Raw genomic sequence first — 461373 nt, 5'->3', positions numbered from 1 at the left:
CCGACGGAGCAACACACGCGGGTGCCTACGATATTGCATTTTTGGCAAATTTGCCCGGCATGATTGTGATGGCAGCGGCAGACGAAGCTGAGCTTGTGCATATGGTCGCGACGGCTGTGAACTACGACGACGGACCCATTGCATTTCGCTACCCACGTGGCGAAGGCGTTGGTGTCGATTTGCCAGAGAAAGGCATTCCCGTAGAGATCGGTAAAGGACGTATCGTTCGAGAGGGCGCGCAGGTCGCACTACTGTCGTTCGGCACCCGGCTTGGTGAGGTCGAGAAAGCCGCGGAGGCGTTGGCAGCGCGAGGTATCTCGCCAACAATTGCAGATGCACGCTTTGCCAAGCCCCTGGACCGCGATTTGATATTGAAGCTGGCGAACAGCCATGAGGCGCTCATCACTATCGAGGAGGGTGCGATCGGCGGGTTTGGAAGTCATGTTGCTGAACTGCTTGCCAACGCCGCGGTGTTTGACACTGGTTTGAAGTTCCGCTCGATGACATTGCCGGACATCTTTATAGATCAGGCCAGCCCGAAAGCGATGTACGACGTCGCTGCGATGAACGCCGAGCATATTGAGACCAAAGTTCTTGAAACTCTCAGTGTCATCGACATTTCCAAGCGCGCTTAAGATCCCTTCAGTCAATGCAGTATTTTATTTGCGCCGCGCGTCGCGGTGCCTCCGGCGGGAGTATTTTGACCAAAAAGAAGACGTTGATGCCTTAATATCTGGACAATTTTCTCGGGGGCCTAGGACATAGCCTTGGGGTCTTCAAGCTAGAGTCAAAGTTGAACTACGGATCTTGCTCGACTTCGGATTGCAACATTTGAGTCAAAGTGGACTTGTAGTCCGGATATTGCAGCGTGACCCCAAGTTCAACTTTGATACGTGTGTTCCGCACCCTTTTGGAATCCGCGTAAAAACTGCGCGCCATTGGACTGAGGTTGGCGGTTTCAAATGGTACGGCCTCCGGGATTTCGGCACCCAGAAGTTTAGCCGCATAGGCAATAACGTCCTGCGGTGGAGCCGGATCATCGTCACAAACATTATAAACCGCTCCGGGATTCGGTCGGGCAATGGAGGCGGCCAGTACGGCGCCGATGTCATCAACATGGATGCGGCTAAAGACCTGATTTTCCTTGATGATACGCCGCGCGGCACCGGATCTGATTTTGGCAAATGGGCCACGCCCAGGCCCGTATATTCCAGCAAGCCGAAAAATATGTACTGGCAGGCCAAGGTCTTGCCAGGCCGCCTCCGCTGCCACTCTGGCCTTTCCGCGCTTGGTATTGGGGAAAAGCGGCGTGTCCTCGTCCACCCAATCTCCGCCGTGATCGCCATAGACACCCGTAGTTGACAGATATCCCACCCATTCAAGATGTTTGGCCCGAGCTAGTGCCTTTCCTTCCGAGTTTAGAAACGGATCACCACCATCGCCCGGAGCAACAGAACTCAAAACATGGCTTGCGTCGCGAAATGGCAAATCTTGTCCCGGCCAAATTATCGCTTCTATGCCTTCTTTTTGTAGCTGCGCCGCCTTTTCCTCTGAACGTGTCGTCCCGATTACGCGCCATCCATCGGCGAGCAATCGATGGCCCAGCGCGCGCGCCGAAAATCCGTGACCGATTGAAAGCAGTGTTTTATTCATTGTTCCAAGCAAACCGATTGAAGTGCGCCCTGCAAGTGCATCCTTCCAGACTGTCAGGGCTTGCAGAAATGATCATTTCAGTGTCATTTCCCCCCGATGGAAAAAGAATTCAATAATATAAACCATCATCCAGGCGAAAGGATCGCAATATGAGCAGTCTGAAGAGCCTTCCCGTCAGCACGCCAGAGCTTACCGAACACCAAGTTTTCAGGGATCCCGACGCAGCAGTTGCGCGTCTGATCGAGCTTTACGACGGCGCTACAAAATTTCTGTGTAAACACTTTGCCGATATGATCGGCAAAGGTCAGCCAGCCGTCCGGTATCGCGCTTTTTATCCCGAAATTCGCCTGACTACGACAAGTTTTGCACCAATTGACAATCGTCTGAGCTTTGGACACGTCTCCGAACCTGGTCGCTATTCCACGACAGTCACGCGACCCGATCTTTTTGCGCATTATCTGCGCCAGCAAATTGCGCTGTTGATAGAGAACCACGGCGTCGCTGTCGAAGTTGGCGTATCAATGACTCCCATGCCGGTGCATTTTGCGGTCGCCAACGACGCAACGATCTCGGTCCCGCAAGAAGGCGCGATGGAATTCACTCTGCGCGACGCTTTTGACGTTCCGGACCTTTCCACAACCCACGACGACATCGTCAATGGTTATGAATTCACGCATCCAGATGGCTCTAGCCCACTGGCACCATTTACGGCACAGCGTATTGATTATTCGTTGGCCCGATTGTCGCATTACACGGCGACGACGCCGGATCATTTCCAGAACCACGTCTTGTTCACCAACTATCAGTTCTACGTTGACGAATTCGAAGATATGGCGCGTACCGCCATCGCAGTTCCCAACAGCCCCTACACATCATTTGTGGGACCGGGGAATATCGAAATCACCGATGCCCAGTCGAAAATGCCGAAGCCGGAAAAACTGCCGCAGATGCCAACCTATCATCTGAAGCGGCCAGGTGGGGCTGGCATCACTCTGGTCAATATCGGTGTTGGACCGTCCAACGCCAAAACTGCAACGGACCATATCGCGGTTCTCAGGCCCCACGCCTGGTTAATGCTTGGCCATTGCGCCGGACTTAGAAACAGCCAGCGTTTGGGCGATTTCGTCTTAGCCCATGCCTATTTGCGTGAAGATCACGTTTTGGATGATGACTTGCCGGTCTGGGTTCCGATCCCGGCCCTGGCCGAAATCCAGATCGCTTTGGAAACCGCTGTGGCAGACGTCACTGAATTGGAGGGTTACGAGCTAAAACGCATCATGCGCACTGGAACCGTTGCAACTATCGACAACCGTAACTGGGAGCTTCGTGACCAGTCCGGCCCGGTTCAGCGCCTCAGTCAAAGTCGCGCGGTTGCCTTGGATATGGAAAGTGCAACAATCGCGGCCAACGGCTTTCGTTTTCGGGTGCCTTACGGGACACTTTTGTGCGTCTCCGATAAACCGCTCCACGGCGAGCTTAAATTGCCCGGTATGGCCAGCGAGTTTTATAGAACACAGGTGTCTCGTCATTTGAAGATCGGTATCCGATCTCTTGAAATGCTCAGCGAAATGCCATTGGAACGCATCCATTCCCGGAAACTTCGCAGCTTCGAAGAGACCGCATTCCTCTAAATCGGCTGAAAACCGCGTTTTTCTTCCACAAAATGCGCGATATCGCTTGTGCTGCCTCCACAATTCATTGTGTTATACCGCCATATCCAGTTAAATAAGGGGAATGAGCCCCTAGAACGGGCCAGATCGAGGAGATTCAACATGGCAAAACCAATGACAAAGACCCAACTTGTTGCGGCGCTCGCCGACAAAATGGGAACCGATAAGAAATCTGCTGCAAGTGCGCTTGATGCTGTTACTGGCATCATTACTGATGAAGTGTCCGCAGGTGGCGCTGTAACGCTTCCGGGCGTTGGCAAAATTTATTGCCGCGAGCGTCCCGAGCGCATGGTTCGCAACCCAGCCACTGGTGAGCAAATTCACAAAGATGCTGACAAAGTGGTCAAGATGACCATCGCAAAGGCGCTTAAAGACAGCGTAAACGGCTGAATATAGTTACATACTTTTGATCTGGGCCGCCATTATGGCGGCCTTTTTCTTTCGAGGAAGCCGAAAAGAAATGGAGCAGGTTTGCGTAAAGACAATGCGCCGAATGTAAAAAGATTGTTTCCAAATAAAGTTCAATCTAATTTGCGATCCTAACCGAACAAACAGCATCGAAACGATAATCCAATCGGAGGCTGTTATGCTCAAAATCACATCTATCGCCATCATCGGTGCGCTCGCATTCGCACCAGCCGCATTCGCCGGGGCACATACGTCAAAAGACCGGGCCCAATCTATGGCTGGCGCGTTAAAAGCAAACAAAGGGTTTGCAAGCGTTGCTAGCACGCTGGGAAAATCTGGAACCTATAAAGATCTTCCAAAAGGCGGATGGGGCAATATTGGCAGTATCTTAACGACAGCCAATGGCGCGCCTGTTGCCAAGCCGGATCCAAAAGGTGTCGGACCAGCCGAGTAATCACAGTATCGGTTCGGCACTCCGAAATCGGGTGCCGGACTCGCCAATAATTCACACCTATGGAACAAATCATAAAGACCTGTTACGCGCCAACTAACCAATACAAACTGGCCAATTTCATGGACTTCCGCGCCATCATAGCAGGTCTTGCGTTCGCATTGATGTGGTCATCGGCATTCACGTCGGCCCGGATAATAGTGACCAATGCACCTCCATTGATGGTGTCGTCAGTCCGGTTCTTGATTGCAGGATTGGTCACGCTCGCCATTGCCAGGGCCCTGGGTCAAAGTTTTCGCCTAACACCGCAGCAATGGCGCTTAACAATCGTTTTCGGGGTCTGTCAGAATGCTCTCTACCTCGGACTAAATTTTGTAGCGATGCAAACCGTTGAAGCTTCGGTTGCCGTCATCATTGCATCGTCTCTTCCACTTTGGGTTGCTCTGGCGGGCTGGGTGATTTGGCGAGAGACTATGCGACCACTTGCCATCATTGGTCTGATTGGCGGATTCGTCGGCATGGGCGTGATCATGGGGACACGCCTCGGCGCTGGTCTCGATCCATTTGGCGTTTTCCTTTGTGTTCTTGGAGTGTTGGCGCTGACTTTCGCAACCTTATCAGTCCGCGGCGCATCGGCTGGCGGCAACGTGTTGACGGTCGTCGGGTTTCAAATGTTAGTCGGTGCAATTGCGCTGGCCTTGCCCGCCAGCTTTGAAACCTGGACCGTAAACTGGTCGCCAACTCTTGTCATAGCCATACTCTACACCATCTTCGTGCCAGGTGTGATCGCCACCATCACCTGGTTCTGGCTGGTCAATCGCATTGGTACCGTGCGTGCCGCGACATTTCATTTCCTCAATCCATTTCTCGGCGTAGCCGTCGCCGCAGCCCTTCTGGGCGAGGCGTTGGCACCGCTCGACATTGCGGGTGTTGTCATTATCGCACTGTCAATTCTTGCGGTTCAGGTGTCCAGGACCCGCAGCACCTGACGCGGAATTGATCTGTTGTCACAGAGTTTTGGATGACTTTTGAGGGTTTTCAGCCCAATTAATGGCCAAATGGAACTGATCCTTGCATATGCGGCTGGCCTTCTGACGCTGATAAACCCCTGCGTGTTGCCGGTACTGCCAATTGTATTGGCGACCGCGCTTCAAGCAGGTAGGGCAGGGCCCGCAGTCCTCGCTTTGGGCATGAGTCTGTCATTTGTTTCGCTTGGCATGCTGGTTGCAGTTGCAGGTCGCAATCTTGGCATAACCGAAGAAACCATATCCAACGCGGGTGCGGTGCTGATGATCGGGTTCGGATCGGTGTTACTGGTGCCGCGCTTTTCAGAAAGTTTCGCGACTGCAACCGCTGGCGTATCAGCTCGCGCCGATAGCGGTATTGAGCAGGTCAGTAATGACAAACTTACTGGTCAGTTTGTCGGGGGCGTGCTCCTTGGAGCGGTTTGGAGCCCTTGCATCGGCCCAACCCTCGGCGGCGCGATCTCTTTGGCCAGCCAGGGCGAAAGCCTGCTTCGCGCGACCACTATCATGGCTTCCTTCGCCTTGGGCGTTTCAACAATCATCATCGTACTTGCTTACGGCGCACAGTCAGTCATCCGCAAACGCCAGGACATGATGCGTCGCGTCGCTATCGCTTCCCGACCCCTAATGGGCGCGATCTTCATCGCAGTCGGCGTTGGCATTCTTTTCAAGGTCCATCACATGCTGGATTTCTGGGCGCTGGAATACCTGCCCACCTGGTTCACCGAACTATCTGTATCGATTTGACGAATAGGAGTCATACAATGCACCGTAGAACTTTCCTTGCCAGCGCCGCTGCGCTTGCTGCCGCTGGTCCTGCCCTTGCCGGGGCAGGGGCAGGGGCCGAATACACACCCGGTCTGGTCGAAAAAGAGCTGGCCGCAGGAAAAACTGTCTTCATCGATTTCTATACTGGTTGGTGTTCGACTTGCCGCTCGCAAGAACGCACAATTACTTCATTTTTGTCTAAAAACCCCGCCTACGAGCAAAATATCAGTTTCATTGCTGTGGATTGGGATGTGCATTCAAAGTCCAAACTGGCCCGCAAACACAATATCCCGCGCCGATCGACATTGCTGGCCCTGAAAGGTGATCAAGAAATAGGCCGTATCGTCGCCAGTACACGTAAGAACGATATCAAAGCGCTGATGGACAAAGCCCTGGGTGTTGCCACCGCCTAATCAGGCTTTGCGGTCACCATTTTGACCAAGACCAGAGTGATCAGGAACGGAGGGATGCTCAGCGCAAATGCCAGACGCATTCCTTCCGTTTCAGCGACCCAACCCATCAGGGCAGGGGCGACCATCATCACCAGCGCAGTTGCAAATATTACCGCCGCCACACTTTCCGCTGCCTGGCGTGCAGATGATCTGGCTGCCGCCGTGATCATCAAAGGAAACTGAACAGCTGTCCCGATCCCGATAAATGCAAATCCGGCAAGAGCCACCCACAACGTTGGCGCGGCGACGACGGCCACCGATCCGGCAAGACCCAAAAATGTTAGCACAAAAGACACACGTGATGCTCCAAACCGCGTGATCCATCCATCCGCAAACATCCGACCAAGTGTCATCGCAATCAAAAATGCCGGCAACGTCAACGTGTCCACCCAGTCCGGCGCGCCAAACGAGTCTCGCATATAGATAACTGACCAGTTCTGTGTACTGCTCTGAGCAAAGCTGGCGGAAAGCCCGAATAGCATCAGCAACAGCGTCCGCCGCGATGGTAAAGCCACGCCTCGTGAATCGCTCTTGTCATCCGCAGCGCGCGGGGCCGCAACCATTGGCCAAAGCAGGATCAGAACGAGCACAGTGATCACCGGAAATACCAACCCCAGATGCAGACCCGGCGACACCGGTAGCGCCCGCGCTCCGACGCCAACAAGCGCTGCCAGCAACATGCCCGCGCTCCACATCCCATGGCAGCGATTCATGATCCGCTTGCCGTCCGTGGATTCCACCCGGTCCGCTTCCACATTCATGGCCACGTTCGTCACCGAAAAAGAGATCCCAGCCAGTAGCAACAGCGGAAACAACAAGAAAATACTCGTATTAAAGCCCAACGCAGCCTGCGTGGCGGCCAGAATGGGCACCCCAATCAGCAAAATTTGCCGTGTTCCCAAAGAAGCAACCAACCGTCCGGCGAAAACGATGCTGATCAAACCGCCCAAGGCACCAAAAGTCAGCGCAACGCCAAGCATGTATTCGCTCAAATTAAGTCGCAATTGAATGTCCGGTATGCGTGCAAAAACACCACCGCCTGCAAATGCCTGAAGGAAAAAGATGATCATGATGGCGCCGCCGCGTGTCATCTTGCTCAATACCGTTGTTCGATCAATTTCAACGCCAAGCCCGCCTCATTCTCCAGGGCCTGCAAGTCCTTCGATGTGAAGATGACACCCTCATCGACCCGCGCACTGACGAACCAATGTGCAAACCCTTGTGCGCCGCGATACTCAAGCTCGGTCAAACGATGCGACGCACCACAACAGGGCATTTCATGGCGATGCAGATGAAATCCGTGCTCTTCATCCCAATCCCCATCCATTCGCTGGCCCCACCATACTAAAGGCACCTCAGCCTCACAAGACGGACACAGCGTCCGCTCGTAATTCTCACCGCAATCGATGAATTGCAGACGCTCGCCAAAATCCTTCACCCGGCTTTCACTGCTTTCAAACCGTGCCGCCAAGGCAATACGCAGCGCCTCCATAGTATCGGATGCAGGCCGCGCCTTCGGATCAGACGGGATCAGAGCAATAAAGCGATCAGGCATTAAGCCGGGCCAATCGGCCCACGAACGCCCCCGGTCTGTGCGCGATCCAATAACAGATGATCCAGCACAACCGCCGCCGCCATCGCTTCGGCCACCGGCACCGCACGAATGCCGACGCAAGGATCATGCCGCCCCTTGGTGACAATTTCGGTTTCCTCACCGGCCTTGGTAATTGTCTTTCGTGGTGTCAAAATCGACGATGTTGGCTTCACCGCAAACCGCACAATAACATCCTGCCCGGTTGAGATGCCGCCCAAAATGCCGCCTGCATGGTTCGAGCTAAACTCTGGCCCATTCGGCCCCATCGAAATCTCATCGGCATTGGCCTCACCGCGCAATCGCGCCGCCCCCATGCCCTCACCAATCTCAACACCTTTAACGGCGTTGATGCTCATCATTGCCGCAGCCAAATCCGTGTCCAACTTGCCATAAACCGGCGCCCCCAACCCCGCTGGGCAGCCGCGCACGCAAACTTCGATCATCGCCCCAACCGAGGAACCATCCTTGCGCAGCCCATCCAGATACCCGGCCCATTCCTCAGCCGCATTAGCATCCGGCACCCAAAACGGATTGCGCGCAATCTCGTCCCAGTCAAACCGCGCCCGGTCGATATCCTTCTCGCCCATGCCAACCATATAACCGACGATCTGAACCTCAGGTGCCAGTTTGGCCAAAGCCGCCCGCGCAACGCCAGCCGCCGCAACACGAGAAGCCGTTTCGCGCGCCGAAGACCGCCCGCCGCCGCGATAGTCCCGGATCCCGTATTTCTGCCAATAGGTGATGTCCGCGTGACCGGGCCGGAATTTCTCAACGATATCGCCATAGTCCTTTGATCGCTGATCGGTATTGCGGATCATCAACTGGATTGGCGTGCCGGTGGTAACACCCTCAAACACCCCCGACAGGATCTCGACCTCATCGGCCTCGCGCCGCTGCGTCGTATACTTGTTCTGTCCGGGCTTGCGCTTATCTAGCCAAACCTGCAAATCCTCAGCACTCACAGGCACTCCCGGCGGACACCCGTCCACAGTCGCGCCCAGGGCAGGCCCGTGGCTTTCTCCCCAGGTCGTCACCCGAAAAACATGTCCGTAACTGTTCAGGCTCATTGGCGTATCTCCTTACCCAACCCTCTAATCCGATCTTGAACCGGATGGAAGAAGCCTCCGCACTCAAGATGGACGGACGACACGCATCTGCATCATCCATACAATTTGACTAAAATTGTCCTTCTTCTGATCAAAAATACTCCGGGGGGTGAGGGCCGTCTCGGAGTTCGTCCAATGGACGAACTCAGGCCCGAAAGGGGCAGAGCCCCTTTTAGCAAGAAATCGCGTCCCAGCCATCAAACCACAATCACCTTGCCACCAACTCCATCTCCCCCTATTCACATCCCCACCTCGGGGGGCCTTCCCAAAGGCTGAGATGCTGACATCAGCGGACCCGTAGAACCTGAACCGGTTAACACCGGCGGAGGGAAGGTAAGGTCATCCTCACCCGATCCTTCGTCCGGCCACAAAGGAGTGAGAGATGCGTTTTACAATCCTTGCGGCAGGGCTTTTGGCAGCATTTCCGGCGTTCGCGCAGGATAAGCCAGTTCTGACCGTCTATACCTACGACAGTTTTGTCGCTGACTGGGGCCCAGGCCCCGCAATCGAGACCGCTTTCGAAGAAACCTGTGCCTGCGACCTGCAATTCGTCGCCGCAGGTGACGGCGCAGCCCTTCTCGCCCGCGTCCGCCTGGAAGGCACACGCAGCGACGCCGATATCGTCCTAGGCCTCGACACAAACTTGACAGCAGCGGCCAGGAAAACCGGTCTCTTCAGCGCTCACAGCGTCGCAGAAACCAACCTGTCGCTCCCCATCACATGGGATGACGAAACGTTCCTCCCCTACGACTGGGGCTACTTCGCCTTCGTCCATAACGCCGACATGGGCAGTGTCCCAACCGACTTCCGCACCCTTTCAACCAGCGACAAATCCATCGTCATCCAGGACCCGCGTTCTTCGACCCCCGGCCTCGGCTTGATGATGTGGGTTAAAGCGGCTTACGGCAACGAAGCCCCCGCAATCTGGGAAGCCCTCGCCGATAACATCGTCACCGTCACCCCCGGTTGGTCCGAGGCTTACGGCCTGTTCCTCGAAGGCGAAGCCGACATGGTGCTCAGCTACACGACTTCCCCCGCATATCACTTAATCGCGGAAGAGGATGCCTCAAAAACTGCCGCCAGCTTCACCGAAGGCCACTACATGCAGATCGAAGTCGCCGGTAAACTCGCCGCCACAGATCAACCAGAACTGGCCGATGCCTTCCTCAGCTTTATGCTGACGGATGCCTTCCAGACTGTCATTCCGACCACCAACTGGATGTATCCCGCTGCCACACCGGCAGATGGCTTGCCAGATGGCTTTGAAACTCTGGTGCAACCCGCAAAGGCACTGATTTTCAGCGCCGAGGATGCCGCCGCAACTCGCGACGCGGCTTTGGACGAATGGCTGACCGCGCTCAGCAAATAACTTTTCGCCATTGGATCGGGATCGGTGCAGCCGCATCGATCCCGCTTCTGATCGGCGTCACGGCCCTTGCTGTTGTGATGTCTGCCGAAGGCGGTCGGGGCTTATCCCCCGCCGATTGGGCCGCCATCCGCTTCACACTCTGGCAAGCCGTCGCCTCCGCAGCCATCAGCGTTGTCCTCGCCATCCCCGTCGCCCGCGCCCTCGCACGCCGCCGCTTCCCCGGTCGCAATGCACTGATCACCCTCCTCGGAGCACCCTTCCTCCTGCCAGTCATCGTCGCCATCTTCGGGCTTCTCGCAATTTTCGGACGTGGTGGCCTTTTGAACGCGGCCCTAACCAGCTTCGGCGCCGATCCCATCAGCATCTACGGCTACCACGGCGTTATCCTCGCCCACGTCTTCTTCAACCTGCCACTGGCCACCCGCCTGATCCTGCAAGGCTGGCAACCCATCCCATCCGAGCGGTTCCGCCTCGCGTCCTCCCTCAACCTCACTCCCGCCGCCGTCACCCGCCATCTCGAACTACCAATGCTGGCCCGTGTCATTCCCGGCGCGGCCCTGATCATCTTCGTCATCTGCACCACAAGTTTCGCCGTGGCCCTGACCCTTGGCGGCGGCCCCCGCGCAACAACCGTCGAACTGGCGATTTATCAGGCGCTCCGATTTGAATTCGACCTCTCCCGCGCCGCGCTTTTGTCAGTTATTCAACTGGCGATAACCGGCACCGCTGCCTTTGTTGCTCTGAAATACGTCGGCAATCCCGGCTTTGGCGCTGGGCTGGACCGCGAAATGCCACGCCAGACCGCCCCTTCAACCCTACGCTTGCTGGCCGATGCCACAGCGATCACCCTTGCCACGCTTTTCCTGATCACCCCACTTGGCGCAGTGATCTTCAGCGGCCTGCCATTCGTCACCGACCTGCCAACACCAGTCTGGACATCAGCCCTCCACTCGCTAACCGTTGCCCTGATATCCACCGCCATCGTTATCGGCCTGTCACTTGCCATGGCCACAACTGCCACCCGTCTCGGCACCAAAGGCCGCTGGATCGAAGTCGCTGGCCTCACCGCAATCGCCGCCTCACCGCTGGTCCTCGGCACTGGCCTCTTTGTGCTGATCTTCCCCTTCGCCGACCCGTCAGTGATGGCCCTGCCGATCACAGCACTGGTCAATGCCATCGTCACGCTGCCGTTCGCCCTGCGCGTACTGATCCCCGCATTGCAAGCGATAGAAGACGACTTCGGTCGCCTCGCCGACAGCCTGCGCCTTACCGGATGGACCCGATTACGCTTGCTGATCTTGCCACGCCTTCGACGCCCTTTGGGCTTCGCCGCAGGCATCGCCGCCGCCCTTTCAATGGGAGACCTCGGTGTGATCGCCTTGTTCGCCGACCCGGAAACCGCAACTCTGCCATTGCAAATATTCCGCCTTATGGGGGCCTACCGTATGGACACCGCTGCCGGGGCGACCGTCTTGCTTCTCGTCCTCAGTTTCGGCCTGTTCTGGGCATTCGATGCAGGAGGGCGTGGCCGTGCTGATAGTTGAAAATCTGAATCTGACGCGGGAAGCCTTCGCTCTGACCGCCGCCTTCACGCTGCCCCAGGCCACCCGCGCCGCCATCATCGGACCCTCAGGCGGTGGAAAATCGACATTGCTCTCCCTGATCGCAGGCTTCGACACCCCCAACACTGGTCGCATCCTGTGGAACGACACCGACCTGACAACGCAAATTCCCGGCCAACGCCCCGTCGCGATGATTTTCCAGGACAATAACCTGTTCCCACATCTCGACCTCTTGACCAACGTCGCTCTAGGGGCCAGCCCCCAAGCCCGCCCCAGCGCCGAAGCCCGCGCCGCCGCCGCAACCGCGCTGTCCCGTGTTGGCCTCTCCGGCATGGAGACCCGAAAACCCAACGCACTCTCGGGCGGCCAACAAAGCCGCGCCGCACTGGCCCGCCTAATTCTAACCGCGCGACCCGTGGTTCTGATGGACGAACCGTTCTCCGCCCTTGGTCCCGCCATGCGCGCAGAAATGCTCGATCTGGTGGCTGAACTATTGCCCGAAGCAACGATCCTGATGGTCACCCACGATCCCGAAGACGCCCGCAGATTTGCCGACAAGACAATATTCGTAGACGCGGGAGTTGTCGCAGCGCCGCAAGACACAGACGTGCTCTTCGCCAGCCCCGGCACGGCGCTTGCCGCTTACCTCAGATAAGAACCTGAGAGTTCCGGATCACTCGTCGATCTGACCCCTAAGAGCCTTGACCTCGCCGCGTCGCTTCTTCGCATCAACACGTTTGCGTTTCTGATTGAGCGACACCCGCGTCTTGATCCGCTTCTTCGGCTTCTCTGTTGCCCGACGTATCAAATCGGTTAACCGTGTCCGGGCAATCTCGCGGTTACGCGCCTGACTGCGCTCTTCGCTGACTTGAATGATCAGCGCACCATCTTTCGTCCACCGACGCCCCGCCAGCCGTTGCAACCGCCGTTTCACCGGTTCGGGTAAATTGGGCGACCGCGCGGCTTCAAACCGAAGCTCGACTGCCGATGACACTTTGTTAACGTTCTGCCCACCAGGGCCACTGGCGCGCACGAACGTCTCGGTGATCTCCCAGTCGGCGATCTCTATGTCGGGCGTTATCTGCATGGGCCAATCTGAAATGCTGCGGTGCAATACCGACGTCATACCGACGTCATACCGACACGATACCGATGGGTCAAAAATGAAAGAAGGGTCGCCGATGTGGCGACCCTTCCGAGGTTCATGGAGATGGGCCAGTTAGGGTGTCGGCGTGCCGACAGGCCCAATCGGAATAGTTTTTGCCTTCTGGAATGCCGTCAGGCAACGGTCCTCCCGACTGTTGTGACACCTCTCTCCAATATCGCTCTAGACACTGGACCACCTCCTTTCGTTTGTTACCGATGACAGAAGGTTGGCACAGATATTGTGTCTGTCAATATATTTTACGCAACTGGTGCGGTCATTCGCCGAACAATTATGCGAAATGGCACCAATGCGACCAAGGCCAGGGCAAGTTTCACACCCCAATCCGCCACTGCCAGCGACACCCAAAGCGGCACGTCCGGTCCCATGCCCAACATCGGCAACACGTCACTTGCCCAACCAACGTCGTTTGCAGGCTCGACGAACGTCAACATCGCCGAAAACGCGATGGTAAAGAACAGCGCAGTATCGACCGCTGACCCCACCAACGTCGATACCAAAGGTGCCCGCCACCAGTCACCGCCTCGCAGTCGATCAAAGATCGCCACATCCAGTAACTGCGCGGAAAGAAAGGCGATTCCAGACCCGATGGCAATCCGCCAGGTCACTAATGGCCCAAATTCACCCACGATCTGAGTGCCAATCAAGGAGCAAACAACGCCCGTCACAAAACCCGCAAACACAACCTTTCGTGCTGTCGAGGCCCCGTAAACGCGGTTCATCACATCCGTGACTAGAAACGCCAGCGGATAGGTGAATGCACCCCAGGTCAGCCACTGGCCGAACAGGAATTGCACCAGAATATTCGAGGCCACAACGACGGCGGCCATGGCAAGGATGCCAGGAAGTAAACGAGTCATATGGGTTTCCGTTTTGACAAGGTGGTCGGAGACTTGGCCCCTTCCGGGGACGGGGGCAAATAGCCCTGCGATCTCACTCAGTCAAGCGAAACTCGACTATCTGGGTTTCCTGCACAGATTGATGATTGTCGTCCGAAATCATTGTAATTCGGGTTGAGCCGACTTTGTCCTGCCAAACCGAGATGCCTTCAAGGTTGTCAAACGCGCGCATTGGCGGCTGCCAGATGGCGTCGCCCAATGCATCTGGCGTCTTAAGGTCAAAAACCCGAATTCGGCTTTGAAACCCAATCAAACGGAATGCTCGCTCCAGTAAAAACAACTGTCCGTCCGGGCCGATATCCGCTCCGACAGGTCGAAACCCCTGTGTCCGTCGGATATGAAACAACGTGCTCCATTTCTCACCCTCCAGCCTCCAAACCGGGATGCCCGATGCACCTTTCGGGGCAGTCTCGGGGATGGCAATCAAACGCCCTTCCAGATCAACAGCTAAAGCCTCAACGCCTTGGTTCTTGGGAAGTCTTTGCGCGTCGATGATATCCGGCATACGAACAAATGCGGTGTCCCCGTCATAAACAAAGATACGGTCGTTTCTCTCAAACGATACCGCGTAATTGCCGTCAGAAAGCAAGGCCATACCCTCGCTGTCGGCAATTTTCTTTTCGTTAGTCGCGGGTTTTCGAAAAAATGCGATGCCATCAAGATCCTGTAACGCTCCCACAGGCCTGCGCGGTACTCCGACGATCACATCGCCGTCTCTCTCTAGCGTCCCCCGATACGACTGAGCGTTATCCCCAATGGCCAGAAACACGTCGCCACCATCCAGAACTTCAATGGCGGACCATCCCCCAAAGTAATCTTCGGGTCGATCCCAAACAAATGTTCCGATGTGCTCAAGTTTGGGTTCGGCAACTGCGGGCATCGCCCACAGGATCAGCGCGACAAGACTTGCGCGCATTGCTGGGGTAAATCGGCCAGAACCAACTCTTTCCTAGGTTTCGGTGGCGGAGCATTCGGATCAGGTGGCGGCGGGTTCAAAATGCGATCAACCCATTGTTCGGCCCCCTCACAACCATCACCAGCAGGTGGCGGCGCCTGATCAACACATCCCGACGCACCGCGCGGGCAATGCAATCGAACATGAAAATGATAGTGATGTCCCCACCATGGTCGGATCTTGCGCAGCCACGACCTATCCCCTTTCGCGTCTTTGCACATCTGAACTTTCGCGCCCGGAAACACAAAAATTCGCGCAACTGACTTATCCTGCGCGGCCCGTTTCAATATCAGATGATGTTCGCGCGACCAGTTATCATTGACATATGCACCCTTGGCCCGCCGGGTTGAAATCGACGAAAGTTCTTCCCGCGCTTTCCGGCTCAACTTCAGGTCTTTCGGCGGCAACATCCATATATCGATGTCCAATCCCAGCTGATGACTGCGATGCCCGGTCAGCATAGGTCCACCGCGCGGCTGCGAAATATCTCCGATATATAGACCTTTCCACCCAGGCCGTTTCGCGGCGTACGCGCTCAGGCGTTCCACAAATTTGATCGCCGTAGGGTGTCCCCAATTCCGATTGCGCGAAAGGCGCATCGCCTGCCAAGTTGATCCGGTTTCTGCCAATTGGGTTCCACCGGCCAAACAACCCTTAGCATACCCACCATGCGGGGCGGATTGCTGGCCCGACGCGCGTCGCTCCGCACCAAACAATTCTTTAGCCAGCGTCTCTGCTGAGATTGGCCCTGCCGCCAGAATAAATGCCGTCAGTACGGCTGCGATCCGTCTTCCCATATGTCTGCTCGATCTCCGTCGGGTTTGACCCATGCTAGCAAAATCAACCCAATAAGGAACAAAAAGATCAACGGAGCCACCCCTAGACGTGCACTTTCAGTAGCAGCCGTTACAATCCCGATCAGAGCAGGGGCCAGAAACGCGGTCGCGCGCCCCGAAAGCCCATAAAGTCCAAAGCTTTCCGTCGCAGTCGCCGGGTCCGTGTGTCGCACCATCAATGAGCGACTGGCCGCCTGCAAAACGCCGCCCAGCCCACCGATCAACACACCGCAGCCAAAAAACACTGCATCAGGCAGACCAGAGCCTTTCGCCAAACCAATCCCAAAGAAACTCTCGCGGCTCATGTTCACAATCGTGAAACACACAACCATCAACCCCAGAATCGTCGCGACAATCACGGGCTTCGGACCCAGCCGCTTGTCCAATCCGCCGCCTAACCACGAGAACACACCGGCAGAAACGACACTGACAATCCCAAAGATGCCGACCTGCGTGATCTCCCAGTTCAACACCAGCAACGCATAGGTGCCACCAAAGCCATAGAGCCCGTTCAGCGCATCCCGATACATCATTGAAGATCCCAGATATGCGCCAAGCGACGGTCGTTTAACCAATCCTTTGATAGAAGTGCCCAAATTCGCCAGAGCAGCAGATAAGGACAGTCGGTTATTCACAACACGCACTTCGCGAACCCATAGAAAATAGGGGATCATAAAGACCAGAAACCAAAGGGCGGCGAAGGGGCCAGCGAACCGTGTCCCTTCTTTGGTTTCAGGATCAAGTCCGAACGCCGGTTCCAACCCTACAATCGTTTTCCCGCTTCCCTGTTCTACAAAGAACACCAGCAAAATCACCAGTGCCAGCAATCCGCCCACATAGCCAAACGCAAACCCCGAACCCGAGATTTTCCCGATCTCTTCCCTCGTCCCCAACCCCGGCAACTGGGCATTCGTGAAGATCAGTGCATATTCCGTGCCAATAAATCCGATCCCGAAAAAAACTAGCGCCAATATCAGGTTTGATCCGTCAGGATTTGTCCACCAAAGTGCGCTGGCGCCCAGCACATACAATGCCGAAAACCCGACAATCCACGGCATCCGCCGCCCCGAAGTGTCCGCCAAGGCACCCATCACCGGACCGCCAAAGGCGATGATCAGGCCGGTGATCGTCAAACAAGCAGACCACATCGCCTGCGCGCGTGCATCAGCCGCGTCTTCCCCCAATCCAAGCCCCATGAAATGGGCTGCAGCGATCGAGGCAAAAAACGGCCCGAAAACGAAAGTCAAAAGCGCGGTGTGATACGGCTGACTGGCCCAATCGAAAAAGAACCAACCCCAGATGCGTTTCTTCAGGCCCGGCTCACTCATCGACATACCCCTTTAGTTTCCGCCATTTAGATAGACAGGCAAGGCGATGGCAAGTTCAGTTCTCGAAAATTGGCCCGCTTTCCGGCGGCCAGGGTCGCGTTGCGTCGGCATCAACCCAATTCTTCACCCACTCGGGCATTTCCGGCGGTAAGCTATCCATCCCAAGACTTTCCATAAAGTCAGCAGGGCGTAGTGAGCCATTCTTATCTTTCAGGCCGGCTCGCAGCAGAAGCTGGTTCATGCAAGTTTCTCCCTGCCACATCGACTGCTCGGCATAAAAGAACCGCTCGTCAAACGTCACAAACCGCGTCTGCATCCGATAATTCTGAAACACCGGCACCCGTCGGCGATACCGCAACGAAACCCCAGCCACCGGAAACATCACGCCCTTCTTAAGAACCGTACTCAATACACCCATCCGGACCAAGGTATGCCATCGCCCCAACTCGAACAGGGTCAGGATGCGCCCATTGTTCAACTCGCCGAAGATGTCCGTGTCCAGCGGCCAGGCCCGATGATACGTTACATGCGTGTCAAACGGCCCCATCGGCGGCAGCGACCGCGCCCGCCACAATCCCCAAACAGCCCGAACATATGGATACATCGCATCATCCTCCAGGTGATCGCATGACGTCAACGTTTAAGCCGGTCAAGCGCTACGCAACGGCATGCTGCACTTGCCAGACGCCCCACGGGCGCTTACGTGGGACACCACCGAAGAAACCGACCAAAAGAACGGAACAACCAAATGCAATCGCTCCTGCAAATCCTGCTCCTGATCCTCGACGTGGCGTGGTTCATTATGATCGCGCATATCATCATGAGCTGGCTGATTAGTTTTCAGGTGCTGAACCTCTATCAACCGTTCGTCCGTCAGCTTTGGGATGGCCTCAATCGCCTGCTCGAGCCCATTTACGGTCCGATCCGTCGCTTTATGCCAAACACCGGCGGCCTCGATCTCGCTCCGCTGGTTGCATTGATCGGCGTGTATGCAATCCGCATCATATTGATAAATAATGCGAGTATTTTCCTTTAGCGCGAAGCAAGGCGATCACTGAGTGCCCGGCAGACCAACAAATGCCTTCGCCTTGAATGGGCCTGCGTTTTGGAAAAGAGGACTTTTCGGCGAGCCCTAAAGTCACCCTTCTCGATCAAACCGAGCAATCATCAAGGTAAATCCGACCCCGCACTTCTTCTGTCCCAAAATACTTCGGGGGAGGGTCCGCGAATGCGGAGCCGGGGGCAGAGCCCCATAATCACGCTGGGGTCACGCCTTCGCTCTTGTTCACTGAACGTTCACATGCGACTGTGTAAGTAATAAGAGCAGTTAAAACAAATCCAAGGCAAATAGATGGACGGGTCCAATCCCACCGCCCATTCCCTTCTGGCAGAAGTGTTCGGCTTCGACGGGTTTCGCCCGATGCAGGCCGATATCGTCGATGCGGTTACCCGTGGCGACGATGTGCTGGCAATCCTGCCAACGGGTGGCGGCAAGTCCCTTTGCTTCCAACTGCCTGCGCTCTTGCGGCCCGGTCTCACCGTAGTCATTTCACCACTTATCGCTCTCATGCGCGATCAGGTCCGCGCACTGAAAGAAGCAGGCGTTGCGGCTGCGGCCTTGACCTCGGCCAGCACCGAGGACGAAAACACCGCTACTTTCCAGGCCCTTCATTACGGTACGCTCAAACTCCTCTACATGGCGCCAGAGCGTCTGGCTTCGGGTGGTACCGACCGCATGCTGGCGCAAGCCGGGGTTACGCTCCTGGCCGTCGACGAAGCCCATTGCGTCAGCCAATGGGGCCATGACTTCCGCCCGGACTATCTGCGCATTGGGGCGCTGCGTCGCGCCCTCGACGTACCTCTCGCTGCTTTCACTGCCACTGCTGACGCCGAAACCCGCGCCGAGATTGTCACCCGCCTCTTTGGCGACACGGATCCAACTCAGTTCCTTGGCGGCTTCGACCGTCCCAACATACACTTGGCGTTCGCCGCAAAAGACAAACCACGCCAGCAAATCCTGAACTTTGCGGCCGCCCGCAAAGACCAATCCGGTATTGTTTACTGTGGCACCCGCGCAAAAACCGAAACTCTGGCCCAGGCCCTGCGCGAGGCCGGGCAGAAAGCCTGCGCCTATCATGCTGGGCTGGATCCGGACACGCGCCGCGACGTCGAACGCCGTTTTCAAACCGAAGACGGTCTGATCGTCGTGGCAACGGTCGCCTTTGGGATGGGCATCGACAAACCCGATATTCGGTGGGTCGCCCATGCCGACCTGCCAAAATCGATCGAGTCCTACTACCAGGAAATCGGTCGCGCTGGTCGCGACGGTGCACCGGCAGAAACCCTGACGCTTTTTGGCAGCGACGACATCCGCTTTCGGCGCATGCAGATCGATGAAGGCCTTGCCCCACCTGAACGCCGCATGGCTGATCATGGTCGCCTGAACGCCCTTCTTGGCTTGGCCGAGGCACAGGCCTGTCGCCGCCAATCGCTGTTGACCTATTTCGGCGAACCTCGCGAACCGTGCAAAAATTGCGACCTCTGCGATACGCCGCCCCAAGTTTTCGACGGCACCCAAGAGGTGCGAAAGGCGCTGTCTGCCATCCTGCGCACGGGCGAAAGTTTCGGAGCCGGACATCTGACGGATATCCTGACCGGCACACTTACCGACAAAGTGCGCCAGCGCGCCCATGACCAATTGCCAACCTTCGGCGTTGGCCAAGATATCGACCGCCGCACTTGGACAGCCATCTTTCGCCAGATGATGGGTCACGACCTTGTGCGCCCGGACCCCGAACGCCACGGTGCCTTGCGCATGACCGATGCCGCCCGTCCCATACTTCGCGACAAGGCGACGATTACTCTCAGAAAAGACACGTTGAAATCCACCCGGCGACCGGTCGCCAAATCCATGGTGTCCGAAGAAGACGCCCCGCTGCTTTCGGCATTGAAAGCCAAGCGTCGCGCGCGCGCCGAAACGTCGCGTGTTCCGGCATATGTGATTTTCCCCGACCGAACATTGATCGAGATGGCCGAAACGCGCCCGCAGTCACTGGACGACATGGCGAATGTCTCAGGTGTCGGTGCCAAAAAACTCGAACGTTACGGGCGAGCATTTCTTGACATCATCACTGGCGAAGCATCGGCCCCAACCCACCCGGCGCGCCGCAAACTGGCCGGACGGGCCAGCGGCGATGTCTATGATCGCCTCCTGGCCGCGCAGGCCGATCTGGTCCGCGGCGAAGACGGCACCGGCAAGCCCATGAGCTGCTCGGCATCTCTGCTGGCAAAGATCGCGGCCCTGAGCGCAGATCGGATCGATCAGATCGATCAGCTTCTCGGCGAAAAACTCGCCCAGCGGTTTGGCCCAACTTTTGCTGGTATTCTTCAGAACGTCTGACAATGATTTTTGCGTCAAAAATCAACTTCCGCTCCACCCTCGGTCTTTGCATTTCAAGCACGATGAACTAGCTCTGAACAAAGCCACTCGGAGACCGCCATGCTGACCGTGATTTCCCCCGCCAAACGCCTCGACTGGTCACCATGCCAGGCAAAAATGACCACTCCGATATTTGACAGCGAAGCAAGCCGCCTCGCCGGACACGCACGCCAACTTTCGCTCGGCAAGCTAAAGTCGCTGATGGATATTTCCGACGATCTTGCCAGACTGAACCGCGAGCGTTTCAAGTCTTACGAGTCTGAGCCCGCCGAAGAAGCCACCCGCCCTGCCATTTTCGCCTTTGCCGGCGACACCTACATCGGGCTCGATGCTAACTCACTGGACGAACAAGCCCTTGAGCGCGCACAGTCGCACCTGCGCATCTTGTCCGGCCTCTACGGTGTGCTGCGACCCCTTGATGCCATTCAACCCTATCGTCTGGAAATGGGCAGCCGATTGAAAACTCGTCGGGGCAAGTCGCTCTACGAATTCTGGGGCAAGGACATTTCCAAGGCCCTGAATGCCCAAGCCGAAGCGATAGGCACGACATTTCTGGTTAATTGTGCCAGCCAGGAGTACTTCGGTGCTGTCGATCCAAAAGCACTGAAGCCTCAGATCATCACGCCGCATTTTTTCGAAGTCAAAAACAACTCACCGAAGAATGTCAGCTTTTTCGCCAAAAAGGCCCGCGGTGCCATGGCAAGGTTCATCGTCGAAAACCGGGTCACAACGGTGGATGGACTGGCCGACTTTGATGCTGGAGGCTACAAATTCCAACCTGATCTGAGTGGCGATGGTCAATTGATTTTTCATCGTGATGCACAGCCCGCAATTGCCGGTCAGGCCGCCTGACCATTCATTCCGCCGCCGTGGCACTCGCCTTTTCTTCCATCCGCGAGCCGTCGTCTTCCTGCGGCATTGGCAACGCAGGTTCGGCTTCCAGGGGTTGCGCTGTCAGAATGTGGTCTATTAACTGCTTTTTTTCAAGGGTTTGGTCAAATAATGATCGACGCCGGACGCAAGAATGTCCTCGGCGTCTCCGTCCATTGCATGGGCGGTGATCGCAATGATCGGGCAGGGTTCTGACCCGCGTTCGGCTTCAATAAAGCGGATGCGGCGGGTCGCTTCCTTCCCGTCCATTTTCGGCATCGAAATATCAGTAAATACGATGTCTGGTGCCCAATTTTCGAACAATTCAACCGCCTCGACACCGTTCACCGCGAAAACCAGATCGATGTTCAGATCCTTCAACATTTTCTCAATAACAAAGCGATTGGTGCGATTGTCCTCTGCCGCCAAGACCCGCATCGGCCTAGGGATCTGCGGCGCGGGCGGTTCTGCCTCGGCCTTGCCGACTCCCGGCATCCACACCTTGTCAACGGCTGGGTCAGAAACAGGTACAGGTGCATCGGGTTTGGAATGTGCTGGCGCATGGAACTCAAAGTGATCTGACCCTGTCCGAGATTGGTTGACAGGTTTGTTGCTTTGGACTGTCGGGGGGTGATCTACTCTGTCGCCCAACAATGTCAGTTTTTCCGATGTAGGCGCATCAAGGTCTCGCTCGGATGTCGTATCCGCTGAAGCGGAGGAATTCCTCGCGACTTCCGGAACCTCAGTGGGATCTGGCGCTTCCGCCGCACCTGCTTGCGGTCCTATCTCTTCAATCGACCAGGTTGCCTCCGCTTCAACCGGTGTTGTTCTCGTCACAGCACTGAATTCGTCTTCGCGCACGACATCCGATTGATCTACATCAGCACGGATAGGCGCGTTCGAAGGCTCCTCAACCTTTTCCTGCAAAGCAGGTTCCTCCAGCGACAGTAAACAATCCATCATCGCAGCCCGCAAAACCGGTCGCTGTAACAGCCGGTCAAAAGCCATTCCGCCCTCAGGAACCCGTGTCGGGCCACTGACCAACAAAAACATCCCGGCAACAGGAAACTGGCCGCGCAGTTTTTCTGCCATTCGAAACTCATTTTCTTCACCGACGCCGTGCCCCAGAAAAACAATGTCTTTTTCGTGGGGCTGCGCCTCGACAATTGCATTCACCGAGTCCGCCATGACCGTCTTCAGGCCGATCAACCCCAGCTGCTTTTGTAAAACGGTCCGGTTCATGCCCGGCGCATCCAACACTATTGCGCGCTCCATCCATTTAGGGGCGGATATGTCATCCGGTTCAACATCTTCGATCGCAACCATCGGCAAGAAAAATCCAAAGCCGGATCCAACATTCTCACGAGAATCCACCCAAACCTCGCCGCCCATGGCCGTGACCAGCCGCTGTGTTATGGCCAGACCCAGCCCAGTTCCATCGTGGGTTCGGTCACGTTCGTTTTCGACCTGTTGAAATTCTCTGAAGACCGTTTCCAGCTTATCTGCCGGGATGCCAATACCGGTATCTTCCACTGTTATGTGAACGCGATAGTCCCGGTCGCCTTCCCCTGGCAATCCAACAACGCGAATAACAATGTGCCCTTCCTCGGTGAACTTGATCGCATTCCCAACGAGGTTGGTCAGAATTTGGCGAATGCGTCCGGCGTCGCCCGTATAAGACGTCGGCATGAAAAGATCGTAATCCACCGCAATCTGCAAACCTTTGTCCAAAGCGCCCGGCTGCAAAAGGGTCACAACCTCGTGGATGCACTTCTCCAGATCAAACGGCTGTGACTTAAAACTGATCTGGTCGGCCTCGATTTTCGAGTAATCAAGAACGTCATTGATGATCACCAATAATGCTTCGCCAGACGATCGTATGGTTTCGACGTAGGCGCGCTGCTCCTCATCCATTGCCGTTTCGGTCATCAAGTCCGCCATCGCGACGACCCCGTTCATTGGTGTACGAATCTCATGGCTCATATTGGCAAGAAACGCTGACTTGGCTCTGTTTGCCGCTTCAGCTTTCTCGCGAGCTTCCCTTAGCTGCTCTTCGCGTTTGGTTTGCTCAGTGATGTTCAGCGCCAATGTAACAAGGTCACCGTGACCCGTTCTTCTATCGATCAATCGGATATACTGGCCGTTCCACAGCTTTAAAATAGACTGCTCGATCCTGGGTTGGTCAAGGCGGCGCAGCATTCCCGCTTGCCAGGCTCTTGACGAAAGCCCGCCAGTATCAACGATGCCCTCATCCGCCAAAAGCTCAACCAGCTCCGACATTGGGATGCCCGGCTGGACCATCTCTAACCCTTCAAAAATCGCCAGATACGCCCGGTTTGCAACAATCATATTGTTATCGGGACCAAACACTGCAAACCCATCTCGAATGGTCTCAAGCGAATCCCAAAGTCTGCGTTCTGCAATCACCATTGCACTTTCAGCGCGCACCAAATCTTCACGCACGTGCGTGACCTCTGATTTAAGTGTTTCAGCTTCGGTCTTGACCCGTCCGATCTCTTCTCGACTACTGACAATTTCGGTGCTCAGCGATTGCGCGTGACGCGATAGGGCGCGGTTGGCATCGCTTAACTCTGTTTTCATTTGCGCCATCAAACGTTCCGCCGCCAGCCGCGTCCGGCGTTCAGACGCGAATTGATCTGCCAACTCCATGAACACTCTCCGTCCCGTCCAGATTTCGGGTTGTCGGAAACTTTATGCCGGTATTCCGGTAAACAACTTCTTAACTTGCCGCGACGCCCGCAGAACGCATTCACCCGTCGTCATGCGCCTTTCTCGGTTTGAAAACGGAAATAATTCAATGGATTACAGCAGGCCCACCATCTAACTCAGTGAAAACACAGCCGCCCTCGCTACACCCGGCATTGACACCGCAGACATCCCCGGGTGAATGTCGCGCCCCATGACCAAGCCGGAAATCCAGTCTCGAATTGCCACCCGTCTGAAAGTGATGCGCACCGAAAAGGGCCTGTCTCTGGACGCACTCGCGCAGCTTTCGGGCGTCTCGCGTTCGATGGTCAGCCAGATCGAACGCGGTGAAAGCTCGCCAACCGTCGCCACACTCTGGAACATCACTCAGGCGCTGGGCATCGATATTGGCGGCCTCTTGGATGATCGCGAAGCGCCCGCAATTGCCGTCATTCGCGCCGACGCCGCCCCTCTTATCGAAGGCTTGGGCAAAGACTGCACCATCCGCATTCTCAGCCCCCCAGAAGAAGTGGGTCGCCACGAAGTATACGAACTCACATTTGCAGCCGGAGGTGTTCTGGACAGCGATCCACATAGCCCAGGCACCCGCGAGCATCTGACAGTGATCAAGGGGCAAATAGCCCTTGGTGCCGCTGACAGCACCGATCTTCTTGGGCAAGGCGACAGCGCGCGCTATCCCGCCGACGGACCCCATACTTTGGCGGCCCATAACGGAGATGCAAAAGCTCTTCTCATCGTGCAGTTCACATAAGATTAATATCCTATATATTGCCGAAGTATCCGTTATAGTGTATTCACGCCGGAAACGGAGACCACTCATGTCTGATTTCGCGGCGCACCTCGAGACAACCCTGGCAACTATCGACGCCGATGGGCTGACGAAACGCGAACGCGCCATCACAACGCCTCAGTCGACGAACATCCGCGTCGCAGGCAAACCTCTCCTGAACCTTTGCGCCAATAATTACCTTGGGCTTGCAGATAATCCGCGCCTGATCGATGCCGCACACAAGACGCTCGACACACATGGCTACGGCATGGCGTCTGTCCGCTTCATTTGTGGAACCCAGGACCTGCACCAATCGCTGGAAGCAGAACTGGCCGCTTTCTTGAACATGGATGACGCGATCCTGTTCGCCGCCTGTTTTGATGCCAATGCCGCCGTGTTCGAACCTCTCTTGGGTCCAGAAGATGCGATCATTTCGGATTCTCTGAACCATGCCTCCATCATCGACGGCATTCGTCTGTGCAAGGCACGCCGCTATCGCTACGCCAACTCCGATATGAATGACCTCGAGGCGAACCTGAAAGAGGCTCGCACCGCTGGTGCCCGCTTTGTCATGATCATTACTGATGGTGTCTTTTCCATGGACGGCACTCTCGCAAACCTCCCCGAAATTCGTGTGCTGGCCGACAAATACGATGCCCTCATCATGGTGGACGATTGTCACGCCACAGCGAAGCCTCGATAACCTGGCTGAACGACGCGCTGCCACATCTGACCAAAACCTGCGAAACCGCTGGCAGCTTCGACTTCGCCAATATCAACGCCGTCTGGCACCACCTCTCGGATCATGACCGTGACATTGGGTTCGCAAGTCTTGCAAAGGTCCTACGCCGCGATGCGACCCTTATCATGTCATTGCGCCACGGGCCTGCACCCGCCGACCGACCCGCCCATCCCGTCTCGGCCGAAAGGACAATTGCACAAGCGCAAACCCACGGTTTCCAGAACACCCTGAACAAACCGGCCGCGTCCAGCCAGGCCTGCAATCAGCGCTCTGGCGTCACTTGGACATGGCTGGCTTTCACATACGCACCAGAAGTTTCAAAATGATCTGGATGCATTATCGGCCCAAAAATATCCCGGGGGAGGTGCCGCAGGCACCGGGGGCAGAGCCCCGAAAGGCGCGAATATGACCAATCAGATGAAAGCTCTCGCCAAAACCAAACCGGCTCCGGGTCTGGACATGATAGAGGCACCGGTTCCCGAGGTTGGCCCCGATGACATCCTCATCCGCATCAACATGACCGGCATCTGTGGTACCGATATTCACATCTGGGATTGGGACGACTGGGCCCAGCGCACGGTTCCCGTCCCCCTGATCACCGGGCACGAGTTTGCCGGTGAAATTGTCGAACTTGGTCGAAACGTCACCGATCTGGCATTGGGACAGCGGGTATCCGGTGAAGGCCATCTGATCGGCAAACACTCCCGACAATCGCGCGCAGGTAAATTCCACCTTGACCCAGAAACGCGCGGTATCGGCGTAAATGAACAGGGCGCCTTTGCCGAATACCTGAAACTCCCGGCCTTCAACGCAGTACCTCTTCCCGACATGATTGACGACGAGATCGGCGCGATCCTGGACCCTTTGGGAAATGCGGTGCACACCGCGCTCAGTTTTGATTTGATCGGTGAAGATGTGCTGGTGACCGGGGCCGGACCCATTGGCATCATGGCCGCTGCGGTGGCGCGTCACGTCGGAGCGCGTCATGTGGTTATTACCGATATCAACGCAGACCGGCTGGCCTTGGCGGAAAAAGTTGCAGACGTTGTGCCTGTAAATGTCGCCAAGGAAGATCTTCAGGATGTCATCGCCGGCCTGAAAATGAAGGAAGGTTTCGACATCGGCCTCGAGATATCTGGCAACCAAAAGGCTATGGATCAGATGATCGAAGCCTTGGTCATGGGCGGGCGCATAGCGTTGCTGGGTATCCCGCCCGGCAAGTCGCCAGTCGACTGGTCCCGGATTGTATTCAAAGCCATCACCATAAAAGGCGTCTATGGACGCGAAATCTTTGAGACGTGGTACAAGATGATTGCCATGTTGGAAAACGGACTGGATGTACGAAATGTCATCACCCATCGTATGCCGGTCGACGACTTCCGGTCCGGGTTCGAGATCATGAAATCCGGCCAATCCGGCAAGATCGTTCTGGATTGGACATAATTCAGGCGCGGCCCGCATCTCTTCGTAGTATTTTGCAGCTCTAAAACTGTTGACAGCAGCGCTTCAAATGGCACGGTGCACCCCATGGGCGACGTCATATTTTGGATTATCATTACCGTCGGAATGATCGTTGGTTTCCGTTGGTGGCAAAAACGCAAATAGGTTTTGCGCCGTGCCTGACGGCACGTCGCGACGCGCCAATTGACATGAATGTCAATTGGCGCTGTTTTCTACATTAAGTATTTTTAGACAGAAGAAGATCACTTGCTTTGCCGCATTGCTAAGCCATGGGCTGGCGCGATCACGGAGGTGTTTTGGTGACTCCATACATAACAATGGCCCTCAATAACGCCTGGGCAAATGCCACGCTGTATAAGGCTATGCAGGAGATATCTGACATGGCCTTCCAGGCAGATCGACCTGGGTTTTTCCCGTCGATTGCGGATACACTGAACCATATCCTGTCGGTAGATCTCTACTATATCGACGCGCTGGAAAGCGCTGGTCAAGGCAGGTCCGTCTTTAACCGCGCCGATATCGAAACCGCTTCGGATCTCGCCAGACAACAAGCCGAGGCCGATATGCGCCTTGCGACCTTTTGCGACGCTTTGTCACCGGAAGTTCTGACCGAAACATGTATCACCGATCGTTCAAGCGGCCCGGTTGAAGAAAGCGTATCAGCCGTTCTGCTGCATCTGTTCCAACACCAGACACACCACCGCGGCCAAGCTCATGTGCAAATGTCCCACGCAGGTATCGCGCCGCCTCAACTGGACGAATTCCACCTGATCTACGACCGCGCACCATCTGCCGAAATGTATTGGAGCTAATCAGCCCTGACCGCCCGGCGACACCACAGGTGTCCGCCCGCCGTCCTCCAGGGCGAAACACGCGCCATCTTGAAAGACCACCGGCACCAGAGGATGCCCATAGGCGGCCCCGACATCCAGATTAACCCGGTTGCCGTAATGCGTCGGCGCATCGACAGGTGTATGACCATGCACGATCAGCGCCTCGTGATCTTCCAGCCGCCACAGAAATTCGTCGCGTATCCACAAAAGGTCATCTTCGTCCTGCGCTTCAATCGGAAAGCCAGGACGAATACCGGCATGCACAAAAATCATGCCACCAACCCGATGCCACAGCGGCAAACCCTCGATGAACTCAACATGCGCTATGGGCACTTTCTTCGCGGCGCGCGCGTGAAACTTGTCCGCGCCTTCCAACCGCCGTTTCTCGGCCCCATAGGATCTTAATGTCTCTGCGCCACCCATTCCCGGGCTGAGCCACGTCAAACCCGCCCTTAGTCGCCCGTCGGTCGTTTCGCCAGTGCGAACATAGTTGGCCAGAAACCGGTCGTGATTGCCTTTGACGATTACCCAGTTCTCGCCACGTGCCATGCCATCCATCAGATACTCGATAACACCGCGGCTATTTGGGCCCCGATCCACCAGATCGCCAACATGAACAACCTGCGCCGGGCCTCCGCTGGCCTGGGCATCCCGTGCAATCCTGCGGTGTGCCGACTTCAGCTCGTCAAGCTGGCCGTGCACATCACCAATCGCGTATATTCTTTGGTCATCCATAAAATAGCCCTAGGCGTCTGGCGGCCCCATCACAAGATAGTTCAACTGCGCACCGGGTTCAAAATCCATTTGGCAAGATAAACAGCAATGATAGCGCCAATAATTTCAGCACCAATGAATCCGGGCACATCCATAGGTCGTATGCCGGAAAATGTATCTGTAAACGCGCGCCCTATGGCAACGGCTGGATTGGCAAAACTCGTCGATGCCGTGGACCAATAGGCAGCCGTGATATATAAACCAACCAACCAGGCAACGGCCTCAGGTTTGTGACGGATGCCGCCCAGTATCACGAAGACCAGCCCAAATGTTGCAACAACTTCGGCCAACCATTGCGATCCGCCGGTTCGCATCGTGTCTGATGCCTGAAACAACGGCAGCTCGAACATCCCATGCGCGATCAACGTTCCGACAACTGCGCCCCCGATCTGCGCGCAGCCGTAGAAAACGGCGCGTGACATCTCAATGTCTCCACGTAGCCAAAACGCCAACGTCACGGCCGGGTTGAAGTGCGCGCCGGAAATCGGACCCAGAATGGTGATCAGCACGACAAGTATCGCACCGGTCGGCAGGGTATTCCCCAAAAGCGCCAGCGCCACATCTTCAGTTAACCGATCCGCCATTATGCCGGAACCAACAACGGTTGCGACTAGCATGCCTGTTCCCAGGGCTTCGGCACTTAACCTTTGAAACGAAGTCGCACTCATGCTGCTGCAATTCCGGACATTTCAATTGGCCGCTAGAAACCATCTGCTGTGTGTCTTGTCAAAAAGCATTCGCGCGGTGGTCTTCAGGCCGCCGCGCGGATCGACCCACGCAAGTGGGACGAAAGAAATTTAGGCGGCGTCGAACCGCAAAGGTGCCACCTGGCTGAATAAGCCGGTCGCTTCCAGCTTGTCGACAACGACGGCAGGGGCGGGATCATCCAGATATAAAAGCGCAATTGCATCCTGACCTTTTTCTGCCCGGCCAAGTGTAAAGTTCGCAATATTGACGCCATTTTCGCCCATGGTCTGACCCAGTGCACCGATGATCCCTGGAACATCGTTGTTTGTGGTGTAAATCATGTGTTCACCAACTTCGGCGTCAATATTGATGCCTTTGATCTGAATGAACCGCGGTTTGCCGTCGTTAAAGACAGTGCCCGCAATCGAACGCTCGCGTTTGTCAGTCACCACGGTCAGCTTGATGTAGCTGTCGAAGGCACCTGACTTTTCTTGTGTGGTTGTCGAGATCTCAATGCCGCGATCTTTCGCAATAACTGGGGCCGACACCATGTTCACGTCGGGGTTCGTCGCTTTCATGATCCCGGCAACGGCGCTGGCGTTTAGCGCTGCGGTGTTCATTTCGGCAACCTGACCGTTATAAAGGATATTGATCGCGCGGATCGGCTCGTCCGTCAGCTGGCCCGTAAACGCACCCAAATGTCCGGCCAGTTTCACCCATGGCCCCATGACTTTGGCTTCCTCGGCGGTCACCGACGGCATGTTCAACGCGTTGGTCACAGCACCCGTCAGCAAATAATCCGACATCTGCTCGGCCACCTGCAACGCAACATTTTCCTGCGCTTCCGTCGTCGAGGCACCCAGGTGCGGGGTCACCACCACGTTCGGCAGATTGAACAGCGGGCTTTCTGTCGCTGGCTCCACGGCAAAGACGTCAAACGCAGCACCTGCAACCCGCCCGTCTTTCAAAGCCGCTGCCAATGCTTCCTCATCAACCAAACCACCCCGGGCACAGTTGATGATCCGAACACCCGGCTTCAGGCGTTCAATGGCATCCGCCGACAGGATATTCTTGGTCTTGTCCGTCAACGGCACGTGCATGGTTATAAAGTCAGAACGCCCCAGCAACTCGTGCAGCTCAACTTTGGTCACACCCATTTTGTCTGCACGTTCTTCAGTCAGGAATGGATCGTAGGCGATGACCTTCATCCGCAATCCTAACGCGCGCTCGCAAACGATCCCACCGATGTTGCCCGCGCCAATCACGCCCAACGTCTTGTTGGTCAGTTCAACACCCATGAACCGTGACTTTTCCCACTTGCCCTGATGGGTCGATGCACTTGCCTCGGGAATTTGCCGCGCAACGGCAAACATCATTGCCACCGCGTGTTCCGCAGTTGTGATCGAGTTTCCAAAAGGCGTGTTCATGACGATCACGCCCTTTTTCGACGCGGCCGGGATTTCAACGTTGTCCACGCCAATCCCTGCGCGGGCGACGACTTTCAAATTGGTCGCGGCTTCCAACAGTTTGGCCGTTACCTTGGTGGCCGAGCGGATTGCCAAACCGTCATATTGCCCGATCACTTCCAGCAAGCGCTCTTTGTCTTTGCCAAGACCGGGCTCAAAGGTCACATCAATCCCGCGATCGCGAAAGATTTGCACAGCAGTTTCGCTCAGCTTGTCGCTGACCAGCACTTTTGGTTTCGTTTCCATATTCATAATCCATCGTTCGGAGGCACCGACGTAATACCGACGTCATACCGACAGGCCATTTCAGGGGTCAGGCAGCTGCTTCCAGCGCCGCAATTTCAGTGGCAAATGCCCAATCCAGCCAGGGCATCAGCGCCTCAAGATCCGAGGTTTCCACCGTCGCACCGCACCAGATCCGCAGACCAGCGGGCGCGTCGCGATATGCCCCAACATCAAAGGCAACACCTTGATTTTCAAGCTGTTTTGCAATGGTCTTGGCAAATGCTGCACCGTCGACAATGCGCGTATCAGTGAACTTCAGGCAAACACTGGTGTTCGACCATGTCGCCGGATCATCCGCCAGATTTGCAATCCAGTCCCGCGCCGCACAGAAATTGTGCAGCACTTTGGCATTGGCATCCGCCCGGGCGACTAACCCATTGAGTCCACCCACTTTTTCGGCCCAATCAAGCGCATTCAGATAGTCCTCAACGCACAGCATCGATGGTGTGTTGATCGTCGCACCTTCAAAGATGCCACCAATAACCTTACTGCCTTTCGTAAGGCGAAAAATCTTCGGCAAAGGCCAGGAAGGTGTATAATTTTCAAGACGTTGCACGGCGCGCGGACTCAGGATCAACATCCCATGCGCAGCTTCGCCGCCCAGCACTTTCTGCCAGGAATACGTCACAACATCCAACCGGTCCCAAGGCAGGTCCTGCGCAAACGCCGCCGAGGTCGCATCACAAATCGCCAACCCATCCCGGTCGGCAGGAATATCAAAATGCGCCGGAACCCGCACGCCGCTTGTCGTGCCGTTCCAGGTAAACACAACGTCTTTGTCCCAATCGACTCCGGCCAGATCGACGATCTGTCCATATTCCGCTGTCTTTACAACGGCATCCAGTTTCAGTTGCTTGACCACGTCCGTGACCCACCCGGCCCCGAAACTCTCCCAGGCCAGCATCTCAACTGGACGCTCACCCAGCAAATTCCACATCGCCATTTCCATAGCGCCGGTATCCGAGGCAGGCACAATCCCGATCAAATAGTCGTCTGGAACGCCCAAAATCTCGCGGGTTTTGTCGATGGCCAACTTAAGCTTCGCCTTGCCAACGGCAGCACGGTGCGACCGCCCTAGTGGGGCATCGTTAAGACTTTCCAATGTAAAAGTAGGGGGCTTGGCACAAGGGCCAGACGAAAAACGCGGATTTGCCGGCCGCGTCGCCGGGGTATTCATATCCATCACTGAATATCCTTCCAGATATATGCCCCTCGTTGGGGAGGGGTGTCCCACTGACCGCAATACGGATGCAAAAAGGGTTTCGCAAGCACGGAATTGACGCTAGAGGCGGGGAAAGGGTCGCTTTTTGACCCGTGAATTCACTATCGGAAACACACGTGTCAGAGCCTCAGATTATCTCGCTTATCGCTCAGCCCGGAAAGTTGGATCCGGCTTTGGTGTCATCCTTGCAGTCGGCCTGGGGTGGCGGAGACGCGCATTGGCTGGCTCCCGACGAGGCTGCAGAATTTCCGGCCATAACAACGCCTTCCAACATTTCGGAAGTAAGAAGCGACATTGCTGGCATGGGTGTCGATGTCAACGTTCTGCCGTCTGGGAATCGTCGCAAAAAGCTACTGATTGCCGACATGGACAGCACCATGATCAATCAGGAATGCATCGACGAGTTGGCCGCCGAAGCCGGTGTCGGTGACCGCGTTTCTCAAATCACGGCACGAGCGATGAACGGTGAATTGGATTTCGACGCGGCAATCGATGAACGCGTGGGATTATTGAAAGGTTTGGGAACAGACGTCATCGAGAAAGTTCTGCAAGATCGCATTACCCTTGCCGCAGGGGGCCAAACTCTCGTGGCAACTATGAAGGGCAATGGCGTCTATGCCGCACTGGTATCAGGCGGATTTGTTCAGTTCACATCCGCAATTTCCCGGCTCCTGGGATTTGACGAAAATCGTGCAAACACTCTGATCGAAGACGGCGACATACTATCAGGAACGGTTCAACGTCCCATTTTGGGGCAAGAAGCAAAGGTCGAAGCTCTCGAAGAAATCACTGCTCGGCTTGGTGTTTCGCCGGATGATGCCATCGCAGTTGGTGATGGAGCCAACGATCTTGCGATGATCCACCGCGCCGGACTTGGGGTTGCTCTCCACGCGAAACCGGCGGTTGCAGCAGCAGCTCCAATCAAAGTAAATCACGGCGATCTTACGGCTCTGCTATTCCTGCAAGGCTATGAAATCAATGAATTTATCACTAACTAGCCACTTAAGAACTTCAAGCCAATAAACCCTCAGCAGGCCGAACCGACCCAACCGCAAGCCCAGCCCAGTTGGTGAGCGTCTGCGCAAGAATGCCCGAGACAACGGGATGATTGATATCCAAAACCCCAAGCCGCACCAACAATGCGGCGATTGCCACTTCCGAACCGCGTGAAGCGCCATCGGAAACTTTCAGAGCAATTCCCAACTTCTGCCCCGGAATGATCGCAACATAGAATCCTTCGGCGCCCGACTTGATCGCAACTGGTTCGCGCGCCACTCGCATCAACTCTGTATCAACACGCCCTTCACCGCCCACCATTTCAGGATGAGCGATCATTGCTCGGCATAGCTCACTGGCAGCTTTGCCTCGCACATCCGCTCGATCTTCTGCGGCAGCAATCACTGCCATCGCCCGCGCCATGGCAGACAAGTTGGTTGCAAAGTTTGGGGCCGAGCAGCCGTCAAATCCAAAACCCGGACTATCCATTCCAGTCATATCTTCAAAGGCTTCACGCACCGCCAGCTGAACCGGATGATCAATATTCACATAGTCGAGCTCGGCTCCCAAGTGTTTAGACAGCGTCAAAAATCCCGAGTGCTTGCCAGAACACCAATTAAATGCCCGCGTCACTGGCTCGCCGGTCTTGATCATTTCTTCGGCCAGTGCCTCATCCCGTGACGCCTGGGGACCGCAACAAAGGGCGTGTTCGTCAAGGCCAAGATCGCCTAGCCAGTCCGAAATCATCTCCACATGGCGACGTTCGGCCGAATGACTTGCGCAAGCCAGTGCCAACCGCTCTGTTGAAAGGCTGGTACCTGCGCCACTTTCGACCAATGGCAGAGCCTGCAAAATCTTCGCCGCTGACCGAGCAAATACCAGTTCCGTGGGGTTCCCCCAACTTTCGACGATCGATCCATCCGCGCGCGAGATTACTGCGTGGCCGAAGTGTCGCGATTCCACGAAAGGCCCCCGCGTCGTTTCGGCCAAAAGCACAGGATCAGACATTGAATGACCTCGCGAATTTGTCACGGCAATTTTCCGCCGCAGGGGGTTCCATATTGCGCATGAGATACGCTATCCATGCCCTGTTGGTAAGAGCATTTTCGGCCCGGAGCACCCTATGAAATCAGGGGCCCGGCCGCGCAGGCAAAGGCGAAAATCATGGCAAGACGGGCATTTGCAACTCTGATCGCGGCGGCCAGCGTGCTGTGCGCAGCACCGATTTCAGCGCAAGAAGTAACAAATCGCGTTGCTGCTGATACAGACTGGGCGGTTTTCGAAGGCTCGGATCCAAAAGAATGCTGGGCAGTAACGGCCCCAAAAGAAACCACAAATACTCGTGACGGCCGTCAGGTTTCAGTGCGCCGTGGCGACATTTTGCTGTTCGTTACTTACAGACCCCAGCAGGATGTTGTTGCGGAAGTCAGCTTTACAGGCGGCTACCCGTTCGCCGAAGGATCAACGGTCACGATGGATGTCGGTGGCACGACTTTTGAGTTGTTCACCGAAGGCGAATACGCTTGGCCTGCAACGCCAGCGGACGATCAAAAAATTGTCACGGCCATGAAGCGGGGCGCAAATGCCGTTTTGACGGCCCGGTCCTCCCGCGGAACGCAGACCAAGGACACGTTCTCTCTTCTTGGGGCAACCGCAATGATCCAGGACGCCGATAACCGCTGTTCCAGTTGACAGATGAGGCTTCGCGGTCGCTATTCATACGTCGCATTTACGTGAGTTGCGGTCGTAGGGTGCACTGCCAACATTGGCCTTTGCCCAAGTTCCTCGAAGTTTAAGTCAACAAAAGAAGTTCCGAATCTCTTTGGCAAACGACGGTGCATCGCATATATGCCGCCTCTGAGCCAAGGATGAGCGCTATGCCTGCCGAAACACCGATCACCCAGGACGTCTTGACGATCCCAAGGAAATTGCCCGATGGGCCCACCAACTTAGTTGGTTTGACCCGTGATGCATTGCGCGCGGCCTTGATCGAAGCTGGCACGCCAGAAAAGCAATCCAAGATGCGCGCCAACCAGATTTGGCAATGGATCTACCACTGGGGCGTCCGCGATTTTTCGGAGATGACCAATCTGGCCAAGGATTATCGTGCCCTTCTTGCCAGCAAATTCGTGATCGAACTGCCCGAAGTGGTGACACGTGATGTAAGCGCTGACGGCACACGCAAATATCTGGTGCGCATTGCAGGCGGACATGAAGTAGAGACGGTTTACATTCCCGAAACCGATCGCGGAACATTATGCATCTCCAGCCAGGTCGGCTGCACGCTAACCTGTTCGTTCTGCCATACAGGCACCCAGAAACTGGTTCGCAATCTCACCCCGGGCGAGATCGTCGGTCAGATCATGCTGGCCTGTGATGACCTTGGCGAATGGCCTGAACCAGGTCTGGGCACCGGTGACAACGGCCCGCGCCTTTTATCGAACGTCGTTCTGATGGGTATGGGCGAGCCGCTGTACAACTTCGAAGCGGTGCGCGACGCAATGATCATAGCGATGGATCGAGAGGGCATCAGCCTATCGCGACGGCGCATCACGCTGTCTACCAGTGGCGTTGTCCCAGAAATTGCCCGAACCGCCGACGAAATCGGTTGCATGTTGGCGGTATCGTTTCATGCGACGACCGATGAAACGCGCAACAAACTGGTTCCGATCAACCGTCGTTGGCCAATCGCCGAGTTACTGGATGCCTTGCGCGAGTATCCAAAAGTGTCGAATTCCGAGCGGATTACATTTGAATACGTGATGTTGAAAGACGTGAACGACAGCGATGACGATGCCCGCCGGTTGGTTGATCTCATCAAAGGCATTCCCGCCAAAATCAATCTGATACCGTTTAACGAATGGCCTGGCGCGCCCTATGAGCGGTCGGATTGGGAGCGGATCGAGGCATTTGCTGAAATTGTTTATAAAGCTGGTTATGCCTCGCCCATTCGGACACCGCGCGGTGAAGACATTATGGCGGCTTGCGGCCAGTTAAAATCGGCTACTGAACGCGCCCGCAAATCACGCAAGGAAATCGCTGCCGAGGCGGGGCTTTAAGACGTTAGGGTTACGCCTTTAACTTTCCGACACCCCAAAGCAGAATGACAGCGCCAACAGTGGCGACGATCAATTCGCCAATGATCCCTGTGGCCGAAAGCCCGACGGCTCCGGCAAGAAATCCACCGAGATAAGCTCCGATGATCCCGATCAAAAGGTTCATCCAAAGGCCTTGGCTTTTGTTCATAAATCGCGCGGCCAGCCAGCCTGCGCAGCCGCCGATGATCAAAAACACAATGAATTTCATGGCCGATCCCTTTGCGCACTTTTCTCAAGTAACCTTGCCGGAGCGCGACGCCGGTTCAAGTCTGACAAGCTAACGCCCGGGAATTCCGTCTCGTTTCGTTGCTGGAAGGTGCCATTCGTCGATACAAGACATTGCTTCGTCTGCGGTCTCGACAATGCGAAATAGGTCCAGATCATCGTCTGAAATCGTGCCGGCATCCGCCAGAGCTTCCCAGTTGATAATTTTCTCCCAAAATTCGCGCCCAAACAGCAGGAATGGCACGCGCTGCATGCGCCCGGTCTGAATAAGTGTCAGCGTCTCGAACAGCTCGTCCATGGTTCCGAAGCCACCCGGGAAAACTGCGATAGCGTTAGCCCGCATCAAAAAGTGCATTTTCCGGATGGCGAAGTAGTGGAAGTTGAACGCCAGTTCTGGCGTGACAAAAAGGTTCGGAGCTTGTTCGTGAGGCAACACAATATTAAGCCCAATTGACACTCCACCAGCATCTTGTGCCCCTCTGTTACCGGCCTCCATCACGCCGGGTCCTCCACCGGTTACGATAACGTTCTCGCCGCCGCCGTCTTTCAAGGATCTTTCTGTCACCAGATGAGCGAATTTACGGGCCTCGTCGTAGAACCGTGAAAGGTCAGCCAACGTTTTCGTTCGCGCACTATCTTTCTTGGCAGGCTCCGGAATGCGTGCACCGCCAAACAGCACCACCGTTGATTTGATGCCGTATTCCGTCATCAACATCTCAGGCTTCAGCAATTCCAGTTGCAAACGGACAGGCCGCAATTCGTCACGACACAAAAAGTCCGCATCCGCGAATGCCAGATTGTAAGAAGGCGACCGTGTTTGCGGCGTGTCAGGTATGCCTTTTACGCTTTCGCGATCCTGGTGCGCATCGCGAAACAGATGGCGACGGTCCTCGTTCATAATCGGCTCCTTGTAACTCGAACCACCTGCATGGCAGGAAGGGCAGACCTTGTCCAATAGCAGAGTTGCGATCAGATGCTTCCACCGACTTCCGATGAAATTGCCGCTGCCGGAGATCGCATTCAGGGACACGTCCATCGAACACCTGTGCTGGAATCGCACGGGTTGATCGAGGGCCGCATGATCGAGCTGAAACTGAAAAATGCTCAACCGACCGGCAGTTTCAAGGTCAGGGGCGCGTTTAATACGCTTCTGAACAGCAAAGTGCCCGAAGCAGGCGTTGTCGCGGCTTCGGGCGGTAATCACGGTGCGGCAGTAGCCTACGCAGCTCGAAAATTGGGTCATCGGGCAACGGTATTTGTGCCCGAACTCGCCGGACCGTCGAAAATCGCTTTGATCCGGAATACGGGGGCAGACTTGCATGTGGTGTCGGGCCATTACGCAGAGGCTTTAGCCCAAGCACGGGCATTCGAGGCTGAAAACGGGGCAATGCAAATACATGCCTATGATGCGCCGAAAACACTGGCCGGACAGGGCACTGTCGTGCGCGAATGGGAGGCTCAGCATCTAGCCTCTTCCACTGTATTGATAGCCGTCGGCGGCGGCGGGCTTATTGGCGGAGCACTTTCGTGGCTGGAGGGACGTCGGAATGTTGTAGCGGTTGAGCCGGAACGCGCACCGACGCTCCATGCCGCCATTGAAGCCGGAAAGCCTGTCGACGTTGAGGTTGGCGGGATTGCCGCCAACGCACTTGGCGCTAAGCGTATCGGAGAACTTTGCTTTGGTCTGGCGCAGGAACACGACATCCAGTCTGTGTTGGTAACAGATGAAGCAATCGCTGACGCCCAGAAACTTTTATGGAATGTCTGTCGTCAGTGGGTCGAACCTGCGGGGGCAACGGCGCTAGCTGCTTTGACTTCAGGAGTCTATCGGCCAGTCACTTCTGGGTCGGTTGCGGTTTTGGTGTGTGGTGCAAATCCAGCGCCTGGTCCTTTCGACTGATTGCTCTTGATCCAATCTGCCGGTATCAGCCGCACAAACGCATGCCAAGGGAATCACCTATGTCAAACGCTCAACTTGAAGCTGCTATTGAGACCGCCTGGGAAACACGGGAGACTGTCTCTCCCGCCACAACCGGCGAGACCCGAGAAGCCATTGAAGACACTCTGAATGCTCTAGACAGCGGGTCCCTTCGTGTCGCCGAAAAGAAAGACGATGGCAGTTGGCATGTGAACCAATGGGCCAAAAAGGCCGTCTTGCTGTCGTTTCGCCTGAATGACATGGAGCAGATTCCCGGTGGGAATGGCAATTCGAGCTGGTGGGACAAAGTGCCTTCGAAGTTTGCGGGTTGGGGTGATAATCAATGGCGCGACGCAGGTTTCCGCGCGGTGCCTGGTTCGATCGTTCGCCGATCTGCCTACGTTGCTCCTGGTGTCGTGCTTATGCCGTCCTTCGTGAACATTGGCGCATATGTTGATGAAGGGTCCATGGTCGACGGTTGGGCGACTGTTGGGTCTTGCGCTCAGATCGGTAAACACGTTCACCTATCCGGCGGCGTTGGCATTGGCGGTGTGTTGGAACCCATGCAAGCGGGGCCCACCATCATTGAAGACAACTGCTTTATCGGAGCCCGCTCTGAAGTTGTTGAAGGCTGCATCGTGCGCGAAGGTTCGGTTTTGGGAATGGGCGTTTTCATCGGCCAGTCCACGAAGATCGTCGATCGCGAAACTGGCGAAGTGATGTACGGTGAAGTTCCGCCCTATTCAGTGGTTGTCGCAGGTTCGATGCCAACCAAGAACAACATCAATCTATATTGCGCCGTGATCGTAAAGCGCGTGGACGAGCGCACCCGCTCGAAGACCGGCATTAATGAACTGCTGCGCGACTGAATATTGTCTAGTTAAGTTGACCGAACCGCCGCGCTATGAGGTGCGGCGGCCTTAAGCTACTATTAATAATGTAGTCGATAATGCGCCGGGTTCAGGGCAGTCGCGCCCTGTATTCTCCCCGCAATGGTCGCCAGAACGTCGCGATGCCGCCACCCCCCAGATTTATGAATGCTGCATGAAAATCAGTGCGGCGGAAGTGTTCCGAACCCGACAGGTCATTGCTGATCTAAAGGCTTTTGTTAGGAATACGCCTGAAAAGACGATGGAACGGTTGGCAATTGGCCTTCCCGGGTTCAGCCCGGGCGTCCCGGATCGGGGCGACCTGTATCGCCTTGTCTACAAGCAGGACTGCCAGTTCCGGCATTCAGCCGAAGCCGACACATACGCGGCGGTGTTGCTGGCAGCAGCTTTTCCGGAAGAAGATTTTCCAGTGTTCATTTTGGCGACGGCGATTTTGTTGGCCGATTTGTTGCAGGCAACTTCCACACCCGACAATCTTTTTTGGAATTGGGAAACCTATCGCGACCATTATGCTATTGCAGATCCCGATGCGCGCGCCGTGATCCACAACGGTTTCCGGACAGGCCACAGGATTGGGGTCGTGAAACTTGATCCCGAACCAAAAGAGAGCCTGTGTCTTCGAAGCAAAAGGACTGAAGTGCTAAGCGGCTTGGAAGGAACCGGCCAGACCGGACTTGCCAGGGCATTGGACGCTGACGCGGATTCTGCAGGCGGCCTTTGGGCTCTTGCCAGCCAACAGTCTTTGTCCGCACCAACCGCAATGGCTTTCCGTTATCTTATCGAGCGTAATGCCGGGATGGCACCGCCCGAACCTGAAACAGCCGCGCTCATCCCATGGCTAAGTTGAGTTGCTTGCACGTATCGGACCGCTCTGTCAGATGACATCAGATGAGCGACGCCAAAAAACCTAGCAAACAAAAAGTTTACACTCTTCTCGTCCAGATTGGTCGGAAAGAAGGGGACGGACTTCCTCCAGACGCAACTGGCGGCGCACTCTTGATCTATGCAACCGGCGTCGACGAAGGGGAAGCAGTGCGTGAGACCGTTGCAATCTTGAAACAGGCTGACGTGGCTCCGCTGGATGTCACCGGATACGGCACCTTGGAAGAACGTCTGACTGAAGGCCACGATATTGACCAAGATGAACGCGCGCTAATGGACCGGACACTCGCCGAGAACGCCGTCATAGTTGCGCAGGTGACCCCATTTTTTGGAGATGAAAATTGACCGCGGTTTTTCTGGATCTAGACGGCACATTGATGGACAGCAAGCGCGGCATTGAGTCGTCGCTAAGATATGCATTTAGCGAGACCGGTCAAAGCCATCATGCCGAAGGCGATCTGACTTGGATGATTGGGCCGCCATTTGTCGATAGTTTTTCCAAACTAGGCATAGAAAACGCTGATCCGATTCTGGATGCCTATAGGGTGCACTACCAAAAGGTCGGTATGTTTGATGCCACGGTATACGAAGGCGTAATGAAATCACTGGCGACGATGCGGGACAACGGCCACCGGCTGTATCTGATGCCGGCTAAACCTCATCACTATGCCCGAAAGATAACTGCGCATTTCGGCATTGCACCATTCTTGAAAGAAGAGTTCGGCCCTGAATTGGACGGCACGCGGAATTGGAAGGGCGAGCTTTTGGCCTATGCGCTGGACCTGACCGGCGAGACTGCAGACGCGTCCGTTATGGTCGGCGACCGACATCATGATATGGCGGCTGCGGCCGAGGTTGGAATGGCCGCGATTGCTGCCAAATGGGGGTATGGCTCATCCGAAGATTGGCAGGGCGCTCAACATTTTCTGGAACGTGCCCATGATTTACCACAAGCCGTCAATGTCATTCGGCCCATAAAAAGCTGAGGTTACGTAGATAATGCAGTTCGGCGTATCGGTTTACGCAACCAGCAGTTTCGCTTCGAACTGACGCAAAGTTGGACGAGCCGCTTTCCCGTAACCTTCACCTGTTTTCGGATCGAGTTCAGGAAATATTTCGCAAATCTCGTTGATTGCATCTTCTTCGAAGCACTCTGTAGTTTGTGATCCGGGCAGAAAGCTCTCGGTTTCCAGACCCTCTGACCAAATCACTTGATGATGGTCGAATAGAAGGTGCACGTAGCTAACGAGGCCGCCATCGATCTGACTTACCATCCGCCCATCAATTAGATCGCGTGCCGCAATCAAAACTTCGCTGGACCCGAATAACAGATCGGCATGAACATTTCTGATGAGAATGCGATGAAGCGGCGACACCATCAGGGATTTGTGATCGCCAAAGGTGTTCTTTTCGATCCTGACGGGGGCCATTCGACCCTGGGCAGGCAACGTCCGTTGCCCGATCCAGCGTATAGGTTGCAAACCGGCATCGCGTGTTTCGATCAATTGCCCGATTTCCAGCCTTTCGACAGGAACGTCGCCGCTATCTGTCCGGATCATAGTTCCAGCAACGAAGCAGGGCACCGTATTTATCGTAACGGTAGTAGAGTCGGAACTTTGGGCGTTTCCGCTTCCAAATGCAGCCGTATATGTGAACGACGTGGAGAACTCGATGTCCGCGCCGACAATCGTGACCGTTCCGTCTTCGTTCAACGTAACAGAGACACCGTCTGTAAGAGTGATCGTGTCACCCGGTTCAACCGCGGTACCATTGATCTCTGTAATGAAAATCGTGCTTTGTCCCGGGCCAAGTGTCTGACGTCAGCGCCTATGGGTCCAATTAGGTTAATTTGATAAGAGAGAGTTGTTGGCTCATCGTAACCACTGAGGAGTGGGACATGAGACAGACAACTGGAACTCGCAGGAGCCCCGGCGAGAAGATCGTCAAAGAGATCAAACGGGCGACGCGCAAACAGTATTCGTCAGAAGAGAAGATCCGGATCGTGCTGGATGGCTTGCGTGGCGAAGACAGCATTGCTGAGTTGTGCCGTCGTGAGGGAATATCTCAAGGTATCTACTACAAATGGTCCAAGGACTTCATGGAAGCTGGCAAACGGCGGCTTGCTGGAGATACGGCGCGTGCGGCTACGACCGACGAAGTCAAGGACCTGCGCCGCGAAGCCCGAGACCTGAAGGAGGTCGTTGCCGAGCAAACACTGGAACTGCGTCTTCTCAAAAAAAGCATGACCGGCGGTGGGGGCGACCAAGAATGAGGTATGCTGCATCTGAGAAGTTGGAGATCATCCGGCTTGTTGAGGGGTCGCATTTGTCTGCTCGTCGAACATTGGCAAAGCTGGGCATCCCCCGCACCACATTTTACCGTTGGTATGATCGGTATCGGCAGCGCGGCGACGCTGGCCTTGTGGATCAAGCGCCTAAGCCCAGACATGTCTGGAACCGCATCCCCGACGAAGTCCGGCGCAAGGTCGTCAAGCTGGCGCTGCAGGAGACGGAGCTGTCGCCGCGCGAACTGGCAGTGACGTTCACGGATCGGGAGCGCTACTTCGTCTCGGAATCTTCAGTCTATCGGGCCCTGAAGGCCCACGATCTGATCACCAGCCCGGCCTTTATCGTGCTCAAGGCGGCAAACGAGTTCAAAGACAAGACCACTGCGATCAACCAGCTTTGGCAAACCGACTTCACCTATCTCAAAGTGCTTGGCTGGGGCTGGTTCTATCTCAGCACAATCCTGGACGACTACAGCCGCTACATCATCTCGTGGAAACTCTGCACGAACATGCGGGCAGAGGACGTGACGGACACCCTGGATTTGGCGCTACAAGCATCAGGGTGCGATCAGGTTCACGTCATCCACAAACCCCGCCTCCTCAGCGACAACGGGTCCAGTTACGTCTCTGGCGATCTGGCTGAATGGCTGCAGGACAAAGGCATGAAGCATTCTCGGGGCGCACCATATCATCCCCAGACACAGGGCAAGATCGAGAGGTGGCATCAAACCCTGAAGAACCGCATCCTATTGGAGAACTACTTCCTTCCGGGAGACCTCGAAACCCAGATCGAAGCCTTCGTCGATCACTACAATCACAAGCGCTACCACGAGAGCCTGAACAACGTCACACCCGCCGACGTCTACTTCGGGCGTGACAAAGCCATTCTAAGACAACGGGAAAGGATCAAACGAAAGACGCTCGAAGCGCGGCGCTTGCATCACAGACAGCGCGCCGCATAATAACATCAACCAGACGAGCCAAACTCTTTACTTGTTTAAGCAACTCTTGGTTCCCAAAACCCTGACGACGGACAATGGCGCGCGCCATCTGTAGGGCATCAATGCCCTTGTCGTCGGGTGATTGCGGCACTGCCTCAGCCTCACACCTTGCATGAGGCCGGACACGCCACCGGGATATCCTGGTGACGTTGCCTGTCATTTGTGGTCAGCCGAAGTTTTCTTCGTGCTGTCCGCTGCCCTGCCTCGGGTTAATTTTGAGGAATCATGCCTGAATTCAACCTATCCGTGAAGTCCTAATCACGCCCGCCGCAAAAAAGGGTGATGACCTTGCCACAGGCTTACCGTTGAAGACATTCGCGCAGCACGGTAGCAGGGGGCATGAGTATCGACGCCGCTGATTTGACCGCCCGCCTGATCCGTTGTCCTTCGGTAACCCCGGAAGACGGAGGCGCAATTCCGTTATTGCAGGAAATACTGTCTGACGCCGGGTTTGAATGCTTTCGGGCAGACCGCAAGGGTATCGCAAATTTGGTCGCGCGCTGGGGCGGTAAATCACACCCAAAGACCTTTGGGTTCAATGGCCATACAGACGTGGTTCCCATAGGAGATGTTAACGACTGGACCTACGACCCCTTTGCGGCCGAAGTGGTTGACGGCAAGATGTTCGGTCGTGGCAGCACAGACATGAAGTCTGGCGTTGCAGCGTTTGTTGCCGCTGCGGTCGACCGGGTCCGCGATAATCCACCCGAAGGCGCTATCCTGATCGCGATCACAGGTGATGAAGAGGCTGACGCTGTTGATGGCACTGCTGCGATACTTGATTGGATGGTCGAAAGCGGCGAGGCCATGGATGTCTGTTTGGTTGGCGAGCCCACTTGTCCTGAACGTCTGGGAGATATGATAAAAATCGGCCGCCGAGGCTCAATGAGCGCATTTTTTACAGCGACCGGAATTCAAGGGCACGCCGCATATCCGCACCGCGCTCGAAATCCTGTTCCGGCACTGGCGCAGCTGGTCAGTTCTTTGGCACAGCATAAATTCAACGATCAAACAGAGCATTTCGACGCGACGACATTGGCTGTCACGACATTCGACACCGGAAATCCCGCAACAAATGTTATCCCTGCTACCTGCAAAGCCACGGTGAATATCCGTTTCAACGACAGTAAATCATCAAAAATGTTAACGGAATGGTTGCGGTCGACTATGTTAAGAATTGCCGCGGAGAGCGGAATCGAAATCGGAATGGATTTGGCGGTTTCAGGGGAAAGTTTTATGACTCCGCCTGGACAGTTGTCAGATCTGGTCGCGAATGCGGCGCGAGCCGAAACCGGGATTGACCCTGAGCTTTCAACAACAGGGGGCACGTCGGATGCCCGGTTTGTGCGCGCACATTGCCCAGTCGTCGAGTTCGGGCTGGTCGGTCAAACAATGCATCAGGTAGATGAACGCGTTGACGTCGATGATATTCACCGCCTCAAGAAAATCTATCGACGGATTCTTGACGATTACTTCGCTGGCTGACCGATGCTCAAGATAAAACTCTCAGATGATATGACTGCCTGCCTTGGCATACGACACGAAGTATTTGTCGTTGAGCAATGCATTGCGAAAGAAGATGAAGTAGATGGAATGGATCCAGCCGCCACACATTTGTTGGCAGAACAGGATGGGTTGGCCGTTGGGACCGCGCGGATGCTGATTGATGGTCCGACTGGCAAAATCGGGCGCGTGGCAGTTCTTAAATCCCACCGTGGTCAGGGAATTGGGAAGGCACTGATTGAGGCCGCTGTGGCGTATCTTGAGACAATTCCAACACTGAAGCACGCAAAACTGGGTGCGCAGACATCTGCTTTGAATTTCTACTGCGATTTGGGGTTCAAGCCGGTTGGCGACATTTTCGATGACGTCGGGATTCCGCATCAGGAAATGGCGCGTCGCCTGTGAGGCAAAAAACGCTTATTGTGATGGTCAAAGAGCCGCGCCCAGGGCGTGTTAAAACACGACTTGGACGAGAAACTGGCATGACCACTGCGGCCTGGTGGTTTCGGCATCAATCCAAGCAATTGATCAGAAGATTGCAGGACCCTCGTTGGTCGCTGATCTTGTCGGTTTCGCCAGACTATGAGGGTCTTCAAAGTCGCGTTTGGCCGACTCACATCCATCGAATTCCGCAGGGGCGCGGGGATCTGGGTGACCGAATGGCGCGTAGTCTGCGGTTCACTTCCGGGCCGTCGGTTTTGATCGGTGCGGATATTCCCGGGGTCACTCGCAAGCATATTGCCGAAGCATTCAAATACCTTGGCAGCGCACCATCGGTGTTGGGACCGGCACATGATGGCGGGTTTTGGCTGGTGGGACTTCGCCATCCTTCCATCGCGCCAAAGGATATATTTCAGAACGTTCGGTGGTCTTCGCAATATGCAATGATTGATACCGAAAGAACCCTGCCTAGACCGGTTGCCAAGACAGCGATGCTACATGACGTCGATACGGTCGAGGATCTGCAGTTTCACCTCAAGTCAGGGGCATGCAGGTAAAATTGAGGGCAATGACCAACTTGCCGCGCTCAGATCCCGCGTGACGTTGTAATTGGCGCGTGTTAGCGGAAGAACCATGGCACGCATTCCCTCAAAAGACGAAATTCTGGGTTGGATATCTGAGAATCCCACCAAGTCATCCAAGCGTGATATCGCCAGAGCTTTTAGTATCAAAGGCGCTGACAGGATTGACTTGAAACGCGTGCTGAAAGAGTTGGCGGCAGACGGACATCTTGAAAAACGCCGAAAAACATATCGCGATCCTGAACGGTTGCCTCCGGTTTCTGTTCTTGAGGTTCTCGAGCCAAATGGCGATGGCGATCTTTTTGCGCGACCACTTGAATGGCAGGGCGAAGGACTAGAACCCATTGTTCTTTTTGTGCCACGCGCCTCCGATCCTGCGTTGGGTGCCGGGGATCGTATATTGGCTCGCCTTACGTTGGTACAAGACGAAGATCACGCGTACGAAGCCCGTCTTATCCGCCGAATTGGAGCGAACCCCAAGAAAATCCTCGGCGTATTCCGCAAATCTGCCGAGGGCGGCCGCGTATTGCCAATAGACAAAGGCAGTGACCGGGAATGGCGGGTGCCAAGTGACGCTTTGCAAGGGGCGAAGGACGGAGAGTTGGTTGAGGCCGAACAATCCGGACCTAAGGATCGTCTTGGGTTGCCAAAGGCGCGAATTGTGGCGCGGTTGGGCGATCCTACAGCACCCAAGGCCGTCTCCCTGATTGCAATTCATCAGCACGGGATACCTGACGAATTCCCAGACGCCGTTATTGCTGAAGCGGATGAGATGAAACTTGCGGGCCTTTCCGACGGTCGCAACGATCTGCGCGACGTGCCGTTGATTACAATTGATCCGGCTGACGCGCGCGATCACGACGATGCCTGTTGGGCCCAGGCAGATGATGACCCAAAGAACCAAGGGGGCCATATTCTGTGGGTGGCAATTGCGGATGTCGCGCACCACGTCCGCCCCGGCACTGCGTTGGATCGCGAAGCGCGCAAGCGTGGCAATTCCAGCTATTTTCCGGATCGTGTTGTGCCCATGTTGCCGGATCGGCTTTCGGGTGATTTGTGCTCTCTTCACGAGGGTGTGCCGCGCGCTTGCCTTGCGGTGCGCATGCAAATCTCTGCCAGCGGAGAAAAGATCAGTCATTCGTTTGTGCGTGGACTGATGCAGTCGGCGGCCTCTTTGACCTATGAACAGGCGCAGTCGGCGGTCGATGGTCAACCAGACGAACAGTGCGAACCGTTATTGGACCATGTTTTACGGCCATTGTTTGCGGCCTATGATGCGTTGAAAAAAGCGCGGGCGGCACGACAACCTTTGGAATTGGATCTGCCGGAGCGGCAGATTGAATTGGGGGAAGATGGTCAGGTGCAGTCTGTTGCGTTCAAAGAGCGGTTGGACGCCCATAAACTGATCGAAGAATTTATGGTGCTGGCGAACGTTGCTGCCGCCGAGACGTTGATCGCAAAAAAACAACCACTGCTATTTCGAGTCCACGAAGAGCCTGCACCCGAAAAACTCGATGCATTGCGCGAAACTGCCCAATCAGCTGGGTTGACCTTGGCAAAGGGACAGGTGTTGAAAACGGCTCATTTGAACCGATTGTTAGTGGCGGCGCAGGACACCGATGCTAATGAGTTGATCAACATTGCGACGCTGCGCTCGATGACCCAAGCCTACTACTCACAGCAGAATTTTGGGCATTTCGGTCTAGCTTTAAAGTCCTATGCACATTTCACCTCGCCCATTCGAAGATATGCGGATCTGGTGGTGCATCGCGCTTTGGTTGCGGCGCATGGGTGGGGTGATGATGGGTTGGCGTCTTCCGAGATCGAAGGATTGGATGAAACCGCCAAGCACATCTCCGATACTGAACGGCGCTCGATGGTCGCCGAGCGGGATACGACAGACCGGTACCTTGCCGCCTATCTGAGCGAGCGATTGGGCACCGAACTGACCGGGCGTATTTCAGGCATTCAACGGTTCGGGGCATTCGTGAAACTGGACGAAACCGGTGCTGACGGGCTTATTCCGGTACGTTCGATCGGCAACGAGTTTTTTCATTTTGATGCCGACAGTCAGACTTTGCAGGGCAGCGATACAGGTCTGACACTTGAACTGGGTCAACGGGTTACGACACGCCTAACCGAGGCGGTTCCGGTGACCGGGGGGTTAATGCTGGAGTTGCTGGATATTGATGGCAAGAAAGTCGCACGTGCCCCGGGTGGAAATCGAGGTCGGGGCGGTCCAAGGCGCAAACTTGGGCGATCCTCAAAAGGATCAAGCAAGGCAAAACGAAAAGTCGCCCGGCGCAGAAAGTAATCCGGCCTAGTTGTTCCCCAAAAGGTTGTTCAGGGCATCCCGCGCAGAATTCGCCAAATCCACATAGGTGATCAATGCGCTTTCCGTCCCGGGCACGGTTGAGGCGATTGCAGGCGCCCAAGCGTAGAGGACAACCATTATTGTTGCCAATCCGGCAGTTACAAGAAACCCGCGTCGAAATCCGGTGCGATGTTTCGCCAGTTCTTCTGGTGATTTGACCGCAGTAACGGTTGTCGCAGCGGGTCGAAGCGTAGAATTGATTTCTTCGATATCGGGCAGCAGATCACGACGTGGCGCGGCATAATCTTCTTCGGGGGTTTCCTGTTCGGTTTCGTCTTCACCGCGCAATCGCACCATCCGAGCGCGCAGCGCGCGCGATGGAGTCTCAACCTCGGCAGGTTCCTGCAATCCGAATTCGGGCTGCGATTCCATCGTGGACGGCGTTTCAGACCGGCGCTGCGAAATCTCCAGCTCAGCCTCTTCGCGCAGCATATCCAGTGCCGCAACGTCGGCAGGACGTCGACCTTCGCGGGTGGGGCTTTCGCTGGGTGGGTCTTCGCTTTCAGCTACTGGAGACTCAAGTCGCGTTTCCGGCCAATCCCAGCTTTCATCATCATCGTCCGTTTCATCGAGCGCTATTTCAGGCTGCTCTTCGGCCTCTGCTTCGGGTTCAATTTCTGGTCCCAGGATTGGATCCTCGTCCAGCTCGTCGAAAGCTTCAGCGGCCAGATCCGGCTCGGAATCGGGTTCTGGGTCTGGAAGGGGTACATCCTCTGCGGCAACCTCAGCTGCCTCGCTGGCGTCTGCAAGAACATCAGGTGAAGCGGATATGGGCGGCGGCAACTCGAACCACGTGTTACCGCAATTCGAACATTGAACGTCGCGGCCCTCATCGGGAATCAGACCGTCGTCAACTTCGTACTGTGCACTGCAATTTGGACAAACCAGTCGCATTAAATTGCCCTCACCATTCGAAACCTCATTGCCTGCGCTTGCCCAATCTAGCGGCGGCGCAGATCACTTTGAACGGTGTCTATCACTTTCCATAGCTTTCTAAAAGCGCTGGCGTTGCGCATGGGCATTTCATGAGGCAAAAGCATTGCGAAATGAGCTTAGCACCCGCCATAAAATTATCGCGCGTTGCCATAAACTATGGCGGGCGGACGCTATTTCGGGATGTTTCGCTTAATTTGCCTCCTGGGAGTTTCCATTTCCTTACCGGTCCGTCCGGCGCTGGCAAAACTACACTGATCAAACTTTGTTACGGGGAATTGATTCCAACCGACGGCAGGGTTGCCGTATTTGGCGATGACACGGCTCACATGGATCGAAATCAGATTGCCCGGATGCGGCGGCGGGTCGGTGTGGTTCACCAAGACTGCCGGTTTATCGACCATTTGAGTGTGTCTGAGAATATTGTGCTTCCTGTGACGGTAACTGGTGCTACCGCGACAGAAGTTGCCGATAACTTAGCCGAACTAACTGGTTGGGTCGGATTGAGCGAATTGATCGACCATTTGCCGGCTGAACTTTCCGGAGGTGAGCGGCAAAGAGCGGCCTTGGCACGCGCGGTTATCCTTTCACCGGATGTTGTCTTGGCGGATGAACCGACGGGAAACGTTGATTGGGAAATGTCGCTAAAGATCCTGAACCTGCTGATTGAATTGAATCGGCTGGGCAAGACTGTGCTTTGCGCGACGCACGACATGTCATTGATCCGGCAAGCCAAGGCGCGCGTTTCGGCGCGGGTTTTGCGGCTAAAGGACGGATCGGTCGAGTTGGCCGGAGCGGACCTATGACAATGCTCGATCTTATACGCGGGGACAAAGTCGCCGAACGAGTCGTGCCGCCAACAGGGTTTACCGCGCTATTGTCGATCATCAGTGCCGCTGCGATGGCCTTTATTGCCGTCTTTGTTCTTGCGCTTGCAACTTCGGCGGGACGGCAAGCGGTGGCTTGGGAAAGCACTCTGGACGACACCGCTACAGTTCGAATTTCGGCACCTGCCGAAACGCTCGAAGCGCAGGCTGAAGCTGTTGAGGTCGTGCTGAGCCAGACGCCTGGTGTTGGTGCCACGCGACGCATTGATGCGGATGAACAGGCGCGTTTGCTGGCCCCATGGTTCGGCTCGGAATTGCCATTGGATAAATTGCGGTTGCCGATCCTGATTGAAGTCAGCATTGATGGCACTGGACCGGACGTGGCCGGTTTGAAACAGCGTTTTTCTGCCGAAGCACCGGGAGCGATCTATGATGATCATGCGCGGTGGCGCGCGCCATTGGTCGACGCGGCGCGAAGTTTGCGGAATGTCTCTGTTCTGGCTTTGGTTTTGGTGGCGGGAGTAACCGCCGTCACGATCGCTCTTGCCGCGTCGGCTGCATTGGCTGCGAACGGTCAAGTTATTGATGTTTTGCGACTTGTTGGTGTCGAAGACAGCTATATCACCCGCGCTTTTGTGCGCCGTTTTACCATTCGCGCGTTCATTGGTGCATTGGTCGGAGCTTTGGCCGGATTGATTGCGGTCGCTATCCTTCCCGGGGTCGCTGGAGGCGGAACGATGTCTGACGTCGGGTTTCGCGGGGCAGGATGGGTATTGCCTTTGACAGTTCCGGTGATTGCTGCGGTCTTGGCGTTTGTTGCAACCCATCTTGCGGCGCGTCGTCGATTGGGTGAGGTTTCGTAATGCAAATGATCCGCTCGCTTGTCTTCAATGTGTCAATCTATGTGGCCATGATTGTGCTTGCGATCATCTACACTCCGGCTGCGGTCTACAGCCGAGCTGGGGCGGTTCGGGCGTGCCATACCTGGTGCCGATTTGTGATCTGGGCTGCGCGCGTGATGATTGGTCTGGAGGTAGAAGTTCGCGGAACGCCGCCGACCGATGAGGTTATGGTTGCCGCTAAACACCAGTCATTCTTTGATATTATTGTCATCTATTCTTCGATGCCGCGCCCTAAGTTCGTGATGAAACGCGAACTTCTATACGCGCCTTTGTTGGGGCAGTTTGCGCTTCGTATCGGTTGTATTCCTGTGGATCGCGGCAAGGGTGGCAAAGCAATTTCGCAGATGAAACAAGATGTCGAAAAGGGAAGGGCAGACTCCGGGCAAATTGTGATTTATCCGCAGGGCACTCGTGTCGCGCCGGAGGACAAGAAGCCATACAAAGTAGGTACGGGTGTGCTGTACACCCAGCTTGGGCAGGTCTGCGTGCCGGTTGCAATGAACATTGGATACTTCTGGCCGAAACGCGGCTTCTTAAGAAAGCCGGGTACTTGCGTGGTTGAGTTTTTGGAGCCAATTTCCCCTGGGACTGGGGTTAAGCCCTTCATGAGACAGCTTGAAAAACAGATCGAGGACGCATCGGATCGATTGCTGGACGAGGCGCGGAGTGCGGAATGATTGAGACGGTTGCTGAACTGGAAAACCTGTACGGAACGCCGAAAGCGCCGGCTGTTCGCAAGGTCGCGGACCGAATGGTTCCGGTTTATCGTCAATGGGTTATGGCTTCGCGGTTTTGTGTGTTGACCACGGTTGGCCCAGAAGGCTCGGATGGCAGTCCGCGCGGCGATGATGGGCCGGTTGTTATTGAAATCGATGAGAAAACTCTGGCGATGCCGGATTGGTTCGGGAACAACCGGATCGACAGTTTGCGCAATATTGTTCGCGATCCAAGGGTATCTTTGATGTTTATGGTGCCGGGGTCAACGAACGTTGTTCGGATCAATGGGCGCGGCAAGGTGTCAGCGGACGAAGGGATGCTGGAGCGGTTTGAGCGTGATGGAAAGCGACCGCGCAGCGTTATTCTGATTTCGATTGAAGAGATATATTTCCAATGTTCCCGAGCGCTTATGCGATCCCGGCTTTGGACATCGGGGGATGAGAGTTCGGGCTTGCCAAGTCCCGGGGATATGCTGAAGGCGGTAACTTCGGGTGAAGTCGGTGGTGCAGATTACGATGCTGCCTGGCCGGAGCGTGCAAAGTCCACAATGTGGTAGGTCGCGCGGACTTGCGCGCCAAATACCGTTGCAAAAAATGCGGATCTCCGACCGGTTAACGCAGTGTATTTGGTGCGTGCGGTGCCACCGGCGGTTTGCAACAGCATTTTTGCGAAACGCTTTAATTTCATGGGAATCCCGGCGAAATCGCGCGTCGGTATCACGTCGGTATTACGTCGGTATCGCGTCGGTGGAATTGCTATGGGCGGCAGCGTTCGGTGGTTTCCGTCGGGTTAATGCGGCGTGCGTTGGGTTGCATTAATTCGCGAATATGTTAATTAATGAAAAAGTGAAATACGAATCGGTGACACATGCTTTCGACAACCTTTGCAGCTCTTGGAGATCCAACGCGACTGGCCATTGTGGAAACGCTATTGGCGGATGGTGAGAAATCGGCAGGCGAGTTGGTCGAACAGTCCAGCGTCTCTGCGCCAGCGGTGTCGCGGCATCTGAAGGTTCTGACCGAGGCGGGGTTGATCAACCGGCGCACCGAACAGCAGCGGCGGATCTATTCGGTCAATCGCGACGGCATGGGTCAGATCAGCGATTGGCTGCAACTTCACATCACGTTCTGGGAAGGCAGCATCGACCGGCTTCAGGCTGCAGTGGAAAAGGAAGACTTCACATGAATGACCTTGTTATCACCCGCGTGTTCCGCGCCGGGATCGACCACGTTTATTCCTACATCTCGGAGCCTGCCCACATTCTGGAATGGTGGGGCCCTGAGGGCATGACAGTGCCGGCCCATGACATCAATCTGGGCAAGCCGGGCCCGTGGATGTCGACCATGCAAGCATCCGATGGCCGCAAGTTCACGGTGTCCGGGGATGTCACGGAAGTCGATCCGCCAAGGTCAGTCGGCTTTACCTGGGCCTGGCATGACGAGAACGGTGATCGTGGGCCCGAGAGCCGGGTAAGTATCGAATTGGAAACGGTCGGCGAGGCGACGCGGTTCACCCTGACCCACTCGGGTCTGGCGGATCAGGCGGCGGCGGAGTCGCACATGCAGGGATGGACGTCATCGCTTGCGAAATTGGAACGTAAGATTCTCGCTGAACGGGTTAACTGAGGAGGATTTCAAATGCCCAAGTTTATTTTTGCATATCACGGTGGAAAAGCACCGGAGAGCCCTGAAGAAGGTCAGAAAGTAATGGCCGAGTGGAACGCCTGGTATGAGAGTATGGGGTCTGCTGTTGTTGATGGCGGTGGTCCGGCTGGTCCATCGACGACGGTTTCTGCAAGTGGGGTGGCCAATGACGGCGGCGCGAACCCTGTATCGGGTCTGAGCCAGGTTGAGGCAACGGATATGGACGCAGCTGTGGCCATGGCCAAAAGCTGTCCGATCTTATCCAGCGATGGATCGGTGGAGATCTGCGAGATAATGCAGATGTGAGGATCCGCAACCAAGCGTGCGGTTTGCGAACAAAAAGCCCCGCTCCATGGGACCATGGGGCGGGGCTTTTGTGTTTTGGGGTCAGGCGGTGGCTGACTGCGCAGGAGTTTGGGCGCGATGCTTGTCGCCCGCTTTTGAACGAGGTCCGATAAAGACCAACCACAATGCGAAGCTGAGTTCAGCAAGTGTCACGACGGCCAGGAAGCCGATGCGGATTGTTCCCAGAAGCGCGGCGTCTGGGAATGCAAAGGCATAGATGCTGTCCATGAAGTAGCCCATTCCACCAACGGCCAGCGCGACGCCCAGGAGTGTTGGGTAATGGTCTGAGCGAACGATCAGGATGCCCAAAAGCAGGAGGTGGATGGTGAAGAAGACCTGCCAGATCCAGACGCCGGAATCGTGCATGTGGATGAGCAGGTTTGCCACATCGTTTTGTTGTGCCGGTGTGAAGGAACTCAGGGCAATTGCCCCATCCGATACAGCCATTGCCGCCCCGTAAAAAAACAGCATTGCTGCCATGACAGTCACCATCGAAAAGCGCGCAAGGGCGGCGGCGGCAGAGAGTGTCGGCTGGACTGATTTGAACATGTTGAAGAGCATGACGGTGACGAGGAGTTCGGCGGCCATCATGATCAGATCGCCGAGGATGCCCGACAGGAACAATCCTCGGTTCGCTTGCAAGAGGTGGAGTGTGTCGTCGGGGTTGGCCGCGCCGAAGATTTGGCTGGGCACATAGGCGATGGAGTAACCGCCAGCGACTGCGATGGCTAGGTACCCGAGTCCGGCGGTCCGGGCATAGGAGCGGCTTTCAGAGAGTGTGGTTGTGGTCATGGGGTTGTCTTTCTGGTCGGGCCTCGGGCGGGGTTGGTGCCCCGTGCGAGGATTAAATTTTTAATTCTGTGGATGATTTAGATCGGGTTGATGTATAAATAAATTGTCGAAATATCGTGTTCTGGCATGCGTTTATGCATGGGTATTGAGCCGATCATGCGCGCCAGTATTCTGAGTTATATATTTCTTTACATATGTTTAGGTGTCAGGCGACGTATCCAGCGGCGGATGCCCCGGTGTCAGCTTGTGACGCAGAAAAGCCATGGGATGCGCTCGCAGGGTCAGTCGCATCGAGACGTAATCCTCGACGACCTCTTCGCCCAAAGACATCTTTGGCAGATTGGCCAGTGGCTCAACAATGCCTTCACCATCCATATCGCCGCCGAACAGGGGCAGGGGCTTTTCCGACATGATCGCGGCGGCGGCCCAAAGCGCCTCGCGACGGGACATATCCAGCGAGGCAAAGGCGTCGGCTTCGGCCAAGGCGCGTAACTGGCGCGGTGAGACACCGGCGCGTCGCCAGACATCTTCGACCGAGAGATAGCCATTGCCGCGCGCGGCGGCGATCCAAATCGCCTCGTCCTCGCGAACGGATTTGATCTGCCGGAACCCCAGGCGCACGGCCAGCCCGCCGCGCCCATCGGATTCCATGGCGTTGTCCCAGGTCGAGGCGTTGATATCTACGGGGCGCACCTCGACCCCGTGTTCGCGGGCGTCGCGCACGATCTGTGCAGGCGCGTAGAACCCCATGGGTTGGGCATTCAGAAGAGCGCAGCAGAAGATGCCGGGGTGATGGCATTTCAGCCAGCTTGAGGCATAGACCAGCAGTGCGAAACTGGCGGCATGGCTTTCGGGGAAGCCATAGCTGCCGAAGCCTTCGATCTGGGAAAAGCACCGCTCGGCAAAATCATCATCATAGCCGTTTTCGCGCATGCCTTTGATGAAGCGGGTGCGGAAATCGCTGACCGATCCGTGCTTTTTGAACGTCGCCAGCGAGCGCCTGAGGCGGTCGGCCTCTTCGGGGGTGAACCCGGCACCGACAATGGCGATCTGCATGGCCTGTTCCTGAAACAGGGGCACGCCGAGGGTCTTGCCCAAGACTTCGCCCAGGGCGTCCGAGGGGAAGGTGACCGTTTCCTCGCCATTGCGGCGGCGCAAATAGGGATGGACCATGTCACCCTGTATCGGCCCCGGTCGGATAATCGCGGTTTCGATCACCAGATCGTAGAAACAGCGTGGTTTCATCCGCGGCAGAAAGTTCATCTGCGCGCGGCTTTCCACCTGAAATACCCCCAGGCTGTCGGCCTTGCAGAGCATGTCGTAAACCGCCGGGTCTTCGGGCGGCAGGGTGGCCAGCGAATAGTCGATATGGTGGTGCGTCTCGATCAGTTCGAACGCCTTGCGGATGCAGCTGAGCATCCCTAACGCCAGAACGTCGACCTTGAGGATGCCCAAGGAATCAATGTCATCCTTGTCCCAGCAAATGACGGTGCGGTCTTCCATGGTGGCGTTTTCAATCGGCACCAACTCGTCCAGACGGCCCTCGGTCATGATAAAGCCGCCAACATGCTGGGACAGGTGACGTGGAAAGCCCTGTATTTCAAAGATCAGATCCAGGGTCTGTTTCAGCCGCCGGTCGGTGGGATCAAGCCCGATTTCCTTCAACTGCTGCGCGGCCATGCCCGAGGTGTCGAAGAACCCCCAAAGCTGGGACGAGATCGCACCGATGGTATCTTCGCTGAGCCCCATGACCTTACCCACTTCGCGGATGGCGCGCTTGCCGCGATAATGCACAACGGTGGCACAGAGACCGGCCCGATGACGGCCATAACGCTCGTAGATGTGCTGGATCACTTCTTCGCGGCGCTCGTGTTCGAAATCGACGTCGATATCCGGGGGCTCGTCGCGGGCCTCGCTGACAAAACGTTCGAAAACCATGGTGCCGATCTCGGGCGACACGGATGTGACACCCAGACAATAACAGACCACCGAATTGGCGGCCGAGCCGCGCCCCTGGCAAAGGATGCCGCGACTGCGCGCAAAGGCGACCACGTCACGCACGGTCAGGAAATAAGGTTCGTAATTCAGCTTGGCGATCAGGGTCAGCTCGTGCTGCAACAGAGTGCGCACATGACCGGGTGCACCCGCAGGGTAACGCCATCTCAACCCCTCATAGGCCAATCGGCTTAACCGCTCGGCAGCCGTTTCGCCCTGGGCCACCTCGGAAGGATATTCATACCGAAGCACATCCAGTGAGAATGTCAGGCTGTCCGCCAAAGCCGCAGCACGGTCGACCGCCGCGCTGTGGGGACCAAAGAGGTGACGCATGTCACCCTCGGAGCGCAGGCGCTGTTCGGCATTCGCCTGGGCCGAGCGCCCCAGATCGTCAACCTTGCAGCCGGTGCGGATGGCGGTCAGCACATCGGCCAGCTTTCTGCGCGATCCACGGTGCATCAAAGGGCTGGCGCTGGCCACAGCGGGCAGGTTCAGATCATCGGCAAGGCGCGCCAGACGGTTAAACCGCTCCGGATCCTGGCCATCATAGCGAGGTGACATCAGCAGATGACAATCTTTGCCAAAGCGGCGCGTCAGCCGTTCCGCCTCCTGATACCATCCGCCCGCGCCGCGGTTCGCCGTCTCAACCCCTGGCGGATGGATGACCAGTGCCAGATCGGCGCCGAAGGCAACCAGATCGTCGATGTGAAGCACACAGGACCCCTTTTCGGCGCGCAGCCGCCCGCGTGACAACAACCGGCAAAGCCGCCCCCAGCCATCGCGGTTCTTTGGCAATGTGGTGACCGTGAACCCCGTCTGAAGCACGATCCGGGCGGCGGGGATCAGACGCGGCACATTCAAAATGGCAGCCGAAGCGTCCAGGGGCGGCGGAGAAACGCGTGTTTCAAATGCCGCGACGGGACCATTCAGAGGGTCCTCCAGCTCGGCGGGGGACAAGGTCCCTTCGCGTTTGCGCTGGGCCGTGCCGGGGTAGCTCTCGAAAACCTGACGATTGCCCGCCCACCCCGCAACCGGGGCCGGTGGCCCGATAAGCTCACCTTCCTGCAGCTCTTTCACCTGCCGCGCAATCTCGCGGACACGGGTATGAGCACGCACGACCCCCGCAACCGAATTCTCATCGGCAACAGCTATCGCCGACAACCCCAGCAATGCCGCGCGATCTACATACTCCTCGCCATGAGACGCCCCGGTCAGGAACGTGAAATTCGAGGTGATATTCAACTCGGCAAAGCTCATCCTGCTCCTTCTTCTGTCTGAAAATACTTCGGGGGTGTGGGGGCAGAGCCCCCACGACCTCGACGCGCGAAGGCGCGGCGAAACCTTATCGACTCACTGGGATCGCTATGATATTCACCTTTTGTTCTCATTTCCAGTCCTTCTCAGACTGCTAATGTCGATCGCAAAGGGAACCAAAATGCGCAGTTTTGACGAAATATATCAGATTGCCGCCGACCGCCATGGCGGGTCGCACGCCTTGGCTGAAAAGCTGTCACCTCCGCCCCCACCCGCAGAGATTGCCACGCGACCAGAAGATCGCTGGCTTTCGATGATGACGCGGGGCGTGTTTCAGGCGGGCTTCAGCTGGAAAGTCATTGAAGCGAAATGGGAGGGTTTCGAAGAAGCATTTCATCAATTCAACCCCGACAAATGCGCGATGATGGACGATGTCTGGTTTGATCAATTGCTGCAGGACACACGGATCGTGCGCAATGGCACCAAAATTCAAACCGTGCGGGACAACGCGGTTTTCGTGACCGAACTGCGCAGCGAGGGTGGAGTAGGCGCGGTTCTGAGCGGTTGGCCGCCCGAGGATTACATCGGCCTGCTGGACATGCTGAAAAAGCGGGGCAGCCGATTGGGCGGATCAACTGCGCAGTATTTCCTGCGATTTTCCGGGGTTGATAGCTTTATCTTGTCGGCGGATGTGACCGCGCGGCTGATTGCCGAAAGTATCATCGACAAGCCTGCGACGTCGAAGGCCGCACGGAAGGCGGTGCAGACGGCATTCAATGAATGGCGCGAACAATCCGGGCGTTCTCTGACCGAGATCAGCCGGGTTCTGGCGATGTCTGTCTAAAACTCAGGAGCCACACAGGTGCCGGTGCGATGGCATTCCAGCAATCGTTCCTCACTCTCTTTAGACCAAGGCACATTGTAGCTGCCGCAGGGGTCTGCATCCAAAATATGTAAATCGCCTTCTATCCGGATCGCAAAGATGCGTTCGCCCCCTATGCCTTCTGCACTGCCGCACCAGGGTCCCAGACAGGTCGCCAGAACCAATACTCTTTCGTCGAAAACGACGCCAAAAGTCTCAGAGGTTAAGGCACCTCCATCTAGGTTTGCGGGATTGAAGGTTGGGAGTGGATTGTCAGGATCCGGTGTTTTTGCGGGCCGACTTAAGTCGAGGCGTCCGCGCACAATCAAATACGAATGCTCGCTGTCTCGCGCTTGCTCGTAGAGCCGCACAGCATCGGGGCGCAGGCATGACAGGGCAATCGCCGGTGAGAGGCTGGTCATAAGGACCAGAAATGCGGCGAAATACAAACGTATCATTCGACGCCCTCCATAGCGTGGCGGAAAGTGGCGATCACTTGATCGTAGACGTCTTGCTTGAAGGGAACGATATCACGCAGAACTTCATCGGGCGTAGACCACCGCCAACGGGCGAATTCCTTGTCGTGTTTGGCGATATCGATATCGCCATCCTGCCCGGTGAACCGCAGCAGGAACCACTTTTGCTTCTGTCCACGATAGCGACCTTTCCAGAGCTTGCCGACGAGATGGTCTGGCAAGTCGTAGATTACCCATTCTGGATGCTCGCTTTCGACCTTCACTAAGTTGGCGGGCAGCCCGGTTTCTTCCTCGAGTTCGCGTAGAGCGGCCTCGGTCGGATCTTCACCCTTGTCGATCCCGCCCTGGGGCATTTGCCAGGCACCGGGGGTGTCGATGCGCTCGCCCGTGAAGATCAGGCCATCGGCGTTGGCCAGCACGACGCCGACGCAAGGGCGGTATGGAAGATCTTTGTTCATGTGTTGGTCGTGTCTGATTGCGGTCTGATATGCAATATCTGAAGCGATGGGGGCGATTGATTGGCCACATCACATATTATCATCACGCCAAAGCCCATTGCCCCTTTCGCAAGCGTTGTGTGCGCGTTATATGCCGCCCGTCCCAAGACATAGGAGGTCAAAGTGGGCTATCGCGTCGTCGTCGTTGGAGCCACAGGTAATGTGGGCCGCGAAATGCTGAACATTCTGGCAGAGCGCCAGTTCCCTGCAGATGAAGTTGCTGTGCTTGCGTCGCGCAAGTCACTGGGCACGCAAGTTACGTTTGGCGACACGACACTGACCACCAAAGACCTGGATACCTTTGATTTTACCGGCTGGGATATGGCGCTGTTCGCCATCGGCTCGGACGCGACGAAGAAATATGCGCCACGGGCGGCCAAGTCGGGTTGTGTGGTCATCGATAATTCGTCGCTGTATCGCTATGAGCCGGATATTCCGCTGATCGTGCCTGAGGTGAACCCTGAAGCAATCGAGGGTTACAAGAACCGCAACATTATCGCGAACCCGAATTGCTCGACCGCGCAGATGGTCGTGGCGCTGAAGCCATTGCATGATCGCGCGAAGATCAAGCGGGTTGTGGTGTCGACGTATCAGTCGGTTTCGGGTGCAGGGAAAAAAGGCATCGACGAGTTGTGGCTTCAGACCAAGGGTATCTACGTGCCCGGTCAAGAGGTTGAGCCGGACACTTTCCAGCGCCAGATGGCTTTTAACGTCATTCCGCAGATCGATGACTTCATGGAAGACGGATCGACCAAGGAAGAATGGAAGATGGTCGCCGAGACCAAGAAGATCGTCGACAAGTCGATCAAGGTCACCGCGACCTGCGTGCGGGTGCCAGTCTTTGTTGGCCATTCGCAAGCGGTGAATATCGAGACTGAGGACTTTCTGGACGAAGACGAAGCGCGGGATATTCTGCGCGAGTCGCCTGGGATCATGGTCGTCGATAAGCGCGAGAGCGGCGGTTACACGACCCCGATTGAATGCGTTGGCGACTACGCTACCTTTATTAGCCGTATCCGTCAGGACGGCACGGTTGAGAATGGTCTGAACTTCTGGTGTGTGTCGGACAACCTGCGCAAGGGCGCGGCGTTGAATGCGGTGCAGATTGCGGAATTGCTGGGGAATCGGGTCCTGAAAAAGGGCTGATTCCCGAAAACTATTGAATACAGAGCGTAGGGCGGGGTCACGCCCTACGGCCTCGCGCTGAATTTTTGATAAATCCGAAGCGCATGCCCGCTAACTGCATTATTAAAATGACGTGGACGTAAAGCTGAGGTTTTGTAACAGCCTTCCGCAGTAATTCTGTAAGCTGTTGGGAAGTAACACGAAACATTCTTCGGCAATGCCTTCTGTTTTTCTGCCAAAAAATGACAGCGCGCCGTCTGCCACATTTGTGCCTTTTTTTGAAAACAATCCCGTCATATTTCAAAAGGACCTTAGAGTTACGACACGCACCATGGGGACTGACCACATGAAACCTATAACCGAAGACCAGATCGTATCGCTGATGAAGGGTCTGGAAACCCGCGAACAGATGGAATTGCGCCGGCGCGCTCGTCGTTCGGGACGCGCCGCCTTTCTGATCGACTTGTGACAGCGGTTTATGGATTGGGACTTGCTGTTCCGTACAGGGCGTCAGCGCAAAGGTAACAGTATCCGATTTTGTCACTAAACCTCGAGCAGTGACAAATGCGCGCCGGGCGACATCAGAAGCGTTCGGCGCGCAGAACAGCAGCATCGGTAACGGAAACCACGCCGATGTGACGTTCGACGACCGAAAACGCAGCTTCCAAGAGAGTGTCCAGACGGTCGGGATGGATCAGGCAAATGACCGCCCGCATACCCGATGCTCGGCTGACCTGACCTTCGCGCGTCCAGCGCCCTGAGCTGCCGGACCCACCAAAGACGGGCAAGACAGTATATCCGGTCACACCAGCCTCGATCAAAGCATCGGTGAGTCGCCGCTCAAGCGGAGCTTCGATGATGATTTCAACTCGTTTGGCTTGATGGGTTTCCATGGATCAGCCTCCTGCGAATTGGGTTGCCACTGCGGTGTAAAGCGGAATGCCCACCGTCAGGTTAAAGGGGAAAGTCACACCAAGCGAGAGCGTTAGGTAAATCGAGGGTCGTGCCTCGGGCAAGGCCACACGCATTGCGGCAGGAACGGCAATATAGGATGCCGAAGCTGCGAGCGTCATCATCAGTGCCGCGCCGCCGGGTGACAGGCCAATCAAAAGTGCCGCCGCAAGACCGATCATGCTTCCAAGAGGTGGCATGATAAGACCAAAAAGAACCGCTCCACCGCCAAGGTCGCCCCGCGCTTGCCGCAACCCACGCCCGGCCACCAGCCCCATGTCGAGAAGGAATAGACACAGAACGCCCTGAAATGGTGCGACGATAAAGGGAGCGATTTTTGCCATCCCCTCTTCGCCGGTCGCCATGCCGATGAAGAATGTACCGACGAGAAGCACGATTGAACCATTCAGCAGAATTTCGCGATAAAGGCCCTTTGTGGGTTCTGCCGAAGCGTCAGATCGGCTGACCAGCCATAGCGCTGACAGAATGGCCGGGGCTTCCATAACAGCGGCAGCTGCCACCATGTAACCTTCGGAGGCGATACCCTGACCTTCCAAGACCGAGGTCGCGGCGACGAAGGTGACGATAGAGATCGATCCATAGTGTGCTGCGACAGCCGCGCGGTCGATAACGCCAAGCGGTGTCAGAACCTTGAGTAAGTAGAAGGCCAGAAATGGCAACATGAACGAAAGCACAAGCCCGGCGAGCAGGGTCAACACAAGCGTGCTGTCGATGCCATGATCTGCCACACCAGCCCCGCCTTTGAAGCCGATCGCGAACAATAAATAGATCGACATGCCCTTTGCGACCGCCTCCGGAATTGTCAGATCGGATCGAGCCAATGCGGCAACGACACCGAGAACGAAAGACAGGATTATGGGCGAGATTAGGTTATTGGCGGCAAGCGTCAGAATCTCGGACATTCAGTTTTTCTCTTTCGGAAAGTTCGATCAGACTTGGACAAACCGGCTGGTTGTCGCGTCCAACTGCATAAACCCGCCTTCACCGATGTCGGTCCAAAGACCGTGCAGTGTCAGCGATTCCGCCTCGATCGCGTCGCTTACAAAGGGAAATGTCATCAGGTTTTCCAGGCTGATCACGATGGATTCAAGTTCGAGGGCGCGAACTTCGTCGTCGCTTTTGCCTTTAATTCGCTCATATCCCGGACGCAGGATGTCCATCCATCGGCCAACAAAACTGGATTTTTCTTCCAGCTCTGGTGCCTGCCCAGAACACATGGCATGGCATCCGGCTACGCCACCACAGTTCGAATGGCCGATGACCACGATATGTGCGACGTTTAGGGCCGTAACGGCATACTCAATGGCAGCGGATGTGCCGTGCCGGTCACCATCGGGTTTATAGGGCGGCACCAGATTGGCGATGTTGCGGTGAATAAAGAACTCGCCGGAATCTGCCCCGAAGATTGATGTCACATGCACTCGGCTGTCGCAGCAGGAAATGATCATCGCGCGAGGATGCTGACCTTGGGTAGCAAGGTGACGGAACCAGGCATGGTTCTCGGCAAAACTTGTGGCTTTCCAACCGCGATAGCGTTTGACGAGATAACCAGGCAAAGGGCGCGCATGTTTCATAATCGTGGTCCCCGATCAGACGTCGGCATTCAAATCAAATGCACCATATTTACATGCCCTGTATCAATCAATTCTTTGCCGAGCGCAATTACGCATGGCGACGGGTGAGGGCGTGATTTAGGTGGAAGATGCAAGACGTTATTCACATGAATCCGGTTGAGTTGATCTTTCTGGATGCGGCGCATCTGGCAGAACTTGCACGGGATCGCGGAATCGTACGCGCCGAGCACATAGCCAACACAGCGATTGAAGAAATCGCGGACAGGATGACGGCTGTTGAAGCCGCTTGGGCAGCGGGCGAGTTTGCGCGTTTGCTACGTGTTGGGCAGGCTTCGCTGAATGCAGCCTGGGATATAGGCCATTTGCGGTTGTGACCTTGCCGCGTGCGGCAAAGCAAGTAGGGTAACGGCGATCTAACCAAGGAGTTAAGTGCCGTTGTCCGCAATGAAATTCGCAAAGGATGCGGCAGGGTCGCGCCCGCTGCATTTGATCACCAAAGAGACTTTTGAAGACTGGCTATCATCGCTTGAGGAGCGCGAGCGTACCTGGTTGAACGGGGTCGGTTTCAATGCCTCGCCGGGTCAAGTTGCATTAGTTCCGAACGCGGATGGCGGAGTTGCCTGGGCAGCTGCCGGGCTGGGCAATCAGGCCGCACGCGACCGCAAACGATTTTTGTCGGCCCGAGTGCGGAACGCTTTGCCGGAGGGCACCTGGCATCTGGCCACGAAGCTGGATGATCCGACCTTGAATGAGGCCGCGCTTGGCTGGCTTTTCGAGGGCTACCGGTTTGATAGGTATGCAAAAAACGACCCTCCTAAAGCGAAACTTTTGCCGCCTGATGGTGTTGATGTTTCACGTTTGGAGCGCATTGCCGAAAGCGAGGCTTTGACGCGCGATCTGGTCAATATCCCTGCCGCAGACATGGGTCCCAGCGCGCTAGAGCAAGCCTTTCTTTCATTGGCGGATACTTTTGGAGCCAAGGCTGAGGTCACACGCGACAACGAACTGTTGGATGCCAATTTTCCGATGATCCACGCTGTTGGGCGTGCGGCAGCGGACGCGCCAAGGTTACTGGACTTTAAGTGGGGAACATCCGGTCCCAAGCTGACTTTGGTTGGCAAGGGCGTGTGTTTTGATACCGGTGGATTGAATTTGAAACCGGGTGCGTCGATGGGTCAGATGAAGAAGGACATGGGTGGCGCAGCCAATGTTCTGGGGCTGGCCCGGATGCTGATGTCCGGAGATACGCCGCTGCAACTGCGGGTTCTTATCCCGGCTGTTGAGAATTCAGTGGCGGGCAATGCGTTTCGTCCGGGCGATATTCTGACATCGCGCAAGGGCCTAACTGTTGAGATCAACAACACTGATGCCGAAGGGCGGCTTGTTCTGGCCGATGCACTGGCGCTGGCCGACGAGGAAGAGCCGGAGTTGATTTTGTCCATGGCGACGCTGACCGGCGCCGCACGGGTTGCAGTTGGCCCTGATCTGGCGCCGTTTTATGCGACCAGTGACGAGGATGCGCGCGCTGGAGATTGGCGCTGCGGAGGTTCGGGACCCTGTTTGGCGGATGCCATTTTGGACGCCCTATGAGGGTATGATCGAACCCGGCATCGCTGACCTGGACAATGCGCCAAAGGGTGGATTTGCAGGCTCCATCACGGCGGCGTTGTTCCTGAGAAGATTCGTAACAGAAACGCCGAGATACATGCATTTCGATATTTTCGGCTGGAGCCCTGCCAATGAGCCAGGTCGACCGAAGGGTGGGGTCGGGCAAGGTATTCGTGCGCTTTACCAATCCCTGCCGGGAATGCTGGACATATGAGTGATCGGCGTTTTCTTTCGGCAGATGATATGTCCGGTGGACAGGCGCATCGGCTGTTGGCGAACGCCTGGTTGCGCCCAAAGCCAAACGCGACCCCTGATCGTCAGTGTCTTTGGGGCGATGCCTTCCAGGTTCTGAAATCGCACGGAGAGGACGCGTTCGGATATCGCAAGAAGGATGGCTATGCCGGGTGGGTGCGGCAGAGCGACCTAGGCCCCAATTTTGAACCGACCCACTTTGTCAGTGTTCGAACAACCTGGGCTTGGTCCGCGCCAGATTTCAAAACCGAACCGCTTTTCGATTTGCATCTTAACGCCAGTGTCAAAGTCACATCAAAAAACGAAATCTGGTTTGAAATCCAAAACGGGACCTCGACAGCCTATTTATCAGCCGCACATTGTGCAGATGTTAACGAACCGTTCGCCGATCCGATCGCTGCGGCGCGTCTGTATCTTGGCACGCCCTATGTTTGGGCTGGGAATAGCGGATTTGGTATCGACTGTTCGGGACTGGTGCAGGAGGCCTTTCAGGCAGCAGGTCGCCATTGCGCTGCTGATAGTGACCTACAGGAAGCAATGCCGGGTCAGCCGATTGATACGGCGGGCCCATTCCAGCCAGGCGACCTGATCTTTTGGCGGCGGCATGTGGGGCTGGTTACCGACGCAAACCAGATGATTCATGCAAACGCACACCACATGGCAGTCGTCGAAGAGCCAATCGAAAAAGCGATGGAACGCATTGCTGCGACGGAAACTGGCCGCGCGAGTTCCGCGCTCAGGCCGATCTGACTTCTATAGTTCAGAGAATACTCCAAGGGAGCACGGCTTTGCGCCCGGCGGCGAAGCCCCAACCTTTCCTAAATTTATTCGACTGCGCGGATCAGCTTTCGCTCCAATACTCGCAGAACCGTCTTTAGATCGTGACCGCGTTTCAGAATTTGGCCGTCCATCCCGATCACCGAATACATGCCTTGGCGATTCCTGAGTTTTGGGCTTTTTTCGATTCGATAAATCGGATGCTCTGCGGTGCGACGAAATACCGAAAATACTGCGACATCTTTCAGAAAAGACATCCCATAATCGCGCCACTCACCAGCAGCCACCATTCGGCCGTAAACACCTAATATTACGGCTAATTCCTTGCGGTTAAATGCGATTTGCTCGGTGCTGCTGCCACTATTGCCGCCAAAAGACGTCGTTGTTTGCATGTTCATACATTGAATCCTGCCCGCATCCGCGCCGCAAATCAACCCTCGCCCAAACTTCGCCACAATATTACCCCGGCCCGGTCCCGAACCCCCCCTGTTCTTGCCCAAGTTGAGCTTCATTGAGGAATCGTAGCGAAAAGACGCTATCCCCGGTGTCGCGGATTAACAGCCCCCACCCAGCCTGCGGCGCCGGGGACTCTAAAAAGTAAGCCCCTGCTTGTGCAAGCGGGGGTTTTCTTTTGTGTAGAAATGACTTTCTGTGCAGTGTGCAAAGCTGCGGGGACGCGCGTGGAAACAATCACACTTGAAATTTTTCTCGTTCTTTCAGCGGCAGGAGTGCTGGCGGGGGCAGTGAACGCCATTGCGGGTGGCGGCACGTTTTTTTCGTTTCCTGTGCTGGTCTGGGCTGGATTGCCGCCACTCGTGGCCAACACAACAAATATGGTGGCATTGATGCCGGCCTATGGTGCCGCGCTGCCGCCATTGCGCAACGAGCTGAAAAGCCTGGGGCGAGTGATGATCGTGCCAGTTATCGCCGGGACAATCGGCGGTTTAGTCGGAGCGCTTTTGCTTTTGTACTTTGGCGATGCGGTTTTTGAATCTGCTGTTCCATATCTCATCGGTTTCGCAACGCTTTTGTTTGCCCTTGCGCCGACGATGCGGAGTTGGGTCACCAGATGGGGTTCGAATTCGGGTGGCGAAAGTCAGGTTTGGACCGCGACCTTGATATTCGGATTCTCCATCTACGGCGGCTATTTCGGAGCCGGTATCGGGCAGATTTTGTTGGCGGCGTTGATACTTGTTGGCTTTGATAATCTTAGGGCAGCAAACGCTTTGAAGAACGTTATTTCATTTGCGATCAGCGTCATTTCGGTTCTGGTCTTTGCTTTGTCCGGCACGGTGGCCTGGAAATTCGCCTTCATCCTGATGATCAGCGCGACAATTGGTGGATACCTTGGCGGGATGTTGTCAGCGCGTGCACCATTGGCGGCTATGCGGACGGGGATCATCATTTTTGGCTGTTGTCTGACTGCTTATTACTTTTACGCGAGCTTTTGATCTGTCGGCTTGATCATCGCTGATTGGTCGCTAAGTTTTCGGTTCATTCAGGGAGAACGGCATGAGCGGAACCACAACCATGATCGGTGTCATTGGTGGCAGCGGGATTTATGACATTGATGGGTTGGAAGGTGCCGCGTGGGTGAGTGTAGAGAGCCCGTGGGGAGCGCCATCGGATCAGGTTTTGACCGGCTCTTTAGGCGGTGTTCAGATGGCATTTTTGCCGCGACATGGGCGCGGCCATGCGCATTCACCAACGACGGTTCCGTATCGTGCGAATATTGATGCGCTGAAGCGGTTGGGGGTCACGGATGTGATCAGTGTTTCAGCCTGCGGATCGTTCCGCGAGGAAATGGCACCGGGCGATTTTGTGATTGTAGATCAGTTCATTGATCGCACGTTCGCGCGCGAGAAATCGTTCTTTGGCACGGGCTGTGTGGCACATGTGAGTGTGGCGCATCCGACCTGTCCGCGTCTTGGCGACGCTTGCGAGGTAGCGGCTAATGCGTCGGGTATCAATGTGCATCGGGGCGGCACATATCTGGCGATGGAGGGGCCGCAGTTTTCAACGCTGGCAGAGTCTAGGATGTATCGCGAGGTTTGGGGCTGTGATGTGATCGGGATGACCAATATGCCCGAGGCGAAACTGGCGCGTGAGGCCGAGCTTTGCTACGCGAGTGTCGCGATGATTACGGATTATGACTCGTGGCATCCTGACCATGGCGAGGTTGATGTTACGCAGATAATTCAGACCCTGATGGGCAACGCAGAAAAGGCACGCGGGCTGGTCGCCAGCCTGCCGGAATTGCTGACAAGTAAGCGTGCTCCGTGCCCCCATAGGTGCGACCGGGCATTGGAATTTGCCATCATGACCGCACCCGAAAAACGTGACGCAGAACTGGTTGCAAAACTGGATGCTGTGGCGGGGCGAATGCTTTAGCAGCGAGCGGGTGTCTCGCGTTCCATTTCAATCAGAGTATCCAGATCGCGGTCGCTAATTTCGCCCATGACCAACGTGCGGCCAACGACAATTGCTGGCGTGCCAAATATGCCAAGCGTGCGTGCGGCGGCGCGGCTGCGTGACAGGCGGCCGGTTACGATCTGGCCATCCATATCGAGGATGAGTTTGCCTGCTTGTAGACCGGCTGAGGATGCAGAATCTGTAAGATAACGGGCGGTTGGTCGGAAAGTGCCGCCCATGAGCCGAGCCTGAAATTCGGCGTATCCGCCCTGTAAATCAGCGGCAATGGCAGCCTTGGCCGCAACGATCGAGGACGGGCCAAGAAGCGGTAACTCGTGCCAGGATATAGAGATGTCCGAGGCGGGATCACTGGCACGCTCGGCCAGACGACCGGTCAGAACGCGGCAATAGGGACAGAAGAAATCGGAGAATGCGGCGACCGGAACTTTGCCAGGTATGTCGTGTTCAAATAGTGTTCGGCACAGGCGGTTTGCTGGCAGAGGATCGGTCTGGTCCGCAGAGCTATCAAGTCCGGCGAAGGCGACGCCGGACAGGCCGCTGCGAGAGACGGACATCCCGTCGAGGACAGTTTGCCGCCATCCGGGAAGGCCGTCGATATCGGTAAACTCCAGTGCCCGCGGGCGGCGGATCCAAGCCTGCCAGCCGCCGCCGACCAGAGCAAATGTTCCAAGCCCCAGTAGGAGGTTGCGTCGGGATGGGCGTTGTTTTTCACTCATATTTACTTGCCATTTCGATGCTCACCGGTTTCGATGATTGGGTTGGGATCAGACAGGGCCGATCATGAATAACCGCAAGAAAACCGTCAAAGACTACATCCGCACAATTGTGGATTTCCCCCATGAAGGCATCATGTTCCGCGATGTCACTACACTTTTTGCTGATCCGCGCGGGTTTCGGATTTGTGTGGACCAACTGCTGCATCCTTATGCGGGCGAACAGATTGATAAAGTTGTAGGATTAGAGGCGCGGGGGTTCATTATTGGCGGCGCGATTGCGCATCAATTGTCGGTGGGATTTGTGCCGATCCGTAAGAAGGGCAAGTTGCCCGGCAAGACTTTGAGCCAGGATTACAAGCTGGAATACGGCGAGGCGATTATGGAAGTGCACCATGACGCCATTCAGGCGGGTGAGAAGGTTTTGGTGGTGGATGATCTGCTGGCGACCGGCGGCACGGCAGAAGCCGGGATCAAGCTGATCGAGCAGATGGGCGGTGACATTATCGGCTGTGCCTTCATTGTGGATTTGCCGGAACTGGGCGGGCGCAAGAAGATCGAGGCGCTGGGCATGGATGTGCATGTGCTGTGCGAATTTGAGGGCGCTTGAGAGTATTATCGAGGTCTTAATGCTGCGTGCTTTTGAGTCTGGGTGTTGCGGCGCAACACCTGAAGCGTTAATCGCGTGAAATAAGCGGAAATCGTGAGAAATGGCCTTTCGGTATCGCGTCGGTAATACGTCGGTATCACGTCGGTGCCTGTATCACCGAACGGTGACGAACCCACAAAATCTGGTGCGCGCGCAACGAAGGTTACTGCGGCGTTAACTGTTTTCTCAGGGGCGGATTTCGACGCGAATTTAGGGGACGTGAGGTGGTGAGGTGGTGGAAGGTTTGGCGCGGTGGTGTTTTGGGGCGAGGCATTTGAGTGGGTTCGATGAATGACCGCTTGGAGCCCAATGCAGACCTTTGGCGCGTTGGAAATGCCAGCATGACCGGCTGAAAACATCAGGTCATGCCTTTGATCCTAAAGCGGTGCGAGATGACCGGAACCGGATGTTCAGTCCCATTCCAAGACGAACGCAATCTCTCCAGCACCCAAATGCCGTCAGAACCAATTCCTTATCGATTCAATCACTATGGTATAAGTATTTGCCGGTTGAGCTCCCGGAGGTTCTTCCTCAACCGCAACCTGAACCTTGGTCCCGGTAAGGTCGGCGTTGAAAAAATCTACAGGTTTCGGCTCCTCCTGATTCAAATCGCTTACATTAACGTCTACATTGGTGCGCGTTGTACTTGTTCCGGTCGTGAAGCCGCTTGGGTTTGACCCGTCACCTATCGTGAGTATGGGCTTTTCTTCAACGGGCTCTCTTGAAGGCGCTTTTAAAGGCGCGTCGAAATTCGGACTGTAATTCTCGTCGCAGCCAGCTAAAGCGACGGCAATACCAATCAATCCAACTGAGCGGAAAATAACCAACCTTGATCGTTTGAACGTCTTCATAGCATTCCCTCAAAATGAGCGTTTCAGCGCAAATCCAAGCGCATTAGCTTCGTGGTTTCCAGTAACATCAGTACTCGCTTCGATCATGACGCGATAAGGAGAATCCTTCGCGCCCAAAGGCGTTTCGAACCCTACTGATACCGAAACTACGTGGTCCTCTTCCGACAGCGTAAGCGCATCGTTCGCGACAAGTCCTAGCAGACCCAAACGGGCCACACTTGCTTCTCCAACCCGCCGAACATAGTTGATCCCCAAGTGCCCCATCGTCAAATCTCCAGGGTCCACAGCAGAATCATCACTGCGCCAGACTTGCCGGACACCGCCGGAAATATGCACTCCACTCACATCATCGAGCGGTATCGCCTGGCCCAATGCCGCGAAGACACCGAAGCTTTCTCCGTCCAGTTCAAATGTGTCGGCTGTCGCGCCCAAGGTGCCGTATGAAGCACCGATCCAGTAACTCAAACCGCGAGAATTGATTGGCCCGGAACGCGCGTACTGAAAGCCGGCAGCGTTGTTTTCAAAATCAGGCAAAGGCGGGTTCCCGCCGTTCATTTCCGAATAGGACAGCGTGTAATGATTTGCGACGCCATCTGATCCTTTTGCGGAGTACGTGACGGACATGCGAACATTATCGAACGATGACGTGCCCAAACTCGACTCCGAGAATCTCAGATCAGTCTTCAAAGTCCTTTTTGCAGCGTCTTGCGCAACCAACGGCGAAACGCCGAATAAAAATGCAGTCGCAGAAAGCGCGGCCCAAATAGGTATTATTTTCAAGTTTCTAACCCCCACTGTCCACCGTACGATAGCGAGCCCTCGGCAAACGGCAAGTTTTTTTGAGAGATTCGAAGGTATTTAGTTTCGGCTGCGAGATTCAATTCAGTCTGGTCAGTCTGTAGCTTGGACTTTGCGCACTCCTGCTGAGTAGCGGTTGCTTCTCCTGGAACCCAAATTACCTTCGGCGCCTGCTTGAAATCTAGCGCAGCTGAACCGCTCAGCGCCTCGCTCGGTGAAAGTCAGAAGAGTCCGCATAGCGAAAGTTGATGCGCGTTGCGGTAAATGTCCGCTTTGCGGACGAAGCTGCCGTTCGCGAAAGATTTCCAAGGTCCGGTTTAGTCGCGATTCCCGCCTTTGAGGTTATTTCCGAAATGTGTCAAGAATAGACATGCAGGGTGCACCAAACAGCCCGCCGAGGTCGATCGAAACGGAACCTTAAAACCTTATCGGGAGCGAGGCCCCCAGAATAACGTCGGGGCTGTCGTCGGTGATGCCGACCCCCGCAGAAAGGTTGAGGAAGATGTCCCGCGTCAGGACAAAGTCAGCGCCCAGTTCGAATAGCCCGAACGTGGTGGCCGTGCCGTCGATCTTGGAGCCGTTCAGTTCGATTTCATCCTCGAAGGCAAAGTCGAAACCCGCGCTCAGAGAGATGTCAGGCGTCACTGCCAGGTTTGCGCCGAAGCCGAACCCGATCACGCCGCTGCGATCCACATCGACACCGGAGATCGTTTCGCCGAGGAAATGGGTGTAGGAGACATCTCCGAAGAACGCGATCGGGTCGATCGTCTTGACCGCCGAGAGCCGCCCGGTGACCCGGTGAAAGCCGGACCCTAGTGGCACGTCATCCTCAGAGAAGTCCTCACCGGTCGGGGCGCCGTAGCGGATGCTGCCGACCAGCGACGGCCAGGTGCCGTCCTGCGGCCAGAAGGATTTCCAGGCCGTCACCGAGATGTCGCCGAGCCCGGTGTTGTCGCCGGTCCCGTCAATGTCGCGGTGGAGCAGGGGCACGCTGGCACCAAGCATCCACCCCCCGGGCAATCCAACCCGGGCATCAAGGCCAGCCGCATAGGTGTCGCGGGTCGAGCTCAGCGCATCACGGCCCGAATGGCTCCACGACAGGCTCGGCGTCACCTCGACCGTGTAAGGCGACAGAACGGCATTGCCACGCCGCACCAGGGCCCGCTCCAGCGCCCGGTCGCCCTCCGGGTCTTCGGCGCCGATCTCGGGCGCGGGCGCCTCGGCCCTTGGCGGCGGTGCGATCTCGCGGCCCACCAGTTCGGCCTCCAGCGTCTCGACGCGCTGTTTCAAGAGTTCATTGATCAGCTTCTGGGCCGCGAGTTGGGCCTTCAACTCCTCGACCGTCTGCGACGAGGCAGGCCAAGCGGGCAGCAACAGTAGCGCGAGTACGAACACATATCTCATTTCTTTCCCCTCAACATCACGAAGGCGATGCCTTCGATCCAGGCGTTTTCAAACCGCTCGCGGCTGAGATTGCGGTTGCCATAGGCCGGGTCGGCCACATGGACTTTCCCGTCGGGTGTCAGCCCCTTGTAGACCACGTAGTGGTTGTAGCCGTGGATCTGCACCGGCACGATTGGGGCATCCAGGTAGCGGATATCCTCGAAGCGCATCCCCTTGAAGCCAATGGCGCGGTAGCCGCGCTCTGCTGCGTAGCGCTTCATGTCGAGGAGCGAGAATCCGCCCCGGTGGCGCACCTTCAGGGGTTCGGTCTGACGCAACAGCCCGTTGACCACCTCACGCTCGGAAACCGGATCGTTGAAGGTATAGGTAAAGACGGTCGCCATGGCAGCGGCCCCGCAGCTCGTGTCCCACTTCTGGATGATGACGCCCGCCTCGCGGATTTCCTTCAGCGAGAGCGTGCCAGCGCTGACTTGAAGCGAGTGCAGGCCCGTTGCTGCCGCGAGGATAAGACCTGCTGATAGAACTTTCACCGAACGCAAATCAGGTCCCTAACCCTTTCGCCGCTGACTCTCAGTTCCACGTTGCAACGGCAAGCACCGGGGCAACGATAGGTCGGCATTGTGGTAATTCGGACTCTCACGAGGGCGCGTGCGGCCCGGCTTTATGAGCAGGACCGGAAGGAGCCGTCAGACCCCTCCCGGTTGGGTATGTATGTTCGGCGTTGGGTCGGATGGGTCAACGGCGTGGACGGTCATCCGACATTCTTCGCACGATGCTCGCCAACCCCCCGTAGTGGTTAGCCAGCCATGCCCAATTAAGATTGAGGGCACGGCAAGTATCAGCGAAAAACAAAAAACATCACTAGAATACCGCCGCGTTAATGATATGCGGGCAGGTCGACATAGTTGGGACATACGAAAAAATGAATGACTAATTGTCGACGGCGGTCGGGATTCCAATGTGAAACGGTGCAGGGGAACTTGCAGTCCCTTGGTTATAAAAATTCCCGATTTCGTTATCAGCTAAGCTCGACCAAGTGTCATGTATAACATCGGGGATATCTGACACGGTCGTCGACGGCACCCCGAGCGAGTCGCCGGCAACTACAAGATCCATCTCAGAATCCGAAAGAACGACCGGTCCGCCCAGTGTGGGCTGGGCTGCCTGTTCGCCGGCGAAACCAGAACCTGAACCGACGATCAAAGCCATGGCGGAGGCAGTTAAGAAAGTTGAGATACGCATTTTATTCTCCCAGAGATACAGCCTGCGAGCCGAGTCCAAAGCAAAGCACCGCAAGGCACCACAACACATTGCACACACTAAATCGTATGCACGACGAGTGAGGTGCCTGAGCAGTAAACGATAAAAAGCCAGTAAAATCAATCTGGTTGCAATCTTCTACTGATCAGTCAGTTCTCGGCGCCGACATGCCCAGGCCGCGAACGGGCACAACGCGACCAATTCTGTGATGCGCAATGGGTTGGTAGAGGTCATTCTGCACGTGCTTCGAATGGTGTTTTTCGGACGAGCCGTGAATAGGGCGTGTTTCTTAATTGGGTCACGAAAGCTGCCGTTCGAATGCAGCGCAGCATCGGTCGAAATGGGCTGATTTTGTTGAAAAACTCATGCTTGATCGTGGAATGAACTGCTGATTCAATTCATCGTACGGATAGGGAGGGTTTTGCGATGATGGGACCTAAGCAGGAAGCACAGGCGGCGTTGTTCTATGAGTTCTCGTTGGAGGATCATGTCCCTCAAGACCACCTTCTTCGGTTGATTGACCGGTTCGTTGACCTGAGCAGTATCCGGGCGCATCTGTCGGATTTCTATAGTCACACAGGCCGTCCATCCATTGATCCGGAACTGCTCATTCGGATGCTGTTGGTGGGGTATTGCTTTGGTATTCGGTCAGAACGCCGGCTCTGCGAAGAGGTTCATCTGAACCTCGCCTACCGCTGGTTTTGCCGGCTGAATTTGACCGACCAAGTTCCAGACCACTCGACCTTCTCGAAGAACCGCCATGGTCGGTTCCGTGAGAGCGATCTGCTGCGCCATGTGTTCGAGACCACGGTTGCACGCAGCATGGAAGAAGGACTGGTGGGCGGTCAGGGTTTTGCTGTTGATGCCAGTTTGATCAGTGCGGATGTTCAGAAGCAAAACTCCAGCAATCCCGAAGACTGGGCCGCCCGTGACATTGATCCCAATAACGCGCCGCGCGCAGTGCGCGAGTATCTCGACACCTTGGACGACGAGGCCTTTGGTGCAGCCTCCACGGTCAAGCCCAAGTTCATGGCCCATGCCGACCCCGCCAGCCAATGGACGGCTGCACGTAAAGGCCCGGCTTTCTTTGCGTATTCTACTAATTATCTGATCGATACCGATCACAGTATCATCATGGACGTAGATGCCAGTCGGTCCAACAAGACCGCTGAAATAAGTGCCATGCGCAAAATGCTCGATCGCACCGAAGAACGTTTTGGTGTGAAGTCCGATTGGATCGCTGCGGACACCGCATATGGATCAGAAGACAATCTTGTCTGGCTCGCATTGAAGCGCCAAATCCTTCCCTTCATTCCTGTCTTCGACAAAGGTGAGCGCACGGACGGAACGTTCTCACGATCCGACTTCACGTGGGACGATGAGAACGACCGCTATATCTGTCCGGGCGGCAAAGAGATGCGGCACACTTGGCGGACCTATTCTGACCCGGCTCGAAACGCGCCAAGCTGGAAAGCTCGCAAGTATCGAGCGCTGAAGTCCGATTGCACAGGATGCGAGCTGAAGGAAAAATGCTGCCCCAACGCCGAGGCCCGCGCCGTCCATCGCGAGAAATACGAAATCGTCCGGGACTTCGCCCGCCGATGCATGGCGTCAGAGTTCAATGTCACCGCACAGAAACGACGAAAGAAGGTCGAGATGCTCTTTGCACACCTCAAACGCATCCTTGGCCTCGGGCGGCTCCGATTACGTGGACCCTGCGGCGTCCAAGACGAGTTTACTCTCGCAGCAGCAGCCCAAAACCTCCGGAAACTAGCCAAACTCACGCCGATGGTGCCAGCCGCAGGATGACGCGGCGGTACCGCCTCAGACTGCCCAATAAAATATACGCCGTAACCATCCCCAAAGCACAAAACCAAACGACTTTTTCAACAAAATCGGCTCGAAGCGGTCATTGCCAGCATTGGTCGCAGAGAAATCGAACGTCTGCTTTGAAAAGTTGAGATGTGTCTTGCATTTAGGTTCATAGGAAATTTTCAAGCCTTCACCGCGGGAAATGTTTTTTCCTGAATCTCGATAAGTGCACGCAAGTGCACGAATGTTCGGATGAGATATTGGGGCCGGTGCACCTGACACGACCAACAAAGGCATCCGCCGGTAACCAGAACATCTTTTGGCATGTTGATACTCATGGGTCGCAGGCTGGAGGGTGCCCTGTTTCATAGCAGTGGTGGACTGCGGGACCAAATTTCAGGGCACTAAACCCACAGGTTGCGGTCGGTAACCAGCCGCGGGGAATAGCTGTCCAAATCGCACTGTCAGCAATCTGCCGCCCTAGAACTCGCGCCACTCCCCTGGCGAAAGCCCGTCCAACCCCCAGATCCCAACGTGCATTCGCACCAACCGCAGTGTCGGCAACCCAACTGCCGCCGTCATTCGGCGCACTTGTCGATTGCGTCCCTCAGAGATAGTGACCTCGATCCACCTATCAGGCACCGATTTTCGGAACCGCACGGGTGGATCGCGGGGCCAGAGGTCAGGTGGCTCGATAAGCGAGACTTTCGCCGGGCGGGTTGGGCCGTCTTTAAGAGTGACTCCGCTGCGCAGGGGCGCAAGGTCGGCGTCGGCGGGGTCGCCCTCGATCTGCACCAGATAGGTCTTTTCCGTCTGCGTGCGTGGGCTGGCGATGCGGGCTTGCAGGCGGCCATCGTCTGTTAGCACCAGCAAGCCCTCGCTGTCGCGATCCAGACGACCTGCGGCATAGACCTCTTTTGGCAGGCCAAACCCCGACAAGGTGGGGCGCTCGGTTGGGGATTTCGCGTCGGTGAACTGCGACAGCACACCGAAGGGTTTGTTGAACAGGATGACGCGGGGCATCTGCGGATCAGACCTTGCGGAAGGTCACGATGAGCCCGCGATCATCGCCGTGACCGTCGGGTGCCATGGTCGGGTCACGGTATACGTTCACCTCGGCAATCTCAGGCCCGGTGATCAGCCCTTTGCCAACCAAGACATCGAACGCCGGGCCAAAGGCGTGGCTTTCCCAAACCTCGGGCTTTATGCTGATCACCGCCAAGGCGTCGGAACGCAGGATGCGGGTGAGTTCGTCGAAGGCTTCAGGGCCGACGTGGCCGTGGGTGAAGGTGCCGGAAGAGATCAGGCCCGCATATTCACCATCATCGAATGGCAATTGCTCTTTCAGGTTGGCTTCCACGAGGTTTCGATAACGGCCTTTTGTCGCCGCGACCGCCAGCATGTCGGACGACAGGTCGACCCCATCCACCACTGCGCCAAACGCCAGATGTTCGCCCAAGGCCCCTGTGCCGCAACCCGCATCAAGACAGGGCCATTCACCGGCAAGTTGCAGGTATGTTGCCGCAACCATGTCCGGCAATTGGTATGATGTTTCGGCGACGAATACCTCGTCATAGGACGCGGCCCAGTCTCGATAGAATTGCCGATTGTCGTCTGCAGCATTCAACGCATAGGCGCTATCGAGGTCAGGTTTGTCAGCCATGGCCAAGTCTAGGGCGCATCAGCCGCGTTTCACAACCACCTCGTGGCCCTTCTCTTCGGGTTCATCGTCCAGCATTTCGGACGGGAAACCGGGGGCTGTGATGTCCAGACCCGTCGCCTCTTCCAACCTTTTGATGATGTCGTCGGATTGGGCGCGATCCCCGTAACGAGACTGCCCGTCCCGCATGATGTCGATCATCAGCGGTGAAATTTCCAGGGGAACACCGGCGTTCTCGGCGATCTTCTGGAACAGGCCAATGTCTTTCAGCACCAGGTCCATTGTGAAGTTGATGTCGCGGGAGCCGTTCAGGATGACCTGGCTTTCGGTTTCATGCACGAAGGATGTGCCAGAGGAGATGCGGATCGCCTCGTAAGTAGTTGCCAGATCAAGCCCTGCGGCCTTCATGGTCACCATCGCCTCGCAACAGGTCAGAAGGTTCGCGGTGGCCAGATAGTTGGTCATGACTTTCAGAACTGAAGCAGACCCAATGTCACCTGTGTGCAAAACCCGCCGACCGAGCGTCGTCAAAACCGGCAACGCGCGCTCAAAGGTCTCGCGATCACAGCCTGCAAAGATCGAGATATTGCCCGTCGCGGCACGGTGGCATCCCCCCGAAACAGGGCAATCGATGGCACTTGCGCCCTTGGCTGTCACCAGTTCGGCCATGCGACGCACCTCGTCGGCATCGGTGGTCGACATCTCTGCCCAGATGGTGCCGGGGGTGATCCCAGCCAGAATTCCGTCTGCACCTTCCATGACCGCAGCGCAGGCGGCGGGCGAGGGCAGGCAGGTTATCAAATAGTCGACATTCGCGGCCATTTCGGCCGGGCTTTCGGCCCAATGGGCACCCTGATCCAGAAAGGGTTGCGCCAAGCCGCGGTCCAGATCACGCACGGTCAGATCAAATCCATTGCGCAGGATCGATCCTGCCAGTTTGCCGCCAACATTGCCCAGCCCGATAAACCCAATCTTCATGAATACCCTCCGCCTATTTCGCCCAGATTTGCGAGGCATCTGCCGAAGCGCACGTCTGTTTGCGGCACGGATGTCGGTGGTGCGACGCCGTTATTGAGGGATTGTCACATTGACGTGAGGGTCTATATCTACGCTATGCTCAAAGAAATTTCGATCTAGGTTCATTATTGTTGGACTGTGAATGAGAGCGGTGACCGCAGTTTCAAAAAAGCGTCGCCGGAATACTCGGACTGAATAATGCACACGGCGTTTAACAACGAGGTCAAAACCTATGGTGACCCGGCTTTACTGAACCGGATCGCGTGGGACGCCCGGTGGGCATGTCGGGAAAAAAGCATATCTTATGCATCTGCAGCCCTGAAACTGGCGTCCGAGGGGGACAGCACGCGCGCCCGGTGCCATCGCGGGTTGGCGCTTTTGACATTGTCCTGGCAATCCAAGTGGCGCGGTCATTTTGATGACGCAATGGAGCAGGCCCTGAAGGTCGAAGAGTTGCTGTCGGAAAAGGACCATCCCCGGGAGCGGGCGCAGACGTATTCTATCCTGGCGGTTGTCCATTACAGTCGCAACCGGTTGGACCTTGCTCGCTGTTCTGCCGAGCGCGGGATCGAATTGGTCGATCAAAAATCCGGCGGAAATGCCTATGTCGATTTGCTGACAACCCTGGCTTCGATCGAGCGCTACAAAGGTGACCGGTCCAGTGCCGGGTTGTTGCTGGGGCGTGCAGGAGAGACCGCGAAGGGCGCTGAACTGGCACGGGTCGAACAAAATGTGGCGCGTTGGATGCTGGCCGACAATTCGCCAATCGGAGGTCTGGAGCACGCCGAAACCGCCCTAAAACTGGCGATCCGACACAAGAACCGCGTAGTCAATCCATACGTCCACGAAATCGCCGGTGCCTGTCTGGTTGCGCTGAAAGATTTCGGTGCGGCCGAGAAGCATTTCGCCAAAGGGATGAAGCTGGCGGATACGGATTGCGATGATCGCGCCCGCTGTCAAATCACACAGCATCAGGCGCGCATGGAAAGAACACGAGGCAATCTGGAAAAAGCCCGTGATTTGTTCCTGAAAGGCGCGAAGCTGTCCAAAGAACTGGACTATTCTTTATGGGATCAATTCTATGCCCGTGCATTGGCGGATGTGTTTGAAACCCTGGGCGATCTGGACCAGGCGCTGAAGTATCACAAACGCGCCTGGACGCTGAGCGAGGCGCGCCGCACCTGAGCTCGGCCAATTTCAGGGAGATATCTTTGTTGCTTTCGATGGTTTCGCCCCTGGCGGGGCGATCCGCCGGGGGTTTCACCCCCGGTCCCCCGAGAGTATTTTTGCCAAAAAGAAGGGCATTGACGCGTGCGCCTTTGATCTGAGGTCTTGGGCGCAGGTGATTATTTCCTTTGCACATCCGCTGAAACTCAATATTGCAGCGCTGATCGGCGATCAGACGGTCGATTAATTCATGCCCCGGAGTTTGCGCCAGTTGTTCTGCGCCTGTATTAATCTTGTTGGCACAGCTTCCGACCCAATTTTTGGGGCCGGTATGGCATGAGCGATATCTGGGACGGATTGGCGGCGGCCATTTTGTTGATCGTGACACTGGATCGCGATCTGGTCGAGATCACATTGCGGTCCCTGCAGGTGACATTGACCGCCGTTGCCATTGGTGCAGGCATCGGCATACCGCTTGGTGCGGTTTTGACCGTCAGCCGATTTCGGTTCCGCCGTGGCACGATTGCCATCTTGAATGCGTTGATGGGTCTGCCGCCGGTCGTGGTGGGGCTGATCGTTTACCTGCTGTTGTCACGGTCGGGCCCGTTTGGGGTGTTTGGGTTGTTGTTCACGCCCACGGCCATGATCATTGCACAGGTGATCATCGTCACCCCGCTAATCGCGTCGATCTCGCATCAGGCGTTGCGGGATCTCTGGGCAGACTACCACGATTTGCTGATCTCGCTGAACACCACCAAAGCACAGCGCATGCGCACGCTGATCTGGGATGCGCGCCGGTCGTTACTGACCGCGACCCTGGCCGGGTTCGGGCGTGCGATTGGCGAAATTGGCGCGATCATGATCGTTGGCGGCAACATTGATCATGTTACGCGAGTATTGACGACGGCCATTGCTTTAGAGACGTCGAAGGGCAACTTTGCGCTGGCGCTGGGCCTTGGTTTCATCCTGATTGCGCTGGCGATAGCGGTAAATCTGATGATGCATTGGATATCGCGGACGGAACGGGAGGGGCGGTGGTGAGCATTCTTCCTCTGACCCTGACCAGTGCCACAGTGCACCGCCATGGCCGTGATATTCTTGGGCCGGTGGACTTGTCGATTGACGCGGGGGGCGCGTTGGTTGTTCTGGGGCCAAATGGCGCGGGCAAGACCACGCTATTGAAAAGCTGTCACGGGATCATGCGGCTGTCGGATGGTCATGCCGAATGGGCGGTGCCGCGCGCGCAGGCCGATTTGGCGCAGGCCTATGTTTTTCAGACGCCAATTCTGTTGCGGCGCAGTGCCTTTGAAAATGTCATCTATCCGCTGGCCTTGCGCAAAGTTTCAAAAGCCGAGGCCCGGACGCGGGCCGAAGCGGTGCTGGGCGACGTTGGTTTGCTCGACCTAGCGGACCAGCCCGCGGGCGCGATGTCCGGTGGCGAGCGACAGAAACTGGCCATAGCGCGGGCGCTGGTGACCAAGCCCGAGGTCTTGTTCTTGGACGAACCCACCGCCAGCCTGGATGGCCGTGCAACGCGCGAGATCGAGGCGATCCTGAGCCGCGCCATGGCCGCTGGCACCAAGCTGATCATGTCGACTCATAATCTGGGACAGGCACGCCGCATCGCGTCGGACGTTGTATTTGTGCTGAACGGGCGCATTCATGAGGCTGGTCCCGCTCTTGCGTTTTTCGCGGGGCCGCAAACATCAGAGGCCGCCGCCTTTTTGGAAGGGGATATTGTCGAATGATAATCCGGGCCGCTGTCCTGACTTTTGGGCTAATGCTGGCAGCCGTTCCCGCTTTGGCCGAAGAGTTGAAAGTGGCCGTCACCACGTCGTTTTACAATTCCGGTTTGAGCGATGTTCTGCTACCTGAAATCAAGGCCGATACCGGGTTGGATGTGCAACTGATCATTGTAGGAACAGGGCAGGCGATCCGTCTGGGCAAGGCGGGGGATGTGGATGCAATTCTGGTGCATTCGCGCGCGGCTGAAGAGGCTTTTGTGGCCGAAGGTCATGGCACCCATCGTCGCGAGATCATGTATAACGATTTCGTCCTGATTGGCCCGGCGGACGATCCAGCGGGGGTGGCTGCAGTTTCCAACGTTGTCGAAGCGCTTGCCGCTATCGCCGACGCTAAGGCCCCATTTGCAAGTCGTGGCGACGACAGCGGAACCCACAAGCGCGAGGTTTCTCTTTGGGCGCAGGCTGACGTAGTGCCGATTGGCGGTTGGTTTCGCGAGCTAGGAGCTGGGATGGGAGCGGCGCTGAACACGGCCGCTAGTATGAACGCCTATATCCTTGCCGACCGGGCGAGCTGGCTGAATTTTGGCAACCGGGGCGATCTGGCGCTGCTGTTTGAAGGTGATCCGGCGCTGTTCAATCAATATGCGTTTCTGCCTGCGGATCCGGACATGCACAGCCACGTGAACATCGAAGCCGCCATCAAACTGGAAGAATGGCTGGTTTCGGCAAAGGGGCAGGCCCTGATCGGCAGCTATGAGATTGACGGGGAAACATTGTTCACACCAAATGCAAAAGGCGATGGAGGGTAACCCATATGGTCGACTATCTTGGCTTGATCATTCTTGTGCTTTTGGCGGTGAATGTCTGGGTGTTCATGGCTGTCGTGGCATCGAGTGCGACCCTCTGGAAAAAGGCGCTTTGGGCCTTAATTTTGCTGATGCCAGTGCTGGGATTCTTTGTCTGGTATCTTCTCGGGCCACGTCGTTCCGGCGGCTGAACAGGGCAAATTCCCTGAAAACACTGCGTTTAGGCCAGATTGACGTCGTATTTACTTGACTTTCTGCGAATGGTTCTCATTTATAACTGAGATTGCGAATAACTCGCATATGCGAAAGTCGAAGGATTACGCTGGAATGGTTTTGAACCGCCGCAATATGATAGCCGGACTGGGGGGTAGCTTGTTGGTTGCCACTGCTGCTCCGCGCGCGATTGCCCAGGGTGCGGCCATGAAAGTGGTCGCCACGACCGGCATGATTGCCGATGCCGCACGGCGTGTTGGCGGTGATCTGGTTGAGGTTCAAGCGTTGATGGGGCCGGGCGTGGATCCCCATGCATACCGCCAAACCCGCACCGATATTCTGGCTATGGCGCGTGCTGATCTGGTGCTGTGGAACGGCATCTATCTTGAGGCTCAGATGCAGGATTTCCTGACCGATCTGGGGCGCAAAACCTCGGTCGTGCCTGTGGGCGAAGCTGTGCCAGCAGATGAACGCGTCTTGCACGATACATATGCCGATCAATTCGACCCACACGTCTGGATGGACCCGACATTGTGGAAGCACGTGACCTTGGCAATCCGCGACGCAATGAGCATCTCGGCCCCGGACAACGTTGACGTCTTTGCCGCCAATGCCTCGGCATATCTGAAAGAAATCGATGCACTGGCGGTCTATGCTGAAGGCATTCTTTCCAGCGTGCCTGAAAGCGCACGGGTGCTGATCACGGCCCACGACGCCTTCAACTATTTCGGCCGTGCTTATGGGTTCGAAGTTGTCGGTATTCAGGGCATCTCTACCGAAAGCGAGGCGGGTGTGAACCGCATTTCAACGTTGGTAGACACGATTGTCGACCGCCAGATCAGCGCGGTTTTCGTGGAAAGCTCGGTATCGGATCGCTCGATCCGCGCATTGGCCGAAGGGGCGGCTGCCAAAGGTCACGACCTGAAAATCGGCGGCGAGTTGTTCTCGGACGCCATGGGCCAACCGGGCACATACGAAGGCACCTATGTCGGCATGATCGACCACAACGCAACAATCATCGCTTCGGCGCTGGGCGGTGACGCCCCGGTGCGGGGCATGAACGGACGCCTCAGCGCCGGGAGTTGATGAGATGAACGCAGAAATCCGCATAGCAGGGGCCGAAGCGGTCGAAGCCGAAGCAGGCCAGGTCGCGGCCAGCCCATTGGCCATTCGCGGCCTGACGGTGTCGTACGATCAAAAACCCGCAGTATTCTCAGTAGACGCCACCTTCCGTGCAGGTCGGATGACGGCGATTATCGGCCCCAACGGTGCCGGCAAATCCACGCTGTTAAAGGCCGCCTTGGGTCTGATTGCGCCACTGTCGGGACAAGTGACCGTCTTTGGTCAGCCGATGGCAGATGCCATGCACCGCATCGCCTATGTGCCGCAGCGCGCCAGCGTTGACTGGGATTTCCCGGTGCGAGTGATGGATGTCGTTCTGATGGGACTGTTCCGTCAAGTTGGACTGCTTGGCCGGATGTCCGGCGCGCATCGCAAGGCGGCTATGGCCTGTCTCGATCGCGTCGGCATGGCTGATTTTGCGGATCGCCAGATTGGTCAATTGTCCGGTGGTCAGCAGCAACGGGTTTTCCTGGCACGCGCTTTGGCGCAGGATGCGGACCTTTATCTTCTGGACGAACCCTTCGCCGGGGTCGATGCCGCGACCGAGCGTGCAATCATTGGTGTTCTGAAATCCCTGCGTGACGAGGGCAAAACCGTCGTCGCCGTCCACCATGATCTGTCCACCGTGCCAGACTACTTCGACGATGTGCTGATGCTGAACGTGCGCAAGATCAGCGAAGGCACTGTCGCTGAAGCCTTCACCGACTCAGCCCTCGAGATCGCCTATGGCGGTCGCCTTGCTGCGGCCCGGATGGATGGCATGGCGGCAACCGGCTGATAACTCATGTTAACCGAGGCTCTGTTTTTTCAGCTTGGCTATAACGCCACGCTGGTGACGCTTGGCGCGACCCTGCTAGGGATCGCCGCCGGGGTCACGGGCACTTTCCTGTTGTTTCGCAAACGCGCGCTGGTCAGTGATGCCATCAGCCATGCAACTCTGCCGGGCGTCGCGCTGGCATTCATCGTCATGGTTAGTTTCGGCATGGACGGGCGCAACCTGCCAGGGTTGCTGGTCGGCTCGGCAGTGACCGCCGCGCTTGGCTTGTTCGCCGTCCAGTGGCTTTCGACCCGTACCCGTCTGACCGAAGATGCCGCCATCGGCGCAGTCCTGTCGGTGTTCTTCGGTTTCGGCATCGTTTTGCTGACCGTCATCCAGACCATGAACTCAGGCCGCCAGGCCGGACTAGAGAGTTTCCTTTTAGGCTCAACCGCCGGAATGCTATACGCCGATGCCCTGCTGATCGCCGTGGGCGGCGCGGTGTCGCTAATACTGGTCGCCATCTTCCGCCGCCCCATGACAATCGCGGCCTTCGACCCCGAGTTTGCCCGCGCCACTGGTATCAATCTGGATCGCACCGATCTTATCATGATGGGCCTGGTGATGGGCGTGACAGTGATCGGGTTGAAGATGGTCGGGTTGATCCTGATTGTTGCCCTTCTGATCATCCCCCCGGTCGCTGCCCGATTCTGGAGCGACCGCGCCGACCGTGTCGTTCTGATCGCAGGCGCTTTGGGCGGCATCTCGGGTTGGTTCGGGGCCGGGGCATCGGCCGTTGCACCCAATTTGCCGACCGGGCCGATTATCGTGCTTACCGCGTTCGGCCTGTTTGCAGCGTCCATGTTGCTGGCACCGGGCAGGGGCCTGATCGTAGCGCTGATCAATCACCGGCGGTTCCAGAAGGGCGTGCACATCCGTCAGGGTCTTGTAGCATTGGCACAGGGCCACCCGATCTACGAGCCCCTGACGATCCGCCTGTTGCAGCGTGCCGGTTTGGCACGCGCCGACGGTGTGCCGACGGAAGATGGCAAAGCCCGCGCCGCCAAAGTTCTGCGCGACGAAAAGCGGTGGGAGATTGCCCGCGCCGATCCCGCACTTGAGATGGCAGCGGCCCGCTATGATGGTCTGACACGTATCGAAGAAGTGCTGACCGGCGACCAGATCACCGAGATCGACCGCCGCATCGGCCCACCCGCCGGGGTCACATCATGAACGCCGAAGAATTCGTCGCCCTCAGCCTGACACCGCTTCTGATTGGCTGCCTTGCCGCCGTCGCCTGCGCACTTCCCGGCAACTTTCTGGTCCTGCGCCGCCAAGCCCTGATCGGCGACGCCATCAGCCATGTTGTGCTGCCGGGGATCGTCGCCGCTTTCTTGATCGCCGGGTCCATCTCGACCGTGCCGATGCTTCTAGGCGCGGCAGGGGCGGCCGTTCTGGCGGTGGCGATGATCGAAGGCATCCAACGTTTTGGGCGCATCGAGCCGGGGGCCGCCATGGGCGTAACTTTCACCACACTGTTTGCTGCCGGGGTCTTGCTGCTGGAAATGACGGACACATCGGGCGTTCATCTGGACGTCGAACACGCGCTCTACGGCAGTCTGGAAAGCCTGATCTGGCTGGATGCCACTGGTTGGGGATCATTGCTGGACAGCGCGGCTCTGGCCGGATTGCCGCCCGAGTTGTTCCGCATTTCGATTGTTCTGGTCGGCATCCTGGCGCTGCTTGCCATCTTCTGGCGACCCCTCGCAATTTCCACGTTCGACGAAAGCTTCGCGGCAACGCTGGGCCTGCCGGTCACGGCAATCTCTCTGGGTCTGGTCATCGTCTCCGCCTTGGCAGCGGTCGCGGCGTTCGATGCCGTTGGATCAATCATCGTGATCGCTATGTTCATCTGCCCACCGGCAGCTGCGCGGCTGATGACCAATCGGCTTGGTGCGCAGGTCTGGTGGTCTGTGGCCTTCGCCTTGATCTCGGCCATTGCGGGCTATGTGCTGGCGGGCTTCGGGCCGCTTTGGATTGGCGGCGAAAACGCTGTCAGCGCGGCAGGAATGATCGCGACCGTTTCGGGCGTCATCCTGGCTATTGCGGCGCTGACTGGTCCCGAACGTCGGGCCGCTAACTAACCTAACCCGATTTCGTATCTGGTTCTTCAGGTGCATCGCCGTCGGCATCGGATTCTGTTGCCGCAGCCTCACTTGCGTCCGTTGCTTCGGTGACTCCGGCATCATCTTCTGGAACCCGAATTGTCACCGGAGCAATATCTATTTCGTCCAAATGCGAAACCAGTGCGGTTTCCAGTTCAGCGTTCAGTTCTTTCGCCCGTTCGACATAGGCCGGGTTTTCGCTGACCGGGATGGCGGGGTCCCACATCTCGGCCAGTTCGCGCAGCCCTTCGCGGTCTTTGCGATAGAAGAAATGTTCGATCCGCGAGGATTCGATGTCTGTTAGGCCCATGTTTTCAAGCGCATAGCGGCCCGCACGCAATGACGAGTCAAACATCTCGCGCACAATGTCATTCGCGCCTGCGGCATACAGTTGATAAGTGTGCACCCGGTCATGCGCCCGCGCCACAATGTGCAGGTCTGGGCGCTGTGCCCGCGCGTAGGTGACCAGGTTGATGGCTGCCTGCTTGTCGTCAACAGCCACAACCAGAACTCGCGCGTCTTTCAGTCCAGCAGCATGAAGAAGCTCTGGGCGGGTCGGATCACCAAAGAAACCCTTGATCCCAAATCGCCGCATGGTCTGGATCGCTTCCAGATTGTGGTCCAGCACCACAGCGCGGAAACCTGCCAGCATCAACAGCCGGTTCACGACCTGACCAAACCGGCCAATGCCTGCGATAATGATCGGCTGGGTTTCATCAATTTCATCGGCTTCCGGCTTTTCTTTCACGTCGCCGGACATGCGGTGTTGCAATCGTTCATATGCGATGAAAGCCAGGGGCGTCAAAAGCATGGACAGGGCAACAATCAGCAGCAATCTCTCGGCCAACGCCGGGCCCAGCACCGATTGCTGTAACGAGAACGAAATCAATACAAAACCGAATTCACCGGCCTGCGCCAATCCGAGAGTGAATAACCATTTATCTCTGCCCTTTAGGCGAAACGAAACCGCCAGAAGATACAGGATCGCACCTTTGCCGAACATAATCAGCAGGGTGAAGCCAATGATGATGAACGGATCGGCAAACAGGATCTCGAAATTGATGCCCGCGCCAACGGTGATGAAAAACAGCCCAAGCAAAAGCCCCTTGAAGGGCGCAATGTCGCTTTCAAGTTCGTGCCGGAACTCTGAGTTGGCCAGAACCACGCCCGCCAAAAAGGTGCCAAGCGCGGGAGACAGGCCGACAAGTGTCATCAAAAAGGCAATGCCGATGACGATCAGCAGGGCAAAGGCTGTGTAAAGCTCGCGCAGTTTTGCGAAATGAACGAAGCGGAACAGGGGTCCGGTGGCAAAGACACCAAACAGGATAATGGCCACGATCGCGCCGACAGTTACCAGCGTCACACCCCAGGCGGGCAACGACTCGATAAAGGCCTGGGCGGCTTCAGTGCCAGCGGCACCATGTCCGTCGCTGGCACCATGGCTGCCAGCGGTTTCGGTGCCGTTGCTGGACGGGTCGTGTTCGGTGAAAAAACGGCGGACGTTCGAGACGGCCAAGAGCGGTAGAAAAGCCAGCATCGGGATGACGGCGATGTCCTGTGTCAGCAATATCGAGAAACTGGCGCGCCCGCCGCCAGTTTGCATCAAACGTTTTTTTGTCAGTGTTTGCAGAACGATAGCGGTCGAAGATAATGCGAAAATCATCGAAACGGCCAGCGCCGTCTGCCAGGCCAGCCCGAAGGCATAGATGCACACGGTGGCCACCGCCAGCATCGTAACAGTCACCTGCAATCCGCCAAGCCCAAGCAGGCGATGACGCATGTCCCAAAGCGCGCGCGGCGACAGCTCCAACCCGATCAGGAACAACATCAACACCACGCCAAACTCGGCGAAATGTTGCAGATAGGTGGTGTCGGCCACCAACCCCAGGATCGGCCCGATCATGATGCCGGCAAGCAAATACCCAAGCACAGACCCCACGCCCAATCGCACCGCAAGTGGCACTGCTATGACGGCGGCCAGAAGGTAAATTACAGCTTGGAACAGAAAGCCTTCCATACGTCTCCTTTCAGATCGGCAGAGGCGCGTCGGCCTTCAGCTGATCCATGACAATCTGGCTCTGCACGCGCGCAACCGCGGGGTGGGGGAGCAGAACTTCGTGAATTAATGTGTTCAATCTAGAGAGGTCTTCGCAATAAACTCGTAACAGATAATCGGCCTCGCCGGTCAAAGTCCACGCCGAAGTGACCTCGGGGCGCAGTTTCAGAATGCGGGTGAAGGTTTTGACCTTTTCCGGCGTATGAGTGGCCATCTGAACCGAGATAAACGCCTGCACCGACAGCCCCAGTTTCGGCGCATTCAGCCGGGCGCGATAGCCTTCGATCAACCCTTCGACCTCTAACCGCTGACGGCGGCGGCCAACCTGGCTGGAAGACAGACCCAGATGCGAACTGAGCGCCTCGGCGCTCATATGGGCGTCTTGTTGCAGTGCAGTGAGAAGTTTGAGATCCGTATCGTCCAGAGTGGCCATGCGGGGATTATGCGCGATTTTGACATACTTCGCAATAATTCCGCACATATTATTCGAGGCTTGCCAAGAATGCGCGAAAAATGCGCGCATCAGGGGATATATAGAGCGTATCACCAGACTCCAGGAGTACCATGATGGGTCCGTTCCCGCACAACGCGCCGAAATCCGAAATCACACCTGAGAACCCGGCTGGCACCGATGGGTTTGAATTCGTCGAATTCGCGCACCCCGACCCGGACCATCTGCGCCAGCTTTTTGATCGCATGGGCTATACCCACACGGCCACCCATAAGACCAAAGCCATCGAGCTTTGGCAGCAGGGCGACATAACTTACGTGATTAACGCTGAACCCGGAAGCCATGCGGCCGATTTCATCGAACTGCACGGGCCTTGTGCGCCTTCAATGGCCTGGCGTGTGGTGGACGCAGGCAATGCCCTGCGCCACGCGGTTGAAATGGGCGCGGAAGAATTTACCGGGCCTGGAAAGACCCTGGATGTGCCTGCCATTGTGGGGATCGGTGGCAGTCTGATCTATTTCATCGATCAGTATTACGAAACCTCACCCTATAACGATGAATTCAACTGGGTTGCCAAAGCGCATCCCCAGGGCGTTGGTTTCCACTATCTGGATCACCTCACCCACAACGTGTTCAAGGGCAACATGGATGTCTGGTTCCGGTTTTATGGCGACCTGTTCGGGTTCGAAGAAATCCGCTTCTTTGACATTGAGGGCAAGTTTACCGGCCTTCTCAGCCGGGCGCTAACCTCGCCCTGCGGCAAGATCCGTATCCCGATCAACGAAGATCGTGGCGAGACCGGGCAGATTGTGAACTATCTGAAGAAGTATAACGGCGAGGGCATCCAACACATCGCCGTCGGCGCGCGTGATATTTACGAGGCAACGGATAAGATTTCTGAACGCGGTGTGACCTTCATGCCGGGACCGCCGTCGTCTTATTATGACCTGAGTTTCGAACGGGTCGAAGGGCATGACGAACCGGTTGACCGGATGAAAAAGCAAGGCATCCTGATCGACGGTGAAGGTGTCGTAGACGGTGGCGAAACCAAAATCCTGCTTCAGATATTCTCGAAAACCTGCATCGGTCCGATTTTCTTTGAGTTCATTCAAAGGAAAGGCGACGACGGGTTTGGCGAAGGGAATTTCAAGGCGCTGTTTGAAAGCATTGAAGCCGAAGAGAACGCGAAAGGCGATTATGGGGATGTCGCCGCCCGGTAAGGTTTCGCCGCAGGGCTTCGCCGCTGCGCCGACCGACTGGGGGCTCTGCCCCCAGACCCCCGGGATATTTGTGGGCCAATAATGAGCTGAAGCGGTGCTTGCCTCATGGGGGGAAGCGCTGTATCTGCGGGACCCATGACACGTTTTTTCGATATGGATGATCGCGCGCGCCTGCCCTGGCGGTTTTTTGGTGCGTCCATGGCTGTGCTGACCCGTCTGACCTGACGGTCTTTTTCACGTCGCGCAGCCGCGCATTTTTCATATCAGCCAGGGATATCTTACATGACCAATCCGACTACGCTTTACGACAAGATCTGGGCCGATCACGTTGCCCATGAAGCCGAAGATGGCACCTGCCGTCTTTATATCGACCGTCACCTTGTGCATGAAGTCACCAGCCCTCAGGCCTTTGAAGGTCTGCGGATGGCGGGACGTTCGGTTCGTGCGCCAGACAAGACTGTCGCGGTGCCTGACCACAATGTGCCGACAACAGCGGGGCGCAACAACCCCGATCAAATGCCCGAAGACAGCCGCATTCAGGTGGCCGCGCTGGACAAAAATGCCAAGGATTTTGGAATTCACTATTACCCGGTGTCGGATATCCGCCAGGGGATTGTGCATATTGTTGGCCCCGAGCAGGGCTGGACCCTGCCCGGCATGACCGTCGTTTGTGGTGATAGCCACACAGCGACCCACGGTGCTTTTGGAGCGCTGGCTCACGGGATCGGCACATCCGAAGTCGAGCATGTTCTGGCGACACAAACGCTGATCCAGAAGAAATCGAAGAACATGAAGGTCGAGATCACCGGCAAACTGCGCCCGGGCGTTACGGCCAAGGACATCACCTTGTCGGTGATTGGTGAAACCGGGACTGCCGGAGGCACCGGCTATGTCATCGAGTATTGCGGTGAAGCGATCCGCGATCTGTCCATGGAAGGACGGATGACAGTTTGCAATATGGCGATTGAAGGTGGCGCACGCGCTGGTCTGATCGCGCCGGATGAGAAAACCTATGAATACGTTAAGGGCCGTCCCCATGCGCCGAAAGGTGCGGCGTGGGAAGCGGCATTGGCCTATTGGAAAACGCTTTCGACGGATGAGGGCGCCCATTGGGACAAAGTGGTGACAATCAAAGGCGAAGACATCGCGCCTGTTGTGACCTGGGGAACGTCGCCCGAGGATGTGCTGCCTATTACGGCAACCGTGCCCGCTGCCAGCGATTTTGAAGGAGGCAAAGTGGGCGCTGCGGAACGTGCGCTGGAGTATATGGCGCTGAAGCCCGGAACCCCGTTGAACCAGATCGAGATCGATACGGTCTTTATCGGGTCTTGCACCAATGGCCGGATTGAAGACCTGCGGGCTGCGGCTGACATTCTGCGTGGCAAGAAGATCAAAGATGGTTTGCGCGCGATGGTGGTGCCGGGATCGGGTCTGGTGCGTCTTCAGGCCGAAGAAGAGGGTCTTGCGGATGTGTTCAAAGAGGCAGGATTTGAATGGCGGCTTGCGGGCTGTTCCATGTGCCTGGCGATGAACCCGGATCAATTGGCCCCGGGTGAACGCTGCGCGGCAACCTCGAACCGGAATTTCGAGGGCCGGCAGGGTCGTGGTGGCAGAACGCACTTGATGTCGCCAGCCATGGCTGCGGCGGCAGCTTTGACCGGGCACCTGACGGATGTGCGCGAATTGATGTGAGTTGGTGCCCGAAAGGCGGCGCACAGATCTTACCAAGGTCTGAAAGCACCGTTCGGGTCCACCGACGTGATACCGACGCGATACAGACAATGGTTTTCGCTCGGGTCTGGAGACTGAAATGGAAAAATTTACGACGCTGACGGGAACGGCTGCACCGATGCCTTTGGTCAATATCGACACCGATATGATCATCCCCAAACAGTTCCTGAAAACGATCAAACGCACCGGTCTTGGTGCAAACCTGTTTGACGAGATGCGCTTTGACACTGATGGCAACGAAATCGAGGATTTCGTGCTGAACCAGCCAGCCTATCGAGGTGCCAAGATCCTGGTTGCAGGGGATAACTTTGGCTGTGGGTCCAGCCGTGAACACGCCCCCTGGGCGTTGTTGGATTTCGGAATTCGCTGCGTGATTTCAACGGCTTTCGCGGATATTTTTTACAACAACTGCTTCAAGAACGGCATTCTTCCGGTTGTGGTTTCGCCGGAAGATCATGCCAAGCTGATGGATGATGCCAACCGCGGCGCGAATGCGACGATCTCGGTTGATCTGGAAAGCCAGACCATCACCGGACCCGACGGTGGCGAAGTCGCCTTCGAAGTTGATGCCTTCAAAAAGCATTGCCTTTTGAACGGCTTGGACGACATCGGCCTGACGATGGAAAGCGCAGCATCTTCGATTGACGCTTTTGAAGCCAAGGCAAAAGTGGCGCGCCCTTGGGTCTAAGCGCCAGCTACCTACCAAATATTGGGTCGCTCTAACCGAGCGGCCCTTTTTTATGGGCAAATTGATGCAAAGTCGCACCATTCCCACCACGAAAATGCCCAGATGTCTCAGCAGAGTTAACGAGAGGTTGCTGTAGATTCCGAAAGAAGGCAAAAATTGGGCCAAATTGAGGCAAACCGCCATAATTGGCGGAAAAACAACGAAAAACGGTTGATGCGCAACGACGTAATCGGCTGGGTAAAGGGGCAGTACCGGTGATTTCCCGCATGACTGGGGCACTCGTCCGTGCATTTTTGGTGGTGTTGCTGATAGCAACGCCGTCTTTGTTGTTGCCAGGTATGACGTCGGATACCGCTCAGATCGTGACGCTTGTTGCGATATTCGGTGCAGCGCTGATCTTTTTTGAATACGCCTCCTCCTATCCTGGTCTGGTCGAATTTCGCGATGCGCCGCCCTTTAATCGCATCCGATTTTTCTCGTTGTTTCTGACAGTTGTCATGCTTGCGCTGCTGACCCGCGGCCAAATGGTGCCGTCCGAGCTGTCGGAAACAGTTTGGGCCATTGGAGCGACTGTTGGCAGTGCCATCGACTTCCCGTATTCGCCTGTGCGCCTGGTGGTTCTGATGTTGCCCGAAGACACATCTGTCGCTCACATTGAATTGGTGCGGAATTCAGCCGGCATCAGCTATCTGATTTCATTGGTTACTTTGGCCATATTCATCATCCTGCAACGGGTTCAAAGATGGCCGTTACGCAATGGCGCGTTCAACGTCTGGATCAACCTGCCGACTTATGACCCCACCGCCGGTGGCGATGTTGTTGAACGTTTAGAACGGGATGCACGATTTAACATTGCATTAGGGTTTTTGCTGCCATTATTGACGCCAGCGGTGATCAAGTCAGCGACATCGCTGTTTGGTGCGGTTTCACTTGAGAACCCGCATACACTGATCTGGACGGTGGCAGCATGGGCATTTCTTCCCGCTTCGCTCTTTATGCGCGGTATTGCCATGGGGCGGATCGCGGGCATGATTGCGCAAAAGCGGAACGACGGAACCGGCGACGACGAGCACAGCGAAGGCTTGCTGCCAGTCTGATATCAAGTCTGTTTCTGGTTTCGGTTGCCACGGCTGAACCCATTCGCGTTGCCCTTTACCACACAGAACTTGAGCGCAAGGGCCCCGGACTTTTGCTGCGCGATATCCTGAAAGGCGGTGACCCGCAGGTATTGGCATCGATCCAGGTTTTAAAAGCGGCGGATGCGGATGTTGTTGTTTTAGGTGGCTTCGACTTCGATCTGAACCTCATGGCGCTTAGAGCATTTGCAAAGCGCGTCGGTGGTTATCCTCATCAATTTGCATTGCCATCTAATCGTGGTCTGCTGACCGGCCAGGATTTGAACGCGGATGGCAAAGTTTCTTTGCCCGACGATGCAGTTGGATATGCTGCATTTGCCGGGCAGGGCGGACTTGCGATCTTGTCCCGCTGGCCAATTGACCTGGGTGCCGTGCAGGATCTGAGCAATACACGATGGTTGGATCTTGCTGGCAATATTGCGCCCGAAGGCACTGATCCAGAACAGCTTTTGTCGACAACCGCGCATTGGATCGTGCCGATGTCGACGCCCAGTTGGCCGACGGTCCAAATCATGGTTTGGCACGCGACCCCACCCGTCTTTGATGGACCCGAAGACAGAAACGGACGGCGCAATCATGACGAGGCGTTCGTCTGGCAGGGGATTTTGGACGGTCGGATTTCAGGTCCCTTTATCCTTACAGGCTTGGCCAACCTTGACCCCGCTGATGGTGATGGACGCCCCGAAGCGTTGAACGCCCTGCTGACTGATCCACGCATCACCGATCCGAAGCCAAAGAGTGAAATGGGCGTTGTGACGTCTAGCCGCGATGGGGGGAAAAACCTGTTCCAAAACGGAGATCCCGCGCTCGATACCGCAGATTGGTCCGATGACGGACGCGGCCCCGGAAACTTGCGTGTCAGCTATCTGTTACCAAGCGTTGATCTGACAGTGGTGGGATCGGGCGTGCTATGGCCCGATCCCGAAACGTCACTCGGCCGCGATGTCGCCAAGGCCTCGCGGCATCGTTTGATCTGGGTGGACCTTGGGTGCGATGGCTGTGGCGATGGCCGTTAAAGGGTCAGTGTCGCGGAACTTGGGCAACAGTTCCTTAAACCGGGTGTCATCCAGACGGTGGGGCATATTCCACAGATAGCGCATCTCAATCAGGTGCTTGGCCATACCCCAGAATGGTATCGCCAGTTTTAGCGCCCACCACGGCATCCCACGCACTTTCTGTGGTGTTCCGGAAGCCTGCTCAACCAAATCTTTCATCTGCGTCAGCCTCAGTGTGTAGCCGGGAAAAGGCACGTCTTCGAATGCAGCCAAGGTGGCGCGTCGCTCGGCCAGTAAAACAGCGGCCCGCGCAACATCGGGCAAATACCCCCAGGCGTGTTCGACGTCGCGTGCGCCGGGTGCCAAAAAGATACCTTTGGCAGTCTTCTTGGTGATGACGTCATCGAACCAATTGCCCGAAGCCTCGGTGTCGATATAGTCACCCGCCCTGAGCACAATCGTCTGAACGCCTGCCGCGCGATAGGCCGCTTCCATTTCGATGCGGATGCGTCCCAAAGGGTTGGTCGCTCGTTGTGTTGTCGTTTCGGTAAGGATTTGCGGTGCATCCTGCCCAAAGACATAAACGTTGCCCGGTAGGATGACGGTTGCATTGTTGACCTTCGCCGCCTCGATCACTTCGGCAGTCAGGCGGGGGACATCTTTGGCCCAATCGGTATAGGGCGGGTTCCAGCCGTTGACGATCACGTCCGCATCGCTCGCAGCCTCTGCCAGGGTGTCGGTTTTGCGATTGAAGGGCCGGACGTGCCAACCTCTGTTCCAAAAAGCATCTGTCGCATGGCGGCCAAATCGACCATTTGCGCCAAGGATCAAAACTGTACCAGACATATCAATTCTCCTGTTGTTGGGAGCAACTTGAGCAATTCCGTTGTGAATTGAAATTGCCAAAATTCGTTGATCTGCTATTCACATTTGAATGGATATCGCACTCGAATCCCCGGACTGGTCTTTGTTGCAATCGTTTCTTGCAGTTGCGGAAACCGGGTCACTATCTGCCGCCGCACGTCGGCTTGGCACATCGCAACCGACGATTGGCCGACATATTCAGGCGCTGGAATCCCAACTTGGCGCATCGCTGTTCAATCGCCAACCGAAGGGAATGGCGCTAAGCGATGCCGGGGTTCGTTTGCTTGGCCCGGCGCGTGAAATGCACGATGCCGCCAACCGACTCAGCCTGTCTGCGGTCGGTGAAGGCGAGGGGATGCAGGGCACTGTGCGTGTCACCGCGAGCGTCTTTGTAGCCCACCATCACCTGCCTGGGATTCTTGCCAAAGTAAGCAAGCAACATCCTGAAATCGCTTTGGAAATTGTCGCATCCGACACTTCTGAAAACCTGCTTTTCCGTGAAGCTGACATCGCCGTGCGCATGTATCGGCCGCAGCAGTTGGATATGGTGTCAAAACATATTGGCGATATCGCGTTGGGGATATTCGCAAGCCCTGATTACCTCAGTCGTCGCGGAACGCCCACGAATTTCGAGGATTATATGGGTCACGAATTGATCGGCTATGACCGAAACGATGATATGATCCGCGGTATGCGGGCACTGGGCCTCGATGTGTCTCGTGACGCGTTTCCGGTGCGCTGCGATCATCATGCCGTGCTTTGGGAACTGGTGGCCGCAGGCATGGGGCTGGGGATCGCGCAACGCAGCGTTGGGGACAATGATCTACGGGTTGTGTCGGTTATGGATGACGCCCCTTTGCCCGGATTGCCGGTCTGGCTGACAACCCATCCGGCGATCCGTCGGGTTCCACGCGTTGACCTTGTTTGGAACGCTTTGGCTGAAGGACTGACCCCGATTTTGGCGCCGCCGGGCAGCCTTCTGTCTCCGGATGAATTCATCGCGTCCAAATAGCTCGCTTGACGGCCCGGAAGGGGCGCGGTAGGCCGCCTTCGATACCGCAAACGGAGGCCTAAATGTCCAATCCATCGCTGCTTATTCTTGCCGGAGACGGCATCGGCCCTGAAGTCATGACCGAGGTCAAAAAGGTCATCAACTGGTATGGAGAAAATCGTGACATCGCCTTTGATGTCAGCGAAGATCTGGTTGGCGGTGCCGCCTACGATGTGCACGGCGCGCCTCTGGCAGACGAAACAATGGCCAAAGCGCAGGAAGTGGACGCAGTTCTGCTGGGTGCCGTCGGTGGTCCACAGTATGACGATCTGGATTTCAGCCTGAAACCGGAACGTGGTCTTTTGCGCCTGCGCAAGGAAATGGACCTGTTCTCGAACCTGCGCCCGGCGCAATGCTTTGATGCGCTTGCAGATTTCTCGTCCCTGAAGCCTGAAGTGGTTAGTGGTCTGGACGTCATGATCGTGCGCGAGCTGACGTCGGGTGTTTACTTCGGCGAGCCTCGCGGCATTCACACCGAAGGCAACGAACGTGTCGGCGTTAACACGCAGCGCTACACCGAAAGCGAGATTGCACGGGTTGCGCGCTCGGCTTTCGAACTTGCGCGTCGCCGGTCGAACAGAGTTTGCTCGATGGAAAAAGCCAACGTCATGGAAAGCGGTGTTCTGTGGCGTCAGGTGGTCAGCGAAATTCACGCGGCTGAATATTCCGACGTTGAACTCAGCCATATGTATGCAGACGCGGGCGCAATGCAGCTTTGTCGCTGGCCCAAGCAGTTTGACGTGATTGTCACCGACAACCTGTTTGGTGATATCCTGTCGGACACTGCCGCAATGCTGACCGGCTCGCTGGGCATGCTTCCTTCGGCGTCACTGGGTGCGCCAATGGAAAATGGTCGCCCCAAGGCACTCTATGAACCGGTTCACGGCTCGGCTCCTGACATTGCCGGGCAGGGCAAAGCAAACCCCATCGCCTGTATCCTCAGCTTTGCCATGGCACTGCGCTATAGCTTTGATAAGGGCGACGAGGCGACCCGTCTGGAACAGGCCGTTGAAGCGGTTCTGGCCGATGGATTGCGCACAGCTGATCTGATGGCACCGGACGACGGAACACCAGTTTCAACAAGCGAAATGGGCGCCGCAGTAATTGCCAAGCTCAGCGAAAGCCTTTGATCTGATCGCATCATGACATTTGAATGGGGTTGACTGTCTGGTCGCCCCTTTCTTACTTCACACAATGACCGAGCCCCGACGCAACATTCTTCCAGGCATTGCATATGCCTTGCTGGCCTATGGCCTGTTCTCGTCTCACGACGTGATCGTAAAGTCACTTGGCGCAACTTATCAGACCTTTCAGATAATCTTTTTCAGCGTGCTTTTGTCGATGCCGCTGTTGCTGTTCATGCTTATGCGGGATGAAACCAAAGGCACGCTGATCCCCAATCACCCCTGGTGGAGCGCTGCGCGAACTATGGCAGCCGTCGTATCAGGCTCGTCAGCTTTTTATGCGTTTTCGGTTCTTCCGCTTGCCCAAGCTTATGCCATTATATTCGCCGCTCCGCTGATAATTACGGTTCTATCAATCCCGATTTTGGGTGAGAAAGTCGGCCTTCACCGCTGGGCGGCCGTTGTCGTTGGATTGATCGGCGTCATCATAGTTTTAAGACCGGGCTCGACTGTCCTGACCCTTGGGCATGTTGCGGCTATCACTTGTGCCGTCGGTGGCGCCACAGCCTCGATCATTGTGCGCAAGATCGGCCGGGACGAGAGAAGTGCGGTGTTGCTGCTGTATCCGATGATGGCGAATTTCGTGGTGATGGCGATTGCTTTGCCATTTGTTTATGAACCCATGCCTATCCAACATTTGGGACTGATTGCTGCAATGGCGATTTTGGCGTTTGTCGCCGGCCTGTGCCTGATTGCCGCTTATACACGGACCGACGCCGCGATCGTCGCGCCGATGCAATATAGCCAGATCATTTGGGCACCGCTATTCGGCGCGTTCTTTTTTGCAGAAATGGCGGACCGGCAGACCTGGATAGGTGCTTCGATTGTCATAGCCAGCGGCCTGTACATCGTCTTGCGAGAGGCACTGGGTGGCCGATCTTTGTTCAGCCCGGTTCTGGCGTCCCGCAACCGACCAGAAACTGGCACTTCACCGCGCACTGGAGCTTTGTGGTGGAGACGGCAGACACCCGACGCACCGTCATTACCCAACACCGACCCAGAAAATTCGACAGACAAGGACTAATTCGCGACGTTCAGTCAGACTGTAGCGGAACCCGGTAGAACACTGATGTCCGCGGTAGAACGGCATCAAGTACCCAAGGGTATTAGTTCGATTGTTGCTATTTCGATCCAGGACCGAACTGTTGAGGTTCAAATGTCTTTGGAATCGGGCAATTCTTAAGAGTTTTCAATCGGCTTGCTGCGAAGCACTCCTACCGTTTCCCGTTCAGCTCTTCGGCAGGAAACGGGGGGCAGGCCACGGGCGATCAGTGACAGGTCTTCCAGCACCAATGCACCAATCTGTTCCAACGTGTCAGATAATGCGCCTGCGCGATGGGCCGAAAACAGCATGCCCGGTACTCTACGGATTGGGTCATCTAAAGTTGGCGGTTCTTGCGGGAAGACGTCTGTGGCGACGCGTAATCGGCCTCTGGCAGCCTCTTCCGCGAGTGCATCGAAATCCGCAAGTGCGGCGCGACTCAGCAAGATGAGCATCGCGCCGTCCTGCATAGTCGCCAACGTTTGACGATTGAACAAATGCGTGTTCTCGGTCGTCACAGAGGCGACGACAAAAACCACTCTGCTTTCTGTAAGGACCTCGGCCAAAGGAGCCGGGGAAACCCCTTGTCTGGAAAGATAATCGTCGGGCAGCCAGGGATCGTAGACTCGAATTTTGGCTGAAAACGGTAACAAGAGTTTATTCAGTGCGCGCCCTAGATCTCCGAACCCAACAAAACCAATGTGGCTGTGGCTGAGCAGCTCGGCTTGGCTGTTGCCGTCGAGTCCGTATTTTTCTTGCCCGGCAATGAAATCTGCGCACCCGCCATGGATGTTTCGTGCCAATGACAGCGCCATGCCCAGTCCCATTTCGGCGACTGGAACCGCAAATACCGATGCCGGTGTTAAGACGTGGATGCCGCGCTGAAAGCAGATGTCGTAGTCTATGTTCGGAAGGAAATTTGTCTCGACATTGAAAATCGCGCGAAGATTTGGAGCCGCGGCAAGTCGATCACCATCCATTGGCTGTTGGCTGATAAGGACATCGCATTGGGGCAGGAGCCGGGCATATTCGCTGTCTCGTTTCGCCGGGTCGATTTCAACGACCGTGTGTTCTGCAAATAGTTGGTCGCGATGCTTTTTTGAAAAGATTTCGCCGGTCGTGCGGGGGGAGGGGTCGTAGAGAATATGCATTACGGCTCCGAAAAACGATTTACAACATAAAACGTTTTTTCTACTGTGATGGCAAGAGGAAGCCATGCCTGCCGAACTTCAGACTGCCACCACACCTTCGAGACCTTCTATCAGAGACGTTGCGCGTCGCGCTGGCGTGTCGCCGGGGTGCGTGTCGAACGTCATAAATGGACGGAGGCGGCAGGATGACCCGATTGGGCGGGCTGTATTGCAGGCTGTCAAAGAGCTTGGGTACCGGCGCAATACGATGGCCTCGAATCTACGGCGCACCGAAAGCCGGATTGTGGGCTTGGTAATCCCCGATTTCGAGAACCCATTCTTTGCCGAGCTGGTGGCCGAGCTGGATCACTGTGCCAAAAGCACAAGTTACCGAATAGTCACGACATCCAGCCGGGAAGATCCGGAAACCGAGGCTCATGAGATCGACGAACTGCAAGGTTGGAGAGTTGCCGGTGTTCTGTTGATCCCTTCGCTTGGATCGCGCGCCGAAAGCCTGGTTGGTGAAAGTGAAACACCATTTGTGCTGATTGATCGGGTGCGATCTGACACCAAACTCGATGCTGTCAGTGTGGACAATGCCGAAGCCAGTGCGGGGGTAGTTCGAGAGTTGGTAGGCCTTGGACACCGTCGGATACTGATCGCCTATCTTGGTGATGGGATCGACAATGTCGCAGAGCGGCTTGCAGGAGTTCGACTTGCCGTCGCCGAAGCCGGTGACAGTATTGCAGCCGACTATGTACCAACTGGTGGAAGCGTCGAAAGTGCCCGAAGCGCGCTGAATGACTATCTGGACAACAACCCGGACCCGGATGCAATTTTTTGCCTGTTTAACACCGCCACACTGGCGGCATATGGGTTGATGCAGGAACGCGGTCTTGGCCTTGGAACACAGACCTCATTGGTTGGATTTGATGACAGCGCCTGGATGGCACATGTTCATCCACCGGTCGCAGCGATTGTTCAGCCTGTAAAAGAGCTGGCTCAACAGGCATGGGGTCGGCTTTTGTCCCGTATCGAAGACAAAGACAAACCGCGCGGTGTTGTTCGAGTGCCCTGTATGCTGGAAGCGCGCGGTTCGCTTTTAAGTGAAAATGATTTTGTGGGATCGAGAAGTGGTGTTGCGGCGCAAAGCGCTGCTTCCTGAAGATTGAGGCGCCGCAAGAAGCGCTTGAGAATACGTCGAAAATTAACCTGGAGGAGAAACTATGTTAAGAAAATTGACAGCAACTGCGATTGTCGCCGTTATGGCGATGCCAGCGCAGGCAGAAACCTATGGTGTGCTCATGAAAACGCTGTCGAACCCTTTCTGGGGGGCGATGGAGCTGGGAGTCCGCGAGGGTGCCGAGGCGGCAGGTGTGGATTACTATTTGCAAGCCGTTGAAAGCGATCAAGCGGCAGAGCCGCAACTTAACGTCTGCAATACCATGCTGGAGCGCCAGCCAGATGCGATGATCACGGCTGCCATCAATTCGACGATTTTGCTGCCGTGCTTAAAGCGTGCAAATGACATGGGTATTCCCGTTGTTGATTTGGACGGTAACCTTGATCACCAGATTGCAGCTGACGCTGGTGTCGACATTGCCTTTTCTATCGGTTCGGACAACGTTGCCGCGGGGGCGCAGGGCGCAGAATGGCTGGTTGGCCAGCTTGGTGCCGATGCCACCGGTCCGGTGCTGATAATCGAGGGATTGTCAGGGAATATCACGGGCCAGAAACGCGCGAGCGGCTTTGGCGATAAACTCGGCGAATTGGCACCGGGTTTGGAAGTTGTTGCTTCGCTGCCAGGCGATTGGGATCGCGGCAAAGCCGCTAACATTACGAATGACATCCTGACGGCTCATCCGGGTCTGGTTGCTATTTTCGCCGCCAACGACGGCATGGCGCTTGGTTCTGTCGAGACGGTTTTTGCCGCTGGCAAGCAGGATCAGGTGATTGTTATTGGAGTGGACGGCAACTCTGACGCGGTCAAATCGATCAAGTCCGGTCGTCTAAACGCGTCAGTTGCGCAATTGCCTTATCTCGTTGGCAAGCAGGCGGTTGAAATGGTCAAGGCCGGTGGCGACCACCCGGATTGGATCTTTGTTCCAACGATGGTGCTGACCAAAAACATACTGGATGCCGGTAGCGATCCGATGCTGGAATTCGTGAAGTAAAAAATCTCGGGTCGGCCTGTGAAGGGCCGGCCCGTGCTAACTATTGGGCGGGTCGAATGCTGAAATTCTTGGAAAGAACACACGTTCGTGTGGAGTCCTTGTTGGTCCTTATCGGCCTGGCAGTCGTTATGACGATCCTGTCACCTGTGACGGGCAGTGGAGTTCGGGTTTTTCTGACCGCAAACAATTTCTTCAACATCATTCTGGCCAGCGCGACATTTGGAGTGTTGGCGATTGGCGCGACTTTTGTGATCAGTGCTGCGGGCATTGATCTATCTTTGGGATCTGTCCTGGGACTAGCTTCGGTAAGCGGTGCGGCTCTGGTGGTGACACTGGGCTGGCCCTGGTATTTTGCGATATTCGGATGCCTTGCTGCGGGCGCTGCGGCTGGGGCGGTTAATGGATTTATTATTACACGGGGACATGTTCCGGCGTTTATCGTGACACTTGGGATGCTCGGGATCGCGCGGGGACTGGCCCTTATCATTTCAAGTGGACGAGGAATTTACGGGCTTCCCGAAGAGATTTTGTTTCTGGGCCAGGCGCGGCCGTGGGGCATTCCCACACCGGTCTTTATCCTTTTGATGGTCGCAATGGTCTCTCACTATATATTAGCCCACACGCCCTTTGGGCATCACACTCTGGCGTTGGGCGATAACGAGAATTCTGCAAGAGCCACCGGGATCAATGTGCGGCGTCAGCGCATGATGCTTTACACAATCGCCGGATTGATGGCCGGTATAGGCGGCTTGATTTTTACCGCGCGGGTCAACACTGGGGATCCTACCGCAGGTCTGAATTACGAACTATTGGCAATTACCGCGGCCATTATTGGTGGAACGAACCTTTTTGGCGGGCGTGGTTCAATATTGGGAACCATGATCGGTGCGTTGATAATGGGGGTATTGCAGAACGGGCTGAACCTTATGGCGGTGCAAGCCTATTATCAGCAGATGGCGATTGGAGCAGTGCTGATCGCGGCCGTCTGGCTTGACCAAATCCGCACTCGTGGAAGGTCGTTGCAATGAATATTCTCGAACTTTCCGGCATCGAGAAAAGTTTTGGTGCCGTCAAAGTGCTGCAAGGCGTTGATCTTACTGTGGCGCCCGGCGAAGTGGTTGGCCTTGTTGGGGACAACGGAGCGGGTAAATCCACGCTCATGAAGTCGATAACCGGAGTCTACAGCACAGACAGTGGCACTGTGACTTTCAATGGAAATGATGTGACACATCTTGACCCCGGCCAACGCCGCGAGATGGGTATCGAGATGATCTATCAAGATCTGGCATTGGCACCTCAACAGGATGTCGCGAACAATATCTTTCTCGGGCGGGAGCCGACCAAACGCTTCGCCGGGATTATTCCCGGATTTGTCGATAAATCCCGGATCGATGCCGAGGCACAGAAAATGATTGATCGCCTTGGGGTTCACGTGCCCTCAATCCACATCCCGGTCGGGATGCTTTCCGGTGGACAGCAGCAGACAATTGCCATTGCGCGAGCACTGACGTTCAAACCCAAGCTGGTCATAATGGACGAACCGACGGCGGCTCTGGCTGTAAGAGAAGTTGAGAGTGTTCTGAAACTCATTGAGCAGATGCGTAGCGAGGGTATCTCGACCATTCTGATTAGCCACCGATTGAATGACGTTTTTGAAGCCTGTGGGCGAATATTGGTTTTGAGGCGCGGCAATGTGATTGCGGAACTCAAACGCGACGAAACGGATATGGCCGAAGTGGTGTCATACATCGTTGGCGCGCACGGATAAGAAGGAGACGCAGATGCCTCGACTTGGACTGCACGCGCTGGCGTTCACACCTTTGTGGAACCCCGATGAAGCCGACGCGTATCTGCCGCGGATAAAAGAGCATGGTGTGCGGGTTATTGAAACACCGCTGTTGGACCCCCAAAATTTCGATAGTGCTGGGACACGCAAAGTTGCAGAAAAATACGATGTCGAAATTGTTTGTTCATTGGGACTTCCCGAAGAACTTAACGTCATGACCCGCATAGACGATGTGGCGGATTATCTTGCCCATGCTCTGCAGGTTGCACGAGAAGCAGGAGCGCAGGCGCTGTCGGGTGTCACATATGGAACGATCGGGAAGCGCTCGGGAGCTCCACCGACGGCGTCCGAAATTGATTCCATCTGTCGTCTTATCGAGAAAGCTTCAAAGTCTGCAAAAGAGTTGAACATGCGGATCGGCATCGAGCCATGTAACCGTTATGAGACACACCTGTTGAACACTGCGAAACAGAGTGCAGATTTCGTTGATCGGGTGGGTGCGGACAATGTTTTCATCCATCTTGATACCTATCACATGAACATCGAAGAAGTGAGCATGGCTCAGGGGTTTGCAGATGCTCGCGAGCACCTTGGCTACGTGCATTTGTCCGAGTCCAATCGCGGCGTGCCTGGGCGTGGAACTTTGGATTGGCAAGGTTGCTTTGAAGGACTGAGTGCCATTGGCTATGACGGCATCCTGACGCTGGAGAGCTTTGTGTATCTGGCTCCCGAAATCGCATCCGGTCTGGCTGTATGGCGACCCGTGGCCGAGAACCCGCAGGATGTCATAGATGTTGGTTTGCCGTTTCTCACCGATAAGGCGAAGGCGGCGGGGATGGTGTGGCAGTAGGTATGTCCAGTCGAAGCATTGAAGAGAAAGAACTTTTGCGAGAAATCCAAATTCGTGGCCAGCACCGCCGTTCGTTGACTGCAATTGCAGGCGCGCCAGGATCGGGGAAATCAACAATCGCCGAAAAATTGGCAGCCGAACTCAATGATGAAGAAGCTGGCAGTGCATCGGTCTTTCCGATGGATGGGTATCACTACGACGATCTGATCCTGAACGCGCGCGGTTGGCGGCCGCGAAAAGGCGCTCCGCATACCTTCGATGTTGCAGGATTTGGGCAGATGCTATTGCGTTTGCGGACGAACAATGAGGAACAAGTTGCGGTTCCGGTGTTTGACCGTGATATTGAGATTTCACGCAACAGCGCCAGGTTAATTGATCGTAACGTGAGACACGTGATTGTCGAAGGAAATTACTTGCTTCTGGACGAGGCACCTTGGCGGGATCTGGCGGAACACTTCGATACGACGGTATTTTTAGACGTTCCGATAAAAGTTCTTGAAACGCGGTTAGCACAACGTTGGCAGCATCTTGAAACCACGGAGCGGACCGCGAAACTGGAAAAGAATGATCTGCCAAATGCCAGACAAGTTAACTCCCGAAGCCGTCCATCTGAATTCGTTCTGAATTAACCCGCAGAGGATGAAGTCAGGCTGATTTGGGTGGGCGGCGTAGGGACTTGGGCAATCCTAGGCATCATTCATTCGCCGCATCAGGTAGATATCCATGATCCAGCCATGCTGTTCGCGAGCGCGTGTTCGGGTCTCGTTGATTTCTGCTGATACGTTTTTCAGAACACCAGACTTCAAGATTTCATTCGGCATGCCAAGATAAGCGCCCCACCAAATTTCGACATCTTGATCAGCGAAATTTCGGAATGCGCGATCACCGTCCAACATTACTGCCACGCAATCGGTGTCTTCTGGCCATCCGTTTTCGGTCAGCTGTCGCCCGGTCGTGATCATCACTGGCTTGCCAAGGTCGTTCAGTGGAATTGCGTGTACTGCCGTCAGCAATTGCAGGGACGTCAGCCCTGGAACAACTTCAATTTCCGGGGCAGGCGATATGCGTGATGCAATTCTAAGTGTGCTATCATAAAGCGAGGGATCGCCCCAAACCAACAACGCGACGTGATTAACGCCCTCGTGGTCAGCAATTTTTCCAGCCCAGATATTGGCAATTTCATCATGCCAAAGATCAACTGCTTCCAGGTAAGGTATGCCGTCCCGACGTTTGGGCATGTTGAAAAGCGCGACAACATCTTCGCCAGGTCTGAGAGCATCCACTATTTGCAGGCGCAGATCGGCCAAGTCTGATTTTTGGGGCCCTTTGCTTGGGACCAAAATCAGTTCAGCGTCTTGAATTGCGCGCCGCGCTTGTCCGGTCAGGTGATCCGGATTTCCAGAAGCGATACCTATGAGAGAGAGTTTTGCCATGGGCAGAGAGTGCGGCGGTTACCGCCGCACTCAATATATTTGATCAGGCTGCGCTGAACAGACGCTGAGTAAACAGACCGGCGCCCTTTGCGCCGCGAATGCTCTTGGCTGTCGCCAGGACAGCCAGGTCCGCTACAGGCTCGATCATGATGACCAGCATGTATGCTGCGCCAAAGGCCGCGATGGAAGCCATGTTTTCGGCTCCGAAGCCCTGACCCCAGACTGCCCAGAAAGCTACCCAGGCTACGATGCCGCCCTGATAGATGCCGGACATCTTCAGAACTTGTGCATAACTCAGATCAACATAGGCCGTTGATTGAGAGACAACCCGTTTCGCAAGCGCATGAACTCCAAACAGCGGGAACAGAAGCGTTGACAGATTTACAAAATACATCGGCAGATCGCTTGGTGCGAAGAACGTACCTTGAATGGCCAGTCCAGCCGCCAAACCCATTGCAGCGGCAGGGGCCCCAAGCAACAGAAACAGCGTTGTGCCAAGAATGAAGTGAACTTCAGAGATGCCAACCGGGAAATGTGGAAGGATTTCGAAGAATACAAAAACTCCAACGGTTGCGATCATTGCGCGGGCCACAAACGACGCGTGCGAATGTGTTTTCAGGTCCTCAGCTGCCAGTTTCAGGGTATATCCTGCGGCAGTTGCGGCCGTGCCATATGCTAGCGCCATTTTAGCGCCATCTACGACGCCGGGTTCGATGTGCATTTCTCGTTCTCCTTACCGCCCGCCCGGCGGCTCTTTGTAGTCGGCTTCCCGACGGTTGCATCCTGATGGCAGGTCTCCTGACTTATGGTATTTGGTGGTTCTGAGCCTTCCCAGCATTTCGCCAGTGGCTAACTTCAGACCACATACCATTCACAGTTGCGGGGGCAGTCCGGGTTTTGAACCCGATTCCCTTTTCAGGCTGAACAAACAGCCACCATCTCGGTCACCATTACAGTATTTGCAAAGCGCAACAAGTACGTTCGCGACTTCTATTCGTTCACCAGCGGCCCATAGAGAATTAGGGCAGGTTGATTGCCGACATGGGAGGACAAACTGGTCGCCAAATTGGCTACCGAATCGCGACTGATCTTTTGTTCTGGCGTGCTGACGCCTTCTGCCATTAGTGCAGGCGTGTCCGGCGGTAACCCATGGTCAATCAACAGCTTTGCCAGCTTCGGAAATGTCCGCTTGCCCATGAACACCACCGTCGTTGCTTGGTTGTCCGCCAGTGCGGCAAAGTTCAGATCTTCGGGCAGGGCACCGGCTACATCGTGCCCAGTAACAAATTGAACTCGACGCGAGGTTAGTCGACGGGTCAGTGGAATGCCTGCTGCTGCCGCCGCTGCGCAGGCCGAAGGGATGCCGGGAATTATCTCATAGTCGATTGCGGCCTCACGAAGCGCAATAATTTCTTCTTCAAGACGACCAAACATGCCTCCGTCGCCAGACTTCAACCGTACAACGCGAGCATTTTCTTGAGCATATTCAACCAGTAACTGGCTGACATGGTTTTGTTTGGGCGAGGGGCGCCCAGCGCGTTTCCCGACTCCGACCAGATCGACACCTTGTCGGACATGTGACAGTATCGGACCAGCAGAAAGATCATCGAACAAAACCGCGTCGGCCTGTTTTAACCTGTTGATCGCCTTGACGGTCAACAATTCCGGGTCGCCGGGACCCGATCCGACAAAGCTAACGAAACCGCTCATGAGCGATCCTTGGTGATGAGATGGAAGAACGTGCCGGTGGCATTTCCCCGTTTTGAACCGGTTTCCGGAACCGGATTTCCATCGGCGTCAAAGACGTTGGCCAACGGAGTGTCTGGCTGTTCCAAAATGGTGGAATAGTGAAATTCGTGTCCGCGTAGGGCTGCGCCTTGCACAAATCCCGGCATGTCGTTTTGTAGCACTGCGCGTCGGTATCCCAGGTGAAACTTTCGTTTCTCAAAGCTGGTCACCAAACCAAGCAATCCCGCCATCTTGTGGCGTTCACCTGACTTGTCGATTAGTGCTTCGCCCAACGCCATATAGCCTCCGCATTCGCCGTGAACGGGCTTGGCTTCAGCGTGCTTTCTCAATCCCGTCAAAAACACTTTCGAGGCGGCCAGCTTACCCGCATGCAGCTCGGGGTATCCACCTGGTAACCAAGCAAGATCGGCTTGCGGATCCGGTGCCTCGTTGGCCAAGGGAGAGAAAGGCAGGATAGATGCACCTGCGTCTCGCCAACCCTTCAGGATGTGGGGGTAGGTGAATGAAAAGGCCGCATCCTTGGCCAGTGCAATGGTCTGCGCTGGCGGCGGTGGCAAAGCACCTGTGGCACCGCCGGTTATTGTTGCGCTTCGGGCTGCTGCCTTGATGGCTTCGAGATCCACGTTTTCCCGCAAGAAATCGGCATATCCTGAAATGGCGGCTTCAAGATCGGGATGCTCTACCGCCTGAATTAGCCCCAGATGTCGCTCCGGAAGCTTCAGATCGCCTCGTCTAGGAAGCGATCCCAGAACATTCACACCCGCCCGTTCCATGCCAAGTCTTGTAAGCCGTTCGTGTCGCGGGCTGGCAACGCGGTTAAGGATTACGCCAGCAAAGGGCAAGTCTGGGTTATATTTTGCAAAGCCAAGCGCTGTTGCCGCAGCTGACTGCGCCTGTCCACTGACATCGACGACCAGAATTACCGGCCATCCCATTCTGGCAGCGGTTTCGGCACTGGTGCCAAAGCCTGACTGACCCTTGGTTGCCACCCCATCATAAAGTCCCATGGAACCTTCGGCGACTGTGATGTCAGCGCCGATGCGTTCCTGCGATATAGCCGAGAGCAATTCTTCGTCCATCGCCCAGGTGTCGATATTGAACGAAGATCGCCCGGCTGCGGCCAAATGAAAGGCCGGGTCAATGTAGTCGGGGCCGCTTTTGAACGGCTGAACATTCAAGCCATCGTCGCGAAAGGCACGAAGTAACCCCAACATGACCGTTGTCTTACCAGTGCCCGATGATGGGGCGGATATCATCAATCCGGGGGGATTAGTCATCACCATGGCTCCAACTTGCCCAAGGGCTCTCCGCTGATTGAGGGCGGTATCGTCTGTCGTAATCCGCTGAATACAAGCAGCTTTCAGCGAAGCCATCCGCAGCTAGGGCGTGCCCAACCAGAATTAGTGCCGTGCGTGTTATGTCGTCGGGGATGGAGTGTGACAGCTCAGCCAGCGTTGTTCTAACGATGCGCTCATCTGGCCAACTTGCGCGGAACACAACCGCGACAGGGCAGTCATTTCCATAGACCGGGGACAGATCTTCGGCGACCTTTTCTACATTACCGATGGACAGATGAATGGCCAGCGTCGCGCCTGTTTGCGCAAAGTTTGCCAGTGTTTCGCCATCGGGCATAGTCGAAGCGCGGCCGGGAGTGCGAGTGAGGACAATTGATTGAGCAACGCCGGGCAATGTCAGTTCTGCGCCCAACGATGCAGCTGCGGCGGCAAAGGATGGCACGCCCGGCGTGACCGTGAATTCAAGTCCTTCTGCCTTTAGTCTGCGAATTTGCTCGCCCATGGCACTCCAGACTGACAAATCGCCCGAATGCAGTCGGGCGACGTCCAAGTCTTGTTCGCTTGCGGTCCGGCACTCGGCAATAATTGCTTCGAGGTCCATGGAAGCGGTATTCAGGATCCGCGCTTTATCCGGGCAATGCGACAGAATGGCTTCGGGCACCAACGATCCGGCATAAAGGCAGACCGGGCAGGCCGCGATCAGGTCACGACCACGAAGTGTGAGCAAATCAGGTGCGCCAGGCCCCGCGCCTATGAAGTGGACAGTCATTGAACTTCCCCTTTGGCAAGTGCACATGTGGCCATGCGATCTTGCGATATTACCCGTGGCGCCAGCAACTTGGCCGTCGCGCCGACCCCGGCCAGAGCCGAAGCTTCGGCCATGCTGCCGACTGAACGCGAAGCCATCGAAGCATCAGACGCGGTTTTGGTCTCTTGCCGCTCGATCTTTGCTGCCGCAATTCGCAATAGCGGAACATCAAGTTTCGCGGCCAATGGCGCCAATTGGTCCGCTTTATCTTCGATCGTTGCTATCGCATCTGGGAGAAGATTACTCGATGTACGTGACAGGGCATCTTGAAGGCTCTCGATGGATGCCCCGGCGCGAAACCCAAACCCAGCGACGATCATAGCTGAACGCTCCACTGAACTATGGGGTAGTTTGCCTGCCAACCACGTTTGCTGCCCAAAGGTTTGGCGTTGGATATCTCAATACGCACCAACGAGCCGCCCAATTTGGCGTGCCAAAGACTTAGCAGCGCTTCCGCCTCAAGTGTGACGCCATTGGCAACAAGGCGTGCACCCGAGGCTTGGTTCACGATCCAGCTTAACATCGGTTCTGAAATTCCTCCGCCAATGAAAATCGCATCGGGTTTTGGAAGGTTGGCAAGGGCATCAGGTGCCGATCCCTTTATGATATGCAGTCGGTCAACGCCCAAATTCGCAGCATTGCTTTTTATCCGTTCGGCGCGTTCTGCGTTTTGTTCAATGCAAACCGCTTGAGTGGTTGGTTCCGACAAAAGCCATTCAATGCCTATCGAGCCCGAACCGCCGCCGATATCCCAAAGCGTCTCTCGCGGTTTCGGCGCAAGCGCGGATAGGGTCATTGCACGCACGGGCTGTTTGGTGATCTGCCCGTCAGACTGGAACCAATCGTCTGCAATGCCGGATGTCTTGGGCATCACTCTTCCGTTTCCAAGAACACTTACCGCTGCGCACACCGGATGTTGGAAGTCCCGGTTCGGAAGGGATTCGGCAGTGGCAACGGTTTGGCGTTCATTCGGGCCCGCCACAGCTTCGAACACGTGCACCATGCTTTCGCCAAATCCAATCTCGCAAAGGTAATCTGTAAATTCAGGCACCGATTGACCGTCACGCAACAGGACAATGAGCTTTGTCTGTGGGCTAAGATGTGGCCTCAACCGGGCCAGCGGTGCGGCGTGTAAACCGTGGCAATTGGTTTTTTCGATTGCCCACCCCAAGCGGGCGGCGACAAGTGAGAAAATTGATGGACCGGGGATGGCGATCCATTCGTCGGCCTCAAAGTTTCGGGCGATGACACTGCCTGCGCCGAACCAAAACGGGTTTCCAGATGCAAGAACTACAACTTTTTGACCCCTGAACGACTGAAGCACCTCTAGTCCATCCAGGAAAGGAACTGGCCATTCTACTTTTCTGGCCGCGATTTCTGGTAAAAGTTCCAGGTGTCGTGGCGGCCCCATGACAATACCGGCTACATCAAGGGCGGCTTGACTTGCAGGTGTCAAGCCGTCAGGTCCATCCTCGCTCAGACCAATTATTGTTAACCAGGCCGCATCAGACATGAAGCCAAACCTTTTGATATTGGGTGGCACCACCGAAGCTTCGGCGCTTTGCAAGGCCGTGCATCTGGAAGGGCTTCAAGCTACCTTGTCGCTGGCTGGCCGCGTAGAGCGACCAATTCAGACGCCGATACCAATGCGCATTGGCGGATTTGGCGGTGCCGAAGGTCTGGTTGATTACGTCAATAGCCAGAGCATTACGCACATTGTTGATGCAACGCACCCATTTGCGGCCCAAATGAGCGCAAACGCCTGCCGGGCTAGTGCAGAAACCGGCGTGCCGCTTGTTGCTATGTCCCGCCCGCCTTGGGACGAACAAAGCGGAGACAACTGGCATCGTGTGCCTGACATTGCGGCCGCGAATGATTGGCTGAATGGAGCGACCCGGCGAGTCATGCTGGCCGTCGGTCGCATGCATCTGGATGCCTTTTTGCCAAATGCGCAGAACTTCTATCTTTTGCGGCTGGTTGATCCACCAAAGGAGCCGCTTAAGTTCCCGCAGCACCACATCATCGTCTCGCGCGGACCGTTTCTTGCCAAAGATGACTGCAAACTGATGCAAGAATTTGAGATCGAGTTGGTCGTTTCGAAAAACTCTGGCGGCACAGGAGCTTATTCCAAGATCGAAGCTGCCCGTAAGTTGGGATTGCCCGTGTTGATAATTGATCGTCCTAGCTTGCACTACAGGGAAGAAGTTAGAACTGTCGCCGAGGTTTTGTCTTGGATTCATGACGTCACCGAACGTGGCGTGTAAACCAAAGGGTCACCAGAGCGCGGGATGATCCGAGTTTGAGAAGACCCGACAATGACCATCGTCCGCATGTCCGCCATCTCTGGACGGGCTTGATCCAGCGGGACAATCTGGATTGTTTCTTCAGGCGTTGAAACAGCTCTTCCGAATATGACAGGACGGGAATCGTTGCAGGCCTCTTGCAGGATTCCGAGCGCCTTTTCAAAGCCTTCCGGACGCGACTTTGAGCGTGGGTTATAAAATGCCATGGCGAAGTCTGCCTCGGCGGCCAAACGCAACCGCATTTCGATCAGCGACCAAGGTTTCAAATTGTCGGACAAGTTTATGGTGCAAAAATCGTGGCCCAAAGGAGCGCCAACTCGTGCAGCTGTGGCCAGCATCGCAGTTATGCCGGGCAATACGCGGATATCAGTATCACGCCAATTCGGCTCGCCATGCTCAACCGCCTCCAAAACAGCGGCTGCCATAGCAAAGACACCTGGGTCGCCCGAAGAAACAACGACAACCCGCGCGCCATCGCTGGCCATCTCTAACGCGTGGCGTGATCGGTCGATTTCGACGCGGTTATCGCTTGCGTGCAAAGTCAATCCTGGGCGCGGCTCAATTCGAGCGACGTAGGGAATGTATCCTACAATGTCAGTCGCCTCGGCAATTGCCTTGCTGACCTCGGGAGTGACCAAGTCATCGGAACCCGGGCCCAACCCGACGATGGAAACCCAACCGTTCATGGTCGTCGCCCTTGCCCATGCACAACGATTATCGAAAAATACGGAGTGACCTTTTCAGTCAGCTCACGCAGCGGAACGACATTCTGATTTGGCATCGAAGCATATTGAACCAACCACGCGTCGTTATACCTTTTCGCGGCTTTCAACGCGCTGCGGACCTTGGGCAAGTTACGGCCGATTTTCATAATCACCAGTGCATCCGCTTGCGCCATATGCGTCGCCAATTCCGCTTCTGGCAGGGTCCCCATCAAAACACTCAGAACATCGTCGCCCCAGGTTACCGGATGGCCGGTTGCCGTCCATGCACCAGACATACCTGTAATTGCTGGAACGACTTCGACGGGCAGGTTATCTTTAAGGCGCGTGTATAAATGCATGAAAGAACCGTAAAAAAACGGATCGCCTTCGCACAAGACAACCACATCCTCGCCAGCTTCGGCGATGGATTTAAGGTGGTTAGTGCAACTTGTGTAAAACTTAGACAGACATGAGTTGTAAGCCGGATCGTGAAAAGGGATCTCTGTCGTGACGGGACATTCCATCGGAAACTCGACGGCATCTGCGCTCAGCATGCCATTCACAATCTGCCTTGCCTGACCTGCGCGGCCAGATTTGCGGAAAAAGGCGATGTGTTTTCCGTTGCGGATCAACCGGTCAGCTTTGACGCTTATCAGGTCGGGATCGCCGGGTCCAAGCCCGACGCCGTATATGGTGCCCGGTTTCATTCGGCGCGACTTGCGATTGCGTTAACGGCGGCGACCGTGATTGCGCTGCCGCCGAGCCTGCCTTGAACTATACATGATGGAACTGGCTGCGCGGCCCAAAGTGCATCTTTGCTCTCCACTGCGCCAACAAATCCAACTGGGCAACCGATGATGGCCGCGGGACGTGGGCAATCGGGGTCTTCTAGCATGTTTAGCAGGTGGAACAATGCCGTGGGGGCGTTGCCAATCGCGACAATGGCCCCCGCCAGATGCGGCCGCCATAACTCTAGCGCTGCCGCTGAACGCGTGTTTGACATCTTGGCCGCCAGTTCGCGAACGCCGTCGGCATGCAAAGTGCAGATAACTTCGTTTTCAGCGGGCAGCCGAGTGCGGGTCACCCCTTCGCTGACCATGCGGGCGTCGCAAAGAATTGGCGCTCCATTTTCCAATGCTTCGCGCGCCACATCGACGAAGCCGGGGGAAAAGCGAATGTGGTCTTCAAGTCCCACCAACCCTGCTGCGTGGATCATGCGGACGGCAACCTGCTCTTCAGATTGGGCAAACGACTCAAGATTTGCTTCCGACCGGATCATCGCAAAGGACTGTTTGTAAATGGCCGCGCCGTCGGTTTCATAAGTGTGTGGCATCAGGAATTAAATCTCGTTCAGTAACTGTTGAGGGCTTAGGCCCTTGATTTTTGGGGTGGATTGCACCGTGCCATTTTCAATCAGATCAATCAGCCCATCGCGACCGACTATTGTAGTATTTGCCGCTGACTTTCGCGCGCAGCCTTTTTCGCACCCCGAAACATGAAGAGTGCCTGACACCTTCGTTGCTATCTGGCGCGCAACTGTGCGGGTTTGGATAGAGGCGCTGATGCAGTGCGGCATACCGGGGCAGGCGTCGACCCGCAGCAATGGGTCATCTTTTTGAGTTATTGCGTCGTCATGGCCAAACCCACTAATGCCTTCCAGCAGGAGCATGCGGTTGTGCGTAAGGCGAACGCCAAGGCATTTGAGAGTAATCTCCGAGATGAGTTTCGTCGCCAGACGGCCAAAAGGTAGCCCGACAATTTGACCATGCTCGGTCAATTCTGGCTGCGGTTCTGATTGTTCGTGCGTTGGCGTCAATTCCTGCCAAGTGCCTTCTGGCTGCTGAGATTGAAGAACCAACGCCATCCTTCTGAATTGTTTGTCCCTTCGAGCAGAAAACCAACGGGCGAGATCCATGACGCGATCAATGGCTTCATCTTCTGCAACCAGACGACCGGCATCCAAACCATCAGCCCGAACTATCAGGCGACCATCGGCGGCCCGTTCAAGCCTGATATCCGCCGACGCTGCGGAAAGGTGCCGGACAGGCCCAACATCTATTGAGAACCCGAATTTGGCAGGCAAGTCAGGGAGTTCTTCCAACCGACGGACCAGTTCATCCGCTAGGCGGCAGGTCAGGTCACCTTCTTGCCAAATCGGAGAAATCAAAACATTGCGCCGACTTTCCAAGACTGAATTGGCGTCAAGCAGATTGGCTTGGGCCAATGCGTCAAGAACCGCCCCGTGATCCTTGGTGTGTATGCCACGAACTTGGACATTGGCACGGTTGGTGACGTCAATCTGCCCATTGCCGTATTGGTCTGAGATCGCTGCGATCGCATCAAGCTGTGCCGATGACAAACGCCCCATCCACGGGCGCACGCGCACTATCAACCCGTCGCCGGACATCATCGGGCGGTAAGCTCCGGGACACCATCCTTTTGGTTGAGCGTTCATTCCGCCGCTTCCATTGCCGCACGGATGGAATTGCTTCGACTTTGCCAAAGATCGGCGGCCTCAAGGGCTTCGAACCGCTCTTTCATGGCTGCATATGCGCCAGCATTCTCCTGCTTTAGGAATGCGGAAACACCCGAGTCTCCTAAGGTGGTTTCGAAATACAAATCGAATAAGTGGGATGGCACTACATTGGCTAGATGGGCGAAAGCTGCCATGTGATCCAGGGTCGCAGCAATTTCTGCCGCGCCGCGAAAACCGTGGCGCATCATGCCCGAAATCCAATCCGGATTTGTTGCTCTTGCGCGCACAACCCGCGCGATTTCCTCAGGAAGGGCGCGTGCGCGCGGTGCGTCAGGGTCGGTATTGTCCAGATGATACAGCGCTGCTTGCCCGCCGATTTGTTCCTTTGCAGCCGCAAAACCGGCTTCATGCGCGGCATAGTCACTTGCCAATAGAATATCAGTTTCCGGCAAATCCTGAAGATGAACAAAACTGTCAGCAGATGCGATCCGCTGCCGAATGCCGTCGGTGTCTCTAATCGACGTTTCACCGTCGATTGCCCAGGAACTTGCCGACAGCCATGCCTCGCCGGCATTTGCGCGGCCTGCATCCGAGTAGTCCTCGATGCTAATGTTCATGCCAAGTCCGTATTTGCCCGGTTCTGGGCCGTAGACGCGTCGCAGTTTTTGACCAACATATGGGTTCCAGTCGGCGGTCTCGTCCCGGTTTTCAAGCAGTCCCACTGCTTGCCCGAACAATGTTGAAAGCGTCGGAAATACATCGCGGAACAGACCCGACACGCGCAGGGTTACGTCAATGCGTGGGCGTTCAAGTTCCGCAATGGGAAGAACTTCAATTCCGGACACCCGTTCAGAGCCCTCATCCCAAACTGGCCGGGTGCCAAGCAAGTGCAGAGCCATGGCGAATTCTTCGCCAGCGGTCCGCATTGTGGCCGACCCCCAAAGATCGACGATCAATCCTTTTGGCCAGTCGCCGTGATCCTGAAGATGACGGCGCACCAACTCGTCAGCCAATTTTACTCCTTGCGCATAAGCGCTTCGGGTTGGAACCGAACGGGGATCAGTGGTGTACAGATTGCGACCTGTTGGAAGCACATCTTGGCGGCCCCTGTAGGGCGAACCCGACGGCCCGGCATCGATACGCTTGCCACGAAGTGCGTTTAACAAAGATGTTTGCTCAGCCTTGGCTGATGTCTCGGTATCAAAGCACGCATTCCCGGTCGGTGTGCGTCCCCAGACATGCAGGCCATCCCCAAATTTGCTTTCCTTAATATCGCAAACAAACCGATCAATTCGCGTTATGGCCTCCTCCGAGCAAATCTCATCCGTGACACCAAGGTCGTTCTCGACGCCTTGCAACCGGGCTTCATCGCGAATGTTATCTTGCAAACGGTCCCGCCGTTTTGGGTCCAGCCCGTCAGCGTTTGAAAACTCGTCCAGTAATGCCTCAAGCCTGATCAGCCGGTCTGGCGTACTGCTTTCGACTTGAGGCGGCGGGATGTGACCCAGCGTTACCGCCCCAATTCTTCGTTTTGCCTGTGCAGCTTCGCCGGGGTCATTGACGATAAATGGATAGATTACAGGTGTCGCGCCGATCAACGCTTCGGGCCAACACCCCCCGGAAAGCGCAACTGACTTCCCCGGTAACCATTCCAACGTGCCGTGAGCGCCAATGTGAACCAGCGCATCGCATTGGTTTTTCAGCCAAAGATAAAAGGCGACGTATCCATGTCGTGGGGTCCGCGAAAGGTCGTGGTATTCGTCATGGCGCAAGGCCGGATTTCCCCGCTCTGGTTGCAATGCAACTACCGCGTCGCCGCGATATGTGACTGAAAGCCGAAGTGCCCCATCGAAATGATCAGGGTCGTTTTCTGGTTTGCCCCAAACGGCAAATAGATCGTCTCGCAAATTTTGCGGCAGTTTTGCCACTTCAGACGCATAAGACGACAATGGCCAGTCGACATGGCCTGACGTCAAATCGTTTTGCAAATTCGAATCTGTGGTCACTGAATGACCACTGGCTGCCAAGTCACCCAGTATCGCCTCGGCAGAAGCCAATGCATCCAGGCCAACGGCGTGCGCCATGTTCCAGTCTTTGCCCGGATAAGTCGACAATACCAAAGCAGGACGCCGCTGCTGAGCGGGCAGAGCAGCCAAGTTTGTCCAGGCTTTCACTTTGTCAGTGATCGCAGAAATGCGCTCGGGCTCCGGGCTATGTGCGTATCGAGAGAACTGAAGCGCCTTGTCGCGGGTTTGACTTTCCTTGAACGACGCCACTCCGGCGAACAGTCGCCCATCCAGTTCTGGCATCACCACATGCATCGCAAGATCGGAGGGAGAAAGCCCGCGTTCTGCGGTCGCCCAGGCATCCTTGTCGGATGTTGCTAACGCGATTTGAAAGACAGGAACATCTGCCACATCGAGGGGCGAGGAATTGTCGTCACCTTTACCACTGAAACTCGTCGCATTCACAATCGCGGCGGGCTTCAGATAGTCCAACTGTCGTCGCAGCCAGCGCGCGGCGTCCGGTGCTTTCAGGGATGGCGCGAAAAGTCCGAGAACGTCACATCCGCGAAGCCGTAGCGCGTCAAACAATGCCTCAATTGGGTCAAGGTCCGAGGCACTGAGAAAAGCCCGATAGAAAGTAACAATAACGAGCGGTTTGTCAGATTCCGGAAGGATTAGCGGGCAAGCCAGACCATGCTCCGGCGTCCATGCGCCCACCATTGGCAAGGCTTTTGAGCCTCTGACAGGTCCTGCATATAGGCCGGCTGCGAGTGATAACTGTGCCAGTGCAGCGTGTGCGGCAGTGGAGCCGCCAGTATCACAATGGTGCGATAACCGTCGAAGCGTCGAAACCGGTAGCGTCGATACCTCGTCAAGCTGGGGATCAGCACGCCCGTCTGCCGGTAGCACAGCAAGAGCAATACCACGCTCTTGCGCCAGTGCCTGAACCTGTTGAAGTCCATAGGACCAATAGGGCATTCCGCCGATCAATCGGATCAAAATACCTTTCGCGCCGGACAATGTCTGCTCAACATAAGTGTCAACGGAAAGGGGGTGTCTGAGCGCAGCCAAATTGGCCAATCGAAGCGTGGGCAGCTTGTTTTTCCCGCGATGCCAAGCCGCCGCAAAGGACCCAAGATCGCTATCAGAAAAGGAAAGAACCACCAGATCTGCTGGCGTCTGCCCCAGATCTGTTGGTGTTTCCGTTTCTTCCAGCCCTTGGCTTTCCCGGAATACGACATGCATCTTGCGGGCTTCCCTTGCCTATTCCGCTGCGACAGTCTCGGATAACGCTGCGCGGATTGCGTTGCCGTTCACGTCGTCATGCTCGGCGATAACGACCAACCGGCCCTGACGCGGCTCGTCGGGTTGCCACATTCTGTCGTATTGAGACCGGACCCGCGCACCAACAGCCTGAACCAAAAGGCGGGACGGTTTACCAGTAACCGCTGCATACCCTTTGACGCGCAGGATGTTCTGATCCTCGGCCATTGCCTTGATCCGACGAACCAAATCTTCGGGTGTGGCAACCTCGTCGATGTTTACAACGATGCTTTCAAAATCGTCATGCTCATGGTCGTCAAACCCGTCGTGGTGACTTGGACGCGCGTCCATGTCGTCTTCGGCCGCAGCCTCCAGGCCAAGAACGATCCTTGGGTCGACATTGCCTTCGGCGACCTCAACAATTGGCAATGGGCGCGGTGCTTCGCTTGCGACGATGGCTTTCGCTTTGGCAAGTCCTTCGGCGCCAGCAAGGTCCGGCTTAGTTAAAAGTACAATGTCGGCGCAAGAAATCTGGTCCTCAAAAACTTCCGACAGCGGCGTTTCGTGATCAATGCTTTCATCGGCCAAGCGCTGAGCGTCGACCGCCTCGACATTGGAGGCGAACCGTCCGGCAGCAACGGCTTCAGCGTCTGCCAGAGCAATGACACCGTCAACTGTTATGCGCGACCGGATATCTGGCCAGTCGAATGCCTTTAGTAGTGGTTTCGGAAGGGCCAGCCCGGAGGTTTCGATGATGATGTGCTCCGGGCGAGGGTCCAAAGCCATCAGTGCCTCGATTGTCGGGATGAAATCGTCCGCAACGGTGCAGCAAATGCAGCCGTTCGCAAGTTCCAAGATGTTCTCTGCCGGGCATTCTGGGATGGCGCAGCTTTTCAGAATTTCGCCGTCTACGCCCACGTCACCAAATTCATTGACGATCACAGCAAGGCGCTTGCCTTGGGGGTTTGTCATCAGGTGGCGAACCAGGGTCGTCTTACCGGAACCCAGAAAGCCGGTGATAATTGTGACGGGAATTTTAGTGAGATCAGTCATTTCAGGACTCCAATGGCGGAATGCGGGCAATGCAATTCTTGCGGAAGTGTTCGGGTCGTTCGCGCCACGGAACCAATCCGTCGGCGGTCGATTGATATCGCGCAGATCCGTCAAGAACGACGCTGGCGCTGTTAGGGTCAAGATTTCCGTAGACGTAACTCCAGCGGCCTTCGCCGCGCAAAGCAATCGAACAACCACGTGTGCAATTTGAAAGGCACTCGACGCCTTTCACGGTTATGTTTGCAGAAATGTCCGAGCTGTTCAATGCTTCAAGCAACAAAGTTCCAGGCCGCACATCGTCGTCGGGAGCCTCGCCAGCGCGTCGGCATTTTACGCAAACAAGTAGTTCTGCGGGTGGTTTGGCCACTTCGCTCATGTCTTAGTCCCAATTCTCATGGGGCTAAGGGCAGATGACGGGTGCGAAACAGGGCCTCCCGACACCCGGAACACCCCGCCCGGTTACGTCTCAGTCTTGCTGGCAGGTCTCCCGGCTTGCGGATATCAGGACATCAATCCTGGCGGCTCTCCTGCCTTCCCGATGACGAAACATCAGTGGCATTGGTTGGCCTTATCCGGTCACGGTCGCGGGGGCGGCTGTACTAGGCAAATTCGCTTTACCTGCACATTCCCTTTTCACCTACAAAAGCAGGCACCAGCAAAGAACTCATGCAGCCCGATGGCGGTCTGAGTCAATGATCGTTTTGCAATGAGAGACCGAATTCACAATGGAATCGAACCTGTTCCAGCATACGCAACGCTCACCGGAACTGACGGGTGCAACAAAGTGTTTTGATCAAAGCCGCGATAGCTTGTGTGAAACGCTATGTGCTGCCTGCTGGACCAGTTTTCCAATTCGCTCCGGGCCGTCGTCGGTCATGTTGATATCCGGCAGAGAAATGCCCAGTGCAGCAATGGCGTTTCCATCAGGCAAGACGATGGCCGCGCCGAAACTAAGAATACGGTCCCGGAATTCGCCGGTATCAAAGGCGTAGCCCCGTTCCCTTGTCGTTGTCATGTCATCATCCAGATCACCGAGCGTGGTGATCGTGTTTTCAGTGAACTGTTCAAAAGTCTTGGGCAGGATTTCACGCATCCGATCATAATTGGCGGACAAGATCGCTTTACCAGTGCCGACACAATGGATAGGGGCGCTGCCGCCAATCGGGTTCCAAGACCTAATGGCCTTCTGGCTTTCCACTTTATAGATGTAAATCACCGACATTCCTTCAGGTACTGCAAGATAAATAGTTTCACCGGTTTCGCGACTAAGGATCGACATTTCCGGCGCGGCAAACTCTCTCAGATTCAGATTTTCCACCAAATGACGACCCACCTGCCAGGTTTTTAGCGTGGCTGAGTATGATTTGTCTGCGCCATGCTTCACATACCCAAGTGTCGTAAGTGTTTGCAAAAGCCGAAATGTATTTGATTTCGTAAGTTCCAGTTCTCTTGAAAGCTGCGTGACACCCTTACCGTTTTTGGCTCTCGCTAAGTTTTCAAGTATTAACAATCCCTTAGAGAGCGTAGAATCAACGCGGGGCTCGGTTTTTGCTGCAGGCATCTGGCCTCGTCCGTTCGGGTTGCGGTCTCGCAACCCCTGTTGAGTCTGAGACCTGCGATTTACTTGCGAACCATTTCAGATTGCGCAATTTGTAAGCTAATTGGCCTGAAAGCATCCAAGCACAAACTGGCTTTGTTTCGATATGAGAGAAACTAATGCCAAATATCAACACAATGCAATGGTCCGCCAAAAACTCGGCAGCCTATTGCCACTTCCGATAATTCAATTTCACTTAAGCTGTGAAATTGACGGAATGGATCTTTCCATCACTCGAATGCTGTGTCAAAATACAATATAATTGTTTCTTATATCAGCACAAGGCGAGTCATAGACGTGAGCGCTGGTCGTATCACTGCCAATCACTGGGGCGCAGGCGTTGCCACTGTAAAAGATGGCAGGCTTGTCAACGTTGGGCCGCATCCCGAGGATCCGGACCCATCGAGAATTAATGAAAATATTGCGAGCAGCCTGAACGGTGAAGCGCGCGTGCGACGGCCTGCGATTCGACAAAGCTGGCTTGAGCATGGTGCAACAGCCAATGCGGGTGAACGTGGAAAGGATCCTTTCGTCGAAGTTAGCTGGGACCGAGCGCTGGATCTGGTTGCAGGCGAGCTCAAAAGAGTGATTGCCGACCATGGCAATGACTCAATATTTGCCGGCTCTTATGGTTGGTCGAGCGCCGGCCGCTTCCATCATGCCCAAAGTCAGCTGAAGCGTTTCCTCAATTCATTTGGCGGCTTTGTCCGGACCGAGGGGAATTATAGCTATAACGCCGCTCTGCAATTGATGCCGTATATCCTTCAGAATTACCGTCTGATGGTGCAGAACGCCACGCGATGGCCCGTGATTGCCGACAACAGCGATCTTGTTGTGATGTTTGGCGGTGTGCCATTGCGGAGCACGCAGGTGTCAGACGGCGGCCTTGGTTTTCATAAGGTTCCCAACGATATAGAACGCTGCGTTAACGCGGGTGTTTCATTTGTGAACTTGAGCCCTCTAAGATCGGACGCAGGGGATCAGTTAAAGGCCGATTGGGTGCCAGTTAAACCTGGGACTGACACAGCAATCATGATGGGCCTCGCCCATACACTGCTCACAGAAGAACTTCACGATCAGGTATTTCTCGACCGCTATACGGTCGGTTTCGATCAGGTGCGGTCGTATTTGATGGGCGAGCAGGACGGCGTTGCGAAAGACGCTGACTGGGCTGCAGCTCTTTCCGACATGCCAGCCAATAATATACGCAGCCTCGCGCGTAAGATGGCTGACGGACGAACGATGATCACAACCACAGCCGGTATCCAACGGGCCGATTTTGGTGAGCAGCCCTTGTGGATGACGGTGACGCTCGCGGCAATGTTGGGTCAGATCGGCCTGCCAGGCGGTGGATTCGGAATCGGATATGGCGTGAACGGTAGTTTTGGGTCGACTGGTCGTCCCTATCGTAGTGGAACAATGCCCCAGCATTTCAATCCGGTGGAAAACTTCGTTCCGGTCGCAATGTTTGCCGATGCGATGCTGAACCCAGGTCAGCCCTATGACTACAGTGGGCGGAACATGGTATTTCCCCAGACCCGCATGGTTTGGTGGGCGGGCGGAAACCCGTTCCATCACTGCCAGGATCTAAATCGACTGCGTAAGGCGTTCCAACAGCCCGATACAATTATCGTGAACGAGATCAACTGGACCAGTACCGCGCGACACGCGGACATCGTCTTGCCAGTCGCCGCACCAGAGGAGCGCGCGGACTTTGCTGCAGGAAAATGGGACAACGCGTTGATTCCAATGCCACGGCTGGCTCAACCAGCGCATGAGGCACGCGAAGAGTATGACATTTATTGCGCGCTCGAAGAGCGAATGACAAACGAAAAGCCGTTCAGCCTTGGACGAACGTCCGACGAATGGCTTGAGAGTCTTTGGCAGGAAACCCGCGAAACAGCGCGCGCCTATGGCGATGATTTGCCGACGTGGCCGGAGTTCTTAGATGGAGACATCATCCGTTTAGAGGACCCTGAGCCACGGCGTTCTCTGCTCAGCGAATATCGCAACGACCCAAATGAGAATCGCCTGAAGACGCCAAGCGGAAAGATCGAACTATATTCCGACGTGATTGCCAGCTTTGACTATGATGATTGTCCGGGCCAAGCGGTTTGGATGCCACCGCGTGCGCATACAAATGGCCAGCTCGATGCATATCCTTTGCATATGATCTCCGGACAGCCGGAAACCAGACTGCACAGCCAAATGGATAACGGTTCCTTCAGCAAAAGCCGCAAAATTCAGGATCGCGAGCCGGTACTTATCAATTCGGAAGATGCCGCGTTGCGGGGAATTAATGATGGTGATGTCGTTGAACTATTTAATGGTTATGGCCGCTGCCTGGCCGGTGCGATAGTAACTGACGATATACGACCGGGCGTTATTTTCCTGTGGACGGGGGCTTGGTATGATCCCGATTTCGACGCGCCACAAGATCGGGACCGGCACGGCAACCCTAACGTTTTGACCCATGACTTGAAAACGTCGCGATTATCGCAAGGTCCGGCATCGCATTCTGCATTTGTGGACGTCCGGCCGTTTGAAGACCCGGTGCCCGAGATCACTGTGCATCGGCAACCAGCGTTTGCGACCGAAAACGAATAGGTAAGGGTGCTTAGATACAGCGCCCGCCGTCAACTTCCATGCACACCCCCGTCACCATGCTCGCTTCGTCCGAGCACAGATAACAAGCGGCGTTTCCCATGTCCTCGGGCGTCGAAAACCGCCCCAGCGGGATCGTAGACAGAAACTTGGCCCGAATTTCAGGGGTGTATTCGCCCATGAAGGTTTTCAGCAACGGTGTTTCACCGGCCACAGGATTAATGGCGTTAACCCGTACGCCTGACGGTGCCAACTCAACCGCCATCGCCTTTGTCGCGGTAGTCATCCAGCCTTTTGATGCGTTGTACCAACTCAATCGCGGGCGTGGGCTGACAGCGGCCGTCGAAGCCACGTTTAATATCGCCCCGGACCCTGCCGCCTTCATCAAGGGCACAATTGTTTTGGCAGTTAGAAATACAGACTTAATGTTCACTGACACGACCCTGTCGAATTCATCCTCGCTGATGTCTTCCAGTGCAGCTGGCTGATGAGTTACGCCAGCGTTGTTGACCAAGATGTCAATTTTCCCAAAGGCCGACATTGCTTCATCGCCTAAAGCTTTGACCTCATCTGCCTTCGAAACGTCGGTTCTGAGAAAATGCGCGCTATGGCCCATTTCTGCCGCGAAAGTGGTCCCAAGTTCTTCGTTTAGATCAGCAATTACGACCCGGCATCCCTCAGCGATGAACTTTCGCACGATACCCGCGCCAAATCCCGAAGCACCGCCCGTAACAATCGCTGTTTTATAGCTCAGCCTCATACCCAATCCTATCCGTGCAACGCCGCGACGGTCTTTAGTGTTGAAAATCCTAGAAGGGCCTCAAAGCCTTTTTCGCGGCCATGCCCCGAAAATCCCGTTCCTCCAAATGGCAATTCTACACCGCCGCCTGCACCATAGTTGTTGACGAAAACCTGCCCGGCACGGAGTTTTTTGGCCATTCGCATTTGTCGGGCTCCATCACGTGTCCAGACAGATGCCACCAGACCGTAGTCTGTGCCATTCGCAATTGCGACAGCGTGGTCCTCATCTTCAAACGGGATCAAGACCTGAACAGGTCCAAAAATCTCGTCTTGAGCCAAGCCGTGCGCAGGATCGACTCCCTCGAACAAGGTTGGCAACACATAGGCACCGTTTGAAGGAGCGGAACTGTCCAGCACACCCTGCGCCGCGATGCTCAAATCCGATCCTTTTGCCAAGAAGTCTTCCACGATGGACTTTTGCCGGGTCGAAATCAGTGGGCCGATGTCAAAATCATCCAATGCGGCACCAACACGAAGGTCCTTGTAGCGCTCTGCCATGCTGTCGCGCACGCTTTCATAGACACCTTTTTGCACCAGAATGCGTGAAGAAGCCGAGCAGGTTTGTCCGGCATTTTGAATGCCGGCATTCACCAGAAACGGGAGCGCAGCTTCGATGTCGGCGTCATTAAAAACGACTTGGGGGGACTTGCCACCCAATTCCAATGTCACGGGAACCAGGTTTTGCGCAGCCGCTGTCTGGATTATTCGCCCGACACCGACCGATCCGGTGAAAGAAATGTGCCGCACAGACGGATGCGCCGCCAAGGCCGCGCCAGCTTCGCTTCCCAGTCCGGGCACCACATTCAATGCGCCCTCGGGTAGCCCAGCAAGACGCGCAAGTTCAGCAAAGGCGAGGGCAGTTAGACAGGCTTCTTCGGCAGGCTTCAGAACTGCGGCGTTGCCCATGGCCAATGCCGCGCCAACCGACCGCCCAATGATCTGCATCGGATAGTTCCAGGGCACGATATGTTCTGTCACCCCATGCGGTTCACGCAGGGTATAAACTGTGTATCCGTCCAGATAGGGAATGGTGGCCCCGTGAACTTTGTCCGCTGCGCCCCCGTAAAACTCCATGTACCGCGCCAGTGCCAGGACATCTGCGCGGGCTTGCTTTAGGGGCTTGCCCACGTCCACCGCTTCCAGCTTGGCCAGCTCATCAATGTTATCCAGCACCAGCATACCGATATTGGCCAAGCAGCGACCGCGCTCTGCCGCTGTATGTCGGCCCCAGTCTCCAGACAGGGAATTTTCGGCAGCCAGAACAGCCCGGTCGATATCATCGGCACCGCCTCGGGCGATTTCACACAAGACCGAACCGTCGGACGGGTTGTGTAGGTCAAGCGTCTCGCCGGCAACAGTAGGAACCCAGTTCCCTCCGATGAAGCACTGATCGGCATCGACACCCAGCGGATGAACCGTCATTTCGCACCTCCTTCAGGCATTGGCAGTCGAGATCTCCGGCAGCTTCGGGGCGGCGGCCAGTAATGACTTTGTATAGTTGTGTTGCGGATCATGAAATACGTCGCTGGTCAAACCTTGCTCGACTATCTTTCCTGCCTTCATGACCATCACCCGATCCGAGATCGATTGAACGACTGACAAGTCATGAGAAATAAACAGATACGTAAGCCCGTGGCTTGCGGCCAATTCGGCCAACAGATCCAAAATTTGGGCACGGATTGAGACATCCAGCGCCGAGACAACCTCGTCCAACAGGATGAGATCAGGCCGTATGATCAACGCCCGCGCGATGGCTAGGCGCTGTCTTTGCCCCCCCGAAAACTCGTGGATGTATTTGAACTGATCGTCGGCCCTAAGACCAACTTCCTTCAAGGTTTCGGCGATTTTGTCGGTTCGTTCTTCCGGCGATGGTTGCTCATCAAGCAAGTGAAAAGGTTCGGTAATCAAGCGATCGACGCGATGGCGAGGATTGAAAGAACCATAAGGATCCTGGAACACCACTTGCATGCGGCGACGCAAAGCGCGATCCGGTTTTGATCCCGCAAAGACCGACTTGCCGCCCAACAATATTTCCCCGCCCTGCAACGGCTCCAAACCTAAAATCGCACGGGTCAAAGTGGACTTTCCACATCCGCTTTCCCCAACCAGCCCAAGGCATTCATTTCGGCGGACATCAAAGCTGACGTTGTCTACGGCGCGGAAGTGTTCAATCGAACCGAACAGCGACTTTCGAGGCAACCGATAATTCCGAACCACGTTCCGAACCGACAAGATCGGCGTCTCATCAGGAGAGGCGCTCTTGTCCGGCTGATGTTTCGAGGCGAAATACAATGCCTTAGTGTAGGGATGCCGCATCGTCTCGAACAAGGTGTCGGCGGCACCTGTTTCGACAACTTCGCCATCTTTCATAATGGCAATGTGGTCAGCAACATCCGCGACAACCGCCAGGTCATGGCTGATCAACATCAACCCCATATCATCTTCATCCACCAGACGTTTCAGCAGGCGCAAGATCTCGGCCTGGGTCGTCACATCAAGCGCCGTCGTCGGCTCGTCTGCGATAAGCAGTTTGGGTTGAAGGGCGATTGCCTGAGCGATCACGACACGCTGTCTTTGACCGCCTGACAATTCATGTGGATACGATGACAAGGGAAACCGTTCGGCAGGTAGCTCGCAGCGATCCAATACTATGCGAGCGCGCTCGATAGCTTCGGATTTTCCAACGTCGCGGCGGTGAATAAGAATGGCTTCGGAAACTTGATCTCCAATTGTTTTCAACGGATTAAGCGCAGTCATAGGTTCTTGAAATACGATGGAAACGTCGTCACCCCGGATCGCACAAAGTTCGCTTTCGCTGGCGCTCAGCATGTCGAAGCCGTTCAGCTCAACACTACCCGACGACGCAGCCCCGCGTGGAAGCAGCTGCAGGATCGAAAACGCGGTCATGGACTTGCCGGAACCACTTTCACCAATGACACCAAGCGTTTGCCCAGACTCCAGCGACAGCGATACATCCTGCAAAATCGATGTGCCGTAGATTGAAAGCGAAAGTCCTTTGATATCCAGCAGACTCATCCCAGATCCCTCCTGATCCGGGGGTCCAGAATGTCCCGCAAACCGTCACCCAACAGGTTCAATCCCAACACCATGAAGACAATCGCCAATCCCGGGAACATGGCCAGGTGTGGTGCAAGACTGATCATTGTTTGGCTGTCGGCTAACATACGCCCCCAACTTGGAATCGGCGGCTGCGCCCCAAGTCCGACATAAGACAGCGAAGCCTCGGCCAGAATGCCTAGCGAGAACAGGATGGTCCCCTGTACGATCAGCAAGTTTAGAATATTGGGCAGGATATGCTCGACCGAGATGCGTGCCGCACCTTTTCCCGAAACCCGTGCCGCCAAAATAAAGTCCCGCTTCCAAAGGCTAAGGGCTGATCCACGGGTTAATCGGGCGAAAACTGGAACGTTGTAAATACCAATCGCGATAACGGCATTAACCGCACTTGGTCCAAAGCTCGCGGTAATCAGAATTGCAATCAACAGGGACGGGAACGCGAATATCAGGTCATTCCCGCGCCCAACCACTTCGTCCAGCAGACTGCCGCGATTTGCGGCTGCCGCAAGCCCCATTGGCACCCCAAACCCCATGCCCACGCCAACTGCCACCAAAGCTACTGCGATTGAAGTCCGAGCGCCCACCATGATCATCGACAGTATATCTCGTCCAAAGTGATCCGTGCCCAGCACGTGGTCGGGTGACGGTGTCTTCATCCGTTCCGCAATATTCAGAACTTCAATGTCATAAGGGATCCAAAGAAAGGACAGGAGCGCCGCTCCAGCGAATATCGCGGTCAGTATGCCTCCGATGACCAGATTTCGCGACGCCATCATCCCGCCCGCCTTAATCGCGGATCAACCGCAGCATATGCGATATCCACTGCGAAATTGACCAGGATGACCGCAAAAACCAGCAACATGACCGTGCTTTCAACGACGATCAAATCTCGCTGTGCGATGCTTTGAAAAATTAACCGCCCAAGCCCCGGCAAGAAGAATACGTTTTCGATGATGATGGCGCCTGCCAATAAGAACGAAAACTGAAGTCCAATGATTGTTAGCACCGGTATCAAAGCGTTTCGCAATGCGTGACGCCACAGCGCTTGTCTTTGGGTTAGCCCCTTTGCTCGCGCCGTTCGAATGAAGTCTTCGCCAAGAGTGTCCAACAAAGCAGACCGCATAACCCGCGCCAATATCGATGCCTGTGGTAGCGCCAGCGAGACTGCTGGAAGTGTCAGCGCCTTCATGCCCGCGAATAAACCTTCGTCCCATCCTGGAAAACCGCCGGCTGAAAACCAACGCAAGTTGATGGAAAAAAACAGAACCAACAACATCGCGAACCAAAAACTAGGCACCGCAATCCCTAGCTGCGTTAGCCCCATAACTGTTGTATCCGCGGCTGAGCCGCGCCGTGTTGCCGCCAAAATGCCAACCGGAAATGCAATCAACGTTGACAGGGTCAGGGCAAACAACGCCAACGGCAATGAAATCCAGAGACGTTCGCCGATCATTTCGGTCACAGGAGTTCTATAGGTGTAAGACGTGCCAAAATCACCCATCAGCATGCCCGAAACCCAATTGACGTATCTCTGCGCCATGGACACATCCAACCCCAGCTGCTCGCGTAATGCTGCGACGGTGTCAGGTTGTGCGTTGATACCCAGCATAAATGCCGCTGGGTCTCCGGGGATGACTTCAATAGCTGTAAAGACGACAACACTCGCCACCACCAAACTGACGGCCAGCGATAGCAATCGCGTCAGTATATAGCGCGCCATGGCGAGTGCCTCTCAAGCGCCTCGGCGAACGAAATCGCCGAGGCTTACAGGTCGATTTAGTCGGACCAGCTTACGCCCGTCAGATCAACGGCTTGCGTGGGCGCATCTTCCCAAAGTCCATTCACTTTGGCGTTCGTAACCGTCGGAACAGCCAGTTGGAACAGATAGCCGTTCACATAGTCTTCTGAGATGATGGTCTGTGCCTTGTGAATCAATTCTGTCCGCGCCGCCGGATCGGTTTCACCGGTCAAATCGACGATCAACTGCTGATAGTCAGGATTGTCATACTGAAAGTAGTATTCAGGACGCGCATAGATCCCAATGTCAAACGGTTCGGTGTGACTGACAATCGTTAGGCCAAAATCATAACCGCGGAAAACTTGTTCAAGCCACTGCGCCCATTCCAGGTTCGAGATCTCGGTATTAATACCAACCGCGCGTAACTGCGCCGCAATGATCTCGCCTCCACGGCGGGCATAAGACGGCGGAGGAAGTTTCAATGTGGTCGTAAAGCCGTCTGCATACCCGGCTTCTGCCAGCAATGCTCGGGCTTTGTCTGGGTCGTAATTCGAATTGCCGGTCAGATCGATGTAATCAGGATTATGCGGCGCGAAATGCGTTCCAATTGGCGTACCAAGCCCGAACATCGCACCATCAATGATAGCCTGACGGTCAATTGCATGGGCAACTGCCTGACGCACGCGCACATCGTCGAAAGGCGGCATCTTGTTGTTGGTGGAAAGAATGGTTTCGCCTTCGGTCGATCCAAACAAAACCTTGAACCTTGCATCCGCCTCAAATTGCGGCAGGTTCTCCGGGGCAGGGTAGTTGTAAAAGACATCTACATCCTCTGCCATCACAGATGCAAAGGCTGCTGTCGGATCGCTTATGAATTTAAATGTTGCGGTCTCTAAAGCTGCCGCATCACCCCAGTAACTGTCATTGCGCACCAGCTCAATCTCGTCACCCTGGACCCAGTTCGAAAACTTGAACGCACCTGTGCCAACTGGATTGGTTTTGATGGTTTCAATGCTTTCCGGCGCGACAATTACGGCATCGCCCCAGGCCATGTTGAAGAGGAAGCTGCCATTTGCGGCCGAAAGCGTCACCTTGACGGTGTTGGCGTCGACGGCTTCGACGCTTTCGATCCCGCCAAACAGGGCCTTTTGAGCGTTCACACTTTCTTCCCCGCGTGCGCGGTCCAATGAAAACACCACGTCATCTGCGTCCATCGTTGTGCCATCGTGAAACGCGACACCGCTTCGCAGATTGAAGGTATAGGTCAATCCATCGTCAGAGATTTCCCAGCTTTCCGCCAGCCCGGGATTTACTGACCCATCCGGGCCAAACCGTGTCAGCCCCTCGAAAACGTTGGAATACACAACCTGATCGATTGCACCCGCAGCAGCGCTGGTTGGGTCAAGATGGGGCGGTTCCAATTGCAGCCCAACCGTCAATCCGGTCTCAGCCGAATAGGCCGCCGAAGCTCCCACAAGTGCCAGGGCGGCGACGCCCATCAGATACGTGTTTTTCATGTTTTCTCTCCCTTTGTGCCGCTGTCTGTCAGCAGATCGACAAGGCAGCGCCCCATCACATTAGCCGAGTCCAGCATATCGTCTACCTCGATGTATTCATCCGGTTTATGCGCAAGTTCCAACAATCCGGGCCCATAGGCGATGCAATTCTTTAGTCGCCCAATTCTATCTATGTGTTTTTGATCGTAAGTTCCCGGAGATACAACATATTCTGCTTCGCGACCTACAACCTCGTGAATGGCTTTCGCCACGCTTTCAACCACGGGTGACGTTTTATCCGTCATCGTTGGAACTACATGATGCATCTCACGAACGTCATACGAGAACGTTTCGCGCTCTGATTTCACTTTTTCAAGAACGTCGATAATTTCGTTTTGCACGTCTTCAAGGCGTTCTTCGATCAAAAAACGACGGTCGACTATCATCCGGGCGCTGTCTGGCACGCACGCGGATGGAAACCCCATAAAATCGGCGGGCAGCTCATCCTGTCCACCGTGGAACGAATTAATATTCATTGTCGATTGGCGCGCACCTTCAGGCACCACTGGCATTTCAGTTTTGCGGGCCGCCAGGGCGGGGTAAAGCGATTGCTCCATCTCGTGCAGCACGGCCCCCATATGCCGAACCGCACAGTCGCCCAGAAATGGCATAGACCCATGGGCAATTTCGCCGTGAGTTTCGATCTCTGCCCACCAAACACCGCGATGCCCAAGGCAAATGCGATCCTTGTGAAGAGGTTCAGGAATGATCACATGCTGTACGCGCTCGGGCGAGAAATAGCCCTGATCAGCCAGATAAGCGACGCCGCCATATCCGCCCGTTTCTTCGTCTGCTGTGCCAGATATCTCGATAGCGCCCGCGAAATTGGGAACGCATTCCAGAAATGCTTCGACAGCTATTATCGAAGCCGCAAGTCCGCCTTTCATGTCGCAGCTACCACGCCCGTAAATGCGCCCATCCACCAGCGCTCCACCAAATGGGTCTTGCGTCCATCCTTGGCCGACTTCCACAACATCCGTGTGAGAATTGAAGTGAACGCATTCGCCGGAAATTGCACCTACCCGTCGCGCGACGACATTCCACCGGGGATACTTTTCACTATCGCCCGGACTACCTTCGGCACGCACCAATTCGATGGAAAAACCGACATTTGCCAGGCGGGTTTTAAGATACTCGCAAATCTCGCGATAATTCTCGCCCGGTGGATTGAGTGTTGGAATTCGGATCAAATCCTGGGTGAGCGCAATCAGATCTTCGCGTCGCGCAGTGATAGCGCGGCTCAAATTATCATCGGGGTCCAATGGCATACTTGGTTCGCTCCCACTCAGCTCTGGAAACCTGCACTAGCAGGAAGCAGGTATCAATAGCTGGTGGCTCGGCCAAATCTCAACGGCCAGTAACACCGAAGAGCAATTTCGAACTGCAATCGGGTCAATCGACGGCAAGTGCGGCCAGTTCATCGGCAGCTTCGCGAAGGCGCTTCAGATACTGAACGAGGCTACTGATGTCATGTCGTTGAATAGGTGCGTGAATTGAAAGCGTCGACAAAAGCCGATTTTGATCGTCTAGGATTGGAACCGCAATTGCTGCCATCCCGTCCATGAACTCTTCATTATCGGTTGCGTAACTCCGTTCGCTCGTATTTTGCAACTCCTCGGACAGGTCTTTCACTCGCACCAACGAGCGTTTCGTGTGTCGCGTTAACGGTAAAGCTTTCAGCGTTCGATCCAACTTGTCTCGCCGCAGGGCGGACAAATACATCTTCCCACTTGCCGTGCAGTGGAAAGGCACCTGTGTGCCGATTGGTAATTGAATGCGCAATGGCCAGTGGGTTTCCACACGCTCAAGATAGATCATCCCCTCGCGGTTTGGTACGGCGATATTACAGGTTTCTCCCACATCTGACGCAACCGCGCGCAGAATTGCCATCCGATCTGTACGCATTCGTTCTGAAGACAGCGTATTGGTGGCGATGCGCCGAAGTCTCCGTCCGGGTCCGAAACTTTTGCCGTCAATATGCCGTTGCAACAACTCCTCTGCCTCGGCAGTATTCAACAGCCGGTGCATTGTTGGCTTTGGTAGACCCAAGGCATCACTTAGTGCCGCTGGCGACATCGGCACCCCGGACTGGGCCACCACTTCCACAAGACGAACCAGTCTCAGGTTAGTGGGGATTTGCCCAATCTCGTGATGCACGTTGTCGTCCGGCATAGACCCTCGTTTATCTGTTCGGCAGCAAAGCCAGTGCCATTTCGGGGGTCAGGGCCACAAAGATCCAAACCGCAAGTAGCGACACAAGATAGATCGTCGAATACCGCAACAGACGGAAATAAGGCACCCCGGTTACGCCAGATGCGACATAAAGGTTCAATCCATAGGGTGGCGTGATGAAACCAATCGATGCTCCGACCAGGAATATGACCGAGAAGTGGACCGGATCAACACCAACACTCACTGCAATCGGCGCAAGAATTGGGGCCAGAATGATTGTTACCGGTAGTGATTCCAAAATCATGCCGGCGACAAAAACCATAGCCATGGCAGTAAACAGAACAGGATAGTACCCACCCATTCCCGTTACAAAGCTGCCGATCACTTCCTGTGCACCCAGCAAAGATAAGATTTGCTGCATCACGACCGATACCGCAATCAACGGCGCCAGAATGCCCGAAATTTGCGCGGACCGAACAACAATCGAAGGGATTTCGGTCAGCTTGAAACCTTCAACTACAACCATCGAAGACAGTGATTTTTCTTCAATTGGAGTATCGGCGCTCGTGCCCATAATCTTGTTGGCGGGATAGCTCAGCATTCCAACGATAATACAGAAGCCAACCGTCACACCTGCCGCCTCGGTCGGAGAGAATTTACCAGTGTAAATTCCCCATAGAACCAACCCGATGGCAAAGAAACCAAGCCAGGCACCGACGCCAGTCTTAATAACGCGGCTCAGCGATAGTTTGATGATGTAGCCCCAGCCGTTAATCGAACATACGACGAAGCAGGCGATCATCATGGCCAAGACCATCAGTGTGCCAGGTATGATGCCCGCAATGAACAAGTCCGAAATCGGCAGATTCATCAAGAAGCCATAGACGATGAAGATAATCGACGGTGGAATGATGATCCCAACCGTGCCGCCAGCGGCAGCGGTTGCCGCCGAAAAGCGCTCGTCATAGCCGCCTTTGACCATTTCAGGGTGCAACATTGACCCAATCGTTGCAGTGGTTGCCGAGTTGGACCCCGAGATCGCTGCAAACAATCCGCAAGCGCCAATTGCCGCCATCGCAAGACCGCCCCGTATCCAGCCCAAACAGGCATAGGCAAAATCAGATAATCGTTTCGCGATGCCCGACTTATTGATCAGGTCGCCGGTCAGAATAAACAACGGCATCGCCATCAGGGCAAAGCCATCTTTAAAGACGTTCAAAAGCTCAGAGCCAGTGTTGTCCAGCGTCAGATCCAGCACAAAGCTGCACCCTACAACCCAGTAAAAGATGATCAGCAAAACTGGCGTGCCCATCATGAACAAGACGGTAACGGCCAAAGAGATAAGTGTAATCCAGGTTCCGTCGGTCATTATACATCCCCCCCGATTACAGCCTGTTTGATCATCGGGCCGCCATTTCGATAATTTGCGATGTCTTCGATGGCGTTCCCAACCACGCGACCTGCCAACATGATGAAACAGATCGGCATGGTAACCATGAACCACCACCGCATAACATTGTCGGTTCCAAGGACGATGGCGAAGTTGTCGTAGGTATTCACAGTGGCACGCGCTGTTGTCGTGACCACAATGATGGCAAAAACCATCCAAAGCACATTGTCGACCATCAGACAGGCTAGCTGCCCGCGGTGGCTCATCTTTGTGCGAAATTCGGCAAAGCTCAGATGGGTGCGCAACTTCACGTTAAACGAACAACCATACCAGGCCATAATCATGAACAAGAGCGGCGGAATCGTCGTTGACCATGGAACCTGAGCTGAGAAAACAAATCTCTGGATCACGCCGACAAAGATGATGCCTGCCATAATCACATAGGTATAAACGACGATCGACTTCTCCAGATTGCGATCGATCCAAGGTACTGCCTTGTAGATATAGTGAACAAGAAACGCGCCAATGATAGTCAGCGGTCCTAAGACGAACCACGCCCCGTCCGACCGATAGGCCTTCACGACACTGAAATTGATATCACCACTCAGCGTTGCCGTAACAATCGTCTGCATGTCTGCCCATATCGACATCTGGCGGCCCTCCCTTTGGATCCGATAGAAAAAAACTCTAAAATTAGTCTACCGTTAAAAAAAGGCCGGCCCTAACTTTCGGGCCGGCCAGTCTGCCTAGTTGTCGATTACGCTTTCCACCAACGACGTGGTTCAACGTTCTCCGGCAATGTGTCCGCAGGGATGGTGCGAACTTCGTCATAGATTTCCTGATAGGTGTCTGCGCCACCCTGCCAGCCATTGATCCGCTCACGCCACTGTTCCCAAAGCTGTGGTTGGAACTCTGGCGAGCACATCTCTTCCGCTTTCTTGATCTCGGCGTCAGACAAGAACGCGTTGCGTACATTGTTCTTGGCAAAGATCGTGTTTGGAAGTTGTGGATCGGAAAGACCAACTGTCTTGACCAGTGCGGCTTCGTTAGCAGCTTGCACGTGGGTTTGAGCCCAGTAAGAGGATTCCATAACGGCATCCTGCAAGTCACCACCAAGTTCATCAAATACCGAAGCCGACATTGCTGTGTGCTCGGTGCCGCAGAAGAAGTTCAGATGAACCGACTGTGAAACCACTGGCGACATGTTGGCATAAGCCACAGCCGAGGCCCAAGTCTCAGCTCCATCAATCAGACCTTGCTTCAGACCATCAAGTGTTTCTTCCCAGGCAACTGGAACTGGGTTCAGGTTCAACGCAGTCATCGCGATACGGCCAAGTTGGGTGCCTGTTACGCGGTTCTTGGTGCCAAACAACTGCTCAATGGATGTCACCGTTGGCTTGTCTTCCCAGGACAGACCTAACTGGATGCCGCGAAGTTCAGCGTGGCTGAACAAGAACTTCAAGCCGTGACGACGCTCGTAAGGCTCACGAAGAAGCGCTTGTGACTTTGGCGAATACAGGAAGTGATACTGGTCTGCCCGGTTACGGAACATGTAGGCATAGTCCAGAACGTTCAGATATGGTGCACCACCGGCAGAGTTCTGAGTCGATGCAGCATAGATATCAACGATGCCTTGCTGTGTTTTCTCAACGCAGGACACCTGGCCACAGATTTGGTTGTTGCCGATAAAGTCGACGCGGATTTCGCCATCGGTGCGGCTTTCGAGGTCACGCGCAAATTCCAATGCACCCGCACGCTCGATCAACAGGTTTTGTGGGTTAAATCCAGCAGCGCCAAACTTCAGTGTGTGCTTTGCCTCTTTAGCGAATCGCTTTTCGTAGGTTGATTCGGCTGCTCGTGCCAAATTGCCCACTGTCATGGCCCCGCCGAACGTGCCAGCTGCCAAAAGCGTCGAACTTAGACCGTAAGTCCCTGCTACTCTAAAGAAATCCCGGCGCGATACACCGCCAATCCGATCAGATATTCCCATGTTTTCCTCCCTTAATGTCAAAAAATGAGACGTTTCGTTTCAAAAAACACTAGAACGGTATGATCTTTCTGCATAGAGTTTTTTTATTGCCGGAAGGGAAAAGTGGGTTGGAAGCTGATTTCATAGTCATTGGTGCGGGTTCTGCAGGGTGTGTTTTGGCCAATCGCCTCAGCGCCGACCCGACGAACAAAGTGATCCTTCTTGAGGCAGGGGGGCGTGACTGGAACCCATGGATTCACATCCCCGTCGGGTATTTCAAAACCATCCACAATCCGTCCGTCGATTGGTGCTATGTCACCGAACCGGATCCTGGTTTGAATGGGCGGTCCATCGAATGGCCGCGCGGCAAAGTCCTGGGCGGATCGTCGTCCCTGAATGGCCTTCTTTATGTAAGGGGTCAGCCACAGGACTATGATCGCTGGCGCCAGATGGGAAATACCGGATGGGGCTGGGATGAAGTGCTCCCCCTTTTCAAACGTGCCGAGCGCAACGAGCGGGGTGCAGATGACTACCACGGCGATCAGGGGCCGTTGTCCGTCTCAAACATGCGTATCCAGCGACCTATAACTGACGCCTGGGTCGCAGCTGCGCAGTCTGCCGGCTATAAGTTCAATCCAGATTACAACGGCGCCGACCAGGAAGGTGTCGGGTTTTTCCAACTGACGGCGCGCAATGGTCGCCGGTGCAGTTCAGCGGTCGCCTACCTCAATCCAGTGCGCGGGCGCGAGAACCTGCAAATCGTCACCCACGCGCAAGTCGACAAAATTGAAATTGAAAATGGACGCGCAACGGGCGTCACCTACAAAGACCGCAGTGGAAAACTTCAAACGATATCGGCCAACCGTGAGATCATACTTTCGGGCGGGGCCATCAATTCGCCTCAGCTTCTTATGGTTTCTGGCATAGGCGATGGTGCCGAACTTGGAGAACACGGAATAGAAGTTAAGAAAGAGCTCTCCGGCGTCGGAAAAAACATGCAGGACCACCTGCAAGCCCGTTTGGTTTACAAATGCAACGAGCCGACGTTGAACGACGAAGTCAGCAGCCTGTTCGGTCAGGCCCGCATCGCTTTGAAGTATGCAATGTTCCGTTCTGGGCCCATGACCATGGCCGCAAGCCTCGCAACCGGCTTTCTGAAGACGCGCGAAGATATGGAAACGCCCGACATCCAGTTTCATGTCCAACCCCTGTCTGCCGAAAATCCCGGCAAAGGGGCCGACAAATTCTCGGCCTTCACAATGTCAGTGTGCCAATTGCGCCCGGAAAGCCGCGGCGAAATCAAGTTGGACTCAGCTGACCCGCGGCAGTATCCAAAAATCGTTCCAAACTACCTGTCCACCGAGACCGATTGCCGAACCGTTGTTGAAGGCATCAATATTGCGCGCCGCATCGCGCAGCACGCGCCACTTACGTCAAAGATTTCTGAAGAATTTCGACCCCACGCAAATCTGGACATAAACGACTACGAGGCAACATTGGACTGGGCGCGCAATAATACCGCCTCAATTTACCACCCGACCGGTACGTGTAAGATGGGCACCGGCGATGACGCGGTTGTTGATCCGCGACTTAGGGTGCATGGCATCAAAGGTTTAAGAGTGGCGGATTGTTCGATCATGCCAGAAATAGTGTCTGGCAATACAAATGCTCCGGCCATCATGATCGGCGAAAAGGCTTCTGATCTGGTGCTGGGTAAGTCCTGAACTACCACCTGCCGAAGACAGATCGCGGACCAAGACGGCAGTTTCGTGTTCTGAGATAATCCCAGGTATATCGCCGGGGTTCGTTCTCACTCCGGAAAAGATGAAACAGTTCGCGCTATTTGGCGCAAAAAACGCGACAATGGTTGCGTGTTCATGAACAATGATAATTGTTTAAAAACCTACACTTGCGTGACGTCCGGCGAATTTCTGCCAACGCGCGCCGTCGCTTAAGCGAATGTGCCCAAACTTTGGCATTTCCAACATTTTCTTGCCGCATTTCTTGTCACGGATCGTCAGTAACTTAGTCAGTTAGCTGGCGTGTGGCTGATGCCCAACGTCCTTTTCAGTGCCCCAAACAACAACAAAAAGATCCGCGCCCACTACGGCCGTGGCGATGGGAAAGGTTACGCATGAATACCACCGCTTATTTTGACCCGGCAGAAGAAGATACTCCAGCTGGGATGGAGCCTGCACTGGCCTACACCGATATTTCAGACGTGCCCAGCGAAGGGACCGGGCTCGCAGGTGCGGCCTATGTTCCAGGCACAAAAATTTGGAACATCGACATGGCGCGTGTGGCCGCTGACGGTGATGCCGACGCTGAATTTGTATCCACTGAGTTAGGCTATGCCGCGAAATACTCCGACACTACGATTTCTGAGTTCTTAGGCGCTGACGCGGATAGCCTTGACAGAAACGGCGACCTCGAAATGGGGCCGTCGGCCCTGAGTTTTACAGGGTTCATCTATATCCCGCCCGGAGTTCACGAGATCACAGTCGTGTCCGATGACGGTTTCGATTTGAACATTGGGGGAGTAGACTTCAGCGAATATGCCACAGGGCGCTCGACAGATGAAACACCGCGTGTGGCTGACTTTGAAGGCGGTCTTTACCAGGTCGAATTGCTTTACTTTGACAGCGGCGGCGGCATGTCTCTTTCGCTGCAAATCGATGGTCTGCCAGTTGACCAAAGTGCGTTCTACCAATCAGAAAATGACTTTACAGATCAATTGTCGGCCGTGCCCACTGTTCTTGTTGATGACTATCACCCGTCGTTCTTTTTGGGCGAAGGTTCCCTTGAAACACCCGTCAACACCACAACGACCGACGGTCGCGATGTCGTGTAAGGAAACGGCGCCGACGACACCATCGACGGGATGGGTGGCGATGACGAACTCTATGGGGGGTATGGTGACGACCATCTGATCGGTGGCGAAGGTGATGACGTTCTCGATGGCGGTCGCGGTTCGGATCTGTTGGAAGGCGGCGCAGGCAATGATCTGCTAATTGCGCGTTCCGACGCAGGGGTTCAGAAGATCGGTCAACTGGCTATCGACATGCCAACGCGTGATGACCCTGATGGTGAAGTCGATCCCGTCACCCAAAAACTCGCCATTTACAACGATCAGCCCATTGTGGGTGACGACATCCTGATCGGGGGCGAAGGCGAAGACACATTCCTGATTTCCCCGCAAATCAACGCCAAGCTCGACATTATTCAACAGCACGTCAAACCGGACGGAACCATCAATTGGGCGGGGGTCGCAGGAGAAAACAACGAACTGCACGATCATTGGGTCGATAGCTTTGGCATTGATATCATTGCAGATTACAACGCCGACGAAGACAACATCGCCGTCATCGGTCACACTGCAAATATCTACGTCGAACACAAAGACGTCATGGGCGACGACGCTCTGGAAAGCATTATCACCGTCATTTCAAACCAGTATGGCGGCGGTGGTGCGCACGATATGGATCTGATTGGTCAGGTCATTGTCCATGGCGATCTCGTCGAAAAAGAAGACATCCAGATAGACACCAACGTCACTTACGGCATCGTCGACAATTACGCCGATGTGGCCGAAGCCCTGTTCCCGAATGGCCAGGAAAAGATCACTAGCGTCGATGGCGTGGACTACAAGGGTTACGATACGCGCACCCCGTCAGAGGGCGCAACCAAGGCCACGAACAATGGCATGGGAACTGAAAACACCGGCGCGGTGACTGGCGATCCGGCGGGTGCTTTCCAAAACAGCTATTTCGACGAAAGCATGTTGGCATCGGGGGCAGGTGACACCGAAGAGTTTCTGGAAACGCGCGCACCCTTCGAGCAATTGGGCACAGCAGAAGCCGACGATTACACCATCACCGGAACCAGCCGGGCAGACGACATCAGCCAGCCTATTCCGGATGCGCCCGAGGGGCTTCCGGGCGCTTTGGGGTATTGGAGTTTCGGGTCTTCCAATGAAGGTACCTACGCGGATGACCGCGGAGAAACCGGCAACGTCAAAGCCTATTCACTTCATGAAAACCAGGCACTTCTGCGCACTGACGGGGATGCTCAGGGTCCGGGCGGTGCCGGCGACAGCGCACTTTATTTCGACGGCGAGAATGATTTTGCCTATCTGGATCACGACCCTTCGATGTCAGTAACCCAAGGCACCATCGCCATGTGGGTGCGCCCCGATGACCTGGGCGACTGCGGGATGTTCGTGACCAAAGACCATCGCGGTCCGGAAGATGGTGGGCATTTCCGTTTGGGCTATGATCATGAAGGCGGTCTGTTCCTGCGCATGGCGGAAGGCGGCGGCGGCTCGAACCACGAGTGGAAATCCAGCAGTGTCCTGACCGAGGGTGAATGGAGCCATCTGGCCGTTTCGTTCACACAAGACGGTGTTACGGTCTTTGTGGATGGTGAAGCACTTGCAGATAATGCCTGGACCGCCTCCAGCGGCGACGTTGCTACGCCGGGTGCCTTTACCGAGGCGTATTTGCTTCAAAACGAAGAACCATGGGTATTTGGTGCGGACCAGTATAAGGCTGACGTAAACGACACCGCCCAGGAATTCGCAACCGACGCTGAAGACCTGCGCAATCCATTCGAGGGTGCCATTTCCGACTTCGGTGTCTGGGGAGGGTTCACACCAGAAGATGCCCTGAACGCCACAGAAGTTTCCGACCTATATGAAAACGGTCCCGGCGCAGCACTGACCAACCCGTCTGGTGTGGCTCCAATGCTGGCCGGTGATGATCACGTAATGGGCGAAGGCGGGAACGACACCATCGACGGTGGCCGTGGCAACGACCTGTTGGAGGGCGGATCGGGTGATGACACTTTGATCAGCCGCGCAGATACCGGCGAACAAAGGGCTGGTCAGTTGGTGCTCGACGATCCTTCGCGCCCTGAAGGGGACTCGATCCATCCTGAATATTTGAAACTCTATGATTGGATTGATCAGGACATTTCAGGCGACGACGTGCTTGTTGGTGGCGGCGGCGCTGACCACTTCCAGTTCGAAACGCTGATCAACGCAAAAAAAGATATCCTTGTTGAACACACAATGGACAACCGCATGATCCATTGGCACGGCGTTGCCGGTGAAAATACCTATATTCATGACCATTGGGTTGATGGTCTTGGCATCGACGTCGTCGCTGATTTCGACAAATCCGAAGGCGATACCATCTCGGTTATTGGCCATACAACAAACGTCGAGGTTGATTATCGGATGATCGATACCGACGGCGACGGTGTGGATGACGATGCCGTTTCTGTCATCACGGTCTACTCGCAACAAGGCAAAGGTGGCGGTGCCCACGACGAAGATTATCTGGGCTACATCGTTGTCCATGGCGATCGTGTCGAAGAGGACGACATCACCACAGACGCGGGCTCTCACATGGGTATTGTCGATACGATTGACGATATTCAGGAAGCGGTTGCGCCTACTGGTGAAACCAAGTGGATCGAACTTGAAGATGGCACTATGCACCTGGGCTATGACACCCGCGATATAGAAGGTGATCCGGTTAGCACCAGCCCTTGGGACTACTCCTCGAACAGCTGGTATCAGGACGGCGAGGTTGATCTGAAATCCGCGGTACCGGGCGGCTTAGAACAGCCGAACATATTGCTGGATCACCCCGGCGGTATCTTCGGCGGCACGAATGATCCCATCGAGATCCCGCATGACGATGTACACGCCGCCGACGACGGCACCTGGGCGTTTAGCTTCATCGCCAACAACCCCGGAAATGACCAGAAACAAGCACTTTTATCTAAAGATCACAGTGGCTTCGGAGAAGGAGGTCATATGACAACCTACATCACCAGCGGTGGTGTTTTGAAGGTGCGTTTTCAGGGCGAAGACGGCGAAAAATATCTGGTCGACTGGGGCACAAAAATCGAGGCTGGTCAGGAATACCACGTCGCCTTCACCTTCGACCAAGACGAGATTGCGCTGTATCTTGATGGTCAATTGATTGATGCCGACACAGGCTTCCCCGGTGGCATGTCCGGTAACTCTGAAGACCTGGTTCTGGGGGCTTCTACCCGGTCGCGTATTGACGAGAACGATAACCTAAACTGGCACTTCGATGGTTCCATCGACAATGTGCTGCTGCTGGATCGCCCACTGTCCGAGATCGAACTTCTGTTTCTGACCGAAGCTGGCGGTGATCCCGGCGCGTTAGACGTACTTCATGGCCGTCCGGTCGAAGAAGAGCCAGAAGATGGCGAAGAAGATGTGCCAGAAGATCCTCGTGGGGATCCACCCAACGAACCCGTCGCCGGTGAAAGCGGTGGAGTTGGCTCGATCTTCTCCAAAATCATGGACATTCTTCTGTCGATCTTCGGATTGGGCGGCGGCAGTAGCGACGCTCTTCCCCCGATCCCGACTGGTCCCGAAGAAGAGATCGAAATCCTTCTGACCGAGCTTGTGCCATCGACCGGCGACACGGATGCTGACGAGGAACTTCCTGAAGCCGACCCTCAAGAAGAGCTTGAAGTCATCCTCTGAAGCAGGTGCGCCCGGACTCCCGGCGTTCGGGCGCGCCGTTTAGGCCAAGCCACCAAATCGCACGCCTGACAAATCCGCCATTTCGCGCTTCCAGGTTGTCAGATCATCGGCGTTGAACTTTGACAGATGATCGTGCCCGCAGGCGCGCGCCATGACCTGCATTAGCTCTACGCTCGCCTCAAAGAAATTCGCCAACTGCCGCGCGGATTTCTCAACCACCAACCGGTTGACCAGATGCGGCTTTTGCGTCGCAATGCCGACGGGACAGTTATTGGTGTGACATGCCCGCATGGCGATGCATCCTACGGCCTGCATCGCGGCATTGGACACCGCCACGGCGTCTGCTCCCAATGCCATAGCCTTTACAAAATCGACCGGCTTTCGAAGCCCACCCGTAATCACAAGCGAGATATCACCACGCCCCAGAGTATCCAGATGCCGTCGCGCCCGCGCCAATGCCGGAATTGTTGGTACACTGATGTTATCGCGGAATAAAATCGGCGCAGCCCCGGTGCCGCCGCCGCGACCATCAAGGATGATGTAGTCCACACCAACGGCCAAAGCGGCATCGATATCCTTCTCGATATGTTGTGCGGACAGTTTGTAGCCAATGGGAATGCCGCCGGTACGATCACGTACCTCGTCGGCAAAATCCTTGATCTGCATCGGATCGGTCCATTCAGGGAAACGCGGCGGCGAAATGGCGTCTTGGCCCGGTTCCAGACCGCGAACTTCAGCGATTTTACCTTTCACCTTCTTGCCCGGCAGGTGGCCCCCCGTGCCGGTCTTGGCCCCTTGGCCGCCTTTGAAATGAAACGCCTGAACGCGGTCCAGCTTGTCCCACGAAAATCCGAACCTTGAACTTGCCAACTCATAGAAATACCGGCTGTTAGCCTCTTGTTCCTCGGGCAGCATCCCGCCTTCACCCGAGCAAATCCCGGTTCCAGCCAGTTCCGCACCCCGTGCCAGCGCCACCTTGGCGGGTTCCGACAATGCGCCGAAAGACATATCCGAAACGAACAGCGGTATCTTCAGCCGAAGCGGCTTCTGCGCATTCGGGCCGATGACAACTTCGGTTCCCACGTCGTCTTCGTCCAGCAACGGCGCTTTGTGCAATTGCGCTGTCAGCATCTGGATGTCGTCCCAATCCGGCAGCTCGGCGCGCGGCACACCCATGGCTTCCACCTTGCCGTGATGACCAACCTTTTTCAGACCATCACGCGCATATTGCTGGATCAGCCCGGTGTAAGGTTCTTCCTCTGTCCCGTGCGAAGTGTCGGCATAAAGCCCAAGATAAGCGTCGCGGTTGAACGGTTGCGGATTGTCCAGCGCCCAGGCCGCAATCTCATCCTGATCGACCAGCAGATCATCGCCCTCGGCCCAGGACTTGAATTTTGGCAATGCCTCGTCGTTGGCATATTCGCTAACGCCGCTGTCCAACCGGTAGTCCCAATAGTGCACACCACACATCAGGTTCTTGCCGCTAACAAATCCATCCGACATCAGCGCCCCGCGATGCAGGCATCTCCCATAAAAAACAGAGATTTCGTCGTCGAATTTCACCACCACCAAATCAACCTCGCCGACAAGGGCGTATTGTGGTTTGCGGTCAGGAAGTTGGGAAATTTTAGCAACAGAAACAGGAGTCATCGGGGGCGTCCTTAGCTGGTCAGGTCTCAACCCTACGCACGCCAATATTGTTCCGTCCAGCAAATTACCCAGACGCACAGAAGTCTATGCGTCTGGGGTTTTCTGTTCACGCAGCAGCCTTGGCTGTGTCCAATTCGGGCTTCGCTACCGGCTCCAGCCCGTGCATGATGCGACCGGTCAGTTCCTGCTGCTTCTTTTCAGGAAGCGGGTGGAACTGGCTGCCCTGAATGTCGCGGAACATGCGCTCAAGCCCATACTTGCGATAGAAACTCGACCCTCCGGCAACTTCCATGGCTTTAGCGACCGTATCGCGCAGCGCATTGGCGCAAATGGTTTTGCGCACCAATCCCGCACGGGCCAGTTCCGGGGACGGAGCAAAGTCGAAGTCGTTGCAAAGCCGGATCATATCGGCGACGGCCAGATCAGCAGTCGTCTTCAAGTTCTGCATCTCACCGGCCTGAATGTGGGCCAAAGCGTCGGTTCCTTTTGCCCGCTCCATTGCGATTTCAACGGCTGCGTCAGCGACACCAGAATAAGCCGACATGATTAGCGGCATCGCCACGGTCACAATGACACTGAACGCCGGGTGATATGGTCCGCGTGGCCGTTTAACCGCAATTGCAGCATCGGGCACGAAGGCATTTTCGATCTTGATCGTTTCCGAGCCGGTCCCGCGCATCCCCATGGTTTGCCAGTCGCCCATTGTGCTAACGCCTTCGGCCTTCAGCGACAGTGGGAAGTGAAGAACCATCGGGCCTTCTGCGGGGTCGTCATAAGCAATCGAGGTCACCATCACATCGCCCTTGGGCGAGCCGCTGGCAAAGGGTTTCATCCCGCTGACCAGGTAACCACCGTCCACTTTACGTGCGGACCCATTTGACGAAAGCCAATCATTTGCCCCCGTCGACACCAGGATCCAGTTGTTTGCCACTACCTTTTCCAACAATGGACGGCCGGGACGGCCCGCGCGGTCGTTGGCAACAGCAGCAGATACAAGATGCGAATGCATGGCCAGTGTCAGACCCGTCGCCGGGCAGGCTTTCGCGACGCCGCGCACAAACGCACACATCTCGCTGTGGGTCGCACCGCCGCCACCAAGATCGGTAGGGATAAGTGCCGTCAGAATGCCGCGCTCGCGCAGGATGTCATAATTGTCACCCATGAAGCCGTCAGTGGCGTCCATCCAGGCGGCGTTCTTCGCAAATGCGGGCGCGATATCGTCCAGTATTGCGGCCAGATCAATTTTCGTTGTCATGTCAGTAATCCTTTGAAGGGGCAGGGGCTAAACCCCTGCCGTTATTTGCGTTTTAAGAGTTGCCGCCGGGAACTGTGAAGATCGTGAACTGCACCAAACGGCACTGGTTCGGACCGGCTTCGCCTTGTGCACGCGCTGTAGCGGGCATCGGAGCAGGGATGCTTTCATCGGTGCAGCCGTCGCGATAGCTGTTCAACATCTCGAATTCACGTCCTGGCAAGACAGGGCCGTGGTCGTTGATGGCAAGATGCACTTCGGTGGTTTCACTGGACCGCAGGCCATTGCCGAACCAACCGCCAGACAGCGGGCCTTCTGCCTGGTACCAGTTGAACGAAGCCGTGCCGTCTTCGGCGACAATCACACCGCCGCCAAACCCGGCGTCTGCAGACACAATCTCACTGCGCTTCAGGACGTCCTTGCTGGTGCATTTGCCGTCGTTTTCGCAAAGGGATGGGTCATTCATCGTGACAAACCACATTGTATGAACGTGACCAGGTGTCAGCCCGACTGTGTTGAACGTGGCGAAAATGCCGTCTTCAACGCGACTGATCATGGAGGATGCGTTTTCAACGACCGTCACATCGCCCTGGCTTGGGTGGGTCATGACGGCGGAAGTTTGTGTCTCGCCTGCGAAAGCTGCGGTGGATGTCAGGGCCAAAGCGGCGGCAGTTGTAAGAGTAAAGCGTGTCATGTCGGTGTTCCTTTGTGTGTTTTCGGGTGCCCGTTATTGGGCGACACCGACTGCATAGCGGTCTCTGAATTGCCGGACTTGAGGACAATCTGTGGATTTCATGGTAAAATCTGAGGAAGCGAATTAATCTGCCGAAATGATACTGGCATTCGGTGATATCGAGGTGGACCCCGCGAAAGGGGAAGTGCGTAAAGACGGCACGCCGATCCACGTTGCGGCGCGGGCAATGAGCCTGCTCTATCTTCTAGCCAACAACGCATCCCGGATCGTGACCAAGGACGAGATTATCGAACGCATCTGGGATGGTCGCGCTATTACAGATGCCGCAATCTCGACGGTTGTGAAAGAAGCGCGCAAAGCTATTGGCGACGATGGCGCGCGTCAGGAAGTCATAAAAACCATTCATGGTCAGGGGTTTAGATGCGTTGCCGATGTGCGCATTTTGGGTCAGGCCCTGATCGCCGCAAGTGAAATGCCGGTCGAACCGCAAGGCACCATTTCTGAACTGGGGCGACAGGGGAAACCATCAATCGCCGTTCTGCCCTTTGGGGCCTTCGGTGCCACGGACTTTCGCGATCAGATGGGTGACGCTATTGCGGCCGACCTGATTGCCGCCCTTTCGCGCCTTAGGTGGGTCACGGTCACAGCGCGCGGATCGTCCTTTCGATTTCGTCAGGCTGATCCCGATTTTGCCTCGATCCAATCCCTTCTTGGGGTGCGGTATGTCTTGTCGGGGCTGATAGACCGCGCGGATCCTCATATTGGTGTGACAGTCGAACTTGCGCGCACGCACGACGGCACAGTGATCTGGAGCGACACATTCTCCGGCACGGTTGATCAGGTACATCAAATCCGTTCGGACATCATTGGGGCAGCGATTGCCGCAATGGAACTGCATGTTCCCCTAAGCGAGGCGGAAGCAGCCCGCATCGCCTCTCCGGAAAATCTGGATGCATGGGCTGAGTATCACATCGGCCTTCAGCACCTTTATCGCTTTAACCGCCGTGACAACGACATCGCGCAAGAAAGATTCAAACGCGCGATCCTGCAAGAGCCGGGGTTTGCCCGCGCGCACGCCGGACTTTCCTTCAGCGCGTTTCAATCGGCTTTCATGAGCTATTCTGACGATTTTGACATCAAGAAAATTATCGAAAGTGCGACGGCCAGCGCGGAAAAAAGTCTTGAGTTAGATATGCTTGACCCATTTGGAAATTATTGCATGGGACGTTCGCGTTGGATAGCCGGTGACGTGGAAGGCATGCAATCTTGGATGGGGCGAAGCCTTGAGATTTCGCCGAACTTTGCCCAGGGGCATTATGGACATGCGTTGTCGACAATGCTGCTAAGCGAAGGGGATCAGGCTATCGCCAAGAACCAAAAGGCCATGATGCTCAGTCCGCTGGATCCATTGCACTATGCGATGCTAGGTGTCGAATGCATGTCGCACATTGCAGAAGGGCGCCACGAAGAAGCGGCTGTATGGGGTGACCGCGGAGCCCGTGCACCGGGTGCACATTATTACATGTCGATGATCGCCGCGGTCTCTAACGACCTGAATGGAAACGCGGACGCAGCGAAAAAATGGGCCAGGGATGCTAAACGTCGCAGACCAGACGCCAATACCCAGCAGTTCTTTCAAGCGTTCCCGTTTGCTACACCTGATCAACGCGGCAAGTTCGAGCAATCTCTGAAGTCACTGGGGTTTTAGAACCGCTCGGCCTTTTTGAGTTCTGAATTTTCTTCTGTCAGCTTTGATAGAATCATTGCATGATGCCCCATGGCACGTCGCCCAACCATCTCAGATGTCGCGCGCTCGGCCGGGGTCAGTGTGGCCACGGTGGACCGGGTGTTGAATGCCCGCGCACCTGTCCGCGAAGAAACCCAGCGCAAGGTTTTTGCCGCTGCGCAACAGATCGGATTTCACGCCGTCGGGCTGATTGAACAGCGTGTCGAATGGGAAAAACCCGAGCTGGTTCTTGGATTGGTCCTGAATAAGGAACGTCAGGCTTTTTACAAATCCCTGCGCGCTGCCGCGATAACCGCTGCCGCCGCCGAAGACGGCATTCGCATTCGCCCGCATATCGTGTTTTCGGCCAGTCAGGCGCCCGCTGATATGGCTGCGCATTTCGAGGCGATGATAGGCACAGCCGATGTCGTTGCGTCGACCGCGATCAACCATGTTGCGGTGACCGATGCAGTCAGCCGCCTGAAGGATGAAGGCATCCCATGCTTTGCCCTAATGAACGATTTCGCACAGGGCGTGCGCCAAAGCTATATCGGCCTTAACAACTTAAAATAGGGCGAATTGCAGCACATATGGTCTCAACTGCGGCCCAGCGACCCGGCAAGATCGCGATCTTTGTCGGCGGTCACCGCTGGCACGGTCACGAGCTGCGCGAGACTGGTTTCAGAAGTTATTTTCGCGAGCACCGACCTGATGCCACGGTGCTGGACACATTGGTCAATCTCGAAACCCGGCAGTTAACTTATGAGGCGACGCTGGATCTGTTATCGCGTCACCCGGATCTTTGTGGGTTTTACTGTGCTGGTGGCGGCATGGAGGGGGCAATCGCCGCCCTTCGCGAAACCCGTGCGCCCGGCGAAGTTGCACTGGTCGTCAATGAATTGACCCCCGAAAGTCGGATCGCATTGGCCGAGCGTTATGTGACGATGGTCATCGGGACTCCGGTTGACACACTTTGTCGGGCGTTGGTGCGACTGGCGGCCCAAACATTGAAGCAAGACGCTGCGCCGTTACCCGGACAGCTATTTCTTGATCCCGCGCTTTACCTGCCTGAGTCGGTTTAGTGTGATAGAATTCTATCATTTCTCAACCTCAAGCGATTGCACCAATGATGGATTCTCGCGGTGCCGGAATTGACGGACCGGCGTTGCCTCGCCAGAGTCCGCGCGAACGCTGGCAAATGGATGTCAGTTAGAAATTTACTGGGTGCAGGTTGCCAACGACCTGAACTCTCGCCTGAAAAGATGAAGGAAACGTTATGAGCACGATCCGTCTTACCGCCGCACAGGCTCTCGTCCGGTATCTGACCGCGCAACTAACCGAAGATGGTGTCCCCTACATTGCGGGCGTCTGGGGCATTTTCGGCCATGGCAACGTCGCCGGAATTGGCGAAGCGCTATATGCCTCTCGCGAGGCATTGCCCACTTATCGCGGACACAACGAACAGTCGATGGCTCATACAGCAATTGCCTATGGCAAACAGATGCGCCGCACGCGAGCGATGGCCGTCACTTCGTCCATTGGTCCGGGCGCAACCAACATGGTAACCGCTGCGGCCCTGGCCCACGCCAACCGCCTGCCGGTTCTTTTGATCCCCGGCGACGTCTTCTCAACCCGTGGTCCCGACCCGGTCCTTCAGCAAATTGAGAACTGGGCAGACGGAACAGTCTCTGCCAACGATTGCTTCCGTCCGGTCAGTCGGTACTTCGACCGCATCTCGCGGCCTGAGCATATATTGACAGCTCTGCCACGCGCCATCGCCACAATGATGGACCCTGCCACATGCGGTCCGGTAACCGTCGCGTTCTGCCAGGATACCCAGTCGGAAGCCTATGATTACCCCGAAGAGTTCTTTAAGCCCCGGGTCTGGAAAATGCGCCGCATTCGCCCGGATGCCAACGAATTGGCCGACGTGACCGATGCCATTCGCGCAGCCAAAAACCCGGTGATTGTCGCTGGCGGCGGCGTGCTTTACTCTGGTGCGACCGAGGCGCTGAAGGCATTTGCCGAAGCGCACAATATCCCCGTGACCGAAACGCAGGCCGGTAAATCGTCGATGCCATGGGATCACCCGTTGAACCTGGGGCCCATCGGTGTCACCGGCGGTGACCCGGCAAACGATGCCTGTGGCCGCGCCGATCTGGTGTTGGGCGTGGGATCGCGCCTTCAGGACTTCACAACCGGGTCTTGGTCAATCTTCAAGGCACCCGAACGCACACTCGCCTGTTTGAACGTTCAGGCCTATGACGCCGTAAAACATGGCGCATTGCCGCTGAACGCAGATGCGCGTGTTGGTTTGCAAGAACTGTCGACGGGATTGGGCAGTTACAAGGCCGAAGCACCTGACGCAGCGGAAAAGACCACATGGTTCAACAACGTTGATCCGCTGACCGATGCGCCCAAAGATGGCAACGCCTTGCCAACTGACATGCAGGTCGTCGGCGCTGTTCAACGGTCCAGCACCGAAAAAACCATCGTTATGGGAGCCGCGGGCACCATGCCGGGCGAGCTGCATAAACTTTGGAAAGCCGGGGATGTGGGCAGCTATCACATGGAATACGGCTTTTCCTGTATGGGCTACGAGATCGCTGGTGCCCTCGGCGTCAAAATGGCCGACCCGGATCGCGATGTGATCTGCATGGTTGGCGATGGCAGCTATTTGATGGCCAACTCCGAAATGGCGACAGCCGCCATGATGGGCATCAAGTTCACTGTTGTGATCACAGACAACCGGGGATTTGGCTGCATCAATCGGTTGCAAAGCGCGACCGGTGGGGCAGAATTCAATAACCTGCTGGATCACTCCTATCATGTTAACCCGTCGATGATCGACTTTGCAGCACATGCCGCCAGTATGGGGGCCGAAGCCGTGCACGTGGGCTCGATCGCCGAACTGGAAGAGGCATTGGAGCGGGCAAAAGAAGCCGCTGGCCCATTCGTCGCTGTCATTGATACTGACCCATATCCATCGACCGAATTTGGCGGCAGCTGGTGGGAAGTTGCCGTGCCAGAGGTAAGCGAACGCGAAGAAGTTCAGGCAGCTCGGGTCAAATACGAAGCTGGCCTGAAGGCCCGTAACGAAACCTGAACAAGGCGCAGTCGAAATGAGTCATTTGCTTTGCAAACCCAACGGCACTGCCGGGAAAGTGCATGATATCACTCCCGAAAGTGCTGGCTGGGGCTATGTGGGCTTTGGGCTCTATCGGTTGACGGCTGGAGAACAGATTGCCGAAGCTACCGGAGGTCGCGAGGCTATTCTGGTGCTGGTCGAAGGCAAGGCGCGGCTGACCGCCAGTGGTCAGGATTTTGGCGAAATGGGCGAGCGGATGAACGTGTTTGAACGCACGCCGCCCCATTGCCTTTACGTGCCAAACGACGCCGACTGGACGGCACTGGCGACCACGGATTGCACTTTGGCCGTCTGTACGGCGCCGGGATCGGGCGGGCACGAGGCGGCCGTAATTGGCCCTGACGGTATCGCCACCGAGCCGCGCGGCAAGGGCACAAATACGCGCTATATCAACAATATAGCCATGGAAGGTCGCGACGTGGCCGATAGTTTGCTGGTGACCGAGGTGTTCACACCTTCGGGGCATTGGTCGTCCTATCCGCCGCATCGGCATGACGAAGACGACTTTCCAAACATGACCTTCCTGGAAGAGACCTATTATCATCGTCTGAACCCGGCTCAGGGCTTTGGAATTCAACGTGTCTGGACGGAAGATGAAACGTTGGACGAGACAATTTCTGTTTCAGATCATGATGTTGTCTTGGTGCCAAAGGGACATCACCCCTGCGGGGCACCCTATGGGTATGAGATGTATTATCTCAACGTGATGGCCGGGCCATTGCGCAAATGGCGATTCAAGAACCACCCGGATCACAACTGGATCGCTGAAAAAGACGCCTGATGTAGCGGGTTAACAAAATCTTATCGCAACGGTCGATGCCGAATTTTGTGCAGAGATCGCTTAATCTAAAAATTCTAATTATTTCAGCTTCGTAGCGCGAAAACCTCTGTCTGTATCGCGTCGGTAATGCGTCGTTATAGCGTCGGTGGCTGCGTGCGGAGTCTGTTAGATTTTGCGCTTATCAGCCATTTTGCGACCCAAGAGTTAACCTTTGATGAATGCCAGTCTGACAGGAATGGACACCATATATCTGAACGCGGGTGTCTCGGCTTATCGAACAAAGAAAAAGGCGGCATGCGCGAAGCGTGCCGCCCAAAATTGCTAATGCAACAGCCCAAGGGTAATTAGGCCGCTTTCTTGCGCCGGCGCATCGCTGCCAACCCGCCAAGACCACCAAAATCACCCATGTCGATCGTAAAAAGTACGAAATATTGCCGCCATTAGCGACCAGGGCAGTCACCAGCGGGTCATCATCGCCCAAAGTATGGGACCAAGAGCCCGAGTCCGTAGTTTCTTCGTCGTATTCAAATGAAAATTCGTCGCCAGCGACAAATGGAAAAATCGAATTACTGTCCTCTTTTCCTTCTTCAACACTGTTTTTGTAAACTATTGGCGATTTTCGTTTGGCACTTGTCAAAGCCTTGGCCGAACAATCCTGAACAATCATTGTCGCCAGAATACACGGTCGCTGTGCTCGCAGCTTCGGTTGCCATTCCTATAACTGTCGCAACAGCTAAGGTTTCTAAGAGTTACACAGGTTCCCACCCAGTATAAGCCGCACCCAACATTTGGGCGCTATACGCTGCTGGAAGTGTTTATTCATTATTCTTTCGAGAGGGAAAAATGTCATAGATTATCGTAAGTATTTGTTTTTCAACAATTTACCTTATCATTCGCCACCTCCAACCTGTTGCCGATCAAGGTTGAACTGGGGGCATAACTTTTAAAAATCGCCCTTTCGGGTCTTCTTCTCAAACAAGCAACGAGGAGGAGTTCGTGCGTGACTTGGCTAAAAAAACGGCCACTCAGTACGAATCACAGCTACTAAAAATCTCGGCAGGTCGAGTTATCTAATGACTTCAGGTTTTGGGCTAACTTTCGATTATCGCGACAATGGCATTGAGTTCAGTTTTATTGTTTCTTTTAATAAAACAACGCTCGCGGTATGCGTGTTAAACACTGATGGCAGTGCATAATTTGAGCAGTATTTCGCCACTTTTTCGCCGCATTTCTTGGTCGATGAGCAAAAACCGGTTAACGTCATCGTGTAATTGCTGCGCGCCCTATTAATTTTGCGCACGTACCTTTGGTGGGGGACACTATGAATATTACAAGAACGCTATTATTGGCGGCCTCGTTGTCAGTTGCAGGTGCAGCGGCAGATGCGGCCATTTTGGGATTTGATTTCGAAGACGCTAACAACGGCTGGAAAATCTACGAAAAGGATGGGTACATGTTTGACCCGTCCAACTTGAACAGTTCGACCAGATGTGCAGACGATGGGCCAAATCCAAAGCACTGCTTCCTGGAGACGACACAAGGTGATCCGACAGTTTTGTCGCCTGACTTGATCGATGATGCGACTGAAGATGCCGAAAGGTATCACGACGGTGAGTTCACAGAAGATGAAGAATTCGATCTGTTGGCGTTCTACATCAACTTCCAGGGCACAGGTGCTAACGACGACAACACCATGTGGCTATATGATCAGGACATCGCCTTTGACGATGAACTTGAGACCTGGTCAGGCACCGGAGAAATTCTTGCCTTCACACTGGACGCAGCCGCAGACAGCTTTGAAGGGCTAGACATCTATCTTGCAGGTGATGTCGGAAGTGGACCACTAGGAGCGGATCATCTACTGAGCGATCAGATCGGCTATATCGTTGTCATCCAGGAAGGTTACTTTGAGGGCATCAACACCTTCACATGGAATGCGTCCAATGGAGCCAACAACCGCGTTGACTGCGTATACATCGGAACAAATCCAGAGGATAAGGCGAACTTCAACGTCGGCAGTCTATTTGCAGAAGGCTGCGGAGCACCGACCATTATCCCTGTCCCGCCAAGCCTGCCTCTGATGGCTGCCGGACTTGGTATCCTGGGTGTTCTTGGCAGACGTAAGATGAAGAAAGCGGCCTAAGTCAGGGCGCACTGCCAAATCGAAATTGAAAAGGGGCTGCCGATTGGCCGCCCCTTTTTCTTTGTCTGAACTTCGTTTTGGTCCGTTGGTTAGATATCCCGGCCCACGGTCAAACGCTCCAACCGCTCTATTGTCTCTTGCAGCCCCTCGCGATTTGGGTTGATCCTGGCAACCTCTCGCCAGGCAGCCAATGCACCCTCGGGTTTGCCAATCTCTTCAAATATCAACGCAAGCCCGCTCATCGCGCCGAAATGGCGTGGGTTCAACGACAGGGTTTTCTGGATATCCTCCAATGACATGCCGAACTGACCGGTCTGATAATAGGCCGTGGCCCGCGCGTTATAACCTTCGGCAAAATCCGGCGCGTGGTCTATCAGGGCCGAGAAATGCTCGATTGCCAGTTTGAAATCGCTTTCGCTCATCGCCTGTCGCCCGCGCGATAAAAGCAAATCCATGGACGGAGAACCGGATTGCGACCAGATCACCTGAATGCGGCCTTCAATCTGGGCCGAAGCTGCGGTGTCGGCGGTTTTCAGCCCCTCAAACAGCGTGTCCAGTTCCGCATCCTGCGCATTGGCAGAGGGCAGGAAAACCAGACTTGCGAAAACTGCCGTTACGGCACATTTGAGGTATGAAGCATTCTTGGGCATGTCATTTTTAAATCTAACGCAATCCGGGGAAATTACGAGACCCGGGAAAGTCACAAATAAAGGAAACCGTTTTGAGCGAGACTATCGACAAAGCCGTGCAGGCGCTGAACGCCAAGCTGGACGGTGCAGGATTTGACGGTTCGGCCAAGTTTGCCATCGAAGGCGAAGGCAGCATCGTGTTGGATCAGGACGGCGTGCGGGCCAGTGATGATGACACCGAAGTGACACTGACTGCTGATGTCGAGACCTTTCAGGATTTGCTCTCCGGCAATTTGAATGCCACATCGGCGTTCATGACGGGGCGTTTGAAACTGGACGGCGACATGGGCGTGGCCATGCGCCTTGGTTCGGTGCTGTCCTGACCGATATGCCACCCTTCCACGCCGCTCTGGCCGAAGGCCCTGAGCAGGTTCAGCTCAGGTGGGTCGCCACCGAGGATGGCGTGCGGCTGCGGCTGGGTCTGTGGACAGCCGCCGACGCCCGGGCAACGGTTCTGCTGTTTCCCGGCCGCACTGAATATCTTGAGAAATACGGTCGCGTGGCGATGGACCTGATCAAGGCGGGTTTCAACGTTGCCGCGATCGACTGGCGCGGGCAGGGGTATTCTGACCGCCTGATTGCAGACACACGGCTGGGGCACGTCCAGAACTTCGCCGACTACCAAAAGGATGTGCGGGCCTTCGTTGCTGCCGTGGATGCCTTCAAGCTGTCTGGCCCGAGGGTACTTCTGGCTCATTCCATGGGCGGATGCATTGGCCTACGCGCGCTGATAGATGGATTGGCCGTCGAGCGCGCGGTTTTTTCCGCTCCGATGTGGGGTATCCATGTGATGCCGGCGTTGCGTCCGGCGGCCAAAGTCCTGCCCACGCTCGCGCGGCTGGCAGGGTCTCATCTGAAGGTCATGCCGGGCACGTCACCTGAAAGCTATGTGCTGGAAACAAATCTGGCCGACAGTCTTCTGACCAGCGACGTTGATCATTATGGCTATCTCCGGCGGCAGGCCGAGGCGTCAACTGAACTGGCATTGGCTGGCCCGACCATCCACTGGTTCGAGGTCGCCCACGAGGAAATGTCAGCGCTTTATGACGCAGCGCGCCCGGAAATTCCGGTTCTCACACTGGTTGGGACTAACGAGGAAGTTGTTGAACTGGACGCAATCAAGTCAGCCCACGACCTCTGGCCATCTGCAACACTGGAAATTGTCCCCGGCGCAAAACACGAAATGATGATGGAAGTGCCCGGCATTCGCAGCCACTTTATGAAGCGCGCCATCGACTTTCTGTCGGCGTCCTAAACGTCGATACCAGTAAACGCGGTTTTCAGGGCTTCGGACCAAGCGCCGCTCATGGCGCGAAAGGTCGCGTCCTGATCTTCGATGCGCCGTTGTTCGGTGATCCGGCATTCGTTAGCCGAGATTACGGCCAGATCAAGCGGCATTCCGACGCTCAGATTTGACCGCAATGTCGAATCCATACTCAAAAACACGGCCTTTTTTGCATCCGCCAATGACGTCTCGGTCGTGACAACACGGTCCAATATGGGTTTGCTATACTTATGCTCGCCAATCTGCAAGTAGGGCGTATCAGCAGTGGCTTCGATGAAATTGCCCTCGGGATAGATCAGGAACAGGCGCATATCCCCTCCCAGACGCTGACAGGCGACGATCATCGATGCCGAAGCGCTGGCCGCTGTTTCGCCCATACGGCTGCCAACTTCCTGACTGGTGTCATTCAGCGCCCGGCCAATCATTTCGGCCACTTTCAACATGGTCGGTGCCAGCAGAATTGAAGTTTCCGGCGTCGCCTCGGTGTCCGTGGTTGCTTCGTCCAGCCGCGCAATCGTCGTTTGAGTTACCGACAGGCTGCCAGCCGTCATGATCACGATTACCCGCTCACCCGGCACTTCGAACGTGAACATCTTTCGATATGTCGAAATGTTGTCCAACCCCGCGTTGGTACGCGTATCGCTCAGGCAGACGATGCCGTCATTCAGTTTCAGGCCGACACAGTAGGTCATGGACAAGTTCTTTGAATAAGTGCTTCTGCGCGCACTACTAATGGCAGGTGATGACGGCGGCAAGAGCGTCAGTACGGCGCATCCCCAATGACAATCATCTACAAAATTTCCGGGTATTTTAATTAAAATGGGGCGTGATCCCCACCCGGATCACGCCCCAGCCCCACCCAGACGACGTGCTGCAACCGGGACGGGTTACGCGCATCGCCGTGAGCAACTGGTTGTTAGCAGTTTATACTTCGTCACCGCCGTTGTTTTTGCCGCCGGATTTGCCGGGATCACCATCTTCGTCACCATTGCCGCGACCCGAATTTGGATTCTTGCCACCGTCATCGTCCGGTGTCGGTTCGGGATCAGGCGTTGGCTCTGGGTCCGGCGTCGGCTCAGGATCTGGCGTTGGCTCAGGATCAGGTGTTGGTTCGGGATCCGGCGTCGGAGCTGGGTCCTCGATAACAACCGTGACCGGCACAATTGTTCCGTCGGGACCTTCAACGCCTGCAACAGGCTGTTGCAGGATCAGCGCGAAAACCTCGGTCACAACGCGACGGTTCGCGCGCTCCCGGACTTCGGTTTCAATAGCTGGTGCATCTTCACCGAAGGACACCATGGCTTCCAAACGGTTCGCATCAATACCTTGTTCGACCAGGTAATCGACAACGCTTTGAGCGCGACGAAGTCCCAGGTCTTCGTTGTATTCCTGGCTGCCAACACGGTCGGCATGGCCATATACGCGGAATTTTACGTTTTCGTGTTCAAGAATCCACTCTGCCTGATCGCTGAGAAGCGCTTCGGCTTCTGCGTCCAGGAAATCCTCGTCGAAACCAAAGTGAACAACGTTAGGAGTCTCGGCCTGGAATTGCCGAGCCAATGCCGACAATGTTGCCGCCTGCGGAACTTGCAGAACGGTCGCAGAACGCGAGATTTCAGAAGTTGCTGCACAGCCGGTGAGAGCGGCAGTGCCTAGCAAGATGGATAATACTTTAAGGGACGAAACACACATCGTCGGACCTCACACTCGTTACAAACACAAACCGCAGGAACACATGCGGTATGACGGCAGTTCTAGGGCGCAATTGTGGCAAAATTAGGGCGACTAATGCAAAATAAGACAAAATTGTCGTAATTAATGTCGGAATAATTGCACTGATTAGCCATGGCGCAGAAACGACCAGCGTATATTCCCGTATTACGAGGTTAATTTCGTTGATTCAGCCGACGAAGCCCGCCGCTGGGCCCAACTTAAGAATCACGCCCGCGTGGCTCTGGCGTGAAAGCATCCTTCGCGGGCGTTGTGTATGTGGATATAGTTCACGTCGGTATTCTCGAACATGTTGATCAACCCTGGCGCCGCTGCATGGCCTTCTGTGACTTCGGCCGTCAATAACATGTCGTCAGAACTGAACCCCCGCAAAGACAACAGCCGTCCGTCCAGAACGTCCGGGATCACTCCTGGTGCCAATCGCGCCTGCGTCGCAGTTTCTCGCACGTAGACTGCGTGCGAAGACCGATAGGGTGAATTGGCCGCCTGGTGCTGGTAATTAGCCAGAATAAGGAGTTCTCCGCTCCGGGCCTCTTTTAGACTGACACGGCACGGGAATCCGACATCACTATGAGCAGTGACTTTGATCGCACCACGGCGCGCCAATTCTTCCGGCGACAGCTTAAAGAGTGGTTGAAAAGGGGTGGGGGACAGGGCGTGGATTTGAAACGACATGAGGTCCTCGTTGTAAGTGTCGAGGGCAGATTAGTCGCTTGTATGCGGCGTCCAATCCGTTTCATGCGCATTGAAGATGCGGGCCGCCCGTTGGGGCGACCCGTGGCAGATGTTACCCTGCGTCTTTATAGCTGACCTGTTTCACGTCGGCGTCCGGGTCTGACTTTTCCCGCCGTACCAACAGCCGGTTCAGCGCGTTGACATAAGCCTTGGCGCTGGCAACCACGGTGTCGGTATCTGCCGACTGACCGGTGGCAATGCGGCCATTCTCTTCCATCCGCACGCTCACTGTCGCCTGAGCATCTGTGCCTTCGGTCACCGCGTGCACCTGATAGAGTTGCAAGTTTGCCTCGTGCGGGAACAACGCTGAAACCGCGTTGAAAGTCGCATCAACCGGTCCATCGCCCTGCGCCGTTGTCTGCTTGTCTTCGCCATCAATTGTCAGGGTCAGGTCAGCCGATTGCGGTGCTTCGGTGCCGCAGATCACGCGCAGGAACTTTACCTGAATGTGGTCGTGGGCATCGCCGGATTCCTGATCGCGCATCAGCGCCAACAGGTCATCTTCGAACACTTCCTTCTTGCGATCCGCCAGCGCTTTGAACCTCACGAAGACATCGTTCAACTGATTATCGGCCAGATCGAAACCCAAGTCCTTCAGTTTCGAACGCAGAGCAGCCCGGCCCGAATGTTTGCCCATGACGATATTTGTCTCGGACAGGCCGACGTCTTCAGGGCGCATGATTTCGAACGTTTCGGCGTTCTTCAACATGCCGTCCTGATGGATGCCGCTTTCGTGGGCAAAGGCGTTTTTGCCGACGATGGCTTTGTTGTATTGCACCGCAAAGCCCGAGACGGTCGCGACTCGGCGCGAGATATGCATCAGTTTAGTGGAATCGATGCCGGTGGAAAATGGCATGATGTCTTTGCGAACCCGCATCGCCATCACGACCTCTTCCAGCGCGGTGTTGCCCGCGCGTTCGCCCAGACCGTTGATTGTGCATTCGATCTGGCGCGCGCCACCTTCTACAGCTGCCAGCGAGTTCGCCGTCGCCATGCCCAGATCGTTGTGACAATGGGTGGCGAAGATCACCTCATCCGCGCCGGGAACCGTCTCGATCAGCTTTCGGATCAGATCGGCGCTTTCGCGCGGTGCTGTATAACCGACGGTATCGGGGATGTTGATCGTGGTTGCCCCGGCCTTGATCGCAATCTCGACTGTGCGGCACAGATAATCCCATTCGGTGCGTGTGGCATCCATCGGGGACCACTGCACATTGTCGCACAGATTGCGCGCATGGGTGACCGTGTCGTGGATGCGATCGGCCATCTCGTCTTTCGTCAGATTCGGAATGGCGCGGTGCAGCGGCGAAGTGCCGATAAAGGTGTGTATCCGCGGCTGCGCAGCGTGCTGAACAGCCTCCCAACAGCGGTCGATATCTTTGAAGTTGGCCCGCGACAGCCCGCAGATTACGGAATTCTTCGAGCGGCGCGAAATCTCGCTGACTGCCTCAAAGTCACCTTCCGAAGCAATTGGAAACCCGGCCTCAATGATATCAACGCCCATGTCGTCCAGAAGTCCGGCAATCTCCAGCTTTTCAGAATGGCTCATGGTCGCGCCAGGAGATTGCTCGCCGTCGCGCAAGGTCGTGTCGAAAATCAACACATGGTCTTTGTTGGACATGATCTTATCCTCAGATACGTGGTTTCGGCGCAGGCACACGGTCTGCATCGCCGGAATTGGGTTCGCCTTTTGGCTCGATCAGAAGCACTTTGACTTCTTCCTCGGCACGGGGGCGGTGAATGGCACCTTTGGGCACGACGATCATCTCGCCAGCACCCACACAGACCGGGCTGTCGCCATCGCTGTCCATGAACATCTCGCCCTCAAGGACAAGGAAGAAGTCGTCTGTGGTGTCATGTTTGTGAAACGGAAACTCGCCTTTGAATTTCACCACCATTACATCGTTGTCGTTGTAATCGGCAACCACATGCGGGTTCCAATGGGTGGTGAAATGCGAAAGTTTATCCGCCAGATTTATCGCTTTCATGATGTTGTCTCCTAAGCCTTTGTGAAATGGCGCGTCGTCCCCTCTGAGCGGTCGCGCCAAAAGGCACGCTCAGAGGCGGCTAAGGAGTAGAAGCAGGCCAGCGTGCGAAAACGCACGGGAAATGGATATGTCTGGCAAGTTGCTCATGGGCACAGACGTTATGGGGCCGGATCGGCCTTGTAAAGTCCGCAATTCACAATGATCGGGCTCAGTTGCCGTCTGTGGTTTCGTCGGCCAGGGCACCATTTTCCCAGGTGCCCGAACGCTCCTCGCCGTTGGCATAACGGATTGTGCCGTTGCCCTGACGTTTGCCACGCACGAACGTGCCTTCGTAAACGTCGCCGTTGGCATAGGTTGCCGTGCCTTCGCCGTCGATTTCACCACCGGTCCATGCACCGGTGTAGGTAAAGCCATCCGGCATGTTGATCGTGCCTTGGCCCTGGCGTTGCCCAGATACGAAAGCACCTTCATAGATTGTGCCATCGGAATAAGTTGCAGTGCCCACGCCTTCGCGCTGACCGTTCGCCCATTGGCCTTCGTAGACATAGCCGTCGGCAAAAGTCATTTTGCCTTGCCCGTCCATCTTGGCATCCTTGAATTCACCCTCATAGACCAGCCCATTGGCATAAGTTGCCACGCCGCTGCCTTCGATGACGCCCGCGAGCCACTGGCCTTCATAGGTGTTTCCGTCCGGGTAGGTGATCAGGCCCGAGCCATCGGCAACATCATCTTTGAATGTGCCTTCATAGACCGAACCGTCGGGATAAGTGACTTTGCCCGATCCTTCGATGCGGCCGTCGCTCCAGCCGCCTGCGTATATATAGCCGTCAGTTCCGGTAAATGTGCCCTGTCCCTGTCGGCGATCACTATCAAAGTCGCCTTCGTAAACGTCGCCGTTGGAATAGGTGACCTTTCCGGCGCCCTGACGTTTGCCGTCAACCAGATTGCCCTCGTAGATATCACCATTGGACTGTGTCAGCACACCAGTGCCGTTGATCTGACCATTGGCCCAGGACCCGACATATGTCAGCCCGTCAGGCATAGTCAGTGTGCCCTGGCCCTCGCGCACGCCGCGCACCAGTTCGCCCTCGTAGATTGCGCCATCCGGATATTGGATGCGGCCAGAGCCTTCTTTGATCCCGCTGGCCCAGGCCCCTTCGTAGACATAGCCATTCGGGCTTTCCATCTTGCCCTGACCGTCGTGCAGCGCATCTGTAAAGCCGCCTTCATAGCGAACACCATTGGCATATTGTGCCACCCCGGTGCCGTTAATTTTTCCGTCTTTCCATTCGCCCGAGTATGTGCCGCCATCGGCAAAGGTGATCTCGCCGCGCCCTTCCGGCTTACCGGCAACGAACTCGCCGGTGTAAACCGAGCCATTCGGAAACTCGGCACGACCTTGACCGCGAATCTCGCCATCAGCCCACTCGCCGGAATAAACATAGCCGTTCGGCAGCCGGTAGGTGCCGGTTCCGTGCTGTTTGCCGTCCTTGAACGTGCCCTCGTAAACCCCGCCATCATCGTATTGCTTTGTTGTTACCCGGCCATCCTGAGCGTCTGCCGCTCCGGCCAGTGCCACACTCAACGCCAATACACTTGCGCCAATTTTCAGCTTCATCTTGGTCATCACGGTCGGTTTCATCCCACGCTTATGGTCATCGTATCTGATCGCCTGCGCGCTAAATCTAGTCGACGCCCGAAGCCCCCGCAACGCTTTTCCCCGTGAACGGTCTTTCCCTTAGGCACATCTCTGCTAAGACAACCTTCGGGCAAAGGAGCAAACGATGGCAAAACGCTTCCGTATTACGCTTGCACAGATGAACCCGACAGTCGGGGATTTGGCGGGAAATGCCGCCTTGGCGCGCCGCGCCTGGGAGGCGGGCAAAGCCGCTGGCGCCGACTTTGTGGCGCTGCCCGAGATGTTCGTTACCGGGTACAACACCCAGGATCTGGTGATGAAACCGGCCTTCGCCCGCGATGCCATGACACATATTGACCAATTGATGGCGGATTGCGCAGACGGTCCTGCACTGGGCATTGGTGGCCCGCTTTTGCAGGGCAACAAGCTTTATAATGCTTACCATGTGCTGAAAGACGGGAGGCTGGTGCGGCAGGTGCTAAAACACAACCTGCCCAATGAAACTGTCTTTGACGAAGTTCGCCTCTACGAACAGGGACCATTGGCTGGCCCTTATGACCTTGGCATTGTACGTGTTGGCACGCCAATTTGCGAAGACGCCTGGCACGAAGATGTGCCCGAAGCATTGGAAGAATCCGGGGCCGAGATCATACTGGTGCCCAATGGATCACCTTATTATCGCAACAAATATGATGTCCGTCTGAACGAAATGGTGGCCCGCGTTGTGGAAACCGGCCTGCCGCTGGTTTATCTCAACATGATTGGCGGACAGGACGATCAGGTCTTTGACGGCGGCACCTTCGTCTTGAACCCCGGTGGTGAGTTGGCTGTGCGCATGCCGGTCTTCGATGAAGCGATCACCCATGTAGATTTCGAAGAAACCGACGAAGGATGGCGCGCGATCCCCGGCGAGATTGCCCAATTCCCTGACGAATGGGAGCAGGATTACCGCGTTATGGTCGAATCCCTGCGCGACTACTTCCGCAAGACCGGCTTCAAAAAGGCGATGCTGGGCCTGTCAGGCGGCATCGATTCCGCAATTGTTGCCGCTATTGCCGCCGACGCGCTGGGTCCCGAAAACGTCCGCTGTGTGATGTTGCCGTCGAAATACACCTCAGAGGATTCGCTGGAAGACGCGGGCGAAGTGGCGCGCAATCTGGGCACCCGTCTGGATACTGTATCGATCAAGGACCCGGTAACAGCCGTGAACGGCACCTTGGCCGAAGTCTTTTCTGGCACGGAACCCGGCCTGACCGAAGAAAACATCCAATCCCGTCTGCGCGGCGTTCTTCTGATGGCGATCTCGAACAAACACGGCGAGATGCTGCTGACGACCGGAAATAAATCTGAGGTCGCGGTCGGCTATGCCACAATCTATGGCGATATGGCGGGCGGATATAACCCGATCAAAGACCTTTATAAAATGCGGGTGTTCGAAACCTGCCGCTGGCGCAATGCCAATCACCGCGACTGGATGATGGGCCCGGCGGGTGAGGTTATTCCACCTCGCGTGATCGACAAGCCACCGACGGCCGAATTGCGCGAAGACCAGAAAGACAGCGATAGCCTGCCACCTTACGAGGTGCTTGATGTGATCCTTGAGCAATTGGTCGACAAGGACGCCTCGGTCGCCGATGTGGTTGCCATGGGATATGACCGCGACATGGTGAAGAAGGTCGAGCACCTGATTTACATCGCCGAATACAAACGGTTCCAATCGGCACCGGGCGCGCGTCTCACACCCGGTGCTTTCTGGCTGGATCGCCGCTATCCCATTGTGAACCGGTGGCGCGATAAATCGTAAGTCATACGGCCAACGAAAGTCCTTCCGCCAGTGGAGCCTTAAACGAACATCATGACGTTAGATGCGATCATTTTGGGTGCGGGCGGAGCTGGATTGTTGGCGGCGGCTACGGCCGGGCAGGCAGGTGCAAAGGTATTGCTTTTGGATCACGCCGACAAAGCCGGAAAAAAGATCCTGATATCCGGTGGCGGGCGCTGCAACTTTACTAACACCGGGGCAGAGGCAGACTGTTACCTGTCCGAAAATCCCCATTTCGCCAAATCCGCCCTCAGCCGTTACACCCAGTGGGATTTTCTGGCCCTGATCGAACGGCACAAAATAGCTTGGCATGAAAAAACTCTGGGGCAGCTATTCTGCGATGGCTCTGCACGGCAGGTTGTCGCGATGTTATTGGACGAATGCGCGAAGGGGCAGGTTGAAGTGCAACTGTCGGCGTAAGTTGGAAAGGTTGTCCACCGCGACGGGCTATTTCATGTTTTGGGCAGAAGCGCGCCAAACCTGGTCCTTGCGACCGGCGGTCCATCAATTCCGAAGATGGGGGCAACCGGTTTGGCCTATGACCTTGCCCGCCAGTTTGGGTTGTCGATTGTTGAACCTCGTCCCGCGCTCGTTCCGTTTACCTTGGGTGATGGGGATCAAGCCTATAAATCCATTTCAGGCGTCGCGGTGCCCGCCATCGCGCGGGTCGCAGACAAATCGTTTGAGGAAGCGGCACTTTTCACCCATCGCGGCTTGTCCGGACCGTCGATCCTGCAAATCTCGTCCTATTGGTCGCCAGGTCAACCGATCTGGCTGAACATATTTCCCAACGCACATACTGCACTGAAGCAGGCCAAGCGACAGATGCCGCGCTCTGGCATGAAGGCCGCCTTGGCCGAGCATTTACCCAAGCGATTGGCGGACGTTTTGCATGATACGTTGGGCGTGACCAAAGAACTGGCAAATGTGCCCGACAGTGTACTGATGGACGTGGCAGACAAGTTGACGAATTTTCAGTTCTGGCCCACCGGCACCGAAGGGTATGCCAAAGCCGAAGTGACGGCTGGCGGCATCGATACCGCTGACCTTTCCTCAAAAACCATGGAGGCCAAGAAAGTTCCCGGTCTGTTTGCAATTGGAGAGGCCGTTGACGTCACGGGCTGGCTTGGCGGGTATAATTTTCAGTGGGCTTGGTCGTCGGGGGTGGCCGCTGGTCAGGAAATCGGTGAGCGTGCGGCGCGCGGTCGAGTTTAATGCCGTAGATGATCGCCGGGTTCTATTTCGGTCGTACGGCTCAAAGTCTGACACGCTACGACCATGCCTAACGCCCTCTTAACGCACCGCTCGGGTCCACCGACGCAATACCGACGTGATACCGACGCGATACAGACAGCGGAAATTCGGGTTCCGGGCGGGTTACAGCCGGCGCAAAGTACAGTCGTTCAACAGCCGCTCGGTATGCTCTTTGTCACAGAGCTGGGTCGCCTCAGTGGTGACCGCCGCACTGGCCGCAGCAACGCCCCAACGCAAGCATTCCTCGACCGGTTCGTTGCCTGCCAGTGCCAATGTGAACGCCCCAACAAAGCTGTCGCCCGCACCTACTTTCGAGATCACCGGAACGTCTGCACCCACCGAATGCCAGCTTCCATTTTCACTTGCCAGAACCGAACCGTCCGCGCCCCGCGCCACGATAATAATCCGCGCAACACCAGCTTGTACAAGCGACTGGGCAAACTCAGCGGTGTCTTCGGGTGTGGGCAGCGGACGGCCTGCAAGCTCCTCGCCTTCCGGACCATCCATGCGCAGGACATGCAAGGCGTCGCGAGGTTCTTCAGCCAGATGGAACAGGGCAGGACCGCTCGTGTCGACGATCAGGCGGGCCTCGCGACCTTTGACGTGGCTGGCCAGGATTGACGGGAAATCTTTAGCAACACCAGGGGGTTGGCTGCCTGATAGAACAACCAACGTGTCCTCGCCCGTGGATTGATCGACCGAATTTAGGGCGCGCGGCACATCGTCTTCGCGCCAGACCGGGCCGGGCATGACAAAACGAAATTGCTCGCCATCAGACTGGTCGATAACCGACATGGACTGCCGGGTTTCACCGGGGCCCTGAAAGGCGACCGTGGGGACACCTTCCAGCGCCAGAAGCTGCAATAAATGCGCCCCTGTCGCCCCACCGATAGCAACCAGCGCCGTCGCCTGACCGCCAAGCAATTTGATCGCGCGTGCTACATTGATGCCGCCTCCACCGGGGTCGATATGTGGCTCGGTGCAGCGCAGTTTTGGCCCGGCCGTGATTTCGGGCGAGGTCGTGCAGAAATCCACCGTGGGATTAAGCGTTATCGTGAGAATATGCGACTTCATGGGCCTGTCCGTCCGACTCGGGGGTGTAGCCGGAGAAGGATGCCGTGTTAGCGCCACCATCGCAAGTGGATAAGGGCCCGGCACCTAGGCAGATGCCGGATCGCTGAGGCGGCCTTAAAGATGCAGTTGATAACTGGCGGAAACGTAGTTGAACCGGTTATCCGCAAGCCGTTCGATATACCCGATACCCGGAAACGGCATGTGGTATCCGACCAGCGGAATGCGATCTGCGGCCGCCATTCCAAGTATCTTTTTGCGGGTCACGGCAGCCGCCGCCTTGTCTATGTCAAAGCGCACCTCCCAATCGGGATACCCAACAGACCAGATGTAGTGGTTGGCTGTGTCCGCCATTAAGAGCAGCCGCGAACCACTTGATTCCAAATGATAAGCCATATGGCCGGGCGTATGACCAAAGGCGGCGACCGAGGTGATGCCAGACGCCACTGAATGCCCATCACCGACAAATTCGATCCGGTCAGCAAAGGGTCGCACTTTGCCCTCGAACCGCTCGTTTCCGGTGCCAGCCCAATGGTCATATTCCACCTGGCCGGCAACGAAGCGCGCGTTGGCAAATGTCAGATTGCCATCGCTGTCCGTCATGCCCCCGATGTGATCGCCGTGCATGTGGGTAATCACCACCACATCAACGTCCTCGGGTGCAATTCCCGCAGCGGCAAGGGCCGCGCCGGTTCCCGCTGCCGAAAGTCCGGTATCAAACAAGACGATCTCGGTGCCGGTGTTAACAACGGTCGGTGTAAAGAACCCCCGCATCCGGTCGGCAGGGATAAAAGCTGCTTCACTGGCGGCTACGAACTCTTCCTTCGAAACGTTTATTCCGAAAGCACCTTGCGGATCCCGGTCAAAAACACTGGAGCCGACCAAAAGCGTTGCACATTCGAAGTCACCCAAACTGAACCGGTGATGGATGCTGTTTGGTGAGGCTGCATGCCCGCCAGCGCGAGCCTGGGTTGAAGTCAATGCGCTCATCAGCGGCAAAGCGGCGGCGCCTGCCAGGGCAGCGCGACGGGATAGTGTGGGTATAGTCATGTTTGTTCCTCCTGCTAGAGAAATAGCTAGGGCGGCCAAGGTCTTGATCCACATGCGCACAGGCAACGTGCGTCAGGTCCACCACTTGTCGATTGTGGCAATGTCGTCGTCAGACCAGCCAAAGTGATGCGCCAACTCATGCACATAGACATGCGCAACCAGCGCCGCCAAAGGGATGTTCACTCGTGCCACCCATTCGTCAAGAATTGCGCGCCGGTATAACCGGATTGTGTCCGGCTGTGTTGGCTGGTCCATCACGGATTTTTCGATCAGCGGGACCCCATCATAAAGCCCGGTCAGCGTGAATGGGTCTTCGATTTCAAGATCTTGCAAGGTTTCGTTCGTCGCGAATTCTTCGACGATCAGCGCAACCTTCATTGCTTCGCCGCGAAAGACTTCTGGCAGAGCTGCACGGGCAGCGACAGCCATGCCCTCAATCTGGGCGGCATCTGGGGCGGTTGCGTCTGTCCAATCCATGCCTTCCATATGGACAAAATGTCCAGTCTATGAAAGAGCCTCGGCCCGATCAGGAGAGACTTATGACCACGACCCGCTTTGCCCCATCACCGACCGGATATCTGCACGTTGGCAACCTGCGTGCCGCGCTGTTCAACTGGCTGATTGCGCGTAAAGCCGGTGGCACTTTCATTCTGCGGTTGGATGACACCGACCCTGAACGCTCGAAGCAGGAATATGTTGATGCCATCTATGAAGACCTAGAGTGGCTGGGTCTGACATGGGACCGGGTCGAACGCCAGTCAGACCGGTTGGGTTTATATACCGGCGCTGCCGACAAACTGCGCGAAATGGGCCGGTTCTACGAAGCGTGGGAAACGCCAACCGAGCTGGACCTGAAGCGCAAGAAACTGCTGAATATGGGTCGACCGCCGGTCTATGATCGGGCAGCGCTGGCGTTGTCGGATGACGAGAAAACGGCCCTTCGGGCCGAGCGTGGAGAAGGCGTTTGGCGGTTCAAGCTGGACCAAAACAGGATCGAATGGACCGATGGCATTTTGGGCGATGTGTCGATTGATGCGGCGTCTGTCAGCGATCCGGTCCTGATCCGGCAGGATGGCCAGTTCCTGTATACTTTGGCGTCAGTCGTGGATGACACCGAAATGGGTGTGACCCATGTGGTTCGGGGCTCTGATCACGTAACCAACACTGCAACCCAGATCCAAATGATCAGGGCGCTGGCCGGTAAAGTGCCCGAGTTTGCCCATCATTCACTGTTGACTGGCCCCGGTGGCGAGGCGTTGTCAAAGCGGCTGGGAACACTTGCCTTGCGCGATTTGCGGGCCGAAGGGATCGAACCAATGGCGGTTCTGTCGTTGATGGCGCGGATTGGGTCATCTGATCCCGTTGAATTGCGCACAAGTCATGACGAGTTGATCGACGGATTTGATATTGCGCGCTTCGGTTCGGCCCCAACCAAGTTTGATGTCGAGGATTTAAAGCCACTTACGCATCGGTATGTTTCGGCATTGCCTGTCGAAGATGTGGCTGCAGAAATAAACGCCGCCGGGATTCCGGACGCCGTGGCCGGGGATTTTTGGGCAGCCGTCAAAGGCAACGTCAATACGCGCGCCGACATTGCGCCGTGGTGGACGCTATTTTCAGAAGGCGCTACGCCGATTGTCGGCGACGAAGATCGCGCGTTCGTGGCAACTGCGTTCGAAATGCTGGGCGATCCGCCCTATTCGGCAGAGACCTGGAGCAGTTGGACCAGCGCCGTAAAAGAAGCGACCGGGCGCAAAGGTAAAGGTTTGTTCATGCCATTGCGGTTAGCTGTGACCGGTCAACAACGCGGTCCCGAAATGGCGCAGGTGATGCCGCTTTTGCAAAAAAAGCCGACGCTGGGTTAAGGACGGCGAAAAATCTTATCGTAAGAATTTTGCCAAATTTCTGGAAGGCAGTCTATTCAAGCACATCACAGTGATGTCTTTGACGGCTTCCGTAGGTCTTATGGCGGTTTTCGTCGTCGATTTCGTCGACATGATCTTTATCTCGATGCTGGGCAAAGCCGAGTTGGCGGCGGCAATTGGATACGCTGGCGCGATACTTTTCTTCACCTCTTCATTCGGAATCGGCATGGCCATCGCGGCCGGAGCCTTGGTGGCCCGCGCGTTGGGTGCTGGCGACGAAGAACTGGCAAAAAGCCGCGCGACGAATGTTCTTATTTTCGGCGTGCTGTTCGGGGCAATTTTTTCCGGCCTTGTCTGGATGAATCTAGAGACGTTGGCCAGCCTGATGGGGGCCAAAGGCGAAACGCTGGAGCTTGCCGTCAGTTACTTGGCAATCATCATACCGACATTGCCTTTCCTTTTGATGGGCATGGTGGGTGGCGCGATTTTGCGCGCCCATGGTGATGCGCGACGCGCAATGATGGCGACAGTCTGGGGCGGGCTGGTGAATGCCGTTCTGGACCCGATTTTGATCTTTGGACTGGACCTTGAGTTGACCGGCGCCGCGCTGGCAAGCGTCGCAGCGCGGTTTGCGATCGCCTTTTTCGGTGTGTTGCCTATTATTCGATTTTATGGAGGTTTTACAAGGCCTTCTATCCCAAATCTTATGTCGGATTTGCCGCCGGTATTGACCATTGCGGCACCGGCAATTTTGACGCAGCTGGCAACGCCCATTGGGCAGGCTTACGTCACACGGTCCATGGCCGAATACGGCGAAGGGGCCGTTGCCGGTATGGCGATTGTCGGGCGGATGACGCCTATTGCGTTTGGCGTGTTGTTCGCGCTTTCCGGGGCAGTTGGTCCTATTATCGGGCAGAACTTCGGGGCTGGTCAGCAGGACCGGGTAAAGCAGGCCTTCCGCGAGGCACTGATATTTACCGGGCTTGTTGTCGTCTTTGTATCCATCGTCCTGTTCTTCCTGCGTGGGCCGATTGTCGCGTTGTTTGAAGCGGATGGATTGGCAAAGGATCTGATCTTCCTATTCTGCGGGCCTCTGGCGCTGGCCTTCTTTTTCAACGGCGCAATCTTTGTCGGCAACGCGGCGTTCAATAACCTCGGCCACCCGTTTTATTCGACCTGGATCAATTGGGGTCGCCATACCATTGGAACCATTCCATTTGTTATCATCGGAGCCGCCTGGTGGGGCGCGCCGGGTGTATTAATCGGTCAAGCGGTTGGTGGCGCAATTTTCGCGGCAATAACGCTTATTTTGGCGCGCAAAGTTCTGAACGTTAACCCCGATGAAGTTGAAAAACCCGAACCTTTCGCGCGTCAGGGTCGCTTGCACGGATTGCTGCACCTGCGACGCTAAGCACGAAACGCGGCGTCAGCTCCGTAGACGATCTGAACCCCCAATTTTTGCATATGATGGTCGGACAGGGCCGTCTCATCACGCGTCAGAATTTGGTGCCGCGGATAAATTGGATCATCTCTGTCATTCAGGATTGGTGCATCCCAGCCGTCCGTAGTCTCGAAGAAATTGGTTACACCTTGGTCACCAAACTCGCGCAGATATCCTTGGACCACAACGTCGATGTAGCTCAGCAATATGGGACGATGATTGCTGGCATTCACATGGCGTTCGGGCGGCGCATGATAGATTTGAATGTCGGGGTTGCCGATCAGGTCGTGTTGAACTGATGGCGCGCCGATCCGATCATAAGAATGCTCGCGCGCATCCAGATCGGCCCAAGCGCCGCCCGGCACTTCGGCCAGTAAACCGTCAATTTGAGACTCCGAATCTGGCACCGCTGTCAGGAAGGCAACGCGGCGCCCTTCAACATGCCGCCAGGCACGCCGCCAACCGGCGATCCGCGCCGGATGAGCCTGCACATAGTCGTGAGTAGCCCGATTCACCAGCGAGCCGTATCCAAAAAAGTAAGGTGTCATCAGCGGTTATCCTGCTTTGGTCGACGACGGTATGCAAGGGGTTGCCAGAATCTGAATTTGCCCTTATCGCTTGCATACATTCGACGGGAGAATCCGGGTCCGACCCGGTGCCGAAGGAGCAACCGCCCCGGTAAACTCTCAGGCGCTAGGACCGTCGATGTGAAGAACACTCTGGAGAGTGGTCCGTAAATGGACCCGCCGAAGGGATAACGATCTCAGGCGAAAGGACAGAGGGGGCACCAACGGGCAAGGTTTTTGCCTGAAAGGTGTCCGGTGCGCAGCCGGCAATTCGATGGAGACGATGATGTCCGAGCTGAGCCGTACGCCGCTTTACGATCTGCATCTGTCCGAGGGCGCCAAAATGGTGCCGTTCGCGGGCTACGACATGCCTGTTCAATACTCCGCCGGAGTGATGAAAGAGCATCTGCATACGCGAACGGCCGCCGGTTTGTTCGATGTCAGCCATATGGGGCAGGTGATCCTGCGGCCAAAGTCAGGGGTATTGGCGGATGCGCAAGCGGCCTTGGAAACTCTGGTGCCGGTCAGCATTCTGGCTTTGGCAGAAGGGCGGCAACGGTATGCATTGTTCACCAATGATGCGGGCGGCATCATGGATGATCTAATGGTTGCGAACCGCGGCGATCATTTGCTTTTGGTGGTGAATGCCGCTTGCAAGGAAAATGACATCGCCCATCTTCAGGAGAATTTGAGCGGGGCGTGCGAAATTCAACCAATCACGGATCGGTCGCTGGTTGCCTTGCAAGGGCCTTCTGCAGAGGCTGCTCTTGAAAGTCTTGTTCCCGGTGCGGCTGCCATGAAATTCATGGATTCCAGTATTTTAGACTGGAGCGGGGTCGAGGTTTGGGTGTCGCGCTCGGGCTATACTGGCGAAGATGGTTATGAAATTTCAGTGCCGAATACGGATGCAGAAAAGTTCGCAAGATCGCTTTTGGATATTGAGGCGGTTGCGCCGATTGGTCTTGGTGCAAGGGACTCATTGCGGCTTGAAGCCGGTCTTTGCCTTTACGGATCAGACCTGGATACCACCACGTCACCGGTTGAGGCGGCGTTGGAATGGGCCGTGCAAAAGGTTCGTCGCAACGGTGGTGATCGGGCAGGGGGCTTTCCTGGTGCGGACCGGATCATAGCGGAATTTGAAAAAGGCGCGGGACGTCGCCGTGTCGGCCTGTTGCCCGAAGGTCGGGCACCAATGCGCGCAGGCACTGAGATTTTCTCGGGTGATCGCAAAGTCGGTGTGGTGACCTCGGGCGCATATGGACCGTCGATCGAACGGGCGATGTCCATGGGATATGTCACGACAGATGTTGCGGAAACCGGCACGACACTGGAAGGTGAAGTGCGTGGCAAACGCATGGCCGTTACGGTGGCAGATATGCCGTTCAGACCGTCAACTTATAAACGCTGAATTACAGGGAGAGCGAAAAAATGAAATACACTGAAGATCACGAATGGCTAAAGGTTGATGGAGACCTGGTTGTTGTTGGTATCACCGAGCATGCATCGACCCAACTGGGCGATGTCGTTTTTGTTGAACTACCAGAGACCGAAACTCAGGTTTCTACTGGCGACGAAATTTGCGTCATTGAAAGTGTCAAAGCTGCTTCGGACATCGTTGCCCCGGTTGATGGTGAGATCGTCGCGGTGAACGACGCGCTGGACGACAATCCTGGCCTCGTGAACGAAGACCCGACCGGTGAAGCCTGGTTCTTCAAAATGAAGGTTGAAGACATGAGCCAGTTAGACGCGCTGATGGACGAAGAAGCCTATAACGAGATGATTGCCTGACAAGGCACTGACGAAATTGTGTGAACCGGAAGTCGGAAAGCGACTTCTGGGCTGAGCCGGAGTTTGCCATGACTTTTACCCCGACCGATTATCTGCCTTATGATTTTGCAAACCGCCGCCATATCGGGCCGTCTCCGGCTGAAATGGAAGAGATGCTTAAAGTCTTGGGCGTTTCCTCTCTGGATGAACTGATTGATCAGACAGTTCCGGAATCGATCCGTCAGGCCGAGCCGCTTGAGTTTGAAAAGCCCATGTCAGAGCGTGAACTGTTGTGGCACATGCGCAAAATTGCTCAGAAAAACAAAGTCTTCACGACCATGATCGGGCAGGGGTATTACGGCACTGTCACGCCCCCGGCGATCCAGCGGAAAATACTGGAAAACCCGGCTTGGTATACGGCTTACACGCCTTATCAGCCGGAGATTAGCCAGGGCCGGCTGGAAGCGTTGTTGAATTATCAGACGATGATTTCGGACCTAACGGGTTTGGAGATCGCTAACGCTTCGCTTCTGGACGAGGCGACAGCGGCGGCCGAGGCGATGACCATGACGCAGAGATTGGCAAAGTCGAAGGCAACCGCGTTCTTTGTCGACGAAAACTGCCATCCACAGAACATCGCAGTGATGCAAACCCGCGCCGCGCCTTTAGGTATCGAAGTGATCGTCGGAGCACCGGACGACATGGACGCATCGGCCGTATTCGGGGCTGTTTTCCAATACCCGGGCACCTTTGGACACGTCCGCGATTTCACTGGTCAGATGGCTGCGCTGCATGAAGCCAAGGCCTTGGGCATCGTGATTGCAGATCCCCTGGCATTGACCTTGTTAAAAGAGCCGGGCGCAATGGGAGCGGATATTGCCGTAGGCTCGACCCAGCGGTTTGGGGTGCCAATGGGATATGGCGGCCCCCATGCGGCCTATATGGCCTGTGGTGATAAGCTAAAGCGGGCTATGCCGGGGCGGCTGGTCGGTGTGTCAATTGATGCGCGCGGCAACAAGGCATATCGCCTTTCGCTGCAAACCCGGGAGCAGCATATTCGCCGCGAAAAGGCGACATCAAATGTCTGCACGGCGCAGGCTTTGTTGGCGGTTATGGCCTCGTTCTATGCGGTATTCCACGGTCCTGAGGGTCTCAAAGCCATTGCACAACGGATTCACCGTAAGACTGAGCGACTGGTGATGGGTTTGGAGGCTGGGGGCTATACTGTTGAACCACAACAGTTTTTCGATACGTTCACAGTTGAAGTCGGGTCATTGCAAGGCGTGATCATCGCTGCGGCCAAGCGGGAGAAAATCAATTTCCGCAAGGTAGGCGAAACCAAGATCGGGATTGCAGTGGACGAGACAGTGCGTCCGGCCACGTTGGAAGCGGTGTGGCGTGCATTTGGTCTGAACCTTAGTCGCGATGATTTTGAAGCAGGCTATACGCGTCTTCCGGTCGAGTATCACCGGACAAGTGATTATCTGACCCATCCTGTGTTCCATATGAACCGGGCTGAAACCGAGATGATGCGGTATATGCGACGTCTGGGTGACCGTGATTTAGCATTGGACCGGGCGATGATACCGCTCGGGTCCTGCACAATGAAGTTGAACTCGGCCGCCGAGATGATGCCCGTTACCTGGCCTGACTTTTCGAATATTCATCCTTTTGCACCGGGCGATCAGGTCGAGGGGTATACCGAAATGGTCGAAGACTTGTCAGCCAAGCTTTGTACCATGACGGGCTATGACGCGATGTCGATGCAGCCGAATTCTGGTGCGCAGGGAGAATACGCCGGCCTGTTGACGATTGCAGCCTATCATCGGGCGCGCGGAGACGATCAGCGCGAGGTTTGTTTGATCCCGGTGTCCGCCCATGGCACCAACCCGGCCAGCGCACAGATGTGCGGGATGAAGGTTGTGGTCGTGGCCTCTGCTGCCAATGGCGATATTGATCTGGAGGATTTTCGCGCCAAGGCAGAAGACGCTGGCGATCGTTTGGCGGCCTGTATGATCACTTATCCGTCGACCCATGGCGTGTTTGAGGAAACGGTGCGGGAAGTTTGCGAGATTACCCATGAATATGGGGGGCAGGTCTATCTGGATGGGGCGAACCTGAATGCAATGGTGGGACTGGCCAAGCCCGGTGAGATTGGTTCGGACGTGAGCCATTTGAACCTGCACAAAACTTTCTGCATTCCCCATGGTGGAGGCGGGCCCGGTATGGGGCCGATTGGGGTGAAGGCGCATTTGGCGCCGTTCCTGCCAGGGCATCCTGAAACCGGCGGTCGTGAAGGGCCGGTGAGCGCGGCGCCATATGGCTCGCCGGGCATTCTGATGATCCCTTGGGCCTATATTCTGATGATGGGCGGTGCGGGACTGACCCAAGCCACGAAGGTTGCCATTTTGAATGGCAACTACATCGCCAAGCGGCTTGAGGGCGCTTACGACGTTTTGTTCAAAGGTGTAAATGGGCGGGTGGCGCATGAGTGTATTCTGGACACGCGACCCTTCGATGAAAGCGCCCATATCACCGTCGACGATATTGCCAAGAGATTGATTGATAACGGTTTTCATGCGCCGACGATGAGCTGGCCAGTGGCGGGCACTTTGATGGTCGAGCCGACAGAGTCGGAAAACAAAGCCGAACTGGACCGGTTCTGTGACGCGATGTTAGCGATACGCGAAGAGATCCGGGCGGTGGAAACCGGCGAGGCGGATACCGAGAATAACCCGCTGAAACGTGCGCCGCACACGGTTGAGGATTTGGTCGGTGAGTGGAACCGGCCCTATTCGCGTGAACTGGGATGCTATCCGCCGGGTGCTTTCAGGGTCGACAAATATTGGCCACCAGTGAACCGGGTCGACAATGTTTATGGCGACCGGCATCTGGTGTGCACATGCCCGCCGCTGGAAGATTATCTGGAAGCGGCTGAATGAGCGGAATGCGCTGGCCTGCTTATTCGATATTGCGCCGCCCCTAACGGGGCGTCGCGGTGCCTCCGGCGGGAGTATTTTCGCCAGAAAGAATGGGCCTTTCAGGCATTCTTCCAGCGATTTAGTTTTGGGATGCCACGGGTGAAGGCCCAGGCCATGATGCGCGGCATGCCTTTTTGGGCAAGTGCATCAACGCAATGTTTCTGGAATACTTCCACGGTGACATCGGGGTGGCGAAAAGCCCCATCAGTGTAACAAATGGAGCAGTATCTTGTGCTGAGTGACCCGTCCGTTTCGGAACCGCCGCCTTTTGGGTCTTTGTTCAGCGGCATGCCGCAGCTTTCACATCGTGTACCCATTTGGGAGTCCCCGGGGTTGAATTTCGAGTCTGAATCAATAAAGTTAAAACCATGGTCCATTGTCAACGGTTATTATCATGCGAATAGGTGAACTTGCGCGGCGGGCAGGTGTCAGCCGCGACGCCATTCGCTTTTACGAGCGGCAGGGGTTGATCGAGGCCCGGTCGGGAGCCGCGTCATCGAACAACTATAAAGACTATCCCGAAGAGGCAGTTTTTACGTTGGAGGTGGTCAGAGATGCCCAGTCGGCGGGAATGAGTATTGCAGATTTATCAATTTTGCTTGGTCAGCTTTACGCCGATGACGGAGACGACTTTGATGGCGATCAGTTTTTGGCGGACAAGATTGCCGAAGTGGAAGAACGTTTAGCTGCATCCGAAAGATTTCTTCAAACTTTGAAAGAGACCCGGACGGCACTGAGGATCGCACCGTTATCAGAGTAAGACGTCAGTAGCAGAACAGTCCTAAAATTGTCCTAATCTGAACACAGATTTTTGAGAGGTTGGGCGACGATCTTAGGAAAGAGTGAATGAAAACTGTTGTTCTGAACGCCGGGGAAATTCGGCATTTGATGATGCCGGTCAACGGGGAAGGCGGTTGGCAGGATTTGCTGACGGCGCTTCAGGCTGCGTATGATCCGAGCAATGGCACGATTGAGCTTTCCGATGATATGTTTGAGAAAATCCCAAGATACGCATTCGAATATGGAAATGGCGGGTGGGAAGAACGACTGGTAGGCATCTTTGGCCGCCATTTGGGGCCGGGACTGGGCCGCTAACGGCGTTCCAAGAGAACTATGCGATTGGTATTGGTGCCTTTGGTGCCGTTTGAAACGCCCCAGAGGTTTGCCGTTTTGGTGAAATTCTGAGAATTGATCATGACCCCCAAACGGTTGAACGGAAGGTCACTGGCGGCTTTCCAGACCAGTTGTTCTAATAAAACTCTGCCATTGCGCACCTCGCCAACTTCGAATGCGATGATGCCACCTGGGCGGAGCACACGGGCCTGATCCTTTAAAACGCGGGTGACCATGGCAGTCCAGTCGGCAATGTTGCGGTGGTGATCGATCGCGACCGCATTTGGATCAATGCCAGCGAACCAACAGCGAAGCCAATTGTCGCCAGCATAATCGACGATGTCCAGGAATGGCGGTGATGTGACCGTCAGATCTACTGAAACGTCAGGTTGTGAGATGCGCCAGGCAGGGCCCGTCTGAATGTTTGCGATGGCAGGATCGGTGAGTGTGCCGTTACGCAACAGTGACTTTGATTTCTTAAGAATAATGGCTGCCACATCGCGAATGGGCGGCGTTAAGCCCAGACGGTCATTGATTTTTTGCTGGGATTTTAGCGACACGGCCTGATTGGGCGGCATAGACCGACCGGAAAAAAAGCCGGATGAATGTCCTGACAGTCGGCCGAGGGCAATCATACGGATCCAGTCTGCAGTTGGATCTGGGGAATGGTTTTCAAGTGGGGCGCGGCGTTCAAGCCATAGGCGCAAAGCTTCAATTTGACGGAGAGTTTCGGGATGAAAAAAGGGATCGAGGTCATGGCGCGTGGGTGTGCCATTGGACCAGTCGATGTCTGCGAGTGCTGTTTTGATAGTGTTCAGATCCACCGGGCACAGACGTGGCCTTGTCAACAGCGTTGAAAGTGGATTGATGTCGTTGCCCACAACATTGCGACCGGCGAGCGCGGCCTCGATCAGCGTTGTTCCGCGCCCCATGAAGGGGTCCATGACTGTGTTTCCGGCGCTTGTGAGCCGGTCGATAAAGAAACGCGGTAACTGAGCCTTAAAGCACGCCCGATACGAGACTTCGTGCAAGGCATGGGATTTGCGTTGGGCCGAAGTCCAGAATTCATTCGCGTAATAAGGAATGCCTTCGACGGTTTCCTGTCGGGTCGGCCTGCCGAAATCTTTGAATGAAAGGATATCATCGATCAGTCGGTGTGCCGATGTTGAGGGGGTGGGAAGCTCTAGAGACATAGGGGCAGCCTAGCCGCCCCTATGGATATTGTACAGGGACTAGGCCTGCAATTCGGCGAGAATTTCCGCGATGATGTCCATGCCGGCAGCCCAGCCGCGATCGAGGTTGGCCAAGGCCTGATCGAAGGCGTCGATCTCTTGTTGTGAGGCATCGTGGGGCACCCAGGTGAGGCGCATGTGGGTCTTGTCGCCCGCGTCGGCGAAGGTGACGGTTGTCAGTAGGACCTGAGGCCAGTTGGGCATCATCGGATTATCCACAGGTGCCCAATTTTCGTCGGTAACGGACTGGAGCCAAACCAGTTTTTCGGGTTCGACGACTTCGGTGTAGTCGACGCGTTGATAATTTTGGTTTTCGCCCCAACGCATTTCACATAGCCATTCACCGCCTGCGGCAACCTTGAGTTTGTGAATGATCGTTTCGACGCCGGGGCCATACCAGCGGGCCAGAAGCTCGGGGTCTGTCCAGGCGCGCCAGACGAGGGCACGGGGAGCATCGAAGGTGCGTTCAAGGACATAAGTTGGCAGGTCGGTCATGTCAGTGCCTTTCGTCGGCGTTTGATTTCAGGTCTTCAAGAAGGTCGTCCAGCCGGTCGAGGCGGACATCCCAGTGTTTTCGGAATTCTTCCAGCCACCCTATAGCGGCTTTCATTGGGGCGGCGTTTAGAGTGGCAGGTCGTCTTTGTTTGTCGATGTCGCGGTGGATGAGGCCGGCGCGCTCCAAGGATTTCAGGTGTTTGGATACGGCGGGCTGGCTGATGTCGAAGGGTTCGGCCAGTTCACCGACGGATGCCGGACCATCGCTGAGGCGTGCCAGTATCTGGCGACGGGTGGGATCAGCGAGCGCGGAAAAGACCGCGTTCAGCGTTTCGGGTGGTGGATTATAACCAATTTATTCCATAACTATATGGTTATTGAAAAGACGATAGATGTCAACGGGAGTCGACGTCCAGTCTATTGGATCTTTAACTTATTGGTATTATTGAATTATTCGAAAGGTTGCTCAGTTTTCGCGTAAGAGCGCCAGTGATAGGGCGGCCAAAACGGTGGTCAAAACCGCGAATCCCATAATCGAATAGGCACCCAAAGTTTCGGTTGCTGAAAAACCATGAATCATTTTGAGCCAAAGGGCCCCGACGAATGCCACGGGAAAGCTGAAAATTACTGCGCCGATTGCCATTTTATCATCCGGTCGTTGCCGGCCCCAACAGTTTACCTGCTTGTTACATAGCACCCGGAAGTGAATCCGAAGTCAATATCTGGTTACAGTTAGATTAACGTGGGCCATCCTTTGTGGGTGCAAAATCGCCGATTGGGTGATCTGCGACGGTTTGCAACAGATCGACAAAGCCCTTGATCTGGTGCTTGCAGGTGCGTTCGCCTTTTTCGGCGGTCGCCAGATGCGCCTCGCCGACGGTTCCTGCCGGGTTCAGATCGGACGCAACCCAGCCATAGGACAAGGGGCCGATAGGTGGGATGGTGGCGGCTTCGGCGGTTGAAGCGAAATCGATGGCTTTGGACATATCAACCGTGTCGGGGCGAAAGTGAAGCATCAGCGAGGTTTCCCGGTCGCCGCCGTGGATGCCGTATGCGTTTTCACGATCAGAGTAGATGCCTTTGGGCGCGCCGAAACCAAACCATTGGGATTTGACGGCGAGCATGCCCGCCTGGACACGCAACTCGCGCGAAAGGATTGAAATCAAATCCAGATTTCCGCCGTGGCTGTTGACGATGACCAGTTTGCGGACACCGGCGCGGGCGACAGAGAGACCGATCTCGCGCCAAGCCGTGAGGGCAGTTTCTGCGGTGAGAGTCAGGGTGCCGGGGGCGTGGAGATGTTCGTTGGATTTGCCAACCGCTTGGATGGGCAGGATGCGAATGTCGAGATTGTCGGGGCACTGGCGACACAGTTCGTCAATCATACCCTGGGCGATCATCGTGTCGGTGCCAGTGGGTAAATGTGGGCCGTGCTGTTCAATGGCAGCTGTGGGCAGGATGGCGATGGTTTTCTCGGGATCAAGGCCTTCGAACTCGGTGGTTCGATAGTCGGCCCAAAAGAAACGTTTGGTCATGCGGCCACCTTTGATTTTCGGTTGTTTTTCAGAAGTTTATTCATCTTGGAGTCAACAGCTTCCAGATGGCGTTTGCGGCTCTCGTCAGTGGATGTGTCCATGAGGAAATGGGCGGCAAAGACCTTGTTCAAGGGTTGTGAACAGAGGAAACCGACGCCGCGCAGAAGTGTGCGCTTGCCCGGTGCGCCAACAAGGGTTGTGAGCCACCAACTGGCGCCGCAGGTCGTGAAGACGCCAAGATTTTTGATGTGCTTCAGGCCGGGTCGGATGGTTTTGTTGTCTTCGTCGGGCATCAAAAATGCGACGTCTGGCAGCAAAACGCGATCAAGCCAGCCTTTTAGGATCGCGGGAAGACCATACCACCAAGTTGGATAAACAAAGATTAACGTATCGCACCATCGAATGTCGTCGACGTCCTGTTGAACGGGGGTACAATTGTCTGGGCAGGTCTCGTAGCCTTCGTGTTCTTTGGCCGTGAGGATCGGGTCGAAGTCACGGGCGTAAAGATCGGTCAGGCGAACCTCGACCCCGGAACTTTGCAGTTTTTCCATGACCCTATCGCAGACGGCAGCGGTGAAGCTGGTGTTGCGCGGGTGACAGTATATGACCAGGGCGCGCATCAGAGGGTTTGCATTTCTTGTTGGACTTTATTGAGGAAATTCGCGCGTTTTTCTTCGGTAACGCGGTTCATGTCGTAGAGCGCGAGGTAGCGGAGTTTTTCAGGTTTGGTGACGAACCAAAGGTGACGTTTCACCAATTTGCGCGGGGGATCCCCGGCGATGGCTGTGCGAGCACGGGTGCCGCCGTAGGTGGTGATGGCGGCGAGTTTTTTAATGTGGGTGAGGTTGCTGGCGACCTGTCCATTTTCAAGACGAAACGAAACGCCGGGGAGAAAAACGCGGTCAAAAAAACCTTTGAGAATAGCGGGGTAACCGAAGTTCCAGACAGGGAAGCAGAGGACCAAGGCCTCGGCTTTCATCAGCCGGTCGACATACGATTGGACGGGTTTGGTGTTGCTTGCTTCGTCGTGATAACCGCGGCGTTCTTCAGGGGAGAGCACGGGATTGAAGCCTTCCTGGTAAAGGTCGCAGTCGTCGACATCCCAACCGCGTTTGGTCAGGGTTTCAACGGTTTTCGTGTGCAAAGCGGCGGCAAAACTCTCGCCGCAGGGGTGCGCAAATAGGACCAGAGCGCGGGTCATCTGGACCCCGAATTAGTCGTTCGGTATCGCGTCGGTATTACGTCGGTATTACGTCGGTGCCTGCGCACGGGTCATTCAGCCTTCATTAACTTGGGGTGGGCGTACATGCGGTCGTATTTCCAGTCGGGATCATTCCAGGCGATCATCTTGCCGGGGTTCAGAAGGCCCTTTGGGTCAGCCTCGCGTTTAAACCGCAATTGTCGGTCATCGACGGTTTGGCGTCCGCCTTCTTCCAGGGTGTAGCGGTGCGGGTTGAAGATCATCGCGCCAGCGTCTTCGTGCAATTGGATGATCTCGTCGAGCCGTTCTTCGGTAGTGAACTTCACAAGGCTGAGGCCCGCGAACATGACTTTGCCGCTTTCGCGCATGACTTCGAGGTGCTGGAGCACTTCGGGGGTGAAATCAGTGCGGAGTTTTTCGATCAGGGCGACATGATCCGGGTGGCCGTAGCGGACCTGGAGATAGGTGATCGAGGGGTCAACTTTCAGGGCGCGGAGCGTGGTGTGGTTCCAGCCGTATTCATAGACGGGGCCGGGGTTGCGGGCCCAGTCATGATCGTCATTGCGGTAGATGAGACGTGCCTCAGGGCGGCGGGCGAGGAAGGTGAGGAAGCCGTCCATCGAGTGCGGCGCGACCATGAGGCCGATGAGGTTGGTGTTGTCTTCGACGTAAGGGGCGACACGCTGGAAGTAAGATTTGGCGGTGGGGGCTTCGTAAACGCTGACGAGTTTGATCAGGATACCGTCTTGGTTGGCGAGATCGTCGGAATAGCGCACGGCATCCATGAAATCGTCGGTGGCCACAAACATTTCGACCCAATCGTAGGCCGGGGCCAGGGGCATTTCGATTTCCGTGATGATGCCGTTGGTGCCGTAGGCGTGGGAGACGCGGGCGAGTTCTTCGCCGGTGAATTCCAAGGTGCGGGGTTCGGCTTCCATAGTGATGACGCGCAGGCGGATGATGTTGCCGAGGTCCCGGAGCGCCCCCCAGGTGCAGGAGCCGACGCCGCCGGAACCACCCGCGATGAAGCCGCCGATGGTTGCAGTGGCCCAGGTGGACGAGAACATGCGGATCTCTTGCCCCGAGTGGTCCTTGCAGGCCGCATCCAGGTCTTTCAGGAGGACGCCGGGTTCTGAGATGACACGGCCGGGGTGGATTTCTTTGACTTTGTCGAAGTGGCGCAGGTGGAGAACGCAGCCGCCTTCCAGCGGCATGGCTTGGCCGTAGTTACCGGTGCCCGCGCCGCGCGTGGTGACGGGGACGTCGTGTTCGTAGCAGGCTTTCAGGACCTCGATGATCTCGGCCTCGGAGCGGGGGCGGACCACGAAATCGGCGGTGACGTGATCGAGCCGGTCTTTCAGGACCGGGGAATACCAGAAGAAGTCGCGGCTGGCGGCTTTGATGGCGATGTCCTTTTCCTCGAGATCGAGGTGCGCGAGGGCGGCTTTGGCGGCGGCGATGTTGGCAGTCATGTCTGTGCTTTCGTGATGTTTGCGCCGCGCATTCTGCGCGTCGCGGTGGGGGCTCTGCCCCCAAACCCCCGGGATATTTTTGGGCCAATAATGATGTGGTTCATTTTGGTGGGTCCATGAGGTGGTCGAGGTCGGCGTAGTCGGGTGGGGTGGTGTCGATTTCTTTGCCTTTGCGCAGGACGATGCGGTCGGATTGGGGGCGGGCGAAAAGCTCGGTCCAGTCGCGGGCGCGGGTGATGACGAGGTCGGCGGGGTCGCCGATGGCGAGGGACTGGGGTGTGAAGCCGCAGGCTCGGGTTGGGTTGGTGGTGAAGGCGTGGGGCCAGTCGGTTCCGGTGTGGTCGAGATGGCCGATGCGGGTGGCCTGGCGCATAACCTCGATCATATCGAGGTCGCCGTAGGCGTAAAAAGGATCGCGGGTGTTGTCGCTGGCGAAGCTGAGGTTGATGCCGCGGGCTTTTATTTCGTGCACGAGGGTGATGCCGCGACCGCGTGGGGTGCGGTGGGCGTGACGATCTTGCAGGTAGAGGTTGCACATGGGCAGGCTGACGACGTGGATGTTGGCCTTTGCGACCAGATCGATGGTGTTGAGGGCGCGGGCCTCGTCCTGGGTCGAGAGGGAGCAGAGGTGTCCGACGATGATTGGGTTGGTGAAGCCGATTTCGAGGGCGGTTTCGGCGATCATGCGCAGGGTTTCGACGCTTAGGTCCATGGTCTCGTCGGTGTGGAAATCGACGTTGAGATTGCGGTCTCCGGCGAGGGTGAAGAAATCGAGGAGGCGTTGGCGAAGGTCGGGCAAGGGGTAGGTTACCATGCCGAGGGTTCCGCCGGTTTGGGCGACCAGATCGGCGGTATGGGCGTAGTCCTGGGCGACGTTTTCGAAGGTGTCGCAGCCAACGAGGCTGGCGGCCTGAAGGGTGATACGGTCGGCCCATTCATCGCGCAGTTCAGCGAAGACGGGCCAGGAAATGTCGTCTTGCGGGGCAATGCTGTCGAGGTGGGTGCGGATGGCGCGGGTACCGTGGGCGTAGGCGCATTTCAGTGAGAACTCCATGCGGGTCTTCACGTCTTTGGCAGACCAGTTTGCGGCGCGGTCATCGCCCACGGTTGTCAGCGCGCCCATGAAAGTGCCGTCGGGATTGGCGGCGCGGGGCCAGATGTGGCCCTTGTCGAGATGGGTGTGCATGTCGGTGAAGCACGGGAACACCATGGCGCGGGCCATGTCGATGCGGGGGCTGGTGGGGGTGGCGATCTTGCCATCCGCGATGCCGATGTCGGTGGTGATGAGGTCGCCGGGCTGCCCCATGAGGCAGGCCGGAACCGTGACGTTTGCAAGTGTGAATGTGCCGCTGGGCAGGGCGCTGAACCCCATCACACCTCCCTTTTTATTGCACTTTCGTGCCATTTTCTTAAGAGCATGTGGCTGAGCAGGTTCGTCGCCAGATAGATCGCGATGCCGGTGAGGATGATCAGCAGGAGGGCGGCGAACATCTTGGGGATTTGGAGGCGATAGCTGGCCTCGAGTATTCGGAAGGCGAGGCCGGAGCCGATGCCTCCTGACCCGGCGACGAATTCCGCGACGACCGCTCCGATCAGGGAGAGGCCGCCTGCAATGCGGAGGCCACCGAGGAAGTAGGGGAGCGCGGCCGGGGCTTGGAGGTAGCGCAGGCGTTGCCAGCGGGTGGCACCGTAGACCTGGAAGAGGTCGCGCAGGTTATGGTCGGCAGAGTTGAGGCCGAGGATGGTGTTGGACAGGATCGGGAAGAAGGCGACGATCCAGGCGCAGATCAGGAGGCCGACGATTTTGCTGTCGACATAGATGAAGATCAGCGGGGCGACGGCGATAATCGGGGTGACCTGCAGGACGACCGCGTAGGGGAAGAACGACATCTCGACCCATTTCGAGAGGTTGAACAGGACCGCGATGCCCACGCCGACGGTGACAGCCAGCGTCAGGGCCATGGCGGTGATGGCCATGGTCACATACCAGCTTTGGACTAGCGAACCCCAGTTTTCGAACAGGGCGGTGGCGACGTCGCCGGGGCTGGGCAGGATGTAGTGGGGAATTTCATTGACGGTGACGATGGTATGCCAACTGCCAATGGCGATCACGAGGACTGTGATTGGCAGAACCCAGCGGGCGATGGCGGCGATACGGCGCGCTTTGGCGCGGGCAGCCTCTTCTTCGTCGATGAGGGGAATGGCGGTTGTCTGGTCGCTCATGCGTGCTCTCCCATGGCGGCTTTCAGCGCGTCAGAGGCGGCGCGGCAATGGGCTGCGTAGTCGGCGGATGTGCGGAAATGTTCGCTGCGGGGGTAGGGTTCATCGACCTGCAGTTCGCGGATGACGCGGCCCGGACGGGCGGCCATGATGACGATGCGGTCGGATAAGAACACGCTTTCGAAGACCGAGTGGGTGACGAAGACGACGGTGCTGCCGGTTTTTTCTTTCAGCAAAAGAAGGTCGTTGTTCAGTTTGAAACGGGTGATTTCGTCGAGAGCGGCGAAGGGTTCGTCCATCAGGATCAGGCGCGGGTGCGTGACCAGCGCGCGGGCGATGGAGACGCGCATTTTCATGCCGCCTGAAAGCTCGCGGGGGTAGGAATCGTGGAACTTTTCGAGGCCGACGAGGGCAAGGGCTTCGTTAATGTCATTTTGGGCAGCGGATTTGGATTTGCCCTGCAGGCGCAGGGGCAGCCAGACGTTATCTTCGACGGTGGCCCAAGGCATCAGCGAAGGTTCCTGGAAGACGACGGATAGCGCGCCGGGGGCTTTGTCGACATGCCATTTGATTGATCCGGCGGTGGGGTGGATCAGGTCTGCGATCAGGCGCAAGGCCGTGGATTTGCCGCAGCCGGAAGGGCCGAGCAGGGAGACGAAATCGCCTTCGCGTATTTGCAACTCCATGCCTTTCAACGCGACGACATCGCGTCCGAAGACCTTGTCGACGTTTTTCAGCGATAGAATGGGCGCGCGTGCAGACATGGTGTCCGTGCCCGCATCAGCGGGCACGGCGGTGGTTTCGTTATTCATTATTGTGCCATCGAGGCCTTTTCTTTGGCAGCAAGGCCTGCGCCGGTGTTGGCGAATTCCAGCGAGTAGATGCTTTCGATATCGAGGCCAGCTTCGGTGACGCCGACGGCGACCATCTTGTCATAAAAGCCCTGGATGGTTTCGGCCTTCATGGCTCCGATGCCAAGTTCCAACGCGTCACCGGAATCGACGATGCCGTATTCTTTCATCTTATCGATGGAGAAAGCGATCTGAGCATCTGACATATCCGCGTTGTCGGCCTTGATCAGAGCGTTGGCAGCCGATGGGTCACCGTAGAGGTAGTTGGCCCAGCCAACGGCGGACCCTTCAACGAAGCAGCGAACGGCGTCCGGGTTGGAATCGATTGTGGCCTGCATGGTTTCGACAGTGGTGGCGTAGGTGGTGAAGCCTGAGTCGGCCAGAAGCCAGATGTCGGGTGCAAATCCGCCTTCGTTTTCAATCGCGAAAGGTTCGGAAGTGATGTAGCCCTGCTGCGCGCTGTTTTCGTTGGCAAGGAACGGCGCGGGGTTGAACGTATAGGGCACCCGGTTTTCGGCAGAGAAGCCATAGTCGGCCATCATCCACTGGTAGAAGCTTTGGAAGCCGTTGTCGCCGATGATCAGCGTTTCGAGGTTTTTCAGGTCTTCGAAGCTGGACACTTTGCCGGGGTGAGACAGAAGCACCTGTGGTTCTTTCTGGAAGTGCGCCGCGACGACTTTCATCGGGATGCCTTCTTTGGCGGCCGAGAAGGCTTGCAACAGGTTGCCGCCCATGTGGAACTCGATCTTGCCCGCCAGCATCTGGGCGCGGTTGTTCACTTGTGGGCCGCCGGGAACGACGGTGACGGAAAGGCCGCAAGCCTCATAAGTGCCATCGGCAACGGCCTGGTAGTAGCCGCCGTGTTCGGCCTGGGCGATCCAGTTGGTGCCGAAGCTGACCTCGGTCAGGTGGCCACCGGCGAACGCGGTTGAGCCGACGAGAGTTGCGATGCTGGTCGCAAGCAGGTTTGATTTGAGTGACATTTGTTCCTCCAGGTTTTGTTCAACGCCATTTGTGGGTGAGTTGGCCGATTTGGCCATGTGCAACACGTTGGTTGCTGGTCCCACCCGAGGGTCTTGTCCAATGATTAGCCAGATCCCATCGATTCGCACGTTGAATCAGCAGAACTTAGTCAGGTAATTTGCTTGCCGAAGCTGATTTTGGGCGTCAGCTTTGAGTGATTGAAGGAGTTTCTGATGCGTGAGTTAACACCTAAGACCATCGCGCCACCGTTTGCGCGGTATGCGCATGGGGTTTCGGTGCCTGCCGGACATGAGTTGATATTTACGTCCGGGCAGTTGGGGTTGGCACTGGATGGCAATGTGCCGGAGGATGAGGGAGCGCAGGCGGATATCTGTTTTGCCAATATCGACGCCATTTTGGCGGAATGCGGTGCGGGGCGAGGGGACGTTGTGCGGATCAACGCATTTGTGACGGATCGCGCGTTTATGGCCGGATACATGGCCGCGCGGGATCGGTGGTTGGCAGATGTTGGGCGGTTGCCCGCGTCGACGTTAATGATTGTTACGGGGTTCACGCGGCCTGAGTTTCGTGTGGAGGTTGAGGTTGTTGCTGCTGTGAAAGTCGGAGTCTGAGATGCCGGGGCGTTTCTTTTTGGAGACGCCAGTGGGGCAGGTTGCCAAGTGGATGGACGCTGAAGTCGGTGGGCTGAACGAACCCGCACGCCGGAATGTATCGCCGGGTGAAGAGATCGTTGTCTGTGGCGCCGATCGCGTTCTGTCGAGGATGCGTTGGGGGATCATTCCCGTTGGGCGCGTGAACGCGCGGGGGCGACCGGTCTTGGAGACCATCATCAACGCCCGCAGCGAGACGGTTTTTGACAAAAGCGCCTATGCCGGCGTTGGGCGGGCCATTGTGCCTTGTGATGGCTGGTATGAATGGACGGGAGAGAAGCGGCGAAAAACGGCATGGCGCATTCGGCCTAAGTCGAGTGACTTGATGGCTTTTGCTGTGATTACGGACAGATGGGCGGCACCGGGTGGGCGGGTGGTCGACCAGGTGGCGACAGTGACATGCGAGCCAAGCGGGGATGTGCGCGACATTCACCATCGCATGGGGGTCATCCTGGACCCCGGAGACTTTGAAACTTGGTTGAACGGGTCGATCGAACAAGCAGCGGCCTTGATGCGTCCTTACCCGGATGGTTCTTTGCTGGTGGAAGAGGCGGGGGATGTGGATTGGACGGCTGGCTAGGGTTCAGTGTCAATTGACAACCCCGGCGGCGCGCGTCAGTGGTGTGCTATGTCATTGAGAATATGGACATATGATTTGATGCCCGGAGCATTTGGCAATGGCTGAGGGGTTTCCGGTTGCGCGGCCCGGTCGGGTGATTGGACTGTTGGGTGGCTCGTTTGATCCGGCCCACGAGGGGCATCGCCATATCTCGTTAGAGGCGTTGAAACGCTTCGGTCTGGACGAAGTTTGGTGGTTGGTGAGCCCGGGAAATCCTTTGAAGGCGCGGGGCCCGGCACCATTGGAAGAACGTTTAGCACGGGCGCGAGACGTCATGCAGCATCCGCGTATTCTGGTGACAGCCTTAGAAGAGCGGATGGGAACCCGATATACCGCCGCGACGTTGCAGGCTTTGCAGGCGCAGTATCCGGGGGTGACGTTTGTCTGGTTGATGGGGGCCGATAATCTGGCGCAGTTCCATCTGTGGGATAGCTGGCGGGACATATTCGCTATGGTGCCGATTGGCATTCTGGCGCGTCCGGGCGAGCGCATATCAGCGCGGATGTCACCCGCAGCACGCTATTTTCGGTCAGATCGATTGCGGGCGCGAGAGGCTTTGAAGCTGGCTCATGTCGGGGCACCGGCATGGTGTTTCGTGAATGTGCCAATGAGCGCTGAGAGTTCGACAGCTATTCGAGCGCGTTTTGGACGACGTTAACGGGTTGAGTCCTGCTGGTCACAATTTCGTCACGGCAGGCAGACATAGGATTGTCTGTTAAGCAAAGCCGCTGGATAAACGCACCGATGACAACGACTTGCTCAAGACGCGCCTTGTTGGCTGGACTGGCTGCCGGGATCGGTAGTGCGGCCTTTGCCGAAGCTCCGGTGATCGGTGTTCGCCCGAAAGCGCGCAACGGGGCTTTGAGCGCTGAACCCGTGAAAGCTGTGGGTGACGCGGTTGTTGCCCGCGCCGGGCTGAAAGGGCGGGTGGCTTATGCGATTGCCGACGCCGAGACCGGACAGATATTGGACGCGCGTCTTTCAGAGCAGCCAATGCCGCCTGCCAGCACGTTAAAGGCGGTGACCGCGCTTTATGCGTTGGATCGCCTTGGCGATGATTACTGTTTTAAAACAGACATCTATGTGAATGGCGAGGTCGTTGAGGGGCGTTTGGAAGGCGATCTGGTCCTGGCAGGGCGAGGCGACCCGACACTGGACACGGATCGTCTGGCAGAACTGACAATAGCCTTAAAAGAAGCAGGTATCACGACGGTTGCCGGACGCTTTCTGGTTTGGTCAGATGCCCTGCCACGCGGGGATCGCATTGCCCACGATCAACCTGAACATGTGGCCTATAATCCGGCATTCTGTGGATTGAACCTGAATTTCAACCGCGTGCATTTTGAATGGTTGCCAAAAGGCAAAGAATTCGAGCTGACGATGCAGGCTCCGGGGTTGAAATTTCGCCCCGATACCAAAATCGCCCGGATGACGATCGTTGATCGAGGCGCGCCGGTTTATGATTATCAACGAGGGTACAATAAGGATTTGTGGTCAGTAGCCCGCGGTTCTTTGGGAAAGAAGAAAGGCGCGCGGTGGCTGCCAGTGCGGTTCCCGGCACTGTATGCGGGCGATGTTTTCCGCCTGCTGAACTAACAGATCAAGCGCCTAAGGGAGCGCCATTTGCGCAGACCACAAGCGCTCCGATGAAAGAGCTTTTGAGGCGGATGTTGAAGTTTTCGACCAATTTGACGGCCGAAGCGGCTGGGCTGACCGCGACGGCGGCGAAAGGTGTGTCGACACCGAGTTTAATTGCATCGGGTTCGCGGATGGCGGGCTGGGCACGGACGAAGTTCGGAGCGAATGGGGTGCGGTTTCTGGATCATTCCGGGCTTGGATATGACTCGTCCATATCGCCGCAGGACATGGTAGAAATATTGCGTGGCGACACTCGAGTTGGTGAATTGATGAAGTCGATGTCCTTGCCAAACCCGAGGGTGAAGGGAGCAACGCTGACCAAAGTGGCGGTTTCTGCCAAAACCGGGACGTTGAATTTTGTCAGTTCACTGGCTGGGTATGTGACGACAGAAAGCAACCGGACATTGGTTTTCGCGATATTCACGGCTGACACGGAACGCCGGGACGCAATCCCGCCGGAAATGCGCGAGCGTCCCCGAGGCGCACGGCGCTGGGCGAACCAATCCCGAAATCTGCAAAAGCAGCTTTTGGCGAATTGGGCGGTTTCTTTCGATCAAGCCTAGGCTGGACTAAACGGTTAGGTGACGTGCCCGTGCGCCACGTTCGATGGCGGCTGCATGAAGGCGGTCGATATCCAGTTGATAGCGCATATCTTCGAGGAACCTGAGTTCGCCTTCGCGCGCACTGCCATCGGCAGCGGCGACGTCGCAGGCAACTGCATAGGCGGTTTCGAACAGGCGCTCGGGCAGGGTGGCGCGCACAGCGTCCCAGAGGATGTCGAGGCCGTCTTCGTCTGCGAAGAGATCAAAAACGACGTTTGAAATGTCTTTCATCCGGGCCGGGTCGAAGGCTGCAAAAGCAGGCAGGTGGTTCACGATGCGTTCGATCGAGACCAGTTCGGCGGTGCGAATGGTTTCGTCGGCAGCGGAAACTGCGATCATGATCGCAACCAGTGTATCTTCGGGCGAGAAGTCGTTTGGGTTCAGTGTCACTGGTCTAGGTTCCTTATGGCTTTTGCTCTTTCGTATTTATTGACGCCAAAGGCTGCCCGCAATAGGTAGCGGGCCTTGCGCACCAATGGCGCGCTATTGACCCAATTAGGATGACCGTGATGACCGCATTCAGAGATGCAGCAATGACCTCGAAGGCCTGGCCTTTTGAAGAGGCGCGCCGTCTGTTGAAACGGTATGAAAAGGCGCCGTCCGATAAGGGCTATGTGTTGTTTGAAACGGGGTATGGCCCATCGGGTTTGCCGCATATCGGGACGTTCGGCGAGGTGCTGCGCACGACGATGATCCGCCGGGCGTTTGAGGTGATCAGCGACATTCCAACGAAGCTGATCTGTTTCTCGGACGATCTGGACGGGATGCGCAAAGTGCCGGGGAACGTGCCACAGCAGGAAATGCTGGCGGAACACATGCATCGGCCCCTGACGTCGGTTCCTGATCCCTTTGGTACGCATGAGAGTTTTGGACACCACAACAATGCGATGTTGCGCCGGTTTCTGGACACCTTTGGGTTTGAGTACGAGTTTTACTCGGCTCGGGAATTTTATCAGTCCGGCCAGTTTGATGACGTGTTGCGCCGGGCAGCGGAGCGGTATGACGATGTGATGGCGGTGATGCTGAAATCCTTGCGGGATGAACGGGCGGCGACTTATTCGATCTTTCTGCCGATCCATCCTGAGACGGGACGGGTTCTGTATGTGCCGATGAAGCATGTGGACGGCGTGAACCATACGGTCACGTTTGATGACGAAGACGGCAAGGAATGGACGTTGCCGGTGACGGGCGGGAACGTGAAGTTGCAGTGGAAGCCGGACTTTGGCGCGCGCTGGGCGGCGTTGGACGTTGATTTCGAGATGTATGGCAAGGAACACGCGACCAATACCGCGATTTACGACCGGATTTGCGAGATCCTGGGCGGCAAGAAGCCGGAGCATTTTTCGTATGAGTTGTTCCTGGATGAAAACGGTCAGAAGATTTCGAAATCGTCGGGCAATGGCATCTCGATTGACGAGTGGCTGACCTATGCCTCGACCGAAAGCCTGTCGTATTTCATGTATGCCAAGCCGAAGACGGCGAAACGGATGCATTTTGATGTGATCCCGAAGGCGGTGGATGAATTTCACCAGCAGCTCAGGGCCTATGCGGGGCAGGATGACAAGGCGCGACTGGCCAATCCGGTGTTCCATATCCACGGGGGCAATGTGCCTGCGTCGAATATGGTGGTGCCATTTGCAATGTTGCTGAACCTGGCGTCGGTTTCTGGAGCTGAGGACAAAGAGACTTTGTGGGGCTTTATCCAGCGCTATGCGCCGGAGGCTTCGGCGGAGACTCATCCTGATCTGGATGCGGCGGCCGGGTTTGCGGTGCGGTATTTCAACGACTTTGTCCGTCCGCAAAGGGTGTTTCGCGCGCCGGATGAGAAGGAACAAGCAGCGTTGGTCGATCTGAAATTGCGGCTGGAAAGCTGGGATGGGGCTGTGGATGCGGAAGAATTGCAGTCGATGGTTTTTGCCGTGGGTAAAGAGCATGAGTTCGAACCTTTACGCGACTGGTTCAAGGCGCTTTACGAGGTGCTGTTGGGCGCGTCGCAGGGGCCACGGTTCGGCGGTTTCATTGCGCTTTATGGCGTGAGCGAGAGCGTAGCGCTGATGGATAAGGCGCTGGCGGGCGATCTTTCCTGACGGTTCTTTTGTCTTAAAAACAAATGTTTGTGGTTTGCGGGTCGGGTTTTTTGAAACCTGAACGGCGTTTCGTGCGTATCTTTCTTAAAAGGAAAGATGGGGAGTGCGTTCGACATGCGGATCTTGGCGGTGCTAGCGGTTTTGTGTTTCGGATGGGCGGCAACAGCGCAGGAAGCGCGGGTATTGCCCGGCGAGCCTTCGCTTGAGGCCACCATTCAGGGTCAGATTGATGCGTTTCTGGTGGATGATTTCGGGGCGGCGTTTGATTTCGCCTCGCCGATGATCCAGCAGCTTTTCGGCAGTTCAGAGAACTTTGGCTCGATGGTGCGCAATGGGTATCCGATGGTCTGGCGTCCGTCCAAACTGACGTTTCTGGATTTGCGCGAACGTGGCGGGTTGCTTTGGCAGCAGGTTCTGATCCTGGACGGAGCGGGGCAGAGCCATGTGTTGGAGTATCAGATGATTCCGACGCAGGACGGCTGGCGGATCAATGGGGTCAGCATTTTGCAGGCACCGGGGGTGGGGGCCTGACGAGGCACCGCTCGCATGGTTAGCCGTCGGTTAACGGAACTTTCCTAGACATTTTGTCCGACGCCGGGATTGGCCGGTGATTTCACGAAAGCGAGATTTTCGGGTGCTGTTTTGCGCCTTTGTGCCCCCGTGGGGGCGCGGCTTTCGGTGCATGGAAAGGGCGCGAGATGAACAAGGCAATCACCGACGGTCTGGTATTGATGCCCCCGGCTTTTGAGGCCGGGTTGAACGTTTGGTCGAGCGAGGACGGAACACCCGGATCTTTGACCTATGACGGAAGCACAAGTGCGGCGATTGTCACCGGCGACACAGACTTTGGCGATTGTCTGGAACTGCAAAAAACCGATGCGGTACAAAAGCTGCGCTATACCGGTGAGACTCAGATTTTGCCAGGGTGCTATCTGCGGGTGAAAGTGCGCGTGAAAGCCATTTCGGGTGCGTTTCCCTCGGTTCGGATTTCTGGGTGGGCTGGGCAGGCGGGCGGTGCGACCGTTGCCGGGCTGGTGACCTCTGCCGGGTCGGTAACGTTGGACGCGTATGGTGATGTCGTTGAAGTTACTGCGATTATTGGATCGGGCGCGCGCACCGGTGTTGATATGCATTGGGGCACGCCGGTCATTTACGGGCACCTGGGGTTGGATCTGACGGGGCCAAATGGCGGTATCGTTCGGATTGAGAATATCGAGGTCGAAGATGTGACTTCGGTTTTCCATCGGGTGATGATGGATTGGGTCAATGTGCGAGATTTCGGAGCGGTTGGCGATGGTCTGGCGGATGACACAGCGGCATTTCTGGCGGCGAATACGGCGGCGGCGGGACGTGAGATTGTGGTGCCTGATGGGACGTATTTACTGAGCGACAATGTGACGTTTGAGTTTCCGGTGCGCTTTGTCGGCACCGTGACGATGCCGGAAGATAAGCGGTTGATCCTGCGCCGGAATTTCGACCCGCCGACTTACGCAGCCGCATTTGGGGACGAGGTTCTGGCGCTGAAGAAGGGTCTTCAGGCGCTGGTGAACTTTGCCGATCATGAAAACTTTGATCTGGGTGGGCGCCGTATCGAGGTAACCGAGCCGATTGATTTGGCGGCAGCGGCCGGGACGGCGACATACGAAATCCGTCGGGTAATTCGCAACGGGCAGTTGAACGTGGTGCCGGGGGCAGCTTGGGATACTGAGGTGCTGTCCAGTCTTGCGGGTTATGATGTGACACTGCCTGTGACGCTGACGGCGGTGGCAAATGTGGCGAATATCGCCGTCGGGTCGTTGGTTGAGGGCGCGGGCGTTGGTCGTGAGGTCTATGTGGCGGCAAAGAACGTCGGGGCTGGAACCATTTCTCTGTCGCAGCCTTTGCACGCGGCGCCGTCTTCGCAGGTGTATACGTTCCGGCGGTTTCGGTATGTGTTTGATTTCTCGGGCTTTACCAAGCTGTCCAAGTTTACTTTGTCGGATGTGGAGATCCATTGTCAGGGTGCGGCGAGCGGCGTTTTGCTGGCCCCTGCAGGTGAGACATTCCATTTGAAGGATTGCTTCATCACGAAGCCCAAGGACCGAGGCGTGACGAGCCATGGGATCGGGTGTCAGGATCTGCAGATTGATCGCTGTCACTTCGTCTCGGACGAACAGGCGGTGGCGGCGACTGCGCGGGTTTCGCTTGGGTTCAATGTTAACGCCAATGACGCAAAGATCAGGGACAATAGGTTCCAGCGGTTTGGCACGACAATGGTCTTGCACGGGAACGGGCACCTGATTGTCGGGAACCACTGGTTTCAGGGCGATAACGTGCCGGATGGCCCGCGTGTGGCCGGGTTGGTTCTGACTGAGCCGAATGTTAAATCGGTGATCACTGGGAACTACATTGATAACTCGTTCATCGAGTGGACGAACGAACATGACGAGGCCCCGGATTTTGCGGCGGAGTATTCCTTTGGCGGGCTGACTGTGACGGGGAACATCTTCACGGTAAACGACGCGGCGAGTTACTTCTCGTGGATTGTGATCAAGCCTTATGGCGCAGGGCATTTCCTGCAAGGGCTGTCGGTTACGGGCAATACATTCAAGTCGCTGAACGGAACCACGGATCGGATTGAACGGCTGGATGACTCGGTTGCTACGCTGGACTTCGGGGCGACGCGGAATGTGGAGTTTTCAGGCAATACGTTTAACGGGATCGGGCAGAATACGATCAATCCGGTGACGTTGCAGTTTGATCAGCTGACCGAGTCGGCAAGTTGGATGCTGGACGTGTCGGGGTATTTGCCGTTTGGCGGGCGTGCGCGTGAGGTGACGTCGATCGTGCCGGAAGGGGCGATTCAGAATGTAGCGAATGGGGGTGTTTTCGCCTTGCCCTATGTGACCACCGAGGTGGGAGTGTCCAAGAACCAAGTGTCTTTGAACTGGCCGGAACCTGTGCGGGGGCGCGTGCATGTCACGACTCGCGTGGATCGGCCGATTTGAGGACTTAGCGCGTCGGTTGCGAAGGGCGGGTGACTTAATTTTGCCCGTCCTCTAGCCATGCGTTGATCGCGTCGATGATGGGTTTGCGTGGTGTGCTGGAGTAGCCGAATTCCAATGGATACGGGTCCGCGTTGTGCATCAAGAGCGCGACACGTTCTAGTCGATCGCCGTCGGACCAACTGCCCTGATTGGCAGCCTGTTTTATGTCGGCGATCTGAGTTTCTTTGATTTTGGCACCAGTGATGCGCGCGATGCGGCGTGCAAGAACGCCAGACTTTCTGTCGAATGTGAACCGCTGAAATGGGAAGAAATGCCAGGCCAAGACACAGCCGCCTACGCCGAGGAATGTTACCAGCACGGTTTCGCCCAAACCGTCGGTCGTTCCGCGCAGGACTGCCAGAACAGCGGCCGCGCTCAGAAACCATACTAAGCCACCAATAAAAATGGGCCGGTCTTCGATCACGAGTTTGTCGTGGGTGTTCTGAATAATATTCATTTAGCCAAGGCTTAGGGTCTGCGCGCGATACAGTCGATTTCGACAAGCGCGCCCACAGCAAGGGCGGTGACGCCTATCGTCGTGCGCGCCGGGCGCCGGTTGGGATCAAAGAAACTTTGGTAGGTTTCATTGAACTCAGAATAGTCCTGTTCAAATTCAGTGAGATAGCATCTGCATTGGACGACATGGGTAAGGTCCAGATTCAACTCGCCCAGGATAAGTTCAAGGTTCTGCATGACGCGACGGGTTTGGGCCTGAATGCCGTCGGGCAGGGGTGCATCCGGTGCGTTTGGATCCGTGGGCATCTGGCCGGTTAGGATGACCCAACCATCGGTTTCAACGGCGTGGCTGAACGGTGCTACAGGGCGTGGGCCTTTGGCGAAGAGGTGGAACTCGGGTTGCACGGCTTGGATCCATGTTTAGGGACGGTTTGGAGAGATAATGCATTGCAGGGTGCTGGCTGTCGACGATCAAACGCCAAGAGCAGTGGAGCAGTTTCGAAATTGCTCGACGGCGGATTTAGCACCTGTCGTGGAAAACGTCGTCGACTGATCGCCTAGAAATGCGGTTGCGGTATGCCCGAATGCAATACCGTCTAATACATTGCCAAAACCCCTATCCTGCACAGAGACCGTGCTGGTGTCCGGGCTTAGTTGATGCCGGTCTGTCGAAATTGTCAGGCTGCGGGGGCCGTCGAAACGCAGAGCAAAGACAGGCGATTGGGTCCATGTGTCTGTTTGCCGGGTGATTTGAATGGCGTAGGGCAGATCCAGTCGGGGATCATGGGTTACCCTGACCGAGGTTTCGCCATCGTCGTTCGACAGGGTGCACACCGGCTTCGGGGAAAAGTCCCAGGCCGTCGCCGGGGTGGCGAGTAGACAGACAAGGGCCGCCAGCCTAGGCGTCATGTTCAGACACGTCGAAATCGATGTGGATATGGTTGCCATCGGGGTCAGCGATGTTGACCTGGACGATAGGCAAGCCGGGAACCTTTGCATACATAGGCTCGATCCCACGTTCAGCGAGTTTTGCTTTGAAGGCGTCCATGCCAGTGGCGCGAAGGGCGAAATGTTCCAGGGTAACATCGCCGCCTGCGATTGGATCGCCTTCCACCCCTACAAGATGGATGATGGGCTGTTCGCCGAGATAGAGCCATGCGCCAGGCATGTCGAATTCGGGACGCGGGCCTGGATTCAGATCGAGAATATCGCCATACCAATCGACCATTTCCTGAAGACGGGAGGTGCGGACATTAACGTGATCAAATGCGGTAACTTGCATGAGCTTTGAGCCTTTGGCTTGGGTTTGGCTGAAGGTTGCGCGTATGGTTGGGGATGGCAAGGGGGCAGCAATGACACGTGAAGAGTTCAATGCATTTTGTGAAGAGCTGGCGGCGACCAGCCATGTTGTTCAGTGGGGGAATGCCGATGTCTGGAAGGTGGGCGGCAAGGTCTTTGCAATCTGTGGCTGGGCGGATGGCAAGGATGCGTTCACGTTCAAAGTTGGCGAGATCGCCTTTGAGGTTTTGGGGTCTGAACCGGGGATACGACCGGCGCCTTACCTGGCGTCGCGTGGCATGAAGTGGCTGCAGGTTTACGAGGCGCGGGGTATGACGGATGCCTTGCTTCGTGAGCATATTCTGGTGTCTTACGATCTTGTGGCGGCGGGCCTGAGCAAGAAGCGGCGTGTTGAATTGGGAATTGTGCCGCTTAGCCCCTCAGCGGCTTAGGTGGCTGCGCCCGCGTCAGAAATTGCCATTTGGAAGATGCGGTGACGGGTCGGTGCCGTCCCGTTACCGGGTGATGTGCACCGCGCATTTGGCATAGCGCACGACCCGGGCTGCGGTGGAGCCGAGCAGATAGTCGGAAAAGCCGGGCTGGTGCGAGGCGATGATGATGCAGTCGATCTTGTTTTCGTTTGCGAATTGCAGGATTTCATGGGCGGCGCGGCCATGCAGGAGGCGAGTTTTGACCTCGGACGTCATGCCAACGAAATTGCGCAGCTTGCCAAGGGCAATCTCGCCCGCCTTGGTTTTCATGTCTTCGGGGATATCGATCTTGGGGAGGTAGTTGGGCATGGGTTCGATCACCGAGACAGCCGTGATTTCGGAATTGGCGTCCTTGGCGAGTTGGGTTGCCAGCTCGATTGCGTCTTTGTGCTTGGGTTCGTGTGTAGGGTCGATGGCGACGAGGATGTTGGAATACATGGTTGTCCCTCTGGTTGGTTCGAGGGGAGTAGAGCATGGAGGTGGGGTGGGGCGCTTTGATTTGGGTCAAGGAGGGGATTGCAATTTTAGTCGGGTGGGAAGATGGGAATTCGTCGGTATAATGGAAGGTAAAAATTGAGCATTCAATGAGCCGTCAATGCTGTGTAATGTCTTACCCTTTGAGATGTCGAAATCCATTGATTTGAATGGTGCCAGTAATTAACTCAACTGGTACAAACACTCCTTTGTTGAATGCTGGAAATGCCGAATGGATTGAGTACCGCAGGCTTGGAATATTACCGAGTTCGAGCGAACCAGCTTAGCACTCGTATGAACAATAGTGGCGGAAAGCTAGCGGGCTATCTTCGATGGCAACTTAGTTACTGTCAAAAACCATTCCTATTTTTTGACACACATGAAGAAGCCAAACGCCGATTTCACGACGCTGCATTGTCTGTTAATTTCCTCGGATCGGAGGGCAAGATCGAAATTCGCGCCCCGGATGATCGTTTCTGGCACAAGGTTTGGAATGCATTTGTCGAGGCGACTGTTGAGCTAGACAGGCGCCATATCGATCTTAAGAAAATCCAAGCAGAGCTTGGCCCAATTGCACCTTACTTCGGCAAGGGACAGCCTATTGGCGTCCGAATTCTTAACGGCATCAAGTTTGAGCCTTTTCAGTGCTTAGTTAAATTTTCGCGGAGAGAGTTTGTGGACGATATGATGAGGTATGGTCGTTTCAGGATCGCCCCGGCATCTTCTTACAATTCATCGGCGTTTAATCGCGCAACCAAGGACCTGGAGATAGAGCGAAAGTTTCGAGTGCCACTCATCTCTGAGTATATGGCTGGCGATGAAACGGTATCAGTCAACGGTCAAGAAGTGCCGACTTCACAAGGCTATGTACCTGTCAGTTTTACTCTGCCGGACTATTATCCTTTCTCGACCTGTGCGGCGGCTGAGCGACGCCTAGCAACTGATTTTGACGCCGACGCAGCCTTGATAGTTCGAGATACCAAGGCTTTCATTGCACGGATGAAAAATGCTCTCAATTACGCGTTTCCACTATGGGAGTGCATTGCTCGACCGGTAACGTACTACGATCCCTACAAAGATGCCCCATCAGATCCAGATCAAGAATTCTACAAACATTTTTCGTATGCATATCAAGTCGAACATAGAATAATCCTGCGACCCCGAGGGGTTATGCACTTTTCAAATCTGGAACCGTTTTTTGTCGAGCTGGGCAACCTCGACGGGATTGCCGAAGCACTGCTTCCGTAATCTACCGCCCCCGCCGCTTCACATTCCCGCCTCTCTGACCAGCGCGACCTGCCGTTGAGCGACCGCTCGACTTCCGCACGCCCTCGACCGCTGCGTCCACCGCTGACTGCCTTGCCAATGGATCATCCGAGACCACCATATCAACGGTTTCCAGGCGTTTGACTTCATCCCGCAACCTTGCGGCCTCCTCGAACTCCAGGTTTTCGGCGGCTTTGCGCATGTCGTTTCGCAGGGCGTCCAGGTGGGCTTGGAGGTTGGCTCCGACCAGGGGGGCGTCGACTTTGGCCGTGACGCGGCTCATGTCGGTGTCGCCTTTGTAGAGGCCGGCCAGCACATCCTCGACGTTTTTCTTAACCGTGGCGGGGGTGATGCCGTGTTCTTCGTTGTAGGCGATCTGTTTGGCGCGGCGGCGGTCGGTTTCGCCCAAGGCGCGCTCCATCGAGCCGGTGATCCGGTCGGCATACATGATGACGCGGCCGTCGGCGTTGCGCGCGGCGCGGCCGATGGTCTGAACGAGGGAGGTTTCTGAGCGCAGGAAGCCCTCTTTATCCGCGTCGAGGATCGCGACCAGACCGCATTCGGGGATGTCGAGGCCTTCGCGCAGGAGGTTGATGCCGATCAGGACGTCGAAAGCGCCAAGGCGCAGGTCGCGCAGAATTTCGATGCGTTCCAGCGTGTCGATGTCGGAATGCATGTAGCGGACCTTGATGCCCTGTTCGTGCATGTATTCGGTCAGATCCTCGGCCATGCGTTTGGTCAGGGTGGTTACAAGGGTGCGCATGCCGTCTTTGGTGACTTTGCGGACTTCATCCAGAAGGTCATCGACTTGCATTTCAACGGGGCGGATCTCGACCATGGGGTCCAGAAGGCCGGTGGGGCGGATGACCTGTTCGGTGAAGACGCCGCCGGATTGTTCCAGCTCCCAGGATTGCGGGGTGGCCGAGACGAAGACCGATTGCGGGCGCATGGCGTCCCATTCTTCGAACTTCAGGGGGCGGTTATCCATGCAGGACGGCAGGCGGAAGCCGTGTTCGGCCAGGGTGAATTTACGCCGGTAGTCGCCCTTATACATACCGCCGATTTGGGGGACGCTGACGTGGCTTTCGTCGGCGAAGACAATGGCATTGTCGGGGATGAATTCGAACAGGGTCGGGGGTGGTTCGCCGGGGGCGCGGCCGGTGAGATAGCGGGAGTAGTTTTCGATGCCGTTGCAGTGGCCGGTCGCCTCTAACATCTCGACGTCGAAGTTGGTGCGCTGTTCGAGGCGCTGGGCTTCGAGCAGTTTGCCTTCGTCGACGAGTTGGTTCAGGCGCTGTTTCAGCTCGGTCTTGATGCTTTCGATGGCTTGTTTAAGGGTCGGTTTCGGCGTGACGTAGTGCGAGTTGGCGTAGATGCGGACCTTTTCCATGGTGCCGGTTTTCTCGCCGGTCAGAGAGTCAAATTCGACAATGCGTTCAAGTTCTTCGCCGAAGAAGCTAAGACGCCAACCGCGACTATCGAGGTGGGCGGGCCAGATTTCTAGCGAGTCGCCGCGGACGCGGAAGGTGCCACGCTGGAAGGCCTGATCGTTGCGGCGGTATTGTTGGGCGATGAGGTCTGCCATGACCTTGCGTTGGTCGTAATTGCGGCCCGCGTGGAGGTCTTGGGTCATCGCGCCGTAGGTTTCGACCGAGCCGATGCCGTAGATGCAGGAGACCGAGGCGACGATGATCACGTCGTCGCGTTCCAGTAGCGCACGGGTGGCCGAGTGGCGCATCCGGTCGATCTGGTCGTTAATCTGGCTTTCTTTTTCGATGTAGGTGTCTGAGCGGGCGACGTAGGCCTCAGGCTGGTAGTAATCATAGAAGCTGACGAAATATTCGACGGCGTTTTCAGGGAAGAAGCCCTTGAATTCGCCGTAAAGCTGGGCAGCGAGGGTTTTGTTGGGGGCCAGGATGATGGCGGGGCGTTGGGTTTCTTCGATGACCTTGGCCATTGTATAGGTTTTGCCGGTGCCTGTTGCGCCGAGCAGGACTTGATTTTGCTCGCCGTCCTGCACCCCTTGGGTCAGTTCGACAATAGCGGTGGGTTGGTCACCGGCTGGCTGAAACTCTGTATGCATGACCAGTGCGTGGCCGCCTTCCAGCTTTTCGCGCGTGTGCACGTCGGGGGCAGGGCTGTTCAGAAGGGGCATCTGGTCGGACATGGGGCGAAATACCTGGCAGGGAGTGGTCTGTGTCTAATGTGCGCTGTATGGCACGGGTTGCAACCCCACTGGAGCATAGGCTCCTGACATCGTCATGTCAGGAGATGTCAGTCTTCGGATGATTGGAGAAGTTCAGTCAATCCAGCTACATAGCTGTCCCAACCGGCGTCGTGCATATCGCGCGATGTGTCCTTTTGGAAACCTATGTGTGTCAGGATGATCCTGGTGCCGATGTCGGTTTTGCCAAAGTCGACCGTGATTTCGGTTTCTTCGCCGTCGTTGTTCCACTCCCACGTGTAGCGAAGTCGTTCATTGGTGACGAATTCCAGAAAGTTGCCATTGGTGGAATCTGTGCCGCCGGGATGGTCGACAAAGACCCGCATTTTGCCACCGGGGCGAGGATCAACTTCTATGCGGGTTGCAGGAGAGATAACAGACCGCGGCGAGACCCACGCAGCAAAAACGACTGAAGCGGCAAAGGGAAGATCATAGGTTTTCGAAATATCCATGGGTCGAGTTTAGGTGTGGTTGCGCCCGGTGTCATGTCCGACGGCGCCGGGATCGCGCTGAATACAACTATAGAGAGAATATTTATTGATTTAGTCTCGCATTAGTGTATCGTTAACGAACTAAGCAGCAGAACTGGTTGTCGACCGTCTGTACGACCCACCCACCCCTTGCTCCCTGTGCACCGGGCGACAACCACGCTGATGTTTTGTCATCTTTCCCTTGCAAAAAATGGTCAGTTTGGTGATAGATCGATCAACAAACTTGGGAAATTCCAATGAACGCACGCATTTTTCGCCCGGCGAAATCCGCCATGTCTTCTGGTCAGGCCAAAACCCGCGAATGGGTGTTGGAATATGCGAATGAAACCGGTCGGGATGTGGATCCTTTGATGGGATGGACATCGTCAAGTGACACGCAGACTCAGGTGCGCATGAAGTTCCCGACTAAGGAAGCAGCCTTGGAATATGCCAGCGAGCACGGGATCGAAGCGGTCGTGACCGAGCCGAAAGAACGCAAAACCAATGTCCGCCAACGCGGATACGGCGAAAACTTTGCGACGGATCGCCGGGGCGCGTGGACTCACTGACTTCCAATGTTGTCGAAATCCCGGCGGATGATCCGGCTGTATTGCCATTGATCACTGCTCATCTTGAGTTGATGCGCGCGTCGTCTCCGGCATGCAGTGTGCATGCTATGGAACCGGGGGCAATGGTTGAGCACGGTGTTCGGTTTTTTGCCGTTCTTGAGGGCAAAGAGGCGATTGCAATTGGTGCTTTAAAGTCGCTGGGTGATGACGCGGGCGAGATCAAGTCCATGCATGTTCGCCGAGACTATCGTGGAAGCGGTCTGGCTGAGAAAATGCTGATGCGGATTGTCGATGCGGCTCGTGAAGCCGGTTTCAGGCAGCTAAGTTTAGAGACGGGCAGTCAGGATGCTTTTGCTCCGGCGCGGGCATTCTACAAACGCCACGGGTTTCAGCTGTGCGCGCCGTTTGCAGAATACACCGATGATCCAGCCAGCGCGTATTTCACCCGTCAGCTCTAGGTCCCGAAGCTGCGTTTCTAAGAATGAATTCAATCATGCCGGAGAGACGATCTTGCGGCACGCCAGAGATACGGTTCTCAAGCCCCAGTAGGACAATGCCGTGGATCGAGGAAAACAAAGCTCGGGTCATGAGATCCAGGCTTTCGGCGTCGGCAGTGGGATTCAGAGTGGCAAGCGGTTTGGCAATGATGCCAAACAGGCGAGATAGTTCGTCCAAATACCACTCGGGGACTTTTGCAAGCGTCGACATTTCGACGTCAAACAAGGCGCGCCAAAGCATTGGATTTTGATGGGCGAAATCCAAATAGCCGGTGGCCATGGCAATAAGCTGTTCCGTTGGGTCGTCTTTGGCGGCCGCAACCCGATCCGTTACAAAGGAACCCAGTGCTCTGAAGGTGCGTCCGTTCACGGCCAGGATAAGACCGGTCATATCTTCGAAGACATTATAGATCGCGCCTACCGCGCATTCAGCTTCGGCTGCTAAAGCTCTTGCCCGTAACGAAGCGATTCCATCCTCGCGTACATGCCTTTCGGCAATGTCGATGAGCCGGACCCGGAGCAGGTCGCGTTTTTCTTTGGTTGCTTTTGCCATTATCTCGAAGCCTGAACGGTGTTCAATTCGTTATCGAATTGGCAAACTGTGCGCAACAGGCTTGCCAAGGTCTTTCAGGCGCGCCAATAACCGCTTGAGCGGTCCCGTAGCTCAACTGGATAGAGCAGCTGACTTCTAATCAGCAGGTTCGGGGTTCGAGTCCTCGCGGGATCGCCAGTTTAATCGTTTCGCCATGAGCTGTCGGCGCGAACTGTATTCATACAAAGAATTGCGACGGTTGGCTTTGCCTTTGAAATGATTTGTAAACTGCGATTTAATCAAAGCGGGCCTAATTTCGAAAAGTGCGGTGCATTGCTTGGTTGATGCAAGATTATTGACGGAGGCATTGATTGAAGCTGTTGTTTTTGCACCAAAATTGCCCCGGACAGTTTAAGCATCTGGCTGCCAACGCGGTTGCGCGGGGCGATGAGGTGACGTTTATCACCCAGAAAGGCAAGCCGTCTGTCCCGGGTGCCCGTAAGATCGAGTATGCGGCGCATCGCAAGGTGACAGACAAAATACATCCCTATCTCGCTAGTTCGGAGGCCGCTGTTCTAAATGGACAGGCCGTTGCGCGCGTTGGGTTTGCGCTGAGGGACAAAGGTTATCGGCCTGACGTCATCATTGGGAATCCCGGATGGGGTGAGACGCTTTACATGAAAGATGTGTGGCCGGATGTGCCACTGGTGCTGATGGTTGAGTTTTACTATCGCGGGCATGGCTCGGACGTTGGATTTGATCCTGAATTCGATACTGGCCCAGACGCACAGCTGCGAGCGCGCACACGCGCAGGCGTTCATCTACTGGCCATTGAAGCGGCAGATTTCGCCTATGCTCCCACTGAGTGGCAAAAGGCACAGTTTCCTGCTGCCGTTCGCGACAAAATTCGTGTGATACATGATGGTATCGACTGCGAAAAATTGGAACCAAACTCGGACGCTGTTTTCTAGGTTCCAGATGGGCCCGAACTGAAAGCCACCGACGAGATTTTGACCTTTGTCGCACGTAACCTGGAACCCTACCGTGGGTTTCATTCCTTTATGCGGGCATTGCCGAAGGTGCTTGATGCGCGGCATGACGCACAAGTGGTGATCGTTGGCGGCGATGATGTGAGTTATGGCGGAAGACCGAAAGACGGCGGTAACTGGCGCAGGGTTTTGCTTGATGAGATTGGCGGGTTGCCTGAGCGAGTGCATTTCACTGGCCGCGTCTCTTACGGCGACTTTGTCAGACTGGCCCAGGTATCGTCAGTGCATGCCTATCTGACCTATCCCTTTGTTCTGAGTTGGTCGATGTTGGAGGTCATGGCATGCGGCGGATTTGTTGTCGGATCAGAGACTGCGCCGGTTCAGGAAGTGATTGAAGATGGAAAAAACGGCTGGCTTGTTGATTTTTTCGATCACGGTCAGATTGCTGCCAGGTTGATCGAGGCTTTGAGGCAATCCAATGATGTCGAACACTTACGAGAAGCGGCGCGGCAGACCGTGTTGGATCGATACAATTTGAAAGACTGCCTATCTGCACAATTTGAATTGATCGACGGCCTGGTGTCAGTGGGCGAGTAATCGCAGTTTAACCTATCTCGGGGATGATCCGGCTAGGGAATCATCGAGGTGGCGGCGTGAGTAACGACACGATTTTTGGCGGTTTAGGCGATGACATTATTTTTGGTGGCATCGGTGATGACGTGATTGCCGGGGGTCTGGGTGCCGATACGATGTATGGTGGCACCGGCATCGATTTGTTGTCTTATTCCGACGCCACAACCCGGGTTGTTGTCGATATGTTATCTGGATCGACTCTGGGCGAATTTGCTGTAGGCGATATTTTCAGCGAGTTTGAAAATCTGGGGGGCGGTCAAGCCAATGATCTGTTGCTGGGTGATGCCGATGGAAATTTCATCTTCGGCCGCGCTGGTGATGACGAGCTACAGGGCAGATTTGGAAACGATACGCTAGAAGGGGGCGCAGGCGCTGACACGTTGGACGGCAGCGGCAATGTCGACACGGCGGTATATACGCTAAGTGGTTCTGCCGTAACGGTATTTTTATTCAATGGTACAGCGACAGGGGGCGATGCGGCTGGCGATGTTTTCCTGAAGATCGATAATCTTATCGGCTCGGCTTTTGCGGATAATCTGACCGGAACGTTTACGCAAAACGTCATCGAAGGCGGTGCTGGGGCGGACACGATGAATGGCGGTGCCGGTGTTGATACACTGAGCTATGCGCGGGATCAGGCAGGTGTTGCGGTGTCGTTGGAAACTGGAGTTGCTACTGGCGGCGATGCTGCTGGAGACAGTTTCAGCAATTTCGAAAACCTCGAAGGTGGAGGTGGTGCGGACATGCTGGCCGGTGACAACGGCGGCAATTGGCTGTGGGGCAACGGCGGTGCCGACACGCTTACCGGGCAAGATGGCGATGACACCTTAGAGGGCGGATCAGGTGGCGACGACTTGCAAGGCGGTCTTGGATCGGATTGGGCGGCATACACGCGCGCGGACATGGGCGTGACCGTGAACTTGGCCACGGGAATTCACAGTGGATCGGACGGAACCGGAGATACGCTGGCATCGATAGAGAACTTACTCGGGTCCGACTGGGACGATGTTCTGACCGGTGACAGCTTTGGCAATGTGATCGAAGGGGGCGATGGTGCCGATACGTTGGAGGGCGGAGGAGGTATCGACACGCTCAGTTACGCGGGATCGAACACACGAGTCGTCGTCGATCTGCTAAATGGCAATGTGTTTTTGGGACATGCCGAGGGCGACGTTATCTCAGGTTTTGAAAATCTTACGGGGTCGCGGCTGCCTGATTATTTATTGGGATCTCACGACGACAACATACTGAGCGGTGGCGCGGGCATTGATAGGCTTGAAGCGCGCAATGGCAATGACACTCTGATCGGCGGCTCCCAAGACGACAATCTGAAGGGTGGTCTTGGTGCGGATGTCTTTGTTCTGCGGGTTGGGGATGCGCAGGATACGATTGCCGACTGGCAGGATGGCGTCGACATAATCGACGTTTCTGATTTCGGGCTGTCGTTCGGGCAAGTTTATTCAGTCGCAACGGATATTGCAGGAGGGACATTGCTGATCGATTTCGGAGGGGGCGATAGTGTGCGGGTTTTGAACTTTGCCTTATCGGATTTTGATGCGGGCGATGTATTCGTCTGATGTTTGAGGTTGGGGCCAGATGCAGTCAAAAGAAAAATTAGAACAAAACGTAAACAAATTATCGAATATGAAACCAAATGCAGATAATCCGGTTTTCTTTATGCACATCGCCAAAACCGCTGGTTCGTTCCTGAACGAGCGGTTTGTAGCAGCGTTGGGCGAAAGCCTTACCAGTCTTCACGTCGAGCATTGGTTAAGCGATTTCGGGGGCTTGCAGCGCAAATTGGATGCTGGAATGGCCTTTTTTTCCGGACATGTCATGCTTGGGCGTTGGGATATGATCACTCGGCACCAATCGCGGCAATTTCGGATGGTGACAATAGTTCGCGAACCAGTTGAACATCTGGCTTCGCACATCCTTTGGCTGGATCACTACAACGATCCCGAAAACCGAGTACACTATGACCGCCTGGATGAAGCGCATCGGCGTGTGGTGGACCGCATCGGGGCATTGAATATCTGCGACACCGGGCAATTGGATGCCTATCTAACGTCTCTTAGCGGCATTGAAATGCGGCTTTTCGATAACTGTCAGGCGCGATATTTTCTGACAACAGGTCAACGCGATCACGCTTCGATACGGCCCCTTACATTGGATGATCGGATTGCACTTGGAGTCGCGCTGCGTCGGTTCGACGTTGTTGCGCGGCAAAATCATCTTGAAACTGATTTGCCGCGTATGGGGCAAGTGCTTGGAATTTCCCTGGAGCATCAGGACGTCCGTGTAAACTCCGGCAGATCATTGCGACGCATCAATACGGACGATCCATTTGTCCGTAAAACGCTGGAGAAAAGAACCCTGTTGGATCAGTGGTTGTGGCGCACCGCCAACGCGACTTTGTCCAAGGAGAACGTCCTTGCCTGAAAGTGGTTCGCGTCAATTTCGCCCCGTAACGATTGTTATGGCTGTATTTTCTCCTGACCATGGGCATTTGGAAAAACAAATTGCGTCGTTGGCGGCCCAGGAACACCCTATATCGATGGCGGTCGCTGTCATTGCAGATAAACGGTCTGGCCCACTGGTTTCGTTGTTGTTTGAGAAATACAGACTGCCACTGGACATCGTCGTTCCCGATAGTGCGACTGCCAGTTACAAAAGCTTCGAAACCGGGCTTGAACGCGCGCTTTCGATGTCGCCTGCAGATGCAGTGTTCGCATTGTGCGATCAGGACGATGTCTGGCACCCCGACAAAATTTCACGTTCGGTTAAGTTTCTTCAGGAGACGGGGGCTTCATTGGTGCATAGCGATGCCCGTGTCGTAGATTGCGACGGGGATCTGCGCCGCAAAAGCCTTCATCAGCTGGAGCGGCGAATGGTTGAACCGAACCTTCGTGAATTGTTGTTGCGAAATACGGTCACGGGAATGACTGTGCTGACCACACGAAAAGTGGTGGAAACCTCGCTGCCATTTCCGCCCCAATCGGCGCTTTTTTTTCATCATGACCTGTGGCTGGCTTTGGTTGCGCAGTCATTGAACGGCATTGTTTGCATAACACGCCAACTGGTCGATTACCGCCAACACGGCGGCAATCTCGTCGGAGCCATAGAAAAAGACGCCGCCCGGCCGAAAATCGCCACTACCGCATGGTATCGCCACTGGGCAGGCACCTATGCTGTTGCTGCATATTTGGCAAAGTCGCTTTATATCAGGATGGGCGAAGTTGCGGCATTGGACAGTCGGCTTCCAGACCGCGCGCAATTATCATCTCTGGAGCCCTATTTGACCCGGCGCACGATCGGCGGACGTTTCTTAATGGATGCTGCGGCCATGGTGTTGAAAGGTCGTTTTGATCTGGCCGCACAGTGCGTCTTGTTCGCTGGCATTCAGTCCGGTCGCCTGGCATGGGCAGTGCGATCAACGCTGAGTGATGGTTTGCTGTCGTCGCTTTCTACATTCGACAAGTTGGCATTTTCCATGGCTCCGGGCGCACAGCCGGGATCAGTTCAATTCGAAGACTTCGCCGATGCGGACACCTGGACACCGAAACGGTTTGTGGACAAACGAAAAACGGCATCCTTTCGGGCCAGATTCAAGGAAGGAACCCAGCAGTTTGTTATTCTGGTGCCAACTGTGAACCCGGCTGAAGTTTTTGCGGGCGTCGCAACCGCCATTGATATTGGCGCCGGTTTGGCAAAGCGCGGTCACGACGTGCACTTCGTTGCCACCGATATGCCGATCGCCAGTCGGGAGCGATCGTTGAAATTCGTCTGCCAACGGCAAAGCGGAAATCAGAAACGAGTCGGCAGACGCATCAGATTCTCCTGTGGGGTCACCGAGAGTGCGATCAGTTTCTCGCGGCAAGACAAGTTTCTTGCGACAGCCTGGTGGACAGCTCACATTGCCAAGGATTTGCTAAACGACGGTGGGCTGTCTCAAGCCGGATTTTATTATCTCATCCAGGACTATGAACCGGGCTTTTATCCCTGGGGGACTGAGTATGCAGATGCCCGCGCCAGCTATGATCTGAATTTTACGCCGATATTCAATTCGCGAACGCTCGCAGACTTTTTTCGCACTCAGAGAGTTTGCAATGTGGATCACAACCCGTTGATATTCCACCCGTCTATCGATGTAAGCAAATATCGGCGATTGAAACGCATTCGAAATCTGAAACCCAGAATCGCTGTCTATGGGCGGCCGAAAGTACCACGGAACCTTTTCCCGCTGGCCATCGAAGGGCTGGAGAAATTCTTGTTGGCCGAGGGGATTGACCGGGATGACGTGGAACTTGTCAGCGTTGGGATGGTGCATCCCCATGTGAAATTGGCGAACGGACATACTTTGCGATGCCTGGGTAAAATTCCATGGGACGACTATCCTGGGTTTCTTGCGGGCGTAGATGTTGGGCTGTCGCTGATGTTGTCGCCACATCCCAGCCATCCACCGATTGAAATGGCAGCGGCGGGCGCGCGTGTGATCACGAATTCATTTGCTGGCAAGGATTTGTCCGAACTGACGCCTTCTCTGGTCTCGGTGGAGCCAACACCGAATTCAGTAGCCGAAGCGCTGACCAAGGCGTGGATAGCCGGCCCTGCCGAGGCCGAGCATCGCCAGTTTGATCTGGCTGCTCTGGGGTTGCCGCTTGACAAGGTTGTCGATGAACTTTCGTCCACTCTTGGCACTCATCAACTGCATTACGCAAAGGCGGGTTAACGCTCAAATGCTCGATCAATCTGGAATGTTGAAGCAGGCAAGGATGGGCGCGCGAATTCCGGAGCGCCGCTATGGCGTTGTCGGTATTGCGGTAAATGGCGCTCGCAGTTCCGGTATCACAAAGTTTGTGAGGAGATATGGCATAATCGACCGGCTGGCGGCAATTTTACTGTTGCCTATCATCTTGGTTTTGTTGATCTCCATATATCCGGTCGCACTGATGCTACAGGGTCGTCCGTTTCTTTTTAGGTCAGAAAGGATGATGACTCCTAAGCGGTCTTTTTACTTGTTGAAAATCCGAACCATGCACGCGTGTTCCACTTCCAACTGTGCGGTTGTTGGCGGCGACCAGCTGCACCGAGTCACAAAGTTCGGCCACATCTTGCGTCGTAGCCGGTTGGATGAATTACCACAGATTTTCAATGTTTTATTGGGGCATATCGGTTTCATCGGACCGCGCCCCCCACAACGAAAGTATGTTGAAGCATTTCCGGAGATTTACAGCAAAGTATTACGCGCTCGGCCGGGTATAACGGGATTGGCGACGGTTATTTTTCATCGTCATGAGACGCAAATGCTGCGCCGCTGCCTTTCGGTGGAAGAAACAGATGAAGTTTATCGACGACGTTGCATTCCCATGAAGGCCAAGTTGGACTCCCTCTATCTGGAAAGGCGATCGATTGGCTTGAACATGTTCATATTGGCGAGAACAGGCTGGCATGTATTCCATTCTTTGTGGCCGGATTTACAATTTGGCGGCGGGGTCATGACACATTTAGGACTGCGCGGGAGCCGATCGGGCGGATGATTGATCGGCCCGAAAGACTTCGATTGTGATGGTCAGTGGTTCTGTTGGGACAGGGTCTGGTTACATCTTGTTCCCAAGCAGCCCCTGGGTGTTTGGCGCAGCCGACCTTACGAGATAACGCAAAGGACTAAGTAAACGAGAATGGTTTCGATGAAGCGTTGCCGCCGCACTTTTGCGCGCTTCAACGCAAGATATCTTTTGCGAGAGCCTGTTTTCGGAGCACTCATCAAGGTTTCCATTTGCCTTTGGTTCTGCGCGGTGAAGTCGATTTTCGTTGACTGCATTGCGTTCAGTTGCCGGTCCATCCATGTAGCAAGATCGCCGCGAAGAAGTCCCTTGAAACGGGCTAACTTGGATCGGACTCCAAGGTTTGCCCCAATCACATTTCTATCGTGTTGACGGTATATCAGTTGAGGCTTTGCATCACTTATGATCCGACCGCCAACTCCTGCAATTATCTGATAACACCACCAATCATGGGCAACGATTGCTGCGGCTGCGCTGGAGGCCGGCTGTAGAATATCCAACGCCTTTCGATTGATGACCATGGTGTTGCCGGGAATGACATTCTGCACAAGCGCATTTCCGAAACTCGGCGCGCGTTTAGATCGGGCAGAGCGACGGTGCGGTAATAACCCGCTGTCGGCGATGATTGTACGGCTGCCGTAAATTGCGGCGTCTGGATTTCCCGACAACGTCTGCAGGGCCCTCTGGATTTTGTTGGGGTGCCAGACATCGTCCTGATCGCAAAAGGCCACGAAAGATGATTGTCCCGCAACTCGCAGGAGTGACAGAAAGTTCTGAGCCGATCCCATGCCAGGACCGCGAAGCAGAAGAACCCGGTTCGTTGTCTGCGTTTGGCCGAATTCCCTTACGATTTGGCAGTTGCCATCGACTGAACCATCATCCGACACGATGAGCGACCAGTTTCGATGCGTTTGTCGGGCGATGCTGGCCAATTGGTCGGGCAGGAATCGTGCACCGTTGTAAGTCGCCATGAGGATGGTAACCCTGTTTTTGGAGGATGCGTCGCAGTCGCCAATGGATTTACGCGCCAAGAGCCCGGACAGCTCGCTCATTTGTGGATCAATTCGTCATGAAATCGATCCAGAAGCATAAGACCGAGCAGAAATAGTCCAGTGGACAACCCAAAGACATAGGTAAGACTGACATATTCGGGGTGATATGAGAGAAAGAATGCCTGCCGCATGGCGCCGGTCACATGAAACAGGGGGTTAAGACCAAGATATAATTGGAGATTTTCGGGCACATCCTCAAATAAGAAAATAACCCCGGAGATAATGAACAAAGGCCGCATAACAATGGCCCAGAGCCGTTCCCAAGCCGGGAAAGCGGTGAACAGATAGCAATTCAAAGTGCCAACACCCAACGCCAAAACCGCCACAGACAAAAGAGTTACGCCGATGAAGTCATAGTCGGGCTGCGCTCCGCCACTGTCATAGATGAGCAACCCAAACATGACCAAAGAGAAGACAAGAAACTGGGTCAGGCAGTTCAAAATGACACGAGCAATGATCGCATCCAGATAGGTCACTGCGCCAAAACTCATCAATGACTTCGAGAACCGCAGACTTGTTGCAATCTTTTGGCTGACATCGGCAAAAAATATGTAGGGCAGATAACCTGTCGCGTAAAAAAGCGCGAAGTTGTCGCCCAAGGGCGGTGCTGCAAAGGCCAACGAAAAGGCAAAGGCCAAAAGTGCGATGGCAGCAATTGGTTCGACAATTGCCCAAAGCCATCCACCGGGGCTTTTACCGTAAGTTGTCGCCATTTCGCGCAGTATGAGGGCGCCGATGGCACGGGTCGCGGCCGTACTGTTTCTGGTTGCAGGGCGCAGTGGAGAGGGTGGTGCAATGTTACGGGGAATTTCGGTGTCGGTTTTCATTCTGGCGACACAGATATTCGTCCTTCCTTTACGTCCATTTAATTACCATCGGGAATACTGCGGAAAACCAGCAACCGAGTTCGGGGCGCATGACGGATCTCGCGACGACTCAAATGCCGATCACGGCCACCATCGCACCGCTTCGCCACCGGTTGATCTTAACGTCGTTTCTGATGTTGGTGATCGTGCCGGCGATTGCAGGTGGTCTGTATCTATACTGGCGCGCAGCTGATCAGTTTGCCTCTACCGTTGCTTTTTCTGTAAGGACCGAGGAATTTGCCTCGCCGGTTGAACTTTTTGGCGGTATCGCTGATTTTTCTTCTTCTGGGTCAAGTGATGCGGATGTCCTGTATAGCTTCATCAAGAGCCAGGAAATCGTTAGGGCATTGGATACGCAATTTGGGCTGGCCGATCTTTATGCCAAGGCAGGTAACGACATGGTCTTTGGCTATGATCGAAGCGGATCAATTGAGGATTTGCATGCCTACTGGGACCGGATGGTGCGGGTTAATTATGACCGCGGCACTGGCTTGATTGAAGTGAGAACCCTGGCGTTCTCGCCCGAAGATGCCCGTCGTGTTGCGACTGGAATCTATGCGGAGAGCGTCGCGCTAGTCGAACAGCTTTCCAAGGTTGCACAGGCTGATACGACGGCGTTTGCGCGTGATGAACTGGCCCGGTCAGTTGCAAGGCTGAAATCTGCCCGTGAGCAATTGACGGCCTTCCGCTCGCGCACGCAAATTGTTGATCCAACGGCAGATTTACAGGGTCAGATGGGGCGATTGTCGTCGTTGGAGCAACTCTTGACCACAGCCTTAATCGATGCCGACTTACTGCGCGAAAGCACCCGATCCGCTGACCCACGCTTGAAGCAGGCCGACCGCCGTATTGCAGTTATAGAGGCCCGCATTGCCAATGAAAGGCGAAAGCTCGGAGTTGGTGGTGGTGACGGAAGTGGTGAAGATTATGCAACGCTTCTGGCAGAGTTCGAACGTTTGTCAGTGGATCGCGAGTTTGCCGAACAAACTTATACAGCGGCGCTGGCCGCATTCGATCAAGCCCAGGCCGAAGCGCGTCGCAAAAGCCGCTATTTGGCAGCGCATATCAATCCAACGCTGGCGGAAACTCCGCAATATCCGAAACGCGCAGAGCTTTTGGCGATCTTGTCGTTCTTCCTCCTGGCGATCTGGTCCATCGGAGTGTTGGTATTCTACAGTTTGCGTGACCGCCGATGATCCGCCTGGATAACCTAACCAAGATATATTTCTCGGGTGGCGTAACGAAGACAGTGACGCGCGAAATTACCATCTCGTTTCCCACCAATGGCGCGACTGCACTGATCGGCCGAAATGGGGCCGGCAAATCCAGTTTGCTGAAGATCATCGCCGGAACGATGCGGCCTACATCAGGACGCGTTCGTGTCGCCGGAAGTGTGTCTTGGCCGGTTGGGTTCGCCGGATGCTTCCATGGCGATCTAAGTGGGCTTCAGAACACGCGGTTCGTTGCGCGGGTTTATGGCGTTCGGACGGATCAACTGGTGGAACATGTTAGCCAAACGGCGGAGTTGGGTGCGCATTTTCACATGCCCTTTCGGATGTATTCGTCCGGCATGAAAGCACGCTTGGCGTTTGCTGTATCTATGGGCATAGATTTTGACACTTACCTGATCGACGAAGTGACGAGCGTGGGCGATGCCAGTTTCCGCGAAAAGAGCGAGGCTATGCTGATGTCGCGGCTGCAAAACAAGGCGGCGATTGTGGTGTCTCACAACCTTCCACTGCTGTCGCGGCTTTGCAAAAGCGCATTGGTGTTAGAAAACGGCACGGGCGTTTGGTTCAACGATGTTGACGACGCTATTGCGGCGCATGAAGCCAATTTGGCTCAGTGATCGGGTGTAGTTATCAGTCGTCGGAGTTGCCCACGGGTGCACCACCTTCAAACAGATTTTGTCCAACATAATCAATGGGTTCATCCTGCATTTGGAGGTGCAGACCTTTGCCGGTGTATGGGTTGGCACGCGCCAAGTCTTCGTCAACCTCGATTCCCAGGCCGGGACCATCAGGCGGGATGATGAAGCCGTTTTCAATACGAATGCCATCTTTGATAAGTTGCCGGTGAAACTGAGTTTCGATGGTTTCGGCGATCAGGATGTTGGGAATTGAGGTTGCAAGATGTACGTTGGCAGCCCACTCGACAGGGCCCGCATAAAGATGCGGTGCCATTTGCGCGTTGTAGGCCTCAGCCAGCGCTGCGATTTTGCGCGTTTCCCACAATCCACCAGAGCGACCCAGCGCCGGTTGCAGGATATTCGCGGCACCCGCTTTCAAAACAGCCCCAAACTCGGCCTTAGTTGTCAGACGTTCGCCAGTGGCAACAGGAATAGAGGTGCCTTGGGCGACGGCGGCCATCGATTGAACGTTGTCAGGCGGAACAGGCTCTTCAAACCAAAGGGGCGAATAGGGTTCGATTGCTTTCGCGATGCGCAGGGCACCACCCGTCGAGAATTGCCCGTGGGTGCCAAACAACAGGTCCGCTTTGCGGCCAACCGCCTGGCGAATGCTTTTGCAGAACGCGACCGAGGTTTCGATGTCATTCATCGCCGGTTGGTGGCCACCACGAATTGTATAGGGACCAGCGGGGTCGAATTTCACCGCCGTATACCCGGCTTCCACTAATTCAATTGCGGCCTCTGCGGCCATGTCGGCGTTGCCCCAGAATTCGGGCAGCGGGTGGTGTTTGAGCGGATATAAATAGGTGTAAGCGCGGATGCGTTCGTTCATCCGTCCGCCCATCAAGGCCCAGACCGGGCGATCGCGATCCTTGCCAAGGATGTCCCAACAGGCAATTTCAAGGCCCGAAAATGCCCCCATAACCGTAAGGTCAGGGCGTTGAGTAAAGCCCGATGAAAATGCACGCCGGAACATAAGTTCAATGTTTTCAGGGTTTTCATCCGCCATATGGCGGGCAAACACATCCTGGATCACCGCGGTCATCGCGTCCGGTCCAACCGATGATGCATAGCATTCGCCCCAACCAGTGATACCAGTATCGGTTGTGACTTTCACCAATATCCAGTATCGGCCACCCCAACCGGGGGCTGGTGGCGCCGTGACAATTACGTCCAGATCAGCGAGTTTCATGACAGTCCCATCCAAGTATTGAAGTTGCGCGATGTCCTTGAACACAATCACTATTCGAAACCTGGGTCCAGAGGACACCCATGTTCTGGAGCGCGTGCGAACCGGCACATTTGACAACGAGATCGATCCAGCGCGCGCTTGGGCATTTCTGGCGACCCGTGTGAACGAGATCGTCGTTGCACTGGATATGGGCGAGGTTGTCGGCTTTGCCAGTGGCACAGTGTTGATGCACCCCGACAAACCGACGTCGTTCTTTGTGAACGAGGTTGGTGTGCACAAAGACTATCGCCGCCAGGGTATTGCGACACGTCTGGTCAATCGATTGACGGATCTTGCGCGAGATCGCGGTTGCGAGGGCATTTGGTTGGCGACCGAGCAACACAATGTTGCTGCCAAGGCGCTTTATAAGTCGCTGGAGGCGCGGGAAACGCCCAATATCGTAGTGTACGACTGGGACAGCGGAGACATTTAAGCTATTTGAAAACAATGACATTCCGGCGGGCTTGTCCGGATTTTGTATCCGCAATGGCTTTGTTGATTTCATCCAGCGACCAGCAATTAGATATAAGTTCATCCAGCTTCAGGCGACCTTGAAGGTAAAGATCTGAGAGCCAGGGAATATCGCGCGCTAGCACCGTGTCGCCCATCTTGGATCCAACCAAGCCTTGACCGGCCGAGGCGAAATCGCAGGGAACGTAAGATGAGGTGGCGCCGTCTGCTGGCATGCCCACCATGACAACACGTCCACCAGGGGCCAGATACTTTGGCGCATCGTTGTAAGCCGGGATGGCTCCGACGGTGACAAAAACCGCATCGGCGCCTTTGCCGATTGCTGCTTTGACGCGTTCCCAGGGGGCAGGGTCCGAGGCTAGGATGCCGTCTGTTGCTCCGAAATCCATCGCGTCGTCCAGCTTTTCCGGCGTCAGATCCACAGCAACTATGCGACGTGCCCCCGCAATGCGTGCGCCTTGGATGGCATTCAGCCCAACACCACCCGCGTCGATAACAACCGCATCCTCGCCGGGACGCAGGTTTGCGGCATTGATGACCGCGCCGACACCCGTAGTCACTCCGCAGCTAAGAAGGGATGCTGCTTCGGATGATATTCCATCTGGAATGATCGCAATCTGACTTTGATCCACGACGACTTTTTCGGCGAAGGCTCCGCAGTTCATCGACTGTAAGAGGGGGCTGCCATCGGTTTGACTAAGAGGAGCGGGGCCGCCTGGAGTTTCGCAAGTTGCCTGATGCCCGGTCGTGCAGGGGCGGCAATTCCCACAAGATCGTATCAGGGTAACGATGACCCGATCATTTATGCTGTAGCGTGAAACACTTTCGCCAATTGCTGTGATCCGTCCGGCGGCTTCATGCCCATAAACAGCCGGAAGCGTTCCGCCCCAAATTCCGTCGATGTAGGAGATGTCAGAATGACAAATAGCGACTGCTTTCAACGTTACTTCGACGGATCGACCTTTGGGCGCATCCAGCGAAACGGTTTCGATCGCGAGAGGTTTTCCAAACTCATGGCATACGGCAGCGCGAATTGTTTGCATGATGTGCTGTCTCCGGTGTTGTTAGTAAAAACCTGTGTTTGGTTGTTTGGCAGTTCTTGTCAGAATGCGACCAGTAAAGGCGGATATAGCTGACTTGTCGTCTGTTGCATCCCGACATTGCAGATTTTCGATGATTGGTTGTTGTCCTAAGACTGATTGTCCGCCAATTCACTGGCGGCCTTGGCAAATGCACGCGCCTCGGCAGGTGCCTGACCAAGTTGTGCTGCGGCACTAAAGATTGCTGAATGGTCGAGTTCCGGGTGCTGTTCGGCGGTAAGATCAGACAACTGTCGATTCTGATGTTTTGAAAGCGAAATCAAATCTTTGACCGCATTTTGCGCGTCGGATCGTGGTATGTGTTGGGCTAGCGCAAAAGTCAGGGCTTCGGCAAACGCCGTGCCAAAAGTGTCAGCAATATTTGATGTCATTTTTTTCGCACTGGGCTGCATATCCGAACAAACGGCCAGACTTGTTTTCAGGGATCGGGCGGCGATGCAAATCATCTGTGGCAGTGTCAGCCACTCGACAAGCCACGCGCCAGCGTCGCGTTGCGCACTGTGCACGAGACTGTTTTGCATTGCGTTGTTCAGACCAGCATTCACGGTTGAAAGCGCGACCATGACGGATGGTCCGACGGGATTGGATTTCTGTGGCATGGTCGAGGACGCACCGCCGGAGGTGATTTTGATTTCTTCAATGCCGGTGCCGTTGAGTAATACTAAATCCTGCCCAGTTTTTCCAAGCGATCCGGTCAAACCGGTCAACCATGCGGCCAGAACCGCCTGGCAATCGCGCGCGCTGTGGCGACTGCCATCTGGATCACCCAATCCCAACGCCCTGGCGAGCGCCGCCCGCGTTTCAATGGCTTTTGGCATTGCCGATAGTGTTCCGGCTGCGCCTGCCAGACTGACAAACTGACAATCGGGCTTTACGGCGTTCAGCCGCGCGCAATGACGTAGCAACGGCTTTCCCCAGGACGCCAGCACTGCGCCAAATGATGTCGGAACAGCGGCCTGACCATAGGTTCGAGCCAACATTGCCAGTTCCGCGTGCTGTTCTGCTTGATTGCCTAATACCTGGATGAGTGACCGTAGCCGGTCGTCCAATATGCTCAATGCCTGACGAACACGAAGGGCCAGGGCGGTGTCAATTATGTCCTGACTCGTCGCGCCCCAATGCACGTATTGAGCGTGCTCAGGTGCATTCATTTCCTTGCGAAAAGCTGCGATTAAAGCAGGAACTGGAACGCAGTTTTCGCCGGTTGCCGTTGCCAGGGACGATGGGTCAATTTGAATTTCCATCGACGCCCGATGGATTGCCGCTGCACTTTCATTGGGTATTACACCCAGCTCGCCTTGAACCTTGGCCAACGCGCCCTCGACCAACATCATCGCGCGTATTTCGGCTGTGTCGGTAAACATTTGTCCAACGTCGACGTCACCGAAAAGGTCACGATACAGGGCAGAGTCCAGTGGAGTGGTCGGCATGTCAGAAGTGCCCAATATCTTTCAGGAAACCGACCAAAGTTTCGACGTATTCATCTGGTTTTTCGATGCAAGGCAGATGCCCTGCGCCACGGACGAGTTTGAAGTTCGCGCCCTTAATCAGCGCTGCTGTTTCCCGCACCAAGTCAGGCGGCGTTGCGCCGTCTTCGCTTCCTGCAATGGCTAGTGTCGGCAGGGTCAGATTGGCGGTCGTCGTGTAGAAATCAGTGTTTGAGATGGCGGCACAACAACCGATGTAACCTGCGGCTGGCTGCCGGGTCAGCATATTGCGCCACCCTTGAAGCTCAGTCTTTGTGCGAAAGCCAGACGAGAACCATCGTTGCATGATGGCATCTGCCATGACCTCTAGCCCGTCTTCCTGAACCGCCGCGATCCGATCTTCCCAGGTGTCCTTGGTTCCAATCTTGGCAGCCGTGTTGGACAGGACGAGCGCACGGATTTGATCAAGACGTTTGATCGCCAGACCTTGAGCAATCATTCCGCCAATGGAAAGTCCGACAAATACAGCGTCGCGCACATGCAGATGATCGAGCAGGGCTTCGGCATCGGAAATAAGTGCGCCCATGGAGTACGGCGCTGGCGGACATTCCGACAATCCGTGCCCACGTTTGTCATAACGGATCAGGCGCAGGCCTTCGGGCATGCGGTCGACTACTTTGTCCCACATGCGCAGATCGGTGCCCAGCGAGTTGGCAAAAACAACCGGAGCGCCCCGAAGGTCACCATCATCGCGGTAGTGCACTTTTAAGCCATCGAGGTCTGCAATGAGCATATTTGCCTCCGTCAACCGAACTTTGTCAGCGCCATTTGAAACGTCGTCGCATCGACGTTTCCGCCCGACGCGACAGCGATAACGTCGTTGTCATCATCTCTGTGATAAAGCGCCGCCGCAAGAGCAACAGCACCTCCCGGCTCCAACACGATCTTTAACCGTGTGAATGCCACCACCATCGCGCGTAAGGCGTCATCGTCGCTCACAACGACTCCGGGGCCGCAGTTTGAAGCCATGATTGGAAAAGTAATCTTGCCCGGAGAACTGGTCACGATGGCATCGCAAATGGACCCGCTCGGGCGCGCGTTTGACAGAATTTCACCGGCTTCAAGACTGCGAACAGCATCGTCGAAACCTTCGGGTTCGACCGGCCGGGCGCGCAGTTCCGGCGCTGTATCTGATAATGCAACGGAGATACCGGACGTTAAGCCGCCCCCGCCGCAACACACCAAAACGTCTGCGCGTTCGACCCCAAATCGAGACGCCTGACGAGCAATCTCAAGCCCAGTCGTGCCTTGACCCGCTATCACCCGCTTGTCGTCGAAGGGCCTGATCAGATGCAAGCCACGAGACGCTGCTAGTGCATCTCCGATCTCGTCACGGTCTTCTGTATCGCGATCATAGAGTACAACTTCTGCACCTAACGCTTTGGTATTATTGATTTTCAATGCCGGAGCGTCTTGGGGCATAATAATAACTGCCGTTGTACCCATCTCTCTGGCGGCTAGAGCAACGCCCTGCGCGTGGTTGCCCGACGAAAAAGCAATGACCCCTTGAGAGCGTTCAGCGTCACTAAGGGATGCCACCGCATTTCGTGCGCCACGGTATTTGAACGATCCTGTCTTTTGCAGGCACTCGGCCTTAACAAACATTCGTCGCCCGGCTTCTGCGTCCAGGAGCGGCGCGTTTAGCAAAGGGGTTTCCACTGCATTCCCGCGCAGCCGCTCTGCGGCCATGTAAATATCATCGATCATGTCATACTTTCCAACCAAGCTTTCAACACAACAAGGGATTCTGGTTCGTCCAAATAGGGTACGTGGGCTCTGTCTGGGACTAGTGCGAATATCATATCCGGGCGGTGCTTAGCCATTTTCAGCGCAGTTTCTTGACTTAGAAGATCCGAATGTTCGCCGCGAACTAAAGCCAGTGGCAAGCCATCCAGCGCCTTGAAAAGTGGCCATAAATCGGGGATTGGTCCGGAATTGGCCGCAAGAACAGCGTCGCGAAGAGCCGGATCATAGTTTATTTCAAGCCCGTCTTTAGTTTGTCGGTAAAACCGCTGCATGTCCTCCAACCATCGCCCATGGGGCAGGTTCCGAACCATGGGAAAACTGGCGCTGCGCACCATCGCGGCGTCTTCGAACGTCTTCTCAACCGGGTTTTTGCCAATGTAATCCACAATTGCATCCAGGCCGGTGGGAGACAGTTCGGGGCCTATGTCGTTCAGAAATACTCCCGACAGACGTTTCTTGGCCATCGCAGCAAGTGCCATGGCAATCAATCCGCCGCGAGATGTTCCAAGTATTGCGACCTTGTCGAGACCCAGGTGATCCAGCAATGCAATTGCGTCGGCAGCTTCGTTCGGGATTGTATAGGTTTCCGCACCGGTCCATTCAGATTTTCCACGTCCCCGGTAATCAAGCCTGATCATCCGGCAATCTTGCAAATGGGGCGCGACATAGTCGAAATCCCGACCGCTTCTCGTCAGGCCAGCAAGCGCCAGCACGGGCAGACCCTCGCCAGCATCTTCAAAGTACAACTGAGCGCCGCCAGGCGCTTCAAATGTTGGCATTGCTGGTGCCCGTGTGATTACTAAAGATCGAAATGTGAGACATGCTGCAGTTTCCTTACCGATCAAAGTTGCCATGCCTTTTCGAAAGGGGAAAGACCTTAACGTATGAAATGCTTGGCTTTACAGCCAGTTGGATACATGGTCGGCATTGCTGAGGTGTGCATCAGATTTCACCTGGTCAAAAACAAGTAGAGAAAGAGCAGATATGCCAAACGCGAATTCGGGCGATACCGTGCGCATACATTATACCGGGACGTTGTCTGACGGTTCGGTATTCGACAGTTCGCGCGAGCGTGACCCATTGGAGTTTAAACTAGGCAGCGGCCAGGTCATCGTCGGCTTCGACGACGCGGTTGCCGGCATGGAAATTGGCGACAGAAAGTCGGTAGAGATCCCAAGCGAACGAGCTTATGGAGAACTCAATCCCAATGCTCGTCAGAACTTTCCACGCGATAAGTTCCCAGATGATTTGTCATTGGATATTGGCACCCGATTGCAATTGCAGTCAGCAGACGGTCGCCCGGTCATGGTGACAATCGCCGAAGTAAATGAAGATCATGTGGTGCTGGACGGAAACCACCCACTGGCGGGTAAGGATTTGACCTTCGATATCGAGTTGGTCGAAATTGTAGGAGATTGACCACCCTGGAGGAATGGATTGCCAGCTCTTGATTTCATTTGTTTTCCTGTCACCAGGACAGCAAGCTGATGCAGGCATCAACCGCCAGAAATCTGACGTTATATCCGTGGTTTAAGTTGTTTCAGAACTTGTTGTTCTGGCAGGCGATCTGGTTCCTGTTTTTCCAGCAGACCCTGTCGGCAGCGGACGCAATATTGCTCTATGCAGTGTATGATTTGTCTACAACGGCGCTTGAGGTGCCATCCGGTTTCATGTCGGACCGGTTGGGTCGCAAGATTACCTTGGTAGCCAGCGCCATAATGGCATTTGTGGGAACGCTATTCTTCGTTTTTGGCGCGTCATTTCCTTCCTTCGTTCTTGGGCAGATCCTGTTGGGGGCAAGTTCAGCTTTCGTGTCGGGAACCGACAGTTCAATTTTGTATGAATCCCTGGCGGCAGAAGAACGTAGCAGCGAGGTCGAGGCGCATGAGTTGCGGGCCTGGCGATTTAACTTTTCCGGTCTGGCAATTTCGGCAGTAACTGGCGGCGTATTCGCGCTCTGGTCGTTCGTCTTGCCATTTGCCGTCAGCGCCGTTGCTATGGCCATTGCAATATTAGTTGCGTTTCAGTTTGCAGAGCCACCACGAGCAATCAGGGACGGCGGCCTCAAAAAGGGCATTACAATACTTGCCTCGCTCCGAGCGGCGTTTGTGCAGCCGGTTTTGGTCTGGCTCTTCATCTTGAGTGTATTGATGTACACATTCAGCCACATACCGTTTGTCTTCGGACAGCCTTTCATTCTTGAGGCTATGGACAGGTTTGGACTAGCCGCCGAAGCGCCATTGTTCAGCGGCGTAGTCACTTCGATAATGATGGTTGTTTCGGTTGCCGTTTCCTTGATCGCACCACGGCTTAGAACCTTGCTGGGTTTGCCATTGTTGTTGTTGATTGCATTTGGTCTTCAAATCGCAATTGCCGCAGTTTTGGCGATGACGAACGCCACGGCTGCAATTGCGATCCTGTTTTTGCGGATGGTGCCGAGTTCATTGTCTGGCCCATTCATACTGGCACGTATTCAACCCCTACTGCGGAACGAAACCCGCGCCTCATATCTTTCATTCCAGAGTCTGTGCGGGCGGTTGGCTTTTGCTTCAAGTCTTTGGGTAGCATCATCGACGGCATCCGAAATTGGCAATTTGGTTCACGCAGACATTAGCCGGATATTAGGATGGTATGTTGTCGCGGGGTTGATCTGTCTTTTGGCATTGTCGGTCGGACTGATGTTTGCGACCATTGAACAGAAGGGGACAGGGGAAATCCCAAAGCAATGACCGACAATGAAGATGAAACCGCGCCAAGCGCCGAGGTCACTCTGTTGCTCGGGCCGCAAACACGTCTTGCGCTTTGCCTGAACGATCTTGTACGGCGTCGCCGCAAGGAATTTTCCGCTCATGGTTTTTCCGGATTTCAGAACCGCCTTGCGTCGCGGACTTTGCGCGCCGCAGCGGCCGACGCAAGCACACCGTTAGAAGTCAAAAGAAACCAGTTGGCTGGCGCTTTCGGGTTTTCAGCCAACTCAAAGACTGTCCTTTCAGCGATCAACTTGTTGGGCACACCTTCTTCCGTCGTGCAGAATGGCATGCTTTATCCCGGATCTGACGTAAAACTCGCTCAGGTGGCGCCACTTTTTGAAGATGTCCGGTTGCGTTTGGTGTTGTCCATCGAACCGCTGGACGAGCTGTTGTATTTCCTTCCGGCAGATGCATGGAGTTCGCGTGTTTCGCAGACACCCTGGGAAGTTCTGTACGAACTCAGCTGGGCGGATCTGATCTCTGATATACAAGACGCCTTTCCAGACCGGGAAATTCTGGTGATGTCGCCTGAAGCAGCGGTATTGGGCACCAACGAGGTCTTACACACGCTTTTCCCCGACATGGATTTGAAAGACGAAGTGCCAGGGTTGCGCTTGCCCTATCTGACGGAGCGGGGGCAGGAGGTTTTGAGGAATGATTTGGCGACGGCTGAAGCGATTGACGCGGTATTCGAGGCGCACAGATTGCGGCCGACCTCGTTGGAACTAAAGACAAAAACTAATATTGATGATTTAACGTCAACCTTGCTCAGACAGCGATTTCTCGATGATCTGGCGGGGATCGAGAAGCTGTCTAACGTTACGTTGATTTAGGCGGAACGCTTTCGGCCAAGACCGCACTACTTATGGGTCCAGCTCACTCCGGCAGGCGGGTTTGTTGTGCCATTGTACTCCACCGGTGTGCTGGAATAGTTGAAGGCAAAGATTTGATTTTCTGTTTCCCGCAGGCGCAATCCGGTTGGGAGTCCAACGGTCTCCAAATCAACTGTTTTTGCCGCCGAGGCCACAACTCGGTCCCAGCCGGGGCGATCTGGCCAACCGGCCAGATACCAATATGTGCCGCAGTCGATAAGCGCAGGATCGCCATTGTCTGTTGACAGAATTGCGTTGGCATTCGTCTCGACGTGTTCCTGCCAGTGATGAATATGCCCGCCGCCCAGTAGATGTTCCTTGGTGCCCGGCGGGAGACTTTCTACAAACGCAATGGTCAAGTCGCTGTTGGGCATGGCAGGAGGAAGTGGAACAGGTATGGCACCGTCGACTGTCTTGGCCCCTGATCTTGGCCCAATAACGACTGCGCCTTCGTGATTGGACAGCCGCTCTTTCAATGCGTCATCCATGATTGCCAATCCCGGTACAAAGACCATTTTGTATCCGTCTAGCGGGGCGTCGGTTGGAAGAATGTCAATAGACAAGCCCTGACGGCGCAGCGCGCGATAGGTATCGAGCATCAAGCGGGAGTAACCGAAGTCCGCGCCTTGCGGTTGGATGTCAAATACCCAGTCCGCTTCGTAATCAAATAGCAGGGCAACGGGCGCTTTCGCGGCTTTGACCGGACCGAAATCCTGGATTTCTTGCGCGACTTTTGCGGCATCCCGCAAAGCCGGTGCGGGCGCGCTGTCTGGGCGCAAAAGACCTGCGTGGTTTTGCTCTTGGGCGAATGGGGCCTGACGCCAACGGAAGTAACACACCGTTTCAGCTCCGTGGGCAAAAGCCTCCCATGCCCAGAGACGGGGCATACCCGGAAGGGGAGCGGGATTCCACGGTGCCCAGTTTACCGGCCCAGGTTGTTGTTCCATGACCCACCAGCGCCCGCGTCCAACGGCACGATATAGGTCATGGTGAAACGCCTGATTGTCGGGGTCGCCTTGCCTTAGATATGCGGCCTTGTCAGAATCGTCCGCTTCAAGTCGATCTGACAAGAAGCCAAGGGGGTAGCTGTCCCAACTGGCGATATCCAGATCGGCACCGATGTTAAAATGATCGAATGACGTTTCGCGCCCCATGTAGTTGTGGATCAGAGGCGTGTCGGTGCGTTGATGCAGCACATCTACCTGAACCTTGTTGAAGGCAATAACCTGATCGGAAGAGTATCGGCGAAAATCCAATGAATGCGAAGGGTTCGGCTCGGTCGTTGTTTGATTTGGCAAGTCGATTTCGCTAAATTCGCCATATTTCATCGACCAAAAGACGTTTCCCCAGGCGCGGTTTAAAGCCTCTGGGCTTTGATACTTTTGCTGCAGCCAGCTGCGAAAGCCTGTCTCGGCGGATGGCGAATAACTGAGTGTGGTGTCGTGACAGCCATATTCGTTGTCGATTTGCCAGGCCTGAACATGCGGGTTCCTGCCGTAACGATCGCCAAGAATTGTGACGATGCGTTTGCATTCCTGGCGGTATCCTTCGTGGCTAAAGCAATAGTGTCGGCGAGAACCAAATTTTGCGGATGACCCATCTGCACGGATTTGCAACATGTCGGGGTGACGGTCAATCATCCAACGCGGTGGTGTGGCTGTAGGAATGCCCATTACAACTTTTAGTCCCGCGGCACCCAATGTCTCGACGGCGCGATCCAGCCACTCCAGTTCCAACTTGCCGGGCGAGGGCTCCATGCGAGACCATGCAAATTCGCCAATTCTTACCCAAGTCAGGCCGGTTTCAGCCATGCGCCGCGCATCTTCCGCCCAATCTTCTTCCGGCCAATGTTCAGGATAGTAGCAAACGCCAAGTGTCGGTGTCATAAGAGTACCCAATGATATTTGGTTATGGTGCTAGAGCAAAACGCGATGTTCGGCTTGCCCAATTCCAGCATTTTCCTGAATGAATGTCATGCCATTGCTTTCAGAGGCTTGAAGTTCCGCTTCGCCAAGTCCTTCAGCTGCAGTGGTGCAGAACAATGTGCTGAGGTCTTTCCCGCCGAAGGCTGGGCAAGACGATTGTTTGCCAGCAACCGGAACCGTGTGCAGTAACGTGCCATCAGGACTGTAACACGCGATGCGCGCCGCCCCCCATTGTGCGTTCCAAAAGTTGCCGTCAGCGTCCATCACTGCGCCGTCAACACCGAAACCTTCGCCAGACAAATCCATCCATACAAAAGGTTCGCTCACTGGCCAGCCTTCCTGATCCAACGCGACCCGCATGACTTGGTTTTTGGCAGAGTCACAAAATACAGCTTCCGTCCCGTCGGGCGTGAAGCAACATGCATTGGGGATCGAAAGCCCTTCAAACAATGTCGAAATCTGTCCCTTGTAGTACCGGTAGAACGCTCCAATTGGCTTGTCTCCGGACTTTGGCATTGTTCCAATCCAGAAGCCGCCATAGGGGTCGGCGCGTCCGTCGTTCGAGCGCGTCTCTTTCTTGTCTGCCTCAAGAGGCAAAACATCTTCGCTGGTTCCTGTTTCAAGGTTGAAGCGAAAGAGGCGTGTCTCAGAAGCTATCAGAAGATGATTGTCGTCAACCCATCCCGCCGCCGAAACATTTTCGTCAAATGTCCACCTACGGTGCTGGCCGCTTTCGACCGTGTTGAGGGTGCAAGACAGAATATCAAACCAGTAAAGCTGTGCTCGAGTAGGGTGCCAAAGCGGGCCTTCACCCAGGCGGCACACCGTTTTGTCATAGGGGATCATTCCGAGGCTTCATCCCATGCGGCAACCGTTTCTTTGGCCTTTGATGTGATGTCGGCGACCGAGTCGCCGGGTTTGTACAGAGATGATCCCAAGCCAAACCCGCTCGCTCCGGCCTTTAACCAGTCGCCAAAGTTTTCCGGGCCGACGCCGCCGACCATAAAGACCTGAATCTCAACTGGAAGAACAGCACGAAGCGCCTTCAATCCATCCATGCCCATTTGAAATGCGGGAAAAACCTTAAGCCCGTCAGCACCCCACCGCACAGCGTTGAAGCATTCAGTTGGAGTAAGGACGCCAGGAAAAGATTGCATATCCATGGTCTTGGCAGCCTCGATGACGGATTGGTCGCAATTTGGCGACACAATCAGACGGCCACCCGCGCGATAGACCTGGCCAGCCTGCTGAGCAGTCAGAACTGTGCCTGCGCCGATCAGGGCTTCTTCACCGAAGGCTTCGGCCATACGGGAAATGCTTTCCAACGGATCGGGCGAGTTCAGTGGCACTTCGATGCGGTCGATACCGGCATCTATCAAGGCTTCGGCAACTTCGACAGCTTCGCGGCGGTCAATACCGCGCAGAATCGCGACCAGGGGGCGGCTCATGTGGTGGTTTCCTTTATCAGGTCACGGGCGGCGGCGAGGCCAGCCAAAGTTGTGGCCGTAGCGTCGGCCATTGTTGCGGTAGCCCCCTGTGTTTCAAGGGCCTCGAGGTAGTGGGCGGAAAGTTTCGCGTCGCCGATCAATACGATGTTTTGGCCCAGCCAATAGGCGCGGGCGGCGGCAAGTTCAGCCCCAATGAGCAAGCCGGAAAGACGGGCGCGGGCAATTTCGGACGAGGTTGCGTGAAGAAGGTCATCTGCACGCAAAGTAAACAGGCGTGACGCCATGGCTTCGGGGCGAGCGATTGCGTCGTTCACCGAGGTGGCGAAAGTTTCAGCGTCCCAACCTTTAGAAATTGAATGACGAAGAACGGATTTTTTGGAAATTAGACCAAAAAGTTCCCCCGTCATGAATGTGCGAAAACTTACGACCTCACCGGCGGAAATATGAACCCATTTGGTGTGGGTTCCTGGCAGGCATAAAACGCCGTCAAAATTGGGTGCAGCACGCAAAAGACCGGCGATTTGAGTTTCTTCACCGCGCATTACATCGGCCGGGCTATTTTGCTTGATGCCTGGGATGACGGAAACGGAAAGTCGGCTGTCGGAGACGCTTGGACGGGCCAGGTTTGCGTGCAAGGGAGGGCAGGGAACGGCGGCATATGGCGCTTCGACCCACCCCTGTCTGGAGCCTACCATTCCGCATGCAATAACCTCGGTTTTGCCAGCGCCCAGCCATGGTTCGATGAGGTCCAAAAGAGCCGCCTCGAACTGCGATTTCTCCAGCGATCCCATGCCTTTATCGGACTGTGCCGTGGCGATTGCTTCATCGCCGCGCATGGCCCAGGCCCGGAGGTTTGACGTGCCCCAATCGACAGCGATCCAGTCGGCGTATTTGGTGTTGCCTGACATCAGCCGGTGACGACGACGCCGCCGTCGACGACCATAGCTTGGCCGGTCATGGCGTTGGAGATGTTTGAGGCGAGGAAAAGAACCGGGCCGACGATGTCGTCAGGCTTGAGATGTTCCTTCAGGCACATCTTTTCCATGTGCGCGTCGAGGCCCTCGGGGGTCGCCCATTTGTCCATCTGTTTGTCGGTCAGAACCCAGCCCGGCGCCAATGCGTTCACACGAATTTTGTCGGGACCAAATTCGCGCGCAAGCGAGCGGGTCATGCCGTTGATGCCGGAGTTCGAAGCGGTGTAGATCGGGTAGCCCGCGCCGCCCATCATATAGCTGATGGAGGTGAAATTGATGATCGACCCACCGCCGACCTTCTGCATTCCGGGAATGACCGATTGGCAGGAAAAGAAGTATGATTTCAAGTTGATAGACTGACTCCAGTCATAAAACTCTTCATCTACTTTCAGGGTTTCGTGGCGCTGATCATTGGCGGCGTTGTTGACCAGAACAGTGACAGGGCCGTGGGCCTCGGAGGCTTCGGCGACGCAAGCCTTAAGCCGCTCCGTATCGGTGACATCGCACTGCAAATAGAGCGGGCGATTGCCGGTTTTCTCTTCCATTGCCTCAACGAAAGCCGAGGAGTCCGAGCGCTGCACAAAAGCGACTTTTGACCCCTGTCTGAGGAAGCCTTCGGTGAGGTTTGCGCCGATACCAGCGCCGCCGCCGGTGATGAAAACGGAGGCCCCTTTGAGGTCGGGAAACTGGGCGTCAGACATCGAAAAACCCCTTTCGGTATCGCGTCGGTATTACGTCGGTATTACGTCGGTGCACGCGCACGGTGCTAGAACGTTTTGTTAACACATGGGGGGCGGATATCGACCCGAAATCCGGGCGCGACGGGCTGGCCCGTCGCGGGCCTGCGGCGCGAGTATTTTGGCCAGAAAGAACGACCGGCTGCATCATAGCTTCTGTCCTTCGACCACCCACATGGTTTCCGGAAAGCTCCAGGGTAGGGTGAGGCCTTGCGACATCAGATATTGCCCGGAGAGTTCCAGCGGGCCGTCTTTCAGAGCCGTTGGCCCGCGCGACAGTCGCGAGGCGTCCTCGCGATTTGCCAATGACACCCGATATGTTGCGGCTGGATCCAGGCGGGTGAGGCGCAAGGGCCTGGGCGCAATCTGGCGCGACGTGCGGGCTGTGCCGGCAAAGACCGCGAAGCGACTGCCGTCGCGGGCTTGTTGCTGTTCGGCGATGATGGCTTCGTCGGCACTGTCCAAACGCAAAATGTCGGCGGCGATCATCCAGTCGCGGTTGTCTTTCCACCAATGGGTTACCTGGCGCAGCACCTTGGCTTCGTCGTCGGTAAGCTCGCGCGGATCCATCTCGAAGCCCATGTGCCGTTGGGCGGCGACCCAAGCGCGGAACCGAATGTCGAGGTGGCGGCCTGACGTGTGACAAATCCGGGGGCCAACGTGGCTGCCGGTGATGGCAGCGGGCAGAAAGAGCGCTGCGTTGTGCTGCATCGGCAGGCGTTCAAGGGCGTCATTGCTGTCGCTGAGCCAGACACGGTGGGTGCGTTGCAGGATGCCAAAATCGATACGGGCACCGCCCGAGGCACAGCTTTCGATTTCCACATGCGGGAAATCGGTACGAAGGCGATCAATGAGCGTGTACGAGCCGCGGGTCTGGGCTGCATCGGGCATCGGTAGCACGCGGTTGTGGTCCCATTTGATATAATCAATCGGGTATTCAGTCAGTATCGCGGCCATCCGGTCATAGATGAAATCCCGGACATCGGCGCGGCCCATATCCAGGGCCATTTGCTGGCGGCCAAGAATCTGGTCTTCGCTGCCAGCGGCCCAGTCCGGGTGGGCGCGAAAGAGGTTTGAATCCGGGTTAATCATTTCGGGTTCGAACCAGATGCCGAAAGACATTTCCAATGAATGGATGTGATCGATCAGGGGGTGCAGGCCCTCAGGGTATTTGCGTTGGTCGACTTCCCAGTCGCTGAGGGATTGGGTGTCGTCGTCGCGTTGGCCGAACCAGCCGTCATCCAGCACGAAGCGTTCGGCCCCAAGATCGGCGGCGCGGTTGGCGATGTCTTTCAAGACATCGAGTTTGTGGTCGAAATAGACCGCTTCCCAGCAGTTGTAATGCACGGGGCGCGGACGATCCGGTTTGGGCCAGGTGACGATGCGGTCGCGCAGGTGGCGTTGGAAGCTGACAGCAATGCCGTTCAGTCCGTCCGAGGAATAAACCGCGTAAAGGGGCGCTGATTTGAACCGGGTCGAGGCTGCGGTTTCCATGAGGGCGGCGTGGCCGAACTGGATCTGGCGACGACCGTCGGGAAGCTCTTCGGCCGCCATGCGGTGACCGCCGGACCAGCCATAGTGCATACCCCAGGCCTCGCCCTGGGCGTTGGTTGCGCCGCGACCGGGAACGATGATGGCGGGGAAATGTTCGTGGCCGGTGCGCCCGGTGCGGTTTTCGCGATAGCGGATACCGGGGGTCCACGGGATGCGGTTCAATTGAAACTCGCCGCACCAGCGGCCAGAGACGTCGATCATCTCGTCGGAGTGTTGTGGGGCGGGCAGGACCGGGGCTGAAAGCCAGTGGAGGTGGACCGGCGTGTCTGATGTGACTTCGGATGTCAGGGTGAAGACGTGGGTATCGGGATCAAGTGCGATGACGGCGCGATACCGAAGCGCGTTTGCCTCGTCCTTATAGTCGAGCGTGAGTTTGTCTTCGCGGACCTCTTCGCCTGCGAAGCAGAACTTCGGTAAAAGGGGCGTGCCGTCATGGGCGCGCAGGATCAGGCCGGGCTGGCCGGGGAAGGTGCGTACCGCTTCGGGGCAGATCGAAAGATCGGGGTTTTCATCCAGCATGCCGCCGGTCACATCCAAGCGATGTGCCGCGGCAACGGTGGCCGGGTTATCCTCTTTCGGGAGAGGGGCGCCCCAGTACACAACTTCGGGCAATCGTTCACGTTGGGCCGCCAGCACGAGTGTCTGGCGGCCGTCATCCAGCCGCCAGGTTTGCATTATTTAACGGCACCCAATGTCAGGCCTGCGATGAAGTGCTTCTGCATCAGGAAGAACATCAGCACGGGCGGCAGGGCGGCGACGATCGAACCGGCGCTCATTAAGTGATAGGCGGCGCGGAACTGGGCGTTAAAGCTGGTGATACCGGCTGTCACGGGCTGACTTTCGGGACCTTGCGTCAAAACGACGGCCCAAAAGTAATCGTTCCAGATGAACGTGAAGATCAGCACAGCAAGGGCTGCCAATGCGGGCTTCATCAAGGGCAGGACGACATACCAGAAGATGCGCCATTCTGCGATGCCTTCAACCCGAGCCGCTTCGATCAACGCAAAAGGCAGTTGCCGGATGAAGTTGCGCATGAAGAGGGTGCAGAAGCCGGTTTGGAACGCGATGTGGAACAGGACGAGTCCGGTCTTCGTGTTGTAGAGGCCCATGTCGAGGGTCAGGTCGCGGACCGGCACCATAAGGATTTGGAAGGGCACGAAGTTACCCGCGACGAACAGGAAGAAGATCCAAATGTTCGACTTGAACTTGTAGATGCCCAAGGCAAAGCCTGCCATGGCTGAAAGCGCGACCGCGCCTAGCATGGTTGGCACGGTGATCAGCACCGAGTTCAGCATGTAGCGTGGCATGTCGGAGTTGAAGAAGACCTGGCCATAGTTGGCGGCGGCTTCGAACGAGCCCGGCAAGCCCCAGTAGTTGCCTTGGGTGAAGTCAGTGTCCGGTTTGATCGAGAACATGGCCACCGCGATCAGCGGCAGAAGCCAGACGATCAAGGCGATGGGCAGGACGACTTTATAGGCGATCTGCGTGGACTGCGGGCGCTTTTCAATTGGGGTAGGAAACATCTTAGCGACCCTTCTCTTCGGACCACATCGACCACAGGAAGTAGGCGATGAAGACAAGCATGATAAGGAACAGGACAACGGCGATTGCGGCGCCATAGCCCATGCGGAAGCCGTATTCGGACAGCGCCTTTTCGAACATGTAGAACGACAGGACGCGGGTTTGACCGAAAGGGCCACCGTTGGTCATGATCGAGATCAGGTCGAACGAACGCAGCGCGCCGATGATCGTCACAACGAAGGCAATGAATGTGGCGGGTTTCAGTTGTGGCACGATCACATACCACAGCATCTTCCAGCCCTTCGCGCCATCAAGGCGGGCGGCTTCAACCTGTTCGGGGTCAACGGCGTTGAGACCCGTGAGATAGAGGATCATACAGTAGGCTGTCTGCGGCCAGAGGCCCGCGGCGATGATGCCGTAGGTTGCCCAAGTCGGATCACCCAGAACGTTGACCGGGCCTAGCCCGATTAATCCGAGCATGCTTGAGAACAGGCCTTCGTTCGGCAGGTAAAACCAGCTGAACACCAGACCAACAACGACCTGTGACAGAACGAAGGGAAAGAAGAACAGCGATTTGTAGATTCGGATACCCGGCACCGTCTGGTTCAGGAATAGAGCGATGAACAGACCTGCCGGGATCGCGAGCAGATAGAACAAGAGCCATTTGAGGTTATTCCAAAGGGAAACCTCGAATGCGCTGTCATCGGCAAGCTCGACATAGTTCGCAAGCCCGACCCAACGGGCTTCGCCCAAACCATCCCAGTCATAAAAGCTGATACTGATCGACTGGAAGATCGGGATAATAACGTAAACCATGAAAAACAGGATCGCCGGGGCCAAAAACAGCCAAGGCGTGATCGCAATTTCATTGCGCTTATACCAACCGCGTTCAGCGGTAATCTCGGTGGTTGGTGTTGCCATTGCAACGCTCCCCTCATGTTTCGCGGCACATGCGAAAGCCCGAAATCATGGGCTTACGGATGGGTCGGGAAGTGGATCGGGCCGCCCGAAGGCAGCCCGAACCGAAATCAATTACTGGTAGACGCGAGCGCGGACTTTTTCGAGGCGCGCAAGGATGTCGTCCAGATTGTCTGGGAACACCATGAATTCCTGGAAACCCTGCATAGCTTCTGCAGCCATTTCAGCCGGGAAGTCGCGGTCGAAGAACTGCGCGACACCGCCGGGCGAGTTCGAAGACAGCATTTCAAAGCCTTCGTTCAGGAACTTGTCGTCATCCACTGCCGATCCAGCGTTAACGGGCAGCTGACCAAGGTTCGCACCATTGTTGATGGTGGTTTGAACATTTGCCGAAACCATAAAGCGCAGGAATTCACGTGCTGCTTCTTTGTTCGACGCATTGGCCGGAATGTGGAACGTGTCGGTAGGCGCATCTTCCGCCAGTGCAACACCTTCGTTGATCGCTGGGAACTGGTAGAAGTCCAGCTGATCGTCCGTCAGGCCTGCTTCGCGCAAAGGAGCCACAGCGAAGTTACCCATCAGGTAACCAGCGGATTCGCCGTTAACCATGAAGGGCAGGGCTTCCTGCCACGAGTAGTTCTGGTGGTTTTCGACAAAGGCACCCATGTCGATCAGCTCTTTCCAGTTCGCGAATGTCTGACGAACGCCGTCGTCTGTCCATGCAACGTTACCGGCAGCCATATCCATGTGATAGTCAAAGCCGTTGGTGCGCAGATTCAGATAGTCGAACCAACCACCAGCAGTCCAAAGGAACTTCGAACCGATTGTGAAGCACGAGCGACCAGAATCGACGATTGCCTGACAGTTCGACTTGAACTCGTCCCAGTTGGACGGTTCAGCCAGACCCAGCTCTTCGTAGATGTCTTTGCGATAGTAAACGCCCCACTGATAGTAAGTGTAGGGAACGCCCCATTGCTTGCCGTCGATAGTCATCGCACCCTTGGTCGAGGCCAGGTTGTTTGCGATGTCTTCTTCGGCCCAGAGGTCCGACACATCTTCAAACAGACCAGCTTCCACGTAAGGACGCATCCGGTTCGCCGCATACCAGGTCGCAACGTCAGGCGCGTCGGCAGTCAGGAAGTTCCGGATCTGCGTTTTATATGCTTCGCGGTCGATCACCGTTGTCTCGATGTTGAGATCAGGGTGCATCTTCTGGAATTCGGCAATCTGAGCTTCCATCGTGGCACGAGGTGCCGGGTTCGATGTATCCAAGAAGATTTTCAGATCGCCGGTTAGTGCATGGCTACCTGCCATTGCCCCGCCTGCCGTGATGGCAGCAAGGCCGAGCGCCGCAACGGACGCTTTGAACATGGAACGCATGGTGTCCTCCCTATAGTTCCACTATATTTTGAGTTCCAAATAATGAAACTCGGTTTTGCATATTGAAATCCTAACGCGGAATCGGTAAGGCTTGTCAACAGCCGCATCAGGATAATCATAATCTAGAACCGCGGCAGGGAGGATCAAATGGCGCGCACCAGAAGTGGTGACGGAACCGTTGGGAAAGCACTGGAAGTGCTTGATCGCGTTGCTGCGTTCGGTCGTCCCGTGCGGTTTGCCGAGCTGCTGGAAGACTCGCCATACCCCAAAGCCACGCTCTATCGTTTCGTCCAGACGCTGACGAATCAGGGCATGCTGCGCTTTGACCCGGAACGAAATGCCTATGCCTTGGGTGTGCGTCTTGTGCGCCTTGCTCATGCCGCCTGGGAGCAGTCTTCTTTGGCGCCGATCGCGCGCCCCTATGTGGACGCTTTGGCTCAGGACGTGGATGAAACGGTGCATTTGGCGCAATTGGATCATGCGCAGGTGCTTTATGTCGACAAGCGCAATGCAGATAATCCTATTGAGATGTATTCGTCAGCTGGCAAGGTCGGTCCCGCATATTGCACCGGGGTTGGCAAAGCGATGATGGCTTTTCTGAGTGAAGACGACCTTCAGCCGATCCTGGATCAGCAAAGTTATCACAAGTTTACCGACACAACGCTGACATCGCCTAAGGCGCTGCGCACAGAATTAAATGCCATTCATGAAAGTGGCCATGGATTTGACCGTGAAGAGCATGAACCGGGCATTATTTGCGTGGCGCTGCCTATCCTTTCAGCAGCCGGGCGACCCCTGGGGGCAATTTCGGTGACGTCATCGACGGACCGCCAATCTTATGCCAGTCTCGAGCGGTTGGTTCCGCGGATCAAACAAGCGACGACAGCTATAGCCACCGAAGCGCAGCATTGGCGCTTTCCAGATCAACAACACACACAAATTGAACAAGCGGGGACAGATTAATGTCAGGAGTGACCCTTAACAAAGTGATCAAGCGCTACGGCGATGTTCAGGTGATCCACGGAGTCGACCTTGAAATCAAGGACGGCGAATTCTGCGTCTTCGTTGGCCCGTCGGGCTGCGGTAAGTCGACGCTTTTGCGCATGGTTGCCGGTCTGGAAGAGACCACCGAAGGCCAGATGAACATTGGCACCCGGGACGTTACACGGATGGATCCATCCGAACGTGGCGTGGCGATGGTGTTCCAGACCTATGCGCTTTATCCGCATATGACGGTTGAAGATAACATGGGATTTGGTCTGAAGATGAACGGCCATCCCGTTACCGAGATTAAAGAAAAAGTCTCGGGCGCATCGAAGATTTTGAAGCTGGACGAGTATCTGAAGCGCAAACCGGCGGCTTTGTCGGGTGGCCAGCGCCAGCGGGTGGCCATTGGCCGCGCGATTGTTCGTGGCCCGGAAGTGTTCCTGTTTGATGAGCCGCTGTCCAACCTTGATGCCGAATTGCGGGTTGAGATGCGGGTCGAAATTGCGCGTCTGCACAAGGAAATCGGCGCGACGATGATCTATGTGACCCACGATCAGGTCGAAGCCATGACTTTGGCGGACAAGATCGTGGTGCTGCGCGCCGGTATTATCGAACAAGTTGGTGCGCCTTTGCATCTGTATCGTGATCCCGACAACAAGTTTGTGGCCGGGTTTATTGGTTCACCTGCGATGAACTTCCTGGATGGGACAGTGAAAGGTGGTGCTGTTGAGGTGCCGTCGTTGAAGGGCAGCGTTTCGCCCGAGGTGACTTTGCCTTCGGATGGCACTGATGTGATCATTGGTCTGCGTCCTGAACATGTGGAAATTGATCCGAGCGGCGACACGCACCGGGTTGAACTGACCGAAGCGCTGGGCGGTGTCAGCTTTGCCTATCTGACGTCTGGAACGGGCGAAAAGATGATTGTCGAAGAGCGCGGCGATACCCGCAGCAGCATCGGCGATACCGTCGGTTTGTCCTATGAACCACGTCGTTTGTATGCGTTCAACAAAGCGACGGAAGCACGCATTCGCTAAGAGTCTTTTGCCTTCGGCGAAAGTATTTTTAGACAGAAGAAGTGATGAGAGGGCTGCCCGCTGGGGTGGCCCTTTTTCTTTTAGGAGCAGGGAAGGAACAATTTAATTTAAATTTTTGCTTCTCTTGTCAGGAAAAACTTCGGGGGGCGCCGAAGGCGGGGGGCTGGCCCCCCTGCGCGATCTCTGCAAAGAGGAAGCATGAGTGTAGATGTCATCATCGAAGATATGCGTTGGGAAAAGACAGGTCTTGAAGGTCTGGCAGCTCGGGCGACGGCCGCAACCTTGCTGCATCTGGAATTGGCTCCCACGGACTGGGACATCGCGTTACTTGCCTGTGATGATACCCAAATTGCCACATTGAATGCTGAATTTCGCGAAAAGCCTGCAGCCACCAATGTCTTGTCCTGGCCAAGTGCCGAACGGGGTGCAGTACGCCCCGGCGATGTCCCTTTGCGGCCCGGTGGCGACTCGGAATTGGGGGATATTGCAATATCTTACGACACATGCGCCCGCGAGGCGGATGCAGCGGGAAAGCCATTTGACGACCACGTTCTACATTTGATTGTTCATGGGGTGTTGCATCTTTTGGGCTACGATCACATTTCTGATGCAGACGGTGACTTGATGGAAGCCACAGAAACCGCAATACTTGGCAAGCTTGGTGTGCCGGACCCGTATTAACGGCGTGGCGCAAAGGGCTTGTTGTTGATGGAAAGGATGAATGGGCGACAATAGCGAAGGATCCTCTATCGCGGCGCAGAGCGCGCGAGATGAGGACGATGAGAGTTCGAAGGGCTTTTTTGGACGCCTCTTTGATACTCTGAGTGGCAATGAAGACGAGGACGAAATTTTGTCCGGTCTTTCGGTTGCCAGTGGGTCCCCCATAGGTGAAATGGCCAACCTGACGCGGATGCGCGTCGAGGACGTCATGCTTCCCAAAGTAGAGATTGTGGCAGTGCCCTCTGACATCGCGATGTCAGAGCTGCTTGAGGTGTTTCGCGATAGCGGTCTGACCCGGCTTCCGGTCTATGAGGGCACATTGGACAGCCCCATGGGTATGGTGCACCTGAAAGACTTTGCCCTGAAGCATGGTTTCAATGGCAGCGATGCCTCTTTCCAACTGACCGAGATGCTGCGACCGCTTTTGTATGCGCCGCCGTCGATGCCAATTGGCGTTCTGCTGCAAAAGATGCAGAGCGACCGGATGCATATGGTATTGGTTATCGATGAATATGGCGGCGTTGATGGTCTGGTGACCATCGAGGATCTGATAGAGCAGGTCATCGGTGAGATTGAAGACGAACATGACATTGCTGAGGGCCACTTTTGGATTGTGGAAGCACCGGGTTGTTATCTGGCCGAGTCGCGCACACCGATTGAAGATTTCGAGGCCGAAGTTGGTTACCGCCTTTTGAGCGAAGAAGATGAGGAAGAGATCGACACCCTGGGCGGCCTGGTCTTCATGCTGGCAGGGCGGGTGCCGTCACGGGGCGAAATGGTGAAGCACCCGTTGGGTCCGGTCTTTGAAGTTGTCGATGCCGACCCGCGCCGCGTGAAACGGCTTCGGATTCGGATCAACGCAGCCAAGGCGGCCGAGTGACAAAGTGACCCCTCGCAAAATCATGGCGGTTGCCCTTTTGGGCGGTGCCTTTGCGGCCCTTGGCCATGCTCCTTTCGGATATTGGCCGGTCGCCGTAATCGGGTTTTTTCTGATTGTCTGGACGGTGACGAATTCCGATGTGGGTTTTCGCGCCGCGCGCGCTGCTTGGTACGCGGGACTGGGGTATTTCGCCGTCACATTGCATTGGATCGTCGAGCCTTTTCTGGTCGATGTGGCCCGTCACGGATGGATGGCACCTTTTGCTTTGGTCCTGATGGCGGGCGGGTTGGCGCTGTTTTGGGGCGCAGCAGGCTGGCTTGCTTCACGCGTCGGTGGTCAGCAGCGTGCTTTGGCTTTCGCGATTTCGTTATCGGCTGCAGAGTTTTTGCGTGGTGTGGTGTTCACGGGGTTTCCCTGGGCATTGCCGGCATACATTTGGGCCGATACGCCTGCTCTGGGATTGGCGGCTTTTTTTGGGCCTTATGGCGTGACTCTTATCATGCTGGTTCTGGTCGCCCTGCCGTTGACCTTTGCCAATAAACGACTTGGCTCAGGTCTGGCGTTTTCCGGACTGGCGGCTATGGCATTGCCGTCCTTGTTGGTTGGTCCGGATACAAGCATTCTTGGCAATGTGCGTTTGGTGCAACCAAATGCCCCGCAACATGAAAAGTGGCATCCCGAAAAGGCGCACATCTTTGTTGAGCGCCAGATAGGTTTTACGGCTGAACCAAAGGGCAATGTCGACATGATCGTCTGGCCTGAGACGGCTATTCCATATCGTTTGGACCGTGCAGCACCTGTTTTTGCGCAGATTTCAGCGGCGGCCCAGGGGGTGCCGGTGATCACCGGGATCAATCGGACAGAAAACGGGCGCAATCATAATGCCCTGATTACTTTGGAGTCGGACGGCCAGCCAGGTGATGTTTATGACAAGGTTCATTTGGTGCCCTTTGGCGAATACATTCCTTTTGGCCAACTGGCCCAGGCCATTGGGTTGCGATCCTTTGCGGCGCGGGATGGTTATGGGTTCAATCCAGGTGCCGGTGTTCGTCTGATCGACACTCCTTTGGGCCGCGCTTTGCCATTAATTTGCTATGAAGCGATTTTTCCCGCCCATGGGCGCGGTCTGGAACGGCCGGACTATCTTTTGCAGATTACCAACGACGCCTGGTTCGGTAAATTCTCTGGGCCATTTCAGCATCTGGATCAGGCGCGGTTTCGCGCGGTTGAGCAGGGTTTGCCGTTGATTCGGGTTGCCAACACCGGTGTATCCGGGGTGATTGATGCTTATGGGCGCGTGACCACCAGCCTGGATCTGGGCGAAACCGGATTTCTGGATGCGACAGTGCCTGTGGCACGGGCCGAGACAATTTATGCGCGGACAGGCGACATTCCGGTTATCTTAATCCTTTTGGCGTCACTGGGCGCACTAATCGTTGCTCAAAGGCGCAACGCCATTGCAAAGGGCGCGTGAACGCAGTACCGCACTCTGACTGCCACAACGGCTTCCTGACGTGGCGGGATTACATGAATGGAGCAGTCTCATGAACAGGCAGAATTATACTTTCACGTCGGAAAGCGTTTCCGAGGGGCATCCCGATAAGGTGTGTGACCGGATTTCGGATGCGGTTTTGGATGCATTCCTAACAGAAGAGCCGGAAGCGCGGGTGGCCGCCGAAACCTTTGCAACAACCAACCGGGTTGTCATCGGAGGCGAAGTGGGGCTTTCGAGCCCTGAGAAGCTTGATGATTTCATGGGACGTGTGGATGGCATCGCGCGCGCGTGTATTCGCGACATTGGCTATGAGCAGGACGAGTTTCATCACGCGACCTGTGAGGTGACGAATTTGTTGCACCGCCAGTCCGCGCATATTGCGCAAGGGGTGGATGCGTCCGGCAATAAGGACGAGGGCGCGGGCGATCAGGGGATCATGTTCGGGTATGCTGTTGGCGAGACGCCTGAATTGATGCCTGCTCCGATCCATTATGCGCATGCGATCCTGAAGCGGTTGGCGGAAGTGCGGAAATCCGGGGCTGAGCCTTTGTTGCGCCCGGATGCGAAAAGCCAGATTTCTCTGCGCTACGAGGATGGGAAACCGGTTGAAGTGACCTCGATTGTCTTGTCGACCCAACATGCCAGTGAGGATCAGTCGAGCGATGATATTCGCGGGATTGTTGAGCCCTATATTCGTGAAGTTCTGCCCGACGGTTGGGTCAGCGAGGCGACTGAATGGTGGGTGAACCCGACGGGAACCTTTGTGATTGGCGGGCCAGATGGCGATGCCGGGCTGACGGGGCGGAAGATTATTGTCGATACTTACGGGGGCGCGGCGCCGCATGGGGGTGGTGCATTCTCCGGTAAGGATCCGACCAAGGTTGACCGCTCGGCTGCTTATGCGGCGCGGTATCTGGCGAAGAATATTGTGGCAGCGGGCATGGCGGAGAAATGTCTGATCCAGCTGTCTTATGCCATTGGGGTCTCGAAGCCTTTGTCGGTCTATGCGGACACCTATGGCACCGGGCAGGTTTCGCCGGATGAGATTGAAAAGGCCGTGCAAGCCACCATGGATTTGAGCCCGCGTGGTATTCGCGAGCATCTGCAGATGAATAAGCCGATCTATGCGCGCACGGCGGCCTATGGGCACTTTGGGCGTGCGGCCGAAGCCGATGGTGGGTTTTCCTGGGAGAAAACTGATCTCGTAGACGCTTTGAAGCGCGCTGTTTGAGGTTTCGCCGCGCATCGCGCGTCGATCAATAGGGGGGACGCTGTCCCCCCTCGCTTTGCTCACCCCCCTGGAGTATTTGTGACCAGAAAGAAGGGGTGAGTGGTTTTGAAATTTACTGTTGCGATTGATGGGCCGGCAGCTGCCGGGAAGGGCACAATCAGCAAGGCTGTAGCCGCCCGGTTTGGGTTTTCTCATCTGGATACCGGGTTGTTGTATAGGGCCACAGGTCGCAAGGTTCTGGAAACGGGGTTTGCACCGGAAGAGGCTGCGCGGGCGATTGCGGCTGAGGATCTGGGGCGCGACGGGTTGCGAACGCAGGCGGTGGCGGAATTGGCCAGCCGGGTTGCGGCGATCCCTGAGGTGCGGGCCGCGCTGGTCGAATTTCAGCGCGTATTTGCGCGTCGTGACGGCGGTGTCGTTTTGGATGGACGCGATATTGGGACAGTGATTTGCCCGGGCGCCGAGGTGAAGTTGTATGTAACCGCCAGTGCCGAGGCACGCGCCGGGCGCAGGTTTGCTGAGTTGCAAGCCTCGGGGCAGGATGCGAGTTTCGAGGGCGTTCTGGATGAAGTCAAAAAACGCGATGCGCGGGATATGGGGCGGGCGGATGCTCCGCTTAAGCCTGCTGCGGATGCGATTGAGATAGATACTACGGAAATGGATGTTGATGCGGCAGTCGCGGTAGCGGTTGCGCATGTGGAAGCAGGATTGGGACGGGTGCGATGAAAACGATAATTCTGGGCAAGGGCGGCCCGCGCATGTCTCAGTTTGGGCTGGGCGCAATGTCATTTGCCGGGATTTACGGCAGCGCGAGCGAGGCTGACAGTCATGAGGTTCTGGATGCGATGCAGGCCGCTGGCGTGTCCCATATTGATACGGCGAATGTTTATGGCGGCGGACGTTCAGAAGAGATTGTCGGCAGTTGGTTGGCCGCAAGGCCGGGCGTGCGTGACAATCTGGTGATCGCGACCAAGGCGGGTATTACGACCTCTGGGGACAAGCGGTTTGATAACTCGGCGGCGTATCTGGAAGCTGAGTTGGATGGCAGCCTGAAGCGGCTCGGCGTCGATTTCGTTGATCTGTTCTATGTGCATCGTCGGGAGGCAGAGCTTCCGATTGAGGAGGTGGCCGGATCGCTGGGGCGCTTGGTGGAGAAGGGCAAAATCGGCGCGATAGGGTTTTCCGAGATTGCACCGACGTCTTTGCGGCGCGCCCATGCGGTGCATCCGGTGGCGGCTGTGCAGTCTGAGTATTCGCTGTCGGTGCGCTTTCCCGAGCTTGGGTTGGTGCAGGCTTGCGCAGATCTAGGCACAGTATTGGTGGCGTTTTCGCCGGTGGGACGGTCATTGCTGACGGATGCTCCGTTCACGGCCCGTCAAGTCGCAGACATCGCGTTCCTGGCGACGAACCCGCGCTTTGTGTCGCCGAATTTCGAGGCGAACCTAGCGGCGGTTCAACCGTTTCTGGATCTGGCAAGAGACATGGGCGAACCCGCTGCGGCTTTGGCAATTGCGTGGTTGATGGCGCAGGGCGACCATGTTGTGCCAATTCCGGGGACGAAATCATTGAACCACCTGGCAGAATTGGTGCGCGGGACAGCGTTGACTTTGTCGGAGGGCGATCTGATTGCCATTGAGGCGGCGTTGCCACTGGGTTGGGCGCATGGAGATCGCTATACGGTGCGTCAGTGGGACGGACCTGAGAAGTATTGTTGATCCGGCGGCCCGCCAAATACGACGGGCCGGGATGTGTTCAGGGCCAGCGCGATGGCCAAAAGAGAATGGCAGGAATGGTGCGATAGCCGAGCATCAGCGCGATGAATTTGTCGTCGTGTTGTGGGCGCATTGGCTTAATCCTGGATGAAGTAGCAGAGTTGTTCGACAAAGCCGCCGTCGCGCATGGCGGCGTCGCCTTCGGGGGTGCGGGTTGCGGCGCGCATGCCTTCAAGGTCTTTAACATCCAAAACCACCGCGACCTGGTTGGGGTCCTCGGCGTGGGGGAGAATGGCTTCGACGCTGGCGTCGGCTCCAAATAATGCGCGATTGGTCTCCTCCCAATTGTCGCTCATTTTGGTGCGGTCGATGCGTGCGATGGAGATCATCTGGGTCATTGTCTTGGTGTCCTGTTGTTGCAAATTGTCGGTGATTACACCTTGGCAGGTGAAGGGTGGGGCGAATATCCGGGACAATTCGACATTATTGTTCTATGAAATCGAACAATGTTAGATCATCTGCACAGAATGGCGGTTTTTCAGGCGGTGATGGATGCCGGATCGTTTCGCGGGGCGGCGAAAGCGCTTGGGTTGTCGCCCTCGGTGGTCAGTCACCATGTCAGCCAGTTGGAAGATCAGTTGGGGTTTGCTCTGATTTATCGGTCGACACGGCGGATATCGCTGACGGACGCCGGGGCGGAACTGTTGGAGAGCACGCGGCGGATGACGCGGGCGGCTGAGGATGGGTTGAGCGCGATGTCGCGTCGTCAGAGCAATCCGACGGGGCGTTTGAAAGTGGCTTCGCCATCGGGTGGCAGCCATGCGCCGTCAATTGGCATCATGGAAGAGTTCGTCAAACTTTATCCGGGGATCCATCTGACAATCGACTATGGTGACAGTTTTGTGGACCTCGAGGGCTCTGGTTATGACGTTGCGCTGCGGGGCGGGTTCACGCAGTTGAAAGACTCCAGTTATAAGTCGCGACGGGTTTTTAGCGATGAAGTTTGGTTGACTGCCAGTGCTGCTAAAGTTGCTGAAATGGGGATGCCCCAAACGCTGTATGATCTGGAAGGATGGGATTGGATCGAATATCCTAAAACGGCGCTTATATCGGCATTTTTGTCTGACGCACCCGATGACCTTCCCAGCATGAATACCCGCGTGACATTGGATAGTTTCGGGGCCGCGCTTTCGATGAACTTAGCCGGTGTGGGAATCGTTGCGACCATACGGAGCGCTGTCATTAGAGATGTAAACGCAGGACGGCTTGTGCGCTTGCTGCCTGATGTGGAGTTGATCCCGATTGAGGTCTATGCGGTTTGGCCGGCAAATGTTGGCCGTGATAGTCTGGTGCACTTGTTGGTAGATCATGTGGCCGCGCGAATGCAGGCCGCGATCGAGGATGTTTGATAAAAGCCGAGTTCTTTTAAAACCAGCGACGGGTCTTTTGGCGATATTCGGCGTAACCTTCGCCAAAGACATCCGAAAGATATCGTTCTTCTGGTCCTATCATCCAGCGGTCAAGTATCAAAACAGTCAGGGTCGCCGTCGCAACTAACCATAGACTGTCGATTGCTATGGCCCCTCCGAAAACGGCGATGGCCGCGCCAAGGTAGTTCGGATTGCGGGAATATCGAAACGGTCCCGAAGTGACGAGCATCGTTGTTGGTTCGGCGGGCAGGGATGGCTGATCTGATGCGTCCAGCACCTTTTTTGACCAATGGATCAGTCCGAAACCACCAACCGCAATCAACAATCCGCTGGTGATACCCAATGACCGTGGGATGCCGAGAGCGGTTGGCGCAAGCCATTCGATGGCAAGCCCGATTAGAAGAAGCGGAAAAATGACGACGTCGCTGATTTTCCAGGGATGCGAATGTGCGGCACGAGTATTGTTCATGACGTGGGCTTACCCCCAAGTTTCATTGGCCACAACACGCTTGCCAGCTTGGCAATTCTGGCCTATAGCACCCCCGTCAAAGCGGCGATTACAGCTGTGGACGCGAGATATGGGCAGGGTCGGTTACCACCGGCCCTTCTTATTTGCGTTCACGAAGGATCGTCAGAGACCAACCCTGAAAGACCGGCGGAGACAACCGCGCGGCCAGTTAAATCGAAGATAGGAAACGATAAACGCATGTGCGCTAAAGCAACGATGGAGGAATTCGAAGCCCTCCTTTCAGAAAGCTTCGAAATGGACACGCCCGACGAAGGGTCTGTTGTCAAAGGCAAAGTCATCGCTATTGAAGCTGGACAAGCCATCATCGACGTCGGCTACAAAATGGAAGGCCGTGTCGAACTTAAAGAATTCGCAAATCCGGGCGAAGCGCCCGAGATTGCTGTGGGCGACGAGGTTGAGGTGTTCCTTGATCGTGTTGAAAATGCTCGTGGCGAAGCTTCTATCAGCCGTGACAAGGCCCGCCGCGAGGCTGCCTGGGACAAGCTGGAGAAGGCATACGCAGACGAGAACCGCGTCGAAGGCGCGATCTTTGGTCGTGTCAAAGGTGGTTTCACTGTCGATCTGGGTGGCGCGGTTGCGTTCCTTCCGGGGTCGCAAGTGGACGTTCGCCCGGTTCGCGACGCTGGCCCTCTGATGGGTCTGAAACAGCCGTTCCAGATTTTGAAAATGGACCGTCGCCGTGGCAACATCGTTGTTTCGCGCCGCGCCATTCTGGAAGAGAGCCGCGCCGAACAGCGTGCTGAAGTTATCTCGAAAATCCAGGAAGGCGATGCCGTTGACGGTGTCGTTAAGAACATCACCGAATACGGTGCGTTCGTTGACCTGGGTGGCGTAGACGGTCTGTTGCACGTCACTGATATGGCATGGCGCCGTGTGAACCATCCTTCGGAAATCGTTGGCATTGGGGAAACGGTCAAAGTTCAGATCATCAAGATCAACAAAGAGACCCACCGCATCAGCCTTGGCATGAAGCAGCTTCAGGAAGATCCATGGGATGCTGTTGAAAACGCCTATCCTCTGGGCTCGGTCCATCAGGGTCGCGTGACCAACATCACTGACTACGGCGCATTCGTTGAGCTGGAAGCCGGTGTTGAAGGTCTGGTTCACGTTTCGGAAATGTCCTGGACAAAGAAGAACGTTCATCCGGGCAAGATCGTTTCGACCTCTCAGGAAGTCGACGTCATGGTTCTGGAGATCGACAGCGCGAAACGTCGCGTGTCGCTTGGCCTGAAACAAACACAGCGCAACCCATGGGAGGTCTTCGCAGAAGCCAACCCTGTGAAAACGCAAGTCGCAGGCGAAGTGAAGAACATCACCGAGTTTGGTTTGTTCATCGGTCTGGAAAACGACATCGACGGTATGGTTCACTTGTCCGATCTCAGCTGGGATCAGCGCGGCGAGGAAGCCATCCAAGATTATCGCAAAGGCGACACGGTGCATGCCGTTGTCACCGAAGTGGACGTCGAGAAAGAACGTATCTCGCTTTCTGTGAAAGCCATGGACGACAGCTTTACCGAAGTTGTTGACGGCGTTAAGCGCGGCTCGATCATCACGGTTGTTGTGACCGCGATTGAAGACGGTGGCGTTGAGGTGGAATACGAAGGCATGAAATCCTTCATCCGCCGTTCGGATCTGGCCCGTGACCGCGGCGACCAGCGCCCGGATCGTTTCAGCGTTGGCAACAAAGTCGACGTTCGCGTGACCAACGTTGATCCAAAGACCCGCCGTTTGGGTCTGTCGATCAAAGCGCGCGAGATTGCAGAAGAGAAAGAAGCCGTCGAACAATATGGCAGCTCGGACTCGGGCGCATCGCTTGGCGACATTCTGGGCGCGGCCCTGAAGGGCGACGAATAAGTCATTCGTCCTTTCGAGAATTTGAAACCCCGTGGCGAAAGCTGCGGGGTTTTTTCGTTTTCAACACTGCGAATCGCGCACCAAGCCGCAGTGCAGCAATTGGGTCGGTTCAAAATGTGGAACCTCAATTCGGGGTAAGACCCGGCGTTTATCCACCGATTTCAGCACAATAGGCGAAAGATTCCGCCATTTTCGGTCGCCAAATCAGTTTTGCCCAAGCCGCTTTCCGCATATAGTCCTTGAACAGAGGGTGGCCGAAAGAGCCGCTTCACATAGAAACTAACCCCGGGGGGACACATGATCAGATCTGAACTGGTCCAGAAAATCGCAGACGAAAATCCCCACCTGTATCAACGAGATGTCGAGCGGATTGTTCACACAATCTTCGAAGAGGTTATCGAAGCGATGTCACGTGGTGATCGGGTCGAACTTCGGGGCTTCGGGGCCTTTTCAGTTAAGCAGCGCGATGCCCGTGTTGGACGGAACCCGCGCACCGGTGAAAGCGTTCAGGTGGAAGAAAAGCATGTGCCGTTCTTTAAGACGGGCAAGCTACTGCGGGACCGGCTGAACGGTAAGTAGGACAGGCGTCCATGCGTTACATTCGGTATGCCGTTCTGGCATTTTTAGCGATCGTCATGGTGACGGTCGCTGTCGCCAATCGTGGGCCTTTGACCCTGCGATTGCTGCCCGAGGAATTGTCGGGCCTTTTCGGGTATTCTTGGGAAATCACTTTGCCCGTGTTCGTTGTGCTGCTGTTGGCGGTGCTGTTCGGCGTGGTGCTTGGATTTGTCTGGGAGTGGATCCGAGAACATCGTCATCGCGCTGAGGCTGTGACCGAACGGCGCGCGCGCGAAAAGCTGGAAAAAGAGCTGGGACCAAAGCGGTCGCCCGAGGCTGGGGGCGATGATGTTCTGGCGCTTCTGGAATCGCGGTGACGGCTGGGGCCGGGCTTCGGGATGATTCAATCTAATCGGGTAAAGATTTGCGGGCTGAAAACGCCTGAAAGCGTTGCTGTCGCCGTTGACGCTGGGGCGGCCTATGTCGGTTTCAACTTCTTTGCCAAATCGCCGCGATACGTGTCATTTGAATTGGCGCGCGAGTTGGCGCTGGATGTGCCGGTGGGCGTGGCCAAGGTGTCTTTGACGGTGAACGAGGACGACACTTTTCTGGACGCATTGGTGGATGCGGTTCCAATCGATATCCTGCAATTGCATGGAAAAGAGACGCCTCAACGGGTTGCCGAAGTGCGTGCGCGGTATGGATTGCCGGTCATGAAGGCGCTGGGCGTGGCTGATGCCGGTGATCTGGCGGTGATTGACGACTTTGCGCGGGTTGCTGACATGTTGCTTGTGGATGCCAAGCCACCTCGGGATGCAGAATTGCCGGGTGGCAACGGGCTGACGTTTGACTGGCGGTTGATCGCCGGGCGGCGTTGGAGCGTTCCATGGATGTTGGCGGGTGGTTTGACGCCGGACAATGTGGCCGAGGCCATTGAGCTAACAGGAGCCACGCAGGTGGATGTGTCGTCGGGAGTAGAGTCCGGGCCGGGTGTTAAGGACGCCAGCAGAATTGAAGCGTTCATAGAGGCTGCGGGATGACCGTGCAGTTTCGCCAGGGACGGCGCGAGGATGTGCCAGCCGCAGTTGCCATGCTGCGCGATGACGCATTGGGGGCCGGTCGCGAGATCAGTGATCTTGAGCCATATCTGACTGCGTTTGATGCTATGGTCGAAACGACCGGCAACATGCTGATCGTGGGCGAATTGGCGGGAGACGTTGTGGCGATCTATCAACTAACACTTATCGACGGGCTATCTTTGCGGGCAGCGCGGCGCGCTCAGATCGAGGGTGTGCGCGTTGCCGCTAATTTGCGCGGGCAAGGAATTGGCGGACTTTTGATGCAGGACGCTGAACAACGGGCGCGGGCAGGGGGTGCAAACCTGTTGCAATTCACATCGAACTCCACCCGCACCGAAGCCCACGCATTTTATGCACGACATGGGTATGAAGCGTCGCATACTGGGTTCAAGAAAATGCTCTGACCCGAGGAGGCCGGTTTGTTCAAGGCGAAGAACCTGTTGATCATCATGTCCGACGAACACCGCCGCGACGCGATGGGGTGCATGGGTCATCCGATAGTTCAGACACCCAACCTTGATCGGCTGGCGACACGGGGCACTGTCTTTGAAAACGCCTATACACCATCGCCCATGTGTGTGCCGACCCGCGCCGCAGTTGCCTGTGGCGACTATGTGCATCGTATCCGCCATTGGGATAGCGCGACGCCTTATGATGGTCAGCGGCCAAGTTGGATGCGACGGGTCAGGGACGCCGGGCAAGATGTTGTATCTATAGGTAAATTGCATTTTCGATCTTCGGACGACGACAACGGATTTAGGAAAGAAATTTTGCCGATGCATGTTGTGGGCGGTGTCGGTTGGGCCATTGGATTACTGCGGGAAAACCCGCCAACCTATGATGCTGCCGCCGAGCTGGCGGGGGATGTGGGCGCGGGACCGAGCACTTACACCGACTACGATCTGGCGATTACTGAGGCTGCTGAAAACTGGTTGAACCAGGTGGATGATCAGCCTTGGACCGCGTTCGTTTCGCTGGTCAGCCCGCACTATCCGTTGACCACTCCCAAAGAATATTTGGACCTTTATGATCCGGCGGACATGGATATGCCGATTGGCTATGATGCAAAGGGCGGGCCAGATCATGCCGAGGTGGCCCATGTGGCCGGATTCTTCGATTATGACCGCTACTTTGACGAGCAACGTATGCGCGAAGCGAAGGCGGCGTATTACGGGTTGATCACTTTCATGGATGACTGTGTTGGCCGGGTCCTCGCGGCCTTGGAGGCCAGCGGGCAGGCTGATGAAACCGCGATACTGTATGTGTCGGATCATGGCGATATGATGGGCGATCATCGTCTGTGGACCAAACAGGTGATGTATGAAGGCTCGGCCGGGGTGCCGATGATCCTGGCAGGACCGGGTGTGCCCAAGGGGCGGCGGGTGATCACGGGCACCAGCCTTTTGGATATCGCGGCCACGGTCTATGACCTTGCTGGTGTTGAAAAGGTCGGTCCGGGGGCATCGTTGTTTGATATCGCCTGGGCCGGGGATGATCCTAACCGCACGGTTTTCAGCGAGTATCATGACGGCGGATCCAAGACGGGCACCTTTATGGTGCGCTGGGGTGACTGGAAATATGTGCATTACGTTGGTGAAGCGCCGCAACTGTTCAATTTTGCCGATGATCCGCAAGAATTGCGCGATTTAGCGGGATCGACCGCGCGTTCAGACATGGCGGCGTTGGCCGAGGGGCAGCGGCGGTTATTAGAGATCTGTGATCCCGATGCGGTGAACGCGCAATGCTTTGCGGATCAGGCCAAGCGCATCGCAGAACTGGGTGGTGAACAGGCATGCCGTGAAGCGTTTGTGTTCAATCACACACCAGCGCCAAGTTAAGCTATTGAATTAAAGCGGTAACCTGTTGATCAACGGTTGCCGAAAATCTCACCCAAGACGTCCAGAATGACACGTTCAACTGTATTGCCACCGGAACGGCGCTGCGTTTGCTGGCCGCGTGGGCGGCCATCGACGGCGACATCTCGGGGGCCATCGGGGATCAAAATCGGCAATGGACGCACAGGCATGCCTTCATGCACACGGGTCATGGTCTCGCGCCAAATCTCGGCAGGAAGCCCGCCGCCAGTGACACCTGTCAGCGGTGTGTTGTCATCGTAGCCCATCCAGATCCCGGCGACGTAATCCGCTGTGAAGCCAATAAACCATGCATCGCGCGCCGCCTGTGTGGTGCCGGTTTTTCCGGCGGCAGGGCGACCTTGCAGACGCGCGCGGGTGCCGGTTCCGACCTGGACGACTTCGCTCATCATATAGACTAGTTGGCGGGCTGCGGCGTCGGTGATGACCCGTTCGCCAATGCCGCCTTCCTGTTCCAACAGAGCGTCCTTGTCGCCTTTCAGCTTTAGCTCGACCAGGCCATAGGGCGTTACAGAGGACCCCCCGTTCAGGATGCCCGCATAGGCACCGGTCATTTCCATGAGCGTGGATTCTGAAGTGCCAAGTGCCAGAGCCGGGCCAACGGCCAGATCGCTTTCAATGCCGAAGTCGGCGGCGATGTTGGCAACTGCTTCGCGGCCCACACGTTCGAAAACTTTGACGGTCGGGATGTTCAGCGACTGGGCAAGGGCCTGGGTCAGCGTGACAATACCGCGATGCTTGCGGTCGTAGTTGGAGGGGCACCATTGGCCAGAGCCGGGCACATCCAGACAGATGGGTTCATCAAGGACCGTATCCACAGGTGAATAGCCGAGATCCAGCGCCGCGCCGTAGACAAAGGGTTTGAAAGCCGAACCCGTCTGGCGCTTGGCCTGAATGGCGCGGTTGAACTGACCGGCGACGCCGCGCAGTTTGCGCCCGCCGACCATGCCACGGACCGCGCCATCCGCACTCATCACGACAATGGCGGCCTGGGCTTTGGAGCCTTCGCGTACCTTATTCTCGAACACCCATTTCAGGGCGTCTTCGGCGGCGGTTTGGATGCGTTGATCAAACGTCGTGCGGATCACAACGTCTTCGGTCGTCTCATCGGTCAAAAAGCCGGGGCCCTGATCCATGACCCAATCGGCGAAATAGCCCCCGGCGCGGGCTTCGGCAGCCTCGGACAACTGCGCGGGGTTGGCGCGGGCGTTGGCAGCTTCATCTCTGGTCAAATAGCCCTGGGCTTCCATCAGGCCGATGATCAGGTTCGCGCGGTCGCGGGATCGTTGCAGGTTGGCCGTTGGAGCATAGCGTGTAGGAGCAACCAGAAGGCCAGCCAGCATGGCAGCTTCGGATGGCAGAACTTCATTGGCGGACCGGCCAAAATAGCGTTGTGCCGCAGCCTCGAACCCACGGGAACCTGCGCCCAGGTAGGCACGGTTCAGATAGATGGTCAGGATGTCGTCTTTGGAATACCGCACTTCCATGGCCATGGAATAGAGCGCTTCTTTGATCTTGCGAGTGAGGGTGGTGCGGCGGCAGTCGGCTTCGTATTCAGCTTCGCTCATTCCCGAGCCAATATCGTATTCAACACCAAGGCAGAGCAGCTTGGCGGTTTGTTGGGTGATGGTTGAGCCGCCATGGCCCTGAAGCGGTCCGCGACCCTCGCGCAGGTTAATGCGCACGGCGCTGGCGATGCCACGCGGCGACAGGCCGAAGTGACCGTAAAAGCGTTTGTCCTCGGTCGCGATGACTGCGTCCTTGAGAAAGGGCGAGACGGTGTCGGCGGTGATCTGACCGCCAAATTGCTCGCCGCGCCAGGCGAAGACTGCGCCGTTGCGATCTAACAAGGTGACGGACCCACGGGCGCGACCATCAAGCTGAGCCGTAACCGGGGGTAGGGTGGCAGCATAGAACATGACCGCGCCGCCGATCAGAATCGCCATGATGGTCGTGACGCGCCATCCGATGCCCCAGATCAAGCGAAAGAGGAACCTAAAAAGCCACACCAAAGGATTGCGTGAACGCGCAGCGCGCGCAGGCTTTTTCGCCTTTGCCTTTGATTTCCGTGGCTTGGCCGCCTTTTTCTTAGTCGTCGTGCGTTTTTCTGCGACGAGCGGCGGTCGCCCTTTGCCAGACGTACTCATTTACTCGATGTCCAATTCTGCCTCTGGGCGACCTTACTGGTAAATGCGGCAGATGTGGAGCGACATTCCGCTGCCGGACAAATGCTGCACTGCGTCATTTAGCGCCCAATATTTAATCATTGATCATAAATTGTGCAAAAATAATAAATAAGTCAGTGCTTTTACCCTTTTTTCACCCCCCGGTTTTCTTGAGCTTTGCTGATCGTCCGCTCTTTCTAACGGCGTGAACGCGCCGCCCGTCAAAGCGGCAGCAGATAAAGCCTCAAAGGGGATGAGACGTGAAACTGATCATTGCAGCGATCAAGCCGTTCAAATTGGAAGAGGTGCGCGAAGCGCTGACCTCGGCCGGAGTGCGCGGGATGATGGTAACGGAAATCAAGGGCTTCGGATCCCAGTCGGGTCACACCGAGATCTATCGCGGCGCAGAATACGCCGTGAACTTCGTGCCGAAAGTCAAACTGGAAATCGTCGTGGCCGACAACATGGCCGAACAGGTGGTCCAAACCATCGCGACGACCGCCAAAACCGACAAGATCGGCGACGGCAAAATCTTCGTACTGGATGTGGATAGCGCGCTTCGGGTGCGCACCGGTGAAACCGGCGACAACGCGATTTAAACGCTTAAGGGGACTAAAGACATGAACTTCAAGACACTCCTACCTTTGTCGGTTCTGGCCGTGGCCGCACCGACTTTCGCCCTGGCGCAAGATGCTGCGCCGGACATTCAACCTTATATCCTGACGACTTTGCTGTTTCTTGTGGGTGGTTTTCTGGTGTTCTGGATGGCGGCTGGATTTGCCATGCTGGAGGCCGGTTTGGTGCGTTCCAAGAACGTCACTATGCAGCTGACCAAGAACATCGCTTTGTTTTCAATTGCCGCAATCACCTATTGGGCGATTGGGTTCAACCTGATGTATCCAGGCGATGGCTGGTGGGTCGGCGGCTGGATGGGCCCCTGGTTTAGCGTGACATCGTTGGAGCCTGTTGGGTTGGATGCGGCTGATGCGGCACTGGATTATGCCTCGGCTGGTTCCGACTTTTTCTTTCAGTTGATGTTTGTCGCCGCGACAGCTTCGATTGTGTCAGGTGCTTTGGCCGAGCGTATCAAGCTCTGGCCGTTCCTGGTGTTCGTCGTTGTCCTGACGGGTGTTATGTATCCAATCAGCGGGTCCTGGCAGTGGGGCGGCGGTTGGCTGTCCGAGCGCGGTTTCTCGGATTTTGCTGGTTCGACCATTGTTCACTCGGTCGGTGGCTGGGCAGCTTTGGCCGGTGCCATCGTGCTTGGTCCGCGTCTGGGCAAATATAAAGACGGTCGCGTCAATCCAATGCCGGGTTCGAATCTTGCGCTGGCGACATTGGGCACATTTATTCTGTGGTTGGGATGGTTTGGATTTAACGGTGGTTCGCAGCTGGCTGCTGGCACAGTCGGCGACATCACGGACGTTTCGCGCATCTTTGCCAACACCAACATGGCGGCAGCCGCGGGTGCCATCACCGCGCTGATCCTGACGCAGATCATGTTCAAGAAGGTTGACCTGACAATGGTTCTGAACGGTGCATTGGCTGGTTTGGTTTCGATCACTGCTGAGCCTTTGGCCCCTTCGCTATTCGGGTCGCTTCTGATTGGCGGCGTAGGCGGTGTCATTGTGGTCTTCACGGTGCCATTGCTCGACAAGTTTAAGATCGACGATGTGGTTGGCGCTATTCCGGTTCACCTGTTCGCAGGCATCTGGGGCACTATCGCTGTGGCTTTCTCTGGTTCGGCGACAATCGGCGCACAAATCACTGGCATCCTGGCATACGGCATCTTCACATTCGTCGCCTCCTACATTGTTTGGATGGTCCTGAAAGGTGTGATGGGCATTCGCGTCAGCGAAGAGGCCGAGATCAACGGATTGGATACTACCGAACTTGGCATGGAAGCCTATCCCGACTTCTCGAAAGGCTGATCTCCTTCCTTATCAGTCCAAAACCACTGACCCGGGCGGAAACGCCCGGGTATTTGTATGTAAGGTCGTTGACCTTATTTAGATGTTCGCATTATGTTCACGTTCCTTAATCAACTTCTGCGAGGCCCATATGAAACCCAGAATTAGCATGATTGCCTTGGGAGTCAGCGACTTGGCCGCCTCGGTTAAGTTTTATGAAGCCTGGTTTGGAGTTACGAAAGAAGAGTCTCCACCGACGGTAGCTTTCTTGGCGCTGAACGGAAGCTGGCTGGGTTTGACCAATCGCGACGCGCTTGCCGGGGATGCGGGCCTGTCACCAGAGGGCACAGGATTTGCGGGCATCAATATGGCGCATAATGTCGCCTCGGAAGCCGAAGTTGATGCGGTTGTTGCAGATGCCGAGGCTGCGGGCGGCACAGTCGTTAAGGCGCCGGTGAAGGCCGATTGGGGCGGGTATCACGCCTATGTCGCCGACCCCGACGGGCATCTGTGGGATATCGCCTATAACCCGTTCGTCTGGATTGGTCCGAAGGACGAATAGTTTCAGGCGCGGTGCGCGCCATCGGCCAGCGATTTGACGAAGGCAAGAACTTCTGCCGGGGTTTCGCCTTTGCCAATGCGCTCAACGATAGCTGAACCGACGACCGCGCCGTCCGCGACTTTGGCAATGTTTTCAGAGTCTTCGGGGGTTTTGATGCCAAAGCCGACAATGACGGGCAGGTCGGTGGACCGCTTGATGCGATCAACCTCGGGACCAACGTCGGTGGCGACAGCGTTTGCAGCTCCTGTGATGCCAGTGATCGAGACGTAATAGACGAAGCCGGAGGTGTTTTGCAGCACCTTGGGCAGGCGTTTGTCGTCGGTTGTCGGGGTGGCCAGACGAATGAAGTTCAGACCGGCGTTTTGGGCCGGGATGCACAACTCGTCATCTTCCTCGGGCGGGAGGTCGACGATGATAAGACCATCGATGCCCGCTGCCTTGGCATCTGTTAGAAAATTGTCGACGCCGCGGGAGTAGATGGGGTTGTAATACCCCATCAGCACGATGGGCGTTGTGTCGTCGGTTTCGCGGAAAGCTCGGGCCAAATCCAATGTCTTTTGAAGGGTTTGCCCGGCTCCAAGTGCGCGTTGTCCGGCAAGCTGGATGGTGGGGCCATCGGCCATGGGATCAGTGAACGGCAGGCCAAGTTCGATGATGTCGACCCCCGCAGCAGGCAGACCTTTGACGATCTCAAGGGAAGTGTCGTAATTCGGATCACCGGCCATGACATAGGCAACGAATGCTTTGCGGTCTTCGCCCTTGAGGGCGGCGAATTTGGCGTCGATGCGGGTCATGGACATCCCTTTGTTCTCTTGCTCTGACGTGTCGCGCAATGTCGGCGTCGATGCAAGGGGGAAGGGGCGGTTTCGCCTGACGGCGATCCGCTGGGGCTCTGCCCCAGACCCCGGAGTATTTTTGCCAAAAAGAAGGGAAGGTTGCATGGCGGCGAGCGCGGTTGTAGAGGCGGGCAACGAGTTGATCATCAGGAGCCTGACATGGGGTTTAAGACGGGTATTGTTGGATTGCCGAATGTCGGAAAGTCCACCCTTTTCAACGCGTTGACGCGCACTGCTGCGGCGCAGGCGGCAAACTTCCCGTTTTGCACTATTGAACCCAACGTCGGTGAAGGGGCGGTTCCGGATGGGCGGATCGGGAAATTGGCGGCAATTGCTTCGTCAAAGCAGGTGATCCCGGCGCGGATGACGTTTGTGGATATTGCCGGGTTGGTGAAGGGCGCGTCGAAGGGCGAAGGGCTGGGCAATCAGTTTTTGGCCAATATCCGCGAGGTGGATGCGATTGCTCATGTTCTGCGGTGTTTCGAGGATGGGGATGTGACCCATGTTGAAGGTCGTGTGGACCCGATTGAGGACGCGGAAACTATCGAAACCGAGTTGATGCTGGCGGATCTGGAGTCTGTGGAAAAGCGGCTTCAGAATATCGTGCGAAAGGTGCGCGGTGGTGACAAGGAAGCGGTGCTTCAGGAGCGGCTTTTGAACGCGGCGAAGGCGGCGTTGGAAGAAGGCAAACCGGCGCGCACGATCGAGATCGATGACGAAGATCTGAAAGCCTGGAATATGCTGCAACTCCTTACATCTAAACCCGTTTTGTATGTTTGCAATGTGGGCGAGGACGAGGCTGGCGAGGGCAATGAACACTCGGCGCGGGTGGCGGAAATGGCCGCGGCAGAGGGGGCGGGGTCGGTGGTGATTTCGGCCCAGATCGAGGAAGAAATCAGCCAGTTGGAACCCGAGGAGGCAGAGATGTTTCTGGCGGAACTGGGGCTGGAAGAGGCGGGTTTGGACCGGCTTATTCGCGCCGGGTATGACCTATTGGAACTGCAGACGTATTTCACGGTTGGACCCAAAGAAGCGCGGGCCTGGACGATTAAAGAGGGAACATTGGCCCCGAAAGCTGCCGGAGTCATTCACGGCGACTTTGAACGCGGGTTTATTCGTGCGGAAACAATCGCTTATGACGACTATATCACGTTGAATGGCGAGGCTGGCGCGAAGGACGCGGGCAAAATGCGGGTTGAGGGCAAAGGGTATTTGGTGAAGGACGGCGACGTTCTGCGCTTCCTTTTCAACGCGTGATTTCGGGCCCCATTGGGGCGGTTTTTTGGCTGTCTGTATCACGTCGGTATTGCGTCGGTGGACCCGAACGCAGTGGTCAGAGGGTGTTAACCTTTGGTGGCGGCTATTTTGGCGAGAAAGTCGTCGCAGCGGGCTGTGTGGTGGTCGGCCCCAAATTAATCGGCCTCAAGGCAACTGCGCAGGCCATCATCATTCTGTTCGCGGGACTGTGTCTTTTGGCGGCCATGGGGCTGCCGGCGCGGTGGTTCGCGGTTTTTTCGGCGGTGCTGTGTCTGACGCTGGCGTTTGTGGTATGAGTGGCGCGCGGCGAGATTTCGGACTTGCCGCGCTTGATCACCTTCGTTAGACCGGCCAGCGGAGACGTGGCCGAGTGGTCGAAGGCGCTCCCCTGCTAAGGGAGTAGGCCCGGAAGGGTCTCGAGGGTTCGAATCCCTTCGTCTCCGCCACTACCCATTGAAATATAACGATTAACTAGGAAAAATTGATATCTACCCGCCAAAATGCCCGCCATAAACACGTCCGCTAAGTTTTGTGCCAAATTTCCTGCCCGCGAACTTTGAAGTCCACGACTTTGTAACACAAGCGATCTTCGGAAAAAGCGATGGCCATGTCTCCGGTGTAGTTGATTCCAACCTTCTTGAACTTTCTCTCTATCGCGGAGGATTCTGAGTTCGGGAGGCTGCCAATTTCGACGAAACGTAAATTAATGAACTCGGCCTCAAATGCCAAATCGGGGAAATATTGATTCGATACACATTCGCCTTTTTCATCCACAACAGTCTGCGTATCTAAGATCCTGAATTTTCCGGGGATCGATGCCGAAATTTCAGGGCTCTTCATAGCTATCCCAAACGCTTCGATTTCGGATTTGAAATCTTGTTCAGCAAATTTCCGATCGCGCTCGCTACTGTAAATTTTTCGAATGAGCCCGGCGGCACGATCACGAAAAATTATTCCTTCACTTCCAAAGTTGTGGAAATTGAATTCGGTTCCTACAACTCTGTGGTTTTCATAACGACAGGTCACCTTGCTAGCCCTCTTCAAACTAATGATTTCTTCGTTAATCGCGCAGGCGAAGTGAGTTTTCGTCGATACCTTTCTCGGCAAGCAGTGACATAATGGGAGCCTTCTGTTCAGAAGGTATCTGGAAAATCAGCCAGCCCGGCCGCAGCCTGCAATCGATTCCCCGATTCCATACGAACAGTCCTTTTTGCGCGTGGCTTCGAGCATTCTCCACCGGTGGTCTCATTAGATTAATAGTGTCATCGTTGGGGCAATACGGCAGCCCATCGTTTCCGTCGATACGGAAAACATCGAGAAATGTATCGCCTTGTTCTGCAACTCGACCAGCAGTTCCCAAATCGTTGAATCCGTCCTTGAATGCAAAGACAAACCCCGGCCGTCTGCTGTTTTTCATAACAGCAAAGTAAAGCGCAACAAGCGGCTCGACTGTTATGTCAATTAGGCGCGTTGGGTAGATTTGGTCAGAGTTGTAGTGCTGTGCCAAGGACAACCAATTTAGCAAATCAACTGAACTGAGATCAATTGGCGCCGCGACTTCGTGCATTTGGTCCGTGAATGACTCATCTTCAAGTCTGCCAGCAACAACGTCTGACTGACATCTTTTGACTGCCTCCAATTCTCCAACTGTGAAACCCGTATTTGGGGCTACTTCGGTTCTATTGGTAAAATCATGCCCCGACCTCCAAATCCCGGCAAGAAAGGGAATATCATATTCATCAGGCTCGCCTCGGAAATACCAATTATTCAATGGGATGTCCCTAGTGATAAGCCCTTCAAAGTGCTCGAGTCCTTCAACAATAATTGTGCCGCCCGTCGATTTGTGGTTTCCATTCGACCAACCCATGGATTTGCTCCTCAAACGTCAGCCAATTGTGCTGCTAAGACAAAGGATTTATGACGAAAATCTAACCGACTGACGCGGTGCCGAACTTCTTATACAAACTAGGTAAATCCTTGTGGGAAACACGAAACTGACAACGTTTCTTTGTCTCTTTAACGGTGACTTTGGCCGCTGGGTCTAGATAGACTTTACCTTCGGAAATTGACCCCAAAAATTTTGAGTAGTCCGCGCCTTCGCCCAGTTCCACAACCGGACCAAAATGATATTATTTGGGTGAGCCTGCGGCGTAGACCGGTGTCTGAAGTCAGCGCCTATGGGTCCAATTAGGTTAATTTGATAAGAGAGTTTTGTTGGCTCATCGTAACCACTGAGGAGTGGGACATGAGACAGACAACTGGAACTCGCAGGAGCCCCGGCGAGAAGATCGTCAAAGAGATCAAGCGCGCGACGCGCAAACAGTATTCGTCAGAAGAGAAGATCCGGATCGTGCTGGATGGCTTGCGTGGCGAAGACAGCATTGCTGAGTTGTGCCGTCGTGAGGGAATATCTCAAGGTATCTACTACAAATGGTCCAAGGACTTCATGGAAGCTGGCAAACGGCGGCTTGCTGGAGATACGGCGCGTGCGGCTACGACCGACGAAGTCAAGGACCTGCGCCGCGAAGCCCGAGACCTGAAGGAGGTCGTTGCCGAGCAAACACTGGAACTGCGTCTTCTCAAAAAAAGCATGACCGGCGGTGGGGGCGACCAAGAATGAGGTATGCTGCATCTGAGAAGTTGGAGATCATCCGGCTTGTTGAGGGGTCGCATTTGTCTGCTCGTCGAACATTGGCAAAGCTGGGCATCCCCCGCACCACATTTTACCGTTGGTATGATCGGTATCGGCAGCGCGGCGACGCTGGCCTTGTGGATCAAGCGCCTAAGCCCAGACATGTCTGGAACCGCATCCCCGACGAAGTCCGGCGCAAGGTCGTCAAGCTGGCGCTGCAGGAGACGGAGCTGTCGCCGCGCGAACTGGCAGTGACGTTCACGGATCGGGAGCGCTACTTCGTCTCGGAATCTTCAGTCTATCGGGCCCTGAAGGCCCACGATCTGATCACCAGCCCGGCCTTTATCGTGCTCAAGGCGGCAAACGAGTTCAAAGACAAGACCACTGCGATCAACCAGCTTTGGCAAACCGACTTCACCTATCTCAAAGTGCTTGGCTGGGGCTGGTTCTATCTCAGCACAATCCTGGACGACTACAGCCGCTACATCATCTCGTGGAAACTCTGCACGAACATGCGGGCAGAGGACGTGACGGACACCCTGGATTTGGCGCTACAAGCATCAGGGTGCGATCAGGTTCACGTCATCCACAAACCCCGCCTCCTCAGCGACAACGGGTCCAGTTACGTCTCTGGCGATCTGGCTGAATGGCTGCAGGACAAAGGCATGAAGCATTCTCGGGGCGCACCATATCATCCCCAGACACAGGGCAAGATCGAGAGGTGGCATCAAACCCTGAAGAACCGCATCCTATTGGAGAACTACTTCCTTCCGGGAGACCTCGAAACCCAGATCGAAGCCTTCGTCGATCACTACAATCACAAGCGCTACCACGAGAGCCTGAACAACGTCACACCCGCCGACGTCTACTTCGGGCGTGACAAAGCCATTCTAAGACAACGGGAAAGGATCAAACGAAAGACGCTCGAAGCGCGGCGCTTGCATCACAGACAGCGCGCCGCATAATAACATCAACCAGACGAGCCAAACTCTTTACTTGTTTAAGCAACTCTTGGTTCCCAAAACCCTGACGACGGACATCATGAAGTCGAAATATGGAACATTCCCTGAATACCACACATCCCTCGATGATTTGAATTTTGTCACACCGAAGGGATTAGCTGAAAGCATATCGATCTACCGTCATATTATTGAGCTTCTGGAAGGCGCGCACCGACCACGCGCGAAAATACTTGGCGAACCTCAATTAGGTCGGCGCGGCCTTTATGAAACTCTTTCCCGTAAAGGGTCCGCCAGTGGCTCAATGCTTATACGCAATATATTAGCCTACGCGAACGGCACGCGCGATCTATTTGAGTTAAGTGAAAAACTAGATGCCGCTATTGAACAGGTCGAAATTGCAGTCGATCTTTTACTGGAACACGAACTTATCGAGTAACTGGCTGTTTAGCTGTCATTCGCCAAGGCTATTCGCCGCAGTTCTACAAATTCGCCCTCGGTCCGCGCCTCAAATCCAAGACCCTCAAACAAGGCAATACTGGGTAAATTCTCTTTTCGCGCTACGGCTTTCAAGTCGTGATTTTGTAATTCTGCATAAGAAACTGCATGCTTCAGTATCGACTTCGCCAAGCCAGTTCCACGAACTGCTGGATCCAGCAAGATGCTTACCGTTGTCAATGTTTGTGCTTCAGCGCAATCAAATCGCACCATGCCCACTCTAATTATACCATTATGAAAAATAAGGATAATCCGATCCGGATTACTCAAGCTTTTTCGTAGCCAAGTCGAATGAGTAGCTAATGATATCTCTTCACCCTCAACCGAAGCGCTGCGCACTTCGGGAGCGTTCCGCCACTCCAAAAGCTGTTTCACGTCCTCAAAGGTTGCCGGTCGACACGATAGACGTCTGTCGCCAGGTCGCTTTAAGGCCCGAACATCCAAAGTGCCATTGTAGAACGGATGAGCCGACTTTAGCCTGCCTCTAATTGCATCGAAATCGCCAGATGCAATGCCATCGAAGGTATCGCGGAAAACGCCCAACGACTGGTTCTCATTGGCTTTTTGTTTTGGTGTGGGCGATTGTCCTGTTCCCAAAACATCCAGCACGACATCAGCACCCAGCACGAACCGAAAAATTCGTTCCGCACGTTTTTGGTGAAACGTGCTGGTCACAACCGTCACTTTTTCCGCACGCACTGCTTCTGCAAAGAAAACGGCGTCTCCAACGGTGTCTTTACTTTTGGCCAGGCAATGAATGCGTTTCTGGTCCAACTCAAGATCCCGCACAGCAGAACGCTTCATTGAAGCTGCCAACGAAAGGTCAATGTCTTTACGATAAGCCCATCCCGAAGTGACCAATATCGAGCGAGGATCGGAGCGAACAATATCTGACGCCAACAAAAGGCGACTGCGCCCGATCAAGTCAGGTTCCCCTTCATGGTTCATTTCGTGACCAAGTACGATCACCGCATGATCCACCACAAATCGTTCATTACGGGCTTTTGTCATGTGCCAGATGCTATCGTTCGGTTGGATTGGAAGCCAGAACCGCGTCAATAACGTCGATAGTGCGCTCAGTCGCTCCAACATGTCGCTCTGCAAATGACTGCGCCTTTGCTGTGAACTCCGAATAATTCTGATGGTTTGTGATTAATCTCGTCATATGTTCAGTCAGGTCATTGACGTTTTTTGCAATAACGACTGCACCTTCTTCGGATGCGGCAATTGCCGGGAATTCAATCCCATAAATCGAAGGGCCAATAAGAACCGGACGTCCTAGAGCCAAGGGTTCGGATATGTTGTGACCTCCATTGTCAGAAAGCGTCGCGCCGACAAAGACCAGGTCAGCCATCTGATACCAGACATTCATCTCACCAATGGAGTCGCCAACGAGAACATCCACGCTTCTGGGCATATTGCCAGTCAACTGCTCATCCAGAATCTTAGAGCGCCTGACGTAACTTACGCCTTTCAATTCAAGGGCTTCGGAAACTGCATTAAACCTTTGCGGGCTTCTGGGTGCCCAAATTATTCGGGGCGGATGATCCAATTTGAGAAGCTGGGCAATCATGTCCAATAGTTCGGCTTCTTCGCCCAAGACCGAGCTGGCGATAAGAATAACCATTCTGTCGTCAGTCCAGGCGCTGCGAAGCTCGTCACCAATCGCAAGTTGCTGCGGTTCAACCCACTGGTCAAACTTCAGTTCGCCCACCATTAGAATTCTATCGTCAGCCACACCCGCCTTCAAATACCGCCCTTTGTGCCCCTGGCTTTTGGTGAGGATTCCGTGAAATCTGGTCAGGATTTCCATTCGAATGCTGCCAAATCGTTTTGCGCGTTCTATCGAATGCTCATGAAGGTTGCCGTTGATGTGCAACATCGGCACTCTCAGCCAATTGGCCATCTGCAGATGACCGGGCCAAAACTCGCCTTCGACAACCAAGCCAATCGATGGACGAAGTCGCAGCATGAAAAGTCCGATACACCAAAACAAATCGAAGGGAACATAGCGATGCGTCACACGGACATCGTCAAACAGCCGCATGCCTTCGGTTAGGCCCGCCGGGGAAGAATGTGCAAGACAAACATCGTGACCGTTCTTTAACAAGTCGCGCACCAAGGGACTAACGGCGCGGGTCTCACCCAGAGAAGTCGCAAACACCCAGACTGACCCTTTTTTTCTGACTTTGCCAAAACCCAGGCGTTCGCCCCATCTCTTGCGGTAAAGCGGCTCACGTCTTGAACGCACCAGAAAGAAGAGCAATGCAAAGGGCAAAGCCAAATGCACAAAGATTTGCCAGAGCGGAAAAAACAACCGTAGGCGACAGCTCGCCGGGGGCAGCGCTTTCGTAACCGAGCCCAGCTCCGTCACCGGTCAAGATCATCATATGTTATTGGATTTCCTGCAGGCACCGCCCGCGTAAGCGTAGTGCCCATCAACGTCGCCCTATCTGTCGGCGGAATGCCTGCGCTGGGTCGGATAAATCGAAAATCAGCTTCCCTGATGACATGCCCCTCAGGCAAATCCTTGACCGCAAATGCAGAACGACGCCCAATTTTCTTTTGCGGCTCTTCGGCATCCGTTAGCTTCTTTGTAGATTGCCCTTTCAACTCAAATATATCTGCTACGCCCTTGGCTATATCTGCCATGACGTCCGGTGTTGCCGAAAACCGGTGATCGGGTCCATTGCGTGACGGATCATTCGTAAAGTGCTTTTCGATAGCCACGGCTCCCATCGCTGCGGCTGTCAATGGGCCAACAGACCCAATTGTATGATCTGAAAACCCAACTTGTCTTCCGAACGTCTGACCGATTGTTGTCATGGCATTCAGGTTGATTTGATCCAAAGGCGCCGGGTAACTCGAGCAACAGTGAAGAAGGATCACTTCACCAGAACCAGCACCGTCCAAGATCTCCAATGCATGGGCGATCTCATCCATCGTTGCCATTCCCGTTGACAGGATAATCGGTTTTTTTGTGCCTGCCACTTCTACAAGCAGGTCGTCGAACGTCATTTCGAACGAGGCGATCTTGTAGATCGGACAATCCAATGCTTCTACAAATTCCATGTCACGCGGATCATATACCGAGGTGAATGGCACCATCCCGCGCTCGCGCGCCTTCGCGAATAATGGTTCGTGAAACTCCATGGGCATCGCAGCCCATTCGTATAGGTCGTATAGATTGGTGGTGCCCCATACCTTATCGATTGTCATGGAAGGGTGGGTTGACCGAACTGTCAAAGAATCCGGTGTGTACGTCTGCAGCTTCAAACAGTCCCATCCGGCATCTGCTGCAATATCAACCAGTGCCAAAGCCTGATCCAGGTCCCGGTCGTGGTTGGCGCTCAGTTCGGCAATCAGCATTGTGCGAACATCGGGGCCAATTTCAGCGGATTCAATTTTGAGTGTCATTTCGATGCCCGGCAGTTCATTTTCTAGCTGTGTCGCCCTTTGGGCGAGGCAGGTCAATCTGCCCGTTGCTTGATATCCTCAGCGATCAGCCGCGCAAGAATTTCGGCCCGAGCCCAATCTTCTTCTGTATCAATGTCCTGTACGCGCCACGCAGGCAGCGGGATGGCCGCTGTATCTGGTCCGAATAGCAAGCTGTCACTCAACCAAGCTGATGTGTGACCCCAGTAAAACTGACCCGCATCATGCCATGCCTCTGGCAAGTCTTGTGACCGGGTTTTGTAAAGTTCAGGATTGAACATTCGCAAATGACCGTCGCCATCAATTTCGACGGCGCGTTGAATGGGGAAGCGGAATTTGGTAACCGGCATCGCGAAACGAGCGGTATCGAGCTTTTCTTGACCCGTTTGAATATCTTCGGCCCGCGCGAATGGTGCCGTTGCATAAAGACAGCAAAGTCTTTCCGGCATGCCACCGTTGGCATCCAACCAACCAAGCGCATGTTCCACAACATCCTTGGTCGTCGCATGGTCGTCCGAGATTTCAGCGGGGCGTTCAAAAGGAACTTCAGCGCCCAAATCACGTGCGACTTCGGCAATTTCAACATCATCCGTTGATACGATCACGCGATCAAAGACCTGAGCGGCTTTCGCCACATCGATCGACCAGCCAATCATTGGTTTGCCCATGAACAGTTTGATGTTCTTTCGCGGAATGCGTTTTGAACCGCCGCGGGCAGGGATCAAACAAACGCTCATGCCAGCGCATTGCCGAGTTTTGTCACAACTTCATCCTGCTGAGCTTCGGTCATTGCAGGATACAGCGGCAGGCTGATCGCTTCCGAGTAATACTGCTCGGCGGCAGGGAAGGGACCATGAACCGAAGAGCGGTCGCGCCAGTATGGCTGGGTATGAACTGGAATGTAATGAACGTTCACGCCCACGCCATTGGCTCGCAAGTCGTCGAATACAGCCCGCCGTTTTTCCGCTCCAACCCGAACAACATACAAATGAAACGCCGAATAAGCCCCCGGCAGCCGTCCCGGACGCTTCAGAGGCAAGTCGGCCAGCAATTCGTCATACCGCTCTGCATGCTCATTTCGTCTGTTAACAAATGCATCCAAACGCTTCAGTTGCCCGATACCCAAGGCCGCCTGAAGTTCGGTCATCCGATAGTTCAGCCCAAGCTCAAGCTGCTGGTAGTACCATGCCCCATGGCTTTCGCCCTGCATCAATGATGCGTCACGCGTAACGCCGTGGCTGGCAGCACGGCGCATTTTGTCCGCAAGTTCTGCGCTTTGCGTCGTCGCCAAACCGCCTTCAGCGGTCGTAATTACTTTCACCGGATGAAAGCTGAAAACAGCGATGTCCGAATGAGCGCAACTCCCCACGGTCTGATTGTGGAAACGACCCCCTACGGCGTGGCTGGCATCCTCAATTACCGCAATGCCATAACGCCTTGCCAGTGTACCAATCTCCTGCATGTCACAGGACTGGCCGCACATATGAACGGGTATGATGATTTTCGGCAGGCAATTGTTTTGCTCAGCCCATTCCAACTTCCGGGCAAGCGCTTTGGGACACATATTGAACGTGTCCGGGTCAATATCGACGAAATCAACATCTGCGCCACACCAATGGCCGACATTTGCGGAAGCGACAAAAGTAATAGGCGAGGTCCACAATATGTCGCCTTCGCCCAGTTCCAATGCCATGCAAGCAACATGCAATGCCGAAGTTGCCGAGTTCACGGCCACACCGTACTTTGCGTTTACAGTCTCGCAAAATGCCGCTTCAAACGCTGGAACCCTTGGTCCCTGCGTCAGAAAATCTGACGTCAGCGCGGCAACGACTTCTGCGACGTCTTCTTCGGAAATGTCTTGCCGGCCGTATGGGATCACGGCCGCAATGCCTCGACCATTGCAAGAAATTCTTCGCCGCTCAGCCACACTGTATTGTTGCCCGAGTTGTATTCAAATCCTTGCTCCACGGTGGAAGCCTTTTCGCCAAGTTTGTTCACCGCAAAATCGACCGCCGTCGCGAATGAGATCGTCGGTTTGATCACATAGTGATCGTCAAAAGCCAATGTCAGGTGGCTGTCATCGGCAGGGCACATGATCTCGTGCAGCTTCTCTCCTGGGCGAATTCCGATGATCTTTTGGGGCAACTCTGGTGCCATGGCACGTGCCAGATCGACCATTCTCATCGACGGAATCTTGGGCACAAATATCTCACCACCATGCATTCTCTGCAGGCTTTTCATCACGAAATCAACACCTTGCTCCAGGGTGATCATGAATCGCGTCATATCTGAGTGAGTGATCGGCAACTCGGTCGCACCATTTGCGAGTAGGTCTTTGAAAAACGGAACGACAGACCCTCTCGACCCCAAAACGTTTCCGTATCTCACAACAGCAAATCGAGTCTGTCGCCCGCCAGCCATGTTATTGGCAGCTACAAACAGCTTGTCGCTTGCCAGTTTCGTAGCCCCATACAGATTGACCGGGTTCGCTGCCTTATCGGTGGATAAGGCAATCACCCGTTCAACATTTTCGGCCAACGCGGCCTGAATTACATTTTGTCCACCAAGAATATTGGTCTTCACCGCTTCGAACGGATTGTACTCTGCTGCGGGAACTTGCTTCAAAGCCGCCGCATGGATCACGAAATCCACACCGTCCATGGCCTCGCGCACCCGCTCTCCGTCGCGCACGTCACCAATGAAATATCGCATCTGTGGCGCATTCCATCGTTGACTCATTTCGAACTGCTTTAACTCGTCTCTGCTGAATACAATCACTTTCTTTGGTGTGTATTCAGCAAGGATGTGATCAATGAACCGCTTGCCGAAACTGCCTGTGCCGCCGGTGATCATTATTGATTTATCGTTGAACATCTTCAGCGTTGCTCCTTCGCAGAATTGAGCAAGACTTACTTCAGCCCGTGTGGTTTTGAAATATGGATTTTTCGGTGCTACGTTCTGCCCGCGTTTTCATGCCGAAGCCTAATTACTTTTTTACCGGGCCAAGTGATCCGCGATGTATGATATTTGTTTCAAGTTGCACGCTGTCGCGCGGAACGTCGCCGTTCAACATCCCTGCAAGAATATGCGCCGCCCTGCCGCCCATTTCGCGATGGGGAACGTGCACTGTGGTAATTTGCGGTTCGGTAATGCGCGCTAGTTCGATGTCATCAAATCCGGTGATGCTGACATCACCCGGCACCGACAACCCAATCTGGCGCGCCATAGCCAAGGCACCCACCGCTAATACGTCGTTGCCGCACATGACAGCAGTGGGCGGGTGCTCCAATGCCATGAGATCCTGAAATGCTTTCCCACCGGATTCGATTGAAAAGACGGTTTCGATAATCGGCGCTGCGTCTGCATCCAGTCCACGGTTCTCCATGGCTTGCAGAATTCCTTCTGCTCGCTCGCGTGCTCGGTCGTTAAATTTCCGGTCCGCCGAGATGACGCCGATCCGGTGGTGTCCCAAATCAATGACCTGCTCAGCTAAAAGTCGCATCGAGTCGCGGTTCTTAAAACCAATGGACAATGCGCCATAGTCTTCGTTGAACGCCCAGGCGATTAGATAGGGTACACGACGGCGTTCTAGATAATCATAAACCTCAGGCGCTCGATCGTGACCGATTAAAAGTAACGCGTCGGCTCCGCGAGCGGTCAACGTGCGAATTTGCTCTTCTTCCAGATCCGGCTGATAGGACGAACTTGCGACCAGCAGTGTAATACCGTGCTTGCCCAACTCTTCCTGAAACGCCTGTATGCCGCGCGCAAAGATCGCATTTTCCATGGTCGGAATAATGGCGCCAATTGTGTTGGTGCGTTTGGCCGCCAGAATGCGAGCGCCGAAGTTGGGCGAATACCCCAACTCGTCCACTGCGTTTTTGACACGTATCCGCGTGGCCTCGATTACCCGTTCAGGCGAATTCAAGCACCGCGATACCGTTGCCGTCGAAACCCCAGCCAATTTGGCGACATCTTCCAATGTCGGCAGGGCCTTGTCAGGTTTTCGAAATGAATCCGATGGCATTTAGGTGTCTTCTTCCAGGTCCAGAGCTTCTTTGCCCTATTCTTGAGCAACTTACTGTATTTTTGCCAAAACAGTAATGCCCTGTCTCTTCCAAAATGTAAGCGCTTGCATAGAATCATATAAGCGCTTACATTCGGCAAGAATCACCGAAGGAAAACGGTGGATAGGGGAGACGACATGGCCTTGATCATCGCCGCACTACTCGTCATCGCATTTACAGCAAACGTCGCAATTGGCTCGATCAACGGAACGCCAGTTGTCGGCAATGTTGCTGAAATGATTATGCTTTTTCTCGCTTCAATTGCATTTGTAGTTGCAGTTTTGAAGCGTGAAGCGGCGGAAAAAGAACTCAGCGAAAACGACCACTAAAAAAATCCAAGGGAGGAATACAAATGGACAAGACGGAAAAGGAGCTGGCATCTGCCTCGCGCCGTAATTTCCTGAAACTCGCCGGAACCGGCAGCTTTACGGCTGCTATGGTTGTTGGCGCTGCTGGCATGCTTTGGTCTGAAAAAGCAGTTGCTCAAAGTGCGTCGGAAGAACGCGAGCGCGAGTCTGCCGCTGACCACACCATGACATTGGCCACGGCTTATGTTCTTGGCGCATCGCGCAGCTATCCGATCATGCAGCTCGACCTGAAAGAGAATATTCAGAACGCCACAAACGGTAAGGTCTACGTGAAACTCGCACCAGGTGGTCAGCTTGGTGCCGGTGGTGCATTGGCTCAGGCTGTACAGGGCGGCACTATCCAGTGTGCGCAACACTCCTTGTCAAACTTCGCACCGTTTGCGTCGACTGTTGACCTGATCAACATGCCTTACTTCTGCGGTTCCAATCAGCGTTTCACCAACTTGGTAACGTCCGATACATGGAAATCCGAAGTGCACCCCAAAATCGAAGCCTCAGGCTTCAAGGCGCTCTTTTACATCAATATCGACCCACGCGTTGTCGCGGTTCGTAAAGGCGGCGCTGGTGCCGTTATTACACCGGGCGACCTTTCAGGCGTAAAGTTCCGCGTTCCTGGCTCGGCAATGCTTCAGCAATATTACCGGATGGTTGGTGCCAACCCGACACCGGTCGCATGGGGTGAAACCCCTTCGGCGATCAAACAGGGCGTCGCTGACGCGCTTGATCCATCTGTGGGCGCGCTGTTTGTCTTTGGCTTCAAGGACATCCTCAGCCACGTGACCTTCACGCAAGCCGTTCCAGACAGCCAAGTCTATTCGATGAACCTTGAATGGTTCAACGGCCTGCCAGCAGACGTTCAGGAAGGTATCGAGTTTGCGGGCGAAATGACCGCGCACCAGAACCTTGCCAAGGTGCCATCGGCACGGGCCTATGCCATGGCCGAACTGCGCAAAGCTGGCGTTGAATTCCACTCGCTCAGCCAGGACCAGTTGGGTGAATGGCAGGATGCGGGCGGCTATCAGCGTAGCGAATGGGACAGCTTCAAAGTTGAGCTGGCCGGGTCCATGGACACATTTGCATCGCTGGAAGAAGCAGCCGGCACGCAAGGCCGTTACTACGTCCACGACGCCTAAGAACAACTGAAGCGGCGCTTGTTCAAAGCGCCGCTTCTACACCTTTTCGAACGTTTTCGATGGAACCTAAGGAAAGACCTACGTGGCGCAGCATTGTCGGCGTCCGGTCGGGAGGATTCTATGCCAGGATTATTTAAGACCTTAGACAAGAACCTGGAGCGCTGGGCGCTTCTTGTGTTCTATGTGATGTTGGTCGCGACGATGTTTATCGAAGTCGTCCGGCGGGAAGTATTCTCGTATTCGTCCATCTGGGGCGAAGAGATCGTTCGCTACTCGTTCATATATTTGGCTTGGATCGGTGCCGCTGCGGCGGTGAAGGAACGTGGTCACATTCGAATAGATGTGATCATGGAATACATCAGCCCGCGAGCAAAAGCGCTTCTCTACATCTTCGGTGACATCGTTATGGCCGCCGTTGCGGTGGTCGCGCTCTACTGGTCCTACGAGGCGGTTCACGTCTCTTGGAAGTTCGGTTCGGTGACGCACGGTTTGCGCGTCTCTCAGGTCTGGTTCTTGTCGGCTGTGCCCATAGGATTTGCCTTGGTAATGATCCGCCTTGTCCAGTCATTCATCCGTGACATCAACGATCTTCGTGCCGGTCGCCCGGTCTACGAAGGCGACAAACTCTTCGACTGAGGGGCCGAGACATGCTTTGGAATACACTTGATCAAACGGTCGAGCTTGGCTGGGATTTCTACGGTCCGGTTCTTCTCTTCGTCCTCCTTATCGCCTTGGCCGTTCCGGTCTGGGCCGCTATCGGCGCCTCTGCCATATTAATGTTGATGTGGTCAGGCGCGTTGCCCCTGTCTTTGATGGGCGAAAGCCTGTTTCACGGCATTGACCACTTCGCACTAACCGCCGTTCCGCTATTCATCCTGACGGGTGACGTGCTGGTGCGAACCGGGCTCAGTCGAAAATTTCTTGATGTCGCGGAGGCATTGACGCAATTCGCCAAAGGCGGATTTGGGTCGGCCACCGTCCTGGTCTGTGGCATGTTCGCCGCCATCTCGGGTTCCGATGCAGCAGGCGCTGCCGCCGTTGGCCGGATGACCATCGACCGGCTGGTGGAAAGCGGCTATCCGCGTCCCTACGCTTGTGCCCTCGTTGCAGCCGGTGCGTGTACCGGCATTCTGATCCCGCCATCTATCGCCTACATCATCATCGGCCTGGTTCTGGGTATCTCAGCCTCGACACTGTTTCTTGCGGCAGTCATCCCCGGTCTTGCGATCCTTGTCTCAATCCTCGTGACAAATATCGTCATGAACCGCCTGAATGGTTGGGAAGGCGGCGGCAACATCTCGATGGGCGAATACTTCTCCCGCCTCGGCGTTGCACTGAAGTCCGGCTGGTATGCCTTCATCGTTCCCGGCATCATATTCTACGGCATCTTCTCAGGTCGGCTAACTCCAACCGAAGCCGGTGCAACCGCAGTTGTCGTCACGATCATCATGGGCTTCATCCTGAAGACACTGAGGCTCTCAGATTTTCCGGCCATGCTGGTCAGCTCGGCCAAGGTGAATGGTGTGATCCTTCCGATCATCGCATTCTCACTGCCGCTGGCACAGGCCCTTGCCATCATGGGCGTTCCACAGGGCTTTGTCGCCGCTGCAACGTCTGTCAGCAACGAACCTTGGGTTCTGATCCTGATGATGGTCGGCATTTTGATTGCGGCCGGCTGCGTCATGGAGACGACGCCAAACATCGTGATCCTCGCACCGATCCTGAAGCCATTGGCCGACAACATCGGCATGAACGAAATTCAGTTCTGCATCATGATGATCACAGCGCTGGGCGTCGGGTTTATTACGCCGCCGTTGGGGCTGAACCTGTTCGTGGTTTCAGGAATAACCGGGGAATCGATACTAAAGATAGCGTATCGCGCAATTCCCTTCGTTCTCTTCATGCTGATCGTAACGTTGATGATCGCCTATATACCGGCTATTTCGACAACATTGCTTCCAGACATCTATAAATAGGACTGTGTGATGCCGCGTGAGTATCTAAAAAAAGCGACGCTGACTTCAAAAAGCGATGCGTCGAAAACCACCGAGATTGTTCAGGACATCCTGGACGATATCGAGGCTGGCGGTGACGCAGCAGCACTGAAATATGCCGCGAAATTCGACAACTACTCAGGCAATGTGCTGCTAACGGACGAAGAAGTCGCCGCAGCCGCTGCTTTGGTGCCAGAGCGTCTAAAGCAGGATATAAAGTTTGCCCACGCCAACGTGAAGAAGTTCGCCGAGGCGCAAAAGCAAACGCTGAAGGATATCGAGGTCGAGGTCATACCGGGCTTGATCGCCGGTCAGAAAAGCATCCCCGTCAAAGCGGCGGGCTGCTATATCCCCGGCGGTCGATACAGCCACATAGCCAGCGCCATCATGACGGTGACGACAGCGAAAGTGGCTGGATGCGAAAGCATCGTCGCCTGCTCGCCTCCACGCCCAGAAGTTGGTATCGCGCCGGCCATCGTCTACGCGGCCCACATTTGCGGCGCCGACAAAATCTTGGCCATGGGCGGGGTGCAAGGCGTTGCCGCGATGACCTTCGGCCTCTTTGGATTGCCCAAGGCCAATATCCTGGTTGGCCCCGGTAACCAGTTTGTCGCCGAGGCAAAGCGCATCCTGTTTGGCCGCGTGGGCATCGACATGATCGCCGGTCCTACCGATAGTCTTATCCTGGGCGATGAAACAGCAGATCCCATGGTGGTCGCTGTCGATTTGGTGGGGCAGGCCGAGCACGGCTATAATTCCCCCGTCTGGTTGGTGACGGATCATCGTCCTCTGGCCGAGGAAGTCATGCAAATCGTGCCAAAACTGATCGCCGATCTTCCAGAAACCAACCGCCAGAACGCCGAAGCCGCATGGCGCGACTACGCCGAAGTTATCCTGTGCGACAACCGCGAAGAAATGGCGGCGACATCTGACGAATACGCGCCCGAACACCTGACTGTGCAGGCCCTTGATCTAGACTGGTGGCGTGATCGACTAGCCTGTTATGGTTCGCTGTTCCTCGGCGAAGAAACAACCGTTGCGTTTGGCGACAAAGCCGCTGGCACAAATCACGTTCTGCCAACATCCGGCGCGGCGTCCTACACCGGCGGACTTTCCGTCCACAAATACATGAAGATCGTCACTTGGCAGCGCTCCACAAAAGATGCAGCGAAACCGGTCGCCGAAGCAACCGCACGCATTTCCCGCCTTGAAGGCATGGAAGGCCATGCACGCTCTGCCGATATTCGTCTGCACAAGTATTTCCCGGACGAGACTTTTGATCTGACGGCAGATGGCTAACCCCGGCGATCTCTTTGACTTGACGGGCAAAGTGGCCTGCGTAACCGGCGCAAGCTCCGGCCTTGGCCGTCGTGCGGCCAGTATGCTGGTGGCCGCTGGCGCGCGCGTTGTTGGTGTTGCGCGTCGTGCAGAAAACTTGGCCGTATGGCAATCCGAAATGGGCGAGGGCGCAGCCACTGTCGCGGCGGATGTCGCGAACCGTGACGCTATTGAACAAACCGTTCAGGAAATAGCCGCGCCCTTTGGACCCCCAGATATTATCGTCCACGCCGCAGGTCTGAACACCAGAGAACCCGCCAGCGACGTAACCTCCGAAGGTTGGGACGCAACGCTGGCGATAAATCTATCCGCCCCGTTCTTTCTTTCTCAAGCGCTCGTGAAGGCAATGAAAGCAAAGGGTTGGGGTCGGATCGTAAACTTTGCATCACTTCAGACCACACGCGCTTTTCCGGGCGGCATCGCGTATGGTGCCAGCAAAGGCGGTATCGCCCAACTTACCCGCGCCATGGCCGAGGCGTGGTCCCGTGACGGCATCACAGCCAACGCCATAGGTCCCGGTTTTTTCCCGACTGAACTTACCGAAGCGGTCTTCGAAGATCCCCAGCGCGCTGAACGAAACGCCCAGCAAACCTGCATCGGACGCAATGGCCGATTGGAAGACCTCGACGGACCACTCCTCTTTCTTTGTTCGGACGCATCGGCTTATGTGACGGGACAGGTACTGATGGTCGATGGGGGGTTCACCGCAAAATGAAGGCACTTGTTTATACCGGTCCGGAACAGCTTGAAATCCGCGACGTTGATCAACCGCAGCCCGGAGAAGGCGAACATCTCGTCCGCATTGAAGCCGTCGGCATTTGCGGCTCAGACATGCACGCCTTTCTCGGTCACGATGACCGTCGCCCGGCACCTCTGACGCTGGGCCACGAGGCGGCGGGCACCATAACCGGCGGCCCCCGGGACGGCGAGCGCGTCACCATCAACCCGCTTGTGTCCTGTGGCACTTGCGAGGCCTGCCAACTTGGTCATGACAACATTTGCGCTAACCGCCAGATCATCTCGATGCCGCCTCGACAGGGGGCATTCGCGCAATTCGTCGCCATGCCCGCCAGCAACCTGGTGACAGTCCCCGACGATATCAGTTTTGACCGCGCATCGCTTGCCGAACCCATTGCGTGCGGCTGGCATGCTGTCCGCTTGGGACTTGAGCGCCTTGGCCGATCTCCGGGCAATATGCGCGCCCTGGTTCTGGGCGGCGGAGCCATTGGCCTTGGTGGCGCTCTCAGCATGACTGCCCAGGGCGTCGGCAATGTCACTATTTCAGAACCCAATGACACCCGCCGCGCTTTCCTCAATGATCATTGCGGTCAGAATGCCATCGCACCAAACGACCTGTCCGACGTCGACCAGTTCGACATCGTCCTCGATGGCGTCGGTTTCGCGCTTACCCGCGCAACGGCATCGAAACACGTCAAACCCGGCGGCGTGATCGTCCACATTGGTCTCGGTGAAGATACAGGCGGTCTCGATATCCGCCGCATGACGCTGCAAGAAATCACCTTCATCGGCACCTACACCTATACCGCACAAGATTTTCGCGACACCGCACAGGCCATCTTTGACGGTCGTCTCGGCGCCCTGGACTGGATTGACCAAAGAGCCTTGGAAGATGGCGCCGAAGCCTTTCTAGACATCCGCGCGGGTCGCACCGCCGCTCCCAAAATCGTGCTTTTGCCTTGGGGCAACAAGCAATCCTAAGAAATTGAAATTAAAGAAAATCAGAGGAGCCACACGACCGTGGACATAGATAAAAAGATAACCGACGACCTCGTTGCCAATGGCATCAAGTTCGTCACCACAGTTCCCTGCAAGCAGTTGGCAGGCGTCATTGACGAGATCGAAGCGCGCGACGAGATATTCCATATTCCCGCGAACAAAGAAGACGAAGGCATGGGCCTTTGCGCCGGTGCCTTCATGGGCGGCAAGCGCCCGGCCATCATCATGCAGAACACAGCAATCGGCGTTACAATCAACACGCTGGCAACGCTGACCCAGTTCTACCGAATGCCGCTGCCAATGCTCATTTCTTACCGTGGTGAACTGCGCGAACCTGTCGCTTGTCAGGTCGAAATGGCGGTTCACACCAAAGCGCTTCTGGCTCAGCTCAACATCCCGACCTACCATTTCCATTGGCAAAAGGATGTCGAGGAACTCGATAACATCCTGAAATACACCTTCATGTCCAACAAGCCGGTCGCCATTCTGACTGATGCAAACTTCTGGGGAGGCTACGGCGACCAATGATCCGTTCTGAAATCCTGAAAGAAATCGCCCCGATCCTTCGCGACCAACTGGTCGTCTGCAACATTGGCCTTCCAAGCCAGGAACTGCACATGATCGATGACCAGCCCACCAACTTCTATATGTTGGGCACCATGGGTCTGTCGTCTTCCATCGGCCTTGGCCTCGCACTGGCGCAGGACAAAACCGTCATCTCAATCGACGGCGACGGCTCTGTTCTGACCAACCTCGGCACTCTGCCCACCATCGCCAATAACGTTGCTGACAACTATATACTCCTGATCATCGACAACGGCTCCTACGGGTCGACAGGCGACCAGCCCACTTATGCCGGCAAGAAAACCAAACTGGAAAAAGTGGCCGAGGCTTGCGGGTGTGAAAACGTCGTTGTTTGTCAGGATGTTGACACTGGAAAGGTTCTCCAGGCCGCCATCGACAGCAAACAGATGACCATCATCGTGTCCAAATGCGATAGCGGCAATATCAAGCTGCCTGTCATCACCATGGACCCAGTTGTTATCCGCCATCGCTTCATGGAAGCGGTAAAAGCCTGATCAACTATGGGACGCGCATCGTCGATACATTCCAGCGCCGATGCGCGTCGTCTGGCCCGCCGAAAACTGCCGTGGATGGTCTTTGACTATATCGACGGCGCGGCGGGCAACGAAACCGGGGCAGGGCGCGACCGTGCTGCTCTGGATGCCCTGACATTCCGCACCCGCATTCTGCAAAACGTCAGCAATCGCGAACTCTCGGTTTCGCTGTTCGGCACCAACCCTGCGCGCCCGTTCGGCATCGCACCTATGGGCATGTGCAACCTTTCTGCACCTGGCGCGGACCTCATGCTGGCCCGACTTGCGGCCAAATACAAAGTTCCGCTTGGTGTCTCGACTGTCGCTTCCACACCGATGGAGCAAATGATCGAAACCGCAGAAGGTATCGCCTGGTTCCAACTCTACTTCAGCGGCGACGGAACTGGCACATTCGCATTGGTCGAGCGCGCAAAGGCAGCCGGATACAAAACCATCGTCTTAACTGTCGACGTTCCCGAAGTCGGCCGCCGTCCGCGTGAATTACGCCATGGTTTCACCATGCCGTTTCGCATCGGTGTCCCGCAATTCATTGATTTTGCACTACATCCTGAATGGTCGCTGTCGACCCTGTTCAAAGGCAAGCCCGAAATGGGCAACTTCCAAATGGACGGATTTGACTTTGACCGAACCGAAAGTCGCGCCGCCGCCGACTTTGAAACTCTGCAACGTCTGCGCGATATGTGGGACGGCAACTTGATCGTCAAAGGCGTGCTAGATTCCGAAGACGCAGTTCTTTTGCGCGACGCCGGGGTTAACGGCATTAAGGTCTCAAACCACGGCGCACGGCAACTGGAAAGTGCAGTTTCACCAATCGTTGCCTTGCCCCAGATCCGCGCCGCAGTCGGTCCTGATTTTCCGGTTTTCTACGACAGTGGTCTCAGATCCGGCGAGGACGTGTTAAAGGCCTATGCCGCGGGCGCAGATTTCACATTTTTTGGACGCACCCTGCAATTCGCCATCGCCGCCGCTGGTGAAGAGGGGCTTCACCGACTTTGGCAAGTACTCACGGATGAGACCAGCATTGCTCTTGCACAAATCGGGCACACGTCAATTTCTCACACCACGCTGAAAGATGCCCTGGCGTAAAAATTTCAATTAAACGAAGCGGTTAACGATATTCTCCAGCCGTTCCTGCTGACCCGAGCGCGGTTCCGGCTGAATGCCATCCCCTCGGACCCGTGCTTCACAATCTTCCAGCGTCGCGCCGTTCAACAAGCCCTGACCGTTCTCACTGTCCCATCCAGAGTAACGCTGATAACGAAGTCCTTCCAAAGCGCCATCTTCCAACATCGCTGCCGCCGCTTTCAAGCCACGGGCACAAACATCCATGCCGCCGACATGCGCCAATATCAGGTCTTCCGGATCCAATGACTGCCGGCGCAGTCTGGCGTCGAAATTAGTCCCGCCCGACGTGAAGCCACCCGATTTAAGAATCTCATAGTATGCCAATCCTACCTCCGGACCATTATTCGGAAACTGGTCGGTATCCCAACCCGATTGGTAGTCATTCCGGTTCATATCAATCGACCCCAGAATCCCCAGAGACGCCGCCAAAGCAATCTCGTGCTCAAACGAATGCCCCGCCAAAATGGCATGACCCTGCTCGATATTCACCTTCACTTCGTTCTCAAGACCGAAGTCCTTCAAGAAGCCATAAACCGTCGCCACATCGTAATCATACTGATGCTTCGAAGGTTCTTGCGGTTTCGGCTCAATCATTATTTGTCCTTTGAAACCAATGCGATGTGCATATTCCACGACCATTGTCAGGAACCGCCCCGCCTGCTGGCGTTCACGTGCCAGATCGGTGTTCAAAAGCGTCTCATAGCCCTCTCGCCCGCCCCACAGGACATAGTTTTCGCCGCCCAGTTTCAGCGTTGCATCCATACAGGTCTTCACGGTTGCCGCAGCATAGGCAAAGACATCCGGGTCAGGGTTTGTTGCCGCGCCCGACATGTAACGACGATGGGTGAACAAATTAGCCGTTCCCCAAAGCAGCTTAGTCTTCGAGCCATCCATTTTCTCGCCAAGATAATCGACTATCGCCTCTAAATTACGTGTCGACTCAGCAAAATCAGCACCCTCAGGGCGCACGTCTGCGTCGTGGAAACAGAAATACGGCTGCCCGAGAATTTCAAACATATCAAAGGCCACATCTGCCTTCAGTTTGGCCAGTTCCAAAGTGTCGCCGAACCACGGGCGTTCGAACGTTTGCCCCCCAAAAGGGTCGCCGCCGGGCCAAGCAAAGCTGTGCCAGTATGCCACCGCAAATCGTAGGTGATTTTCCAGCCGTTTGCCCATCACAATCTCATCCGGATTGTAATGCCGGAAAGCAAATTCGTTTGAAGAATCAAGGCCTTCGTATTTGATCGGAGCGATGTTGTTGAAAAAGTCGGTCATGAGAACCCCTTTAGAAACTGTGCAGCGGATTTGTATCGTTCGTGGCCTTCGGCGAAGGCGTCAGTCAGTGGTGTGTCGGGTGCGATCACGGTTTTTACCGGTGGTGGTGTTGCAATGCTGGTGTCACCGGTCGCGGCCATCATGCCTAGCCTCGCGGCCCCAAACGCCCCGCCGAAATCACCGGCTCCAGGCACCGAAATCGGCAGATTTAACGCGGTTGCAATGGCCCTCAACCAATACACTGATTGGCTGCCGCCTCCGATTGCGAAACATGTCTCAATCTCGGTTCCGGTTGCAGCAAGCGCATCGCGGCAGTCTGCCAAAGCGAATGTCACGCCCTCCAATACTGCTCGCGTCGCCGCAGCTCTGTCGGTGGCATGGTCCAATCCAACGAACCCCCCGCGCACTGACCCCGAATTCAACGGTGTCCGTTCGCCACCTAGATAGGGCAGGAATACCGTTCTACCGGGTGCCCGAAGCTCACTCATGTTCGCCGTCAAATCAGCAGCATCGCTGCCAACCAATCCGGCAAACCAATTCAGCGCATCCGTCGCGGCCAGAATGACACCCATCTGATGCCAAGTGCCGGGCAGGGCATGACAGAATGTGTGCACCGCCGTCTCAGGATCAGGCTGATACCCGTCATTGGCTGCGAACAAGACGCCTGAAGTCCCAAGCGTGTCCGTCGTCAGGGTTTTGGGAACCAAGAGTTGCTTAAACAAGTAAAGAGTTTGGCTCGTCTGGTTGATGTTATTATGCGGCGCGCTGTCTGTGATGCAAGCGCCGCGCTTCGAGCGTCTTTCGTTTGATCCTTTCCCGTTGTCTTAGAATGGCTTTGTCACGCCCGAAGTAGACGTCGGCGGGTGTGACGTTGTTCAGGCTCTCGTGGTAGCGCTTGTGATTGTAGTGATCGACGAAGGCTTCGATCTGGGTTTCGAGGTCTCCCGGAAGGAAGTAGTTCTCCAATAGGATGCGGTTCTTCAGGGTTTGATGCCACCTCTCGATCTTGCCCTGTGTCTGGGGATGATATGGTGCGCCCCGAGAATGCTTCATGCCTTTGTCCTGCAGCCATTCAGCCAGATCGCCAGAGACGTAACTGGACCCGTTGTCGCTGAGGAGGCGGGGTTTGTGGATGACGTGAACCTGATCGCACCCTGATGCTTGTAGCGCCAAATCCAGGGTGTCCGTCACGTCCTCTGCCCGCATGTTCGTGCAGAGTTTCCACGAGATGATGTAGCGGCTGTAGTCGTCCAGGATTGTGCTGAGATAGAACCAGCCCCAGCCAAGCACTTTGAGATAGGTGAAGTCGGTTTGCCAAAGCTGGTTGATCGCAGTGGTCTTGTCTTTGAACTCGTTTGCCGCCTTGAGCACGATAAAGGCCGGGCTGGTGATCAGATCGTGGGCCTTCAGGGCCCGATAGACTGAAGATTCCGAGACGAAGTAGCGCTCCCGATCCGTGAACGTCACTGCCAGTTCGCGCGGCGACAGCTCCGTCTCCTGCAGCGCCAGCTTGACGACCTTGCGCCGGACTTCGTCGGGGATGCGGTTCCAGACATGTCTGGGCTTAGGCGCTTGATCCACAAGGCCAGCGTCGCCGCGCTGCCGATACCGATCATACCAACGGTAAAATGTGGTGCGGGGGATGCCCAGCTTTGCCAATGTTCGACGAGCAGACAAATGCGACCCCTCAACAAGCCGGATGATCTCCAACTTCTCAGATGCAGCATACCTCATTCTTGGTCGCCCCCACCGCCGGTCATGCTTTTTTTGAGAAGACGCAGTTCCAGTGTTTGCTCGGCAACGACCTCCTTCAGGTCTCGGGCTTCGCGGCGCAGGTCCTTGACTTCGTCGGTCGTAGCCGCACGCGCCGTATCTCCAGCAAGCCGCCGTTTGCCAGCTTCCATGAAGTCCTTGGACCATTTGTAGTAGATACCTTGAGATATTCCCTCACGACGGCACAACTCAGCAATGCTGTCTTCGCCACGCAAGCCATCCAGCACGATCCGGATCTTCTCTTCTGACGAATACTGTTTGCGCGTCGCCCGTTTGATGTCTTTGACGATCTGCTCGCCAGGGCTCCTGCGAGTTCCAGTTGTCTGTCTCATCATCCACTCCTCAGTGGTTACGATGAGCCAACAACTCTCTCTTATCAAATAACGCTATTTGGACCCATAGGCGCTGACTTCAGACAGCCCGGCTGCATTTGACCCACGGAAGAACCGGTTAAAAGCTTGCATCTTTTCAGAGTCTGACAGGCCGGTGCCATTGTCCTCAACACTCAGCACCAACGACTCATCTTCGTCTCGCAGCGCCACGGAAATTTCGTCGCCGCCATACCGCTTGGCATTATGCAAAACCGCCAACAGGCACTGGCGCATGCGCATCGAATCTACGGTTGCGCGCGAATCCTCTACATCAAAATTGAACTCGACCGAGTTCGGGAAAGTCGAAAGTGCGTCCCGAATGACATTGACGATATCTGTTTCGCGAACATCCAATCGCAACTTGCCAGCTTCCTGCCGGGCGATCAGCAAAAGGTCCTGAACGATCCGGTTGGTGTGCCGCGCAGCGTCGCGTATTCGCGAAAAACTATCCGCAGTCTGAGATTTCTGATCCTCGGTTTCTCGTAAGCTGACTTCGGCTTCGCCCTGGATAATTGCCAGGGGCGTGCGCAGTTCGTGGCTGATATCTGCCATCAACTGGCGGCGGTTATCCTCAGAAGTTTCGAACTTTTGCAACAGCGCCTGTAGCTCAGATGTGCGCTCCTTAACGTTCTTTTCCAATACTTGCTGTTGTTCAGCTCGGCTGCGTTCCCGCTTGCCAAGACCCCCTGCCATTTCCTCCAGTAGTTGACCCAGCTGTGCGAATTCCGCGCCACCTTTGATGTCAGCCTGATAGCTAAAGTTGCCGTCGCTGTAAGCATCTACAGCAACCATCAGACGCTCAAGCGGCAGTCTAACCATGCGGCGGAAGCTGAACACGAACCAGATTAAAACCAGCGAAGCGGCCCCGATCGTGACAATGATCACATTTCGGATATGCAGCCGCATTGCCGCGGACTCCTCAATCGTTTCGCGAACCTCCTCCTGCTCTTCTTCCAACGCATCATCGATCATTTCCGACAGTTCCACGTCGATTTGGCGATCCAAAACATCCACCAACCAAGCGCGCCGGCTCGCTTCGTCGATTAAACCGCTCTCGGTCGTCGCTGCAGTCAAGCTGCGTGTCAGGCGATTGATGGTGTTTTCCAATTCGGCCAACAGAGCCAGTTCTTCGAACTCCTCTTCGCCGACAAGTTCGATCTCTTTCGCGATAACGGTCCTAATGTGCTGGATATCTGCGTCTATCCGTTGGCGCAGTTCACGCTCCATCGCGCCGTCGTCGCGGTCGCCGATTATCAGGGCGTCACCATGCTGTTTCAACAGCTGATAAATGTTCGACTGCAATGCCAAATGGCGGTGATAGGAATCCTCTGCCAGTTGAATGCGCTGAGCCGAAGTCTGCGCCTGTTGACCACTCCACAGGGTAATGCTCGAAACAGCGAGCACGGTTGCCATGAAAACAAAACCGTAAATTGAGAATAACGCGGATACGCGCATGCGTCCCTCCTGGTTCTCTACACCCCTTGCGGGATGATCACTCTTTGATATGTGGCGTTATCTGGAGTTACGTCCAGCGCACCTTCAATGGGTGCGTCGCCACGGTTGGCAATTAATATAGTTGCGTTCAGCCGCCGATGCAGGTTAGCGACAAGTCCTTTCGATCGTGTGTTTGCAGATAGGCGTGGGCTGTCGACAACAACGACATCCGGTTGCGTCAAAGCGGTCCGCGCAAGTTCCAACCTGTTAAGCTCACCGATACGAAGATTGCGCCCGCTCTCTTCGATGCGTCCATCCAAACCACCGATCCTCTCCATCAATGGACCAAGCCCGAAGGCGTGAGCAGCCGCATCAATGGTTGCATCGTCTGGGCGCTTCGTTGTTCCCAAAGCCAGATTTCGGCGCAAACTTCCCCGCAAAACAACAGGCTCGACGCCAATGTATCCTATGCGGGGCAGGGCGGTCGAGCGATCTTGAAACTGCACATCCAGATCGGGTTCGTCATCCAGCCCCGCAATGACCGCCAATAGCCTTGAGGTATCTAATCCGTTGCCAGCCGTGACTGCTGCAATCCCGCCCGCAGGCACGGAAATGTCCAATTTGTGCCCGTCAAATGCGCCACATATCCGAATACTGGCCGCATATCCCAGACCGCTGATCTTCCGGGTCTGCTGGGGCAGGTCGAAAATACGGTTCAGTTTTTCCCGTGCAATCCGCCATGCACAATATTTATCCCAGGCGTCGGCCAGGTCGGTTAGCGGGATCATCAGAATAGCGATCATCGAAAGACCTGCGGCCGCAAAACCCGGCGCGATGGCATTCACAGCCGTCGTCCATAGGATCAACAGTGCCGCCAGCGCAGCGCCCGCCTGTAACGTCAACCGCACAAGGCCAACTCTTGCTGCACGCGCAACCGCGTTCTCCAGCAGTAGTCGACCATTCTTCTTCATCGACCGACGCTCTTTGCGGGTCCGCCCCATCAGATCAAGCTCCGGCGACATCGCCAGCCGCTCAATTGCATCAATTGCGATACGCGCACGTCGACCACGCAAGTTTCGGTGATGTGTCTCCAGTCGGAAAATCAGCGCGATGGATACAAGTATCGAAAGACCGATCGGAGCAACGACAGGTAGCAAAAATTGTGGTTCCAGCAGCCAAAAAACAAAGCCTGCAGAAGGCAGAACAATCACCGCGGAAACGATCCGCGGCAATCCGCGTCCGAACCAGTTGCGTGCGGCGGACAGGTCGCCAACAAAACGCAAAGCCAATCCTCCCAGGCGCTTCTTGGTAATGGAACTTCGCGGTAGCCGGGACAAATGCATATAAAGCCGGTTGCGCAGGCTTATCGCATAGCTCTGCCCTAGGGCTTCGGCGCGAATTCGGCTCACCGCCTCTAACCCAGCAGCAAGAATGCCAGCGCATCCGAGCACAACAAAACTGAGGTTCTGAGGCGCTGCGTCGGAATGTAGTGAAACGAATATGTCGCGCGTCGCGAATACGGCAATGCCAAGCGCAACCGCTTGCAACACCCCGCAAATTGGAATGAGGAGCGCGTCAAAGACGCGCTCCTCGGCGGCAAAGGTGGAAATGTGGGTCATGCCGCCGTTAGTTGCCCGGAATAGCGCATCAAAGGTGCGGTTAGTCCGGACAACAACCCTGGGTCCCAAAGTTGCTGTTGAGTTAGGATTGGCAGACCCGTGACCTCTGCGGCCTCTCGGGTTGCCAGTGGTGAACAGCTCACCATTCCGGAAATCGCAAATGGCGTCACACCAAAGCGCTCCAGCATCGATACACCGCCATAGGCGCCAAGGGCGTCCGGGGCGGCAAACAAAACACCGTCCAGACGATGCTTAATCCGTGATCCACGCAGGATTTCCCGAGTCTCTGGCTGAAAAACGCCATCCGCAAATTCAACCACGACGATTTCCGCGCCACCTTTGGCAGCGGTGCCGATCAAAGTGTCAAATCCGGCTTCAATGTCTTCCATCGGCATTCTGTAAGTGGTGGCCATGCCGACATCGGTGAAATCCATGGCTGGGGCTCCAGCGTCCTCGAACATGTTGAAATCGCCGAATGCGCCAGTGCCGGTGGCCTTCACAGCAGCGACCGAATAGCCGCCGCGCACAAATCCATGAGCCAGGCCTGCCGTGGCAGTCGTTTTGCCCGAATTCATAGAAGCTCCAAACACACCAAACACGGTGATGTCGTCATTGCCGGGCTGGGGGGCAAGGGCATAGTCTTTGACGTTCAGAGTTTTTCCGCTTGCATCGGTCAATAGTCCGATAGGCGACAGTGACGTTGGGCGCGACATTGCATCGTGTGCCGCCTCGACCTCACCGGCGATGCCTCCGCCAGCGGCCAGATGAAGCACCGGTCCGGTAATACGTGCAGCTGCCAGAAACTGGTCCGGCGCATAGCGATCGCCCAAAACCAGAACAACCATATCTCCGGGGTAACTAAGGGATAATCTTCGATTGGCCAGTTGGATCTTTTTGTGCTGGCCGATTGATCTGATCTCGCAAAGCAACACATCGCCCGCCTTTGCATTGCTGAAATCAATGCTCAGGCCGGCAGCGTCATCACGGCATACTCGCCTTGTCGTGAATGCCCACTTCGCGGATGCGATGAGTGTGCGGTCAAGCTGGGTGGCAGGGTTCATAGCTTTTATCCATCATCTGGTTTCGATGGGACCTGTTTTGCAGATTCGATTAACGCAATTTGCCATAGTTCGATTAACACCATGCTGCCGTTTAAATGAACGCCAGTTAAATCTGATGAAACAGCTTTAAGACACTGAAATTAAAGGATTGTTATTGCTCAGCTATTGAGGCCGGTCAGCTTTTGCATGGGTTTTGCACCCGGTTCGGCAATCGCTTGAATCAAAGCCCGCGCAATAAAGGACCCGGCTTCAGAAACATCTTCGTGCACTACAAGCATTTCCTTGCGAAACGCTGACAGAAAGGGAATGGCCTCTTTAGCCACCAAATCGAAGTCCTCGCCAAGTGAATAACCGGCAATTTCTGCCGCCATCGTCGCCCCAATAGCCGCTGAAGGCGAAGAGGCGATTAAACCATCCAATCCGCTGTCATTTTCAAGCGCGCGACCAACAGTCGCCGCGACTTCGTTCGAGTCCATGTCGCTTGTGCCATCTTCCAGCAAAATGACATCAATTCCCGCTTCCTTCGCGGCGTCGCGCGCGCCTGCAATTGTATGGTGCGCGTAACTTTGGTCCAGCTGAGGGGCCACCAATAGAATGCGTTTGCGTCCTCGCTCAACAAGTTTGCGGATAGCAGCCCGCCCAAACTCAGAATTGTCAAAATCGAAATAAGCGTGGGTATGACAATCCAAAGTCCGCCCATGGGTCACAAACGGCAAGTTGTGCTCTTTGAGATAAGCAACGCGTTCATCCTCGGGCTGAATTCTGTTCAGAATCACACCGTCGGCTGATCCGGTTTCAACAATATAGCGAACCGGATCCAATAATGCCTGATCGTCGAAGTAAGGAATCACCACTAGATGATAGGCTGTCTCGCGCAACTCCAAAGCAATCGAGCCAATCAGCTGTGCAGTGTGGTTCATGACATCTTTATTCGCACCAAGTACCAGGGCAATGACGTTTGTCTTGCCGGTACGCAAACGCAGTCCGGCCCGGTTGCGTCGATAGCCGATGTCGCGCGCAATCTTACGTACCTTCTCTTTGGTTTTTACACCAATATCAGGGGCATCGCTCAGCGCGCGCGATACAGTAGGCACCGCCAAACCCGACAGGCGGGCAATTGTTTTCAACGTCGGGCGTTCGCCGTCGCTCAAACCCGTATCCTGTCCGGTTTTTGTGTCGTCTACCATCGCTTCATTTCCTGCGAATCGCATTCATAGCTCAGAATGTCATGCGCTAACATTTTTCGGTGTGTCGCTTACAATTGCTCTATCTCTATCAAGAAAACAAAGAGAAAATCTAGCTTGATTTTAAAATCTAAATCGATTTAACTCTTTCTGAAACGATTTAGTAAAGGGAGGACTACTGAATGAAACTAACAAAAACATTGCTGGCCACAACGGCCATTTGCGCGGCAGGTGCCGCGTCCGCAGCAGACCTGGAGGTCACCCATTGGTGGACATCAGGCGGCGAAGCTGCAGCCGTTGCCGAGTTCGCAAAAGTGTTCGATGAAGGCACAGATCACAACTGGGTTGACGGCGCGATTGCTGGCTCCGGCGGCACCGCTCGTCCGATCATTATCAGCCGTATCATCGGTGGCGAGCCTATGGGTGCTACCCAGCTGAACCACGGTCGTCAGGCAGAAGAGCTTGTCGAAGCTGGTCTGATGCTTGACCTCACAGACATCGCCGAAGCTGAAGGCTGGGCAGATGTGGTGAACCCTATTCGTCTTCTGAATGCTTGCACACTCGACGGCCGCGTTTACTGCGTGCCTGTTAACATCCATTCGCCACAGTGGCTGTGGCTCAGCCACGACGCCTTTGCAGAAGCTGGCGTAGACGTTCCAAGCGATTGGTTCGAGTTCGTTGCCGCTGCACCTGCTCTCGAGGCCGCCGGCAAAGTGCCGCTGGCAATGGGACAGCAGTCCTGGCAGACCGAGCTGGCGTTCAATGCGATCATGGTCGCAATTGGCGGAACGGACCTTTATCTTGACGTGCTGACCAACAAAAACTCAGACGCCGCCGCTGGCGAAGCAATGACCAAAGTCTTCGAAGCCTATGACGGCGCGCGTAAGCTGTCAGTTGGTTCGAACGTCAATGACTGGAACCAGGCAACCAACCTTGTGATCACCGGCAAAGCTGGCGGTCAGATCCACGGTGACTGGGCACAGGGCGAATTCCAGGTGGCCAATCAGGTTGCTGGTGAAGACTATACCTGCCTTCCAGGTCTGGGCGTGAATGAAATCATCGCAACTGGCGGTGACGCATTCTACTTCCCACTGAACGACGATCCGGAAATCACAGCTGCCCAGAAAGAACTGGCATCGCTGCTGATCTCGAAAGAAGTTCAGGTGGCCTTCAACCTCAAGAAAGGCTCGCTGCCAATTCGTGGCGACGTCGATCTTTCGGCTGCAAACGATTGCATGAAGAAGGGTCTGAAGATCCTTGCTGACGGCAACGTTCTGCCAGATGGCGTGAATGCATTCTCTGCAGACACTCAGAACCAAATTCAGTCGTTGATGACCGAATTTTGGAACGACCACTCTATGACGGTCGAAGCTGTTCAGGCGTCTTACGTCAAGCTGATCGAGACTGCTGACTAATCCATAGTCGCACCGCCGTCGGCCTTCGGGCCGACGGCTCTTTTTCCTTCCGGAAAGTCTGGAGTCTCCAATGCGGATACTAGCCGAGCGTGGTTTCGTATGGTGCCTTTCGTTAGCTTTTGTTGCCTTTGTTTTGGCAACGGTTGGCTTCGATTTTGGTCTGTTTACATGGTTGCCCTGGGTGCTTCTGGTAGGTGCTGCAATTAGCGTCGGGTTTCTGTTCTCCGTCGCTGGTGGCATCACATTCAATGGCAATCGATTTCGCAAACACTCGATGGGCTGGGTTACTGGCGCGGTGATTGTGATGGTTCTGTGGTCATTCGCGCAGAAAAATCTGCAAGATATGTTTCCCGCCCTGAAGGAAAGTCGGCGTCTATGGAACGTCTTTGAACCCTTCGCACTATTTGGTGCTGCCGTGTTCGTCCTGATCGGCCTGGTTCTGTTGATAACCGGCAAGATGGACCCAAAAGTCTCGCGCCCAGGTCGGATCGAAGGCATTTTCTCGGTTAACCTGTCGGCCAAGATCGCAGCCGTGCCCATGGCTTTTACCGCCGTTGGCGTCTTCGTCATCGCGACGTTCTGGACGATCTACCACTCATTCACAAACTCCAGACTTTTGCCCAACAGTGAATTCATTGGCCTCGCTCAATACGAGCGCCTCTGGGACACCAACCGCTGGCTCGTCTCCATCGAGAACCTGGCAATCTTCGGCTTCTGTTCTCTGGTTTTCTCGCTTGTTGTGGGGTTCATCCTCGCTGCACTTCTCGATCAGAAAATCCGCTTCGAAAATACGCTTCGAACAATCTTTCTCTATCCCTTCGCCCTTAGCTTCATTGTGACGGGTCTCGTCTGGCAATGGCTTCTGACCCCAGAATTCGGTGTTCAGAAAATCGTGCGCGACCTCGGGTTCGAAAGCTTCACGTTTGACCCGCTTTTCAACGCCGACATCGTTATCTTCGGCGTTCTCTTCGCTGCCCTCTGGCAGGGCACCGGATTTATCATGGTGCTGATGCTGGCCGGTCTACGTGGCATCGATCAGGAGGTTTGGAAAGCCTCGCGCGTTGACGGCATCCCAATGTGGAAAACCTACATCTTCATTGTCATTCCAATGATGAAGCCGGTCTTTGTCACCACGCTGGTCATCATCGCTGCCGGAATCATCAAGGTCTACGATCTTGTCGTGGCGCAAACCTCAGGCGGTCCCGGCATCGCCTCCGAGGTGCCCGCAAAATACGTCTATGACTCAATGTTTGGCGGCCAGAACCTGGCGCAAGGCTTCGCAGGATCAACGATGATGTTGGTCAGCGTGTTGGTGGTGCTCATCCCGTGGGCCTACCTGGAATTCGGAGGTCGCAAACGTGACTGATGCAGCTGTAAATACCATGGACGCCGGGCCACGCGGCCCCAAGCCCAAGAACCCGATTTCCCGCCGGAACATCTTCCTATACGGAACCCTGTTCGTCGTGGCCGTCTACTATCTGATCCCGCTCTGGGTGATGATCATGACCTCGCTGAAAGGCATGCCGGAAATCCGCCTTGGCAACATCTTTGCTCCACCGGTCGAAATCACATTCGAACCCTGGGTTAAAGCCTGGTCCGAAGCCTGCACCGGCCTGAACTGTGATGGCCTCTCGCGTGGCTTCTGGAATTCTGTCCAGATCACTGTGCCGTCCGTCGTCGTCTCGATCGCGATTGCCTCAGTAAACGGCTACGCTCTGGCGAACTGGAAGTTCAAAGGCTCGAACGTCTTTTTCACCATCCTGATCTTTGGTGCCTTCATCCCTTATCAGGTGATGATCTATCCGCTGGTGATCATGCTGCGCGAAATGGGCCTCTATACCAAACTCTCGGGTCTGGTCATCGTCCACTCGATCTTCGGCATGCCGATCCTGACACTGCTGTTCCGCAATTATTTTACCTCGTTACCGGAAGAGTTGTTCAAAGCAGCACGGGTCGACGGGGCAGGGTTCTGGGGTATCTACTTCCGCATTATGCTGCCGATGTCGTTACCGATCTTTGTGGTTGCGATGATCTTGCAAGTGACTGGTATCTGGAACGATTTCCTCTTCGGTGTGATCTACACCAAACCCGATAATTATCCGATGACGGTGCAATTAAATAACATCGTCAACTCGGTTCAGGGTGTCAAAGAATACAACGTCAACATGGCCGCTACGCTGCTGACAGGGCTTGTTCCGCTAACGATCTACTTCATCTCGGGTCGCCTGTTTGTGCGCGGTATCGCCGCCGGCGCGGTCAAAGGATAAATATCATGGATGCCTCAAACATCTCCGTCTCAGTTCGCGATCTTGATCTGCGTTTCGGCTCACTCAGGGTTCTGAAGGACCTGAACCTCGACATTCACGAAGGCGAGTTCCTCGTCCTCTTGGGATCATCGGGTTGCGGTAAGTCAACGCTGTTGAACTGCATCGCAGGCTTGTTGGAAATCACCGATGGCCAGATCTTCATCAAAGGCAAAAACGTCACCTGGGCCGAACCCAGCGAACGTGGCATCGGCATGGTGTTCCAATCTTATGCACTCTATCCGCAGATGACCGTGGAAGGGAACATGTCGTTCGGTTTGAAGAATGCCAAATTGGCAAAGGACGAGATCAAAAAGCGCATCGATTACGCTGCCGGTGTTTTGCAGATCGAACCGCTCATGAAGCGCAAACCGGCCGCTCTGTCTGGCGGTCAGCGTCAGCGTGTTGCTATCGGTCGCGCCCTCGTGCGGGACGTGGATGTGTTCCTCTTTGACGAACCTTTGTCCAACCTCGACGCGAAATTGCGTGCCGACCTTCGGGTTGAACTGAAACAGCTCCATCAACGCATCAAGAACACGATGATCTATGTGACGCACGACCAGGTCGAGGCCATGACACTGGCCGACCGCATCGCGATCATGAAAGATGGTCTGATCCAGCAGCTGGCATCGCCGGAAGAGATCTACAACCGCCCATCCAACCTTTATGTCGCTGATTTCATTGGCTCTCCAGCCATGAACCTCTTCAAGGGCGAAGTTGCCGATGGGGTGTTTGCGGCGGGCGATCTTTCGGTTTCCGTCGGCGGTTATGACTTTGCCAAACCCCATAGCGGGCCAGCATGGTTCGGTATCCGACCTGAGCATGTTTCCATTGGCGGAGCCGCTTCAAGCTCGGATGCGACTGTCGAAATTACCGCCGAAGTTGTTGACCCTCTCGGCTCCGATACGCTGGTGCTGACCACCGTCGCAGAAAACCGCTTCTGGCTGCGGATCAGTGGACAGTCCGACGTTAAAATCGGGGATAAGATGACCATCGGATTTTCTTCGGCCGACGCATCCCTGTTCGATGTTGCGGACGAAGCCCGGCTTTAATTTCACCCAGACGCCGGCACAAAAAGAACCACCCCGTGCGGCCACCGCACGTTGCCGGGTCGTGTTAACAAGGATCAGATCTCGTGACGAAACTTTCGTATCAACTCTATTCTTCTCGTAACTTCCCGCCTCTTGACGACACTCTGAAACTTGTCGCGGAAACGGGATACGCTCAGGCAGAATGCTATAGCGGCCTCTTCCAAAGTTTCGACGATATCGGTGCGCTCAAGGCAAAACTGGACGCCGCTGGCCTGGACATGCCAACAACCCATGTTGGCCTGGATATGATCGAAGATGACCCACAGGGTTTCCTGAAGATCGCTGGACAGCTTGGAATTACGCACGCTTTCGTGCCTCACCTGGCCGAAGATCTGCGCCCGGATTCTGCGGATGGCTGGCGTGCCTTCGGTGCCCAGCTCGAAGAAGCGGGTAAACCGCTCGAAGACGCAGGTGTCCGGTTCGGCTGGCACAACCACGACTTCGAATACATCGCTGGCGCCAGCCGGCATCCAATCGACGACATCCTTGCAGGTGGCCCGAACCTGGCTTTTGAATTTGACGTTGCGTGGGCAGTCCGCGCCGGTGCTGACCCGATGGAAACCATCGCCCGCTATGGCGATCGTATCCTCGCCGCCCACGTCAAAGACATCGCGCCAGCAGGCGAATGCCTTGACGAAGACGGCTGGGCTGATGTGGGTCACGGCAGCATGGATTGGGCGGGCCTCATGACCGCACTCAAAGGCACCAACTGCAAGTATTTCGTCATGGAACACGATAACCCGAACGACGACAAACGCTTCGCACGCCGTTCGTTCGAATTCATCAATTCTCTCTGAAGGAAACCCATATGTCTGATCTGGGTATTGGCATCATTGGCTGCGGTAATATCTCAGCTGCCTATCTAAGTCTCGCTCCGCTGTTCAAAGGCATCGAAATGCGGGCCGTGGCCGACCTCAACATGGACGCTGCAAATGCGCGCGCCGCCGAATTTGGGGTGCGCGCCCATACCGTCGAAGATCTGCTGACTGCCAACGACATCGACATCATCGTCAACTTGACGATCCCGGCTGCCCACTTCGAAGTTTCAATGCGCTGCCTCAATGCAGGCAAGCACGTCTATTCTGAAAAGCCGTTTGTCCTCTCGCTCGAAGAGGGTGCAGAGATCAAAAAACTGGCCGATGCCAAAGGTTTACGCGTCGGTTCTGCGCCCGACACTTTCCTCGGCGGCTCGCACCAGCAAGCCCGCCAGATGATCGACAACGGCGACCTTGGCACCATCACCAGCGGCATTGCCTTCGTGATGAGTCATGGGATGGAACACTGGCACCCCAACCCCGACTTTTTCTTCCAACCTGGCGCTGGTCCGGTTCTGGATGTCGGCCCATACTATGTGACCAATCTCATCCAATTAATTGGACCCGTTGCGCGTGTCGCCGCCGTCACAACCACCCCAATGCTCAAGCGCACCATCCAAAGCGAGCCGCGCAAAGGCGAGGAAATCCCGGTCGAGACCCCGTCCACAATTCACGCAATTCTGCAATTTGTGTCTGGCGCGACGATCACCATGTGCACCAGTTGGGACGTCTGGGGCGGCCACAGCCACACCCCAATGGAGCTCTACGGCAGCAAGGGCAGCCTCTATCTGCCCGACCCGAACTTCTTTGCCGGTGAATTGAAACTGGGTCGCCAAAACCAAGACGCCGCTACGGTCACGCCGTGGTCGCACCCCTTCAACGTGTTAAATCATGGCGAAGGCGACGATGCACAGGCCAACTACCGCGCCTCTGGCCTTTCTGACATGGCAATTGCAATCAAAGAAGGCCGACCACACCGCTGCTCTCTGGAACTCGCATTGCATGCGGTGGAAGTGATGTCCGGCATCCTCAAGTCGGGCGAGACGGGTGCGTTCGTCGATATGACCACGACGTGCGAACGCCCGGCACCGCTTGATGCCCAAGGTGCCGCCGATCTTTTGGCGAAAGTCGCAGAACCAGCATAAGGCCGCTTGATGATTAAGAACCCAATCCTCCCGGGTTTTCACCCCGATCCGTCCATCTGGCGGGTCGGGGATACGTATTACATCGCCACCTCGACGTTTGAATGGTATCCTGGCGTCCGCATCCATAAATCAACCGACCTGGTGAATTGGGAGTTTGCCTCGGCCCCATTGGACCGCGCCGAACTTCTGGACATGCGCGGCAATCCGGACTCCGGTGGCGTCTGGGCCCCGTGCCTGTTTTACGCGGACGGAAAGTTCTGGTTGGTCTATACTGACATGAAGCGACTGGACGGAGCATTCAAAGACTCGCCCAACTACATCACTTGCTGCGAAACCATCGACGGCACTTGGTCTGATCCTTGGTATGTGAACTCGTCGGGCTTTGATCCGTCCCTGTTTCACGAAGATGATGGCCGCAAGTGGTTTGTGAATATGCAATGGAACCACCGCGGCGACGGCACCGGCGGAAATCCGGCCCACAACAGCTTTGATGGCATCCTTTTACAGGAATGGGACCCCGAGCAGGGTCTCATCGGCAAGGTCACAAATATCTTCGAAGGAACCGACCGGGGCGTGACTGAAGCCCCCCATATATTCAAACGAAACGGTTGGTATTACCTGACAACGGCGGAAGGTGGCACCGGATATGGCCATGCCGTGACAATGGCCCGGTCTCGGAACATCGACGGGCCCTACGAGGTGCATCCGAACAAATTTCTGATGTCCGCCAGGGACGCACCCGACCATCCGATCCAACGCACCGGTCACGGCCAGATTGTCGAAACTCCCGACGGCGAGGTCTGGCATACATTCCTCATGGGCCGTCCGATACCGGGACCAGATGGAACCGGCCGTTTCAGCCCAATGGGCCGCGAAACCGGGATCGAGAAATGCGTCTGGAAAGACGACGATTGGCTCTATCTGGAACACGGCGGATTGCTGGCGCGCGAAAACGTGCCTCATACCTTGCACGGTCCAGCACCTGAGGCCAGTCACTACGATTTTTCTGGCGACAAATTACACCATGATTTCCAGTGGTTGCGCACACCAGAGCCTGACCGACTTTTCCGTCAGAGGGACGGTAAACTGACGCTGACAGGCCGCGAAAGCATCGGCAGCTGGTTCGAGCAATCTCTGGTCGCACGTCGCCAGCAGCACTTCCAGTATCGCGCCGAAACCACGCTCGAAACTGATCCGATCACCTACCAGCACGCCTCGGGCCTTACGACCTACTACAATCGCTCCAAGTTTCACGCCCTTCTGGTCACCAACGAGCCGGGTATTGGCAAGGCGCTCACCATTCAAAGCTGCCCCGGCGACTGGCCGAACGGTGCCCTGTCGCATCCCCTTGATGCACCAGTTCCAGTGCCCGACGGACCCGTGCGCCTGGCCGTCGAAGTCGACCATGCAACCCAGCAATTCTATTACGCCATCGGCGATGGCGACTGGACTCCTGTCGGCCCGATATTAGATGCCAGCGTCATCTCCGACGAGGGCGGGCGCGGCGAACATGCTTCGTTCACTGGGGCCTATGTTGGCATGGTGGCCTATGACACCTCGGGCGGCGCGGGCGAAGCGCACTTCAGCCAGTTCTCCTATAGTCCGACGGATGCGGCGTGATCAGCGAATTGATGATTTGCAACATTTCGGACGGATCGGTGCAGCCGGTCCTTGAAGTGGATCACATCATCAAAGCCCCTAACTGGTCGCCTGACGGATCACACCAGATCGTCAACGGCAATGGCCAGCTTTTCCGCGTGGATCTGGCGAACCCGGCCCTGGAACACATCGATACCGGCAATCTCGACCAATTGAACAACGATCACGGCGTTTCCCCTGACGGCAGCCAGATCGTCATTTAGGACCGCAGCGAAACCGGCGAAAGTCGGATATATCTCTTGCCCTCCCAGGGCGGCGCGCCCCGACTTCTGACGCCAAATGGGCCATCCTATTGGCATGGGTGGTCCCCGGACGGCGGCCGCATCGCCTATGCCGCCAAGCGGGAAGATAGTTTTCAGGTCTATTCCACTGCCATCACCGGCGGCGAAGAAAAACAACTGACCCAAGATTTCGATCATTGCGACGGACCGGATTACACTCCCGATGGCCATTGGATTTGGTTCAACGGCGAACGTGACGGCACAGTCGATTTGTGGCGCATTACCGTGGACGGCGGCACACCCGTACGAATGACCCACGACACCCGGGTGAACTGGTTTCCCCATCCGTCACCTGACGGCGAACACGTTGTCTACTTGGCCTATCCCCCCGGCACCAAAGGTCATCCCGCAAACAAACAGGTCGAACTGCGCTTGATGCCCCAAACCGGCGGCGCCTCGCGCCGGATCACAACATTGCTTGGCGGGCAAGGCACGATTAACGTGCCATCGTGGTCACCTGACAGCCAACACTTTGCATTTGTGCGCTATCGATGCCCTGAATAGGAGAACAGACATGAAAACCATCAAAGGCCCCGCGCTATTTCTGGCGCAATTTTCCGGTGACGATGCGCCGTTCAACTCATGGGACACCATGACCAAATGGGCGGCCGATGCGGGCTACATTGGTGTGCAGGTTCCAAGCTGGGATGGCAATCTGTTCGATCTGGACAAGGCCGCAGCGTCAAAAGATTACTGCGATGAATTCAAAGGTCAGGCCGCAGCGAACGGCATCACCGTGACCGAACTGTCGACTCACCTGCAAGGGCAACTGGTCGCCGTGCATCCGGCCTATGATCAGGCGTTTGACGGATTTGCCGCCGAAGCTGTGCGCGGCAACCCAGGCGCGCGTCAGGAATGGGCTGTGGATCAGGTCAAGAAGGCGTTGACCGCCAGCCGCAATCTGGGACTTTCCGCGCACGCGACGTTTTCGGGCGCGCTGGCATGGCCATATGTATACCCATGGCCACAGCGTCCGGCGGGTCTGGTCGAAGCGGCCTTTGATGAACTGGCCGCGCGCTGGCGTCCGATCCTGGACCACGCCGACGAAATGGGCGTCAACGTTTGCTACGAAATCCACCCCGGCGAAGATCTGCACGACGGTATTTCTTACGAGATGTTCCTGGAGCGTGTTGGCAATCATGATCGGGCGATGATGCTCTACGATCCGTCACACTATGTTTTGCAACACCTTGATTATCTGGCGAATATTGACATTTATCACGAACGCATCGGCATGTTCCATGTTAAGGACGCCGAGTTAAATCCAACCGGTAAACAAGGTGTCTACGGCGGGTTCCAGTCCTGGGTAGATCGTGCTGGACGCTTCCGCTCGCTGGGCGATGGTCAGGTCGACTTCCGTGCGGTGTTTTCGAAACTCACACAATATGATTTTGACGGATGGGCGGTTGTCGAATGGGAATGCGCAATGAAGCACCCCGAAGACGGCGCGCGCGAAGGGGCGGCCTTTGTAAAGGATCATATCATTCGCGTCACAGAACGGGCCTTTGATGATTTCGCCGATGGCGGCACAGATGACGAAGGCAATCGTAGAATGTTGGGATTGGATTAAGGTTTTGTGAGTGGGCCCCGCCCACCCACCCCGGCCGGGGGCGCTGCCCCCGTCGCCTTTGGCGACTCCCCCGGAGTATTTTTGACCAAAAAGAAGATGATGAGGATCACATGGAACGGCGCAACACAGATCGGATCAGGCTTGGTATGGTTGGCGGAGGGCGGGATGCCTTCATTGGCGGGGTGCATCGCATTGCAGCCCGAATAGACGACCGGTTCGAGCTTGTGGCCGGGGCTTTTTCGTCGACGGCTGAGAAAAGCCTGGCCTCGGCGCAGGATTTCGGAATTGATCCCGCCCGTGCCTATGGCAATTTTGCCGAAATGGCCAAGCGCGAGGCGCGCCTGAAGTCGGGCATCGAGGCGGTGGCCATCGTGACGCCGAACCACATGCACGCCCCAGTTGCCAAAGAGTTTCTGAAACGTGGCATCCATGTCATCTGCGACAAGCCCCTGACCGCGACCTTGCCCGAGGCCAAAGCTCTGGCCAAGGCAGCGGCCAAATCTGACGCGCTGTTTGTGCTGACCCATAATTACACCGGCTATCCGATGATCCGTCAGGCCCGCGCCATGGTCGCCGCAGGCGACATTGGCACGGTGCGTGTGGTTCAGGCCGAATACCCGCAGGATTGGCTGAGTGACAAACTGGAAGACAGCGGGTTGAAACAGGCCGAATGGCGCACGGATCCCAAATAAAGCGGGGCCGGGGGGTGCATCGGCGATATTGGCACCCATGCTTTCAACCTCGCTTCTTTTGTGACCGGGTTGGAACTGGCGGAATTGTCTGCTGATCTGGCAACCTTTGTTGACGGCCGCCAGTTGGACGACAACGCCCATGTCATGATGCGGTTCACTGGTGGGGCCAAGGGCATGCTCTGGGCGAGCCAGGTGTCGCCGGGCAATGAAAACGCCCTGAAGCTTCGCGTCTATGGCGACAAGGGCGGGCTGGAATGGAGCCAGGAAGACCCGAACTATCTGTGGTTCACGCCTTTTGGCGAACCAAAGCGCCTTTTGACACGGGGTGGTGCCGGGGCAGGCGATGCCGCCAATCGCGTCACGCGAATTCCGCCCGGCCATCCCGAAGGCTATCTGGAAGGCTTTGCCACGATCTACGCAGAAGCGGCGGAAGCCATCAATGCCCGCCGGGCGGGCGTGCCAGTGTCTGGCGATGTAGCGTTCCCCGATATCAATGACGGTGTCATCGGGGTTGCCTTCGTCGATGCCTGCGTGCGGTCTTCCAACCGCAACGGCGCCTGGGTTGGACTGAAACTCTAAGAGTTAACGCAAGGTATCAGCACCGTTCGGGTCCACCGACGTAATACCGACATGATACCGACGCGATACAGACAGGGTGTTTCGAGCCGATCAAAGATCGATTTCGATCACCCCGTCCGGGTCCGCAGCGCGGGATTGGCAAAGGATCATCTTGGTCTGCCGCTCGCGGTTTGACAGAACGAAATCACGGTGTTCGACCTCGCCCGAGACGATCCCGCAACTGCAAACCCCACAGATACCATCTGAGCATTTTACCGGCACCTGAATGCCCGCGTCGGCCAATGCATCGGTTCCGGATTTATCAGCCGGAACAATTACTTCCCGGCCAGACTTCATCAACTTCAGGGTAAAGTCGTGGTTCTCATATTCCGGCACATCCGGGGTCGAAAAATACTCGATATGGCAATTATCTTCTGGCACGCCCGCGCCCTGCGCAGCATCAACTACGGCTGACATAAAGGCGTCGGGACCACAGGCATAGACATGGGTATCTTTGCCGGGTTCGGTGAATATGTTGGCCAAATCGGCGCGCGTGTCTTCATCCGAGATGTGCAGGCGTAGATTTTCAGACCATTCAAAGCCTTGAATATCCTCAAGAAATCCCGCTGCCGCTCGGGTCGGCACCGAATAGTGCAACTGAAAATCAGCGCCAAGCCCGTGCAGTTCATGGGCCATCGCCACCATCGGGGTAATCCCAATACCACCGCCCATCAGAAAGGTTTTGCTGGCAGTTTCATCCAGTGGAAAATGGTTGATCGGCTGTGAAACGAAGACCTTGCGTCCTTCTGAGAATATCCGGTGCATCAGCGCCGATCCCCCTCGGCCCTCGTCTTCACGCAAGACAGCAATCTGATAACGTTTTCGATCAATCGGATGACCGGACATCGAGTATTGTCTAAGGAATTCAGGGGCTACAACCACATCCAGATGCGCGCCCGCCGACCATTCCGGCAAATCGCTTTCGTCCAGAGCGGTGAATTCATATTTTGTTATGTCTGCCGTGAGATTTTCAACCTTGCTGACGTTGACCCGCACAACCGGACTTGTGCCATCACCTGAATACTTGTGAACATGGGCAGTCTCACCAGCTTCGGATTTGGCGCGGTGGTCTTTGGCGCTGATCAGGTTTTCATAGGCCGAAATTCCGGCCTCGCGGTCCATAGGGAAAGGATAGGGCCAAGGATGGGGCGCAAGATTTGCCGGGTAAACCGCCAAAGTCTGGTCCTCGTATTTCAGATCCAAATCGCGTTGCAAATCCCGCGCATTGGCCGGAACCTTGGCCGCGTGATAACCACCACTTTCGTCTAACTCTATGTCCCACCACCATTTTTTCACCGGGTTCAAACCGCCACGCCCGGCAACATCGTCCAGTTTCGCAAGTGCGGGTGCTGCACTTGGCATATTCATCGCGGCCCAACGGAAAGGTTTTTCTGCAAACAACCCCTCTAAATTCCAAGGGCAGGTTTTCATGCACCTCCCGCACATCGCCCCACCTTCAGTGGTGATCCGGTAGGTTGCGCATTTCTGGCTGTCGGATTTCCAAATCTCATAGCCGTTGAACATCAGCTTTGGACCGGCGGTAATCGCGCCCGAAGGGCACTCGCGGGCGCATTTGTTGCAGGACTCGCAAAACTTTTGCAGTCCAAAGTCAATCGGCCGGTCATGGGCCAAGGGCAAGTCAGTTGTCACCACGCCGGATTTCAGCCGTGGTCCCAGAAACGGGTTCAGGATCACTTCGCCAATCCGGCTGACCTCTCCCAGCCCCGACAATAGTAACAGCGGTGGCTGCAACACTTCGCCGTCCAAAACCGTATGCGCCTTTGCCTTATACCCTAACCGTCTGATTTGTTTAGAGATTATGCCTCCCAAAAGAGAAAAGCGCAGATAGGCCCGCATAGATTGAGCGACCGAAATCCAGTCGTCGCCGCTGGCACCTTCCATCGTTTCATATCCCTGATCAACGATCATCGAGATTGCCTGATCATGGGGTGGATCCAATGGTGCCCCGGTAGCGTCGTGGGAATACCAGCTCCATTCCGGGCACCGGCTTAGACCGGCGGCATCGACACCCAGAAAATAGGTTGCGGCCTTAATTTTTTTGCAATATCAACGGTGTCCACTTGAACTTGCGTGTCGGTTTCGACTGGCCCGTCCTGCAGAAAGACAAACGCACCCAACATGCGCCTTTGCGCCATCGAAGGTGCCGCCTTGCGCGCATAGTATCCGCCTTTGGCACCGTTTTGCAGTTTTGGCCCCATATCACCGAACTGCGCGCGCGCGAACATGTCGGTACGCTTGGGAACCCGTGCAACGTTTGGTTCGTCAATATAGGTCGTCGGGTCGTCCACTCGTTTCAGGGTCTCAAACGGATGCGGCCCGTCGGCAAAATTTCGTTTTCTGTAAGGGTCTGATGTCAAAGCGCTTTTGCGGAAACCCGCCCCCACCCACCAGGCCGGTCCTTCGGTGCGGAACTTGGGCTGCTCACGTCGTTGCAAGAGCGGAGCATCAACATCCAATGGCATATCAGTCGTAATTGCCGCCAGTCCAAAACCGTTCGTAAGGTAGGGAACCCACAGCGCGCCATCTTCCACAGTCGCTAATCCAGTCGCAACCGCAACATGGTTCAGGTCGATCTCTGACGAGGTTGCAGTATGCGCCTTTGCGCGCCACCCAAGCAGGCGAATATAGTTCGCCAAAACGACCGCCGTTTCGGTTGCTCGCAAATGAGCGACATGTCCCGCGGCACCTTCCAGCCACTCAGTTCCGGGTTCATTCGGACGCGGCGCGCGAGGGGCCTGGTTGATCACCACCATCACATGGTCATGGCCATCAATGCCGCTGGGTTTGGCCTGCATCGATTCTTTCAGATCGGCCATGATCATATCGATGCCCGAAGCCAAAGTTTTGGTCTGCCTGGTCCTCAGGGCTTCAGCCAAAGCAGCGATATCCGGGTTGCCATAAGGCGTTTCCAGCACAGCCCCCCTCGGCATCCGTCCAATGCCAGCCGTATCCGCGTCGCTAAAATACGCGAATGATTTCAAATGGTTTGCCCGCTCAACCGGATCATCCGTCACAGTCGCACGGCTCTTGTTCACAAACCCATCTCGAATGGTATCCATCATTGCCTGATGGTCAGTCATTGCGTTGATTATGGACTGCCTTGCTTCAGTGCGATGATACGAAAACTGTTCGAACCGGGGTAGTCCGTCGACACTAAATTTTGTGCCGCGTGACAATCGCTCCAAGGGATATGGACCCAAATGAACAGGCCGGTTCTTGTCGGAAAATATCCTCATGAGTTGGAAGCTAAGATGATTTCCCAACGGGGTCGATAGCTCGCTGCGCATTTCCATAGCCAAATGCGAATATGATTGGGAATTGCTCCGCGCGACGGGCAGGCGTATAGCGATTCTCATGTCGACCGCCGAAACTCAAAACCGGCCAGTTCCCACGCTGGCCAATCAGTCGCGTGCACTGATCGCACTCGGGCTTCCGCTCGTGGGCAGTCAGCTTGCGCAAGTGGCCATTCAAGTCACTGATACGCTGATGCTGGGCTGGTACGACGTTTCTGCCCTTGCCGCCGTTTCGCTTGCAGGTCCGGCATTTTTTACTGTTTTCATCGTCGCCTCGGGCTTCGCTATCGCCGTCATGCCCATGGTGGCCAGTGCAGCAGGTACCGACGATGACCGACAGGTCCGCCGCGTTACTCGCATGGGTCTTTGGCTGACCATTCTGTTTGGCGCAGTTCTGACCGTGCCACTTCTGTTTTTTGAAGAGTTTTTCCTGGCCATCGGTCAAGAGCCGCTTATCAGTGAACTTGCGGGAAAATATATGGATATCATAGCGTTCGGCCTAATGCCGGCGCTTCTCGTCATGGTCTTTCGAAGCTATCTTTCGGCGTTGGAACTCACCCGCATCGTTCTCTACGCGACTTTGGCGACGACGGTTCTTAACGTTGCGTTGAACTACGCTTTGATTTTTGGAAATTGGGGCTTCCCCGAGCTTGGCGTCGAAGGCGCCGCAATAGCGTCGGTCATCGGCCATATCCTTGGTGCGCTTTTCCTTTGTGCCTATGCGCTGATCCGCACACCCAAATACACGCTTTTCCAGAACTTCCACCGCCCTGATTGGGATGCACTTTTCAGCGTATTTAAGCTCGGCTGGCCGATTAGTCTGACTCTTCTGTCCGAGGTCGGTCTCTTCGCCGTAGCCTCGATCATGATGGGTTGGGTTGGAACGATCTCGCTGGCCGCCCACGGCATTGCTCTGCAAATCGCGTCGGCAACCTTCATGATCCACCTTGGGCTGTCGCAGGCCATCACCGTGCGGGCAGGGCGCGCATGGGGGCGTGGCGATCACCAGACGCTCCGGTTAGCGTCTCAATCGGCGCTGCTGGTGTCAGGCGGGGCAGTGGTGGTTACGATCTTCGTATTCCTGATGTTCCCGAACCTGTTGATCGGAGCTTTCATCGATCCAACAGACCCGGACCGGGCAGAAATACTTGCCATCGGGGCCATTCTGCTTGGAGTAGCAGCGCTTTTCCAGCTGGTAGACGCCGCTCAGGTTATGGCGCTTGGAATGCTCCGGGGCGTGCAAGATACGATGGTGCCGATGATCATGGCAGCCATTGGCTATTGGGTTGTTGGTGTACCCACAAGTTACTTGCTGGGCTTCGTGTTTGGGCTTGATGGCGCAGGAATATGGCTGGGGTTGTCCCTTGGATTGGCGATCACTGCCGTTCTGCTTCAAAGCCGGTTCTGGATGCGCCACGCAAAGCCCAGCCAGACTTCCTAATCGGTCTGCGTTCTGAGCCACTCCATGACATTGCCGCGCACGGACTGATGGCCATCGTTACGTGACTTGGCGATCACTTCTCTCGCTTCTTCCAGATTTACCCGTCTTAACAGGTGTTTGACCGGCCCGATCGACGCTGGGCGCATGGAAAGCATCCGCAATCCAATGGCCGACAAACAAAGGGCCTCGATAGGTCGCCCCGCATCTTCGCCACAAAAACTTAATGGAGTTTTCGTGCTGTTACACCGTCCAACAATCTGCTGAATGAAGGTCAAATAGCTGACGTTCAACGTATCATAGCGGCGGCGAACACGTTCATTCTCGCGATCAGCTGCAAAGAAGAACTGCTTCAGGTCGTTGCCGCCGATGGAAATGAAATCGGCCATTTCAAAAAACTGGCGCGGAGCAAAGGCCAGGCTTGGCGTTTCCAGCATGGCCCCGATTTCCACCTTTTCCGGCAAAGTATGGCCAAGTTTTCGCTCTCGCTCGACTTCGTTCAGCACTTGCTGACGCGCTGCCTTGAACTCTTCAAATTGGGCAACAAAGGGGAACATAACGGTCAACGGTCGACCATTTGCGGCCCGGATCAATGCTTGCAACTGCATGCGCATGACCCCGGGTTTGTCTAGGCCCACTCGAATAGCCCGCCAGCCAAGCGCTGGATTTGGTTCGTCTTCGCGCTTCATATAGGGCAGCACCTTGTCTGACCCGATATCCAGCGTTCGAAAGATCACGCGTTTCCCATTGGCCGAATCCAGCACACGCGAATAGATGGCTGACAATTCACCGCGCCGCGGAACCTTGTTGCGGGCCAAAAACTGCAGCTCGGTACGGAATAGACCGACGCCCTCGGCACCGGAACCTTCCAGAGACGGCAAATCGGCCAACAATCCGGCGTTCATATGCAGTGAAATCGTCGCTCCACATTTGGCTTGTGCCGGCAGTCCGCGCAAATCAGCGTAGCGTTCCTGCGCCTTGGCCTGCATCGCGATCTTGTCGCGAAATGCACTTGCTACATTGTCGTCCGGGCGCAAATGAACAATGCCCTGTTCGGCGTCGACCATCACATGGTCACCGTTCAAAGCCTCGCCAGTGACGTCCTTGGCGTTGATAATCAGCGGAATAGCCCAGGCGCGTGCCACGATGGCCGCGTGACTTCCAACCGAACCCTGTTCCAGAATGATGCCGCGCAAACACTTGCGTCCATACTCCAGCAGTTCTGCAGGGCCGATGTTGCGGGCCACCAATACCGCGTGTTCTGGCATCTCCGCGCCGGTGTCTTTGCCCTGTCCGGTCAGTATCCGCAGCAACCGGTTGGAAAGGTCGTCCAGATCGTGAAGCCGCTCGCGCAAATAGGCATCGGGCACCTGGCTCATACGGCTTCGCGCTGCCGATTGTTCTTTTTCCACGGCGGCCTCAGCTGACAATCCAGCAGCGATGTCTTCCTCCATCCGACGCAGCCAGGACCGCGAATTCGCGAACATGCGATAGGCTTCCATGACCTGACGCTGATCGGAATCCGCACCATCCGAGGCCACCGTCTTTAGCATATCGTCGACCGACATCCGCAGATCGTTTACCGCCGCCCGCAACCGATCCGATTCAGCGTCCGGATCATCCGCAACCGGGTTCGAAACCACCACGCGCGGTTCGTGTAGCCAGACATTGCCTTCGGCCAAACCTTCCTGTCCGATCCCACCGCGATACATGGCCGGTAGCGTATGTCGCGCTCGCAGTGCTTCGCCTTCGCCGACGAAGGCACCCAACTCCGTCATTTCGGCCAGTACCATGGCCACAACTTCCAGTGCATAAACCTCGTCATCTGAAAAAGCCCGGGCTTCTTTGGATTGAACGACCAGAACCCCCAGTTTCTCGCCCAGCCTCTGAATAGGCACACCGCAGAATGACGAAAAAATTTCTTCCCCTGTTTCCGGCATGAACCGAAAACCCTTAGCGGAAGGGGCGTCGGCTTCGTTCACAATGCGCCCACTGCGCGCCACACGGCCGACCAGCCCCTCGCCCAACCGCATACGCGTCTGATGAACTGCGTCTGGGTTCAATCCCTCCGTCGCACATAATTCAAGAGTTTCGGCATCGCGGAACAGATAGATCGAGCAAACCTCGGTCATCATAGAATTGCCGATCAGATGCGTAATCCGATCCAATCGGGCTTGCCCGGCGCTGTCTTCCGCCAGCGTCTCACGAAGCCTGACAAGTAGCTTGCGGCTTTCGCTTTCCGAAGGATTCGCCATTATTTCAGAACCGCCCCGAGCCTCCCGCGGTTTCTCCGCAGTTGACCTAAATAGACCACACCACGATCCTAAACGAAATGCTTAATCGCAGCCGGGGGACCAAGCCAATCCCAGTGCAGGTCTGATGCCTGTAAATCGGTGCCTTTGATGGAATGAGCCCTTGCCAAAAGACGATAGAGTGCCAGTTATTTATACAGCAACAAATGTTTAGCAGGCTCGGATGATCGATCTTTACACATGGACAACTCCCAACGGGCGCAAAGTGTCTATTTTGTTGGAAGAACTTGGCATCGAATACAAATCCATCGGAATTGATCTGAGCAAGGGCGCACAACATCAACCCGAATTCATCGCGGTCTCTCCAAACGGCAAAATCCCGGCGGTACACGATTACGCTTCGGGTCAGTCAATTATGGAGTCAGGCGCGATTATGCTTTGGATTGCCGAGCGTGAAGGCAGATTTCTGGGCGCACCAGAAGATCGCCCACATGTTTTGGAATGGTTGATGTGGCAGATGTCGGCACAGGGTCCAGCGCTTGGCCGCATTCATCAATTCGCCAAATACGGAAATCCATTGGGCGAGCCTGCGGAAACTAACTTTCGCAAGGAAGGGGCCCGACTTTATCAAGTCCTGGATGATCGGCTGCAAGACCGCGACTACGTCGTCGGGGCAGGGCGGGGCACCTACACGATTGTCGACATGGCTATTTGGCCTTGGGTTTCGCGGTTTGAGTGGCATCAAACCGATCTGTCAAAATATCCATCTGTAAGCCGCTGGTATAAAAGCCTTGCCAAACGACCCGCCGTTCAGCGTGGTTACGATCAGCCCCATTTCGTAAATGAGATTCCCTTGCCTTAAAGCCTCTGGTTTTGGGGCACGCAAAATCGTCATTTTTTTGATTGACGAGTCAATCAAAAATAAATTACCAGATTTGGGCTGAACTAGGTGAGAAATCATGCCCAAAATTGGAATGGAACCATTGCGCCGCGCCGCGCTGATCGACGCAACCATTACCGAGATTGGTCTGGCCGGGTCGCTGGACATAACAGTAAGTCAGATCGCACGCCGCGCTGGTGTTTCCAGCGGCCTCGCTCATCACTATTTCGGTGGCAAAGACCAGATTCTACTGGCAGCCATGCGCCGTATCATGGCCGACTACGCCGCCGAGGTTCGTGCTGGTTTGAAAAGGTCCAGAACGCCACGCGACCGTTTGGAAGCCATCGTCAGTGCTGGATTTTCTGCCCCGAACTTCAAGCCCGACACTGTCAGTGCCTGGCTGAACTTTTATGTCCACGCCCTGTCTTCGGCTGAAGCTGGCCGACTTCACAGGGCTTACACCAAAAGACATCGCTCAAATTTACGGCACGCTTTAAGACCGATCGCCGGGTCCCAGGCTGATGAACTGGCCAATCTCGCAGCCGCCCTGATTGATGGGCTCTATCTGCAATATGGTTTGGCAAAATCGTTGCCCGCAGGTGCCGAGGCCACGGCAATTGTCATGTCCGCCATCGAAAAAAACATCTCTCACAACTGAGCGCATAGGGAAGTACAACAATGGAAGCAGATTTCGTCATAATTGGCGCAGGCTCCGCTGGATGCGCGATAGCTTACAGATTGAGCGAAGCAGGGCATTCAGTACTCTTGATCGAGTTTGGCGGCACGGACATGGGCCCTTTCATCCAAATGCCCGCAGCGCTCAGCTATCCAATGAATATGTCCCATTATGACTGGGGATACTCTTCAGAGCCTGAACCCCACCTTGGTGGACGGTCACTTCACACGCCACGCGGCAAAGTCATTGGCGGTTCATCCTCTATCAACGGCATGGTCTACGTACGCGGCCATGCTCGGGATTACGACACATGGGCACAAATGGGCGCAAGCGGCTGGGCGTTTAGCGATGTCCTTCCATATTTCAAACGCATGGAATCCTGGCATGATGGTGGTCATGGAGGCGATCCAGAGTGGCGTGGCAAGACCGGTCCGCTGCATGTGACGCGCGGAAAACGCGCAAATCCACTGTATCATGCCTTCGTGGATGCCGGCCGACAGGCGGGCTACCAAACGACCGATGACTACAACGGAGAAAAGCAGGAAGGCTTTGGCCCGATGGAACAGACCGTATGGCGCGGTCGCCGCTGGTCCACAGCCAATGCTTATCTGCGTCCGGCGCTAAAACGTAAAAACTGCTCAATTGTCCGCGGGTTGGCGCACCGGATCGTGATCGAGGACGGTCGCGCAACAGGCGTTGAAATTCAGCAAGGCACAGAAGTCAAAACAGTCAAAGCCCGTCGCGAAGTCATTATTTCGGCTTCGTCAATAAATTCCCCCAAGTTGCTGATGCTGTCGGGTATTGGCCCTGTCGCGCATCTCGCCGAACACAACATCGACGTTGTTGCGGATCGCGCGGGTGTTGGCCAAAATCTTCAGGATCACCTCGAAGTCTATTTTCAGATGGCCGCCAGCCAGCCGATCACGCTCTTCAAATACTGGAACCTGATTGGAAAGGGGCTCCTGGGCGCGCAATGGTTGTTCACAAAGACCGGACTCGGAGCTTCGAATAACTTTGAAAGCGCCGGGTTCGTTCGTTCGCGTGCTGGGGTCGAGTATCCGGATATTCAATACCACTTCCTGCCGCTCGCAGTGCGATACGACGGCAAAGTTGCCGCCGAAGGTCATGGTTTTCAGGCACACGTCGGCCCAATGCGCAGCCCGTCCCGTGGGGCTATTACTCTCAGATCGTCTGATCCAGTCGAAAAGCCGGTTATCCGGTTCAACTATATGTCCACCGATCAAGATTGGGTCGATTTCCGTAAGGCCATCCGACTGACGCGAGAGATTTTCGAACAAGAGGCTTTCGCGCCGTATGTGTCTCACGAGATCCAGCCCGGCGCGGAAGCAACAAGCGATGAAGCCATTGATAGCTTCATCCGCGATACTGCGGAAAGCGCTTATCACCCTTGCGGAACCTGTAAAATGGGTGCAGCCAGCGATCCTATGGCTGTGGTCGACCCTGAATGTCGCGTGATCGGCGTTGATCGATTGCGGGTGGCCGACAGCTCGATCTTTTCCCAGATCACCAATGGCAATCTCAACGGTCCATCCATTCTGGTGGGTGAAAAAGCCAGTGCCCATATACTGGGAACTCCCCTACCACCAGACGACGCCCGTGTCTGGATTCATCCAGATTGGCAGTCCAGCCAGCGTTGATGTTGATAGAAAGATTAGATTTTCAACGGTGTGCATTTTTCAGTGTTGTGACATGAGTATTTTAACCAGAAAGAAAGTAAATTTAAGTCAAATTGTATCTGCGGTACAGACGGGAGCGCCGATGACCGCCCAGAGAGAAGGCTATCTCTAGAAGGTGCCTCACAGCGGGGCACCTTCGCCCTGAGCATTCTTTCTGGTCAAAATACTCCGGGGGACGAGCGTAAGCGAGGGGGGCAGAGCCCCCTGCGGGTCGCCGCCGAAGGCGGGGAAATCAAGATTATTCGTCGGGCTTAGGCTTTTTCCAACTCAAAAGCGTCATGAAGCGCCTGCACGGCCAGTTCCATGTATTTGCGGTCGATCAGAACTGAAATTTTGATCTCGGATGTCGTGATGACTTTGATGTTGATGCCTTCGTCACGCAGTGAATTGAACATCTTTGACGCTACACCCGCATGGCTGCGAATCCCAATCCCAACAACCGAGATTTTTGCGACATCAGCATCCGTCACCAGTTCGGCAAAATTGATCTCGCCGCTTTCCTTTGCGGATGCCATGGCCCGTTCCGCCAGGTCAATTTGATTGACAGGCAGTGACCAGGTCATATCCGTGCGCCCATCTTCCGAGATGTTTTGCACGATCATGTCCACGTTGACGCCAGCATCTGCCAGCGGGCCAAAGATCGCGGCCGCAATGCCCGGACGGTCAGCGACAGATAACAACGTCATCTTCGCCTCATCGCGGCTAAAGGCCACCCCTGCTACGGCATTGAATTCCATGATGTCCTCCTCGTCGCAGACCAACGTGCCTGCAGTGTCGTCATTGTCTTCGAAACTCGATAGCACCCGCAGACGCACCTTAAATCGCATCGCCAGTTCGACCGATCGCGTCTGCAGAACCTTTGCCCCAAGCGACGCCAGTTCCAGCATCTCTTCAAACGCGATCTTGTCCAGCTTGCGCGCCTTCGACGTGATCCGCGGGTCTGTCGTGTAAACGCCGTCAACATCGGTATAGATATCGCACCTTTCGGCCCCGAATGCGGCGGCAAAGGCCACGGCGGTCGTGTCTGATCCACCGCGACCCAGCGTCGCAATCCGACCTTCAGGGCTTATCCCCTGGAACCCGGCGACCACAGCCACCTTCATGCCTTCGTCGAACTTCGCGTTGATATTGTCGGTCGGAATTTCCTCGATCCGGGCCGAGGCATGGGCCGAATTGGTCATCAATGGCACCTGCCATCCTTGCCAGGACCGCGCAGGCACATCCATTTCCTGCAGTGTCAGTGCCATCAACCCGGCAGTCACCTGCTCGCCCGACGACACGACGGCATCATACTCGCGCGCATCGAAAAATTTCGATGTCTCTTCAACCCAGCCCACCAACTCGTTGGTTTTGCCCGACATCGCTGAAACGATGACGATCACGTCATAACCATTGGCTACTTCGCGCCCCACGCGCTTGGCAGCGCGGCGGATGCGATCCAGGGTGGCAACCGAGGTTCCACCGAATTTCATGACCAACAGGGGCATAAAGGGCAGGTCCGTTTAACTTACGAAGTGCTGTTAAAAGATCGCCCACCACAGGGCAAGAGCGCATTGGCCGCAACTACATCGGGTGATCACGTCCGTCCCAGGTCTGAAAGCAACCGGTCATCTCAATATCGAGGAATTCAAGACGGTCCGCCAACCCTTTGGCGGCTTCCAACGCGGTGATCTCAGCTGCCCCACCACCCATATCTGTTTGCACCCAGCCCGGATGATAAATTCCAACGGCTATTCCCTCGGACCGCAGATCATTTGCCAGGTTGCGACCAAAATTCAAAGCAGCGGCCTTGGACGCGCGATAAATGTAAGATCCACCCGGTGCCCGAACGTCAGAAGCCATCTGACTGGACATGATCGCTATCCGGGGCTCGGTGCCGCGGCGCAAAGCTGGCAGGCACGCCTGAACGGTCAAGAAAACGCCCGTGACATTTGCAGCAAACGTTTCTGCCCAAAGGTCCGGCGCATATCCTGTATCAATCGACTGGCCTTTTTCAAGGTAAACGCCTGCGTTGCACACAAGACAGTCCAACGAACGGTTGTCATAGAAACCCTTGAGGGTTTCAAAGTCGTCCGGCTTCGTAACGTCCAGATGCAGCCAACCATCAGAGGTGTCGCCGCGATGGGTTCCGGTCACCGCATGATTGCGCGACATCATCTCTTCACGCAATGCCGCTCCGACGCCGCGATTAGCACCGGTAATCAACGTATCCATTGGCTCAGTTCGTTTTCTGCTTAGGAATAAACGGCAAGGGCAGGGCAGGCACACCGTCCTCGGCCAGTTTCTTGGCGTCTTCAGGCTTTACTTCACCATAGATCGAACGCTGCGGGGTATCGCCCAGGTGCATCGAGGTCGCTTCATCCGCAAACTTCGTGCCCACATATTCCGAGTTTGCCTCAACGTGCGTGCGCAATTTCGACAACGCATCCTGCAACTTCGGGTCGGGACCGGTTGCCATGGCCTGGGTCGGCAGGGTCGGCGCATCCTGTCCTTTCGGCGGCGTCGAAACGCGCGGTGCCATCAAGGATTTCTTGATAGCAGACGACCCACACATCGGACAGTCGACCATCTTTGCACTGTGCAACTTGTCGAACGCATCGCCCGACTGAAACCAGCTTTCAAACTGGTGGTCGTTTTCACATTTTAGCGCGAAACGGATCATCGGTGCAATTTTCCAATGCAGTCAGGGTGCGCAAGACCTATGCAACTTTCCCTAATATTTCAATTCCAAAGGTGTCGCAGGTTTACCCGGCTTCTACCGCCGCAACATCATCCCGGTTTCCCGCGCCACGAATATTCAGCGCCAGCAAACCCAGTACCGCCGCCGCACCAATTGCATTGATCAGATGGCTGCCCGGCCACAGACAGGCGATCCCGGCCACAGCAACCACTATGCGCAAGATAATCCCTATGGGTGCCTCCATGCATCCTTGGATGGCCGCAGCCAATCCATAGATGCCGACAACGGCAAACGCGAAAATCGTCAACATCACGCCCCAGTCCCCGGACAGAAACGGCGTATAGGCCATGATCACCGGCACGATATAAAGCCCCTTTGCCAACTTCCAGCTTGCCACACCCGTGGCCATGGTGGGGGCCTTTGCGATCGCCGCCGCGGTAAAGGACGCCAACGCCACAGGAGGCGTCACGTTACTGTCCTGACTTAGCCAGAAGATGATCATATGGGCCGACAGAATGGCTGCAATCGAGGCTTCGGTCGGCACTGTCAGGTCCCGCAACGGGGCCGCTACTTCCAATGGCAAAGCCTTAATGATCTCTGCTGCTTGTTCATAAGACATTGGCCCCGCCAACAGCGCCATATGCTCTGGCGCACCCAGCATCAGCACTGCCTTCGCACCATCATTCAATGCGCCTGCCGCCAGCAAATCAATCACCACCCGGTCCGCAATCATGCCTGCGATGGCAGGGGCGGAAAGCGTTGCCAGCACGATATAGGCTGCCGTCACCGGCAACCCCATGCCCAACACCAGACTTGCGATGGCGACCAGCAGCAAGGCGATCAACAGATTGCCACCGGCCCAGTCGGCGATCATCAAACTGAAGGTATTCCCGATCCCGGCTGTCGAAATCACATTCACCACCAAGCCAACCGAGCACAGCAACACAGCCGTCATGATCATGCCCTTGGTGCCCATCACCAGGGCTTCAAACACCGCCTTCGGACCCATGCGGTTCTCGGTCAGCCAGCTTGAAGCGACAACCGCAATAATTCCGAACACCGCCGCATAGGCGGGCGTGAACCCCATCACCAGCAACGTGATCAAACTGCCAATAGGAATGACGAAACTCGCGCCGCCCTTGCGGAACGCCGACCCCAAAGTCTCGCCGTCATTATCTATCGGCTTCAGGTTCAGACGCTTCGCCTCAATGCGCACGAAAAACGCAACCGACAGGAAATACAGCAAGGCGGGCAGGGCGGCCACGGCCACGATCTTTTCGTATGAAATCTGCGTAAAACTCGCCATCACAAAGGCCCCAGCCCCCATAATCGGCGGCATCAATTGCCCACCGGTTGAGGCCGCAGCCTCAACCCCACCGGCGAACTTCGCCTGAAACCCGGCACGCTTCATCATCGGGATGGTGATCACACCTGTCGAAGCTGTGTTGGCAACAGCAGACCCCGAAATCGTCCCGGTTAATCCACTGGCAATAACGGCCACAATGCCGGGTCCGCCAGTCAAACGACCCGCCGCAGCCCGCGCCAAGTTGATCACAAACTCACCCGCCCCAGACCGCAACAAAAACGCCCCGAAGATGATGAAAAGAAACACGAAGGTTGAAGATATCCGGGCAATCGTGCCGAACATCGTGTCGTCGCCAAACATGGACCGAAACGCAATGGTCTCCCAGCTCAGACCGGCGAAGGAAAACACGCCAGTAATATGATTGCCCCAGAACCCGACATAGGTCAGCGCAGTAATGATCAGGATGGGAATAACCACCCCCGTCAACCGCCGCGTCAACTCGATCCCGCCAAGAATACAAAGCCCGATCGCGATCCAATCCAGCGTGACCAGCTTAACGCCCCGGTCGTAGATACCATTCTCGGCCGATGGGATATAAATCGCCGCCGCCGCAACAGCCGAACCGAAAATCAAATCGCCAATCAGCATCCCCCGGCTACGCGTTTTGCCTTTGATAATCGGGTTATAAACCGCCGCTAGAAACGCAAAACCCGCAAAGTGATAGGCGTTGCGATGAAATTCCGAGATCAGCGGATCAAAGGCCAGATAGATGTGTCCGACCGCAATCAGAAAACAAAGCCCATGCAGGGCGAATTGGGGCAATCCTTCGAACTCGCGCAACGATGGTGCCGAGACGACTTCTTCGTCAGACATGTGATTGGCTCCCCCCAATGCGATCCGGCCAGGGTTTCCCGGCCGGATCAGTCTTTTTTAGCGTTTTCGCTTACTTCGCCATCAGGCGGTCAGGGATTTCGATACCTTGTTCCATGTAGAACTTGGCAGCCCCCGCGTGCAGCGGCACAGGCAGACCAGCAATGGCCTTTTCCAACGCCATGGCCTTGGTGGCCGGGTGGATCGCCTGAAGGAAAGGAAGGTTTTCATAGATCGTCTTGGTGATCATATAAACATTCTCTTCCGGCAGATCGGCACTGGTTGCCAGGAAGTTTGGCTGGGCAATCGTGTTCCAGTCATTGGCCTGATTTGGATAGGTGCCTGCCGGAATAACAAAGCGCGTCCAAAGGTTGCGCCCGCCATCCATCTTCATCATTTCGTCGTCGGTAATGTCCAACGGCATAACGCTGTCGCCAGCGGCGGCCATCAATTGCGACACAGCACCAGTTGGCACACCAGCAGGCGTGCCGATGCCCTTGACCTGCCCGTTCTGCAGCGCCTCGGCTGATGGACCATAGCCTGCGAACACCAGCTCATAGTCGTTGTCCATGTCGATGCCGAGACCGCTCAGAAGCGTGCGGTTAGATCCAATGGTGCCCGAGTTCTGACGACCCAGCGCCATGCCCTCACCCTTCAGCGCAACCATATCCATGGCCGTGCCGCTTGAAGCTGCATCCTTCGAGATGACAAACTGCTCGACGTTCTGCCACAGCATGGTCACCGAACGCAGGTTCTCTTGCGGCCCACTTTCGCTGATCGGGCCAGTGCCGGTCGCGGCATAGCTGCCGAATAGGCCTTGCATAATCGCGAACTGAGCTTCGTTTTCGCGCAACAAGCGCACGTTCTCGCCCGAACCGGCCGAGCTGATGGCTGACATGCCAATTTTTTGCTTTGGCTCCAGCTTCACTTTCACCAGCGTCGAAAGCGCGACGCCAACCGGATAATACGTGCCACCGGTTGAAGCGGTTGCCAGAATATACTTGGCCTCTTCGCCGTATGAAGCGGTACCAAGCGAAACAGATGCAGCGGCTGCGAATGCAACCGTCTTTACGTTGATCATGTGATCCTCCCAGAATCTGGCCTTTACGGCCGAATGTGTGAATAATTCAAAGATAGCGCAGGACGGGCCATGAGCAAATCCGCCAATGTCCCTGCAAAGGTCTGCGGATATCCGCAAAGCTGTCTCAGTCGAGGAATTCTGACTTATCCAGACCCAGTTTCGCGATCTTCTCGTTCAGCGTCCGCCGCCCGATCCCCAAAGCCTCGGCCACCGCATCCATCCGCCCCTGATTGGCCCGGATGGCATTACCGATGAGTGATCTCTCGAACGTCGCCACCGCCTCGCGCAAGGTCGCGGGCACAGCGTCAGCACTCTCGGAGGGTCGCAAAGCCTCGGCCACCGACCCAACCCCGCGCCGATGTGCCAAAGCCCGGCGTTCAGCAATATGGCGCAACTCGCGCACGTTTCCGGGCCAACCATGGGCCATCAGCGCAGCGGTATCGTCCGCCGTCATGGCAGGCGGCGATATCTCATAGGTCTCGGCCATCTGGCGCAGAAAATGCTCATACAGCAGCAACACATCCTCGCCCCGATCCGCCAGACGGGGCAGGGCAAGAATAAACGCGCTCAGACGGTAAAACAGGTCGCTTCGAAACCGCCCCGCCGCGACCAGGTCTTCCAGGTTTTCATTGCTGGCCGCAATGACCCGCACATCCACCGTCTCAACTTGATCCGCCCCGATGGGCAGAACCTCCCCGGTCTCGATCACCCGCAGCAGCTTCGCCTGAACATCATCCGGGCAGGCCGAAACCTCGTCCAGAAACAGCGTCCCGCTCTGCGCGGACCGGATCAACCCACGTCCGCCATCGACCGCGCCAAAGATCATCGCATCAAACCGCTCCGGCGCAATCGTCGCGCAATTCACCGCAACAAACGGATGATCCCGCGCAGGACCCAGATTATGCAACGCCCGCGCCACGACCTCTTTCCCGGTGCCCGTCTCACCACTGATCAAAACACTGCCGTCCGCCGCCGCAATATCCAGTATCTCTTGGCGCAAGCCTGTAATCGCAGGCGCATCGCCAACTAACACCCGGTCCAACCCAGAAAGCGCCGTCAAGTCGCGCGCCATCCTTTGCGTCGCCGCCAATAACCGCTGGTTTTCCGCCGCATGGGTCAGGATTGAGATTAAGCGTCTGGGATCATACGGCTTTTCAAGAAACGAATACGCTCCGTCCTGCATTGCCTTCACAGCCGTCGGAATGTCGCCATGGGCGGAAATCAACACCAAAGGCGGCGCGTGATCCAACTCGCCCAACTCACCCAACAACTCCAAACCCGTCATTCGCGGCATCCGCACATCCGACAACACCACGTCTGGGCCATGATCCAATTCGCGCAACGCCAGGGTCGCATCCGAATAGGGCCGCACCCGGAACCCGGACTGCTGCAACAAATGCACCAACGATTGCCGCATCTCCCGGTCATCGTCGATCACAAAAACAAGGAACGGGTTGCTCGTCATGCGCTCACCGCCCGAAACGCTGGCAACACCAGAGTGAACACCGCGCCACCTTCGGTCCGGTCCTTCGCCCGCAAATGTCCGCCATGATCCTTCACAATCTGCGCCGATATCGCCAGACCCAGCCCCATGCCTTCCCCTGATGACTTCGTCGTCACGAAGGGTTCGGTCATGTCACCAATGTCTTGCCCGCCAAGGCCCGACCCATTGTCCTGCACCGTCAAAAACACGTCCCCACCGGTCACATTCAACGTAATCTCAATAGCAGCATCCGCTTGCCCCGATGTGGCATGAAGCGCATTGCGCAACAGGTTCACCACCACCTGTTCAAGACGATGCTGAACGCCCGAGACGATGCCAAGACACTCCGAAACATCCACTCGCACCTCGCACTCCGCACTTTCGAAATCATGCGCCAGCAGCCGGTTTGCACCCGCAACCACCTGCGCCAGATCCACCGGTTGCAAGGGCTGGCGCGTCGGCGTTGCAAAGAACCGCAATTGATTGGTGATGTTCTGCATCCGCGCCACCAGACTACCCAAATCACTGTTCAATCCACCCGGTTCCGCCCCCTTGGCAATTTCCTCAGCCGCAAGATAGTTTTTCATCGCCGAGATCGGTTGCCCAAGCTCGTGCGTGATCGACGCCGACAATTGCCCCAACGCTGCCAATCGCGACGACCGCTGCAACTCGGCCTGCGCCTTCTGCAACGTCTCTTCCACCCGCAAGCGTTCATCGACTTCCTCGCTCAATCGCGCCCGATCAGCATTCGACGCGGCCAAAGCCCTGTCCAGCCGGATCGAGCGAAATACGGTCGCCACAACCGCGACAACCAACACCAAACCGACAACCAACGCCAAGTACAACGCGGCCCTTATCCGCAGTTCCGCCACCGACGACAGCAAATGCACTGTCCAGCTTTCGCTGGGAATGATCGCGGTCGTCCGCAAATAGCTGACACCATCAAGCGTTATCCTACCGTCTCCGCCATTTCGCCAATCCAACGGCAACAGCGGGGCACCATCGAACTGCCGATCCTCCGACAAAACTGACCGCTGTTCGACCGTCAGCGGCGCTATTGTGCGAAACAAATGATCCCGCGTCGTCGCCGCCAGCACAATTCCTTCGGCGTTGGACACCAAAACCTGGCCGCCGCTGTCGGCCCAACCCTCTGTCAGCGCGGCGACCCCGATTTTCACTACAGCCACACCGACAATCTGATCGCCCGCAGTCCTCACCGGATGCGACACGAAATACCCCGGTCGCCCCGTGGTCACGCCAACCGCAAAGAAGCGTCCTGTCTGCCCCGCCATCGCGTCGCGAAAATAGGGTCGAAATGTATAGGATTGCCCAACAAAGGTATCCGGCGTCGCATGGTTCGATGCCGCCACCGTTAAACCGGTTTCGTCCATCAGATAGACAACTTCCGCATTCGACCGCGCCGCCACCTCTTCAAGATGCCCGTTAATAACCGCCCCGTCACCGCTTTCGATGGCTGCGATCGCCCGCGTATCGCCTGCCAGAATGAATGGCAGGTGGTCCAGCCGCGTCAAAGCATCATCTATTGTGCGCGCCAAAAACGCGGCCCGATCCGGGGTTGTCTCCTGCGCCTGGCGGAAAAACACGCTGGAAAGCGTCAGATAGACCAAAACCCCGACCAAAATCGAGATCGGCAAAAACAGCCAAAGCCGCGTGCGCGATAGAGAAGGGGCAACGCTTTCCATAGGCAGCGATAAGGCCGTCTCTGGTCAGAAGCGTCAAGACCAAGCAAAGGTCACAGGCTCACGACCTAGAAAAGCTTCGGATTGAAATACTTCAGAATGGCTGACAGTTCAGGTTCCTGCACTAATCCCGAAGCTACTTTCAGCGAAAACCATTTGCGCTTGCGCTGATCCATCTCGGGCCATTTGCTGGCAAGTGATTTCACTTTAACAGGGAACAACGCCACAATGCACGGTAGATTAGCATCGTCATTCAAGTCTTTGGTATAGCTAAATATCCCAAGGCAAATTGGCTTAACTTTGCCCTTAACCCCGGCCTCTTCCCAAGCCTCGGTCATCGCCGCTTCAGCAGGGGTAGCACCGTCCACCGGCCAGCCTTTCGGCACAATCCAACGCTTCGATCGCCGCGACGTTACAAGCAATACCTGTACTTCACTGCGATGCTTTCGCCAACACAGCGCACCAAATTGCGTTCTGACGTCCCGCTTTTCATGTTCGGAAAGTCTAAGCGCTTGTTGTTTGATCTTCGCCAAACTCATCGGAGCCACGAGGCCTGCCGTCCTCAATTAATTGTCTTCTTTTGCAGTCACGCTAACACTTTAAGTATTTGTGTCAAAGTGATCTTAATCGAATACACCACAATATGTTGATAAATTGTTGAAGTTCCAAGCCCCTAGACCCCAGATGATCTCTTCCGAGATCTATCGCGCATCGAGCTATAGCAGCACGCACCCACGGGCAATCCCCAGGGTGTCGACCGTTATGGATCTCTCGATAGCAATGGGGTGGCTGGCCCCGGATGAATGGATCCGCAGCCCGCGCGCACGTCCAAAGGCATTGGCTGCCTAGCATGATCCCGATTACATTGCCGCCGTCATCCGCGCCGAAGAAGAAGGCAAAGTCAGTTCTGAAATCCGTGAACGACACAATATTGGCAGTCACGCCAACCCAGTGTTTCCTGAAATGTATCGGCGTCCGGCAACGGCCGCCGGCGCTTCGATATTGGCGGGTGAGATGCTCAAAGCCAGCGGAGTTATCTTTTCGCCCGCCGGTGGCACGCATCACGGAATGCCGGACCATGCCAATGGATTCTGCTATTTTAACGACCCTGTGCTTGCAATCCTCTCAATGCGCGCAAACGGTATTCAACGGATTGCTTACATCGATATCGACGCCCACCACTGTGATGGCGTAGAGTTTGCTTTTCGCGATGACCCGGATGTTCTCCAATTTTCCATCCACGAGGAAAATCGGTGGCCATTTACCGGGGCACTCAATGATCAGGGGGCAGGGCAGCTTTTCAATATTCCAGTGTCTCGCAGGTTCAATGACAGTGAATTCGCGTTGATCCGCGACCTTTTGATTTTACCCTGCCTACAGCACTTCCGCCCCGAAGCGATCATCCTGCAATGCGGGGCCGATGCCGTCACGGAAGACCCACTGTCGCGACTGGAACTGTCAAATAATGCGCATTGGTCAGTAGTAAAAGCCTTGCGGGATGCAGCGCCACGCATGCTCGTACTTGGTGGCGGTGGCTATAACCCGTGGAGCGTCGGCCGCCTTTGGACCGGTGTCTGGGCCACTCTCAACAACTATGAAATTCCAGAACGCCTTCCGCCAGAGGCTGAAGAGGTGCTACGCAATCTCAATTGGCCGGGGCGTCGAGCGGGGCGCAATCCGCCAGATCATTGGTTTACCACCCTGCGCGATCCCGCAAGACCGGGGCCGATACGCGAAAACGTCCGTCACGCCATCAAGCACCTCAGCCAAAGAATATCAAACTCGTCTTGAGGCCTTCTGTTATGCCGTCTCCATGCCACGGGGGTCGACCAGGACTGCTGCAATCCACCCGGCCAAAAAGCCGCCCAGATGCGCCTCCCAGGCCAACAAGCGGTTCATTGCGAAATACAGAACAATGTTCAACGCGACCAACATCACGACAGTCCGCAGAACGGGCGTCAGCTTTTCACGCAAGGTAAACCGGTCGATATATTCCCACGCCAGGATTGCCCCAGCCAAACCAAAAAGCGCGCCGGACGCGCCAACCATGGGTCGGAAAGTGTCACTCAACAACGCAAAGCCAATCGCACCTCCGAAGATCGAAACGATGTAAACAATCAAGAACTTCCACGATCCCACGCGTTCGATGACATAAGGGCCAAGTGACCCCAAAGTGATCATGTTCACGACCAAATGCGCAATTCCACTATGAAGAAAGCCATAGGTCAGGAACATCATCCATGACTGAAAGGGGTAGTTAGCCTTCCACTCACCCAGGATTCCGGGCCAGAAACCGCCAAATTCGTAGGCCAGCGATCGAAATCGCGCCACACCGAAAACGCCAAATCCACCAAGTACAAGCAGCAATTCAATAGTTGCATAAAGCCCGATCAACCAAAGGATGACCGGGCTATTATGTATTGCCGAAAAATAGGACCTGAGACTATTCACAGTTATCCGCCGTCCGCGACCTCTTCGCAAAGATCACTGTTTTAGAACCCAAATGAGAAGTCCCGGCCAACGCTGAAGAATACCGAATTTTCGGACCTGTCAGGCGAGCCGGATTGATCAACCCGAATGGTTTCTAATCCTGTGCGGAAGTCCCAGTCATCATTTAACTGACGCGTATACCCAAGCGAAGCACTGGTAAGTGCATCGCCACTGGAATCACCGAATACAGCTGAACTTCCATAGGATAATCCGGCATCCCACGAAGAAATCGCATTGATTTCCTTGCGATAGTTCAGTTGCAGGGAAGTGTTCAACAGACCCGCGCCGTCTCTCGTACTGGCTTTCTGCGTAAAGTTCGCACTCAGCCGGCTATCACTCAACTGGCGCACATAGCCAATCTCGGCAGTGAAATCGAGGTCTTCGCTCTCTTGTTCGACGACACCTAACGACAACGAAAGTTGACCGTCAGTCAGGTCATATTTTCGGGTAACATCTGCGGTGGTACGCCGTCCGCTTTCATCAACCCGACTAGACATCCCAACACCGATAGAGCCATCCGGGCGTCCTTGCGTCACATCAAGTTCCACGCCAACACCGTCCTCGCTAGAGGTAAGCGCGCCCAGTTCATATGTCTCACTGTCGTCGATTGTAATCTGGCCGGAATACGCCAACCCATTGGCCATTTCGCCTCTCACGCCCAGACCAAAATACTGGTTTCGGCGAGAAGTTTCTGTCGCGTCCTCTTCGTCACGGCGGTTCGTGCCGGCGGTTGCACGAACGGTCATAGCCGGATCAATGCGGAAATTGGCAGCCGCATCAAAGGATGTTCTGTCACTGCTCACCAGATCCGGATCTGTCGTATTTTCAAATTCATCTTTGGTACTGCGCGCGGTGAACTCGGCACCAAACGGCCCCTCCATTCCGAACTCATACCCAAAGCTGTAATTTGTGATCTTGCGGCGGCCGCCATCTATGACAAGCGCGTCCGGATCAAATTGACCGTCTATAAAAAAGCCGAAAACTTCATCGTCAAAGTCGAAATTACGATACCGGCCACTCAGGGTCAATTCGGAATTTGCACCCTGTCGCGCATAATTGACGCCAATATCGTGGTTTCGAATATCGAAATCATCGTCAGACGTGGTCGACGATCCGAACGCCCCCCTTAAGTCTGCGCCAACATTGAACCTGAACTGTTCGCTGCGTGTTTCACTGCTCAGCCCAAATCCAAGTGATGTACGGCTGGTATATTCGGTGTCGCTTGCTGGCGATGTCAGTCCAGGGTTGTCGCTGATTTCCAGACTTTGATCGAATGACAACGTCGCGCGAATGCCCGTCTGATCCTGAGAAAAGACGGGCGAAACGCTTAACGTGGCAAGCGAAAGGGTCGTTACTGCTAGACGTCCCGGTCGCGATTTTTTCATATTTACTACTCGAAGAGGCGGCGTTCGGGTACGATTATAACATCTCCGTCAGCTAAGACCACATCTTGTCCAACAGACCCTGCCGCGATTGCTTTATAGTTGATGCGCGATACGGATTGTTCCCCGGTGCGCGAGTTGGTGCGGCGCAACAAAATACGCTTGTTGGTTGCCGCAAATTTGGTAAATCCACCTGTAGTCGCCAAGGCTTGCAGCACCGTGGTGCCGCGGCCCAGCGATTTCTCTCCAGGCGATCTAATTTCACCCAAGATATAGACATCGATGGAGCGTCCACCGCCGGTCGCGCCACCTGTGGCCTGACGGCGCAGCGACTGAACTGTCACAAAGACGGTTGGTTGCGAAGCAAAGTTCGACGAAATTGCAGACGCAATCGAAGATTGAACTCCCGTTGCTGTCTGGCCACCGGCCTGAAGGCTTCCGGCGAATGGGAAGTTGATTGAACCGTCTGGCAAAACCAGAACTGAACGGTTCAATGACGGATCTTCCAGAACTTCGACCTGTAACGTGTCGCCGGACCGGATTTGATATTGGCTTTGTGCAAAAGCAAGTGTCGCAGTCAGCATCGCGACGACAGCAAAAACCAGAGTTTTCATTGTATTACCCCCAAAACTTATATTCATTAACTATGATCGCACAATTTCCGCAAGGAAAGTAGCAATCTGCCATGATCATTTTCTGTAACCCAATGTGGTCGCCGAGAGACAGAAAATTCATGCCCTATTGCTCAGACGAAGACAATCTCTCCAATTCGGATCGTGCTGTTTCTATTTGTGGTCGCGTATCAGTGTCTTCCGACATTTCAATCACCCTTTGGAATTGGGCTTTCGCATCCTCATTCCGACCCAGCGCCACATAAACCGCCGCCAAATGGTACTGAACAATGGCATCGCCTGACAGCGCTTGCGCCGCTGGCTCCAGATAAGTCAAAGCATCCTGGTATTCACCACGACGATACTGAAGCCATCCATAAGTATCCTGAAATGGAGGAACTTCGGTGCCGCGCAGACGACGTCCTATGGCAAAGGCCCGCTCAATACTCTCCTCGTCATCGCGATAGGTTGCGAGAAGGCTGGCCAAATTGTTTGCGACGACCAGGTTTCCAGAGTTACGGGCGTAAAGTTGCTCATAAATGTCAATGGCACTGTCGATATCGTTCGATCGCTCCAGATAACTGGCCTTTGCCCACAGCAGCCTCACCGAATCAGGGTTTGCTTCCAAGCCCCGATCAATCGCAGCCCGCGCTTCCTCTGGTTGCTCATTCGCATTCAACGCCTGCGTCAATTGAAGCCAGGCACGATCAGCCTGAGGTTCCCGCGCCAAATACTCCTGCATAGTGGCAACAGCGCTGTCATAGTCCCGAAGTGCAAACTGTGTTGTGCCAAGAACTGACAAGGGCCAATCTGCATCAGGGTTGTTCGTAACCAGTGTGTTTGCAATTTCCAGGGCAGCTTCGGCGTCGCCTTCCGCGACTTTCGCACGAATAAGCAAAACCTGAGGTCCGGCGTCTTCCTGATTTTCCCGCGCGATTTGCTCAAGCAGTTCAACTGCCTGCTTGCTTCCTTCGCGGCGGGCTAGAATCTGAAGGCGCAAGTTCGTCGCAGCCTGTTCAGCCTCCAGATCAGAATTTCGGCGCATCGTCGCTTCAACTTGCGCTGCGCGTGGCCAATCTTCGGTTTGTAAATAAATTTTGCCCAGTGCAATCAACACCCGAAGATCATTTGGCGACTCGCGTAATGCGTTCACCAACACATCTTCCGCCGGGCGAAAGCTATCTTCAGAAACTAATAAACGCGCAAATCTCAGACTTTCTTCTGGTGAATAATTAGATGCCTCAACTGCAAGCGCCAAAAGGTCTTGCGCAAGTTCGCCTTCACCAGCGCGCTCATGCGCTCGCGCAAGCATGGTCATAGCCTCGACATCCTGCGGTGCCTGATCCAGCACCGAACGCAGATCGGCGATTGCGCCATCTGTATCGTCTGCGTCGGTTTTCCATTTAGCAGACATTTTAAGCGCATCAATTTGTGTGGGGTCACTGGTCAAGACTTCCCCGACCAGTTGGCGAGCCCCAATCTCGTTGTCGTCACGATTCAACATTTTAGCCAAGACGATTTTGAAACGGCTGGTTTGATCCGACTCAGCGTCCGTATCCACAATCGCCTGCATTTCAGCTATGGCCTGCTTGCGATTGCCAGTGTCGAACAGAATGCCAGCCCTCAAGGCACGCAATGTGCTTGGGCTCTCATGCTTCTCAATTGCTATGTCAATCTCGGCCAAAGCCGCTTCGTCGCCGCGCAACTCGCGAATAAACCCGATAAGGCTTACGCGAGGTCCAAGATCATCTGGCGAACTCTCCGCCTCTGCCCGCAAAAACTCTTCGGCTCTTTCGATTTGACCTGTACCGGCCAGAATTCTCACCAACATGGCCTTGATTTCGCTGTCGCCAGGGAAGCGGGCATTCATGGCTCTTAAGTGATCTTCCAGCCCTGCAACGTCCTGTATGCGGGCAAGAAGCGACCCCTTCATGGTATAATAGGACCGGTTTTCAGGCTCGAGAGTAATCGCCTTTTCGATTGTTTCCAAAGCAAGTGAGTTCTCGTTTTGCCGGGTGTAAGATTCGATAAGCACCCTCAAAAGCGTAACGCTGGATGGATTTTCCAATGCCAACTTTTCGGCCTCGGCCGTCAGTGCGGGCAGCTGACCTTCTCGGTCTTCTACAATCGCCTCGCGGAAACGCATGACGAAATCGACAATCTCTGTGCCTTCAAGCTCGACGTTCGCCTGCTTAAGCGCATCCGAATGCCGCACGGCTTCGGACCAGTTCTGCGCCGCAATCGCCATTTCGCTCAATGCCAGACGCGACTCCATATCTGCCGGGTCTTCTTCTGCGATCCGCAAATACTGAGCATAGGCTTCCGCCAGGTTTCCGCGTTCTCGTGCGACACGTGCGTAAGTGGTCCGCGCCTCGCGATGAAATTCGTTCAACGACAGAACATTGCGAAGTTCGACTAGAGCACGATCTGTATCGCCCTGGCTAATCAGCTCGATTGCACTGGCATAATGCGTTTCCGCCCGCTCTTCGGCACTGTCACATGCAGCCAGCGCAAATAGGGCAGTTGAAAAAATCGTTGCCTTGAAAACAGGACTAAACACCATACTCAAACTCCTGGAAATCTTTCGGAGAAACACTAGCAAACGAGCGGCCTTGCGGCCAGCCATAACAACATCAGACCTGTGTGATCTTTCTAGTAGCCAGTTCCGCGCACGACGACCGCGACCGTTTGGAACAGGATCTTGATGTCCGTCCAAATTGACAGAGTCATGTCGTAACGGTCATCGTATTCAGCCCGCTCCGAAAACTCCGACTCGTTTCGTTTCGAAACTTGCCAGCTGCCCGTAAGCCCCGGACGCAGGTTGTAATAGGACCTGCCGGGGTACAGCGACTGTTGCGAGGGCATCATCGGACGAGGGCCAACCAAAGACATGTCGCCCGTCAACACATTCAGCAATTGCGGAAGTTCATCGAGCGAGATGCGGCGAATGATCCGCCCCATGCGCGTGCATCGCGGATCGGATGCAAGCTTTTGCTTCGAGTCCCACTCGGCGCGATCTGTTGGATTTTGTTCCAGGTGGTCTTCCAAAAGCATCTCTGCATCTGGAACCATGGTACGAAACTTCCACATTGTGAAACGGCGACTATCTTTGCCAACTCGCTCCTGACGAAATAGCGGCGAATGGCCATCTGTGGCGATAAGCAACGACACCAACAGCATAAACGGCACCACAAATGGCGCCGTAATTAAAATAAGGCTAATATCGAGAACGCGTTTAAAGCCCATTCGATACAAACCGAAGCGCTTTACGTGCGATCTTACCGGGATCGAATCGACGTTAGCAGCAGTCGGATCGACAACATTCGTTACATGAACAGTCATACTTTTTACCGAAGCACGTTCGGCCCCCTAGAACACACCAACCCCGAAAAAACCATATTTGAGCTGCAGCAGCCAAATGATCGGGCTTGGAGGATTATTAACATTTGCCACACATCAATGAAAGTTTTTCGTGCATTATCAGCGACATTACGTGAAGTACTTCGGTAACATTTCTGACATTGAAGCTGCGCATGTCTGAATTTCTGCACTAATTCGCCACGATGTTGCTGTATTTCGTATGGTAACCATGCGGAAGAGACCAAACCTATGAATTTCCAGTTCGTGAACGATTGCTCCAATTCTGCACAAACTGTCCACAAATGATTGACGATCAATTAACTCAGATGGAGACAAATTGAGTTGTGATTCGGGATGCCCCTTGCACCTTGGCGCAAGATTACAGAAATGCCCTATATCAGACATTTTGTGGCCGTTAAGTCGGGCTTTACGATAACGGCGATTCCATCGCATTGAACATCGGACGGAAACAACGGAACTGTCTGAAGTCAGCGCCTATGGGTCCAATTAGGTTAATTTGATAAGAGAGTTTTGTTGGCTCATCGTAACCACTGAGGAGTGGGACATGAGACAGACAACTGGAACTCGCAGGAGCCCCGGCGAGCAGATCGTCAAAGAGATCAAGCGCGCGACGCGCAAACAGTATTCGTCAGAAGAGAAGATCCGGATCGTGCTGGATGGCTTGCGTGGCGAAGACAGCATTGCTGAGTTGTGCCGTCGTGAGGGAATATCTCAAGGTATCTACTACAAATGGTCCAAGGACTTCATGGAAGCTGGCAAACGGCGGCTTGCTGGAGATACGGCGCGTGCGGCTACGACCGACGAAGTCAAGGACCTGCGCCGCGAAGCCCGAGACCTGAAGGAGGTCGTTGCCGAGCAAACACTGGAACTGCGTCTTCTCAAAAAAAGCATGACCGGCGGTGGGGGCGACCAAGAATGAGGTATGCTGCATCTGAGAAGTTGGAGATCATCCGGCTTGTTGAGGGGTCGCATTTGTCTGCTCGTCGAACATTGGCAAAGCTGGGCATCCCCCGCACCACATTTTACCGTTGGTATGATCGGTATCGGCAGCGCGGCGACGCTGGCCTTGTGGATCAAGCGCCTAAGCCCAGACATGTCTGGAACCGCATCCCCGACGAAGTCCGGCGCAAGGTCGTCAAGCTGGCGCTGCAGGAGACGGAGCTGTCGCCGCGCGAACTGGCAGTGACGTTCACGGATCGGGAGCGCTACTTCGTCTCGGAATCTTCAGTCTATCGGGCCCTGAAGGCCCACGATCTGATCACCAGCCCGGCCTTTATCGTGCTCAAGGCGGCAAACGAGTTCAAAGACAAGACCACTGCGATCAACCAGCTTTGGCAAACCGACTTCACCTATCTCAAAGTGCTTGGCTGGGGCTGGTTCTATCTCAGCACAATCCTGGACGACTACAGCCGCTACATCATCTCGTGGAAACTCTGCACGAACATGCGGGCAGAGGACGTGACGGACACCCTGGATTTGGCGCTACAAGCATCAGGGTGCGATCAGGTTCACGTCATCCACAAACCCCGCCTCCTCAGCGACAACGGGTCCAGTTACGTCTCTGGCGATCTGGCTGAATGGCTGCAGGACAAAGGCATGAAGCATTCTCGGGGCGCACCATATCATCCCCAGACACAGGGCAAGATCGAGAGGTGGCATCAAACCCTGAAGAACCGCATCCTATTGGAGAACTACTTCCTTCCGGGAGACCTCGAAACCCAGATCGAAGCCTTCGTCGATCACTACAATCACAAGCGCTACCACGAGAGCCTGAACAACGTCACACCCGCCGACGTCTACTTCGGGCGTGACAAAGCCATTCTAAGACAACGGGAAAGGATCAAACGAAAGACGCTCGAAGCGCGGCGCTTGCATCACAGACAGCGCGCCGCATAATAACATCAACCAGACGAGCCAAACTCTTTACTTGTTTAAGCAACTCTTGGTTCCCAAAACCCTGACGACGGACAACCGCCATAACCGGGGCCGGCATGCAGGAATTTGTTACCGATCCGCCCGTCCAGGCCCATGCCTTTTGAGACCTCACGCACGTCTGCGCCAGTTTTTTCGCACAAGGCCGCAACCTCGTTGATAAAGGTGATCTTGGTCGCCAGAAACGCGTTCGCGGCGTATTTGATCATCTCCGCGCTCTCAAGGTCAGTCGTGACAATAGGGAAATCACGCAGAAACAGTGGGCGATAAATCTCGGCCATCATTGTCGCCGCCCTGTCATTTTCCACCCCGACAACAACCCGGTCAGGACGCATGAAATCGTCGATTGCTGCACCTTCGCGCAAAAACTCAGGGTTTGAGGCCACGTCAAACGTCATATCAGGGTTCGTCCGGGCCAGAACTTCGGCGACTTTACGGTTCGTTCCGACCGGTACGGTCGATTTTGTGACGACAACCATATAGTCTTTCGCCGTTTTGGCGATTTCTTCCGCAGCTGCAAAGACATAGCTCAGATCGGCATGGCCATCGCCACGCCGGGCCGGAGTTCCCACGGCAATGAAAACCGCGTCGGCGCCATCCAAGGCAGCAGTTAGATCCATTGTGAAATTCAACCGACCGGCGGCAACATTCTTTTCCAAAAGAACATCCAGCCCCGGCTCGTAGATCGGAATTTCACCAGCTTCCAGGCGCTCGATCTTTGACGGATCTTTGTCCACGCAAATCACATCGTGACCAAAATCCGAGAAACAAACTCCCGAAACCAGGCCGACATATCCTGTGCCGATCATCGCAATACGCATCTTAAACCTCTGAACCCACGTCCCTTTACGAGGGTCTTAGACCCCGAAATATTGACGATACCAAGACACAAATTGGGGAATTCCGTCTGATATAGACGTTTCGGGCACATAATCGGTCAACGCTTTCAACAGCGACGTGTCCGCCCAGGTCGCGGGCACATCGCCAGCCTGCATGTCCATCATGTTCAATTTGGCAGTCACACCCAACGCCGCTTCGATTTCGTGGATATATTTCATCAAAGGTTCAGGCGCAGCACGGCCAATATTCAAAACCCGATAGGGCGCGACACTGCTAAGACTGTCCGCCGCCCCAACCGAATTGCCAACCTGCAAATCGCAATACGACAAACGCCAGATCGCTTCGACAAGGTCATCAATAAAGGTGAAATCGCGCTTCATTTCGCCGTGGTTGTAAACGTCGATGGCGTCACCATTCAGCATGGCTTTAACGAATTTGAATGCCGCCATATCCGGGCGCCCCCAGGGACCATAGACCGTAAAAAATCGGAACATGATCGTCGGCAACCCATACAGATGGGCATAAGAATGCGCCATCGCCTCGGTTGCTTTCTTAGTTGCCGCATAGAATGACATCTGCATGTCAGCCTTGTCAGTCTCGCGATAGGGCATCTCGGTGTTTGCCCCATAAACAGATGACGTCGAGGCCAGCAAAAGCCGGGCACCTGGATGCGCCCGCGACGCTTCCAACAATTCGAAAGTGCCTTGCAGATTTGCCTCAACATAGCTGCGCGGAGCGTCAATCGAATACCGAACCCCGGCCTGTGCTGCTAGATGCACCACCACATCGGGCCTATGTTCCGCAAACAACCCTTCCAAAAGTCCGGGCCTTTCGATCCGGTCTTCGACAAAGATGAAATTCGGCGATTTTTCCAGAATGGCCAATCGGTCGCGCTTCAATTGGGTGTCATAATAGTCAGTCACCGCATCAACGCCGACAACCCGCCACCCCTCATCCAGCCAACGTCGCGCTGCATGAAAACCGATAAAACCGGCAGCACCAGTAATCAGAACAACTTTCAAGTTTCAGACTCCGCCAATTGCTTCAAATACCGGCCATATTCGTTTTTGCCCAAAGGTTCAGCCGCCGCCATCAGGTCGTCGCGGGTAATCCACCCTTGCTCAAAGGCGATCTCCTCTGGCGACCCGGTTTGCAACCCTTGGCGTTCCTCCAAAGTGCGCACAAAATTCCCGGCATCTAACAAAGATGCATGAGTAACGGTATCCAACCAGGCAAAGCCACGGCCCATTTTTTCGACTGTCAAAGTCCCATCATCCAGATAGGTCTCTAAAACCGATGCAATTTCCAACTCGCCACGTTCCGAAGGCTGAACCTCTGCCGCCCGCTTGGGTGCACTGCCGTCCAGAAAGTAAAGCCCGGTCACAGCATAGTTCGAAGGCGGCCGTTCAGGTTTCTCGATGATCCCGCGCACAGTATCCCCGTCAAAATCCAGAACACCATATCGTTCGGGGTCAGCGACGCGATATCCAAACGCCGTTCCGCCTGCGTCGCGCGCATCGGCGCGCGCAAGTATGTCGGGCAGGGCATGACCAAAGAAGATGTTGTCGCCCAGCACCATCGCCGATGGCGCGCCATCCAGAAAATCCTCTGCCAGCAAATAAGCCTGCGCCAACCCGTCCGGCGAAGGTTGCTCAATCCAGGTCAGCGACAAACCCCAGCGCGAGCCGTCTCCCATAAGTCTTTGAAACTGTGATTGATCTTCAGGAGTCGTTATCACCGCGATCTCGCGAATACCTGCCAGCATCAAGACGCTCAAAGGGTAGTAAACCATTGGCTTGTCGTAGGTCGGCAAAAGCTGCTTCGATACACCCATCGTGATCGGATACAACCGCGTGCCCGAGCCGCCTGCCAGTATGATGCCTTTACGCTGTGTCATGTCGCCTGAAGCTCCTTCAAGACTTTTCCCAACCCCTCACGCCAGTCTGGCCGTTCAATTCCAAAATCCTGCCGCAGGCTTTCGCAGTCCAGCCGCGAATTCAAGGGCCGACGGGCAGGGGTCGGGTAATCGGCCGTCGCGATGTCCTGCACCGTTGTAGCAGTTCCCGACTTTGCGATAATCTCGCGGGCGAAATCGGCCCAACTAACATCGGGCGCGCCGGCAAAGTGATATGTGCCGCCATTGGAACCCGAATGAAGACCCCCGGCGCACGCATAGATGGCGTCCGCGATGGCAAAAGCCGGAGTAGGTCCACCAATTTGGTCACTGACGATCGACAGGCTGTCCCGCTTCTTTGCCAATCGCAGCATCGTCTTCACGAAATTGGCCCCATGCGCACTGAATACCCAGGACGTTCGAAGGATCACATGCTTTACCTTGGCCGACCTTACAGCCTCTTCGCCCAACAATTTGCTCTTCCCATAAGCCCCGATCGGCCCGGTCTGATCATCTGGTTTGCGGGGCTCATTTCCTGACCCGTCAAACACGTAATCAGACGAAACATGAATTAACGGTATGCCCTTGGAACGACAGGCTTCAGCCAAGGCCCCGACGGCATGGCCATTAACCCGGTTGGCAACGGCCTTTTCGTCTTCTGCCTTGTCAACCGCCGTATAGGCAACGGCGTTGACCACAACATCGGCGTCCATATCCCCGACCAGCTTCTTAAGCTGACCGCCCTGGGTAAAGTCCGCCACATCACGCCCGATATGTGCGGCCTGAACGCCCTGGGGCTTTCGTCGGCGCATCTCAATACCCAGCTGGCCGGTCGTCCCAAATACCGCAACCTTCACGGCGAAGTTCCCAACCGTCCGCTAACATCATGGTCTTCCAACAATGGCCGCCACCAATCTTCGTTTTGAAGATACCAATCAACCGTCCGCGCCAATCCTTCTTCCAGCGTTACCGAAGGCCGCCAGCCAAGCTCATCGCGAATACGTGTTGGATCAATCGCATAGCGTCGGTCATGACCGGGACGGTCGTCAACAAACGTGATTAATTCGCGATAAAGTGTCTCCTTTGGGCGAGTCTTGTCCAGCAGCGCACATATCAGCTCGACCATATCAATGTTGCGTGCTTCAGCTTCGCCACCAATGTTATAGCTGCGGCCAACCGCCCCCTTGGTCAGCACCGTCAGCAAAGCGTCGGCATGATCTTCGACGAAAAGCCAGTCGCGCACATTACCACCATCGCCGTAAACTGGAATATCCTTGCCCGCCAACGCGTTCAGAATAACCACCGGAACCAGTTTTTCAGGGAAATGAAACGGTCCGTAATTGTTTGAGCAATTCGACAGAACAATTGGCAATCCATATGTCTCGTGCCAGGCGCGCACCAAATGGTCCGAAGCCGCCTTTGACGCAGAATAGGGGCTGCGCGGATCATAAGGGGTGGTTTCCGTGAACTGTCCACCGGCCCCCAACGACCCAAACACCTCGTCCGTCGAAACATGGTGAAACCGAAAGAATTCGGGACGGTTCATTTGGTCCCAATAACTGCGGGTGGCCTCCAGTAATGCATAGGTGCCGACGATATTCGTTTCGATAAAGGCTGCCGGGCCATCAATGGATCGATCCACATGACTTTCGGCTGCCAGATGCATCACCGCATCGGGTTTATGGCGGTCAAATACAGCGGCCAGGGCAGGGCGGTCGGCAATGCTGACCTGTTCAAAGGCGTATCCCGGGGCATTGGTCACCGAGGCGACGTTTTGCAGATTGGCGGCATACGTCAGGCAATCGACATTGACGACTTCATGCCCGTCGCGAATTGCTTTCCGCACAACAGCAGAGCCAATAAATCCTGCGCCCCCGGTTATCAGAATTTTCATGTCGCCACCCATTCAAATGGGCTGTCAAAGTCTTCTAGCGTGGGCGCAGCAGAGTCCTTTTCAGACAACAGGGGTTCTACGTCCAATTGCCAGTCAATTCCGCAACTGTTCCACCGTACCGCTCCGTCGGCTTCCGGCGAATAGAAGTCGCTGCATTTGTAAACGATCTCGGTCATCGGTTCGCGCGTGACAAATCCGTGCAAAAACCCTGCGGGTATCCAAAGCTGCCGGCCATTGTCAAAACTCAGCTCTTCAGCGACCCAACGCCCATAAGTCGGCGAGCCCTTACGGATATCCACGGCAACATCCAGCAGCCGCCCGCGACCGCACCGCACAAGTTTGGCCTGCGCGTGGGGTGGTGCCTGAAAGTGAAGGCCACGAAGGGTTCCGACATCCTCGGACATCGAGTGGTTGTCTTGCACAAAATCAACATTCAGCCCCGCATCTGCCATTCTTTTGGCGTTCCAGGTTTCACAAAAGAAACCGCGAGCGTCCTGAAATCGCCTTGGCTCAAGGATCAAAACCCCCGGCAGCGACGTCTCAATAATGTTCACTGGTCATCACCCATTCTAGGTCGAATAACCGATTATCAGGACAGGTCTTAACCGTCACCTAAGATTGAAATAAAATGCAATCTTGTGTCCAAAGGGCTTCGCTCGAACGAAGCTGGTTTTCAAAGCCGATACCCGCGCCCGCGGATCGTTTTTATCACTTCACCATCATCAATTGCAGACAATTTGCTGCGCAGTCGTCTGATATAGACATCGACCACATTTGTCAGTGGATCTTCGTGCGCACCCCAGACGTTCTGTAATATCCGTGCCCGGCTGACGACTTTGCCGCTTTCTGTCATCAGAAATTCCAACAAAGCATACTCCAGCGAAGTCAGTTCAATTGATTGCCCGTAATAAGTAACGTCTAAGGCATCTGTGTCGAACTCCAACTCGCCGACACGCAACCGGTATCCCGGTAAGGACGATGAGCCGCCCGACTCACGGCCCATGACTGTCAATCGGGCTACAAGTTCGTCAAATGCGAACGGTTTGGTCAGGTAATCGTCAGCCCCCATCCGCAATCCCTGAACCACGTCCGCGGTTGTTTCCAAGGCCGTCAGCATCAGGATTTTCGTTTTTATTCCGTCATACCGAAGTTTCTGACAGACTTCCCGACCGTCCATCCCGGGCATCATCAGGTCCAGAACAATGGCGTCGTAATCGCCATCCGTGGCTTTTCTATAACCCGTGCTACCATCCCGTGCGACGTCCAGCAGGCAGCCTTCGGCCGTTAAGCCGCGCACCAGAAATTCGACGATGCGCTCGTCATCTTCGACCAGCAGAAGCTTCATTCAAACTCCTGGTCGTCCGCAATCGGAAAACTGACCAATATCGCTGTGCCTCCCCACCGGCTGTCGCGAATTTCGATGTCGCCACCATGCGCCAGGGCAAGCGATTTGGCGATAGGCAATCCCAATCCTGTTCCAGGAACGTTTTCTGTCGCACTTTGGGGCGCGCGAACGAACCTTTCGAAAACCGCATTTCTGTCATTCAGAGCAATGCCGGGACCATTGTCTTCGATTGAAACAACCGCCCGATCCGATGCGATGCAAGTCCAGATCAAAATCTCCACGCCTTCCTGTGAATGGTGAATTGCATTGGTCACCAAAACCCGAACAAGCTGCGAAATCCGGTTGCGGTCGCCTTCGATAAAGATATCACCACCATGCAGCGACATGCGCAACTTCGCCTTCGCTTTTTTGGCAATTCCCTGCATTTGTTCGACGTTCGCCGCGATTTGCGCGTTAAGTTCAATCTCTTCTGTGCGCAAATCAAGCACGCCGGCCTGTTCTCGCGCTATCAGAAATAGATCATTGACCACAGTGGTAAGCTGCTCTGAAAGCTCAACAATCTTCTCCAAGGCCAAGTGTTGAGTGTCGGTCACCTGGGTCTTTGCACGCAACGCCACTTCGGCCTCGCCCCGGATGGCTGTCACCGGTGTGCGCAACTCGTGCCCGATGTCAGCGAAAAAACGACGCCGCAGATTTTCGCGAGATTTCAATTCTTCGTTCAACTCAGAAAGTTCAAGCGTGCGCAATTTGACCCGGCTCTCCAGTTCATCCTTGGATTCCTGCAGATCATGTCGTTTGCGCAGAAGTTGCCCGGCCATCACATTGAATCGTCCCGCCAGTTGGGAAAACTCGTCTCCCCCGTCCAATTGGAAACGAAAGGCCAGATTATCCTCGGCAAATTCGTTGGCACCATGCTCCAGTTTCAGCAGGCCATTGTTCATACGTCGCAACACAGTAAAGGCCACAAGCAGCACCAATAAGACCGATGACGCTCCCATGCCCCAGGCCAATGCACTCAGTTGGGCACCAAATTGGGATATGTTCTGGCGGACGTCCTCCAACTGATTGCGCTCCAGCAAAATGGCATTCTCGATCAAATCGGATACCGCGCCGTCAATCCGCGTTTCAAGAGTCTCGGTTGCCAGAACCCGACCGCGCTCGATCTGCCCGCCTTGTATGGACAATTCAGCCAGCCGGATCTCGTCGAATGCCGTCAGTATCTCGTTGCTCAATGTGGCCAGGTCTGACGCCAGCGGCAAATCCCCGCTCGGGCTAAGACTATGTTCACGGCTGCTTGAAATCTCGATTTCTTTCAGCGTATCCCGAATGTCCTTTTCAGCTTCCAGTATGTCAAAGGCAAAGCCGTCAGTGCCGGACAGCAAGTCCCGTCGCGCCTGTTTGAACGTTCGAAACAACCGACCTGAAAGTTGCAGGTATCCTGACAAAGTTTGATTGGCCAACATCGCGCGCTCTTGATTGTCGCTGTGTCTTTGATTGGCCAAAACCAACATCGCAGAACAGACCAAAGCCATGGCCCCAACCGCTATGAATGCCACGGTCAGCTGGGTTCTAATCAACATGCATATTGTCCATTTCCGATCCCACGGTCAGTCGTTCAGAGTGTTTTCTATCAGCAACTTTGACAAAAGATGGATTTCCAATTGCAATCGGTCTCGGCAATTGCGCGATGCACAATTAGCAACCTTCCCGCTCACCGGTACAATTGAGATTGATCTTTTTGTCTCACGCACGCGTCGCCACGTGTCCCACGCCGAATTATTTTCACCTTCGATTCCCGATGTCAGTGTCGCAAAGGTCCGATGGACGCCGCCGATTCTTAACCGACGTCTCATTTGTTGTTCATATTCAATTCATTATTTGGCATTTTGGTCCCGGTTTGTGCTGACATACGGGACTTTCGCAAGACACTGCCGCAAATCTAGGCAGAATTCACCAGTGCCATGAGCCTCTCAAAGCGTCCATGCGCACAAAACCACAGTCAGACTTGCAGGCAAATGCCCGCGCGTCTGCGAATATTCACGCTATCGGTGAGGACCCATTTGGAGCGGGCGATGAGATTCGAACTCACGACCCTAACCTTGGCAAGGTTATGCTCTACCCCTGAGCTACGCCCGCATCCTATGGATGAGGCGTCAATTATAAACTCCGCCCCCGTCCTGCAAGCGAAAAATACCCTTGTCGGCAAAAATCCTGCTCGTCATGGTCAGGCAAAGGAGACGCGACATGAAAATTCTCGTAATGGGCGCAGGCGCGCTGGGCGGCTATTTTGGGGCTCGGTTGGCGTTTGCCGGTCATGACGTCACATTCGTAGCCCGTGGCGCACATCTTGAGGCAATGCAGAAACAGGGCCTGCGCATCGAGAGCCGTTGTGGCGATATCCGATTGTCTAAGGTGAAAGCGGTCGAGGATGTTTCCAAAGTCGAAACGCCCGATGTCGTCATGCTGATGGTCAAGACATACGATGTAGAAGCCGCAGCCATCCAACTTAAGCCTGTTCTTGGTCCTGAAACCTTGATCGTTTCTTGCCAGAACGGCGTTAGCGCTCCTGACCGTATCGCAAGTGTGGTCGGGGCAGGTCGCGTCACGCCTTGCGTCGTTTATATGCCCGCGTCGATCAAGGAACCCGGCGTCATATTCCACCCTGCTGAATTTCACCGTATCGGCGTTGGCGAACTGGACGGAAGTGAAAGCAAACGCATCAGGGCGTTCGCCGACGCCGTAAATGCATCTGGCCCCGATTGCACCATCAGCGCGGACATTCGCGCAACTTTTTGGGAAAAGTTGATCCCGCTGGCCAGCTTGTCGGCCATAACATGCCTCACCCGGCTCGATATCGGCCCAGTACGGGACACACCCTCAACCCGGCGCCTGCTACTGGACGCAATCGATGAAGCTCATGCGGTCGCGCGCGCAGTATGCCCAACTGTCTCAGCACAGGCCGGCGCAAAAGCGCGCGCAATACTTTTGGAAGAATTGGGTCGCGATACCCATGCGTCAATGCAGGATGATCTGATGCGCGGAAAAAGACTGGAACTCAATGACCTGTCCGGCGAGATCGTGCGCTTCGGGGCGCGTCACAACGTACCAACACCGTTCCACAGCTTCGCTACTGCCGCGCTCCAGCCATTTGTCGACGGAACGCCGTCCTAGCCTTGCGCGTTACCAGGTGGCCGGCGTTGGTGTCAGCGAAAGCGTCGCACGCAACTGTGCGGCTGCCCCCGAGCTCATTCCAGCCAGCAAAGCGCGTGTCGTATAATTTCCGTACATCCGGCCATTGCGCCCGATGAAATACCAATCCTGAACCTGATCTTGTTCAAAGGCCACAACGTCGCCTTCGCCGACTACTGAAAGGCCCTCGGGTGCGTCCGCGACGCGTCCCATGACCCGACCTTCGGCGGTATCGATTGGCGTAACCCAAATAGAGACAGTGCCGCCGTCACCTGCTTCCAATGCAACTTTCATACCGACACCGGACCGCAATGCCTGATTGTCGTTCAGCGAATAGTCCAGAAATTGGGTGAGATGTATCCGGGCAAGGTCTCCGGGTGCGGCATCAATAGAGGCTGCATGTATTACCGGTTCACCAGAGCCAGCTCGCGCTGGTCCTGCGCTATAGCCTATATTCGCTGAAACAAATGAAACTGTTAACAACGTCAGCCCTGCCAGCCGACCGCGTGTTTTCCAATTCATGCCCGCCTCCATCACGTCAGGCTTTCACCTTCCGGCGCGAATTTGGCAGCATGGTTACGAGACTAAGGCGAAAACGAGGTAAAGCACGCTTCATTCGACCGATCCGCAAATCCTGCGGCTGGCCGTGTTGTTTCAGACTCAGTTTAGGAAATGGTTAATGCGGGGCCGGGCAGGGTGAATTTGGTCCCGGCATGACCGCTTGGACCGCCTATATCAACTTTTCGACCACTGAACGAACCGGCGTTAGTTCAATGGTTAAAGTGCCGTTCATCTTAGTTACCGTACGTCGCCTGATCTCTGCGCCCAATCCGCAATATCGATCCCGACACCGACGTAATACCGACGCGATACCGACGTGGCCGATTTGGCCGATACCGCTTGTTTTTATGGGTTAACGGGCAATTGCTGCTGCACGCAACGCCCAACCATCGAACGGTGCCTTAACGATTACAGGCTCACGCCGTCTGATCAGTGCCCGAACGATCGCTTTTGGCGAACTGGATCAAGTCCCAACGATTGCCCCAGGGATCAACCCAAACCGCAACGCGGCCATAAGGTTCATCTCGCACAGCACCCTCGAACTGCCCGCCCGCAGCCGTTATCTTGGCGTGGTCTTCTTCAAATTCCAAAGTCTCGAGAAACAGCCAAACCCGACCACCGCCTTGAGAACCAACGGTTACTTCCTGCGCTTCACCCACCGCCCGAGCCAGCAACATTTCCGTCTCGGCCCCCGGCGGCGCAATCCGAACCCACCGCTTACCATTGCCAAGATCCGTATCCTCGCGAAGCTCGAACCCGATCGCGGTAAAGAACGCAATGGCAGGGTCATAGTCGGGAACCAGGAGTGAAAAGAGAGCGATACGATTGGGCATGACATCAGGTGTAGCGGCGAACTGCCGAGGAAGAAATATCGGTTTTCAGCTCATTGCGGACATTATCCATTTGGCGTGTTACGGTATGAAGATTGTCGTCGGACTGCACGAAAGAGCATACCTTGAACTGGATCAATGGGGCGGCATCCGTCCGCGTTTGTGTCCTTGATTTCATAGGAGATCAGTTATGCAAAGTAAGTTTATGGAACTCGCTACATCCGCAAATGCGCTGATAGCCATCGGACTTGCGTTGAAAGTAAAGCTGCAAGCCGAGCCAGACGACCCAGCATTGATGGATCAAGTGGCGCAAGTCGTTGATGCACTTGGCCTGACCAAGTCGATGGAAGCTCTAACCAAACCGCAGGCCGCGACGATGCTGGCGAATATTCGAGGCGATCTTCTTCTCGGTGTGCGGGTTCTCTGTGATGACAAGACGACCTCGGAATGGGAACATGATCAAGCCGAGCTTTTGCAAACATTCGGAGAAGTTTCGGCGGGATTCCCAAAAGTTCTGAAATCTAAGATCGGGCCTGAGCTGTATGGGCTTCTGGAGCGTTTAGAGAAGCCTGGTGCGCGGTTTCTTGATATTGGGACAGGTGTCGCTGAGTTATCGATTGCAATGGTCAGGCAGTGGCCCAGCCTGGAGGTTCTTGGAATCGAACCGTGGGAGCCTTCACTCGCTATTGGTTTTCGGAACGTAACCGAAGCAGGTCTCGAGGAGAAGATCGAACTCAGAAAGTCCCGTGCGGAAGCGCTTACAGAGTTTGACGCCTTCGACCTAGCTTGGGTGCCGAGCGCATTCATTCCAAGTCACTCGTTACCCAGCGTCCTCGAAAGAGTCAGCAATGCGCTAAAAGCTGGCGGATGGTTATTACTTGCGAGACCGCACCATGACAGTGAGCCATTGGCACGTGCCACCGCGCACTTTCGGACTGTATTATGGGGCGGCGGACCTTTGTCATGCGAAGATGCCGAGGAACATCTTAACAAAGCCGGTCTACATGATGTGCGCAGCGTGTCGATGCCGCCAGGCGCGCCGATCGCCGTTACCATCGGTCGCTGCAAGTGAGGGATATCGCGGTTGCAAGGTCAGTATGAACGACTGGTTTGTCCCACGCTCCAAACATTCTGCAATTCACAACGCCCCCCAAAAACAATTCAGCGGCAGATGCTATCATCTGCCGCTGAGATTTTTTTCATTTCATTTTTTCGTCCGATGCCCAAACACTAAGGCGTAGATAAAATCACGACAGATCAAGTATATCAGCATTGGAAGTACCATCAAAAATAATGCGGCACTCAATAAATGATCTCTGCGTCGTGTCCCCATCGCAGGCGGTTGCAGGGTATGCCTTCTAATCGTTGGATTTCCGGTGTGTTTCTTCTTCCGGTTTCTAAACCCCTGCGGGGGGTCATGCTGGGACATTTCCGAACGAATGAGCGATCGCAATCAGTGCCATCTCAGTCGTCCTTCCGAAAATTATCTTTTAAATTCAATGTTTAATATGCTTCATTCTATATTTTTTTCGCGCGATTGTCCATAGCGCGGCGCTGCCGATTGGGCAGTATCCAGCGAATTTAATGGCTGAAAAGGCAAACTTTTTCCGTACGAACAGGATGCAAACGCTTGCAACAAGTTCGGCAATTTCCGTTTCGAATCGGATTGATCGGCATTTCACACTAGTCGTGCCTGTATGCGCTGATCTGGAGATTTACGAGATTAAGCTACGGCCACCCGGATGGTCCGTTCGAAACGCCAGTCGACGCGACCGGCAATTCAAATCCCATTTCCCAAATCTATTCCAACTCCACCAGCAAATCTTTAGCGTCAATCTGACTGCCTGGCGTGACGTGCACGGCCTTCACAACCGCGTCGCGCTCAGCGTGAATACCGGTCTCCATCTTCATGGCTTCGATGGTCAGCATCAGATCGCCCTCCTTGACCTCGCCGCCGGCCTGCACTGCAACCGAGGCCACAACCCCAGGCATTGGTGCACCGACGTGACCGGCATTTCCGGCATCTGCCTTCGGTCGTACTGCCTGTGCGCCCTTAGACGAATAATCAGTAACGCGGATCGTGCGCGGCTGACCGTTCAGCTCGAAAAAGACTTTAGCCTCACCTTCGGCGTTCGTTTCGGCAATTGCCTGACAGCGGATTTCCAGCGTTTTGCCGGGATCGATCTCAACTGAAATTTCGTCGCCGGGCTTCATGCCGTAAAAGAAGTTCTTTGTCGGCAAGGTCCGAACCGGCCCGTATTTTTCGTGACGGCCCATGTAGTCCATGTAGACCTTCGGATACATCAGATAGCCGTTCAGATCCTCGTCATCTACTTCAAACCCATCCAGATCTTTGGACAACTTGGCGCGCGTTTCTTCCAGATTGACCGCAGCCACGTTTTTGCCCGGACGATCAACAGAGGCCTTTTCGCCCTTCAAGATCTTCTTCTGAATGGCCTTTGGCCACCCGCCAGGAGGCTGACCCAGATTGCCGCGCATCATGTCGATTACGCTGTCCGGGAAAGCCACGTCTTTCTTCGGATCCTCGACTTCAGCGCGCGTCATGTTCTGGCTGACCATCATCAACGCCATGTCGCCAACGACCTTGGACGATGGCGTCACCTTCACGATGTCGCCAAACATCTGGTTCACGTCCGAATACATCTCGGCCACTTCGTGCCAGCGTTCTTCAAGACCCAGCGAACGGGCCTGTGCTTTAAGGTTCGTGAACTGACCGCCGGGCATTTCGTGCAGATAAACTTCAGATGCAGGGGCCTGAAGTCCGCTTTCGAACGCCGCATATTGCCCGCGAACTGCCTCCCAATAGTTCGAGATCTCGCGGACCGCTTCGATGTCCAGCCCAGTATCCCGGTCCGCACCCTTTAGCGCTTCGACAATCGTGCCCAGCGTCGCCTGAGAGGTGTTACCCGAAAGCGCGTCCATTGCGCAGTCAACAGCATCTACACCAGCCTCAGCGGCCGCCAAAATGGTGGCACTAGCAATCCCGGCAGTGTCGTGAGTGTGGAAGTGGATCGGCAATCCAACTTCTTCCTTCAGTGCCTTAACCAGAATGCGCGCGGCAGCAGGTTTTAGCAGACCGGCCATATCTTTCAGGCCCAGAACATGGGCGCCAGCGCCTTTCAGCTCCTTACCCATATCAACGTAATACTGCAGATCGTATTTCGCGCGATCCGGGTTCTGGATGTCGCCTGTGTAACAAATGGTGCCTTCGCAAACCTTGTTGTTCTCAACCACGGCGTCCATCGCAACGCGCATGTTTTCAACCCAGTTCAGCGAGTCAAACACGCGGAAAACATCTACCCCGGTCTCAGCGGCTTGCTTCACAAAGAACTGCACCACATTGTCGGGATAATTGGTGTATCCGACTCCATTCGCGCCACGCAAAAGCATCTGCGTCATCAGGTTTGGCATCTTGGCGCGCAGATCACGCAACCGCTGCCATGGGCATTCCTGCAAGAACCGGTAAGCCACATCGAACGTCGCGCCTCCCCAGCATTCAACGCTGAAAAGCTGTGGCAGATTGGCGGCGTAAACAGGAGCCGCATTGACCATATCAATTGACCGCATTCGGGTCGCCAAAAGCGACTGATGCCCGTCACGCATGGTCGTGTCTGTGATCAACAGCTGCTTTTGATCACGCATCCAGTCCGCCAGCGCCTCGGGGCCAAACTCATCCAGAATGTTTTTCGTGCCCGGGGTTGGTGCATCAGCGCGCAAAGCGGGCGGGACGGGTTCGCGCGCATCTGCGGCTGGCATCGGACGACCTGCTGTCTCGGGATGTCCATTGATGGTGATATCGCCAAGATAGGTCAGGATTTTTGTTGCCCGGTCGCGGCGCGGTTTGAAGTCAAACAATCCGGGCGTCTCGTCGATAAACTTCGTGTGGTATTGGTTGTTCAGAAAGGTCTCGTGTTTCAACAGGTTCTCAACAAAGGCGATATTGGTTGAAACCCCGCGAATACGAAACTCTCTGAGTGCCCGGTCAATTCGCGCAATCGCAGCTTCCGGTGTCGGTGCCCATGCCGTCACTTTCTCCAACAGCGAGTCATAATACCGGGTGATTACAGCCCCGGAATAGGCCGTTCCTCCATCCAGGCGGATACCCATGCCTGTCGCCCCGCGATATGCGGTGATGCGACCATAGTCCGGGATGAAGTTGTTGGTCGGGTCTTCGGTCGTCACCCGGCATTGGATCGCATGGCCATTCAGGGCGACGTCATACTGGCTGGCCGTGCCCGTCGCCTCGATCAGTGACTTCCCTTCGGCAATCTTGATCTGTGCCTGCACAATGTCGATGCCGGTGACTTCTTCCGTCACAGTATGCTCGACCTGGACCCGCGGGTTCACCTCGATAAAGTAGAATTCACCAGACTCCATATCCATCAGAAACTCTATGGTGCCTGCGCATTCATAATCCACTTGCTCGGCAATCTTCTTGCCAAGACCGCAAATCCGCTCGCGCTGGGCGCTGGACAGATACGGGGCAGGGGCACGTTCGACTACCTTCTGATTCCGGCGCTGAACTGAACAATCCCGCTCCCACAGATGATAGATGTTGCCCTGACTGTCGCCGAGGATCTGAACCTCGACGTGACGGGCACGCATAATCATCTTTTCCAGATAGCCTTCGCCATTACCGAAAGCGGCCTCGGCTTCGCGCCGACCTTCCAGAACTTTCTCTTCCAGCTCGTCCGCCGAATAGATCGGGCGCATCCCACGCCCGCCACCGCCCCACGAGGCCTTCAGCATGATTGGATAGCCAACGTCGTCAGCCTGCTTGCGAGTCAACTCCATGTCGTCGCCCAAAACGTCCGACGCCGGAATAACCGGCACACCTGCTTTGATGGCTACCTGCCGTGCGCTGGCCTTGTCGCCAAGGGCGCGCATTGTGTCGGCTTTCGGGCCGATAAAGGTAATGCCATTGGCGGCACAGGCGTCGACGAAATCGGGGTTCTCAGACAACAAACCATAACCAGGATGGATGGCGTCGGCCCCGCAGGCTTTGGCAACGCGGATGACTTCTTCGATCGACAAATAGGCTGCAACAGGCCCCAGGCCTTTGCCGATCTGATAAGCCTCATCTGCTTTGAAACGGTGAAGGTTAAGTTTGTCTTCTTCGGCGTAAACGGCCACCGTGCGCTTGCCCAACTCGTTGGCCGCGCGCATGACGCGAATAGCGATTTCTCCCCTGTTTGCGATCAGGATTTTCTTGAAATCGGCCATTAGCAGCATTCCTTATTTTGCAGTTGCAGCATTCTTTAACCAGCGAAGAGCCATCGGGCAAGTTTCACACAGGCTTTCGCGCGATTTACGGCAATTTGTCCCACCTATTACAAGTGGCGATCATGCAAAATTCATGCGCACGACAATTTCTCGCGGTGACGCGACATCTCAGGGGGTCTTGACCAGCTTTCCGGGCAATTCAGCCAGCGAATGCGCCCCCATATTGCCCATCGCCAATACTAAGTCATCGCGCAACATGTCGATCAAATGGGCCGGTCCCTTGTCGGCCAATGCACCAACTGCATAATGAAAAGCACGTCCTAACATGACAAAGTCGGCTCCCAATGCCAGAGCGCGCAGGATGTCCAGACCTCCGGTCACTCCTGAATCAAAGATGATCGGCGCATCTGGCAAGGCGGCCCGGATAGGGAGCAGGGCGTGGACTGAGGCTGGACCGCCATCAAACTGACGCCCCGTGTGGTTCGAAATCCAAAGCGCATCCACGCCTGCCGCCATCAACCGCTCGGCATCCTTCACTTTCTGAACACCCTTGACGATGAATGGTCCGTCCCACTCGGTGCGCAGCTCATCAATATCAGACCACCCCGGCTGACCCCTCAATATATGCCCGGCGTGCGAGACCGAGTTAAACCCGCCGCGTTCGCTCACATAGCTTTCCAGAAACTTCAGGCTCGGGATGCCTTCACGCAATGTGCCAATGGTCCATGCCGGATGGCAGATCATTGACCAAAGCATCTTGGCATCGATCTGTGGCGGCAACGTCAGGTTCGCACGCCGCTGTCGCTCCCGGCGGCTGTCCACCGGCACATCAACTGTCAGGATTAACGTATGAAATCCAGCCTCGCGCGCCCTACGCAGCTGATCACTGCGGATGTCCTTGTCGGTGGGCATATACATCTGAAACCAGCCCTGATCGCCGATAAACGGCACCAGATCTTCCGGCACGACCGTTGCCACTGAACTCATCCCATAGGGCAATCCAGCTTCGGCACAGGCCGCGGAAATGATCTTCTCAGCCCTGGGCCACATCACGCCTGACATGCCGACCGGCGCGCATCCAAAGGGCAGGGGATAGGATCGGCCCAGAAATTCAGTCGTGACATCCGGCACAAACGGCCCTTCAAGGATCGAGGGCATAAACTCGATGTCCCGCAGAGCCGCCATGTTGCGGTGATGCTGGTCTTCAACGCCGGTTGCCGAATCCAGATACTCGAAAATAAAATGCGGCACCCGTCGCCGTGACAGTTCCCTTAAATCCGAAATCGCCGGGTATTTGTTCTCAAGCTCCATGACGTCACATAAGCCCAAGTCAAAGCGAAGGAAAACCTCCCCAGTCTTCTTTCTGGCAAAAATACTCATTCTTTAAGGCGCTTCCGTCAGGATGCGCCCACCACGCCGCGAACAAAGTTCGCGGCTCAACTCATCAATTCCAACCTCGATGGCCAAGGATTATCGGACAGAACAGAGCGCGAACACCCTCTTTCCCTTACTTCATTAACCCGGTAAGCTCTCGCCCCATGAGCAGCTTCGCCGACGACAGTGATTTCCCCGACCGCATGCCCCTTTCGGCGCAAGCCGTCGCCGCCCGTCCCGCCCCCTATCTGGACGAATTGAACCCCGCCCAACGCGAAGCCGTCGAGGCATTGGACGGCCCCGTCCTGATGCTCGCTGGCGCTGGAACCGGCAAAACCAAGGCCCTGACCACCCGCATCGCGCATCTTCTGGTCACCGGCAAAGCCCGGCCCAACGAAATCCTTGCCGTGACATTCACCAATAAAGCCGCACGCGAGATGAAAAACCGCGTAGCAGGGCATTTGGGTCAGACCATAGAACGCATGCCCTGGCTCGGCACCTTCCACGCCATCTGTGTCAAACTTCTCAGACGCCACGCCGAACTCATTGGCACAGAAACTATTAGCGGATTGAAACCAGACGGCGGGGTCGAGAATGATGCTGTCTTGCTGGACGAAAGCGAAGGCGGGCAAGGCGCATATGATTTGGGCCCAACGCCTCGGCCAGGCGTTCAAGCCACAACTCAAGCCAACGACCGCTCCCATCTGAAATCCAATTTCACAATACTGGACACCGACGATCAGGTCCGCTTGATGAAGCAACTGATCGTCGCGGAAGGCATCGATGAGAAACGCTGGCCCGCCCGCCAACTGGCCCACATCATCGATGGTTGGAAGAACAGAGCTTTGACCCCCGACAAAGTTCCCGCAGCCGACCACGGAGCCTTCAATCACCGCGGTGTTGAACTATACGCCGCATATCAACAACGGCTGCTCACCCTAAACGCAGTCGATTTCGGTGACCTGCTGCTCCACGTTGTCTGGATCTTCCAGAACCACAATGACGTGCTGGAGCAATACCAACGCTGGTTCAAATACATCCTCGTCGACGAATACCAGGACACCAACGTCGCCCAATACCTCTGGCTGCGACTTCTGGCCCAAAGCCACAAGAACATCTGCTGCGTCGGCGACGACGACCAGTCCATCTACGGCTGGCGCGGTGCCGAAGTAGGCAACATTCTGAAGTTCGAGAAAGATTTCCCCGGCGCCAAAGTCATCCGGCTGGAACAAAACTACCGCTCCACTCCCCACATCCTTGCCGCCGCGTCCGGTGTCATAACCGCCAACCAGGGCCGGTTAGGAAAGACTTTGTTCACTGAAGCTGAGGAGGGTTGGAAAGTTAAATTGATCGGCCACTGGGACGGAGACGAAGAGGCCCGTTGGATCGGCGAGAAGATCGAGAGTCTTGCCGATGGAAGTGCGAGTGAAGCCATTTACCGGCAAAATCCACGCTCAAAAACTAATTCACAGGAAGCCGAGCGGTTGTCGAAGGGTGGGATAGTTTCCCAAAACTCTGATGGTGACATTCATCAAGTAAATCTGAGCCGTGCGAATAGCCTTTCTCCTAACGGTGTAGGGAACAATCCTGTGCCGCGAAAATTCGAGTTAGATGAAATCGCCATCCTCGTGCGCGCCAGCCACCAAATGCGCGCGTTCGAAGACCGTTTCCTGACTATTGGCCTTCCCTACCGCGTGATCGGCGGCCCTCGTTTCTATGAGCGTATGGAAATCCGCGATGCCATGGCCTATTTCCGCCTGTCGGTCAGCCCTGACGATGACCTCGCGTTTGAACGCATCGTAAATACTCCCAAGCGAGGCCTAGGCGACGTCGCCCAGAAGAAAATCCAGACCGCCGCCCGCACCAATGGAGTGTCCCTGGTCGAAGGCGCACGCCTTCTCCTCGCGGCCAAAGGTCTCGGTGGCAAGGGTGCCAAGGAACTCGCCAAACTTGTCGAAGGTCTTAGCCGCTGGCACTCGATTGTGCGCGCAGGCCAGAACCACCTCGAACTGGCCGAACAAATTCTGGACGAAAGCGGCTACACCGAGATGTGGCAAAACGACAAAACCCCCGAAGGCCCCGGACGTTTGGAAAACCTGAAGGAACTCGTCAAAGCGCTGGAAAGTTTCGAGAACCTGCAAGGCTTCCTGGAACACGTTTCGCTGATCATGGACAACGAAAGCGAAGACGGCGAAGCCAAAGTCTCGATCATGACACTGCATGCGGCCAAAGGTCTGGAATTCCCCGCCGTCTTCCTGCCCGGCTGGGAAGATGGGTTGTTTCCGTCCCAACGCAGCATGGACGAAAGCGGCCTGAAGGGCTTGGAAGAAGAACGAAGGCTGGCCTACGTCGGCATCACCCGCGCCGAAGAAATTGCAACGATCAGCTTTGCCGGCAACCGTCGGGTATACGGCCAGTGGCAAAGCCAGATGCCCTCGCGCTTCATTGATGAACTGCCCGCAGATCACGTCGAGGTCCTGACCCCGCCCGGCCTTTATGGTGGAGCCTTCGGTGCCGCCGCAGCCCCTGACATGGCCGGTGCTCCCAAAAGCGACTTGCACGATCAAGCCGCTCAGGCCGATGGGTACAACTCGCCTGGATGGAAACGCCTTCAAAACCGCAGCCAGCATCGCGGCATGTCGCAGCCGTCTGAAGCCAAGAACATGGTCATCGATCTGAACGCAACCTCGTCTCACACCATCGGCGACCGGGTGTTTCACCAAAAATTCGGATACGGCCACATCACCGGGATCGAAGGCGATAAGCTGGATATCGCATTCAACAAAGCCGGTGATAAAAAGGTCGTTGCGAAGTTCGTCACAGCGGCGGCCACCGCCGGGGACGACGTTCCGTTCTAACAGGTGTCGCCGCGGGCTGCGCCCGCGTCGATCCGCCTCTCGCTGACGCTCGGGGCTGGACAGGGGCTTTGCCCCTCAACCCTTCGGGTCTCACCCCAGGATATTTTCGGGCCAATAATAGCGCTTTGTTTACTCTGTTCGGTGAGGCTGAGGGCGCGGCACAGGCGGGGACGCCGATGGCCGCGGCCGGTAATTACCGGGCGGCCCGTTTCTTAAGAGGCGGGCCGTGTCTATTATTGGCCCATAAATATCCTCAGGGGGACTGGGGGATGAAATCCCCCAGTCTGTCGACGACGTCAGTCGGCGAAACCCTCAGTTCGCCCAGTTGCCACCCCGGAACACAGGCACACGCTCGCCATTGGTCGTAACGCCATCAATTTCGGTCTCGGCGCTGCCGATCATCCAATCCACATGGATCAGGCTTGAATTTCCACCACGCGCCGCCAGATCAGTATCCGAAATGTCATCAGACTCCAGCAGGCAATCCTTATAACACTGGCCCAAAGCGATATGGCAGGCGGCGTTTTCGTCATAAAGCGTGTTGTAAAAAAGAAGCCCGCTTTCGGAGATTGGCGATGCATGAGGCACCAAAGCAACCTCGCCGATCCGGGACGCGCCCTCATCCGTTTCCAGCAGCTTCTTGAACACATCCTCGCCGCGCGATGCACTTGCTTCCACGATCTTGCCGCCTTCGAAGCGCACCTCAATGTCTTCGATCAAGGTGCCTTGATGGCTAAGGGGTTTCGAAGCCCGCGCCACCCCGTTCACATTGGCCAAATGCGGCGTCGTAAAGACCTCTTCGGTGGGCATGTTCGGGTTGCAGATAATGCCGTTCTTGGCCTCACTTGCGCCGCCCTGCCATAGATGACCATCAGCCAGCCCGACGGTCAGATCGGTGCCCGACCCCTGGAAGTGCAAGGCTGCAAATCGCTGGTCGTTCAGCCAATCCCGCCGCCGCGCCAACTCGCTGTTGTGCGCATCCCAGGCCGCAACCGGATCATCGCGATCTACGCGCGAGGCGGCGAAAATCGCCTCGGCCAGCCGCGCCTGCGCCGCGTCACCGTCCAGATCAGGGAACATCAATTGTGCCCAGGCACGTCCCGGATAAGAGACGATGGACCAGTTGATGGCGAAGCTCGCGATCTTTTCCAATGCGGGTTTATAGGCGATGGATTGCGCCTTAGACGCACGCCCGACCTTTTCAGGGTCCATATCCGACAGCGCCATGGGATTGTCCGATGATACATGCAAGCGTGCAGCGTTCGCTCCATATGCCTCGCCCATGCCTTTGAACAACCAGTCAGGGGCGTCGTCGAAACTGTCGTCTGCGCCATGCAGATACCGCGCCCGCATGATCGCTTCGTCACTCAAAATAGGCGTGACGACCGATGCGCCCGCTTTATAGGCGGCGACCGCTATCCGGCGCACCAAAGGCAGCGCTTCTACCGATCCAGTCAAAACCAACTGCTGCCGCGGTTGCAGGTTCAAACCGGTGCTGACCGCGACGTCGGCCAGACGATCCAGTTTTGAGACGTCAAAGGGCAGGGTGGCGTCGGTCATGATAGGTCTCCTTGGGTTACCCTCGACGTAAGCTGCGTTCCCATTGCCGTAAAGCCGCTTTGCGCAAATATTTTGTCGTGTTTCCTGTGGAAAGTCCGGGACAAACGGGTCTTTGATGAACCGGCGCTATTTCATCGGAGCCCCCAATGGTCACCTCTCACATTCAAGAGAAACAGCCTGACAGCACCCTGCTGGCCATCGCCGCGATAATTATTGCAATGCTGTCGCTGTCCTTCGGGGACGCGCTGGTGAAACTCTACAGCGCGGATTTCGTCATCTGGCAAATATTCATCCTGCGCTCGGTTATCGCCGTCGCGGTTTTGATGGTCGCCTGGTGGCTTTGGGTGCCCCGTGACCGAAAGCGCCCCGGCCACATCGGCTGGACGTCCTTGCGCAGCCTACTGATGGTGATCATGTGGATTTTCTACTATCTGGCGCTGCCCAATGTTCAACTGTCACTGGCGGCTGCGGCAATGTATGTCGCGCCGCTTTTCATTACGCTTTTCTCGGCAGTATTTCTGGGCGAGCGTATTCGTCCCGTCGGCTGGATCGCTGCCACGATCGGTTTTGTCGGTGTTCTGGTGATCTTGCGCCCGCGCGCGGGAGACATCAATTTCTACGCGTTTTTGCCAATCATCGCGGCGATGTTCTATGGTTTTGCCGTCATCCTGACGCGCAGCAAATGCCGGAACGAGCATCCCGTTACGCTGTCCATCGCGTTGAACGCAGCTTTTCTTGTGGTTGGGGCAATTGGAACAGCGATCGTCCCGTTCCTGACCGACAAGCGCGAGGGGTTCTTTCTGGGACTATGGCCTGACATGGGTGGGGCGGAATGGGTGACGATGCTGATCCTGGTTGCCGTCATCCTGATCACAGGCTTTTTCGTCATCATCGCCTATCAGAATGGCCGGCCACAGATCGTCTCGACCTTTGATTTTTCGTATGTCGGCTTTGCCGTTCTCTGGGGTGCCCTGATGTTCGGGGACCTGCCAGACACCATCTCGTTCGTCGGCATCCTGATGATCGTTGGCGGTGGAATGCTGAGCCTTAGAAACTAAAAAACGCGCTCCGTTTCCGGGGCGCGTTTTTTAAACCAGTCAGGCGGGTGGGCTTTATGCCGCTTGCGCTTGCTCGGCGGCGTGACGCCGCTCGCTTTCTTCACGGCTGAGCGCGACGGATGTCCGCACACCTTTGCCGACGAATTCCATCAGGCCCTTCACAACCCGTTCGTTCGGGTCGATACCCGCACAGGTCAGAACCTCACGACCATCGCGCGACCGCGCCCAACGCGCAATCTGCTCAGGACCGTTCCCATATTTCTTGTCATCAGCAATGGCATCATCGAGCGCCGCCAGCACAACTGCAGCGAAAAGTTTCTTCGCGCGATTGCCTTGCTCGTGGTTAAATGCCGTGCCGTCCACAAAGTCAGCCATTCTTATTCCTTTATTCTTGCTCTTGCGCCTTTAAGCGTGACGTCCCTTATGACGGGTTCGACACCACTTTTGTCATTCTTTTTTGGAATGGCTCCTATGCGTGGTAAGCATAGCCAGCAAATTTCCAATCCCTGATTTCGCAGCCTTGTCAGCAGCTTGTGCCTAGAATATAGGGTTTTGAAACGTTTTATCAACAAAATGATGTGGTTGACCGCGATGCCAAAAATCAATGGAAACGAGATTCGAGTCGGAAATGTCCTTGAACATAACGGCGGATTGTGGGTTGCGGTGAAAACCGACCACGTAAAGCCCGGCAAGGGCGGCGCTTTTGCCTAGGTCGAGATGAAAAACCTCCGCAATGGTTCGAAACTGAACGAGCGTTTTCGTTCGGCTGACAAAGTGGAACGCGTCCGTCTCGAACAAAAAGATCAGCAGTTCCTCTACGAATCCGACGGTATGCTGGTCTTCATGGACAACGAAACCTTCGAGCAGATCGAATTGCCCTCTGACATCCTCGGCGACCGCCGCCCGTTCCTGCAAGACGGCATGTCCATCAAAATCGAATATCACGAAGCCGAGGCCCTAAGCGCTTCCCTGCCGCAGAAGGTCACATGCATGGTTGTCGAGACCGAGCCGGTCGTCAAAGGCCAAACCGCCGCCAACAGCTTCAAACCTGCGATTCTGGATAACGGCGTCAAAGTCATGGTCCCGCCCTTCGTCGGTCAGGACGAAGCGATCATCGTGAACACCGAAACGATGGAATACGCCGAACGGGCCTAGCGCTTAATCACGCACCTCAACAACGGCGTCACCGGCTCTTAGTGTTCCGGTGGCGCGATCTTTGCGCAAATATGCGATGCCGCGCCCGTCAGCCTGACTGAATAACGTGCCCGCAACTTTCCCGGCTTCGTTGACTATTTCGGTGCCTACGGGTGCCACTCCGTCAACTGCGACAGACATCAAACCCTTTTTCAGTTCCGTTTTATGCTTCATGCGGGCGGTCACTTCCTGACCTACATAGCACCCCTTCTTGAAATCAACGCCATTCAGACGTTCGAAACCGACTTCCAGCGGGTAGCTCTCGTTCGGTAGCAACTCAATGCCGGTTTCCGGCACCAAAGCCGCAACGCGCAATGCGGTCCAATTGCCATCGTCACCTGAACGCCCATCATAGGCCCGCCATCCCAACGACGCATGCCGAGGGTCTGCAAACGCGCCTTCCGCGCCATCTCCCAACCCGCGCGAAGGTACAATGTCGGTCTCTTCAATGGTCACATCAGCCCGCAGCTTATACATCGACAACCGCTGAACCAGCGCCGGGGCCAGCGCGGCGCCCACATCCAGCAAAATGCTGTCGCCTTCAGCCAAAAGAAAGAAATCGGCCAGATACTTCCCTTGCGGCGTCAGTAGCGCCGTCCAGACCAGACCCCGATCCACCCGCGCCACATCATTGGTCACAAGGTTTTGCAAGAAGTCCCGCACATCCCCGCCGCTGATCTTTAAGACTTTCCGCTCGCCCATGCTGGCCTCCTGCCGCGTCTCGCGCCTATATAGGGCGAACATTGGCAAACTGCATCCCATGGCCGCACAGCTTTCTATCATTATTCCTACGCTAAACGCCGCAACTCAATTGCCCGAAACGGCAAATGCGTTGCTGGAAGGTATTTCGACGGGCTTGATAAAAGAACTGATCATCTCTGACGGTGGTTCTTCTGACGAAACTGAAATGATCGCCAAAGAGCTTGGGGCTATATTCATATCCGGCAAAAAGAGCAGGGGCGGGCAGATCGCCCGCGGCGTCGCTGCTGCAAAAGGTGACTGGCTCCTGATCCTCCATGCTGACACACATTTGTCTCCTGACTGGATGGGCGCTGCGCAGGTGCATATGACCCATCACGGCCAAGACGCCGGTTGGTTCCGTCTCAGATTTCGCGCCGAAGGTATCATGGCGAAACTGGTGGCCGGCGGGGCAAACATTCGTTCAAAGCGGCTTGGCCTGCCATATGGCGATCAGGGTCTTTTGGTCGCGCGCGCTGTCTTGGAGCGTGTTGGCAGTGTTCCGGAGTTGCCTTTGATGGAGGACGTCGAACTGGCTTGCCGCCTCAAGGGCCGTCTTCGCCGGTTAGAGGCATACGCAGATACCTCAGCCGAAAAATATTTTTCCGAAGGTTGGATTAGGCGCGTCGCGCGAAATCTTTGCACGCTGGCTAAATACGCGCGCGGCCGCGACCCAGAGCAACTGGCGGCGGGATACGACAACAATTCAAAGTCTTAGCGCCGTGGTAATCTTTATGACCGAACGGTCGTCGTTAACGCAGCGTGCTTTGGAAAATACCGACGTAATACCGACGCGATACAGACAGCCGCTTTTCCATGAAAATAAGGCGTTTACCCTTGCAGACGTCGCGCGCAACGTTTTTGGGCGTGCGCCGCGTTAACTTTCTTTGAACTGCAGATCGTGAAGCCGGGCATATAGCCCACCGCGCGCCAGCAATTCTTCGTGGCGGCCTTCGTCCACAACCTGGCCTTTGTCCATCACGATGATCTTGTCTGCATTGCGGATCGTTGACAGCCGATGCGCGATGACAAGCGTCGTTCGATCCTTTGCCAGATGATTCAATGCCGCTTGCACTTTGGTCTCAGACTCGGTGTCCAGTGCCGACGTGGCCTCGTCCAAAAGCAAGATAGGCGCATTCCTGAGCAATGCGCGTGCAATCGCCACCCTTTGACGTTGTCCGCCAGACAGGGCTGACCCACGCGGCCCCGCTTCGCTCTCAAGTCCGCGCTCCAACTGACTGACAACATTCGTTAAATATGCAGCTTCTACTGCCGCATCCAACTGGTCTTCCGTTACATCCGGCGTGTTCAGAACAATATTGTCCCTCAGACTTTCATCAAACATCGGCGCGTCTTGTGTGACCACGGAAAACAGGCTGCGCAACTCCCTTAGATCGGCCAGATCAATTGCCGTCTCCCCGATCTTGACAGCCCCTGATGAAGGGTCGACAAGCCGTGTCAGCACATTGAAGATGGTCGATTTGCCGGCACCTGACGCGCCCACCAATGCCGTTGTTTCGCCAACCTTTGCCGTGAACGTCGCGCCATTCAGCGCCACTTCAGACCCAAAGCTGACGGCAACATTGTCAAACGTAATATCGGCATTCTCGGCGGTCACAGTTGCTGCCTCAGCAGGTGAATTAATCGTCGCCTGATGCTCGAACAACTCATACACACGCTCAAGGCTTGCCCGTGCCGTCTGCCAAGCCCCCGAAACGTTGGCAATCCGTCTAAGGGGTTCAAAAATCAGACCCATTGCTGTGAAGAACGACATGAATTCACCAACAGTCTTGTCGCCATCAATGATCTGGTTGCCGCCGTAGACAATGACCCCAAAAAACCCAATAGCAGCGACCAGGTCGGTCATGACCGGTATCCCTGCCATGCCAAATCTGACCCGCATTTCCTGTTTCAGTAAACCATTTGCCGTCGCACGAAATCGTGTGTCTTCACGGGGCTCGCTGGTGTTCAGCTTAATGGTGTTCACACCATGAAAAATCTCATCCAACCGCGTTGACATTCGTGCAGCTGCGGCCCTGGCGGCATGGCTTCGTTTGCGCACAAATCGCTGAAGAGCAACCACTGGAACCAATAAAACCGGCGCGGCTGCGACAGCGATTAAAGTCCAAAGCCAATCCACTGAAATTGCGACGGAAAACAACGCGATCAAACTTATCAAATCGCGCCCAAAAGCGGATAAAACAGTTGCCCAGATGGCTTGCGCCGCCGTGGTATCCCCGCGCACCCTCTCAATCAAAGTACCCGGTGGATTGCCCTGAAAGAACTGGCTGTCCAGTTTCATCAGATGCGCGACAAGATCGGCTTGCATCGCCGTCACGATCCGCAATCCGGCGCCTTGCATGATGGTGCGATGGGCAAATGCCGCAAAGGCCCGGATTACAAAGATGCCACCAATTGCCCCAGCTACAAACCAAACTGCCCCGCGGTCACCGGCAATAAAGACCTGATCGAACATCGGCTGAACCATATAGCTCAGCGCACCCAACATAGACCCTTCTATGGCCATGAAAATAAACGCAATAAAAATCCAAAGTCGTTCAGATCTCAGATAATTCTGCCAAAGCCAACGGGGAACAGGCGCTTGCGCGCCGTCTCTTGGAGGTAATGGGGGCGTGGGTCTTGGCTCGATCACGGACATTATTTTCTCATCGTTGTCTTTCCCTAGCGCCCACAGCCGGTGCAGACAAGCGATGCAGTGATTGACCTTGCCGGACATGACTCATACCCCTTCTGCATGACAGCTTCAGGAGTGAAAATTTGACGCTTTCGAATGGACGGGAATATTTAGCGATTCCGGGACCTTCTGTGATCCCCGACCGTGTTTTGCGGGCGATGCATCGAGGGTCTCCCAATATTTACGAGGGTGAGCTGGTGGAAATGGTGCCGGGCATCCTGCGCGACCTGAAGTCTGTGGCGCGCACCCGGAACAATGTCGCGATTTATATCACCAATGGTCACGGCACCTGGGAAGCAGCACTGACAAATATAGTCTCAAGGGGCGATAAAGTCTTGATTCCCGCGACCGGAAATTTCGCTCTTGAGTGGGCAGAGATCTGCCGCGGATTGGGCTTGAATGTAGAACTCATGGACTTTGGCAAGCGCGCCGCGATTGATCCCGAAGCTGTCGGCGAAAGTTTGGCGCAGGATCAAGACGGCCTGATCAAAGCAGTTCTGGCAGTGCACGTGGACACTGCAACCAGTATTCGAAGCGATATCAAAGCCCTGAGCGACGCCATGTCTAAAACCGGACATCCCGCATTGTTGGTAGCCGACTGTGTTGCATCGCTGGGATGCGATGTGTTCGAAATGGATGCTTGGGGCGTTGATGTAATGATAACGGCGTCCCAAAAGGGGTTGATGACGCCGCCCGGTGTCGGTTTTGTCTTCTTCAATGAAAAGGCCGACAAGGCCCGTGACATCGCGGATTGCGTGACACCTTATTGGGACTGGCGACCGCGCACAGCGCCTGACATTTTCTATCAATATTTCTGTGGAACTGCGCCAACGGTGCATCTTTTTGGGTTGAGGGTCGCGCTGGACATGATCGCGCAGGAAGGCCTGGAAAACGTATGGGCGCGCCACCACACGTTGGCACAGGCAATCTGGGCGGCGTTTGAACACTGGGGACAAGGTGGTTCTTTGGAGCTGAATGTCGCAAATGCCAGCTTGCGATCACATGCGGTCACCAGCATTCGGGCGGGCTCCAACAAAGCCACAGGGCTTCGGCAATGGTGCCAGACAAAGGCAGGTTTAACGTTGGGCATCGGACTTGGAATGGCACCGCCAAATTCGCGAGAATGGCACCATTTTTTCCGCCTGGGTCACATGGGGCACGTGAACGCACAAATGATCCTGGGTGCACTCGCGACCATCGAATCGGGAATGAAGGCTGTTGGTATTGAACATGCTTCCGGCGGTATAGAAGCCGCAGCAAAGTCGATTGCTGAAAATGCCTAGTTTACGTCTGGGTTTTGGCTTTGGCGCTTGGGGATCAGTCGATTTGCAATTGCGCTAATGATACTAGCAACAATAAAGCCCCAGATTGCCCAGATGATACAAAGCACCATGAAGATCACGACTCCGAACGAGACCAAAAAAGGCGTCGTATAATTTTCGACGGTTCCAGAATGTTGTTGGCGATCTGAGTTCATAGCGCCAGTTTAACCTAGAAATCGAATTTTTGGAGCCGCTTTGGCATCAACTTGCTGAGACCGGCAATTCTTAGCCGTCTCGCACCGATTTAAGAGCTTTTGGAAGGGCCGCTTCGAACAGGTCAAGATCAGCGTCCTTGCCACAGCTAATGCGAATACAGCGATTGCCCGGATGAGCGAAGGGCATGCGTACAAAAATTCCATCATCTACCAAGGCGGCCAACGCCGCCTTTGCAAAAGCGGCGTCCCGTCCACAATCAATGGTGACAAAATTCGTTGCCGAGGGCAGGGTCATCAGACCATTGTCGCGCGCGATGTCCGCAATCCGTGAGCGCGCCCGGTTAACCATTTCTTTGACCTCAGCGAGATATGTCTGATCCTCCAAAGCCGCCAAGGCACCAACTTGGGCGGAACGGTTCATTCCAAAGTGGTTGCGCACTTTCTCAAACGCGCGGATCACATCGCGATGCCCAATAGCATAGCCGACACGGGCGCCGGCCATTCCATAGGCCTTGGAAAATGTACGCATGCGAATGACCTTTGGGTTCGACGTATCGATTGTCGGCGCGGTCCCCTCGGGCGCAAACTCGATGTAGGCTTCGTCGAGTATTAACAAAGTGTTACCGGGCAGGTCGGCGATCATGGTATTTATGGTCGCTGCGTCGTGGTGACTTCCCATCGGGTTGTCGGGGTTTGCGATGTAGATCATCTTGGCGTCGACTTCGCGCGCCTTATTCAAAAGCAATGCGGGGTCTTCCTTGTCGTCGACAAAGGGAACAGCGTGAATTTTTCCGCCATAGCCTACAACGTGGTAGTTGAACGTCGGATAGGCGCCATCGGATGTGACAACGGCGTCGCCCTGATCGACAAACAGGCGAACCGCGTAGCCCAGTAGCGTATCGACGCCTTCGCCGACAACGACTTCATCGGGTTTGATGCCACAATGGGCGGCAAGGGCTTGGCGAAGATCATAACTTTCAGGATCGGCATACTTCCAGATATCCGCGGCGGACGTTTTCATTGCGGCGATTGCATTTGGTGAAGGTCCAAACACGTTTTCATTCGCACCAATGCGTGCGCGAAAAGCCTTGTTCATCTGACGTTCTGCCGCCTCGGGGCCCACGAAGGGCACTGTTGCGGGCAAGCCTTCAGCCAGAGGTGTCAGGCGTGGCTTTGTCATCTTGTTTCCCCTCCTACGGAGGCGATCCGCCGGGGGCGCTGCCCCCGGACCCCCGGAGTATTTTTGATCAGAAGAAGAGGATCAGTCCACTTCTGCAAGTCGGTCGAGCGCGGTCTTAAGTCGGGCTTCTTCTTGTACCCGGGCGGCGAGATTTTCGCGGGTTTCGGTGATGACGTCTTCCGGCGCGCTTGCCACGAAATTCGGATTGTTCAACCGGCCGCGCAGACCGCCGAGTTCTTTGGCGAGTTTCTGTAAGCTTTTGTCGAGGCGCGCTTTTTCCGCCGTGACGTCGATGAGGCCAGCCAGTGGCAGGGCGAATGTGCCGCCATCGACTGCGATAGTTGCTGCACCCTTCGGGGTAGTTTCTGCGGCCGTCAGCCCCTCGATTCCGGCTTCGCGGTCGCGCAGAATGATGACTTCATTTCGTGCCCATGCAGCCTTTCCAGCGTCGTCACACGCCAGTTGCAAAAGAGGCGCCTTCAGCGATTTCGGCACGTTCATTTCGCCCCGGATGCGGCGCACCTTTTCGATCAGATCGCGGACCCAGCGCATTTCAGTCACGGCGGCATCGTCAACCAACTCGGCATCATATGTGGGCCAATCGGCATGGATCAGCATCTTGTCGCGGGTCGCGGACAGGCCCCAAAGTTCTTCGGTCACAAATGGCATGATGGGGTGCAAAAGGATCAGCAACTGATCCAGTGCCCAGGCCATGACCCCCCGAGTTTCCTCGGCGGCTTCGGTATCGAACAGCGGTTTCGAGAACTCAAGATACCAGTCGCAATAGGTGTAGGTGAACGCATAAAGCGTGTTGGCGGCGTCGTTAAAGCGGAACGCATTCAGCGCCTCGTCAACCGCCTCGCGGGTCTTGGCAACTTCGCCGACGATCCACTTGTTGGCGGTGGCATTCAACGGCTGACCGGGCTGCCATCGGGCATGGCCAAAGACACCATTCATTTCGGCAAAACGTGAGGCATTCCAAAGCTTTGTACCAAAATTGCGATAACCCTGGATGCGTTGGGTCGACAGCTTCAGATCCCGCCCCATAGCGGCCATCGACGTCAGAGTGAAGCGCACGGCATCAGCGCCGAACTCGTCAATCAGCTCCAGCGGATCCAATACATTGCCGAGGGACTTTGACATCTTCTTGCCCTTCTCGTCGCGGACTAGGGCGTGGACATAGACTGTGTCAAAGGGGCGGTCGTTTACGGTGGCGTATTGCATCATCATCATGCGGGCGACCCAGAAAAAGATGATGTCAAAGCCGGTGATGAGGACGGAGGTGGGGAAGTACTTTTGGAGTTCCTCGGTGTCTTCGGGCCAGCCGAGGGTGCCGATGGGCCAGAGGCCGGAGGAGAACCATGTGTCGAGGACATCGGGATCTCGGTAGATCGGGTAAATGTGTGTGGTTTCTTTTCCCTTGGCGACCGCGTCCGCTCTATCGGCTATTGCTTCGATCGCAGCCTCCTTGTCTGCGACGAGGACGTACTCCATACCCGCCAAAACTTCTTTGTGCGCGATGCTTTTTTCGAGCACGAGATCTACGATATACCTAAGAACGGCATCATTGGGTCTGAAGCGCTCACCAATAATCTTTGATCCGAAAGTGTCGAAGTCTGTAACGGACTGTGGACAGAATGCCTTATCGAAATTTAGCGTGTCAGCGGCGTAAGGGTTAGCAAACGCCTTAAGTGTTTCTGGATTGTCCAGGTTCGGCCCATACCAAACCGGGATCTGATGTCCCCACCAGAGTTGGCGCGAGATGCACCAGGGTTCGATGTTTTCCAGCCAGTTGAAGTAGACCTTCTTGTGCTGCTCGGGCAGGATCTCGGTTGTGCCGTTGCGAACCGCTTCCAGCGCGGGGCCGACGATTTTCGCTGTATCTACAAACCATTGGTCAGTCAGCATCGGCTCGATCACAACTTTCGAGCGGTCGCCGAACGGCTGCATGATCTTCTTGCTTTCAACCATCGGGACAAGAGCGTCGGCACCTTCAGCATCGGCTTTCAACGCAGTCTTCCCAAGCACGGAGTTGTCGGCGCGGGTCATGACAGCAAGGCCCTCAGAGGTGATCTGTTCAATCACCTTCTCGCGCGCTTCGAACCGGTCCAGCCCGCGCAATTCGTCGGGAACTAGGTTAACGGTGTCGGCCTCAGCCTCGGTCAACGTTTTCTCGCCCTTGGCAACACTCATCGCCGTCGCGGCCATCTCGGCATAAGGCGCGCCATTGTCGCGCATGGACCCTTTGGTATCCATCAACCGATACATTGGGATGCCGCCCCGCTTGGCGACCTGATAGTCATTGAAGTCATGCGCGCCGGTGATCTTCACCGCGCCCGAGCCGAAATCGGGGTCCGGATACTCATCCGTTACGATCGGAACTAGACGCCGATGTTCCTTCGGGCCAACCGGAATTTCACACAGCTTTCCAACGATTGAGGCATAACGCTCATCCGACGGATGCACCGCGACCGCGCCATCGCCCAGCATGGTCTCGGGGCGCGTGGTGGCGATAGAAATGTAATCGCGGGTCTCGCTTAGGGTGACGTTTCCGTCCTCGTCCTTCTCGACATATTCGTAAGTCGCACCGCCCGCCAGCGGGTATTTGAAGTGCCACATGTGGCCGTCGACATCAATGTTTTCGACCTCGAGATCCGATATGGCGGTTTCAAAATGCGGATCCCAATTGACCAATCGTTTGCCGCGATAGATCAACCCGTCCTCATACATCTTAACAAAGACTTTGATGACGGCGTCGTGGAAATTCCCCTCTTCGCCTTCGGGCGCATCAGGCGCACCAGACATGGTAAAAGCGTTGCGGGACCAATCGCAGGACGACCCAAGCCGCTTTAATTGTTCAATAATCGTGCCGCCGGATTGCTGCTTCCATTCCCAAACTTTCGCGGTGAAGGCTTCACGCCCCATTTCGCGGCGGGAGGGTTGTTGGGCCTCGGCCAGATTGCGCTCCACAACCATCTGGGTCGCGATCCCTGCGTGGTCTTGCCCCGGCTGCCACAGCGTGTCGTGGCCGCGCATCCGGTGCCAACGGATCAGGATGTCCTGTAGCGTGTTATTGAAGGCATGGCCCATGTGCAGAACACCGGTCACGTTCGGCGGTGGGATCATGATCGAAAAGGTCTCGGCCCCCTCGGCGGCATTGGCACCTGCCTTGAAAGCCCCGGCCTTTTCCCAGGCCTCGTAAATCCGCGCTTCTGCGTCACTTGCGTTGAAAGTCTTGTCCATCAATCCATGCCTTTTCGGGTCGCGTCCCATTTAGCTGCCTTCGCCGCAAAGGAAAAGCGCCGGTTTGCTGTTCTTTCTGGGGAAAATACTCCGGGGAGGTCTGGAGGGGCTGGCCCCTCCAGCGGGTCGCTGCGCCAAAGGAGCAGCGAAACTGAGTATCAGCGTACTCGCCGATCTATTCTCGTTGACAGATGGATTAACGATTCAGAAGATCTAACACCGGCCACTTCGCCAATCGCATCAAGGGCCTTGTCCAGTGCATCTGTCGTGGATGCTGATAGCGAAACCACCAGATCAAACCGGCCGCTCGCCGTATGGGCTGATCGAACTTCGGGCAACCTTTTCAGTTTGGATAATACCGCTGGTAGGGTCATAGGCTCAATCTGCAACAGGGCTGTGGCACGAATGCGTCCGGCGCGGGCGGCTTCGCCAAGTCGCACTGTATAGCCGGCAATGAATTTCTGCCGTTCCAGGCGATCAAGGCGTGTCTGAACTGTCGAGCGTGCAAGGCTCAGCTTACTTGCCAAAGTGGCAACCGGCGTTCGTGCATCTTCGCCGAGAAGTTTCAGGATTTCTTCGTCAATTTCGTCCATTTGTGGCGTTTCCTCGGCGATTTGTATGAAATTGCACCAATAATAGACGAATTGATACTCGATTTCGGCGGCAAGAGGGGAGATTTTTGTGCAAGCGAAATAGGAAAACGTTCATGTCATTGGTCTCAGCGCTCTATCGTGCCCCGAAAACCCACTTGTTAACGCAATCACCGGATCACCCGGTTCTCTATTTTGCGCCCTCAATTTTGCAGGCCACAGCCCGGAGATTTCAAAAAGAGTTTCCCGGTCTGGTAACTTACGCTGTTAAGGCAAATGATGCAGAAGAGGTGCTCGAGAACCTGATGGCGGCCGGGCTCGACAGTTTTGATGTGGCTTCGCCGTTCGAGATGAAACTGGTGCGCCGGCTGATGCCGAGCGCGAACTTGCACTACAATAATCCAATTAGATCTGCCGCCGAAATATCCACGGCAGTAGAACTGGGCGTCGCGTCTTTTTCGATCGACTCGCTGTTTGAATTGAAAAAACTGGAAGCTGGTGGAATTCCATTGGGGACTGAAATTTCCGTTCGAATCCGCTTGCCGATCTCCGGGGCGGCTTATGATTTTGGCGCAAAGTTCGGCGCTGACCCAGACACGGCCGTTGCCCTGCTGAAGTCGGTGGTTGCCATCGGTTATGCGCCATCGATGACGTTTCATCCTGGCACCCAATGTGCTGATCCTTCAGCCTGGCGGGCTTACATCAAGATGTGTGCTGATATCGCACAAAAAGCTGGTGTTACCCTGCGACGACTGAATGTTGGAGGTGGATTTGCAGCACACCGAACCGGACCAGCCCCAGATCTTGGTGCCATATTCAAAGGCATCCAGGCAGCAGTTGTTCAAGCATTCGGTCAGGAAATGCCTGCGCTTGTTTGCGAACCTGGGCGGGCAATGGTGGCCGATGCCTTCAGTCTGGCTGCGCGAGTAAAAGGTATTCGTGACGATGGTGACACATTCTTGAATGACGGGATCTACGGTGGCCTGGCTGAGGCTCCGGTTTTGGGCAATGTGGATCGCTTCGAAATTGTCTCGACAATGCCACGAATTGGCGCGTGCACCGCGCGTATGGTATACGGTCCAACCTGTGATAGTCTGGACCGGCTTCCCGACACACTGTCCTTGCCGGATGATCTGGAAGAAGGCGATTGGGTTTTGTTTCACGGTTTGGGCGCCTATTCGACGGCAACCGTCACTCGGTTTAATGGGTATGGTGCCATCGAAGTCGTCACGGTAGACCGGCTGGCGTAAAAGACCACAGCCCTTTCTCGCAACAAAAATCACGCCGAATTTCATGGAAAGACTCTGCTGTCGGCCTTACCTCTTGGGTATGAAGCAATCTGGCATGAATACGCGGGACTTCAATGGCTCTGCGTGACCGAATACGTGGTCTTTGGGGGCTGTTTCGGCGAACCGAACGAGAAACCGTTCGTCGATCTCGCGGGCAAGTCAATCATGTGATCTTGCTCGATGGTATGATGTCAGAGCTCGAGACGGGTTTCGAAACCAATGTTGGGTTGATTTACAAAGCGTTGGATTCAGTCGCAGAAGAGCGGGACACATCAATCTATTACGAAGCGGGCGTTCAGTGGACAGACTGGAGCGCCACACTGGATGTGATTGAGGGACGGGGCATTAACCGACAAATCAGAAGGGCCTACGGATGGCTTGCAAGCCACTATCGTCCTGGCGACCAAATTTTCTTAATCGGCTATTCGCGGGGCGCCTATGCCGTGCGATCCTTGGGCGGGGTGATAGACCGCATCGGGCTTTTGAAACGCGAACAGGCCAGTGAGCGCATGATCCGCGAGGTTTACCGGCACTATCAATACGATACCGACCCCGCGACATGTGCTGCGTTCAGGCAGGCACATTGCCATGACAAAACGCCAATCGAAGCTGTGGCCGTCTTTGACACGGTGAAAGCGCTAGGCTTTCGTGCCCCGTTTGTTTGGAAATGGGAAGATGTAAAACATGCCTTCCACAATCATCGTCTGGGCCCTTCCATCTTGAATGGGTATCATGCGCTGGCTTTGGATGAGACTCGCGCGGCGTTTAAGCCGGTGCTCTGGAACACGACCGACAGGTCCGAAGGCGAAGTTCACCAAGTTTGGTTTCGAGGCGGGCACGGAGATATTGGTGGGCAGTTGGGTGGCTACCATCCAGCGCGCCATCTCTCAAATATTCCTTTGGTCTGGATGCTGGACCAGCTTGAAACCTGTGGGTTGCCGCTTCCAGATAATTGGCGCTCAGAAATCCAAACTGACCCCGATGCAAAGGCTGTAGGGACTTGGCGTGGATGGTCGAAATACTTTTTGGCACGAAAACCCAGGAGCATTTTGCTCGATCCCAGCGAACGCATTCATGCCACGGCGGTTGGTCGAACACCGCGCGCGAATGAGTTGGATACAGAAATCATCGCAGACAACTGATTATTTGCCGCCCAAGCATTTCTTGCCGTTCAGGCGACTTTCTCCAGCGCAATTTTCGGTGCCAACCCTAATGCGTGAACCACGTCCCGTGTAAGGGTCGGTTTATTCAAAGTGTAAAAGTGAAGATGGTTTACGCCATCGTCCAAAAGATCGGTGCAAAGCTCGGTGCAAACCGCTGTCGCCAGCAAGTCGGTGCGACCGTCGCGTTCTGCTGTTTCGAACATTTGAACTGTTTCAGTCGGTATTTTTGCGCCACAGCGCTTGGCGAATTTTTGCACACCCTGCCAATTTTCAATCGGCAGAATACCAGGGATAATCGGCGCAAAAATTCCAGCATCTGCACAGCGATCTCGGAACCGTTGATAAGTTTCAATGTCGAAAAAGAACTGGGTAATTGCTCCGGACGCGCCCGCATCGATTTTGCGTTTCAGCCATTCTACGTCGGCATTGTCGTCCTGTGCTTCTGGATGGCGGTCGGGATAAGCACCGACGATGATGTCGAAGTTGCCGCTATCTGTCAAAGCGGACACCAGTTCTGTCGTGTCGCTAAATCCGTCTGGATGTGGCCGGAATTGTCCTTGTCCCTTTGGTGGGTCGCCCCGTAATGCAACAATACGTTTGACGCCAACCGCTGCGTAGCTTTCCGCAATTTCCAAAGTTTCCTTTTTCGATGCGTCAACGCATGTCAAATGTGCCGCAACGTCCAGTCCTGCTTGTTGGTGCAACGCACATACTGCTTCATGGGTTAGTTTTCGCGTAGTTCCACCAGCACCGTAGGTGACGGATACAAATGATGGATCCAGATACGACAACGCCTGGACAGTGTCCCAAAGCCGAAACGACGCCTCCAATGATTGTGGCGGAAAGAACTCGAAAGAAATGCTTGGCGCGGACATGTGCGATGGTCTCCGTTGTTTCGCTGCTTGTGTCACATCGCCGATTGTGAGACAAATTCATAATATTCACTTACATTATGAGTTGCGCTCACAATTATGCATATCGAATTCCGCCATCTGCGAACCATTCGGGCAATTCACAAGGCTGGTGGCTTGGCACGAGCTGCCGATGTCCTGAACATTACGCAGTCAGCACTAAGCCATCAGGTAAAGGGTCTGGAGGATCAGGCGGGTGTCGAACTGTTCTTACGCCGCTCAAAACCGCTGAAGCTATCATCCGCCGGGCAGCGCTTGTTGAGACTGGCTGAAAAGGTACTGCCCGAGATCGAGCTACTGGAAGAAGATTTCCGTAATCTCAGGTCTGGAAAATCTGGTCGCCTGCATATCGCAATCGAATGTCATGCCTGTTTCGAATGGCTGTTTCCGGTGCTGGAAGAGTTTCGAAAGGCCTGGCCCGAAGTCGATGTCGATATCCGTCCCGGTCTGGCCTTTGATGCGCTACCGGCACTTTTGCGTGAAGAAGTTGACCTCGTGGTTTCGTCGGACCCGGAAGACCTTGTGGGGGTCAATTTCAAACCGTTGTTCGATTACGAACCGGTATTTGTCGCATCAGCCCAGCATCCTTTGGCGCAGAATGAGTTTGTTGTCGCTGAAGATTTTCGCGACGAACTGTTAATCACTTACCCTGTTGATCGCTCTAGATTGGACGTCTTTACTGAATTACTGACTCCGGCCAAGGTCGAGCCGCGAGCAGTTCGGCAAGTTGAATTGACAGCGGTAATTTTATTGCTGGTTGCGTCCAATCGAGGCGTCGCAGTTCTGCCTGATTGGGTTGTCCGCGAGGTGCGGTACCATTCGGACTATGTCACGCGAAAAGTCGGGCGCGATGGGGTCACAAAAAGACTGTTTGCGGCAACGCGTGACGATGACACGACCAAAGCGTTTATGGCTCATCTGCTGAAACTTGCTCGCAAAATCCCGGTTCAGATGCAGCGCGATAAATAGGATTTAACTTGGTTTCCAATCAGGAAACCGTCTGTTTCCAATGGCTTGCTACCTTTACGCGAAAGAGGCATCCGCTTACCTTTGGTCCATAGTTTCGGGGTGGGTGCGGTCTATGGTTCAGAAGACATCGGATAAATCCAATGAAATACTGGATGCTGCGCGGGCGATTGTTCGAAAAGATGGACCCGACCGGCTGACATTTGACGCCGTGGCCGAGAGTGTCGGAATTTCCAAACAGGCCGTCATCTACTGGTTTCCGAACAAGGCACGGTTGGTCGAGGCATTGGTCCGACCGGCACTGGAAGCCGAAGCTGCGGCCGGAAAAGCAGCGCTGACGCGCAATATTGGCGCTGACACAGCAATTCGCCGTTTGATTGAAGCCTTGGCCGTATTTCACACCTCTGACTTGGATCGATTTCGATTGATGTATGTTACTCCGCAGATCGGTCAGCGTGTCAGCCGTCGCGGAGCGATGTTGAGCACACTTGGCCGAATTCACCCGGCGACAACAGAAATGTATGACGCGCTGGCAGAAAAACTGGTCGCCGGTGGGCGCTACAATCGGGTTATGGATGCTCGACGCGCTGCGGCTGCTGTGCACACTTCGTTGCTGGGCTTATTGTTGCGGATGGCGATGGCGGACACGTTGAACGCTCCATTGCGTCATCGTGATGATGCTTTGATCGAAGCCCTCCTGGAAGTCATTGCACCCCAAGCAGCCTGATTGCTCTTGCACCCAGATGACCAACCCGTAGCTTGGCGGAAAGGTCTGGAGGGAAAAATGGCAAGAATCGGCGTGACCGGAATGGGAACCATGGGCGCGGCGATTGCGCTAAACATGGCCGAAAAAGGGTTTGATGTTGCGGTTCACAACCGAACAGCGTCGGTCATGCATGGTGTCGTCGCCAGTGCGGGTCCTCTTGCCGAAAGACTTACCCCAGCTGATGATCTTGAAGAATTTGTTGCCGCACTAGATGCTCCGAGGACAGTGCTAATAATGGTTCCTGCTGGCGCGGCCGTGGATGGCGTCATCGCAGCGTTGGAGCCACTTCTTGATCCTGGTGACCTTATTATCGACGCCGGAAACGCGGACTTCAACGAAACTCGCCGCCGTACTGCCGACCTCGAACGCAATGGGTTTAATTTCCTCGGCATAGGGGTTTCCGGGGGCGAAGAAGGTGCGCGTCATGGACCATCGATCATGGTCGGTGGTTCAAAGGATTCCTATGCGCTTGTGGCAGATATCGTTGCTGCGATTTCGGCCAAGTTTCAGGGCGATGCCTGTGCCGATTGGTTGGGGCCTGACGGAGCCGGTCATTTCGTAAAAACGGTTCATAACGGCATTGAGTATGCCGACATGCAATTGATTGCCGAAAGCTATGGTTTGCTGCGCGCCTCTGGTCGCAGTGTTCAGGACATGTCAGCGCTTTTTGCACAATGGAATGCCGGCCGCTTGCAATCCTACCTTATTGAAATCACCGCAGAAGTTCTGGGAGCTATTGACGTTGATTCCGGGAAACCCTTGGTGGATGTCATCGTCGATCAGGCGGGCCAAAAAGGCACGGGCCGATGGACTGTCATCGAAGCTTTAAAGCTGGGTCAGTCGGCGTCGACCATTGAGGCTGCAGTCGGCGCACGATCTTGGTCAGCTCTTCGGGATACGCGCAAAGCTGCTGAAACGACCTTTCCACCCAATGATGCCTCTTCGGGAATCTCTGATGATGAACTAGAGGCTGCGCTATTAGCTGCGCGGATCATAACTTATGGGCAGGGCATAGCCCTGTTGTCCGAAGCATCGGAAGCCTTCGAATGGTCCTTGGACCTGGCGCGTGTGGCCGAAATCTGGAGGGCAGGCTGCATTATTCGTTCTGCCATGCTGGACGACATTTCAGCTTCAGTGCGCGCGGGTCTGCCACACGGTCAGATCATTTTGGCACCCGCTTTTGCTGAAGTCGTTCGGGCGACAATTCCGGCATTGCGCAAAGTCGTCGGGGCGGCAATTGCTGCCGAGCAGCCGGTTCCTGCCATGGCGGCGGCCTTATCCTACTTCGATTCCATCAGGCGCGCGCGCGGCACCACCGATCTGATCCAGGGGCAACGGGACTACTTTGGACGTCACGGATTCAAGCGATTGGATCGCGAAGGCGACGGGCACCACGGGCCATGGGCAGACTAGGCCCATGACCCATTTGGTTGTTTAACCACGCATGCGTTTTACGACCATGCCGACGACCACCTGAACCACAAGGCCAGCCACACCGCCACCGACTAGGCTTCCAGCCATGGCGCCAATGTCCATGCCGCCGGCCGCTGCTGCACCGGACCCCATGAGGCCGCCCAGCAATTGGCCGCCGCCTACACCGCCGACAGCACCTGCAATGAGATTGCCGATGTTGCCCATATCGCTGCCTTTGGCGACTTTGCCGCCGCCAATACTGCCTGCGGTACCGCCGATAAGTTGTGCTATTATCTGTTCCATAATGATTTTCCCTTCGTTTTCCCTGGCATTGATGCAGGATTCATAAAAAAGGATGCAGAGCTACGGCAGGGGAAAATCCCGGCACACGCGTCATTTTGCGCGCGGTGGTGTGCGTGAGCCACGGCAGATAACGGGAAATTACGGCGATAGTCTCTTGGTTTTCTTGAAAAAGAACGCGCAAACTGTGCCCCAACTTTGTGCCGACTTTCAGCTTGCCGGGAAATGGTTTCTTCCGTAAACGACCCTGTCACTAAAGGGGCCCGAGTATGCAAGGCAGCGCAAATCTTACCGTCATGACCGCCGCCGCGCGCAAGGCCGGACGTAGTCTTTTGAAAGATTTTCGCGAGATTGAGAATCTTCAGGTCTCCAGCAAAGGGCCCGGCGATTTTGTCAGTCGCGCGGATGTTGCAGCTGAAACCATCATCCGAGAAGATTTGATGCATGCCCGACCGAATTATGGCTGGCTGGGCGAGGAAAGCAGCCCGCAAGAAGGTAAAGATCCGACACGTCGCTGGATCGTTGATCCGCTGGACGGAACGACCAATTACCTTCACGGCTTGCCACATTTCGCCGTATCCATCGCGCTTGAACACAAGGGCGAAGTCGTATCCGCAGTCATCTATGATCCGTCAAAGGACGAATTGTTCTTTGCCGAAAAGGGACAGGGCGCGTGGCTGAATGAAAGCCGTCTTCGTGTATCCGGTCGCACTAAAATGATCGAAAGCATCTTTTCTACCGGATTGCCGTTTGCAGGGCGGAAAGAGCTGCCGGAATCCTTACAGGATTTGGCGCGTATATTGCCAGTGTCTGCAGGTGTGAGGCGGTTTGGTGCGGCATCGCTTGATTTGGCCTATGTGGCAGCTGGGCGGTACGATGGTTATTGGGAGCGGGGCCTGCACGCTTGGGATATTGCCGCTGGACTGCTGATCGTGCGAGAGGCAGGCGGATTGGTCGATGGAATGGACAGAGGCAGCGATCCTCTCGAAACAGGAAGCCTCATCTGCGCCGCCGAGCCGATTTTTGACAGTTTTTCGAAAGTAATTCGTGGCGCTTAACATTTGTGCCATTTTTTGGCCGCAATTCTTCTCGAATAGTGAAGAATGCTGCCAAACCCTGAAGACGAAGCTGGGGGGCTTCCAATCTGGACAATTGCTGTCCTGATTGTCTTTGTCCTATCGGTCATGATGTTCCGACCCCGCGACATTCAACATACGACGTTGGAAGATGGCCTTGGCCCTGTAGTTGCCACCCAAAGTCTGCCTATCTGACAAGATAATGCTGCTGTGCGGCATTTTTTGCTTGCTATTTCGCATCGGCAGGGTAATAAAATTACTCGAAGGCGCGACTTTATGTCATTAAATTGCGGAAGGGATTGGGATGTTGGATAACCAACCCCGTGGAACAATCGTTATTGAAGATTTGGAAGTGGGCATGATACGCACGCTGACCAAGGAGATTACGGATCTGGATATCGAGATGTTTGCACAGGTCTCCACCGATCGTAATCCCGTGCATTTGGACGATGACTACGCCCGCGATACAATATTCGAAGGCCGCATCGCTCATGGTATGCTGACGGCCGGTCTGGTGTCAGCAGTCATAGGAGAGCAACTGCCCGGTCACGGCACTGTCTATCTTGGTCAAAGCCTTAAATTTATGGCACCGGTTCGCCCGGGAGATATCGTGACTGCCGAAGTTGAAGTGCTGGAAATTGACTACGGGAAACGGCGCGTAAAGCTGGACACGCGGTGTTTGGTCAAAGGAAAGCCAGTGTTGAAGGGCGAGGCCACGGTCCTTGCTCCATCGGCAAAATTCGACTGAGGGTTGCGGGCCGCGCGCTTGAGCGCTACGGCAAGTCTCATGCGTATTCATCGCGACACGACCTATCTCGATCCAGACGATCGCGGCGCAACTGCCGCGATTGGCAATTTCGATGGTGTACACTTGGGACATCAAGCAATTCTGGAGCAGACTGCCCAAGCCGCCGACGCACCCTTGGGCGTAGTCACATTCGAGCCGCATCCTCGCGAATACTTCCAACCGGAAGGCCCGCCCTTTCGCTTAATGAGCGCCGAAGCCAAGGCCAACCGACTGGAGAAACTCGGCGTCGCGCATTTGTATGAACTCGGCTTTGGGGCATCGATTTCTGAACTGACGCCAGAGGAATTCGCGTCAAAGATCATTGTTGATCGATTGGGCCTGAAGCATGTCACTGTCGGGCGTGATTTTTGTTTCGGAAAGGGGCGCACTGGGGACACCCAGATACTTCAGGAACTTGGCGTAAGTAAGGGATTTAGCGTTACAATTGCCGAACTTGTCGAAACCGGCGGGATGGACATTTCGTCGACCCGGATTCGCGACGCACTTAGCGACGGACGACCTCAGGATGCTGCAGAAATGCTTGGCCATCTTCATCGAATAGAAGGCCAGGTAATTCGCGGTGAACAGCGCGGTCGCGACCTTGGGTACCCAACGGCCAATATGTCGATCGATGGGCTGCATCCGCCGAAGTTCGGGGTTTATGCCGTTGCAGTGAATGTTCTCACGGGTGCAAACGCGGGCTCCTACGACGGAGTTGCTTCTTTGGGTGTTGGGCCAATGTTTGGAGAAAACATCGCAAACCTAGAAACACATGTTTTCGATTTTCGCGGCGATCTTTACGGAGCGGATTTGTCAGTCGCGCTGGTTGAATATTTGAGACCTGAAGCAACATTCGAAAGTCTGGAAGCGCTGATCACTCAAATGGACGCAGACTCGGAAAGCGCTCGCCTGATACTGGCAAAAAGCGAGCAGCGCGCATGATCGGCGCCTACGCAAGCATGGCTGTCTGATGCCGACAGTGAAAGATCCGATTGACCGTGTGGGCCTCCGCGAGGATTTCTGGGAAAGAGTTCCGCTCAAGAACCTGACGTCGAAAGAATGGGAGGCACTATGCGATGGTTGTGGAAAGTGCTGCCTAAACAAACTTGAAGATCCGGAAACCAATGAAATCGCGTTCACACGCGTTGCCTGCAGGTTGCTGGATGGCGATTCATGTCGCTGTGCGCAATACGATATTCGCAAGCAATTTGTGCCTGATTGCGTTGTGCTTACGCCTCAAAATATCTCAAAGATCGCATATTGGATGCCCTCGACATGCGCCTATCGCTTAGTCTTCGAAGGCAAACCTTTGAATGACTGGCATCCCCTGGTTTCGGGCAATCCAGAATCGGTTCATGACGCGGGCATATCCGTCAAAGGTTGGACTGTGCCAGAGTTCGAAGTGCCCGAGGAAGATTGGGAAGATCACATCGTTGAGGATTTGTGATGTTTTTTGCATCTGACAATACAGGACCAGTACACCCGAAAGTTTTGGAGGCCATTGCCGCAGCCAATAAGGGATACACCTTGCCTTATGGTAATGATCCCATAACTCAAACCGCGCGGGACAACGTGCGCGAAGTCTTTGACGCGCCCGAGGCCGAAGTGTTCTTTGTCACCACTGGTGCAGCTGCAAACAGCTTGATCCTTGCCAGTTGGGCAAACCCCTGGAGTGCGATTTTTTGCGGCCGCTACGCTCATATACATGATGGCGAGGGCAACAGTCCTGAAGCTTTTTCTGACGGCGCAAAGCTGACATTGGTTGGCGCTGCCGAGGACAAGTTCACAGCGGCCGAGTTGGACACTTCAATGTCGGCATGGGATCCGGGTCATCTGAACAATGCCGAGCCGGGGCCAGTGTCCATAACCCAGGTGGCAGAGTGGGGGACTATTTACACGCTCGATGAAATTCGTGCGATCGCAGATGTCACCCACGGGCACGGTCAGAAACTTCATATGGACGGCGCAAGGTTTGCGAATGCTGTGGTCGCACTTGGGGTTTCAGCCGCGGAAATGAGTTGGAGGGCCGGCGTCGATGCCGTGACTTTTGGCGGCACTAAAAATGGCCTGATGGGCGTGGAAACTGCTGTTTTCTTCGATCCCGAAAAGTCCTGGGAGTTTCAAAGACGTCGTAAGCGCGCTGCTCACTTGCTTTCGAAATCAAGGTATTTGGCAGCACAGGTTAGTACTTATCTGGAAAACGATCTCTGGCTGGAACTTGCGACAAAGGCAAATTCGTCAGCCGCGAGACTATGCCAAGGCATCGCGGCGTTTTCTGACGCCACAATTGCTTTCCCTTGCCAGGCGAATTTAGTCTTTGCATGGATGCCACGGCGTGTTCATCGTGGGATGATCGATGCCGGCGTTCAGTATTATATTGAACGAGGGCAACTTCAGGGCGAAGATCCGGAAGAGTTGTTGTTGGCGCGGTTTGTGTGCGGCTGCACCACAAGCATCGAAGACGTCGATCAATTTCTCGATGTCCTAAACAATTAGGCGGACAGAATGGACGATCCATATGCCCATCACCCAGGATTACGCGGCAAGATCGTTGATCCAGAGTCCTCTCTGTTTCGCAAAATGACTCAAGGTGACTTGGTTGAAAATCTGCAGGCCGAGGGCATTCGGACAGACTGGTTTTATACCGATGAAAAACGCGAAGCATTGCGCCGCGATGTGCTGAAAGATCGGCACAATTCGGATTTGTGGGTGTTCGGATACGGGTCACTAATGTGGAACCCGGCTCTGCGATTTCAGGAAGTTCGCCGCGCCCATGTGCCAGACCACGCCCGGCGTTTCATTCTGAAAGATATCTACGGGGGCAGGGGCACCGTCGAGGTTCCTGGCCTGATGGCCGCACTCGACCTTGGTGCTGGTTGCCATGGTCTGACCTTCCGTATTCAAGCGGACGACGTTGAAAAAGAGACAGAAATCCTCTGGCGTCGTGAAAGTGTTGGGCCAGCTTATCATGCACGTTTCGTAAAGGCGCAGTTGTCGGATCAGACAGTCGATGCTCTGACATTTGTCGCTGACTATGCGGCAGAAGCGATCGAGCCTGATATGACCCGCGATCAACAGTTGGAGTATCTCGTCACCGGAACAGGTGCCTTCGGAAGCAGCATGGACTACATCGAAGGCATTGCAGAGCACTTCGAGATTCTTGGCATTGACGATCCCGACGTGACATCACTGCTCCAAGAAGCCCAAGCCAGGGTGGCCGCAAAAGGCAGCTAAACAAATCCGGATTTTTTGGCGCCGTCACGCTGGATGACGTTATTTATAGCGATCAAATTATGCTCGCGTCGGGTCTTTCCGTCTTGTTCCAGGCTGATGCCAACGGCTTCGCCGGTTGCGCAAATATTGTCGTCCGCGACGACTGCATACTCCATAAAGAAACTGGACGGTTTCACCACTGTTGTACGGGCCGCGACAATGTAATCTTGGTTTTGGTGCATTGGTGCCAGAAAGTCCGCGGTAACCCGGCGCACAACCAACTGTGGATCGTCTTCGCCATAAGAGGAAAATCCATAGTCTTGGACGTAGGTGACTCTGATGGTTTCGAACCACTTCAGAAAGACGACATTATTGACGTGGTTCAATGCGTCCAGTTCGTAAAAACGGACGCGATCACGATACCCATAGGTCCATCCGTCAAGGCCCACATCGCTTAAGTTATGATGATCGAGAGGGGCCAGGAAGCGGGTCATAGTGAGATCCAAATTTTGGAGCGGGTGAAGGGAATCGAACCCTCGTATTCAGCTTGGGAAGCTGCTGCTCTACCATTGAGCTACACCCGCGCGCAGAGATAAGTGGTGCTTTACAGTTTCTGGGCGGTCAAGATCGCGCCCGGCGCCGGCGATGTCCACCACCTGCTTCCCCGCCGTCTCCACCTTGGTTAAAGTTTACATTAGGTAAATCGACCAGCGTATTCAGAATAGTGAATGGCTCGACCGCGTTGGGGATAGCCGAGGCATTGACGAAATGTTCCTGAAAGCGCGGTTCGATGGCAGTTTCAATCTTCTGGATGTTGCGGACCACCGTTTCGATCTCGTCTCGTGCATCGGTGTTCAAGAGCGCGATGCGCGCCCCTGTTCCAGCCGCGTTACCCGCCGAAGTTACTTTTTCCAGTGGGCAGTCAGGTATCATGCCCAAAATCATGGCGTGCTTGGGCGAAATGTGGGCGCCGAATGCGCCTGCCAAAACCACGCGATCTACGTTGTCCACTTCGCGCTTGTCCATCAACAGACGTGCGCCTGAATAAAGCGCTGCCTTGGCCATCTGAATTTCACGGATGTCGCGGTTGGTGACAGTGATGACCGGACCATCATTGGCCGAACCATCCCACACCAAATAGGACCAGGTGCGGCCGTCCGCGACACACAGTTCCGATCCAGTTTGCGTTGGGCTTCCGATTAGGCCGCTTGCGTCGACTAATCCGGCAATCCGCATCTCTGCGACCATTTCGATGATCCCCGAGCCGCAAATACCGGTGACTCCAGTCGTCGCTATGGCATCGGAAAAACCTTCTTCAGTTGACCACAAGTCGCTGCCAATGACTTTGAATCGGGGCTGTTTGGTAATCGGATCAATTTCGACGCGCTCAATTGCGCCGGGCGCGGCGCGCTGTCCCGAGCTGATTTGCGCGCCTTCGAAGGCAGGACCGGTAGGAGATGAACAGGCGAGAACGCCATTCTTATCGCCAAGCTGAATTTCGGCGTTAGTGCCGACATCGACGACCAGAACGAGATCTTCGGATTTGTCCGGCGCTTCTGACAACGCAACTGCTGCTGCGTCAGCCCCAACATGGCCGGCGATGCACGGCAGCAAATAGAGACGGGCAGCGTTATGCCATTCAAAGTCAAGCTCGCGCGCCCAAAGATGCATAGCGTCAGATGTGGCCAATGCAAACGGGGCCTGTCCCAATTCAAACGGATCAATACCCAATAGTAAGTGGTGCATGACCGGATTGCAGACGATAACACCTTCCATGATCAAATCGGCCGTAATATTCGCATCCGCAACAATGTCTTGTGTCAGGCTATTGATGCCCTCGCGCACGGCCGCAGTCATTTCATCGGCACCGCTGTCGTTCATCATCGAATAGCTGACGCGGCTCATCAGGTCCTCGCCAAAGCGAATTTGCGGATTCATAAGTCCCGCCGAGCCAACAACTTCACCGGTGCGCAGATCACATAGATGACCAGCTATCGTGGTCGACCCCAAATCGATCGCAAGGCCATAGACCGATCCTTCGTAGAAACCCGGCCAAATTTGCATCACACGCGGGGCGTAAAAGTCGTCGCCCATGTGAATGGCGCAAGTGACTTTCCAGGCACCCTTGCGCAACAGCGGCTGCATCTTTTGGATGACGCCCAGATCCGCATGGACCCCCTTGATCTGCCATTGCTCTTCCAGAGCCTTTGACAGACGCTCAAGGTCACCAGTGGGGTCGTGCATGTCAGGTTCTTCGACCTCAACATAAACCAGCCGAACAGCCGGATTCATGGTAATATCGCGCGCTTCCGCTCGCTTGCGTACAACCTGCTTGTGTACCTGGCTTTCCGGCGGCACATCGATAACCAGATCGCCCTGAATTTGCGCCTGACACCCAAGGCGACGACCGTCGATCAATCCACGTTTTTGCTTGTAGCGTTCCTCGACCGCATTCCATTGAGAAACCGCGTCTTCTGCCACAGTCACACCGTGCTTTGGGAAATTTCCGAATCCCGGTGTGACCTGGCACTTCGAGCAAATTCCTCGCCCTCCGCAAACAGAGTCTAAATCTACGCCCAATTGTCGCGCAGCCGTCAACACTGGTGTGCCGAGCTCGAAATGGCCGCGTTTGCCCGAAGGGGTGAAGATCACCAACGCTTTGTCAGTCATGGATTTTCCGCCTGTTCTTGGGCATAAGATAGCCCTCTTTACAGCCGTTGAAAGGGCCAGTCACGCCAGAAAATATGCCCGAAACGGCATGGATTTCTTGAATTTAGGCAATCTGGTGATACCCTGAAGATTGTAACAAGTTTTGGGAAAGGTAATCCCCATGGAGCCTATGGTTTTGGCATCCGTCGCACTGATCTATGTTTTGCTTCAGGCCGCGACAATTTTTAGCTTCACAGGTCTATGGCTGCTTGCGGCAATTTTGCCCGTGCCGGCGCTGTGCATATAGATGATCGGTTCGGTGACGGCCGGCCTGTTCGGAGTTCCAGGATCAGAACTTTTGGGCACTTTGGCTGTGCCGCTGGGATTGGCTTATCTGATCTTTTTGATCCTGTTGTCTCAGGTCTTCAGAATTGTTCAGCCAGACATCAATTAGAGACTGAGTTCATCAGGAAATTCGCACCCCCGATCCACACGGCAAGCGGGACCGGCAAAACGGCCAATGCAATTACGGCGACCGACGTAGGTGTGTGGAACAGGCGGCTGAATCCGGCGATGAAAGAAATCCCACCGCCGCCGCCGATCACCGAGTTTCCGGGAATGTTCAATAAAGCCGCCAACAGGATGTAACGCCCGGATCGAAGCAGGGGATGCATCCATTTCGGTGCTCTTTGGACCAGATGTTCCAGTCTTTCCGTCCGGCTCATTGGGGCAAGTCGCTCGACAAGATCGCAGGCGCGTCGCAAATGTAGGTCGGCCAGCACGCGATGTAGCCATGCGTAAGGCGTGAACCTGCCAGCAATAAGAGCGATAGTCAGGCCAATGACAGTTGCCAGATAGACCATGGGGGCGACTTCGGCACCCTTGAGTAGCAATAGAGAAATACCAATCTCGATACCTGGAACAAACGGAATGGCGATAAGTAACGCGTAGGCGACCAGGACAGTCGCCAACAGTCCCCACATTAGCTTTTCGTTTCCGACAATCTCAGCACGCTCTGTGGCCCATTCCATAGCGAAATGAATGATCATAACGGCCAGCACAACAAAGACGACCTTAGAGGCAATACGCAGAAGGCCTGATTTTATCGGCGGGAACTGATCCTTGTCGGACATAAGTCGCCTTGTTGTGTTTTGCCGCGCACAGGCCGCAGTGGACAAGTTCAATTCATCCAAATCGCACATCGGGATTAGACGCGACGCTAACACCTGTCGGCTTAGACGAACAGTCGCCTCCGTTTGCGATAGGGTGTTCCATCGCATTCGTTGCCATTTGCGCGCATTGATTGCTGGCGCGACCCAATTGGCGACTGGCAGGTTATCTTACTGATATAGGTAGGGCCGAACCGTCCAGCGTTCACATTCGCTCACGATTTCTAAAGTCGCTTGCGATGACACCAAAGAAACAGACCGCAGCCTTCAGATAAAAAAGGCCGAGGGATTTCCCCCCGACCTTAAACTTACTAATAAGATTGGCTTCAGCTCCGGCGACGCCGACGACCTTCGCGTGCGCCACGACCTCCGCCACCGCCAGGTGCTGCAACAGGTTTATTCATTCTGATCCAGTTGCCGCCCGACGGGTCCTGATCCACCAGGAAGTCCGCTGCGCGAATAGAAAGAACTTCTTCTGATGCGACGCCGGACAGCTTGCCCAGTCCCAGAAGAGGTCCCAGTTTCCTTGGATCAATTCCTTCCGGAACGGTTACTCCGATATCCGCCAGACGGGCAATGCGTTCAGCAATCAGGTCGTCGGAAGTGGTCAACCCCAGCAATGGCCCGACGGCGCCAAGATCCACGTCATCAACGGCGGTTACTCCCAGAGCCTTTAATGCATCCAGGCGCTCGCCGATGACTTTGCGGGTCGGGGGCATGGCGACGGGATTCATGATGGCAGAAGTCATCCCCGCGGCCGAAGCCATCGCAAGAAACGCGTTGTTTATGCCGTGACGATTGGGCAGCCCGAATGAAATGTTTGATGCACCGCAGGTCGTGTTGACGCCAAGCTCTTCGCGCAAACGCCGAACTAGAGAAAAGACCTGAAGGCCAGCGGTCGCCATCGCGCCAATTGGCATCACCAGCGGGTCAACGACAATGTCATGGGCTGGAATTCCGAAATCGGCGGCACGTTCAACAATCTTCTTTGCGACGTCAAAACGTACATCCGGGTCTTCCGAGATGCCGGTATCGTCGTTGGAAATCGCCACGACCGGAACATTGTATTTCTTAACCAGTGGCAACACCAACTCCAGACGATCTTCCTCGCCGGTGACCGAGTTTAGCAAAGGACGGCCATTTGCGGCGGCCAGACCGGCTTCCAGCGCGCCGGGAACGGACGAGTCGATGCATAGTGGGATGTCGACAAGCGCCTGAACTGTGTCGACAACCTTGGTCATCAGGGGCGGTTCGGTCTCATTCGGATTTGGGTTCGAGTTGTAGACAACGCCAGCGTTGATGTCCAAAACCTGCGCGCCACAAGCGACTTGCTCGATTGCGTCCTTTTCAACGGTCGAAAAGTCGCCAGCTTCCAATTCGGCGGCCAGTTTCTTGCGTCCCGTAGGGTTGATGCGCTCGCCAATAACGCAAAACGGTTCTTCAAAGCCGATGACGACTGTCTTGGATTTGGACTCGAGTACGGTGCGGGTCATTGAATTCTTTCTGTGTAAAGATCAGGCGGTCGCTGCGGCGGGACGCCCCGAGACACCCCCGCGGGAAATGGCCCAGTTTGCATTTGTTTTTATGCCGCCAAGTGGGAAGAAGTGTACGTGGCTGATGGCAAAGTCCGGGTTGGCCGCTTTGTGTTGTGCCAAAGCGTTGACGATGTCGTCGGGTTCGTAAGGCAAAACCAGTTTGGTAACGTCCATCGCGCGCTTCTGTAGAACCTTCAAAGACGGGCCAACGCCACAGGCAATTGCGAATTTGATCAGTGTCTGCAGCTTGGCGGGTCCGGCGATGCCAATGTGGATTGGCAGATTAATGCCCGAAGACTGGACAGCGTTCGCCCATTCTATAATGGGTCCGGCTTCAAATGCGAACTGGGTAACAAGTGCCATCTCGGCATCTGTGCGGTTGTTGAAGTCGTTCTTCCAGCGCATGGCAGAATCAACGTTGAGCGTGCTGCCGTCAGGATCGATGTCGCGATTGCCTTCCGGGTGACCGGCGACGTGCAAACGTTTGAAGCCTGCCTTGTCGAACAGACCGGTCTCCAAAAGTTGCATTGAGCTATCAAAGTCTCCGACGGGGTTGGTGACACCACCCGCCAGCATTAGCGCCTGTTCAACGCCTGCTTCACCCTGATAGCGGGCGATCCAGTCGCCCAATGTGGCTTCGTCTTTGATGATACGAGCCGGGAAATGTGGCATGACCTGATAGCCGTCTGCCGCTACGCGCTTGGCTGTCGCGACCATATCTTCGATTGGCGTGCCTTCGATGTGCGCGATATAAACCCGTGTTCCTTCTGGAAGAAGGGCCCGGAAATCTTCGACCTTCTCGGCCGTGCGAGGCATTATTTCGATCGAGTAATTTTTGAGAAACGTCTCGGTTTCCGGCAACACCGGAGTGGTTTCCTTATCGCTTTTCCGTTTGAACTGAAGCAGGGCCATCAGCGCATTCCTTATGTCAGTGGGCGTCATGCCCATCCGTCGTTGGCAATCAGGGTTTTGACTCTGTCTTGATCGTATTCTGCGTCTAGACGTGCGGCTTCGGCTTTTGCGACCTCATCTGGCTCACCTTCGACCGTGTACGGCTCGGCTTTGCGCCACTCAGCAAGATAGGCGTCGCTGTCTTTAGCATTTATCTTCATGGCGGCACGATCGATAGCTTGCTCAAATCGTTCCGGCAGCGGGGCCTTCGAGCCGCGACGGCCTTTGCCTACGATGACCTGTGCAGGAATATCGCGCCAATAAACGATCGTGACATCAGGCATAACTGATCCTCTCTTCTATCGGCCCCATCTACGCGCGAGTGAATTTTTTGCAACAATGAAATTCGACATTTTGTAGCGCCTTCGCGACGCGTGCAGAGTTTAGCGTTTCAAAGCGGAACATGGCAGGGGTTTTGCCGTGAATTCCATTCATGATCATCGTGAGGCTTGCAAGATCGCCCGCGCCACGCATAGGGTGGACCTAACCAAGTATCGGAGGGCGATATGGCGCCCAGGCGTTCACGTGGCGCCGGACGGTTCCCTGCAAAGGTCGAGCCGTCCGGCTCTGCGCAAGCCGATCCAGCCGAGCTCTATGCGGCGCTGGATCTCGGCACAAATTCGTGTCGGATGCTGATTGCCCAACCCAAGGGTAATCAGTTTCACGTCGTGGATAGTTTCTCTAAGTCAGTTCAGCTTGGACTTGGTCTCGAACGGACCGGACGCCTTAGCCGCGCGTCGATGAGCCGGACCCTTCAGGCGCTGAAAATTTGTCGCTCGAAATTGGACAAGCATGGCGTTCGCCGATTGCGTCTGGTGGCAACCGAAGCATGTCGGCGCGCCCGCAACGGTGAAGATTTCCTCAAGAACATACGTCGTGAAACTGGGCTAAATCTGGACATCATCAAACCAGAGGAAGAAGCGCGACTTGCTGTAATTTCATGCGCCCCACTTGTGTCGACCAAAACTGAGCAACTGCTGGTGGTCGACATTGGAGGCGGATCGACCGAACTGGTCTGGATTGACTTGTCTCGTGTCCCAAAGTTTGACCGTCCGCGAGCGATCATGCGACTACATGCCGGTTTCAAGCCTGATGACAACACACCATTTCCAGCCGCTCGCGTTGTAGATTGGATTTCGGTTCCTCTTGGCGTGGCAACATTGCGCGATCAGTTCAACGATGTCGAAGACGACGCCGCGCGGTTCGCGTTGATGAGCTGGTTTTTCGAAGAAAACCTCTCCGCCTTTTCGCCCTACGATGACGAGCAAGCCCGTGAAGGGTTTCAGATTATCGGAACCTCCGGCACTGTGACCACAGTTGCGGCCAGCCATCTTGGGTTGCGGCGCTATGACCGCAACAAAGTCGATGGGCTTCGAATGACCTCGGACCAAATTGATAAGGTCATTCGCACGTACCTCGATCTTGGCCCGGAAGGGCGCCGTGCCGATCCGCGAATTGGTCGCGACCGCCATGCGCTCATTATGTCGGGGGCTGCGATTTTGCAGGCTTTGCTACGGTTATGGCCCACAGATCGGCTGTCTGTAGCTGACCGTGGTCTCCGCGAGGGCCTACTTTATGCTCAGATGACCGCGGACGGCGTGCTGGATGACGGCCCTTACTGACCTCGATTGTGGGTCTTGGCATACATCTCTGCAATCATGCCGCTCGCCGTTTTCTCAAACAGACACGGAATGACGGCATGCACCAAAGCGGCAAGGCCCGCGCCAAACAGTTTCATCAAGAACCCAAACGCAAATCGGGCGTGTTCACCGTAAGTTTCGTCAACGCTTGCAGGGTGGTTCATGAATATGCGCGCGATCATTGCCGTCTCCTGTATTATTTTAGGAATATCGACATGTTTTGCGCGGGATGTATTCCCAAAATTTGCGAAATATGGCATAATATTGGGATAAACATACCACGAGATACACAATGAATGAGAATTTCGACAATTTAGATCGGCGAATCCTGTCAGTTCTGCAAAAGGACGCAAGCATTGGACTCGATGCGCTGGGCGAAGCGGTAGGTCTCAGTCGCAACGCCACATGGCGGCGAGTTCGGTCTTTGGAGTCTTCCGGGGTCATCCGCAAGCGGGTCGCGGTTCTTGATGCCGAGAGGCTGGGCCTTGGTTTGTCTGTGTTCATCCAGATCCGCACCAACCGCCACGATCCAAACTGGCTAAAAGAGTTCTCTAAGGCGACAGACGATATGGACGAAATCGTCGCTGCATATCGGATGACTGGCGATCTGGATTATCTGGTGCATGCCCGGGTTAAAGACATGGGCGCCTACGATCTGTTGTATCAACAGTTAATCCGACGGGTTGAAATGTCGGACGTTTCGGCGTCATTCGTCATGGAAGAGTTGAAAGAAACTACAGCGTTGCCGTTGTCATAAAGGGGCCTCAAAATGCCGGTGCATTACATTTATCTTTTTCTGGCTGTTTTGGCCGAGACCATCGGGACAACGGCTTTGCAGGCAAGTTATCAATTCTCGCGACCTGGCCCGTCAGTTATCGTGGTCATATCCTATGCATTGGCATTCTATCTACTGTCGCTGACACTGACGATTATGCCGGTTGGCTTAGTATATGCCATTTGGTCCGGTTTAGGCATCGCATTTATCGCAATCATAGGATTTGCAGTGTTTGGCCAAAAACTTGACGCTCCAGCGATCCTCGGTCTGGCAATGATCCTTGGCGGCATATTGGTGATTCACCTATTTTCCAACTCGACTACCCACTCGTGAAGCGACTTAACGGCGTACCCGAGGTATCCCTGAACGGACGTATTGATACTTAGCTTCAGGGTGGGGCGGTAAACCATTGGTTTGGTCCCAGAACCGTGTTGCACCTCGTCTGAGCCAAACCGGAAAAATCAAAACCAACCCAGCAACAAACCCGCCAGCATGCGCCCAATAGGCCACTCCTCCGCCGGCGCTGGAAACAACACTGCCTTGCAATAGTTGAATTCCAAACCAGCCGCTTAGAACGAGCCACGCAGGTACAGGAATGACACGGATTATGATGACGATGAAAATCAAAACGTCTACCCGGGCACGAGGATATAACAATAAGTGGCCACCCATCACACCAGCGATGGCTCCTGACGCACCGACCATTGGCACCATGCTGCCAGGATCGGCTGCAAACTGCGCGCCCGCCGCTGCTAACCCGCTTGCCAGATAGAAAAGCGCAAATCGGAAATGGCCAAGCGCATCCTCCAGATTGTCGCCGAACACCCAGAGAAACAGCATATTGCCCGCCAAATGCATGACCCCACCATGTAGGAACATTGATGTGACGAAAGTCTCGGGTCGCGCGGCTGCAGGCACCAACCCCCATTCCAGAAAATAGAACCACAATGCCCGTTCGTCGCTGAATAGCGGCCAGTAGCTTGTGAAGATCACAATGTTAACTGCAATCAGCGACCACGTTACAAATGGCGTGCGTAAGGATGGGTTGTGGTCGCGAAACGGGAACATTGGCCTAGCCGATCCCGTTCCGCTAGTAACGTCAAGCCTTTCCGACCTAGGCCAGCAAGGCGGCATTGCCGCCGGATGCCGTGGTGTCTACGCAAAGGTGGCGTTCGTGCAGGACTTCGAACGCACGCGGCTTTCCTGTAATTAGAGGCAGTATCGCCCCGTCTCGGTCAGCCATGGCCTCGGCCAGTTTGCGGGCGTCGCTTTCGTCCCCCCACCACAAAGCACCCCCAATATCGCCAAAGGAACGAAGCTCGTCCGGAGTGATGCCTTCCGCATTCTGGCCAATACCACCCGCGGCCCGAACTGCCGCCAGCTGTTGGGATACAACATCGTCTCCCGGTCCCAAACACAGAAACGGCGGGCGTGTGTGAAGTGTCAGTTGATTGGTTTCGCCAGTAGGGCCCGGCATCTCCCGCTGCCGCGTGCGGTCAGTGACCGCGTTGGTCTGGAAACGGGCTGCATAAAACGGCCCGCCAGCTTTCGGTCCTGTGCCGGATAATCCTTCGCCGCCAAAAGGCTGGGTCCCGACAACTGCGCCAATCTGGTTGCGGTTAACATATGTGTTTCCGGTTTCAATTTTCTCGACAACTTCCTGCACTCGGCTGTCAATTCGAGTGTGTAGGCCAAAGGTCAGCCCATATCCCGTTGAATTAATGTCAGTAATCACCTGATCAAGTTCATCAGAGGAAAAAGTCGCGATGTGCAGTACCGGCCCGAATACCTCCTGTGGGATCGATAATATGCCTTCAACTTCCACAACTGCGGGCGCACAAAAGTAGCCTTTTATCGGCGTTCTCAATTGCTTGGCAAAGCCGTGATCCGTCAGATATTGCGCAATGTCGTCGTTGGCTTCCGCATCAATCAGGGGGCCGACATCCGTGTCCAGATTCCAGGGGTCGCCGACTTTCAGCTCATCCATCGCGCCAAAAAGCATTTCGCAAAACGCCTCGGCGATATCTTCTTGCACATAAAGACAACGTAATGCGCTGCAGCGTTGCCCGGCCGATTGGAATGCCGAGGCTACGACGTCTCGTACTGCCTGCTCCAGCAGAGCGGTCGAATCGACAATCATGGCATTGATACCGCCGGTCTCAGCAACCAGCGGTGCGCCGGGATCCATATTCGCAGCCATGGCTTTGCGGATCAATTTGGCCGTTTCCGTCGAGCCAGTGAACGCAACGCCACCAACCCGCGGATCTGAAGTTAGCGCGCGACCCACAGTAGCCCCATCGCCCGGCAAATACTGCAGGACCTCGAGCGGCACGCCCGCTTCGTGCAAAAGTTGAACAGCGCGGTATGCGACAAGCGGTGTCTGTTCGGCCGGTTTCGCTAAAACACTACAGCCAGCAGACAACGCCCCGGCGATTTGCCCGGTGAAGATGGCCAGAGGAAAGTTCCAGGGTGAAATGCAGGCAACGATGCCAATTGGCAGGCCACCCAGCTCCGCACCCATTGCCGCATAGTAACGTAAAAAATCTACGGCCTCACGCAACTCTGCGACGGCGTCCATATGCGTCTTGCCGGCTTCGCGTGCCAAAAGTGCAAATAACTCGCCAGCATTCGCTTCATACAATTCGGCTGCTCGGTTCAATACGACAACACGTTCCGCTCCGCTGGCATCCCAGGGCAGGGCATTGGTCAATGCTATGCTCGCATCCGCAGCAGATGCAAGACTGACTTGTCCAACAATATCATCGGGTTTCGCTGGGTTCCTGATCTCAATAGGTTCAGTTGAAGTTGTCTCTCCAGCTACCAATGGAACTGCTTTGAACAAGTTAGTCAAAAACGGCGCACGCGCGGCATCGATCTCTGCCAAAGTTGCGCCGTCAGTCAAATCCCACCCGCGCGAATTGATCCGCTGCGGTTGATAGAGATCGCGACTGGCAGGAATGCCTGATGGCGCCCCCAAAGCATCAAACGGATCAGCTGTAACGATATGCGGCGGAATATCCTCGTCGACAACCTGGTTCACAAAACTCGAATTCGCGCCGTTCTCCAGCAAGCGTCGGACCAAATAGGCCAACAAGTCACGATGTGCCCCGACAGGGGCGTAAATACGACAGCGCGTATTGTTCTGGTTCTTGACCAACTCGTGCAGCTGCTCGCCCATGCCATGCAACCTTTGAAATTCAAAAGTCGATGGGTCACGCGCCATATCCAGAACTGCGGCGACGGTATGTGCGTTGTGGGTTGCGAATTGCGGGTAAATTCGGTCGGTCATCGCCAGCAACTTGCGGGCACAAGCCAGATAAGAAACGTCCGTTGCCGGCTTAGTTGTGAAGACAGGAAAACGTTGCAGCCCCTCAACTTGTGCCAGTTTAATTTCGGTGTCCCAGTAGGCACCCTTGACCAGTCGAACCATAATCCGGCGGTCCAGATTTTTCGCCAGCTCAAATAGGTGATCGATGACCGGCGCGGCGCGCAAACCATAGGCTTGAACAACGATACCAAACCCGTCCCAACCTGCGAGCTTTTCGTCCGCCAGAACCGCGCCGATAATGTCCAGAGAGATCTCCAGTCGGTCAGCTTCTTCCGCGTCGATATTCAGCCCGATATTGCGCTTTGCCGCCATCCTGGCAAGGTCGCGCAAGCGTGGGACCAGTTCTTCGATGACGCGCTTGTGCTTGGCCACTTCATATCTCGGATGAAGCGCCGATAGTTTCACCGAAACGCCCGGGCGATCAGCGACCGATTTGCCAACTTGCACGCCGCCGGCAATTTTGATCGCATTCGCATAGGACGCGAAGTAGCGCGCGGCGTCGTCTTCCGTCATCGCGGCTTCGCCCAGCATGTCGTAGGAATATGTGTAACCGTCCTCTTCCAGCTTGGTTGCGCGGGATGTTGCTGCCTGCATGGTTTCGCCCAGAACGAACTGCTGCCCCATCTCGCGCATCGCTTTTTTGGCCGCCACGCGGATCACTGGCTCGCCAAGGCGCTTAACCGCCAGGCGCAATGCACCTGCCAAACCGGGTCCGGTGTCGTCCAGCACCCGTCCGGTCAGCAAGAGCGCCCAAGTCGACGCATTTACCAGTGAAGAGGAAGAATGACCCAGATGCTTGCCCCAATCCGACGGCGCAATTTTGTCCTCGATCAATGCGTCAATGGTCTCGGCATCTGGCACGCGCAACAAAGCTTCAGCAAGGCACATCAGTGCGATACCTTCCTCGGTGGAAAAACCATATTCCGCAAGAAAAACCTCCATCATTCCCGGGTTGCCTGCGTTTCGAATGCCGTCAACCAACGCTGCAGCATTGTCAGAAATGCGTGCACGATCATGGGCGCTCAGCGCTGCCGTCTTGGTTAGGTTTGCAACAATCTCGGTCTCGGCCGGGAATTTGTGAAATCGGGATGGGCTAATCTGTGTCATACAGATTGTTTAGCACAGGTTTAGTTTGCGAAAGTTCTTAAATATGGGCATACCATGGGTAATAACACCATAATATGGAGTAAGTTATGCCCAATTCGTCTATAGAAATGGACAAATTAGATCGAAAGATACTCCAGATTGTATCCGGAGACGCCCGCATATCGATCACCGAACTATCGCGGCGTGTCAGCTTGTCAAAAACACCTGTGCAGGCACGTCTTAAGAGATTGGAATCATTGGGTGTTATTCGGGGATATCGGGCAATTGTAGATCCGGTAATGCTTGGTCTTGATCATGTGGCCTTCGTCGAAGTCAAGCTGAGCGACACTCGTGAGAAAGCTCTCGGAGAGTTCAACAAAGCCGCAGTCGCCATCCCCGAAGTAGAGGAATGTCACATGATTGCAGGTGCATTTGATTATCTTCTCAAAGTTCGCACCCAGGACATGACACGCTACCGACATGTCCTGGGTGAAAAGGTGTCGAGCCTGCCTCATGTTGCCCAGACAGCAACCCATGTGGCTATGCAAGCAATCAAGGATGGCGGCATCGTGACTTGACCAATGAAAGTTCCGGCGCACTTAATGGTCATGCGAAACTTGCTGACCCTCTGTCTTTTCTCATTTGCGTTGCCTTCGCACGCCGCTTGCCCGAACGCACCTGACATAACAGCAGCAGTTGACGTTTTGCTTGAGCAAGTGCAGTCCGCACCGAACGAGCGCGCCGCGCGGCAAATTTCCAATCAGTTTTGGGTTCTTTGGACAAAGGCCCCGGATGAAAAGGCGCAGGATCTTTTGGATCGTGGCATGCAGGCGCGAGAGGTTTTTGCTTTCGACACTGCTGCGAAAGCATTTGATGAACTGGTTGAATATTGCCCAAACTATGCTGAAGGTTACAACCAGCGTGCATTCGTCAATTTTTTGCAACAGAACTACCAAGTTGCCTTGGTCGATCTGGATCTGGCAATTGCCCGATCTCCACGTCACGTCGCGGCGATCGCCGGTAAGGCGCTTACACTGATGGGGTTGGAAGATGATGAGGCTGCACAGGTTGTCCTGCGCGAAGCCCTTGCACTGAACCCGTGGCTCTCTGAGCGGCGGTTTTTGAAAGAACCCGACGGTGAAGAACTCTGATTGTATCTCGGGACTTGCCCAAGAGGCGCGCGCGTTCTAGGACGTCTCCAAGCGGGCGTGATGGAATGGTAGACATATCGGACTTAAAATCCGAAGGCCGTATGGCTGTGTGGGTTCGAGTCCCACCGCCCGCACCATCAAAATTCAAATAATTCATTAATAATAATATTATATATAATTTTTAGATACATGTATCCACCCAGAAATCCACCCTAGCAATTGGCGGATGTTGTCGTCATCTTGGATTTGGCTTGTCTCCAGCTCACATGTTCGGATGGCAAATGACGTCGGAATTAGAGCCTTACGAGTATATTCTTTACATTGACGAAGCCGGTGATGACGGATTGGCGAAGAATTCGCCCTAGTGACGAGAATTAAGCAAGTGAGTGGCTTTGTATTGGTGGTTTGCTGACTAGGTCAAACCACGAAGCGGATGTGGTCGATTGGGTTCGGGACATTCGCAATACAATCGATGCTAGGCAAGGGGCCGCTCTTCACTATCGAAATCTTAGCCCTTCCAAGAAAGACTCCGCGTGCCGAGCTTTGTCAAATCTGCCCGTGAGAGCTTTTGCGGTATGTTCACACAAACTTAATATGAAGGGTCACAACAACAACCGGGCTGCTAAACGCGGCGGAAAGCAATGGTTTTACAATTACTGTGTTCGGATACTTATGGAGAGAGCAACCACACTATGCGCAAACGATTGCCTGCGAAATCATTCTGAGTTTCGATGAAGTATCAATGCGCAAAACGGGCACCGATAGGTAATGGGACGCTTCATTCGAAACGACCGGCAGCGCATCATCGACGAATATCTCGCTGAGACGGGACGGAACATGTTCCACGCAGGCGAGTTCGTGGACTAGTTGAGCGATCAGGAAGAGCACGAAGCCTATCCATGGTTCTTTGGCAAAACTGACGAGGAAGCAGCCCGGGAATTTAGGGTTTCACTGGCAAGACAAATGGCCAGCGGATTACGGATCACGGCACGCATCTCTGAAGCACCAGACAAAGGCACGGTGGTTAGCGTGGAGGCGCGGGAGTTCCCTGCCTTCATATCGCCACAGAGCGGTCGAAGCACAGGCGGTGGATATGAAGCGTTTGACCCACACGACCCGAATAGTGTGATGGAATTGCAGCGTCAGGGCATCGTTGCTTTGCGTGCGTGGCTTTCGCGCTATCAGGGAGCCTTCGAAGGGCAGGGGACTTCGTTGAAGCCCATAGAGGGCATATTGTCCGAAGCAGGATGGCGGTTGGCGCGCTCCGCATAATCAGCGCGTTTGGTCAAGGCAAGATAGGGCGGTTTTGGTACGGCGTGGTCCGGTGAAGTATGGCGGGTTGAGGCATGTTCGGGCAAGGCGGTTACGGAGTGTCACGGTTCGGTATGGCGTGTCGCGGTAAGGTGCGGCGTGGCAAGTTTTGGCGGTCAAGGTGCATCAAGTATAGGTAAGTTATGGCTCGGCGAGATCAGGCGAGGTGGTTATGAAACGGCGAGGCGTGGTATGTCGGGCTTCGGCGGTCATGGAGCGGTGCGGAGAGGCAGCGCGCGGCGTGGCGCGGCACGTTTAGGCGAGGCAAGGTTGGGCGAGGCGGTCACGGCGCTGGCCAGCAAATGCCAGCAAGCCAATTCAAACTGATTACAGCAATGAAACTTGGCGGCCATTGAGAGGTGGCTGCCTTAGACTGGCTGGCATCCATCAATTGTGGTGCCGAATTTTAGGAGAAATGAAAATGGCAACCATCGTTGCAACAGACACCCGCGCTGGCGGAGTGATCACAGTTACAGAAACCACATTGGATGGTTCCAGCGACACATTTACTTATGACTCTGGTCTCGACCTGGTTCTTGTGCTGCGCAATCCTACGGGGGGAGCCATTTCACCAGTTATCGATGGGGACGGCGGAACGACTGTGCAGGCCACAGGGGCCGGTCCAGTCGATATTTCTGGTGGCCTAGCTGTTGGGTCAATCGCAACGGGTGCGACTGTGGTTCTGCCATTGCGTAGCTGGTCGGCTTACATGCAGGGATCGATTGATATCACCTCCGGCACCGGGCTGGTTGCGGTGTTGTTGGAGGGGTGTCTGAAGTCAGCGCCTATGGGTCCAAATAGCGTTATTTGATAAGAGAGAGTTGTTGGCTCATCGTAACCACTGAGGAGTGGGACATGAGACAGACAACTGGAACTCGCAGGAGCCCCGGCGAGAAGATCGTCAAAGAGATCAAGCGCGCGACGCGCAAACAGTATTCGTCAGAAGAGAAGATCCGGATCGTGCTGGATGGCTTGCGTGGCGAAGACAGCATTGCTGAGTTGTGCCGTCGTGAGGGAATATCTCAAGGTATCTACTACAAATGGTCCAAGGACTTCATGGAAGCTGGCAAACGGCGGCTTGCTGGAGATACGGCGCGTGCGGCTACGACCGACGAAGTCAAGGACCTGCGCCGCGAAGCCCGAGACCTGAAGGAGGTCGTTGCCGAGCAAACACTGGAACTGCGTCTTCTCAAAAAAAGCATGACCGGCGGTGGGGGCGACCAAGAATGAGGTATGCTGCATCTGAGAAGTTGGAGATCATCCGGCTTGTTGAGGGGTCGCATTTGTCTGCTCGTCGAACATTGGCAAAGCTGGGCATCCCCCGCACCACATTTTACCGTTGGTATGATCGGTATCGGCAGCGCGGCGACGCTGGCCTTGTGGATCAAGCGCCTAAGCCCAGACATGTCTGGAACCGCATCCCCGACGAAGTCCGGCGCAAGGTCGTCAAGCTGGCGCTGCAGGAGACGGAGCTGTCGCCGCGCGAACTGGCAGTGACGTTCACGGATCGGGAGCGCTACTTCGTCTCGGAATCTTCAGTCTATCGGGCCCTGAAGGCCCACGATCTGATCCCCAGCCCGGCCTTTATCGTGCTCAAGGCGGCAAACGAGTTCAAAGACAAGACCACTGCGATCAACCAGCTTTGGCAAACCGACTTCACCTATCTCAAAGTGCTTGGCTGGGGCTGGTTCTATCTCAGCACAATCCTGGACGACTACAGCCGCTACATCATCTCGTGGAAACTCTGCACGAACATGCGGGCAGAGGACGTGACGGACACCCTGGATTTGGCGCTACAAGCATCAGGGTGCGATCAGGTTCACGTCATCCACAAACCCCGCCTCCTCAGCGACAACGGGTCCAGTTACGTCTCTGGCGATCTGGCTGAATGGCTGCAGGACAAAGGCATGAAGCATTCTCGGGGCGCACCATATCATCCCCAGACACAGGGCAAGATCGAGAGGTGGCATCAAACCCTGAAGAACCGCATCCTATTGGAGAACTACTTCCTTCCGGGAGACCTCGAAACCCAGATCGAAGCCTTCGTCGATCACTACAATCACAAGCGCTACCACGAGAGCCTGAACAACGTCACACCCGCCGACGTCTACTTCGGGCGTGACAAAGCCATTCTAAGACAACGGGAAAGGATCAAACGAAAGACGCTCGAAGCGCGGCGCTTGCATCACAGACAGCGCGCCGCATAATAACATCAACCAGACGAGCCAAACTCTTTACTTGTTTAAGCAACTCTTGGTTCCCAAAACCCTGACGACGGACATATGATCCAAACGGCGGCGGTCGCGCCGCGGCACAGGCGGACATGGAATGGTATTCCTCCGCCGGTCAGCTCGACGGCGACGCCAGCACGCTGAACATCGAAGACTTCTGGTATCTCGCTCCGCTTGACGCCGCAATGAACTAAGCCAATGGCCGCCGCGCTCGACTGGGCGCGGCGGCCATTATCGGGACGCAACACGCGATGAACCGTGCAACCACTCTAAAGATTGTAAGCGCCCTGATCCTGTTCGGCGCGTGGGAGATTGCGGGACGTGTCCCGGTTAGTTTTGCCTTTCCTACATTCATTGAATCCATGGCCGCGCTTTGGAGGATGGCCGTTGATGGCACCCTGGTCTCGGCTTATGCCGAAACCTTGCAGCCACTGGTCGTCGGCGTTGCGATTTCCGCGTTCCTTGGCATCGGTATCGGCCTTTGGGTCGGCCTCAACAATTTTTTTGAATGGCTGTTTTCCCCGATTTTCATCGTTATGCAGGCCGCACCGCTGGCCGCACTGATCCCCTTGTTGGTTCTCGCCTACGGCATCGGGCTGACATCCAAGGTTTTGGTTGTGTGTATCATGGCAATGCCAGTCATCGTGTTGAACACTGCCAGCGCGGTGCGCAATACACCCGAAAACCTAAAGGAAATGGGCAAGGCATACCTCGCCTCCGACCCGGCAATCTTGTTGCGGATCGTTATACCCGCCGCTTCACCCGTAATATTCGCCGGTCTGCGCCTTGGTGTGTCGGCCGGTTTCATCGGCGCGATTCTGGCGGAATTAAAAATCACACCTACCGGTGTCGGCGATATCATCACATTCAGCCGGTCCATTGCCGATTATCCCAGCATGTATGCTGCAATCTTCTCGATCATCGTTCTTGCGGTTCTGTTCCTGAACCTTTTGGAAAAGATCGAATCCGTTCTCTTCAAAGGAAACCAACGTGGCTATGTCTCAGACTGAACCTACGCCCGCTGATGTCGGGGACGTGCCGGAAAGCGCCGTCTCGACCCGCAATATCACTAAGTTTTACGGCGAGGTGGAGGCGCTGCGCGATCTGTCATTGGAATTTACGCGCGGTCAGTTGACCTCGCTGCTCGGACCGTCGGGGTGCGGGAAAACCACGTTGTTGAAGATCATCGCGGGGTTGTTGGAACCTACATCGGGCGAGGTCGAGGTGAACGGCAAGACCGTCACTGGCCCCGGCCCCGACCGGGCCTTTGTGTTTCAGGACTTTGCGCTGCTGCCATGGGCAACAGTCTTGCGCAACGTGGCCTTCGGGCTGGAAATGCGCGGTGTCGCCAAATCCGAACGCGACGCCAAGGCGGAACGTTATATCAAAGAGGTCGGCCTCGGAGGCTTTGAAAACGCTTACCCGCACGAGCTGTCCGGTGGCATGCGCCAACGTGTTGGCCTTGCGCGCGCACTGGCCGTGGACAGCCAAGTGTTGTTGATGGATGAACCATTTTCAGCCGTCGACGAACAGACCCGGCGCAAGTTCCAGGAAGACCTGTTGAACCTGGTTCAGAATGAGAACAAGACCTTCATCTTTGTCACACATTCCATCGAAGAGGCGGTCTATGTCTCTGACCAGATCGCGATCCTTCTGCCGCGCCCCAGCCGGGTTTCCGAAATCATCCGCCCCAGCAGTTTCCGCTATAAGGGCGTCGACAACATCCGCCGCGATCCGGAATACCTCGACATTGTCGACGAAATCTGGGCCTCGCTGCGGTCCTATGTGGAGTAGGTCATGACACTTTTCGGCTATCGCCTGCCGGGCATGTCTTCGCTGATCCTCTGGGGTCTTCTCTGGGAAATTGTCGGTCAGACAGGCGCGACGTTCTTTGTTCCGCCGTTATCCGAAGTCTTCGTCACACTTTTCGAGGTCATTCAAACTTCCGCCTTCCAAAAAGCCTTATTCGAAACCGCTTATGCCTTCTGCGCAGGCGTTTTCTTCGCCATCGTGATTGGTATCCCCGTTGGGATTCTGATGGGCAAGAACCGCTTGCTTGACGAGTTGCTGTTGCCCTGGGTGAACGTCTTTCTTAGTGCACCACTGACTGCCTTGGTTCCTGTGCTGATGGTCCTGTTCGGCTTTGGTATGAAGTCGATCATTATCACGACGACGCTTTTTGCGATATGGATCATCATTCTGAATTCGCGCGCCGGTGTGAAACAGATCAACCGGTCACTGGTTGAAATGGCGCATTGTTTCGGTGCGTCACCTATCGATGCGTTCTTCAAAATTTACTTCTGGGCAGCTCTTCCTGAAATTCTGGGAGGCGTTCGCATCGGCATCATACGGGCTGTAAAAGGCGTGATCATCGGACAGCTTCTGATCTCGATCGTTGGCTTCGGAGCCTTGTTTGAACTCTATTCAGCTAATTTTCTGATGGGGCATTTCTGGGCAGTTCTGATCGTCTTGTTCGCACTGGCCTTCACCATCTCTGAGTTTCTGGCCTATCTGGAACGGCGCGTATCCTATTACGCGGCCAAGAGATAAAGATATTCCGATCGCCATCCTGAGTGGACGGTTTTGTCGCACCGTATGCGACGGTATACTGTCGACGCCTAGGTAAGTGTCAGGTATGAGGCCCCTACTTCAGCCAATGGGAGCAATTCATGTCCGACATCATTTACACAAAAGTGGACGAAGCACCGGAACTGGCCTCTGCGTCGTTGCTGCCGATCATCCAGAAGTATGCAGCCGCCGCTGGCGTAACCGTGGGGACAAAGGACATTAGCATGGCTGGGCGTATTTAGCCTCCTTCCCAGAGCATCTCAGCGAAGATCAGCGCCAGTCCGATGACCTTGCAGAACTGGGCTGCTTGGTGAAAACGGCTGAGGCGAACGTGATCAAGCTGCCGAATATCTCGGCCTCAGTTCCGCAATTGGTGGCCGCCATCAATGAACTGCAGTCCCAGGGATTTAACCTGCCAGACTACCCCGATGCGCCGGAAACGGACGCTGAAAAATCGGTGCGCGCCAAGTATGACGCTGCCAAGGGTTCAGCCGTGAATCCGGTTCTTCGCGAAGGCAACTCGGACAGACGCGCCGCAAAAGCCGTGAAGAGCTTTGCCCAAAAAAACCCACATCGCATGGGCGACTGGACGGCGGACAGCAAAACACAAGTATCGTCCATGCCCGGCAATGACTTTTGTTCCAACGAAGTCTCCAGCACCCTAAGAAAAGACGCTGTCGCCAAGATTGTGCTTGAAACTTCAACCGGCGAAACAACCCTGAAGGAGAGTATCGAGTATCCCGCTGGGACTGTCGTTGATGCCACGTTCATGAGCGCGGCTGCGCTTAAGGACTTCTTGGCAGCCGAAATCGAAAAGACGAAGTCGCAGGGCACCCTATTCTCGCTGCACTTGAAATCAACAATGATGAAGGTCTCCGATCCCATCATCTTCGGCCATGGCGTCAAGGCTTACCTCGCTCCGGTTTTTGAAGCGCATGGCGATGCATTGGCTGATCTCGGCGTTAACCCGAATTCCGGTCTTGGTGATTTGCTTGCGCGGGTGAAGGACGATGCCGCCATCGTGGCAGATATCGACGCCTGCATGGCTGACCGCCCACCCATGTATATGGTAGATTCCGACAAAGGTCTGACAAACCTGCATATATCCTCCGACGTGATCATTGACGCCTCGATGCCAGCGTTGATCCGGGCGGGTGGCAAAGGCTGGGGGCCTGACGGCAAGGAGGAAGACACCAATTGCATCATTCCCGACAACTCCTATGCCCCAATCTATGACGAGACGATCAAATTCTTCAAAGAGAACGGCAAGCTGAACCCTGCCACGGCTGGCACCGTTCAAAACATCGGCCTGATGGCGCAAAAGGCGGAAGAATACGGCTCGCACCCCACCACGTTCGAGATCCCTGAGGCGGGCACCGTCAAAATGATCCTCGATGACGGTACGGTTCTGCATCAACACGCGGTGGAACCGGGCGACATCTGGCGCGCGGCCTCCACCCGCAAAGCTCCGATCGAAGACTGGGTGAACCTTGCCATTGCACGCCAAAAGGTGGAGGGCTGCCGCGCGATCTTCTGGTTGGACGAAAACCGCGCGCATGACGCCGAACTCATCGCCTACTTGAAACCGATCTTGGTAGCGCGGGATGTGGCCGACAAGTTCGAAATCCTAGCTCCGCGCGAAGCGACGCGCGCTTCGTTTGAAACAATCACCAAGGGTGACAACGCCATCGCGGTTACTGGCAACGTCCTTCGTGACTATCTGACGGATCTGTTCCCTATTTTGGAATTGGCAACTTCAGCAAAGATGCTGTCGATTGTGAAACTCATGAATGGCGGTGGACTGTTTGAAACAGGCGCAGGCGGCTCTGCTCCGAAGCACGTGCAGCAACTGACCGAGGAAAACCACCTGCGGTGGGACAGTCTTGGTGAATTTTGCGCATTAGGGGAAAGCCTGACCTTCCTTGCCGACACCAAAGGCAACGAGAAGGCGCGCGTCTTGGGCAAAGCTGTCGAAGACGCTACGCAGGGCATCCTCGACAACGGTCGCTCGCCATCTCGCAAGTTGGGTGAGCCTGACAATCGCGACAGTCACTATTGGTTCGCCCGGTATTGGGCCGAGGCCTTGGCCGCGCAGTCAGATGATGCAGCCCTTGCGGCGCATTTCGCCCCGATCGCCGAGGCACTGTCGGCCAATGAAGAGAAAATCCTCGCTGATTTTGCTGCAGCACAAGGCCCCGCTATTAATCTGGGTGGATATTACCGCACCGATATAGCCAAGACTTCGGCAGTGATGCGCCCGTCTCAGACCCTGAACAGCATCATTGGCTGAGCCAACTGATCCCATGGCATCGCATCGTTTTGTGGTGCGCAGCTGCCGACAAATGGGAATTCCACTTGCCCAAGGTAGCCTGCCATTTTGTCGCTGACAGCAGCAAGCGGCCCCGGAATGCCGGAGCGAAGCGAATATAATAGGCACCCATCCCGCACCAGACAAGGGCAGTTTCTGGACGGGCATTGCCAAGCCGATCGCACATGTGTTCCCAAAGCGTATGGACAAATATCGCGCCTGCCTGAGCATTCATGTCCTCCGGCTCCTGGAACGCTGTTGCGCCGAAACCTGTGCCGATATCCGGATCGCATGAAACTTCGGCACAGCTAATTTCGCTACTCGCTGCGATACAGGCATAGACGTTGTCACCTCGGTTTAACGCCACGGAAAAATCAACGACATGGTTCAGAAATTTTTTGGGGGGGACGATGTGGAGAATTTTGATATTTAAGCCTCCGGGAACTCTATCCAACACCTCAAAAACTCTCTGATGATCACTAGGAGTGTGTCAAGGTTATGCAGTCTCATCGATGGGAGATTTTCCCGCGTAGCTGCTATTGGGTCAGATGATGGACGACTGACTGCTTTGTCCGCAGAGCTGACGTTGTTCGGTTCTTGGCAGTGAAAATCCAATTGATGGGGCTGGACCCAGATCTGAGAGGTCGAAATCAGCCTTCTGGCTCGGTTCCGAATGCAGAGTGGGCGGGTTTGCGCCTTTTGATGTGAGCATTTGGTGCGCGCGTCATAAGCGGCAACCGCGGCGAACAGCTTTTAGATCATTGTGCTTTCTCGACATGCTACGGCGACAAATGCCGTTGTCAGCCTTCAGGGAGCACTGCGCCGGGGTTCATGATGCCGTTGGGGTCTAGCGTGGCTTTGATCTGGCGCATCAGGGCGATTTTGGTGGGGTCGCCGTAGCGTTTCAACTCGTCGGGTTTCAGGCGGCCCAGCCCGTGTTCGGCGCTGACGCTGCCGCCGCGTTCGTCGGTGAGGTCGTGGACGATGCGGGTGATCTGGGGCGAGAGGTTGCGATAGTCGTCGCGGCTGCGGCCCTTGGGCGGGAAGATGTTGTAGTGGAGGTTGCCGTCGCCGAGGTGGCCGAAGGCGTTGATGCGGAAGGTGCCGAGCTTGTTGATCGCTGTGTCGGCCGCGTCGATGAAGCCGGGGAGTTCTGACAGGGGAACCGAGATGTCGTGGGACGCAATCGAGCCAATGGCCTTGTTGGCGGCGGGCATGGTTTCGCGCGCCGTCCAGAAGGCGTCGCGTTGTTGGCCGCTGGAAGCGATGATGCCATCGCCGGTGAGGCCTTTTTCATGAGCGAGCATGTAGAGGGTTTCGAGGATTTCCGTGGCGTCGGTGCTGGCGCCGGTGCCTATTTCGACCAAGACGGACCATTCCGGCGGGGTGTCGAAGGGTTGGCGGGTGTCGGGGTAAGTTTCGGCCAGCATGTCAAGGCCGGTGCCGGCGATGAGTTCGAAGGCTGAGACAACCTCGCCCGCCTGATCCCAGAGCATCGCTAAAAGGTCGAGGGCGGCGGCAGGGCTTGAGACTTGCAGGAAGGCGGTGGCGATGTTTTGCGGTTGCGGGCTGAGTTTCAGGGCGGCGGCGGTGATGATGCCAAGCGTCCCTTCGGCCCCGATTATGAGGTGGCGCAGATCGTAGCCGGTGTTGTCTTTTCTGAGGCGTTTCAACCCGTGGAGGATGGAGCCGTCGGGCAGGACAGCCTCGATCCCCAGGCAGGTGTCGCGGGCCATGCCGTAGCGCAACACATTGAGGCCACCGGAGTTGACCGAGAGGCCCGCGCCGATCTGGGCGGTGCCTTTGCTGGCGTAGCTGAGGGGGAAGAGGCGGTTTGCCTCGGCGGCGGCGTTCTGGATGGCCTCGATGGTGACCCCTGCTTCGGCAGTGAGGCTGTATTCGGTCGGGCGGATGTCGCGGATCGCCGTCATGTTTTCCATCGACAGGATCAGAGGCGTGGGACCGGATAGGGTGATCTGGCCCGCGACGAGACCGGTGCCGCCGCCGTAGGGTTGGATCGGGCATTTGTGCGTGTTTGCAAAAGCAAGGATGCGGGCGGTGTCTTCGCTGGTGCGCGGGGCGGCGACGAAGCCGGGGAGGCCTTCAAACTTGCCGCGCGGGTCTTCGAGGTAGCGCGGCGCGGCTTGTTTCAGGGGCACATCGGGGGCGTGGGTGGCCAATTGATTGGCGAGGTCGTCTGTGAAGGCGGTCAGCATGGCGCGAAGGTGCGGACCCGGGCCCGAAGTGTCAATCGTCGAACGCCGGAAGAAGGCGCGGTTCCAGGACGATGACGGTGGGGCGACGCGGCAGAGTTCTGAGTGAAACCTCGAGTGAGCTGTTTCCGGGACGCTGAATATCAAACTCGTCGCGCACGCCAGCTAGGAAACTGTCGAGCGAAAAGCGTGAGAACCAATGCATGGGCAGGACGATCGAGGATTTAAGGCGCTTTATGATGCGGACCATGGTGGGTGTGTCGACCGTCAGGCCGCCGTCGACTGCTGCCATGACGATATCGAGGCGGCCAAGCGCGGCGTATTGTTCGTTGCTGGGTTCATGGTGGAGGTGGCCGAGATGGCCGATGCAAAGCCCCGCGACTTCAAAGACAAAAATTGAGTTGTTGTTTTTGATGCGAGTGGTTCCATCGAACCTACTGCGGATGTCGGTGGTGACATTGCGCACAAGCATCTCGTCAAGGTCGAGGTGGTGGTCGGCGGGTTCACTGTTTTGCCACCAACCGGGGAGGACATGGGGAATTTCGGGGTGAGGAAAGGCGGTCCAGTGGCTGTCGTGGGCGTTGTTCATAGTGACGACATTGGGGATCAGGTCGCCCTCGCCGATATAGCCGGTGTAGTCAGTGACGGCGGCGAGACCGCCATGGGTTTGCAACAGATACATTGAGTGGTCGAGGTAGGTGAGACGGACCGTGAATTCTGTTGGCAGCGGATCGGAAAAGCTGGCCTTGTGCAGGTATTTGAGCCCCGGAGCGGCATCGGCGATGGCGATGCAGTGGCTGGGGCGACGGTCTTGCGAGTGAGCGGGTGTCGTCGTCGCGAGGATCGTCAAGGCGAGGAAGAGGGCACGCGGCATGTGTTGGTCCTTTCAGGCATGAACCTAGCGCGGGATTGAGAACTGGCAAAGGGACGTTGAAAGGAGCGCCTCTGGCGCATTCGATGTTTTGCGCCGCGCCTTCGGCGCGTCGCGGTGCCTCCCCTTTCGGCAATTGAAAACAATTGCCTGCCGGGTCAGCGTTGCAGGCAACGCTTGAGGCGGGAGTATTTCTGATCAGAAGAAGATCAAGGGGTGAGGATTTTGCAGCCTGTTTCGCGGCAGGCAGATTGGACGGTGTCGGGGGGCTGGGCGTCGGTGACGAAGGTATTGAAGTCGGCGATCTGGGCGATGCAGACCGGGGCGGAGCGGGTGAATTTGGAGGAGTCGGCCATGAGGATCGACTGGTGGGCGCGTTTTTTGACGGCCTGCGCAACGCGGACTTCGCGGAAGTCGAAATCAAGGGCGTCACCGTCTGCGCTGAGGGCCGATGCGCCGAGGAGGGCGTAGTCGGGGCGGAATTGTTGGACGAATTCGGCGGTGACTTCGCCTACGAGGCCGCCGTCGGCAGGGCGCAAAAGGCCGCCGGTCAGGATGACGTCGATGCCCGGTGCGTAAGCGAGGATGTTACCGACGTGGAGGTTGTTGGTGATGACCATGAGGTTCTGGTGGTTTCTGAGCGCTTCAGCGACGGATTCTAGCGTGGTGCCGATGTCGAGGAAGACGGAGGCTCCGTTCGGGATACGGGCGGCAATGAGTTGGGCCATGGCGGTTTTGGCTTCGGCGTGGAGGGTCTGGCGGTCGTGGTGGCCGATGTTGCGGGTGCCCGATGGCAGGACCGCGCCGCCATAGACGCGGGTGAGTTGGCCGGTGTCGCAGAGGGCGGCAAGGTCGCGGCGGGCGGTTTGAACCGTCACATCGAAGGTTTGGGCGAGCGAATCAGTGGTGACCTTGCCGTCGCGGCGGACGAGGTCGAGGATTTGGCCGAGGCGGATGTTTTCGGGCATGATGTGGGTGTCGTGTTCGGGTTGGTTTCTAGGCGAATATAACGAACATTTTAGGGCTGTCTATTGGGTTGGGTGTTCGCCACTTGCGCTGATTGCCGCAGTAATTGAGTGGTTTTTTGCAATTGTATGGATAGGTTGGATTTGAGAGAATGTGAGCGAAAAGAAAATACCGATCTTCAAACGAACTTTCTATATTAGGACCTAGGCGATGACCGAACAGGTGAGCGACCTTTTTATCATTGGTGGCGGGATCAATGGCACCGGGATTGCGCGGGATGCTCAAGGCCGTGGCTTGCAGGTAACCTTGGCCGAGATGAACGATCTGGCGTCTGCGACGTCTTCTGCCTCGACCAAACTGTTTCATGGCGGCCTGCGGTATCTAGAGTATTTTGAGATTGATCTGGTCCGCAAAGCGCTGAAAGAGCGCGAGACATTGCTAACGGCGATGCCCCATATCTCGTGGCCGATGCGGTTTGTACTGCCCTATCACAAGGACATGCGGTTTGAGACCACGACTCCGGCGGCGAAACTATTGCAGACGGTGATGCCCTGGATGAAGGGGCGGCGGCCGGGGTGGATGATCCGGCTGGGGCTGTTCCTGTATGACAATCTGGGCGGGCGGAAGATTTTGCCGGGAACGAAGACGTTGAACCTGGCTATCGACCCGGCGGGAGAGCCAATCGAGGATCGGTTTCAGTATGCATATGAGTATTCGGATTGCTGGGTCGAGGATGCCCGGCTGGTTGTGTTGAACGCACGCGACGCCGAGGAACATGGCGCGACGATATTGGTGCGCACCAAGGTCGTTTCAGCCGAACGTGACGGGGACTTGTGGAAGATCACGACCGAAACGGAAGGCGGCGCGCAAGCCATTCATATGGCGCGGGCGATTGTGAACGCGGGCGGGCCTTGGGTTGAGGACGTGGTGAAGGGGATTGCGCGGCTGAATTCATCTGAAGGTATTCGGTTGGTTCAGGGAAGCCACATTGTCACGAAAAGCCTGTTCGACCATGGGAAGTGCTATTTCTTTCAGGGCGAAGATGGGCGGATCATTTTTGCGATTCCTTATGAGACGGATTTCACGCTGATCGGGACGACGGATAAGGAGTATCACGGGAACCCTTCGGATGCGGCCTGCACCGATGAAGAGCGGGACTATTTGTTGGCCTTTGCAAACCAGTATTTCAAACAGGATATCGGCACAGAAGATGTGGTCTGGACCTATTCCGGGGTGCGGCCCTTGTATGATGATGGTGCGAAATCGGCGACAGCGGCGACGCGGGATTATGTGTTGTCGGTGGATGACAACGGTGCGCCGATGCTCAGCGTGTTTGGCGGTAAGATCACCACCTATCGCAAGCTGGCAGAAGGTGCATTGAAGAAGCTGGCGGTGCATTTCGATGAGATGGGTGATGAGTGGACGGCCGGGGTGGCTTTGCCTGGCGGGGACTTTCTGGTGGATGGGTTTGAGGCCTTGGTGGCTGATTTGGTGGCTGCCCACCCGTTTCTGGGCGACCGTTGGGCCCGCCGTTTAGTGCGGGCCTATGGCAGCGAGGCAAGCGAATTGATGGGGGCGGCTGAGACCCCGGAAGATTTAGGCCGGAACTTTGGCGCGACTTTAACCGAAGCCGAAGTAATCTGGCTTATGGAGAAGGAATATGCGCGTCGGGCCGAGGATGTGGTCTGGCGGCGGTCAAAGCTGGGATTGCGGATGGATGAGGCCGAGATTGAGGCGCTGGATGCGTGGATGACTGGCCGACAGGTGGAAGCGGCGTCTTAGGCGCGCTAGAACAAAAGAAAAGACATCAGGGAGAAGCCCCATGCGTTACGTCATGGCGATTGATCAGGGCACGACGTCAAGCCGTGCCATTTTGTTTGACGATGCAATGAAGATCGTCGGAATGGCGCAGGAAGAGTTTCCGCAGCATTACCCGGCCAGTGGTTGGGTTGAGCATGACCCTTCGGATCTGTGGTCGACGGTGGCGGCAACATGTCGGGCTGTGATCGAAAAGACCGGGATTTCGGCGGACGACATTGCGGCCATTGGGATTACCAACCAGCGGGAAACGACGTTGGTGTGGGACAAGGTGACGGGCGAGCCGTTGCACAACGCGATTGTCTGGCAGGATCGGCGCACGGCGGAGTATTGCGCCGAGATGGTTGCCGCGGGGCATGAAGAGACGATCACGGCGAAGACCGGGCTGCTGTTTGATCCTTATTTCAGTTCGACCAAGCTGAAGTGGATATTGGACCAGAATCCGGGATCGCGCGAACGGGCGGCAAAGGGTGAATTGCTGTTCGGGACGGTGGATACTTACATCATTTGGCGGCTGACCGGCGGCGCGGCCCATGTGACGGATGCCACAAACGCCTGCCGGACGATGCTGTACGACATACGAAAAGGCGGATGGTCCAGCACGATTTGCGAGCTTTTGGGCGTGCCGATGGAGATGTTGCCGGAAGTAAATGACTCGGCGGCTGATTTCGGGATGGCGCGGGCCGATCTGTTCGGGCGCGAGATCCCAATTTTGGGCGTTGCGGGCGATCAGCAGGCGGCGACCGTAGGGCAGGCGTGTTTTGAGCCTGGGATGATGAAATCGACCTATGGCACTGGCTGTTTTGCGCTATTGAATACGGGCGATACGCCGATCCGGTCGCAGAACCGATTGCTGACGACGGTGGCCTATCAGCTGGACGGGAAGCCGACCTATGCGCTGGAGGGTTCGATCTTTATTGCGGGCGCGGTTGTCCAGTGGTTGCGGGATGGGTTGAAGATCATTCGCGAAGCACCGGAGACGCAGCCTTTGGCAGAAAAGGCAGATCCAGCGCAATCGGTGGTGTTGGTGCCAGCGTTTACGGGATTGGGCGCACCTTATTGGAGCCCGGAGAGCCGGGGTGCGGTGTTTGGTTTGACGCGAAACTCAGGCCCGGAGGAGCTAGCGCGGGCGGCACTGGAAAGCGTTGGTTATCAGACGCGGGATTTGCTGGAAGCGATGACGGCAGACGCGCCAGGTGAGTTGAAGGGGACATTGCGGGTTGATGGCGGCATGTCGGCCAGCGATTGGACCATGCAGTTTTTGAGCGACATCATCGGTGCGCCGGTGGATCGACCCGAAGTGCAGGAGACGACGGCCTTGGGTGCGGCCTGGTTGGCCGGAATGCGAGCGGGTATTTACCCCGATCAACAAGGGTTCGCCAAAAACTGGGCGCTTGAGACAAGGTTCGAGCCTGCAATGGATGAGGCGGATCGCGCGGCCAAATACGATCTGTGGAAAAAGGCCGTGGCTGCGACTATGAGTGTCTAGCGGACGCTGAAGGCCGCTGATTGGGCGGCCCAATGCGCAGTAACCATCTTTGGCTATTCATCATGGAGGTTTTCGCGGGTTTGTCGCGCGGATCCTATCTGGTGTGCATAGGCTGGACGACGTTAGTTGTGACCGGCGAAGTAGCCGTGGTGGGGCAGGTTTTCATTCTTGCAATGCTGGCCAATATGCTGGGCGGCCCTCTGCTCGGGACTATTGTTGACCGTAAGGATCGCCGGGTAATCGCAGCGTTAGCACATTTAGGGGTTGCGGGCGTTATGCTGGGCGGTGGAGCAGCGTTGGCCTTTGGTTGGACAACCCCGCTTTTGTTCTTTGCGGTGGCCTTTGGGGCGCAGTTATTGCGCCTTTTGTATCAGCTGGCGCATGACGCGTTGATCCGTGCGAATGCGGAGGACGCCGAGGTTATGGTGCTGTTGGCCCGGCTGCGCACCACGCATCTATTGGCGACGACAGTTGGGACGATAGCGGCGGGTTGGGTCATCCATGCTTTTGGTGCATTCGCTGGTTTTGCCGGATCTGCATTGACGTCGTTCGGTGTAATATTTGCGGCGCGATACCTGGCCGTAGCGATCAAATCGGCGGGCGGCCCGAAGCCATTGACCTATCTGGCGGAATTGTCAGTGGGTTTTCGGACTTTTCGAACGAACCCGGAGATTCGGGTCGCTGCGCTGTTGGCGCTGGTAGTTTTGCCGGTTGGGCAGCTTTCGAATGCGGTGCTGTCCGGCCTTATCCGCAATGACCTTGGACACGGAAGCGATGTGTTCGGATTGGTGGATGCGGCATGGCCGGTTGGAGGGATGGTGGCCGCCGGAGTGATGAGCCTTGGATTGGCGATTTTGCAACGCAACTGGTTTCTGTTCGTGACATCGGGGTTTGCGGGATTGGCGACTGCGGTGTTGGGCGTAGCAACAACCGTTCCGGTGTTAGTTTTGCTGCATGGTTTGATGGGGTTCTTTGTCTGGCTGACTCATATCTCGGTCGATGCCTGTGTGTTGCGCGCCAGCACCGAACAGACGGCGGGACGCATGAAGTCCTACATCGTTTTGCTGCTGAGTGCGGGGGCCATCGTGATGTGTTTGTCGCCCGGTGTAGTGCCGGTGCCCGAAGTTGGACGTTATTTCCAGTTCTGGGGCTGTGTCGCAGCGTCAGTTTCGGGCTTTCTGCTGTTATGGCACGTCGTTAAGAGAATGCGTCTATAGACTCAGGTGGTTGTTGCATTTACTGCCGCAAGTTCGATACATGAAAAGTTAACGCTAACGGCGGTGGGTTGTCCGCCGATTGTAAGGTTTGACGATGTCACGCGACGCTTTGAAGGCCGATATTCTGGGCCACCTGAAATATGCCATTGGCAAAGATGCGGAACATGCGACGATCTATGATTGGCGTGTGGCCCTGTCATTGGCCGTGCGTGACCGGATTGTGGATCCGTGGTTTGACTCGACGCGCGCGACGTATCGCGCGGGCGCTAAGCGTGTTTACTACCTTTCCATGGAGTTTTTGATCGGGCGTCTGTTGGAAGACGCGATGGTCAACACCGGCGTTCTGGACGAGGCGAAGGCGGTTTTTGATGACCTTGGCTTGCCGTTTGATCAGGTCGTGCATGATGAGCCGGATGCGGCGCTGGGCAATGGCGGGTTGGGCCGGTTGGCGGCGTGTTTTCTGGAAAGCCTGTCGACGCTGGGTATCCCGGCCTATGGCTATGGCATTCGCTATGAACACGGGTTGTTCCGGCAGCGGTTCGAAGATGGTCGGCAGGTGGAAGAGCCTGAAGACTGGCTGAATCAAGAGCATGTCTGGGAATTTGAGCGCCCTGAGGCGGCCTATGAGGTTGGTTTCGGCGGCGAAGTGCGCCACGAGGGCGGCCGTTTTGTCTGGCGTCCGCACGAGGCGGTGATCGCGCAAGGTTTCGACACGCCGGTGATCGGCTGGCAGGGGAACTGGGGCAATACACTGCGACTTTGGGGGGCATTGCCGAAGAAGTTGTTGGACTTGGAGCGGTTCAACCGTGGCGACTATGCAGGGGCGGCAGAGCCTGAGGCGCTGGCACGGACAATCAGCCGGGTTTTGTATCCCGATGACACGACGGACGGCGGTAAGACGCTGCGCCTGAAGCAGGAATATTTCTTCACGGCAGCCTCGCTGCGCGATATTTTGCGACGGTTTGAATCTGAGCATTCGGATCTGCGTGATCTGCCGAAGAAAGTCGCGATCCAGTTGAACGACACCCATCCGGCGATTGCGGGCCCCGAATTGGTCCGACTGCTGCATGACGAGCGTAAGATGCCGCTGGCAGATGCGATTGAGACGGCGCGCGGGTGTCTGAACTACACGAACCACACGTTGCTGCCTGAAGCGTTAGAGCGTTGGTCGGACGGGTTAATGGGGTATCTTTTGCCGCGTCACCTTGGGCTGATTGACGACATTGATAAGGCGCACAAGGCGCAATATCCCGGCGTGTCGATCCGTGAACACGGCCAGGTCAAGATGGGCGAATTGAGCTTTATCATGGCGTCGAAAGTGAACGGTGTTTCGGCGCTGCATACGGAATTGATGAAGAAAACCGTCTTCCGCGATCTGCATCAGGTGCACCCGGAACGGATTGTGAACCGCACAAACGGGGTTACGCCGCGACGATGGCTAAAAACCTGTAACCCACGCTTGTCTGGCTTGATTTCCGAGACGATCGGCGACGGTTGGATCGGGAATGCCGAGGAACTTCAACAGCTTGAACCACATGTGGATGACGCCGGGTTCCTGGATCGTTTTGGCGCGGCCAAGCGGGGAAACAAGGCTGAGCTGTCGAATTGGATCGCGTCTGAGATGGGTGTTCAGGTTGATCCTGAGGCCATGTTCGATGTGCAGATCAAGCGTATTCACGAATACAAGCGTCAGCATCTGAACATTCTGGAAGCCATCGCGCTGTGGCAGGAGATGCGCGACAATCCGAATGGGAACTGGACACCACGGGTCAAGATCTTCGGCGGCAAAGCGGCGCCCGGGTATGGGTTTGCCAAGGACATCATCTATCTGATCAATTCGGTTGCCCGGGTAGTGAATGATGATCCGGTGACGTCGAAATGGCTGAAGGTGGTGTACCCCGCAAACTATAACGTGACGCTGGCCGAGCGGTTGATCCCGGCAGCGGATTTGTCTGAACAGATTTCGACGGCGGGCAAAGAGGCCTCGGGCACCGGCAATATGAAATTTGCGATGAATGGCGCGCTAACGATTGGCACGCTGGATGGTGCGAACGTGGAAATCCGCGAGCATGTGGGCGAGGACAACTTCTTTCTGTTTGGGCTTAGGTCTGAAGAAGTGGATGGACGTCGTGCGGTCGATGGCCATGCCAGCAAAGCGATTGCGGCTGATCCGCGATTGGCGCGGGCGCTGGATGCGTTGCGCAACGGCACTTTTGCTGATGGCGATCATGACCGGTTCCGGGGCATTGCGGATAACATCGCAGGACCGGATTACTTTTTGGTGGCGTCAGATTTCAGCGACTATTGGCGCGCTTCCCGTGATGCCGACGGTGCATTCCGTGACCCGGCCCGCTGGGCGCGGATGGCGGCGCTGAATACAGCGCGGTCAGGTTGGTTCTCGTCAGACCGGACCATTCGTGGTTATGCTGCTGAGATATGGGACGCGCTTCCGTCAAAGCCATTGCGGGATATCGCGGCTGAATAATGAACTGCCCGACTAAATGGGCAGAGTGACAGGGATTGGGATGCCTCAGACGCCGGACGGTGCCGAAACAGCCATTTCCATCGACGATGCCCGGCGCATCGTTGTCGGTCAGCACGACGATCCGTTTTCTGTCCTTGGTCCGCATAAATTTGGGCGCTCGCGGTTTGTGACGGCGTTTGATCCGGGCGCGGTGCGCCTGTTCGCTGTGGTTGCTGGGAAACGTCATGCACTGGCGGCGGTGCCGGATGTGAGAGGTGTTTTCAGCGGCAAGGTGCCTGGGACAAAGCCTTACTTACTAGTGGGTGAAGATGATGCCGGCGGGTCGTGGGAGATGGAAGATGCCTTCCGTTTCGGTCCTGTCATGGGCGAGATGGACGAATACTTGCTGGCCGAGGGTACGCATGAGCGTATCTGGAAAGTGCTGGGCGCCCATGTGATCGACCACGAGGGCGCGCGGGGAACGCATTTCGCGGTTTGGGCACCGAATGCGCAGCGGGTTTCGGTTGTTGGAGATTTCAATGTCTGGGACGGGCGGCGGCATCCGATGCGATCGCGCGGGTCTACCGGGGTTTGGGAGACGTTCGTGCCGGGCCTTGGCGAAGGCACGGGGTATAAATATGAGATCGTCGGAATTGATGGCGTGACCCAGCCGTTGAAGGCCGATCCCGTGGGATTTGGCAGTCAGCATCCACCCGAGAATGCCAGCGTTGTGCGCGATATTGCCGGGTACGGTTGGGGCGACGGTGATTGGATGGCGGCGCGTGGGGCGTCGAATGCCCGAACTGCGCCGATCAGCGTTTACGAAGTGCATCTGGGGTCGTGGCGCCGCAAGGTTGACGATGGTGGGCGACCGCTTAGTTACAAGGAAATGGCGGAAGAACTGGTCGATTACGCGGTTGAGATGGGGTTCACCCATCTGGAACTGCTGCCGGTCAGCGAGTTTCCGTTTGACGGGTCTTGGGGATACCAGCCGGTGGGGATGTTCGCACCGACTGTGCGATTTGGCCCGCCGCACGAGTTTCGAGATCTGGTGGATGCGGCGCATCAGAAGGGGCTGGGGGTGCTTCTGGATTGGGTGCCGGGGCATTTTCCGACTGATGCCCATGGGTTGGGTCGGTTTGATGGCACTGCTTTGTATGAACACGCCGATCCGCGCGAGGGGTTCCATCAGGATTGGAATACGCTCATTTACAACTATGGGCGGCGGGAAGTTTCCAACTATTTGATCTCAAACGCGCTTTACTGGCTGGAAGAGTATCATGTGGATGGGCTGCGTGTGGATGCGGTGGCCTCGATGTTATACCGCGACTACAGCCGTAAAGATGGCGAGTGGGTGCCGAACAAGGATGGTGGCCGTGAGAACTTCGAAGCTATCGAGGTTTTGCAACGGATGAATTCGGTGACCTATGGCAAGGTCGACGGGATCATGACGGTTGCCGAGGAATCGACCAGTTTTCCTGGCGTGTCGCGCCCTGTTGACGCGGGCGGTCTGGGGTTCGGCTATAAGTGGAGTATGGGGTGGATGAACGACACGTTGGAATACGTGAAGAAGGATCCCGTCCACCGGAAATACCACCACGATCAGATGACTTTTGGTCTGCATTACGCTTTTAGCGAGAACTTTGTTTTGCCAATCAGCCATGACGAAGTTGTGCATGGCAAAGGCAGTATGCTGGGCAAGATGCCGGGGGATCGGTGGGAAAAGTTTGCCAATCTGCGCGCTTATTACGGGTTCATGTGGGGCCATCCCGGCAAGAAGCTGTTGTTCATGGGACAGGAGTTTGCACAGTCTGCGGAGTGGAACCACGATGCGGAATTGGACTGGGCTTGTTTGGGCGATGATCAGCACGGCGGGATGCAGCGATTGGTGCGCGATCTGAACACGCTTTATCGCGGGGAACCTGCGCTGCACTTGAAGGATTGTGAGCCGGACGGGTTTGACTGGATCGAGGCCGGGGCGGCGGAAGACAGCACGTTTGTCTGGGTGCGACGTGGGGGTGCGGATGATGCGCCGGTAGCGGTGATCTGCAATTTCACGCCAATCGAGCGGGTCGATTGGCAGTGTGGTTTACCGGAAGCCGGTCGATGGAGCGAAGTGTTGAATACGGATGCGGCCATTTACGGAGGCGGCAATCGCGGAAATTACGGGGAAGTCGTGACAGACACCGAAGGTTGGCATGGACAACCGGTGTCGGCGAAAGTCACCATTCCCCCGTTGAGTGTGATTTTCCTTCGGTACGAGGGTGAATAACAAAAGGGGAGGATACGAATGTCAGCGACACAGAACCGCCTAGCCCACAGAACAATGGCCTTTGTGCTGGCCGGGGGGCGCGGATCCCGGTTGAAAGAATTGACGAACAATCGGGTTAAACCGGCCGTTTTCTTCGGCGGCAAGACGCGGATCATCGACTTTGCGCTCTCCAATGCGCTGAATTCGGGTATTCGGAAAATGTCGGTGGCGACCCAGTATAAGGCGCACTCGCTTATTCGACACTGCCAGCGTGGCTGGAATTTTTTCCGGGCTGAGCGGAACGAGTATCTGGACATACTGCCTGCCTCGCAGCGTGTGGACGAGAACAAATGGTATGTGGGCACGGCGGATGCGGTGACCCAGAATATTGATATCGTCGATAGCTATGACATTGATTACATTCTGATTTTGGCCGGCGATCACATCTATAAGATGGATTACGAACTGATGATCCGTCAGCATGTAGACACGAATGCGGATGTGACGGTTGGATGTTTGACGGTGCCGCGGATGGAGGCGACTGCCTTTGGTGTGATGCATGTCGATGACACCGACCGCATCACTCAGTTTCTGGAAAAGCCTGCCGATCCCCCTGCAATTCCCGGCGATCCTGATCATGCTTTGGCGTCGATGGGTATCTATGTCTTCAAGTGGAGTTTCTTGCGCGAGTTGTTGTTGGCGGATGCGACCAATCCTGACTCGACCCACGACTTCGGCGGCGATCTGATCCCGGATATCGTGAAGAACGGCAAAGCGCAGGCGCATCGATTTACTGACAGTTGCGTGCGCCATCGCAGTGACGCCCCGGCTTATTGGCGCGATGTGGGGACGGTGGATGCGTTCTGGCAGGCAAATATCAACCTGACCGATTTCGACCCTGATCTGGACCTTTGGGACAAGGAATGGCCGATCTGGACATACTCGGAAAGTGTGCCACCTGCGAAGTTTATCCATGATCAGGAAGAACGGCGCGGTTCGGCTGTGTCTTCGTTGGTGTCGGGGGGATGTGTGATTTCGGGAACTGAAATTCGCAATTCGCTGCTGTTCACGCAAGTGCATACAAACAGTTACGCGGTTTTGGATCACGTGGTGGCGCTGCCGTATGTTAACGTTTCCCGGTCTGCTCGATTGACGAATTGCGTTGTCGATAGAGGTGTGCAGATTCCGGAAGGTCTGGTAGTGGGTGAAGATCCGGTGGCGGATGCTGATTTCTTCCGGGTTTCGGAAGGCGGTGTGACTTTGATTACGCAAGAAATGGTGGATGCAAAGGTCGCTTCTGAATGACCAAAGTGCTGTCCGTGGCGTCTGAATGTGCTCCGCTGGTGAAGACCGGTGGGTTGGCGGATGTTGTGGGCGCACTGCCGGGGGCTTTGGCGCCATTCGGGGTCCAGATGCGGGTGTTGTTGCCGGGGTATCCTGGTGTTCTGGCGGGTTTGAGTAAGAGCAAAGTCGTTCTAAAAGACGCTGATTTGTTTGGCGGCACGGCTAAGGTGCTGGCGTCAAATGTCTCTGGTTTGGATTTGTTGGTTCTCGACGCGCCGCATTTGTTTGACCGTGGTGGTTCGCCTTATTTGGACGACGCTGGCAGGGACTTTGCTGACAATCCTGAACGCTTTGCGGCTCTTTCCTGGGTTGCGATGGTGATTGCGCGGGATGGAGTCGGCGGATGGCAACCTGATGTGGTGCATTGCCATGACTGGCAGGCTGGTTTGGCGCCCTACTATTTGCGACAGCAGGGAGTTGATGTTCCTTCGGTTCTGACCATTCACAACATTGCGTTTCATGGGATTGCCGGGGCTGAAAAGTTGATTGGGCTGCGCCTTGACCCTGCGGATTTCGGCGAAGCGGGTTTTGAGTTCTGGGGAAATATCTCGGCTTTGAAAGCCGGTTTGCAGTTTGCGACCAAGCTGACCACGGTTAGTCCGACCTATGCGCGGGAATTGACAACGGAAGAGTTTGGCATGGGCTTGGACGGGGTGCTGCGCAATCGCGAGGGCGACTTGCAGGGTATTCTGAACGGCATCGATCTGGATGTTTGGAACCCGGCCACCGATGAAAACATCGCCACTTACAAGACTGCCAGGCGCAAGGGGCGTGCCAAGGCCGCTCTGTTGCAAGAGTTAGGACTACCGGCGGCGGATGGACCGTTGTGCGTTGTTGTTTCGCGGTTGAGCCACCAGAAGGGTCTTGATGTGCTGTTAGAGGCCCTGCCTGCGCTTGTGGATCACGGCGGGCAATTGGCTTTGTTGGGGTCGGGTGACAAAACGTTGGAAACGGCATTTCTGCGGGCAACCGAGCATCAGAATGTTGCGGTTAAGATCGGATATGACGAGGCTCTTTCGCACCGGATGATGGCGGGTGCGGATGCGATTTTGGTGCCATCGCGGTTTGAGCCATGCGGTCTGACGCAGCTTTACGGATTGCGGTATGGCACGATCCCGGTGGTGGCCACGACGGGTGGATTGGCGGACACGGTGATTGACGCCAGTCCGATGGCGATGCGATCGGGTGTGGCGACGGGCGTGCAGTTTGCGCCGGTGACGGCCCATGCTTTGGCGGGGGCTTTGACGCGGGTTCGAGGATTATACTCCGACCAAACCGCCTGGGCACAATTGCAGAAAAACGCGATGAAACAGGACGCCGGTTGGGCGGCCTCGGCTGGTGAGTACGCGGCGCTGTATGATGGGTTGATCGACGGCGCATGAATTATCAGGTCACGGCAGGACATTGCGCCGAGATGGGCGCTTTAGTCGAGAGCGACGGCGTAAATTTTGCCGTCTTCTCGGAGAATGCAACCCAGATTTACGTTTGTTTATTTGATGATAGCGGAGTTGAGACTCGGATTGCCTTGCCTGAATTTGATGGCGGTATCTGGCATGGGCATATCGCTGGGATTGGCGCGGGTCAGTTGTATGGGTTGCGTGCGGACGGGCCGTATCGCCCGGACGACGGGCACCGGTTCAATGTGCATAAGCTGCTTTTGGACCCCTATGCGCGGCAGATCACCGGTCACCCAGAGTATGACGATGCGATCTATGGGTATGATCGTGGGGCCGAAGCGCGGGATTTAAGTTTTGATACGCGAGATAGCGTGAATTTCATGCCACGATGTGTTGTGACCGATTATGCGCCGGAGGCGGCTGTGCATCCTGATACCCCTGACGACGAAACGGTGATTTACGAAGCACACGTAAGCGGGCTGACCCAACGTTTACCGGGGGTTGAGGGCGCAGGGACGTTTGCCGGTGTGGCCTCGGACCCGGTGCTGGCGCATCTGAAACGGCTTGGAGTGACGGCGATTGAGATGTTGCCGGTGCAGGCGTTTTTGAATGACCGGTTTCTGGTCGACAAAGGGTTGGTGAACTATTGGGGCTATCAGACAGTCGGTTTTTTCGCGCCGGATCATCGGTATTTAGGGCCGGACGGGATTGCCGGGTTTCGGGCGATGGTGGATCGGTTCCACGAGGCCGGGATAGAAGTGATACTGGACGTTGTTTACAATCACTCGGGTGAAGGGGACGAGCTTGGGCCGACCTTGAGCTTCCGGGGGTTGGACAACGCGAGTTATTATAGACTGCATGACGACCAGCGGTATTACATCAACGATACCGGGACCGGGAACACTCTGAACGTTGATCGTCCGATGGTGTTGCGGATGGTGATGGATAGTCTTCGCTATTGGGTTGAGGTGATGGGCGTTGACGGCTTTCGCTTTGATCTGGCGGCGGTTCTGGGGCGGACGGCAGAGGGGTTTGATCAGGGGGCCGGGTTCTTTGATGCGATCCGGCAGGACCCGGCTTTGGCGACCACCAAACTGATTGCTGAACCTTGGGATATTGGTCCCGGGGGGTATCAGTTGGGGGCATTCCCGCCGCCATTTCAGGAATGGAACGACAAGTTTCGCGATGGTGTGCGCCGGTTTTGGCGGGGTGATGTAGGACTTGCTCCGGATTTGGCAGCGCGGTTGACGGGTTCGGCTGGGGAGTTTGATCACTCGGGCCGGATGGCGTCGGCCTCGGTCAATTTTCTGACGGCCCATGACGGGTTCACGCTAGAGGATTTGGTTTGCTATTCGCGGCGGCACAATGAGGCGAATGGCGAGAACGGGCGCGATGGGCATTCAGAGAACCTGTCGGACAACTTCGGAGTCGAGGGTTTTAGTGACGATCCTGAGGTTCTTGCGGCGCGCGGGCGGCGGAAGCGGGCGATGTTGGCGACTATGTTTCTGGCGCAAGGCACGCCTATGTTGTTGGCGGGGGACGAGTTTGGAAACTCGCAGAGCGGCAACAACAACGCCTATAATCAGGATAACGAGACGGCCTGGGTCGATTGGCCTGGGGCAGATGGTGAGCTGACAGATTTTGTAGCTGGGTTAATTGCCTTTCGGGCGGCGCATCCGATTCTGCGCCAGAAGCTGTTTTTGCATTCTCGCGAACGGGCTGTGGATGGGTTGGAAGACCTGTTTTGGTGGCGTGAAGACGGCGCGGCGATGGAAGCGAGTGACTGGCATGATCCGGCGCGCAAGATCGTGGCGGTAGAAAAGCGGATGGCGGCCGGAACGCCCGCCTATGCGGCGATGGAAGCGGCGATTTTCATGGTGTTCAATGCGGGCGGAGCGACTGAAGTTGCGATGCCTGACGCGCCGGACGGGCAACGCTGGTGTCAGAAGGTCGACACGTCCAATCTGGATCATGTCGCGTTTCCGGTTTTGGATGATAGGCTGGAGATTGCGGAGCAAAGCGTAGCGGCCTTCGTGCTGATCGCGGACGAGACATAACTGGGGGACTTCATGGAACGCATTCGAGTCGAGACATCACCGATCAAGGGGCAGAAGCCGGGAACCTCTGGTTTGCGCAAGAAAACGCGCGTTTTCATGGAGCATCACTTTCTGGAGAATTTCGTTCAGGCGATCTGGAATGGGATTGGCGGGGCCGAAGGTAAAACTTTTGTTCTGGGAGGTGACGGACGATATTTCAACGACCGGGCGGCGCAGGTGATCTTGCGGATGGCGGCGGCTTCGGGCGCAAAGAAGGTAATCATTGGCACCGGGGCGATCCTGTCGACCCCGGCGGCATCTAACCTGATCCGCAAGCGGAAGACGGACGGCGGGATCATCATGTCGGCGAGCCATAATCCCGGCGGACCGGATGAAGATTTTGGTGTGAAGTTCAACACACCGAACGGCGGACCCGCGCCGGAAGATGTGACCAACCGGATATTCGAGGCGACGACGGCGCTGACGCATTACGACATGCTTGAGGCTCATGATGTCGACCTTTCGGTGCCGGGGATCGTCGATCTAAGGGGTATGGAGGTCGAGGTTGTTGATCCGGTTGCAGACTATGTCGAGCTGATGGAAAGCCTGTTTGATTTCGGGAAAATCCGGGCTTTGTTTGCCGGTGGGTTCACCATGCGGTTTGACGCAATGCATGCGGTAACGGGACCTTATGCCACTGAAATCATTGAGAACCATCTGGGCGCGCCTGCGGGGACAGTGATGAACGGCGTGCCCTTGCCGGATTTTGGCGGTGGGCATCCTGACCCCAATCCGATCTGGGCGAAGCCCTTGGTCGATCTGGTGATGGGGCCGGACGCGCCAGATTTCGCCGCCGCCTCGGACGGGGACGGAGACCGGAATATGATCCTGGGGCGCGGGGTCTATGTGACGCCTTCTGACAGTCTGGCGGTTTTGGCAGCAAATGCCCATTTGGCACCGGGGTACAGTGGTGGATTGGCTGGCGTGGCGCGGTCAATGCCGACGTCTGGCGCGGTGGATCTGGTGGCGAAGGCCAAGGGGATCGAGTGTTTTGAGACCCCAACCGGGTGGAAGTTTTTTGGCAATCTATTGGATGCTGGGAGAGCAACGCTGTGTGGCGAGGAGAGTGCTGGGACGGGCAGCGATCATGTACGCGAGAAGGATGGCGTTTGGGCAGTCTTGTTGTGGCTGAATATTTTGGCTGAGACCGGGTTGTCGGTGAAGGACACGTTGGCGGCGCACTGGGCGGAGTATGGGCGGAACTACTATTCGCGCCATGACTACGAAGCGATTGATGCGGGCGTGGCGAATGCGATGTTCGATGATTTGCGTAGGAAGTTGGGCACGTTAGCAGGACAGAGTTTTGCGGCGGGTGTGGTCGCGACGGCCGATGAGTTTGCTTACAACGATCCGGTTGATGGGTCGCGGTCAGAAGGGCAGGGCATTCGAGTGGTGTTCGAAAGCGGCAGCCGGATTGTCTATCGGCTGTCTGGCACCGGAACGGTTGGGGCGACGGTGCGGGTTTATCTTGAGAGCTATGAGCCGGGACCGGAGAATTTGGAGATGGATGCGGAAAGTGCATTGGCAGGCGTAATTGCTTCGGCAGATGCGATAGCAGGCATTCGGGAGCAGACCGGGCGAGATGCGCCGGATGTGAAGACTTGAGGTCTGTTTGGGTCCACGCCTGACGGCGCGGATCCGCCGGGGGTTTCACCCCCGGACCCCCAGAGTATTTCTAATCAGAAGAAGGTTTGGTCGACCGGTTAGTCCCGGTGGTAGGGTGCGCCTGCGAGGATCGAGGCGGCGCGATAGAGTTGTTCTGCCAGCATCACGCGGACCAGCAAGTGGGGCCAGACCATTTTGCCGAAGCTGAGGCTGTAGTCGGCTTTGGCGCGCAAAGCGGGATCGATGCCATCTGCGCCGCCGATGACGAAGGCAGCCTCGGCGCGGCCTTGATCGCGCCAGTTGGCGATGAGGTCGGCGAAATCGCGGGAAGATATGAGTTTGCCGCGTTCGTCGAGGGTGCAGATCGGAGTGGCGTTGCCGATGGATTTTTCGAGAAGGGTGGCTTCGGCGGGCATGCCGCCTTTTTTGGCTTCAACCTCGGCCACGGTAACGGGGCCAAGGCCCAGGGCGCGGCCCGTGCGATCAAATCGGTTGAGGTAATCGGCGGTCAGATCGGCTTCGGGACCAGCACGCATGCGTCCGACGGCGGCGATTTTGAGTTTCATCGCCGCGCCGTGCTTATGATTTGGACGTGGTTGCTGCTGTTGGGGTCAGCCACATCTTTTCGATCTGGTAAAACTCGCGCACTTCAGGGCGGAAGACGTGGACGATGATATCGCCCGTGTCGATCAGAACCCAGTCGCCGGCATCTTTGCCTTCGAGTTTAGATAGCCGCCCGTGTTCCTGCTTCAGCGAGCCGACCAGGTGATCCGAAATGGCGGCGACCTGACGTGTGGAGCGGCCCGAGGCGACGACCATATAGTCGGCCATCTCGGATTTGCCACGCAGGTCGATCTGAACCACGTCTTCGGCTTTGTCTTCTTCCAGCGATGTCAAAATGTGGGCAAGCAATTGCTCGCTTGTCAGGGGGGCAGTGTCATCGGTCATTGTGCGACCTTTGCTGCCAGCAGCCGATGCGTTGGCTGCGATGTGGACGTTTGACAGGACATTGTCCTCCTTTGCTACACGCCTTGTCTGGGCCCGGCGTCGGACCACGGTATCAATGTAACACCGGCATGTGGAATTTCCAAGAATCGCGTCAATAGTCCTGCTCGTAGAAAATGCCAATGCTGGTTTCGCCGGTATTTGTCGCAGAACCCTTGAGTGTGACCGAATTGGAGACATCCAGATTGAGGTTCAGCTCAGTTTCGCCTTCGGCGTTGACCGTGACATCGGTGTAAAGATTGTCGCCAAGGTAAGCGCCTGCGCGGACAGCGGTATTGCCAGCCTCGTCTGTGGTGACGTCGAAATCAGCCAGACCTGCGCCGCGTCGGATGTTGCCGACCACGCCTTCGCCGCCTTGTCCCGCCAGGGTGCGCACCGCAAGGGCGAGGCGTGCGGCCTGTAAGGGGGACAGGGTTTCGATGCCGCGCCCGAAGATCAGGCGGGCGAGAACCTCTTCTTCCGGGAGGTCGGGATCGAACGTGAAGGCGATGTCTGGGTTGGTGGCGGGGCCTTCGATGACGATGTTGACTGTGGCGTCGTCGGTGCGGGTGCTGGCAAGAAGGCTGATCACGGGGACGAAGGAGCCCTGCATTGTGATGTTGGCATCCTCGATTTCGAGCCTTTGGCCAAGGATGTCGAGGCGACCCCGGATCAGGTTGAAGGCGCCGATGGGGATGACGTCGTTGCTGGTTCCGGTGATCTGCAGGCCGCCGCCGAATTCACTGTCGAGACCCCGACCACGCACAAAGACGCGATTGGGGGCGTTGACTTGAATGTTAAGCGGAAATCCGGGGCCGCTGCCGCCTGCCCCCGCATCGGCGGTTTCCAGAAGCCCGGCGCGCTGGCGGGTACCCCGCACTGGGGGTGGTTCATTGATGTGGATGACTTCCGGGATGTCTCCTGCGCCGCCAAGGCCGGTGGAGGGGATCTGAATGTTGGTTTCGCCAAGGTTCAGCGTGCCAGCGATGGAGGCTCCGCCTGCGAGGGGGCCCGAGGCGGTGATTGTGCCGGTGACGGTGGTTTCGAACAGGCGCGGGTCGATGAGGCCGACTTGGTTCAGAGTGATGTTCAGGTCGGAACTGAATGGCGCTTGCAGGCCCACGGGGCCGGTAATGGCCAGTGTTCCACCGGTGTTGACAGTTGAGCGCAGGTTGATGTTGGCACGGGCATTGGCAAGGCCGACACTGAGTTCAGCGTTTTCCAGTGTCATGCCAATGGCAGGTGCCACAAAGCGCGCGCCGCTGCTTTGCATTTGGCCGGAAACGCTCGCGAGTGTCGGCGGGCCATTGACTGCAAGATCGAAATTGAGCGTGCCGGCCAGGGACCGCGGTTGAATAAAGCGATTGGCAAGGCCGAGCGGAGCCTGTCCGTCGAAATTAAGGTTTACAGTTGAGAAATCATCGGCAGCGGTGCCGGAAATACGTGCGGATGTTCCACCGGGTCCTGTTGCGTTGACGTTGATATCCAGACTGTTGCCGCTAGCCTGTGCGATTGTCCCATTGATCGTTGCTGGACCGGCGATGCCAGAGACAAAAGGTGCGACGTCATTCAGGCGCGCATTTAGATCAATCTGGCTGCCGACGGTGCCAAGGGTGCCATTGGCAGTCGCAGTAATTGTGCGGGTTGATATGTCAAAGGTCGTGAATTCAGCCGCAGCCCCATCGCGGTGGGCATCGAGGGTCAGCGCAATGTCGCCGGAAAGGAGGTTGTCGGCTTCGGCGTTGCCGGTTCGAATGCCGCTGGCGTTGACCGTCGCTTCGACATCGAAGTGGTTCAGATCAATCGAGAGATCACCCTTGGCATTGGCGCTGACCTGTCCCGCCAGTGGGCGATCGGCGAGACCTGCAAAGACGGAGAGGTCCGGCAAATCGGCCACAAGGACGCCCGAGAGGGATGGGCTGTCGCCCAGTGGATCAAAGGCCGTGCCGGTAGCGTTTACCGTTGCGGCAGGTCCGCTCAATGCCGTGTCAAATGTCCAGTCGCTGTCTTGGCGCGCAGCTTCGGTACGAAATGCAACAGGCCCTTCGGGGGCGGTTTCGGCAAGAGATCGGGCGTCTGTGATGGCCCCGGACAGAGTGAACTGACCAGTGCTGTCGGTAATGAAACCGTTGGCGAGCGCAGTGATCTCTTGCCCGTCCAACTTGGCATTCTTCAAAGTATATGTGCCGTTCTCCAGGTTGGCATCAATCAGAAGCGAAACGGGGCCTGTAAGCAGAGCATCAGCCTGGGGCTGGCCGGTTGTGATGTCGGTATAGGTACCATCGAGTTCGATGGATGCGCGGCTTAGATCGGAGGTGCCTGCAAGCGCAAAATCGGTGTCGACGCGGCCTGATATTGGCCGTTGGGCCAGTGCTGCAAAGTCCGCGATATCGGCCGCCTGTAACCGCCCGTCGGCCGTGATGAATGGAACCTCAAAAATATCTCGTGCGGTGCCGTCGGCCGTGAGTGTCGTGCGGCCAAGATTGGTATTCGTTCGCCAGGCCCAAATCCCGTCGATTGCTTCGGCACTGGCTGTAAGGCTTACCGGGCCGGAGAGTTCAGGTATCACAAGTGATGCGTCTGCAAGACTGGCTGTTACTTCGGTTGTCGCACTTCCGGTTTCCAACGCGATACGGCCAGTGATCTGGGCATTTGGTGACTGAAGCTGGTTTAGCTCGATAATTGTGCCTTCGGTGCTGCGTGCCGCGCGGATGGCCAATTGCGCTTGACCAGCGAGAATGCGGTCAGCCTGGGGTTGGCTGACGATCAAATCCTGGCTGCTTCCGGTCGCAGAGATGTCAAAAACACCGGCAAGCGGTGCCACGGTAAAGGCGGTGTCTATGTCGACCGCACCCGCAAGTTGTCGCTGGGCCAGGCCAGAAAATGCATCCAGCCGCGCGGCGCGAGCTTGCGCTGTACCAGTTGCCAGCGGACCTTCTTCGGAAAAGACCAGTTCGGCCGCCCCGTTCAATGTGTAGCTTTCCCCCTGAACATCGAATTTGGTGATGCGTAATGGCGCGTTCTGCTGCCAGTCGAGCGTGAGTTGCCCTATCACTTTTTCCCCAAGGGCGTCTTCGACGTTCGGGTCGCCAAGGTCCAGGGCCAAGACGTCGAAATCAAACGTTGCTTCAACCGCGCGCGAGGGCTGGCTTTGGATATTTCCCTGTCCGGCAAGCGTGAGTTCGTCGGCCGCGAACCCGGGGCGATCCAATCCGTTGATTTTAAATTCACCCGCCCAGGCTTCGCCACGGGCGGCGTCAAAGCCGATGCCAAGATTGACCGAGTCCACTCGAGTTTCTGGGCCGGGAATTGGCAACAGAACCGGCGATCCGTCAGGCGAAGCGATTCCGCCGCTGATGTCGATGGTTTGAGGCAGACCGGTGCTGGCCAGTGCGATATTGCCCTGCAACTTGACGGCCTGAGCCTCTAACGCGATGTCCGAAATATCCAGGCGGCCATCGGAAAACTGTGTGACCCGGGTTCTCAAAGCGACGTCGGGGCCAAAAAACGGCTGGTACTCTGGCAAAAACACCGGGGCCAGATCGCCGCCTAAGTCTGCGGTTATTTCCAGCGTTGCATCGGGAGTGTCGTCCGGTGTTCTGGTCAAAATGGTGCCTCCGAAACGTTCCTGACCGTCGGTTGCCAATGTTATGTCGGCGGTAAAGGCGTTCAGCGGCGCGTCGCCTTTGATGGTGAAGTCGAGCGCGGGCTTGCCGGGAAGCCCCGCCAGGTTAGCGACCAGGCCATCGGGGCCCTCGGTCACACTTAGATCAAGAGTTAGCCGGGTCGATGCGTTGCTGTAGCTGGCGTCAAAAACGAATTGACCGTCGCGATCCTGTCGCTGGATGTCGAGACCCGCTGCCCCTTCACCGCTGATAAGTGACAGGTTGCCGGTGATGCTGGCGGCAATGTCTTCGCCAAGGACTGGACGTCCGATATTAACCAGGGCGGCATCGATTTTGTCGATCTCAACCGAGACGGGAAGTTCGGGTAGGCTGAAACCGCCTGCTTCGGGCGCCGGTGTCTGAGCTTCGGCTGGAAGGGGCAGGCGCGGCAGATCGATGGTTTCTGCAGAAAGTTCGGTCACGTCGATCCGGCCTCTGAGAAGCGCCGCGCGGGACCAGTCGAGCGTTACGTCGGTCAGCGTTAGCCAGGTGCCGTTGGTGTCGGAGATACGCAAAGTTTCCAAAGTGGCCTTGCCGCTAATTGCGCCTGCGAAACCGGTGATTTCAACGTTGCGTCCTTCGCCGGACAGGTTGTCTTCGATCAGGCGCTCCAGAAAGCCGCCGGGGTCTTCTTCGGCATCGGTTTCGGACGTGGAACTGAAAATGCGATCCAGCCAACCGGGTTCGTCCTGTGCCAAGGCGACCCCGACAGAGACGGTCAGAATTGTAGCTGCTGTCAGAATGCGGCGCATCAGAAGGCCTGCCCGATGCCGACGTAAAGATAATAGCTGGAAGAGCCGGACTTGTTGCTGACCGGTGTCGCGACATCCAGCCGGATGGGTCCGATGCCAGTGTTGTAGCGTAAGCCAAGTCCTGCGCCAGAGTGGCTGTCGCCGCTACCATCAGGGAAACTTTCGCTGCCGACGTATCCCCAGTCGTAAAACCCAACGAGGGAAAAATCCCCTTGAATAGGCACGCGAGCTTCTGCGGACAGACCGGCAAAAGAGCGACCGCCGCTGCGATTGCCGCCAAGGTCAACGGCAAGTGACTGATAGTCCTGCCCGCGCACTGTGCCGCCACCGCCCGAATAGAAGCGGTAAAATGGTGGGCTGTCTGCAAGATTTGGCCCAACGATCGAGCCGAATTGCAGGCGCAGCGCTGCTGTTATTGGGTTGCCAAGATCAAAGGTTTTGTAGCCACGTGCGTCCAGTTTTACTTGGGAGCCGCTGGCACTTTCATCAAGACCAAAGAACGGGGTCGCCTCAAGGTCGACGAAGACACCTTTTGAGGGGTTCAATGGTTCGTCGCGGCGTTCCAGGGTTGCCCCAAGTGGCATGGTCAATAGCGAATAGATTTCGCTGCCAGTCGCGTCGTCAACCTCGGAATAAAGGTAACCAAAGCCACCGTTTACGACCAGTTCGTCGGTGGCATAACGGGTGAGGCCCAGATTGAACTCGCTGGAGTAAGATATGAAGTCCGGTTCATCGAGTTTTTCGATGCCGAAAGTGGCAAACAGGTCTACGTCGGCGCGCGGCGTTGCCGGGCGTTCATAGCGCACACCTATCGAGTAATCGACGCCGCCAGTTTCCCCTGTAATGCCGGAAACCTCGCCATCGACACGGAAACGCTCGGCCCCACCAAGGAAATTGCGGTGCAGCCAGAAACCAGAGAGTCGGACCCCTTCGACGGTACTGTATTCTGCGCCAAAACCGAAACGGCGAGGTGTTGCCTCAACCACTGTAATGTTCATCGGAAGGCTGTTGTTGGGCCCAATATCGGCAGCCTCTTCCACGACAACCGAGCTGAAACTGCCGGTTCGGCGCAGACGGCGTTCGGCGCGGGCGACTTCTTTGGGATCAAACTCGCGCCCTTCTTCGAGGCCGGCAATGATGCCCACGCGGCGGGTACTGACATCTTTGTTGCCGTCAATGGATACGGTGCCGAAGTTCAGTTTTGGGCCCGGATCAATGCGGATAGTCGCGTCGATTTGGTTTTCGTTGTGGCGGGCGATGATCCGTTGATCCGAGACACCGGCCTTTGCATGGGCCTGCTCACGCCAACCATCAATAGTGGCCGCCGTGGCATCACGCATAGCACCGGTAGTGGCGGCGGCGCCCGGAATGAATGTCTGTGGCAATTCGGTGAGCCCGGTGCGCGGGCCAATGGCTATATCGGAAAAACGATAAAGCGGGCCCGGATTCACGACAACACGAATGGTGTCGATGGTCTCGGGGACGTTTAGAGGCTGGATCGACGCGGCCTCGCGTCCGTTCACTGTGATCAAAATGACACCGCCATAGTGCCCTCGACCGTATAAAACGCCCAGGAGTCTGGCATAATCCGCGCGAGCAGCAGCGAACAATTCTTGAGGATCTTCAACACTTTCGCGCCGGGCTTGCAGCACCAGCGAGGCGTTGCCTATGGCATCGCGCATGTCTTTGTTGCCAGCGGTTACGCCAACAACGATGGCGGTTTCAGCAGAGACAGCAATAGTTGAGGCAAGGAACAAAGATGCCGCAAGTCTCCCTGTTTTCCACCAACTCACCTGAAGACGCTCCAATACCGAAACCACAATTCCGATTATATCGACCGGCGCGCAAAAAACAGGGCAATTATTTGTGTGTGGGCGCATCTGGCGCATCTGGTTGGTCCAGCATACGAACTTCGCGCTGTGGGAACGGAATGGATATGCCGTTTTCCTGAAATTTATCCCACAAAGCCAAGTAAACGTTCCCGCGGATGTTGGTCAGCCCTCCCGTTGGGTCGAGTATCCAGAACCGTAAGATGTAGTCTACTGAGCTGTCACCAAAGCCGACGATGTGGCACACCGGTGCGCGATCACTGAGAACGCGATCGACACTTGCAGCGGCTTCGCGTGCGAGCTTTCGCACTAAATGCGGATCATCGCCGTAAGCTGTGCCGAAATAGATATCCAGGCGAACAAAATCGTTGGAGTGAGACCAGTTGACGACCTGACCAGTGATTAGATCTTCGTTGGGAATAAGATACTCACGGCCGTCGCGGGTTGTGATCGAGACGTAGCGAGCGCCTAAGGCGTTGATCCAACCGAAAGTGTCCCCGATAGAGATGACGTCGCCCGGTTTGATGGACTTGTCCAAAAGGATGATGACGCCCGATACCAGGTTCGAGACGACTTTCTGTAGGCCAAATCCAAGGCCGATGCCGATAGCGCCGGAAAGGACGGCAAGCCCTGTCAGGTCAAATCCAACTGCCTTGAGGCCGATGAAAAAGGCCGCACCAAACAGCAAAACTTGCAGGAATTTCACCGCCAGCACTTGCATTGACGGTGAAATGTCTTTGTTGGACTGGATGCGATCAGTTGCTGTATTTGCGGTGAAACGCGCCAGTGTAAACAACACGCCGATGACAACGAGACCCTGCAGTACTGTCAGTGAGGAAAGGTGAAAATCTCCGATAGAGAGAGCAAGGCTATCCAGGAATTGCGCGATCTCGTCGGTGATCCCCAGGTAATAGAGTGTCACATAAATCCAGAGACACCACGTGACGACCTTGCGTAGAAAAGGGTTTTTGACAAGCCGTGTCGCGATGCCGACAATTAGGATAGCGACGGTGATTGTGCCGACAAGCTCAAGCAGGAAACGGCTCGAACGCCAGGGCGTTATGAGTTCCATGCCCTTGGCAGACGCCCAGACCAGTACGGTAAATGTGATCAATCCCAAACGATTGTTGAGTGTTAGCAGTCCGCGAAGTTGCCATTTTGGTCGTCCGGACAGAGTGTGCATCCATGCGCGCATGTGCGGGCGTAACCGCTGGGTAAGAAGCCAGGCCAATGCGATGCACAATGCCAGGATGCCAACCTGATACTGCCGCGAAGGTAGCATCAGCAATGACGCCTGGTTAACGGCTTGATCCAGAAGCGGTGTAAGGTGCTCTAGCAAAGGGTAATTATGCTCTGTGGCTTCACAAACATAAGATTGGACGGATGACTTCGCGCCTGACGGTTCTGATCACGATGCGGGTGACAAAGCCGCCGGTGAGAAGAGGACGCCAAACTGCTCGCACCAAATAACCACAGACTGAACCGTCGAAATATCCGTGCCAGCCGGAACGGAATAGGCTTGGTCGCCTACATTTCCTTTTAGTTGCCCAAGTGCGATCCAAGCATTCCCTGAGACATCTGATGACTTCTCGGGGTCAGGATGGGCGGATAACCAAACTTCCAGATCGGGGCCATTTGTAACCTGGAATTCAGTCAGTTGAATTTCGTGACCACCGCCGGGCAATGCAACCAAGGTGGCCATTCCCGAACCCTTGTGTGCCCGGTCAGCGTCGCGAAAAGAGCCGGTTGAGACGACCTGCGCCTCGGTTAGATTTTCAGCCACGACCTCATCGAACAACAAGGGCGAAAATGCATACCAAAGGAACGCCCCCGCAGGCATGCCGAACATGCCGCCGACAACAAAAGCGATAATTAAGTTTCTCATCATTAACCCCCATGATTTGACCTTCACTCTAAGCGGCAAGTCGCATCTGGTCGAGGGCGTCGTATTTTGACGCAAATTGTCGGATGGACCTGACGTGGCGTGTGCAAGTAGGCTTATATCGCGCCAGGTTAGCGGGAGGAATCGGCTCATGAAAACGCATGTCAAAGCTTTGGTCGTCGGCGGCGGTGCTGTTGGAACATCAATCGCCTATCACCTGGCAAAGGCCGGTTGGGATGACGTCATGCTTTTGGAGCGCGACGAGCTGACCTCGGGGTCAACCTGGCATGCGGCGGGCTTGCTGCCCTTGTTCAACATGTCTTATGCGACGACCCACATCCACAAGTATTCGGTAGATTTCTACAAGCAGCTTGAAGCGGAAACTGGCCTGAATGCCGGGTTCTCGGTAGTTGGCAACCTGCGTATGGCGCAGACCAAAGACCGCATGGACGAATTCATGCTGTATGCCTCGACCGCCGAAACCTGCGACGTGCCGTATGAGTGGCTGACTGCCAAGGATATTTCGGATCGCTGGCCGCTGATCCGCACCGATGACCTTCAGGGCGCGCTGTATCACCCGACCGATGGCTATATTAACCCCGCCGACGTCACCATGGCGATGGCCAAAGGCGCCCGCCAACGCGGAGTGATGATTGAGCGCAAGTGGCAGGTTGACGGCTACAAGTGGACCGGCACCCATTGGGACGTGACCTGCACTAAAATGGGCGAGAAGGGCGGCAATCTGGTTGCCACCGACGAGCAGATTGTCATTCACGCCGAGCACGTCGTGACCGCCACGGGCAACCATGCTCAACGCACTGCCGGATTGTTGGGCATTAAGATCCCAGCGATTCCAGTAGAACACACGTTTATCGTGATGGACACAGACCCGGCACTGGTGGAATGGCGCAAGACCAACCCAGAACACCCTGTGATCCGCGACGCCGATGCACAGTCCTATGCCCGCGAAGAACGCGGTGGCTGGATTTTGGGCGTTTACGAGGAAGGCGCGCCTGCGCGGTTCGAACATGGGGTGCCGGATAGCTTCCGCGCCGATCTGTTCCAACTGGATCTGGACCGGATTGCGGGCCAGTACGAGGCGATGACCGAACGGGTTCCAAGCTGTATCGAATGCGGCCTGAAGGACGATTTCAACGGCCCGATTTGTTATACGCCGGACGGAAACCCGCTTGTTGGCCCCGCCCCGGGTCTGCGCAACATGTGGTTGGCCGAGGGTTTTTCCTTCGGGATCACGGCTGCGGGTGGAACGGGTGAATATCTGGCGCAGATGATGGTCGAAGGCGAAGCCGAAATCGACATGGCCAGCCTTGATCCCAAGCGCTACGGCAGTTGGATGACCACGGAATATGCCTCGCGCAAGAACGAGGAATGCTATTCCCACGTCTATGTTGTTCATCACCTCGATGAAGAGCGTGGCGTTGCCCGCCCCTTGCGGACTGCCCCGGCCTATGACCGGCAAAAAGCAGCGGGCGCACAGTTTGGTCAGGTGAATGGATGGGAACGTCCCAACTACTACGGACCTTTGGACGCTACTGACAGCTTTGATCATGATTCGCGGTCTTTCCGCCGCGGTGCTTGGTGGGAGCACGCCAAAGAAGAAGCCGAAGCTATCCGTAACGGCGTTGGCCTGATTGATGCGACCGCCTTTACCAAACATCTGGTAAGAGGGCCCGGAGCGACGGCGTTCCTGGATCACTTCACCTGTAACCGTCTGCCCAAGGTTGGCCGTATCAATCTGACATACGCCCTAACCGGGCACGGCACGACGCGCACGGAATACACCATCGTGCGCTTGGCCGACCACGAATACTATTGTGTGTCCGCTGGTGCCTGGACGGCCTATGATGCCGACTTCCTGATAAAGTCAGCCGAAGATTTCATGGCTGACGGCGGCGGTTGGGTGGATATCCACGATGTCACCACCCAGTGGGGTGTGCTGGCGATCGCCGGACCGAAATCCCGTGATGTGTTGAAAGAGATCGTGGTCGATGCGGACCCTGAAACCACTCTTAGCAACAAACGCTTTCCCTGGTTGTCATGCCGCGACATCGAGTTGGGTATGTGCCCGGTCCGCGCGATCCGCGTGGCCTATACCGGTGAACTGGGCTGGGAACTGCACCACCCGATCGAAATGCAGGCCTATCTTTGGGATCAACTGACGGCTGCGGGCGAAAAGCACGACATGAAACTGGTCGGTGCGCGGGCGCAAAACTGGCTACGTCAGGAAAAAAGCTATCGCGCGTTTGGCACCGAACTTGGTCGCGACGCAACGCCGCTTGAGGCCGGATTGCCGCGCTTTGTCGACCTCGACAAAGATTTCTACGGCAAGGACAAACTGGTCGAGACTGGAACTCGCTTTATGTGTGTTACGGTCCTGATCGATGGTCCAGCCGATGCTGATCCCTGGGGCCGCGAAGCACTTTACAGCGGCGACAATCGCGTCGGGCGCCTGACTTCGGGGGGCTATTCGGTTGCCTTCGGAAAATCCATCGGCATGGGCTATGTCCCGGTTGATCTGGCAACGCCGGGCACCAAGCTGAAAGTGCGGGTGCAGACCAAACTCTGGGACGCGGTTGTGACCGAAGACAGCCCCTATGACTCAAAGAACGAGACCATCCGCAAAGACGGTTAATCCTTCTTTCTGGTTGAAATACTCCGGGAGTGCGGGGGCTACGCCCCCGCCTACAGCGACGCGTAAAGCGCGGCGCAATCTCACTTCGGCATTGGATTTGATGCGCTGTTGTAGGCGCGCCAATCTTTGATCTCGGGATAAAACGTCCTGCGCCATTCCCGCACTCGTGGGTTCATGCGTCGCAGCCACAACGGCGGGATGAGCGCCATTGTGGTCATGATCGCATACCCTTGAGGCAAAAACGGCGCCTCATCTTCCAAAGGGTTTTGCAGCAACGGAAAGGGTCGGTCCGGACGGGCATGATGATCCGAGTGACGGGTGACATTGATTAACAAGGCACTTGTCGCCGCATGCCCTGAGTTCCAGCTATGATGCGCCTTTGCCGGTTCGTATTTGCCGTCGCCCAGATGTTTGCGGGTCAACCCATAGTGCTCGATGTAGTTGACAAGTTCTAACTGGAAAACTGCGAAACCGGCAGCGATGGCAAACAGCAGAACACCTGACCAGCCACCAATCATTGCCGCCAAAGCGATGAATGCTACGTCCAGACCGATGTAGCGCCAGAACGAATTTGAACGGTGCCACATCGGACGTTTTCTGCGCACCAACATGGCTTTCTCGGCATTCCATGACGACACCAAACTTTGCCACAGCACGCGCGGAAAGAACCGCCAGAAGTGCTCGTTATAGCGCGCGGTTGCCGGATCGCGTGGGGTTCCGACATAACTGTGATGCACCAGCAAATGCTCAGATCTGTAATGACCGTAAAGCGCCATGGCCATCAGGGCATCACCCAGAAATCTTTCCCAACGTGAGGATTTGTGCATCAATTCATGAGCATAGACGATTCCGATTGTGCCATTCACAATGCCGACGCCTAGAAATAATGCGATTTTTTCAACCGAGCCGAGGTGATCTGTTGTCGTTGCAAATGCCAACAGGGCAAAGGTGTTCACGATCTGGACGGGCGGCCAGGCCCAGGTCACTGCGCGATGCCAGAAAAGAGCGTCGTTCGGTGTTTCGATGTCTGGGTTTCTGGGGTCTGTGCCGAAAACGTAATCCATAACCGAAAATGCAACCCAAGCGTACATTGGGATCAGGCCCAGCCCGATCCCGCCAACTGTCGCAGCAACCCAGGTGACCGGAACGATCGTCAGTGAAGCCCAGAATGGCAGCGCGTCAGGCACGCGATTAGGATAGGATTTGCTGGTCATCAAAGGTCGGGTCGCGCGAATGGGTTGATTGTAGCCAGTATAACCGCCCCTGATCGCGGCTCAATCCGCATGAGACACGGTTGACGCTATGTCGAATGCTTTGCGCATCACGGTCGGCAAGTCAGTCGGGCGAAAGTTCTTTTGATCGATGAAGCTCCCAGTCTCAGAAACGGCATCCAAGGGCAAATCTGCCTTGAATACCTTCAGCCTCAGGTGAAAATGTGTGAACGTGTGAAGCACTTCGCCGCCTGTGTCTTGCCAATTTGCCTCGCAGGGCGGGGCGGTCGCAGGCAAGTTTTCAGTCCATTCTGACCCTGGCCAACCGAGCATACCGCCTAACAATCCCCTCGGCGGCCTGGTTTCCAGCAGCCAAGCACCGTCGCCGCGTCGGCCCAGATACACCGTGCCGTGTCTTGTCGGTTTGGCTTTTTTGGGCACCTTTCGCGGCAACTCGGCGGCGGTCCCGGCCGTGCGGGCGGAACAGGCACCCTTCAGCGGGCAAATCCCGCAGGCCGGGTTTCGAGGCGTGCAGATGGTTGCGCCTAGATCCATAACGGCTTGTGCATAGTCGCCTGGCCTTGTGGACGGTGTGAGTTCGCCTGCAAGGGCCGTCAATTCCGGCTTGGCTGTCGGCAGTGGTGTATCCACCGAATAGAGCCGTGCCATGACGCGCTCGACATTGCCATCGACAACTGTCGCAGCCTCGTCAAAGGCAATCGCGGCGATGGCGGACGCAGTATAGGGTCCGATACCGGGCAGGGTAAGAAGCTCGGCTTTGGTGTTCGGAAATTCGCCGTTGTGTTTTGCCGTGATCGTGCGCGCGCATTTCAGCAGATTGCGCGCCCGGGCATAGTATCCAAGACCGGCCCATTCACCCATGACGTCTGCATCGTCGGCCGATGCCAGATCCGCGACAGTGGGCCAAAGCTGGGTGAACCGCAGATAATACTTGGTGACGGCGGCAACTGTGGTTTGCTGCAACATGACTTCACTCAGCCAGACGCGATAAGGGTCCGGACGGATGCCGTTGGCCCGCTGAGCCGGACCGACACGCCAGGGCATTTCGCGGGCGTGAATGTCATACCAGGCCAGAAGATCGGCAGAGCTTGGCCGGTCACGCAATGTTTATTCCCCCGTGTTCGCCTTTAGAGTGGCACAATCAGCATTCCAGACTAAAATGAACGCACAATGGCTGATGGTAAGCAAAAGCGCGATATACGCAAGAAACGTGGGTTTCAACGGGCATCCAGCCTGTTGGGAGACCGTATTCGCAGTGCTTCAGAGACACGGGGATTCGCTGTGTCACGGCTTTTAACCCATTGGGATGACATTGTCGGGCCTGATCTGGCTGGACAGGCGCGTCCCGTGGAAGTTAATTATGGGCGCGGATTTGGCGCGACACTGACTCTTTTGACCAGTGGTGCAGTTGCGCCCATGGTGGAAATGCAGAAAGAAAATATCCGGGAGCGGGTGAACGCTTGTTACGGGTATGCGGCCATTCAGCGGATCAGGCTGACACAGACATCTGCTGCCGGTTTCGCCGAGCCTTCTGCCTCATTCACGCCGCAAAAAAAATCTACGTCCAGTGACGTAACTGAAGAGTTGAAAAATTTGGCAGAGCAAACAGCAGCTCCGATACATGACGAGGGATTAAGAACAGCCCTTGAAAACCTGGGCGGAAACGTCTTAACCCACTCTCGTAAAACATAAGGTTTGACGATTATGACCCGACCAATAACGGCTCTGGCCGGAATTTTCTTCGCAATGGTGACGGCACTTTTTCTGTCGACGCAGTTTGCAATGGCTCAAGATGCGTCTGATATCGATACGTCCGACATCCCTGAAATGTCCATCGGAAACCCGGATGCGGCAGTAACTATTGTCGAATACGCCTCGTTCACCTGTCCGCATTGCGCGTCTTTCCATGCCGGTGCGTATAAGCAGTTGAAAGAAGACTTCATTGACACAGGTAAAATCAATTTCGTTTATCGCGAAGTCTATTTTGATCGGTTCGGTCTTTGGGCCGCCATCGTCGCACGCTGTGGTGATGGTGCCGAGAATCGGTACTTCGGCATCGCCGATATGCTCTATGCCGAACAACGGGACTGGGCACGGCAAAATGAACCATCTGAGATTGTTCTACGGCTTCGCCGTATCGGAAAAACTGCCGGGCTTTCTGATGCGCAGTTGGATTCCTGTTTCTCGGATGGCGATAATGCTCAAAAGCTCTACGCACGTTATCTGCAGCAGGCCGAGGCTGACGGTGTGAGATCGACACCCACCTTTATCATCAACGGTGTGCAGCATTCCAACATGCCCTATGACGAGATGAAGGCCATCATCGAGGAAGGTCTGGGCAGCTAATGGCGACGCCTCTGGCGGGCCTAAAAGTTGTTGAGTTAGCACGTATTTTGGCCGGCCCTTGGGCCGGTCAAACACTTTCAGACCTCGGTGCGGAAGTCATCAAAGTCGAAAGTCCAGAGGGCGATGACACTCGCCGTTGGGGGCCGCCATTTATAGAGCGCGACGGAGATCGCTCGGCGGCGTATTTTCATGCTTGTAATCGCGGCAAGCAATCGGTGGTAGCGGATTTCAGAACTGAGAAGGGCAAGGCTCTGGTGCGTCAGCTTGTGGCCGACGCCGATGTGCTGATTGAGAATTTCAAACTTGGCGGGTTGGAGAAATACGGGTTGGACTATGGCAACTTGTCCAAGCTCAACCCCCGCCTGGTTTATTGTTCCATCACCGGCTTCGGTCAAACCGGGCCTTATGCGCATCGCGCAGGGTATGACTATATAATTCAAGGAATGTCCGGGCTGATGTCCGTGACAGGCGAGCCGGACGGTTAGCCGATGAAGACCGGCGTCGCCATTACAGACATCTTCACCGGACTTTACTCAGTCATCGCAATTCAGGCGGCTTTGGCGCATCGCGAACAGACCGGGCGTGGACAGCACATCGACATGGCTTTGCTGGACTCAGCGGTATCAGTCACGGCCAATCAGGCGCTGAATTACCTTGCCACCGGCGCATCTCCTGGTCGTCTGGGCAATGCGCATCCTAACCTAGTGCCCTACCAAGTGTTTGAATGCCGTGACGGCTGGATCATCATCGCCACTGGAAATGACGGGCAATTTCAACGGCTTTGCGCTGTGCTAAGCCTTTCGGTGTTGGCCGAGACGCCGTCTTTTGTGACCAATGCCGACCGGGTTGAAAATAGAAGCGTGCTAACCGGTCTGTTGTCAGCAAAAACCATTGAATGGGCGAAAGCCGATTTGCTGGCGGCCTGCGAGGCACAAGGAATTCCAGCCGGGCCGATCAATGAGATGGCGGATGTTTTCGCTGACTCCCAGGTTCAGGCCCGTCAGATGAAAATCGGGGAGGACGGGGTTCCGGGCGTGCGCGCGCCATTCGTTTTCTCGGACGCAGAACTGTCTGAACCGAAGGCAGCGCCAAAACTGGATGCCGATGGCGAAAAGATCAGGTCAGGTCTAGGCGATTGAGTTGGATATCCAACTCGGACCGTTGAGTGAATTTTAGACGAACCGGCAGCGCAAGGACATTGCGGCGATAGCCCGTGGGTAGACGAACTGCATCCTTTTCGGTCGTAACCAGCTGCGCAGACAAAGCGGTTGCGTCGGCTTGCAGCCGATTGAGTAACGTGTCGGACAATGGCTGGTGGTCGTCTAATGGAACCGATTTCACAATGTTTGCCCCAAGCGAGCGAAGTGTTTGAAAGAACTTTTCTGGCTGTCCAATCCCGGCGAATGCCAGAACTCGCTGACCTTGCCAGTCCATGCCAGTTTGAAGCGGCTTGGTTTCGGCGCGCACCCTTGGGACCGTAATTTGATGTCCCCATAGTTGATCGAATTTTTCTTGCTCTTCCAAATTGCCGATAGATAGCAGCAGGTCGGCGCGCGAAAGCCCTGCGTGGATTGTTTCACGTAAGGGTCCAGCCGGAATAACCTTGCCGTTGCCAAACCCACGCGCGGCGTCAACGACGACAAGATTTAGCGACTTGGCCACGTCTGGATTCTGAAACCCATCGTCCAAAAGGATAACCTCGGCACCGGCATTTTGTGCGGCACGGACGCCTGCAGCGCGGTCCTTGGATACGCATGTCGTTGAAAAGGCGGCCAAAAGAAGGGGTTCGTCGCCCACTTCATCTGCCGTGTGGTTCTTTTCATTCACGTGTAGAGGGCCAACCTCACTGCCGCCATATCCGCGTGTGACGACATGAACATTTCGATTGGACAAAAGTTCGATTAGAGCAATCACAGTGGGCGTTTTGCCGGTGCCGCCTATGTTCAGGTTACCGATGCAAATGACAGGAACGTCAGGCTTGATTGCGGGTGCCCGCTGAACGCGGTACGCTGTTGCGGATGCGTAAATAAAAGCCAACGGTGACAGAATCGCGGCGATAAACCCTGGCCGATCAGGTTTATTTTGCCAGAAATCGGGAGGTCGCATCAACTGGCACCGAGCTCGTCGAGCGAGATGTCAATCAGCTCGGCAAGTTGCTCGACGACATGGGCGCTTTCTGACGTTACGGCCCAACCGGCGTGTGCCAACATCGCGGCTTTGTCGGGGGACAAGAGTTGAAAAACAGCATCGCCGAGTTCGTCAGGAAAAGCGATTTCCGATGTTGCATCGGCCTCGATAAGTCTTTGATAACGCTCAAATGAAGGGAGATACTCTGGGCCGTGTATAAGCGCAGATCCCAGTGCAGCTGGGTCAAAGGGATCTGTGGGCTCGGCAACCGAGTCCAAAGTTCCACCCAGAAAGGCGACGGGTGCAAGCCGATACCAAAGACCCATCTCGTCGGGGTCGTCGGCTACGAAGACCTGTACGGCTTCGTCTGGCATTTCCCCCCGTGATCGAAGCGCTGTGCGCCACCCCTTTTCGTCAAGTTTTGCGGTGATGGAGGGGCCATCGGTGGGATTTCGGGGCACGATGATAAGAAGCAGTCGGTGGGCGCCTCGGATGGTGCGGCGCTGGGCTTTTTCTACCGCATCAAATTCGGAGTTGGTGATCTGTGCTGCCAGCCAAACAGGGCGACCGCCGTGCAATTGGCTGTAGTGTTCCAATGCGTCGCTGTCACAGGCAAGTGCAAGGACCGTGTCGCTGAGCGGACCCGATACAATGACCTTTTCGCTGGGAACATCGAGGAACTGAAATGCCTGTGCTTCTGCTGCTGATGGTACCAGAAAGGCTTGAAAATGCTGCATAATCGCGACCGACGTTTGGGGCAGCTTGCCGCCTGGTGCCATCTGACCGCGCTCGGGGGCAGCCAGGAATAGTGGGATGTTTCGAGCGTCGGTTGCAGTGACAAGATTGGGACGGTTAGGGGTGCCGAGGATGACAGCTGCGTCGGGGTGCCAGTGATCAAGGAAGCGGCTGACTGACCCGGCTGTTTCGCTTGGGGCCAATTGGTGGATTGCCATGGACGCGAATGTCGGGGGCGAAGTTGAAATTTCTGTTGAAGTTACAAGACCATAGACAGGTTCACCGCGCAATCGGGACAGTTCTTGAGAAAGTGCCGCAATGGCCCCTGAATCGGCGGCGCTTTCGGAGTGAAACCAGATCAGGCAGCCATCCGGTCGCGGTGTTTCCGTTTGCCCAAGTCGCTGATTTGGATCGATATTTTCGCCCGCCGGATCGCGCGCAAGGGCGATATCCCGCAGGCGATTGGCGGCCGAAACAAGCCGCGAGACCAGCCTGGGGCGGGACTCGGTCAGGTGCCCAGCTCCTCGGTTGCTGAGGCCGGGGCGTTTTCATCGCGGAGGCGATGTAAATGCGCGATGAAATAGCGCATGTGAGCGTTGTCGACGGTGCGCTGTGCTTCGGACTTCCAGGCGTTGTAAGCCGTTGCATAGTCTGGGAAAATTCCGACGATATGGATGTCTTCGACATCGCGGAAGACGTTCTGGGAGGGGTCGGTCAACTCGCCTCCGAATACCAGGTGCAGACGTTGTGTCATGGGGGCCTCTTGTTGATTTTCCGCCAAGCTAAAGGGTCATGGGCTGGGGTCAAGGCGTGGTGAGTGAGCCGGTCGGTATCGCGTCGGTATCGCGTCGGTATTACGTCGGTGGACCCGAACGGCGGGTTTTGGCTTTGTTAATGATTGGAGAACGGATTTCGACACGAAATCCGGGACGCGGGCCTGGCCCGCGTGCGCGTCGCGCGAAAGTATTTTTGGACAGAAGAAGTTTGATGCGACAACTTTGAAACGCGGTGCTGGCAGGTGGTGGAAGCATGGCAGTCATCAATGCCGCAAGGTGCGGGATGATTTCACCGAACTAGGGGCCGTCCGCCCGTAGAATCCCATTTGTTCTTTTGGGGTGAAGACCACGCCGGGGCGTTCGTAGAATGTGAAGATCGTGACCAGGCGTTCGTTTGGACCTTTGACCGGGACGACGCGGTGGATGGTGTTCACGCCGCGAAAGACGTTCAGGGTTCCGGGGGCCAGTTTGATGCGCGCGACTTCGGGGTCTTCGCCGTGCAGAACTGCTGCGACGCCGTCATAGTTTGGATCCTCGGGCGTGCGCAGGTTGGAGCGGTACTCAAGTTCGCCGCCTTCGTCGGCGGCTTGAAGCAGCATGGTTGTGGTGAACTCGGACCGGTCGAAGTGCCAGTTGAGCCCTTCGCCGTCATAGGTGGCCTGGATATTCACGCGGCTAAGGGGATCATCCATTGGATAGAGTTTTGGTTTACCCATCGTTGCAGCCAGGAACGTGGCGAAGGGTTCCCATTCGTAAAGCGTGATGACCGGGTTGTCTTCGAACTGGTCGGCGCAGAGCGTGTGGTTGACGGTCTCTACCTTCTGGAGCGCGGGGTGGTCGGCGGGCAGGCCGTCGACGGTATCCTTGAAGTAGACGTTGTGGGTGCGGGCGTGGCGGAAGGCGCTGGTGGCCATGGCAGGTTTTACGGCTTCGGCGGCGGCTTTGACGGTGTGATCATGGAAGAAGCCGGACAGGTCGAACATGCCGTTTGCATCGAGCTGCTTTTTGCAGCGCTGAACGAGGGTGGTGTATTTTTCGCTGTTCGGCTGGTGCAGCGGGTAGCGGTCAAGATCGATCAGGTCTTCCATTTTAGGCAGTCTCCGTCTGGGTGGGGGCAGTTTGGGTCGTTTTGCTTTTGTTGCAACTATAAAAATTGTAGGCTTTCATAAGAATAATTGGGGGTAAGGAATGCGCGATCTTCCATCACTGACCGGATTGCGGGCGTTTGAGGCAGCGGCGCAGTGTGGAAGCTTTGTGCAGGCGGGCGAGGAGCTTGGGGTTAGCTCGGCTGCGGTCAGTCTTCAGGTGCGGCATCTGGAGGAGCATCTGGGAAAGAAGTTGTTTCAGCGGCAGGGCAATCGGATCCATTTGACGGATGCGGGGTCAGAGTTGTTTCCGAGGTTGGCGGGTGCCTTTGACGAGATGGCGGAGGCTGTTCAGGGGTTGCGGCAAAACCGAAGCCCGCGACAGCTGGTTGTCAGTGTGATCCCTTCCTTGGCAAATTGCTGGCTGATGCCACGGGTGGCCGGGTTCAGCGATGCGGCGGGGGCGGTTCTGGATATCCGTGTGCAGGAGGACCCCATCGACTTTGTGCGCGATGGGGTGGACGTTCGGCTGACGTATCAATCGACTTACTATTCGGCGATGCAAGAGCGGGAGTTGTTCAAGGATGTGGCGGTTCCCGTTTGCTCTCCGGCGTTCTGGCAGGAGTTTGGGGATGCCGACGGGTTGTTGGTGAATATTCCGGCTAGAAAGCTGATCGAGACCAATTGGGGAGCGTCTTATAGCAGCGGCCCAAGTTGGCGGGATTGGTTTCGTGAAGCGGGGCGGGCGGTCGACGGTTTGGGGGCTTCGAGTGTGGTTGTCAGTGATTTGTCGGTGGCGATCACGGCGGCGCTGCATGGGGCAGGTGTAGCTTTGGTGCCGAGGAGCTTTGTCGAAGGGCATATCGGAAGTGGGGCGCTTGTCCGGCCTTCGAGCGTATCGATTGCGATGGCGAAGCCGTATGTTTGTGTGTTTCCGAAGGTGAGGGCGGAGTATTCGGTTTTGAGGGCTTTTTTTGAAGGCTTTGTCCGACGTCGATTGAGATCTGGGCCTAGGCGAGGCGTTTGATCAGGGATCGATGGGTCTGGTGCCCTGCTGCGACGACGCCTGCGGTTTGGCGCGCGGGGCTGTTGAAGGTCATCGGTGCGCCGCGTCGGTCCGTGGCTTTGGCTCCGGCCTCGGAAACGATGAGGGCACCGGCGGCGATGTCCCATTCCCACGAAGGTCTGAGGGTCAGCATTCCGTCGTAGCGGCCTTCGCCGACAAGCGCGAGGCGGTAAGCGATAGAGGGGCGAAAGTGCCGGTCGAACGTTGGGACCGCGCCGGACCAGAAGCGATCTTGCAGCGTGACGCGGGGGGTCAGAAGGGTTGTGCCGGGACTGAGTGCGGTTTCGGTGGCGCGAATGGGAGTGCCGTTCAGAGTGGCACCTTCGCCCAGGCCGGCGAGATACATTTTCTCGAGGACGGGCAGGTAAACGGCGGCGGCGGTGATCTGGCCGTTGCGGGCAATGGCCAGCGAGTGGGACCAGGTCTTTTCGCCAGCGACGAAGGCCCGGGTGCCGTCGATGGGGTCGACGATGAAGACGCTTTCGGCGGATAGGCGGGCGGGATCATCCTCGGTCTCTTCGCTGACCCAGCCGTAATCGGGGCGCGCGGTCAGAAGGCGGGATTTCAGGTGGGTGTCGACGGCGAAGTCGGCCTCGGATACCGGGTCATCGCCGCCTTTGTCCCAGACCTGCGGGTCATCGCGCCAGAAACGGCAGGCAATCTCGCCGCTTTCGCGGGCGGCTGCTTCGAGAAGGGCGAGATCACTCGCCGGCAATGGTCAGGCTTTCCACCAGAAGCGATGGCACAACGCGGCTGAGGTGTTGGCGGGCGTCTTTGGCGGGGATGATCGAGGCCAGCATCTGGTGGAGGTTGCCCGCGATGGTGCATTCGTTGACCGGGTACGTGATCTCGCCGTTTTCGACCCAGAATCCGCTGGCACCACGGGAGTAGTCGCCGGTCGTGGGGTTGATGGAACTTCCGATCAGGGATGTGACCAGAAGGCCGGTGCCCATGTCGCGGATAAGGTCATCGCGGGATTGGGTGCCTTGAGTGAGGGCGATGTTTGACAGGCTGGGCGAGGGTGGCCCGCCGGTGCCACGGGCGGCGCTGGCGGTGCTGGTGAGGCCAAGTTTGCGGGCAGTGGCGAGATCGAGGGTCCAGCCTTGCAGGATGCCATTTGCGACGATGTCGCGGGGTTTGGTGGCGAGGCCTTCGGCGTCGAAAGGGCGCGAGGCACTGGTGCGGGCGCGATGCGGGTTTTCGGTGATAGAGAGGTGGGCGGGCAGGACCTGTTCGCCCATCTTGTCGCGCAGCCAGCTTGAGCCGCGGGCGATGGCAGCGCCGTTGACCGCTTGCAGCAGGTGGCCGATCAGGCCGGAGGCCACCCGTTCGTCATAGAGGACGGGGAAACTGCCGGTGGGGGGTTTGCGTGCTCCGGCGCGGGCCAAGGTGCGAGTGGCTGCGATATTGCCTATGGTTTCTGGATCATCGAGATCGCCGCGGTAGATGCGACCGTCGCCGTAGTAGTCACGCTCCATGTCTGTGCCGGTGCCGGTAAAGGCAACGCAGGAGGTCCAGTGCGAGCTGCGGTTGTAGCCGCCGGAAAAACCGTTGGTGGCGGCGAGGTGGATGGCGGAATGGGAAAAGCCTGCCGAGACGCTGTCGGCCTGGGTGATGCCTTCGTGGGCAAGGGCCGCGGCTTCGGCGCGAGTGGCGAGGTCTTGCAGGTGCGCAGGGTCAGGCTCTGGCGCGTCTTCAGCCAGATCAAGCGCTGCGACATCCCAATCGGCGGCCAGTTGATCTGGGTCTGCGAGGCCAATGTGCGGGTCTTCGGGTGCAAGTTTGGCCATGGCAACGGCGCGTTCCGCGACGGTGCGGATGGTATCGGGATTGATGTCAGAAGCGGACACGCAGGACTGACGTTTGCCGACCATGACGCGCAGTCCGATGTCGATGCCTTCCGAGCGTTCGGCGTGTTCCAGTTTGCCGCCGAGGACGTCGATGGACAGTGCGGTGCCATTGGTCGCCAGCGCGTCAGCGGCATCTGCCCCTTCGGCTTTGGCGGCAGTCAGAAGGGCGTCTGTAAGCTGGGCGAGGTCGGTCATGGGGTCTCCGGCAGGGGTGGTGTCATGGAGGTAGTCCGCTGGGGCCGGACCTGCAAGGCCGCGACGCGAAAAGGCGCGCCCGGATAGGGACGCGCCTTTGAGTGAGTTCGCCAGTGAAGCGGGTTATTTGATGCGCTGACCGTTGGCCAGGATCGAACCGTCTTCGTTGACTTCGATGGTCGAAACCAGCGTGTCTTCGCCATTGCCCGGACGGGCAAAGAGACCCAGCATCATGCGGGCTCCCATGGCTTGCTCTTCCGGCAGAAGACCCATCGAGACCAGTTTGTCCATGAGACCGTTTGCACCGACCAGCATCATATTTGCAGTGCCGGATGGCATCGGAATGCCCATGTCGTTGTTGAAGACAAAAGCGCCGTCGCCGGTCAAGTCAGCACCAGCGAAAGACAGGCGCACGGAGTTGATATTTAGTTCTTCCAGTGTACCTGGAGGACCCATTTCCATGTTTTCCATGGCCTCGGCGAATTCCGGATCGGTGACATCCTGAGTGACGATGGCCTTGCCGCTGAGGTCGATTTCGATTGTTGCTGGATCGCGCGGCAGAACGCCCGCAGGGTCAAACATACCCCAGAGCATGTCGTCGATGGCAAAATCGGTTAGGCGGAATTCCAGGCTAAAGTCCTGGGGGTCTTCGCCTGGCACGATCGGCAGTGAAAACTGCCCGCCGGTTTCTGCGATCTTCAGCGTCACGGGTGGGATTGGCATCATGTTCGACGCAACAAAGATTGTGACGTCTTGAGATGCACCGCCATAAGAAATGCCATTCTCGCCGAAGTTCAATTCAAGAGTGCCGGAAGCCGCCGAGGTGGCCATCTCAAAACCGCCATCAGGGCCATTGAAGCCAATTTCGTAGGTGGTTGGGCCGTACGACCCGGTACCATTCTGGCGATACCCGCTGCCGATCATCTCTGAAAGTCCCATGTCGAGCTCAATGTCGCCCATGGCACCAGTGGCCGATGAAACTAAATCAGACATTGAGAATGAGAAAGAGAACTCGCCCTCATCGCCTTCGGGATCAGCAAAACTGAAATCCATTCCGAACACGGCAATATCGGTATCGGTGCTATAGGATCGAACGTCGTCATCGGCCAATTCGACAAAGCCGGTCATTCCCATCAAGCTGAGATCCATGACCAAAGGAAAATCTTCGGGCATTTCCGGGGCGTCAATCGTGAAGTCACCCACCCGAAGTTCCGGATAATCATAGTTGTAGCGAACTTTAGATGTGTCGCCAGAGGCAATCATACTTGCGGCAGGCAGGAAGATTGTGAACCCAACTGTACCGCCACCATCATTATCTGGAATGGCGAAGGAAATGGGCATTTCGTCAGCCATCGCGACCGAAACTGTCCCGTCGCTGCGTTCAATGAATGCAATGTTGCCCAGGCTAACCGCGATATCGCCATCCGGTATTTCGAACGATGCCGTGATGCCAGTGATGCTGAGCGTGCCGTCAGATGCGGATTGGCCTTCGGTGGTAATCTCAAGGCCATTGCGTGCGAACAGGTCCTGCCAGTCGCTCCAGACATCATTGGCTGTCAAATCGGCCATAGCGGGACCAGCAACCAGCGCTAATGCTGAAGTTGCGGTCAACAATCGAAAATAAGTCATAAGGTGTATCCGGTACAAAATTGGGGGTGGCCACAACATTGGTTTGCAGCGCATGAAGGTCAAGAACCGCCGAGGGTTCGGTGGAAGGCGATTTTAACCGTGACCAGCATATCACGCAGTAAGGCAAAAAGGGGGCAGAAATGGCAGTTAATGGCAAAACCGTGATGATTACGGGGGCCAGTCGGGGGATCGGCGAGGCCGCAGCACGGCTGTTTGCTGCCGAAGGCGCGAATGTCGCGCTGGTGGCGCGCGGCGGAGATGCCATTGGGCAGATTGCGGGCGATATCGGCGCCAAGGCAATGGCAATTCCGTGCGATGTCGGGCGATATGAAGACTTGGCAGAGGCAGTGGCAAAAGCGGAATCTGCCTTCAGCTCGGTGGACATTCTGATCAACAACGCGGCGATCCTTGGCTCGATCGCGCATCTGGCCGATTCGGACATTGAAGAGTTCGGAGCGGCGATTGATATCAACCTGAAAGGTGTCTTTTACGGCACCAAGTTGGTGTTGCCGGGCATGGTCGCGAAGGGTGCGGGCACAATCCTGAATATATCATCCGGCGCGGCGCATAACCCTGTCGAGGGATGGTCGGCCTATTGTTCGTCGAAAGCCGGGGCGCATATGCTAACGCGGATGACGCCCCGCGAATATGCAGACCGTGGCATTCGCGCTTTGGGTCTGGTTCGTGATTGAGGTTTCAACCTCTGACGGGCTGTGCACCATTGCCCTGAACCGGCCGGAAAAGGCCAACGCCCTGACAGGTGAGATGTTGGGCCAGATCGCCGATGCTGTTGAGGCGGCGTCGGTGGATTTGTCTGTAAGGGCATTGGTGTTGACCGGGCGGGGCAAGGTTTTCAGTGCTGGTGCTGATCTGGAGGCTGCGCGCGCTGGCTTGGCGGTAGATCCTGTGTGGGAACGTATGTCAGGCGCGATTGCGGCCTGTCCGGTTCTGACGATCGCGGCCCTGAACGGCACGGCGGCTGGTGGGTCACTGGGGATGGTTCTGGCGGCAGACCTGCGCGTGGCGGTGCCGGGGGCGAGCCTGTTTTATCCCGTTGCCAAGTTGGGGTTCTTGCCGCAGCCATCAGATGTGGTGCGGTTGACGGCGCTGGTTGGGCCTGCTCGCGCGAAAATGCTATTGGTGGCAGGAGAGCGGATCGGTGCCGAAGATGCTTGGCAGATGGGTCTGGTAGACCGGGTGGCGGTCGACGCCGTGGCCGAGGCGCGTGCACTGGCAGCGGTTGTGCTGGACGCGGACCGGGAGCATGTGGCTGCGATCAAGGCTATGATTTAATGCGGGAAATCACCAGACTTGATGAGTTATCGGCATGTCGGTGAACGCAGGCGACGAACGTCTTCCCGCATTGGTCATCGGCGGTGGCCCCGCAGGATTGATGGCGGCAGAGGTGCTGGCGGATGGGGGCGTCGTGCCAGTTGTCGTCGACGCTATGCCGTCGTTGGGGCGCAAGTTCCTGATGGCCGGGAAATCCGGTTTGAACCTGACCAAAGACGAGGCACCCGATCAGTTTCTGGGGCGGATCACCGGGGATGACAGCCTGATCGACACCGTGCGCCGCTTTGGACCAGAAGAGGTGCAGAACTGGGCGCGCGCGTTGGGAGAGCCGCTGTTCACAGGCTCTACAAAACGTGTGTTCCCGAAGTCGATGAAAGCCTCGCCGCTGCTGCGTAAATGGTTGGGGCGTTTGGACGGCGCCGGGGTTCAGTTTCGCACGCGCTGGCGCTGGGTCGGCTGGGAAGGCGATTGCTGGCGTTTCGAAACGGCTGAAGGACCGCGTCGGGTGCGGGCCGACATAGTCGTGATGGCGCTGGGCGGGTCCAGTTGGGCGCGGCTGGGGTCAAACGGGGTCTGGGCCGATGAATTCGCGAAGGCCGGCATCAAGCTGGCACCCTTCAAGCCCGCCAATGTGGGATTTTCTGTCGACTGGAGCGCCCATATGGCAAGGCATTTCGGCACGCCGATGAAGGGCACAAGGCTGGCTTCGGGAAGCGTCAAAAGCCGGGGCGAATGGGTGGTCTCGGCCAAGGGCATCGAAGGCGGCGGTGTATATGAAGTCTCTGCGGCTGCGCGCGAGGGCGCGGCGCTGACTTTAGACTTGTTGCCGGATTTGAGCGTCGACGAAGTTGCTCGAAAACTGTCAAAGCCGCGGGCAAAAATGAGCCTTTCCAATCATTTACGCAAATCTCTGGGCCTGTCGTCGGTTCAGCGTGCGCTGCTTCAGGAATGGGGTCGCCCTCTGCCGGAGGGATCTGACTTTGCCATGCGCATCAAGTCCCTGACCGTGCCTGTCATTGATCCGCTGCCTATGGATCAGGCCATATCGACTGCCGGTGGAGTTGCCGCCGAAACACTGGACGGCCTGATGCTGCGGCCACGTCCCGGCACCTTCATCGCCGGCGAGATGCTGGATTGGGAAGCGCCAACCGGTGGCTATCTTCTGACCACCTGTTTTGCCACTGGCCGGGCGGCAGCAAGACAAGCTCTCGACTTTCTGAGCAAATCCAAGTGACTTTCTTTCTGGCTTAAATACTCAAAACCGCCCGCGTTGAAAACGTGGGCGCGGATCGCCTGCCAAAGGCAGGGGAAACCAGATATCAGAGCGACCAGTCAATCACCGGGCCTGCCGGGACAATCCCAAGTGGATTTCGCAACTCGGACGGCGAGAAATATCCGCCTTTATAAACTTCGAACCGCACCGTTTCAGCAATACCCGGCAGCGCATAAAACCGGCGCGCATAGGCCCAGATCGCCGGATAATCGACGATGCGGCGGATGTTGCATTTGAAGGCATAGTGATAGGCGACATCAAAGCGCGCCAGAGTTGGGAACAGGCGAATGTCAGCCTCGGTCAGCGCATTGCCTGCAAGCCATTCGGTATTCTGCAATTGGGCCTCAATCGCATCGAGCGTGTCGAAGACTTCGTGCACGGCTTTGTCATAAGCCTCTTGCGTGCGGGCGAATCCGGCCCGGTAAACACCGTTGTTCAGGGTTGCGTAGATGCGGTCATTCCAGGCGTCGATATCGGCACGCAGGGGCGCGGGATAGATATCCGGTCCGCGTCCGAACAGCGGCAGCATCCGCAGAAGCTCGGCACTTTCGTTCGAAACGATGGTTTCCGTCTCGCGGTCCCACAAGACGGGAACCGTCAGGCGGCCGGTATAGGCCGGGTGCCGGCGCGCAAAAACTTCGTGCAAAGCGCGGACACCCAGTTCCGGGTCGGAAAATTCACCGCTCGCGTCGTAGACCCAGCCTTCTTCTGTGCGGCGGGGGCGGGCGTAAGACACTGATATCACGTCCTGAAGCCCCAAAATTTCGCGTGCGATCAGCATGCGGTGAGCCCAGGGGCAATTCCATGCGGCGTAAAGGTGATAACGGCCATCATCTGGCGTGAAAGGGCCATCTTTGGTGATCCAGTCGCGGATCACTGATTCAGCACGTCGAAACTCGCCGCCTTTCACCGTGTCGGCTGGGGGCGCATCAATTTCGAGTAGTCCGTTGATCATCACTGCCATGGAGCGAAGCCTAATCGTTGTCGATTGAGATTTCCACGCGCAGGGCCTGTGCGTCAGGCGTCAGGTTCCTTGCGCGAAGAAGTCCATGCCGGGCGCGACTTCATGCGGTTCAGGTAATCTTCCGAAGCCTGGTTCAGCTTCCAGAAGTCGCTGGCCCAATACAGGCAATGGGTCGCGATGATGTCGACGATTGTGAAGTCGTCTCCGGCAAAGAATTCGGCGTCTCCGCGCAGTTTGTGAAATTTGGACTGGGCAAGTTTGAAATCGGTTTCCAGAGGCGGGATCACTTCTGAACGGCGCATATCTTCGGGCAGCACATAGGTGTGTCGCGAGCGCATCCACATCGGCACTTCAAGTTTGGTCAGAAGGAACGCGATGCGGGCATCCATGGTGGCGCGGGCGTGGGTGCCGGGATTGTGGGTGAGGCGGCTTTCGCGGTCTGACAGGAAATAGAGGATCGCGGTGGAATCGGTTAGCACGGTGTCGCCGTCGATCAGGACGGGCACCTGTTTTAGCGGGTTGAGGGCGTTGATTTCGGGCGAATGGGGGCGGGCGATCTGGCGCTTGAACGGCAGGCCGAGTTCTTCGAGGCACCACAGCACGCGCGAGGTTCTGGTGGCGGTCGGACCAACGACGGTGAAGGTCATCTGCGGTTCATCCATGCGAGTTTTAACAGGGTGCGTTCCATCACGGCCATTTCGGGCACGCGGGCGGTGGAGCGCAGGGTCAGGTCGGTGTCCAGAAGCATAGCGAGCGCGCGTTCCAGTTTGTGCATGCCCCAGCTTGAGGCCTGTCGCTGGATACGGTCGCGGCGGGGGCCGAAGACGGGCGGGCGGAGTTTGCCGATGCCCGCGCCAGCGCCGCCGGGGTCCGAGGCAACGGCGTGAAGCGTGCGAAAGTGGCGGGTTGCGCCTATGCACAGCCCGACCGCGCCAACGCCCTGTGCCTCGAGGCGTTTCAGGACCGGGCCGATGCGGTGGGCTTCGCCATCGGCGGCGATGTTCAGCACATCGTCGATGCCGGCTTCGATGGATTGGGGGGCGGAAAGGTCGACCTCTTCTGCGGTCAAGGGCGATTGGTCTTTCAGTTTGTAGAGCGCAATCTTTTCAAGGGTTTGGCGGAAATCCCCAGGATCAATTGCACGGGAAAGGCCAGTGAGGGCTGCCATGGCGTCGGTTGAGATGTCGGTCAGGCCAGCGGATTTCAGGGCGGTTTCGATCTCGGCGCGCGAGGGTGGATCGTCATAGATGCCGGTGGCGTAGGCGTTTGGATGATCTTCGAAGGCTTTGCGCAGCTTGGAGCGGGCCGCGAGTTGGCCAGCGGTGACGATGATCTGCGCATCGCCGTCCTGCCAGTCGGAGAGCGAGGATTTTATGATGTCGGTCAGCCCGTCGGCGGCACCTTCGACAAAGGCCACGCGGGGGCCGGGGAAGAAACCTTGCGCCTTTATCGCGTCGTTCAGCATTGCTTTGTCTTTGCGCAGGTCCGCAGCCGGGATGCGGGTCAGGCGCATTTCGTCTTCGTCTTCTGGCCCGATCAGGGCTTTGATCACTTCCTGGCGGCGAAGGGCGACGCGCATGGCGTCTGATCCGTAGATCAAAAGCCCGGTCTTGCTGGCGTCGGGTTTGGCGAAATAGCCGGGGGCGTCGCGGGTCGACAACTTCATAGGGTGTCGGCGGCGGTCAGGATGTCTGCGACGATGCCATCGGCCAGGATCACGGCCAGTCGGCGGCGGGCATCCCGTTGGGCGACGATTGTGGCGACCGTGGTGGACGTGGCCGAATAGCTGGTGAACAAGCGGCCATCGCCCGCGAGGGCTTGGCCTGCATTGCCGGTCAGGGTCCAGTTCACGCGGCCGAGCACGTTGTAGCGGCTGATTGTGCCGTCTGAGAGGAAACCGACGGCTTCTTCGGTGACAAAGAGTTCGGCGTAGAGGTCGAGGTCGGCGTTTGCGGGTTGACCGAGGCGGTCTTCCAGCCGCGCGACCAACTCGAAACCTTCTTCATCGGCAGGATCTGCGAAGTTGATGCGACCACGAAGGCCGTTTGCATCGCCGCCGGGGCCATAGACCGGTTGGAAGCCGCAGCCGGTGAGGGCGGCGAGGGCGGTTAGGCAGAATGCTCTTCTATTATACGACGACATTGACGATGCGGCCCGGAACGACGATCAGCTTTTTCGGCTGACCACCGGCCAGCGCTTTGATGACAGCGTCCTGCGAAAGCGCGAGTTTTTCAACCTCATCTTTCGGCATGTCCTTGGGCACGCTGATTTCCGCGCGTCGTTTGCCGTTGATCTGGATCGGCATGGTGACGGTGTCTTCGACCAAAAGGCTTTCGTCGGCGACGGGCCATGGGGCGTTGGCGATGAGGCCGTCGCCGCCGTGCATTTGCCAGATCTCTTCGGCGAGGTGTGGGGTCATGGGCGACATGAGTTGTGCCAAAACCTTGATGGCTTCGCGCTTGATTTCTGACGAGGCCTTGGATTTCTGCAAGACGTTGGTGAAGGCGTAAAGCTTTGCAATTGCTGCGTTAAATCCAAAGGATTCAACGCCCATGGTCACGTCATGGATGGTTTTATGCATGGCGCGGCGGAGATCCTGGTCGGCGTCGGGGTTGCCAGAACCGCCGTGGCCCGAGTTTGCAATGTCAGAAGCGATGCGGTGGACGCGGCCCAGATGTTTGAACGCGGCTTCGGCCCCGGATGCGGTCCATTCGACGTCACGCTCGGGCGGAGAGTCGCTGAGAACGAACCAACGGGCGGTATCAGCGCCGTATTGATCGATGATGGCGACCGGGTCGACGACGTTGTTTTTTGATTTCGACATTTTGGCGGAGGGGATGATTTTTGCTTCTTCGCCAGTTTCCTTGACGAAAGCTTTTCCATCACGGTGTTCGATTTCTTCCGGGTAATGAAACTTGGTAACTCCGACTCCTTCACCTCGCGGATCGCCAACTTCAGTGCGAGCAATTGTCGAGTAGATCGCGTGGGTCACCATGCCTTGGGTGAACAGGGCGTCGAAGGGTTCAATGGCGCTGACAGGCAAGTGGCCGCAGATGTGCATCGCACGAGCGAAGAAGCGGGAATACAAGAGGTGCAGAATCGCGTGTTCGATGCCGCCGATGTATTGATCGACGTTCATCCAGTATTCGGCGTCGGCCATGTTGGTGGGCGTTTCGGCGCGGGGGGCCGTGAAGCGGGCGAAATACCAGCTTGAGTCCACAAACGTGTCCATCGTGTCGGTTTCGCGTTTGGCGGGTTTGCCGCAGGATGGGCAGGGGGTGTCGCGCCATGTTGGATGGCGGTCGAGCGGGTTGCCGGGAACGTCGAAATTGACGTCTTCGGGCAGCTCAACAGGCAGGTTCTCTTTCTTCTCGGGCACGACGCCACAATCATCGCAATGGACGACGGGGATCGGGCAGCCCCAATAGCGTTGGCGGCTGAGGCCCCAATCGCGCAAACGGTAGTTTGTGACGCCTTTGCCCCAGCCGTTCTGTTCGGCGTAGTCGATGGTGGCGTCTACGGCGTCTTCGCCCGTTGCCTGGTCCAGACCGGCGAAATGGTCGACCCATTTCACGGTGTCGGTTTTTGGCGGCACGTATGCTTCGTTTTCGACCGGTGATGGGTTCTCAAGCGCGAAGAAGGTGTCGATCACCGGCAAGTCGTATTTGCGGCAGAAATCGAGGTCGCGCTGATCGTGGGCCGGGCAGGCGAAGATTGCGCCGGTGCCGTAGTCCATCAAAATAAAGTTGGCGATCCAGACGGGAAGCTCCCATTCTGGATTCAGCGGGTGTTTTACTTTGATGCCGGTGTCGATGCCCAGCTTTTCGGCCTTTTCCAGCGCCTCTTCGGTGGTGCCACCTTTGGCGACTTCGGCGCGGAAGGCGGCGACGTTGGGGTTGGTTTCGGCCAGTTCCTTGGCAATCGGGTGGTCCGGAGAAATGCCGATGAAGGACGCACCCATCAGTGTATCGGGACGGGTGGTGTAGACCTCGATTGGTTCTTCGCCATCGGTGCGGTCGAACGCAAATTGCAAGCCGCGCGATTTGCCGATCCAGTTCGACTGCATCAGTTTCACTTTGGCGGGCCAGTGGTCGAGTGTGTCGATGGCGTCCAACAATTCTTCCGAGAAGTCGCTGATTTTAAAAAACCATTGGGTCAACTCGCGGCGTTCAACATCCGCGCCCGAGCGCCAGCCTTTACCGTCAATCACCTGTTCGTTAGCTAAAACCGTCATATCGACCGGATCCCAATTGACGGTCGCATTTCGGCGATAAACCAGTCCTTTTTCCATGAAATCGATGAACATGCTTTGCTGCTGGCCGTAGTATTCCGGGTCGCAGGTGGCGAACATGCGGGACCAATCCAGGCCGAAGCCCAGCGGTTTCATCTGTTCGACCATTGTGTCGATGTTGTCGTAGGTCCAGGTTTTGGGGTGGCCGCCGATGGCCATGGCCGCGTTTTCAGCCGGCATTCCGAAGGCGTCGAAGCCCATGGGGTGCAGCACATTGTGACCGGTGGACATCTTATAGCGCGCGATCACGTCGCCCATGGTGTAGTTGCGGACATGACCGATGTGGATGCGACCCGACGGATAGGGGAACATCTCCAGCACGTAGTATTTTGGTTTGTCATCGGTCCGGGACGCGGTGAAGGTTTCGGCCTGATCCCAGGCCTGTTGCCATTTCGGTTCGATGACTTTGGTATCGTAGGCGGACATGGGATCACACTTCTTTACATGCGAGTATATGGAAACGTTGACGGCCGGGCGCACTGCCCGGCTGTTTCTTAATCGGGCCAGATGGCAAGGTCTATAGGTTCAGGTCCGCGATACGCAATTGACGTGCGCGTGTCAGTATAGCGTCCTCGACCGCGCGCACAGTTTCTGTGGATGCCGGGCCAGAACGCGTTGCGAGTGCCAGGTTCAGCGAGCGAGCCTCCAGAGCCGGATCGCGGATGAAGATCGTGGCGCGATAGGCGGTGCGACCGCCGGGCGGCGTGCCGTAGCCGGTGACAATGACGCCAGAGAATGGATCAGCCGTTTGGATTGGCAGAAAGTTCAGAATGTCGAAGGAGGCATTCCAGAGGTATTTATTCACTTCCAGCGTGGTGTTGGGATCGTCGCTGGCATTAAACAAATCCCAGATCGTGTCGCGCTGATCTTCTGGTTCGGCAAGCGCTTCGGTTGTGGCTGTATTATCGCCGTCAAAAAAACCGCTGAAGCTGCCACAACCGGCTAGAACCAGAGAAATGCCAAAGGCGATTCCCCATTTCTGTGTGCATTTACGTGCCAAAGCCAACATTGGCAGTCCTTTCCTAGCCTCTGAAAGCATCCCTAACGGAGCCAATTGGCGGCCTCAAGAGCATTTCAAGGGCTTTATCCACAGGGGGAACGGCAACACTGTGGCAAAGCTGCACCATCGGATATGGAGTCTCGGGGCGGTTTTGCCCCCTCGCTTGCAATATCGGGTCACTAGAGAGAAACACATTGGCAATCAGTTCGGTGTGTCCGAATTGAGACGCACCTTTTACACACGAGGGAAAACAAGATGAAAAAGGTTCTTCTTACATCGACCGCTCTGGTCATGGTCGGCGGCGCTGCATTTGCAGACGGTCACGCTGGCGTATCTGTTTCCGGTTCTGCTGAATTCGCTGTTGGCGATTCCGGCGCAACTGGTAGCGAAATCACATTTGCTCCGAACATCGCAATCTCGTTCGCTGGTTCGGGCGAAACTGACGGTGGCCTGGGCTTCGGCTTTGACTACACGACCTCTGACGCAACAGGTGCGCACGATCACGACGGTTTCTTCAGCACGACTTCCGCAGATGGCGGCGGCGCTTCTGGCGTTGACAACTGGGAAGTTTACCTGTCCGGCGCGTTCGGTAAGGTTGTAATCGGCGATCCTGACAACGCTCTGCAGTCTGTTGCAGGTCTTGGCGACATCGGCTTCAACGGCCTGGGTGTTGACAACCGCGCAGAAATCGCACGTGGCGGCGGTTCTAACAGCGGTCTGCTGTATTCGAACTCTTTCGGTCCAGCTTCGATCTATCTGTCTTCGACAATGACACCTGGTGCAACTGGCGCAAAAACTGCTGCTGGTGTTAAATTCTCCGCTGGTGACATCACTGTTGGTATCGGCATGGAAGAAGATGCAGCTGGTGACAATATGGCTGTTGACGTATCCGGTTCGCTGGGTGGTATCGGCTTCGACGTTTACTACGAAGATGACGACACATTTGGCTCCAACTACGGCACAATCCTGAGCTGGTCGGCTGGTGACACAACCATCAACCTCGGCTATGCAGACGGTGAATCTGCAGCTGTTGGTGTTGGCTTCTCCATGGGCCTCGGCGGCGGTGCTTCGCTGGGCGGTGGTGTAGCTGACAACGGCTCCGCGACTGCATGGGACCTGGGCGTTTCGATGTCCTTCTAATCCTACCAGGATTAGTTCCAATAGAGAGAGCGGGCCTTGCGCCCGCTCTTTTCTTTTTGGCACAAGGGTGCAAGCCATTTAGGACGAACCCATGAGCCTTTCAGACATTCAGACCCGCATGGCCGATGCCGCCAGCAAGCATGGGCGTGACCCGGGTGGCATCACTGTGATTGCTGTCAGTAAAGTGCAGCCGCCGGAACGCGTGAAGGCCGCACTGCAAGCGGGTTATCGCATCTTCGGTGAAAACCGGGTGCAAGAAGCCCAGGGCAAATGGCCCGATTTCCGGGCAGAGTTTGACGGAGTTCAACTCCATCTGATCGGCCCCCTGCAAACAAACAAAGTGCGCGCGGCTATGGAGTTGTTCGATGCCATCCACACGGTGGACCGCCCCAAGCTGGCGCGTGCTATTGCCCGCATCGCCGAAGAAACCGGCCGCTGCCCTGATATCTTTGTTCAGGTAAACACCGGCGACGAAGATCAGAAAGCAGGCGTTTCCGTCGACGAAGTGGATGCGTTGGTTCAAGAATGTCGCGACCTGAAACTACCGCTGAAGGGTCTGATGTGCATCCCTCCGGTTCACGAAACGCCAACGCTGCATTTTGCGCTTTTGGCCAAGATCGCCAAACGCAACGACCTGACCGGTTTGTCGATGGGTATGAGCGGTGACTTTGAAGAGGCAATAGCACAGGGCGCAACCCATGTGCGTGTGGGTTCGGCGATCTTCGGCGCCAGAAACTACGGCTGAGGACGTACTATCACCCTGGTGTTCGGTTTCAGGTCGCGGGCGATTTTTTGCAGATCATGACGATCCAAACCAATGCACCCAGCAGTCGGATGCCCGGGGCGTCGCCATTGGTGAATGAATATGGCTGATCCCTTGCCTGAAACCGCCTTCGGCCAATTCCAGTTTGTGACCAGAACCAGATCATATTGCGGATCTGCCCGCCGCAAAACTTCGTGTGATGCAAAAAAAGGTCTGCGAACCAATTGGTTGTACATTGCGTGGGACGGCGCGTCGCACCACAGGTCGTTCGGCAGGATCGGCAATGCCCAGGACGAGGGCGCGGCAATGCGGTCGGGTCGGTAAAACATGCCCACCACCCTGTGAACCCCCACCGGTGTTGCACCGTCGCCTTCGCATTTGTTGGCCGCAATACCACCGCGCCCCAGGACGAAAGGGTAATACGCGCCCCGGTACCGCAGCCCCCTGGGCGTAACAATCAGATCACCTGGCGCCAAAATCAGCCCTTCTTTCTGGATGAAATACTCTGGGGTCTGGGGCAGAGCCCCAGCGGATCGACGCCGTAAGGCGGCGAAACTCAATCACAGAATATGTCCGGATTTCTTTGCCTTCACATCCAGATACTTTTCATTCAATGGGTTCAGCCCCACTTTCAGCGGCACACGTTCTACAACATCAATGCCCTGGGCCCGCAGCATATCGACCTTTGCCGGATTGTTGGTCAAAAGCCGGGCCGAGGAAAATCCAAGGCGTTTCAGCAGGTCTGCACCAGTGCGGAAATCGCGCTCGTCATCCTCGAACCCCAAACGATGGTTGGCCTCAACGGTGTCAAAACCCTGATCCTGCAAAGCATAGGCGCGCATCTTGTTGGCCAGACCAATGCCGCGGCCCTCCTGATTGAGATAGAGCAGGACACCAGCACCTTCGCCGCCCATCTGCTTCAGCGCCGAATGAAGTTGTGGACCGCAGTCGCACTTTAGCGAGCCCAGCACATCGCCGGTGAAGCAGGCAGAATGAAGCCTGACCAGAACCGGGCGATCGCGTGCGGGTCGACCGATCTCGCAGGCAACATGTTCCTCGCCGCCATTTGAAGGGCGAAAAACATGTACGCGTCCGGCCTCGGACACTTGCAAGGGCACCCGACCGGTGACGATATTTTGGTGTGACACATCGCTTTCCAGCGTTGCAGATGTGGCCGTTGCCTCCAGATGCGTCAATTCCGGGTTAGTCAAATTTTTGACGGGAACCACCAGTGCTGCTGGCAATAGCCAGGCCGATTTTACCAATCTGACGGCAAGGCGGTGCAAAGTTGCGTCGCCGTCGCGAAGTGCTTGGTAGGGCCCTTTCAGAGGTGTTGAAAGATCGTCTTTGGGATCCGTGGCCGCAGCGACCCATTTGGTCGTTGCATCCGATGGAACAGATAAGCGGGCAATGTCACCGTCGTAGGTGCGCGCGCGCAAGGTTTCGGCCCGCCGTGCAGTGATGGCCAGTTCCAAAGGACCAAGTGCTCGGGCCGCGGTCAGGCGCTCAGGCGTGAGCCCCTCGGCGGCGAAGATCAGCGCTGTCTGGTGATTGGATTGCAACACAACAGGAAGCCCAAGGCGCAGATCGGTGCGCGCTCGGGCGATCTTCTCCGTCAGTGTTGGCAGCAATGACATTTAATAGGGTCTCCAACCTTTCATGTAGCGGGCTATTACAGAATTTGAAACATTTCGACCGTCTTCGACACATGCCCGTGAGATTGTGCAGCATTTCTTGCCGTTCAGCATCGGACTGCGCATGTCTTCTATCAACGGCGCATGGAGGACCTGATGGCGCAGAATGTGAAGAAAATACTTTTGGTTGATGACGATGACGACTTGCGCGAGGCGTTGGGCGAACAATTGATCATGACCGAGGACTTCGATGTGTTCGAAGCCGGCAACGGCAGCGAAGCCATGGAGAAGGCCAAACAGGCTATTTATGACCTGGTTATTCTGGATGTTGGACTGCCGGATACCGATGGGCGCGAGCTTTGTCGGGTATTGCGCAAGCATGGGGTGAAATGCCCGGTTTTGATGCTGACTGGCCATGATAGCGACGCAGATACAATTCTGGGTCTGGACGCGGGTGCCAATGATTACGTCACCAAGCCGTTCAAGTTTCCGGTTTTACTGGCCCGTATCCGTGCGCAACTGCGCCAGCATGAACAGTCGGAAGACGCGGTGTTTCAGTTGGGGCCCTATACGTTTCAGCCCGCTCAGAAGTTGTTGGTGACCGAGGAAGAAAAGAAAATCCGTCTGACCGAGAAAGAGACGAATATCTTGAAGTTTCTTTATCGCGCCAGCGAGGGTGTGGTTGCCCGTGATGTTCTGTTGCACGAAGTCTGGGGCTATAATGCCGGTGTGACGACGCATACTTTGGAGACCCATATCTATCGCCTGCGGCAGAAGATCGAGCCGGATCCGTCCAACGCGCGGTTGTTGGTGACGGAATCGGGTGGCTATCGGTTGGTGGCCTGAGCCAGAAAGTTCCCGGTGTCGTGTCCGGGTTATGACGCGAAACCTCCCTGTTGGACTTGCCGGGCCTTTGGCCCGGCTTTTTTTCGCCCCGGCTTTGCCGGGTCGATCCGAGCGAAACTGGCGTTTCGCGTTTGGGGCGCTGCCCCCGCCGCGAAATCGCGGCTCCCCCGGAGTATTTTCACCAGAAAGAAGCGGAATGGGAGTTATTCGACGATGACGTCGATTTCGGGGATGTCGCGGGCCAGGATGGATTTTATCATGTCAGTCAAGTGAACGAGGCTTTCTTCGCGTACGGACCCTTTGCGCCAGACTGCCCCGATCATGCGCGAAGGTGCGTCCGGCCCTTTGAAAGGGCGGGCAGTTACGAGGGTTTCGCGGGCGACTTCGGAGCGCACATAAAGCGAGGGCATCAAAGAGATACCTAATTCCATGGCCACCATCTGACGAATGGTATCCAGGCTGGTGCCTTCGTAGTCATGGCTGAGGTTTGCCTTGGCACTGTCGGCCAGGGTGCGCACCTGCTCATAGAGCCGATGGCCGGGTTCCAGCGTCAGAAGCGTTTCACCTTTGAGATCGCGTCGGTTGACCGATGTGAGGCGGGCCATCGGGTGCGAGTGCGGCACGACGACTTGCAGCGGCTCGATGAATAATGGCTTTGTGGCGAGACCGCGCCGCGTGGCAGGCAGGGGAAACAGAAGCAAATCCAGATCGCCGTTTTCAAGCTGATCGAATAGCCGATTTGGCAATCCTTCGCGTATGTAAAGTCGCAGGTCCGGCTGTTGTTTGTGGAGGTCCGGAACGATGAGCGGCATCAGGTAAGATCCCAGGGAGTGAACGATGCCAAGCCGGATCGTGCCGCTGAACGGGTCACTCGCGCGTCGTGCAATGGCGCGGATATCTTCGACTTCTGCAAGGACGCGGCGGGCGCGTGTGGCGATCTCTTGTCCTTCGGAGGTCAGGATCACCGGGTTTCGGTTGCGTTCGATCAAAGGTGCGCCAAGGCGAAGTTCCAGCTCGCGCAACTGGCCGGAAAGTGTGGGTTGCGTCACATGGCAGACTTCGGCGGCGCGGCGAAAGTGGCGCTCGTTTGACAGAGCCAGGAGATAGCGCAGTTGCTGGAGTGTCGGCATGGAGATTTTGATAGAGAAAATCTATCAAACTGTCGATCATTTTCGATTTTACCAATGATGATGCCCCCCTCATATAGAGTGTATGAGTGGTGGCCAAATCCCCCTCCGGCCTATCATTCCCCTTTCATAGCCGTCACGTCCTTGGCGTGGCGGCTACCTTTTTTCGGCAGTATGCAAGCCATTGCATTGCCGCGAATCCGATCCGCCGAACAAGTGCGTTGAAGTGTCCGCCGGGAGAGACGCGTGCGTCTGTTACCAGGTTTCGGATGTCAGTTTTGCTCTAAAATGCCCGGTTTTCTGAAAGTTTTTTTCAGACGCCGAGCGCAGTCAATTAAGGGCCATGATCGGGTTTTTGCAGATTGCGGAGCGAGAAATAGCAGAAACTCCTTGCCGAAACCGGTTTCGGAGACAATCTTGTGAGTCGGGGAGGAAATTCGTGACTCAATCCGCATCACAGATTCCGTTGAGACAGCGCAAGGCGCGGGTGACGATCAGTCATCTGGCAGATGCGTTGGGTTTGACAAAAGGGACGGTGTCGCGGGCCATGAACGGCTATCCTGATATCTCGGCAACCACGCAGAATAGGGTGCGGCGTCAGGCTGAGATCATGGGGTATCGCCCGCTGGCGCAGGCGCAGGCGATCCGCACAGGTCGCACCAGAGCGTTGGGGCTGGTTCTTCAGACTGATGTTCCAGATGCACAACGACCATTTCTTTCCGACTTCCTTGCAGGGCTGACGCGCGCGGCCAGTGACGAGAACTGGACGCTTACCGTCGCCACGTCGGGCGGCGGAGAGGAAATGCTGTCGACTTTGAGCCGTCTTGTTGATGAGCGAAAGGCGGATGGGTTTATTCTGCCACGCTCGTTCTATGATGATCCTCGCGCGAAATTGCTTCGGGCTCTTGAAGTTCCGTTCGTTCTTTATGGTCGGGTTGCCGACACCACCGGGTGCGCTTGGTTTGACGTACTGGGTGAAGAGGCGATGCGTGAAGCCGTGCAGCGATTGGCCGATCACGGGCATCGCCGGATTGCATTTGTGAATGGCGGATTGGAGTACAACTTCAGCCATTTGCGTGCGGCTGGCTTTCGTGACGGGATGGCGGACGTTGGGCTTGAGGTTGACGAAGCCCTTGTCATGGACGGCGCAATGACAACCGAGGCCGGACAAGCCGCCGCGATGCGCTTGTTGCAAATGGACAATCCGCCGACTGCGATTGTCTTTGCGGTCGATGTCGTTGCGCTAGGTGCTTACCAGGCGGCAGCGCGATTGGGATTGGAGATCGGGCGTGACCTTTCGATCATTTCCTATGATGGCTCGCCTGAAGGGGCATGGGCCCGACCGCCTTTGACGACTTTTCACGTGGACAGCCGCGAGGCTGGGTCGCGTTTGGCCAATTTACTGATCCGTTGCATCCGCGGCGCTGATCCTGAGACCCTGCGCGAAACGGCGCGGGCAACACTTCAGCTTGGCGGTTCGGATGGACCGCCACAGATGACGAGTGAAACGATTGCCCGCCGTGTCCAAACGGCGGTCACATCACACTGAAGACCAAAAATACAAAGCCAATGGGAGGACATTACATGGCTTATCGAAACACTGGAAAATATGCGCGTCTTATGGCGACGGCGTCTGTCGGGCTTGCCCTGACGGCGATGTCAGCTTCGGCGGACATCCGGTTCTGGACTACTGAAAACCAGCCGGAACGTCTGGCGAAGCAGGAAGAGATGGCGGCTGCCTTTACTGCGGAAAGCGGTATTGGCGTTGAGATCATTCCGGTCGAGGAAAGCGATATCGGCACGCGGGCCACGGCTGCGTTTGCTGCTGGCGATTTGCCTGACGTGATTTATCACCCGCTGAGCTATGCATTGCCTTGGACGGAAGCTGGCATTCTGGACAGTGAAGCGGCAACTGAGGTTGTCGATGCACTGGGCAAGGGCACTTTTGCTTCGGGTGCTTTGGACATGGCCGCGACACCCGACGGCTATGCATCTGTGCCGGTTGATGGCTGGACGCAGATGGTCGTTTACCGCAAGGATCTGTTCGATGCGAACGGTCTGGAAGCACCGACGACTTATGCTAACGTCTTGGCAGCAATCGAGAAATTGCACAATCCGCCTGAGATGTTCGGCTTTGTTGCCCCGACCAAAGTTGACGAAGGTTTCATGAGCCAGGTGCTTGAGCATCTTCTGTTGGCTAACGGTGCGACCCCGGTTGATGGCAGCGGTTTTGCAGGTTTTGACGCCAAGAAGACGGCCGAGACGCTGGAATTCTACAAGGCTATCGCGGAAGCGTCACCTCCGGGGGAATTGTATTGGGATCAGGCGCGGACCGTCTACTTTGCGGGTCAGACTGCGATGATCGTATGGTCGCCATTCATCTTGGACGAACTGGCTGGTTTGCGTGACAGCGCCCCGCCAACGATCAACGATGACTCGACCACACATGATCTTGCAGCTGCGACAGGCATCGTGACCAACTTTGCGGGTCCGTCGAATGCTGATGGCGCAGCTTGGGGCGACGTTCGCTACTTTGGTATCACGGCTGATGCTGATATCGATGAGGCGCAGGCCTTTGTCGAATATTCGATGAACGAGGGCTATACTCAGACGCTTTCGATTGCGCCTGAGGGTAAGTTCCCTGTGCGTCGCGGCACGGCTGATAACCCAACCGAATTCGTCGAAGCATGGTCGAAACTGGACGTTGGTGTTGATCGCCGCGCGCCATTGTCCGAGCTTTATGAAGCCTCGATGATCGATGAGATCGTTGGCGGATTGGACGTTGCTCAGCGATGGGGTGTTCAGGAAGGTCAGCTTGCGCTGGCGTCCAAGATCATCAACAGCCAGGCAATCAATCGCGTATTCCGCGCCTACTTTGATGGCGAAATGGATGCAGATGCGGCGGTTGCCAAGTTGAACGAAGAACTGGCCGCTGTTCAGTAAGCGCGCCTGACTATCGGGCGGCGGATGAGCCGCCGCCCGCCACCCGACATTCGTTCGGAGATATGTCATGACCACGGCAACCCCTCCCACCGGGACGGGGCCATTGGCTAAACGCGAGGCGCGTTTAGCCTGGGGGCTTCTTTTCCCAACCATTGCCATCGTTTCAGCAGTCGTTGTGCTGCCGTTGTTGGCGATTTTCTGGATTAGTTTCAAGCCGATAGGCCTGGCCGATCTGCGTCCACCTGCACCTGTTGTTCGCGAGTCTTTGCGTGGTTCGGGTGATGAGCTGAGGCTAGAGTATCGTCTGCGGAACTCGTCGCAGGCGGAGCCGATTTTCAACGTTACCATGCAGGATGTGATCCCGTCTGGTGTGAATATTGTCTCGATCGACGAGCGTTGTTTGATTGCCGGAGACGAGTTCGCTTGTGATTTGGGTGACCTTGAAGGTGGCGCGCGCGAGCGCATTTCAGTTTTTGTCACTATCGACGGTGACGAAGACGCGGCTGAAGAAGCCGCCGAAGGCACCGAGCCGAACTTGACCGGATCTGGCAAGAACATCCTGACCAATCTGGAATTCACCGGCGAGAATTTCGCCAGAGTGTTTGATGGGGATGAGTTCTGGGGCGTACTTTATGTGACGTTGTTTTATACAATCGTCGGCACTATTGGGGCGCTGGTCTTTGGGCTTTTCGCTGCGATGCTGCTAAACAAGGAATTCAAGGGGCAGGGCATCCTGCGGGGGCTATACCTGTTCCCCTATGTCGCCCCGGTTATCGCTGTGGCCTTCGCCTGGATCATTCTGTTTGATCCGTTCTCGGGATCGGCTAACGCGTTGTTGATCCAGATGGGTGTGACGGACGAGGCCATCAACTTTTTCGGCGACCGGCCATTGGCGTTGATCATGGTGACGGTGTTCGAGATTTGGCGATACTTCCCGTTGTCGTTCCTGTTCATCCTTGCGCGGATGCAATCCATCGACACGGATATGTATGAGGCCGCAGATATGGATGGCGCGTCGCCGTTCCAGAAGTTCTGGTTCCTTAGCCTGCCGCAGCTTTTAGGCATCCTTTCGGTGCTGTTCCTGCTGCGCTTTATTTGGACCTTCAACAAGTTCGACGACATCTTCCTGCTGACGGGCGGTAACGCCGGAACGCGGACGTTGACGGTGAACGTTTACGAGCAGGCCTTTGCCGTCTCGAATATCGGGGCGGGTGCTGCCGTGGCAGTGGTCATCTTCTGCTGCTTGCTGTTGTTCTCGGTCTTCTTCTTCAAATACGTCAGCCGGGAGGAAGGTCTATGAAACCGTTCTGGTATGGATACGTCGCGGGCCCTATTATTGGCGCTCTGTGGACGTTCACAATGTCTGTCGTGGCCTGCATCATGGTCAGTTTCGCGACGGGTGAAGGACTTGCACCTTCTCTTATCGGATCGCTGGTCTTTGGCGCCTGGTTGGGTTTCGTCTGGTTGCCGGATGGTGAGCGCACTCGCAATCAGCGCATCACCTGGAGCGTTGGCCTAGCTTTGGCCCCCGCGTTAGTTTTCGTCTTCCTCAAACCCGCAATTGTGGGTGCTGAGGGCACCAGCTTTTCGACCATCGTTATTGCCTGGGTGATCTTCGCGGTATCGGCGGTTTGGCCGCTGCAAAAGATCCTTGATGATCTTCCGTTCGGGCCAACCACGCGGCACGAATTCGAAGCCTCGGCCATTCGGTTCCTGACGGGGTTCGGCTATATCTTTTTCACCGGTATCGTCGCCATCCCGTTCTATGTGATGGTGATGACCAGCCTGAAGAACCAGGCCGAGCTTTTGCAGAACCCCTTGGATTTCACGATTGATATCAGCAAGGGTCTGGACCTTTTCCGCAGCTATAATGAGCTGTTTACCGAGTTCAGCTTTGGCTCTTACCTTTGGACGTCGTTCTACATTTCGGTGATTACCGTTCTGCTGACGTTGGCGTTCAGCATTCCGGGCGCCTACGCGGTCGCGCGGTTGCGGTTCAAAGGGCGGGCTGCGTTCTCAAGGTCGATCCTGTTGATCTATATGGTGCCGATGATCGTTCTGGCGCTGCCAATTTATATCGCCTTTTCGATGGTGGGTTTAAGGAACTCTGTTTTCGGAATCGTGCTTATATATCCGGTCACAACAATCCCCGTGGCCCTATACATGTTGCAGGGTTATTTCCGGGGGCTTCCGGCAGAGATTGAAGAAGCCGGGTTGATGGATGGTTTGGGCCGTCTGGCGGTGATCTGGAAGATCACTTTGCCGCTGAGTTTGCCGGCGTTGGCGTCGGTCAGCCTTTATGTCTTCATGATCGCCTGGAACGAGTTCCTGTTGGCCTTCATGTTGCTGGATGATCCGTCGAAGTTCACGTTGACCCGAGGGATCGCATCGTTGAACTCGTCCGAGATACCACGACAACACCTGATGGCGGGCGCGGTGATCGCAACGGTGCCGATCATGGTGATTTTCCTGGGCCTTGAGCGGTTCATGACCAAAGGCCTGACGGCTGGATCGGTCAAGGGATGAGCGCCATGGATCACATAGCATTGGACGAACAAGCGCGTTCGATCCTGCGCGGCAATGACCGGAGTGGGTATACCGTGCCCACAGCGGGGCTTTATCCCTACCAATGGAACTGGGACAGCGCCTTTGCCGCTTGGGGGTTTGCAACCTTTGATGTGGATCGTGCCTGGGAAGAGGTGGAAACCTTGTTTTCCGGGCAGTGGGATAACGGAATGGTGCCCCACATCCTGTTTCACGCCGAAGACCCTGGATACTACCCCGGGCCGGACGTTTGGAGCACCTATGGCAAGGGGCCGATCGCGTCTTCGGGCATTACCCAACCCGCGGTTGCAGCCACGTTTATTCGTGCGATCTGGGAGCAGGATAAAGCGGTTGGCGATGCACGCCTGCGTGCGCTGCTTCCGAGAATCAAAGCCTGGCACAAATGGTATATGAACTGGCGTACGACCGAGGATGACGCCATTATCGTGACCCATCCTTGGGAAGCAGGGCGTGACAATTGTGCGGACTGGGATAGCGCGATGGCGCTGATCGAGCCTGAAGGTGTTGGCGAATACACCCGCCGCGATACCAGCCATGTCGACCCGGC

The 461373-nt window shown here is 55.8% G+C and carries 422 protein-coding genes, 5 tRNA genes, 15 pseudogenes and 5 riboswitches (2 of these 447 running past the window's edge); of the genes and pseudogenes, 225 read left to right on the top strand and 217 right to left on the bottom strand.

The features are described from left to right. Nucleotides 1–635 carry the final stretch of a 1-deoxy-D-xylulose-5-phosphate synthase gene (gene dxs / locus GKR98_11575; protein QMU58775.1) on the top strand. 1291 nt of this gene lie to the left of the window's left edge, so the window shows 635 of its 1926 coding nt (coding positions 1292–1926); its start codon lies beyond the left edge, outside the window; the stop codon is at nucleotides 633–635. A 163-nt stretch (nucleotides 636–798) separates the two neighbouring features. On the opposite strand, the gene GKR98_11570 is transcribed toward dxs, so the two are convergent. Next, on the bottom strand, nucleotides 799–1653 hold the full coding sequence (locus GKR98_11570) for an SDR family NAD(P)-dependent oxidoreductase (GenBank protein ID QMU58774.1): 855 nt from the start codon (nucleotides 1651–1653) through the stop codon (nucleotides 799–801). A 149-nt stretch (nucleotides 1654–1802) separates the two neighbouring features. Between GKR98_11570 and GKR98_11565 the strand changes: the two genes are divergently transcribed. The 6 genes from GKR98_11565 to GKR98_11540 all read left to right on the top strand — a co-directional run bounded on the left by GKR98_11565 (nucleotide 1803) and on the right by GKR98_11540 (nucleotide 6388). Then, nucleotides 1803–3284, top strand: a complete 1482-nt coding sequence (locus GKR98_11565; GenBank protein QMU58773.1) for an AMP nucleosidase — start codon at nucleotides 1803–1805, stop codon at nucleotides 3282–3284. A gap of 141 nt (nucleotides 3285–3425) precedes the next feature. Continuing rightward, nucleotides 3426–3713, top strand: a complete 288-nt coding sequence (locus GKR98_11560; protein ID QMU58772.1) for an HU family DNA-binding protein — start codon at nucleotides 3426–3428, stop codon at nucleotides 3711–3713. A 196-nt stretch (nucleotides 3714–3909) separates the two neighbouring features. Then, the gene (locus tag GKR98_11555; GenBank protein QMU58771.1) at nucleotides 3910–4185 is read left to right on the top strand and encodes a hypothetical protein; all 276 of its coding nucleotides are present in this window, start codon (nucleotides 3910–3912) and stop codon (nucleotides 4183–4185) included. 119 nt (nucleotides 4186–4304) lie between these two features. After that, the gene (locus GKR98_11550; protein ID QMU60075.1) at nucleotides 4305–5171 is read left to right on the top strand and encodes an EamA family transporter; all 867 of its coding nucleotides are present in this window, start codon (nucleotides 4305–4307) and stop codon (nucleotides 5169–5171) included. A gap of 69 nt (nucleotides 5172–5240) precedes the next feature. Continuing rightward, nucleotides 5241–5954, top strand: a complete 714-nt coding sequence (locus GKR98_11545; GenBank protein QMU58770.1) for a cytochrome c biogenesis protein CcdA — start codon at nucleotides 5241–5243, stop codon at nucleotides 5952–5954. 17 nt (nucleotides 5955–5971) lie between these two features. Further along, nucleotides 5972–6388 (top strand): thioredoxin, encoded by a 417-nt coding sequence (locus GKR98_11540; GenBank protein QMU58769.1) that lies wholly within the window; start codon nucleotides 5972–5974, stop codon nucleotides 6386–6388. Here the strand turns inward: GKR98_11540 and GKR98_11535 are convergent. From GKR98_11535 to aroC, 3 genes are read right to left on the bottom strand one after another with little or no spacing between them, the layout of a single operon-like run. After that, nucleotides 6385–7518: an MFS transporter gene (locus GKR98_11535; protein ID QMU58768.1), complete on the bottom strand. Its 1134-nt coding sequence runs from the start codon at nucleotides 7516–7518 to the stop codon at nucleotides 6385–6387. The two genes, GKR98_11540 and GKR98_11535, sit on opposite strands and share 4 nt — an antisense overlap. A gap of 5 nt (nucleotides 7519–7523) precedes the next feature. Beyond that, entirely contained in the window at nucleotides 7524–7982 is a 459-nt protein-coding gene (locus GKR98_11530) for a hypothetical protein (protein ID QMU58767.1), read from the bottom strand. Continuing rightward, on the bottom strand, nucleotides 7982–9088 hold the full coding sequence (gene aroC / locus GKR98_11525; protein ID QMU58766.1) for a chorismate synthase: 1107 nt from the start codon (nucleotides 9086–9088) through the stop codon (nucleotides 7982–7984). Before aroC ends, GKR98_11530 begins: the two co-directional genes overlap by 1 nt. 282 nt (nucleotides 9089–9370) lie before the next feature. After that, a riboswitch (TPP riboswitch) is annotated at nucleotides 9371–9475 on the top strand. Nucleotides 9476–9509: 34 nt separating this feature from the next. On the opposite strand from aroC, the gene GKR98_11520 reads away from it, so the two are divergent. From GKR98_11520 to GKR98_11510, 3 genes are read left to right on the top strand one after another with little or no spacing between them, the layout of a single operon-like run. Continuing rightward, nucleotides 9510–10496 (top strand): thiamine ABC transporter substrate binding subunit, encoded by a 987-nt coding sequence (locus GKR98_11520; GenBank protein ID QMU58765.1) that lies wholly within the window; start codon nucleotides 9510–9512, stop codon nucleotides 10494–10496. Continuing rightward, nucleotides 10472–12040, top strand: coding sequence for a thiamine/thiamine pyrophosphate ABC transporter permease ThiP (locus GKR98_11515; GenBank protein QMU58764.1), 1569 nt, complete (start codon nucleotides 10472–10474; stop codon nucleotides 12038–12040). The genes GKR98_11520 and GKR98_11515 overlap by 25 nt, the downstream gene beginning before the upstream one ends. Beyond that, entirely contained in the window at nucleotides 12009–12713 is a 705-nt protein-coding gene (locus GKR98_11510) for an ATP-binding cassette domain-containing protein (protein ID QMU58763.1), read from the top strand. The genes GKR98_11515 and GKR98_11510 overlap by 32 nt, the downstream gene beginning before the upstream one ends. An 18-nt stretch (nucleotides 12714–12731) precedes the next feature. Here GKR98_11510 and GKR98_11505 read toward each other — a convergent pair whose 3' ends face one another. From GKR98_11505 to GKR98_11480, 6 genes are all read right to left on the bottom strand, one after another. Beyond that, nucleotides 12732–13145: an aminoacyl-tRNA hydrolase gene (locus GKR98_11505; GenBank protein ID QMU60074.1), complete on the bottom strand. Its 414-nt coding sequence runs from the start codon at nucleotides 13143–13145 to the stop codon at nucleotides 12732–12734. A gap of 317 nt (nucleotides 13146–13462) precedes the next feature. Further along, nucleotides 13463–14083 (bottom strand): queuosine precursor transporter, encoded by a 621-nt coding sequence (locus GKR98_11500; protein QMU58762.1) that lies wholly within the window; start codon nucleotides 14081–14083, stop codon nucleotides 13463–13465. A gap of 73 nt (nucleotides 14084–14156) precedes the next feature. Beyond that, the gene (locus tag GKR98_11495; GenBank protein QMU58761.1) at nucleotides 14157–15038 is read right to left on the bottom strand and encodes an esterase-like activity of phytase family protein; all 882 of its coding nucleotides are present in this window, start codon (nucleotides 15036–15038) and stop codon (nucleotides 14157–14159) included. After that, nucleotides 15014–15874 carry a penicillin-insensitive murein endopeptidase gene (gene mepA, locus GKR98_11490; GenBank protein ID QMU58760.1) on the bottom strand — a complete coding sequence of 287 codons (861 nt, stop codon included), beginning with the start codon at nucleotides 15872–15874 and terminating at the stop codon, nucleotides 15014–15016. The genes GKR98_11495 and mepA overlap by 25 nt, the downstream gene beginning before the upstream one ends. Beyond that, nucleotides 15847–17241 carry an MFS transporter gene (locus tag GKR98_11485; protein QMU58759.1) on the bottom strand — a complete coding sequence of 465 codons (1395 nt, stop codon included), beginning with the start codon at nucleotides 17239–17241 and terminating at the stop codon, nucleotides 15847–15849. The genes mepA and GKR98_11485 overlap by 28 nt, the downstream gene beginning before the upstream one ends. 55 nt (nucleotides 17242–17296) lie before the next feature. Further along, on the bottom strand, nucleotides 17297–17845 hold the full coding sequence (locus tag GKR98_11480; protein QMU58758.1) for a thioeseterase: 549 nt from the start codon (nucleotides 17843–17845) through the stop codon (nucleotides 17297–17299). Nucleotides 17846–17989: 144 nt separating this feature from the next. Here GKR98_11480 and GKR98_11475 point away from each other — a divergent pair, with 144 nt between their 5' ends. The 3 genes from GKR98_11475 to yaaA all read left to right on the top strand — a co-directional run bounded on the left by GKR98_11475 (nucleotide 17990) and on the right by yaaA (nucleotide 21532). Then, nucleotides 17990–18277, top strand: a complete 288-nt coding sequence (locus GKR98_11475) for a YggT family protein (GenBank protein ID QMU58757.1) — start codon at nucleotides 17990–17992, stop codon at nucleotides 18275–18277. A gap of 315 nt (nucleotides 18278–18592) precedes the next feature. Continuing rightward, entirely contained in the window at nucleotides 18593–20641 is a 2049-nt protein-coding gene (gene recQ / locus GKR98_11470; protein QMU58756.1) for a DNA helicase RecQ, read from the top strand. 99 nt (nucleotides 20642–20740) lie between these two features. Then, nucleotides 20741–21532, top strand: coding sequence for a peroxide stress protein YaaA (gene yaaA / locus GKR98_11465; protein QMU58755.1), 792 nt, complete (start codon nucleotides 20741–20743; stop codon nucleotides 21530–21532). 117 nt (nucleotides 21533–21649) lie between these two features. Here the strand turns inward: yaaA and GKR98_11460 are convergent, their stop codons facing one another. Then, the gene (locus GKR98_11460; GenBank protein ID QMU58754.1) at nucleotides 21650–24220 is read right to left on the bottom strand and encodes a response regulator; all 2571 of its coding nucleotides are present in this window, start codon (nucleotides 24218–24220) and stop codon (nucleotides 21650–21652) included. A gap of 250 nt (nucleotides 24221–24470) precedes the next feature. Between GKR98_11460 and GKR98_11455 the strand changes: the two genes are divergently transcribed. From GKR98_11455 to GKR98_11435, 5 genes are all read left to right on the top strand, one after another. Then, entirely contained in the window at nucleotides 24471–25028 is a 558-nt protein-coding gene (locus GKR98_11455; protein ID QMU58753.1) for a helix-turn-helix domain-containing protein, read from the top strand. 67 nt (nucleotides 25029–25095) lie between these two features. Next, the gene (locus tag GKR98_11450; protein ID QMU58752.1) at nucleotides 25096–25749 is read left to right on the top strand and encodes an aminotransferase class I/II-fold pyridoxal phosphate-dependent enzyme; all 654 of its coding nucleotides are present in this window, start codon (nucleotides 25096–25098) and stop codon (nucleotides 25747–25749) included. Next, the gene (locus GKR98_11445) at nucleotides 25722–26114 is read left to right on the top strand and encodes a hypothetical protein (protein ID QMU58751.1); all 393 of its coding nucleotides are present in this window, start codon (nucleotides 25722–25724) and stop codon (nucleotides 26112–26114) included. Before GKR98_11450 ends, GKR98_11445 begins: the two co-directional genes overlap by 28 nt. Before the next feature lie 79 nt (nucleotides 26115–26193). Then, entirely contained in the window at nucleotides 26194–27231 is a 1038-nt protein-coding gene (locus GKR98_11440; GenBank protein ID QMU58750.1) for an L-threonine 3-dehydrogenase, read from the top strand. A 335-nt stretch (nucleotides 27232–27566) separates the two neighbouring features. Continuing rightward, nucleotides 27567–28061: a nuclease gene (locus GKR98_11435; GenBank protein ID QMU60073.1), complete on the top strand. Its 495-nt coding sequence runs from the start codon at nucleotides 27567–27569 to the stop codon at nucleotides 28059–28061. Here the strand turns inward: GKR98_11435 and GKR98_11430 are convergent, their stop codons facing one another. The 4 genes from GKR98_11430 to GKR98_11415 all read right to left on the bottom strand — a co-directional run bounded on the left by GKR98_11430 (nucleotide 28062) and on the right by GKR98_11415 (nucleotide 32480). After that, nucleotides 28062–28817, bottom strand: coding sequence for a serine/threonine protein phosphatase (locus GKR98_11430; protein QMU58749.1), 756 nt, complete (start codon nucleotides 28815–28817; stop codon nucleotides 28062–28064). It lies immediately after the preceding gene. 41 nt (nucleotides 28818–28858) lie between these two features. Next, nucleotides 28859–29524: an aquaporin family protein gene (locus GKR98_11425; protein ID QMU58748.1), complete on the bottom strand. Its 666-nt coding sequence runs from the start codon at nucleotides 29522–29524 to the stop codon at nucleotides 28859–28861. Nucleotides 29525–29653: 129 nt separating this feature from the next. Next, nucleotides 29654–31255, bottom strand: coding sequence for a phosphoglycerate dehydrogenase (locus tag GKR98_11420; protein ID QMU58747.1), 1602 nt, complete (start codon nucleotides 31253–31255; stop codon nucleotides 29654–29656). A 67-nt stretch (nucleotides 31256–31322) separates the two neighbouring features. After that, a complete protein-coding gene (locus GKR98_11415) occupies nucleotides 31323–32480 on the bottom strand; it encodes a phosphoserine transaminase (GenBank protein ID QMU58746.1) in 1158 nt (385 codons plus the stop codon). A gap of 167 nt (nucleotides 32481–32647) precedes the next feature. Between GKR98_11415 and serB the strand changes: the two genes are divergently transcribed. Continuing rightward, a complete protein-coding gene (gene serB / locus GKR98_11410; protein ID QMU60072.1) occupies nucleotides 32648–33514 on the top strand; it encodes a phosphoserine phosphatase SerB in 867 nt (288 codons plus the stop codon). Nucleotides 33515–33527: 13 nt separating this feature from the next. Here serB and GKR98_11405 read toward each other — a convergent pair whose 3' ends face one another. Then, nucleotides 33528–34520 (bottom strand): asparaginase, encoded by a 993-nt coding sequence (locus GKR98_11405; protein ID QMU58745.1) that lies wholly within the window; start codon nucleotides 34518–34520, stop codon nucleotides 33528–33530. 156 nt (nucleotides 34521–34676) lie between these two features. On the opposite strand from GKR98_11405, the gene GKR98_11400 reads away from it, so the two are divergent. Further along, nucleotides 34677–35204: a hypothetical protein gene (locus GKR98_11400; GenBank protein ID QMU58744.1), complete on the top strand. Its 528-nt coding sequence runs from the start codon at nucleotides 34677–34679 to the stop codon at nucleotides 35202–35204. Nucleotides 35205–35389: 185 nt separating this feature from the next. Further along, nucleotides 35390–36571: a 23S rRNA (adenine(2503)-C(2))-methyltransferase RlmN gene (gene rlmN / locus GKR98_11395; protein QMU58743.1), complete on the top strand. Its 1182-nt coding sequence runs from the start codon at nucleotides 35390–35392 to the stop codon at nucleotides 36569–36571. Between the two features lie 10 nt (nucleotides 36572–36581). On the opposite strand, the gene GKR98_11390 is transcribed toward rlmN, so the two are convergent. Further along, on the bottom strand, nucleotides 36582–36818 hold the full coding sequence (locus GKR98_11390) for a GlsB/YeaQ/YmgE family stress response membrane protein (protein QMU58742.1): 237 nt from the start codon (nucleotides 36816–36818) through the stop codon (nucleotides 36582–36584). A 69-nt stretch (nucleotides 36819–36887) separates the two neighbouring features. Then, nucleotides 36888–37733 carry a lysine decarboxylase gene (locus tag GKR98_11385; GenBank protein QMU58741.1) on the bottom strand — a complete coding sequence of 282 codons (846 nt, stop codon included), beginning with the start codon at nucleotides 37731–37733 and terminating at the stop codon, nucleotides 36888–36890. Between the two features lie 75 nt (nucleotides 37734–37808). On the opposite strand from GKR98_11385, the gene GKR98_11380 reads away from it, so the two are divergent. The 5 genes from GKR98_11380 to GKR98_11360 all read left to right on the top strand — a co-directional run bounded on the left by GKR98_11380 (nucleotide 37809) and on the right by GKR98_11360 (nucleotide 41511). Next, nucleotides 37809–38735 carry a pyridoxal-phosphate dependent enzyme gene (locus GKR98_11380; protein QMU58740.1) on the top strand — a complete coding sequence of 309 codons (927 nt, stop codon included), beginning with the start codon at nucleotides 37809–37811 and terminating at the stop codon, nucleotides 38733–38735. A gap of 59 nt (nucleotides 38736–38794) precedes the next feature. After that, nucleotides 38795–39622, top strand: coding sequence for a 2,3,4,5-tetrahydropyridine-2,6-dicarboxylate N-succinyltransferase (dapD, locus tag GKR98_11375; GenBank protein QMU58739.1), 828 nt, complete (start codon nucleotides 38795–38797; stop codon nucleotides 39620–39622). 175 nt (nucleotides 39623–39797) lie between these two features. Next, on the top strand, nucleotides 39798–40490 hold the full coding sequence (locus GKR98_11370; protein ID QMU58738.1) for a hypothetical protein: 693 nt from the start codon (nucleotides 39798–39800) through the stop codon (nucleotides 40488–40490). Between the two features lie 41 nt (nucleotides 40491–40531). Next, the gene (locus tag GKR98_11365; GenBank protein QMU58737.1) at nucleotides 40532–40870 is read left to right on the top strand and encodes a hypothetical protein; all 339 of its coding nucleotides are present in this window, start codon (nucleotides 40532–40534) and stop codon (nucleotides 40868–40870) included. Next, nucleotides 40867–41511, top strand: coding sequence for an HAD hydrolase-like protein (locus GKR98_11360; GenBank protein QMU58736.1), 645 nt, complete (start codon nucleotides 40867–40869; stop codon nucleotides 41509–41511). Before GKR98_11365 ends, GKR98_11360 begins: the two co-directional genes overlap by 4 nt. A gap of 33 nt (nucleotides 41512–41544) precedes the next feature. Here the strand turns inward: GKR98_11360 and GKR98_11355 are convergent, their stop codons facing one another. Further along, nucleotides 41545–42084: a hypothetical protein gene (locus GKR98_11355; GenBank protein ID QMU58735.1), complete on the bottom strand. Its 540-nt coding sequence runs from the start codon at nucleotides 42082–42084 to the stop codon at nucleotides 41545–41547. 338 nt (nucleotides 42085–42422) lie between these two features. Here GKR98_11355 and GKR98_11350 point away from each other — a divergent pair. The 5 genes from GKR98_11350 (at nucleotide 42423) to rnr (ending at nucleotide 48652) form a co-directional block, all read left to right on the top strand. Further along, nucleotides 42423–43774 (top strand): IS3 family transposase gene (locus GKR98_11350; GenBank protein ID QMU58734.1). Its coding sequence is split into 2 segments (ribosomal slippage): nucleotides 42423–42758 and nucleotides 42761–43774, totalling 1350 coding nucleotides; the frame shifts between segments, so codons are not numbered across the junction. 378 nt (nucleotides 43775–44152) lie between these two features. Further along, the gene (gene dapE, locus GKR98_11345; GenBank protein ID QMU58733.1) at nucleotides 44153–45298 is read left to right on the top strand and encodes a succinyl-diaminopimelate desuccinylase; all 1146 of its coding nucleotides are present in this window, start codon (nucleotides 44153–44155) and stop codon (nucleotides 45296–45298) included. Between the two features lie 3 nt (nucleotides 45299–45301). Next, the gene (locus tag GKR98_11340; GenBank protein QMU58732.1) at nucleotides 45302–45721 is read left to right on the top strand and encodes a GNAT family N-acetyltransferase; all 420 of its coding nucleotides are present in this window, start codon (nucleotides 45302–45304) and stop codon (nucleotides 45719–45721) included. Nucleotides 45722–45741: 20 nt separating this feature from the next. Continuing rightward, nucleotides 45742–46314 carry a DUF2064 domain-containing protein gene (locus GKR98_11335; GenBank protein ID QMU60071.1) on the top strand — a complete coding sequence of 191 codons (573 nt, stop codon included), beginning with the start codon at nucleotides 45742–45744 and terminating at the stop codon, nucleotides 46312–46314. A 76-nt stretch (nucleotides 46315–46390) separates the two neighbouring features. Next, nucleotides 46391–48652, top strand: a complete 2262-nt coding sequence (gene rnr, locus GKR98_11330) for a ribonuclease R (protein ID QMU58731.1) — start codon at nucleotides 46391–46393, stop codon at nucleotides 48650–48652. 6 nt (nucleotides 48653–48658) lie between these two features. On the opposite strand, the gene GKR98_11325 is transcribed toward rnr, so the two are convergent. Next, nucleotides 48659–49606, bottom strand: coding sequence for a hypothetical protein (locus tag GKR98_11325; GenBank protein ID QMU58730.1), 948 nt, complete (start codon nucleotides 49604–49606; stop codon nucleotides 48659–48661). A 152-nt stretch (nucleotides 49607–49758) separates the two neighbouring features. Here GKR98_11325 and GKR98_11320 point away from each other — a divergent pair, with 152 nt between their 5' ends. The 7 genes from GKR98_11320 to GKR98_11290 all read left to right on the top strand — a co-directional run bounded on the left by GKR98_11320 (nucleotide 49759) and on the right by GKR98_11290 (nucleotide 54040). Next, nucleotides 49759–50451 carry an ATP-binding cassette domain-containing protein gene (locus GKR98_11320; GenBank protein QMU58729.1) on the top strand — a complete coding sequence of 231 codons (693 nt, stop codon included), beginning with the start codon at nucleotides 49759–49761 and terminating at the stop codon, nucleotides 50449–50451. Beyond that, complete coding sequence (locus GKR98_11315; protein ID QMU58728.1) at nucleotides 50448–51335, top strand: cell division protein FtsX; 888 nt, start codon at nucleotides 50448–50450, stop codon at nucleotides 51333–51335. The genes GKR98_11320 and GKR98_11315 overlap by 4 nt, the downstream gene beginning before the upstream one ends. Continuing rightward, a complete protein-coding gene (locus GKR98_11310; GenBank protein ID QMU58727.1) occupies nucleotides 51335–52051 on the top strand; it encodes a 1-acyl-sn-glycerol-3-phosphate acyltransferase in 717 nt (238 codons plus the stop codon). The genes GKR98_11315 and GKR98_11310 overlap by 1 nt, the downstream gene beginning before the upstream one ends. Continuing rightward, nucleotides 52048–52647 carry a pyridoxamine 5'-phosphate oxidase family protein gene (locus GKR98_11305; GenBank protein ID QMU58726.1) on the top strand — a complete coding sequence of 200 codons (600 nt, stop codon included), beginning with the start codon at nucleotides 52048–52050 and terminating at the stop codon, nucleotides 52645–52647. Before GKR98_11310 ends, GKR98_11305 begins: the two co-directional genes overlap by 4 nt. 311 nt (nucleotides 52648–52958) lie before the next feature. Beyond that, on the top strand, nucleotides 52959–53276 hold the full coding sequence (locus GKR98_11300; GenBank protein ID QMU58725.1) for a metalloregulator ArsR/SmtB family transcription factor: 318 nt from the start codon (nucleotides 52959–52961) through the stop codon (nucleotides 53274–53276). Then, on the top strand, nucleotides 53273–53716 hold the full coding sequence (locus GKR98_11295; protein QMU58724.1) for an SRPBCC domain-containing protein: 444 nt from the start codon (nucleotides 53273–53275) through the stop codon (nucleotides 53714–53716). The genes GKR98_11300 and GKR98_11295 overlap by 4 nt, the downstream gene beginning before the upstream one ends. 12 nt (nucleotides 53717–53728) lie before the next feature. Continuing rightward, complete coding sequence (locus GKR98_11290) at nucleotides 53729–54040, top strand: hypothetical protein (GenBank protein QMU58723.1); 312 nt, start codon at nucleotides 53729–53731, stop codon at nucleotides 54038–54040. An 81-nt stretch (nucleotides 54041–54121) separates the two neighbouring features. On the opposite strand, the gene GKR98_11285 is transcribed toward GKR98_11290, so the two are convergent. Both GKR98_11285 and dnaE read right to left on the bottom strand, forming a co-directional pair. Further along, entirely contained in the window at nucleotides 54122–54871 is a 750-nt protein-coding gene (locus tag GKR98_11285) for a DUF4386 family protein (protein QMU58722.1), read from the bottom strand. A 198-nt stretch (nucleotides 54872–55069) separates the two neighbouring features. Beyond that, complete coding sequence (dnaE, locus tag GKR98_11280; protein QMU58721.1) at nucleotides 55070–58123, bottom strand: DNA polymerase III subunit alpha; 3054 nt, start codon at nucleotides 58121–58123, stop codon at nucleotides 55070–55072. A 178-nt stretch (nucleotides 58124–58301) separates the two neighbouring features. Between dnaE and GKR98_11275 the strand changes: the two genes are divergently transcribed. Next, the gene (locus tag GKR98_11275) at nucleotides 58302–58964 is read left to right on the top strand and encodes a 3-methyladenine DNA glycosylase (protein QMU58720.1); all 663 of its coding nucleotides are present in this window, start codon (nucleotides 58302–58304) and stop codon (nucleotides 58962–58964) included. Here the strand turns inward: GKR98_11275 and GKR98_11270 are convergent. Next, complete coding sequence (locus tag GKR98_11270; GenBank protein QMU58719.1) at nucleotides 58961–59440, bottom strand: hypothetical protein; 480 nt, start codon at nucleotides 59438–59440, stop codon at nucleotides 58961–58963. The two genes, GKR98_11275 and GKR98_11270, sit on opposite strands and share 4 nt — an antisense overlap. Continuing rightward, a complete protein-coding gene (locus tag GKR98_11265) occupies nucleotides 59437–59916 on the bottom strand; it encodes an RNA pyrophosphohydrolase (GenBank protein ID QMU58718.1) in 480 nt (159 codons plus the stop codon). The genes GKR98_11270 and GKR98_11265 overlap by 4 nt, the downstream gene beginning before the upstream one ends. Nucleotides 59917–60078: 162 nt before the next feature. Between GKR98_11265 and GKR98_11260 the strand changes: the two genes are divergently transcribed. After that, the gene (locus GKR98_11260; GenBank protein QMU58717.1) at nucleotides 60079–61101 is read left to right on the top strand and encodes an aspartate-semialdehyde dehydrogenase; all 1023 of its coding nucleotides are present in this window, start codon (nucleotides 60079–60081) and stop codon (nucleotides 61099–61101) included. A 560-nt stretch (nucleotides 61102–61661) separates the two neighbouring features. Here the strand turns inward: GKR98_11260 and GKR98_11255 are convergent. From GKR98_11255 to GKR98_11245, 3 genes are read right to left on the bottom strand one after another with little or no spacing between them, the layout of a single operon-like run. Next, the gene (locus GKR98_11255) at nucleotides 61662–61973 is read right to left on the bottom strand and encodes a DUF3240 domain-containing protein (GenBank protein QMU58716.1); all 312 of its coding nucleotides are present in this window, start codon (nucleotides 61971–61973) and stop codon (nucleotides 61662–61664) included. A gap of 3 nt (nucleotides 61974–61976) precedes the next feature. Beyond that, entirely contained in the window at nucleotides 61977–62954 is a 978-nt protein-coding gene (locus GKR98_11250) for a sodium-dependent bicarbonate transport family permease (GenBank protein QMU58715.1), read from the bottom strand. Between the two features lie 27 nt (nucleotides 62955–62981). Further along, nucleotides 62982–63626 (bottom strand): carbonic anhydrase, encoded by a 645-nt coding sequence (locus GKR98_11245; GenBank protein ID QMU58714.1) that lies wholly within the window; start codon nucleotides 63624–63626, stop codon nucleotides 62982–62984. Between the two features lie 128 nt (nucleotides 63627–63754). Here GKR98_11245 and GKR98_11240 point away from each other — a divergent pair, with 128 nt between their 5' ends. From GKR98_11240 to GKR98_11230, 3 genes and pseudogenes are all read left to right on the top strand, one after another. After that, a complete protein-coding gene (locus GKR98_11240) occupies nucleotides 63755–64000 on the top strand; it encodes a hypothetical protein (protein QMU58713.1) in 246 nt (81 codons plus the stop codon). 70 nt (nucleotides 64001–64070) lie between these two features. Continuing rightward, nucleotides 64071–65448: pseudogene (locus GKR98_11235) on the top strand (leucyl aminopeptidase family protein). After that, entirely contained in the window at nucleotides 65445–66236 is a 792-nt protein-coding gene (locus GKR98_11230) for an NLP/P60 hydrolase (GenBank protein QMU58712.1), read from the top strand. The pseudogene GKR98_11235 and the gene GKR98_11230 overlap by 4 nt, the downstream one beginning before the upstream one ends. A 74-nt stretch (nucleotides 66237–66310) precedes the next feature. Here the strand turns inward: GKR98_11230 and GKR98_11225 are convergent, their stop codons facing one another. Next, nucleotides 66311–66661, bottom strand: coding sequence for a DUF2794 domain-containing protein (locus GKR98_11225; GenBank protein QMU58711.1), 351 nt, complete (start codon nucleotides 66659–66661; stop codon nucleotides 66311–66313). A gap of 243 nt (nucleotides 66662–66904) precedes the next feature. Between GKR98_11225 and GKR98_11220 the strand changes: the two genes are divergently transcribed. Beyond that, entirely contained in the window at nucleotides 66905–67714 is an 810-nt protein-coding gene (locus tag GKR98_11220) for a TSUP family transporter (protein ID QMU58710.1), read from the top strand. 61 nt (nucleotides 67715–67775) lie between these two features. Next, on the top strand, nucleotides 67776–68654 hold the full coding sequence (locus GKR98_11215; protein ID QMU58709.1) for an S-methyl-5'-thioadenosine phosphorylase: 879 nt from the start codon (nucleotides 67776–67778) through the stop codon (nucleotides 68652–68654). Here the strand turns inward: GKR98_11215 and GKR98_11210 are convergent. Next, nucleotides 68651–69412 (bottom strand): thioredoxin domain-containing protein, encoded by a 762-nt coding sequence (locus GKR98_11210; protein QMU58708.1) that lies wholly within the window; start codon nucleotides 69410–69412, stop codon nucleotides 68651–68653. The genes GKR98_11215 and GKR98_11210 overlap by 4 nt on opposite strands. Nucleotides 69413–69476: 64 nt before the next feature. On the opposite strand from GKR98_11210, the gene GKR98_11205 reads away from it, so the two are divergent. Next, nucleotides 69477–70019, top strand: coding sequence for an adenine phosphoribosyltransferase (locus GKR98_11205; GenBank protein QMU58707.1), 543 nt, complete (start codon nucleotides 69477–69479; stop codon nucleotides 70017–70019). Nucleotides 70020–70516: 497 nt separating this feature from the next. On the opposite strand, the gene GKR98_11200 is transcribed toward GKR98_11205, so the two are convergent. The 5 genes from GKR98_11200 to GKR98_11180 form a co-directional block, all read right to left on the bottom strand. Further along, nucleotides 70517–70909: a hypothetical protein gene (locus GKR98_11200; protein QMU58706.1), complete on the bottom strand. Its 393-nt coding sequence runs from the start codon at nucleotides 70907–70909 to the stop codon at nucleotides 70517–70519. Nucleotides 70910–70918: 9 nt separating this feature from the next. Further along, the gene (locus GKR98_11195) at nucleotides 70919–71533 is read right to left on the bottom strand and encodes a hypothetical protein (GenBank protein ID QMU58705.1); all 615 of its coding nucleotides are present in this window, start codon (nucleotides 71531–71533) and stop codon (nucleotides 70919–70921) included. A 591-nt stretch (nucleotides 71534–72124) separates the two neighbouring features. Beyond that, nucleotides 72125–73111, bottom strand: coding sequence for a hypothetical protein (locus tag GKR98_11190; protein QMU58704.1), 987 nt, complete (start codon nucleotides 73109–73111; stop codon nucleotides 72125–72127). Then, nucleotides 73108–73650, bottom strand: a complete 543-nt coding sequence (locus GKR98_11185; GenBank protein QMU58703.1) for a peptidase C39 — start codon at nucleotides 73648–73650, stop codon at nucleotides 73108–73110. The genes GKR98_11190 and GKR98_11185 overlap by 4 nt, the downstream gene beginning before the upstream one ends. Before the next feature lie 391 nt (nucleotides 73651–74041). Then, complete coding sequence (locus tag GKR98_11180) at nucleotides 74042–74353, bottom strand: hypothetical protein (protein ID QMU58702.1); 312 nt, start codon at nucleotides 74351–74353, stop codon at nucleotides 74042–74044. Between the two features lie 444 nt (nucleotides 74354–74797). Here GKR98_11180 and GKR98_11175 point away from each other — a divergent pair, with 444 nt between their 5' ends. After that, entirely contained in the window at nucleotides 74798–76180 is a 1383-nt protein-coding gene (locus tag GKR98_11175) for a transposase (protein ID QMU58701.1), read from the top strand. Between the two features lie 15 nt (nucleotides 76181–76195). Here the strand turns inward: GKR98_11175 and GKR98_11170 are convergent, their stop codons facing one another. The 4 genes from GKR98_11170 to GKR98_11155 all read right to left on the bottom strand — a co-directional run bounded on the left by GKR98_11170 (nucleotide 76196) and on the right by GKR98_11155 (nucleotide 78821). Beyond that, complete coding sequence (locus tag GKR98_11170; protein QMU58700.1) at nucleotides 76196–76552, bottom strand: hypothetical protein; 357 nt, start codon at nucleotides 76550–76552, stop codon at nucleotides 76196–76198. Between the two features lie 111 nt (nucleotides 76553–76663). Then, nucleotides 76664–77206, bottom strand: coding sequence for a pseudouridine synthase (locus GKR98_11165; protein QMU58699.1), 543 nt, complete (start codon nucleotides 77204–77206; stop codon nucleotides 76664–76666). 7 nt (nucleotides 77207–77213) lie between these two features. Further along, nucleotides 77214–77846 carry a methyltransferase domain-containing protein gene (locus GKR98_11160; protein QMU58698.1) on the bottom strand — a complete coding sequence of 211 codons (633 nt, stop codon included), beginning with the start codon at nucleotides 77844–77846 and terminating at the stop codon, nucleotides 77214–77216. An 18-nt stretch (nucleotides 77847–77864) separates the two neighbouring features. Then, nucleotides 77865–78821: an NAD-binding protein gene (locus tag GKR98_11155; protein QMU58697.1), complete on the bottom strand. Its 957-nt coding sequence runs from the start codon at nucleotides 78819–78821 to the stop codon at nucleotides 77865–77867. A gap of 237 nt (nucleotides 78822–79058) precedes the next feature. On the opposite strand from GKR98_11155, the gene GKR98_11150 reads away from it, so the two are divergent. The 9 genes from GKR98_11150 (at nucleotide 79059) to GKR98_11110 (ending at nucleotide 86814) form a co-directional block, all read left to right on the top strand. Beyond that, complete coding sequence (locus GKR98_11150; protein ID QMU58696.1) at nucleotides 79059–80045, top strand: hypothetical protein; 987 nt, start codon at nucleotides 79059–79061, stop codon at nucleotides 80043–80045. A gap of 318 nt (nucleotides 80046–80363) precedes the next feature. Then, the gene (locus GKR98_11145) at nucleotides 80364–81068 is read left to right on the top strand and encodes an ABC transporter permease subunit (protein QMU58695.1); all 705 of its coding nucleotides are present in this window, start codon (nucleotides 80364–80366) and stop codon (nucleotides 81066–81068) included. Beyond that, a complete protein-coding gene (locus GKR98_11140; protein ID QMU58694.1) occupies nucleotides 81062–81775 on the top strand; it encodes an ATP-binding cassette domain-containing protein in 714 nt (237 codons plus the stop codon). The genes GKR98_11145 and GKR98_11140 overlap by 7 nt, the downstream gene beginning before the upstream one ends. Nucleotides 81776–81807: 32 nt before the next feature. Next, nucleotides 81808–82581: a sulfate ABC transporter substrate-binding protein gene (locus tag GKR98_11135; protein QMU60070.1), complete on the top strand. Its 774-nt coding sequence runs from the start codon at nucleotides 81808–81810 to the stop codon at nucleotides 82579–82581. 5 nt (nucleotides 82582–82586) lie between these two features. Further along, the gene (locus GKR98_11130) at nucleotides 82587–82769 is read left to right on the top strand and encodes a hypothetical protein (GenBank protein QMU58693.1); all 183 of its coding nucleotides are present in this window, start codon (nucleotides 82587–82589) and stop codon (nucleotides 82767–82769) included. Nucleotides 82770–82905: 136 nt separating this feature from the next. After that, nucleotides 82906–83877 carry a manganese transporter gene (locus GKR98_11125; protein QMU60069.1) on the top strand — a complete coding sequence of 324 codons (972 nt, stop codon included), beginning with the start codon at nucleotides 82906–82908 and terminating at the stop codon, nucleotides 83875–83877. 4 nt (nucleotides 83878–83881) lie between these two features. Further along, complete coding sequence (locus tag GKR98_11120) at nucleotides 83882–84691, top strand: ATP-binding cassette domain-containing protein (protein QMU58692.1); 810 nt, start codon at nucleotides 83882–83884, stop codon at nucleotides 84689–84691. A gap of 6 nt (nucleotides 84692–84697) precedes the next feature. After that, nucleotides 84698–85903: an iron chelate uptake ABC transporter family permease subunit gene (locus tag GKR98_11115; GenBank protein ID QMU58691.1), complete on the top strand. Its 1206-nt coding sequence runs from the start codon at nucleotides 84698–84700 to the stop codon at nucleotides 85901–85903. Beyond that, nucleotides 85900–86814 (top strand): metal ABC transporter permease, encoded by a 915-nt coding sequence (locus GKR98_11110; protein ID QMU58690.1) that lies wholly within the window; start codon nucleotides 85900–85902, stop codon nucleotides 86812–86814. Before GKR98_11115 ends, GKR98_11110 begins: the two co-directional genes overlap by 4 nt. 1 nt (nucleotide 86815) lies before the next feature. On the opposite strand, the gene GKR98_11105 is transcribed toward GKR98_11110, so the two are convergent. Further along, nucleotides 86816–88852 (bottom strand): potassium transporter, encoded by a 2037-nt coding sequence (locus GKR98_11105; GenBank protein ID QMU58689.1) that lies wholly within the window; start codon nucleotides 88850–88852, stop codon nucleotides 86816–86818. A 10-nt stretch (nucleotides 88853–88862) separates the two neighbouring features. Next, the gene (locus GKR98_11100) at nucleotides 88863–89324 is read right to left on the bottom strand and encodes an AsnC family transcriptional regulator (GenBank protein QMU60068.1); all 462 of its coding nucleotides are present in this window, start codon (nucleotides 89322–89324) and stop codon (nucleotides 88863–88865) included. Between the two features lie 134 nt (nucleotides 89325–89458). Between GKR98_11100 and hppD the strand changes: the two genes are divergently transcribed. From hppD to GKR98_11070, 6 genes are all read left to right on the top strand, one after another. Continuing rightward, nucleotides 89459–90562 (top strand): 4-hydroxyphenylpyruvate dioxygenase, encoded by a 1104-nt coding sequence (hppD, locus tag GKR98_11095; protein ID QMU60067.1) that lies wholly within the window; start codon nucleotides 89459–89461, stop codon nucleotides 90560–90562. Between the two features lie 135 nt (nucleotides 90563–90697). After that, complete coding sequence (locus tag GKR98_11090; GenBank protein ID QMU58688.1) at nucleotides 90698–90787, top strand: hypothetical protein; 90 nt, start codon at nucleotides 90698–90700, stop codon at nucleotides 90785–90787. 57 nt (nucleotides 90788–90844) lie between these two features. After that, nucleotides 90845–92254: a 3-isopropylmalate dehydratase large subunit gene (gene leuC, locus GKR98_11085; GenBank protein QMU58687.1), complete on the top strand. Its 1410-nt coding sequence runs from the start codon at nucleotides 90845–90847 to the stop codon at nucleotides 92252–92254. Between the two features lie 118 nt (nucleotides 92255–92372). Beyond that, on the top strand, nucleotides 92373–92981 hold the full coding sequence (gene leuD, locus GKR98_11080) for a 3-isopropylmalate dehydratase small subunit (protein QMU58686.1): 609 nt from the start codon (nucleotides 92373–92375) through the stop codon (nucleotides 92979–92981). A 254-nt stretch (nucleotides 92982–93235) separates the two neighbouring features. Next, the gene (locus tag GKR98_11075) at nucleotides 93236–94078 is read left to right on the top strand and encodes a hypothetical protein (GenBank protein ID QMU60066.1); all 843 of its coding nucleotides are present in this window, start codon (nucleotides 93236–93238) and stop codon (nucleotides 94076–94078) included. Nucleotides 94079–94086: 8 nt separating this feature from the next. Further along, the gene (locus tag GKR98_11070) at nucleotides 94087–95133 is read left to right on the top strand and encodes an endonuclease/exonuclease/phosphatase family protein (protein QMU60065.1); all 1047 of its coding nucleotides are present in this window, start codon (nucleotides 94087–94089) and stop codon (nucleotides 95131–95133) included. On the opposite strand, the gene GKR98_11065 is transcribed toward GKR98_11070, so the two are convergent. Then, entirely contained in the window at nucleotides 95047–95958 is a 912-nt protein-coding gene (locus tag GKR98_11065; GenBank protein ID QMU58685.1) for an epimerase, read from the bottom strand. The two genes, GKR98_11070 and GKR98_11065, sit on opposite strands and share 87 nt — an antisense overlap. Nucleotides 95959–96046: 88 nt before the next feature. Here GKR98_11065 and GKR98_11060 point away from each other — a divergent pair, with 88 nt between their 5' ends. From GKR98_11060 to GKR98_11050, 3 genes are all read left to right on the top strand, one after another. Further along, nucleotides 96047–96988 (top strand): LysR family transcriptional regulator, encoded by a 942-nt coding sequence (locus GKR98_11060; GenBank protein ID QMU58684.1) that lies wholly within the window; start codon nucleotides 96047–96049, stop codon nucleotides 96986–96988. A gap of 62 nt (nucleotides 96989–97050) precedes the next feature. Continuing rightward, a complete protein-coding gene (leuB, locus tag GKR98_11055) occupies nucleotides 97051–98157 on the top strand; it encodes a 3-isopropylmalate dehydrogenase (protein ID QMU58683.1) in 1107 nt (368 codons plus the stop codon). A 64-nt stretch (nucleotides 98158–98221) separates the two neighbouring features. Continuing rightward, the gene (locus tag GKR98_11050; GenBank protein ID QMU58682.1) at nucleotides 98222–99235 is read left to right on the top strand and encodes an EamA family transporter; all 1014 of its coding nucleotides are present in this window, start codon (nucleotides 98222–98224) and stop codon (nucleotides 99233–99235) included. A 155-nt stretch (nucleotides 99236–99390) separates the two neighbouring features. Here GKR98_11050 and GKR98_11045 read toward each other — a convergent pair whose 3' ends face one another. Beyond that, nucleotides 99391–100404 (bottom strand): dehydrogenase, encoded by a 1014-nt coding sequence (locus GKR98_11045; protein QMU58681.1) that lies wholly within the window; start codon nucleotides 100402–100404, stop codon nucleotides 99391–99393. 64 nt (nucleotides 100405–100468) lie between these two features. Between GKR98_11045 and GKR98_11040 the strand changes: the two genes are divergently transcribed. From GKR98_11040 to GKR98_11015, 6 genes are all read left to right on the top strand, one after another. Further along, complete coding sequence (locus GKR98_11040) at nucleotides 100469–101548, top strand: LacI family DNA-binding transcriptional regulator (protein ID QMU58680.1); 1080 nt, start codon at nucleotides 100469–100471, stop codon at nucleotides 101546–101548. 61 nt (nucleotides 101549–101609) lie between these two features. Beyond that, nucleotides 101610–102557 carry a substrate-binding domain-containing protein gene (locus GKR98_11035; protein ID QMU58679.1) on the top strand — a complete coding sequence of 316 codons (948 nt, stop codon included), beginning with the start codon at nucleotides 101610–101612 and terminating at the stop codon, nucleotides 102555–102557. A 56-nt stretch (nucleotides 102558–102613) separates the two neighbouring features. Further along, nucleotides 102614–103585, top strand: a complete 972-nt coding sequence (locus tag GKR98_11030) for an ABC transporter permease (GenBank protein ID QMU58678.1) — start codon at nucleotides 102614–102616, stop codon at nucleotides 103583–103585. Then, nucleotides 103582–104325, top strand: a complete 744-nt coding sequence (locus GKR98_11025) for an ATP-binding cassette domain-containing protein (GenBank protein ID QMU58677.1) — start codon at nucleotides 103582–103584, stop codon at nucleotides 104323–104325. The genes GKR98_11030 and GKR98_11025 overlap by 4 nt, the downstream gene beginning before the upstream one ends. A gap of 13 nt (nucleotides 104326–104338) precedes the next feature. After that, on the top strand, nucleotides 104339–105193 hold the full coding sequence (locus GKR98_11020; protein QMU58676.1) for a TIM barrel protein: 855 nt from the start codon (nucleotides 104339–104341) through the stop codon (nucleotides 105191–105193). A 17-nt stretch (nucleotides 105194–105210) separates the two neighbouring features. Then, the gene (locus tag GKR98_11015) at nucleotides 105211–105822 is read left to right on the top strand and encodes a hypothetical protein (protein ID QMU60064.1); all 612 of its coding nucleotides are present in this window, start codon (nucleotides 105211–105213) and stop codon (nucleotides 105820–105822) included. Between the two features lie 57 nt (nucleotides 105823–105879). Here the strand turns inward: GKR98_11015 and GKR98_11010 are convergent, their stop codons facing one another. From GKR98_11010 to cbiE, 7 genes are all read right to left on the bottom strand, one after another. Next, the gene (locus GKR98_11010) at nucleotides 105880–106626 is read right to left on the bottom strand and encodes a precorrin-6A synthase (deacetylating) (protein ID QMU58675.1); all 747 of its coding nucleotides are present in this window, start codon (nucleotides 106624–106626) and stop codon (nucleotides 105880–105882) included. A gap of 43 nt (nucleotides 106627–106669) precedes the next feature. Further along, nucleotides 106670–107347, bottom strand: a complete 678-nt coding sequence (locus GKR98_11005; protein ID QMU58674.1) for a hypothetical protein — start codon at nucleotides 107345–107347, stop codon at nucleotides 106670–106672. Between the two features lie 49 nt (nucleotides 107348–107396). Continuing rightward, a riboswitch (cobalamin riboswitch) is annotated at nucleotides 107397–107581 on the bottom strand. A gap of 35 nt (nucleotides 107582–107616) precedes the next feature. Beyond that, nucleotides 107617–108336 (bottom strand): uroporphyrinogen-III C-methyltransferase, encoded by a 720-nt coding sequence (cobA, locus tag GKR98_11000; GenBank protein ID QMU58673.1) that lies wholly within the window; start codon nucleotides 108334–108336, stop codon nucleotides 107617–107619. Continuing rightward, nucleotides 108333–109652: a cobyrinate a,c-diamide synthase gene (locus tag GKR98_10995; protein QMU58672.1), complete on the bottom strand. Its 1320-nt coding sequence runs from the start codon at nucleotides 109650–109652 to the stop codon at nucleotides 108333–108335. The genes cobA and GKR98_10995 overlap by 4 nt, the downstream gene beginning before the upstream one ends. Continuing rightward, nucleotides 109645–110439 (bottom strand): precorrin-4 C(11)-methyltransferase, encoded by a 795-nt coding sequence (gene cobM / locus GKR98_10990; GenBank protein QMU58671.1) that lies wholly within the window; start codon nucleotides 110437–110439, stop codon nucleotides 109645–109647. The genes GKR98_10995 and cobM overlap by 8 nt, the downstream gene beginning before the upstream one ends. Continuing rightward, entirely contained in the window at nucleotides 110436–110798 is a 363-nt protein-coding gene (locus tag GKR98_10985) for a precorrin methylase (GenBank protein ID QMU58670.1), read from the bottom strand. Before GKR98_10985 ends, cobM begins: the two co-directional genes overlap by 4 nt. Beyond that, nucleotides 110795–111991, bottom strand: a complete 1197-nt coding sequence (gene cbiE / locus GKR98_10980; protein ID QMU58669.1) for a precorrin-6y C5,15-methyltransferase (decarboxylating) subunit CbiE — start codon at nucleotides 111989–111991, stop codon at nucleotides 110795–110797. Before cbiE ends, GKR98_10985 begins: the two co-directional genes overlap by 4 nt. Here cbiE and GKR98_10975 point away from each other — a divergent pair. Then, nucleotides 111990–112742 carry a cobalt-precorrin-6A reductase gene (locus GKR98_10975; protein QMU58668.1) on the top strand — a complete coding sequence of 251 codons (753 nt, stop codon included), beginning with the start codon at nucleotides 111990–111992 and terminating at the stop codon, nucleotides 112740–112742. The two genes, cbiE and GKR98_10975, sit on opposite strands and share 2 nt — an antisense overlap. On the opposite strand, the gene cobJ is transcribed toward GKR98_10975, so the two are convergent. The 8 genes from cobJ to GKR98_10935 all read right to left on the bottom strand — a co-directional run bounded on the left by cobJ (nucleotide 112715) and on the right by GKR98_10935 (nucleotide 121844). Beyond that, nucleotides 112715–113467, bottom strand: coding sequence for a precorrin-3B C(17)-methyltransferase (gene cobJ / locus GKR98_10970; GenBank protein ID QMU58667.1), 753 nt, complete (start codon nucleotides 113465–113467; stop codon nucleotides 112715–112717). The two genes, GKR98_10975 and cobJ, sit on opposite strands and share 28 nt — an antisense overlap. Next, a complete protein-coding gene (locus tag GKR98_10965) occupies nucleotides 113464–114192 on the bottom strand; it encodes a precorrin-2 C(20)-methyltransferase (protein QMU58666.1) in 729 nt (242 codons plus the stop codon). Before GKR98_10965 ends, cobJ begins: the two co-directional genes overlap by 4 nt. Beyond that, on the bottom strand, nucleotides 114189–114818 hold the full coding sequence (locus GKR98_10960) for a precorrin-8X methylmutase (GenBank protein ID QMU58665.1): 630 nt from the start codon (nucleotides 114816–114818) through the stop codon (nucleotides 114189–114191). The genes GKR98_10965 and GKR98_10960 overlap by 4 nt, the downstream gene beginning before the upstream one ends. Nucleotides 114819–114824: 6 nt before the next feature. Beyond that, complete coding sequence (locus GKR98_10955; GenBank protein ID QMU58664.1) at nucleotides 114825–115940, bottom strand: cobalamin biosynthesis protein CobG; 1116 nt, start codon at nucleotides 115938–115940, stop codon at nucleotides 114825–114827. Continuing rightward, nucleotides 115937–119212: a cobaltochelatase subunit CobN gene (gene cobN, locus GKR98_10950; protein QMU58663.1), complete on the bottom strand. Its 3276-nt coding sequence runs from the start codon at nucleotides 119210–119212 to the stop codon at nucleotides 115937–115939. The genes GKR98_10955 and cobN overlap by 4 nt, the downstream gene beginning before the upstream one ends. An 18-nt stretch (nucleotides 119213–119230) precedes the next feature. Continuing rightward, nucleotides 119231–120283: a cobalamin biosynthesis protein CobW gene (gene cobW, locus GKR98_10945; GenBank protein ID QMU58662.1), complete on the bottom strand. Its 1053-nt coding sequence runs from the start codon at nucleotides 120281–120283 to the stop codon at nucleotides 119231–119233. Nucleotide 120284: 1 nt separating this feature from the next. Beyond that, a complete protein-coding gene (locus GKR98_10940) occupies nucleotides 120285–120659 on the bottom strand; it encodes a DUF1636 domain-containing protein (GenBank protein ID QMU58661.1) in 375 nt (124 codons plus the stop codon). Between the two features lie 83 nt (nucleotides 120660–120742). After that, nucleotides 120743–120955: riboswitch (cobalamin riboswitch) on the bottom strand. Between the two features lie 121 nt (nucleotides 120956–121076). Beyond that, nucleotides 121077–121844, bottom strand: a complete 768-nt coding sequence (locus GKR98_10935) for a helix-turn-helix domain-containing protein (protein QMU58660.1) — start codon at nucleotides 121842–121844, stop codon at nucleotides 121077–121079. 348 nt (nucleotides 121845–122192) lie between these two features. Between GKR98_10935 and GKR98_10930 the strand changes: the two genes are divergently transcribed. Further along, on the top strand, nucleotides 122193–124487 hold the full coding sequence (locus GKR98_10930) for a molybdopterin-dependent oxidoreductase (GenBank protein QMU60063.1): 2295 nt from the start codon (nucleotides 122193–122195) through the stop codon (nucleotides 124485–124487). Nucleotides 124488–124497: 10 nt separating this feature from the next. Here GKR98_10930 and GKR98_10925 read toward each other — a convergent pair whose 3' ends face one another. From GKR98_10925 to GKR98_10875, 11 genes are all read right to left on the bottom strand, one after another. Next, nucleotides 124498–125244, bottom strand: a complete 747-nt coding sequence (locus GKR98_10925; protein QMU58659.1) for a glucose 1-dehydrogenase — start codon at nucleotides 125242–125244, stop codon at nucleotides 124498–124500. Between the two features lie 8 nt (nucleotides 125245–125252). Next, on the bottom strand, nucleotides 125253–126707 hold the full coding sequence (locus GKR98_10920) for an aldehyde dehydrogenase family protein (protein ID QMU58658.1): 1455 nt from the start codon (nucleotides 126705–126707) through the stop codon (nucleotides 125253–125255). A gap of 12 nt (nucleotides 126708–126719) precedes the next feature. Continuing rightward, complete coding sequence (locus GKR98_10915) at nucleotides 126720–128321, bottom strand: dipeptide ABC transporter ATP-binding protein (protein QMU58657.1); 1602 nt, start codon at nucleotides 128319–128321, stop codon at nucleotides 126720–126722. Beyond that, the gene (locus GKR98_10910; protein QMU60062.1) at nucleotides 128318–129136 is read right to left on the bottom strand and encodes an ABC transporter permease subunit; all 819 of its coding nucleotides are present in this window, start codon (nucleotides 129134–129136) and stop codon (nucleotides 128318–128320) included. Before GKR98_10910 ends, GKR98_10915 begins: the two co-directional genes overlap by 4 nt. Then, nucleotides 129136–130083, bottom strand: a complete 948-nt coding sequence (locus GKR98_10905) for an ABC transporter permease subunit (protein ID QMU58656.1) — start codon at nucleotides 130081–130083, stop codon at nucleotides 129136–129138. The genes GKR98_10910 and GKR98_10905 overlap by 1 nt, the downstream gene beginning before the upstream one ends. 56 nt (nucleotides 130084–130139) lie before the next feature. Continuing rightward, entirely contained in the window at nucleotides 130140–131618 is a 1479-nt protein-coding gene (locus tag GKR98_10900) for an ABC transporter substrate-binding protein (GenBank protein ID QMU58655.1), read from the bottom strand. Beyond that, nucleotides 131615–132925, bottom strand: a complete 1311-nt coding sequence (locus GKR98_10895) for an acetylornithine deacetylase/succinyl-diaminopimelate desuccinylase family protein (protein QMU58654.1) — start codon at nucleotides 132923–132925, stop codon at nucleotides 131615–131617. The genes GKR98_10900 and GKR98_10895 overlap by 4 nt, the downstream gene beginning before the upstream one ends. A 124-nt stretch (nucleotides 132926–133049) precedes the next feature. After that, entirely contained in the window at nucleotides 133050–133829 is a 780-nt protein-coding gene (locus GKR98_10890) for a helix-turn-helix domain-containing protein (GenBank protein QMU58653.1), read from the bottom strand. 10 nt (nucleotides 133830–133839) lie between these two features. Next, a complete protein-coding gene (locus GKR98_10885) occupies nucleotides 133840–135198 on the bottom strand; it encodes a TRAP transporter large permease subunit (protein QMU58652.1) in 1359 nt (452 codons plus the stop codon). Next, entirely contained in the window at nucleotides 135198–135869 is a 672-nt protein-coding gene (locus GKR98_10880; protein ID QMU58651.1) for a TRAP transporter small permease subunit, read from the bottom strand. The genes GKR98_10885 and GKR98_10880 overlap by 1 nt, the downstream gene beginning before the upstream one ends. A 107-nt stretch (nucleotides 135870–135976) precedes the next feature. Next, nucleotides 135977–137209, bottom strand: a complete 1233-nt coding sequence (locus GKR98_10875) for a TRAP transporter substrate-binding protein DctP (GenBank protein QMU58650.1) — start codon at nucleotides 137207–137209, stop codon at nucleotides 135977–135979. A 59-nt stretch (nucleotides 137210–137268) separates the two neighbouring features. On the opposite strand from GKR98_10875, the gene GKR98_10870 reads away from it, so the two are divergent. The 3 genes from GKR98_10870 (at nucleotide 137269) to GKR98_10860 (ending at nucleotide 143714) form a co-directional block, all read left to right on the top strand. Beyond that, nucleotides 137269–138912, top strand: coding sequence for a choline dehydrogenase (locus GKR98_10870; protein QMU58649.1), 1644 nt, complete (start codon nucleotides 137269–137271; stop codon nucleotides 138910–138912). A 410-nt stretch (nucleotides 138913–139322) separates the two neighbouring features. Then, nucleotides 139323–140039 carry a hypothetical protein gene (locus tag GKR98_10865; protein ID QMU58648.1) on the top strand — a complete coding sequence of 239 codons (717 nt, stop codon included), beginning with the start codon at nucleotides 139323–139325 and terminating at the stop codon, nucleotides 140037–140039. A 30-nt stretch (nucleotides 140040–140069) separates the two neighbouring features. After that, nucleotides 140070–143714: a hypothetical protein gene (locus tag GKR98_10860; GenBank protein ID QMU58647.1), complete on the top strand. Its 3645-nt coding sequence runs from the start codon at nucleotides 140070–140072 to the stop codon at nucleotides 143712–143714. Nucleotides 143715–143753: 39 nt separating this feature from the next. Here the strand turns inward: GKR98_10860 and GKR98_10855 are convergent, their stop codons facing one another. The 3 genes from GKR98_10855 to GKR98_10845 all read right to left on the bottom strand — a co-directional run bounded on the left by GKR98_10855 (nucleotide 143754) and on the right by GKR98_10845 (nucleotide 147310). Then, on the bottom strand, nucleotides 143754–145364 hold the full coding sequence (locus GKR98_10855) for a Rieske 2Fe-2S domain-containing protein (protein QMU58646.1): 1611 nt from the start codon (nucleotides 145362–145364) through the stop codon (nucleotides 143754–143756). A 106-nt stretch (nucleotides 145365–145470) separates the two neighbouring features. Further along, nucleotides 145471–146619, bottom strand: a complete 1149-nt coding sequence (locus GKR98_10850; protein QMU58645.1) for an acyl-CoA dehydrogenase — start codon at nucleotides 146617–146619, stop codon at nucleotides 145471–145473. A 52-nt stretch (nucleotides 146620–146671) separates the two neighbouring features. Beyond that, nucleotides 146672–147310 carry a hypothetical protein gene (locus GKR98_10845; GenBank protein QMU58644.1) on the bottom strand — a complete coding sequence of 213 codons (639 nt, stop codon included), beginning with the start codon at nucleotides 147308–147310 and terminating at the stop codon, nucleotides 146672–146674. Between the two features lie 136 nt (nucleotides 147311–147446). Here GKR98_10845 and GKR98_10840 point away from each other — a divergent pair, with 136 nt between their 5' ends. The 4 genes and pseudogenes from GKR98_10840 to iolB all read left to right on the top strand — a co-directional run bounded on the left by GKR98_10840 (nucleotide 147447) and on the right by iolB (nucleotide 152965). Continuing rightward, complete coding sequence (locus GKR98_10840; GenBank protein ID QMU58643.1) at nucleotides 147447–149018, top strand: transcriptional regulator; 1572 nt, start codon at nucleotides 147447–147449, stop codon at nucleotides 149016–149018. A gap of 69 nt (nucleotides 149019–149087) precedes the next feature. Beyond that, nucleotides 149088–150118 (top strand): annotated as a pseudogene (locus GKR98_10835) (substrate-binding domain-containing protein). A gap of 194 nt (nucleotides 150119–150312) precedes the next feature. After that, nucleotides 150313–152142, top strand: coding sequence for a 3D-(3,5/4)-trihydroxycyclohexane-1,2-dione acylhydrolase (decyclizing) (gene iolD, locus GKR98_10830; GenBank protein ID QMU58642.1), 1830 nt, complete (start codon nucleotides 150313–150315; stop codon nucleotides 152140–152142). Nucleotides 152143–152158: 16 nt separating this feature from the next. Further along, complete coding sequence (gene iolB / locus GKR98_10825) at nucleotides 152159–152965, top strand: 5-deoxy-glucuronate isomerase (GenBank protein ID QMU58641.1); 807 nt, start codon at nucleotides 152159–152161, stop codon at nucleotides 152963–152965. 181 nt (nucleotides 152966–153146) lie between these two features. Here iolB and GKR98_10820 read toward each other — a convergent pair whose 3' ends face one another. Beyond that, complete coding sequence (locus GKR98_10820) at nucleotides 153147–153632, bottom strand: hypothetical protein (GenBank protein QMU58640.1); 486 nt, start codon at nucleotides 153630–153632, stop codon at nucleotides 153147–153149. Nucleotides 153633–154286: 654 nt separating this feature from the next. Between GKR98_10820 and GKR98_10815 the strand changes: the two genes are divergently transcribed. Continuing rightward, nucleotides 154287–155108 (top strand): hypothetical protein, encoded by an 822-nt coding sequence (locus GKR98_10815; GenBank protein QMU58639.1) that lies wholly within the window; start codon nucleotides 154287–154289, stop codon nucleotides 155106–155108. 89 nt (nucleotides 155109–155197) lie between these two features. On the opposite strand, the gene GKR98_10810 is transcribed toward GKR98_10815, so the two are convergent. Further along, on the bottom strand, nucleotides 155198–155695 hold the full coding sequence (locus GKR98_10810; protein QMU60061.1) for a tetratricopeptide repeat protein: 498 nt from the start codon (nucleotides 155693–155695) through the stop codon (nucleotides 155198–155200). Nucleotides 155696–155829: 134 nt separating this feature from the next. On the opposite strand from GKR98_10810, the gene GKR98_10805 reads away from it, so the two are divergent. Both GKR98_10805 and GKR98_10800 read left to right on the top strand, forming a co-directional pair. Then, nucleotides 155830–156120 carry a sterol carrier family protein gene (locus GKR98_10805; protein ID QMU58638.1) on the top strand — a complete coding sequence of 97 codons (291 nt, stop codon included), beginning with the start codon at nucleotides 155830–155832 and terminating at the stop codon, nucleotides 156118–156120. A 5-nt stretch (nucleotides 156121–156125) separates the two neighbouring features. Continuing rightward, complete coding sequence (locus GKR98_10800) at nucleotides 156126–157052, top strand: alpha/beta fold hydrolase (protein QMU58637.1); 927 nt, start codon at nucleotides 156126–156128, stop codon at nucleotides 157050–157052. Here GKR98_10800 and GKR98_10795 read toward each other — a convergent pair. The 6 genes and pseudogenes from GKR98_10795 to GKR98_10770 form a co-directional block, all read right to left on the bottom strand. Then, nucleotides 157049–157774, bottom strand: coding sequence for a peptidase (locus GKR98_10795; protein ID QMU58636.1), 726 nt, complete (start codon nucleotides 157772–157774; stop codon nucleotides 157049–157051). The genes GKR98_10800 and GKR98_10795 overlap by 4 nt on opposite strands. A gap of 526 nt (nucleotides 157775–158300) precedes the next feature. Further along, nucleotides 158301–158774 (bottom strand): annotated as a pseudogene (locus GKR98_10790) (OmpA family protein). A gap of 246 nt (nucleotides 158775–159020) precedes the next feature. Beyond that, nucleotides 159021–159488 (bottom strand): DUF1203 domain-containing protein, encoded by a 468-nt coding sequence (locus GKR98_10785; protein ID QMU58635.1) that lies wholly within the window; start codon nucleotides 159486–159488, stop codon nucleotides 159021–159023. A 112-nt stretch (nucleotides 159489–159600) separates the two neighbouring features. Then, nucleotides 159601–161169, bottom strand: coding sequence for a 2-isopropylmalate synthase (locus GKR98_10780; protein ID QMU58634.1), 1569 nt, complete (start codon nucleotides 161167–161169; stop codon nucleotides 159601–159603). A 10-nt stretch (nucleotides 161170–161179) separates the two neighbouring features. Continuing rightward, nucleotides 161180–161536, bottom strand: coding sequence for a cupin domain-containing protein (locus tag GKR98_10775; GenBank protein ID QMU58633.1), 357 nt, complete (start codon nucleotides 161534–161536; stop codon nucleotides 161180–161182). A gap of 208 nt (nucleotides 161537–161744) precedes the next feature. Next, on the bottom strand, nucleotides 161745–163163 hold the full coding sequence (locus GKR98_10770) for a 2-isopropylmalate synthase (GenBank protein ID QMU60060.1): 1419 nt from the start codon (nucleotides 163161–163163) through the stop codon (nucleotides 161745–161747). A gap of 157 nt (nucleotides 163164–163320) precedes the next feature. Between GKR98_10770 and GKR98_10765 the strand changes: the two genes are divergently transcribed. Both GKR98_10765 and GKR98_10760 read left to right on the top strand, forming a co-directional pair. Beyond that, entirely contained in the window at nucleotides 163321–164979 is a 1659-nt protein-coding gene (locus tag GKR98_10765) for an NAD+ synthase (protein ID QMU58632.1), read from the top strand. A gap of 51 nt (nucleotides 164980–165030) precedes the next feature. Then, nucleotides 165031–166212: pseudogene (locus tag GKR98_10760) on the top strand (aminoacetone oxidase family FAD-binding enzyme). 162 nt (nucleotides 166213–166374) lie between these two features. Here GKR98_10760 and GKR98_10755 read toward each other — a convergent pair. From GKR98_10755 to GKR98_10745, 3 genes are all read right to left on the bottom strand, one after another. Continuing rightward, nucleotides 166375–167325, bottom strand: a complete 951-nt coding sequence (locus tag GKR98_10755) for a hexose kinase (GenBank protein ID QMU58631.1) — start codon at nucleotides 167323–167325, stop codon at nucleotides 166375–166377. Nucleotides 167326–167439: 114 nt separating this feature from the next. Beyond that, complete coding sequence (locus GKR98_10750; GenBank protein QMU58630.1) at nucleotides 167440–168372, bottom strand: MBL fold metallo-hydrolase; 933 nt, start codon at nucleotides 168370–168372, stop codon at nucleotides 167440–167442. Between the two features lie 72 nt (nucleotides 168373–168444). Then, on the bottom strand, nucleotides 168445–168849 hold the full coding sequence (locus GKR98_10745) for a neutral zinc metallopeptidase (protein ID QMU58629.1): 405 nt from the start codon (nucleotides 168847–168849) through the stop codon (nucleotides 168445–168447). A 62-nt stretch (nucleotides 168850–168911) separates the two neighbouring features. Between GKR98_10745 and GKR98_10740 the strand changes: the two genes are divergently transcribed. Next, nucleotides 168912–170237, top strand: a complete 1326-nt coding sequence (locus GKR98_10740) for a glutamate--tRNA ligase (protein ID QMU58628.1) — start codon at nucleotides 168912–168914, stop codon at nucleotides 170235–170237. A gap of 73 nt (nucleotides 170238–170310) precedes the next feature. Further along, nucleotides 170311–171648: an MATE family efflux transporter gene (locus GKR98_10735; protein ID QMU58627.1), complete on the top strand. Its 1338-nt coding sequence runs from the start codon at nucleotides 170311–170313 to the stop codon at nucleotides 171646–171648. Here the strand turns inward: GKR98_10735 and GKR98_10730 are convergent. Next, nucleotides 171645–172226, bottom strand: coding sequence for a gamma-glutamylcyclotransferase (locus tag GKR98_10730; protein QMU58626.1), 582 nt, complete (start codon nucleotides 172224–172226; stop codon nucleotides 171645–171647). The genes GKR98_10735 and GKR98_10730 overlap by 4 nt on opposite strands. Nucleotides 172227–172300: 74 nt before the next feature. Beyond that, nucleotides 172301–172390: riboswitch (glycine riboswitch) on the top strand. 140 nt (nucleotides 172391–172530) lie between these two features. Here GKR98_10730 and gcvT point away from each other — a divergent pair. From gcvT to gcvP, 3 genes are all read left to right on the top strand, one after another. Next, entirely contained in the window at nucleotides 172531–173652 is a 1122-nt protein-coding gene (gcvT, locus tag GKR98_10725; GenBank protein ID QMU58625.1) for a glycine cleavage system aminomethyltransferase GcvT, read from the top strand. Nucleotides 173653–173672: 20 nt separating this feature from the next. Next, the gene (gene gcvH, locus GKR98_10720; GenBank protein ID QMU58624.1) at nucleotides 173673–174032 is read left to right on the top strand and encodes a glycine cleavage system protein GcvH; all 360 of its coding nucleotides are present in this window, start codon (nucleotides 173673–173675) and stop codon (nucleotides 174030–174032) included. A gap of 68 nt (nucleotides 174033–174100) precedes the next feature. After that, nucleotides 174101–176953, top strand: coding sequence for an aminomethyl-transferring glycine dehydrogenase (gene gcvP, locus GKR98_10715; protein QMU58623.1), 2853 nt, complete (start codon nucleotides 174101–174103; stop codon nucleotides 176951–176953). Between the two features lie 98 nt (nucleotides 176954–177051). On the opposite strand, the gene GKR98_10710 is transcribed toward gcvP, so the two are convergent. Further along, the gene (locus GKR98_10710) at nucleotides 177052–177309 is read right to left on the bottom strand and encodes a hypothetical protein (GenBank protein ID QMU58622.1); all 258 of its coding nucleotides are present in this window, start codon (nucleotides 177307–177309) and stop codon (nucleotides 177052–177054) included. 77 nt (nucleotides 177310–177386) lie between these two features. Between GKR98_10710 and GKR98_10705 the strand changes: the two genes are divergently transcribed. Then, complete coding sequence (locus GKR98_10705; protein ID QMU58621.1) at nucleotides 177387–177752, top strand: MerR family transcriptional regulator; 366 nt, start codon at nucleotides 177387–177389, stop codon at nucleotides 177750–177752. Nucleotides 177753–177985: 233 nt separating this feature from the next. After that, nucleotides 177986–178087, top strand: a pseudogene (locus tag GKR98_10700) (aspartyl-tRNA synthetase). Here GKR98_10700 and GKR98_10695 read toward each other — a convergent pair. From GKR98_10695 to GKR98_10645, 11 genes are all read right to left on the bottom strand, one after another. Further along, nucleotides 178084–179298, bottom strand: coding sequence for a site-specific DNA-methyltransferase (locus GKR98_10695; GenBank protein QMU58620.1), 1215 nt, complete (start codon nucleotides 179296–179298; stop codon nucleotides 178084–178086). The pseudogene GKR98_10700 and the gene GKR98_10695 sit on opposite strands and share 4 nt — an antisense overlap. A gap of 39 nt (nucleotides 179299–179337) precedes the next feature. Beyond that, nucleotides 179338–179832 carry an SRPBCC domain-containing protein gene (locus GKR98_10690; protein QMU58619.1) on the bottom strand — a complete coding sequence of 165 codons (495 nt, stop codon included), beginning with the start codon at nucleotides 179830–179832 and terminating at the stop codon, nucleotides 179338–179340. Between the two features lies 1 nt (nucleotide 179833). Further along, nucleotides 179834–180187, bottom strand: coding sequence for a metalloregulator ArsR/SmtB family transcription factor (locus tag GKR98_10685; protein ID QMU58618.1), 354 nt, complete (start codon nucleotides 180185–180187; stop codon nucleotides 179834–179836). 382 nt (nucleotides 180188–180569) lie between these two features. Beyond that, nucleotides 180570–181367, bottom strand: coding sequence for a creatininase family protein (locus GKR98_10680; protein QMU58617.1), 798 nt, complete (start codon nucleotides 181365–181367; stop codon nucleotides 180570–180572). Then, complete coding sequence (locus tag GKR98_10675) at nucleotides 181364–181987, bottom strand: flavodoxin family protein (protein ID QMU58616.1); 624 nt, start codon at nucleotides 181985–181987, stop codon at nucleotides 181364–181366. The genes GKR98_10680 and GKR98_10675 overlap by 4 nt, the downstream gene beginning before the upstream one ends. Next, nucleotides 181987–182568, bottom strand: a complete 582-nt coding sequence (locus GKR98_10670; GenBank protein ID QMU58615.1) for a flavodoxin family protein — start codon at nucleotides 182566–182568, stop codon at nucleotides 181987–181989. The genes GKR98_10675 and GKR98_10670 overlap by 1 nt, the downstream gene beginning before the upstream one ends. A 71-nt stretch (nucleotides 182569–182639) precedes the next feature. Beyond that, nucleotides 182640–184040 carry an FAD-binding protein gene (locus GKR98_10665; protein QMU58614.1) on the bottom strand — a complete coding sequence of 467 codons (1401 nt, stop codon included), beginning with the start codon at nucleotides 184038–184040 and terminating at the stop codon, nucleotides 182640–182642. 100 nt (nucleotides 184041–184140) lie between these two features. Beyond that, nucleotides 184141–185412, bottom strand: a complete 1272-nt coding sequence (locus GKR98_10660) for a cytosine deaminase (GenBank protein QMU58613.1) — start codon at nucleotides 185410–185412, stop codon at nucleotides 184141–184143. Further along, nucleotides 185412–186263 carry an ABC transporter permease subunit gene (locus GKR98_10655; GenBank protein QMU58612.1) on the bottom strand — a complete coding sequence of 284 codons (852 nt, stop codon included), beginning with the start codon at nucleotides 186261–186263 and terminating at the stop codon, nucleotides 185412–185414. The genes GKR98_10660 and GKR98_10655 overlap by 1 nt, the downstream gene beginning before the upstream one ends. Further along, on the bottom strand, nucleotides 186260–187072 hold the full coding sequence (locus GKR98_10650; GenBank protein ID QMU58611.1) for an ATP-binding cassette domain-containing protein: 813 nt from the start codon (nucleotides 187070–187072) through the stop codon (nucleotides 186260–186262). Before GKR98_10650 ends, GKR98_10655 begins: the two co-directional genes overlap by 4 nt. Next, a complete protein-coding gene (locus GKR98_10645; GenBank protein QMU58610.1) occupies nucleotides 187072–188094 on the bottom strand; it encodes an ABC transporter substrate-binding protein in 1023 nt (340 codons plus the stop codon). The genes GKR98_10650 and GKR98_10645 overlap by 1 nt, the downstream gene beginning before the upstream one ends. A 210-nt stretch (nucleotides 188095–188304) precedes the next feature. Here GKR98_10645 and GKR98_10640 point away from each other — a divergent pair, with 210 nt between their 5' ends. From GKR98_10640 to GKR98_10620, 5 genes are all read left to right on the top strand, one after another. Continuing rightward, nucleotides 188305–188706, top strand: coding sequence for a RidA family protein (locus tag GKR98_10640; GenBank protein QMU60059.1), 402 nt, complete (start codon nucleotides 188305–188307; stop codon nucleotides 188704–188706). A 1-nt stretch (nucleotide 188707) separates the two neighbouring features. Further along, nucleotides 188708–189325 (top strand): SOS response-associated peptidase, encoded by a 618-nt coding sequence (locus GKR98_10635; protein QMU58609.1) that lies wholly within the window; start codon nucleotides 188708–188710, stop codon nucleotides 189323–189325. 97 nt (nucleotides 189326–189422) lie between these two features. Then, nucleotides 189423–190022 (top strand): nicotinate-nucleotide adenylyltransferase, encoded by a 600-nt coding sequence (locus GKR98_10630; protein QMU58608.1) that lies wholly within the window; start codon nucleotides 189423–189425, stop codon nucleotides 190020–190022. A gap of 86 nt (nucleotides 190023–190108) precedes the next feature. Next, entirely contained in the window at nucleotides 190109–190960 is an 852-nt protein-coding gene (locus tag GKR98_10625) for a hypothetical protein (GenBank protein QMU58607.1), read from the top strand. Nucleotides 190961–191010: 50 nt separating this feature from the next. Then, complete coding sequence (locus tag GKR98_10620; GenBank protein ID QMU58606.1) at nucleotides 191011–191565, top strand: hypothetical protein; 555 nt, start codon at nucleotides 191011–191013, stop codon at nucleotides 191563–191565. A 6-nt stretch (nucleotides 191566–191571) separates the two neighbouring features. On the opposite strand, the gene GKR98_10615 is transcribed toward GKR98_10620, so the two are convergent. Beyond that, a complete protein-coding gene (locus GKR98_10615; GenBank protein QMU58605.1) occupies nucleotides 191572–191994 on the bottom strand; it encodes a 2-dehydro-3-deoxyphosphooctonate aldolase in 423 nt (140 codons plus the stop codon). Nucleotides 191995–192113: 119 nt separating this feature from the next. On the opposite strand from GKR98_10615, the gene GKR98_10610 reads away from it, so the two are divergent. The 3 genes from GKR98_10610 (at nucleotide 192114) to GKR98_10600 (ending at nucleotide 196678) form a co-directional block, all read left to right on the top strand. Continuing rightward, nucleotides 192114–193691 carry a lysine--tRNA ligase gene (locus tag GKR98_10610; protein QMU58604.1) on the top strand — a complete coding sequence of 526 codons (1578 nt, stop codon included), beginning with the start codon at nucleotides 192114–192116 and terminating at the stop codon, nucleotides 193689–193691. A gap of 114 nt (nucleotides 193692–193805) precedes the next feature. Further along, nucleotides 193806–194222: a DUF4864 domain-containing protein gene (locus GKR98_10605; GenBank protein QMU58603.1), complete on the top strand. Its 417-nt coding sequence runs from the start codon at nucleotides 193806–193808 to the stop codon at nucleotides 194220–194222. Nucleotides 194223–194389: 167 nt separating this feature from the next. Beyond that, the gene (locus GKR98_10600; protein QMU58602.1) at nucleotides 194390–196678 is read left to right on the top strand and encodes a right-handed parallel beta-helix repeat-containing protein; all 2289 of its coding nucleotides are present in this window, start codon (nucleotides 194390–194392) and stop codon (nucleotides 196676–196678) included. Between the two features lie 34 nt (nucleotides 196679–196712). Here the strand turns inward: GKR98_10600 and GKR98_10595 are convergent, their stop codons facing one another. The 4 genes from GKR98_10595 to GKR98_10580 all read right to left on the bottom strand — a co-directional run bounded on the left by GKR98_10595 (nucleotide 196713) and on the right by GKR98_10580 (nucleotide 198455). Beyond that, nucleotides 196713–197174, bottom strand: a complete 462-nt coding sequence (locus GKR98_10595; GenBank protein ID QMU58601.1) for a hypothetical protein — start codon at nucleotides 197172–197174, stop codon at nucleotides 196713–196715. An 11-nt stretch (nucleotides 197175–197185) separates the two neighbouring features. After that, on the bottom strand, nucleotides 197186–197578 hold the full coding sequence (locus GKR98_10590; GenBank protein ID QMU58600.1) for a RidA family protein: 393 nt from the start codon (nucleotides 197576–197578) through the stop codon (nucleotides 197186–197188). A 66-nt stretch (nucleotides 197579–197644) separates the two neighbouring features. Next, nucleotides 197645–198082 (bottom strand): hypothetical protein, encoded by a 438-nt coding sequence (locus GKR98_10585; protein ID QMU58599.1) that lies wholly within the window; start codon nucleotides 198080–198082, stop codon nucleotides 197645–197647. Further along, the gene (locus GKR98_10580) at nucleotides 198072–198455 is read right to left on the bottom strand and encodes a glyoxalase (GenBank protein QMU58598.1); all 384 of its coding nucleotides are present in this window, start codon (nucleotides 198453–198455) and stop codon (nucleotides 198072–198074) included. The genes GKR98_10585 and GKR98_10580 overlap by 11 nt, the downstream gene beginning before the upstream one ends. Nucleotides 198456–198525: 70 nt before the next feature. Between GKR98_10580 and GKR98_10575 the strand changes: the two genes are divergently transcribed. Continuing rightward, nucleotides 198526–198903 (top strand): MmcQ/YjbR family DNA-binding protein, encoded by a 378-nt coding sequence (locus tag GKR98_10575; GenBank protein ID QMU60058.1) that lies wholly within the window; start codon nucleotides 198526–198528, stop codon nucleotides 198901–198903. Nucleotides 198904–198966: 63 nt separating this feature from the next. On the opposite strand, the gene GKR98_10570 is transcribed toward GKR98_10575, so the two are convergent. Beyond that, nucleotides 198967–199380, bottom strand: coding sequence for a universal stress protein (locus GKR98_10570; GenBank protein ID QMU58597.1), 414 nt, complete (start codon nucleotides 199378–199380; stop codon nucleotides 198967–198969). Nucleotides 199381–199632: 252 nt separating this feature from the next. Between GKR98_10570 and GKR98_10565 the strand changes: the two genes are divergently transcribed. Further along, nucleotides 199633–200664 (top strand): hypothetical protein, encoded by a 1032-nt coding sequence (locus tag GKR98_10565; protein QMU58596.1) that lies wholly within the window; start codon nucleotides 199633–199635, stop codon nucleotides 200662–200664. A gap of 1 nt (nucleotide 200665) precedes the next feature. Here the strand turns inward: GKR98_10565 and uvrB are convergent, their stop codons facing one another. Both uvrB and GKR98_10555 read right to left on the bottom strand, forming a co-directional pair. Then, on the bottom strand, nucleotides 200666–202849 hold the full coding sequence (uvrB, locus tag GKR98_10560; GenBank protein QMU58595.1) for an excinuclease ABC subunit UvrB: 2184 nt from the start codon (nucleotides 202847–202849) through the stop codon (nucleotides 200666–200668). 107 nt (nucleotides 202850–202956) lie between these two features. Further along, nucleotides 202957–203358 carry a hypothetical protein gene (locus GKR98_10555; protein ID QMU58594.1) on the bottom strand — a complete coding sequence of 134 codons (402 nt, stop codon included), beginning with the start codon at nucleotides 203356–203358 and terminating at the stop codon, nucleotides 202957–202959. Nucleotides 203359–203633: 275 nt separating this feature from the next. Here GKR98_10555 and GKR98_10550 point away from each other — a divergent pair, with 275 nt between their 5' ends. Together GKR98_10550 and GKR98_10545 are read left to right on the top strand one after the other, a co-directional pair. Then, a complete protein-coding gene (locus GKR98_10550) occupies nucleotides 203634–203945 on the top strand; it encodes an ETC complex I subunit (GenBank protein ID QMU58593.1) in 312 nt (103 codons plus the stop codon). Continuing rightward, on the top strand, nucleotides 203933–204403 hold the full coding sequence (locus tag GKR98_10545) for a GNAT family N-acetyltransferase (GenBank protein ID QMU58592.1): 471 nt from the start codon (nucleotides 203933–203935) through the stop codon (nucleotides 204401–204403). The genes GKR98_10550 and GKR98_10545 overlap by 13 nt, the downstream gene beginning before the upstream one ends. Here GKR98_10545 and GKR98_10540 read toward each other — a convergent pair. After that, nucleotides 204387–204995 (bottom strand): TetR family transcriptional regulator, encoded by a 609-nt coding sequence (locus tag GKR98_10540; GenBank protein QMU58591.1) that lies wholly within the window; start codon nucleotides 204993–204995, stop codon nucleotides 204387–204389. The two genes, GKR98_10545 and GKR98_10540, sit on opposite strands and share 17 nt — an antisense overlap. A gap of 100 nt (nucleotides 204996–205095) precedes the next feature. Here GKR98_10540 and GKR98_10535 point away from each other — a divergent pair. From GKR98_10535 to GKR98_10510, 6 genes and pseudogenes are all read left to right on the top strand, one after another. Further along, nucleotides 205096–205172: transfer RNA gene (locus tag GKR98_10535), tRNA-Arg, on the top strand. 173 nt (nucleotides 205173–205345) lie between these two features. Continuing rightward, nucleotides 205346–206560, top strand: a pseudogene (locus GKR98_10530) (glycosyltransferase). A gap of 23 nt (nucleotides 206561–206583) precedes the next feature. Then, entirely contained in the window at nucleotides 206584–208173 is a 1590-nt protein-coding gene (locus tag GKR98_10525; GenBank protein ID QMU58590.1) for a hypothetical protein, read from the top strand. A gap of 67 nt (nucleotides 208174–208240) precedes the next feature. Next, nucleotides 208241–209038 carry a hypothetical protein gene (locus tag GKR98_10520; protein ID QMU58589.1) on the top strand — a complete coding sequence of 266 codons (798 nt, stop codon included), beginning with the start codon at nucleotides 208241–208243 and terminating at the stop codon, nucleotides 209036–209038. Further along, nucleotides 209031–211328, top strand: coding sequence for a glycosyl transferase family 1 (locus tag GKR98_10515; GenBank protein QMU58588.1), 2298 nt, complete (start codon nucleotides 209031–209033; stop codon nucleotides 211326–211328). Before GKR98_10520 ends, GKR98_10515 begins: the two co-directional genes overlap by 8 nt. A 43-nt stretch (nucleotides 211329–211371) precedes the next feature. Beyond that, a complete protein-coding gene (locus GKR98_10510) occupies nucleotides 211372–212136 on the top strand; it encodes a sugar transferase (GenBank protein ID QMU60057.1) in 765 nt (254 codons plus the stop codon). Nucleotides 212137–212243: 107 nt separating this feature from the next. Here the strand turns inward: GKR98_10510 and GKR98_10505 are convergent, their stop codons facing one another. Both GKR98_10505 and GKR98_10500 read right to left on the bottom strand, forming a co-directional pair. Next, nucleotides 212244–213215 carry a glycosyltransferase gene (locus GKR98_10505; protein ID QMU58587.1) on the bottom strand — a complete coding sequence of 324 codons (972 nt, stop codon included), beginning with the start codon at nucleotides 213213–213215 and terminating at the stop codon, nucleotides 212244–212246. Next, nucleotides 213212–214042, bottom strand: coding sequence for a sugar ABC transporter permease (locus tag GKR98_10500; protein QMU58586.1), 831 nt, complete (start codon nucleotides 214040–214042; stop codon nucleotides 213212–213214). Before GKR98_10500 ends, GKR98_10505 begins: the two co-directional genes overlap by 4 nt. Before the next feature lie 113 nt (nucleotides 214043–214155). Here GKR98_10500 and GKR98_10495 point away from each other — a divergent pair, with 113 nt between their 5' ends. Then, complete coding sequence (locus GKR98_10495; protein QMU60056.1) at nucleotides 214156–215277, top strand: sugar transporter; 1122 nt, start codon at nucleotides 214156–214158, stop codon at nucleotides 215275–215277. Further along, nucleotides 215274–215930: an ATP-binding cassette domain-containing protein gene (locus GKR98_10490; GenBank protein ID QMU58585.1), complete on the top strand. Its 657-nt coding sequence runs from the start codon at nucleotides 215274–215276 to the stop codon at nucleotides 215928–215930. The genes GKR98_10495 and GKR98_10490 overlap by 4 nt, the downstream gene beginning before the upstream one ends. Nucleotides 215931–215943: 13 nt before the next feature. Here the strand turns inward: GKR98_10490 and GKR98_10485 are convergent, their stop codons facing one another. Next, nucleotides 215944–217182 (bottom strand): mandelate racemase/muconate lactonizing enzyme family protein, encoded by a 1239-nt coding sequence (locus GKR98_10485; protein QMU58584.1) that lies wholly within the window; start codon nucleotides 217180–217182, stop codon nucleotides 215944–215946. A gap of 31 nt (nucleotides 217183–217213) precedes the next feature. Between GKR98_10485 and GKR98_10480 the strand changes: the two genes are divergently transcribed. Beyond that, entirely contained in the window at nucleotides 217214–217654 is a 441-nt protein-coding gene (locus tag GKR98_10480) for a GNAT family N-acetyltransferase (GenBank protein QMU58583.1), read from the top strand. A 1-nt stretch (nucleotide 217655) separates the two neighbouring features. On the opposite strand, the gene GKR98_10475 is transcribed toward GKR98_10480, so the two are convergent. The 5 genes from GKR98_10475 to GKR98_10455 all read right to left on the bottom strand — a co-directional run bounded on the left by GKR98_10475 (nucleotide 217656) and on the right by GKR98_10455 (nucleotide 222804). Continuing rightward, nucleotides 217656–218735 carry a zinc-binding dehydrogenase gene (locus tag GKR98_10475; GenBank protein QMU58582.1) on the bottom strand — a complete coding sequence of 360 codons (1080 nt, stop codon included), beginning with the start codon at nucleotides 218733–218735 and terminating at the stop codon, nucleotides 217656–217658. Between the two features lie 146 nt (nucleotides 218736–218881). Further along, entirely contained in the window at nucleotides 218882–220222 is a 1341-nt protein-coding gene (locus GKR98_10470; GenBank protein ID QMU58581.1) for an adenylosuccinate lyase family protein, read from the bottom strand. A gap of 1 nt (nucleotide 220223) precedes the next feature. Further along, nucleotides 220224–221012: a 3-oxoadipate enol-lactonase gene (pcaD, locus tag GKR98_10465; protein ID QMU58580.1), complete on the bottom strand. Its 789-nt coding sequence runs from the start codon at nucleotides 221010–221012 to the stop codon at nucleotides 220224–220226. An 11-nt stretch (nucleotides 221013–221023) separates the two neighbouring features. Next, a complete protein-coding gene (locus tag GKR98_10460; GenBank protein ID QMU58579.1) occupies nucleotides 221024–221986 on the bottom strand; it encodes a pyridoxal-phosphate dependent enzyme in 963 nt (320 codons plus the stop codon). Then, nucleotides 221983–222804: an alpha/beta fold hydrolase gene (locus tag GKR98_10455; GenBank protein ID QMU58578.1), complete on the bottom strand. Its 822-nt coding sequence runs from the start codon at nucleotides 222802–222804 to the stop codon at nucleotides 221983–221985. Before GKR98_10455 ends, GKR98_10460 begins: the two co-directional genes overlap by 4 nt. A gap of 205 nt (nucleotides 222805–223009) precedes the next feature. Between GKR98_10455 and GKR98_10450 the strand changes: the two genes are divergently transcribed. From GKR98_10450 to GKR98_10440, 3 genes are all read left to right on the top strand, one after another. Beyond that, nucleotides 223010–223444 (top strand): peptidylprolyl isomerase, encoded by a 435-nt coding sequence (locus tag GKR98_10450; GenBank protein QMU58577.1) that lies wholly within the window; start codon nucleotides 223010–223012, stop codon nucleotides 223442–223444. A gap of 68 nt (nucleotides 223445–223512) precedes the next feature. Continuing rightward, nucleotides 223513–224754, top strand: a complete 1242-nt coding sequence (locus GKR98_10445; GenBank protein QMU58576.1) for an MFS transporter — start codon at nucleotides 223513–223515, stop codon at nucleotides 224752–224754. Next, nucleotides 224751–225608, top strand: coding sequence for a hypothetical protein (locus GKR98_10440; protein ID QMU58575.1), 858 nt, complete (start codon nucleotides 224751–224753; stop codon nucleotides 225606–225608). The genes GKR98_10445 and GKR98_10440 overlap by 4 nt, the downstream gene beginning before the upstream one ends. A 26-nt stretch (nucleotides 225609–225634) precedes the next feature. Here GKR98_10440 and GKR98_10435 read toward each other — a convergent pair whose 3' ends face one another. From GKR98_10435 to GKR98_10395, 9 genes are all read right to left on the bottom strand, one after another. Continuing rightward, complete coding sequence (locus GKR98_10435) at nucleotides 225635–227533, bottom strand: beta-galactosidase (GenBank protein QMU58574.1); 1899 nt, start codon at nucleotides 227531–227533, stop codon at nucleotides 225635–225637. Between the two features lie 30 nt (nucleotides 227534–227563). Continuing rightward, nucleotides 227564–228418, bottom strand: coding sequence for an SMP-30/gluconolactonase/LRE family protein (locus GKR98_10430; GenBank protein ID QMU58573.1), 855 nt, complete (start codon nucleotides 228416–228418; stop codon nucleotides 227564–227566). Then, entirely contained in the window at nucleotides 228415–229020 is a 606-nt protein-coding gene (locus GKR98_10425) for a 2-dehydro-3-deoxy-6-phosphogalactonate aldolase (protein QMU58572.1), read from the bottom strand. The genes GKR98_10430 and GKR98_10425 overlap by 4 nt, the downstream gene beginning before the upstream one ends. Then, nucleotides 229017–229928 (bottom strand): 2-keto-3-deoxy-galactonokinase, encoded by a 912-nt coding sequence (locus GKR98_10420; protein ID QMU58571.1) that lies wholly within the window; start codon nucleotides 229926–229928, stop codon nucleotides 229017–229019. Before GKR98_10420 ends, GKR98_10425 begins: the two co-directional genes overlap by 4 nt. Next, complete coding sequence (locus tag GKR98_10415; protein ID QMU58570.1) at nucleotides 229928–230695, bottom strand: SDR family oxidoreductase; 768 nt, start codon at nucleotides 230693–230695, stop codon at nucleotides 229928–229930. The genes GKR98_10420 and GKR98_10415 overlap by 1 nt, the downstream gene beginning before the upstream one ends. Before the next feature lie 183 nt (nucleotides 230696–230878). Further along, nucleotides 230879–232963, bottom strand: coding sequence for an alpha-galactosidase (locus GKR98_10410; protein ID QMU58569.1), 2085 nt, complete (start codon nucleotides 232961–232963; stop codon nucleotides 230879–230881). Beyond that, entirely contained in the window at nucleotides 232960–233808 is an 849-nt protein-coding gene (locus GKR98_10405; protein ID QMU58568.1) for an ABC transporter permease subunit, read from the bottom strand. The genes GKR98_10410 and GKR98_10405 overlap by 4 nt, the downstream gene beginning before the upstream one ends. Nucleotide 233809: 1 nt before the next feature. Next, nucleotides 233810–234727 carry an ABC transporter permease subunit gene (locus GKR98_10400; GenBank protein QMU58567.1) on the bottom strand — a complete coding sequence of 306 codons (918 nt, stop codon included), beginning with the start codon at nucleotides 234725–234727 and terminating at the stop codon, nucleotides 233810–233812. A gap of 111 nt (nucleotides 234728–234838) precedes the next feature. Further along, nucleotides 234839–236104, bottom strand: coding sequence for an extracellular solute-binding protein (locus tag GKR98_10395; protein ID QMU58566.1), 1266 nt, complete (start codon nucleotides 236102–236104; stop codon nucleotides 234839–234841). 147 nt (nucleotides 236105–236251) lie between these two features. On the opposite strand from GKR98_10395, the gene GKR98_10390 reads away from it, so the two are divergent. The 8 genes from GKR98_10390 (at nucleotide 236252) to GKR98_10355 (ending at nucleotide 244166) form a co-directional block, all read left to right on the top strand. Then, nucleotides 236252–237067 (top strand): helix-turn-helix domain-containing protein, encoded by an 816-nt coding sequence (locus GKR98_10390; GenBank protein QMU58565.1) that lies wholly within the window; start codon nucleotides 236252–236254, stop codon nucleotides 237065–237067. Beyond that, a complete protein-coding gene (gene ugpC / locus GKR98_10385) occupies nucleotides 237067–238125 on the top strand; it encodes a sn-glycerol-3-phosphate ABC transporter ATP-binding protein UgpC (GenBank protein ID QMU58564.1) in 1059 nt (352 codons plus the stop codon). Before GKR98_10390 ends, ugpC begins: the two co-directional genes overlap by 1 nt. Nucleotides 238126–238323: 198 nt before the next feature. Next, nucleotides 238324–238806: an rRNA maturation RNase YbeY gene (gene ybeY / locus GKR98_10380; protein ID QMU58563.1), complete on the top strand. Its 483-nt coding sequence runs from the start codon at nucleotides 238324–238326 to the stop codon at nucleotides 238804–238806. Between the two features lie 40 nt (nucleotides 238807–238846). Beyond that, the gene (locus GKR98_10375; GenBank protein QMU58562.1) at nucleotides 238847–239725 is read left to right on the top strand and encodes a CBS domain-containing protein; all 879 of its coding nucleotides are present in this window, start codon (nucleotides 238847–238849) and stop codon (nucleotides 239723–239725) included. A 22-nt stretch (nucleotides 239726–239747) separates the two neighbouring features. Further along, a complete protein-coding gene (lnt, locus tag GKR98_10370) occupies nucleotides 239748–241199 on the top strand; it encodes an apolipoprotein N-acyltransferase (protein QMU60055.1) in 1452 nt (483 codons plus the stop codon). Between the two features lie 16 nt (nucleotides 241200–241215). Next, nucleotides 241216–241264, top strand: a riboswitch (SAM riboswitch). 5 nt (nucleotides 241265–241269) lie between these two features. Then, nucleotides 241270–242451, top strand: coding sequence for a methionine adenosyltransferase (locus GKR98_10365; GenBank protein ID QMU58561.1), 1182 nt, complete (start codon nucleotides 241270–241272; stop codon nucleotides 242449–242451). A 105-nt stretch (nucleotides 242452–242556) separates the two neighbouring features. Further along, on the top strand, nucleotides 242557–243177 hold the full coding sequence (locus GKR98_10360) for a (d)CMP kinase (GenBank protein QMU58560.1): 621 nt from the start codon (nucleotides 242557–242559) through the stop codon (nucleotides 243175–243177). After that, a complete protein-coding gene (locus GKR98_10355; protein ID QMU58559.1) occupies nucleotides 243174–244166 on the top strand; it encodes an aldo/keto reductase in 993 nt (330 codons plus the stop codon). Before GKR98_10360 ends, GKR98_10355 begins: the two co-directional genes overlap by 4 nt. Before the next feature lie 134 nt (nucleotides 244167–244300). Here GKR98_10355 and GKR98_10350 read toward each other — a convergent pair whose 3' ends face one another. Next, a complete protein-coding gene (locus GKR98_10350; protein QMU58558.1) occupies nucleotides 244301–244561 on the bottom strand; it encodes a hypothetical protein in 261 nt (86 codons plus the stop codon). A 108-nt stretch (nucleotides 244562–244669) separates the two neighbouring features. On the opposite strand from GKR98_10350, the gene GKR98_10345 reads away from it, so the two are divergent. Then, nucleotides 244670–245572 (top strand): LysR family transcriptional regulator, encoded by a 903-nt coding sequence (locus tag GKR98_10345; GenBank protein ID QMU58557.1) that lies wholly within the window; start codon nucleotides 244670–244672, stop codon nucleotides 245570–245572. Between the two features lie 16 nt (nucleotides 245573–245588). On the opposite strand, the gene GKR98_10340 is transcribed toward GKR98_10345, so the two are convergent. Then, nucleotides 245589–246062, bottom strand: a complete 474-nt coding sequence (locus tag GKR98_10340; GenBank protein QMU58556.1) for a DUF1295 domain-containing protein — start codon at nucleotides 246060–246062, stop codon at nucleotides 245589–245591. Between the two features lie 237 nt (nucleotides 246063–246299). Here GKR98_10340 and rpsA point away from each other — a divergent pair, with 237 nt between their 5' ends. From rpsA to GKR98_10310, 6 genes are all read left to right on the top strand, one after another. Further along, nucleotides 246300–247976, top strand: coding sequence for a 30S ribosomal protein S1 (gene rpsA / locus GKR98_10335; GenBank protein QMU58555.1), 1677 nt, complete (start codon nucleotides 246300–246302; stop codon nucleotides 247974–247976). A 297-nt stretch (nucleotides 247977–248273) separates the two neighbouring features. Then, nucleotides 248274–248555 (top strand): integration host factor subunit beta, encoded by a 282-nt coding sequence (ihfB, locus tag GKR98_10330; GenBank protein QMU58554.1) that lies wholly within the window; start codon nucleotides 248274–248276, stop codon nucleotides 248553–248555. Nucleotides 248556–248566: 11 nt separating this feature from the next. Beyond that, a complete protein-coding gene (locus GKR98_10325) occupies nucleotides 248567–248911 on the top strand; it encodes a DUF1049 domain-containing protein (GenBank protein ID QMU58553.1) in 345 nt (114 codons plus the stop codon). A 21-nt stretch (nucleotides 248912–248932) separates the two neighbouring features. Beyond that, nucleotides 248933–249574: a phosphoribosylanthranilate isomerase gene (locus tag GKR98_10320; protein ID QMU58552.1), complete on the top strand. Its 642-nt coding sequence runs from the start codon at nucleotides 248933–248935 to the stop codon at nucleotides 249572–249574. Beyond that, nucleotides 249571–250017 (top strand): GNAT family N-acetyltransferase, encoded by a 447-nt coding sequence (locus tag GKR98_10315; GenBank protein ID QMU58551.1) that lies wholly within the window; start codon nucleotides 249571–249573, stop codon nucleotides 250015–250017. The genes GKR98_10320 and GKR98_10315 overlap by 4 nt, the downstream gene beginning before the upstream one ends. A gap of 15 nt (nucleotides 250018–250032) precedes the next feature. Further along, nucleotides 250033–251451 carry a sulfatase-like hydrolase/transferase gene (locus GKR98_10310; protein QMU58550.1) on the top strand — a complete coding sequence of 473 codons (1419 nt, stop codon included), beginning with the start codon at nucleotides 250033–250035 and terminating at the stop codon, nucleotides 251449–251451. Nucleotides 251452–251480: 29 nt separating this feature from the next. On the opposite strand, the gene GKR98_10305 is transcribed toward GKR98_10310, so the two are convergent. Beyond that, nucleotides 251481–253634 (bottom strand): glycosyl transferase, encoded by a 2154-nt coding sequence (locus GKR98_10305; protein ID QMU58549.1) that lies wholly within the window; start codon nucleotides 253632–253634, stop codon nucleotides 251481–251483. 278 nt (nucleotides 253635–253912) lie between these two features. Here GKR98_10305 and GKR98_10300 point away from each other — a divergent pair, with 278 nt between their 5' ends. The 3 genes from GKR98_10300 (at nucleotide 253913) to GKR98_10290 (ending at nucleotide 256124) form a co-directional block, all read left to right on the top strand. Beyond that, nucleotides 253913–254251 carry a P-II family nitrogen regulator gene (locus tag GKR98_10300; GenBank protein QMU58548.1) on the top strand — a complete coding sequence of 113 codons (339 nt, stop codon included), beginning with the start codon at nucleotides 253913–253915 and terminating at the stop codon, nucleotides 254249–254251. A gap of 21 nt (nucleotides 254252–254272) precedes the next feature. Further along, nucleotides 254273–255583 (top strand): ammonium transporter, encoded by a 1311-nt coding sequence (gene amt, locus GKR98_10295; GenBank protein ID QMU58547.1) that lies wholly within the window; start codon nucleotides 254273–254275, stop codon nucleotides 255581–255583. 130 nt (nucleotides 255584–255713) lie between these two features. Next, nucleotides 255714–256124: a VOC family protein gene (locus GKR98_10290; protein ID QMU58546.1), complete on the top strand. Its 411-nt coding sequence runs from the start codon at nucleotides 255714–255716 to the stop codon at nucleotides 256122–256124. A gap of 2 nt (nucleotides 256125–256126) precedes the next feature. On the opposite strand, the gene GKR98_10285 is transcribed toward GKR98_10290, so the two are convergent. Continuing rightward, the gene (locus GKR98_10285; protein ID QMU58545.1) at nucleotides 256127–256918 is read right to left on the bottom strand and encodes a tryptophan synthase subunit alpha; all 792 of its coding nucleotides are present in this window, start codon (nucleotides 256916–256918) and stop codon (nucleotides 256127–256129) included. Nucleotides 256919–257119: 201 nt separating this feature from the next. Between GKR98_10285 and ychF the strand changes: the two genes are divergently transcribed. From ychF to GKR98_10270, 3 genes are all read left to right on the top strand, one after another. Next, entirely contained in the window at nucleotides 257120–258217 is a 1098-nt protein-coding gene (gene ychF, locus GKR98_10280) for a redox-regulated ATPase YchF (GenBank protein ID QMU58544.1), read from the top strand. An 83-nt stretch (nucleotides 258218–258300) separates the two neighbouring features. Further along, nucleotides 258301–258513, top strand: coding sequence for a hypothetical protein (locus tag GKR98_10275; GenBank protein QMU58543.1), 213 nt, complete (start codon nucleotides 258301–258303; stop codon nucleotides 258511–258513). Between the two features lie 60 nt (nucleotides 258514–258573). Then, a tRNA-Ser gene (locus tag GKR98_10270) sits at nucleotides 258574–258663 on the top strand. A gap of 76 nt (nucleotides 258664–258739) precedes the next feature. Here GKR98_10270 and GKR98_10265 read toward each other — a convergent pair. From GKR98_10265 to GKR98_10255, 3 genes are all read right to left on the bottom strand, one after another. Beyond that, nucleotides 258740–259243: a hypothetical protein gene (locus GKR98_10265; GenBank protein ID QMU58542.1), complete on the bottom strand. Its 504-nt coding sequence runs from the start codon at nucleotides 259241–259243 to the stop codon at nucleotides 258740–258742. A 34-nt stretch (nucleotides 259244–259277) separates the two neighbouring features. After that, nucleotides 259278–260084, bottom strand: a complete 807-nt coding sequence (locus tag GKR98_10260; GenBank protein QMU58541.1) for an FRG domain-containing protein — start codon at nucleotides 260082–260084, stop codon at nucleotides 259278–259280. 61 nt (nucleotides 260085–260145) lie between these two features. Continuing rightward, nucleotides 260146–260328, bottom strand: a complete 183-nt coding sequence (locus GKR98_10255; GenBank protein QMU58540.1) for a hypothetical protein — start codon at nucleotides 260326–260328, stop codon at nucleotides 260146–260148. A 134-nt stretch (nucleotides 260329–260462) separates the two neighbouring features. Here GKR98_10255 and GKR98_10250 point away from each other — a divergent pair. Both GKR98_10250 and GKR98_10245 read left to right on the top strand, forming a co-directional pair. Then, nucleotides 260463–261814 (top strand): IS3 family transposase gene (locus tag GKR98_10250; GenBank protein QMU58539.1). Its coding sequence is split into 2 segments (ribosomal slippage): nucleotides 260463–260798 and nucleotides 260801–261814, totalling 1350 coding nucleotides; the frame shifts between segments, so codons are not numbered across the junction. Between the two features lie 76 nt (nucleotides 261815–261890). Then, nucleotides 261891–262247, top strand: a complete 357-nt coding sequence (locus GKR98_10245; protein ID QMU58538.1) for a DUF4910 domain-containing protein — start codon at nucleotides 261891–261893, stop codon at nucleotides 262245–262247. Nucleotides 262248–262255: 8 nt separating this feature from the next. Here the strand turns inward: GKR98_10245 and GKR98_10240 are convergent, their stop codons facing one another. The 7 genes from GKR98_10240 to GKR98_10210 form a co-directional block, all read right to left on the bottom strand. Next, a complete protein-coding gene (locus GKR98_10240) occupies nucleotides 262256–263398 on the bottom strand; it encodes a GNAT family N-acetyltransferase (protein ID QMU58537.1) in 1143 nt (380 codons plus the stop codon). Beyond that, nucleotides 263328–264680, bottom strand: coding sequence for a glycosyltransferase (locus GKR98_10235; protein QMU58536.1), 1353 nt, complete (start codon nucleotides 264678–264680; stop codon nucleotides 263328–263330). The genes GKR98_10240 and GKR98_10235 overlap by 71 nt, the downstream gene beginning before the upstream one ends. After that, on the bottom strand, nucleotides 264677–265723 hold the full coding sequence (locus GKR98_10230; GenBank protein QMU58535.1) for a sialic acid synthase: 1047 nt from the start codon (nucleotides 265721–265723) through the stop codon (nucleotides 264677–264679). The genes GKR98_10235 and GKR98_10230 overlap by 4 nt, the downstream gene beginning before the upstream one ends. A gap of 53 nt (nucleotides 265724–265776) precedes the next feature. Next, entirely contained in the window at nucleotides 265777–266478 is a 702-nt protein-coding gene (pseF, locus tag GKR98_10225; protein ID QMU58534.1) for a pseudaminic acid cytidylyltransferase, read from the bottom strand. After that, nucleotides 266475–267620, bottom strand: coding sequence for a UDP-4-amino-4,6-dideoxy-N-acetyl-beta-L-altrosamine transaminase (pseC, locus tag GKR98_10220; GenBank protein ID QMU58533.1), 1146 nt, complete (start codon nucleotides 267618–267620; stop codon nucleotides 266475–266477). The genes pseF and pseC overlap by 4 nt, the downstream gene beginning before the upstream one ends. Continuing rightward, on the bottom strand, nucleotides 267617–268615 hold the full coding sequence (gene pseB / locus GKR98_10215; GenBank protein ID QMU58532.1) for a UDP-N-acetylglucosamine 4,6-dehydratase (inverting): 999 nt from the start codon (nucleotides 268613–268615) through the stop codon (nucleotides 267617–267619). The genes pseC and pseB overlap by 4 nt, the downstream gene beginning before the upstream one ends. A 112-nt stretch (nucleotides 268616–268727) precedes the next feature. Continuing rightward, nucleotides 268728–269768, bottom strand: a complete 1041-nt coding sequence (locus GKR98_10210) for a LacI family DNA-binding transcriptional regulator (GenBank protein ID QMU58531.1) — start codon at nucleotides 269766–269768, stop codon at nucleotides 268728–268730. A gap of 177 nt (nucleotides 269769–269945) precedes the next feature. Here GKR98_10210 and GKR98_10205 point away from each other — a divergent pair, with 177 nt between their 5' ends. From GKR98_10205 to GKR98_10160, 10 genes are all read left to right on the top strand, one after another. Further along, the gene (locus tag GKR98_10205) at nucleotides 269946–270137 is read left to right on the top strand and encodes a hypothetical protein (GenBank protein ID QMU58530.1); all 192 of its coding nucleotides are present in this window, start codon (nucleotides 269946–269948) and stop codon (nucleotides 270135–270137) included. Nucleotides 270138–270160: 23 nt separating this feature from the next. Next, nucleotides 270161–271309 (top strand): twin-arginine translocation signal domain-containing protein, encoded by a 1149-nt coding sequence (locus tag GKR98_10200; GenBank protein QMU58529.1) that lies wholly within the window; start codon nucleotides 270161–270163, stop codon nucleotides 271307–271309. Between the two features lie 120 nt (nucleotides 271310–271429). Beyond that, nucleotides 271430–271945 (top strand): TRAP transporter small permease subunit, encoded by a 516-nt coding sequence (locus tag GKR98_10195; GenBank protein QMU58528.1) that lies wholly within the window; start codon nucleotides 271430–271432, stop codon nucleotides 271943–271945. A gap of 11 nt (nucleotides 271946–271956) precedes the next feature. Continuing rightward, a complete protein-coding gene (locus tag GKR98_10190; protein QMU58527.1) occupies nucleotides 271957–273285 on the top strand; it encodes a TRAP transporter large permease subunit in 1329 nt (442 codons plus the stop codon). Nucleotides 273286–273294: 9 nt separating this feature from the next. Beyond that, nucleotides 273295–274602, top strand: a complete 1308-nt coding sequence (gene hisD / locus GKR98_10185; GenBank protein ID QMU58526.1) for a histidinol dehydrogenase — start codon at nucleotides 273295–273297, stop codon at nucleotides 274600–274602. Beyond that, nucleotides 274595–275356 carry an SDR family oxidoreductase gene (locus tag GKR98_10180; GenBank protein ID QMU58525.1) on the top strand — a complete coding sequence of 254 codons (762 nt, stop codon included), beginning with the start codon at nucleotides 274595–274597 and terminating at the stop codon, nucleotides 275354–275356. Before hisD ends, GKR98_10180 begins: the two co-directional genes overlap by 8 nt. After that, on the top strand, nucleotides 275353–276360 hold the full coding sequence (locus GKR98_10175) for an alcohol dehydrogenase catalytic domain-containing protein (protein QMU58524.1): 1008 nt from the start codon (nucleotides 275353–275355) through the stop codon (nucleotides 276358–276360). The genes GKR98_10180 and GKR98_10175 overlap by 4 nt, the downstream gene beginning before the upstream one ends. A gap of 39 nt (nucleotides 276361–276399) precedes the next feature. Next, the gene (gene comD, locus GKR98_10170; protein ID QMU58523.1) at nucleotides 276400–276906 is read left to right on the top strand and encodes a sulfopyruvate decarboxylase subunit alpha; all 507 of its coding nucleotides are present in this window, start codon (nucleotides 276400–276402) and stop codon (nucleotides 276904–276906) included. Then, a complete protein-coding gene (gene comE, locus GKR98_10165; protein ID QMU58522.1) occupies nucleotides 276903–277457 on the top strand; it encodes a sulfopyruvate decarboxylase subunit beta in 555 nt (184 codons plus the stop codon). Before comD ends, comE begins: the two co-directional genes overlap by 4 nt. A gap of 6 nt (nucleotides 277458–277463) precedes the next feature. Beyond that, nucleotides 277464–278582: an alpha-hydroxy-acid oxidizing protein gene (locus GKR98_10160; protein ID QMU58521.1), complete on the top strand. Its 1119-nt coding sequence runs from the start codon at nucleotides 277464–277466 to the stop codon at nucleotides 278580–278582. A 9-nt stretch (nucleotides 278583–278591) separates the two neighbouring features. Here the strand turns inward: GKR98_10160 and xylA are convergent, their stop codons facing one another. The 7 genes from xylA to GKR98_10125 form a co-directional block, all read right to left on the bottom strand. After that, a complete protein-coding gene (gene xylA / locus GKR98_10155; GenBank protein QMU58520.1) occupies nucleotides 278592–279896 on the bottom strand; it encodes a xylose isomerase in 1305 nt (434 codons plus the stop codon). Further along, a complete protein-coding gene (locus tag GKR98_10150; GenBank protein QMU58519.1) occupies nucleotides 279893–280672 on the bottom strand; it encodes a hypothetical protein in 780 nt (259 codons plus the stop codon). The genes xylA and GKR98_10150 overlap by 4 nt, the downstream gene beginning before the upstream one ends. Beyond that, nucleotides 280650–282001, bottom strand: a protein-coding gene (locus GKR98_10145) for an IS3 family transposase (GenBank protein ID QMU58518.1) whose coding sequence is annotated in 2 segments (ribosomal slippage) — nucleotides 280650–281665 and nucleotides 281665–282001 — 1353 coding nt in all. Because the reading frame shifts where the segments join, the coding sequence is not laid out codon by codon here. The genes GKR98_10150 and GKR98_10145 overlap by 23 nt, the downstream gene beginning before the upstream one ends. A 54-nt stretch (nucleotides 282002–282055) precedes the next feature. Continuing rightward, nucleotides 282056–283495 (bottom strand): HAMP domain-containing protein, encoded by a 1440-nt coding sequence (locus GKR98_10140; protein QMU58517.1) that lies wholly within the window; start codon nucleotides 283493–283495, stop codon nucleotides 282056–282058. A 17-nt stretch (nucleotides 283496–283512) separates the two neighbouring features. After that, complete coding sequence (locus GKR98_10135; GenBank protein ID QMU58516.1) at nucleotides 283513–285093, bottom strand: ATP-binding cassette domain-containing protein; 1581 nt, start codon at nucleotides 285091–285093, stop codon at nucleotides 283513–283515. Then, entirely contained in the window at nucleotides 285090–286154 is a 1065-nt protein-coding gene (locus tag GKR98_10130) for a DUF1611 domain-containing protein (protein QMU58515.1), read from the bottom strand. Before GKR98_10130 ends, GKR98_10135 begins: the two co-directional genes overlap by 4 nt. Before the next feature lie 158 nt (nucleotides 286155–286312). Further along, a complete protein-coding gene (locus GKR98_10125) occupies nucleotides 286313–287341 on the bottom strand; it encodes a LacI family DNA-binding transcriptional regulator (protein ID QMU58514.1) in 1029 nt (342 codons plus the stop codon). Nucleotides 287342–287520: 179 nt separating this feature from the next. Between GKR98_10125 and GKR98_10120 the strand changes: the two genes are divergently transcribed. From GKR98_10120 to GKR98_10075, 10 genes and pseudogenes are all read left to right on the top strand, one after another. Next, nucleotides 287521–288753 (top strand): extracellular solute-binding protein, encoded by a 1233-nt coding sequence (locus GKR98_10120; protein QMU58513.1) that lies wholly within the window; start codon nucleotides 287521–287523, stop codon nucleotides 288751–288753. Nucleotides 288754–288823: 70 nt separating this feature from the next. Continuing rightward, nucleotides 288824–290119 (top strand): ABC transporter permease subunit, encoded by a 1296-nt coding sequence (locus GKR98_10115; protein QMU58512.1) that lies wholly within the window; start codon nucleotides 288824–288826, stop codon nucleotides 290117–290119. Nucleotides 290120–290135: 16 nt separating this feature from the next. Next, nucleotides 290136–291020 carry an ABC transporter permease subunit gene (locus tag GKR98_10110; GenBank protein ID QMU60054.1) on the top strand — a complete coding sequence of 295 codons (885 nt, stop codon included), beginning with the start codon at nucleotides 290136–290138 and terminating at the stop codon, nucleotides 291018–291020. A 5-nt stretch (nucleotides 291021–291025) separates the two neighbouring features. Beyond that, on the top strand, nucleotides 291026–292108 hold the full coding sequence (locus GKR98_10105) for an ATP-binding cassette domain-containing protein (GenBank protein ID QMU58511.1): 1083 nt from the start codon (nucleotides 291026–291028) through the stop codon (nucleotides 292106–292108). 83 nt (nucleotides 292109–292191) lie between these two features. Then, nucleotides 292192–292944: a TIM barrel protein gene (locus GKR98_10100; protein QMU58510.1), complete on the top strand. Its 753-nt coding sequence runs from the start codon at nucleotides 292192–292194 to the stop codon at nucleotides 292942–292944. A gap of 11 nt (nucleotides 292945–292955) precedes the next feature. Beyond that, the gene (locus GKR98_10095; GenBank protein ID QMU58509.1) at nucleotides 292956–294107 is read left to right on the top strand and encodes a gfo/Idh/MocA family oxidoreductase; all 1152 of its coding nucleotides are present in this window, start codon (nucleotides 292956–292958) and stop codon (nucleotides 294105–294107) included. A gap of 9 nt (nucleotides 294108–294116) precedes the next feature. Then, the gene (locus GKR98_10090) at nucleotides 294117–295727 is read left to right on the top strand and encodes a family 43 glycosylhydrolase (protein ID QMU58508.1); all 1611 of its coding nucleotides are present in this window, start codon (nucleotides 294117–294119) and stop codon (nucleotides 295725–295727) included. Between the two features lie 11 nt (nucleotides 295728–295738). Next, nucleotides 295739–296551, top strand: a pseudogene (locus tag GKR98_10085) (hypothetical protein). A gap of 10 nt (nucleotides 296552–296561) precedes the next feature. Continuing rightward, nucleotides 296562–297617, top strand: a complete 1056-nt coding sequence (locus GKR98_10080) for a TIM barrel protein (protein ID QMU58507.1) — start codon at nucleotides 296562–296564, stop codon at nucleotides 297615–297617. Nucleotides 297618–297763: 146 nt separating this feature from the next. After that, nucleotides 297764–298888, top strand: a pseudogene (locus GKR98_10075) (gfo/Idh/MocA family oxidoreductase). A gap of 90 nt (nucleotides 298889–298978) precedes the next feature. On the opposite strand, the pseudogene GKR98_10070 reads toward GKR98_10075, so the two are convergent. Continuing rightward, a pseudogene (locus GKR98_10070) lies at nucleotides 298979–302184 on the bottom strand (reductive dehalogenase). Between the two features lie 118 nt (nucleotides 302185–302302). On the opposite strand from GKR98_10070, the gene GKR98_10065 reads away from it, so the two are divergent. After that, complete coding sequence (locus tag GKR98_10065) at nucleotides 302303–303682, top strand: MATE family efflux transporter (protein QMU58506.1); 1380 nt, start codon at nucleotides 302303–302305, stop codon at nucleotides 303680–303682. Here the strand turns inward: GKR98_10065 and ptsP are convergent. Further along, on the bottom strand, nucleotides 303679–305934 hold the full coding sequence (gene ptsP, locus GKR98_10060; GenBank protein ID QMU58505.1) for a phosphoenolpyruvate--protein phosphotransferase: 2256 nt from the start codon (nucleotides 305932–305934) through the stop codon (nucleotides 303679–303681). The genes GKR98_10065 and ptsP overlap by 4 nt on opposite strands. Nucleotides 305935–306154: 220 nt before the next feature. Here ptsP and GKR98_10055 point away from each other — a divergent pair, with 220 nt between their 5' ends. The 3 genes from GKR98_10055 to betA all read left to right on the top strand — a co-directional run bounded on the left by GKR98_10055 (nucleotide 306155) and on the right by betA (nucleotide 309145). Beyond that, nucleotides 306155–306793 (top strand): glutathione S-transferase, encoded by a 639-nt coding sequence (locus GKR98_10055; GenBank protein ID QMU58504.1) that lies wholly within the window; start codon nucleotides 306155–306157, stop codon nucleotides 306791–306793. Between the two features lie 97 nt (nucleotides 306794–306890). Next, entirely contained in the window at nucleotides 306891–307469 is a 579-nt protein-coding gene (gene betI / locus GKR98_10050) for a transcriptional regulator BetI (protein QMU58503.1), read from the top strand. 20 nt (nucleotides 307470–307489) lie between these two features. After that, nucleotides 307490–309145, top strand: a complete 1656-nt coding sequence (betA, locus tag GKR98_10045; GenBank protein QMU58502.1) for a choline dehydrogenase — start codon at nucleotides 307490–307492, stop codon at nucleotides 309143–309145. Between the two features lie 290 nt (nucleotides 309146–309435). Here the strand turns inward: betA and GKR98_10040 are convergent, their stop codons facing one another. The 8 genes from GKR98_10040 to GKR98_10005 form a co-directional block, all read right to left on the bottom strand. Next, complete coding sequence (locus tag GKR98_10040) at nucleotides 309436–310671, bottom strand: aspartate kinase (protein ID QMU58501.1); 1236 nt, start codon at nucleotides 310669–310671, stop codon at nucleotides 309436–309438. 76 nt (nucleotides 310672–310747) lie between these two features. After that, nucleotides 310748–311398, bottom strand: a complete 651-nt coding sequence (locus GKR98_10035) for an SDR family NAD(P)-dependent oxidoreductase (GenBank protein ID QMU58500.1) — start codon at nucleotides 311396–311398, stop codon at nucleotides 310748–310750. Nucleotides 311399–311402: 4 nt separating this feature from the next. Next, nucleotides 311403–311846 carry a DUF1178 family protein gene (locus GKR98_10030; protein ID QMU58499.1) on the bottom strand — a complete coding sequence of 148 codons (444 nt, stop codon included), beginning with the start codon at nucleotides 311844–311846 and terminating at the stop codon, nucleotides 311403–311405. An 82-nt stretch (nucleotides 311847–311928) separates the two neighbouring features. After that, nucleotides 311929–314043, bottom strand: coding sequence for a TRAP transporter fused permease subunit (locus tag GKR98_10025; GenBank protein ID QMU58498.1), 2115 nt, complete (start codon nucleotides 314041–314043; stop codon nucleotides 311929–311931). Nucleotides 314044–314113: 70 nt separating this feature from the next. Beyond that, on the bottom strand, nucleotides 314114–315121 hold the full coding sequence (locus GKR98_10020) for a TAXI family TRAP transporter solute-binding subunit (protein QMU58497.1): 1008 nt from the start codon (nucleotides 315119–315121) through the stop codon (nucleotides 314114–314116). 124 nt (nucleotides 315122–315245) lie between these two features. Next, complete coding sequence (locus GKR98_10015) at nucleotides 315246–316586, bottom strand: response regulator (GenBank protein ID QMU58496.1); 1341 nt, start codon at nucleotides 316584–316586, stop codon at nucleotides 315246–315248. Then, nucleotides 316583–318307 carry a GHKL domain-containing protein gene (locus tag GKR98_10010; GenBank protein QMU58495.1) on the bottom strand — a complete coding sequence of 575 codons (1725 nt, stop codon included), beginning with the start codon at nucleotides 318305–318307 and terminating at the stop codon, nucleotides 316583–316585. The genes GKR98_10015 and GKR98_10010 overlap by 4 nt, the downstream gene beginning before the upstream one ends. A 65-nt stretch (nucleotides 318308–318372) precedes the next feature. Continuing rightward, complete coding sequence (locus GKR98_10005; GenBank protein QMU58494.1) at nucleotides 318373–318843, bottom strand: NUDIX domain-containing protein; 471 nt, start codon at nucleotides 318841–318843, stop codon at nucleotides 318373–318375. Between the two features lie 145 nt (nucleotides 318844–318988). On the opposite strand from GKR98_10005, the pseudogene GKR98_10000 reads away from it, so the two are divergent. Then, a pseudogene (locus GKR98_10000) lies at nucleotides 318989–320095 on the top strand (acetoin utilization protein AcuC). Between the two features lie 9 nt (nucleotides 320096–320104). Here the strand turns inward: GKR98_10000 and GKR98_09995 are convergent. From GKR98_09995 to GKR98_09975, 5 genes are all read right to left on the bottom strand, one after another. Then, nucleotides 320105–320755: a rhomboid family intramembrane serine protease gene (locus GKR98_09995; protein QMU58493.1), complete on the bottom strand. Its 651-nt coding sequence runs from the start codon at nucleotides 320753–320755 to the stop codon at nucleotides 320105–320107. Between the two features lie 41 nt (nucleotides 320756–320796). After that, complete coding sequence (locus GKR98_09990; GenBank protein ID QMU58492.1) at nucleotides 320797–322179, bottom strand: hypothetical protein; 1383 nt, start codon at nucleotides 322177–322179, stop codon at nucleotides 320797–320799. A gap of 5 nt (nucleotides 322180–322184) precedes the next feature. Continuing rightward, nucleotides 322185–322790, bottom strand: coding sequence for a polysaccharide export protein (locus tag GKR98_09985; GenBank protein QMU58491.1), 606 nt, complete (start codon nucleotides 322788–322790; stop codon nucleotides 322185–322187). A 124-nt stretch (nucleotides 322791–322914) separates the two neighbouring features. Beyond that, complete coding sequence (locus tag GKR98_09980) at nucleotides 322915–325413, bottom strand: tetratricopeptide repeat protein (protein ID QMU58490.1); 2499 nt, start codon at nucleotides 325411–325413, stop codon at nucleotides 322915–322917. 26 nt (nucleotides 325414–325439) lie between these two features. Beyond that, nucleotides 325440–326129, bottom strand: a complete 690-nt coding sequence (locus tag GKR98_09975) for a sugar transferase (protein ID QMU58489.1) — start codon at nucleotides 326127–326129, stop codon at nucleotides 325440–325442. 583 nt (nucleotides 326130–326712) lie between these two features. On the opposite strand from GKR98_09975, the gene GKR98_09970 reads away from it, so the two are divergent. Then, nucleotides 326713–328064, top strand: a protein-coding gene (locus GKR98_09970; protein ID QMU58488.1) for an IS3 family transposase whose coding sequence is annotated in 2 segments (ribosomal slippage) — nucleotides 326713–327048 and nucleotides 327051–328064 — 1350 coding nt in all. Because the reading frame shifts where the segments join, the coding sequence is not laid out codon by codon here. Nucleotides 328065–328138: 74 nt separating this feature from the next. On the opposite strand, the pseudogene GKR98_09965 reads toward GKR98_09970, so the two are convergent. The 9 genes and pseudogenes from GKR98_09965 to GKR98_09925 all read right to left on the bottom strand — a co-directional run bounded on the left by GKR98_09965 (nucleotide 328139) and on the right by GKR98_09925 (nucleotide 336209). Further along, a pseudogene (locus tag GKR98_09965) lies at nucleotides 328139–328921 on the bottom strand (nucleotide sugar dehydrogenase). 36 nt (nucleotides 328922–328957) lie between these two features. Beyond that, the gene (locus GKR98_09960) at nucleotides 328958–329962 is read right to left on the bottom strand and encodes an NAD-dependent epimerase/dehydratase family protein (GenBank protein ID QMU58487.1); all 1005 of its coding nucleotides are present in this window, start codon (nucleotides 329960–329962) and stop codon (nucleotides 328958–328960) included. After that, nucleotides 329959–330837, bottom strand: coding sequence for a glucose-1-phosphate thymidylyltransferase RfbA (rfbA, locus tag GKR98_09955; GenBank protein ID QMU58486.1), 879 nt, complete (start codon nucleotides 330835–330837; stop codon nucleotides 329959–329961). The genes GKR98_09960 and rfbA overlap by 4 nt, the downstream gene beginning before the upstream one ends. Further along, nucleotides 330834–331691 carry a dTDP-4-dehydrorhamnose reductase gene (gene rfbD, locus GKR98_09950; protein ID QMU58485.1) on the bottom strand — a complete coding sequence of 286 codons (858 nt, stop codon included), beginning with the start codon at nucleotides 331689–331691 and terminating at the stop codon, nucleotides 330834–330836. Before rfbD ends, rfbA begins: the two co-directional genes overlap by 4 nt. After that, nucleotides 331688–332728 (bottom strand): dTDP-glucose 4,6-dehydratase, encoded by a 1041-nt coding sequence (gene rfbB, locus GKR98_09945; protein QMU58484.1) that lies wholly within the window; start codon nucleotides 332726–332728, stop codon nucleotides 331688–331690. The genes rfbD and rfbB overlap by 4 nt, the downstream gene beginning before the upstream one ends. After that, the gene (gene rfbC, locus GKR98_09940) at nucleotides 332725–333282 is read right to left on the bottom strand and encodes a dTDP-4-dehydrorhamnose 3,5-epimerase (GenBank protein QMU58483.1); all 558 of its coding nucleotides are present in this window, start codon (nucleotides 333280–333282) and stop codon (nucleotides 332725–332727) included. Before rfbC ends, rfbB begins: the two co-directional genes overlap by 4 nt. A gap of 119 nt (nucleotides 333283–333401) precedes the next feature. After that, nucleotides 333402–334073 (bottom strand): response regulator, encoded by a 672-nt coding sequence (locus tag GKR98_09935; protein QMU58482.1) that lies wholly within the window; start codon nucleotides 334071–334073, stop codon nucleotides 333402–333404. Next, a complete protein-coding gene (locus GKR98_09930) occupies nucleotides 334070–335653 on the bottom strand; it encodes a HAMP domain-containing protein (GenBank protein QMU58481.1) in 1584 nt (527 codons plus the stop codon). The genes GKR98_09935 and GKR98_09930 overlap by 4 nt, the downstream gene beginning before the upstream one ends. A 481-nt stretch (nucleotides 335654–336134) precedes the next feature. Beyond that, nucleotides 336135–336209 (bottom strand) — tRNA-Gly (locus GKR98_09925). Between the two features lie 84 nt (nucleotides 336210–336293). Here GKR98_09925 and GKR98_09920 point away from each other — a divergent pair. Then, nucleotides 336294–337244, top strand: coding sequence for a 2-dehydropantoate 2-reductase (locus tag GKR98_09920; protein QMU58480.1), 951 nt, complete (start codon nucleotides 336294–336296; stop codon nucleotides 337242–337244). Nucleotides 337245–337253: 9 nt separating this feature from the next. On the opposite strand, the gene GKR98_09915 is transcribed toward GKR98_09920, so the two are convergent. Further along, nucleotides 337254–337796, bottom strand: a complete 543-nt coding sequence (locus GKR98_09915; protein QMU58479.1) for a DUF2314 domain-containing protein — start codon at nucleotides 337794–337796, stop codon at nucleotides 337254–337256. A gap of 443 nt (nucleotides 337797–338239) precedes the next feature. Further along, entirely contained in the window at nucleotides 338240–338656 is a 417-nt protein-coding gene (locus GKR98_09910) for a VOC family protein (GenBank protein ID QMU58478.1), read from the bottom strand. 187 nt (nucleotides 338657–338843) lie between these two features. Here GKR98_09910 and GKR98_09905 point away from each other — a divergent pair, with 187 nt between their 5' ends. Further along, nucleotides 338844–339725 (top strand): methyltransferase domain-containing protein, encoded by an 882-nt coding sequence (locus GKR98_09905; protein ID QMU58477.1) that lies wholly within the window; start codon nucleotides 338844–338846, stop codon nucleotides 339723–339725. A gap of 728 nt (nucleotides 339726–340453) precedes the next feature. Here the strand turns inward: GKR98_09905 and GKR98_09900 are convergent. Both GKR98_09900 and GKR98_09895 read right to left on the bottom strand, forming a co-directional pair. Further along, nucleotides 340454–343897: a pyruvate carboxylase gene (locus GKR98_09900; GenBank protein QMU58476.1), complete on the bottom strand. Its 3444-nt coding sequence runs from the start codon at nucleotides 343895–343897 to the stop codon at nucleotides 340454–340456. A 168-nt stretch (nucleotides 343898–344065) separates the two neighbouring features. Then, nucleotides 344066–345208: an alpha-hydroxy-acid oxidizing protein gene (locus GKR98_09895; protein ID QMU60053.1), complete on the bottom strand. Its 1143-nt coding sequence runs from the start codon at nucleotides 345206–345208 to the stop codon at nucleotides 344066–344068. Nucleotides 345209–345435: 227 nt separating this feature from the next. Here GKR98_09895 and GKR98_09890 point away from each other — a divergent pair, with 227 nt between their 5' ends. Further along, entirely contained in the window at nucleotides 345436–348129 is a 2694-nt protein-coding gene (locus GKR98_09890; protein QMU58475.1) for an AAA family ATPase, read from the top strand. 312 nt (nucleotides 348130–348441) lie between these two features. Here the strand turns inward: GKR98_09890 and GKR98_09885 are convergent, their stop codons facing one another. Continuing rightward, a complete protein-coding gene (locus GKR98_09885; GenBank protein QMU58474.1) occupies nucleotides 348442–349689 on the bottom strand; it encodes an aminopeptidase in 1248 nt (415 codons plus the stop codon). 146 nt (nucleotides 349690–349835) lie between these two features. Here GKR98_09885 and GKR98_09880 point away from each other — a divergent pair, with 146 nt between their 5' ends. Beyond that, on the top strand, nucleotides 349836–350747 hold the full coding sequence (locus tag GKR98_09880; protein QMU58473.1) for an EamA family transporter: 912 nt from the start codon (nucleotides 349836–349838) through the stop codon (nucleotides 350745–350747). A gap of 54 nt (nucleotides 350748–350801) precedes the next feature. Here the strand turns inward: GKR98_09880 and GKR98_09875 are convergent, their stop codons facing one another. Continuing rightward, nucleotides 350802–351122, bottom strand: coding sequence for an elongation factor P (locus GKR98_09875; protein ID QMU58472.1), 321 nt, complete (start codon nucleotides 351120–351122; stop codon nucleotides 350802–350804). A gap of 216 nt (nucleotides 351123–351338) precedes the next feature. Between GKR98_09875 and efp the strand changes: the two are divergent. After that, nucleotides 351339–351902, top strand: a pseudogene (gene efp, locus GKR98_09870) (elongation factor P). 3 nt (nucleotides 351903–351905) lie between these two features. Here efp and GKR98_09865 read toward each other — a convergent pair. Continuing rightward, the gene (locus GKR98_09865) at nucleotides 351906–352643 is read right to left on the bottom strand and encodes a folate-binding protein (protein ID QMU58471.1); all 738 of its coding nucleotides are present in this window, start codon (nucleotides 352641–352643) and stop codon (nucleotides 351906–351908) included. Nucleotides 352644–352701: 58 nt separating this feature from the next. On the opposite strand from GKR98_09865, the gene GKR98_09860 reads away from it, so the two are divergent. Continuing rightward, nucleotides 352702–353397 carry a glycosyltransferase gene (locus GKR98_09860; GenBank protein ID QMU58470.1) on the top strand — a complete coding sequence of 232 codons (696 nt, stop codon included), beginning with the start codon at nucleotides 352702–352704 and terminating at the stop codon, nucleotides 353395–353397. Nucleotides 353398–353556: 159 nt separating this feature from the next. On the opposite strand, the gene GKR98_09855 is transcribed toward GKR98_09860, so the two are convergent. Beyond that, nucleotides 353557–355338 (bottom strand): ATP-binding cassette domain-containing protein, encoded by a 1782-nt coding sequence (locus GKR98_09855; protein ID QMU60052.1) that lies wholly within the window; start codon nucleotides 355336–355338, stop codon nucleotides 353557–353559. Between the two features lie 119 nt (nucleotides 355339–355457). Between GKR98_09855 and GKR98_09850 the strand changes: the two genes are divergently transcribed. Further along, the gene (locus tag GKR98_09850) at nucleotides 355458–356657 is read left to right on the top strand and encodes an aminotransferase class V-fold PLP-dependent enzyme (protein ID QMU58469.1); all 1200 of its coding nucleotides are present in this window, start codon (nucleotides 355458–355460) and stop codon (nucleotides 356655–356657) included. Nucleotides 356658–356921: 264 nt separating this feature from the next. Here GKR98_09850 and GKR98_09845 read toward each other — a convergent pair whose 3' ends face one another. The 3 genes from GKR98_09845 to GKR98_09835 all read right to left on the bottom strand — a co-directional run bounded on the left by GKR98_09845 (nucleotide 356922) and on the right by GKR98_09835 (nucleotide 361867). Continuing rightward, nucleotides 356922–358031, bottom strand: coding sequence for a pyridoxal phosphate-dependent aminotransferase (locus GKR98_09845; GenBank protein ID QMU58468.1), 1110 nt, complete (start codon nucleotides 358029–358031; stop codon nucleotides 356922–356924). Between the two features lie 81 nt (nucleotides 358032–358112). Next, nucleotides 358113–361274: a valine--tRNA ligase gene (locus tag GKR98_09840; protein ID QMU58467.1), complete on the bottom strand. Its 3162-nt coding sequence runs from the start codon at nucleotides 361272–361274 to the stop codon at nucleotides 358113–358115. A 158-nt stretch (nucleotides 361275–361432) separates the two neighbouring features. Further along, nucleotides 361433–361867 (bottom strand): AsnC family transcriptional regulator, encoded by a 435-nt coding sequence (locus GKR98_09835; protein ID QMU58466.1) that lies wholly within the window; start codon nucleotides 361865–361867, stop codon nucleotides 361433–361435. A gap of 113 nt (nucleotides 361868–361980) precedes the next feature. Here GKR98_09835 and GKR98_09830 point away from each other — a divergent pair, with 113 nt between their 5' ends. Together GKR98_09830 and GKR98_09825 are read left to right on the top strand one after the other, a co-directional pair. Next, a complete protein-coding gene (locus tag GKR98_09830; GenBank protein ID QMU58465.1) occupies nucleotides 361981–363114 on the top strand; it encodes a type III PLP-dependent enzyme in 1134 nt (377 codons plus the stop codon). A gap of 113 nt (nucleotides 363115–363227) precedes the next feature. Further along, nucleotides 363228–364295: a DUF2235 domain-containing protein gene (locus tag GKR98_09825; GenBank protein QMU58464.1), complete on the top strand. Its 1068-nt coding sequence runs from the start codon at nucleotides 363228–363230 to the stop codon at nucleotides 364293–364295. Between the two features lie 29 nt (nucleotides 364296–364324). Here the strand turns inward: GKR98_09825 and metF are convergent, their stop codons facing one another. After that, nucleotides 364325–365191 carry a methylenetetrahydrofolate reductase [NAD(P)H] gene (metF, locus tag GKR98_09820; protein QMU58463.1) on the bottom strand — a complete coding sequence of 289 codons (867 nt, stop codon included), beginning with the start codon at nucleotides 365189–365191 and terminating at the stop codon, nucleotides 364325–364327. Between the two features lie 96 nt (nucleotides 365192–365287). Here metF and GKR98_09815 point away from each other — a divergent pair, with 96 nt between their 5' ends. The 3 genes from GKR98_09815 to gndA are packed head-to-tail and all read left to right on the top strand — an operon-like array spanning nucleotide 365288 to nucleotide 368372. After that, nucleotides 365288–366196 carry a LysR family transcriptional regulator gene (locus GKR98_09815; GenBank protein QMU58462.1) on the top strand — a complete coding sequence of 303 codons (909 nt, stop codon included), beginning with the start codon at nucleotides 365288–365290 and terminating at the stop codon, nucleotides 366194–366196. A gap of 40 nt (nucleotides 366197–366236) precedes the next feature. Further along, nucleotides 366237–366920, top strand: a complete 684-nt coding sequence (locus tag GKR98_09810; protein ID QMU58461.1) for a TetR family transcriptional regulator — start codon at nucleotides 366237–366239, stop codon at nucleotides 366918–366920. A gap of 57 nt (nucleotides 366921–366977) precedes the next feature. Then, nucleotides 366978–368372, top strand: coding sequence for an NADP-dependent phosphogluconate dehydrogenase (gene gndA, locus GKR98_09805; protein QMU58460.1), 1395 nt, complete (start codon nucleotides 366978–366980; stop codon nucleotides 368370–368372). 21 nt (nucleotides 368373–368393) lie between these two features. Here the strand turns inward: gndA and GKR98_09800 are convergent, their stop codons facing one another. Further along, entirely contained in the window at nucleotides 368394–368675 is a 282-nt protein-coding gene (locus tag GKR98_09800; protein QMU58459.1) for a hypothetical protein, read from the bottom strand. 266 nt (nucleotides 368676–368941) lie between these two features. Here GKR98_09800 and GKR98_09795 point away from each other — a divergent pair, with 266 nt between their 5' ends. From GKR98_09795 to GKR98_09765, 7 genes are all read left to right on the top strand, one after another. Beyond that, on the top strand, nucleotides 368942–369730 hold the full coding sequence (locus GKR98_09795; protein QMU58458.1) for an inositol monophosphatase: 789 nt from the start codon (nucleotides 368942–368944) through the stop codon (nucleotides 369728–369730). 45 nt (nucleotides 369731–369775) lie between these two features. Next, the gene (locus tag GKR98_09790) at nucleotides 369776–369943 is read left to right on the top strand and encodes a hypothetical protein (protein QMU58457.1); all 168 of its coding nucleotides are present in this window, start codon (nucleotides 369776–369778) and stop codon (nucleotides 369941–369943) included. 109 nt (nucleotides 369944–370052) lie between these two features. After that, nucleotides 370053–370496 carry a (R)-hydratase gene (locus GKR98_09785; protein QMU58456.1) on the top strand — a complete coding sequence of 148 codons (444 nt, stop codon included), beginning with the start codon at nucleotides 370053–370055 and terminating at the stop codon, nucleotides 370494–370496. A 39-nt stretch (nucleotides 370497–370535) separates the two neighbouring features. Beyond that, complete coding sequence (locus tag GKR98_09780) at nucleotides 370536–371477, top strand: bifunctional riboflavin kinase/FAD synthetase (GenBank protein ID QMU58455.1); 942 nt, start codon at nucleotides 370536–370538, stop codon at nucleotides 371475–371477. Between the two features lie 37 nt (nucleotides 371478–371514). Next, entirely contained in the window at nucleotides 371515–371982 is a 468-nt protein-coding gene (locus GKR98_09775; GenBank protein QMU60051.1) for a YcgN family cysteine cluster protein, read from the top strand. Beyond that, nucleotides 371982–373031, top strand: a complete 1050-nt coding sequence (locus tag GKR98_09770) for a low specificity L-threonine aldolase (GenBank protein ID QMU58454.1) — start codon at nucleotides 371982–371984, stop codon at nucleotides 373029–373031. The genes GKR98_09775 and GKR98_09770 overlap by 1 nt, the downstream gene beginning before the upstream one ends. A 9-nt stretch (nucleotides 373032–373040) precedes the next feature. Continuing rightward, complete coding sequence (locus tag GKR98_09765) at nucleotides 373041–373769, top strand: hypothetical protein (protein QMU58453.1); 729 nt, start codon at nucleotides 373041–373043, stop codon at nucleotides 373767–373769. Here GKR98_09765 and GKR98_09760 read toward each other — a convergent pair. The 3 genes from GKR98_09760 to GKR98_09750 all read right to left on the bottom strand — a co-directional run bounded on the left by GKR98_09760 (nucleotide 373766) and on the right by GKR98_09750 (nucleotide 376418). Beyond that, nucleotides 373766–374242, bottom strand: coding sequence for an acyl-CoA thioesterase (locus GKR98_09760; GenBank protein ID QMU58452.1), 477 nt, complete (start codon nucleotides 374240–374242; stop codon nucleotides 373766–373768). The genes GKR98_09765 and GKR98_09760 overlap by 4 nt on opposite strands. A 16-nt stretch (nucleotides 374243–374258) precedes the next feature. Beyond that, nucleotides 374259–374332: transfer RNA gene (locus GKR98_09755), tRNA-Gly, on the bottom strand. A gap of 37 nt (nucleotides 374333–374369) precedes the next feature. After that, a complete protein-coding gene (locus GKR98_09750; protein ID QMU58451.1) occupies nucleotides 374370–376418 on the bottom strand; it encodes a DUF4445 domain-containing protein in 2049 nt (682 codons plus the stop codon). 286 nt (nucleotides 376419–376704) lie between these two features. Here GKR98_09750 and GKR98_09745 point away from each other — a divergent pair, with 286 nt between their 5' ends. Beyond that, entirely contained in the window at nucleotides 376705–376851 is a 147-nt protein-coding gene (locus tag GKR98_09745; protein QMU58450.1) for a hypothetical protein, read from the top strand. Here the strand turns inward: GKR98_09745 and GKR98_09740 are convergent. The 4 genes from GKR98_09740 to GKR98_09725 all read right to left on the bottom strand — a co-directional run bounded on the left by GKR98_09740 (nucleotide 376844) and on the right by GKR98_09725 (nucleotide 380336). Beyond that, nucleotides 376844–377530, bottom strand: coding sequence for a hypothetical protein (locus GKR98_09740; protein QMU58449.1), 687 nt, complete (start codon nucleotides 377528–377530; stop codon nucleotides 376844–376846). The genes GKR98_09745 and GKR98_09740 overlap by 8 nt on opposite strands. A gap of 362 nt (nucleotides 377531–377892) precedes the next feature. Beyond that, complete coding sequence (locus GKR98_09735) at nucleotides 377893–379059, bottom strand: methyltetrahydrofolate cobalamin methyltransferase (protein ID QMU58448.1); 1167 nt, start codon at nucleotides 379057–379059, stop codon at nucleotides 377893–377895. A gap of 21 nt (nucleotides 379060–379080) precedes the next feature. Beyond that, nucleotides 379081–380013 (bottom strand): methylenetetrahydrofolate reductase, encoded by a 933-nt coding sequence (locus tag GKR98_09730; GenBank protein ID QMU58447.1) that lies wholly within the window; start codon nucleotides 380011–380013, stop codon nucleotides 379081–379083. A gap of 26 nt (nucleotides 380014–380039) precedes the next feature. Then, entirely contained in the window at nucleotides 380040–380336 is a 297-nt protein-coding gene (locus GKR98_09725; GenBank protein QMU58446.1) for a hypothetical protein, read from the bottom strand. A gap of 222 nt (nucleotides 380337–380558) precedes the next feature. On the opposite strand from GKR98_09725, the gene GKR98_09720 reads away from it, so the two are divergent. Next, nucleotides 380559–381674, top strand: coding sequence for a Ppx/GppA family phosphatase (locus tag GKR98_09720; protein ID QMU58445.1), 1116 nt, complete (start codon nucleotides 380559–380561; stop codon nucleotides 381672–381674). On the opposite strand, the gene GKR98_09715 is transcribed toward GKR98_09720, so the two are convergent. Then, nucleotides 381668–381874 (bottom strand): hypothetical protein, encoded by a 207-nt coding sequence (locus tag GKR98_09715; protein ID QMU58444.1) that lies wholly within the window; start codon nucleotides 381872–381874, stop codon nucleotides 381668–381670. The two genes, GKR98_09720 and GKR98_09715, sit on opposite strands and share 7 nt — an antisense overlap. A gap of 110 nt (nucleotides 381875–381984) precedes the next feature. On the opposite strand from GKR98_09715, the gene GKR98_09710 reads away from it, so the two are divergent. Then, nucleotides 381985–382449, top strand: coding sequence for an AsnC family transcriptional regulator (locus GKR98_09710; GenBank protein QMU58443.1), 465 nt, complete (start codon nucleotides 381985–381987; stop codon nucleotides 382447–382449). A gap of 12 nt (nucleotides 382450–382461) precedes the next feature. Then, nucleotides 382462–382800: a QacE family quaternary ammonium compound efflux SMR transporter gene (locus tag GKR98_09705; protein ID QMU58442.1), complete on the top strand. Its 339-nt coding sequence runs from the start codon at nucleotides 382462–382464 to the stop codon at nucleotides 382798–382800. A gap of 6 nt (nucleotides 382801–382806) precedes the next feature. Here the strand turns inward: GKR98_09705 and GKR98_09700 are convergent, their stop codons facing one another. Further along, on the bottom strand, nucleotides 382807–383535 hold the full coding sequence (locus GKR98_09700; protein QMU58441.1) for a rhomboid family intramembrane serine protease: 729 nt from the start codon (nucleotides 383533–383535) through the stop codon (nucleotides 382807–382809). 46 nt (nucleotides 383536–383581) lie between these two features. Then, complete coding sequence (gene putA, locus GKR98_09695) at nucleotides 383582–386902, bottom strand: bifunctional proline dehydrogenase/L-glutamate gamma-semialdehyde dehydrogenase PutA (protein ID QMU58440.1); 3321 nt, start codon at nucleotides 386900–386902, stop codon at nucleotides 383582–383584. Between the two features lie 86 nt (nucleotides 386903–386988). Between putA and GKR98_09690 the strand changes: the two genes are divergently transcribed. The 12 genes and pseudogenes from GKR98_09690 (at nucleotide 386989) to GKR98_09635 (ending at nucleotide 396432) form a co-directional block, all read left to right on the top strand. Then, nucleotides 386989–387459, top strand: coding sequence for a winged helix-turn-helix transcriptional regulator (locus GKR98_09690; protein QMU58439.1), 471 nt, complete (start codon nucleotides 386989–386991; stop codon nucleotides 387457–387459). Nucleotides 387460–387483: 24 nt separating this feature from the next. After that, nucleotides 387484–388032 carry a hypothetical protein gene (locus GKR98_09685; GenBank protein QMU58438.1) on the top strand — a complete coding sequence of 183 codons (549 nt, stop codon included), beginning with the start codon at nucleotides 387484–387486 and terminating at the stop codon, nucleotides 388030–388032. Between the two features lie 51 nt (nucleotides 388033–388083). Then, nucleotides 388084–388169, top strand: a tRNA-Leu gene (locus tag GKR98_09680). A 259-nt stretch (nucleotides 388170–388428) separates the two neighbouring features. After that, a complete protein-coding gene (locus GKR98_09675; protein ID QMU60050.1) occupies nucleotides 388429–388767 on the top strand; it encodes a DUF3800 domain-containing protein in 339 nt (112 codons plus the stop codon). Between the two features lie 132 nt (nucleotides 388768–388899). Next, on the top strand, nucleotides 388900–389304 hold the full coding sequence (locus GKR98_09670; GenBank protein QMU58437.1) for a hypothetical protein: 405 nt from the start codon (nucleotides 388900–388902) through the stop codon (nucleotides 389302–389304). 460 nt (nucleotides 389305–389764) lie between these two features. Next, nucleotides 389765–390154: a hypothetical protein gene (locus GKR98_09665; protein QMU58436.1), complete on the top strand. Its 390-nt coding sequence runs from the start codon at nucleotides 389765–389767 to the stop codon at nucleotides 390152–390154. Nucleotides 390155–390198: 44 nt separating this feature from the next. Then, nucleotides 390199–391550 (top strand): IS3 family transposase gene (locus GKR98_09660; GenBank protein ID QMU58435.1). Its coding sequence is split into 2 segments (ribosomal slippage): nucleotides 390199–390534 and nucleotides 390537–391550, totalling 1350 coding nucleotides; the frame shifts between segments, so codons are not numbered across the junction. A gap of 74 nt (nucleotides 391551–391624) precedes the next feature. Then, nucleotides 391625–391768 (top strand): annotated as a pseudogene (locus GKR98_09655) (ABC transporter substrate-binding protein). A 57-nt stretch (nucleotides 391769–391825) separates the two neighbouring features. Next, a complete protein-coding gene (locus GKR98_09650) occupies nucleotides 391826–392584 on the top strand; it encodes an ABC transporter permease subunit (GenBank protein QMU58434.1) in 759 nt (252 codons plus the stop codon). Further along, nucleotides 392571–393368: an ATP-binding cassette domain-containing protein gene (locus GKR98_09645; protein QMU58433.1), complete on the top strand. Its 798-nt coding sequence runs from the start codon at nucleotides 392571–392573 to the stop codon at nucleotides 393366–393368. Before GKR98_09650 ends, GKR98_09645 begins: the two co-directional genes overlap by 14 nt. Nucleotides 393369–393371: 3 nt before the next feature. Next, nucleotides 393372–394124, top strand: coding sequence for an ABC transporter permease subunit (locus GKR98_09640; protein QMU58432.1), 753 nt, complete (start codon nucleotides 393372–393374; stop codon nucleotides 394122–394124). 119 nt (nucleotides 394125–394243) lie between these two features. Beyond that, nucleotides 394244–396432, top strand: a pseudogene (locus GKR98_09635) (NADP-dependent isocitrate dehydrogenase). Here GKR98_09635 and GKR98_09630 read toward each other — a convergent pair. From GKR98_09630 to GKR98_09615, 4 genes are all read right to left on the bottom strand, one after another. Continuing rightward, the gene (locus GKR98_09630) at nucleotides 396422–396817 is read right to left on the bottom strand and encodes a hypothetical protein (GenBank protein QMU58431.1); all 396 of its coding nucleotides are present in this window, start codon (nucleotides 396815–396817) and stop codon (nucleotides 396422–396424) included. The pseudogene GKR98_09635 and the gene GKR98_09630 overlap by 11 nt on opposite strands. 433 nt (nucleotides 396818–397250) lie before the next feature. Then, a complete protein-coding gene (locus tag GKR98_09625; protein ID QMU58430.1) occupies nucleotides 397251–398666 on the bottom strand; it encodes an FAD-binding protein in 1416 nt (471 codons plus the stop codon). Nucleotides 398667–398697: 31 nt separating this feature from the next. Then, nucleotides 398698–399537, bottom strand: a complete 840-nt coding sequence (locus GKR98_09620) for a Zn-dependent hydrolase (protein QMU58429.1) — start codon at nucleotides 399535–399537, stop codon at nucleotides 398698–398700. 206 nt (nucleotides 399538–399743) lie between these two features. Continuing rightward, entirely contained in the window at nucleotides 399744–400502 is a 759-nt protein-coding gene (locus GKR98_09615) for a DeoR family transcriptional regulator (protein QMU58428.1), read from the bottom strand. Between the two features lie 208 nt (nucleotides 400503–400710). On the opposite strand from GKR98_09615, the gene GKR98_09610 reads away from it, so the two are divergent. From GKR98_09610 to GKR98_09570, 9 genes are all read left to right on the top strand, one after another. Continuing rightward, a complete protein-coding gene (locus tag GKR98_09610; GenBank protein QMU58427.1) occupies nucleotides 400711–402282 on the top strand; it encodes a glycerol-3-phosphate dehydrogenase in 1572 nt (523 codons plus the stop codon). Nucleotides 402283–402322: 40 nt separating this feature from the next. Further along, nucleotides 402323–403807, top strand: coding sequence for a glycerol kinase GlpK (gene glpK, locus GKR98_09605; protein QMU58426.1), 1485 nt, complete (start codon nucleotides 402323–402325; stop codon nucleotides 403805–403807). A gap of 32 nt (nucleotides 403808–403839) precedes the next feature. Then, nucleotides 403840–405024 (top strand): hypothetical protein, encoded by a 1185-nt coding sequence (locus GKR98_09600; protein ID QMU58425.1) that lies wholly within the window; start codon nucleotides 403840–403842, stop codon nucleotides 405022–405024. A gap of 94 nt (nucleotides 405025–405118) precedes the next feature. Next, on the top strand, nucleotides 405119–407509 hold the full coding sequence (gene glgP / locus GKR98_09595; GenBank protein ID QMU58424.1) for a glycogen/starch/alpha-glucan family phosphorylase: 2391 nt from the start codon (nucleotides 405119–405121) through the stop codon (nucleotides 407507–407509). Nucleotides 407510–407549: 40 nt separating this feature from the next. Continuing rightward, nucleotides 407550–409760: a 1,4-alpha-glucan branching protein GlgB gene (gene glgB, locus GKR98_09590; GenBank protein QMU58423.1), complete on the top strand. Its 2211-nt coding sequence runs from the start codon at nucleotides 407550–407552 to the stop codon at nucleotides 409758–409760. An 18-nt stretch (nucleotides 409761–409778) separates the two neighbouring features. Beyond that, nucleotides 409779–411044, top strand: a complete 1266-nt coding sequence (glgC, locus tag GKR98_09585) for a glucose-1-phosphate adenylyltransferase (GenBank protein ID QMU58422.1) — start codon at nucleotides 409779–409781, stop codon at nucleotides 411042–411044. Next, nucleotides 411041–412465: a glycogen synthase GlgA gene (glgA, locus tag GKR98_09580; protein QMU58421.1), complete on the top strand. Its 1425-nt coding sequence runs from the start codon at nucleotides 411041–411043 to the stop codon at nucleotides 412463–412465. Before glgC ends, glgA begins: the two co-directional genes overlap by 4 nt. A 32-nt stretch (nucleotides 412466–412497) precedes the next feature. After that, the gene (glgX, locus tag GKR98_09575) at nucleotides 412498–414537 is read left to right on the top strand and encodes a glycogen debranching protein GlgX (protein QMU60049.1); all 2040 of its coding nucleotides are present in this window, start codon (nucleotides 412498–412500) and stop codon (nucleotides 414535–414537) included. A gap of 12 nt (nucleotides 414538–414549) precedes the next feature. Beyond that, on the top strand, nucleotides 414550–416181 hold the full coding sequence (locus tag GKR98_09570) for an alpha-D-glucose phosphate-specific phosphoglucomutase (protein QMU58420.1): 1632 nt from the start codon (nucleotides 414550–414552) through the stop codon (nucleotides 416179–416181). A 98-nt stretch (nucleotides 416182–416279) separates the two neighbouring features. Here GKR98_09570 and rlmH read toward each other — a convergent pair whose 3' ends face one another. The 6 genes from rlmH to GKR98_09540 all read right to left on the bottom strand — a co-directional run bounded on the left by rlmH (nucleotide 416280) and on the right by GKR98_09540 (nucleotide 425299). Next, nucleotides 416280–416747, bottom strand: a complete 468-nt coding sequence (gene rlmH / locus GKR98_09565) for a 23S rRNA (pseudouridine(1915)-N(3))-methyltransferase RlmH (GenBank protein ID QMU58419.1) — start codon at nucleotides 416745–416747, stop codon at nucleotides 416280–416282. A gap of 13 nt (nucleotides 416748–416760) precedes the next feature. Then, nucleotides 416761–417129: a ribosome silencing factor gene (gene rsfS / locus GKR98_09560; protein QMU60048.1), complete on the bottom strand. Its 369-nt coding sequence runs from the start codon at nucleotides 417127–417129 to the stop codon at nucleotides 416761–416763. Between the two features lie 151 nt (nucleotides 417130–417280). Beyond that, nucleotides 417281–421582, bottom strand: coding sequence for a hypothetical protein (locus GKR98_09555; GenBank protein ID QMU58418.1), 4302 nt, complete (start codon nucleotides 421580–421582; stop codon nucleotides 417281–417283). Continuing rightward, complete coding sequence (locus tag GKR98_09550; GenBank protein ID QMU58417.1) at nucleotides 421582–423471, bottom strand: BamA/TamA family outer membrane protein; 1890 nt, start codon at nucleotides 423469–423471, stop codon at nucleotides 421582–421584. Before GKR98_09550 ends, GKR98_09555 begins: the two co-directional genes overlap by 1 nt. Continuing rightward, complete coding sequence (locus GKR98_09545; GenBank protein QMU58416.1) at nucleotides 423443–424693, bottom strand: mechanosensitive ion channel; 1251 nt, start codon at nucleotides 424691–424693, stop codon at nucleotides 423443–423445. The genes GKR98_09550 and GKR98_09545 overlap by 29 nt, the downstream gene beginning before the upstream one ends. 126 nt (nucleotides 424694–424819) lie before the next feature. Continuing rightward, nucleotides 424820–425299: a hypothetical protein gene (locus GKR98_09540; protein QMU58415.1), complete on the bottom strand. Its 480-nt coding sequence runs from the start codon at nucleotides 425297–425299 to the stop codon at nucleotides 424820–424822. Nucleotides 425300–425444: 145 nt separating this feature from the next. Between GKR98_09540 and GKR98_09535 the strand changes: the two genes are divergently transcribed. Next, the gene (locus GKR98_09535) at nucleotides 425445–427946 is read left to right on the top strand and encodes an FAD-dependent oxidoreductase (GenBank protein QMU58414.1); all 2502 of its coding nucleotides are present in this window, start codon (nucleotides 425445–425447) and stop codon (nucleotides 427944–427946) included. A gap of 80 nt (nucleotides 427947–428026) precedes the next feature. On the opposite strand, the gene GKR98_09530 is transcribed toward GKR98_09535, so the two are convergent. Together GKR98_09530 and mutY are read right to left on the bottom strand one after the other, a co-directional pair. Further along, a complete protein-coding gene (locus GKR98_09530; GenBank protein ID QMU58413.1) occupies nucleotides 428027–429160 on the bottom strand; it encodes an alkane 1-monooxygenase in 1134 nt (377 codons plus the stop codon). A gap of 60 nt (nucleotides 429161–429220) precedes the next feature. After that, entirely contained in the window at nucleotides 429221–430282 is a 1062-nt protein-coding gene (mutY, locus tag GKR98_09525; GenBank protein QMU58412.1) for an A/G-specific adenine glycosylase, read from the bottom strand. Nucleotides 430283–430348: 66 nt separating this feature from the next. On the opposite strand from mutY, the gene GKR98_09520 reads away from it, so the two are divergent. The 3 genes and pseudogenes from GKR98_09520 to GKR98_09510 all read left to right on the top strand — a co-directional run bounded on the left by GKR98_09520 (nucleotide 430349) and on the right by GKR98_09510 (nucleotide 432663). Continuing rightward, on the top strand, nucleotides 430349–430870 hold the full coding sequence (locus GKR98_09520) for a DUF721 domain-containing protein (protein ID QMU58411.1): 522 nt from the start codon (nucleotides 430349–430351) through the stop codon (nucleotides 430868–430870). Between the two features lie 12 nt (nucleotides 430871–430882). Continuing rightward, on the top strand, nucleotides 430883–431524 hold the full coding sequence (locus GKR98_09515; GenBank protein ID QMU58410.1) for a thioredoxin domain-containing protein: 642 nt from the start codon (nucleotides 430883–430885) through the stop codon (nucleotides 431522–431524). Further along, nucleotides 431524–432663 (top strand): annotated as a pseudogene (locus GKR98_09510) (CoA transferase). The gene GKR98_09515 and the pseudogene GKR98_09510 overlap by 1 nt, the downstream one beginning before the upstream one ends. On the opposite strand, the gene GKR98_09505 reads toward GKR98_09510, so the two are convergent. From GKR98_09505 to GKR98_09490, 4 genes are all read right to left on the bottom strand, one after another. After that, nucleotides 432641–433630: a tetraacyldisaccharide 4'-kinase gene (locus tag GKR98_09505; protein QMU58409.1), complete on the bottom strand. Its 990-nt coding sequence runs from the start codon at nucleotides 433628–433630 to the stop codon at nucleotides 432641–432643. The pseudogene GKR98_09510 and the gene GKR98_09505 sit on opposite strands and share 23 nt — an antisense overlap. Next, nucleotides 433630–434898 carry a hypothetical protein gene (locus tag GKR98_09500; GenBank protein ID QMU58408.1) on the bottom strand — a complete coding sequence of 423 codons (1269 nt, stop codon included), beginning with the start codon at nucleotides 434896–434898 and terminating at the stop codon, nucleotides 433630–433632. Before GKR98_09500 ends, GKR98_09505 begins: the two co-directional genes overlap by 1 nt. Continuing rightward, complete coding sequence (locus tag GKR98_09495; GenBank protein QMU58407.1) at nucleotides 434895–435140, bottom strand: DUF4170 domain-containing protein; 246 nt, start codon at nucleotides 435138–435140, stop codon at nucleotides 434895–434897. Before GKR98_09495 ends, GKR98_09500 begins: the two co-directional genes overlap by 4 nt. 285 nt (nucleotides 435141–435425) lie before the next feature. Then, nucleotides 435426–436250: a 2OG-Fe(II) oxygenase gene (locus GKR98_09490; GenBank protein ID QMU58406.1), complete on the bottom strand. Its 825-nt coding sequence runs from the start codon at nucleotides 436248–436250 to the stop codon at nucleotides 435426–435428. A 100-nt stretch (nucleotides 436251–436350) separates the two neighbouring features. Between GKR98_09490 and GKR98_09485 the strand changes: the two genes are divergently transcribed. Continuing rightward, complete coding sequence (locus GKR98_09485; protein ID QMU58405.1) at nucleotides 436351–437274, top strand: LysR family transcriptional regulator; 924 nt, start codon at nucleotides 436351–436353, stop codon at nucleotides 437272–437274. On the opposite strand, the gene GKR98_09480 is transcribed toward GKR98_09485, so the two are convergent. From GKR98_09480 to GKR98_09470, 3 genes are all read right to left on the bottom strand, one after another. Next, nucleotides 437258–438028, bottom strand: coding sequence for a 3'(2'),5'-bisphosphate nucleotidase CysQ (locus tag GKR98_09480; protein QMU58404.1), 771 nt, complete (start codon nucleotides 438026–438028; stop codon nucleotides 437258–437260). The two genes, GKR98_09485 and GKR98_09480, sit on opposite strands and share 17 nt — an antisense overlap. Next, nucleotides 438015–439358: a TldD/PmbA family protein gene (locus GKR98_09475; GenBank protein QMU58403.1), complete on the bottom strand. Its 1344-nt coding sequence runs from the start codon at nucleotides 439356–439358 to the stop codon at nucleotides 438015–438017. Before GKR98_09475 ends, GKR98_09480 begins: the two co-directional genes overlap by 14 nt. Nucleotides 439359–439481: 123 nt before the next feature. Further along, a complete protein-coding gene (locus GKR98_09470; protein ID QMU58402.1) occupies nucleotides 439482–441041 on the bottom strand; it encodes a DUF2125 domain-containing protein in 1560 nt (519 codons plus the stop codon). Between the two features lie 86 nt (nucleotides 441042–441127). Here GKR98_09470 and GKR98_09465 point away from each other — a divergent pair, with 86 nt between their 5' ends. Genes GKR98_09465 through GKR98_09455 form a run of 3 tightly spaced genes read left to right on the top strand, consistent with a single transcriptional unit; the run spans nucleotide 441128 to nucleotide 443514 of the window. Continuing rightward, complete coding sequence (locus GKR98_09465) at nucleotides 441128–441679, top strand: SDR family NAD(P)-dependent oxidoreductase (GenBank protein ID QMU58401.1); 552 nt, start codon at nucleotides 441128–441130, stop codon at nucleotides 441677–441679. Continuing rightward, nucleotides 441636–442280: an enoyl-CoA hydratase/isomerase family protein gene (locus GKR98_09460; protein QMU58400.1), complete on the top strand. Its 645-nt coding sequence runs from the start codon at nucleotides 441636–441638 to the stop codon at nucleotides 442278–442280. Before GKR98_09465 ends, GKR98_09460 begins: the two co-directional genes overlap by 44 nt. Nucleotides 442281–442314: 34 nt before the next feature. After that, nucleotides 442315–443514: a TIGR03862 family flavoprotein gene (locus GKR98_09455; GenBank protein ID QMU58399.1), complete on the top strand. Its 1200-nt coding sequence runs from the start codon at nucleotides 442315–442317 to the stop codon at nucleotides 443512–443514. Nucleotides 443515–443599: 85 nt separating this feature from the next. Here the strand turns inward: GKR98_09455 and GKR98_09450 are convergent, their stop codons facing one another. The 6 genes from GKR98_09450 to GKR98_09425 all read right to left on the bottom strand — a co-directional run bounded on the left by GKR98_09450 (nucleotide 443600) and on the right by GKR98_09425 (nucleotide 449817). After that, nucleotides 443600–444517 carry a glutathione-dependent reductase gene (locus tag GKR98_09450; protein QMU58398.1) on the bottom strand — a complete coding sequence of 306 codons (918 nt, stop codon included), beginning with the start codon at nucleotides 444515–444517 and terminating at the stop codon, nucleotides 443600–443602. Nucleotides 444518–444570: 53 nt separating this feature from the next. Further along, a complete protein-coding gene (locus GKR98_09445; GenBank protein ID QMU58397.1) occupies nucleotides 444571–445179 on the bottom strand; it encodes a glutathione S-transferase in 609 nt (202 codons plus the stop codon). After that, nucleotides 445161–446183 (bottom strand): DNA polymerase III subunit delta, encoded by a 1023-nt coding sequence (locus GKR98_09440; protein ID QMU58396.1) that lies wholly within the window; start codon nucleotides 446181–446183, stop codon nucleotides 445161–445163. The genes GKR98_09445 and GKR98_09440 overlap by 19 nt, the downstream gene beginning before the upstream one ends. Further along, nucleotides 446180–446659 carry a hypothetical protein gene (locus GKR98_09435; protein QMU58395.1) on the bottom strand — a complete coding sequence of 160 codons (480 nt, stop codon included), beginning with the start codon at nucleotides 446657–446659 and terminating at the stop codon, nucleotides 446180–446182. The genes GKR98_09440 and GKR98_09435 overlap by 4 nt, the downstream gene beginning before the upstream one ends. After that, nucleotides 446646–449234, bottom strand: coding sequence for a leucine--tRNA ligase (locus GKR98_09430; GenBank protein QMU58394.1), 2589 nt, complete (start codon nucleotides 449232–449234; stop codon nucleotides 446646–446648). Before GKR98_09430 ends, GKR98_09435 begins: the two co-directional genes overlap by 14 nt. Before the next feature lie 91 nt (nucleotides 449235–449325). After that, nucleotides 449326–449817, bottom strand: coding sequence for a DUF3576 domain-containing protein (locus GKR98_09425; protein QMU58393.1), 492 nt, complete (start codon nucleotides 449815–449817; stop codon nucleotides 449326–449328). 246 nt (nucleotides 449818–450063) lie between these two features. Between GKR98_09425 and GKR98_09420 the strand changes: the two genes are divergently transcribed. Next, the gene (locus tag GKR98_09420) at nucleotides 450064–450948 is read left to right on the top strand and encodes a porin (protein ID QMU58392.1); all 885 of its coding nucleotides are present in this window, start codon (nucleotides 450064–450066) and stop codon (nucleotides 450946–450948) included. A 91-nt stretch (nucleotides 450949–451039) separates the two neighbouring features. Beyond that, a complete protein-coding gene (locus GKR98_09415; protein ID QMU58391.1) occupies nucleotides 451040–451693 on the top strand; it encodes a YggS family pyridoxal phosphate-dependent enzyme in 654 nt (217 codons plus the stop codon). On the opposite strand, the gene GKR98_09410 is transcribed toward GKR98_09415, so the two are convergent. Both GKR98_09410 and ribA read right to left on the bottom strand, forming a co-directional pair. Beyond that, the gene (locus GKR98_09410) at nucleotides 451684–452187 is read right to left on the bottom strand and encodes a L,D-transpeptidase family protein (GenBank protein ID QMU60047.1); all 504 of its coding nucleotides are present in this window, start codon (nucleotides 452185–452187) and stop codon (nucleotides 451684–451686) included. The two genes, GKR98_09415 and GKR98_09410, sit on opposite strands and share 10 nt — an antisense overlap. An 84-nt stretch (nucleotides 452188–452271) precedes the next feature. Next, the gene (gene ribA, locus GKR98_09405) at nucleotides 452272–453348 is read right to left on the bottom strand and encodes a GTP cyclohydrolase II (GenBank protein QMU58390.1); all 1077 of its coding nucleotides are present in this window, start codon (nucleotides 453346–453348) and stop codon (nucleotides 452272–452274) included. Nucleotides 453349–453501: 153 nt separating this feature from the next. Here ribA and GKR98_09400 point away from each other — a divergent pair, with 153 nt between their 5' ends. Beyond that, nucleotides 453502–454191: a response regulator gene (locus GKR98_09400; GenBank protein QMU58389.1), complete on the top strand. Its 690-nt coding sequence runs from the start codon at nucleotides 453502–453504 to the stop codon at nucleotides 454189–454191. Between the two features lie 203 nt (nucleotides 454192–454394). Here the strand turns inward: GKR98_09400 and GKR98_09395 are convergent, their stop codons facing one another. Next, a complete protein-coding gene (locus tag GKR98_09395; GenBank protein QMU58388.1) occupies nucleotides 454395–455321 on the bottom strand; it encodes a LysR family transcriptional regulator in 927 nt (308 codons plus the stop codon). Nucleotides 455322–455661: 340 nt separating this feature from the next. Between GKR98_09395 and GKR98_09390 the strand changes: the two genes are divergently transcribed. From GKR98_09390 to GKR98_09370, 5 genes are all read left to right on the top strand, one after another. Continuing rightward, nucleotides 455662–456867 (top strand): LacI family DNA-binding transcriptional regulator, encoded by a 1206-nt coding sequence (locus tag GKR98_09390; protein ID QMU58387.1) that lies wholly within the window; start codon nucleotides 455662–455664, stop codon nucleotides 456865–456867. A 35-nt stretch (nucleotides 456868–456902) separates the two neighbouring features. Next, nucleotides 456903–458261, top strand: coding sequence for an extracellular solute-binding protein (locus GKR98_09385; GenBank protein ID QMU58386.1), 1359 nt, complete (start codon nucleotides 456903–456905; stop codon nucleotides 458259–458261). Nucleotides 458262–458328: 67 nt separating this feature from the next. Beyond that, the gene (locus GKR98_09380) at nucleotides 458329–459561 is read left to right on the top strand and encodes an ABC transporter permease subunit (protein ID QMU58385.1); all 1233 of its coding nucleotides are present in this window, start codon (nucleotides 458329–458331) and stop codon (nucleotides 459559–459561) included. Further along, a complete protein-coding gene (locus tag GKR98_09375; protein QMU58384.1) occupies nucleotides 459558–460787 on the top strand; it encodes an ABC transporter permease subunit in 1230 nt (409 codons plus the stop codon). The genes GKR98_09380 and GKR98_09375 overlap by 4 nt, the downstream gene beginning before the upstream one ends. Then, nucleotides 460784–461373, top strand: partial view of a hypothetical protein gene (locus GKR98_09370; GenBank protein QMU58383.1) — the 5' end (the start) only. The gene runs 682 nt beyond the window's last position; only the first 590 of its 1272 coding nucleotides appear in the window; the start codon lies at nucleotides 460784–460786; its stop codon lies beyond the right edge, outside the window. The genes GKR98_09375 and GKR98_09370 overlap by 4 nt, the downstream gene beginning before the upstream one ends.

The organism is Boseongicola sp., from assembly GCA_014075275.1.
Taxonomy (GTDB): domain Bacteria; phylum Pseudomonadota; class Alphaproteobacteria; order Rhodobacterales; family Rhodobacteraceae.
Note: the sequence above shows the minus strand (reverse complement) of the source record. Positions and strands in the feature narration are given on the sequence as shown.

Coding starts and splice junctions, on each gene's coding strand:
- GKR98_11570 (QMU58774.1), bottom strand. CDS start 1,653: ATGAATAAAACACTGCTTTCAATCGGTCACGGATTTTCGGCGCGCGCG.
- GKR98_11565 (QMU58773.1), top strand. CDS start 1,803: ATGAGCAGTCTGAAGAGCCTTCCCGTCAGCACGCCAGAGCTTACCGAA.
- GKR98_11560 (QMU58772.1), top strand. CDS start 3,426: ATGGCAAAACCAATGACAAAGACCCAACTTGTTGCGGCGCTCGCCGAC.
- GKR98_11555 (QMU58771.1), top strand. CDS start 3,910: ATGCTCAAAATCACATCTATCGCCATCATCGGTGCGCTCGCATTCGCA.
- GKR98_11550 (QMU60075.1), top strand. CDS start 4,305: ATGGACTTCCGCGCCATCATAGCAGGTCTTGCGTTCGCATTGATGTGG.
- GKR98_11545 (QMU58770.1), top strand. CDS start 5,241: ATGGAACTGATCCTTGCATATGCGGCTGGCCTTCTGACGCTGATAAAC.
- GKR98_11540 (QMU58769.1), top strand. CDS start 5,972: ATGCACCGTAGAACTTTCCTTGCCAGCGCCGCTGCGCTTGCTGCCGCT.
- GKR98_11535 (QMU58768.1), bottom strand. CDS start 7,518: ATGACACGCGGCGGCGCCATCATGATCATCTTTTTCCTTCAGGCATTT.
- GKR98_11530 (QMU58767.1), bottom strand. CDS start 7,982: ATGCCTGATCGCTTTATTGCTCTGATCCCGTCTGATCCGAAGGCGCGG.
- aroC (QMU58766.1), bottom strand. CDS start 9,088: ATGAGCCTGAACAGTTACGGACATGTTTTTCGGGTGACGACCTGGGGA.
- GKR98_11520 (QMU58765.1), top strand. CDS start 9,510: ATGCGTTTTACAATCCTTGCGGCAGGGCTTTTGGCAGCATTTCCGGCG.
- GKR98_11515 (QMU58764.1), top strand. CDS start 10,472: ATGGCTGACCGCGCTCAGCAAATAACTTTTCGCCATTGGATCGGGATC.
- GKR98_11510 (QMU58763.1), top strand. CDS start 12,009: ATGCAGGAGGGCGTGGCCGTGCTGATAGTTGAAAATCTGAATCTGACG.
- GKR98_11505 (QMU60074.1), bottom strand. CDS start 13,145: ATGCAGATAACGCCCGACATAGAGATCGCCGACTGGGAGATCACCGAG.
- GKR98_11500 (QMU58762.1), bottom strand. CDS start 14,083: ATGACTCGTTTACTTCCTGGCATCCTTGCCATGGCCGCCGTCGTTGTG.
- GKR98_11495 (QMU58761.1), bottom strand. CDS start 15,038: ATGCGCGCAAGTCTTGTCGCGCTGATCCTGTGGGCGATGCCCGCAGTT.
- mepA (QMU58760.1), bottom strand. CDS start 15,874: ATGGGAAGACGGATCGCAGCCGTACTGACGGCATTTATTCTGGCGGCA.
- GKR98_11485 (QMU58759.1), bottom strand. CDS start 17,241: ATGAGTGAGCCGGGCCTGAAGAAACGCATCTGGGGTTGGTTCTTTTTC.
- GKR98_11480 (QMU58758.1), bottom strand. CDS start 17,845: ATGTATCCATATGTTCGGGCTGTTTGGGGATTGTGGCGGGCGCGGTCG.
- GKR98_11475 (QMU58757.1), top strand. CDS start 17,990: ATGCAATCGCTCCTGCAAATCCTGCTCCTGATCCTCGACGTGGCGTGG.
- recQ (QMU58756.1), top strand. CDS start 18,593: ATGGACGGGTCCAATCCCACCGCCCATTCCCTTCTGGCAGAAGTGTTC.
- yaaA (QMU58755.1), top strand. CDS start 20,741: ATGCTGACCGTGATTTCCCCCGCCAAACGCCTCGACTGGTCACCATGC.
- GKR98_11460 (QMU58754.1), bottom strand. CDS start 24,220: ATGGAGTTGGCAGATCAATTCGCGTCTGAACGCCGGACGCGGCTGGCG.
- GKR98_11455 (QMU58753.1), top strand. CDS start 24,471: ATGACCAAGCCGGAAATCCAGTCTCGAATTGCCACCCGTCTGAAAGTG.
- GKR98_11450 (QMU58752.1), top strand. CDS start 25,096: ATGTCTGATTTCGCGGCGCACCTCGAGACAACCCTGGCAACTATCGAC.
- GKR98_11440 (QMU58750.1), top strand. CDS start 26,194: ATGACCAATCAGATGAAAGCTCTCGCCAAAACCAAACCGGCTCCGGGT.
- GKR98_11435 (QMU60073.1), top strand. CDS start 27,567: ATGGCCCTCAATAACGCCTGGGCAAATGCCACGCTGTATAAGGCTATG.
- GKR98_11430 (QMU58749.1), bottom strand. CDS start 28,817: ATGGATGACCAAAGAATATACGCGATTGGTGATGTGCACGGCCAGCTT.
- GKR98_11425 (QMU58748.1), bottom strand. CDS start 29,524: ATGAGTGCGACTTCGTTTCAAAGGTTAAGTGCCGAAGCCCTGGGAACA.
- GKR98_11420 (QMU58747.1), bottom strand. CDS start 31,255: ATGGAAACGAAACCAAAAGTGCTGGTCAGCGACAAGCTGAGCGAAACT.
- GKR98_11405 (QMU58745.1), bottom strand. CDS start 34,520: ATGTCTGATCCTGTGCTTTTGGCCGAAACGACGCGGGGGCCTTTCGTG.
- GKR98_11400 (QMU58744.1), top strand. CDS start 34,677: ATGGCAAGACGGGCATTTGCAACTCTGATCGCGGCGGCCAGCGTGCTG.
- rlmN (QMU58743.1), top strand. CDS start 35,390: ATGCCTGCCGAAACACCGATCACCCAGGACGTCTTGACGATCCCAAGG.
- GKR98_11390 (QMU58742.1), bottom strand. CDS start 36,818: ATGAAATTCATTGTGTTTTTGATCATCGGCGGCTGCGCAGGCTGGCTG.
- GKR98_11385 (QMU58741.1), bottom strand. CDS start 37,733: ATGAACGAGGACCGTCGCCATCTGTTTCGCGATGCGCACCAGGATCGC.
- GKR98_11380 (QMU58740.1), top strand. CDS start 37,809: ATGCTTCCACCGACTTCCGATGAAATTGCCGCTGCCGGAGATCGCATT.
- dapD (QMU58739.1), top strand. CDS start 38,795: ATGTCAAACGCTCAACTTGAAGCTGCTATTGAGACCGCCTGGGAAACA.
- GKR98_11370 (QMU58738.1), top strand. CDS start 39,798: ATGAAAATCAGTGCGGCGGAAGTGTTCCGAACCCGACAGGTCATTGCT.
- GKR98_11365 (QMU58737.1), top strand. CDS start 40,532: ATGAGCGACGCCAAAAAACCTAGCAAACAAAAAGTTTACACTCTTCTC.
- GKR98_11355 (QMU58735.1), bottom strand. CDS start 42,084: ATGATCCGGACAGATAGCGGCGACGTTCCTGTCGAAAGGCTGGAAATC.
- dapE (QMU58733.1), top strand. CDS start 44,153: ATGAGTATCGACGCCGCTGATTTGACCGCCCGCCTGATCCGTTGTCCT.
- GKR98_11340 (QMU58732.1), top strand. CDS start 45,302: ATGCTCAAGATAAAACTCTCAGATGATATGACTGCCTGCCTTGGCATA.
- GKR98_11335 (QMU60071.1), top strand. CDS start 45,742: ATGGTCAAAGAGCCGCGCCCAGGGCGTGTTAAAACACGACTTGGACGA.
- rnr (QMU58731.1), top strand. CDS start 46,391: ATGGCACGCATTCCCTCAAAAGACGAAATTCTGGGTTGGATATCTGAG.
- GKR98_11325 (QMU58730.1), bottom strand. CDS start 49,606: ATGCGACTGGTTTGTCCAAATTGCAGTGCACAGTACGAAGTTGACGAC.
- GKR98_11320 (QMU58729.1), top strand. CDS start 49,759: ATGAGCTTAGCACCCGCCATAAAATTATCGCGCGTTGCCATAAACTAT.
- GKR98_11315 (QMU58728.1), top strand. CDS start 50,448: ATGACAATGCTCGATCTTATACGCGGGGACAAAGTCGCCGAACGAGTC.
- GKR98_11310 (QMU58727.1), top strand. CDS start 51,335: ATGCAAATGATCCGCTCGCTTGTCTTCAATGTGTCAATCTATGTGGCC.
- GKR98_11305 (QMU58726.1), top strand. CDS start 52,048: ATGATTGAGACGGTTGCTGAACTGGAAAACCTGTACGGAACGCCGAAA.
- GKR98_11300 (QMU58725.1), top strand. CDS start 52,959: ATGCTTTCGACAACCTTTGCAGCTCTTGGAGATCCAACGCGACTGGCC.
- GKR98_11295 (QMU58724.1), top strand. CDS start 53,273: ATGAATGACCTTGTTATCACCCGCGTGTTCCGCGCCGGGATCGACCAC.
- GKR98_11290 (QMU58723.1), top strand. CDS start 53,729: ATGCCCAAGTTTATTTTTGCATATCACGGTGGAAAAGCACCGGAGAGC.
- GKR98_11285 (QMU58722.1), bottom strand. CDS start 54,871: ATGACCACAACCACACTCTCTGAAAGCCGCTCCTATGCCCGGACCGCC.
- dnaE (QMU58721.1), bottom strand. CDS start 58,123: ATGAGCTTTGCCGAGTTGAATATCACCTCGAATTTCACGTTCCTGACC.
- GKR98_11275 (QMU58720.1), top strand. CDS start 58,302: ATGCGCAGTTTTGACGAAATATATCAGATTGCCGCCGACCGCCATGGC.
- GKR98_11270 (QMU58719.1), bottom strand. CDS start 59,440: ATGATACGTTTGTATTTCGCCGCATTTCTGGTCCTTATGACCAGCCTC.
- GKR98_11265 (QMU58718.1), bottom strand. CDS start 59,916: ATGAACAAAGATCTTCCATACCGCCCTTGCGTCGGCGTCGTGCTGGCC.
- GKR98_11255 (QMU58716.1), bottom strand. CDS start 61,973: ATGGAAACCCATCAAGCCAAACGAGTTGAAATCATCATCGAAGCTCCG.
- GKR98_11250 (QMU58715.1), bottom strand. CDS start 62,954: ATGTCCGAGATTCTGACGCTTGCCGCCAATAACCTAATCTCGCCCATA.
- GKR98_11245 (QMU58714.1), bottom strand. CDS start 63,626: ATGAAACATGCGCGCCCTTTGCCTGGTTATCTCGTCAAACGCTATCGC.
- GKR98_11240 (QMU58713.1), top strand. CDS start 63,755: ATGCAAGACGTTATTCACATGAATCCGGTTGAGTTGATCTTTCTGGAT.
- GKR98_11230 (QMU58712.1), top strand. CDS start 65,445: ATGAGTGATCGGCGTTTTCTTTCGGCAGATGATATGTCCGGTGGACAG.
- GKR98_11225 (QMU58711.1), bottom strand. CDS start 66,661: ATGAACATGCAAACAACGACGTCTTTTGGCGGCAATAGTGGCAGCAGC.
- GKR98_11220 (QMU58710.1), top strand. CDS start 66,905: ATGACTTTCTGTGCAGTGTGCAAAGCTGCGGGGACGCGCGTGGAAACA.
- GKR98_11215 (QMU58709.1), top strand. CDS start 67,776: ATGAGCGGAACCACAACCATGATCGGTGTCATTGGTGGCAGCGGGATT.
- GKR98_11210 (QMU58708.1), bottom strand. CDS start 69,412: ATGAGTGAAAAACAACGCCCATCCCGACGCAACCTCCTACTGGGGCTT.
- GKR98_11205 (QMU58707.1), top strand. CDS start 69,477: ATGAATAACCGCAAGAAAACCGTCAAAGACTACATCCGCACAATTGTG.
- GKR98_11200 (QMU58706.1), bottom strand. CDS start 70,909: ATGAAGACGTTCAAACGATCAAGGTTGGTTATTTTCCGCTCAGTTGGA.
- GKR98_11195 (QMU58705.1), bottom strand. CDS start 71,533: ATGTCCGTCACGTACTCCGCAAAAGGATCAGATGGCGTCGCAAATCAT.
- GKR98_11190 (QMU58704.1), bottom strand. CDS start 73,111: ATGAGATATGTGTTCGTACTCGCGCTACTGTTGCTGCCCGCTTGGCCT.
- GKR98_11180 (QMU58702.1), bottom strand. CDS start 74,353: ATGCGTATCTCAACTTTCTTAACTGCCTCCGCCATGGCTTTGATCGTC.
- GKR98_11175 (QMU58701.1), top strand. CDS start 74,798: ATGATGGGACCTAAGCAGGAAGCACAGGCGGCGTTGTTCTATGAGTTC.
- GKR98_11170 (QMU58700.1), bottom strand. CDS start 76,552: ATGAAACAGGGCACCCTCCAGCCTGCGACCCATGAGTATCAACATGCC.
- GKR98_11165 (QMU58699.1), bottom strand. CDS start 77,206: ATGCCCCGCGTCATCCTGTTCAACAAACCCTTCGGTGTGCTGTCGCAG.
- GKR98_11160 (QMU58698.1), bottom strand. CDS start 77,846: ATGGCTGACAAACCTGACCTCGATAGCGCCTATGCGTTGAATGCTGCA.
- GKR98_11155 (QMU58697.1), bottom strand. CDS start 78,821: ATGAAGATTGGGTTTATCGGGCTGGGCAATGTTGGCGGCAAACTGGCA.
- GKR98_11150 (QMU58696.1), top strand. CDS start 79,059: ATGCACACGGCGTTTAACAACGAGGTCAAAACCTATGGTGACCCGGCT.
- GKR98_11145 (QMU58695.1), top strand. CDS start 80,364: ATGAGCGATATCTGGGACGGATTGGCGGCGGCCATTTTGTTGATCGTG.
- GKR98_11135 (QMU60070.1), top strand. CDS start 81,808: ATGCTGGCAGCCGTTCCCGCTTTGGCCGAAGAGTTGAAAGTGGCCGTC.
- GKR98_11130 (QMU58693.1), top strand. CDS start 82,587: ATGGTCGACTATCTTGGCTTGATCATTCTTGTGCTTTTGGCGGTGAAT.
- GKR98_11125 (QMU60069.1), top strand. CDS start 82,906: ATGGTTTTGAACCGCCGCAATATGATAGCCGGACTGGGGGGTAGCTTG.
- GKR98_11120 (QMU58692.1), top strand. CDS start 83,882: ATGAACGCAGAAATCCGCATAGCAGGGGCCGAAGCGGTCGAAGCCGAA.
- GKR98_11115 (QMU58691.1), top strand. CDS start 84,698: ATGTTAACCGAGGCTCTGTTTTTTCAGCTTGGCTATAACGCCACGCTG.
- GKR98_11110 (QMU58690.1), top strand. CDS start 85,900: ATGAACGCCGAAGAATTCGTCGCCCTCAGCCTGACACCGCTTCTGATT.
- GKR98_11105 (QMU58689.1), bottom strand. CDS start 88,852: ATGGAAGGCTTTCTGTTCCAAGCTGTAATTTACCTTCTGGCCGCCGTC.
- GKR98_11100 (QMU60068.1), bottom strand. CDS start 89,324: ATGGCCACTCTGGACGATACGGATCTCAAACTTCTCACTGCACTGCAA.
- hppD (QMU60067.1), top strand. CDS start 89,459: ATGGGTCCGTTCCCGCACAACGCGCCGAAATCCGAAATCACACCTGAG.
- GKR98_11090 (QMU58688.1), top strand. CDS start 90,698: ATGACACGTTTTTTCGATATGGATGATCGCGCGCGCCTGCCCTGGCGG.
- leuC (QMU58687.1), top strand. CDS start 90,845: ATGACCAATCCGACTACGCTTTACGACAAGATCTGGGCCGATCACGTT.
- leuD (QMU58686.1), top strand. CDS start 92,373: ATGGAAAAATTTACGACGCTGACGGGAACGGCTGCACCGATGCCTTTG.
- GKR98_11065 (QMU58685.1), bottom strand. CDS start 95,958: ATGTCTGGTACAGTTTTGATCCTTGGCGCAAATGGTCGATTTGGCCGC.
- GKR98_11060 (QMU58684.1), top strand. CDS start 96,047: ATGGATATCGCACTCGAATCCCCGGACTGGTCTTTGTTGCAATCGTTT.
- leuB (QMU58683.1), top strand. CDS start 97,051: ATGTCCAATCCATCGCTGCTTATTCTTGCCGGAGACGGCATCGGCCCT.
- GKR98_11050 (QMU58682.1), top strand. CDS start 98,222: ATGACCGAGCCCCGACGCAACATTCTTCCAGGCATTGCATATGCCTTG.
- GKR98_11045 (QMU58681.1), bottom strand. CDS start 100,404: ATGCATATTCTCTACGACCCCTCCCCCCGCACGACCGGCGAAATCTTT.
- GKR98_11040 (QMU58680.1), top strand. CDS start 100,469: ATGCCTGCCGAACTTCAGACTGCCACCACACCTTCGAGACCTTCTATC.
- GKR98_11035 (QMU58679.1), top strand. CDS start 101,610: ATGTTAAGAAAATTGACAGCAACTGCGATTGTCGCCGTTATGGCGATG.
- GKR98_11030 (QMU58678.1), top strand. CDS start 102,614: ATGCTGAAATTCTTGGAAAGAACACACGTTCGTGTGGAGTCCTTGTTG.
- GKR98_11025 (QMU58677.1), top strand. CDS start 103,582: ATGAATATTCTCGAACTTTCCGGCATCGAGAAAAGTTTTGGTGCCGTC.
- GKR98_11020 (QMU58676.1), top strand. CDS start 104,339: ATGCCTCGACTTGGACTGCACGCGCTGGCGTTCACACCTTTGTGGAAC.
- GKR98_11010 (QMU58675.1), bottom strand. CDS start 106,626: ATGGCAAAACTCTCTCTCATAGGTATCGCTTCTGGAAATCCGGATCAC.
- GKR98_11005 (QMU58674.1), bottom strand. CDS start 107,347: ATGCACATCGAACCCGGCGTCGTAGATGGCGCTAAAATGGCGCTAGCA.
- cobA (QMU58673.1), bottom strand. CDS start 108,336: ATGAGCGGTTTCGTTAGCTTTGTCGGATCGGGTCCCGGCGACCCGGAA.
- GKR98_10995 (QMU58672.1), bottom strand. CDS start 109,652: ATGACTAATCCCCCCGGATTGATGATATCCGCCCCATCATCGGGCACT.
- cobM (QMU58671.1), bottom strand. CDS start 110,439: ATGACTGTCCACTTCATAGGCGCGGGGCCTGGCGCACCTGATTTGCTC.
- GKR98_10985 (QMU58670.1), bottom strand. CDS start 110,798: ATGATCGTCGCTGGGTTTGGGTTTCGCGCCGGGGCATCCATCGAGAGC.
- GKR98_10975 (QMU58668.1), top strand. CDS start 111,990: ATGAAGCCAAACCTTTTGATATTGGGTGGCACCACCGAAGCTTCGGCG.
- cbiE (QMU58669.1), bottom strand. CDS start 111,991: ATGTCTGATGCGGCCTGGTTAACAATAATTGGTCTGAGCGAGGATGGA.
- cobJ (QMU58667.1), bottom strand. CDS start 113,467: ATGAACGGTTGGGTTTCCATCGTCGGGTTGGGCCCGGGTTCCGATGAC.
- GKR98_10965 (QMU58666.1), bottom strand. CDS start 114,192: ATGAAACCGGGCACCATATACGGCGTCGGGCTTGGACCCGGCGATCCC.
- GKR98_10960 (QMU58665.1), bottom strand. CDS start 114,818: ATGCCACACACTTATGAAACCGACGGCGCGGCCATTTACAAACAGTCC.
- GKR98_10955 (QMU58664.1), bottom strand. CDS start 115,940: ATGAACGCTCAACCAAAAGGATGGTGTCCCGGAGCTTACCGCCCGATG.
- cobN (QMU58663.1), bottom strand. CDS start 119,212: ATGCATGTCGTATTCCGGGAAAGCCAAGGGCTGGAAGAAACGGAAACA.
- cobW (QMU58662.1), bottom strand. CDS start 120,283: ATGACTGATCTCACTAAAATTCCCGTCACAATTATCACCGGCTTTCTG.
- GKR98_10940 (QMU58661.1), bottom strand. CDS start 120,659: ATGAGCGAAGTGGCCAAACCACCCGCAGAACTACTTGTTTGCGTAAAA.
- GKR98_10935 (QMU58660.1), bottom strand. CDS start 121,844: ATGCCTGCAGCAAAAACCGAGCCCCGCGTTGATTCTACGCTCTCTAAG.
- GKR98_10925 (QMU58659.1), bottom strand. CDS start 125,244: ATGAGGCTGAGCTATAAAACAGCGATTGTTACGGGCGGTGCTTCGGGA.
- GKR98_10920 (QMU58658.1), bottom strand. CDS start 126,707: ATGACGGTTCATCCGCTGGGTGTCGATGCCGATCAGTGCTTCATCGGA.
- GKR98_10915 (QMU58657.1), bottom strand. CDS start 128,321: ATGAGTCTGCTGGATATCAAAGGACTTTCGCTTTCAATCTACGGCACA.
- GKR98_10910 (QMU60062.1), bottom strand. CDS start 129,136: ATGGCGTCGCGAAATCTGGTCATCGGAGGCATACTGACCGCGATATTC.
- GKR98_10905 (QMU58656.1), bottom strand. CDS start 130,083: ATGGCGCGCTATATACTGACGCGATTGCTATCGCTGGCCGTCAGTTTG.
- GKR98_10900 (QMU58655.1), bottom strand. CDS start 131,618: ATGAAAAACACGTATCTGATGGGCGTCGCCGCCCTGGCACTTGTGGGA.
- GKR98_10895 (QMU58654.1), bottom strand. CDS start 132,925: ATGCCATTGGACCCCGATGATAATTTGAGCCGCGCTATCACTGCGCGA.
- GKR98_10890 (QMU58653.1), bottom strand. CDS start 133,829: ATGCCGGACGACAACGTGCATCACGAGATTGGGCAAATCCCCACTAAC.
- GKR98_10885 (QMU58652.1), bottom strand. CDS start 135,198: ATGACCGACGGAACCTGGATTACACTTATCTCTTTGGCCGTTACCGTC.
- GKR98_10880 (QMU58651.1), bottom strand. CDS start 135,869: ATGTCGATATGGGCAGACATGCAGACGATTGTTACGGCAACGCTGAGT.
- GKR98_10875 (QMU58650.1), bottom strand. CDS start 137,209: ATGGGAATATCTGATCGGATTGGCGGTGTATCGCGCCGGGATTTCTTT.
- GKR98_10870 (QMU58649.1), top strand. CDS start 137,269: ATGATCTTTCTGCATAGAGTTTTTTTATTGCCGGAAGGGAAAAGTGGG.
- GKR98_10865 (QMU58648.1), top strand. CDS start 139,323: ATGAATACCACCGCTTATTTTGACCCGGCAGAAGAAGATACTCCAGCT.
- GKR98_10860 (QMU58647.1), top strand. CDS start 140,070: ATGGGTGGCGATGACGAACTCTATGGGGGGTATGGTGACGACCATCTG.
- GKR98_10855 (QMU58646.1), bottom strand. CDS start 145,364: ATGACTCCTGTTTCTGTTGCTAAAATTTCCCAACTTCCTGACCGCAAA.
- GKR98_10850 (QMU58645.1), bottom strand. CDS start 146,619: ATGACAACGAAAATTGATCTGGCCGCAATACTGGACGATATCGCGCCC.
- GKR98_10845 (QMU58644.1), bottom strand. CDS start 147,310: ATGACACGCTTTACTCTTACAACTGCCGCCGCTTTGGCCCTGACATCC.
- GKR98_10840 (QMU58643.1), top strand. CDS start 147,447: ATGATACTGGCATTCGGTGATATCGAGGTGGACCCCGCGAAAGGGGAA.
- iolD (QMU58642.1), top strand. CDS start 150,313: ATGAGCACGATCCGTCTTACCGCCGCACAGGCTCTCGTCCGGTATCTG.
- iolB (QMU58641.1), top strand. CDS start 152,159: ATGAGTCATTTGCTTTGCAAACCCAACGGCACTGCCGGGAAAGTGCAT.
- GKR98_10820 (QMU58640.1), bottom strand. CDS start 153,632: ATGATTGTTCAGGATTGTTCGGCCAAGGCTTTGACAAGTGCCAAACGA.
- GKR98_10815 (QMU58639.1), top strand. CDS start 154,287: ATGAATATTACAAGAACGCTATTATTGGCGGCCTCGTTGTCAGTTGCA.
- GKR98_10800 (QMU58637.1), top strand. CDS start 156,126: ATGCCACCCTTCCACGCCGCTCTGGCCGAAGGCCCTGAGCAGGTTCAG.
- GKR98_10795 (QMU58636.1), bottom strand. CDS start 157,774: ATGACCTACTGTGTCGGCCTGAAACTGAATGACGGCATCGTCTGCCTG.
- GKR98_10785 (QMU58635.1), bottom strand. CDS start 159,488: ATGTCGTTTCAAATCCACGCCCTGTCCCCCACCCCTTTTCAACCACTC.
- GKR98_10780 (QMU58634.1), bottom strand. CDS start 161,169: ATGTCCAACAAAGACCATGTGTTGATTTTCGACACGACCTTGCGCGAC.
- GKR98_10775 (QMU58633.1), bottom strand. CDS start 161,536: ATGAAAGCGATAAATCTGGCGGATAAACTTTCGCATTTCACCACCCAT.
- GKR98_10770 (QMU60060.1), bottom strand. CDS start 163,163: ATGACCAAGATGAAGCTGAAAATTGGCGCAAGTGTATTGGCGTTGAGT.
- GKR98_10765 (QMU58632.1), top strand. CDS start 163,321: ATGGCAAAACGCTTCCGTATTACGCTTGCACAGATGAACCCGACAGTC.
- GKR98_10755 (QMU58631.1), bottom strand. CDS start 167,325: ATGAAGTCGCATATTCTCACGATAACGCTTAATCCCACGGTGGATTTC.
- GKR98_10750 (QMU58630.1), bottom strand. CDS start 168,372: ATGACTATACCCACACTATCCCGTCGCGCTGCCCTGGCAGGCGCCGCC.
- GKR98_10745 (QMU58629.1), bottom strand. CDS start 168,849: ATGGATTGGACAGACGCAACCGCCCCAGATGCCGCCCAGATTGAGGGC.
- GKR98_10740 (QMU58628.1), top strand. CDS start 168,912: ATGACCACGACCCGCTTTGCCCCATCACCGACCGGATATCTGCACGTT.
- GKR98_10735 (QMU58627.1), top strand. CDS start 170,311: ATGTCTTTGACGGCTTCCGTAGGTCTTATGGCGGTTTTCGTCGTCGAT.
- GKR98_10730 (QMU58626.1), bottom strand. CDS start 172,226: ATGACACCTTACTTTTTTGGATACGGCTCGCTGGTGAATCGGGCTACT.
- gcvT (QMU58625.1), top strand. CDS start 172,531: ATGTCCGAGCTGAGCCGTACGCCGCTTTACGATCTGCATCTGTCCGAG.
- gcvH (QMU58624.1), top strand. CDS start 173,673: ATGAAATACACTGAAGATCACGAATGGCTAAAGGTTGATGGAGACCTG.
- gcvP (QMU58623.1), top strand. CDS start 174,101: ATGACTTTTACCCCGACCGATTATCTGCCTTATGATTTTGCAAACCGC.
- GKR98_10710 (QMU58622.1), bottom strand. CDS start 177,309: ATGGGTACACGATGTGAAAGCTGCGGCATGCCGCTGAACAAAGACCCA.
- GKR98_10705 (QMU58621.1), top strand. CDS start 177,387: ATGCGAATAGGTGAACTTGCGCGGCGGGCAGGTGTCAGCCGCGACGCC.
- GKR98_10695 (QMU58620.1), bottom strand. CDS start 179,298: ATGTCTCTAGAGCTTCCCACCCCCTCAACATCGGCACACCGACTGATC.
- GKR98_10690 (QMU58619.1), bottom strand. CDS start 179,832: ATGACCGACCTGCCAACTTATGTCCTTGAACGCACCTTCGATGCTCCC.
- GKR98_10680 (QMU58617.1), bottom strand. CDS start 181,367: ATGACCAAACGTTTCTTTTGGGCCGACTATCGAACCACCGAGTTCGAA.
- GKR98_10675 (QMU58616.1), bottom strand. CDS start 181,987: ATGCGCGCCCTGGTCATATACTGTCACCCGCGCAACACCAGCTTCACC.
- GKR98_10670 (QMU58615.1), bottom strand. CDS start 182,568: ATGACCCGCGCTCTGGTCCTATTTGCGCACCCCTGCGGCGAGAGTTTT.
- GKR98_10665 (QMU58614.1), bottom strand. CDS start 184,040: ATGACTGCCAACATCGCCGCCGCCAAAGCCGCCCTCGCGCACCTCGAT.
- GKR98_10660 (QMU58613.1), bottom strand. CDS start 185,412: ATGGGGTTCAGCGCCCTGCCCAGCGGCACATTCACACTTGCAAACGTC.
- GKR98_10655 (QMU58612.1), bottom strand. CDS start 186,263: ATGAGCGACCAGACAACCGCCATTCCCCTCATCGACGAAGAAGAGGCT.
- GKR98_10650 (QMU58611.1), bottom strand. CDS start 187,072: ATGAATAACGAAACCACCGCCGTGCCCGCTGATGCGGGCACGGACACC.
- GKR98_10645 (QMU58610.1), bottom strand. CDS start 188,094: ATGTCACTCAAATCAAACCTGCTTGCGACCAGCATCGCAACTCTCGTC.
- GKR98_10635 (QMU58609.1), top strand. CDS start 188,708: ATGCCGGGGCGTTTCTTTTTGGAGACGCCAGTGGGGCAGGTTGCCAAG.
- GKR98_10630 (QMU58608.1), top strand. CDS start 189,423: ATGGCTGAGGGGTTTCCGGTTGCGCGGCCCGGTCGGGTGATTGGACTG.
- GKR98_10625 (QMU58607.1), top strand. CDS start 190,109: ATGACAACGACTTGCTCAAGACGCGCCTTGTTGGCTGGACTGGCTGCC.
- GKR98_10620 (QMU58606.1), top strand. CDS start 191,011: ATGAAAGAGCTTTTGAGGCGGATGTTGAAGTTTTCGACCAATTTGACG.
- GKR98_10610 (QMU58604.1), top strand. CDS start 192,114: ATGACCGCATTCAGAGATGCAGCAATGACCTCGAAGGCCTGGCCTTTT.
- GKR98_10605 (QMU58603.1), top strand. CDS start 193,806: ATGCGGATCTTGGCGGTGCTAGCGGTTTTGTGTTTCGGATGGGCGGCA.
- GKR98_10600 (QMU58602.1), top strand. CDS start 194,390: ATGAACAAGGCAATCACCGACGGTCTGGTATTGATGCCCCCGGCTTTT.
- GKR98_10595 (QMU58601.1), bottom strand. CDS start 197,174: ATGAATATTATTCAGAACACCCACGACAAACTCGTGATCGAAGACCGG.
- GKR98_10585 (QMU58599.1), bottom strand. CDS start 198,082: ATGACGCCTAGGCTGGCGGCCCTTGTCTGTCTACTCGCCACCCCGGCG.
- GKR98_10580 (QMU58598.1), bottom strand. CDS start 198,455: ATGCAAGTTACCGCATTTGATCACGTTAATGTCCGCACCTCCCGTCTT.
- GKR98_10575 (QMU60058.1), top strand. CDS start 198,526: ATGACACGTGAAGAGTTCAATGCATTTTGTGAAGAGCTGGCGGCGACC.
- GKR98_10570 (QMU58597.1), bottom strand. CDS start 199,380: ATGTATTCCAACATCCTCGTCGCCATCGACCCTACACACGAACCCAAG.
- GKR98_10565 (QMU58596.1), top strand. CDS start 199,633: ATGCTGGAAATGCCGAATGGATTGAGTACCGCAGGCTTGGAATATTAC.
- uvrB (QMU58595.1), bottom strand. CDS start 202,849: ATGTCCGACCAGATGCCCCTTCTGAACAGCCCTGCCCCCGACGTGCAC.
- GKR98_10555 (QMU58594.1), bottom strand. CDS start 203,358: ATGGATATTTCGAAAACCTATGATCTTCCCTTTGCCGCTTCAGTCGTT.
- GKR98_10550 (QMU58593.1), top strand. CDS start 203,634: ATGAACGCACGCATTTTTCGCCCGGCGAAATCCGCCATGTCTTCTGGT.
- GKR98_10540 (QMU58591.1), bottom strand. CDS start 204,995: ATGGCAAAAGCAACCAAAGAAAAACGCGACCTGCTCCGGGTCCGGCTC.
- GKR98_10525 (QMU58590.1), top strand. CDS start 206,584: ATGATCCGGCTAGGGAATCATCGAGGTGGCGGCGTGAGTAACGACACG.
- GKR98_10520 (QMU58589.1), top strand. CDS start 208,241: ATGAAACCAAATGCAGATAATCCGGTTTTCTTTATGCACATCGCCAAA.
- GKR98_10510 (QMU60057.1), top strand. CDS start 211,372: ATGGGCGCGCGAATTCCGGAGCGCCGCTATGGCGTTGTCGGTATTGCG.
- GKR98_10505 (QMU58587.1), bottom strand. CDS start 213,215: ATGAGCGAGCTGTCCGGGCTCTTGGCGCGTAAATCCATTGGCGACTGC.
- GKR98_10500 (QMU58586.1), bottom strand. CDS start 214,042: ATGAAAACCGACACCGAAATTCCCCGTAACATTGCACCACCCTCTCCA.
- GKR98_10495 (QMU60056.1), top strand. CDS start 214,156: ATGCCGATCACGGCCACCATCGCACCGCTTCGCCACCGGTTGATCTTA.
- GKR98_10490 (QMU58585.1), top strand. CDS start 215,274: ATGATCCGCCTGGATAACCTAACCAAGATATATTTCTCGGGTGGCGTA.
- GKR98_10485 (QMU58584.1), bottom strand. CDS start 217,182: ATGAAACTCGCTGATCTGGACGTAATTGTCACGGCGCCACCAGCCCCC.
- GKR98_10480 (QMU58583.1), top strand. CDS start 217,214: ATGTCCTTGAACACAATCACTATTCGAAACCTGGGTCCAGAGGACACC.
- GKR98_10475 (QMU58582.1), bottom strand. CDS start 218,735: ATGCAAACAATTCGCGCTGCCGTATGCCATGAGTTTGGAAAACCTCTC.
- GKR98_10470 (QMU58581.1), bottom strand. CDS start 220,222: ATGCCGACCACTCCACTGGACTCTGCCCTGTATCGTGACCTTTTCGGT.
- pcaD (QMU58580.1), bottom strand. CDS start 221,012: ATGCTCATTGCAGACCTCGATGGCTTAAAAGTGCACTACCGCGATGAT.
- GKR98_10460 (QMU58579.1), bottom strand. CDS start 221,986: ATGATCGATGATATTTACATGGCCGCAGAGCGGCTGCGCGGGAATGCA.
- GKR98_10455 (QMU58578.1), bottom strand. CDS start 222,804: ATGCCAACATTTGAAGCGCCTGGCGGCGCTCAGTTGTACTTTGAAGAT.
- GKR98_10450 (QMU58577.1), top strand. CDS start 223,010: ATGCCAAACGCGAATTCGGGCGATACCGTGCGCATACATTATACCGGG.
- GKR98_10445 (QMU58576.1), top strand. CDS start 223,513: ATGCAGGCATCAACCGCCAGAAATCTGACGTTATATCCGTGGTTTAAG.
- GKR98_10440 (QMU58575.1), top strand. CDS start 224,751: ATGACCGACAATGAAGATGAAACCGCGCCAAGCGCCGAGGTCACTCTG.
- GKR98_10435 (QMU58574.1), bottom strand. CDS start 227,533: ATGACACCGACACTTGGCGTTTGCTACTATCCTGAACATTGGCCGGAA.
- GKR98_10430 (QMU58573.1), bottom strand. CDS start 228,418: ATGATCCCCTATGACAAAACGGTGTGCCGCCTGGGTGAAGGCCCGCTT.
- GKR98_10425 (QMU58572.1), bottom strand. CDS start 229,020: ATGAGCCGCCCCCTGGTCGCGATTCTGCGCGGTATTGACCGCCGCGAA.
- GKR98_10420 (QMU58571.1), bottom strand. CDS start 229,928: ATGTCAGGCAACACCAAATACGCCGACTGGATCGCTGTCGATTGGGGC.
- GKR98_10415 (QMU58570.1), bottom strand. CDS start 230,695: ATGTCTGACGCCCAGTTTCCCGACCTCAAAGGGGCCTCCGTTTTCATC.
- GKR98_10405 (QMU58568.1), bottom strand. CDS start 233,808: ATGTTTCCTACCCCAATTGAAAAGCGCCCGCAGTCCACGCAGATCGCC.
- GKR98_10400 (QMU58567.1), bottom strand. CDS start 234,727: ATGGCAACACCAACCACCGAGATTACCGCTGAACGCGGTTGGTATAAG.
- GKR98_10395 (QMU58566.1), bottom strand. CDS start 236,104: ATGCGTTCCATGTTCAAAGCGTCCGTTGCGGCGCTCGGCCTTGCTGCC.
- GKR98_10390 (QMU58565.1), top strand. CDS start 236,252: ATGGCGCGCACCAGAAGTGGTGACGGAACCGTTGGGAAAGCACTGGAA.
- ugpC (QMU58564.1), top strand. CDS start 237,067: ATGTCAGGAGTGACCCTTAACAAAGTGATCAAGCGCTACGGCGATGTT.
- ybeY (QMU58563.1), top strand. CDS start 238,324: ATGAGTGTAGATGTCATCATCGAAGATATGCGTTGGGAAAAGACAGGT.
- GKR98_10375 (QMU58562.1), top strand. CDS start 238,847: ATGGGCGACAATAGCGAAGGATCCTCTATCGCGGCGCAGAGCGCGCGA.
- lnt (QMU60055.1), top strand. CDS start 239,748: ATGGCGGTTGCCCTTTTGGGCGGTGCCTTTGCGGCCCTTGGCCATGCT.
- GKR98_10365 (QMU58561.1), top strand. CDS start 241,270: ATGAACAGGCAGAATTATACTTTCACGTCGGAAAGCGTTTCCGAGGGG.
- GKR98_10355 (QMU58559.1), top strand. CDS start 243,174: ATGAAAACGATAATTCTGGGCAAGGGCGGCCCGCGCATGTCTCAGTTT.
- GKR98_10350 (QMU58558.1), bottom strand. CDS start 244,561: ATGACCCAGATGATCTCCATCGCACGCATCGACCGCACCAAAATGAGC.
- GKR98_10345 (QMU58557.1), top strand. CDS start 244,670: ATGTTAGATCATCTGCACAGAATGGCGGTTTTTCAGGCGGTGATGGAT.
- GKR98_10340 (QMU58556.1), bottom strand. CDS start 246,062: ATGAACAATACTCGTGCCGCACATTCGCATCCCTGGAAAATCAGCGAC.
- rpsA (QMU58555.1), top strand. CDS start 246,300: ATGTGCGCTAAAGCAACGATGGAGGAATTCGAAGCCCTCCTTTCAGAA.
- ihfB (QMU58554.1), top strand. CDS start 248,274: ATGATCAGATCTGAACTGGTCCAGAAAATCGCAGACGAAAATCCCCAC.
- GKR98_10325 (QMU58553.1), top strand. CDS start 248,567: ATGCGTTACATTCGGTATGCCGTTCTGGCATTTTTAGCGATCGTCATG.
- GKR98_10320 (QMU58552.1), top strand. CDS start 248,933: ATGATTCAATCTAATCGGGTAAAGATTTGCGGGCTGAAAACGCCTGAA.
- GKR98_10315 (QMU58551.1), top strand. CDS start 249,571: ATGACCGTGCAGTTTCGCCAGGGACGGCGCGAGGATGTGCCAGCCGCA.
- GKR98_10305 (QMU58549.1), bottom strand. CDS start 253,634: ATGAGTACGTCTGGCAAAGGGCGACCGCCGCTCGTCGCAGAAAAACGC.
- amt (QMU58547.1), top strand. CDS start 254,273: ATGAACTTCAAGACACTCCTACCTTTGTCGGTTCTGGCCGTGGCCGCA.
- GKR98_10290 (QMU58546.1), top strand. CDS start 255,714: ATGAAACCCAGAATTAGCATGATTGCCTTGGGAGTCAGCGACTTGGCC.
- GKR98_10285 (QMU58545.1), bottom strand. CDS start 256,918: ATGACCCGCATCGACGCCAAATTCGCCGCCCTCAAGGGCGAAGACCGC.
- ychF (QMU58544.1), top strand. CDS start 257,120: ATGGGGTTTAAGACGGGTATTGTTGGATTGCCGAATGTCGGAAAGTCC.
- GKR98_10260 (QMU58541.1), bottom strand. CDS start 260,084: ATGGGTTGGTCGAATGGAAACCACAAATCGACGGGCGGCACAATTATT.
- GKR98_10245 (QMU58538.1), top strand. CDS start 261,891: ATGAAGTCGAAATATGGAACATTCCCTGAATACCACACATCCCTCGAT.
- GKR98_10240 (QMU58537.1), bottom strand. CDS start 263,398: ATGTTGGAGCGACTGAGCGCACTATCGACGTTATTGACGCGGTTCTGG.
- GKR98_10230 (QMU58535.1), bottom strand. CDS start 265,723: ATGACACTCAAAATTGAATCCGCTGAAATTGGCCCCGATGTTCGCACA.
- pseF (QMU58534.1), bottom strand. CDS start 266,478: ATGAGCGTTTGTTTGATCCCTGCCCGCGGCGGTTCAAAACGCATTCCG.
- pseB (QMU58532.1), bottom strand. CDS start 268,615: ATGTTCAACGATAAATCAATAATGATCACCGGCGGCACAGGCAGTTTC.
- GKR98_10210 (QMU58531.1), bottom strand. CDS start 269,768: ATGCCATCGGATTCATTTCGAAAACCTGACAAGGCCCTGCCGACATTG.
- GKR98_10205 (QMU58530.1), top strand. CDS start 269,946: ATGGCCTTGATCATCGCCGCACTACTCGTCATCGCATTTACAGCAAAC.
- GKR98_10200 (QMU58529.1), top strand. CDS start 270,161: ATGGACAAGACGGAAAAGGAGCTGGCATCTGCCTCGCGCCGTAATTTC.
- GKR98_10195 (QMU58528.1), top strand. CDS start 271,430: ATGCCAGGATTATTTAAGACCTTAGACAAGAACCTGGAGCGCTGGGCG.
- GKR98_10190 (QMU58527.1), top strand. CDS start 271,957: ATGCTTTGGAATACACTTGATCAAACGGTCGAGCTTGGCTGGGATTTC.
- hisD (QMU58526.1), top strand. CDS start 273,295: ATGCCGCGTGAGTATCTAAAAAAAGCGACGCTGACTTCAAAAAGCGAT.
- GKR98_10180 (QMU58525.1), top strand. CDS start 274,595: ATGGCTAACCCCGGCGATCTCTTTGACTTGACGGGCAAAGTGGCCTGC.
- GKR98_10175 (QMU58524.1), top strand. CDS start 275,353: ATGAAGGCACTTGTTTATACCGGTCCGGAACAGCTTGAAATCCGCGAC.
- comE (QMU58522.1), top strand. CDS start 276,903: ATGATCCGTTCTGAAATCCTGAAAGAAATCGCCCCGATCCTTCGCGAC.
- GKR98_10160 (QMU58521.1), top strand. CDS start 277,464: ATGGGACGCGCATCGTCGATACATTCCAGCGCCGATGCGCGTCGTCTG.
- xylA (QMU58520.1), bottom strand. CDS start 279,896: ATGACCGACTTTTTCAACAACATCGCTCCGATCAAATACGAAGGCCTT.
- GKR98_10140 (QMU58517.1), bottom strand. CDS start 283,495: ATGCGCGTATCCGCGTTATTCTCAATTTACGGTTTTGTTTTCATGGCA.
- GKR98_10135 (QMU58516.1), bottom strand. CDS start 285,093: ATGACCCACATTTCCACCTTTGCCGCCGAGGAGCGCGTCTTTGACGCG.
- GKR98_10130 (QMU58515.1), bottom strand. CDS start 286,154: ATGAACCCTGCCACCCAGCTTGACCGCACACTCATCGCATCCGCGAAG.
- GKR98_10125 (QMU58514.1), bottom strand. CDS start 287,341: ATGGTAGACGACACAAAAACCGGACAGGATACGGGTTTGAGCGACGGC.
- GKR98_10120 (QMU58513.1), top strand. CDS start 287,521: ATGAAACTAACAAAAACATTGCTGGCCACAACGGCCATTTGCGCGGCA.
- GKR98_10115 (QMU58512.1), top strand. CDS start 288,824: ATGCGGATACTAGCCGAGCGTGGTTTCGTATGGTGCCTTTCGTTAGCT.
- GKR98_10110 (QMU60054.1), top strand. CDS start 290,136: ATGGACGCCGGGCCACGCGGCCCCAAGCCCAAGAACCCGATTTCCCGC.
- GKR98_10105 (QMU58511.1), top strand. CDS start 291,026: ATGGATGCCTCAAACATCTCCGTCTCAGTTCGCGATCTTGATCTGCGT.
- GKR98_10095 (QMU58509.1), top strand. CDS start 292,956: ATGTCTGATCTGGGTATTGGCATCATTGGCTGCGGTAATATCTCAGCT.
- GKR98_10090 (QMU58508.1), top strand. CDS start 294,117: ATGATTAAGAACCCAATCCTCCCGGGTTTTCACCCCGATCCGTCCATC.
- GKR98_10080 (QMU58507.1), top strand. CDS start 296,562: ATGAAAACCATCAAAGGCCCCGCGCTATTTCTGGCGCAATTTTCCGGT.
- GKR98_10065 (QMU58506.1), top strand. CDS start 302,303: ATGTCGACCGCCGAAACTCAAAACCGGCCAGTTCCCACGCTGGCCAAT.
- ptsP (QMU58505.1), bottom strand. CDS start 305,934: ATGGCGAATCCTTCGGAAAGCGAAAGCCGCAAGCTACTTGTCAGGCTT.
- GKR98_10055 (QMU58504.1), top strand. CDS start 306,155: ATGATCGATCTTTACACATGGACAACTCCCAACGGGCGCAAAGTGTCT.
- betI (QMU58503.1), top strand. CDS start 306,891: ATGCCCAAAATTGGAATGGAACCATTGCGCCGCGCCGCGCTGATCGAC.
- betA (QMU58502.1), top strand. CDS start 307,490: ATGGAAGCAGATTTCGTCATAATTGGCGCAGGCTCCGCTGGATGCGCG.
- GKR98_10040 (QMU58501.1), bottom strand. CDS start 310,671: ATGCCCCTGTTGGTCATGAAATTCGGTGGAACCTCGGTTGCCACCCTG.
- GKR98_10035 (QMU58500.1), bottom strand. CDS start 311,398: ATGGATACGTTGATTACCGGTGCTAATCGCGGCGTCGGAGCGGCATTG.
- GKR98_10030 (QMU58499.1), bottom strand. CDS start 311,846: ATGATCCGTTTCGCGCTAAAATGTGAAAACGACCACCAGTTTGAAAGC.
- GKR98_10025 (QMU58498.1), bottom strand. CDS start 314,043: ATGTCTGACGAAGAAGTCGTCTCGGCACCATCGTTGCGCGAGTTCGAA.
- GKR98_10020 (QMU58497.1), bottom strand. CDS start 315,121: ATGATCAACGTAAAGACGGTTGCATTCGCAGCCGCTGCATCTGTTTCG.
- GKR98_10015 (QMU58496.1), bottom strand. CDS start 316,586: ATGACGAGCAACCCGTTCCTTGTTTTTGTGATCGACGATGACCGGGAG.
- GKR98_10010 (QMU58495.1), bottom strand. CDS start 318,307: ATGGAAAGCGTTGCCCCTTCTCTATCGCGCACGCGGCTTTGGCTGTTT.
- GKR98_10005 (QMU58494.1), bottom strand. CDS start 318,843: ATGAGTTTGGCGAAGATCAAACAACAAGCGCTTAGACTTTCCGAACAT.
- GKR98_09990 (QMU58492.1), bottom strand. CDS start 322,179: ATGAAAAAATCGCGACCGGGACGTCTAGCAGTAACGACCCTTTCGCTT.
- GKR98_09985 (QMU58491.1), bottom strand. CDS start 322,790: ATGAAAACTCTGGTTTTTGCTGTCGTCGCGATGCTGACTGCGACACTT.
- GKR98_09980 (QMU58490.1), bottom strand. CDS start 325,413: ATGGCTGGCCGCAAGGCCGCTCGTTTGCTAGTGTTTCTCCGAAAGATT.
- GKR98_09975 (QMU58489.1), bottom strand. CDS start 326,129: ATGACTGTTCATGTAACGAATGTTGTCGATCCGACTGCTGCTAACGTC.
- rfbA (QMU58486.1), bottom strand. CDS start 330,837: ATGACACAGCGTAAAGGCATCATACTGGCAGGCGGCTCGGGCACGCGG.
- rfbB (QMU58484.1), bottom strand. CDS start 332,728: ATGAAAATTCTGATAACCGGGGGCGCAGGATTTATTGGCTCTGCTGTT.
- GKR98_09935 (QMU58482.1), bottom strand. CDS start 334,073: ATGAAGCTTCTGCTGGTCGAAGATGACGAGCGCATCGTCGAATTTCTG.
- GKR98_09930 (QMU58481.1), bottom strand. CDS start 335,653: ATGTTGATTAGAACCCAGCTGACCGTGGCATTCATAGCGGTTGGGGCC.
- GKR98_09920 (QMU58480.1), top strand. CDS start 336,294: ATGGTCAGGCAAAGGAGACGCGACATGAAAATTCTCGTAATGGGCGCA.
- GKR98_09915 (QMU58479.1), bottom strand. CDS start 337,796: ATGGAGGCGGGCATGAATTGGAAAACACGCGGTCGGCTGGCAGGGCTG.
- GKR98_09910 (QMU58478.1), bottom strand. CDS start 338,656: ATGCCCAATCGTATCGCTCTCTTTTCACTCCTGGTTCCCGACTATGAC.
- GKR98_09905 (QMU58477.1), top strand. CDS start 338,844: ATGCAAAGTAAGTTTATGGAACTCGCTACATCCGCAAATGCGCTGATA.
- GKR98_09900 (QMU58476.1), bottom strand. CDS start 343,897: ATGGCCGATTTCAAGAAAATCCTGATCGCAAACAGGGGAGAAATCGCT.
- GKR98_09895 (QMU60053.1), bottom strand. CDS start 345,208: ATGGAGCTTGAGAACAAATACCCGGCGATTTCGGATTTAAGGGAACTG.
- GKR98_09890 (QMU58475.1), top strand. CDS start 345,436: ATGAGCAGCTTCGCCGACGACAGTGATTTCCCCGACCGCATGCCCCTT.
- GKR98_09885 (QMU58474.1), bottom strand. CDS start 349,689: ATGACCGACGCCACCCTGCCCTTTGACGTCTCAAAACTGGATCGTCTG.
- GKR98_09880 (QMU58473.1), top strand. CDS start 349,836: ATGGTCACCTCTCACATTCAAGAGAAACAGCCTGACAGCACCCTGCTG.
- GKR98_09875 (QMU58472.1), bottom strand. CDS start 351,122: ATGGCTGACTTTGTGGACGGCACGGCATTTAACCACGAGCAAGGCAAT.
- GKR98_09865 (QMU58471.1), bottom strand. CDS start 352,643: ATGGGCGAGCGGAAAGTCTTAAAGATCAGCGGCGGGGATGTGCGGGAC.
- GKR98_09860 (QMU58470.1), top strand. CDS start 352,702: ATGGCCGCACAGCTTTCTATCATTATTCCTACGCTAAACGCCGCAACT.
- GKR98_09855 (QMU60052.1), bottom strand. CDS start 355,338: ATGTCCGTGATCGAGCCAAGACCCACGCCCCCATTACCTCCAAGAGAC.
- GKR98_09845 (QMU58468.1), bottom strand. CDS start 358,031: ATGACAAAGCCACGCCTGACACCTCTGGCTGAAGGCTTGCCCGCAACA.
- GKR98_09840 (QMU58467.1), bottom strand. CDS start 361,274: ATGGACAAGACTTTCAACGCAAGTGACGCAGAAGCGCGGATTTACGAG.
- GKR98_09835 (QMU58466.1), bottom strand. CDS start 361,867: ATGGACGAAATTGACGAAGAAATCCTGAAACTTCTCGGCGAAGATGCA.
- GKR98_09830 (QMU58465.1), top strand. CDS start 361,981: ATGTCATTGGTCTCAGCGCTCTATCGTGCCCCGAAAACCCACTTGTTA.
- GKR98_09825 (QMU58464.1), top strand. CDS start 363,228: ATGGCTCTGCGTGACCGAATACGTGGTCTTTGGGGGCTGTTTCGGCGA.
- metF (QMU58463.1), bottom strand. CDS start 365,191: ATGTCCGCGCCAAGCATTTCTTTCGAGTTCTTTCCGCCACAATCATTG.
- GKR98_09815 (QMU58462.1), top strand. CDS start 365,288: ATGCATATCGAATTCCGCCATCTGCGAACCATTCGGGCAATTCACAAG.
- GKR98_09810 (QMU58461.1), top strand. CDS start 366,237: ATGGCTTGCTACCTTTACGCGAAAGAGGCATCCGCTTACCTTTGGTCC.
- gndA (QMU58460.1), top strand. CDS start 366,978: ATGGCAAGAATCGGCGTGACCGGAATGGGAACCATGGGCGCGGCGATT.
- GKR98_09800 (QMU58459.1), bottom strand. CDS start 368,675: ATGGAACAGATAATAGCACAACTTATCGGCGGTACCGCAGGCAGTATT.
- GKR98_09795 (QMU58458.1), top strand. CDS start 368,942: ATGCAAGGCAGCGCAAATCTTACCGTCATGACCGCCGCCGCGCGCAAG.
- GKR98_09790 (QMU58457.1), top strand. CDS start 369,776: ATGCTGCCAAACCCTGAAGACGAAGCTGGGGGGCTTCCAATCTGGACA.
- GKR98_09785 (QMU58456.1), top strand. CDS start 370,053: ATGTTGGATAACCAACCCCGTGGAACAATCGTTATTGAAGATTTGGAA.
- GKR98_09780 (QMU58455.1), top strand. CDS start 370,536: ATGCGTATTCATCGCGACACGACCTATCTCGATCCAGACGATCGCGGC.
- GKR98_09770 (QMU58454.1), top strand. CDS start 371,982: ATGTTTTTTGCATCTGACAATACAGGACCAGTACACCCGAAAGTTTTG.
- GKR98_09765 (QMU58453.1), top strand. CDS start 373,041: ATGGACGATCCATATGCCCATCACCCAGGATTACGCGGCAAGATCGTT.
- GKR98_09760 (QMU58452.1), bottom strand. CDS start 374,242: ATGACCCGCTTCCTGGCCCCTCTCGATCATCATAACTTAAGCGATGTG.
- GKR98_09750 (QMU58451.1), bottom strand. CDS start 376,418: ATGACTGACAAAGCGTTGGTGATCTTCACCCCTTCGGGCAAACGCGGC.
- GKR98_09745 (QMU58450.1), top strand. CDS start 376,705: ATGATCGGTTCGGTGACGGCCGGCCTGTTCGGAGTTCCAGGATCAGAA.
- GKR98_09740 (QMU58449.1), bottom strand. CDS start 377,530: ATGTCCGACAAGGATCAGTTCCCGCCGATAAAATCAGGCCTTCTGCGT.
- GKR98_09735 (QMU58448.1), bottom strand. CDS start 379,059: ATGACCCGCACCGTACTCGAGTCCAAATCCAAGACAGTCGTCATCGGC.
- GKR98_09730 (QMU58447.1), bottom strand. CDS start 380,013: ATGGCCCTGCTTCAGTTCAAACGGAAAAGCGATAAGGAAACCACTCCG.
- GKR98_09725 (QMU58446.1), bottom strand. CDS start 380,336: ATGCCTGATGTCACGATCGTTTATTGGCGCGATATTCCTGCACAGGTC.
- GKR98_09720 (QMU58445.1), top strand. CDS start 380,559: ATGGCGCCCAGGCGTTCACGTGGCGCCGGACGGTTCCCTGCAAAGGTC.
- GKR98_09715 (QMU58444.1), bottom strand. CDS start 381,874: ATGATCGCGCGCATATTCATGAACCACCCTGCAAGCGTTGACGAAACT.
- GKR98_09710 (QMU58443.1), top strand. CDS start 381,985: ATGAATGAGAATTTCGACAATTTAGATCGGCGAATCCTGTCAGTTCTG.
- GKR98_09705 (QMU58442.1), top strand. CDS start 382,462: ATGCCGGTGCATTACATTTATCTTTTTCTGGCTGTTTTGGCCGAGACC.
- GKR98_09700 (QMU58441.1), bottom strand. CDS start 383,535: ATGTTCCCGTTTCGCGACCACAACCCATCCTTACGCACGCCATTTGTA.
- putA (QMU58440.1), bottom strand. CDS start 386,902: ATGACACAGATTAGCCCATCCCGATTTCACAAATTCCCGGCCGAGACC.
- GKR98_09690 (QMU58439.1), top strand. CDS start 386,989: ATGCCCAATTCGTCTATAGAAATGGACAAATTAGATCGAAAGATACTC.
- GKR98_09685 (QMU58438.1), top strand. CDS start 387,484: ATGGTCATGCGAAACTTGCTGACCCTCTGTCTTTTCTCATTTGCGTTG.
- GKR98_09665 (QMU58436.1), top strand. CDS start 389,765: ATGGCAACCATCGTTGCAACAGACACCCGCGCTGGCGGAGTGATCACA.
- GKR98_09650 (QMU58434.1), top strand. CDS start 391,826: ATGAACCGTGCAACCACTCTAAAGATTGTAAGCGCCCTGATCCTGTTC.
- GKR98_09645 (QMU58433.1), top strand. CDS start 392,571: ATGTCTCAGACTGAACCTACGCCCGCTGATGTCGGGGACGTGCCGGAA.
- GKR98_09640 (QMU58432.1), top strand. CDS start 393,372: ATGACACTTTTCGGCTATCGCCTGCCGGGCATGTCTTCGCTGATCCTC.
- GKR98_09625 (QMU58430.1), bottom strand. CDS start 398,666: ATGCTGACCGCCTTCACAGACGACCTCGCCAATCAATTGGCCACCCAC.
- GKR98_09620 (QMU58429.1), bottom strand. CDS start 399,537: ATGCCGCGTGCCCTCTTCCTCGCCTTGACGATCCTCGCGACGACGACA.
- GKR98_09615 (QMU58428.1), bottom strand. CDS start 400,502: ATGCCCGAAAACATCCGCCTCGGCCAAATCCTCGACCTCGTCCGCCGC.
- GKR98_09610 (QMU58427.1), top strand. CDS start 400,711: ATGACCGAACAGGTGAGCGACCTTTTTATCATTGGTGGCGGGATCAAT.
- glpK (QMU58426.1), top strand. CDS start 402,323: ATGCGTTACGTCATGGCGATTGATCAGGGCACGACGTCAAGCCGTGCC.
- GKR98_09600 (QMU58425.1), top strand. CDS start 403,840: ATGCGCAGTAACCATCTTTGGCTATTCATCATGGAGGTTTTCGCGGGT.
- glgP (QMU58424.1), top strand. CDS start 405,119: ATGTCACGCGACGCTTTGAAGGCCGATATTCTGGGCCACCTGAAATAT.
- glgB (QMU58423.1), top strand. CDS start 407,550: ATGCCTCAGACGCCGGACGGTGCCGAAACAGCCATTTCCATCGACGAT.
- glgC (QMU58422.1), top strand. CDS start 409,779: ATGTCAGCGACACAGAACCGCCTAGCCCACAGAACAATGGCCTTTGTG.
- glgA (QMU58421.1), top strand. CDS start 411,041: ATGACCAAAGTGCTGTCCGTGGCGTCTGAATGTGCTCCGCTGGTGAAG.
- glgX (QMU60049.1), top strand. CDS start 412,498: ATGGGCGCTTTAGTCGAGAGCGACGGCGTAAATTTTGCCGTCTTCTCG.
- GKR98_09570 (QMU58420.1), top strand. CDS start 414,550: ATGGAACGCATTCGAGTCGAGACATCACCGATCAAGGGGCAGAAGCCG.
- rlmH (QMU58419.1), bottom strand. CDS start 416,747: ATGAAACTCAAAATCGCCGCCGTCGGACGCATGCGTGCTGGTCCCGAA.
- rsfS (QMU60048.1), bottom strand. CDS start 417,129: ATGACCGATGACACTGCCCCCCTGACAAGCGAGCAATTGCTTGCCCAC.
- GKR98_09555 (QMU58418.1), bottom strand. CDS start 421,582: ATGCGCCGCATTCTGACAGCAGCTACAATTCTGACCGTCTCTGTCGGG.
- GKR98_09550 (QMU58417.1), bottom strand. CDS start 423,471: ATGCGCCAGATGCGCCCACACACAAATAATTGCCCTGTTTTTTGCGCG.
- GKR98_09545 (QMU58416.1), bottom strand. CDS start 424,693: ATGCTACCTTCGCGGCAGTATCAGGTTGGCATCCTGGCATTGTGCATC.
- GKR98_09540 (QMU58415.1), bottom strand. CDS start 425,299: ATGATGAGAAACTTAATTATCGCTTTTGTTGTCGGCGGCATGTTCGGC.
- GKR98_09535 (QMU58414.1), top strand. CDS start 425,445: ATGAAAACGCATGTCAAAGCTTTGGTCGTCGGCGGCGGTGCTGTTGGA.
- GKR98_09530 (QMU58413.1), bottom strand. CDS start 429,160: ATGACCAGCAAATCCTATCCTAATCGCGTGCCTGACGCGCTGCCATTC.
- GKR98_09520 (QMU58411.1), top strand. CDS start 430,349: ATGGCTGATGGTAAGCAAAAGCGCGATATACGCAAGAAACGTGGGTTT.
- GKR98_09515 (QMU58410.1), top strand. CDS start 430,883: ATGACCCGACCAATAACGGCTCTGGCCGGAATTTTCTTCGCAATGGTG.
- GKR98_09505 (QMU58409.1), bottom strand. CDS start 433,630: ATGCGACCTCCCGATTTCTGGCAAAATAAACCTGATCGGCCAGGGTTT.
- GKR98_09495 (QMU58407.1), bottom strand. CDS start 435,140: ATGACACAACGTCTGCACCTGGTATTCGGAGGCGAGTTGACCGACCCC.
- GKR98_09490 (QMU58406.1), bottom strand. CDS start 436,250: ATGGAAGACCTGATCGATCTTGACCGCTACCCGCTGCACCAGCCGAAC.
- GKR98_09485 (QMU58405.1), top strand. CDS start 436,351: ATGCGCGATCTTCCATCACTGACCGGATTGCGGGCGTTTGAGGCAGCG.
- GKR98_09475 (QMU58403.1), bottom strand. CDS start 439,358: ATGACCGACCTCGCCCAGCTTACAGACGCCCTTCTGACTGCCGCCAAA.
- GKR98_09470 (QMU58402.1), bottom strand. CDS start 441,041: ATGCGCTGCAAACCAATGTTGTGGCCACCCCCAATTTTGTACCGGATA.
- GKR98_09465 (QMU58401.1), top strand. CDS start 441,128: ATGGCAGTTAATGGCAAAACCGTGATGATTACGGGGGCCAGTCGGGGG.
- GKR98_09460 (QMU58400.1), top strand. CDS start 441,636: ATGCAGACCGTGGCATTCGCGCTTTGGGTCTGGTTCGTGATTGAGGTT.
- GKR98_09455 (QMU58399.1), top strand. CDS start 442,315: ATGTCGGTGAACGCAGGCGACGAACGTCTTCCCGCATTGGTCATCGGC.
- GKR98_09450 (QMU58398.1), bottom strand. CDS start 444,517: ATGGCAGTGATGATCAACGGACTACTCGAAATTGATGCGCCCCCAGCC.
- GKR98_09445 (QMU58397.1), bottom strand. CDS start 445,179: ATGGATGAACCGCAGATGACCTTCACCGTCGTTGGTCCGACCGCCACC.
- GKR98_09440 (QMU58396.1), bottom strand. CDS start 446,183: ATGAAGTTGTCGACCCGCGACGCCCCCGGCTATTTCGCCAAACCCGAC.
- GKR98_09435 (QMU58395.1), bottom strand. CDS start 446,659: ATGTCGTCGTATAATAGAAGAGCATTCTGCCTAACCGCCCTCGCCGCC.
- GKR98_09430 (QMU58394.1), bottom strand. CDS start 449,234: ATGTCCGCCTACGATACCAAAGTCATCGAACCGAAATGGCAACAGGCC.
- GKR98_09425 (QMU58393.1), bottom strand. CDS start 449,817: ATGTTGGCTTTGGCACGTAAATGCACACAGAAATGGGGAATCGCCTTT.
- GKR98_09420 (QMU58392.1), top strand. CDS start 450,064: ATGAAAAAGGTTCTTCTTACATCGACCGCTCTGGTCATGGTCGGCGGC.
- GKR98_09415 (QMU58391.1), top strand. CDS start 451,040: ATGAGCCTTTCAGACATTCAGACCCGCATGGCCGATGCCGCCAGCAAG.
- ribA (QMU58390.1), bottom strand. CDS start 453,348: ATGTCATTGCTGCCAACACTGACGGAGAAGATCGCCCGAGCGCGCACC.
- GKR98_09400 (QMU58389.1), top strand. CDS start 453,502: ATGGCGCAGAATGTGAAGAAAATACTTTTGGTTGATGACGATGACGAC.
- GKR98_09395 (QMU58388.1), bottom strand. CDS start 455,321: ATGCCGACACTCCAGCAACTGCGCTATCTCCTGGCTCTGTCAAACGAG.
- GKR98_09390 (QMU58387.1), top strand. CDS start 455,662: ATGATCGGGTTTTTGCAGATTGCGGAGCGAGAAATAGCAGAAACTCCT.
- GKR98_09385 (QMU58386.1), top strand. CDS start 456,903: ATGGCTTATCGAAACACTGGAAAATATGCGCGTCTTATGGCGACGGCG.
- GKR98_09380 (QMU58385.1), top strand. CDS start 458,329: ATGACCACGGCAACCCCTCCCACCGGGACGGGGCCATTGGCTAAACGC.
- GKR98_09375 (QMU58384.1), top strand. CDS start 459,558: ATGAAACCGTTCTGGTATGGATACGTCGCGGGCCCTATTATTGGCGCT.